Source organism: Flavobacterium sp. IMCC34518, from assembly GCF_027111095.2.
Taxonomy (GTDB): Bacteria; Bacteroidota; Bacteroidia; order Flavobacteriales; family Flavobacteriaceae; genus Flavobacterium; species Flavobacterium praedii.
Genome location: NZ_CP114284.2, coordinates 1,809,045 through 2,270,417, shown reverse-complemented (window position 1 = coordinate 2,270,417; position 461,373 = coordinate 1,809,045). Strand labels below are relative to the sequence as shown.

Sequence of the window (461,373 nt, the reverse complement as noted above, 5' to 3'; positions counted from 1 at the left end):
ATTATTACAACATAATAAAAAGGAAAGAAAATGACGAAAGCAGATATCGTAGCGAAGATTTCGGAAAAATTAGGTCTTGAAAAAGGAGACGTGCAAGCAACTGTAGAGACTTTTATGAACGAAGTAAAAAACTCACTTGAAACTGGTGACAATGTTTACTTAAGAGGTTTCGGAAGTTTTATCGTTAAAACAAGAGCTGAAAAAACTGGAAGAAATATTTCCAAAAATACCACTATCAAAATTCCAGCACACAACATTCCTGCTTTTAAACCTGCGAAAGTTTTTGTTGAAGGAGTTAAAGTAAACAACGAAGCAAAATAACACTATTAATTAATCATAAAATCTATTAGATATGCCAAGTGGTAAAAAAAGAAAGAGACATAAGGTAGCGACGCACAAACGTAAAAAAAGAGCGAGAGCTAACCGTCACAAAAAGAAAAAGTAGTTTTAAACTACTTTTTTCTTTTTTAAGTTCATTGAAATTTGGGAAAACAGTTTGCAGAATCCAGTTTTTAGAAAGCAGTCAAAAATTGCAATCTAAGATCCTGATTCTGCAATCTAAAATCCCTCCCGGGTACAATACCTGTTAAATTATTGTTTAATCCATCTGTAAATAAGATTTCAGATTGCAGATTGTAGGTTGCAGATTTCATAAAATCCAAACTCTATTATTTAAACTCTATTATCTAAAAATACAGATAAAAATTTACAAATGAATAAAGAATTAATCATTCGATCTAGTTCTGATTTCGTAGATTTTGCCTTATTAAAAGATGGAAAACTAATTGAATTACACAAGGAAGAAGAGAAAAGCAATTTTCAAGTAGGCGATATTTTTATTGCCAAAATAAGAAAACCCGTTGCTGGACTTAACGCTGCTTTTGTAAATGTAGGCTTCGAAAAAGATGCTTTTTTACATTATCACGATTTAGGTCCAAACCTAGCTTCCCAACTGAAATTCATAAAACTTGTAAGCGCAGGTAAAATAAAAGATTTCTCCCTAAAAACCTTTCAGTTTGAAAAAGAAATAGACAAAAATGGCACGATTACAGATGTAATTAGTGCTAATCAGTCTGTTTTGGTACAAGTCGTCAAAGAACCAATATCAACCAAAGGACCAAGAATAAGCGCAGAGCTTTCCTTGGCCGGAAGATTTATTGTTTTGGTTCCGTTTTCTGACCGAGTTTCTATTTCACAAAAAATAGAAGACAAAAAAGAAAAGGAACGTTTGAAACGTCTTGTACAATCTGTCAAACCAAAAGGATTTGGTGTTATTGTTCGCACAGTAGCCGAAGGCAAAAGTACAGTAGAATTAGAAAAAGATTTGCAGAACCTGCTTAGCAGATGGAATGCAATGTGTAAAAAATTACCAACTGCTCATCATCCTTCCAAAGTATTAGGAGAGCTCAACAGAGCTTCTTCAATATTAAGAGATGTATTTAATGATACCTTCAGTGGTATTCAGATCGATGATGAAGAGTTGTACAACCAAACAAAGGATTACCTGCAAGAAATTGCACCATCCAAACAATCAATTGTTAAGTTCTATCAGTCCAAAGACACCCCGATTTTTGAGAAATACAATATAGAGAGACAAATCAAAACTTCATTTGGAAAAACCGTTTCCATGAGTAAAGGGGCTTACCTTATCATAGAACACACCGAAGCTCTGCACGTTATAGACGTAAACAGCGGAAACCGTTCTAACAAAGCTACCAACCAAGAGGACACAGCAATGGAAGTAAATATGATTGCAGCCGCCGAAATAGCAAGACAATTACGTCTTCGTGATATGGGCGGAATCATAGTTGTCGATTTTATCGATATGTCTAATCCAGAAAATCGTAAAGTCTTGTTCGACTTCTTGAGAGAAGAAATGAGCGACGATAAAGCAAAACATAAAATCTTACCACCGAGTAAATTTGGGTTGGTCCAAATTACCAGACAACGCGTAAGACCAGAAGTAAACATTAAAACTAGAGAAGAAGATCCAAACAATGAACATGGCGAAATTGAAGCGCCAATTTTAATCATTGACAAAATTGCTTCTGATTTGGAAAGAGTTTTAAAAATCCACAAAAACGTAGTGCTTAATGTACATCCTTTTGTGGCTGCTTACCTCAGCAAAGGTTTTCCATCAATACGTTCAAAATGGTTTTTTGAATATAAAAAATGGGTAAAAATCATACCACGTGACGCTTACACGTATTTAGAATATCATTTCTACGATAAAAAAGGAAATGTTATCAAAGAATAAAATAAAAACCGTCTCATTTTTTTAATGAGACGGTTTTTTTGTGCCTTATTGTGAAGGAAGCAAAGTAACTAGGAATAATTTCATCTGTTCGTTACAATCTCATGTGCCGAACACTGCCACATAAGGATTTTTACTGCCATCTGGGCTAGAAACATTCGCTATCAAAACAGCATGTTTCTTTACACTATATTTACGATTTCATCGAATTTTAATAATCTCATTTTAATCAATTAAAAATAGTAAGAGCTTACTTTTACCGTAATTAATTTCACGGAAAATGAAGACACTTTTAGAAATAATAAACAAAAACAACTTTTTTTATATTGGCAGTTTACTATTAATTTTTGTTTGCTGTTTGTTTTTATCCATTTATTCAAGAGCCGACGGTTTTATGTTTATGAATGGTTTTCATACCACTTTCTTAACAATCTTTTTTCAAAACATTACACTCTGCGGTGATGGTGCATTTAGTTTAATAGTGTTTACTATTATTTTAATTTCGTTTAAAAAGCACCGCAAATTAGCTATACTTTTATTACTTAGTTATGTAAGTTCTGGTATTTTATCTCAAATAATAAAGCTTTTTGTCACTTCGCCAAGACCGAGTGTTTATTTTGAATCCCATCATTATGCCTACTATTTGGATACTTTTTCAAATTGCAGAATCGGATTTCGCAGTTTTCCGTCAGGCCATACTGCTTCTGCATTTGCAATGGTCACCGTTTTTACAAATTATTTAAAAAAAAGACACATTTGGGCTTTTTCATTATTATTTGCAATAGTAGTAGGTTACTCGCGTATTTATTTGGCACATCATTTTTTAATTGATGTTCTGGCCGGAGCAATATTAGGCATTTTATCAGGAACTTTCAGCATTTTATGGTTCAAGAAAAATCAAATAAAAATCAAAAAAAGGACAAGACAATTCACAAGAAAATTTAACTTAGTGATGCAAAATATAAAAACACAACATAAACCAAACATAAATGGATCTTATTAAATTTTTAAAATTTGGGTTGGTTGGCTTTTCTGGTTTAGTCATTGATTTTGCTATTACTTGGATTTGCAAAGAAAAATTATTATTCAACAAATACCTTTCCAACTCATTTGGATTCTTATTTGGCGTTGTAAACAACTATATTTTGAATAAATATTTTACTTTTCACAATAACGATAACCACGTTGCTACACAATTTTTGAGCTTTTTGATTATTTCCATAATTGGTTTTTTATTAAACACTTCTTTCCTTTATTTACTTCAAAAAAATACCAAAATCAATTTTTATGTTTGCAAAGCGATTGTAACTATAATTGTTTTCTTTTGGAATTTTACAGCTAACTCATTGTATACTTTTAAACTATAATGCAAGAAAAACAACAATTAGTTTTAATTATAACTATTGCAACATTTGTTCGATGTATTATTGCATTATCCATTGGTCTAGGCAATGATGAAGTATATTACCTCACATACGCCCAACACCTGCAATGGAACTATTTTGATCATCCGCCAATGGTTGCCTTATTGATCCGTCTAACTACTTTCAATCTCCATTTCACCAATGGGCTATTTGTTCGTTTGGGGGCGATTATTTTCGGAGCTATTAATACTTACCTAATTTATGATATATGCAAAGGAATCAAAAATAAAAAGGCCGGTATAATAGCCTCTCTACTGTATACTGGTTCTTTATATTCTAGTATAATTGCTGGGGTGTTTATTCTTCCAGATTCACCTCAATTGTTTTTTTGGTTGATTAGCGTTTACTTTCTAATTCAAATTGTTTCAGAGCAAGCCAATCAAACAAAAATAAACTACTCTCTTATTTCATTCGGTTTGTTTAGTGGATTATGCATCATGAGTAAAATTCATGGTGTATTTTTATGGGGAGGTTTTGGATTGTATATTTTATGTTACAAAAGAGATTTACTAAAGAATGATTATCTTTATTTAGGACTTGTAATCACTTTGCTCCTTATTTCACCAATCTTAATTTGGAACGTCGAAAATCATTTTATTACGTATACCTATCACAGTCAAAGAGTCACCATTAGTAGAGGAATTAACCCCTCAAGCTTTTTTAGAGAGTTTTTGGGAGGTGTTTTTTACAACAATCCTATCAATTACTTTTTGATAATTATTTCTTTAATTGTCGTTTGGAAAAACAAAATTGATATTGAAAAATCCATAAAGAAACTGCTTCTTTTCTTGAGTTTGCCTTTAATTACAATATTACTTATCCTCTCATTGTTCAGAGACACACTACCGCATTGGTCTGGACCCGCTTTTGTAACGCTGTTGATACTTGCTTCCTGCCACATTTCAGATGAAATAGAAAGAGTGAAGAAAACAAATTCCAGAATGAAAAAACTAGTATATTCCTCTTGTATATTGATTTTAACAATTGCACTTTCCGGAATTCTAATCATCAATTTTTATCCTGGAACCATTGGAAAAAAGGATGAAAAATCTTTAGGCAAAAAAGACTTTACACTTGATATGTACGATTGGAAATTCTTCAAAACTGAATTTAAAAAAATTCGCGATAAAGATCTACAATCAGGTTTAACAAAAACTACTTTCATCCTAAATAACAAATGGTTTCCGGGAGCACACATTGACAATTATATTGCACAACCTTTGGGTTTTGACTTTATTGCTTTAGGAAAACTGGAAGACATTCACACCTATGCTTGGTTGAATACCTATAGAAAACATCTTAAAACTGGAGATGATGCTTATTTCATAACTGTTTCGAATAGTTTTAGCGACCCAAAAGAACTTTATCAAAAGAGTTTCAATAAAATCAATGCTCCTATAGTTATCAAACAATTTAGAAATAAAAAACCAACACGAAATATGCTGGTTTATTTACTTCAGGATTATACCGGAGAATAATTTTTAATTAAAAATTTACTCTTTTACAATTTCTATTTTTCTTCGAATTTCGTTTCCAAATTCATCCACCACAGTGATGTAATGAAACCCTGTTGTAGCCGAAATAGGCATTTCGTGAAAGGTTTTGGTACTACCTTTGAACACATTATCAACATACCAAAACAGCTTACTATCCCTTTGAGAATGGGCTACTTTTAAAATCACGGGCTGAACTTCGCTATTGAAATTCTTCGTAAGATAGATTTTACTGTTTGTTTTCGGATAAATAAAATCCATTGTAGCCGTTTGTGTTCCCATACAATCGTTCCGAAACGGGGGCAAAGGCAAATACTCAATATGCTGACTTTTGTAATACCAAGCCATTACGGGTGGCAAAACGAACCAGTTTTTGGTCACTATATTTTCTATGTTTTCGCAACTGCTGTTCACTTGAAATTGCTGTGATTTATCCAAATGCACGGTTTTGTGATACGGACAAATAGAAGTGTTTTTTCCTTTCTTCGGAACGAGTTGCTTTATTGTTGGGCAACCGTCTTTGGCCAAATGACCACTCAAACTGCAAACTTCAACTTCTTCTAAATCTTTATATGGCGTATCAAACCATCGCTGTCTGGGCAACAAATTAAAAACATCAAATAAAATTGGCGCTGCGCTGGTGACTCCCGTCAATGTGGGTCTGCCCTCGCCTGTCGCGTTACCTACCCACACACCTACCACATATCTCGCATTGGTTCCTATCGCCCACGCATCACGATTCCCGAAACTTGTCCCCGTTTTCCAAGCAATCTTGAGTGAACTGTCATAGAACTTCCAAGCTTCATCGCCTTCGGGACGATTCACTTGTTCCATCGCATTATAAGTAAGCCAAATCGATCCCGCTCCCAAAATGTTCTTTTGTTTGGTTTCGTCTCCAAAATCAACTTGAAAATCATCCTGATAGTTTAATTCAGCAAATTCATTGGTTCTGTAGTTTCCTTGATTTTTATTGAAAAAATTTAAAGTGGAAGACAAACCGGCGTAAGTTCGGCACAAATCCCATAAATTACTTTCGGCTCCACCTAAAATAAGCGACAAGCCATAATGATCGGGCGGTTTTGAAATATCCCGTAATTTGAATCGTTGTAATTCTTCATAAAATTTATTCACCCCAAAATCCTGCAACATCAATACGGCAGGAATATTCAACGAACGCGATAACGCCCGATGTGCCGGAACTGCTCCGTCAAATGTCAAATTGAAATTTTGAGGTGTATAGCCCGAAATTTGTGTCGGAATGTCTGCCACTAGCGTATTGGGTAATAACTCTCCATCGTCGAGCATACCAGCGTATAAAAGCGGTTTTAGAATACTTCCAGTACTTCTTGGTGCATCAATAATATCGACATCTTTTTGATGATTGCTGTCCGTAGGTGAATTTCCAACATAACTCATCACTTTTCTATTGGAAACATCGATAACCAAAATAGCCAAATTATGTACTTCGTTTTGCTTGTACTGGTTATAATAATACTTTGCAATTTGATTGACTCTGTTTTGCAACCCAATTTCTATAGTCGTTTTCACCCGAGTTCCTACTTGATTCTTAGCAACACGTTGCAATAAATGAGGTGCGATTTGAGGCAAATCATAAGGTTTTTGAGGCAAAGGCTCATCTATCGAAAGCTCGTAAGTCTGCTTATCAATTATACCTTCTTGGTTTAATTTTAACAAAAGTCGGTTGCGCTTGCTCAATAATTTGATTTGGTTCTTCCCAGGATAAATCAAACTAGGCGCATTCGGTAAAACGGCCAAAGTAGCACTCTCCGCCCAAGACAATTGATGGGATTGCACGCCAAAATACCGCCAAGAAGCCATTTCGAGACCCACCACATTTCCTCCAAAAGGGGCGTGAGAAGCATATAATTCCAAAATTTCGTTTTTAGAATAGCCCAACTCTAATCGGGTGGCGAGAATGAGTTCGATTATTTTTTCGAAATAGGTTCGGCCTTTGCCATTTCTAGACAAGCGAATGACTTGCTGGGTCAAGGTGCTTCCCCCGCGAACGACTTTACCCGCTTTTCTGTTTTGCTGAAAAGCATTGACCATCGCCATAGGATTGAATCCAGGATGGTTGTAGAAATATTCATCTTCAAAATAGACAATACATTTCTTGAATTTATCGGGAACGCTGTCCTGTGCAGGAAATCGCCATTGTCCATCGAGAGCAATTTTAGCGCCAAGCAATTCTCCTTCTTTGCTTTCAATCACCGTAGAATAAGGCTCTTGAAACAAAGTTCGTGGCAACGAAAAATAATAAACCACCAACAGCAAAAATGCTATTGATGATTTAATTTTATTTGTTTTTATCCAATTAATGATGCGTTGCAGGAACGCTATTAGTTTATTTTTCAAAATGAATTTTGTTTAACCGCAAGGGTCGCAAAGTTATACGCAAAGTTCGCAAAGAATTTTTGATTGTTTCTAAAACTTAAATTTTTGCCACAGATTTTACGGATTGCACTGATTTACACGGATTCTATTCTTTATGATTAGACTATTGTTAAATTCCGTTGCATCCGTGTCATCCGTGGCCATTTTACCATCTTCTATTTCACCACTTGAACCCAAAACCCTTTCGTTCTAGCCAAAAATGTATTGTCATACATTGCTTCACATTGCAGTCCCGGCAGATAATAGGTTCCTAAATAAGAGGCATTCAGTAATATTCTAAAGGTTTTCACTTCTCCCGCTTTCAATCCAAAATAGAAATTGGTCCTATCATCGCGAATATCAATATAATCGGCAACATTATTGGTTGCGTCTCCATAATCTGTGAAACGCGTATTTACAATTTCGAAACCAGAAGGCAAAATTTGTGACAACGCCACATTTTCTACGTGCTCATTTTTCTGGTTTTTAACGGTTACCTCAGCAACAAATTCTGTCCCTTGATTAATTTTAGACACATTGATAACGCCTCCTTTTCTGTTTTTGAAAAAAATCGAAGCCGAAACATTACTCTGAATCGCTTTTTCTTGTCCAATTGGAAGAATTCCTGTATTCAGCACACGAACAAACAATCTATTCTTTCTGTTGTTTTTTAGAGTCACACTATTCGAACCCGTTTTGACCACCAAACTTCGGTCTGCGATGGTTTTCATCGTTTTAATTGATTGTGCTTTTCCGTCTTTACTGAACTGAACATTGATTCCTTTTGGACCATTACTAACAGAAAATTTAGCCATTGCATACAAACAATAAGCCGTAGTTTGCGTACTCATCCATTGGTCACTAGACATATCTTTGGCCAATTTTGTTGCCATTGCAAATGCTTTTTGCTTTTGCCCAAGCAATAACAATGTTTCGAGAGCCATTGCACGATTCCTATCATTAGAACCATAATAGTAATAATTATAATTCGAATTATCATCTATAGAAGTATTTAGCAACAACGTCAAACCTGCTGCTTTTTGTCCTGCCAATACATAAGCCGAAGCCAAACGCAATTTACTTTCATTCGAAATGCCTTTGGTTTCACGCAATCTGTTCATCGAAGATAAATCGGGTGCTCCCGCCAATGCTAATGTGTACAAGCGATACGATTGCGCCAAATCATTTCCATAACTCGGCATAAATCGCCATTGCTTCGCTTCTTTTTGCTGATACGAAATCCATTTTGATTTGAAATTGATTGGCAAGAAATACCCTTTTTTCTCTGCTTCAATCATGAAATGTCCAGCATACGAAGAACCCCAATCATCGGCAACGGTTCCTCCTTGCCAGTATGACATTCCCCCATTCGATAATTGAAAACCTCCTAATCGAGTAATTCCAGCGGTCACATTTTTTTGAATTAATTGCTGACGCGTAGCATCCAAATCGGCAATATCATTTAAGTACAATTGCGGAAAAACAGACGAAGTCGTTTGCTCAACGCAGCCATGAGGATATTGAATCAGATATTGCAATCGTCCATTTAAATTAATAGTTGGCATTGAGGAAACCTCCAATTTTGCCTTATTACTTCCGGAAACACCAAATGTTTTCCACGAAATAGTTTTAGTACTATTTGGTTCCAAAATCACATCAGTGAACGTATTGGTCACTGGATTCGGATTCGTCATATCGATCTCTACATCGTACACTGATTTTTCCTTGCCTGAAGTCGCTACAATCTGCACTTTTCCGATTCCTGTTATAGAACCCACAGCCAAATTAAAATAAGCCATTTTTTCGTCAGGCTGAGCGAATGACAATTTTTGAGTGGCACTGCCAATAACTTTTAATCCATTATTCGTTTTAATCTGAACCGTAACATTTTTTATGTTTTTTTCCATTGCAAAAACAGTAACAGGAATCGTCACTTTCTCAGATGGAGAAATTTTTCTCGGCAACGACGCCAAAACCATTAGCGGACTGCGAACTGGTGTTGCTTTTTCGACACTTCCATACGCACTTGTAGTTGCATCGCCAGCCACAATCATTGTTTTTACAGAACCAATGTATTTCGGTAATTTCACTTGATGGGTTTTGGTTTGTCCTTTTTCTAATTTAAAAGGCCCCATATAAATTACAACCGGTTTGAAACGATTGGCTTTTTTAGCTTTTCCACCACCTAAATCTTGGTCACCACCGATGCTGAAAATCTGATTCACTTTTCCGCCATACGCTCCAATCACATCGTCATAAATATCCCAAGTTTTTACACCCAAAGCTTCCCGAACATAGAAACTATCCCAAGCATTTGGCGCTTTAAAACGGGTTAAATCCAATAATCCTTCATCTACAATGGCAATGGTGTATGTCATTGCTTTTCCGGATTGTTCACTCACTTTTATTGCAAATGACTGTTCAGGACGCAACACATCCGGCATTACCAATTTGGGTGTCAAAATCGTATTCTTGTCAATCACTTCGATTGGTACAATTCCATACATACGGATTGGTAAATCATTCTTGGTTGTAGCATGTGGTTGCAACAACGTAATATTGAAATACACATTCGGCGCCATTGCAGCAGTAATCGGAATAGTCACTTTGGTTTCTCCTTTTTGGGTCTTAGCCCAAAGCGTTTGCAATACTTTCGATCCATTTTCGATTGATATAAAAGCACGCCCCCCTTCACTCGACGGGAACGAAATTTGAGCATTTTCACCGACGGCATAATTTTGTTTATCAGTAGAAAAAACCAACATATTCGCCGTTGAAGCATCGGTATTTCTAGTTTTTCCAGACCACATTGGCCAATCGATATTTACCGTCAATGCCGTTGCGTGTCCACCAACTTCATCTGAAACCCGAATTAAATAACGTCCCCACTCTTCATCGGTTAAGGCAAAACGCACACTTCCTTTTCCGCTAGCATCGGTGTTTATTGTAAAAGTTTTGTACGAAGTCGTAGCATCATCCGAATTATAATTTGATAAATTATCGCTCGATTCATCCCACCACCAGCGCCATTCTACTTTATAAACTTTCACTTCTAAGTTTTTGACTGCTTTGGGCTTTCCATTTTCATCAACCGTAACCACATCAAATTGATTTACTTTTCGGGTTTCCAGCATTCCGTATTTGTTGGGTTCGGGTGACTTTATACCCACATAAGTACTGTACGGAGAATAGGTCGTAGCTATGACATCGGTGCTAAAATCACCGCCTTCTTCATACACTTTGGTAATAAATGACGCTTTCAGCATACCCGGTGCTTCTCCTTGAATTTTTGGATCTATAACAGCATTCGCTTTTCCATTAGCATCCAATTTTCCAGAGAAAACCGTAACTTCTTCGGTGCTAAATTTTCGAACCAAATCATCAAAAACATACTTTTCATAATTCTTGAAAGTCGTTGCTTGTTGTGAAAATTTAGCTTGCATTTCGACATTCAAATTTTTAGCCACGGCCCCATGAAGCCAAGTCACTTCGAGATTGCTGGTATTTGGATACGAAGATGAAAGTACTGCTCGTTTGAAAGTATTTTTTATTTTTAAACGATTCGGTTTGATGGTTTCGATTTTTATACTTTTATAAAACTTCGCACCACCCACGCTAACCATTGCTTCCCAATTTCCGGTAGGTGCATCATTTTCAGTTGGAACAGTAAACGCATAATGATTCAACTCATTCGATTTTTGAACCGTTTGATAGGTTACTTTCCCATTTGGATCGGCTAATCTAAATTTTATAGGATGCCCTAATGGAATTTTATTCGAAGCATCATTCAAAATAAAAGACAAATACAGATTATCCCCAGGACGCCAAACGCCACGTTCCCCATATATAAATCCTTTGAGTCCTTTTTGCAAGGTTTCTCCAGACACATTAAAATTACTTACCGATAAAGAATGACCATCGTCAAGCTTTACATAAGTGGATTGCGTTCCGTAAGTTACAATCGCAAAATAGGCAAAAGTATCCAACTGAAAACTGGCAATACCTTCACTGCTTGTTGCTGCTGTGCCTACTTTTTGCTGTTGAAAACTGTACAAATCTACTCTTGCATTTGCAATGGGTTCGGTTGTAATAATATTGCTTACGGCAAATAAATAGGATTTATTATCTCCTCGTTTGGCTATTACTCCAACATCCGAGGCCAAAATATTCGTTCCTATTTTGGCATTATAATAATAGGAGCTCGTACAAGGATCTTGACTTTCCCTCCATTCATAATCGTCATAATAGTAATCATCATAAGAGTTTTCACTGTAATTTACGTCTTTTTCATCTACTTCTTCTGCCTCCTCAGTATCAGTATTATCCGCTTCTGAGTTTTCGCATTTGTACAAAGAGTACGCTTTTTTATAAGAGAACTCTACTCTGTAAATAGCACCGGGTTCAGGTGTAATAATTTTGGACAAATCCAATGCAAAAGTGTTCCATTTGCTTAAATTAACCAAACTACTTTCCTTTAAATTCAGCGTTGATTTAGCAATAGGTTGCGATACCTTTTTTAGATTTTGAGTACCATTCAACTCATTATCCTGCAAAAATTGAAGAATGTTATTTTTGTAAATTTTATATACTTTGACATCAACCGCACTCAAATTTACAGCTTCAAAATTGAGTTTTAAATTACTGGAACTTGGCAAAATAGTTCCATTTTTGATAAAGCGAACGTTGGGTTTTATTTCATCAAATGAAATTTTTTCAGAATAATTTTCATTCAGCTTTTTACCGTATTCACTTTCTATGCCTTGAAAAACTTCCAACAGCAATTCTCCAGTAAGTTTTTGTGAATCCACAATTGGCTCAGGCTCGACAACGGCAACTTCCTCTGGTTCTTCTGCCACGACAGTATCTGAAACAACAGCAGTAGAATCTGACGAAACATCTTCAGGAACTACTTCAGGAACTACTTCAACCGTTTTTTCAATGGCTCTCTCATTATTGAAATACACTTTTAACAAATTACCTTGAGTAGAAAATTTTAAATTATTAGTGTTCTGAATTGCCACCAAACCTTTAAAATCTTGACCTTTCTCCAATGGTTCCGAAAAATTGATAGTCAAGGATTGATTGTTTCCTTCACTCATCTCCGTTTTTATGACTTTGAACTCATTTAGCGCCGTAATCGGAAAATCAATGGTCCCGTTTTGGTCCATTTCAAAATCGTTTCCGTCGTACTTTATCTCAAGATTACTTTTGGAATCCAATCGCTGAATACTATCAATTCTAAATTTGAATTCTTTCCCAACCGCTGCTGATTTTTCAAAAATAATTTTCAAGTCGTTTCCATTATGCTCAGCTTCCACTAACTTCTTGGCCGACTCAAAATCCATATTGTCTGCGGTTTTCAGTACACAATTCAAATATTGGTAATCTTTACTGTATGATTGCAAATCGAGCGTATTGACAACAAAATCCTGTTTGATGGTCTTCACTGTAAAATTGAAATTGGAAAGTGTTTTATCTTTTTCGACAACCTTTGGATTTAGCTTATCCAAGTGCAAAGTCACCTGATATTCGGTGCCCGATTCTAATTTTTTCTCAGGAATAAAAGCAATGGTATTACTAGAAAGCGCAATCACTTTTCCGTTGACACTCGGAGAAATATCGAATAAATCATCGTCTAAAACCTGATTGACTTTCCAATTATTGGTATCGAAAGCCAAAACCACACGAATGTCCGATTGTGCTGAGACTATCCCCCCCGTAAAACTGACTATATACTCTTTGAATAATGAAAAATCGGAATTAAAATCGGCAGCAGATTTTTTACCGCACGCTTGAAACAAAAAAAACACACAAAACACGTAAATTAATCCTTTTGTTTTCACTTTTATCTAGAGTTAATGGGTTACAAATTAAAATTATAGCAACATTTTACAATTAAAACGATAACTGCAAAAGCACTCATTATATTGTAGTAAAAGTATAGTATTTTAATTAATTTTTTAAGAAGAAAATTCTTTGGAGGTAAATTATTTTTTAAAGGTATTTTTTAGGAGCTTTTTGCTTCGCCAGTTCGTTTCACTCGTGTCCAGCTATTCGTTACAATCTTATATGCCGAACACCGGCACATAAGGATTTTCACTTCAAACGAAGTTCACTGAATTCCTATGAAAAATAAATATTAAATGAAGTAATCTGGGCTAGGGATTTTCAGTTTAACAAGACTATTTCCTTCTCTCAGCAAAAAAATGTTTCATCAATTCCGAAGCTTCATTCGCCATAATCCCTCGAACGACAACTGTTTTGGGATGCAATTGTGTTCCCATTTTTACAAAACCACGGTGGTCGTCGCTGGCGCCATAAACAATTTTGGTAATTTGGCTCCAGTACAAAGCACCCGCACACATCTGACATGGCTCGAGCGTAACATAAAGCGTGCAATCTTTCAAGTATTTTCCGCCAAGGAAATTGGCTGCGGCGGTTATGGCTTGCATTTCGGCGTGGGCGGTCACATCATTCAACAATTCGGTTAAATTATGGCTTCTGGCAATTACTGTGTCATTGACCACAATAACGGCACCCACAGGAATTTCGCCTTTATCAAAAGCCATTTCAGCTTCCTGCAAAGCTTTTTTCATAAAGTACTCGTCCGTAAAAATGTTTTCCATAAGTCCCCAAGTCCCAGAAAGGGAATTATTAAGTTGCCGTACAAAAATAGAAAACAAAACCGTAAATTCGCTTTTTAAACTACAATGAAAAGCAACTTACTCGAACAGATTTATTCCCCGATTGATTTACGCCAGCTTGACGAAGCACAACTTCCACAATTGGCACAAGAATTACGTGATTTCATCATCAATATTGTTGCCACCAAAGAAGGGCATCTTGGCGCTAGTCTTGGTGTAGTCGAACTCACGATCGCTTTGCATTATGTTTTCAATACACCCGAAGATTTATTGGTTTGGGATGTCGGTCATCAAGCCTATGGACATAAAATCCTGACCGAACGAAGAACCATTTTTCATACCAATCGACAATTGGGAGGGATTTCAGGTTTTCCAAAAAGAAGCGAAAGCATTTACGATACTTTTGGCGTAGGCCACTCCTCTACTTCTATTTCAGCTGCCTTAGGAATGGCAATTGCATCCAATTTAAAAGGCGATTTCGAAAAACAGCACATTGCAGTAATAGGTGATGCCTCAATCGCTTCAGGAATGGCCTTTGAAGGTTTGAATCATGCTGGAGTAACTGATGCTAATTTATTGGTTATCCTAAATGACAACGCTATTGGAATTGACCCAAGTGTAGGCGCTCTCAAAAAGTACCTCACATCCGTAAAAGAGGGAAAAAACCCGAGACAGAATAATATGATTCGCTCACTGAATTTTGATTATTCGGGACCAATTGATGGCAATGATATTTTTGCAGTAATCAAAGAATTAAAGCGTTTGCAACAAACAAAAGGGCCAAAATTTTTACATATCATTACAACCAAAGGCAAAGGTCTTCAACAAGCCGAAGAAAATCAGGTGAAATACCATGCTCCTGGTAAATTTGACGCCTCAACTGGAGAAATCATTCCAAAACAAGAAGAAAATTTACCTCCAAAATACCAAGACGTTTTTGGACTGACCATTTTGGATTTGGCCAAAAAGAATGAAAAAATTGTTGGAATTACACCCGCAATGCCATCCGGAAGCTCGTTGAAATTTATGATGGATGCATTTCCAAAACGCGCATTTGATGTGGGCATCGCTGAACAACACGCCGTAACTTTGGCTGCTGGAATGGCTACACAAGGAATGATTGTGTATTGCAATATTTATTCTACTTTTTTACAACGCGCTTATGACCAAGTGATCCACGATGTGGCTTTGCAAAATTTGCCTGTCATTTTTTGTCTAGACAGAGCTGGTCTCGTTGGCGAAGACGGAGCTACACATCACGGTGTTTTTGACTTGGCTTATTTACGCTGTATTCCAAACATGATTATTTACGCTCCTTTAAATGAAATTGACTTACAAAACATTTTATATACTGCCCAATTGGGTTTAAATCATCCTATTGCCATTCGTTATCCTCGAGGTAGAGGTGTTATCAGAGATTGGGAAACATCCTATCTTGGGAAATACGAAAAAATAGAAATTGGAAAAGCAAAATTACTCCAAAGTGGGGCAAAAGTTGCTATTTTATCAACTGGCGCAATTGGAAATAATGTCACTTTGGCCTTGTCTAAAATAGCACATCCAGAAAATTTTGCCCATTATGATTTTCCATTTGTAAAACCTTTGGATGAAAACGAACTACATACTATTTTTAGCCAATTTGAATCCATAATAACTATTGAAGATGGCGTCATAAAAGGAGGTTTCGGAACTGGAATTCTGGAATTTGCAGCGACCTATCATTACAATTCAAAAATGCAACTTTTAGGAATACCTGATGAATTTATTGAGCAGGGTTCGATTGATGAATTACAACAATATTGCGAAATTTCCGTTGATAGTTTGAAAATCATTTTCTCAAGTTACTGAAATTAATTAATTTGCGTCTTTAAAATACCACAGCTCCACGCCATGACCTTTTTAACCAAACCGATTGCAATTCTATTTCTATTCTTTTCAATTAGCAGTATCGCTCAAATAAGAATAATCACAAGTAAAATGGATACCATTTCTATAAAAACTGGTCAACCCATTACTACCATAATAACCTCCAAACCAGATAGTATTTCAAATTGGACAAATAAAAACACTTTAGGAATTGATATTTCTGAGATTGCTTTTGTCAACTGGAGCGCAGGGGGAACAAGTGCTGTTACAGGACTAGTAAAAGGACATCTTAAGCGAGATTATAAGGATGATTATCAAGTTTGGGCAAACGAACTTATTTTTAGATATGGATTAAACAAACAAGAAGGTACTGAACTCCGAAAAACAGATGATGTTTTTAGAATCAACTCTACTTATGGTTTCAGAAAAGATTCTTTATCCAATTGGTATCATTCCGCTAAATTCAACTTCAATACCCAATTCACTAACGGATATAACTATCCCGATACCGACAATCCAATTTCTAAACCTTTTGCTCCTGCCTACACTTTCTTAGGAATTGGTTCTGAGTATATTTATAAACCAGAAAAACTAAATGTCTATTTATCACCTTTAACATTAAAAAACACAGCAGTTCTGGATCAAACTTTAGCCAATGCTGGAGCTTATGGTGTTAGAAAAGCAATTTATGATGCACAAGGAAATTTAATATCAAAGGGTAAAAAATCTAAAACGGAGCTGGGTATTTTAGTAACTAGCTCTTTTGAGAAAGAGATTTTTACGAATATTACAATTAAAAACCGCTTGAGTTTATACACCGATTATCTACATAATTTTGGCAATATTGATGTCGATTGGCAATTTCATGCCGATTTAAAAGTTAACCAGTATGTAAAAGCAAATATTGGATGGAATTTAATTTATGACGAAGACATTGATGTCATCAAAGAAGAAAATGGAATAAAAATAAACGAAGGTCCAAAAGTACAATTAAAACAAGTATTGGGAATTGGACTCGAATATACTTTTTAAACCAAAAAAAAAGAGCCTATTTCTAGACTCTTTTTTTGTATTATAAATTAAAAGTATTAGTTAACAATTACTTTTTCAACATAATTCAAACCATCACCTTTAACGGTAACAACATAAATCCCTTTAGACAAAGCACTTAAATCCAAAGATTTGTTGCCTTCAAAATCGATATCTTTTTGGTCGTAAACAACTCTGCCTGTTAAGTCACAAATTTGTATAGTAACTTTCCCAACAAATTGACTTATTTTGATAGTAATACTTCCAGTAGTAGGATTTGGATACATTTTCATTACTGATTCATTCTCAAAATCTTTTACTGCTAATACACAATTAGGACCTGCAGTTGGCATAGTAAAATCTTCCACCTGGTCATTTCCAATATTCTCGTCTCCAGCAGAAGCATTTTTTCCTAATCCTCTAGCTGCAAAAACTTCCCAAATCATACAATAATCTGCTCCACCAGTCAGAGCTTGATCTGCTGCTAAAATGGCATCTCTACCGCTAACAAAAGTTGGACTACAGGGTTGTAATTTTATACCATCAAGTACCACACGCATCAATTTATTATTCCCTCCGGTTCCAGCATATTTATTATCATCATAACCATATTTATTGATATAAGCCCAAGACAAATCCCATAAAATAGTAGCCCAAACAGCTCCAGTTCCGTGCTCTTCTGTTTGCTCTATTCCATCAGTATCAACATATTGATATTTGTTTGTATTGGCATAAGTTAATGGATTTATTGTTTTATCTGTAGAATATGGATAATCTCTTATACCAAGCCCATCTGTAGATTGACTTGACACATAAGTCCCAATACCTCTTTTAGTAGTACCAACATCCCCTGGTTTTAATTGCATCATTAATGCTATCCAATCAGACCATCCCTCTCCCATTTGATCTGTATTATCCAAACAACTTGAATTATTACGTCCACCTGCCAAACGAGTTGAAATTCCATGTCCATATTCATGTGCGATAATTCCATTATCAAAATCCCCATCCGTATTAACAAATGGACTAGTCTCTAATTGTAGTTTAACATTAACGGCCTGTGTTTGCATTTGAGTAATTAAAGCTTCGCCAACTTCTTGTGTCACGCTAATAGAAGGAATTGTAATGGTTGCTTCAGCACCGGACATGGTTATTTCTCCTGCTTTATTATTCACTACAATTACGGCAATTGCACCAGCATCTTGAGCAAATTTGACTTTTACTGTAAAATTACATCCTCCTCTTCTCAAAATGACAATTTTGCCATTTAGTGCTGCTGCATTCACTGGCGCATAACAACCTTCATCAGCTACATTTGTTGCATTTACATACAAAACTAAGTCAGATTGCAAAAAAGAAGGGGCAATTGGCAAATCAATATGACCGGGGTCAAATCCATTCTGCCTAGCAAAATAGCTACCTGCTATAGAAGAAGGTGCTGTAACAATTAATGGTTTTATTGCTGGTGAATAATTCCACAAAAACATTTGCATTCTTCCATTTTGACCATCTACCCCCGATGAAAAATTTGCATTATTTATACTTTGTGGACTAGCAGATGATCCGTCTTGTGCATCTGCATATACGAAATCATTTCCTGCAGCTCCTTTTCCATAATTATTTTTCTGAAAATTACCATTAGTCTCATCAAATCCATACTGATACCATATATCATGCATCACATTATTCATATAAAACAAATTGGTAGTTGCTGCTTTTAATGAACTAGAAGCTGAAACATTTGTTCCCATATACGGAAAATCAAACAACAATGAAGCTCCTCCATCTGGACTATTCCCAGCAAGATTATCCCCATCCATATCTTCTTTAGCCCAAACATTATTCCCTCTAGTTATGGTGTAATCAGCACCTAAAATACCATTAGTGTCGTGCCAGCCAAAAGGTGATGCTTTAGCATTAGCAGGGTTTGAAATTAATTTTCTGGAAGAGTGATTTGGACTTTCATAATTAAACGGAACTACATTGTAAGTCCCTTCATTGGCCATACTAGTCTTTTTAGTATACAATTGTTTATATGTTAAAGGACTTGCGTTTACAAACACATCTATATTTATTAGAGAATTTTGCTTTTTTATATCAAAATTACAAGAAATAATACGATCCTTTTTTTCTAATATTTTTCCTGTTTGTGCATCAATACGAAGACTCCACTCATGATTTGGAGCAGTTGTACTTATGGTAAAATCCCAAGCCAAAACCAACGATTTATCTTTTGTCAAATAGTAAACTAAATTAGCAGAAACTGGCTCGCCTTTCCCAAAACCATTACTAATTGAATACTTATTTTTACTTATGGTTTCTAAAATAGCAAATGGTTCTGTTGGTATAATTTTCAATTGCTCATAGGCTTTGGATAATGCTTGTAAAACAGAAAGAGAAGGAGTCGATGTATTTGCTTTTTTGGATACATTGGCTACAAATTTCTTCTCAGCTCTCATAACTTGTCCATTCTTTATAGAAAAAGCGGAAACTGATCTAAAAACTTCAATGCCATTATATCTTTGAACTACATAACAATTGGTGATTGTCGAATTTGATGTAGTTCCTTCACTTTCTATAAACCAATCACTAACATCTTTTGCAGATAAACCAGACTTAGCTGAATTAGAATTTAAATATTTTTGAATTATTTCTTTATTGGATTGAGAAAACACAAGAAAAGGAATTAAAGAAAAGAGTAAAAGAGTAATTTTTTTCATAAATTAATTAAGTTTATTCAAATGTTAGTTATTACGTACAAACTTAAACGTTTTTTACAATATTAAAACTTTTACTTCTTTTAAAGTTAATAATTTAACTTTTTCCTGCTGTAATTGTTTTATAAAACAACAAAGCATTCCCATCTGTAAGCATCGATACAAAATGACAGATATGAAGTAATCTTTCATAAAGATTTTCTTTCTCTAAATGATGCTTTTCAGGTAACATTTTCAAGATTAAACCATCATAATTAGACATACTTCCTTCGTATTTATTATTAAAAGCAGTAATGAATTTATCTAATATGGTTTGAATAATTTGATAACCAACAATTTCTTTTTCTACCACTTCACGGCTTTGGTAAACATTCTTGACGCTAATCTTAATAATATCATACATTTGGGCTTTGTATTTGCTTTTATCAGTCAAAGCAAAAGGAAATTTTCCTTGCATAATAGCTTCTTCATTTTCAATAAAAACTTTGACGGCATCATTAATTAAACTCCCAATTGCCAATGCTCTCAAATAACTGATTCTATCTTCTTTGGTTTCTAATATTTTGTATTTTGAAGTATCAATACTATCTTTCACCAATTTGATCAAATATTCAAGAGCAAAATCTTCGGAGACCAATCCTAAATTGATTCCGTCTTCAAAATCAATTATGGTGTAACAAATGTCATCAGCAGCTTCAACCAAATAAGCGAGTGGATGTCTTTCGAAACCAATATCGTTTCCTGTTTTATTGGCAATCATACCCATATCAGTTGCGACTTCCTGAAAGAAAACTTTATCCGTTTGAAAAAAACCATATTTTTTATCTGCGATATTTTGAGTTGGTTTTTTGGGCAAACTTTCTTTTGGGTATTTCATAAAAGCCCCCAGAGTGGCGTAAGAAAGTCTGACTCCCCCTTCCACACCGGGACGTGAACTATTTAAAACCGAAAATCCATTGGCATTACCCTCAAAATCAATCAAATCTTGCCATTCTTTGGCTGATAATTGATCTTTGTATTTTGAACCTTTTCCTATCGAAAAATATTCTCCAATGGCTTTTTCACCCGAATGCCCAAAAGGTGGATTTCCAATATCATGCGCCAAAGAGGCGGCGGCTACGATCGCACCAAAATCATTCATTTGGTATCCATGAACTTCCTGCAAATACGGATATTTCTCCAATATTTTTTTACCAACCAATCGTCCCAAGGAACGCCCAACAACGGAAACTTCCAAACTGTGCGTTAAACGAGTGTGTACAAAATCGGTTTTGGAAAGCGGAATTACTTGTGTTTTGTCCTGCAAACTTCTAAAAGCGGAGGAAAATATGATTCGGTCATAATCGACTTCAAAGCCCAAACGGGTTTCGTCCTGTTCGATTCTTAATCTTTTGCCTGTGTCGCCTTGTCTTTTTAGTGATAATAGTTGTTCCCAGTTCATTCTGATTTTAGATTATAATCTCGAAAATAGTCGAGAATTGATTTTAGAATAGCTCCAAAGATAAAGTAAATATCGAATCTGATTATTCTATTAAAACAAAAAGCCGCCAAAATTGACCGCTTTTTGATTACTATTCTATTTTTTACCTATCAAGGCAAAATAATAATTTTCTTTTGTTTTTCAAATTCCTGTTTTTTTACCACGTAGGTTTCCGACATTGAATCATGCCAGCCTCCTGCCTCACCGCCTAAAAAAGAAAAAATCTCAAACGGAATGTATCTACAAAGGGTTCGTTTCAAAATGCTTTTGTAATTGGGTTTTGAGCCATTTTTCAAAATTACATACGTTTGGGTTAAGAATTTCGCAAGAGAACGAGAGAAATACAGTTCGGTCAAATAATAATAAAACCCAGCAATGATGGCAAAATAAATCCCTTTTTCGAACACGCCCATATTGCTAATCCATGCCTTTAATACACTGCTATTGGCAACATCGGCAAATATAGCTATGGTTGCCCCAACACTAATCCAAATCACATATACGAAGACTAAATCAATTAGTAAATTTAAGAAACGCTGCTGTCTTGAAGCTAATAAATCATCTGTAACTGTAAATTTTTTATTTTCCATGTTTTCCGTTATTTAATACTACAAACAAAACATACTAGAACTATAACTTACTCAAATATAAGGAATTATTTTTACAATTATGAATTAAGAAACCTCCAATTCTCTTGTTATTTATTAATCAAAAAACTATGATTTTTTTAATCTAAAGTCTTTTGTTTTTGAATCTCTGCCGCAATAATATTATTTTTCACTTCTTTGAGTAAAAGATTTTTTGCTTCCGCAAAAGTAATATGATAGATACGAGTGAATTTCTGAAATTCTACAGGATATTTGGTAAGCAACTTTGTATAATAACTATCCAAAACTTCATTGGTAGGAGCTGTAAATTCCAATTGCATTTCAAAACGGCGCACCAAGGCGTCGTCAATCATCTGGATTTGATTGGTTGCTGCGATTAATACCGAACGATTGGGGAAATTATCTATTAGCTGAATAATCGAGTTCACTACCCGTTTCATCTCGGAACTGTCTTTGTTATCATAATCCCGAATTTGACCTAAAGAATCAAATTCATCGAAGAACAAAACCGAGCTTTCGTATTGCACTTCTTTGAACAGTCCTTCGATATTCTTGGAGGTTTCGCCTAATTTGGAAGAAACAATTCGGGAGAGATTGACAATGATTAGTTTTTTGTCCAGTTTTCGGGCAATGGCTTTGGCCGTCATGGTTTTACCACAGCCTGTTTTGCCGTGCAACAATATTTTATTAACAACAGGCAGCTCGTATTGCTCCAAAACGGAACGAAATTGATATTCCTTTAAAAACTGATTGATCTGCGCTGAAACGACTTCATTGAATACGACATCTTCGAGATAAACAATGCTTCGGTCTGTAAAATATAATAAACTCAAGGGGATTGGATTTTAAAAAAATTATTACTCAAAACCCTAGCCTTTTAGACCAGTTTTTAGGAGAGCGGGAGGTATGAAAAACACCAATAACAATAATTTCATTTTTTTCAAACTTATAATGTATTCCATAAGGGAATCTTGTAATAAATCTAACTTTTATATTTTTATACTTTTTTTGAAATGATTCTGGATTTCTTAAAACAGTATCAATTCCAGCTTCCAAGCAAAGTTCAAAATCATAGGAAAGCCCTATTCTCTGCTCTTCATACCAAAGAACAATATCTTCAATATCAAATAACGCTTCTTTTACGAAATGAATTTTATACACTATCGAATAGATTTTAAATGACTTTTAACCTCATCCCATGTATATAATTCGGTTTTCCCTTCTTCTAAATTTTTAATTCTAATATCTAATTCTCTTTTCACATCATCAGAAATTTCTAAATCATTTTTAGAAACACTGTCCCACAATTGCTCAGCTAGAACAATTTTTTCTGCATTGCTGTATTTAGATAAATTTTTAATTTCCATAATCCCTTTTATTAGTATTGAATACTACAAATTTACACAAATTTAATTATGAAAACGAAAGTGTTTTAGCCCCGATTGAAGCGGAAATCCTTTTATCTCGTTTCTTTAACGAGATAAAAGATTGAAACGGAAAGCGGGATTAGCTCCTAAAATAAAAACAGCTACCATTACGATAGCTGTTTCTCTTAATTCTTTATTCTTTAATCTTTAATCTATTTTCTGCTTATGAACCACACATTTCACAATCTTCTGGATCTCCGGATTGAGCTTTGAGCAACATTGCTTTGAAATCCTCAACATCTATTGACTCTGTTATTGGAAGGTCCTCTTGTTTTTTATCATTATTTAAGGTAAACTTGATTGCATCAACTGCTGCTTTGGTTCTCAAGTAATACATTCCTGTTTTCAAACCAGATTGCCAAGCGTAGAAGTGCATTGAAGTCAATTTTGAATAATTGGCATCTTGCATAAACAAGTTCAATGATTGTGATTGATCCACAAAATACCCTCTTTGACGAGACATATCGATGATGTCTTTCATGGACATTTCCCAAACGGTTTTGTACAATTCTTTCAAGTCTTGCGGAATCACATCGATATTTTGAACCGATCCGTTGTGACGCATGATTTCTTGTTTCAAGTTATCATTCCACAACCCTAGTCTTACTAAATCGTGCAATAAATGCTTGTTCACCACGATAAATTCACCAGACAATACACGTCTTGTATAAATATTAGAAGTATATGGTTCAAATGCTTCATTGTTACCTAAAATTTGAGAAGTCGAAGCCGTTGGCATTGGCGCAACTAACAATGAATTACGCACTCCATTTTTCACCACTTCTTTTCTAAGTGAGGCCCAGTCCCATCTTCCTGATAATTCTTCGTCTTTCATTCCCCACAAATTGTGTTGGAATTCTCCGTTTGACATTGGAGAACCTTTGAAAGTAGAATAAGGACCTTCTTCAATTGCCATTTCCATAGAAGCGGTACAAGCTGCAAAGTAAAGCGTTTCGAATATTTCTTGGTTTAATTTTTTGGCTTCATCCGATGTAAAAGGCAAACGCAACATAATGAATGCATCTGCTAGTCCTTGTACTCCAAGACCAATTGGTCTGTGACGCATATTGGAATTTTCGGCTTCTTTTACAGGATAATAATTTCGGTCAATTACTCGGTTTAAGTTACGGGTTACACGTTTGGTAACATCATACAATAATTGATGGTTAAAAGCTCCATTCTCTACAAACATTGGCAAAGAGATAGAAGCCAAATTACAAACAGCCACCTCATCACTTGATGTGAATTCCATAATTTCGGTACACAAATTCGAAGAACGAATCGTACCTAGATTTTTTTGGTTTGATTTTCTATTGGCTGCATCTTTGTACAACATATAAGGAGTACCCGTCTCAATTTGAGATTCCAGGATTTTCTCCCATAACTCACGTGCTTTGATAGTTTTTCTACCTTTTCCTCTAAATTCATAATCCGTGTACATGGCTTCGAATTCTTCACCATATACATCATACAAACCAGGACATTCGTTAGGACACATTAAAGTCCAAGTCGAATCTTCCTGAACGCGTTTCATGAACAAATCGGATGTCCACATGGCGAAGAACAAATCTCTGGCACGCATTTCCTCTTTTCCTGTATTCTTTTTTAGATCTAAAAATTCAAAAATATCGGCATGCCAAGTTTCGATATAAATAGCAAAACTTCCTTTGCGTTTTCCACCGCCTTGATCTACATAACGAGCCGTGTCATTAAATACCCTCAACATTGGAACGATACCATTTGAAGTTCCGTTTGTACCACGAATATATGATCCTGTAGCACGAACATTATGTATTGAAAGCCCTACTCCACCTGCAGATTGCGAAATTTTAGCTGTTTGTTTCAACGTATCATAAATTCCATCAATACTATCATCTTGCATAGCCAAAAGGAAACAAGATGACATTTGAGGTTTAGGCGTACCCGCATTAAACAAAGTCGGTGTTGCATGTGTAAAGAACTTTTTAGACATTAAATCGTATGTTTCCAATACCGATTCTAAATCTCCAAGGTGTATCCCTACTGAAACTCGCATCAACATATGTTGTGGACGCTCTACAATTTTACCGTTTATTTTTAATAAATACGAACGCTCGAGTGTTTTAAAACCAAAATAATCGTAGTTAAAATCTCTATTATAAATAATATGCGAATCCAAAAATTCAGCATTTTCCATAATTACTTTATGCACCTCTTCGGCCAATAAAGGCGATTCTTGGTTGGTTCTTGGATTGATGTAATGAAACATTTCATTCATCGTTTCTGAGAACGATTTTTTAGTATTTGAATGTAAATTTGATATTGCAATACGAGCAGCCAATTGCGCATAATCAGGATGGGCAATGGTCATTGAAGCAGCAGTTTCAGCAGCAAGATTATCAAGTTCGGATGTAGAAACCCCATCATACAAGCCCTCAATAACGCGCATCGCAACTTTTACTGGATCTACCAAATCATTCAAACCATAGCAAAGTTTTTTAATTCTTTCAGTAATTTTATCAAACATTACAGGTTCTTTGTGGCCGTCTCTTTTTACTACATACATACTTTTACTATTTTTTTTGATTAATGAATTGTGATTTACGAACAGTAGGAATTCATAATTCATTTATTTACTCTTAAGTTAATGCAATACAAAACCCGATCCTTTGTTTCATCGCATAAAATGAGATGAAACAAAACTCCGATTTTTGTCCTGAAATGGTTCAGGGCAGAATTAACTTGGTTTTCAGATTTGGGGAATCTTATGAAAACAATTTAATTACAATTACTTTATATTATATTTTTTGGTGTTTTGAAAATGAATTCAAAATAGTTTAACAAGGTATTATATTCTAAAAATCAGCATCGAAACTAATTTTTTGAGAATCACCTTCACTTACTTTAACACCTGCTTTTTGATATTCGGCAACTTTTTTCTCGAAGAAATTAGTTTTACCTTGAAGAGAAATCATATCCATAAAGTCAAATGGATTGGTAACATTATATTCTCTATCACAACCTAGTTCTACCAATAATCTATCGGCAACAAATTCTAAATATTGAGTCATTAATCCTGCATTCATTCCAATTAAACTTACTGGAAGCGATTCAGTAATAAATTCTCTTTCGATATTTAAAGCATCAACAATGATACTTCTTATTCTTTCTTTTGGAACTTTATTAATCAAATGATGGTTGTGTAAATGTACCGCGAAGTCACAATGAACACCTTCATCACGAGAAATCAACTCATTAGAGAAAGTTAATCCAGGCATTAATCCTCTTTTTTTCAACCAATAAATAGAACAAAAAGCGCCTGAAAAGAAAATACCTTCAACAGCTGCAAATGCAATCAGTCTTTCAGCAAATGAATCAGATTCAATCCATTTTAATGCCCAATCAGCTTTTTTTCGTATGGCTGGAAAAACATCCAATGCATTAAACAATTCATCTTTTTCAGCTTCATCTTTTACATAAGTATCAATCAAAAGGGAATATGTTTCGCTATGAATATTTTCCATCATAATTTGAAACCCATAGAAAAATTTTGCTTCGGCATATTGTACCTCATTAACAAAATTCTCTGCTAAATTTTCATTAACAATTCCATCTGAAGCCGCAAAAAAAGCAAGAATGTGTTTTATAAAATAACGCTCATCTTCATTCAATTTATTATTCCAATCATTTAAATCTTGTGATAGATCAATTTCTTCAGCAGTCCAAAAACTAGCTTCCATCATTTTATACCATTCCCAGATATCGTGATGTTTTATAGGAAAAATCACGAAACGATTTTTATTTTCTTGTAGAATTGGTTCTAATTGTGACATTGGATTGTAATTATTTTTTTGATTTTTATACTAAATATAAGTGCGAAAAGCGAGTTACAAAGATTGTGAATTAATGCGGTTATAAAAAGTCAAACTTATTCACAATAGCTTTGAGTTTTTAACAAATAATAAAAATGGGAATATTTTTCATACAAACAACAATGAATTGACTATTAATATGTTATAAGCTTAAAAAAGACCTAAAGTCCCGTAAAATATGAGTTTTTGAAACAAAGAACAGTAAACAGAAGTTTAAAAATTATAAACCATTTTTTAAATCGGTTGCGACTTTTTCGAGTTCCATATACCAGTCTTCACCAAAGCGACGAATGAGCGCTTCTTTGACAAATTTATATACAGGAACCTCCAATTCTTGACCCAAAGAACAAGCAGCATCACAAATATCCCATTTGTCATAATTAACAGCTGCAAATTCGGTAAAATCTTTGACACGAATAGGATATAGATGACAGGAAACTGGTTTTTTCCATTCTATTATACCTTGATTATAGGCTTGTTCAATTCCGCAAAGAGCGGTTTTACCGTCAAATATAACGTAAGCACAATCTTTATTATCTATTAAAGGTGTTTCAAGATCACCATCAGCTCCATTTACCCAAGTCCCTTGAGCTTCTATAGCTTCGATTCCTTGTTTTCTCAAAAATGGTTTTACTTTTGGATATATCTCTTCCATTATTTTTGTTTCAGCCAAACTTAATGGTGCTCCAGCATCGCCATCGACGCAACAAGCCCCTTTGCAAGCTGATAAATTACAAACAAATTCTTTTTCGAGTATATCCTCTGAGACGATGGTTTTTCCTAGTTGAAACATTTTGCAAAGGTAACCAAAGATTCAAGAAATAAAAAACTCTCCTGAACTTAAGTCCACAAAGCAGACAAATTAACACATTGCAACAATTTTACTTACATAAATTTATAGTCACTTTTAAGAAAAGTATAAGCACTTTTTTCTAAACTAACACATTTCATAGTAGTCACTTTCCCTCTATTTTTCAAGTCCGTCATCGTCATATCCATCATCAAGGGTTTATCCTCAGGCTTAAAATACTTGGTAAAGGCATCAGGCATTTTTTGATTTTTTTGGTTTTTAAATAAATCAGCAAAACTTACTTTAGCATCATTTGTAAAATAAAAAACAATATCAAATTCTTCATTTGTAGCCTGAATTCCTTTGCAATTGTATCCAAGAAAAGTTTTATTGGGCAAGTTTTTATATGTAAATTTAGTTTTATCTCCCTCTTTTTGTGCTATTTCAGAATAATCAGGCATTTTTGAAGCTGAAGCCATCTTTTCTTTTCCATTTTCGAAACAGGTTACTATAAGTTTATTTTTGGCATCCATAATCAGGAACATATTTTGTTCTTCTCCCTGTCCCATTTTAAAACCAAAATAAAAAGCATTAGGCTCTAAATAATAATCAACTACCATAGATTTACCTTCATCACTATTAATTTCCATGCTGTACTTCCAATTAAAAACATAGGAAACAGGAACTGCTGAAGCATCAATTTTGTTAGCCCCAAGTCCAAACAATTGCCCTTGATTGACTTGATTGTTCGCAAATGAAGTATCAATTTGTTTTTGCACTTTTTGGTTTACTTTTTTCTGAGCTGCATTTTGAATCTGTTTCCAAATTTGAGCTTGTAAATTACCAAAAGAAAGCAATAGTGCTATAAAAACGAGAATAAAACGTATCTTTTTCATTTTCAAGACATTTAGAATTATATACAAATTTAATATATGATTTTCAAGTAGTTACACTATTTAACTTTTGATTTTATGCAGTACAAAAAAAACTTAAAACTTAAAATCGATAATTTTATTCATTTAATACAATCAAATCCAAAAATGTAAAAAAATAATGTATTTTTGATACTAAAAATATATTTTGACTTATAATAGATAAAAAAAAGACAATGGATTTTGATATAAAAGAGGTAATAACCGTTGGAATGGTACTTTTTGCTGTAATCGATATTGTAGGATCTATTCCTATTATAGTAGGACTCAGAGCCAAACACGGCCATATTGAATCAGAAAAAGCTGCAATAGTAGCAGGACTTATTATGATTCTGTTTTTGTTTGTAGGTGAAGAATTTTTAAATTTAATAGGAATTGATGTTCATTCATTTGCAGTAGCAGGTTCGTTTGTATTGTTCTTTTTGGCCTTAGAAATGATTTTAGGCATTCATCTTTACAGAGACGAAGAAGCAAGTTCAGCATCTATTGTACCACTGGCATTCCCACTAATTGCAGGTGCTGGAACAATGACTACCTTACTTTCTTTACGATCACAATTTCACACCTTAAATATTGTAATTGCTATTGTCCTCAACATTATTTTGGTCTATATCGTTTTAAAATCATCCGGTAAAATTGAACGAATGCTTGGAAAAAATGGACTTGGTGTAATTAGAAAGACTTTTGGAGTAGTACTTTTAGCTATTGCTGTTAAATTATTTGCTGCTAATGTTAAAGGTTTGTTTGTGTAGAAAAAAAAATTATACTTTTATCCCCTAATATTTAATCTGTTTAAGTTTATCTCTTTTTGATTTAAAATCTACAACAAATTATTTTAAAGAAACTTCAAACAGTTAAACAATATAATAAACCTATGAAACTTTTTACTAATGTTTTAGTGCTTATTGCCATCGCACTTCTTATTTTTAATGTTACATTAATTGATTTTAAAAATCCATTTTCAGGAGACAGTGCAATAGCTTTTATTGGTATAGTAGCTTCTTTTTGTGCGGTATTAATTCTATTAATTTTTAGAATATCAAAAAAAATTGTAGAAAAAATGGACGATAATTCGTAGCTATGTTTGACACTTTAATAATTGGTGGTGGCGTATCTGGAATTTCATGTGCCATGGTATTGGCTTCAGCAAAAAACAAAAATTTTGTTTCCAATAAAAAAATTGGGATTCTAACCCATCAAAAGAATTCTGCGTTACAAGAAGCAATATTCAACAATGCATACGGAATTGCTCCAGGCAAACTAGGTTCAGAAATACTTAGTGAAAGTATTGAGCAACTAACCCATACATATCCTCATATTATTCAAATTCCTGAAGAGAAAGTATTAAAAATTACGGGACACTATCCGGAATTTACTGTTACCACTAATAGGAATTCATACAAAGCAAAGACTGTCGTTATTGGCATTGGGTCTGCTAATACATTTGCCATTGAAGGTTTAATGCAGTATGTTGAAGCCCACAAAAAAGCACTTCCCGAAAAACAGAGAATTCAACTTAAAAACATAACCCATAAAGTAACCGAAGGTATTTATGCTATAGGAACACTTGCAGGATGGAGAAGCCAACTGGCAATTGCAGCTGGAAGTGGCGCTGCTGTGGCAACCGATCTACTTACGTTATGGAACGATGGAATCCAAACTCATTCTCACGATAGTATTCGATAGTATACTTAAAAAATAGTCCGTTCTAAATCTTTTACTTTGTCAATTGAGGTCTTGAGCTGCGTTTCAAAACTTCTTTAACCATAGGATCTTCTTTCAACATCAATTCATAAAACTTTTTATCACCATACAATTGGCGAGCAAACTCAGCATTCACATATCGTTTCACTAAAAGTTTATAATTACTTAAATCCACTTCCAACCCGTTTTGAAAAAGATATTTTTGAAAACTAATAAAATAAGCATCCGTAGCATTTACTTTTTCTGAAAATTGTTCGAAAGTCAATTTCGTAAATGCATTTCTATTTGTATCTAATTGTTCAAAAACAAAATGCCCTACTATCCCAGACTGCAACAAATAAGAAACATTTTCTGCTCCATGTTCTGCTTCCAAAGGCACGAATACATCGGGAACAATTCCTCCACCGCCGTAAACAATTTTACCTTTTTTAGTTTTAAATTTCAAAGAATCAACCACTTTGATACTGTCTTTTTTAAACAATTCACCATGCAAAAACCTACTATTCGACTCTTTAAAATATTCGTCATTCCCTTTGGAGTAGGGTTTTTGAATAGATCTTCCGGTTGGTGTGTAATATCGGGCAATGGTTAACCTAACCGCCGAGCCATCATTAAAATCCATTTCACGCTGTACTAATCCTTTTCCGAAAGAACGACGACCTACAATCATTCCCCGATCATTATCCTGAATGGCTCCTGCAAGAATCTCACTTGCTGATGCACTATTTTCATTAATTAATACAAATACTTCACCGGTTTCAAAGCTACCCTTTTCGGTAGCGTATGTCTTTTCAGTTGGTTCTTTTTTGCTTTTGGTAAAAACAATCAAATCCTTGTTTTTTAAGAACTCATCGGCAATCGCAATCGCAATTTCCATATACCCACCTCCATTATCACGAACGTCAACAACAAGCTTTTTAATACCTTGCTGTTTTAAAGATGTCAAGGCTGTTTTAAACTCGTCATAAGTAGTTTCGGCAAAACGATTAATTTTGATATAGCCAGTAGTAGTATTTAAAAGCAGTGCAACATCAACACTTTTTAAAGGAATAACATCACGTTGAATAGAAAACCTAAGTTTCTTTTGTTCTGATTTTCTGTAAACTGTCAATTCAATTTCTGAACCTTTTTCTCCCTTTAAAGTAGCAAACAAACTATCATTGGGTAATTTTCGTCCAAATAATTTTGTTTTATTGGCAAATAAAATCCGATCACCTGCTTTGATTCCCGCTTTTGCAGAAGGGCCATTTTTGACTGGATTAATCACTGCAACCGAATCTTTATACATATAAAAATTGATACCGATCCCAACAAAATCACCCTTCATAGTTTCTGCAATTTCTGCTTGCTCTCTTGCTGGAATGTACACCGAATGTGGATCTAATTTGGCTAAAATATTATCAACTGTTAGACTTACAATGGAATCGGTATTGACATCATCTACATATTCATTGTCGATAAAATCGATTAGTTTATTAAGTTTTTCTTTTGTGTTTTTTTTAGCCAAAAATGTTTTAGAAGAAGGTGAACCTGACAAACTCCCAATAAAAATACCAAGGGCAAAAATGCCCCCAATAAAAATGGGTAAATATTTGTTGTCAAATTTCATAAGTAGATACTATTTGTTTTTTATAGGATTCCGTTAGCAATCGGGAGGTATCGCCAGATCTTCATTGGTGCTTATCTCATCGTTTACTGTTTCGTTTTGGTATTCGATGATTTTCAATTGCGACAGCTTCTGTCATGGCGCTTTCATTTCTATTATTCTTCTAAAACTGGAATATGCTCAACTTCTATTCCAGCTTTTATTAAAAACTGAACACCTGAATCATCACGATATCCATTATGATATACAACTCTTTTTATCCCCGATTGATGAATTAATTTACTGCATTCTTTACAAGGCGAAAGCGTAATATACAGAGTTGCTCCTTCGCAAGACTGAGTTGATCTAGCTACTTTAAGTATAGCATTTGCTTCCGCGTGCAAAACATCCCAACGGGTCAATCCATCTTCATCTTCACAACAGTTTTCGAATCCGGATGGGGTTCCATTATATCCATCCGAAATAATCATTCTATCTCTTACTATAATGGCACCAACTTGTTTTCTCTTACAATAGGACAACATACCCCATTCGGTAGCAATTCTCAAATAGGCTTTATCGTATTTATTTAATTTCTTTTTTTCCATTTTTTATCTTTTCCAGAATTCACTTTCTAAAATCATAGGTAAAACTACACCAATTATAAATGCAGACATCACTAATGTCCAATCTCTTTTTGAAAATCGGAATACTGTTTGTACAATGTACGACAATAATAATACTACGATAACCACAACTATTTGAGCAGCTTCAATCCCCAGAGCAAATTCGGCCATTGGCAATAACTTTGAACTTGAGCTACCTCCCAAAATGGTTTTAAAATAATTAGAAAAACCCAGACCATGGATGATTCCAAAGAAAAGTGTCACTATAAAAATCAAATTGACACTGCCGTTTTTACTGGTCTTTCCTGCTGTAAACAAATTATATAAAGCGGTTATTAAAATAGTAATTGGAATAAGCATCTCAACCACATTTACTTTAATTGCTATGATTTCAAAAACCGAAAGAAACAAAGCTGTTGTATGACCTAAAGTAAACACCGTAACCAAAAGCAAAATTCTTTTCCAATCATTAAAAGTGAAAGGAACAGATAACGCAATTAAAAACAAAACATGATCATAAGAATGTACATCTAATACATGTTTTAACCCTATTTGAAAGTAAATCAAAAAATCTGACATCGACATAAATAAATAAAATTGATATGGGGTTGTAAACTTACGATTAATTTTGAAAACGGAATATTTGATTGAAAAATCATTCTATAAAAAATAAAATACCGTAGTCAATTTATACAAAAAAACACCAAAAATAAAATCTTTAGCAAAAAATTAATTATCTTTATGTCAAACCTAAAACTCAATTATTATGCCAATTTCAGATTTATTTAGCAGCGAATTTAATCAAAGAAATCGTGGACATTTTGCAGCCATCGTTCGAATAGCTTATGCAGATGGACATATAACTGAACCAGAACAAAAATTCTTGGATAAATTAGCCTTGGATCTTGAAATTTCTAACGTAGAATACAAAGAGATTTTAAAAGACCCTAACAAATTCCCAATCAATGCACCTTATTTGTATGTCGAAAGACTTGAAAACCTCTATAATCTAGCTAGAATTGTACACAAAGACCATCAACTAGGCGATTTGCAAGAACATCTAATGGTTAAATTTGCTTTGGCTTTAGGATTTACGCCAGGTAATGCAAATTATATTGTAAACAAAGCTTTAAAATTAGTAGATCTCAATGTAGATTTAGACACTTTTATTTATGAAATGAAGAACATGAACAAATAAAAAACAGCTCCAAATTACGGAGCTGTTTTCGGTTTATTCTTTGGTTTATTCTTTGGTTTATTCTTTGGTTTAATATTTACTCAATTTTGCTTTATACATAAATTCTTCTGCTTTTTCGACCATTTTTAAACTTCCGCAAAAGAAAGGCACTCTTTCATGCAGCTCTGTTGGTTGCAATTCCATTATTCGATCAAAACCATCTGAAGCCTTCCCTCCTGCTTGCTCTACTATAAAAGCCATCGGATTACATTCGTACAATAATCGCAACTTCCCTTTTGGTGCCTTTTTACTAGTTGGATAAATATAAATCCCCCCTTTGATCATATTTCGATGAATATCAGCCACTAAACTCCCAATATATCTTGAAGTATAAGGACGATCTTCCTCTTCCAATTGACAATATTTTATATAATCTTTCACACCTTGAGGAAAATGAACATAATTCCCTTCATTGATAGAATAGATATTTCCATCCTCGGAAAACTTCATATTGGGATGTGAAAGATAGAAAGTACCTATGGCTGGATTCAAAGTAAATCCGTTTACCCCATGGCCTGTGGTATATACCAACATAGTCGATGTGCCATAAATAACGTATCCTGCAGCAACTTGATTAATTCCTGGTTGCAGAAAATCTTCTAAAGTTACAGGGGTACCAATTGGCGTCACCCTTCTATAAACAGAAAATATAGTTCCCACGGTAACATTTACATCTATATTTGAAGATCCATCCAGGGGATCCATCAAAACCACATATTTATTGTTATGACTGCTATCACTTCCTTCAACTGTTATAAAATCATCATTTTCTTCAGATGCAATACCACAGACAATTTCACGATTAATCAATGTTTGAATAAAAATTTCATTGGCATACACATCCAGTTTTTGTTGGTCTTCCCCCTGAATATTTTGTTCACCTGCCGCACCAATAATATCCACTAGCCCAGCTTTATTCACTTTATAATTGACCACTTTGGCTGCCAACCGAATAGAATTGATAATTCTGGATAATTCACCCGAGGAATACTGAAAGGCTTTTTGGTTTTCTATGATAAATTCACCTAGTGTTTTGTTTTGTTCTTCCATTACGAAATCGATGTAGTTAGTTTGAAGTCACAAATATCGTTTTTTTTGTGAAAATGAAAAGAATAATAGTAAGATAGTTTATCAGTATTGTATATTTGCTACATATATCACAAAAACAAGTTCCTAATTAACTGTTTTTTAATAGAATTCAAGAATAATAATACGAAATCATGAAAATACGCAAAGGAAAAAAAGAAGACATGAAAGGCGTTTTGGCTTTAATTCAAGAGTTAGCAGTATTCGAAAAAGAACCTGATGCTGTTTTGATCACTGAAGAAGACCTTATTAATGATGGTTTTGGAAAAAATCCCTTATTCGAAGTATTTGTTGCAGAGGCAGAAATTGACCCTAACGAGAGCAATCATACAAAGGAAATTGTTGGAATAGCATTGTATTATTATCGGTATTCTACGTGGAAAGGCAAAACAATTCACCTAGAAGATTTAGTTGTAAAAGAAAGTATGCGTGGAACTGGTTTGGGGTATGCTTTATATTCTGAAATCATAAAACAAGCAAAAAAAGACAAGGTGCGAAGAATTGATTGGAATGTTTTGGACTGGAATTCTTCGGCAATAGATTTTTATAAAAAATCGGGAGCAAATGTTCTGGATGAATGGCGAGTTGCTCAGATGGATGAAGTAGGAATTAACAATTTTATAGAAAATAAATTAAGAAAATAAAATATGATTTCTTTTTAGAATAAATCTAAAATTTGAAATTTAAAATCAAAATTAAAAATGAGGGTATTTAAATTTGGAGGTGCCTCTGTAAAAGATGCAGCCGGTATCAAAAACGTTTATGACGTTTTACAACAAGTAGGTTATGAAGATGTATTAGTAATTGTTTCCGCAATGGGAAAAACAACTAATGCTCTTGAAGATGTTATTAAAAATTATTTTGACAAATCCCCTGAACTAAGTTCATCGGTACAAGAAGTAAAAAAATACCACAATCAAATTTTATTGGATTTGTTTGAGGATGAAAAAAGTGAAGTTTTTTCGGCAGTAAATGCACTTTTTACTGATTTAGAATATTTCTTGGCCCATAATAAATCCCCTAATTATAATTTTGTTTACGATCAGATTGTAAGTTACGGAGAATTAATATCGACTACTATTTTGAGTCATTTCATGTCTTTCAAAGGAATTCAGACTCAGTGGTTGGATGTACGAAACTTTATAAAAACAGATTCAACATATAGAGATGCAGAAGTTGATTGGGAATTGACACAAAAAAATATTGCCAACAACATAAAACGCAAAATCCTGAATATTACTCAAGGTTTCTTGGGTTCCGACGAAAATAACTTTACGACTACTTTGGGTCGTGAAGGATCGGATTATAGTGCCGCTATTTTTGCTTATTGCTTGAATGCCGAAAGCGTAACGATCTGGAAAGACGTTCCTGGGGTTATGAATGCCGATCCAAGATATTTTGAAAATGCTAGTTTACTAAATCAGATTTCCTATCGTGAAGCCATCGAATTGGCTTTTTATGGAGCATCTGTTATTCACCCAAAAACGTTACAACCATTACAGAAAAAAGAAATTCCTTTATATGTAAAATCATTTATCAATCCTTTGTTGCCGGGAACTCGCGTTTCCAAAGGAGCTGATTTGGAACCTTATTTACCTTGTTTTATCGTAAAGAGAAACCAACTGTTGATTTCATTATCATCGATTGATTTCTCATTTATCATGGAAGAAAACATCAGTGAAATATTTGGTTTGTTTCACCAATTCAAACTTAAAGTAAATTTGATTCAGAATTCAGCAATTAGTTTCTCTGTTTGTGTAGAAGATAAATTTGGTAATTTCAACGAACTGAATGCCATTCTTTCTAAAAAATTCAAAGTAGATTTCACCGAAAATGTGACATTATACACCATCAGACATTTTAATGAAAATGCAGCTCAAACGGTTGAAGAAAACAAAACGGTACTGCTAAAACAAGTGAGTAGAGAAACCATGCAAATTGTAACGAAAGAAAATTAAAGTTTCTCCGTTTAAAACACAAAAAATGGAAGTCAAGTATTTGGCTTCCATTTTTTTTTGTACAAAACTGTTCTTCATTTCATTAAATAAGAAAAAACCATCATAACCAATCAATATTCTGAAGTCTTTAAATTAACAAATCATAAAATAATAAACACTATTTTTGACGCTTTGGAGTTATACTATTTATGTTTAAAAAAGTATTATTTTGGATTGTCCTTTTTTCTATTTCTGAGCTTCAAGCGCAAGAAATAAATTCAGGCTATACCACAAAAAAAATTGCTTTTACAACTGACACGATTTATCTGGAATCGGTAAGTATCAATTCTAAATATTTTAAAATATTGGATAACAAAAACCATGTTATTGATAGTTCTTTATACCAAATAAACTTCCCAAAAAGTTTCCTTTTATTAAATGCTCAGACACAATCTCCTACAGATACAATTACAGTATACTACCATAAATATCCTGAAGAATTAACAAAAGAATACACTATTTACGACACAAGTAAAATAATTGACAACGAGGCCAGTAATCAAAATTTATATAAAATAGAGCGCTTTTCTACTCCAAAAGCCATACCGTTTGATGGTCTTATAGCAACGGGAAGTCTTTCAAGAGGAGTTACAGTTGGAAACAATCAGAATGCTGTGGTCAATTCGAAATTAGACTTCCAAATAACAGGCAAAATATCCGAAAAAGTTACGATTCGTGCATCCATTCAAGATACAAATATTCCCATTCAGGATGGCAGTTATTCGCAGCGTCTGAATCAATATGATAATATTTTCATGGAACTCTTTACAGATCGTTGGAACCTTCGTGCCGGTGATGTCTTCATAGGCAACAAAACCAAGCGATTTCTAGCATTCGACAAAAAAATTCAAGGTTTATCAGCTACAGTTAATTTGGGCAGCGACGACAGCAAAACAAATTTATTTGCTTCTGCCGGACTTGTTACTGGAACTTATGCCAGCAGCAATTTCAACGGACAAGAAGGCAATCAAGGCCCATATAAATTAATTGGAAAAAAAGGCGAATTGTACGTCTTAGTTATCATAGGATCGGAGAGACTTTATGTCAATGGTGTTTTATTAGGCAGAGGTGAAGACAAAGACTACACAATCGATTATAATTCGGGTGAAATACAATTTAACGCTCAATTTCCAATTACATCAGAAATGAGAATCGTAGTAGAATACCAATATTCCGAAAACAACTATACTCGATTTGTCACCTATGATGGAGGCAGTTTTACCGATAAAAAATGGAATTTTGGAGCAGCAATCTATTCAGAAACTGATTTAAAAAACCAACCTATTCAGCAAAACTTAACAACTGAACAAGCACAAATTTTAAAAGATGCCGGGGACAATCCTGATTTAATGATTGCACCTTCCGCTGTACAGGATACCTATGACGAAAAAAAAATACAGTACAAACAAACAACAATTGGCACAGCAATCATTTACGAATATTCTAAAAATTCCACAGATGTACTTTACAATGTGACATTTACATTAATTGGAAAAAACAAAGGGAATTATATTTTGACTAATCCAGCAAGTGTGGATAAAATATTTGAATATGTTGCACCAATAAATGGAATTCTACAGGGAAATTATGAGTCGATTATACAATTAGTAGCGCCTGAAAAAGCACAAGTGGCCACTTTCTTTGGCAAATACAATCCTTCTGAGAAAACCGCTGTTGATTTTGAATTGGCTATTAGCAATAATGACAAAAATTTATTTTCAACCGATGACGATAAAAACAATCAAGGTCTAGCAGGTATAATTAACGCAAAACAGCGACTGTACTCAAAAAAATGGACGGTAGATGCATTTGTTAACTTTCAAGCAATACAAGCCAATTTCAAAACAGTAGAACGCATTAACAGCATCGAGTTTTATCGAGATTGGAATGTCAATACAACAATAATTGGTGATCAAAGTTTGTTGGGAACAGGAGTTCATTTTAATTTAATTCCAAATAAAGAATCAAAAGACTTGGCTACTCTAACATATTCGTTTGAAAAACTAGCCCTTTCCGATTCCTATTGGGGTATAAAGAATACTATAAATGCTGGATTTGAACTTAAAAATTGGACTATTAAAAACGATGGAAGTTATCTAAAAAGTGACGATGCAACCAATGCAACAACGTTCTTGAGAAACTATTCACACATACGTTATAATCATAAAAAAAACTGGATAGGAAACACACTCAAGTTTGAGGACAACCAAGAGAAAAATAAAAAAACCAACCAAATTTCACTACTGAGTCAGCGATTTTCGGAATACGGTCTGTATGCAGGTCATGGTGACAGCACCAAAGTCTATGTACAATTAGGGTACTCAAAAAGAATAAATGACAGTGTTCAAAATGGATTGCTACAAAGAGTAAACACATCAAACAGCTATAATTTGCAATCCAAATTATTCAAGACCGAAAATCGTGATTTGTCTGTCTATATAAATTACAGAACCCTGAATTTTAATGATCCAACCCTAAAAATGACACCTTCACTGAATTCAAAAATAATGTACAGTGATCAATTTTTCAATAAATTAATACAAAGCAACACTCTCTATCAAACTAATTCTGGAACTATGCCATTTCAGGATTATACTTATGTTGAAGTTCCTGCAGGACAAGGAAAATATACTTGGAATGATTACAATGGAGATGGAATAAAAGATTTAGAAGAATTTGAAATAGCCCCTTTTTTAGATTTGGCAAAGTACACTAGAATCTTTTTACCCAATCAAATTTACATAAAAACCAATCAAAACAGATTTTCTCAGTCTATTATAATTAACCCAATTGTTTGGCAAAACAGTAAGACATTCCAGAAAAAAATGTCACATTTTTATATGCAAACCACTTTCACTTTAGATCGAAAGATCAAAAATAATGGAGCTCATTTAGCGATAAATCCATTAGAATCTACAGTTGATACCCCATTAGGATTACTAAAATTTTTCACAAATAGTCTGTCTTTCAATCGTGGAAAAAGAGAACATTCGACAACTTACACGTATACAAAAAATGAATCACAAAATTTATTGTCTATTGGCACCATCAAAAACAGCAATAGTTTTCATCAACTACAATACCAACATTTACTAAATAAGAGTTGGTTAATTGACATTCAAGCCAAAACAATTCAAACTGAAACGGAATCCGAAACATTTACCGAAAAAAATTACACCATTAAAGGCTATTTATGGAATCCAAAAATTAGTTACTTGTATTCTAAAGACATCAGTTTAGACCTTTTTTACGAATATAGCGACAAGAAAAATACGATTGGAAACCTAGACGTATTAACTCAAAATCGATTTGGAACAGCTTTTAGTTTCATTGGCAATTCCAAATTTAATGTAAACGGAGAAATCGCATTGTATAAAAATAAATTTATCGGTAATGAGTTTTCATCCGCAGGTTATCAAATGCTGGAAGGATTACAAAAAGGGCAAAATATAACTTGGAGAACATTATTTCAGATGAATTTGACGAAATTCCTAGATTTAAATTTTGTTTACCAAGGTAGAAAAAGTGAAACTAGTGATGCAATTCACAACGGAAGCGTTGAATTAAGGGCTTATTTTTAGAGAGTTATAAAAATATATACTAACTTTATATTCAATTTTAAAACAATTAGACATGAAAAAACTACTATTATTAAGCCTCTTCTTTATCGTTACAACTTCTTTTTACGGACAAACCACTAAAGCTGTAGCAAAAACCACTAAAGAAAAAGCTGTTAAAGAAACCAAAAAAACTACTGATAAAGTAACCAAGGATTCAAAAGAAACTGTAAGCAAAACTACTAAAGACTCAAAAAAAACTGCTGAGAAAGCAACCAAAGATTCAAAAGAAATTGTAAATAAAACGACAAAAGAAACAAAAAAATCAGCTGACAAAGTAACAAAAGACGCCAAATCAAGTATTGACAAAACTACAAAACCAACAACAAAAGAAGTTAAAAAAGAAACTGCCAAAACCATAGAAAAATCAAAATCTGGTATAAAAACTGCCGATAAAGTAACAGGAGAATACAATGGCAAAAAAGTATATACAGGCCCACAAGGTGGTAAATACTACATCAATTCCAATGGAAATAAAACATATATTAAGCAATAAACATAAAACTTTTAAGCGATCAGAAGGCTACCCAAATTGGTTAGCCTTTTTTTTATAGTAATTAAATAATCTTTTAGTAATATATTGCAAACATAAAACGGTGAAGCAACAAGTATCTTTATACTTACAACTAAACGGTAAGACTCTCAATGAATTTAAACTCCGAAAATAAAACCATTTTAATTGCGCCTTTGAACTGGGGATTGGGTCATGCTACTCGCTGTATCCCGATAATCAAAGCCTTACAAGAAAATAATTTTACTCCAATTATTGCCTCCGATGGAATTGCACTTGAATTACTTCGAAAAGAGTTTCCATATTTAAAAACCTTAGAATTACCATCCTACCAAATTGAATATGCTAAAAATGGTAAAAATTTTAAATGGAAATTGATTAAAAGTTTACCCAAAATGTTAGAAGCCATTCGGGAAGAAAAAAACATTGTTAAAAAATGGATTAAAAAATATGAAATAAACGGAATCATTTCTGACAATCGTTTAGGTGTTTTTAGCAAAAATATTCCATCCGTATTTATAACGCACCAATTGAATGTTATGACTGGCAATACCACTTGGATCACAAGTAAATTACACCAACATATCATAAAAAAATACAAGGCTTGTTGGGTCCCTGACATCAATGCACAATTAAATTTGACAGGGAAATTGGGCCATATAGAAAATAACACTCTAAAAGTTCAATATTTAGGCCCATTGAGTCGTATGCACAAAATGGCACTTCCCATACAATACGATTTGATGGTTATTTTATCAGGTCCCGAGCCGCAAAGAGGCTTATTAGAAACCCACCTCAAAGAAGAAGTTAAACGATTTCAAGGAAAAGTAGTATTCATAAAAGGCATTATCGAATCGAAACAAATAAAGGAACAAATAGAAAATGTAACTTATTATAATTTTATGAAAACCAGACAATTGGAACAAACTTTTAACGAAAGTAAAAAAGTACTTTGTCGATCTGGATACACTACGATTATGGACTTGGTTAAATTAAATAAAAAAGCTTTTTTCATACCTACTCCGGGACAATATGAACAAATTTATTTGGCCGAAAAATTACAAAAAGAGGGTTTAGTACCTTACTCAACCCAAGAAGATTTCAAAATTGAAGATCTTTCCCAAATTGACCAATTTAAAGGATTACCAGAATTGGACACAACAGTAAATTGGGAAGAACTGTTCAAAGTGTTTTAAAAAAAAAAAGTCGAAACAATTAACTGTTTCGACTTTTGTTTTACTGATACAAATTTATATTGCTATTATCCTTCAGACATTAAACCTTCTAGATTTTCATGTTTAATAATTTTAGCATTTATCATAAAATAAACATACTCCGCTATATTCGTACAATGTTCTGAAATGCGTTCCAAATGTTTTAAAACTATAACCAAATTGGTTCCAGAAACAACAGCTTTAGAATTCACTTTCATTTCATTAATAATGTCATGAATAGCATCTTCACAATGGTTTTTAATATCTTTATTCAACACAAATATTTCCCCAATTGTATTTTCATCGCGAGTGATAAAACAATTATTAGTTTTTACGGTTACCAATTCTACTTGTTTTGCAATTTCAGCAATATTGAACTTCACAATTAAATCGTGTTTCTCTTTAATATTTTTTGCTTTTTTTACAATACTAATGGATAAATCCCCAATGCGTTCAATCTCATTACTAATTTGCATTGCTGACATAATAAAACGCAAATCAGAGGCTACAGGCTGTTGTAAAGCAAAAATACTTTGACAAATTTCATCTATTTTGATGTCTAATTTATCGATTTTTGTTTCTGTTTTTTTTATGCTTTTCCCTTCAGCAGCTTCCGGTTCTTGCAAAAGTATTTTCACGGATTCACTTACTTGACTTTCTGCCAACTGACCGATTTTTTCGATAATACTTTTTAATTTATCTAATTCTAATTCTAAATATGATGCCATTTTTTTTAATTTAAAAATTAAAGGACTGTGTGATTACAAATAAATAATTGAAAGTTTCAAAAACTTTGAACAATTTAAATGTTTAATTTATAAAAAAATTAACCAAATCTTCCTGTAATATAATCTTCCGTTTGTTTTTGAGATGGTTTTGTAAATATAGAATTAGTTTTCCCCATTTCTATTAAATTCCCCATATAAAAAAAAGCGGTATAATCACTTGTTCTTGCAGCTTGTTGCATATTGTGTGTTACAATAATGATGGTATACTGCTCTTTTAACTCATGAACCAATTCTTCAATTTTAGAAGTTGAAATAGGATCTAATGCACTTGCCGGCTCATCCATCAATATAATATCTGGGCTAACTGCTAGTGTTCTACCAATACACAAACGTTGTTGTTGACCTCCAGAGAGTCCTAAAGCAGAATCATCCAAACGATCTTTTAATTCATCCCAAATAGCAGCTTTACGCAAAGAAGTTTCAACAATCTCATCCAACTCCGTTTTATCTTTTATTCCATTAATACGGGGACCGTAAGCAATATTTTCATAAATAGATTTCGGAAAAGGATTTGATTTTTGAAAAACCATTCCAATTTTTTTTCGAATATTAACAACATCAACATTTTTATCGTAGATATCAACCCCTTCTACGAGCATCTTTCCAGTAATGGAAACACTCGGAATCAAGTCATTCATTCTATTAATACATCTCAAAAAAGTAGATTTTCCACAACCAGAAGGTCCAATTAGAGCGGTTACCTTATTTGATGGAATATCCATTGTAATGTCATTCAATGCTTGCTTTTCACCGTAGTATAATGATAAATCATTAACTTTTATTTTTATGTCTTTCATTTTTTATTTGTTAAATCTAAAATAATAAATTATTTAGTTAAACTGAATGTTATTTTGCTTTTCTTCTGATTCTTGATCTAATAATTACAGCCACTACATTCAAAGATAAAGTTAAAATTAACAATACCAAAGTGGTAGCAAATTGTATAGGCATTGTTTTCTCTACATCAGAAGATTGAGTTGACATGATGTAAATATGGTATCCTAAGTTCATAAATTGATCACTTAACGAACCTGGCAAAGTTGCTAGATAGTAAGCGGCACCGGTAAATAAAATCGGTGCTACTTCTCCTGCTCCTCTACTTACCGCAAGAATCGTACCTGTCATTATTCCAGAAACAGAACCTGGAAGCACTACTTTTTTAATCGTTTGCCATTTGGTAGCGCCAAGCGCTAAACTTGCTTCTCTTAATTCTCGAGGTATAGTTTTTAATGCTTCTTCAACAGAAACAATAATTACAGGCAAGGTCAACAAAGACATTGTTAAACTAGCCCAAAGGATATTAGGCTGTCCCCAACGCAATTCTCCACCATTAAAAGCAGTATCTGCACCAGCGCCTAAAAATTGAATAAAGAAACCAAGCCCAAAAAGCCCAAATATTATCGAAGGTACAACCGCTAAAGTTCGAACTGAGAATCGTACGGCTGCAGCAAACTTAGAATTTTCACTAGCATATTCTGTTAAGTAAAGAGCGGTAATTGTTCCGAAAGGAACTGCAGCAATTGACATTATAATTACCAAAATAAATGTCCCAATTAATGCTGGAAATATTCCTCCTTCGGTCATACCATTCGTTGGAAAAGAAGAAATAAATTCCCAAGAAAATTTAGTTCTACCTTCATAAACAATGATTCCTAAAATGATAAAAAGAATTGCAATAATAAGTACAACTGCTAATTGAGTTGCACCAACAAAAATCTTCCCTTTAATATCTGAAGCACTTTTTTTACTTGAAAAAAAATGTACGTCTGTATCTTTTAAAACTTTATCCATAATTATTTACCTTGGAATTTTTTCAACAATTTACCTTTTACATAAAACTCTGCAATTGCATTTAAAGCAAATGAGAAAATAAAAAGCAATGAACCTATAAAAAACAACACACTATAATGTGTATCACCAAAAACAGTTTCGGACATTTCTGAACCAATAGTTGCAGCAAAAGTTCGAACACTTTCAAATGGATTTGCCGAAACTAAAGCAGCATTACCTGTGGCCATCAATGCAATCATCGTTTCACCAAAAACTCTACCAACACCTAATAAGAGTGCAGCAAAAATACCTGGGGTTGCAGCAGGTAAAACTACAAAAAAAGCAGTTTGCCATTTACTTGCACCTAATGCTAAACTTGCCTCGGTATACGTTTTTGGAACAGCAGCCAAAGCATCTTCAGAAATAGTATAAATAATAGGAATTGCGGCTAATGCCATCGCAACACCACCGACAAAAGCATTCAATCTAGAATCGTAACCAAATACATTTTGAAAAAAACTTGCCAAAACCATTAAGGCAAAAAAACCAATTACTACCGAAGGAAAAGCAGCAAGCATTTCAATAATAGGTTTGATTATTTCTTTGACTCTTTTGGAAGCAAAACAAGAAGTGAATAATGCCGCAAGAACTGCCAAAGGTCCGGCAATAAGCATTGCGATTATGGTCACCTTTAAAGTCCCTATTAACAATCCTAACAATCCAAATCTAGGATTATCAGAAACAGGAACCCATTCTGTAGTAAAAAAAGTACTCCAAGTTCTATCAGCTCCTTCTTTATTTTCGGAAACAGCATCCATAGTTTCATCAGGAGTAGGCACACTTAAATCTTCTTTTGGAGTATCTCCATACGATTCTGGTTTCAAATCATCTGTTGAAACTGGTTCAGATCCGTATGTTTCTGGTTTTAATTCCTCTGTTGGCTCAGCGCTGTAAGATTCTGGCTTTAATTCCTCTGCAGGTGTACCATACGTTTCTGGTTTATTGGCAGAATTAGATTGAATTTCGGTCTTTGCTTTATCAGAATTACCAAAACTAAATAATGGCAATGATTCTTTGAAAACAAAAATGAAAATCAAAAAAATTATCGCAATTGACAAAAAAGCAATTGTTGAAATAATTTTCTCGGCAAGAAATTCAGAAAGCCGGAATTGTTTCTTTAAACTTTCTTTGGTAAAAGTTTGTTTGATTGGAGATTGGGAATTCATCCTTTTCTATTTAGGAATTGATATTGTTTAAACACAAATATCCCCCACTTAAAAAAATGAGGGATATTTTCTTTATCATTATTATTTTAAAGGAAAATAACCTACCTCTTCAATCATTCCTTGACCTGCAGGGCTCAAAATCCAATCGATAAAAGCTTTAGTTTCACCTGTTGGTTTTGATTTCAAATACATATACAAGTATCTTGAAATTGGGTATGTATGATTTTTAATTGTTGCACCTGTTGGCAAAATTGCTGGGCTTTTATCATCTTTTTTAACCGCACAATCTTTTACCCCTTCTGCATAAGCAGCTCCACCATAACCGATTGAGTTTTTGTCTTTTTTAACTGCATTTACAATAGCTGCTGTTCCTGGTAATGTTTGACAAGCTGGTGAAAAATCAGTTCTAACTACATTGTCTTTAAAGAATGTAAAAGTACCTGAACTACTTTCTCTACCGTATAATTTGATAGGAGCATCTGCACCACCAACTTCTTTCCAGTTTGTAATTTTTCCAGCAAAAATTTGTCCAATTTGTTTTATGGTCAATGTTGATACAGCATTAGATTTATTCAAATAAATAGACAAACCATCTTTTGCACAAGGAATTTCAACTCCCATAGAGTTGTATCTTGCTTTCAATTTTTCTACTTCTGAAGGTTTGATCGGACGACTTGAATTTGCAATGTCTGTTGAACCATTGATTAAGGCAGCTAAGCCAACTCCAGATCCACCACCGGTAACTTGAATCGAAGTTCCAGGATTTTTCTTCATGTAAACTTCAGCCCATTTTTGAGATAAAATAACCATGGTATCTGAACCTTTAACCGTTACTTTATTAATTGTAGTAAAAGAAAAACCAATTCCCATTACAACTAGAACAATTAATGCTACTTTTAATTTTGTTGTTTTCATTTTGATATAAATTATTTTTTTTTTTTTAAAATTTAGAAATTTGCTTGAAATCTTAATGTCGCTGTATTATTTGTAATATCCTTGTTATAAATACCACCAACGGTTGAACTAGTTTCATTTATTGGTAATGTATAACCCAATCCTATTTTAGTATTTGTTGTAAAGAAATAATGCACTGCAAACCCCCATGTATGCACTTTTAAATCCGGAGCAACAGTAACTTCATTTCCTGATAATTTATTATTTGGATCCCATGAATCATATCGAACACCACCTTGGAACTTTGTACCAAAATTTTTCTCTACTGTTACATAATATCCAGTAAAGTCTCTCTCACCACTAAAATTAAAAGAAGGGTTATTGTTTACAATTGCAGCTCCTGCTGTTCCAGAAATCACCCCTTTATTAAATTCAGATTTAAAAGCAATCCCACTTAACAAATCACTAAAAACTTGTATTTCAGCCCCAAACCATTGTTTCTTTAATTTATCTCCAACTGCTGCTGTAAAAGGTTTATTATTTACATCACTATAAGTACCTGCTGCGAAAACAGTATTTTTACCGTAATATCCACTGGCACCAAAATCAATCCCTAGACCTTGATTTGGGAATTGTAAAGAATATGTTGTTCTTAAAACAAAATCTTTTTCACTATCAACATCTGTAACTTGATTAGCAATTGGTCCTTCTCCAAAGTTTCCATTAAATGCAGCTAAATCAATTTTCAAAGGGATCTCATATTGTGTTGCAAGATTCATACTGATTTTTGCTCCTAAATCTCTTTCTTGTGGATATAATATTCCAGACATTCTAGTTCTTTCCATTAATATTCTATCTCTTGATGAAAATTCAACTTCATAATCAGGTCTATTGAACTGACCTATCCATAATTGAAACGAATTAATCCAAGGATCATTTAATTGCACATAAGCATCTTTCAGAGTTACAGCACTAAATGAAAAATTGGGTTGCAAAACGAAAATCACTCCTTCTAAAGGTTGATATGTGAATTTTATTCTTGCTCTTCTAATATTAAAAGAATTGTTAATATCAACAGGATTAGTAGACAAAGGTATATTGGTCTCTGATGAATTTGGCTTAAGTTGGTAATACGTGGTTTTTGCAGGAGTTGTCCCGCTTGCCGGTGTTACCACAGGAACATCTTGATAATTATACATTTCAAATTGAACCTGCATATATCCAGATATTTTTAACTTAGTCATTCTGTCTACTTGCTCTTGCATAGGCGACAATTGTTCATTAAGAGCATCAAATTTCATCTGATGTTCGTTTATCGATTGTTGTAAGGAATCTATACTAATGGAACCCATTGACTTAATAGAATCATTTTCAACCTCTTGAGCATTTGCTATTCCAAACCCAAATGCTAATACTACAACTATAATTTTTTTCATATTCACTTTGAACAAGTATTAATTTTGCGCAAAGGTGATACTGCAATGTTAAGTTAAAGTTAACACAACGTTATTTAGATGATAATTTAATGTTAATAAGTTTTTTCTCAAATATTTTAAATGCTTTTTTTTGTTTTTTATTTTCATAAAAACCTGTTTTTATGTGTGTTAGGTCAAAATTAGAAATATTAACAAATGTTTAATTTAATTTAAATTAATTCCGTTTTGATCAAATTTTAAAGTTTTTTAAAGTGTAAAAGCAAACTTAGCTCCTAATTTAAATTAACATTCTAGTTAATATACTTTTATTAGTTATACAATATCCTCATTATTACCCTTTTAAAAATAACTTTACAAAAATAATCTAAATAAAAAGACACCTTTTTTTTGTAGTGTTAAGTCTTTATGAAAAATATTACTTTCTTATTTTTAGACTATTAATAAGAAATAATGTAAAATTTAAGGCCCTCTTTTTTTGCAATAAAAATGCTAACGATTAGCTATTATTCGCAACTAATATTAATAATTTATCTATACTAAAAATTAAATTGCACCTGTAATCTTAGTAAATTCCCTTGTTGTCTATTATCTTTTTTGGCACTATCTTCAAACGTTCGATCGGCTATGACCCATTCTGCAACAATTTCAAAAGCTTTAAATGGTTGCCATTCTAATCCAAATTCATAATCTCTTACAATATAACTTCTTGCGTCCTTTTCGAATTTCTTCCCACCATCATAATATTGAAATTTAGCAAAAGGATAAAGAAATTGATTTTTAGGCAAATCCCATTTATAATTCAAAGTCACATATCCGCCCTGTAAATCATCAGACTTTACTGAATTCGTGATTTTATCATAACGTGGTCCTTTACCAATATTATATTCCGTTTGAATACCAAAAGGTTTTGGATAAAGAACAAAACTAACTGCAGCACGCTTATCAACAACATAATCTTTGTTTAACAATGTAGTAACGCCAGATGAAATTTCATTTGTAAAAGACCATTTACCAGTATACGCTTGCAGACCTGGCTCGATAATTTGATTACCAACTACAAAGGGATACGTTACCCTAGCTACAACATGTAAATCTCTGTTGGCTTCTGTCTTGTTAAGTGTTTGCCCATTATAAGCTCCAAATGCAAAAACACCATAATCTCCAGAACCTTTGTAACCATCTTTCACTAACATTGCAAAACGTTCTCTAATTTTACTAGGAGCCCAATAAAAGAAAATCCCTAAGTCACGCTCATTAGCTACGGCGCTATTCAAAGCATCATTCCGATCTAAAGTCAATCTATTTTGACTGGATTGTAAATTCTCAAAACCATAAGGAACTTTACTTTGACCAATACGAACTCTATATTCTTTTTTCTTATCAAATGACAAATCAAAATAAGCATCTCTCAGTTGAACAAAATTATTAACACCAGAACCTGGAGAACTGGCAAAATCAGGTTGTATATAAAAAAAAACATTCGGATTTATTTGACCTGAAAAAACCAAACGTGCTCTCCTAATAAAAAAACCATTGTTTGATTTTGCACCTTCCTCTGAAGATGTTGTTCCCCAAGACTTATCACATTGGTCACAAGAAACTTTATCATTAGTAGAGAACAAACCATTATATCTTACTTGTGCATATCCGCGAATCGAGAATTTATCGTACCAATTTTCTTTTTTCTCCTCTGTTTTAGTCTCACTATCGTATAATAACTTATCATTATTGGCTTTCGTTCTGTTTATGGAGTCCATATAGCGGGCAACCGCTTTTGTAATTTGATCATTTGTAACTTCTTGAGCATCAACAAAGCCATAAGTCAATACCATAATTGCAACTATAAATTTTTTCATTTCTATTTGTATGAATATTAATTTAGTGCAAAGTTGATACTCCAATGTTAAGTTAATGTTAACTCAATGTTATGTGGGTGATAATTTAATAGTAACAGATCTTCAGTTTATGCTTTTTTTAAAAAAATATATATTTAACATTCATATTATCAATACCTTATCAAATGACAATAAAAGAAATAATTATTTTACATTACTCTTTAAACCATATTGATCTGTAATAAATGTCTTTTCAAGTGTAAAAGAAAATTCAGAGCCAATTCCAAATTCACTCTCCACATATATTTTTTCTTTATGTGCTTCAATAATATGTTTTACAATCGAAAGTCCTAATCCAGAACCTCCTTCTGATCGAGAACCACTTTTATCCACTCTGTAAAAACGTTCAAAAAGTCTAGGTATATTTTGAGATTCTATACCTTCTCCATTATCCGTAACTCGAATTAATACTTTTTTATTAGTCAAATTCACAATAGAGACTTCCGTTAACCCACCTTCTTTTCCGTATTTTATAGAATTAACAATTAGATTCTCTATAACTTGTTGAATTTTATCTTTGTCACCATTTACCGCAATTGGTCGTATGTTATCATTTTCAAAGGCTAATGTTATTTTCTTCTTATCAGCTTTCATTTCCAACAAATCAAAAACATTTTGAATTAATTTTACAATGTCAAATTGTACGATATCAAGATTCAAATCTCCGGATTCTAATTTGGTGATCATATCCAAATCCTCAACTATATAGATTAATCGTTCAACTCCTTTTTCGGCACGTTTCAAGTATTTTTTTCGAATGGATTTATCGTCCATAGCGCCGTCAATAAGTGTTGATAAATAACCTTGAACAGTAAATAATGGAGTTTTTAGTTCGTGGGAGACATTTCCAAGAAATTCTCTACGGTATTCTTCACGCACTTGGAGCATTTCGATTTCAAGCTTTTTGTCAGTAGCAAACTTTTTAACTTCGCGTGTTAAAGTTTCCATATCTGTAGTGATCGGTTTATTGATAAAAGTACTTGATTCTAACAACGCAACATCATCGTAAATCTTTTTAACCCTTCGATAAATAAATCGTTCTACTCGATATTGCAAAACAAAGAAAGAAAAAACATAAACAAAAAATAAGCAAATAAAACCAAATAAAATAACTCTACTAAAAGACGATTTGAATAGAATCGCTGAAAGTATCATACAAAACCCTGCCACAAATAAACTGATATACAAAGATGATTTTATAGCAAACTTGTAACTTTTTTTAAAATTGACTTTCATTGGTGTTTATTCATGCGAAACTATAAAATTAAAAGAGTTTTAATTTCTTTCAAAATTACTATTTTATTATACTTCAAATTTATAACCTACTCCTTTTATTGTTTTAAAAAAATCATCTCCAATTTTCTCTCTTAATTTCCTAATGTGCACATCAATAGTACGCCCACCTACAACAACATCATTACCCCAAACTTTATCTAAAATCTCTTCCCTTTTGAAAACTTTACCAGGTTTTGAAGCTAATAAGTAAAACAATTCAAACTCTTTTCTTGGCAAAGCAATTTCTAGATTATCTTTTACAATTTTATATTCTTCGCGATTAATTTCTATACCGCCCACATTGATGGTTTCACTATTTTGATCTTGCTCTTTTAATCTTCGCAACAAAGCTTTCACTTTACTGACCAATAATTTAGGCTTAATCGGTTTGGTTATATAGTCATCGGCACCAGCGTCAAATCCTGCAACTTGCGAATAATCTTCGCTTCTTGCGGTCAAAAAAGTAATGATAACATTATTTAGTTCAGGAATTCTCCTTATGTTTTCGCATGCCTCCATTCCGTCCATTTCAGGCATCATGACATCCATTATTATAAGATCGGGCAATTCTTTTTTGGCTTTTTCAATTGCATCTTTACCATTTATAGCAGTAAAAATTTGATATCCTTCTTGTGCTAAATTATAGCCAACAATTTCTAAAATATCTGGTTCATCATCAACCAGAAGAATCTTTGTGTTTCTTTTCTTCATAAAAATAGCAAAAATTAAGTTTTTGTATTGTATCGCATACGCAAAATAGGATACAATGACTTTTATTGCATGGTAAAAGTAATAATAAACTAGTTGCATTAATATAAAAAATTCGGACTTAACTATAATTTAATATGTTAACAATTTCATAATGATTTTGACATGGATTCATAACTAATTGTTAACACTAGGACTAGATTGCTGCCTTTAATTTGCAGAAAATTAAATACTACACAAAATGAAATTAAAATTTCTATTCATTACACTATTTATTTGCGCTCTTGGAATAGCTCAAAACAAAGGCACTATATCGGGAGTTTTATTAGACAAAGATTCTGGAAATCAGTCCTTGCCTTTTGCTAATGTACTTATTAAAGGAACAAAAATTGGCGCTAATACTGATATCGATGGAAAATATACAATTACAATCGCTCCAGGAAATTATACCGTACAATTTAGCTTTCTAGGTTATGAATCAGCAGAAGCTCAAGTAACCGTAGTAGCTAACGAAACAGTAACATTAAACAATTCAATTGGTTCTGGAAGTTACAAACTAAAAGACGTAGTTATTAAATCTAGCGGTGGTCGCGAAAAAGAAACGGCTTTATTATTAGAACAAAAAAACGCAATTGTAATCAAACAAAGTATTGGTGCTCAAGAAATGTCTAGAAAAGGAGTTAGCGATGTTGAGGAAGGACTAACCAAAATAACTGGAATTACAAAAGTAGGCTCAAGAGGATTATTCGTTCGCGGATTGGAAGACCGTTACAATAATTTATTAATCAATGATTTGGCAGCACCTACTAATAATCCTTTTTCAAAAATTGTCCCTTTGGATTTATTTCCGACAAATATTGTCGGGGTAATTGATGTGTACAAAACATTTAATCCAAATATCTATGGAGATTTTGCTGGAGGAACTTTCAACATTCAAACATCAAAAGTAAACAAGAGCGTTACAAAACTGAACCTTGGTTTTGGATACACAACTGGAAACAGCCTTACCGATTTCTTGCTTTCACAAGATGCTGAAACTACAAAAGGATTTATGGGTTTCAATGGAAACGAAAGAGCAATTCCTGGATTTCTTGGAGGAACAGCCACACGAAAAACATTTACAACAGATCAAGCATTAAATTCAGTAAACAATAACAAAGGTTTTAGTGTTAGTGAAGGTAAAAGCCCTCTAAACACGAGTATCAATCTTTTTCATGCTGAGAAATTCAACTTGAATAATAGCAACGTTTTCTCGTATTTACTTTCATTAAATTACGATAATAATTTTTCAATAAGAGAAGGTGTTGATAGAACTATTGATCTAGCGACAACAGGCTCAGAATACATTAATAATTTCATAACTACAGACTATCGTTTCAAAACTACCAATTCAGCATTGATTGGATTGAACTTTAATACAGATAGATTGAAATTATCATTCAACACCATGTATATTAGAACTACTTTAAACTCTATAAAAGATCAATATGGCCAAAACGGTGTTAATACCCCACAAAACACATTTATCCGTACCAATCAATTGGACAAAAGTGATTATCTAAATACACAATTAATAGGTGATTATGCATTAACAAAAGATAAAAATCAAACTATTAAAGCGGGAGTTTCATTCGCTGTTACAAAGTTTGAGCAACCGGATCGTAAATTTTTCTCAGGATATAAAACAGGTAATGATGTGATTAGCACTTCATACGGTGGGAATAATTTCTTACGTCAGTATTTAACCGTTGATGGTAATTCATTTTACTCAACTTTAGTGGAGTATAATTTAAAATTTGGAAACAACGACAAGCAAAATAAATTAACAGTTGGATACAATGGGAATGGGAATACGATGGAATCTTCATACCGATTCGTTGCAAGTGCTGGAAATATTTTTTCTTCAAACATAAATAATGTAGATACTCAAATAACCAGCGACATTTTAGCAAATAATGTGGTTTTTAGCGAAAACTCTAATGCTACTTATAAAGTTAAACTTAACGAAATGGCAAATGCGGGTTATGCAAATGTATTTTTGAAATTTGGAGAAAAATTTGAAGTGAATGGAGGAATCCGATTTGAAAGTGCTATTAAAGAAACACATTACAGAGCATTGGGTTCGTTTGATTCTCCTTTCAAAATATTAAAATATGATAACGCCTATTTTTTACCTTCCTTAAATCTAAAGTATTTACTAACTGAAAGCAGCAACATTCGCTTTGCAGCAAGTAAAACATATACTAAACCAGTTATCATGGAATCCTTTCCAATATCGTTCATCAATGCTGACGGAACTTCAACTCAAGGAAATTCAATTTTAAAAAACAGCGACAATTACAATGCTGACTTAAAATATGAGTTATTCCCAACAGCCAAAGAAATGGTAACTATTGGATTATTTGGAAAACACCTGATCAATCCAATCGAAAAAACGTTCATCTCTAACGCAACAACAGGAACGGTTACTACATTTCTAAATTCTGATAGTGCTAACTTATTTGGAGTAGAAGCTGAATTACTTATTGGATTAAATCGAATTAACGATAACTTAGCGAATTTTTCATGGGGATTAAACGCTACTTTGATGTCGTCAAAAGTTACTGTAAGTCCTATATTTGAATCCATAGATGAAGACGGAAATGTTACTGTAAAACCTTCTATCGAAACACACCAATCAAGATCATTACAGGGAGCATCGGATTGGTTGGTTAATTCGGATTTGAAATACGAATTTAGTTTCAGCAACGACTGGACCAATACTATGTCACTAGTGTATGGTGTTTTTGGAAAAAGAATATATGCAGTAGGTACTAATGGACAAGATAACACTTACGAATTACCTGTTCAACAATTAGATTTTGTTTGGGGAAGTAAAGTATCCGAGCATTTTGATGTGAAATTTACCGCAGATAACTTATTAAATCCATTACGTAAATTAGAATTTGGAAATGATGGCACATTAAAAGTGGCCGAAGCATCATTATTAGCTAATAGTTATAAAAAAGGAATTGGTTTCTCATTAAAACTAGGATACACTTTTTAAATCCAATACCACAATAAATAATCTAAGCTCCGTTTATCGGAGCTTTTTTTATTATATCTATAATCGATTTCTATTAAAAATTAAAATGACTATCCGTTAAACAGACCATGATTGATTTTCTTGATACAGATTATTACAAATTCACATAAATTAATCTGTACCAATTTGTGATTTAAAAATCAGCGAATCCGAAAATAAATAATTAGAATTAAGCTAAATCTGTGTCAAATTAATACATTTAAGCTTTTACCTTTATTTAATGATTCGTGTAAAAACCTTATTGAGATTAGTAGATAACAGTCATAAAAATTAATGACTAAAAAAATGCATTAGTAGATAACATTCTCTTGACATTAACCTCATTTTTTGATAACCGTAAAGTAATATTCACATAACTCCCAACTTGAATTTAGCCTATACATTTGTCAAAAATAAAATCAAATAACAAACTTATGAAAACAAAATTTTTAGCTTTAGCACTTGTAACAGGGTTATTCTTAAATTCATGCTCAAGCAGCGACGATCCAACTCCAGTTACACCTCCTGCTACTGGTGAAATTACTGGTCCAATAACTAAGGACGTTACCTATGCTTATGGAAACTATACTTTGAAAGGAATTGTAAAAATCAACGCTGGTGTTACTGTAACTATTGAAGCAGGATCTACAATCACGATAGACAAAGCAACGGGAGACAATGCTCTAGTTGTTCTAAACGGAGGGAAATTAATCACAAAAGGAACTGCTGATAAACCAGTCGTATTTACAGAAAAATCAAAAATACCAGGATCTTGGGGAGGAATCATTATGTATGGTGATGCTCCTGCAAAAGTAGCTGGTGGTACTACTACATCTACATCAGAAGATGGGAACAACATCTCTTACGGAGGAACAAATGCTACTCACAATGGTGGATCATTAGTCTATACAAGAGTTGAGTATGCTGGTTCAAAATTGGCTGATGGTCAAAAAGAAAACAATGGTTTTACTTTCTATTCAGTAGGTACAGGAACAACTCTGGATCACTTAGTATCATACAAAGGTGCTGATGATGGATACGAATTCTTTGGAGGAACTGTAAGTATGACAAATGCTATTTCTTACGGAAACTACGATGATGCTTTTGACTGGCAAGATGGATGGCAAGGTGCTACCAATACTAACTGGTATGCTTACCAAACTGGTAAAGGTAACTTCGGAATGGAAATCGAAGCTTCTGGAAATGACAACGCATTTGGACCAAAAATCACTAACATTACTCTAAAAAGAGAAGCTACTAATGTGCCTGAAGTTGGAGACAACCAAGTTGATGCTTTCCAATTCAAAAAAGAAGGAAACGGAGAGTACAGCAATATCATCATAGATGGTTATGGTAACTTCACAGATGCAACTAGTAAAATTTTCTATGGAAGTGCAGTAAGAATTCAAGATGATGCTACAAATTTACACCAAGTAAATACATCTAAAATAAAAATTCTAAATGTAAAAATAACAAACACAACAAACTTATTGCCAATCGGAGCAACATCTGCAATAGTTGTAGCATTCCCAGCTGGTACATTTACACAAAGTACTACAGCAACTGGTGCTGCTTTAACAGCTGGTGCTTGGTGTACAGTTGACGGAGTTAATTTGTTGAAATAAAATTAAAACATAGAATTAGTTAAAAATACCTCTCAAAATTGAGAGGTATTTTTTTTTGAATCATTTTTTTTACTACATTTACTGTGAACTTACAAAGCCAATGACAAAAAACTACTTTTATATTACTCTTTTACTGGCCATTTTCTTTATAACTAGTGCAAGTGCACAAGAAAATAAACAACAGCCAAAAACGCAAGAAAACGCTTCAATTGAAGGCTTAAACTTGTACCCTAATCCTGTGACTAATGGCAAAGTATACATTACTTCAAAAAATGATTTAGAAAAAGAAATCATAATTTTTGATGTATTAGGCAAAAAAGTATTACAAACAGTACTAAGCTCAAAAGAATTAAACGTTTCCAATCTTTCCCCTGGAGTTTACATCATAAAGATTATAGAAGAAGGCGCTACAAGCAGTAGAAAACTAATAATAAGGTAATTCATCTAATACAAATCATAAAAGTTTCAATTCCGATTGAAACTTTTTTTTTGTTCTTTGATTTCAAAGCTACAAACATCAAAAAACAAAAAAAGGTTCCAAAATAATAATACCTTTGCATAAAAAAGATCTTGATTACAGTTAGCGACATATTTACGATTTCTAGTCAGAAACAATTTGAAAAAATAGCCTTGAAAGTATTCCGTTTTCAATATGAAAACAATTTGGTATACCAAGAATTTTGTGATTTATTAAAAACGAATCCTCAAAAAGTAAAGTCGTTGCATCAAATTCCTTTTTTACCCATCCAATTTTTCAAAAGCCACAATGTTGTTTCAAACAACAACCCAATAGAAGCCACTTTTACCAGTAGCGGAACTACAAGCCCCCTAACCCCCGAAGGGGGAATACATACAGAAATTGTTAGAAGCAAACATTTAGTAACCGACATTTCCATTTATAAAGAAAGCTATCGCAGAGGATTTTCTCAATTTTATGGCAACATAGAAGATTATGTAGTTTTAGCATTGCTTCCCTCCTATCTAGAAAGAGAAGGCTCTTCCTTGATTTATATGGTGGAAGATTTGATACAACTGACCAACAACACCAATAGTGGCTTCTACCTCAATAATCACGAAGAACTCATTCAAAAACTAATAGAATTAGACCAAGCGGGACAAAATGTAATTCTAATTGGAGTTACTTATGCCTTATTGGATTTAATTGAAAAACAAAATTTTGAACTACAACACACCATTATTATGGAAACGGGTGGTATGAAAGGAAAACGCAAAGAAATGATTCGTGAAGAATTGCACGAGCAACTTTGTAATGGTTTTGGAGTAACAGCAATCCATTCTGAATACGGGATGACAGAATTACTTTCTCAAGCTTATTCGCTAGGAAACGGTGTATTTGAATGCCCTTCTTGGATGCAAATACACATTCGAGACACCGAAGACGCTCTTTCATATTTAAATGACGGCAAAACAGGCGGAATTAACGTCATTGACTTGGCCAACATAAATTCCTGTTCGTTTATTGCCACGCAGGATTTAGGCAAAAAATATCCCAATACCACTTTTGAAGTATTGGGACGTTTTGATAATTCGGATATTCGGGGTTGTAATTTGATGGTGGTTTAATCGTAAATGTCTTTTCTGTGGCCTAAATCAACAACTTCTATTAAAAGAACATCTTCAAATATCTCGTAAATTACTCTATAATCACCCACTCTGATACGTTACCCTTTTCTACCTTTTAGCTTTTTACACCCTTGTGGACGAGGATTTTGGGCTAAATCATAAATTTGCTTTTTAATTAAAGAATAATAAGGCTCGTTAATTTTAATCAAAGCTTTCAAAACTTTGCTTCTAAATTCAATACTATATGCCATTATTTTACTGCTTTCCGCTTTTCTTCAATTATTTTAAAAGCTTCATCAATAGAAATCCTAGCGCCATCATCATCTCTTTTCGCTTCATCATACAATTTTATATCATGCAAATCTTCCAATTGCTCAATCATCTTATTGTATTTCTTTATAGGCAACAAAACTGCGGTCTTGTTCCCTTTTTCGTCTGTCAAAAATTGAGTTCCTATACTATAATTTTTTTAAGTAAAGTTAGAAAACTTTCGAGTTACTAACATACTACCCAATTGAATTTTAGATTTTTTAAAACCATTAAGGCATTAAGGTATGTTAAGTTTTGAGTCTTAATGTACCTTAATGCCTTAATGTTTTTTTTTCGAGCTTAAAATCTGATTAATTTAACACTATAAAATTATTTAACCCTAATCACAAAATAATTTTTCTTACCGCTTTGCAACAATACGAATTGATTGTTAATCAAATCTTTTGTTGTAAACACAAATGTTTCATTTACTTTTTCTCTGTTCACAGAAATAGAATTAGCAGTCAAAGCTCTTCTTGCTTCTCCATTCGATTTAAAAAAACCTGTTTTTTCGTTCAAAACAGTAACAATATCCAGTCCAGCTTCAACTTCAATGCTTGAAATTTCTGCTTGAGGAACTCCATCAAAAACATCTAAAAAAGTAGCTTCATCCAATTGCTTCAGATCATCCGAAGTTGAATTACCAAATAATATATTCGAAGCTTTAATTGCATTTTCTAAATCATCAGTAGAATGTACCATAACCGTAATTTCTTCAGCCAAACGTTTTTGCAACAAACGCAAATGGGGAGCTTCTCTATGTTGATCCGTTAGAACCTCAATTTCCTCTTTTGATAAAAAAGTAAAAATTTTAATGTATTTCTCTGCATCAACATCAGACGTATTTAACCAATATTGGTAAAATTTATACGGTGAGGTTCTGGCTGAATCCAACCATATATTCCCACCTTCTGATTTGCCAAATTTAGTTCCATCTGCTTTAGTAATTAACGGACAAGTCAACGCATACGCTTTTCCACCTGCTATTCTACGTACTAATTCAGTTCCCGTGGTAATGTTCCCCCACTGATCACTTCCACCCATTTGTAGCGTACAATTTTTGTTTTTGTACAAATGCAAAAAGTCGTATCCTTGAACCAATTGATAAGTGAATTCCGTAAATGACATGCCTTCGGCGGACTCAGAAGACAAACGTTTCTTTACTGAATCTTTAGACATCATATAATTTACCGTAATATGCTTTCCAATATCACGAATAAAATCAAGAAAAGAAAAATTCTTCATCCAGTCATAATTATTCACCAATTCGGCAGCATTAGGCGCATTAGACGTAAAATCTAAAAAACGTGCCAATTGTCCTTTTATAGCTTCTTGATTATGGCGTAAGGTCACTTCATCAAGTAAATTTCTTTCGTTCGATTTTCCCGAAGGATCCCCTATCATTCCTGTTGCACCACCCACTAATGCGAATGGTTTGTGTCCTGAAAGTTGAAAATGCTTTAACATCATCACACCTACTAAATGTCCAATATGCAAAGAATCGGCAGTTGGGTCAATCCCCACATACGCCACACGCATTTGTTCCATCAAATGTTCTTCGGTATTAGGCATAACATCATGGAGCATACCTCTCCACGTCACTTCTTCAATAAAATTCTTCATCTTTTTAATCAATTTTCACAAAGATAGCAATTTCAATGGCAATGGCAATTTCAACTACAATTTCAATACTAATTTCAATGGGAATAAATTTTATGGTTTGCACCAAAATGCTATATTTGTAAATATGGTATTAGTAACAGGAGGAACCGGTTTAGTAGGCGCGCATCTTTTAATTCACCTATTAGAAAAGGGAGAAAATGTTCGTGCCATTTATCGAAATTTAGAAAGTATTCAAAAAACAGAAGCATTATTTTCTTTGTATAAAAAGGAAGCACTTTATCAATCCATACAATGGCAACAAGCCGACATATTAGATATCCCCTCCTTAGAAAATGCTTTTGACAATATAGTCCAAGTATATCATTGCGCAGCATTAATTTCTTTTGACCCAAAAGAGGAAGACCTAGTTCGAAAAACCAACATCGAAGGCACAGCCAATATTGTCAATTTTTGCTTGCACAAGAACATAAAAAAACTTTGTCATGTAAGTTCTATTGCTGCTTTAGGAGACTTAGCAGAACACGAGCATATCATTACAGAAGAGACAGAATGGAATCCTGAAAAACCCCATAGCGATTATGCCATTTCGAAATATGGCGCCGAAATGGAAATATGGCGTGGACAACAAGAAGGCCTTGAAGTTGTTATTGTCAATCCTGGAGTTATTATTGGCCCTGGATTTTGGAACCAAGGAAGCGGTGCACTTTTTACGAAAGTAAAAAAAGGATTGCCGTTTTACACAAAAGGATCAACTGGTTTTATTGCTGTTGCCGACGTAGTCTCAATACTATATCAATTGATGGAAAGCCCTATTCACGGAGAACGCTTTACGCTTATTAGTCAGAATATCATTTTTAAAGATTTGCTTTTTTCTATTGCTGATGCCTTAAAAGTCAAAAGACCAAAATACCATGCTACACCATTTATGATAAATACCTTATCAAAATTGGACTGGATTAGCTCAATGCTTTTTGGCCAAAAAAGACAACTTAGCAAAGCTTCGGCCAGATCATCGTATTCAACCGACTTGTATTCTAATGAAAAAATAAAAAACGCCTTGAATATTGAATTCATAGACGTTCCTAATTATATTAAATACATTACAGATTTGTAATTATTTTTCTTTTGCAATCCTTATATTTGCTTTAGCTTTCAATTTGGCAATAGAATCTTTTACTTTTTTCAATTTAAATTCCTTAGCCTTTTTAATAGAATCCTGAGTTTTTTTGAGTTTAGCTTTTTTAATGGCAACCCCATTTTTTAATTCTTTTTTGATTGCCAAATCAAAGACATCTTTTTCTTTTTTCAGACGATCATTCAGTTCATCAAACATTTTTTTGTATTCCCTATAATCCGCAGCATAAAAGGCATTGCTTTTGGCAAACTGCAAACTATCAACCTTGTATTTTTCAAAAATATAGGTTTTAGGATTTATTCCTTTTTGGTATAACACCTCTGAATTTTGATATTTCAAAGCTTCTAAAAGTGCCATATCATAAAGAATATTTCCCATCACTTTTTTGTCAATAAGATTATCCGGTTTTTCGACCAAATCCTTATTACAACTAAAACAGAAGGCAACTAAAGTAAAAAGAAATACTATTTTTTTCATCCAATACAATTATCTATTAAACAACATTCTTTGACCCGCACGAATGTCTTTTACTTTAAAACCAGAATAAACCAGTTTACCATTGACAAATGTATGCGTAATTCTGGACTTAAAGGTAAAACCTTCAAATGGAGACCAACCACATTTTGACAATATATTTTCTTTTTTCACACTCCAAGGCAAACCCGCATTAATTATTACCAAATCGGCATAATATCCTTCTTTGACAAAACCTCTTTTTTCTATTTTGAAAAGTTTAGCTGGATTATGACACATCTTTTCGACAATTTTCTCTACAGAAATCTTTCCTTGATGATGTGCTTCAAACATAGCCACAAGAGCATGTTGCACTAATGGACCACCAGAAGGAGCTTGCAAGTATTTTTGCTTTTTCTCTTCGAGTGTATGAGGCGCATGATCCGTAGCAATTACATCAATACGACCATCGTTGAGCGCTTCCCATAATACTTTTCTGTCATTGGCGGTTTTTACAGCAGGATTCCATTTTATAAAATTACCTTTGGTATCATAATCTTCATTTGTAAACCACAAATGATGAATACAAACTTCGGCAGTAATTTTCTTTTCTTCTAAAGGAATTTTATTGGTAAACAATTCCATTTCTTTGGCGGTAGAAAGATGAAAAACATGCAATCTTGCACCCGTCTTTTTGGCCAAAGCCACAGCTTTCGAAGAAGAAATATAACAAGCCTCTTCGCTTCTAATGAGATGGTGAGCGGTTACAGGAATGTCTTCACCATACTCGTCTTTATATTTTTCTAAATTCTTTTTAATCGTAGTTTCATCTTCACAATGCACTGCAATTAACATGGAAGTACATGAAAATATTTTTTCTAAAACTGCTTCATTGTCCACTAACATATTACCAGTAGAGGAACCCAAAAATATTTTTATTCCAGCGACATTCTTCGGATTTGTTTTCAACACTTCCTCCAGATTGTCATTGGTAGCCCCCATCATAAAAGAATAATTGGCAAAAGACTTTTTCTCAGCTATTTTGTATTTCTCTTCTAAAATTTCTTGGGTAACCGCATTCGGAACCGTATTTGGTTGTTCAATATAAGAAGTAATTCCGCCTGCAACAGCTGCACGAGACTCGGATTCTATATCCCCTTTATGAGTAAGGCCCGGTTCTCTAAAATGCACTTGATCATCAATGACTCCAGGCATTAGATAATTACCTTCGGCATCAATAATCATACAATCAGATGATTTTAAACTAATATTTTCAGAAACCTCAACAATGAGATCATTCTCTATCAGCACGTCCCCTTCAAAAACAACCCCTTCATTTACTATTTTAGCATTCTTAATCAAATATCTATTCATAGCTTTTTCATTTTACAAACTGTTAAATAACTTTTTTAATCGCAATGATATTACTCCAAATACAGCTTCAATTATGATTGAATTACTCATCTTCGATTGTCCTTTTGTTCGATCTGTAAATATAATTGGAACCTCAGAGATGGCAAATTTTTTACAAAATGTTCGGTATTTCATTTCAATCTGAAAGGCATAACCAACAAATTTAATTTTATCCAAATCAATTGCTTCCAGCACTTCCCTCTTGTAACATACAAAACCTGCAGTAGCATCGTGTATCTTCATCCCTGTGATCATACGAACATATACTGATGCAAAATACGACATTAAAACCCTACTCAAAGGCCAATTTACAACATTTACCCCAGTTACATAACGAGACCCTATTGCAAGATCAGCATCTCCAAAATGACAAGCATCATATAATTTTTCTAAATCATTTGGATTATGGGAGAAATCGGCGTCCATTTCAAAAATAAAATCATATTTATTTTTCATTGCCCATTTAAAACCATGAACATAAGCGGTGCCGAGTCCAGATTTTTTTGCTCTTTTCTCCAAAAATAATTTACCCTCAAACTCAGACTGCAACATAACTACTTTATCTGCAGTATGGTCTGGAGAGTTATCATCAATAATCAATACATGGAAAGATTTGTGCTGAGAGAGCACTGCTCTAACAATGCTTTCAATGTTTTCAATTTCGTTATAGGTAGGAATTATAACAATGCAATTGTTCATATTTAGTGTAATTTCGGTGCAAAAGTAACGCTTTTATGCCATTTCATTATTATAAAATTATAATAAATGATGTTATAAAAATTAGTAATTTTGCTGTAATTATGACTGAACATGTACTTCATCCTAGAATAACAGATACAAACGATTGGGTAAACCTCGTTTTTATATTAGCTTTTGGCATTATTGCACTGACTAAATCAGTCAATGAAAATCGATTTGAAGATTTTACAAAATTGATTTTCTCTGACAAGTACGCTCGAATTTACCGTGACAGCAGTCACTTGATGAGTATTTTTACAATCTCCTTATTTTTTGTTCAGATCATTTCATTCTCCTTTTTTATACAAATTTTATTGAGTCGATTTGGATATGGATCAAAAACAGATTGGGTATTATTCATTCAAATATTCACTTTTGTCATTTACTTTATTTTATCCAAATATTTAATCGAAAAAATCATAGCCACATCTTTCAACATAGAAGAACTTGCAGAACAGTTTAATTTACAAAAAGTAACTTATAGAACATATGTAGGCCTATTATTACTACCAATTGACATAATTTTATTCTATTATGATTCAATTTTAAAAAATATACCACTGCTGGTTTTATATACTATATTCATTCTAAACGTTTTACTTTATACATACTCAATAAAAAACTACAGAAAAGAAATTTTCGGTAAGTTGTTTTATTTTATTTTATATCTTTGCACTCTTGAAATAGCACCCTATTATTTTATGTATTATTGGTTTACAAAAGGTAGCGTTTAGAAAATAATTAATATGAAAGTGAAAACAATTTTGGTATCACAACCAGAACCTAAAGTGGAAAATTCTCCATACTTTGAGCTTCAACAAAAGCATAAAGTAAAAATTGATTTCAGACCTTTTATTCACGTAGAAGGAGTAAGCGCAAAAGAAATTAGACTACAAAAAATAGATCTAAATAACTACACAGCTATAATTTTAACAAGTAAGAATGGTGTAGATCACTTTTTCAGAGTAGCTGAAGAAATGCGATACAAAGTTCCTGAAGGACTAAAATATTTCTGTCAATCTGAAGCTATTGCTTTTTACCTTCAAAAATACGTAGTATACAGAAAACGTAAAATTTATGTTGGCCCAAAAGACTTTGCAGATTTATCGCCTTTAATCAAAAAATACAAAGACGAAAAATTCTTGCTTCCAGCATCAGACCAATTAAATGCAGATATCCCTGTAACTTTAAACGCTTTAAAAGTGGATTGGACTCCAGCAACTTTTTATAAAACGGTAATGAGCGACTTATCGGATTTAGCAGATGTTTATTATGATGTTTTGGCTTTCTTTAGTCCTACTGGAATTAAATCTTTATACAAAAACTTCCCAGACTTCGAACAAAACAACACTCGCATTGCCGTTTTTGGAAGTACGACTCAAAAGGAAGCTTTGGATTGTGGATTACGTGTAGACATTATGGCTCCAACACCTGGAACTCCGTCTATGACAATGGCTTTAGAGAAATACATCATCGAAGCCAACAAAGGAAAATAGATTAATTTGAAATAGCAATTGCAATTTCACAACCATAAAAAAAATTCCAAATCCCAATCATAAAATTGGTATTTGGAATTTTTTATTTAATACTGTCTTCATTAGTTTCTTCTGCCTCCCATATAAATAGAAACGTAATACAACAAAGTTGCTATTGACCCCAAAGCGGCCACAACATAAGTTCTAGCAGCCCATTTTAGAGAATCTTTAGCCCCAGCATGTTCTTGTTGTGTCAACATATTTTTGTTCTCCAGCCAGGCCAAAGCACGATTACTTGCATCGTATTCTACCGGCAAAGTTACAATAGAAAACAAAGTCGTTGCAGCAAAAATAATAATCCCGATCAAAAGCAATTGTGGAAAAGTACGCAACATTAAGATTCCTGCCAATAATATCCATTGCATATAGGTCGAAGCCACATTTACAATTGGCACCAATTGAGAACGCATCGACAGCCATTGATACCCCACAGCATGTTGTACTGCATGACCACATTCATGAGCCGCAACAGCTGCTGCTGCTGCATTCCTTTGATTAAAAACCGCTTCACTCAAATTAACCGTTTTATCCACTGGATTATAATGATCCGTTAATTGACCAGGTGTTGAAATTACTCGTACATCACGAATTCCGTTATCTGCGAGCATTTTCTCGGCGATTTCGGCTCCCGACATGCCGTTTTGCAAATGCAATTTCGAATAAAATTCAAATTTATTCTTTAGTGTAGAACTCACTAACCAACTTGCCAGCATGATCGCGCCCGCAAGAATTAAATAACTCATTCCCATATTTTTGTTTTTTATTTAAAGTTTAAAATCTATATATCAAACATCAAATTCTGAACCAAATTTAGAAAATGCCAATTTGACATCCGTTAAAAATTCATTAAAAAAATATTTCAATGACAATGACAATAAAAAATCCAAACTCCAATTAACAGATTGTTATTGGAATTTGGATTTTTAAATATTTAATGGATCAGTTGCATTTACAATTCACAACTAACCATTCACAATTAAGCTTACCCCACCAAATTGATAATTTTCCCCGGAACGATAATTACCTTGTTTGGCGTTTTACCATCTAGTTGTTTGATGGTTCTTTCGTCTTTCATTACGATTTCCTCGATTTGTTCCTTGGTTAAATCCAAAGGCAAAACCATAGTAAAACGCATTTTTCCGTTGAAAGAAACTGGATATTCTTTATCACTTTCTACCAAATGTTTTTCGACCAAAATAGGAAAAGGAACCGTTGCAATAGAACCTATATTCCCTAGCAACGACCATAATTCTTCGGCGATGTGCGGCGCATAAGGTGAAATCACAATCGCCAATGGTTCCAAAATGGCACGAGAATGACAATTTTGCGTAGACAATTCATTCACACAAATCATAAATTGTGAAACCGAAGTATTGAAAGAGAAACTCTCGATATCTTCCGCAACTTTCTTGATGGTTTTGTGCAATGATTTTAGGTTGTCTTTCGTTGGCGCATCATTGGTTACAATCAAACCGTTTTCGTCAAAATACAAACGACACAATTTTTTCAAGAAACCAAAAACTCCAGAAATTCCAGCCGTATTCCAAGGTTTCGCTTGTTCCAATGGTCCTAAAAACATTTCATACAAACGCAACGTATCGGCTCCATATTCGTTACAAATATCATCCGGAGTAACTACATTGTATTTGGATTTCGACATTTTTTCGACTTCGCGACCAACGATGTATTTTCCGTTTTCTTCACAGATGAATTGAGAATTTGCGTAATCTTCTCTCCAAGATTTGAATTTCACTTCATCTAATTCATCAGAAGAATTTACGATTGAAACATCAACATGGATTGGAGTTAATTGCATAGACAGTTGCCCTCCTAAACCTATTCCTCCTGCATCAGGAAAAACACTATTTAAAGTATCTAAATATATTTTTTTAGCTTTCGCTATTTCTTCCTCATCACCTTTAACAATTTTTTCATATTTAGATTTAGTTATGAAAAAACTTGGCATTTTTGGATCTAAAATATCAAATGGCTTATCAGCATCAGGACTGGTTATTTTCATCCAAGAAATTCTATAAACAAACGCACTCATTCCTAAAATCATTCCTTGATTAATCAGTTTCTTGAATGGTTCTTCGGTTGGCGCAAAACCTTTGTCTTTTAAGAATTTGTTCCAAAAACGGGAATACAATAAGTGACCAGTAGCGTGTTCGCTTCCGCCAATGTATAAATCCACACTTTCCCAATATTTCAATGCTTCCTTGCTGGCAAATTCGTTTTCGTTGTGCGCATCCATATAACGCATCCAGTACCAAGAGCTTCCTGCCCAACCCGGCATGGTGTTAAGCTCAAGCCCCCAAACCCCCGAAGGAGGATTAGCCGCGTCTTCAACAGAGACGATTTCGTTTTTATTGGTATCCCAATGCCAAGCTTTTGCATTTCCTAAAGGCGGTTGCCCATCTTCAGTCGGGAGATATTTCTCTACTTCTGGCAAGATGATTGGTAAATGTTGCGCATCGATCATTTGCGGCAAGCCATTCACGTAATACACTGGGAAAGGCTCTCCCCAATAGCGCTGACGAGAGAAAACCGCATCACGCAAACGGTAATTAATTTTCCCTTTTCCTTGATTTATTTTTTCTAATTCCTCAATTATTTTTTTAGTAGCTTCTTTGTAATTCAAACCGTTTAGGAAATCCGAATTAGCAATTTCCACATTGTCTTTTGATCCGAAAGCTGCTGCCGAAATATCTACATTTGCAAAAATGTTTTTGATTTCGGGCATTCCTTTTTGCCCTTTGAAGAAATTTGCAAAAGCGTAATCTCTTTCATCACCACAAGGGACCGCCATTACAGCACCTGTTCCATAACCAGCCAAAACATAATCCCCAATCCAAACTGGAATCGGCTCTTTGGTAAACGGATGCTCAGCATACGCTCCAGTGAAAACTCCCGAAATGGTTTTTACGTCTGCCATACGCTCTCTTTCGGAACGCTTGGCTGTTTTTTCGATATAGGCTTCCACTTCTGCTTTTTGTTCAGCAGTTGTGATTTGAGCCACCAATTCGTGTTCCGGTGCCAAAGTCATAAACGTAACTCCGAAAATCGTATCAGGTCTTGTGGTAAAAACATCTATGTTAGCCTGATGTTCTTTTACATTAAAAGAAACCATCGCCCCTACTGATTTTCCAATCCAGTTTCTTTGGCTTTCTTTGATGCTCTCGCTCCAATCTATATCATTCAAACCTTGCAACAAACGTTCCGCATAGGCCGAAATTCGCATGCTCCATTGTGTCATTTTCTTTCTAATCACAGGATATCCGCCACGTTCCGATACACCGTTCACGATTTCGTCATTTGCCAAAACCGTTCCCAATCCCGGACACCAGTTCACTTCGGTCTCCGCCAAATACGTCAATCGGTATTGCAACAAAATTTTCTCCTGCTGTTCTTTTGCGAAAGCATTCCATTCATTTGCCGAAAACACTTCAATAGCATCGTCACAAACTGCATTTATATTGGCATTCCCTTCAGTAGAAAAAACTGCTGTCAAGGTCGAAATATCTTCGGCTTTATCCGAATTTCTATTGTACCAAGAATTAAACAATTGGATAAAAATCCATTGTGTATGTTTGTAATAATCAGGATTCGAAGTACGCACTTCACGATCCCAATCAAATGAAAACCCTATTTTGTCCAATTGCTTTCGGTACCCAGCAATCTCTTTTCCTTCTTTGTCCAAACCACCGTCAATATTTACCGAAGTTGTATCTTCTGGCCGTTGCCCAGTCTGAATTGCATATTGCTCAGCTGGCAATCCAAAACTATCATACCCCATTGGGTGCAAAACGTTAAAACCTTGGTGTCTTTTGTATCTCGAATACACATCTGATGCGATGTACCCTAGCGGATGTCCCACATGCAATCCCGCTCCAGAAGGATACGGAAACATATCCAACACATAATGTTTTGGTTTGTCTGAGTTATTTTGAGCTGCAAAAGTTTTATGCTCTGCCCAGTATTTTTGCCATTTGGCTTCAATTTCGTTCGGATTGTATTTCATTCCTTTTTTTTATTGTTTTTTAATGGAGTCATGCTGTCGCAAAAGCTCTACTCATTCCTTTTTTTTATTGTTTTTTAATGGAGTCATGCTGTCGCAAAAGCTCTACTCATTCCTTTTTTTTATTGTTTTTTAATGGAGTCATGCTGTCGCAAAAGCTCTACTCATTCCTTTTTTTTATTGTTTTTTAATGGAGTCATGCTGTCGCAAAAGCTCTACTCATTCCTTTTTATTTATTGTTTTTTTAATGGAGTCATGCTATCGCAAACTCAAGTCCTATTATAAGATTCTAAGTAATTGCGTTACTAAGTTGTCAAGTTTTTTGTCGCAAAGACTATTTGAGGTGCCAAATTTACATTTATTGTACGAAAGTTAAAACTTTGGGACTTATTAACTTCAAATTAAAGAATATGTTTATTATTTTTACCCCATAATTTAGATATACTATGAGCTCATCATTTGAAAAGTTTCAAAAACGCAGGTTAATTTCCTCTTATTTTTCAGTAGTACTAAGTGTATTCTTGGTATTGTTCCTATTAGGTATCTTGGGATTTTTTATAATCAATTCCAAAAAACTAGCCGATGACTTCAGAGAAGAAATAGCAATGACTGTTTTTTTCAAAAAAGAAGCCAATGATACCATTTTAAAATCTTTTGGTCAAGAAATGAAAAGAGCCAAATTCGCAAAATCTTTTGTTTATGTTTCCAAAGAACAAGCAGCAAAAGAGCATACCGATATTATTGGTGAAGATTTCGTAACCTTCTTGGGTGAAAACCCTCTACAAAATTCATACGACATTCACTTAAAAGCAGATTACGTAATTAAAGATAGTATTGCCAAAATTGAATCCAATTTACGAAAAAACCCGATGATTTCTGATATTGTTTACGACAAACAATTAGTAAACTTAGTAAACGACAACATCAAGAAAGTCAGTATGTGGATTTTGATCATCAGTGCCTTCTTGACCTTTATAGCGGTACTTTTAATCAATAGTTCGCTACGCCTTTCGATATATTCCAATCGTTTTATTATAAAAACCATGCAAATGGTGGGGGCAACCAAAGCCTTTATCCGAAAACCATTTGTAATGCGTAGCATCAAACTCGGGATGATAGGCGCAGGTCTAGCCATTCTAGCGTTAATTGGCGTGTTAATTTATTTGGAAAACAGTTTTCCAGACCTTGGAATCCTAGATGACAAATTATTGATTGGACTTGTATTAATCGCTGTATTTGGACTTGGCGTTTTAATCACTTGGCTGAGTACTTATTTTGCCACACAACGTTTCTTGAATTTAAGAACAGACGACCTTTATTAATTTTAGATTGCAGATATAAGTCTGTACATTTCAGTTATAAAACATAAACTTAAAACAGCGGATGAGATTATTTCGTCCCTCACAATAACAAAATGAAAAACGAAGAAAACAAACACGAGTTCCTTTTTGAAAAAATAAACTATAAAATTCTATTAATCGGAATTGGTGTAATTGCATTGGGATTTATTCTAATGTCTGGTGGAGGAAGTGATGACCCTAATGTTTTCAATGAATCTGTTTTTGATTTCCGAAGAATACGTTTGGCTCCAACCACCGTTTTAATTGGTTTTGGAATTACCATTTATGCCATTCTTAAAAACCCTAAAAAATAGTAAGCAGTGATCCGTAATAAGTTTGCAGTAAAAGCAAGCAAAAAAACTGAACACTAAAAAACTGAACACTGATCACTACAAAATGAATACACTACAAGCTATTATCCTTGCCATTATTGAAGGAATCACAGAATTTTTACCCGTTTCTTCTACTGGGCATATGATTATCGCATCGTCTTTTTTTGGAATCGCGCACGATGATTTTACAAAACTCTTCACCATTGTCATTCAATTAGGAGCAATCTTATCAGTAGTGGTTTTGTATTTCAAACGCTTTTTTCAAACTTTTGATTTTTATTTCAAATTATTGGTTGCCTTTATACCCGCAGTTGTCTTTGGATTACTTTTTAGCAAAAAAATTGATGCATTACTCGAAAATCCTGTAACTGTAGCCATTTCTTTATTAATAGGCGGAATCATTTTATTGAAAGTTGACCAATGGTTTAACACCCCAGACGTATCTGAAAACACTCAAGAAATCACCTATTTACAAGCATTAAAAATTGGTTTATTTCAATGCATTGCTATGATTCCTGGTGTATCGAGAAGTGGAGCCACAATTGTTGGTGGAATGTCTCAAAAACTATCACGTACCTCTGCTGCTGAGTTTTCTTTTTTTCTTGCAGTTCCAACTATGCTTGGAGCAACAGTAAAAAAATGTTACGATTATTACAAAGACGGTTTTGTATTATCTCACGACCAAATCAATTACTTGGTTATTGGAAATATCGTTGCTTTTATTGTAGCGCTTTTGGCCATTAAAAGTTTTATTGGCTTTTTGACAAAAAATGGATTTAAAGTATTTGGTTACTACCGAATTATCGCTGGAATAATACTACTCGCCATTCACTTTTTCATTCATCCTTTGACCGTACTTTAATGACAACTGAAGATTTTTTAAACGGACAAATTCTCTTAATAGACAAACCTTTGCACTTTACTTCTTTTCAAGCGGTAAATAAGCTCAAGTATGCGCTAATCAATAAAGCAGGATTGCCCAAAAAATTCAAGATTGGTCACGCAGGAACATTAGACCCTCTCGCTTCTGGTTTACTATTGGTTTGTACTGGGAAATTCACCAAAAGAATTACCGAATTACAAGGGCAAGCCAAAGAATATACGGGAACGTTCTATATTGGAGCCACTACTCCATCTTATGATTTAGAAACTGAAATTGATCAAACTTTCCCGACAGAACATATCGATGAATCTTTGATACACGAAACGGTAAAACAATTTTTGGGAGAAATTGATCAAAAACCACCAATTTTTTCAGCTATAAAAAAAGACGGGATTCGTTTGTATGAACATGCACGCGCAGGAGAAATTGTAGAAATTGCTGCTAGAAAAACAACTATTCACGAATTTGAAATTACCAGAATTGCACTTCCCGAAGTCGATTTTAGAGTGGTTTGCAGTAAAGGAACTTACATTCGTTCTCTTGCCTTTGATTTTGGACGCGCCATGAATTCGGGATCACACTTGACTGTTTTACGTCGGACCAAAATTGGCGATTACAATGTGGAGAATGCCATAGATGTCAACTTATTCGAGCAAACTCTTTCTACAGATAAATGATAAAAAAAACACATGACAAATACAGAATTGAATTTGCGATGTGTTTTTAATAAGATCAAAGTAATTTTACTTCATACTTTTTTTCAACTTGTCTAAAATTTGGTTAATAATGGGTGGCACTTTCATTTCCAAATAAGAAATGTGATACATAATCATAAACCTTTTCAAATAGATTTTTCATAATGATGTTTTTTTAATTGTTGAACAATAGTTAAACACACCAATAAAAAAAAGTAAATCAAAACAATAGACCCGGTTGGCAATCACTAAGTTACACTTTTTTTAAATACAAAAAAAAATAAATTAAAAAAAAATAAAACTACAAACAGGCACATTCTTTAATTGAATACATCATCTCTAGAACTTCATTTTGCACTGACAAACCTTTATCATGTAAGTACCATAATTGCAATTGAGTTTTAGCCTCTTCATCTACAATTCCAAATTGTTCTTTATACTCTCTAATTAAATCTGAAGCTCCTTTTGGTCTTGGTCCCCAATGATTGCAAACTTTACCTGTTTTTTTATCAATAATTAGCAGTTTAGGTATAGCTCTAGCCCCATTTGTCAAAAAATGATTCATTAAATCATCATTCGAATCACGGAGAACAATTTTCAAATCAATTTTATTTGTTTCGGCCGCCATTTTATTCAATATAGGCAATATTTGCGCAGCATCTCCGCACCAGCCTTCTGCGATAACCAACCAAATGTATTCCTTTTCAAGACCTTTCAATTTCAAACTAATTTCCTCGGGAACAGTAATGGTTTTGTCTAATCTTTTCAAACGGGATTCATTCAAGGTACTGTAATGTAATAAATCTTCCGATTGTTCCTCACCAGTTGACTTTCCTTCTGCCAACAAATCGGATATAATTTTTCTATATTCTAAATAACTATAACTATTAAACAACGCTTTCGCAACTGAACTTTTCATATGTAGATAATATTTGTTTTTAATGGATTCCCATAGCTATCGGGAGGTATCGCCAGAAATTAATTAGTGTTTGTGACAGCTATTTTCATAGCGATTTCATATTTTGATTTATTTTTTAAGCAAATTTAAATTACCCTAACCATAAAAAGTGTGATAAAAATCACTTAAGACCCAACAAAATGCATAATTTTATATAATGGACAGTAAATTAAAATCAATCGGTTTAATATTATCTGGTGGAGGGTCTAAAGGCATAGCTCATGCTGGGGTTTTGCAGTTTTTGGAAGAAAAAAACATTACTCCAACTCACATTGCTGGCTCAAGTGCAGGATCAATAGTTGCTGCCTTGTATGGAATTGGCAAATCTCCCGAGGCAATCCTGGAATTTTTCAAATCTATTTATTTTTTCCATTGGAAACATTTTACATTTTCTAAAGCAGGTTTAATTGACTCGGAATCCTTCAAAGAATATTTTTATGAAATTTTTAAGGACACAACTTTGGGAGAACTAAAAATACCAATATACATTACCGCCACCGACTTGATCAAAGGCAAATCAAAAGTTTTTAGCCCCGAAACCAAAACAATAGATGCCATCTTGGCGTCATCGTCATTTCCTGGAGTAATGTCTCCGTATGAATTTAATGGAAAGTTATATAGTGACGGTGGCATTCTTAATCATTTTCCAACCAACATTCTAAAAGACAAATGTGATACCTTAATTGGGATATATGTCAGTCCAATACAGCAAATAGAAGCAAAAGATTTAAATTCTATCAAAGCAGTCACAGCTAGAGCATTTGATTTATTCTCCGCCAATTCGAGCATACACAAATTTGATCATTGCGATTGGTTGATAGAACCCGAAGCCTTGTCCTTATATAGCACATTTGAAACCAGTAAAATCAAAATGGAGGCTATTTTTAATATTGGATACGAATCGGCTAAAAAATCATATAAAAAACTAAATTTAAATATTTAGGGAACAGTATTTTCAAAAAAAACAGAATATGTCTATATTTGCACAACTTATGCTGTTTTGACTCGAAAACCAGTGTAATTTACTTTCGAAAATGAAGGGAGACCTTAAAAAAATAAAATCTAAAGATGAAATACAAAAGAATCCTTCTAAAATTAAGTGGCGAAGCTTTAATGGGTGATTTACAATATGGGATTGATCCTAAACGATTAGCCGAATATGCAGATGAAATCAAACAAATTCATGCCAAAGGAGTTGAAATCGCTATAGTTATTGGTGGAGGTAACATTTTTAGAGGTGTTGCTGGAGCCAGTTCAGGAATGGATAGAGTTCAAGGAGATTATATGGGAATGCTAGCCACAGTTATTAACGGAATGGCATTACAAGGCGCTCTTGAAGACAAAGGAATGAAAACCCGTTTGCAAACTGCCTTAAAAATGGAATCTATTGCAGAGCCTTATATCAAAAGAAGAGCGGATCGTCATCTGGAAAAAGGAAGGATCGTAATTTTTGGAGCTGGTACAGGAAACCCTTATTTTACAACAGATACTGCAGCCGTTTTACGAGGAATTGAAATCAATGCTAATGTAATTCTAAAAGGAACACGTGTTGATGGAGTTTATGATTGTGATCCAGAGAAAAACGCATCAGCTGTAAAATTTGAATACATTTCATTTGAAGATGTATTAAAAAAAGGATTAAATGTTATGGATACCACAGCATTTACTTTAAGCCAAGAAAACAAATTACCAATAGTCGTTTTCGACATGAATAAAATAGGGAATCTATTAAAAATTTGTGAAGGAGAAAACATAGGAACCGTAGTTAATATATAGTTAGCAGTATTCAGTGTTCAGTTTGCAGTAAAAACTGATCACTAAAAAACTGATCACTGACCACTAAATAAAAAATTATGACAGAAGAAATTGAATTTATATTAGATAGCACCAAAGAATCAATGGCTGGTTCTATTGAACATTTAGAGAAATCATTTTTAAATATTCGTGCTGGAAAAGCATCTCCAGCTATGTTAGGAAGTGTTTTTGTAGATTATTATGGATCGGCATCTCCACTTTCACAAGTTTCAAAAATTAGTGTTCCAGACGCCAGAACTATAACACTTCAACCCTTTGAAAAAAACATGTTACATCCTATCGAAAAAGCAATTATGATTGCCAATCTTGGATTTAACCCAATGAACAATGGTGACATGATTATCATAAGCGTTCCACCACTTACCGAAGATAGAAGACGTGAACTAGCCAAACAAGCCAAAGTTGAAGCAGAAGATGCCAAAATTGGGGTTAGAAATGCCAGAAAAGAAGCCAATACTGATATTAAAAAACTAGAAAAAGAAGGAACTTCTGAAGATATTTGTAAAAGTGCCGAAGACGAAGTACAAAACTTGACTAATACTTATATCAAAAAAATAGATGAACTTCTAGTTATAAAAGAAGCTGAAATCATGAAGGTATAATCTTTTAAATTAATAAAAACAATAAATCTGTCTTGTCTTTTTGAACGAGACAGATTTTTTTATACTTATTTTTGTGGCAAGGATGCGTAGCCAAATGCCTTTCTAATCAAAACAGTATTATGAAGTACTTTATTGCATTGTTCTTCCTTTTTACACTAACAATTCAGGCACAATTTCAAATTAACGGAATTGTAAAAGACGCTACAACCAAAAAACCACTTCCTTTTGCTTCCATTGTTTCAAATGAAGACACCAATACTATTTCGGATGTTGACGGAAAATTTAGTTTGGTATCCAAAAACAAAATAACATCAATTACCGTTTCCTATATTGGTTATACAAAAAACACCCTTCCTGTAGATAACGCAAAAATATTTTATAAAATTGCTTTAGAACAAAAAACAAACCCTCTACATGAAGTTCTTGTTTCAAATGTCAATCCAGCATTAGCCATAATAAAAAAAACAATTGAAAATAAAACAAAGAACAATCCACAAGAAAAACTAAAAAGTTATGAATTCAAAGCTTACAACAAGCTCATCGTAACGGCTAACCCTGATTCTATTCATGGGGATATTGATTCCGTTTTTGTCAATAATCCCTATGGAAAATACCTAAAAGAAATTGATTCCACTGATTATAAATTCAAGTTATTAATCAAAAAGCAACATTTATTTCAAACTGAAAAAATTTCCCAATATCAATATGATGGCAAACGATTAAAAGAAACCATTTTGGGAACAAAAATGGCAGGCTTTAAACAACCTGTTTATGAAATCCTATCCTTTAATCTACAGTCATTTTCTATTTACGACACTAAATACGAACTTTTTGAAACCAAATACAACAGCCCAATTGCTCGTGACGCGTTAAAAGATTATAACTTTAAACTTTTGGACACGGTAACCATAAATGGACGAAATGCCTATATGGTTTATTTTAAAAACAAAAAAGAAAAAAGAACAGCGGGTCTGGAAGGTATTTTATATATCGATGAAACTAATTATGCTGTTGCAAAAGCAATAATGCGAATTAAGGGCATACTGGATATCAGTGCAATTCACGAATTCAATTACATTCCAGAAGAAGACTTATGGTTTCCTACTCAGAAAAAATTTAAAATTGTGAAAGGAAACAATGATGATGATATAAAAATACTAGGAGGAACCATTCAATTTGACGGGGACATTAAAGAAGATTTAACGCCCAGAAAAAGAGAAGAATCAGACTATGTCTATTTGCTATCCCAAACAAATAATTTTGATATTCAATACAATTCTACAGTTAAAATCAACAAACCAATTGTTGCTGTTGAAATTAAAGATGATGCCATATCAAAACCAGAAAGTTTTTGGAATGAATTTAGAAAAGACAGTTTAGACAGCCGAAGTCAAAAAACTTATTTATCATTAGACAGCATTTCAATAAAAAAAAGAATTGAAAGACGGTTAAATTTAGTTCGAAAAGTACTTACTGGTTATGTTCCATTTAAATCTTGGGATTTTGATTTACGCAAAATTATCAGTTACAATAATTATGAAGGACTTCGATTGGGACTTGGCGGAATAACTAATGATTATTTTTCTAAAAAATACAGAATAGAAGGCTACACCGCTTATGGTTTACGCGATTCTGAATTTAAATACAATATAGGAATTGGAACCAGAGTTAATAAATTCTCAAACACCTGGATTAGTTTAAACTACACCGATGACCTGAGAGAAATTGCGAGTATCGATTATGCTGTTGAAAAAAGAGCTTTCAAAATTTACGACCCTCGCGCTATCAATTTCAGCACACTTTATAGATATGAACAATGGAAAATTGCATTAGAATCTAAAATTATCCCAAAAGTAGAATCGACATTGGCTCTGGCAAGTACATTTGTGACTCCTCAATTCAATTACATATACAGTTTAAATGGCAAATCGTATTCTAATTACAACATGACTACAGCAACATTTTCATTAAAATGGAGCCCTTATAGCGATTATATGCAAACACCAACAGGAAGAATCGAATCTGAAAAAAGGTTTCCAAAATTCACCTTACAGTTGACACAATCACTACCCGATGTTTTAAAAAATGATTTTAGCTATACCAAAGTTGACTTTAAAGCAGATTATCAAATCAAATATCTCAATGGGCAACGTACCTTTTTGTTATTTGAAGCAGGTAAAGCATTTGGTGATTTACCCCTGCCACAACTTTACAACAACGCTCCCAATAATTTAAACAAAGAAACCATTATAAAAAGAATAACATTTGCCGGTAAAAATAGTTTTGAAACCATGTTTTTTAATGAATTTTTTTCGAGCGAATACATGACATTTCAATTTAAACATGGTTTTAATAGGATCTTCATATTAAAAAAATTAAAACCTTCATTGGATTTTGTCACAAGAATGGCGTGGGGAAAAATGGAAAACCCAGAAAATCATATTGGCATTGACTTTAAAACCTTAGAGAAAGGATATATAGAATCTGGAATTGAATTGAATAAAATATTTAATGGTCTGGGTCTAGGAGGCTATTACCGTTATGGTCCGAATCAATTGAGCAAATTTGAAGACAATATAGCCATAAAATTAACTTTCGTCTTAAATTTAGGAATTTAATAAAGTCCTAATGATTGTAACCAAAACGGTAAGAGCCCTGTATTAATTTAATTCAGACAGTTATGATGAACACCATTGTAAAAAATCACGAACTTTAGAACACAATTCTGTTTAAAAAAGCATCCAAGCTTAGAATGATCACATTGCATATGTACTTTCTCTTTACTCATCATATCAAAATTAAAAAAAGAAGGGTACAGATCAATGTGAGGATACGAATTTAAGCCCAACTATTGAGGCTATCAAAGTAAACAAGAAGAAAAGTCTCCAGAAAGTAGCCGGTTCTTTGAATATAAAAATACCAACTAAAACAGTTCCAACAGCTCCGATTCCTGTCCAAACTGCATAAGCGGTTCCAATTGGCAGGGTTTGGGACGCTTTGTATAACAGCGTCATACTGATAGTAAGCGCTACAAAAAAACCAACCATCCACAATGTAGATGCCACTCCGGAAGTTTCTTTGGCTTTGCCCAGACAAGTCGCAAAACCAACTTCAAAAAAACCCGCTATAATTAATAAAATCCAATTCATAATTATGGTTTTATAATCAATACCGAAGGCACCCCACTCAACCATTTACTGCGAGAATCCAATAAATCTTTCCAACTATCCAAACTCACAATCATTAAATCTTGCTGAATCAAGAATTCATTGTTCAATAATGATTCTTTTTCTAAAATTACATTATTGGGATATTTTTGCTTTAGAGATTCTATAGCACTGGCAATTACAAAATTATTCTCTATGTGGCTGTTGAAATCCAAAAAAGCAACTGTAGCATTATTATTGAATATCATTTTTTGAGCATATTCAATCAAGAATGAATCTTCGGAAGTGTAAATAGGAACAAAGACATTATTTACTTCTTTCAAATCTTTGTCAATCAAAACACCTAATGGCATTTTAGTTTTCAAAACAATTTGACGAGTTCGTTCATCAAATGGAGAATTGACAAACAATCCTTCTTTACCGGTAAACTTATCTAATAATCTTTCTGGATTTATGATTCGAGAAGTAAACCCAATTACTTTTCCCAATATTGTTCCTTCAAAAATCGATTTCCCTAATCCAACTAGCAATAAATCATATTCTCCTTGATTAGCAATATCAATAATTTCATTTTCTATATCAATAGTTGCCTTAAAAATAGTAGTAACTTCTTGTTTCAGCACAATTGCCTCTTTCATTATAGGGCTAAAACTACTTTTCTCTTTATCGTCCATATTAAAAGTATGTACTTCATCACTTAACGATAAATGCAAAGCAGTGATACTGGCTTTTTCTTTTTGTTTTTTAACCATACTGTTGGCTAAACGCAATAAAGATTTTCCTTTTTCATTATTTCCGAAAGAGATCAAGATTCTATATTTATTTTGATCAACTTCTTCATCATGATCAATAATATCACTAGTTTTAAAAATATAATTGATTAAATTTAAAGCGGGGCCTGTCATAAAAGTAGTCACCAATGCCATAATAACCATCATTGTAAAGACCTCCGTAGTTAGTACACCAAGGCCCAATCCAATATTCAAAACAATAAGCTCCATTAATCCCCTCGTATTCATTAAGGCTCCAATGATAAGACTGTTTCGCCAACTTTGTCCGACAAATTTTGCTGCCAAAGCACTACCAAAAAATTTCCCTACTACTGCAACTAGAATGATAAACCCTGTCACTTTCCATAAATAAGGTTCATTGATCAAACCAATTTCGGTACGTAAACCTGTGAATACAAAAAACAAAGGAAGCAATAATATAACAGAAACATCTTCTACTTTTGCAATAAAAACGGTTCGAAACTTAGGAATATCAGGCATAATAGCCCCCATCATAAAGGCACCAAATAGGGCATGAATACCAACTAATTCCGTAGCATAGGACGAAATGATTAATATTAAAAAAAAGATTGCCACCACGGGTTTACTCAAACTGTCTTTGGCTCCATATAAATCACCAATTCTTTTCAAAAATGGTTTTACAAGAAAAATCATTATTAGAACATATAAGGCTGCCAGAGAAATTATAAACATGGAACTTTCAAAGGTTCCCGCTTTTACTATAGCAATTACAACTGCCAACAAACACCAAGCGGTAATATCATCTGCGGCTGCACATGTAATTACGATTGCTCCTAACTTAGTTTTATGCATGCCTCTTTCTTGAACAATTCGAGCCAAAACCGGAAAAGCGGTGATACTCATTGCAATTCCCATAAACAAACTAAAAGAAAGAAACTTTACTCCTTCTGGAGCAAAACGATTGTAAACAAAATACGCCAATCCTATACCCAGTGCAAACGGAATTACAATACTTGCATGACTAATAACAATAGCTTCTTTGGCTCTGTTTTTTAGAACTTTTATGTCGAGTTCCATCCCAATAACAAACATAAAAAGAATCAGTCCAATCTGGCTCAAAAATTTTAAATTTTCTAATGAATCAGGGGGAAATAATGCATGAAAGAAATCTGGAAAATATAAACCTAACAAGGATGGCCCTAATGCAATTCCAGCTATAATTTCACCAATAACGGAAGGTTGACCAATTTTTTTGAAAACCCAACCAAAAAGTCGTGCCACAAGGATAATCATTATAATTTGTGCCAATAAAATAGCTAAAGGATCTTGTACATTATGAATCATTGCATTGAGAAAATCCTCCCATGAATTATTACTGGCTATCGGATGAATAATAGTCTCATTATTTTCAAGGTATTTTCCTTCCTTAATTATCCAATACATAAGAGCTGTAAAACCACCTGTTACGCCAAAATAAAACAATGTATTCCTATACTTTTTCATATTTATAGTAACCCCAAAAATTAATTTAATAAAACAAAGTTGCGAAAACAAATCTATTAATTATAAAACAAATAACAATGGTAACTAAAATTTAATTCTACTGTAAAAAATGACCTTGAAAAAAATCAAATCAAATGCATAAAAACAAAAATAACTCTTGGAGTTTATGTATTTTTGGAGCTTTAAAAAATTTATAATGAAAAAATGGTTTAGTCTAGGATTTTGGGAGTTAATTGCCCGAGTTGTTCTTAGAAATAAAATAGTAATGTTATCGATAATTGCACTAATTACGATATTCTTGGCAATGCAATGGAAATACATTCGTTTTACCCATAGCGAAGCCAATTTATTACCCGCAGATAATATTGTAAACATAGAATACAATTCGTTTTTAAATAAATTTGGAGAAGAAGGAAACCTAATTGTTATTGGTATAAAAAACGATGCAATATTTACTCCAAAAGTTTATTCCTCATGGGTAAAACTGATGAATACGATCAAGACAAACAAAGATGTCGATTTGGTCATTTCATTAAATGATATGAAAAAACTACAAAAAAATGAAGCTTTACAAAAATTTGAATTAGTTCCTTTTATTGATCCAAACAAAAAAATTGACAAAGAATATCTTCAAAAAATAAAGCAAGAACTTTTTAACAAACTCCCTTTTTATGAAGGATTAATTTTCAATAAAAGATCTGGAAGTATTCGCTCGGCGGTTTACCTTGACAAGAAAATTGTAAACACTACTGAACGCAAAAATTATGTCCTCAACGAATTAATTCCTGCTATAAAAGTTTTTGAAAAGGAAACCAAAATAAAACTCCGTGTCTCGGGTATGCCTTACATTCGTACCCTGAATGCTCAAACTATTCTTAGCGAAATAAGTCTTTTTATTGGCGCAGCATTATTCCTTACTTCCCTATTGTTCTTTTACTTTTTTAGAAGTTTTAGAGCAACCATGATTTCACTAATTATTGTAATTATAAGTGTAATGTGGTCTTTTGGTGTATTAGGCCTTTTAGATTATGAAATTACGGTTTTAACCGCTATGGTTCCTACTTTGATGATTGTCATTGGAATACCAAACTGTATTTTCTTAACCAACAAATACCATCAGGAATACAAAATTCACGGCAACAAAACCAAAGCTTTACAAAGGGTGACTACAAAAATAGGAATGGCAACCTTTATGACCAACTTAACAACGGCCATTGGTTTTTTTACTTTTATATCATCAAACAATAAATTACTTATAGAATTTGGAAATGTAACATCGATTAACATATTATTGTTATTCATACTTTGCATCATAACTATTCCTATTTTGCATAGTTATGTACCCGCTCCGATAGACCGTCATTTAGAGCATTTAGAGAGAGTTTCGATCAAAAAATTTATGGATTGGATACTAAGAAATGTAAAATACAATCGTTTTTCTATTTATGTGGTTTCTATAAGTCTATTGGTTATAAGCATCATCGGAATTTTTCAAATGCGAATTTCTGGAAGTTTGATTGAAGACATGCCAAAAAAAGAACCTTTCTTCAAAGATATCGTGTTTTTCGAAAAAGAATTCGATGGAGTTATGCCATTAGAAATAATGATAGACACCAAACGCAAAAAAGGTGTCATGAAATTGTCTATGTTAAAAAAAATGGATGAACTTCAAAAAACTATTGAGGAAATTCCAGAACTTTCAAAACCTATTTCTATTGTTAATTTGGTGAAATATTCCAAACAAGCTTATTACAATGGAAACCCAGAATATTACGATTTACCTACATCACAAGAACAGGCTTTTATCTTGTCTTATGCCAAAAATGCAACAAAGGATTCCAAAGAGAATTTAATGAAGAGCTATGTCGATTCCAGTGGACAAGTGGCTAGAATCACTACGTTTATGCGTGATGAAAGCGGAAGCAGAATTCCTATTATTGAAGGAGAAATTCGTAGAAAAGCAGATATACTATTCCCTCCAGATAGATACAATGTAATTATCACGGGAAAAGCCTTAGTTTTTCAAAAAGGAACAGGCTATTTACTTGACAACCTACTTTCATCTTTAGTTTTTGCCTTTTTCCTAACTGCATTATTGATAGCTTTTATGTTTCGTTCTTTCAAAATGGTTTTGGTTTCAATAATCCCAAATCTATTGCCTTTATTATTAACGGCTGGAATCATGGGCTTTTTGGACATTCCATTAAAACCTTCTACTATTTTAGTTTTTGGAATTGCATTCGGACTTTCGGTAGATGACACCGTTCGGTTTTTGTCGCAATATCGAGAAGAGCTAAAGAAGAACAATTGGAAAATCAAAAAATCAGTTTACGCTACTTTTAACGAATCGGGATTGAGTATGTTTTATACTTCAATCGTTTTGTTTTTTGGGTTTTCGGTTTTTATGCTCTCTAGTTTTGGAGGAACTATTGCTCTTGGCGGACTCATATCACTGACCTTATTATTTGGAATGTTATCTAATTTAATGTTACTGCCTGCTTTGGTATTAACATTGAATAAAACTTTGGCAAACGAGCAAGAATTCATTGAACCTAAACTGGAAATGCTTGAATTTAGTGATGAAGAAATTGATAAATTAGAAAAAGAAAAATAGCAGTTTCTCGACGTTTTGGGTAATGATTGAGAATTATATCCTAATGTATCTAAATCCATTTATCGCAAAAGTATAAAAATCCATAAAAGGTTTTGTAGTTTGTCGTTTTGCGATAAATTTGGATCCAAACATACTATCATTGAAATAGTAAGATGTTGCCGTCTTACTATTCGAAGATGGCAATCAACAATGTACCTCCAAATTTCTTAAATTTTGCAAAAGATTGATTATCGAATTGATTTTGCAATTATCTTTTACTTTGTTATCAAAAGTAAAAGATAGAGAAAATAGCAGGAAATAGCTTCTCACTTAGAGAGGGTCTGTGCCAATTTTTCAAACAATTTCTTTTATATTTGCACTTAGATTAAAACACTGATTTTTGTATTAATCGAAAATCTGAACTTTAAAATCAAAAAATTAAAATGAGACACACAAAAGTTAAAGACTTACTAAACAGTACATCTACATTACACGAAATCAATGCAAAAGGTTGGGTTAGAACTTTTAGAAATAATCAGTTTATTGCTTTAAATGATGGTTCAACCATTAATAACATACAATGTGTTGTCGATTTTGAGAATACACCAGACGAAACATTGAAAAGAATTACAACTGGAGCAGCTATTTCGGTAACTGGGAATTTGGTTGAGAGTAAAGGTGCTGGTCAAAAATTTGAAATCCAAGTCAATAAACTGGAAATTCTTGGCGATTCGGATGCAGAGAAATTCCCAATACAACCAAAAAACAAACCAAGCTTAGAATTCTTACGCGAGAATGCTCATTTACGCGTGCGTACGAATGTGTTTGGCGCTATTATGCGTGTGCGTTCAGTTTTGTCGTATGCTGTTCATAGTTATTTTCAACAAAAAGGATTTGTTTATGTGAATACACCAATCATCACAGGATCTGATGCTGAAGGTGCGGGTGAAATGTTTAAAGTAACTGCATTGCCATTTGAAAATACACCAAGAACCGAAGATGGAAAAGTAGATTTCAAAGAAGATTTTTTCGGGAAAGAAACCAATCTAACCGTTTCGGGACAATTGGAAGGGGAAACATTTGCGATGGCTCTGGGTCAGATTTATACTTTTGGGCCTACTTTTAGAGCAGAAAACTCAAACACTTCTCGTCACTTAGCCGAATTTTGGATGATTGAACCCGAAGTAGCTTTCAATGATTTGAATGACAATATGGATCTTGCCGAAGATTTTATTAAATATGTTGTAAAATATGCCGTTGATAAATGTGGAGAAGATTTAAAATTCTTGGAAAGTCGTTTGACTGAAGAAGAAAAATCTAAACCACAGGCAGAAAGAAGTGAAATGCCTTTGTTGGAAAAATTAGGATTTGTAATGGACAACAATTTCAAACGTGTTTCCTACACTGAAGCCATTGACATTTTAAGAGATTGTACACCGAACAAGAAGAAAAAATTCAATTATATCATTAACGAGTGGGGTGCTGATTTACAATCGGAACACGAGCGTTATTTAGTAGAAAAGCATTTTAAATGTCCCGTAATTTTGTTTGATTATCCTGCTAATATCAAAGCATTCTATATGCGATTGAACGAAGATGGCAAAACGGTTCGTGCCATGGACATTCTTTTCCCAGGAATAGGAGAAATAGTAGGAGGTTCACAAAGAGAGGAACGTTTTGATGTTTTGGTCGAAAAAATGAAAGCCTTAGGAATACACGAAGAAGAACTATGGTGGTACTTAGACACCAGACGATTTGGATCTGCAGTTCACTCTGGTTTTGGACTTGGATTTGAAAGATTGGTGTTATTTGTAACTGGAATGACTAACATTCGTGACGTAATTCCTTTCCCAAGAACGCCAATGAACGCAGAATTTTAAAACGTTTAATGTTGTTTTACAATTGTTTAAAGTTGTTTGAACCACAACAACTTTAAACAATTAAACTCTTAAACCTTTAAACAATAAGACAAATGTTAAAGCAATTTTTAAATTTAAAAATATCACAGAAATTATCTCCACAACAAATACAGTTGATGAAGTTAATTCAGTTGCCTACGCAAGCATTTGAACAAAGATTATTAGAAGAAATGAATGAAAATCCTGCTTTGGAATCTGGCAAAGAAGAGGATCTTCACGAAAAAGACGAATTTGACAACGAACAATATGACGACTATGATGATTCTGAAGCAGATAGAATTGAATCTGAAGATATAAACATAGACGAATATTTAAATAATGATGATACCCCAGATTACAAGACACAAATAAGCAACTATAGCGATGACGATGAGGAAAAAGAAACCCCATTTGCAGCCTCAATAAGCTTTCATCAGGATTTAATCAATCAATTAAATACTTTTATTTTAACTGACGAGGAGCGAGATATTGCGGAGTTTTTAGTTGGCAGCATAGATGATTTAGGATATTTAAGACGAAGTATTCCTGATTTAGTGGATGATATGGCTTTTACTCAAGGGCTTTATACCACAGAAAAACAAGTCCAAAACATCTTGCATATTATTCACGAATTAGAACCTACTGGCGTCGGTGCTCGTGATTTACAAGAGTGTCTATTATTGCAACTAAAAAGAAAAACCCCAACAGAATCTGTGGATCTGGCCACTTTAATGATCGAACAACAATTTGATGCTTTTGTAAGAAAGCATTACGACAAATTGATACAAAAATTCAATATTTCTAATGAGCAGCTTAGAAATGCAGTTCATGAAGTAGAAAAATTAAACCCAAAACCCGGAGGTTCTTTTACAGGAAACAATAAAATAACTGAAAATGTAGTCCCTGATTTTGCAATTAGAATTGTAGATGGGGAATTGGAACTTACTTTAAATGGCAGAAATGCCCCCGCTTTGCACGTTTCTAAAGATTATCAAGAAATGATGCAGACGTATAAAGAGTCGAAAGATAAATCCCATTCGCAAAAAGACGCTGTACAGTTTATTAAACAAAAATTAGATTCGGCCAAATGGTTTATCGATGCCATAAAACAACGTCAAGATACTTTGTTTGTGACCATGAATGCCATTATGCATTACCAAAAAGACTATTTACTTGATGGAGATGAAACCCAATTAAAACCGATGATTCTAAAAGATATTGCTGATAGAGTTGGACTTGATATTTCGACCGTTTCTAGAGTTGCCAATAGTAAATATGTCGAAACACCTTATGGAACAAAATTGGTAAAAGAGTTTTTCTCAGAAGCTATGAAAAACGACCAAGGAGAAGAAGTTAGTACCATTGAAATAAAAAGAATTCTTCTCAACACCATTGAAGAAGAAGACAAAAGCAACCCACTACCTGATGATCTGTTGGCAGAAATTCTAAAAAATAAAGGATATCCAATAGCCCGAAGAACCATAGCCAAATATCGTGAACATCTAGAAATACCTGTTGCTCGAATGAGAAGAAAATTATAGATCCTTATTCAAATACTATTTTAAAACCTCTTTTCGAAATTGAAAAAGATACTACCAATATTCTCCTATATTTTTCATCCGATTTTTATTCCGGTGCAAGCTAGTTTTTTCTATTTTTTATTCCATATTACCGAATACAAAATAGAACAAATTGCTACTTTTCTTTTGCAAATAGCAATAGTCACAATCTTGATCCCAATGGCATTGTTTCTTGTATTGCGCTATACCGAAAGAGTAGACTCTATTATGATTGCAAATTTGGATCAACGCAAAATTCCCTTGGTTTTTCAAAGTTTTTTAATCATTCTATTGTTACGAAAAAGCATCACATTAGAACAATTCCCTGAATTACATTTCTTTTTTTTAGGTGCTTTATTTAGTACTTTATTTGCCCTAGGATTATTATTTATAAAAAGCAAAGCCAGTCTCCACATGCTAGGTATTTCTGCATTAACCGTTTTTATTTTTGGTATGAATATACACTTACAATTGGGCAATATTTATTTAGTGCCAATTATGCTTTTAATGAATGGTTTTGTAGCCTCATCGCGTTTGGTTATGCACGCACATACTCCAAATGAATTGATGATTGGTTTATTCGTAGGGAGTATTCCTCAATTAGCCTTTTTATTTCTTTGGTTATAAAATATAGAACACAATCCCAATACTTAGGATATCCATTTTTATAGGGACTGAATCAATTTGCGCTGAAGGTTTAAAAAGGTTGTTCAAACCGTAATATACCTGTAAATTAAAGGAGCTATATCCTATCGAAAGATACACTCCATAAAGGAATTCTTCAAAATCTTTATTATTTTTGATTACTATTTTTTGAATACTATCATCAAATACAGACTTATCAGATAACAAATAACTAAATTTAAAGCCTCCATAAATTCTAAAAAAAGTAAACTCTTCGGGTGTCGAAGTTCGCCATCTAAATTCAATAGGAACTTCAACTCGCCATTTTTCAAACCTATTCTTACTGTAATCCACATTAGACGGAATCACACCATAAATTGGATTTTTTCCACTTCCAACAATAGCCATATTTTGAATATAATTATCAAATGAAAAACCAATTCCAGGAGCAATTGCCAAAGTTCTACTTTTATTTAAAGGCATATCTCTAAGAAATCCAGCAGAAAAACCAAAAGATATTTTATTTTGAGAAACACCAACTGGTTTTGTAATTATTGAATTGTAATTAATCCCAGCATAAAATTGATCTTCCCTGTAAAGACTATCAATTTTAACATGCAGTGTATCTATAGAAAAAGGCACTTCTTGTGACAACCCTTTAAAAACGGATAAAAAAAGAAAACATCCAAGAAATATTCGCATCATTCTTTTGAAAGTTAAATTAAAAACAAACTATTTTACAGCAAACTTAATACTATTACTTAACACCCAGATTTCGCATAGAAATTTACTATATCTGAATTCTAATGCTGAACATGAATTAAAATTACACTTACAAATATACCAATTTGATAGTTTGCTATTACTTTTTAAAAGCAAATTAAAAACCACAAAAAAACCCTTCAATCATAAACATTAAGAAAGAAGGGATTTGGTTTTAAATACGATTACATTTACTGCATCGAAACAATTATAAATTCGCTTCGTCTGTTGGCTTGGTGTTCTTCTTCGGAACATTTTACACCATCGGCACATGGATTGACCAATTGAGATTCTCCATATCCTTTCCCGATTAATCGTGCTGAATTAATGCCGTTTTTAACCAACCAAGCCACTGTAGCTTTGGCTCTTCTATCGGATAATTTCTCGTTGTAAGCAGCGGTTTGGCGGCTATCGGTATGCGAACGCACTTCGATTTTCATCGCTGGGTATTGCTGCATAACGGTCAATACTTTGGCCAACTCGTAACTGGCATCCTTACGAATGTATGACTTGTCCAAATCAAAATAAATCATCGGAATGTCTAAGGTTTTGGCCAAATCTGTTCCTACGGTTATTGGCTTGATTCTTCGCTCCAACTCCATCGAGTAGTCTTTGCTTCCGCTGAAACTTTTTGATCTAACTGATCCTTCTTTGGTTTGATAGTCCTCTTTCTCGGCTCTTACATAATATTTTTTACTGCAATCTACTGCAAAACTATACCTGCCTTGAGCATCGGTTTGGGCAACTTGCAACGGTTTGAAATTGGAATCAAATAAACTCATCTTTGCATTCGACACTATTTCTTTGGTTTCTTGATCTGTTATCAAGCCCGAAAGCATTTGATCACAAATCAATTTTTTGTACTCCACAAATCGGTAAATATCATCGTATCCTTTTCCACCTTCTCTATTGGATGTGAAAAATCCATTGCGCTTTTTATTGATTAAAAACGCAAAATCATCTTGATTACTATTTATCGGTTCCCCAACGTTTTGAATGCCATAAAAACTATCATCTACCTCTTTTCTGGCCACAAAAATATCCAATCCCCCTAAACCTGGGCGGCCATCACTGGCAAAAAACAATTCATTTTCTTCCGATACAAACGGAAAGGTTTCTCGGCCTTCGGTATTGATTTCCGGCCCTAGATTCTCTGGAGTTCCATATGTACCATCTTGGTTGATTTTAACGCTAAACAAATCCGACTGGCCTAATGTCCCAGGCATATCCGAGGCAAAATACAGGGTTTTTTCGTCTTGGCTTAATGCAGGGTGAGCCACACTGTATTCATTGCTGTTAAATGGCAATTCTGTTACATTGCTCCACTCGCCTTCTGTATCCAATGTGGCTTTGTAGAGTTTTAATAAAGTGTTTTTACTCGAATCTCTTCCTCTTTTGCCTTCTAGGTAGTTGTTTCGTGTAAAATACATGGTTTTGCCGTCTTGGGTAAATATCGGAGTTGATTCATTGAACTTCGAATTGATAGTACGTACAAATCGTTCCGGAATTCCCATCTCACCATCGGGTTTCATCTCTGATGCATACAAATTGGTAAAGGATTTGTTGGTCCATTTGAATACTTTCTTGGAAACACCTCCAGTATCTCTTGCGGAAGCAAATACTAATTTATCGCCTAAAAAGGAACTCCCATAATCTGAAAATGCCGAATTAACTCCTGCATCCACTACTTGAAAACGTCCCGAATTGGCCTTGATTTCCTCTAGATAATTTTTATTCTCTTTGAATAATATCCCTCTTTTATCGTTACCACTTTTTAAATTAAACTGTTCCAACATTTGATCCGACTTTTTGTAATCTCCTGTTGATTTTAAGGTCTGTGAGTAGCGGTAATAATATTCGGCCTCTTGATTGGGATACAATGTAAATAGTTGCTCATACCATTTTGATGCTTGTGGCAATTCGGCTTTAAAATAATAGGCGTTCCCTAATTTTTGAAACATCTTTTCGTCTTGGTATCCTTTGGCTGCCACTTTCTCATAATTGACTATGGCATCGACATAAGCATAACGATCGTAATTGACATCCGCTTTGGCAACTGTTTTTTTTTGGGCGTACCCTGAGGTCAACAAAAGCAATATAAAAAGGCTATATAGTGTAGTTTTAATTTTCATAGGTGTGGTTTTAAAAGAATCTTGGGGAGATAATTTTGTCAAACTTGTTAAACAATTCGTATCGCAAAAAGATTTCGTGGGAACCCGAATTGTATTGTGCCAATTCTGTTGTGTCAAAATCATAACTGTATCCTATAAACCATGAATCGCTGGCTTGGAAGCCCACCATGGCGCTCATCGCAGCACTCCATCTGTAGGCTAATCCCGCTACGAATTTTTCGTTCATCATGAAATTGGCGCTCACGTCCACCTGAAGTGGTGCTCCTTGTACGTATTTGCTTTGCAACGAGGGTTTGAATTTTAGACTTGGATTTAAATCAAATACGTATCCTGCTATCAGGTAATAATTGATTTTCTCGGTGGCAATATGGCTGCTTGAACTCGAGGTGGCCGTCCCATCAAAATGTACCGTTTCGATTAAATTGGGCGCTGACAATCCTAAATAACCATTATCCGAATGCAAGTAAAATCCAACTCCAATATTGGGCGAAAATTTATTGTCGATATTCTCTTCAAAAATAGCATCGCCTGGATTTTGTTTCAGTTTTGTAAAATCAACGTTTAATAAATTTGCGCTACCTTTTATTCCAAATGACATTTTATATTTATAATTTACAGGGATAGTGTATGAGAAATCAACGGCTATATTGTTCTCATCCGATGGCCCTATTTGATCGTTTACAAATGACAATCCCAAGCCTACTTTACTATCATTTATTGGTGTATTGATCGAAAAGGTGTTCGTCACCGGTGCGCCATCTATTCCTACCCATTGATTGCGGTGTAATGCAAAAATACTCATGGCTTGTCGAGATCCTGCATAACCTGGATTCACGACTATTGTATTGTACATGTATTGGGTGTATTGTGCATCTTGTTGGGCAAAGCCTACAAAGGATAAAAGCATTAATACCAACCCTATTATTTTCGTTTTCATGTGTGTGTTTTTTTTAAGCTTAGGGACTTATCCAACTATTTTCTGTTCAAATACAAATATCCTGATTTCTCAAATGCATTATTGGCACTGTCTCTGTATTTCAGTATATAAAAATAGGTTCCTACGGGTAATTCTGATGATTTCTCTATGGTTACTCGACCTTCGGAAACTCCTTTAAAAGCCCTATCTTCATTATTGTAATGCTCGCGTTCGAATACTAAAACACCCCAACGGTTGAAGATCTCTATCGAATTCTCCGGATAACATTCTAAGCCTTTTACATAAAACTTGTCATTGATCCCTGCCGAACCATCAGGTGACACTGCATTGAAGACTTCTATTGCACAGCCCGAAACACTCAGTACCGTTGGATTATCATCCACCAAATTCAACTCGTCCGATTTATCTTCTACTACTTTTCCGCTTGGTGCTGTACCATAAACAGTAGCTTGATTTGAAATACTTCCTAAATTAATATCTGATTGCTTAATAAAATACAAGCCCGAGAAATGTGTCGTACTGACTTCTCCTATGGCCAATGTTAATGGAGATCCTGACATGATAACTCCTGGTAATGGATCACTAATAATTACATTACTCAATGGTGTATTACCTGTATTGGTTATTTCAAAACTGTAGGTAATGGTTTCCCCTGGCTGTGCATATCCATCGTTGTTCTCATCCCTGAATTTCGCCGTTTTCACTAAAGCAATACTAGGCCTTTCTACTACAATAGTGATCGTGGCTTGACTGCAATTGCTAGGATTGGCTTTCTCACAAATGCTGTAATTTAAGCTATAGCTACCCCCTGGTGTATTGCCCAACACATTCAACAGCCCATCTGTTCCTATTGTGAAATTTGGACTTGGTGTCAATGTGATACTTACATCTGAAGCCTTAGCCGGCAATCCATTGATTGTGTCATTTGACAATACATTGAGAACTCCTGTTAATGCTTGAGTTCCATCTACTGTTCCTGCATCGTCATTGACCGCTAGAATATCGGCATAGGTTTTACAACTGATTCCAAAATCTAAATTCAAATTAACTTTTACTGATTCTGTAAACTGAGCGTACAAAATAGTATTGGTGGTTAAACCACAGTCAACATAACTTTTTGATTTTTCTGTACGCGCTTGTTTTAGTGTTCCGCTTGGCAATACTTTAACCAATCCAGAAGCTGACATCGCCTCAGAAGCTTGTTCAAAATTAGCTTCTTTTATAAACTCAATTTTATATTCTCCATAAGCTCCTTGTGGCGCTCTTGTTCTCCAATAGCCTTCAACTCCCATCGTTACGCTTCTGGAGAATCCATTAGGACCCGTTACAAATATATTAGGAACATTTGTGGTTCCATTACCAAATCCGGCTGCGTTCAATTCTCCCGCATTTTGGATCCCTTTATAACTTCCATCGCCATTAAAATCAATCCATTCCCATTTACTGAAATCAATTACGCCATTTGCATCTGGTATGTTTTTAGTCACAAGACCATCGTTATTGGCATCGTACCACTCATCTTGCACTCCATTGTTGTTTAAATCGTACCATACAAAATCACCTAAAACTAATAAATCAGTTTTATTATATCCAAAATCAATCTTTTGATATTTACAATCTTCTACTTTTAATATCAAGAAACTTGGTGTTGTATTATACAACTCTTGGGCCGCATTCAAATTCGCGTCTTGAACCTGGATTACATAATCCCCTGGTATCATTCCTGTAAATGAATAGCTGCCATCTGCTTTGGTAATACTCAACAAAATTGGACCGGTAGTTGTATTAATTGGCTTCAAAGTCACCGGAACATTCCCTAAGGGGGTATTAGTAAGCTCATTTTTAATTAAACCCGATATAGCTGTTGATAAACCACAACCAACTGTTACTGTAACTATAGCCGTATCACAATTATTTAGGTTTAATTTATCACAAATGGAATATGTCATTGTATATGTCCCAGACGGTGTAAAGGCTGCCATTTCAACTGTCCCATCTGATTTTAATGTCATAAAGCCCGTTGGATCAGCTGTGACTGTCGATATTAGTACATTGCTCAAAGTAGCTTTGGCCAAATCTACAGCATCATTATCCAATACATTTAATACCTCTTGAACTGAATTGCTGCTCAATAAAGATCCAGATAAATCATCAGCTGCAAATATAACCGGTGGGGCAGGTGAAATAAAGACTACCTCTAATGTAATTGTAGCTGAAGTTGCATCAACAGCGCCATTATTATCTGTTGCAGTAAATTTAAATGTATCATTTCCTGTGAAACTTCCGCTTGGATCGTAGGCCAACAAAGCAACTTCTGCTGATGTCAACACTTGATTTAACGTTACTGCCGTTCCTGATAAAGCTAAAGTTCCGTTTGTTGGTAAGCTTAAAACTGTGTAAGTGGCTATTGTTCCGTCAGCATCTGCAGCTACCAAAATATGGATAGCTGTTGGTCCAGCATTAGCTGATATATTAGTGTTAATATCATCAACCGCAACAGGCGCATCATTGACAGCTGTCACAGTAACAACGACATCGGCTGTATCGGTCAAAACACCATCGGTTAAAGTATACGTAATCGTTGGAACAACTCCATTGTAATTAGCAACGGGTACAAATGTAAGACTTCCATCAGCCAATATCGTAAGGCTTCCAACACTAGGAATCGTTACTGCTGATCCTACGGTTTGTAAGCCTGCAATTCCGGCAATTGTATATTCTTTTACTTCTAAAGTTGCTGAATCGATATCACTATCTAATCCTGCTGTTGCATCAGTGTCCGTGATCACATTGCCTGTAATGGAAACCGCATCTTCTAGCCCACTGTAAGTATTGTTTTGTGCAATTGGCGCATCATTTACTGCTGTTACTGTAATTGTCAAAGTAGCTGTATTGGATACTAATCCTAAATTATCATTTACAGTGTAATTAATTGCAGTGGCTGTTCCGTTAAAGTTTAATACTGGGGTAAAAGTGACTACTCCTGTAGCAGCTACACTGTAGGTTCCTTCCCCTGTTACAGTGAATGTCGGTTGAATTCCTGCTGTAGCTGGGTCTAAATCAACTGTCGCTACATCAATGATTCCGTCAACATCGGTATCTAATCCTGCAGCATTGGTTGCTACATTGATTGTTACTGGAGTATCTTCGGTTGTTGTGGCGGTATCGTTATTGGCTATTGGCGCATCGTTTTCTGCTGTTACTGTAATTGTCAAAGTAGCCGTATTGGATACTAATCCTAAATTATCATTTACAGTGTAATTAATTGCAGTGGCTGTTCCGTTAAAGTTTAATACTGGGGTAAAAGTGACTACTCCTGTAGCAGCTACACTGTAGGTTCCTTCGCCTGTTACCGTGAATGTCGGTTGAATTCCTGCTGTAGCTGGGTCTAAATCAACTGTCGCTACATCAATGGTTCCGTCAACATCGGTATCTAATCCTGCAACATTGGTTGCTACATTGATTGTTACTGGAGTATCTTCGGTTGTTGTGACGGTATCGTTATTGGCTATTGGCGCATCATTTACTGCTGTTACTGTAATCGTCAAAGTAGCTGTATTGGATACTAATCCTAAATTATCATTTACAGTGTAATTAATTGCAGTGGCTGTTCCGTTAAAGTTTAATACTGGGGTAAAAGTGACTACTCCTGTAGCAGCTACACTGTAGGTTCCTTCCCCTGTTACGGTGAATGTCGGTTGAATTCCTGCTGTAGCTGGGTCTAAATCAACTGTCGCTACATCAATGGTTCCGTCAACATCGGTATCTAATCCTGAAACATTGGTTGCTACATTGATTGTTACTGGAGTATCTTCGGTTGTTGTGGCGGTATCGTTATTGGCTATTGGCGCATCGTTTTCTGCTGTTACTGTAATTGTCAAAGTAGCCGTATTGGATACTAATCCTAAATTATCATTTACAGTGTAATTAATTGCAGTGGCTGTTCCGTTAAAGTTTAATACTGGAGTAAAAGTGACTACTCCTGTAGCAGCTACACTGTAGGTTCCTTCCCCTGTTACAGTGAATGTCGGTTGAATTCCTGCTGTAGCTGGGTCTAAATCAACTGTCGCTACATCAATGGTCCCGTCAACATCGGTATCTAATCCTGCAACATTGGTTGCTACATTGATTGTTACTGGAGTATCTTCGGTTGTAGTGGCGGTATCGTTATTGGCTATTGGTGCATCGTTTTCTGCTGTTACTGTAATTGTCAAAGTAGCTGTATTGGATACTAATCCTAAATTATCATTTACAGTGTAATTAATTGCAGTGGCTGTTCCGTTAAAGTTTAATACTGGGGTAAAAGTGACTACTCCTGTAGCAGCTACACTGTAGGTTCCTTCCCCTGTTACGGTGAATGTCGGTTGAATTCCTGCTGTAGCTGGGTCTAAATCAACTGTCGCTACATCAATGGTCCCGTCAACATCGGTATCTAATCCTGCAACATTGGTTGCTACATTGATTGTTACTGGAGTATCTTCGGTTGTAGTGGCGGTATCGTTATTGGCTATTGGTGCATCGTTTTCTGCTGTTACTGTAATTGTCAAAGTAGCTGTATTGGATACTAATCCTAAATTATCATTTACAGTGTAATTAATTGCAGTGGCTGTTCCGTTAAAGTTTAATACTGGGGTAAAAGTGACTACTCCTGTAGCAGCTACACTGTAGGTTCCTTCCCCTGTTACGGTGAATGTCGGTTGAATTCCTGCTGTAGCTGGGTCTAAATCAACTGTCGCTACATCAATGGTTCCGTCAACATCGGTATCTAATCCTGAAACATTGGTTGCTACATTGATTGTTACTGGAGTATCTTCGGTTGTTGTGGCGGTATCGTTATTGGCTATTGGCGCATCGTTTTCTGCTGTTACTGTAATTGTCAAAGTAGCCGTATTGGATACTAATCCTAAATTATCATTTACAGTGTAATTAATTGCAGTGGCTGTTCCGTTAAAGTTTAATACTGGAGTAAAAGTGACTACTCCTGTAGCAGCTACACTGTAGGTTCCTTCCCCTGTTACAGTGAATGTCGGTTGAATTCCTGCTGTAGCTGGGTCTAAATCAACTGTCGCTACATCAATGGTCCCGTCAACATCGGTATCTAATCCTGCAACATTGGTTGCTACATTGATTGTTACTGGAGTATCTTCGGTTGTAGTGGCGGTATCGTTATTGGCTATTGGTGCATCGTTTTCTGCTGTTACTGTAATTGTCAAAGTAGCTGTATTGGATACTAATCCTAAATTATCATTTACAGTGTAATTAATTGCAGTGGCTGTTCCGTTAAAGTTTAATATTGGGGTAAAAGTGATTACTCCTGTAGCAGCTACACTGTAGGTTCCTTCCCCTGTTACCGTGAATGTCGGTTGAATTCCTGCTGTAGCTGGGTCTAAATCAACTGTCGCTACATCAATGGTCCCGTCAACATCGGTATCTAATCCTGCAACATTGGTTGCTACATTGATTGTTACTGGAGTATCTTCGGTTGTTGTGACGGTATCGTTATTGGCTATTGGCGCATCATTTACTGCTGTTACTGTAATAACAACATCGGCAGTATCGGTTAAAACGCCATCGGTTAAAGTATACGTAATCGTTGGAACCGTTCCATTATAATTAGCAACGGGTGCGAACGTTAAACTTCCATCTGTCAATATCGTAAGGCTTCCAACACTTGGAATCGTTACTGCCGATCCTACGGATTGTGTGCCAGTGATTCCAGCGATAGTATATTCTTTTACTTCTAAAATTGTTGAATCGATATCGCCATCCAATCCTGCTACTATATCATTGTCTGTAATGACATTTCCTGTTATAGAAACGGCATCTTCTAGCCCACTGTAAGCATTGTTTTGTGCAATTGGCGCATCGTTCATACCTGTAATCGTAATATCAATAATAGCAACATCTGTAAATGTACCATCAGACATAGTATAATTGAAGTAATCATGTGCGGTTGCTCCTGCTGCTAATGCTTGGGCATTGTTCGCAACATAAGTATAGCTTCCGTTTGTATTTAGAATAAGATCACCATAAGTTCCTGTCAAAGTTGAACCAAGGATTCCTGCTGTACCTGAACCTTCTGTATTTCCTAATCGAACTGCTGTGACTATTTTTGTTGCTCCTGCATCAACATCAGTATCATTACCCAATACGCCACTTGTTGCAACGGTTAATGTTGCATCTTCATTAACACTTGCTGTATCATTTAAGGCTACTGGCGCATCATTAACCGCATTAACAACAAATGTTATTAAAGCAGTATCACATAAAGGTGTTGGAGAGGTTACATCACATAATCGATACGTTAAAGTAGCTGTCCCATTAAAATTAGTAGCAGGATCAAAAGTTACAAAACCTGTTGCATTATCAAATGTCCAATCTCCTTGCGTATTGGTTACTGAAGTTTCAATTCCAGGAGTAGTTGTATCAAAATCAACCGTAAATCTACCTACAGCATTAAAAGGAGCAGTTGGATTACCGTCACCATCAGTATCATTTGCAATAATATTAAATGTTCCATTGGCTCCATCTTCTGTTAAAGGAAAACCGCTTCTATCATCATTAACAGCATCTGGAGTATCATTTACGGAATTCACTACAAATGTAATTATAGCGTCATCACATGCACTTGTTGGATCACATAACCTGTAAGTTAGTGTAGCTGTACCATTATAATTATTGGCTGGGTTAAAAGTTACAAAACCTGTTGCATTATTAAATGTCCATACCCCCTGAGCATTAGGAACTGAAGTATCAATTCCACTTTTAGACGTATCAAAATCAACCGTAAATCTACCTACGGCATTGAAAGGAGAAGTTGGATTACCATCACCATCAATATCATTTGCAATAATATTAAATGTTCCATCCGCTCCATCTTCTGTTAAGGCGAAACCACTTCTATCATCATCAATTGCAATAGGAGGAGAATTTAAGATGGTTAGATTAGCCGAACTACTTATTAAACCACAAACATAATTACTTTGAGTAACCAAAACTCTATAATCATAATCTTTCATTGATAAGGTTATACCAGTCAATTTTAAACTTGCTGTTTGCGAATCAGAATAAATGCCGCCATCTACAATAGTTGACCAAGTCATTCCTCCATCTGTACTTTGCTGCCATTGATAAAGGGTCGTAGCCGAACCTCCTGAGGCAGATGCTGAAAAAGTTACAGTACCTCCAACAACTGAAGATTGATTGGTTGGATTTACAACTGAACTTAAAACCCCAGACGAAATAGCACCAGAATAGGCTCCAGAGTAAGGAGCAGCTACAACAGTTCCATCAATTTTAACAACTGGAATACCTGAACCATATTGACCATTATCTGTTCCTGTTTGATTTCCATCGGCATTGATTAATCCATAATATTCATTAGCATCTGAACAACCGTCATTATCGGAGTCTAGATCAAACTGATTAATAATACCATCTAAATCTAAATCGTACCGATCATCAACACTGTCAGTATTTGTATCTACAAAACCAGATGAATTAGAATCCTTATAATTTGGAATACCATCTGAATTCGAATCTATAAAAGGGTCAATTAAAATACCATATTCAACAGTATCCAAAATCCCATCATTATCATCATCTAAATCAACGGAATCAACAACACGATCGCCATCTTTATCACCAGGAATAATAGGAAAAGGAATTACTGACTTTGTATTATTAGACGTATTAGGATCCCCTAAGTTATTTGCGGTAATAGTTGCTGTGTTGGAATAAAGACCTGTAGCCAAAACAGTAGCTATCATGGTCATACTAACTGTTGCTCCATTGGTTAAAGCTCCAATTGTCCATACACCAGTTCCAGAATCATAAGTCCCAACCGAAGGAGTTGCTGCAACAAAAGTATATCCCGAAGGCAATACATCGGTTACTGCTACACCTGTCGTATCAAAACTACCATTATTTTTAACCGAAATGGTAAAGGTGACATTATCACCAATATTTGGATTTAACGAACTAACCGTTTTGTTTATTTCTAAATCGGTTTGGCAAATGGTAGCATTCAAATTTATTGCAATACCCACAATTGAACCTACATTACCACTAGTCGCTCCATTGGCCAAAAATTCGGTCATAGCAGTAGAACTCGTTCTACCGTTTACACCTCCAAGAATGGTTTTGACTGAAGCATCTTTTATAGCATTAACAGAGATTACTCCACCTCCACCTCCACCACCTGGACCTTCAGACTCGCCATTAGTTATTAATTGATTTCCTCCGTTACCTCCGTTTGCATTTATAGTAAGCGTATTTGCGATAGAATTGGCTTGAACCAAAACAGTACCACCTCCACCTCCACCACCAGGTGCGTCATTATGTCCTGAAACAGTATTAAAACCATTTTGTCCATTAGATTGAATGGTTCCTGTTCCAGAAATGGCATTAGAAACAACCAAGAAAACAACTCCACCTCCATCACCACCATCGGCATTTGCTCCATTATTTCCATCTCCGGCTCCGGCTCCACCACCAAAGAAAATCTGACTTTGCATCCCTGCAGAAACAATAGGTCTACCACCTAATCCTCCTACCGCATCTCTATTATCCCCTCCCCAGCTTGTACCTGAATTTAAAACATTTGCCGCAGGGACACCTGCCGAAATAAAACCAGCGGGATACGATGGTCCAATTAAACAAGCATCTTGACTTGACGAAGCGAAAGAATACCCACCACTACCTCCTCCGGATGAATTGGTTAAAGCATTCCCGTTGGCGATATAATTGGGATCTAATGTCCATGCTCCAGGAGTACCACAAGTCCCTCCAAAATCATTCATAACACCTGCTCCTCTAAACCAATTGGCTAAAACTCCACCATTAGATCCTCCACCACCACCTGCATTGTGTGAATTACCTCCACCACCTCCATTGGCTGCAGATCCTCTACCATATCTTCCGTTTATCAAATCATAATCGGTACGATAACCCGCTATACTTTCTCCTTTTTCGGCAGATAAAGCAGGGTTATTAGTTACAAATTGTGTATTAAAACCAGTACCTTGTCCAGCTGAACTATTCTCAATAGTACCTCCTCTAAATCCTGCATCATTGGCATTAATGGAACCATTATTAACTATAGTATTAGCCAAAACACCTACAAAACCGCCTCTTCTTCGTTCTAAAGAAGAAGGATCTCCTAAAACAACGCCATTCTGTTTACTAAAAGAAGGTTCCCCCCATGGAATAGCGACTACCGATGATACTGTATTAACGGTTAAGGTAGTATATTGTGGAATTCGAATAACTTGTACATAACGAGCCGCAAAATAGGAAAGCTTTACCGCACAATTTAATGTAATAGTATTGCCAGTTACACTTTCTACATAAGCCAATTCATAGCTTCCTGCACCGTTATAATTGGTTACAGAACCATAGTTCATTATATCTGTTTTATCAATAATAGCACCCTGAGCTTGATAAATCATGATCAGATCCCCTTTGGTCAAGGCATTTGAAGCAAATCCAGTAGCACTAGTAGTAAATCCAGATGGCAAATAACTTATTCCATCTCTATTAAGATCATTGATATCTGTAACAGTAATGGTTGTGGCTCCAACAGTAACATCAACTAAAACTCTAGAATATCGATTTAAAACCGTATTTGATGAATTAATGGTTAATGATCCATCTTTACCAGATTGGGAGAAAGAAAAAGAAATAAGAAACAAAAATAAAAGCACAGAAAAAATCGCTTTTTTCTTAAAAAAAGTAGTTTTATGCATAGGTTTGTGGTATTTAACAGGGGTAAAAAAATTTAAAAACTAAAATTTCATCTAATCATTATGAATTCATAAGAAAAGAAATTATAATAATTTTTAAACGCGGACAAAAGTAGCAAACAACTTACTCATTAAGATCTATTTGTCGTTTAAGGGCAATTTTCAACTATAAAAAACAACATTTTCAATTAATAGTAAGAGATATTGTATTTAAATATAGCCTTTTAAGGTGTTTTGAAATGTAAATATGAAGTATAATTTTTACAATAAAATAAATGTTGTGTAAAAAATTGCTGGAGGGTATGAAAAAGTACTTTTTAAAAATGCTTAATTTTTTAAATAAACATTATTTTAACAAGCCACATGAAATACTACTTATGAAATGTTTTTATAAAAAATATAAAATTGTTTGTAATACTGCACGAACAAAATAGTATCGAAATTGTATTTATTTGTTAACTCTTTATTTTCATTAACAATTCCAACAAATTCATTAAAAGAGATATTATCACAATTTTCTTTTACAATTAAACTTGTTTCTTGTCTTGTTGAGAAATCAATATTACTATCCCCTTTTTCACAATACAAACATTTATATTCCTCAGAAAAATCTACACAGTTCGTTGTATTAATTATTGATTGAGCATGTGAAAAATTAACAAATAGAATAAAAAACAGGAGAGCTATAGGATTTGCATAAGCAAACCTTAATAAAGTAGATTTATGCATATTCTTTGGTGGTTAAGTTTATTTGTCTTTGGAGTAACAAACATAACATAAAATTTAAATAAAAGCACAATAAAAATAGACCGAAATACACTTATATCGATGAAATACACATATAGGTACTTTTACTCGCTATTTTTACTACAAAAAAACATAGCAAATGAAAATTTAAATTTAAAAAAAACGTATTCTGCTTTAAGAAGCAAAATACGTTTAAATCTGCAGAGAGGAAGGGATTCGAACCCTCGATACAGTTACCCATATACTAGCTTTCCAGGCTAGCTCCTTCAACCACTCGGACACCTCTCTATTTTATTTTGGTGTGCAAAGAACACTAAAAAAAATGAATTTTGAAAGTAAAAAATCAATATTATTGCATTTCTCCTCTTAATGAAGTTTCGAAAACAGTTTTAAACTCATTCTGAGGTATATTTTGTCCCAATAAATACATTAATTTGGTAATTGCTGCTTCTGTAGTTATGTCTTTTCCGGAAATAATCCCAAGATTTTTCATAGTGGTACTTGTTTCGTATTGCCCCATACTCACACTACCAATAGCACATTGAGTCACATTTATTACATGTAAACCTCTTGCAATTGCTTTTTGCAATAAGAATAAAAACCAATCTTCTGTAGGTGCGTTTCCAGCACCGTAGGTTTCAAGAATGATTCCTTTTAAGCTTTTTATATTCAAAACTGCAGAAAGAACTACTTCACTAATTCCCGGAAACATTTTTATAATAGCAACATTGTTATCCAAATGGGTGTGCACTTTAAAAGCAGCCTCTGGTTTTGTACTTAAAAACAAATCTGAATTAATTTTTAAATGTACTCCAGACTCGACTAAAAAGGGATAATTAGGAGCAATAAAAGCCCTAAAATGTTCTGCATTTATTTTGGTTGTTCTATTACCTCTGTATAATTTATATTCAAAATAAAGACAAACTTCTTGAATTATTGGCTTTCCGTTTTCTTGTAAAGCTGCAATTTGAATGGCTGTAATTAAATTCTCTTTAGCATCTGTCCGCAAATCTCCAATAGGCAATTGAGAGCCTGTAAAAATAACTGGTTTAGAAAGATTTTCGAGCATAAAACTCAATGCAGAAGCGGAATATGACATCGTATCGGAACCGTGCAGTACTACAAAACCATCAAAATTATAATAATTTTTTTCTATAGTACGAGCCATTTCAGCCCAATGCTCAGGATTCATATTTGAGGAATCAATTGGTTGATCAAAAGAAAAAGTTTCGATTTCACAATCCAATAATTTCAACTCGGGAATATTATGAAGGAGTTTACTAAAATTAAAAGCTTTTAAAGCACCCGTTTCAAAATCCTTGCGCATACCAATGGTTCCACCGGTATAAATCAAAAGAATCTTCGATTTAGAAAACATCGGTGTATTTTAACTTATTGACAACAGGATTTGCATACATATCCAAAAAACCTTGTTTTGCAACAGGATGTTCATGATCAATACGCAGCTCTAAACGTCGTTCAAATAACAATTTTTCGTTTTCGGTATACAAATGAGCAAATCGATTCGAATTGTTTAAAATGTCGTAAGCAATAAAATTAGTCGTCCATAATTTGTAATTTGTCAAAATGGAATCGTCAATTACTTGTGCCAATGCTTGTACCTGCTTATTAGTAGTATCTACATTTTTAATAATATCATCAATTTCGGTATCGAGAACGTCCCCAATATGTATATGTATCCTTTTCTTTTGGCCGATAATCCCACTCAATAAAGTTTTAAAATCTTCATTTTTTTCCTTAATATAAACTTCATTGTTTGCTTCGGCTAACAACTGAGGCATTTTCAAAGCATCTGTAGGATCATATTCATATGAAATAGAAACAGGGACAATTTTAATCTTCTTGAAATAGTCCATAATATTAGGCTCGTCAGATCCCATGGCTATCATTTTCAAAACACCTGGATTGGTTGCGTCATTCCCATCTTTAGTTCTTCCTTCCCGTTGCGCGATCCAAACCGAACGGTTTTCATGCAACATTAACTGTGCCATATAATCCGAAAGTAATTTAGAACTCACCAGCAATTCCCTTGGCGTTAAACCTCTTTGAACTAAAAAATTCCTATTTAATTTCGATAAAATTTTTAAAAATGATTTTTTAACCAAATTGTCACCAATGGCCGATGAAGTCATATCCAAACCATGCTCAAACAAACAAGCATTTAATAACGTAGTATCAAGAACAATATCACGATGATTCGAAATATAAAGGTAAGCGGTGTTTTTTTCTAATTTTTCGAAACCTGAGGTAGTTAAACCTTCAGAGCTTTTTTCCAATACTTGTTGAACCCCGTAATAAATAAAATTGCATTGAAAATCACGAATAGAATGTGTTTTACGAAGCTGTTCTTTCCATATTTCATCATCTTGGCCCGGAAAACAAAAGTTCATCAAAGCTTTCATCATCGGATGATCAATAACTTTTATTATCCCATCGTTTATTTCAGAGTCATAAAAAGATCGAATTGCGTCAAATTTATTCATTTTGGATTTCAATTTAGTTGGACAAAAGAACAAAAAAAATATTAAAGTTAAGAAGAATCGAAGTTAAAAACCGAATATTTGAATAGAATTACCCGTTGTTATCCTTGCAATATCGTTTACCGAAAGACCATAAATTTGTGCTAATTTATCGGCAACATTAATTAAGTAACTGCTTTCGTTGCGTTTGCCGCGATACGGAATTGGAGCTAAATAAGGAGAATCTGTTTCAAGAACAATATGCTTCAAATCGATTTGATGCAAAAATTGATCTATTTTTCCATTTTTAAAAGTAACTACTCCTCCTATTCCCAACTTCATATTATAGGATATCGCTTGCAAAGCCTGTGCATACGTACCCGAAAAACAATGGAAGATTCCAAATAATTCAGGAGATTTTTCCTCTTCTAAAATTTCAAAGATTTCATCGAATGCCTCGCGACAATGGATAATAATTGGTAATTTATATTTTTTTGCCAACTGAATTTGCTTTCTAAAAACTATTTGTTGCTCAACCAAATGTGTTTTATCCCAATACAAATCAATTCCTATTTCACCAATAGCGACAAACTTCCTTTTGGCTAATTCAGCTTCAACATGTTGCAATTCCTCCAGATAATTATCTTTTACATAAGTAGGATGCAAACCCATCATTAAGAACACATTGTTAGGATAATCCTGTTCTAAATCATACATGCTTTGGGTACAGGAAGAGTCAATTGCAGGTACAAAAAAACGACTAACTCCATTGTCAATGGCGCGTTGCATCATTTCGCTTCGATCTTGATCAAATTCCTCTGAATATAAATGGGTATGAGTATCGGTAAGTATTGCTTTTGTTTCCAAGTTTAAAATTTAATGCTGCAAAATTACTCGAAAAAACGGGCTTTACCAAAAAAGGAATTCCACAAAGATTATTTCACAAAAATTCACAAAGAAAATAAAAGACACGCAAAGACTTATAAAAAAGCATGCATAAAAAGAAAACACAGATTTACACAAATTAATCTGTGTAAATCTGTGAAATCTGTGTTCAAATTACCTTTGCAAATATTTTAAATTAATCTCTGCGAATCTTCGCGTAATCCTTTGTGCATCTTTGCGAAATAACTACGTAAAAGCTTAATCCAAATCTTCCAACAAAGCATCAACCTCATCATTCCCCTCGAAATCTTCAGGAATAGTCAATAACAATTCCTTACACGCTTTATAGTCTTTTTGTTTTAGCTTACTCAAAGCCAAACTCCAAATCGCCTTGTTTTTATAAATGGAATTACCCGATTTCAATTCATTAAAAACCAATTCTGCTTCTGGCAATCTGTTCTCTTCAAGCAAAGCAACACCATAAAAATACTGAATCTCGGCACTACTATTCGTTTTCAAAATCGTCTCAAAAAGCGGAATTGCTGATTTATATTGCTTGGTATTAAAAGCATCCTGAGCCAATTTCAAATTATCATTTGCTTCTCCCCTCTCTGTAAAAAATGCAGCATCAGGATGGTTATAATCCTCAAAATTTGGATCCGAATTTTGATTCAAAAACAACAACCCAAACAAAACCGCCACCGAAGCCGCCGCAATATAATACCAGGGTTTAAAAGGCACCACTTTTGGCTTATCCTTTTTAAAATGCTCTTTAGAAATTCCTTTTAAATTCTTCTTAAACGCTTTTAATTCATCCGCTTGACCAAATTTATTTTTCAAATGAAGCTGCAACTCTTTGTACGTTTCAAAAGCCATAGCCAAATCTGGATGATCTTTTAATTGTTGCTCAAAAGCCATTTTTTCTTCGATGGTCATTTCGCCTTGAAGATATTCATCAAATTCCAAAAAGTGTTCTTCGTTCATGGCTAGGTATTTTTTATAGATTTAAAGCGATTGGTTTCTTGAATCCATTGTGTCAATTGACCAATGCAAAGCGATTTTTTCTTGCGAACATAACCATACGTTACAGCCAGTTTCTGGGCAACTTCCTCCATCGACGGAAGCGTAAAACTCAGTTTCAGCAATTCTTGGCATTTATCACCCAGTTTCTCAAACATCATATCATACAATTGCTGTTTCTCATCAAAATGTTCCGTTTGCAAAACTAACTCATTAACAGATTCAGAAATAGATACTAAATCATCCTTAATTGTTACCCTTTTATTCGAATGTTTTTTCAACTCATTGAGCCACTTTCGTTTACACAACAAAAAAAAGTACGCATCAAAAGGACAACTCAATTTTAATTGTTGTGCTTTGGCTTGATTAAAAAGCAAAATCATCACTTCTTGAACCACATCCTGCGCCTTATCTTCATCACCCGAATTGTTCTTTATATAATGAACCACCTTTGGCACAAACTTCTTATAAATAGCATGAATAATCACCGAATCATTATTCGCCAATCCTTCAATATACATTTGGTCAAGATGAACAGTCGTTGATGCCATAAAAAACTTTTCCTCGAAAATACTAAAAAAAGAACGAAAACCACCGCATATTTTCGTTTATAAACAAATGCAATCATTTGGGCGTAACCCCATTATGAAAAGAGCCCAACTATGCTTTGCGCTTATTCGGCCTCTTCTCATAATGCGGTCGGGCTATCTGGGCTACTTCGGTAGCTTCCGTCTATCCCTTACGCGCATCACGTAAAGCCACATATTTAGTTCAAAAAATAAAATAAATAAAAACAGGGGTAACAATTATAAGACCAAGTTGATATAACCCTATAAATTAATAATTGGAGTATTTAAAACTTTTAGATTATGGAAAATTTAAAAAAAATAGGAATCACTTTTATCAATAAACTTTGGACATTAATTACCCGATGAAAAAAAAATTAAAACAAGGGTAACAATATCAAACCTTAATTGATATAAGAATGAAATCAGAAATTAAAAAAAGAATTTTCAAAAACAAGGGTAACAATATCAAACCTTAATTGATATAGACAAAAGAACCGTAATTAACAACCCGAGTCTGAAACAACCTCTTGAACATTTTCAAGACAGATTCAAAAAAAATTAGAAATCATGAACAAGAATTTAAAATCAATCGCATTATTATTTTTAGGAGCCATTTCAATGACGAGCTGTACTAATGACGAAACTCCAAACACCGAAATCCCGAATATTCCAGCAACAGCAACGGAATTTGCAACGGTCAGAACAGAAGCTTTAACCAAGCTGAAACAAGAATTCACCATTACTGAAGCTTCAGGCAATGTAACACTAACAAGTGCAAAAGGAGTAAAAATCAACATCAACAGAGATTACCTTCGCAAAAACGGAGTTGCTGTAACTGGCCCTATTAAAATTGAATATGTAGAATTGTTTGACAAAGGACACATGCTAGCGGCCAACAAACCTACAATGGGATTAATGCCAAACGGTGACAAAAATTTACTAATCTCTGGAGGTGAATTCTACATAAAAGCATCTCAAGACGGTATCGCATTAGAATCTATAGCCAATATGACCCTTCTTGTCCCAACATCATTAACCGATGGATTAGACACAGCAATGACTCTTTGGATCGGTAACACCGAAGATGCTGACAACCTCGTTTGGAAAAACGCTATCGATGCCACAGGAACAAACGGCGGAAAAGGAGGAGTACAAGGAGAAGGAAACAATTATTATGTCTCTTTCGGAAACTTTGGATGGACGAACGTGGATCGGTTTTACAGCGACCCAAGACCAAAAACTACAATCCTTGCAGCAGCACCAACAGGATATGACAATACGAATTCAGCAATTTACTTGTCCTATGATGGTGAAGGGCAAAATGCGCTAGCCAAACTAGACACCTATACAGCAGCAGGTTTGTTCAGTGAGCACTACGGCCAAATTCCAATTGGGTTGGCTTGTCACGTAATCTTTGCGACCGAAGACAACGGACAATGGAGATGGGCAATCAAAGGAGTAACAGTTGCAGCAAATGATGTATACACCTTCACTCTAGCGGAAACAACTGTAGGTACAGAAGCCCAGTTAATAGCTGCAATCAATGCTATTCAATAAGTTACAAATTCAAATAAATAAAGAAAGTGGTGATTTGCTCACCGCTTTTTTTTACATTTAAAAATAATTTGAATTTAAAAAAGTTCCAAAACTATAACGACCGACCAAAACAACCCATTATGAACAAATCGCTAATAGTCTTTTTTATTACCATTTCATTCCCATTTTACGCGCAAGTAAAAGTAAAAGATACAATTACCCGAAGAGCCAATATTGGATACGAACAAAAAGCAAATACAGTTACTTACAAAGCCGAAACACCTCCGTTGATTCCAATTGCAGGAGCTCCTAAACCAAGTTATTCTTACTTATGGGAATTAGGTGATGGCCAATATAGCAAAGAAGCTGAACCCAAACATGTCTATAAAAATAAAGGAGCATATACAACCCGTCTAACAGTGACAAATAATTATGACAATGGAAAACCTCCCGCTACGCGTCCCAAAAAAGTAGTAGTTAATGATATTGAAGACCCCAATTACAAAGACATTGCTTCAATTGCTGATCAAAACGGCTTGTCCATTTTTAAAAATTGTGACCCCATTCCAGATCAAGAAATGCAAGTGGTGGTGAGTTATGCTAACCTAGAAAACTATGTTACCAACGGAAAATTGTATCTCTTTTATAATGAAAAACAATTCAAAAATAACAATTTCGATTTACAGGAAGTACGCCCTTATGCGGGAGAAAGAGCTGTAAAAGAAAACAATGTTGTTTCGGCAGATGATATTGATAATTCGAATCGGTATTTGGCTTCAAATGATCCATTAGCATTTCCCAAAAAATATAGAGAAACCATCAACGAAACCGACTTGGATTCTACTTTATTAGCAGCAAAAAACAGTTATGCAGCGGTTTCCATTCTAGAAATAGACGATCACAATCCAGGAGAAACCCGAAATGTATTTTACACTTTCAAAACTACTCCCGAAATGATTAAAGACACCAGCGCCACCATAACCATGCGTTCCATTTATGTCCCCAATCGAAGTTTTAAAAACCATAAAATAAAAAATCTGGAAATGGAAATTGTCACTTCCCACGATCCCAACAAAATGGGCTCTAATGGCAGTTTTATGAATTATAGATTGGTGCGATTCAAAAGAGTCAAATTTAAAACGAGTTTTCAAAACAATGGCGAGGGACCCGCTCGAAAAATTCAACTTGAAACGGACATTCCAGATATGTTTGACAAAACCTCTTTGAAAATTGAAAGCATGTATCCCGAATGCCCAATCTGTCCTAAGGGTGAAGTAGCCACAACCAGCTGTTTGGACGTTATTGAAAGAGAAACACAGATCTTTTTTGTTTTCAGGAATATCTATTTACCCGGAAGCAACCAGAAAAATGTAAAAGAAATCGACAGTACCAAAGGTTTTGTGAAATACTCCATGAAATTTAATGAAGACTTTCACAAAATAAAAACCAAAAGCAGAACAGCCATAATTTTTGATAAAAACGAACCTATTATAACCAATTATGCTACAACTCGATTCACTCCTGGGATATCAATTGGCGCCAAAGCAGGCTATAATTTCTACACCAATTTAGACCAATCCAAAAGTTATTTTATTGGGGCTACAATTTCACCTTTTAAGTCTTACCGTTATTATGGACAAGCCGAGTTTTTAAATAGTTTCACATCTTATAATGGTGCATCAACAGTTGTTGACCAAATTAACCAAAGTACTGGAGTTGTAAATTTAAACCGAATTACAACCACAGTCGAAAATAAAAATATCAATTGGGAAATTCCTATATTGTTTAGATACAACTTATCCACTTATTTTGGAGTTGGAGCTGGATTTCAGGTAAACATGAATATTTCCGAAGAAGAAACCCAAAACATAAAAACGGAAGTGTACGAAGGAACCACCGATAAATTTTTATTACGAACAGAATACTCCTCGATAACAACAAAAAACACGTCCCCCGAATTAAAATCTGGGTTATTACTTGATTTTACAGCTGGATTTGCAAGAATTGGCCCCAGTTTAGGAGCGCGTTATGTATTCAACTTTGACAATGATTTTAATTATATTCAGTTGTATGCTATCTGGAAGTTTTAAAAAACAGGAAAAAAAACTGTAGCTAATAAACAACTGCAATTTCACTGATTATTATGAAGAAGCATTTTATGGCTTTATAGAAAAAATAGATTAAATTCTACCAAAGGTATTTATGGAATAAAATCTGCATTGGCCTAAGAAAAAGCATTAAACTTTAAATTTCTGATTTAAATTCTTTAATTTCGTTTAAAATTGTTACTGTATTTAGTAGTAAAATAAAATATAATGCTGAAAAATATTATTTTCTTTTACCTCTTTACTTCTCTGACGGTATTCGGACAAAAAAGGCAGACTCAAGAAGACATCACCTATGACGCCATTGACTACCTTGTTGCCAATCCGTCTCTAAAAGGCATTCAAAACCTCAACACGATAGAAGCCAATTTTTGGAAAAATCAAAACAAAAAATCAAAAGAAGGATTGTTATCTATAGTAGTTTTAAACTGCAACAAAGCCTATTTCGAAAATAAATTTGGCAAAACTAGCCAAGCCATTTCCAGTTATGAAAAAGCTTGGAAAATATACCAAACCTACCAACTCACCGATTATGATATTGTAGAATATTGCCTAAAACCATTGGGCAATCTCTACACAACCATTGGGGATTATGACAATGCCGAAAACACAATCAAACACTATTATTTTATTGCCAATAGTGAAAAAAACGAAAGCAACAAAATAGCCGCTATTATTAATTTATCGAACGTCTATCAAAGCTCAGGCAAAAACAAACAAGCTATTGAATTATTAGAAAATACCTTGAATACGACCAAACTTAGCTCGATTCAAAAAGGAATGATTTTGAATAATCTAGGCAATAATTATGTTGTAAATGCGAAAGAAACGACTTTCGATTCAAAAAACTATTACAAAGCCGAAGACAGCTATGAAAAAGCCATTCTTCTTTTAAAAAACAACAACAATCAATCCGAAGCTTTATCGAATTGCTATCGCAATTTAGCTTCACTTAATGGCGAAAGAAGTGATTTTAATAAAGCAAACACTTATTTCGAAAAGGCAAAAACACTTTTTTTATCTTCAAAAAATCATGGTGTTCGTGCCATAGCAAAATTACATTATGAAGAAGCATTGTTGCTTTATAAACAAAGAAAATTAGACCAGGCTAATCAATCCATTCAGCTTGTATATCAAACCTTAATTCCTTTATATCACAACCAAAAAAGAATTATTCCGTTACAAAACTCACTGTATGCCGAAACTCTTTTGCTAGATGCACTAGATTTACAAGCCGATATTTACAACCTTCAAAACCAACCTAAAAAAGCCTTACAAGTTTATACATTATGCTTTCCTATCGAAGAATCGATGAGTAATTTATTGCTTTTTGAAAATTCTAAAATCATCAATCAGATCCGAATGAGTAATCGCACCGAAAAATGCATTGCTATTTATGCTAATTTATATAAAAAAGAAAGCAAAATCAGTTATATCGAAAAGGCTTTTCAATTGGCAGAACGCACCAAATCAGGTGTTCTAAAAAGTGAACTATCCAAAAACAAAAACGCTTCAAAAAAAGAAAAACAAAAGATTCAGGAATTGCAATTTTGGAATAATGAAATTCTAAAAGAACAACAAAAAGGCGATTTAGCAAATATTTATAAAATCAACAAAGCGATCAAAAAGCAAAATGAAACCATGCTCTTGCTAAAAGAACTTCAGAAAAAAAATACCCCTTTAAAAGTAGAATCTATTGATTTAAATGCATTGTATTCTAAATTAGAATCAGACGATGCGATGATGATTTACTATTTTTCAGGCTATGAGAATATGTATTATTTTGTTTTGGGTGGTGAACAAAATCAAAAAATAGCATTAAACTCTTTCAGCAATGATGCTCATTATACAGTTCATTTTTGGCAATTTATAAGCTATTTTAATGATGCCAATGCAATAATCAATGATATAAAAGGATACAATCATTTTGGAAAAATAGCCTATGATAAATTGCACTTACCTCATAATACTTTCAATAAAAACCTAGTTATTATTCCAGATGGACTACTTCACTTTCTTCCATTCGAAGCCTTGATCACAAAAGAATCCAACACCACCAATTTTGAAAAAATGCATTATTTATTGCATGATTTCAATATTGGGTATAACAATTCGGCTAGTTTCTATTTGAATGCTAAACCCTTTTGTCCTAAAGAAAAAACAGTTCTTGGTATTTTTCCCGTTTTTGAAAAAACCAATTATGCATTGACCTATTCCAAAACCGAACTGCAATCCATTAGAACCAATTTCAAAGGACACTTTTTTAAAAATGATTCGGCTACTTTTCAAAATTTAAAAAATAACGCATCGGCATATTCCATACTGCATTTGTCAACGCATGCTAGCGCTGGCGATATTGAAACTCCCGCCAGTATAAAATTTTATGACCGAGAAGTATTGTATTCTGAATTATATCATCTTAACATTAATCCGAATTTAGTTGTCCTAAGTGCCTGCGAAACAGGAATTGGCAAACTCTATAAATCCGAAGGAGCCATGAGTGTTGCCAGAGGTTTTCAGTTTGCTGGAGCCCAAAACTTACTATTCTCACTATGGAAAGTAAATGATTACACCACAGCGGTATTCATGGGTGATTTTTATAAATATGTCAAACAAAACGACTCCTATTTTGAAGCCAATACCAAAGCAAAACTGGATTTTTTAAAAAATAAAAACATTTCAAATGCCAAAAAATCGCCTTATTATTGGGCTGCATTTGTATATTATGGAAGCCTTGAAAACAAAGAAAAAAACAACTATGTTTTGTTGGGATTCGTTATTATCGCAATACTCATTGGCGGTTTCCTCTTGTTTAAATTGATTGCTAAGCGAATCAAAAAAGAAAAAATAAAGTCCAAAAAGAAAAAACATCGTTAGTAATATTATTTCTAACTTACAAAACACATATACTGTACATGAAAAATTTACATAAAAAACTAAAGAAGGCCAATTATAAAAAAGTAAAATTTAGAATTACCAAAACACAACATCTTTTAGTCAAGGCAACCATCAATGGCGTGAAAGGGAATTTCATATTGGATACTGGCGCATCCAACAGTTGTGTTGGATTTGAAAGTATCGAACATTTTGTATTGGATGCTAAAAAATCCAAAACCAAAGCTTCAGGAGCAGGGGCAACTGGAATGTTGACACAAACATCCTCAAACAACATATTACAATTGGGCAAATGGAGCAACAAGAAATTAGATCTTATTATTTTTGATTTATCGCACGTCAATGAAGCCTTAAATCATTATAAAGTAAAATCCGTTCACGGCATAATTGGAGCAGATGTTTTAATGAAAGGAAAAGGAATTATTGATTACTTCAACCATTATTTGTATTTGAAGTAGCATACTTTTTCAACGAAGAATAAGAAATAATACCGCTAATAATCATCAAAACACCTCCTAGAATAAATGGCATTCCCGCAAATTCAAACGGGGCACCTTTATGTGTAAAATAATAAAAGAGACCCGACATTACGGGTGGCCCAATAATGGTTGCAGCACTCATCAAACTCGCAATTGTTCCTTGAATTTCACCCTGTTCTGTTGGCAAAACATGATTTGAAACTATAGCTCGTAATGCTGGGCCGGCGATTCCTGCAAGACAATACGGAATCAAAAAGAGAAACATCATCCAGCTTTCAGAAGCAAAAGCAAACAAGAACATTCCAATAGTATATAATATCATTCCGATATAAATACTTTTTTCATTACCTAGTTTTCGACTAGTCCATCGTATCAATCCACCCTGAACGAGACTTACTAAAATCCCAACAACACCCAGTGAAATTCCAACCATTTTTTCGTCCCAACTAAATTTGTACATCGTAAAATAACTCCAGTTGCTTTCTACTGCATGTCCCGCAACATAAATCAAAAACAGAGCGAACAACAATCCATAAAGTGATGGGTATTTTTTTAAATTCAAAAAAGCACCAATCGGATTCGCTCTTTTTAAATTAATGGATCTTCTATTTTCTTTTGATAATGATTCGGGCAAAATAAAATAACCGTACAAGAAATTTAGCAAGCACAAAACGGCCGCCACATAAAACGGAATCCTAGATCCGTAATGTCCCAAAATACCTCCAACAACGGGCCCAATAATAAAACCAAGTCCAAAAGCAACACCAATCATTCCGAAGTTTTTGGCTCTGTTCTCGGGCGTACTCACATCGGCTATATACGCCGAAGCAGTCGAAATACTTGCGCCCGTTAATCCTGCAATTATTCTTCCTATAAACAACCACGTAATAGTTGGTGCAAACGCCAACAATAAATAATCCAATGAAAAGGCAAAAAGTGAAATTAAGATTATGGGTCTTCTCCCAAATTTATCGCTCAAATTACCAATTAAAGGCGCAAACATGAACTGGGTTATCGCATACGCAAAGGTCAACCAACCGCCATATTTTGCTGCTTCGCTAACATCTCCATGAATTAATTCCTTAATCAATTTTGGAATAACTGGAATGATGATTCCCCAACCAGTTATGTCAATTAGCATAGTGATGAAGATAAAACTGATAGCGGCTTGTTTTTTATTTGATGCCATAAATAAATTAGTTAGTTAAGACAAATAAACAAAAAATCTGTTTAGAAAGCGATGCTTGATTTTTTGTTTTTTTATAAACAAAAAACCTGTACTCAATTTTATAGTAAGTATTATTCTAGAAAGGTTCTTTTTTAAGTCCCGAAACACTCATCATCAACAGAATATCCAACTTACAAAAGTAAAGTAGTCCTAATAAAAAAAGTATAGTTTAAAATTACCTAAACTAAGGGTTTTGCCCTCATTATTTTTAATTAATCATATATAAATAAAGCCTTAAACCAGCACAAAGTGAAACCAGTACACAACATAAATACACCGAGATTTTAACAGAAATAAAAAGCTATTGAATTATTTATATTCGAAGTAATTTCTTGTAAAATTTTAATATATTTACTCCTGAATATTATCTTTAACAAATATATCCCTATGAAGAAAATTTTACTTTATTTGTTTCTTTTAACGTCTCTTAGTTTTTATGCTCAAGTTGCTAATGAGGTTCATTGCGCCGGAGGTACAACTTTTAATTTAACTAACCACAACTCTTTATTAATTGGTAATTTAAACCCAGCCGAAACTACAGTAAGTTATCATCTAACTGCTGCGGATGCCTCTAATGGCGTAAATGCTATTTCAAATCCGTCGAATTTTATTGTCCCACAAATTCAAATCAACCTATTAGCTTCGCAAACCATTTATGCAAGAATCAATCATCTGGGAAACATTACTACTAATTATTTTAGTTTGATTGTGAATCCTGTTTTTTTAGTAGCTGCTAGGATAGAACCTATAAATTGCTATAGCAATGGTACCATTACACTTGACATATTTGGCGGGCAGGCTCCTTTTAATTTTTTTTTCAATGGTTCTCTCAGTACTGATAACCTTTTGATTTACGGCCCTGTCAGCACTCTTATCATTCCAAACTTAGTTGCTGGAACATATAATATTGAAATAATAGACGCAATTGGTTGTATTACTCATGGTTCTTGGACTATAGAACCCTCATCGACAATACCTCTAGACACACCCAAAGCAACAGTCATAAACGCAACTTGCAAAGGCAGTAAAAATGGTGCAATAAACATAAACGCTACAGGAGGAAAAGAACCTTTCAACTATTCCATAGACAATGGAGCGAATTATTTCCCTAGTAATACATTTACAAATTTAGCAGCAGGCAACTATACTGTTTATGTTAAAGATGCTAGTGCTTGCATAAACTCAACAAGCGCTTCAGTAACCGAGCCTAATTTGCTACAAATGTCGGCAGCCATAACAAAACCTATAGATTGTATAAGCAATGCTACAATTACAGTTACTGCAACTGGAGGAACTGCTCCATATACCTATTCAAAAGATGGAATCACATTCGTTCAGAGTAACGTATTTGATAATTTAGTTGCGGGAACGTACAGTACTTATGTAAAAGACTATAATGGTTGTATCAATAGCTCAAATTCTATAACTATAAGTCCTCTACCTCCACTAAGCATATCATCTACAGCTCTAAATGTAACTTGTAATGGAAATGGCGATGGTATAATCACCATAAATACTTCGGGAGGGAAAGCACCATTCTACTATTCCATTGACAATGGAGTAACTTTTGTTTCTAGCCATGTGTTTAAAAATTTAGTCCCTGGAACTTACAACATAACTGTAAAAGATGCTAGTAACTGTATATCATCTATGATTGCAACAGTAGTAGAACCTAATCTTTTATCTACGACAGCAGCCTTAACAAAAACCATAGATTGTATTAGCAATGCTACTGTTACTGTTACTGCAACTGGAGGAACTGCTCCATACACCTATTCAAAAGATGGAATCACATTCGTTCAGAATAACGTATTTGACAATTTAGTTGCGGGAACATATAGCACTTATGTAAAAGACTATAATGGTTGTATCAATAGCTCAAATTCTATAACTATAAATCCTACACTACCACTAAGTATATCATCTACAGCTCTAAATGTAACTTGTAATGGAAACAGCGATGGTATAATCACCATAAATACTTCGGGAGGAAAAGCACCATTCTACTATTCCATTGACAATGGAGTAACTTTTGTTTCTAGCAATGTGTTTAAAAATTTAGTCCCAGGAACTTACAACATAACTGTAAAAGATGCTAGTAACTGTATATCATCTATAATTGCAACAGTAGTAGAACCAGTTCCTTTATCTGCTACAACAGCCATAACAAAAACTATAGATTGTCTAAGCAATGCTTCAGTTACAGTTACTGCAACAGGAGGAACTTCTCCATATACCTATTCAAAAGATGGAATCACATTCGCTCAGAGTAATGTTTTCGATAATTTAGTTGCGGGAACGCACACCCTTTATGTAAAAGATGTTAATAGTTGTATCAATCAAAATACCACTGTTATTTCACCTTTAACACCATTAAATGCAACAACTACGAAAAAGGATGTACTTTGCAAAGGCGACAATACAGGTTCAATAACAGCTATAGCAACTGGTGGACAGGCACCCTATATATATTCCTTAGATGGAATTACTTTTAATACCATTTATACCTTTACTAATTTACGTGTTGGCACTTTCAACATTACTGTAAAAGACACTAATGGCTGTACTGCTACAACAACAATTGCTTTAACAGAACCAGCAGAAAATCTATCAGCTACAGCAATATTAATTAATGATCAAGGAATAATTGTGAATGCAAATGGAGGAACTGCACCTTATAACTATTATTTACAAAACAATAACGGAATCGTAGTTGCCGGTCCACAAAAAGATGGAATTTTTACCAGATTACCAATTGGACGTTACTCTGCACAAGTAACGGATGTTAATGGTTGTGGATATATACACTGGAGCGTTGAAGTTGTGCAAGCACCGGCCCTTTCTGCCACTGTACAAGTTGATTCTATAAAATGTAATGTTCCCGGAACCATAACCGTTAATGCTTCGGGAGGCTTTCAACCCTACTACTATTCATATGACAACGGCACAACTTATACGAATTCAAATGTATACTCAAGTTTCAAACCGGGAACTTATACTGTAAAAGTTCGTGATTATCAAAATACAACATTTTCAATTGTTGCAATGATTACACAAGGGAGTGTTCCCGTAATTAATGTAGCAACTACTAATATAAGCTGTAAAGGTGATGCCAGCGGCTCCATAACTGCTAATGTAACTACTGGACTCGCTCCATATACTTATTCTCTAGACAACGGTCCTTTTATAAATGGCAATAGCAATATAACTTTTACTAATTTGTATGCTGGTACACATAATATCACTGTGAAGGACGCCAATGGTTGCCTCGCAACGAATCAAGTTAGTATCTCAGAACCTGTTTCTGCATTAATGACTGTGACGACGGTAATAAATCAAACTATTACGGTCAATGCAACGGGCGGAGCTGGTAATTACAGCTATGCAATATCTCCTAATTTAGATAAATTTTCAACGAACAATATTTTCTCAGGATTAACTCCAGACTCATACGTTGTACTTACTTCAGATGTGAATGGTTGTTATATCACGATGAATGCCGTAGTTGATCCTCCAGCTCCTTTAATAAATGGCCAAATCAAATTTACTTTAGAGTTTAAGCCTGGACAAACTCTGGCAGATCTTATCATTGATGGTCAAAATATTAAATGGTACATCAATCAGAATCCTTTGACTGGAAAAACAAGTAAAACAAGTGAAGTTCCTTTACCATTATCAACTGTGATTGTAGATGGAACTACCTACTATGCTTCTCAAACCATAAACGGTATTGAAAGCACAGAAAGATTGGCGGTAACAGTAAAATCAGCGACTTTAGGAACGAACGATTTTTCGATTAAAGATTTTACATATTATCCAAATCCGATAAAAAATGTTTTAACAGTTTCGAATACTTCTATTATTGATGAAGTTAGTCTAATCTCCATAAAAGGAGAAATCCTTTTGGTTAAAAAAATAAATAATTTACATTCCGAAATTGATTTATCCAATTTATCTAAGGGTATTTATTTTCTAAAAGTAAAAGCAGAAGGAACAGAAAAAATAGTCAAGCTAATAAAAGAATAAACCATTATATTTCAACAAAAAACCCGACTCGTTTTAGACTGCCCCCAAAAAGTTAGACACTATTTGGGGGTATTTTTATGGAAAGAAAAGTCAGATATGATGCTGCATTTAAACTTGAATGCGTAAAATTAGTATTAGAAAAACATTATTCATGCAATTATGTTTCTAATCAAAAAGGTCTAAATGAGTCTAACATTCGTAAATGGGTTCGATTTTATAAGCAATATGGCAGTATTGGTTTGCTGCCAAGAAAAAACCAAAGTTATTCGGTTGCTTTTAAATTGAAAGTATTAAAAGCAATTAATAACAACTCATTGTCTTTGAGAGCCGCCAGTGTTAAGTTTAATATACCTGACACTAGTATTATTGTTAAATGGAAGAAGGATTTCACTACTTTTGGTTTAGTAGGCTTACAACCAAAAACTAGAGGCAGACCAACATTTATGGACACCAATAAAAGAAAAAAGCGAAAAACAGACAAACCCTTAACCAGAGAAGAAGAACTTCTATTAGAGAATGAAGCATTGCGTTGTGAGAACGAATTGCTAAAAAAGTTGCAAGCCTTAATTCAAGCAGAAGAGAAAGCCAGAAAGCGCAAGCCATAATGGAATTAAGGTATAAGTTTGATTTGGATTTACTTTTAAAGCAAACCAATATGGCACGCAGCAATTTTTATTATCATCAAAAAAAGGTTAAATCAGTCGATAAATATCAAGTAATAAAAGAGTTAATAAAGTCCATTTATCACAAACATAAAGGTCGTTATGGATACAGGAGAATTACAGATGAATTAAACAATAAAGGAATGGTTATAAACCATAAAACGGTTTTAAGATTAATGAAACTATTAGGCTTAAAAAGTTTAATTAGAGTCAAAAAATACAAATCATACAAAGGAGAACAGGGTAAAATTGCACCAAATATTCTAGCCAGAAAATTTAAGGCAACCGCACCAAATCAAAAATGGGCAACTGATATAACTGAATTTAATGTCTCTGGTCAAAAATTGTATTTATCGCCGATTATTGATTTATTTAATCAAGAAATAATTAGCTATGAACTCACAGAACGACCAGTATTTAATCAAGTTGTATTGATGCTAAATAAAGCTTTTAAGAAAATACCAAATAATACAAACCTAATTCTGCATTCAGATCAAGGCTGGCAATATCAAATGAAAAAATATCAAAATCAGTTGAAAGAAAAAGGTATAATACAAAGTATGTCTAGAAAAGGAAATTGTTTAGATAATGCCATTATTGAAAACTTCTTCGGAATATTAAAATCAGAATTGTTTTATCTAAAAAAATACACCTCAATAAAGCAATTAAAAATGGAAATCAAAGAATATATAAACTATTACAATAATGACAGAATCAAGTCTAATTTAAACAAAATGAGCCCGATACAATATCGAGCTCATCATTATCAAAATTAATTATAAATTTGTCCAAACTTTTGGGTTCAGTCTATTTAACACAAGTCGGGTTTTTTTATTTTTATCCTGAAAACTTCTTATAAGTATCGGGACTGAAATCTAAATTCTAAATTTTGCCATCTGAGTTCTACAACTCAAATGCTTTTTTAGGATTGTTGTCACAAAGCAATTCTAGTGGGTTTTCTAGAGCTTCTTTAACCGCTACCAAGAAACCAACAGACTCACGACCATCAATAATTCTGTGGTCATAAGAAAGTGCCACATACATCATTGGGTGAATTTCCACTTTACCGTTTACTGCAATAGGGCGCTCGATAATGTTGTGCATTCCAAGGATTCCAGATTGAGGTGGGTTTATAATTGGTGTAGACAACATAGATCCAAAAACACCACCGTTTGTAATGGTGAATGTTCCTCCTGTCATGTCATCAACTGTGATTTGTCCGTCACGTGCTTTGATAGCCAAACGTTTGATATCCGCTTCAATTCCACGGAAAGTCAAGTTTTCAGCATTACGTACTACAGGTACCATTAATCCTTTTGGTCCAGAAACCGCAATGGAAATATCGCAAAAATCGAAAGCAATTTTATAATCACCGTCCATCATAGAGTTTACATCTGGATATAATTGTAATGCTCTTGTAACCGCTTTAGTGAAAAATGACATATAGCCTAAACCAATTCCTCCATGTTTTGCTTTGAATGCATCTTTGTATTCATTACGCAACGTGTTGATTGGCGTCATGTTTACTTCATTGAAAGTAGTCAGCATCGCTGTTTCGTTTTTCGCAGCCACTAATCTTTCGGCAACTTTACGACGCAACATAGACAACTTCGTTCTTTCTGTACCACGAGAACCTCCAGTAGGTGTTCCCATAGATGGCACAGCATTTACAGCATCGTCCTTTGTAATTCTACCAGCTTTTCCAGTCCCAACAATAGTTTCTGGAGCTATGTTTTTTTCGTCTAATATTTTTCTTGCTGCAGGAGAAGGATGTCCTAGCCCCCCAGCCCCCGAATGGGGAGCTTGAGCTACAACTGGTATTGCTTTAATTTCTTCTTTTTTTACTTCAACTACTTTCTCAACAGTTTCTACAGTAGTTCCCCCTTTGGGGGCGGAGGGGGCTCCATCAGTATCGATAAGACAAACTACTGCTCCAACAGCAACCGTATCTCCTTCTTCTGCTTTTAGCGTGATAATACCGCTAACTTCTGCTGGCAATTCAAGAGTTGCTTTATCTGAATCAACCTCTGCAATTGCTTGGTCTTTTTCTACATAATCTCCATCCTTTACTAACCAAGTTGCAATTTCTACTTCTTTGATTGATTCCCCTGGTGATGGGACTTTCATTTCTAAAATCATACAATTTTTGTTTAAAGTTTAAATCGTTTAAAGTTGCAAGTTTTGTTAAACCTGAAACTTTAAACCTGAAACAATTCTTTTTATCTAAATAAATTTTTATCAAATACCATTCTGATTGCATCTGCCTGACGACGTTTTGCTCTGGTATAACTTCCTGCAGCTGGTGCAGCATAAGCTTTTAGCGATGCTAATCTCCATTTTACCAAATCAAAATTCATCAACATATAACTATAAGCCCCCATGTTTTTCGGTTCTTCTTGCGCCCAAACATAATCATCTGCATTTGGATATTGCGCGATAATAGCTTTTAATTGCTCCACTGGTAATGGAAACAACTGTTCGATACGAACAACAGCCACATCAGTACGACCATTTTTCTCGCGTTCAGCGGTAATATCATAATAGAATTTACCCGTACAGAAAACTAGACTTTTCACATCCGCTTTATTTACGGTCACATCATCAAACGTTTCTTGGAAACTTCCGTTGGCAAAATCTTCTACCGGAGAAACTACTCTTGGATCACGCAATAAACTCTTTGGTGTAAATACAATAAGAGGTTTACGGAAATTGGTTTTCATTTGTCTTCTCAACAAATGGTAAAAATTGGCAGGTGTTGTACAATCGGCAACATACATATTTTGTCTGGCACAAAGTTGCAAATAACGTTCCATTCTTGCTGAAGAGTGCTCTGCCCCTTGCCCTTCATAACCGTGTGGCAATAACAATACGATTCCGTTTTGATTGTTCCATTTGTCTTCACCACAAGAAATATATTGATCCAGCATAATCTGTGCTCCATTACTGAAATCCCCAAATTGTGCTTCCCAAATAGTCAACGTTTTTGGGCTTGCCAAAGCATATCCATAATCAAATCCTAAAACACCATATTCTGACAATAGGGAATTGAAGATGTGAAACTTACCTGTTGCCCCTTCTAGATTGCTCAATAAAGTAACTTCTTCTTCAGAATCCTCTACTTTGACAACGGCGTGACGGTGTGAAAAAGTACCACGCTCTACGTCTTGTCCCGAGATACGAACATCGTACCCTTCTTTCAACAAAGATCCATAAGCCAAATGCTCAGCCATAGCCCAATCTAACTTATTGGTTTCGAAAAACATTGTTTTTCTGTCGTTGATTAGTTTTTGGATTTTATTGATAAACTTTTTATCGGTTGGCAAGTTGCAAATTACATCTGCTATTTTAGTCAACTCTTCTTTTGGATAAGAAGTGTCTACTTTTTCAAGCATTTTTTTATCGGTAACTTGTTTAAATCCACTCCATTCATTTTTCATAAATGGAGTTATAATAGTCAAATCTTTTTTACGAGATGCCTCAAGATTTTCTTCCAGATCTGTTTTGTATTCTTTTTCTAATGCATTGACATAAGAAGCATCTATAACACGTTCTGCCAATAATTTTTCGGCATAAATATCACGCGGATTTTGATGTTTTGAAATTATTTTATACAAAACTGGTTGTGTAAAACGAGGTTCATCGCCTTCGTTATGACCGTATTTTCTATATCCTAACAAATCAATAAATACGTCACGACCAAATTCCATTCTAAAATCCAATGCAAATGCCATGGCATGTACAACAGCTTCAGCATTATCTGAATTTACGTGTAATACAGGGGACAAAGTTACTTTGGCCACATCCGTACAATAAGTTGAAGAACGGGCATCCAGATAATTAGTCGTAAAACCAACTTGATTATTAATCACAATATGAATAGTTCCTCCTGTTTTGTACCCATCTAATTGAGCCATTTGAATGATTTCATACAATATACCTTGCCCAGCAATTGCAGCATCTCCGTGAACAGCAATAGGTAATACTTTAGAAAAATCATCTGGATAATAACGGTCTTGTTTGGCTCTGGTAATTCCTTCAATAACGGCACCTACTGTTTCAAGATGAGAAGGATTTGGCGCTAAATTAATATTGATTTTTTTACCCGATCTTGTTACTTTATCTGCAGTAAGACCTAAATGGTATTTTACATCTCCATCAAAATATTCCTGATCGTAATCTTTACCATCAAATTCTCCAAAAATATCTTGGGTTGATTTACCAAAAATATTCGCCAATACATTCAAACGACCACGGTGTGCCATTCCCATTACAAATTGCTCTACTCCTTTATCGGCTGCTTTCTCGATTAAAGCGTCAAGAGCTGGAATTATAGATTCTCCACCTTCTAGTGAAAAACGTTTTTGCCCTACATATTTAGTATGCAAAAAGTTTTCGAAAGAAACAGCTTGATTTAATTTATATAGAATGGCTTTTTTTTCTTCAGATGTAAAGTTAGGCTGATTGTCATTTATTCTTAATTTCTTTTGAATCCATTCTACCATTTCTGGTTTACGAATGTAGATATATTCAATTCCAATATGCTGACAATAGATGGTATCTAAATGCCCTATAATTTCTTTAAGCGTACAAGGTTGCACACCTATTACTTTGGCTGCATCAAAAACGGTATTCAAATCCGAAGCTGAAAGCCCAAAATTTTCTAAGTCAAGTGAAGGCAAATATACCCTTCTATCCCTTACAGGATTGGTCTTTGTAAACAAATGACCACGACTGCGATAGCCTTCGATTAATTTAATAACCTTAAATTCTTTTTGAAGTTTATCTGAAATTGGTGTGCATTCGATTGCACTTGAAACTGTGCTAGTTGGTGCCACAGTTGGTGTATAAGCAACTTGATTTTCCTCATTATAGGTAGTCATACCAAAGTCAAATCCTTGAAAAAAACTTCTCCAACTTGGTTCTACGCTATCTGGATTTTCTAGATATTGATCGTATAATTGAGCAAAAAATTCGGAATGTGCTGCGTTTAAAAATGAAAACCTATCCATAATGTTATTGAATATACTTTTTGTTAAATAGTTTGGCAAAAATACAATAAAGCAATTTATTTAAATCGATTTTTTACGTACTTTTACGTAAAAATATGTTAAATAAAAGCCACTAACATGAAAAAAAACGCCTCTCCTTATTATTTAAAGTCAATTTTTTTATTCATTGTCTTATGCTTTTGCGAAAACGTAATAGCTCAATACCAACAAATACCACAGTCTAGAAGTCCGTTTTGGCAAAATGTTCAATTTGGTGGTGGTTTAGGATTGAGTATTGGAAGCGGTTACACTGAAATTTCGGTTGCTCCGAGTGCTATTTATAATATAAATCCCTATTTGGCTACTGGTTTAGGCCTACAAGCAAGCTATGTATCTTCCAAAAACAATTATAATTCAGGAATATATGGTGCAAGCATACTCACCTTTATAAATCCAATACCCGAAATTCAGTTCTCCATAAATTTAAATGAATCCTATGTTACTAATCATTACGAAGCTTTTTATGGACAAAATGGCTATACAGACCAATTTTGGAATACTGCTTTGTTTCTTGGAGCGGGTTATCGTACAGGAAATGTAACCATTGGACTCGCTTACAATGTATTGTATAAAGAAAATGACAATGTTTATAGTGATCCTTTGATGCCTTTTGTGAGGGCTTATTTTTGATTTAAAAGTTGCTCAATTTTTAAGAATCTAAGATAAAAGTTTTCTCAAAACGCTTAGTATCTCAGATTCTTAAAAACTTAGAAACTTTACTTATATCTATTCCGAAACCACACCTTTTGCCATTCTCTTTTTAAAATTAAAAAAGAAACTTGTTCGGCTAGAATTACTAAATCGGAACCGTCCAGTTTTTTAATTTCCTCTTCGGAAACATCAATTATGTATAACAAATTGAGATATTCGGCAAACTTATACTGAATCAGTCTATATATTTTTTCGTGCAATTGGGATTTCAGCTCATCTGGAGAAAGACTCAATGGAAAATCAACAGCTTCATTAGCCAGATTAAAATCCTTATTCAATTGAACAATCAAATTGATATAAAGTGTTTCACTTTCTGCTTCCTGAAGTAACAAATCGGTATTTAAAGGTGCTATAAACATAATTTTAATTTCAAAATTCAATGGCAATGGCAAAACTCAATTAGTGACAAACAGTAAAATTTCACGAATAAACATTCTAATTACATTGGCAACAAAAAAATTCAATTCAAATTTAAACTTTCAAGATTCATATTGCAATTGAATTTTGTTATTGATATTATCACACCTTCCTTCCCATCAGGTTTTCACCAAAAGCTCTCAGCATTTCTTTTTTAGAAAGTGCAATATCCATTTTATCTAAAGTTTCAAATGCTTGAAAAGTGTACTCTTTAATAGCATCTTGCGTAGCGGCAGATGCACCTGATTGATTAAAAATAGACTTAACCTCCTTTATTTTTGAGTCATTATCTTCAGAATGAGTAGCAAACAAATCATTCAATTGCTGAGCCTGTCTAGCATCCGAAAATTCAATTGCTTTCAAATACAAATAGGTTTTTTTGTTTTCAATAATATCGCCGCCCACTTGTTTTCCAAATGTTTCGGGATCCCCAAAAGCATCTAAATAATCATCTTGCAATTGAAAAGCCAAACCTAAATGCAACCCAAAATTATAAATTAAAGTAGCATTTTCTTCAGAAGCATTCGCTATAATAGCCCCCATTTTCATTGCTGCAGCAACCAATACGGCTGTTTTGTACTCAATCATTTTGAGATATTCTGGAATAGTAACGTCTTTACGAGTTTCAAAATCGACATCCCATTGTTGACCTTCACAAACTTCAAGAGCTGTTTTGCTAAACAATTTAGCCAAATCCCTAAAAACACTTGGCTCGTATTGTTCAAAATATTGGTAAGCCAAAATCAACATGGCATCACCCGAAAGGATTCCCGTGTTGATATCCCATTTTTCATGCACCGTTGATGAACCTCTTCGTAACGGAGCATCATCCATGATATCATCATGCACCAATGAGAAATTATGAAAAACTTCGACCGCCATAGCAGCAGGAAGTGCTTCTTTATAATCTACATTAAAAACCTCAGCGGTCATTAAAGTCAAAACAGGACGCATCCGTTTACCGCCTAATTGCAATATATAATCTATTGGCTCATAAAGATTCTTTGGTTCTTTACTGATTTTCTGATTTTCTAAATAGCTAATGAAAAATTCTTGATACTGATGAATAGCGTGCATAAAATAAGGACTAATTTATTTTTTTGAAGTCTTTTTATTCGAATATAAAGATCCAAAGATACAATTCAAATATGAATTATTGGATTGTAAATTACTGTAAAAAAGCAACTATAGTTTTTCCTTATAATATTCATTGAAAAATACATTGGAAACTTTATTGGTTTTTAAAGTTTCCTTCTTATATTTGCGTCATCAAAAACAAAAGAAACTTTATTAGTGTTTAAAGTTTCCTGATGATTTTTCCTTTAACAAAAATTTCAAAACAAAAGATTAGGCAATAACATTACTAAAAATAACTACCATGGAAAATGAATGGGCCATTGACTCAAACCAATCAGACGTATTAATAAAATCTAGACATTCACTTATAGGTTATATGCCTGGTAACAAAACCAATTTCAAAGGCCACGTAGCCATAGAAAACGATGAAGTAGAAGATGCTTCGATTGAATTTTCATTAAATGTACACGACAAAAAAGTGAATTCGATTCAAAAAAATAAAGAACCAAAATTCATCGATTTGTTTGAAGAAGATGAAACTCCATTGATACAATTCAAATCGACCTCTTTTCAAAAGATAAATAAAAACATCAATTTCTTGAAAGGCTTTTTAACAATCAAGAACATTACCAAAGTTGTCGAATTGGATACCGAATTTATTGGATTCAACAATTACAACGGTGTTCAAAAAGCTTCTTTTGAGGTTACTGGAAACATCAATCGCAAAGATTTTGGACTGAATTACAATATACTTTCCCACAATGGAGGTTACCCAATAGGCAGGGACATTAAACTCATTGCTAACTTAGAATTTACTCATTAATAATTACCAACTCGTATTAAACATTACAAAAATCAAAACCTCATTTACCAACTAACTTTTACTGTATTATTTAATTACAAATAAGTTACCCATAAAATGAAAGAAAAAATTATATCAAAAGCGGCGGAACTCTTCTTAAAACTAGGTTTCAAAAGTGTTACGATGGACGATATTGCAAATGAAATGTGTATTTCTAAAAAAACGATTTACAAATTTTTCTGCAACAAGGAAATCCTAATCGAAGAAAGTACAGAGATGGTTCATCAAACCATTCATGAAAGCATTAATACTATCGCAGCAAAAAATTACAATGCCATCAAAGAAAATTTTGAAATCAAAAAAATGTTCAAAGAGATGTTTAAATCTGGCGAAAACTCCCCAGCATATCAATTGAAAAAACATTATCCAGAGATTTATAACACCGTAATGTCAAGAGAAATAAACGAATGCAACACGGTCTTTAGACAAAATATAGTAAAAGGAATTCAACAGGGTTTGTACCGAGAAAATTTGGATATCGATATCTACGTAGGATTTTATTACAACCTTATATTCAGCATTCACGGAATGGCAAGTACGGAAAAAGAATCACAAAAATTAGAATTAGAAGCATTAGAATACCACACAAGAGCAATGGCAACGCTTAGTGGAATAGCAGAACTAGAAAAACAATTACAAAATCCAACTTTACTATGAAAAGAATACTTTTATTAACATTTTTAACCTTTGCTCTCACTGCACAATCCCAAGAGGTAAGCACTACAGCAACAAAGTCTCTAACTTTAAAAGATGCCCTTACTTATGCTTTGGAAAATAAAGCTGATGCAAAAAAAGCAAAACTAGAAGTTGAAAATAGCGAATATAAAATCCAAGAAGTACGATCAAGAGCTTTGCCACAAATAGCGGTAAATGGAAGTTTAACATACAATCCGGTTCTTCAAACAAATGTACTAGATGGCGCCATGTTTGGCCAACCAGGACAATCAGTTCAAGTTGCTTTTGGACAAAAATGGACTTCAGGAGCTGGAGTTTCCTTGAGTCAAGCAATATTTGACCAATCGGTTTTTACAGGTTTGAGAGCCGCTAATTCCACTCGGGAATTCTATCAAATAAACAATCAATTAACGGAAGAACAAGTTATCGAAAGAGTTGCAAACAGTTACTATTCTGTATATGTACAACGTGAAAAATTGATGTTATTGGATAGCAATTATGTAAACACAACTAAAGTACGTGACATTGTAAAAGGACAATTTGACAATGGATTGGCTAAAAAAATAGATTTAGATCGAATTATCGTAAAAATGTCAAACATTGATACAGAACGTTTACAAATCAAAAATCAAATTGAATTACAAGAAAATGCTTTGAAGTTTTATATGGGAATGCCTATTGAAACCAAAATTGAGATACCAAAAACAGAATTTGAAGTAACGCCACAAGTTATAACAGAAGCCCCAAACACTACAAACAGAACTGAATATTTACTTTTGAAAAAACAAGAAGAATTATTGGAGTTTCAAAAAACAGCCATTAAAGCGGAATATTACCCAACACTTTCATTAGTGGCAGGATATAATTATTTAGGCCAAGGTCCAGAAATGCCGTTTTTTGCAAAACCTGCGGATGGCGTTTATTGGTCGGATTATTCTGCTATCGGATTGAATTTGAGAGTACCTATATTCACTGGTTTTGGAACTCGTGCCAGAGTAAGACAAGCGGATATAAACATTAAATCACTTCAAGAAGGGATAAAAGACACTCAACTTTCACTTGATTTAGAGTACCGAAATGCCAAAGCACAAATTGAAAACAACTTGACAACAATCAAGAATCAAAAAGAAAATATGCGCTTGGCAGGTGATATTCTAAAAAACACCAAAAACAATTACTTGCAAGGTTTAGCTTCATTAACCGATTTATTAGACGCTGAAAATGCATCACTTGAAGCACAAAACAATTATACTAGAGCAGTTTTAGGATATAAAATTGCAGAAATTTCATTAATCAAATCCAAAGGCGAATTAAAAAATTTATTAAACTAAATAACTCAAAATGAAAAAAACAATTTACATTATACTTGCAGCTGTATTGATAGGTGCCACTGCATTCACATTATTCAATAATAAGAAAAAAAATGCTGAAGACACCGCCATTGTTGCCGAAAAAAACAGTTCGGTTGCAGTAAGAGTAGCTACAGTTGTTACTGGAAAATTAGATGATGCTTTCAAAACTAACGGTAATTTTGAACCTATTCAAGAATTGACTTTTTCAGCTGAAAAATCTGGAAAAGTAATCAGTGTTTTAGTTAAAGAAGGGGATTATGTAAATGTTGGACAAACACTACTAATCGTTAGAAGCGATGTTATAAATGTTAATGCTCAAACCGCTAAAGCAGCTTATGACAATTCTAAAGCAGATTATGCAAGATATGAAAATGCATTTAAATCTGGTGGAGTGACCAAACAACAATTGGATCAGTCCAAATTAGCCTTGACCAATGCCGAATCAAACTTGAAACAAGCCAATATAAACGTTGGAGACACAAAAGTAAAAGCTCCAATTAAAGGATATATCAACAAAAAATATGTTGAACCAGGCTCTATTTTGACAGGAATGCCTGCCACTGCATTATTTGACATAGTGAATGTTTCTAAATTAAAATTAAAAGTAACCGTTAACGAAAGCCAAGTAGCCAACTTGAAACTGGGAAACAATGTTGCTATTAATGCAAGTGTGTTTCCAGATAAATCGTTTACAGGAAAAATCACTTTTATAGCTTCAAAAGCCAATGAAACTTTGAATTTCCCTATTGAAATTGAAGTAACAAACAATCCAAATAACGAAATTAAAGCAGGAATGTACGGAACTGCCACTTTTGAAAGTGTTACTTCAAAAAATACCGAAGTTAAAACGATACCAAGAACAGCATTCGTAGGAAGTGTTAGCAGCAACGAAGTATTTGTGGTAAATAACAATATAGCTACTTTGAAAAAAATAGTAGCTGGAAGAATCTTTGGAGACAAAGTTGAAATATTAGATGGACTGAATGATGGCGATGTAGTCGTTACAAGCGGACAAATCAATTTGAGCGACAATACCAAAGTAAGTATCGTTAAATAATTTCCTTAAAGAAAACAAATGAAAATAGTCGATATATCAATAAAACGACCATCAATTATCATAGTATTATTTACCATTTTACTATTGGGTGGTCTGTTCAGTTACAAACAATTAAGCTACGAATTAATTCCAAAATTTGAAGTAAATGTAGTTACAGTTTCTACTGTTTACCCTGGAGCTTCTCCTGGTGAAGTTGAAAACACAGTAACCAAAAAACTGGAAGACGCGATTTCTACGATGGAAAACATCAAGAAAATAGAATCCAAATCGTATGAAAGTCTTTCGGTGGTTATGATTACTCTCACCACCGAAGCCGATGCAGATTATGCATTAAATGATGCACAACGAAAAATCAATGCCGTCCTGAAAGACCTACCAGATGATGTAGATCCACCCTCTTTGAGCAAATTCTCGCTAAGTGATTTGCCTATTATGACAATTGGTGCCACAGGAGAAATGGATGAAATTGCCTTTTATGATTTATTGGACAAAAAAATCCAACCAATAGTATCTCGTGTACCAGGTGTAGCGCAAGTAAACCTTGTGGGTGGACAAGAAAGAGAAATCAAAGTAAGTTTGGATTCTAAAAAAATGCAAGGATACGGACTTTCAATTCCACAAGTGCAACAAGCGGTTCTTGGCTCTAACCTTGATTTTCCAACAGGGAACATTAAAACTAGAGAAAACAAAACACAAATTCGTTTGTCCGGAAAATACAAATCAGTTGAAGAAATGCGTAATCTGGTTATTTCTTCCAACAATGGTATTCAAATTCGATTAGGAGATATAGCGGATGTCCAAGATGCGCAGAAAGATGTAGAGAAAATTTCGAGAGTTAATCAAAAAAGTTCCATCATCCTTCAAGTCATCAAACAATCAGATGCCAATGCTGTTGCGGTAAGTGCAAAAGTAAAAAAAGCCATTGCCCAAATCGAGAAAGATTATGCTAAATCGAATTTAAAATTAGATGTAGCCAATGATAGTAGCGAATTTACTTTAACAGCTGCCGATTCCGTAATGCATGATTTATTTATTGCCATCGTTTTGGTAGCATTTGTAATGTTGTTCTTCTTGCACAGTATCCGTAATGCAATTATTGTAATGGTTTCAATTCCAGCCTCACTGGTAGCCACTTTCATCGGTATTTATTTGATGGGGTACACACTAAACTTGATGAGTTTGTTAGGACTTTCATTAGTGGTCGGTATCCTTGTGGATGATGCGATTGTAGTATTGGAAAACATTCACCGTCACATGGAAATGGGAAAAAACAAAGTACGTGCCGCTTATGATGGAGCCGCCGAGATTGGTTTTACCGTAATGGCAATTACACTGGTAATTATCGTAGTTTTCCTTCCTATTGCGATGAGTACAGGACTTGTTTCTAATATTATTACACAATTCTGCGTAACGGTAATTATAGCAACACTGTTCTCTTTACTGGCTTCATTCACCATTGTGCCTTGGTTATTTTCACGTTATGGAAAATTAGAACACATCACCAAAAAAACTTTTTTTGGTAGAGTAATTTTAGGATTCGAATCCTATTTAGATGTTTTCACTCACAAAGTAACCGACATATTAAAATGGTCACTAGTACATAAAAAAAGTACTTTGGCTATCGTTGTTGCGCTTTTCTTTGCGTCCACTATAGGACTTGTTGGTGGTGGTTTCATTGGAGGAGAGTTTTTTGCAAAAACCGATAAAGGGGAATTCTTAGTACAAATAGAATTACCAAAAGATGCATCGGTAGAGCAAACTAATTTTATGACCCAAAAAGCAGAAGAATTTTTACGAGGCAATAAAAATATTGTGGATCTAATTACCACTGTTGGACTTACCAGCGAAGGTATGGGAGCAACTCAATCTACAGCATACAAATCGGAAATTCTAGTTTCATTGGTAGACAAAACCAAACGTGAGGACAACTCCTTCATTTTTGCGGCAAAAATAAAACGGGAACTGGAAAAAGTATTAGTTGGTGCTAAAGTAAAAACTGTTCCTATGGGACTATTGGGAGCCGATCAAGCCCCTATTAAGTTAACCGTTACGGGACCAAATTTTGAAGACGCTATGTCTTTTGCAAGCAAAGCCGCTACAGAATTGAAAAAAATTCCAGGATCGTCAGAGGTAAAATTAACTTCAGAATCAGGAAATCCAGAGATAAAAGTTGTGGTAAACCGTGATAAAATGGCCGCTTTAGGTTTAACTCTTCAAACAGTAGGGTTGACTATGCAAACTGCTTTTAGCGGAAATACAGATGGTAAATTCCGTGCAGGAGAATATGAGTACGACATTAACATTCGTTTTAATGAATACGACCGTTCGAATGCTAAAGATGTAAACGATTTAATTTTTATAAACAGTGCAGGACAACAAATCAAGTTAACCCAATTTGCCGATGTTATCGAAAGTTCAGGGCCAAGTGTGTTAGAACGAAGAGACAAAAGTACAGCTGTATCTATAGAAGCGCAGACCGTAGGACGCCCATCGGGTACAGTGGCTACCGAATGGGAAACTGTTTTCTCCAAAATGGATAGACCAGCAGGTGTAAATTATGTTTGGGGTGGTGATATGGAAAACCAAACCGAAGGTTTTGGAACTTTAGGAATTGCTTTATTAGCTGCAATTATCTTGGTATATCTTGTAATGGTAGCTTTGTATGATGACTTTGTAACTCCATTTGTAGTTTTATTTTCTATTCCATTATCATTCATCGGAGCTTTATTAGCTTTGGCATTGACCAACAACTCTTTGAATATTTTTACCATATTAGGGATCATTATGCTAATTGGTTTAGTGTGTAAGAATGCCATTTTACTGGTTGACTTTGCCAATCATAGAAAAGAAGCGGGAGAAACTACATTCAATGCACTTGTTCAAGCCAACCATGCCCGTTTACGTCCAATCTTAATGACGACAATTGCGATGGTAATTGGTATGATTCCAATTGCTTTGGCCAAAGGAGCCGCAGCTGAAATGAACAATGGTTTGGCATGGGTTGTTATAGGAGGTTTAATGTCTTCTCTTTTGCTTACTTTGATTGTTGTTCCCGTTGTTTATTCAATATTCGACAGCATTAGAGTGCGCTTAGGAAAAGACAAAAAAGAAAATTATGGCGAATTAATGACCGCCGAATACAAACACCGAAAATTAGTAGACGGTTTTAATCCAAAACATAAGGTTTAAAATAGTTTTTTAGTAATACCAAAAAGGGCTTTCAATATTTTTGAAAGCCCTTTTTTATTGGGTGTTTTTAACTTGGGTTAGATTATTAATTTGGAGCAGAAACATTTGGCTTTTTTGGCAAACATCGTCCCGCTTTCCGTTACAATCTTATAAGCCGAACCCCGGCTCATAAGGATTTTCACTTCAATCGGGGCTAAAAGGCTATATTTTGCTTTTTTGCCAGCATGCTGATAGGCGGATTTGCACACGAACGAAGTGAACTGACGAAGTAAACCCGATAGCGCGGATTTGCACACGAACGAAGTGAACTGACGAAGTAAACCCGATAGCGCGGATTTGCACACGAACGAAGTGAACTGACGAAGTAATCCGTGCCTATCCCAATTATCAAGTTCAACTTGTATTTATCATTGTTATTTTTATAACGCTCACTTTATTGATATACTTTGTGGGCACGGATTGCAAATCCGCGCTATCGTGCGTAGAGACATATCCGCGCCATCGGGGGAGCCTGGTAAAAATTTAATTTTTAAAGAGAAATGTTTACAATTACCTCATAATCTAATTCTAAAAACTCGAAACCTTTAATTTTATTTTTTTCTATCGAATTTTTAAGTCTTTCGGAAACAATATTATCTTTCATAAATGTTTGCATTGAAAAAAAATCAAAAGCTTCTTTTAAAATTAGTTTTTTATTTTGAATACCATTCTCTAGTCCTCCATTCTCCTTATAAATTTCTTTATAGCGTGATAAAAACTCTTTTTCATCATTAACTATTACTTCTAATTTTTTTATAGGATCCCAAAATATGGTATTTGTATAATCAATTTGTAATAGAGTTTCTTCGAAAATTAATTTTCCTGCAAATTGAAAAATATAATAATCTAGTTTCTCTCCCTTATATAATAGTTTACTCAAATAAAAATAATAATGTTTCGGTAGATAAAACGTATCAAATAAATCTTTTAACTTTCGAGATATTAGCCATCCTTTAATTTGACTTCCTTCACCAATAAAATTATGAACATCATTTAATTCATATTCCCAGTATTTCTCTTCATCGAAACTTTTTAAATAAAAGTAGTCAAGAATCGGGATATTTGAAATTACTTCCCCATTACGCAATTTATTAAAGAAATAATTTGAATTAGGTATTTTTTCACCTTCAGCACTACTAACAATTCTGTCATTGTCATTATAAAATTTTTGATTTATCTTAAAATATTTCATAATCTATAAATCTAATATTTGATTAACATCTTTATTTCCTAATAATACATCTTTCTCTAATTTTTGTTTTGTATTATTTATTAATTTCTGTACTTCTTCAAATTTTTCACCTTCATCTAAAATATCATTACTCATAATATCTTTAATTTTATTATCGATAACTTTATCATAGTCTGGGTGATTTGCATGTCCTGTCTTTTCAAACTTGAGACTTTTCTTTTGTAAAGGTATTCCGTTATCAATACTGTTAAAATCAAATACTTTGTCTTCTTTTTGTGCCCATAGTAATAATTCTTGAAATTCTTTATTATTTTCTAAAACATTTACAGGAATTATGTGGTGTACTTCAAAATTAATTGGTTCGTCTAAATCGTATTTTTTATATGTATCCTTATTCCCGATCGCTCGGATATGTAAAAAAGTCTCTTAAGTACGATAGCGCATTCTATGATAAAAAACAAATAATTTTAAAATATTAACAGGCAAATTTATATGTATTTATATATGGTGTTTGTCTGTTAATTACAGAGAAAACACGTCCTATTATTTTGCATTTTACATTGTTTAAGACTAACATAGCATTTTTGCCTTCTCCTTTTTTTCTTTCATAATATTCTTTGAGTTGCGGATCGTGTTTTACCGCTGTTAAAGCACACATTTGTAATATTGATTTCATTTTTTTATCTGCCATATGATTGACTTTGGTTCGTCCTTTTATACTCGAACCCGATGTATGTTCAAAAGGTGCGGTTCCAGCGTAACAAGCCAATTTTCTGGCATTATCAAATGCTGTAAAGCCTCTTGTAACAATTAGCATATAGATAGCCGTTTTATCTCCAATGCCAGGAACACTTTTAATCAACTCAAATTGTTTTTTCAATTCAAAATGATTACATATTATTGCTTTCATTTCCTTCTCAATAGATTTTAATGTTGCTTTTAAAAACTTCACTGTTTTATTATTTATTCCTTTAATTGATTGATAAACTTGTTTTGGTGTAAAATCAGCATTCTCTTTTGTCCCTTCAAAAATTTTAAATGATTTCATTACTTTTTCTCTTTCAGTGAAAAGCAATTTTAATTGTTGAATTACTGTTTCTGGTAAAGTAGACAGTTTTAGTTTGTCAATATTTCGAATACTGTACAAAGCAATGTCTTTGGCATCTGCTTTGTCATTTTTACCTCTCGAGATCCCTTTAGATCGTTTGATTTCAATGGCCGGCACAACCCAGAAATCAAGATTGTTTTCAGATAGACAGCTGCTTAAAGGGAAAGTATAAACCCCAGTGTTTTCACAGCAAAATAAAACAGCACTTAAATCTATCTTCTGTTTTATTAAGTTTTTAAAAATTTCCTTAACGCCTTTTAAATTGTTTTCGACAATGAAATGATTAGTTACATTAGGTTCTTCTTTTTTTAAAAGAACCACATCCAATTTTGATTTTGAAATGTCAACGCCTACATAAAATAAATAGTTTTTCATAACTTTGAATTTAGGATAAACAAAAATGTTGAACTTCTTTAGAGCCTTTATTAGACCTTGATGTCTATCATTCTATTTGAAGCAATTCAACGGGATTCAAGGAGAAGACAGAGGACTAATGCGCTACATAAGTCACAAGCTTGGCGGATAGCATAGTTCACCTCTGTTTTCCTTTGAATAAATTTAGTGTTATATTAAATACAAAGTAAAGGCGGATTTGCACACGAACGAAGTGAACTGACGAAGTAATCCGTGCCCACAAAGCAAATCTACATGAAAAGAAACAAATTAAATCCATAAGATTGTTTTATTTGTAGCTTTTATTGTATTTTTAAATAAAAAAGAATGTCGACAAAATATAAAGCAACAACAACAGATCAGGCATATTTTATCACCATAACAACTGTAGGTTGGGTTGATGTTTTTACCAGACTCAACCAAAAGTACAATATTGTTAATGCTTTGCAATATTGTCAAGAGAAAAAAGGACTTGAGATTTATGCGTATTGCATTATGCACAGTCATATACATTTAATGTGCAAAGCCACAAATGGTTTTATTTTATCGGATGTCATGCGTGATTTTAAAAAATATACCTCTAAGAAAATTATTCAAACTATTATGGAAGAGCCAGAGAGTCGCAGGGAGTGGCTTTTGGCTTATTTTGAAAAAGCGTGTGCGCATCTTAAAAGAGATCAAAGTTATAAAGTATGCTTCGCCAATTCGCACTTTCAGGCTCGGGTGGCAAGACGGATATCACGCTGAAATAATAGAAACCAATTGGTTTATAAAACAAAAGGTTGATTATATCCACAACAATCCTGTAAAAGATAAAGTAGTCACCTTGCCCGAGGATTATTATTTTAGTTCTGCAAGAAATTATGCAGGCTTAGAAAATGATTTGGATGTTGTAATGTTGGATTTGTTTTAGATTGTTGCTTTACTGTGTGGGCACGGATTGCAAATCCGCGCTATCGTACGTAGAGAGATATCCGCGCCATCGGGGGTATATCCGCGCCATCGGGGTACAAATTGCAAATCCGCTCTATCGCGATTAATTTTATTAATAATATGTATGCCAGTCATCTACTAAACTCCCTATTTCTCCAGTTATAGGGTTAAGCTCCCTTCCTTCTCCGAAATCTTGTAGGTACTGGTAAGAAATGTAATTGAATAAATTACCGTTTTTATCTTTATCCCAACCAAAACTTTTAAACATAGGAGTGTGAATATTATTTAACCATTTGATAGGAGGATTGGTGTCTTGTTCTATTTCAACTTGCTTAAGCAACCGTTCAGAAACAAATGGAGGTATCTCTAATATTTTATGTATACTACCATCTAAATTAAATACTACAGCATTACATGGAGGTTTGTATTCACCGTTCAACCCCTGATAAATAGCTATAATATAATTTTGGTCGATGGAAGGGTAAGCAAAAATATCTACATTATCATCTTTAATAATAATTCGATTCCCGTTATAAAGCCAAGAGACACCTTTACTTGATCCGTCAAAAAAAATACTATTTTCAGGATTATTAGTGTTCTTATAGACATCCATTGGATACTCTATATCTACAGGTATGACAATACCACTTCTATTAAATATTTTAAATTCTTGTATCATTATTTTAATTCAGTTCCATTAACACCCGATAGCGGATTTGCAATCCGTGCCTATCCCAATTATCAAGTTCAACTTGTATTTATCATTGTTATTTTTATAACGCTCACTTTATTGATATACTTTGTGGGCACGGATTGCAAATCCGCGCTATCGTACATAAGAGACTTTTTTACATATCCGAGCGATCAGGGCTAAAAGGCTATATTTTGCTTTTTTGCCATTATACAGATAGTGCTGATTTGCACACGAACGAAGTGAACTGACGAAGTAAACCCGATAGCGGATTTACACACGAACGAAGTGAACTGACGAAGTAATCCGTGCCTATCCCAATTATCAAGTTCAACTTGTATTTATCATTGTTATTTTTATAACGCTCACTTTATTGATATACTTTGTGGGCACGGATTGCAAATCCGCGCTATCGTACATAAGAGACTTTTTTACATATCCGAACGATCAGAGTTCGAAAATCAACTCGTTTATGGTAAACCTAAATAACAATTTTTTTATATTTGTTATATTTGTATTATATTAATCTATCTTTTGAAAAAATGAAGAAATTAGCTATTGGAATATTTTTTTTAACTTCAATTTTTGCAATTGGACAAGAAAAACTAACAGTTGGAAATAATACTGAAATTAACGACAGTAATGGAAACCTTTTTAGATACTATGGATACGGAGCTAAATTAGATCTTGTTAAAATGCATGATGATTATGCGGAGGTTGAAATTGACTGTAATGTTTATAAAGTAGAATCAAAATATTATAAAAACCTACCAAAAATAACAATTAGGATAGGGATGAGTATTTCTGATCTTGTTAGTATTTTAGGTAATGCAGACGATACAATATCTTCTGAAACCCAGTATGGAGTTTATTGGACTTATATTTATGGGAACACCTATTACCACTTTGAAAATAGTAAATTAACCGCAATAAATAGATATTAAAAAAATAAAGATGAACCACTTTGTCGCGGATTTGTTATCCGTACCTATCCCAATTATCAAGTTCAACTTGTATTTATCATTGTTATTTTTATAACGCTCACTTTATTGATATACTTTGTGGGCACGGATTGCAAATCCGCGCTATCGTACATAAGAGACTTTTTTACATATCCGAGCGATCAGGGGTCTAAATCCGTAATAGCTGTTATCAGTCGTTTTTTATTTTTCTATCATTACATAAACATTTATTGATGGTTCTCCTCCTGAATATTTTTTCCATTCCCCAAAATAATTTCTGTAATAAGTATCTTTTGAAAATGCAAAAATATTTCCACCAAAAGAAAATTTTCCCCCCGCTCTGCGAAGTCTCCCGACTTCGTACTTTTTTTAAATGTTCTTGTAAAATGTAAATCTAATAAAAGTCTCCCGACTTTTTCCGTGAACATCTTATAAATTCAAAACGTTTTATTATAAATCGAAACGCTCCCACTTTAAATAAAAATAAAAAAACTACAAAATAATAGAACTGTTACTTTGTAGCTTTTTATAACTTTTGAAACGCATATCATTCTAAAGACATTTACGGAAAAAGTCGGGAGACTTTTATTAGATTTACGGTTTTTAAGAACTTTTAAAAAAACGCAAAGTCATGAGACTTCGCGGAGCGGGGCAGTTTTTATTTCGTCCGTTTTGCTTCTATCTTATTTCCATTCTGTAATAAAAACAAATTTGAAATTTCTCCTTTTTCGTTCTTTTCAAACTGAATTTGTGCATCTACTACTTTGTAGAAAAATAACATTTCACTTTCTACAAATATCGGGAACACATTTTGTCCTGTCAATTGTGAAAAAAGTTGGTCTTTATCTAATGAAATTTTGATTTCAAAATCTTTTTCAACTGCATAAGTCCCAACAAACTTTTGAAGTTCTTCAGTAGTAATAATAATTTCTTTTCTGATTTTTTGCACAGGCAATGGTTTATTATATAGAATACTTCTAATTGCTTTAGAAGGAATTGAAACGTTGTTGTGATTTTGAAGTATTATTATTGTTTTATCATTTGTAATATGTCTATCGATAAAAGTTACATAACCTGGCCAACCACCACTATGGTTTGCAATTTTTCCAAAATCAGCATTTTCTTCAATTCCCCCGCTCTGCGAAGTCTCACGACTTCGTACTTTTTTTAAATGTTCTTGTAAAATGTAAATCTAATAAAAGTCTCCCGACTTTTTCCGTGAACATCTTATAAATTCAAAACGTTTTATTATAAATCGAAACGCTCCCACTTTAAATAAAAATAAAAAAACTACAAAATAATAGAACTGTTACTTTGTAGCTTTTTATAAATTTTGAAATGCATATTATTCTAAAGACATTTACGGAAAAAGTCGGGAGACTTTTGACATATTTACGATTTTCAAGAACTTTTAAAAAAACGCAAAGTCATGAGACTTCGCGGAGCGGGACACGGATTGCAAATCCGCGCTATCATACATAAGACACTTTTTTACATATCCTAGCGATCAGGGTTGAGGTGCCAAATTGGCTCCTCAAAATTTCAAATTTCTGTTGACCCGATAGCGCGGATTTGCAATCCGTGCCTATCCCAATTATCAAGTTCAACTTGTATTTATCATTGTTATTTTTATAACGCTCACTTTATTGATATACTTTGTGGGCACGGATTGCAAATCCGCGCTATGGTACATAAGAGACTTTTTTACATATCCGAGCGATCAGGTTAAAAAAGCCCATTATTCGGATTTGCCAAATCATCCGAATACAAAACCAATTTCAAATTAAGCCTAATACCCAAATTGATTGTAGCGTGTGTTAGCAGTAGTTTTTATTTTACTTTCTGTCACAATAATTTTTGTGATTTTATCTCCTAATTTTTGATTTTTGTCTGTTATCGATATCGAGATTAGGTAGATAAATGGGCAGATAATTTCAAATACATCAAAAACTCTTCGGGCGATTATTCTAAAATATTTATTTGATTTAGTTTTATTTTCGTCTTCTAATAATTTAAGCTCAAGTTTAAATATAAATTTACCAAGGGTTTTTTTGAAAAACAGATCTTGTATAAGTAGATAAAGAAAGAATGCAATTATTGTTGGAAATGTATCTGTATAATATTCTCCATCAATTTTATTTCCAATGTAGGGTAATAAAATTTTCAGAATGATTGCGAATAAGATAAAATCAAAAAGGGCTGAAGCAACCCTTCTAACGATATAATTTCCAATATTCTTCTTTTGAATATTATAATTTTCGGTTACGGGAGAATCGTCAAATTTTTTGACAGATTGATTTTGGTCGGTTTCATCAATTACAATAGTTTCTGCCCAAATATCGCCAAGTCTTTGGTTATTTTCGGTGTTCTTTATCAGTAAAACACCTATTCCTATTGGACTTAAATCAATTGAATCTAAAAGATGTCTTTTTATTGATTGTCCAAGTGTTAATTTTGATTGGTTTTTTCTTGTCGAAATTGGTTTTAAGTTAAAAATAGAATTTCCTAAAGTCGCGCCAAAAATTTGTTCTAATCCCACAGTCCAAATACACCAAAACAAAAAAATACAAAATGCGGGAAAGCCAGTTACATGAGTATTGCCTTCGGAATTTGCTACTCCCCAAATATCGAAAATTAAATAAGTGACGATGAAAATTATTGAATAATCAAATAAACCTGCAAAAAAACGCTTTTTTAAATTTGATTTTGTACTGATTATGTTTTTATTCATTGTCATTTTTTAAAATTCTAACTAACGTTTTTTTAATGTTATGAAAATCAACTATTTCTATTTTAATATTTGCCTAAATTTTCACTTTCTTCCGTTAGCTGAAGGAGTCAATTTGGGCGCGAATATGGGGGAATTACTGCTAACTCATTTATATGTCTGACAAAATCACTATAGTCGACCCTAATTCGGGTAGCTTTTTGTGACAAATACCTTTTTATACCTTTTCCCAAATATAGATAATAATAATCACAAACTTACAAAACGTAAATTTTATTAATTTCAATCCTTTTTATGCTCCGCCCAGCAAAATAGGAAATCCGAAGAAAAAAGCATGCCCTGATACGAGCTTCCGTGTCCCTGTTACATGCTTCCGCAGGCCTGATGCGGACTTCCGTAGGCCTGACACAAGCTTCCGTCTCCCTGTTGCAATCTTCCGTAGGTCTGTTGCGAGCTTCCGTGTCATTGATGCGGTTTTCCGTGTTCCGGACACAGACTTCCGTACTCCTATTGCATTCATCTTATATCCAAAAAAGAATTATTCTATTCTTAGCGATTTTTTCTAACACCAAAAAGAGAGTTCAAAACTATTTATTTTCTTTTTCTTGTTAAATTTAATATATGTAGTTGTAATCGTAAAGTAATTATTTATATTCGTAGGTATTAACCTTAAAAAATATTAATTATGAAAAAACCATCAGTAGTTCGATTGTACAAATTTTCAGATGCTACATTAGTAACCAAGGGGAAAGAAAAAATTGCTTTTATGCGTAGAGATGCGGCGGCTTTTACCCCTTTTGGTGTTACAGCTCCTCAGGTAACCACTCTCGAAACGGCAATTACTGCTTTTTCGAATACCATCACCGATGTTGAAGCAATAAGCAATCAGACAGGAGTTACTGCCACCAAAGATGCAAAAGCCGACCAATTGCGTGTGGCGATACGGGCAGTCATGGCGCGCGCCGAGCTTAAATACGGTAACAGCAATGCGAAATACAAAAAGTTTGGAACAGAGGCACTTTCGCAACAATCGGATTCGGATTTGCTTATTACCGGAAAAAGAGTTGTTCGCGTGGGTACCGAATTTTTGACAGACCTTACTCCAAACGGGCTTACCGCTGCGATGCTCACCGCAATCACCACGCTTTGCAATGAGTTTGAAGCACTGATAATTGACCTGAAAATAAAAATTGGGGAGCGTGATATTATACAAGAAGACCGCGTAGAAGCGGGTAATACGATCTACAAAACTTTGATACAGTATACCACAACTGGACTTAGCATTTGGGAAACCACCGATATTGCCAAATACAATGATTATGTGGTTTACAATACAGTAAGTGGCGAAAATCTAGAGGTTGTTACAGAGCCTACCGCCTAAACAACTTTCATTCCTACTAAAAAAAGGGCTTTCAACTATTTTGAAAGTCCTTTTTGTATTTGCGTTTTTTTTTAGGATGAGACAGATATAAATATCCCAAATACAAAACCATTTTTACATTAGGCCTAATGCCCCAATCCGTTGTAGCTGTAAGCGATAGTTTTTTGCTAATAAAAGAAATTCATGTTTGAATCTTTCATTTCTATATACTTTTTGCTAGGAACAAAATCATCCATTTTTAGTATCTCTTTAAATGGATATTTAAAACTGTACTCTTTATTTTTAGGAGGTTCAGGATCTTCATCCATACATTTACTATATTCCTTAATTATATGTACTTTTTTTGTTGAAAAATTAATATCATATTCAAAATCCCATCCGCATGTATCAGAATCATTTGAAGTAGCACCTATTAAATACCAATCGTTATTTTGAAAGCGAAAAATATTTTTATTTGCAAATGAGTGTCTAGAATTTGAATAAAATATTTGTTGTATTATTAAGGTGTTATTATGTATTTCTAATATTGAATTATCACCGTCTGTTGAATTGTTCTCCTCATCATTATAAAAGCCACTATTTTTACTTTCCCAGATTACGGTTGTGTTTTTTTTCCACAGTTTGATTGTCCCATTAATTTTTTTGCAGATATATAATTCTCGTTTTAAACCTAAATCCTTGACATGCTTATTTGTATTATAAACATAAACTATTTCATCAATTCCATCTTTATCTAAATCACCTTTGGTTTCGGCAATTCTTTTATAACTTTTGGGAACTGAAAATTCTTTTAATTCCTGAGAGTGCATTTCGATATAAGTAAATAAAAGAAGGAGTATTATCTTTTTCATTTCAAAGGTTAATTATTTATATGTTTCTCCAAAATTATTGCTAACTAACATATTCACAAAACAAATCTTCTTATGTTTTTGCTAGTTGGGTAGATTCCCGAAGATTTGTTTCTTTTTATGTTTTCTCAAATATAAAAAATAATAGTCACAGGCTTACAAAAAGTAAATATTATTATTTCAGTCATTTTTATGCTACGCTCAGAAAAACAGGAGTTTCGAAGAAAAAAAAAGTCCTGATACGATCATCGGAACGACTGATGCAAGCTTCTGAATGTCATTTGCAATCTGTAAATGCGGGTAATACGATCTACAAAACTTTGATACAGTATACCACAACTGGACTTAGCATTTGGGAAACCACCGATATTGCCAAATACAATGATTATGTGGTTTACAATACAGTAAGTGGCGAAAATCTAGAGGTTGTTACTGAGCCTACCGCCTAAACAACTTTCATTCCTACTAAAAAAAGGGCTTTCAACTATTTTGAAAGTCCTTTTTTTATGGCGTTAAATACCAAAAACTATTCTTAAAAAAGCTAATAACTTAATTATAAACCCAATCTAAAAAATGGGAAAAGGAAACTAATTTTGTTTTTAACGTTTCCTTGTTATATTTGCACTACTAAAATTTTGCCAAATTGTAATTCACACACCGTCGAAACAATTTGAAGAAAAGGTTTAAAATTTGCGCCTTTTCGCTTTATATTTACATCAAATTATTAAATAACAATCAGTTACATTTTCAAATGAAAGAAAAAATTATATCAAAAGCCAGCGACTTGTTTTTAAAACTTGGGTTTAAAAGCGTCACTATGGATGATATTGCTTGCGAAATGTGTATTTCCAAAAAGACCATTTACAAATATTTTTGCAACAAGGAAGTGCTTATCGAAGAAAGTACCGAAATGGTTCACAAGGAAGTACATGGAATTATAGATACAATTGTTGCTAAAAACTATAATGCTATTGAAGAAAATTTTGAGATCAGAAAAATGTTCAAAGAAATGTTTCAGGCGACAGATACTTCTCCTCTTTATCAATTAAAAAAACACTACCCCGATATTTATCAAAAAGTGATGTCGCGTGAAATCGAAGAATGCAATCTGTGTTTTAAACAAAATATTGAAAAAGGAATAGTACAAGAATTATACCGAAAAGATCTGAATACAGATGTCTATGTAAAATTCTATTATTCCTTAATTTTTAGCATTAAAGAGAATACGATTTCCGAAAGAGAATCAACGAAACTTGAATTGGAAGCACTCGAATACCACACTCGAGCAATGGCAACTCCAAAAGGGATAATCGAACTTGAAAACCAACTGCAAAAAACCCCACAATAATGAAGAAAACAATTATACTAATTCTACTAATTTTTGCCTGGAGCGTCAATGCACAAGACACAAATAAGAGCTACTCCTTTACTTTGCAACAGGCGATAGATTATGCATTGGAATACAATTACGCTGTAATTAATTCAGAAAGAGATATCAAAGCTGCCAAACAAAAAAAATGGGAAACAACTGCAATGGGTCTACCACAAATTAATGCAGGACTGGATTATACCAATAATTTTGTTTTACAAAAATCAGTTGTACCGGCAGAATTCTTTGGCGGAACTCCAGGAGAATATGCCGAGGTAGCTTTTGGCACAAAACACAATATGATTGCACGATCTACTCTGAGTCAACTTATTTTTGACGGTTCTTATATCGTTGCACTTCAAGCATCAAAAACATATTTAAAGTATTACGAAAATGCTAAACTAAGAACCGATATTGATATAAAAGAAATGGTTATAAACTCGTATGGAAATGTTTTATTAGCCAAAGAAAATATCGAAATCCTTGAAAGAAACATTACCTCTTTGCAAAAAACTCTAAATGATACTAAAGCCATTTACAACAATGGATTAATTGAAGAAGAAAGTGTCGAGCAATTGCAAATCACTCTGGGTTCGTTAGAAAGCACCTTGAACTACAACAAACGATTATTGGATATTACTTTTCAAATGCTAAAAATAAATTTAGGGATTGAACTTAATCAAACTGTTGTTTTGACAGATCGTCTGGAAGATTTGACCCTTCAAAATATGGATTTAGCTTTTTCGAATACCGAGTTTGATGTCAATAACAACATCAATTTTAGAATTGCTTCCAATTTTGAGGAACAAAGAACATTGGAATACAAACTAGAAAGAAGTAAAGCGTTGCCTTCATTGGCTGCCAATGTCAATTTTGGATATACCGCTTTTAAAGATGAATTTCAGTTTTTTACCCAAAATCAAAAATGGTTTAATTATTCGAATATTGGTGCTAGTTTGAATGTGCCAATTTTTAGTAGTTTGGCCAGAAGTTCCAGAACACAACAAGCCAAAATTGCTGTAGATCAAGCCAAAACCCAATTGACCGAAACGGAACAAAAATTAAAATTACAATACGCTACCGCAAAAAGTGAATACGAATACAGTATCGCAGATTACGAAACCGCAAAAAACAATTTGCGCTTATCCGAAAGAATTGAGAAAAAACAGCAAATCAAATTTACGGAAGGACTTTCGACCAGTTTTGATTTTAATGATGCCCAACGCCAATTGTATACTTCGCAACAAAAGTACTTACAAACAATGGTCACTATTATTAATAAAAAAGCAAGTTTAGAAAAAATAACGACTAAATAATGATACTCATAAAATATAGAACTATGAAAAAAATAATTATTCTAATCACTCTTTCAATTGTATTGTTCGCTTGCAATTCATCCGAAAAGAACCAATCTGTTGAAAAACTAATTGCTTCAAAAGATCTAAAAGCAATAACGGCAAAGAAAAATGAGCTACAATTGCAGATTACCCAACTTGAAGAAGCTATAGCAACATTAGACACCAATAAAGTTACAGAAGCATTAGTTACTGCCCTACAATTAAAAGACACGGTTTTTAACCATTATCTCGAAGTACAAGGAAGCATTAACACCAATGAAAATGTATTAATTCAACCTGAATTTCCAGGAAACTTAGTAGAATTGAATGTGAAAGCTGGACAAAGAGTTTCCAAAGGACAAGTTCTAGCACGTACAGATGATGGAGGAATGAGCCAACAACTGGCTAGTGCCGAAAATCAATATGCTCTTGCCAAAACTACTTTTGAACGCCAAAAAAACCTGTGGAGTCAAAAAATCGGCTCCGAAATTCAATTTCTGCAAGCGCAAACTCAAATGATTTCGGCACAAAAAGGAGTAGCGCAAATAAAAGCACAAATAGCAAAAACCGTAATAAGAGCACCTTTCTCTGGAACAATCGATGAAGTTTTTGTCGAAAAAGGCGAAGTAGTTGCAGCAAGCGCTCAGGGTTTGATGCGTATTGTAAACTTAGGAAATATGTATGTTTCTACTTCTATCCCCGAAACGTACATTGGTAAACTAAAAATTGGTACCGAAGTAGATGTTTTTTTAACTTCTTTGGGCAAAACCTACAAAGGAAAAGTGCGTCAAATAGGGAATTTTATCAATCCAAACAATAGAAGTTTTGGAATAGAAGTTAGCGTTCCCAATCCAGAAAACTTATTGAGACCAAACCAAGTAGCCAAATTAAAAGTGATTGATTATGTAAACAAAAAAGCAGTGGTTGTTCCTACAAATGTTGTACAGCAAGATGGACAAAAAAACACTTTTGTTTATACCGTTATCAACTCGAATGGAAAAACAGGAATTGCAAAAAAAGCAATTGTAAAAACAGGGCAATCATCTGATAATGTTACCGAAATTTTGAGTGGTTTAGATGCTAACGCCATTATTGTTACCGAAGGGATGAACACTATTTCAGACGGGATGAAATTGAACTTTTAGCCCCCTAATCCCCGAAGGGGGAATAAAGCGCTTGAAAAAATAAGTTGTATTGATAAAGCTGATTTAATAACTTAAAATCCTATTGACCCCTAATAGGAGTTCCCCCTTTGGGGGCTAGGGGGCTTATATGTCACACCAAAACAAAGAATTCGGAATATCAAGTTGGGCCATCGAAAATCGAGTTACGGTTTATATCCTAACTTTATTGATTGTTATTACTGGAATCATTGCCTACGTTACGATGCCTCGTGAAGATTTTCCTGAAATTATAGAGAATAAAGTATATATCTCTTCTATATTTCCTGGAAACTCAGCAGAAGATGTCGAAAAATTAATCATAAAACCACTCGAGAAAGAATTTAAAAACATCAGCGGGGTCGAAAAAATAACTTCGAGTTCTTTTCAAGATTACGGAATGATCATTGTCGAATTTGGAGACAAAATCAGTATTTTGGATGCAAAGACAAAGATCAAGGACAAAGTAGATATTGTAAAAGCAGATACCGACTGGCCAAATCTTGACAATGGAAGCAAAGTAGAACCAAGTGTTTTTGAATTGAACATTTCGGAAGAAGTACCCATTCTAAACATCAATTTACAGGGGAATTACACCACTCAACAACTAAAAAAATATGGCGAACTACTTCAAGACGACATCGAAGAAATACCCGAAGTTAAAAAAGTAGACATCCTTGGTGTAGATGACAAAGAAGTTGAAATTGCCGTTGACATTTTTAAAATGACCGCTGCTCAAGTATCCTTTGATGACATCCAGAATGCAGTAAAATATGAGAATATGACACTTTCTGGCGGAAATCTAATCTCTCAAGGTTCTAGAAATAACATCAGAATCGTAGGTGAAATCAAAGACCCGAAAGAACTGGAAAACATTATTGTAAAACACAATGGTGGAACCGTTTACCTAAAAGATATTGCTGTTGTTCGTTTTAAAGAAAAAGAAAAAACAACCTATGCCCGTGAAAAAGGGACCGAAGTAGTCATGTTGAACGTAAAAAAACGTTCCAATCAAAACATGATTTCGGCCATTGAACAAGTGAAAGAAAAAATTGAAGAAGCCAAAACATCTTACCTCCCTTCGAATCTAAAAATTGAGTTGACAAATGATCAATCTTCTCGTGTAGAACACCAAGTAGATGAATTGTCAAACCACATCATTTTCGGAATTGTGTTGGTAATGATCGTATTGATGTTTACCATGGGTTTACGAAACTCTTTGTTTGTTGGAGCCGCTATTCCTTTGTCTATGTTAATGGCATTTAGTATACTTTCGGCATTTGGATTAACCTTAAATACTATGGTTCTGTTCGGATTGGTAATGGGACTGGGAATGCTTGTTGATGACGGAATTGTGGTAGTAGACAACGTTTTTGCCAATATGAAAAAAGGCATGAATCGTATGCAAGCTTCCAAAATAGGTATTGGCGAAATTGCTTGGCCCGTGATTGCTTCAACGGCGACTACCTTAATGGCCTTTTTGCCTTTTGCTTTGTGGCCAGGAACAATGGGGAAATTTATGAAATATTTTCCAATCACATTAACCGTTACTTTATCCGCATCGTTGTTTGTTGCTATGGTAGTTAATGCTGCCATGACCGCAGGTTCTATGGAAATTGAAGATAAAAATGTGACCAAAAAATCGGCAAAAATGTATTCAATCATTTTTACAATAATTGCTGTTATTTTTGTCTTAGTCGGTAATATATACGATTCTAAACTGGCGAAAGCAATTGGTCATCTTGCCATCATTTCGCTTGGGCTAATGTGGTTGTACAAATTAAAATTATACCAATGGACACAAGATTTTCAGCACAGTTTCTTTCCAAGAATGGAAGACCGATACAAAGTGTTTTTGGCTAAAATTTTAACCCAAAAAAATGCTTGGATTTCTTTGGTTGGAATAATTGGATTATTATTTTTCTCTTTCATCTTATTGGGAATCTTCCCTAGAAAAGTATTATTCTTTCCAGATAATATTCCAAATCAAGTGATTACCTACATCGAATACCCTCAAGGAACCGATATTGAAAAAACCAACAAGGCTACCCTATTTGTAGAAAAACAAGTAATAAACATATTAAGTAAATATGTAGATAAGAGCACCAATAAAAATTACTTGGCCGAATCCATCGTCTCCCAAGTTGGTGTTGGAGCCGGAAATCCAAATGTAGATGCTGGATCTGATTCTGAAACCCCTTTCAAAGGAAAAGTAACTGTAAATTTTTCGGAATACAAATTTAGAAAAGGAATCAGTACTGCCGATATTTTAGAAGAAATTAGAGGAAAAGTAAAAGCAATTGCAGGAGCTACAGTTACTGTAGAAAAAGATGCAAACGGTCCACCGGCAGGTTATCCAATCAGCATTCAGTTGACAGGAATTGATTATGATGAAATGCTGAGAGAAGCGGACAAAATGATCACTTTCATCAATTCAAAAAACATTCCTGGAATAGAACGTTTGAGCATTGATGTCAACAAAGAAAGTCCTGAACTTGAGGTAAAAGTAGATCGTGTAAGTGCTGGAAGCTTAGGGGTTTCAACTGGACAATTGGGATTCAACTTACGTCGTTCCGTATATGGTCAGGAAATTTCCACCTACAAAGAGGGTGACGATGATTACAACATCACCATGCGTATGCAAGACGATCAGCGCAAAAACGAAAATGTATTGTTCAATCAATCCTTGACGTTCCGAAATCAAACAAATGGACAAATGATGCAAGTGCCTATTTCGGCAGTTTCTCAAACAGAAAAAACCAACACTTACAATCAGATCAAAAGGAAAAACCAAAAACGTATTATGACGGTGTACTCCAATGTTCTGACGGGTTACAATGGAGATGAGATTACAAAACAAATTGCTGCCGATTTAAAAGGATATGAATTACCAAAATCAGTAAGTTATTCCTTCTCAGGAGTGCAAGAAGAACAAGGAAAAAACCAAAGCTTCCTGATGTATGCTTTATTTTTGGCTTTGGCAGGAATCACTATCATCATCGTATTGCAGTTTAATTCCGTTTCCAAATCGATGGTTATTTTATTTACAGTCTTACTAAGTTTTAGTGGCGTCTTTTATGGTTATGTCATTGCCAACATGGATTTCGTAATCTTGATGACCATGATGGGAATCATATCACTCGCAGGGATTGTAGTGAAAAATGGAATTGTATTAATGGATTTCTTTGTATTATTATTAGACAAAAAAGTAGCTGATAATCATTTAGAAAGTCACGATGATTTAACTTTAGACGAAATCAAAGAAGTAATCATCGAGTCCGGAAAATCCAGACTTCGACCAGTTCTATTAACTGCTTTAACCGCAGTATTGGGATTAATTCCTCTAGCGATTGGTCTAAACTTTGACTTCTTCTCTTTGGTAACCGAACTGAATCCACACATTTTCATGGGAGGAGACAACGTAATATTCTGGGGACCATTGGCCTGGACCATCATTTTCGGATTAACTTACGCTACAGTTTTAACTTTAGTAATGGTTCCCGTAATGTTTTACCTTGTTAAGAGAACCAAATATTGGTTAAGAGATAGAAGAAACAGCAGAATCGCATCAGAAGAATAAACAGAATTCAACTCAAATCACAAAACCACTCCTCTCTAATTTTGAGAATGGAGTGGTTTTTTGGTTTAAAAGAAGTTTTTTTTAAAACATCAGAATTATTAGGGCGTAACCCCATTAAGAAAAGAGTCCTACTCTACTATGCGCTCACACGGCCTCATTCCTTAATGCGGTCTCCAGATAGCTATTGGGAATCCGTTTCTACTTCGGCAGCTTACTCCTATCCCGATGTCATAAAGTTAAGCTTTGTTTTTTCTCGCAAAGACACGAAGACGCAAAGTTTAGTGCCGATTTCTTTGCGTCTTCTCGTCTTTGCGAGAGTTATATTTTGAAAAAGCGTAGTGAGAAATTCTTAACTTAATGACATTGCCTACTATCCTTTACGCTTATACCAGCAAAAAAAATAGTTATTTTGGATTCAAATCCAATAAAAACATAATTATTTTGGATTCAAATCCAAAATAACCATAATAATTTTGGATTTATAACTTAAATAATTACTTTTGTTTCTTCAAAATCAATTCATTATGGTAAGAAGACAACAAACAGACTACGCCAAAGCCCGCTTATTCAAAGGAAAAGCGCTACTGGTTTTTGGACCAAGGCAAGTTGGAAAAACCACTTTTGTTGAAAATCTAATTGCCGATTTAGACAAAAAAACACTTTTTCTGAACGGAGACGAATCGGATGTGCTTGTTTTATTCGAAAACCCAAATGTTACCAAACTAAAAAACATCATTGGCGACAACGAAGTCCTTGTTATTGACGAAGCACAGCGTATCACAAACATTGGCATTGTAATCAAAATTATAGTAGACCAGATCAAATCGGTTCAAGTTATCGCCACAGGTTCGTCCAGCTTTGAATTGGCCAACAAACTCAACGAACCCTTAACTGGAAGAAAATACGAAATGTATTTGTACCCACTCGCATTTTCAGAAATGGTAACTCATAACGGATTATTAGACGAAAAAAGAAACTTGGAACAACGCTTAATTTACGGAAGTTATCCAGAAATAATAACAAACCCAATTGACGCCAAGGAACACATAAAACTGATTGCCAATAGCTATTTGTACAAAGATTTGTTCCTATTAGACCAAATATCAAAACCTGTATTGCTTCAAAAAATAGTCAAAGCATTGGCACTTCAAGTAGGAAGCGAGGTCAATTACAATGAACTCAGCAGACTCCTTCAAATAGACAACAAAACCGTTGAAAAATACATCGACCTGCTCGAGAAAACATTTGTAGTTTTCAAGCTTCCCGCCCTGTCCAATAATATCCGAAATGAAATAAAAAAAGGCAGAAAAATTTATTTTTATGACAATGGCGTAATCAATGCTGTTACTGGAAACTTCAATCCTTTGTCACAAAGAACCGACATTGGCAGTTTATGGGAGAACTACATTATAAGCGAGCGTATAAAACACCTTAACATCCAACAAAATGAAGCTATTCCCTATTTTTGGCGAACCACACAACAACAGGAAATAGATTATATTGAAAAAATAGACAACCAAATTTTAGCTTGCGAAATAAAATGGAATCCTAAAGTGAAATATAAAATTCCCGTTACTTTTTCTACAAATTATGAAAATGTAGCATCAAAAATAGTAACACCAGACAACTACGAAGAGTTTTTATTTTAATAAAATAAAACCGATTTAAATCCACACATCTTTATGGGAGGAGACAACGTGATTTTCTGGGGAACATTGGCCTGGACCATCATTTTTGGTTTGACGTACGCCACGGTATTAACTTTGGTAATGGTACCCGTAATGTTTTATTTAGTCAAAAGAACCAAATATTGGTTAAGAGACCGAAGAAATAAAAGAGTTTCATTAGAAAATTAAATACATAAAAAAGCCACTTGTTAACTAGAAAAACAAGTGGCTTTTTTTAATTTCTGAATTAGACTTCGTTTCGAAACTATATTATTCAAATAATTCAAGTACTGACGAATATACTTAAAAAAGGAGTGCGTACTTGGATATGATGAAATTGAAACTTACCGAGGGGGAAGAAAGATCGTATTCATTATATAATTCTTAATAATTAGTTTTTTACGAATCTCCCGTTGACGATAAAGCACCAAAATCATCAAAACTAATGTCCCACGTTTTAGGGGATTCGTTTCCGCGCCATGTAACTTCAACTCCACCATCAATAATAATGTATTGTCCTATGATAAAACGGGAATCATCTAAAAGTAAAAATTTAACCAAAGGGGCAATGTTTTCTGCTTTTGCAAAATCACCATTCGGTTTAGGTAAACTATTTATCCCTTTTGCTTTTACAGGATCTTTCATATCATGCTCGATTAATGCAGTCAAAACAACACCTGGAGCAATCAAATTCATCGAAATATTACTACCTGCCCAATCGCTTTTGAAGGCATTTTGTCGCACCCATTTTGTTATGGCTGTCTTACTTGCTTGATAGGTCCAAAAAGGATTTTTTTGAATAAGATTCATCGCCTTCTCTTTATCCATTTCTAATAACGCTTCAACAACATCATTTGGAATACCCGGTGTAATAACAACAGAATTGGATGCATTTATGACAACCCTTCCATTATTAGATTTTTTGAGATAAGGTTGTAAAGCAGTAATCAATCTAATTATTCCAAAATAATTTAAACCAAAAACAAGAGCCGCATTTGAGCTATCTACACCTGCATTGGCAAAAACGCCATCAATATTCCCTCCACTCAATTTTATAATTTCCTGAACCGCATAATCTACTCCTTCAGGTGTTGATAAATCTGCTTGAACCTCGGCGTCAGCTGTATTGGTAACTCCAATTACTTTAGCACCATTTTTCTCGAGCAATAATCGTGATGCATATCCCATTCCAGATTGAGAACCTGTAACTACAATTGTTTTTGTTGTTTCCATAAAAAAATAAATTTAAATTCCGTTCTTTTGGCTAATCACACTCATTATTTTTGTTGTATTACAATCACTTTTCCAGTAATGATGTTTTGGTTTCAAAATCCACTAAAACTGTGATCATTCCTGCAACAAGTCCAGTAACAATGGTAGCCGTTGTATGTGAAACTTCAATAGAACCCATATATCTCTGAAAAAGGATTGCAAAAATAGTAACCAGTCCAAAGGCAAAAACACAATGCTTTAATGCTTTTAAAAAATAACCTGGAAAATAGGGTGGCTTATTTGGCATTTTAGTAGTCCAAAATGCTATTGAGGTCACAAAAAAACACAAAGATACCGCAACTGGAACTGCCTTAGAAAAAACCGTTGGTATCTCAGAAGAAATACTATTTTGAGTCAAAAAAATAGTTGGGTAATCTTTAGCCATAGAAAACCAATATTGCAAGGAATTAATAATAGCATTAATAAGTCCGGCTAATAATGATCCTTTTAGTATTGCTGCTTTTGTCATAAAGTCGTTTATAAAAATGAAAACAAATCACTTAACTAATCGTTACAATCTTTTTATTGCAATTCAATGAAGGTTTTTTTTGTACAAATATTTCGATTGTTATATTAAAAGTATAAAATTTTAACAAAAACAACAGCCCCTTTTTTAAATATTTTACAAAAAACACAAATTAAATACCTTAATTTCAAAACACTAACAGCCAAAAACCTGATTTTCATTGCCGAAACAGCCCAAACATTGAAAAAAATTACGATCACAAAAAAATCATCAATTGGAGTTGGCTTATGCAAAAGGACTGCAAAATTTATCCCATGGCCTGAAATCAAAATAGTGTAGAAATCTGATTTTTCGGATTACCCTAAGTTAATTTCAATTTACAGGTTTATTCTAAATGAATACATTTGAAACAACAAACGTCTTGCTGATTATTAGTGATCTTAAAAAGTATTTAGCCTTATGCATACCCGAAAATCGGCAACAATAAGTATTATAAAACAAAAAGGAATACCTAATTATGAATTCACCACTAACAACCAGTTTGTTGCAGACAAACTACAATAAGTAAAAAGGCGGTACCGTATATGACTCCTAAAAATTAAAATTAACCTATATGAAAATAAAACAGTTTAGGAGTAAACCGTCGAAAGTTTTTAAAATCAACTACAAAATTTACTACCGTAATAATCATTATAGGCTTTGAAACCCCTAACCTATTTGGCGCCAATACTCACAACCTGAAACATCTATAAATAAAATTTGGGAAAACTTTCTGGACTTTTATCATATTTATATACCTCAAGGAGATCCAAAAGGATCGTGGCAGGCGATGGGATAACTCGTTAAAGCAGGCAAGATTAGGGTCTTTTGGGTCAGCCATTTTGACGCTGAACAACTTAAGGTGTTATTGCCATATACCAAAATTATACCCGCAATCAATCAAATTGAAACCAATGTTTTCGTTCAGGAAAATATTTTATACCCTTTACTGAAGGGTTCTGCAATTCAAATGGAAACTTGTCCTGCTTTATCAACAGATCGAAGTAGAATTTTTAGTCCCAAACACTGGTTGCAATCGGAAAAAAAACAAATAACATTACCAAGGTATGCCTAAGATCGCATTACCTACGAGGAATTGTCGCTATCCCAAGATCTTCCTAAAAAGCACACATGATTGAAAATCTTAACATTTAAAATTTTCTATCAAACCAAATTACAACAGACATAAGTAGGCCACTTGATTTTAAATTGATTTTAAGCGTAAATAAAAGATTAATAATAAAAACAAGTTTGTGTTAATTTTTAAAATAAACACCCAATACAACCCTATTTTTATTATGTTATCTTTAATTTTTTAACTATTTTTTCATTTGTGAAACTATTTTTTTTTATATTTGTGTATAAAAAATTATAGTACTCTTTTAATTTAGTAATTATGAAAAATGCTAAACTTTTATCCGTAATTTTTATTTTATTTTTAAACTTTTTTTCAAATAATTTGATTGCTCAAAATTGGAATAAAACATATCCAAACAACAAAGCAATAAACAATAGGCATTACCCCGTTGCTGGTATTGGTTCATGGAATGTATTAGGAACGGTTCACGCTAATTATTCTTTGGATCATGATGTTTTAAATGTCCCCGGTCAAAGAGATTATTATAGCAAACTAAAATTTAGAGTTACAGATGCACCCGTAAACATAAGAAAAATGCTTGTACGCTATCATTCTGGCGCTCCACAAATTATTCAAACACGTTATGAAATACCAAGAGGAGGCGAAAGTAGAATAATCGATTTAAGAGGCGGGACACGAAAAATTAAATCTATTGAATTTTGGTATGACACAAAAGGCATATTTCAGGGAACCGCTGATGTAACCGTATATGGTAGAAGATGATTTTTTCGATAAAAGGTACAAAATTTAAGAAAAACTTCTTATTCCTTAAAGAGATAAGTGACCTCCAAATTATTTGGATTTAAATAAATCCAATAACAAATAGACCATACTGATTTACAATATTCCGAACAAATAGCCGCATACAACATTAAAATACTATTTTTTGAATTTGGGAATTTTAGAGATTTATAAAATTTATAAATGCCAATTTATGATGATCCTTTTTATTTTAAAATGGAATAAATCGCAAAAAGGAATAAATTAAAATTCAAGAGAAACGTACCTTACTTTTTATGACTCAAAGTCTATTTATTTACAATAAGGATATTCAAATTATAGAAATATATCAGAATCATAAAATTTAATATATTAAGCATACTATATTTTTTTTGTAATTAATTTTGTAATTATATTTTAATATGTTAAATTTAATGATTCAATTTTAAAATAAAAGGAAATTTTCAATTAATTCTATCCTTTGTAGCATTTAAAATTGCAGCCCCAATACTTTTTAAACCTACTCTTGCATTTTAAAAACATTTCTTTTTGAGGAATTAAATATTATTTATCGCAGACAGTAAGTCTTGTACAACAAAATTCTTCTACGCGGTTTACAATTGCCAAAAGTTTGTTTTTTTAAGACTTTTTTTTTAAAATATACACGTGTCAACTTTGACATTCATACTATATAATAATTAAGGCCGTTCGCATAACTAAATGACAAACAACTTTTAAAAATTTATTTTCTAGAAAAACAGTTTACAGATCGAATAATCTTATAAGCTTTTTTTGAAACAACGATAATTTTGTAAGTCGTTTTAAATAAAGACCCTTTAATATAAACTCTAACTAAAATGCTATTTATATGTTTTACAAGAATCCTTTAGTACCACTTAAATTCTTTTTAGCCTTTCTTTTAATAGTATCTGGCACAAAACTACAGGCGCAAGGGCATTATACTGGAAGTAGTTTCAATCCAAATGATTATTTTATCCCCCCTAGTCCTGGCTGGGTATTTTCTTTATACTATTCTTATTCTAAACAAGATTTCTACAATAATTCAGGTGATAAATCGGATAAATTTGAAATAAGCCAATCTCCCCCGTTATCAATTGAATTAAGCCAAAACGTATCAACCAGTTCAATTATTCCGATGATTCTTTATTTTGGAAAAGGAAAAATATTGAATGCCAGATGGGGCGCTTCACTCCTACCTATTGCAAATAAACCAAATGCAAGTATAGTACTTGATTTTTATTCCGGTCAAAACAATGCTGGCGAACAAGTTATTAACATTAATTCCTTTGGATTAGGTGATTTTTACATACAACCCATTTGGCTAACTTGGGAGAAAGAAAATTTAGCAACTTCCATTTCATATGGTCTTTGGATGCCCACAGGTAAATACAAAACCAATAGTCCTGAAAATGTAGGACTGGGTTACTGGTCACATAATTTTCGAATCGCCAGCCGCATCAAGCCAATTCCAAAAATAAGTTTTACAACTGCATTAACTTATGAATTGAACAGCAAACAAAAAGGGATCGATTATATTGAGGGTAGCCACCTAACCTACGACATTAGCTCCTCTTACAATTTTACAATGGGTCATGAAATAGGACTTTATGGATATAGCACTTGGCAAACAAGTAATGATAAAGGAGAAAAGGGAAGTGAATTAAAAGACAAAATATATGGTATTGGAGCTTATGGATCGTACTGGTTCATTCCAGGCAAAATAGGTGTATTAGCAAGATTTACAGATAATTTTGGAATACGCAACAGATACGCTGGATTATCCGTGCAACTGGGCATAAACTATCTACTACTATAACTTAGTTATTTAATCTTAAAGGTGTAAATATCTGATTCTAAAACAACACAGACAATATTTTTTTTTTTAAAATCGCAATAAATTGATTTACTGTTTGACAAAATAATTTGCGATACGGTTTTCAATTCAAAAACTGTATAAATTTATAAGTTTCCTATTTTATTAAATTCATCCAAAATTAAAACCCTATGAAAAGAGTCAATTTAACAGCTTTCCTTATCTGTATTATGCAGATTTCGTTTGCACAAAACAAAGCTACCTCAAGTAGCGGTAAATCTCAAGAGGGAGATAAGCCAAATATACTAATCATTATGGCTGACGATGTTGGATGGTTTAACGTAGGCGCCTACAACCTTGGGATGATGGTACCAACACCAAATATTGACCGTATATCCAAAGAAGGCATGATATTCACAGATCAATATGCCGCACCCTCCTGTACTGCTGGAAGAGCGATGACCATAACTGGACAACTGCCTATCAGAACAGGATTGACTACAGTAGGAATGGCTGGTTCGCCAATAGGTTTGGATAAACGTGACCCAACTCTTGCAGAGGTTCTTAAACCTCTAGGATATAAGACTGGGCAATTTGGGAAAAATCATTTGGGCGATAGAAATGAACACCTTCCAACGGTACACGGGTTTGATGAATTCTACGGAAATCTTTATCATCTCAACACGGAAGAAGAATCATACTTAGACACATGGCCTAAAGATGCGGGGTTTGACCAAAGATACAAACCACGGGGTGTTTTGGATTGTGTAGCCTCTAATACCGATGACGCCACTGTTGATTCGCGTTTTGGAAAAGTTGGAAAACAAACCATAAAAGACACTGGACCACTTGATCCAAAAAGAATGGAAACTGTGGATGAAGAATTTACTTCACGAACAATCAATTTCATGGAAAAATCAGTTAAAGAAGGCAAACCTTTTTTCGCTTGGTTCAACCCTTCCAGAATGCATATTTACACTCATTTAAGAGAAGAACATAAAAAACTTGCCGCAAAATACTCTTCCGAATTTGATATTTATGGTAGTGGTATGATAGAACTTGATAATTATGTTGGTGAACTACTAAAAAAACTAGAAGAACTTGGAATCGCTAAAAACACTATCGTAATATTCACTTCTGATAATGGGGCTATGGTGGATTGGTATCCTGATGCAGGTACAACTCCATTTAAGGGAGAAAAAGCGACCACTTGGGAAGGAGGAGTTCGTGTACCGATGCTGGTTCGATGGCCAGCTAGAATACCGGCAGGTAAAATCTCAAATGGAATACAAGATCATACAGACATATTCACCACATTAGCGGCAGCTTGTGGCGTGGATAACATAAGGGAGAAATTGGCAAAAGAAAATAAAGTTTATATCGATGGTGTAAACAATCTTGAACACTGGACAGGTAATGCGGAGTCACAAAGAAATTTTGAACTTTATTACAACGAAAAAGATTTAACTGCCATTAGAATTGGCAACTGGAAATCACATATGTCAATACGCGAAGGATTCTTCGATTATAACAAGCCGAGCGCTTTATTAATTAATCTTAGACAAGATCCTTTTGAAAAACATCTCGAATGGAAAAGCAGAGAAATTGCCATGAAACTAGGAATCGCTTGGGGAGGACAAGTTCAGGATTTATTAGCCCAACACTTTGCTACATTTGAAAAATTTCCAGTAAGACAAGAAGGAGGAACTTTGAAACCAGGCAGCAAAAAATAAAACACATATCAAACGATAGAAATAAAAATGTCGTTTAAAATTAACATGAGAGACCGTCTAAATATCTTAGGCGGTCTTTTTATTTAATAAAAATACCAATTTAACATACAATTACTATCTCACCAAACTACCTAACAAAAAGAAATAAGGGTAACAAACAAAATTTCTTAGGCATACGATCGAATTTTATAAAAAAAGACTAAACGTATCCAATTGATATACCAATTTTTAAAATGTATTGAATTAAATCCACATTCGATTCGACAACCAAAACACATAATAAATATTGTATTTGGAAATTAATATAGTGTATAATACATAAAATAATTTGAAAACCGTACTCGCAATTCTAAAGATTAAACCTAACTGTTCTCTTTTTGTAGTTTATCTTTGCCCATTTATAAAAAATATTTCCATTACAGACAAAGTAACGAATGAAACAAGAACACTATATCCCATTTGATAAGGAATTCCTACTCGAACAACAACTTGCAGAATATGGTGAAGATGAAAAAAAGATTGAAAATTTCAGAAAACTATTTGACATCATTGAACATTATTACCACTATGAAGCGTTTAACTTAATTCGGAATTTAAAACAGAACTACGCTTTTTTTGACCCTGACTTACATCCAAAAGAAAGAACCACATTTAGAGACAAAAGCGACTATTCGCTTTTCAAAGAAAGCCTGCTTAAAGTTCTTAATCAAAGTAATTATAGCCTAGTGAGTCCAGAAACATTGGACAAAGCATTCCAAGATTCCGATTTGATTGGCTTAAAACTAGCCATAGACTTAACAGCCTACAAGGATTACGAAATATACGTAAGAGGCCAGCACACCACTATAGAAAAAGTTTCAAAATACATTTTTTGGAAGAAAAAAATGGAGGTCGAATATTATGATCGCGTAATGATTTACCTCAAATATCACGATGCTATACATTACCAAAAAAAGAAGGTTTCCAAAAATAAAACACCAATTGATCCAGGTACTATAGTATTAAAAATCTTCAAACGCGTACCAAAAAATGATCTAGAAACCATTTTCCCTAATGCTATCCCAAAAATGTCGGTAACCGACAAACTATTATTATGGGTTCCAGGACTAGTAGGGGGAATTTCATTATTGAGTGCCAAAGTGATTCCAGCCCTGATTAAAATGCAAGCAGCCTATGAATCTGGCGAAACCATAGATTTGCTAAACAGTAAAACCTCCTTAAATCAAGGTTTAATTGCCCTTGGAATTTTAGGAGCTTATTTGTTTCGTCAATACAATAACTTTGTGAATAAGAAGATAAAATATGCAAAAATGCTTTCGGATAGTCTTTATTTTAAAAATATCGGAAATAACAGTGGTGCCTTTTACTCCTTATTGAACTCCTCAGAAGAAGAAGTACTGAAGGAAACCATCTTGGCCTACTCTTTCTTAAGCCGTAGTGAAAAGCCAATGACAGAAACAGAACTCGATCATCAAATAGAATCTTGGTTCAAAACCAAACACAATACAGACCTTGATTTTGATGTAAAAGCTGCATTGACAAAATTAAAAAATACAGGTCTTGGGTCAGAAACCAATGGCAAATGGCAAGTGATTCCTTTGGAAAAAGCACTCATCCAAATTGACGAAATTTGGGATGGCGTTTTTGAGTACAATCAAGCAATTTAAGACAAACGATATTAAAATTCAATAAAAAAAGGAGAAAATCAAAACTGACTTTCTCCTTTTTTAAATTAACTATTTGATTTCAAACTAATTTGAAGTTGCAAAGGCATCTTGTCTCCAGTTTTTTACTTTCGCAACTTTATTTCCTGAAAAATCAACTTCGCAAAGACTACTTTTTTGACTGTCTTTTGACCAGAAAAACCATTTACCCGTTTTCACTCCATCTACATATTCTCCAGAAGCAATTTTATCTCCATCTTCATTATAGGAAACCCAAATCCCATCTAATTTTCCATCTACAAAATACCCTTCTTGTTGCACCTGTCCATTTTCATAAAAATAGGTAGCTTTTATTTTTTTTCCAAAAGGTTCCAAAACAGGTTTTGAATCTTGTGCATAAATAACCCCTGAAAATAACACCGCTACTAAAATTACTATCTTTTTCATATTGTTAGTTTTTAATTGTTTATATCTTATATGTCAAATTTAGAAACAATATTTACATTAAAAAAACTTTTACTTAACAATTTCGTAACACAGACGAAAGCTTAACATTGGAAATATTAAAAAATGTATTTTCTTACATTAGTAAAGCGATTTCGTCCAATTCTAGTTCGTTTAATCCTTTATATGAAAAATAAAAAAAGCTAAAATGCAAAAAAACAACTTTGATAATCTAAATTTCATAATTAGTCCTAAATTTGCACTTGCATTAAAAAGTGCAAAAACTAAAATTTACACCATGTACAGAAGTCATAATTGTGGCGAATTGAACGCCTCACATATCAATACAGAAGTTACCCTTGCCGGTTGGGTTCAAAAATCAAGAGATAAAGGATTTATGAATTGGGTCGATTTACGCGATCGTTACGGAATTACTCAATTGATTTTTGACGAAAGTCGTTCTATTAAAGAAGTTTTCGAAGCAGCTAAAACCCTAGGTCGCGAATATGTAATCCAAGTAAAAGGAACTGTTATTGAACGTGAAGCCAAAAACAAAAACATTCCAACTGGTGAAATAGAAATATTAGTTACCGAATTAAAGGTACTCAATGCTTCATTAACACCTCCATTTACTATTGAAGACGAAACTGATGGTGGTGAAGACATTCGAATGAAATACCGTTACCTTGACATTCGTAGAAATCCGGTAAAAAACAGCTTGCTTTTCCGTCACAAAGTCGCAATGGAAGTTCGTAAATACCTTTCGGATCTCGATTTTTGTGAAGTTGAAACACCTTACTTAATCAAATCAACTCCTGAAGGAGCAAGAGATTTCGTTGTTCCATCTAGAATGAATGCTGGGCAGTTTTATGCTTTGCCTCAATCACCACAAACCTTCAAACAATTGTTGATGGTTGGTGGAATGGACAAATATTTTCAAATTGTAAAATGTTTCCGTGACGAAGATTTACGAGCAGACAGACAACCCGAGTTTACACAAATCGATTGCGAAATGGCTTTTGTCGAGCAAGAAGATATTCTGAACGTATTTGAAGGCTTGACTAGACATTTATTAAAAGAAATAAAAGGCATTGAAGTAGATAAATTCCCAAGAATCACCTACGACTATGCAATGAAAACATACGGAAATGACAAACCAGATATTCGTTTCGGAATGGAATTTGGCGAATTAAATCAATATGCACAACATAAAGATTTTCCAGTTTTCAATGCCGCAGAATTGGTTGTTGCAATTGCTGTTCCTGGAGCAGGAAATTATACCCGTAAAGAAATCGATGGCTTGATTGACTGGGTAAAACGTCCACAAGTAGGCGCTAGCGGTATGGTTTATGTAAAATGTAATGAAGATGGAACATACAAATCATCTGTAGATAAATTCTACGATCAAGACGATTTAACCAATTGGGCAAAAACTACAGGAGCTAAACCTGGAGACATGATTTTTGTACTTTCTGGACCAGCCGACAAAACTAGAGCACAATTAAGCGCTTTACGTATGGAATTGGCCACTCGTTTGGGATTAAGAAATCCAGCAGAATTTGCACCACTTTGGGTTGTCGATTTCCCATTATTAGAATTTGAAGAAGAAACTGGACGTTATCACGCCATGCACCACCCATTTACCTCTCCAAAACCAGAAGACATGCACTTATTAGAAACCAACCCTGGAAAAGTTCGTGCCAATGCTTATGATATGGTTTTGAATGGTAACGAAATAGGTGGAGGCTCAATTCGTATACATGATAAAACAACACAACAATTAATGTTTAAATATCTTGGTTTTACCGAAGAAGAGGCAAAAGCACAATTTGGATTTTTAATGGATGCCTTCCAATTTGGTGCTCCACCGCACGGAGGATTAGCCTTTGGATTAGACCGTCTTGTAGCAATATTAGGTGGACAAGAAACCATTCGAGATTTTATAGCATTCCCAAAAAACAATTCAGGTAGAGATGTTATGATTGATGCCCCATCAATTATTGACGAATCACAATTAAAGGAATTACATATTAAATTAAATGTAACAAATTAATTGAAAACGTTGAAAATCAATAATTTTAGAAAAAAAATATTATAAGAATGATTTTCGTATTATATTAAAGATTACATTTGCTACATTATAAATTATTATTACTATTACAATGCGTACAGGTACAGTTAAATTTTTCAATGAATCTAAAGGTTACGGATTCATTACAGACGAAGAAACAGGAAAAGACATTTTTGTTCATGCATCAGGAATCAACGCGGAAGAATTACGCGAAGGTGATAGAGTTAGCTATGAAGAAGAAGAAGGAAGAAAAGGTAAAGTTGCTGCAAAAGTAGCAGTACTTTAAGACAATAAATAGGCAACTATTTTTTGGCAAAAAACGTCTTAAAACGTTTCGATTTATTTCGAAACGTTTTTTTTTGTTTAAAACTCTACAAACTCAATACTAAATTCAATATTATTTATAATCATTAAAAATAATAGACGTTTTGGATTTAATAATATACTAATTTTGGATTTGCGCTTGTGATTTACGCACACTAAACCTATCTTTGCACATCATTTTAAAGCAAAACAAGAATAATTATGCAATCAGAACAGTTAAATTACATCCCAGTATTCATGCAGCTTATTTTGGCCGTAGGATTTGTTGTAAGTATGATAATAATCTCTGGCAAACTTGGACCAAAAAGATCATCTAAAAACAAAGATAAAAATTTCGAATGTGGTATTGAATCAGTTGGTAATGCACGAATTCCATTCTCTGTTAAATATTTCTTGGTAGCTATATTATTTGTTCTTTTTGACGTTGAAGTTATATTTCTTTACCCTTGGGCTGTGAATTTCAAAGAGTTAGGTATCGAAGGTATGATAAAAATGATTATTTTTATGGCGTTACTTTTAGTTGGTTTTTTCTATATCATCAAAAAGAAAGCCTTAGAGTGGGAATAAAATATTTTAAATTATAAATGTTGAATTATAAATTAATTAAACCATTTCAAATTCAACATGCAAAATAAAAAAAATAAAATGAGTGATTCAAATATAAATATGGTTGCCCCACCAGAAGGAGTTGTAGGAGAAGGGTTCTTTGCTACAAAACTTAATGACGTAGTTGGATTAGCCCGTGCTAATTCACTTTGGCCTTTACCATTTGCTACATCTTGCTGTGGTATCGAATTTATGGCAACAATGGCTTCTCATTATGATCTAGCCCGTTTTGGGTCAGAAAGAGTGAGCTTTTCACCACGCCAAGCTGATATGCTCATGGTAATGGGAACAATATCAAAAAAAATGGCACCTATTTTACGTCAAGTTTATGAACAAATGGCAGAACCAAGATGGGTTATAGCCGTTGGTGCTTGCGCTTCATCAGGAGGAGTTTTCGACACTTATTCTGTTTTACAAGGAATAGACAAAGTAATCCCAGTAGATGTTTACGTTCCTGGTTGTCCTCCACGTCCTGAACAAATTGTAGATGGTGTTATGAAACTACAAGAATTAGTACGTAGTGAATCTGTAAGAAGAAGAAGTTCACCTGAGTATCAAGAATTATTGGCATCTTATAACATTCAATAAGTAAAATGGCTTTAGAAACAACAGAAATTCAAGATAAATTAATAGAAACATTTGGCTCAAAGGTTTCTGCATTCAATCAAGATAAAGATATTTTTTCTTTTGAAATGGATTCAGATATTAATACAGCAGTCATTCTTTTTTTAAAAAATGATCCTATTTTACGTTTTCACTTTTTAACAGATTTGTGCGGCGTACATTATCCAGATAATGAAGAAAACGAACAATTTGCAGTAGTGTATCATCTACACAATTGGTATGAAAACAAACGAATTCGTATCAAAACATTCTTAAACGGATCGAAACCAGAAATTAAAACTATTTCAAATATATTTTTAAGTTCAAATTGGATGGAAAGAGAATCCTATGATTTCTTCGGAATCAATTTCATAGGACATCCACAGTTAAAACGTATTTTAAATATGGACGAAATGATATCTTTCCCAATGCGAAAAGAATTTCCAATGGAAGACAGTGGAAGGACAGATAAAGATGATCGATATTTTGGAAGAACAACTATCAATCAATAGGCAAAGGCAATTTTTTTTAAAACATAATTTTTCACATTAAATAAATGTCAGAACTATTATTACCACCAGAGCATCGCTATGCTAAAATAATCAAAGAGAGACACAATGAAGACGGAAGCGAGCTTTCCATTCTAAATTTAGGTCCTACACATCCAGCCACGCACGGTATTTTTCAAAATATCTTGTTAATGGATGGTGAAAAAATTCTAGAAGCAGAACCAACCATTGGTTACATTCATAGAGCTTTTGAAAAAATAGCCGAAAATCGTCCTTTTTATCAAATCACACCGCTTACAGATAGGATGAACTATTGTTCTTCTCCCATTAATAATATGGGATGGTGGATGACATTAGAAAAATTATTGAATATTGAAGTTCCAAAAAGAGCCCAATATTTAAGAGTTATAGTTATGGAATTGGCTCGTATTACCGATCACTTGATCTGTAACTCAATTCTAGGAGTAGATACTGGAGCTTATACGGGATTTCTTTATGTTTTTCAATTTAGAGAAAAAGTATATGAAATCTATGAAGAAATTTGTGGAGCTCGCTTGACAACAAATATGGGTAGAATTGGAGGTTTCGAAAGAGACTGGTCACCAAAAGCATTTGAATTATTAGAAGTGTTTTTAAAAGATTTCCCAATTGCTTGGAAAGAATTTGAAAACTTATTCGAAAGAAATAGAATATTTATTGACAGAACTGTAAATGTGGGAGCCATAACTGCAGAGAAAGCGATGGCTTATGGATTTACAGGTCCAAATTTACGTGCAGCAGGTGTTGATTACGATGTACGCGTCGCACACCCATACAGTTCCTATGAAGATTTTGATTTTATAGTTCCTGTTGGTAAATCTGGAGATACTTACGATCGTTTTTGTGTTCGAAATGCAGAAGTTTGGGAAAGTTTAAGTATTATTCGTCAAGCATTAGAAAAAATGCCAAAAGGAAATGAATACCATGCCGAAGTACCAGAATACTACCTTCCTCCAAAAGAAGATGTATATCATAATATGGAATCTTTAATTTACCATTTCAAGATTGTAATGGGTGAAGTTCCAGTTCCAGTAGCCGAAATTTATCATGCCGTAGAAGGTGGTAATGGAGAATTAGGGTTTTATTTACAGACAGATGGAAGTAGAACCCCATATAGATTGCATTTCAGAAGACCTTGCTTTATTTATTATCAAGCCTATCCTGACATGATTAAAGGTTCAATGTTATCTGATGCAATTGTCATTTTATCAAGTTTAAATGTTATTGCTGGAGAATTAGACGCTTAATGAAATTATAAATGATGAATTTTAAATTATAAATTATTCGAAAACATTTAAAATTTGTAATTCAAAATTTAAAATAATTAAAATGGAAAGAACACATTACAAACAAGAAATAAATATGACCAGCGCCTTGATGTCCCGCATCAATGAACTAATCAGTCATTATCCAGAAGATAAAAGAAAATCAGCTTTACTTCCCGTTTTACACGAAGTTCAAGACGCTCATGACAATTGGTTGAGTATTGAATTACAAGACAAAGTTGCCGAAATTTTACATATCAAACCTATAGAAGTATACGAAGTGGTTACTTTTTACACCATGTATAACCAAAAACCTATTGGTAAATACATGTTTGAATTTTGCCAAACTTCACCTTGCTGTCTAAATGGTGTAGAAGATTTAATGGATTATACCTGTGAAAAACTAGGCGTTCCTGTAGGAGAAATTACAGCTGACGGTCTTTTTGAAGTAAGAGGTGTAGAGTGTTTAGGTGCTTGTGGTTATGCACCGATGATGCAGTTGGGAGATTTTTACAAAGAACATTTGAACAAAGAGAAAATCGACCAGTTAATAGCCGATTGCAAAGACGATAAAATAATATTACACGATAAATAATATGTCACAAAAAATATTATTAGACAAAATCAATATTCCTGGGATTAAAACCTATGAAGTATATCGCCAAAACGGAGGTTATGCCTCTGTAGAAAAAGCGTTGAAAACCTTAACTCCAGACGAAGTAGTCGAAGAAGTAAAAACTTCGGGATTACGTGGTCGTGGTGGTGCTGGTTTCCCTGCAGGAATGAAATGGAGTTTTATAGATAAAAAATCAGGAAAACCTAGACATTTGGTTTGCAATGCTGATGAATCTGAACCAGGAACGTTCAAAGACCGTTATTTGATGGAATTTATTCCTCACTTATTGATCGAAGGGATGATCACATCAAGTTACGCCTTGGGCGCTAACCTATCCTATATCTACATTCGTGGAGAATACATGTGGGTTTTCAAGATTTTGGAAAGAGCCATTGCTGAAGCAAAAGCAGCAGGTTTTTTAGGAAAAAATATTTTAGGATCTGGATTTGATTTAGAACTTCATGTACATTGCGGTGCCGGAGCTTACATTTGTGGTGAAGAAACTGCCTTGATCGAATCATTGGAAGGAAAAAGAGGTAATCCTCGTATCAAACCACCATTCCCTGCCGTTTCAGGACTTTGGGCAAATCCAACCGTGGTAAATAATGTGGAAACTATCGCTGCTGTGCCATGGATAGTAAATAATTCAGGTGCTGATTATGCTAAAATTGGTATCGGCAGATCTACAGGAACCAAATTAATCTCAGCTTCAGGTCATATCAAAAATCCAGGAGTTTATGAAATAGAATTGGGATTAAGCGTTTATGAGTTCATGAACTCTGATGAATATCTTGGAGGAATGAGTTCTGATCGCCCACTAAAAGCTTTTGTCCCTGGAGGAAGTTCTGTTCCCGTTTTACCAGCACATTTAATTTATAAAACTGCAGCAGGTGAAGATCGTTTGATGTCTTATGAATCCTTAAGTGACGGGGGGTTTGCTACCGGATCTATGTTGGGTTCTGGAGGATTTATTGTTTATAATGACACTTCTTGTATAGTTCGTAATACTTGGAATTTCTCTCGTTTTTATCACCATGAAAGTTGTGGCCAATGTACGCCATGTAGAGAAGGTACAGGATGGATGGAGAAAGTATTGCATCGTATAGAAAATGGACACGGACGCGAAGAAGATATCGATTTGTTATTGAGCATTCAAAGCAAAATAGAAGGAAACACAATTTGTCCCCTTGGAGATGCAGCAGCTTGGCCAGTAGCCGCAGCGATTCGACACTTTAGAGATGAATTTGAATATCATATCCGTTTTCCGGAAAAGATAAAAAATAGAGACCATTTTGTTGCCGAACCTTTTGAAAAAGTGAAGCATCTAGTTTCTAAAGTAATAGTATAATTTAAAAGTCAGAAGTTGGAAGTTAAAAGTTACTAGTGGCAACACTTAAACTTTTAAACTTATAAACTTTTAAACAAAAATAGAATGAAAGTAACCATAGACGGTCAAGAAATTGAAGTAGAAGCAGGTACAACGATCTTGCAAGCTGCGCGTATGATTGGTGGAGAAGTTGTTCCGCCAGCGATGTGCTATTATTCTAAACTAAAAGGGAGCGGTGGAAAATGCCGTTGTTGTTTAGTGGATGTAACCAAAGGTAGTGATGCTGACCCAAGACCAATGCCAAAATTAATGGCTTCTTGTGTAACAGGTTGTCAAGACGGAATGGAAATCGCCAGCAAGGCATCTCCAAGAGTTCAAGAAGCAAGAAAATCAGTAACTGAATTTTTGTTAATTAATCACCCGCTTGATTGTCCAATTTGTGACCAAGCTGGAGAATGTGATTTGCAAAACTTAAGCTTCGAACACGGAAAATCAGAATCCCGTTTTATTGAGGAAAAAAGAACTTTTGAACCGGAAGATATCGGTCCAAATATTCAATTACACATGAACCGCTGTATTTTATGTCAAAGATGTGTGCAAGTAGCCGATCAATTGACAGACGATCGTGTTCATGGAGTAATGGATCGCGGTGATCATGCGAATATCTCTACTTGTATTTCAAAAGCCATAACGAATGAGTTTTCTGGAAATATGATTGATGTTTGTCCGGTTGGCGCTTTGACTGATAAAACTTTTAGATTCAAATCAAGAGTTTGGTTTAACAAGCCTTATAATGCACACAGAGAATGTACTACTCCAGGTTGTTGCGGAAATACAACGGTTTGGATGTTTGGAAACGAAATTCAACGTGTTACAGGTCGTAAAGATGAGTTTCATGAAGTAGAAGAATTCATTTGCAACACATGTCGTTTTGACAAAAAAGAAGTGACTGACTGGGTAATTGAAGGACCTCGTGAATTTGAAAAAGATTCAGTTATAAATCAAAACAACTATACTCAAAAATTAGAAAAAGTTGAGATTGCTACTGAGAAAAACATTCTTTTGGGTAGAGATCAAGATAGAAAAAAAATAAGTATGGCTGCCAATCCATTGGACACTAACACTAAAAAATCTTAAAAAATGGAAAGTACATTTATTATAGAAAAAAGTGTTGTTATAGTAGTGGTTTTTGCCCTTACTATGTTGATGGCGATGTATTCTACATGGGCAGAACGTAAAGTAGCCGCTTGGTTACAAGACAGAATTGGGCCAAATAGAGCAGGACCACTTGGTTTATTCCAACCGCTTGCTGATGGTTTAAAATTGTTTTCAAAAGAAGAATTTTTCCCAAACACACCGAATAAATTTTTGTTTGTTGTAGGTCCAGCGATTGCTATGAGTACCGCTTTGATGACCAGCGCTGTTATTCCTTGGGGTGATAAACTACATTTATTTGGAAGAGACATTTTATTACAAGCAACTGATATCAACATTGCCATATTGTATGTTTTTGGAGTGGTTTCTCTAGGTGTTTATGGTATTATGATTGGTGGTTGGGCATCCAACAATAAGTTCTCATTAATTAGTTCTATTAGAGCAGCTTCACAAATGGTATCTTATGAAGTAGCAATGGGATTGTCTATAATCGCTTTGATTATGATGACAGGAACATTAAGTTTAAAAGAAATCTCCTTACAACAATCCGAATGGCATTGGAATGTATTCTATCAACCGATAACCTTCTTGATTTTCTTGATTTGTTCTTTTGCTGAGTTAAACAGAACGCCTTTCGATTTAGCAGAATGTGAATCAGAATTAATTGGTGGATATCATACCGAATATTCTTCAATGAAAATGGGATTCTATTTATTTGCTGAATATGCAAATATGTTTATAACCTCCACAATTTTGGCTGTACTATTCTTTGGTGGATACAATTATCCTGGAATGGGTTGGGCAGTAGAGCATTGGGGCGTAAATATTGCCAACGTAATAGGAATGGCTGTATTGTTTATTAAACTATGTGGTTTCATTTTCTTTATCATGTGGGTTCGTTGGACAATACCAAGATTTAGATACGATCAATTGATGCATTTGGGATGGAGAATATTGATTCCGCTTGCTATAATCAATATCATGATTACTGGAGTTGTGCTTTTGAGAAGTGAAATAGCTGTTTATTTCGGATTTTAATAGAACCAAATCACAATGTTAACGGGGACTAGCCCTGATAGAAGTGGAAATCCTTTTATGTTTTTCTTTAAAACATAAAAGATTGCAGCGGATAGCAGGATTAGCTACAAATAAAAAATATAAAATGTCAATAGAAACTATATCCTTATCAGGAAGAAAAAAAATGGTCTCCAACAAAGAGATGACTTTTTTGGAACGCATGTATCTGATTGCGATTGTAAAAGGTTTGATCATTACGCTGAAGCATTTATTCAGAAAAAAAGCAACTATACAATATCCGGAACAGGTTCGTGAGATGAGTCCCGTGTACCGCGGACAACACATGTTGAAACGTGATGAACAAGGTAGAGAAAACTGTACTGCCTGCGGGTTATGTGCATTGTCTTGTCCTGCTGAAGCGATTACTATGAAAGCGGCAGAACGTAAGGCGAATGAAAAGCATTTGTACAGAGAAGAGAAATATGCAGAGATTTATGAGATTAATATGTTGAGATGTATTTTTTGCGGTCTTTGTGAAGAAGCTTGTCCAAAAGATGCCATTTATTTAACAATTTCTAAAGAATTGGTTCCATCCAGTTATGACAGAGAAGATTTCATTTTTGGAAAAGATAAACTAGTTATGCCACTAGAAATGGCTATAAAAAACACTCAACTTAAAAACGCTAACTAATGTCAACAGTACTTATTCTATTTTGCGTATTGTCTGCAATCACTTTGCTAACTGCCTTTTTAACTATTTTTAGCAGAAATCCGATACATAGCGCTATTTACTTGGTGATTTGTTTTTTCTCTATAGCAGGACATTATTTATTATTAAACGCACAGTTTTTGGCCATCGTACATATCATTGTCTATTCTGGAGCGATCATGATTTTATTATTGTTTACCATAATGTTGATGAATCTTAATGAAGCCGACGAAGTGCACAAACCGAGATTTACAAGATTAGGGGCAATTGTATCGTTTTGTTTGGTGTGTTTGGTTTTGATAAAAATCTTTATTGATTCAAAACCAATTGTTGAATATGACTATACGGGAGAAGATTACCAATCGATAAAAGTGCTTGGAAAAGCTTTATTGAATGAATATATGGTACCTTTTGAATTTGCTTCCGTTTTATTATTGGTAGCAATGATTGGAACGGTGTTATTGTCTAAAAAAGAAAAATTAGAAAAATAATGAACAATATTTTAACTCAAATTGGTATAGAAAACTATATCTTCCTGTGTGTAACACTATTCTGTATTGGAATTTTTGGGGTTTTATACAGACGAAATGCAATCATTGTATTTATGTCTATTGAAATCATGTTGAATGCTGTTAACTTATTGTTTGTGGCTTTCTCAACCTATCACCAAGACACACAAGGACAAGTATTCGTATTTTTCTCTATGGCTGTTGCCGCTGCAGAAGTTGCAGTAGGACTGGCCATATTAGTTTCGATATTTAGAAATATTGGATCAATTAGCATCGATAATTTAAAAAACTTAAAAGGATAAATGGCAATGGATACCAATTTAGCTTTAGTCTTACTCTTAACTCCTTTTTTAGGATTTTTAATTAATGTTTTCTTCGGAAAAAGTTTAGGAAAATCTGTTTCAGGAATCATCGGAACACTTTCGGTAGTGATTTCGTTTATTGTTACGGTTTCCTTTTTTCTGCAAATCAATCAAACCAAACAAGCTATCAGCATTCAATTATTTGATTGGATTCAGATTAGCAACTTTCATGTGAGTTTTGGTTTTTTACTGGATCAATTATCTATTTTATGGTTATTGTTTGTAACCGGAATTGGTTCACTAATCCATTTATACTCCATCAGCTATATGCATGATGATGAGAAAATGCATTCATTCTTCGCTTATTTGAATTTGTTTATCTTCTTCATGATTACACTGGTAGTTGGAAGCAACTTATTGGTAATGTTCATTGGCTGGGAAGGTGTTGGACTTTGTTCGTACTTATTAATTGGATTTTGGTATAAAAACCAAGATTTTAATGATGCTGCCAAAAAAGCCTTCATCATGAATAGAATTGGAGATTTAGGATTGTTAATCGGGATTTTCATCCTTAGTAATATGTTCTCCACTTTGGATTTTGCAACCTTAAAAACTGCAATTGCTGGAGCTACAAATCTTGATACGTTTTGGTTGAGCATTGCAGCTTTTGCTTTGTTCATTGGAGCTTGTGGTAAATCGGCACAAATTCCTTTGTATACTTGGTTGCCTGATGCGATGGCTGGACCTACACCAGTTTCAGCATTGATTCACGCTGCTACGATGGTAACTGCAGGTATCTTTATGGTAACTCGATTGAATTTTGTTTTTGATTTAACGCCATACGTTCAGACCATAATTGCTGTAATAGGTGGTGTAACTGCTTTGGTTGCTGCAACGATTGGTTTGGTTCAGAACGATATTAAAAAAGTACTAGCCTACTCTACTGTTTCTCAATTGGGATTAATGTTCTTGGCTTTGGGATTAGGAGCTTATGAAGTAGCTGTATTTCACGTAATCACTCACGCTTTCTTTAAAGCTTGTTTGTTCTTAGGATCAGGTTCTGTGATACACGGTTTGCATGGAGAACAAGATATGCGCAAAATGGGTGGCTTGAAAAAAGCGATGCCTATCACGTTTTGGACGATGCTTATTGCTTCTTTAGCAATTTCAGGAGTACCATTATTCTCTGGGTTTTTCTCAAAAGATGAAATTTTAATGGTGGCTTTCCATCATAACATTCCATTATGGTTTATTGCATCTGTTGCGTCTATCATGACCGCTTTCTATATGTTTAGATTAATGTTCTTGACTTTCTTTAACGATTTTAGAGGAACAGAAGAACAAAAACATCATTTACATGAAAGCCCAGCTTTAATAACTTTCCCACTAATCGTTTTGGCTATTTTGGCAACTGTAGGAGGACTAATTAGTTTGCCTGGTAATAGTTGGTTGAATGTATATTTAGCACCACTTTTTGCAAAAGCAACTTCAGAGGAACATGGATTAGGTTTTACAGAATATTCATTAATGGGAGTAGCAGTAATTGGTGCTTTTATGGGTATTTTAATAGCTTACAGAAAATACATCCAACAAAATACAGTACCAAATGAAGATGCAGAAATAACAGGATTAACGAAAGTTCTTTACAATAAATACTATGTTGATGAAATATATGATGTACTATTTGTAAACACCACAAACAGTTTGTCAAAATTCTTTAGAGACTATGTAGAAACAGGAATTTCTTCTCTAGTTTTCGGATTAGGAAAAATAACCAGTGAACTTAGTTTTCAAGGTAAAAAATTGCAGAATGGAAGTGTTGGACTATACTTATTTGCTTTTGTTTTAGGCATGTGTGCCATTGTTTCATTTTTATTTCTAGCTCAATAATTATATACTATGAACGTATCTCTTATATTAATCATCCTTTTAGTTGGCGCATTTGCAACTTATTTAGCTGGCGATAAACTAGCTTCAAAAGTGGCATTGTTTTTTGGATTAGCGGCAGCAGGTTGCTCTATTGTTTTGTTAAACCATTTTAATTTAGGTGAAAACATTAGCTTTTTCAGCCAATGGATTACACAACCTAAAGTTTCATTTGCACTTCAAGCGGATGGATTGTCATTGGCCATGGTTTTATTGACAACGGTCTTGACTGCCATTATTATATTATCCTCCTTTGGGAATGAATTCAAAAACGCAAAATCGATTTATGCTCTAATATTGTTTATGTCATTTGCTATGACAGGAACATTCTTAGCAAGCGACGGACTTTTATATTACATTTTTTGGGAACTATCATTAATTCCAATTTACTTTATCGCTTTAATTTGGGGTAATGGAGACGCTGAAGAACGCAGAAAAGCAGTCGTTAAATTCTTTATATACACATTGGCAGGTTCATTATTCATGTTGGTTGCCTTTGTTTATATGTACCAAAAAGCAGGCAGCTTCTTAATCGAAGATTTATACAAATTAAATTTAACTATTAACGAGCAAAAATGGATTTTTACCGCTTTCTTCTTGGCATATGCGATTAAGATTCCTTTGATTCCGTTTCACACTTGGCAAGCGAATGTTTACCAAAAATCTCCAACTCTTGGAACTATGCTTTTGTCTGGTATCATGTTAAAAATGGGATTGTACAGTCTTATCCGTTGGCAATTGCCCTTGGCACCATTAGCCGCTAAAGAATACATGTACATCTTTATCGGTGTTGGTATTGTGGGAGTTATTTATGGTTCAATCGTAGCATTGAGACAAAAAGATTTGAAAAAATTATTAGCTTATTCTTCCCTTGCTCACGTTGGATTGATCGCAGCAGGAACTTATACGTTAACTCTTGACGGTTTTAGAGGAGCAGTATTGCAAATGATTGCTCATGGATTTGTGGTAGTTGGTTTGTTTTTTGCAGCCGAAATCATTTATAGAAGATACGAAACCAGGTTAATTTCAGAAATGGGTGGTATACGCTCACAATCTCCAAAATTCACTTCTATGTTTTTAATTTTGGTATTGGCCTCTGTTGCTTTACCAACAACTTTCAATTTCGTAGGTGAATTTACTGTACTGTATAGTCTTTCACAAATTAATATCTGGTTTGCCATTTTGGGAGGAACAACCATCATTTTGGGAGCTTATTATATGTTGAAAATGTTCCAACATGTGATGTTAGGAGAGACAAATACAAAATTATTTACTGATATTACTTTCTCTGAAGGATTGACAATGGTAATTGTTATTGCCGTTTTGTTTTTCTTCGGAATGTATCCAAAACCAATCAACGATTTGATAACACCAAGTCTTGAAACTATTTTAAACACTATTAATAAATACAATTAAGTAAAAAAGCATAATATAAATGACAACATTAATAGCTATAATAGGATTAGGTGTTTTATGCCTTATATTTGAAATCTTCGATTTTAGAAAAGCAATTATCCCAGTAACAATTATTGGATTATTAGCCATTCTAGGACTTACTGTTTCTGAATTTAATTCTCCAGCGAGTTACTACAATAATATGATCGTAGTAAGTAAATTTTCGGTTTCTTTTTCGAGTTTATTTATTGTACTAACCCTCTTTTTAGTGGCTTTGAGTCATAATTTTTATGACAATCACCAAAGCAAACTATCTGATTATATCGCTATAAAAATATTCCTTTTGGCAGGAGCCGTTTCTATGGTTTCGTTTGGAAATTTGGCTATGTTCTTTTTAGGAATTGAAATCTTATCCATTTCTCTTTATATACTAGCTGCGAGTAACCGAATGAATATAAAAAGCAATGAAGCTGGTATGAAGTATTTCTTGATGGGATCTTTTGCTTCAGGGATTATTTTATTTGGAATTTGTATGATTTACGGTGCAATGGGATCTTTTGACATACTTGAAATTAGTGATATGTCACAATCTGCAGAATTACCAATTTGGTTTCCAATTGGAATTGTATTGTTAACCATTGGAATGTTATTTAAAATAGCTGCTGTTCCTTTTCACTTTTGGGCACCAGATGTATACGAAGGTTCACCTGCTTTAACAACTGCTTTAATGAGTACTTTGGCAAAAGTAGTTGCCATGGCCACTTTGTATAAACTATTATCGAGTATGCACGCTGATTTGAATTATGCTTTTCAAATCGTTATTGTTATAATTTCTATCACTTCAATGACGGTTGGTAATATTATGGCTTTAAAACAAGTCAATGTGAAACGTATGCTTGCATTCTCAGGAATTTCGCATGCTGGATTTATGTTGATGACATTATTAAGTTTATCATCTTCAGCAGGAAGTTTATTGTATTATGCTACAGCCTATTCATTGGCCGGTATTGCTGCTTTCAGTGTAATTTTATACGTATGCAAAAATAGAGACAATGAAGACATCGTAAACTTTCACGGTTTAGGAAAAACAAATCCACTATTGGCTGCGATTTTAACGGCGTCATTACTTTCTATGGCAGGTATTCCAATTTTTGCAGGTTTCTTTGCTAAATTGATTTTGTTCAGCCAAACGATTCAAGCGGGTTATTTAGTTGTTGTGATATTTGCGGTTATCAATTCGATTATAAGCGTTGGTTACTACTTTAAATTGATCTTAGCGATGTATACCAAAGAACCGAACGAAGCAAGAACAGGAAAACCATTCTTGATTTATGCTGTTGCAGTTGTTGCAATTCTTTTGAATATTGTTATTGGATTGTTTCCTTCATTAGTATTGGATTTATTAGCTTAAAATCCATTCCATTGGTGTAAAAAATAAATCATATTACCATAATAAAATATTATATCTAAGTCACTAGTTAATTTTAGTGACTTTTTTTTATGATATAAAAAAACCACCAATTACAATAATTGATGGTTTTTCACCCTAATCTAATTCAACTCAAATCTAAACTTAATACTATTGCAATTAACTATTTATCTGCTTTTTCAAATCAAGTAGATACTATGTGTTTTATTTAATTTTACAATTTGATTAATCTTCAGATGCTAAAGCACTTAATGAAACCGTTTTTTTGGTAAAATTAAGACTGTTCATTAATTGTGATACGCTATTATTAAAAGGATCTATACATACAATTTTTTGTAAATAAGGTTTTATAGTTTTTACAATTTGTTCTCTTTCTTTTTTTAACTCTAAATACACCTTCTTGTCAGAAGAAGAAGCCTCCATATCATTAATTTTGTTTGTGATTTTAATACTTTTCTCCGCCAACAAAGCAGAAAGGTTAACATAAGCAGTTATATTTTTCGGATCGGTTTCAATGGCTTTTTTATAATAATACTCAGCTCCTTCATAATACTGTTCATTTTGACAATTTATTCCAAAATTGGCTAATACCTCAGCATTATTAGGATTTGATTCTATTATAATTGATGCTAAGCTATCAAAAAGCTCATAATCTTTGGTTTGTAAGTACAAATTAGCTTCGATAAATGATAACGCCTGATCTTGATTATTGAGCTTTCTGGCTTGGGCAATCATTTTTAAAGCTTTTTCTTTATATCCTTTTTGGATATAAATCATAGCCATACTTTTATAAATTTCCGCTTTTTTAGAAATTAATTCTGTTCTTGGTCTAAGATGAGTTCCGCTTTTTATTTTTTCGTTTCTTTCTTCAATAGTAGTGAAATATTCTTCCTTTAGAAGTTCTTTGCTATAAGCTATATAAACAGGGACATTTCCAGAATAATTCATTCCTTTTAATTCCTCAAAACATTGCAAAGCCAAATTATTTTCACTGCCATTTCGATAACTAATAGCTGCTTGATATAATTGTAATGTATCTTTTTTATCAATTAAATAAGCTTGATAAAATTTATCGGAAGAAGTTGTGTAGTTTTCAAAAGCTACATCTTCATTAGCACTATCGATTAGCTTCCTTTTAATTTCAAACAAAGATTTTGTTGCTTGTGAAATGAATTTATCATCATTCGATTCAATTTCAACTTGAATCAAATCATTAAATGCAAAAATTGCTTCTGTAAGGTTTTTGAAAGTATTTATATTTTTATTCGCTAAATCAACTAAAGCAGTTCCTTTTAAATAATAAAAATGAATTTTATCTTCATTGGAAGCATTACCGATTAAATATGCAATGGGAGACAAAACAACTATAACTTGTTCAGAATCTCCATATTTCATTAATTTAAGAGCTTCTTTAATTTGGCTTTTTTGAGCGGAAATTGAAGGAATAAACAACAAAAAGAAGAAGAGAATTTTTAAAATAATTTTCATGATCATAGGTTTAAATTACTAATAAATTGGGTAAATGTTGGGGACATTTAATGATTGAAAAAGTAACAAAGTCAATAAGACAAATAGCACTTGAAAATCTAAATCAAAGCTATTTCTTTTTAGATACGCATTTACACGCAATAGTACCTGAAATCTAACAAACAAAGTATTCCATAGAAAAATGAATAAACAATATAGTTGTTGATTTTTTATAGAAAAATAAAAAACACCCAACATACCGAATATCGATTATAATCGTTAATTTACGATATTGAAAACAAGCTATTTATGGGAACTACCAAACAATTAAATTTCGATAAAGAAACAAAAGCAATAGCCGAAATATGTAAAGCGCTCGGGCATCCTACACGCATACAAATCATGACCATCTTATTGAAAAAAAACAATAGAACCTGTGGTGAAATTGTCTCATTAATACCATTGGCACAATCAACTATATCAAAACATTTGTTAGAGCTAAAAAAAGCAGATTTATTAAAGGTCAAAAACGTTGGTAAAAAAACTATTTATTCAATAGAAATAGACAAAATGCAACTTTTAAAAAAGTACCTAATCCATTTTATGAATAATAAATCGATTTTGGAAGAGACCAGTCAATTACAAGACACAACTTATACTGCAATTGAAACAAAACAAAACTTAAAACAATACAACTATACGTTTCCAGATAAAAAAAACAAAACTGAATAAACGATCCATAGTTAGTTCCTAATAAAAACTTAAAAATAAACCGATCCAAATTGAATTTCATAATTTTACTTTTTAAATAAAAGGATAGAGACTAAAAAAATATGGAAAATCAATTAAAAATACAAATCTGGTCGGATGTAATGTGTCCGTTTTGTTATATTGGAAAAAGAAGAATAGAAGAAGCACTTTCACTTTTTGATAATAAAGAATCGGTAGCTATTGAATGGAAAAGTTTTCAATTGGATCCGAGTTTTGTGGCAACTCCCAATGAAAGCATCATTGATCATTTGGCAGAAAAATATAGAAAAGATACCAGTTGGGCACAAACAATGGTAGATAATATGACTGAAAACGCGAAAAAATCGGGATTGAATTTTCATTTTGAGAAAGCCATTCTTGCCAATTCATTAAACGCCCATCGCTTATTGCATTTGGCCAAAAAACATAATGTATCGAACGAGTTGGAAGAACTATTATTCAAAGCCTATTTGACTGATGGTAAAGATGTAAACGATTTGAAAACTTTAGAATCGTTGGGTCTCGAAGTAGGATTAGAAAAAGAAGCGATTAAAAACGTATTACATTCAGATGTTTATGCTAATGAGGTGCGACAAGACCAAGAAGAGGCGCAATCGATTGGTGTAACAGGTGTTCCCTTCTTTGTATTTGACAATAAATATGCTGTATCTGGAGCACAAGCCACTGATGTGTTTTTGAAAACACTGGAAAAATCTTGGGAGGAAGGAAATTACAAAACTAAATTACAACTCCAAAACGCCACTGACGAAAACAGTTGTGGTATTGATGGTTGTGAATAATAAAAACATGAGTGAAAATACAAAAATAATCCGCTGGGGAATTATTGGTTGCGGAAATGTGACCGAATTAAAAAGTGGGCCAGCCTATCAAAAAACAAATGGTTTCAGTATTGAAGCTGTGATGCGCAGAGATGCTCAAAAAGCCGCTGATTATGCCAAAAGACATGGAATAAAGAAATATTACACGGATGCCGATGATCTAATAAATGATCCTGAAGTTGATGCTATCTATATTGCCACACCGCCAGATACCCATAAATTTTATGGAGTGAAAGTAGCTGAGGCTGGAAAACCATGCTGTATCGAAAAACCTTTGGCTCCCAATTTCCAAGATTGTTTGAGTATCACCGAAGCTTTTGAAGCCAAAAACATTCCATTATTTATTGCCTATTATAGACGAACGTTACCCCGATTCGAACAAATAAAGAAATGGATCGATACGAAAACCATTGGAGATGTGAGACACATTCGCTGGCATTTGAGCAAACCTACAACCGATCAAGATCGTTCTGGAGAATACAACTGGAGAACCGATAAAACAATTGCAACGGGCGGTTATTTTGACGATTTAGCGAGTCACGGGTTGGATTTGTTCATCCATTATTTTGGAACCATAAAAGAAGTTTCCGGAATTAGTCTCAATCAACAAGGGTTGTACACTTCCAAAGATGTGGCCACTGCCAATTGGCTTCACGAGTCTGGAATTACCGGTAGTGGAAGTTGGAATTTCGGCACTTTTGAAAGGGAAGATATAGTCGAAATTTACGGAAGTAAAGGCAAAATCACCTTTTCGGTTTTTGAAAACACCCCAATAATTCTTAAAACCGAAGAAGGCGAATCAACCCACATCATAGAACATCCTGAAAACATTCAGTTGTATCATGTAGAACAAATGCGGGAACATCTTTTGGGGAATTCTGAACATCCGTCCAGTGGAGCTACAGCAACCCATACCAGTTGGGTTATGGATCAAATTATTGGAAATTGAATTATAAACTTCAATAAGAAAAAGAGGTGCTAATCAAATTAGCACCTCTTTTTATTTACCAAACTATTTCTAATTGCTGTCCTTTTTTTAAAGTTACATCTTGCTTTTTCTCTCCACTAATTAAGGTTGTCTTACCTCCTTTTTTAGAAAATACCGAAACTTTCTTCAGCCTTTTACCATTCCATTCCATCGAAATTTCAAATCCACCTCTGGCACAGATGCCTTTTACGGTTCCGCTTTCCCAAGCATCGGGCAAAGCGGGCAGTAATCTGATTTCATTTTCATCAGACTGAACCAGCATTTCAGCAACAGCGGCAGCTCCACCAAAATTCCCGTCAATTTGAAACGGCGGATGTGCATCGAATAAATTAGGATACGTCCCTCCTCCTCTTCTTGGTGTTTCCGTTTTCTTTCCGTCGGGATCAACATATCGAAGCAGTTCCCGAAACATTTTGTAAGCCCTATTACCGTCCCAAAGTCTGGCCCAAAGATTAATACGCCAGCCTTTTGACCAACCCGTTGTTTCGTCTCCTTTTATTTCTAAAGTTTGTCTCGAAGCTTTGGCTAAATCAGGTGTTTTTTCTGGTGTGATATGATCTCCAGGAAAAAGTCCGAACAACTGCGATTGATGGCGGTGTTTGGGATCTTTATCTTCCCAATCAAAATACCATTCCTGCAAGTTTCCTTTTTTACCAACTTGATACGGATGTAAATTAGCCAAATCTTTTTCAAGTTCCACTCTAAATTCGGCATCAATATTTAAAATTTTAGCGGCTCGAATTGTTTTGTCAAAACATTCCCGAATCATCGCCAAATCGGCCGTACCGCCATACATGGTTGCACCAACAAAACCATCGGGTGTTATATATTGATTTTCGGGTGAAGTTGAAGGACCCGTAATTAAATTTCCATTTTTATCTGTTACTAGCCAACCCTGGCAAAATTCAGCTGCCCCTTTCATCAATGGATATCCTTCTTTTTTTAAGTATTCTTTATCTTGGGTAAAAACATAATGTTCCCAAATGTGTGTACTCAACCAAGCACCGGCCAATGGCCAGCATGCCCACATTGGGTCTTCTTTTCCAAATTGTCCAACAGGATTGGTCATCGCCCAAATATCAGAATTGTGTGCTGCGGCCCAACCTTTATCAATTCCATAAAAAGTCTTCGCGGTTATTTTCCCAGTAACCGATAGGTTTTTTATAAAACTCAAAAGTGGCAAATGCATTTCGGAAAGATTTGTGTTTTCCGTCAGCCAATAATTCTCTTCCAGATTGATGTTCATCGTGTAATTACAACTCCAAGGCGCATTTAAGTAGGGGTTCCAAAGTCCTTGCAAATTGGCTGGAACTCCTAGCGTTCTGGAAGAGCTAATTAATAAATAACGCCCATAATTAAAATATAGAATTTCCAGATTTTTATCTTCTTTTCCTTCAGAATATCTTAGTAAACGTTCGTCTGTTGGTAAATCAGGTGCTGTGGTTTTTCCTAAATTTATAGTTACTCGATTGTAGAATTTTTGATAATCGGCAATGTGAGTTTGCCACAATTTATCGAATGATTTTGCAAATGCCTTGTTTAAATTGGTTGATGCAATGGCTTTATCATTCAAACCTTCAGTAGCAGGATTTTTGTCAAAATCATTAAAACTGGTTGCGATTGCAACGTAAATTATGGCTTCCGTTCCGTTTTTTAATCCTGAATTATTGTTTGAACTTACAATTATACCATCCGTATTTTTGATTTTTATCAAAGTGGTGAACCGAGTTCCTCTGTCTTTTTCCAAAAGAAAAGAAGGTACAACTTGATACCCCGGATTTTCATGAATTGGTGCAACACCGTTCATGGTAAGGACATTGTCTTTTACTTCTGTTTTGAATTGCAACAAACTACTGGAATTGACATCAAAACTCAAAGTTCCTTTTTGGCTACTCGTCAATTTGATGGCCATAATTTGGTCTGGTGCCGAAACAAAATATTCTCGGGTAAATTTCACTCCGTCAACTTCATAACTCACTTTGGAAATTGCCTTCGAAATATCTAATTCTCTGTGGTAATTTTCAACTTTTCCGGAATGATGGTTATTGATTTCCATCGTCCCTAGTGGTGCGTACGATTCGGAATTTTTGCCTTGAATTCTTTTATTCAACTCCTCAGCCAGTTTGTAGTCTTCCTTTTTTAATGCTTCGCGAATGGCGGGTACGTTCTTGTAAGCATCTGGATTCATATTCGCATTAACGGGTTCTCCGGACCAAAGCGTGATATCATTCAGATAAATTTTATCCGAATTGACCCCTCCGAAAACAGTTGCTCCCATTTTTCCGTTTCCTAGAACCAAACTTTCCTCAAAAAACTCAGCTGGTTGGTTGTACGACAGAATATGGCTGGATTGCGCAACCACTTTTCCGTAGAAAGTAGAAAAGAAGAAAACTAGAAACAGTTTTTTTAAAAGATTTGATTTCATGAATTGTTACTTATTTATATGAAAGGTCTTATTTGTACTTCGCTTGCGTGAGGGCAATGTCTATAAGTTAAGCTTTTTCAGGAGAAATTTCAGTACTTCAGAGTTGCTAGTGTTCTAATATTATGTGATTCCTCGTACCTCGGAATGACAAAACGCGATGATTTATATATGCAATATCACGTAAGTTTGTCATCTCGACAAAGGAGAGATCACGCAAGATGCTCAACAATCCCGGTGAAATCAGCCTTTTTTCTTAACTTAATGACATTGCCCTCACCCGCAATGTCATTAAGTTAAACTTTGTTTTTCTCGCCAAGACGCAAAGGCGCAAAGTTTAGAGCCGATTTCTTAACGTCTTCGCGTCTTTGCGAGAGTTATATTTTGAAAAACCGAGCAAAAAATCCTTAACTTGAATGACATTGTGCGTGAGGGATAAAAGCAAACTACCGAAGTAGTGCGGATAGCCCGACCGCATTTACGAAAGGCGCGCATGAGCGGTATGCTAAGTAGCGCCTTTTGCAAATGGGGTCACGCCCTTATAATTACTTACTAATACTATATTTTTCGTTGGCCGTAATCATTTCCCAATCATCAGTTCTAAAAGGAGATGCAGGGAATTTTTCTTTATTGAAAAGATTGATTTCTGTATCGTCATCTGCCCAACCGTAATGAACAGCCACAGGGTTTTTTAAATTTTCACAGGAAACTATTACTGTATTGTTTTTGATAATCGCTTTCGCGGAATAAAAAACTTTATCTGCACCTGCGATTTCAAATCCTTTTACGTTTTCTGAATGATCCGAACTTGATAATCCGCTTCCGATTTTATCAAACGTTAAGATAATTTGATTCCCTTTGATTTCCATTGATTGGTACATTGGTCCACTACAAACTTGTTTTTTTCCATAAACATCATTCAAAGCAATTGATGCTAAACGTTTTCCAACGTCTTGTTTGTTTGTGGGGTGAATGTCTTTTGCATTGCCAATATCAGTCGTTACCACCATTCCGGTGTTTGGTAATTGCAAAGTTTCCGTTTGTGCTTCACGAAGTTCTGCCCAGCGGCTGCCAACTTTGCTATTTCCATTAAACTCATTGAAAGTTGACAATTGTACAAAATAAAAAGGAAAATTACCCTGATTCCATTTGGTTCTCCAATCTGTTATCATCAACGGAAATGCTTTTTTATATTGTTTAGCTCTCCAAACATTGGCTTCACCCTGATACCACAAAACACCTTGAAAAGCGTACGGAATTAATGGATTGACCATTGCATTATACAATAACGAAGGATAACTATTGGGTGAAATGGCAATTTTTACCTGTACTACATTGAACTTCCAAAGACCTTCCAAAGGCATACTAAAATCTTTGAAATCAATTTTTAAATCGGCAGGATCGCCGTAAATTCCGCCACCACCTGAGTAATCTGAAATTCGAATTGCAATTACATTATTACCTTCTTTCAAAACGCCGGCAGGAATTGTATAAACTCTTTGGGCTTCCCAAATATTATTGGTTCCTACCTGAACGCCATTTACATAAGTTATGTCTTCGTCATCTACTTTGGACATATGCAAAACAGCTTCTTTTTTGGCCTGTTCGGCAGATAAAACAACAGTTTTTCGCATCCAAACGATTCCGTCAATATTACCGATTTGTTGGTTTTCCCACAAGGAAGGCACTTTTATTTCAGGCCAATTAGCGTCTTTAAAATTCAAATCTTTAAACTGATTTTCGTTGGCCATCGTCACATCAAAACCTTGAACTTTTTTGATATTATCTAAAACTGATTTTTTGTATGTTTCAAAAACGGCGTCCATATCCACCTGAGGCACATCGGCAATCATGGCTTTAAAGTCATCGCTTTTTTCGAATGCTTCACGGCTGGTCCAAGTTTCGACACAAGTGCCGCCCCAAGAGGTATTGATGATTCCGATGGGGATTTTTAATTCGGCATATAATTTTTTAGCAAAAAAGAAACCAACAGCCGTAAAATCGCTGATGGTTTCTTTGTTGCAAACGACCCATTTTCCAGCTTTTAAATCTTCTTTTGGTGAACCACTCAAATCCTGGGCTACACCAAAATGACGAATCATTGGATAATTGGAGTCTTCGATTTCGGTTTTGAAATTCATCGTTTTATACATCTGGAATTCCATATTCGATTGTCCGCTGCAAATCCAGACTTCACCAACCCAAACATCTTTTATAACAATTTTGTTTTTGCCAGAAATGGTCAATTCAAACGGTCCTCCTGCTTTTTCGGAATCTAATTTCACCATCCATTTTCCGGTTGCGTCGGTTGTGATGGTTTTGGTCTGTTTGTTAAAATGGACTTCGACTTTTTCATTGGCGTCTGCCCAACCCCAAACGGGAATTTGTTTATTGCGTTGCAAAACCATTCCGTCCGAAAATACTAAAGGCATTCGAACATTGGCGTTTACCATTATGAAAGAAATCAGAAAAAGAAATGCGATACTTTTTTTCATTTTATTATGTTTTTTAAAATCAGCGACAAAAAGTAACAGCAAAGTTCGCTAAGCTTTGCGAACTTTGCGCTTCTTTGCTATCCTTGCGGTTACTATATTTTTGTTCAAACTGTTTATCATCTACTTCAATCCATCCTGCAAAGCGGTTAATGCTTGCTGATCATAAACCGTATTATTGGTTCTATTAAATAAAGTCATAGTGTTTACTCCCATGAATCCAGCATCCCAATAAAAAGGGAGCAGGCCATTAGCTTTTGCCTGTTTTACTACATATTTCAGAAAATCGGCTCTTGATTTAAGATGTAAAGTCAATGCATCACCCGTTAAATCACGTCTGATCGCTCCAAATTCTCCAAGTACAACGGGAATTCCTTTATCGACAAATTTCGTTTTCATCGACAAGAAAAATTTATCTATATCCGCTTCTTCGCCCCAAGTTGGATTATGATCTGTGTCTGTGGATGAATGATTTGCTGCCCCCCAATAGTAAAACATTTTACCCCATGTTTCATCCTTGGTCATCAGAGTAAATTGATAAGGATAAAAATGAATTTCGGCCATCATGCGATTGGCCACCTTATCTGTTGGCAAAGTAGTCATCAACTTATTGGTTTTATCAATATCAGTAGCAGGGCCTTGAACAATCAAGGTACGATACGCATTTTTTCCTCCTGTAGAACGTACCGCATCAATAAACGTTTGATGATAGGACATTAAAACTGCCATTTGAGTAGCATCTTCAACTTTGGGTTCGTTTGCACTGGCAAAAAGCAAATGCTCATCAAAACCGCGTAACTGTGTAGCTATTTGTTCCCAAAACGCTTTTTGTTTGGCATTGTTTTCTACTTTTTTGGCTTCGGTACAATTTTCTTCTAGCCATCCACCATCCCAGTGAATATTTACGATGACATACATATCATTATCGACACAGTATTGCACTACTTCTTTTACTCTGGCTAACCATGTTGCATTGATTTGCGCCGTTTTAGCATTCGCATACTGATTCCAGGAACAAGGTATTCTAATAGCATTGAATCCATTTGCCTTAACCAAGTCAATCAATGCTTTGGTAACTTTTGGATTTCCCCAAGCGGTTTCACTTCCAGGAGTAGCTTCCAAAGTGTTTCCTATATTCCATCCCAATTTCATTTTGGCTGCCAGTGCTACAGCTGTGCTTCCCATTCCTGTTGCATCATCCGCAATTGGATTAGTATTGTAGCTAGGATATAAACCCACCACGACACCAGTTCCTGCAACCTGTGAAACTGAAATTTGTACTGATGCCGCTTCGCCAGAACTTATAGTAACTATAGCAGTTCTTGCAACTGTAGTTGTGTTTTCTAAAGCAGTAATTGATACTAAACTAGTCCCTTTTGTTCCTGAAGTTTTACTCAATTGAACCCAATCAGCACTTGAAGCAATATCCCATGTTTTAGCATCCGTTGTAACAATAACACTGGCAACATTTCCTTTAGCTACAAAATCTATCTTAGAAATATCTACTGTAAGTGTTATTGCAGCAGGTTGTACTGGCTCTGCACCCGAATCTGAACTACAAGCACAAAGTCCAAAAAAAGCAACGCATAAAATAGCGCCAATTATAATTTTTCTCATTTTTACTGTTTTAAAATATTATTTAATAATTACTACAACTTCTTTTTTAATATCACGGGATGAACTTCCTAATTTCAAGGTATAACTCCCTGGTTCAACCGTCCATTTTTTGGATTCCACATTATAATAAGCCAACTCTTTTACTGGAACTTGAATTGTTATTGTTGCAGATTTTCCTGCCCCAACCAACACTTTTTGGAAGCCTTTCAGTTCTTGAGATGCACGTTCAATTTTTGAATCTGTTTTAGAGGAATACAATTGCACCACTTCTTTTCCATCTACTTTTCCAGTATTTTTAATGGTTACTGTAACTGTAATTGTTTCATCGGTTGTGTATTCTTTTTTATCCGTTTTGGCAGTATCGAAAGCAAAAGTGGTGTAGGACAATCCATATCCAAAAGGATAAAGAGGTTCAATGTTTTTGGTGTCAAACCAACGGTAGCCTACCAAAATTCCTTCAGCATAGTTTACAGTTTTATCTCCAGGAAAACTGTTTGTAGCGTGTGCAGGTGAATCCATAATATTTTTTGGCATTGTCCAAGGTAATTTTCCCGATGGATTTACTTTTCCTAACAGCACATCTGCCAAGGCATTTCCACCCTCAGAACCGTTGAACCAACTCCAAACCAATGCATTCGTTTTGTTTTTTATTGCTTCAATATCAAAAGGAGCTCCACCAACCATAACCACAATGGTTTTTGGGTTTACTGCCAATACTTTTTGAATCAATTCTTCTTGTCCAAAAGGCAATTTCAAGTTTCTACGATCAGATGCTTCCGTTTCATAATCACGATTGGAACCTGCAAAAACGATAGCAACATCAGAGTTTTTGGCCGCTTCAATCGCTTCTTCTAATTTAGCTGGATCCAATTGATCAATTGTCACAGGACCATTCATCGTAATATCACCTAATTTGCCAATCTTTTTTTCTTCATAACGCTCCAAATACCCTTCGGCATAATTGATTTTGATAGAAGCTGGCAATCTGTTTTTCAACCCTTCCAAAGGTGTAACCTCTCTTTTGGTTTTTACGCCGGCGCCAAATCCGCCCAAAGCATTTTTCTTTGTTGCATTATTCCCAATTACAGCAATAGATTTTACACCATTTAGTTGCAAAGGCAATGCGTTGTTCTCATTTTTCAATAAGACCACTGACTCTGATGCGATTTTATAAGCATCTTGATAATGCACTTCGGTTGCAATACTACCTTTCACACGGTTTTGACCGCCCATTGCTTTTACTTGAAATAAGACATTCAATATTCTTTTAACATGTATATTAATTTCTGCTTCTGAAATTTCTCCAGCTTTGGCAGCTGCAATTAGTCTGTCGGCCAAGAAAAATTCGTTGAACTTTGTGGTAGGTGTTCCCATTTCGATATCCAAACCGCTTTTTAAAGATTTTACTGTGGAATGCACCGCAGCCCAATCTGAAACAACCACTCCTTTGAATCCCCATTCGTCACGCAAAATTTTGTTCAACATATAATCGTTCTCACATAAATATTCGCCTCTAAATTTGTTATACGCTCCCATTATACTATACGATTTTGACTCAGTTACAGCCGCTTTAAATGCTGGCAAATAAATTTCACGCAGGGTACGTTCGTCCATTTGAACATCTACAAAATCACGATTGGTTTCTTGGTTATTGGCGGCAAAATGTTTGACACAAGCCATAACATCTTTGTCTTGTAAACCAACAATTAGTGGCACCGCTATTTTTCTGTTTAAAAAAGGATCTTCAGACATATACTCGTAAGTTCTGCCTCCCAGTGGTGTTCTTACAATATTAATCGCTGGCGAAAGCAGCATATCTTTGTCTCGAGCACGCAATTCTTCTCCAACACTATTTCCAAATAAATGTGCCAAATCGGCGTTCCAAGTAGCCGCCAAAGCTCCAGTAGCTGGATAATACGTCGCAAAATCATTTGTCAATCCTGCGGGTGCCCAACTGTCACGAGATATTTCTTCCCGAACACCAAGAGGACCATCGGCCATTTTTAACTCTGGAATGCCCAAGCGTTTTACACCTCCATTGGCAAACATACTATTACCATGCAGCATGCCTATTTTTTCCTCAAGCGTCATTTGAGCAATTAATTGGTCAATTTTCGCGTCAAATTCAGAACCCAACGATTTTACAGCAGTAGCTTTTTTATTTTTAACCGTTTGGGAATTTGCATTATATCCAGTAAACAATAACATCGAAAAAATGGATAGGGAGATTATTTTCTTTTTCATACTAGTTTTTTTAGGTCTTATTTTTTTATTTATTGCTTTATAAAATTGAGCAACAGCACATCATTTTCATTAATCTTGAAATCCTTGCTATAGATTCCTTTGGAGTCAATAGTTACTTTTTCGGTTGCAATCGGTGTACCGTTGTTTTTTTGTTTAAGGGTATTGACTTGTTGTAGTGTCAACTGCTTTGGTTTGTTCATTCCTAAATAATCGGTGAATACGTCATTGACTTTATACCCTACTTTATATATTTCTAAAGTGTATTTTCCTTTTTGCAAACCTGCCACTTCAATTTTTACAATACCTTTTGATTTGGCGGGTAAATCTTTTATATAATATTGCTGATTGTTTGTGGACTCTGTCAAAGTATAGGTAAAGTCCCAAAACAACAATTGTACATCTCCTTTTTCATTTTTGGTTGCCCAAGAGGAAGTGTCGGTATTTTGAAGTTCTGTCTCTCCCAATTTGTTTAAAAAAGAATACGAAAAATAGGCTGGCTTCTTAATTCCTTGCGTATTCAACAATCCGAAACCTCCGTGAAAAGGGGTGAATCTTGGCCCAGGCTCTTCAAAAATATCCGTGAAAACCCAATACGACATCGAGTTTGCTGCATTCCCAACTTGTTTCAGTTTTTGAAGAATATAGGCTGCTGAATGATAACTATCGTGAATCGGGTCTGCTGGAGTGTAGGATGAACTCCATTCGGTATAATGCAATTCCAATTTTGGCATAGCCGAATTCGAAATTTGCTGACGAGAATTAATTACTTCTCCACTCACACTCGACGCATCTTTACTCAAAACCGTTCCAGAACCTCCAAATTCATCTAAAAAACCTTGACCCACTCCATAAGCGTGTGTAGAGATAAAATCTAAAGGCACATTATTATTGGTACAAAATTCAATAGTTTCTGGAACCCAAGCCGCTCCGGCTGTAGCAGGACCTCCAACTTTATAAGCTGGATTTACGCTTTTGATGGCTCTAGCTGTATAGTCGTATAATTTGAAATATTCCTCTTGAGTACCCGTCCAAAAACCTGGCGATAAGTTGGGTTCATTCCAAACCTCGAAATACCAAGTCTTCACTTCATCCGCACCATAACGTTCGGTAAAATGCTGAGTTAAGTTGCGAATTAAGTCTTCCCATTTTTTATAATCTTTTGGAGGAGTTACGTTTCCTTTCCACCAAAAAATGGTTTGAGTTCCGCTAGCCAAAGCTGATGGCATAAACCCTAATTCTACAAAAGGTTTCATTTTGATGCTCAAAAGAAAATCGTATAAGGCATCAACATATTGGTAATTGTATTCCGGATTTCCTTTATTATCTTCTTTGTAAACAGCCATATCATCAGTCAATAAACCGTGCATCCTGATGTATTTGAAATCGCATTCTTTTTTTGCCAAAGCCAATTGTTGTTGCCAATCAGCACGTAATCCTTCATTGGCTCTGCCTGCTCCAATACATTCCTTGAACATGGTATTCAATTTTCCCGCCGATTTATTATAATCGACTTTTATAATTCGATCTGCAGCAACTGATTTTTTTCTATTCGTATCTTGTCCAAACAATGCTATATTGGTTAGTGATAACAGAATAATTGGTATTAATAAATATTTCTTCATTGTAATTATTTCACCGTTATTTTTTTGGTCAGCAGAATTGCATCCGAAGCGCTTCCAACCTGTATTTCAATTTGTCCTTTTTCGAGTTCAAATTGTTGTTTTGTTGTATTCCAATATTCTAAATTTTTGGCTTTTAAAATCAGAACAACCGTTTTGGTTTCTCCTGCCTTTAAAAATATTCTTTGAAACGATTTTAATGCTTTTATCGGTTGCGGAATCGCCGAGTCGATTGATTTCACATACAATTGAACGACTTCCTCCCCGTCTCGTTTTCCGGTATTGGTAACCGAAACTGAAACTGTTAAGGCTGCGTCTTTTTCTAAAGTTTCCTTGTTTGTGGTTATTGAATTGTACGCAAAACTCGTGTAACTCAACCCGTGACCAAAAGCATACAGCGGTTTACCTTGAAAATACATGTACGTTCTTCCGTTGCGGATGTTGTAATCTAATAAATCAGGTAAATCGGTGATGTCCTTGACCCAAGTTTGCGTCAATCTTCCCGCTGGATTGTAATCTCCGAACAATACATCGGCAAGAGCTGTTCCTAATTCCTGACTATTTTGCGTCATGTGCACAATTGCTGGAATGTGTTCTTGTGTCCAATTAATCGCGTACGGAAAACTGCTTATTAAGGCTACCACCGTATTCGGATTGGCTTGATATGCAATCTTAATTAAATCTTCTTGTTCCAATGTCAAAGACTGACGATCTACGGATTCTTTGCCTTCGCTCGGAATTGGACAATCGTTCCAACCAGCATTGCAAACTGGATGATTCCCGACAATAACAATAACTACATCCGCTTTTTTGGCGATTGTGGCCGCTTTTCCGTCGGCATTGTTTTTGGCGTATAAAATTTCGACGTTTGCGCCCAATTTGTTTTTAATTCCCTGCAAAGGAGTAATCATATAAGAAGGTGTTCCGCTGTACCAATCCAAAAGCACTTCGTCTGCATGCGCTCCGATTACAGCAACAGTTTTTAGTTTTTCTTTTTGCAAAGGCAACAACTGTTTGGCTGGATCATTCTTCAATAAAACAATTGATTTCACGGTTGCTTCCAGTGCTAACTTTTTATGAGCATCAGATTTCCAAGGATCGATTGTGTCTCTTCCTGTTCCAATTTTCGCATACGGATTGGCATCTGTCGAATCCAACATTCCCAGTTTTATCATCACCCGAAAATCACCTCTGATGACTTCGTCTATATCATTCTCTTTGAGATAACCTTTCGCAATGGCACCATCAACACCTTCTTTATAATCATCCAAAAACTGATTGATTCCAGCTTTTACAGCTGCGGCTGCTCCGAGATATGAATCGGCATAATATTTATGATCCGAAAGTAACAACTTGAAACCACCACCGTCGGTGCAGATAATTCCGTTTTGTCCCCATTCTTTTTGAGTGATATCTTTCAGCATCGGGTGCACCATCGCTGGGATTCCGTTTACTTTATTGTAAGATGCCATATAGGCTCTTGAACCACCTTCTACAATTCCCATCCTGAAAGGAACGGAGTAATATTCTCTCCAAAGACGCTCATCAAAATCGGATGACGTATACGTTCTTCCATCTTCATTGCTGTTGGCCAAAAAGTGTTTCATCAACGAAGCCGTTTGCCAGTATTTTGGATTGTTTCCTTGCAATCCTTTTACGAAAGCAACGGTCATCATTCCGTTAAAAAAAGCATCTTCTCCATAACTTTCCTCGGTACGTCCCCAACGTGGGTCTCTGGCGATATCGGCATTTGGTGCCCGAACGACTAATCCTCCTCGATGGTATTTCTGAAAAGCGTAACGTGCTTCATACCCTTCAACATTTGCCACTTTTTGAAGCAAATCGACATCCCAAGTTTCTCCCAAACCATAGGCTTGCGGGAAAGTGGTGGTGGTAACTGAATTTTTGCCTTTTCCTCCCCATTCGCCTGGTCCGCCTAGTGCCAATCCGTGTAATCCTTCGACATGACCTGTACCGACAACTCCTAATCTGGAAACGGAAGGATTGGTGCTTAATACCGCTACTTTTTCTTCCAAAGTCATTAATGACAATAGATTATCAATACGCTTTTCGATTTCCAAATTTGGATTTTGAAAAGGGTATTGCTGTTGTTTTTGTGCCAAAATGGGTACAGTCGACAGTAGAAGAATAAAATATAGGATATACTTTTTCATTTTAATTATTGGTTAAAAACCGTTTCCATAAAATATCTAAGAATACCTAACAGGTTAAAAAAAACCTCTTAGGAAAGTAAATGAAAAACACAAAACTTCTTGATTAATGCTGAATTTGCGTGAGGGATAGCAGTGGAAATCCTTTTTTTATCCCGCCTTTTTGCGGGATAAAAAAAGATTGCAACGGATAGCCCGGTTCGCTTTTTCAGCGAACACGCCCAAAGTATTTTTTATAATTTTTTAAATCGGATTGCTGTTCCTCCAGCTCCTCCCAAATGCAATTTCAATACATCTGAAGCTTTTACTGTTTTTTTGGAAATGGCAACTGCCGACGGATTGTGTGTTTCATCTGTACCTTCGGCATCTGCATAAATCTGTGCTTCGTAAGTCGATTTGGAATCTAAAAATGTCAATGGAATGTCTAAATCTCTAGCTTTTTCATTGGTGATACTTCCCATATACCAATCTTCACTGTTTCTGTCTTTACGAGCTGTAGAAATGTATTGTCCGATTTCTCCATTCAAGACTTTTGTGGTTTCCCAATCTGTTGGAACGTCTTTTAGGAATTGATACCCTGGCACTGCATAATTTTCAGGGAGGTCGGCTAACATTTGAATTGGCGAATAAAACGTTACATACATTGCTAATTGCTGCGCCGTTGTCCCGTGAATTCTTTTTCCAGGATAACCTTGTTTGATTTCAACATCCAAAACACCAGGCGTATATTCCATTGGTCCAGACAGCATTCTTGTAAAAGGCAAAATCACAACATGACTTGGTGGATTTCCTTCGCTCCAAGCGTTGTATTCCTGACCACGTGCCGCTTCTCTTGCTAACATATTTGGGTAAGTTCTGCGTTCTCCAGTGTCTTTGATTGGTTCATGATAGAATACAGCTAAATCATATTCGGCTGCTTTTTGCAAAACGTATCTGAAATAATTTACTCCAAATTGTCCGTGATGCCATTCTTTCATGTTTAATTTGGAACCTACGTGACCAATTTTTACGGTGTGGATTCCTAATTTTTTGTATAAGGCAAAACCAGCATCGATTTGTTTCATATAGTTAATCAAATTCGAACCTGTTTCATGGTATCCGATAAGCTCTACTCCTTTTTCTTTTCCGTATTCTACGACTTTTTCAATGTCGAAATTATCAGCGCATTGTGTGAAGCTGAACATGTGCATGTGGTTTTCATACCATTGTTGCGTCCAACCTTTGTTCCAGCCTTCAATCAATAAGTGATGTAAACCTTCTTTGGCGGTAAAATCAATATATTCTTTTGCATGAGCAGTAGTTGCTCCTTGTTTATCTCCTTCCCAAAAAGTGTATTTTCCAATGTGCATAGCCCACCAAATTCCGAAGTATTTATATGGTTTCACATACGATGGATTACCCATTTTGTTAGGCTCGTTTAGATTTAATATCAAATAAGAGTCGATTAAGTCTCCTGACTTTTCAGCTATTTGAATAGTTCTCCAAGAAGAAGTGAAGGTGTCTTTTACTCTTACTTTCACGCCATCAGCCCAAGGCACTAAGTCGGTTTTTAATTGTGTCCCCGTGGTATTTACTAAAGTTGTACTCGCATAATCAATTAGATTTGCTTCGTGAAAACTTAGTTTCAATCCGTTTTTGCTTTCAATTGTCAATGGTGTATGCACAGTATCGATGGCATTTATACTTGAATTTTGATACAAATACTCATAACGATTTTCTTTGTAAGCAGGAATCCACCATGCTTTACCATCTTCTTTCAGGTTGAAAGTCGTTTTTTCATCCATGATAAAAATACTGTCTTTCGTTTCTTGTTTTGGATACACATATCTAAAAGCAATTCCGTCATCGTAAGCACGGAATTGAATTTCTAGTTTGCGTTTGTTTTTGTCTTTTTGTTGCAATTGAACCACTAACTGATTGTAGTGGTTTCTGATGTTTTTCTTTTCTCCCCAAACCTGTTCCCAAGTTTCGTCGAAAGTGGAATTTTTTACGTTTGTTATTTCGAAATTAGAACTGAAATTTTCATTGTTTTTTAGCAAAAATCCCATATCCGAAGGTGCTATCACTTCGGTTTTCCCGTGTGACACCCCATATTTTGGTGCATTGTTTACTAGTTCGAATTTTATCTTGTTTTGACCTCCTGGAGAAGCCAATTCATAGGATTTCGTTTTTTTGCCTTGAGCATTTCCTATACTGATGGATAGTAATAGAACTGGAAGTATTAATTTCTTTATCATATGTAGATAATATTTGTTTTTTATTGGAATATGGAATCGTCAGACCTTTCATTTGCTTTTACGACAACTTCTGTCATGACGATTTCATAATGTTGGTATTATTGGTAATTTTTTTATAAATCGGGGAATAAAGCAATCCTCCGTTCCCCGATTTAAAACTAACTCAACTCATTTATTTTACCCACTCGGTTTTGAAAGTGGTTTTTCCAGTTAATGGATTTGATGTTGTTTCAAAATTGTTTCCTTTTTTGGAAACGGTTATTGTTTGTACCGCATCTGTCCCTGGCAAGAATACTTTGGCAGATGCTGTAGTCGTAGCGTCTGTTGCATATACTTTTAAGGTTAATTTGCTCCAATCCATATCTTTGGTAGATTGTGCCAACCCAATATGAGGAATCGCAGAACCGTCTCTAACCAAAACTACAATTGGAATAGCACCCGCTTTGATTTTATGCCATCCGCCTTGGTATACTTGTTTGGTTTGGTAATCAATCCAAGTTCCTGCTGGAAGATAGACGTCTCTTTCTGTTACTTCTTCGAATAAAGGAGCCACTAACATACTGGATCCAAACAAGTATTCATTGTCTACCAACCAAGCTCCTGCGTCATTTGGATATTCAAGGAACAAGGCACGCATCATCGGCAATCCTTTTTGAGAACTTTCTTTGGCTTGCGCATAGATGTATGGCATTAATTCGTAACGCATATTATCGGCGTTTCTAAATCCTTCCAAGAAATCTTTGCTGTACAACCAAGGTTCGCGCGGAGGCTCACCATGGCTTCTTACATGAGAGGTTAACATTCCGAATGGCGCCCATCTGCGGTATAAATTTTCAGGTGATTTAGTAGCAAAACCTCCCACATCGTGACTCCAGAAACTGAATCCACAAAGTCCCAATGAAAGTCCGCCTCTCAATTCGGCTGACATGGCGCCATTACTTGTTTCGGCATCACCACCCCAGTGCAATGGGTAACGTTGGCTTCCTGCCCAAGTGCTTCTAGCCCAGATTAAAGTATATCCTTTTTCTTTTTGAGTAATTTCGGCAACGGCTTTGTTGTAACGCAAAGGGTATAAATTGTGCTCGTAGAAACCAGTACGTCCTGAATTATAGATTCCGTCTGGCGGTGCAGCTTCTCCAAAATCCACTTTAAAAACAGAAACCCCTTGGTCAAATAAATGTTTTAATTTGGCTTGGTACCAAGTCACGGTTGCAGGATTAGAAAAGTCCAAAACTGCATCTTCATAAGGCAAGTTTCCTTTGCGATCTCTTACGGCAAGACCTTTATCCATAATTTCATTGAACAAGGTATTTTTTGGAGAGAAATATGGTAATTGCCATAAACATACATGGAAACCGTCATCTTTCATATCCGACATCATTTTTACTGCATCCGGAAAACGGTCTTTTGAAAATTCGTAATTGTTTCTCCAATCAACATCAAACCAACCTGTATCAAAGTGAATTACATCGGTTGGGATTTTATAGGCACGTAAATCTTTGGCAACTTGACGTCCTTCTTTTTCAGAGAAATAAGTGATACGACTCATCCAAAAACCAAATGACCAAAGCGGTGGCATTGCAGCTTTTCCGGTAAGGTTGGTATATTCATCTAATATTTCTTTTGGTTCTCCGATGAAGAAAAACAAATCGGCTTCATCATCACCAATGTACATTTCATTGGCACTATTAAAATATCTTCCGAAGTCAACTGTAATAGGAGTTGAATGGTGCATGAAAACTCCATAACCACGACTGCTCATATAAAACGGAACCGGTTTGTACATGGTTTCGTTTTGAATACCGTTGGCATCATCCGTCCATAAAACTACTTTTTGTCCACGTTTGTTGAATTGTGTGAAAGATTCTCCACAACCAAATATTTTTTCGTCAGGCTCTAAGCTAAAAGCGGCTCCCATACTTCTGGAATAATCACTGTTTCTGCGAACAAACGAGAACGGAAGTGTTGGCGTATACGTGTTTTTAAAATCAGAATCGTGAAGCGTGCTTGTTAGCAGCTTTCCTTTTTCGTCATAAATTTTTACGTGCCAAGGTTTTGACAAAATTTCAATAGAACCATGTTTGCTTGTGTATTTATAACCGCCGTCAATTTTAGAAGATTTCCATAATTCTGGGTGATTTGGAGCGACTCCATCAACCAGCATTAAAGACTCTTTTTCTGGATGAAATTGTGGTCCAGAAGTCGTTTTGATACGAATGGTTCGATCCGACACAAACTGAATTTGGAAAGGCAATTCAGGAGAAACTGCATACTCCGTCGTTGGAAATTCATTAGCAGGAACAACACCCGGCTTCATCATCATATTGTTGAAGGCCTGACGTGTTTGGTAATTGTAACGCAAATATTTTATTGTCCCTTTTCCTGTTGCAGGGTCAAAACTGGTTAACTCATCAGCAAAATAAAACGTGTTTAGATAATTCTGAAAATCTTTGCTGATATCCATTGGTGCGTTAAGCACCTCTGCATTTTGGATTTGTGCTGACGCTTTTGGCGAAACCAGTAAACCAAAACCCATGAATAGAGACAGGGAAGCTATCTTTATTTTTTTCATTGTGTTCTTTTTAATATTATTTATTTGTGTTTTATTCTGCTGAAATTGTAATTGTAGCTGCTTTCAAACCATTGGCGGTAGCCGTTAATTCAAGTTTTTCGGCTTTAGTGCCGGACTGAATTACCACTAAACATTTTCCGTTAAGAGCAGTATGTTTTGTTCCTTTATAGGATTCATGACTAACCGGATCTCCGCTACAAACACCTACAATTTTTCCGTTTCCTTTCAAAGAAAATTCGATTTCGTTATTGGCATTTGGCGAAAGCACACCACTTGCATCGGTAATATCAACCGTTACAAAAGACAAATCGTTTCCGTCTGCTTTGATGGTTGGTCTGTCTGCAGACAATTTTAAATTTGTTGCTGTTCCGGCTGTTTTGATTTCGGTTTCTAAAACTGTTTTACCATTTTTTCGAGAGATCGCTTTTAATGTTCCTGCTTGAAAAGGAATTCTCCACATTACGTGTAAATCGTCTCCTTTTTTGCTGCGAACCCCAACTGATTTTCCGTTAAGAAAAAGCTCAACCTCATCGGCATTGTTATAGTAAGCCCAAACATCAACATCTTTCCCTGCTGTCCAGTTCCAATGCGGGAAAAGATGCAGAACTGTTTTATCTGTCCATTCGCTTTGGTACATATAATAAACGTCTTTTGGGAAACCGGCTAAATCCACAATCCCAAAATACGAACTGATAGACGGCCATTCATAAGGAGTTGGTTCTCCAATATAATCGAAACCGGTCCAGATGTACATTCCTGCAAGGAAATCGTATTTTTTCATCACTTTCCAAGTCGCTTCGTGAGTTGAACCCCAAGGCGCCTGAACTTGATCGTAAGCAGATACTGTATTGCCTGGATTTCCATCGGTAAATTTAAGGTCCCATCTTACTGGCCATTTCTTAACAACATCCGAAACAGCATCATAATAGCCGCGCGTTTCTAGAGCCGAAGTCGTTTCGGTTGCAATAAATGGAGTGTTTGGAAAGTTTTTTTGATGGTGTTCAAAAGTTTGATGGGCATAATTGTAACCAATAATATCCAAAGCTCCAGAAGTGGCTAATTTGTTGAAATAAGTTTTAGACTTTTCAAATTGTAGCGTTACGTCGTCAATATTCATATTAACTGCAGGATTCATTGCAGCAGTAACCAAACGTGTGGTATCTAGTTTTTTTACGATTGCCGATAATTCTTTGGCAATTTCAGGACCTTCATCGCTCCATTGTTCTGGAATTTCGTTTCCGATACTCCACATAAATATGCTTGGATGGTTGCGGTCTCTCAGGATTTGATCCTGCAGATCTTTGGCGTGCCATTGATCCCAGTCGAGACTGTAATCGTATTTGGTTTTGGCTTTTTTCCACATATCAAATGCTTCGTCCATAACAATGAAACCCATTTTATCGCAAAGATCCAAAAGCTCTGGAGCGGGTGGATTATGAGAAGTTCTAATACCATTGACACCCATTCCTTTCAGAATTTCCAATTGGCGCTCAATAGCTCTTGTATTAATGGCTGATCCCAATGGACCTAAATCGTGGTGCATACAAACTCCTTTGATTTTGACTTGTTTTCCGTTTAAAATAAATCCTTTGTTGAGATCAAATTTGAAATCTCTAATTCCGAAAGTAGATTTGTATTCGTCAATAATCTTGTTCGCTACACTAATGGTTGTAACAGCAGTGTACAGTTCCGGTTTTTCATCAGACCATAAAATTGGTTTGTTTACAATGATATCTTGACTTAGATTTTGATTTGCATTTGCAGCAATGCTTATATTTTGGGTAACCGAAGTTACTTTAGTGTCATTTTTAAAAATTGTAGTTAGAATAGTTGCGCTTTTTGAAGCAGCATATTGATTTTTTAAAGTAGTTTCTAAATGTACCGAAGCACTTTCTGAACTTACTTTTGGGGTAGTAATATAAGTTCCCCATTGTTCAATATGTAATTTATCTGTTGTTTGTAACCATACGTTTCTGAATATTCCAGAACCGGAATACCAGCGAGAGTTAGGCTGTTTTGAATTGTCAACTTTGACAATAATTTCATTGTTTTCATCTCCGTAATTCAAATAAGGAGAAAGGTCGTATTGAAAACCAATATAGCCATTTGGGCGTTTGCCAAGATAATGTCCGTTGATCCAGACTTGACTGTTTCTATACACACCATCAAAAACGATTGATGTAATTTTTTCCTTATTATCAAGAGCAATCTTAAATATTTTTTTGTACCATCCCAAGCCTCCGTTAAGAGCACCTCCACCATAACCTGCAGGACTTTTTTCATCAAACTTTCCTTCGATACTCCAATCGTGTGGCAAGTTTAATGTTCTCCAAATTGTAGTGCTGTTAATAGTATCTTTGTCTTTTATACTGTCGTTCAAATGAAAACTCCAACCTGAATTGAATGTCACTTTTCTGGAATTGGAAACCTTATCCTTCTCTTTTCCAGTATACGACATCATCAGAACTGTAATTCCCAAGAATGCGAACGCTTGTATAAAATTGATTATTTTTTTCATTTTTTCTTAAAATTATAATAGTGTTTAAAGTAGTATAAATGTATCGATAAGTGTGCAAATAACACTACTTATCGATACATTATATTATTACTTTTTTAAAGTCTTTTTTTTTCATTTTAAAAACAAGTTCCCTCAATTTTGGGATAGCCATCAAGAGTTGGTGTATGAATCCAAACTCTTGAAAGTGCTTACCCGTTTCAAAACCCAAAAAAAAGTTACTAACCTTTAATTCAACTCTAATTTAAAACAAAATGGAAAACCATATATTCACTCTTGTTTGGATCTCTCTTCCCAAACCAGATATCAGTAACGACATTTCCTGTTTTTGCAGTTTTTACAATTTTCCACTGGTTTTTATCTGTAGTAGAAACTGTTGCCCAAGAACTTCCAATTGGAAATGATGGTGTAATAGCATTAAAACTAATAACATTTGTCCCATCAGTACTTGTAGTATACGTTCCCGAGGCTGTAGCACCATTACTTGTTACTGTTTTAACGGTACCATCATTAGAAAATGAAATTTTATTTTTTACAACAGTAGCCTGATCCGAAGCTACGTATCCTGTCCACCCTGCGGCTTCATAATCGGCAACGGAATTCCAATTATTTAAGAACGTTCCATCTAAACTTGTCCAATTGAAAGGAGTGTCTTTACTCAATGACCATGTTTTAGTTGTTGTAGTTGTAGTCGATAATAAATCATCAACTGTACCTCCATTTAAATCAATACTTGGATTTGGATCTGCCACAGCTGTTGGTACCCAATTGTCACTATATTCTTTTGATATAAAGTTATAAACCAAAGTTGCTGCTCCATCACAACTGCCTTTTCTTAAAACACCAACTTGTAGTGTGTTTGCAGTTATTGACATAATTTTCATTGATTGCCAATTATCTACACAATTTTCATATTCATTGGTATGCAAAATAGTAGCACCAGAAGTAGTTAAGGTTTTTGCATCAGCATCTAAATAGTACGTTCCTGATTCTTGTCCATAGCTTGGTATCATTTTATGATCTGTTGTTAAAAAAGGACCGCCATCTAAACTAAATGTCATAGTTCCGTAATTACCTTTAGCTGCGATCCATTGGTTTCCTTTCCATTCTGGACTCCAATTCCAACAATCAGCACCATAACATCCTTTGTCACCACCTTCTAACCATGCATTATCGGTACCATAAAAGAACATTGGTCCAGCAAAAAATTTCGAAACACCGTTTTCATCTAAATCCAAAACCCAAGTTTTAGACTTTCCAACACCCCCTGAAAGTAAATTCCAAAGAGGATCGTTTACATAGTTTAAATTATCTTTAGAAACAGTTATAGTTACTGGGTCTAATTCAACTAAACCACCACCTGTAACTGCAGTGATTTTTATGGTATAATCACCTTTAAAAGCATACTTTACAATATCTTTAGCTTTATTTGATTTTCCTGTAACATAATCCCAAGTAAGTACAACCCCTGGAGTTTTATTAGTCATTATTACAGTATTCCCTCCTGGATCTGCCACTAGATCCTGAGTAATCTCAAAATCTATAGCTGATTTATCAGTCGTACCATCCAATGAATAGGTTTCCGGCGAACAAGATGGTACTAAAAACAGTACCATTAACATCAAAAATGATGTAATTAATAATTTAGTCTTTTTCATTTTTTTAAATTTTTAGTTAAAATTACCAACCTGCATTTTGTTTCAAAACTCCTCCAGACAATGTGATTTGAGTATTCGGGATTTGTTGTAGCCCTTTTGTCTGTTGTATTTTAGCTGCTGAAATTGTTTTGGCAGTAGCAACTCCACCACTTAGCAAGCTTGTAGTTTCTGCAATAGTTGAAGAAGCTGTTCCGATACCTTGACGCAATAAATCATAATATCTAATTCCTTCAAGTGCAAATTCTAAATGTCTCTCTTTCATTATATTATCTTGACTTACCGCTTGAGATACAAAACTAGCTTTATAGGCTCTTTGTCTCACTTGATCAAAATAGGCCTGAGCATTTCCGCTTCCTAATTCAGCAGCCATTAACAAAACATCAGCAAATCTCATTACAGTATAATCTTGGAATTGACTGATATCCCAAAATGCACTACCCATAGCAATAGGAAGTTCTACTCCAGCTTCATTAATCATTGGAGAATATTTTTTGTTATAATACCCAGTATATTCTCTTTGATTATTAATTTTATCAAAAACAATATTTTCTTCATTCACCCCAATAACTGTTGCACCTCGTCTTGTATCATTGGCATTGTAAGTATTCCATAATTTTGAGTTCACAGTAATTCCCCATCCATGACCATAAGGAAAAGAAGAAAACTCTCTCATTCCAAACATTACCATCCAGGCATTACCATCAGTATTTCCGTTATAATCACTAGTGTATGTATATTTTATAGAAAATACTGTTTCTTTGTTATTTTCTCCTGCATACTTAACACCCGAAGATGCTGGCCATAATGTAGAAAAATCATCAACTAAACCATGACCGCTGGATGTAATAACGTCCTCTAGATGACCTAAAGCTTGTGCTTTGGTTACAACACCTGCTAAGTCAGTTTTTCCATAATATCCTGTATAAAATAAAAATACGCGCCCTAATAAAGATTTTGCAGCCCACTTAGTAGCATGCCCACTAACAGTAGCGCTATACCCTACCGCTGGCAAATTGTTTGAAGCAAATACTAAATCTTCAGCGATAACTTTATAAACCGCCTCTGGATCAGATTGCGGAATATTTTCAGATGAAGGAGTCGTTAATAACGGGATATTACCCCATACACGTACCATTTCAAAATAAAGATAAGCTCTGATAAATTTAGTTTCAGACTCATACGTATTTCTTAAAGCTGTATCGCCTTTCCAATCGATTTGATCCATTTTCGTCAAGAAAACATTACAACGATAAATTGCTTTGTAATATGAAATCCAATTATTATTAAGCAAATCTACATCCGAAGGAGAACGGCTAATGTCAAATTCGTCTATCAGTGCATAATTGTATCCATCCGAAGCACCTGTTCCTCCAAAACAATCATCAGACATCACTTCACTCAAAACTGGAATACCGACACCACCACTAGCTCCTGTTGCAACTTGTAATCCATCATAACAACCTACTAATGCAGAATTAGCATCAGCTGTAGTTTTGTAAAAATTTGTATCTGTTTGTTGCGTTATCGGTTCTGTTTCTAAACTACAAGAGCCCAATGACAATAAACCCAAACAGAAAATATATAAATAGGTATTTTTCATTTTCTTATTTATTAAAGTTTAACATTTAATCCCAACATGAATGTTCTAGGTCTTGGATAATATCCTACATCAACCCCTGATGAAAATTTTTGATCATCATTTGAAGAACCAAATCCAATTTCAGGATCCATACCATTATACTTCGTAAAAGTGTAAAGGTTTAATGCTGAAAAGTAAAGTCTGAATTGGCTAGCAAAAAAGGGTTTGGATTTATACATTTTTGCAAAATCAAAGCCTATTGTAACGGTACTGATTCGTAAAAAATCACCATCATGAACATATAAATCTGTGAAATCTGTAAAATTTCTATTGTCTTCTGTTACTCTTGGCATTGAGTTTGAAGAACCCTCACCATGCCAACGAGTCAATATTTCAGATGTGTAGTTGCCGTAAGCACTTGATTGATTTCTATACGATTGTACGATTTGGTTGCCTGCTACACCATTTGCCATTGCAGTAAAATCAAAAGCTTTATAACTAGCCGATAAAGTGAATCCAAAAGTAAAATCTGGATTTGGTTTTCCTATTTCAGTTTTATCAGAAGCATCGATTTTATCATCTCCGTTACTATTCACCTTAATAAGGTCTCCAGGAGCTGCACTTGGTTGCAAAACTACCCCGTTTGCTGATTTATAGTTATCAATTTGTGCTTGATTTTGAAAAACTCCTCCTGTTTTATATCCCCAAAAATAACCTAATGGCTTTCCATTTTCTGCTCTATAAAACTCACCGGAATTATCATAAAGTTCATTACTTAAACCATGGATAATTCCATCTGAAGTAGGTATTTGCCCCACTTTATTTTCATTATAAGCACCATTTGCACTAACACTATAATTAAATTCTCCAATTTTATTTTGGTATTGTAAAGACAATTCCAAACCTTTATTAACTACATCTCCACCATTAATATAGGGTGCATCTGCACCGGCAGTAGCCAATACTGGTGCTAAAATAATCCAATCTTTATTGGTTTTTTGATAGGCATCAAAAGTAACACTTAAAGCATTGTCTAAAAATTTAGCATCAAAACCTAAATCTATTTGTTCTGAAGTTTCCCATTTCAAGTCAGGATTTGATAATCTATTAGGATAAGCTCCAGGTATAAGAACCCCCTCAGTATCACCAAAATTATAATTGGTAGTATTTGTTTTTATTGGTGATAAATATTGAAAAGCTCGTGCATTTTGATTTCCGACTTGTCCCCAGCTTGCTCTCAATTTAAGAAAGTTTATTGCTTTTGAATCTTTCAGGAATTCTTCATTAGACATAACCCATCCAGCAGATGCTGATGGAAAATAACCCCATGCATTTTCTTTTGAAAAAACAGAAGATCCATCTGCTCTAAAAGTTGCATTGAACAAGTAGGTTTCTTTATAGTCATAATTTAATCTTCCATAATAAGACATTCTTTTCGTTTCCTCTTTTTTACCATTAAATGATATTTTAGCCCCATCTTTATTGGTAGTATTATCTAACCAAGCATGATCTAAATCACTATAAACAGCATCTGCATTGGTCATACTCATAGAGGTTCCATCATAATTAATAGAAGATGTACCTAACATTGTTTCAAAGTGATGTTCATCAGCAACTTTAAATTTATAAGCTGCTAAATTATCCCAAGTAAGCGTTTTACCCTTATTCATGCTTTGGGTAACTTTATCAAATTTACTAAATGCATAAATTGATAATTGATATTCAGGAGAATAAGAATGACCTTCACCTGCATAATAATCAAGACCTAAAGTCGTCTTAAATGTTAAATTTTTTATTGGCTCAATCTGCAAATAAACATTCCCTAATAATTTTTGGTTATTGCTTTCATTTTGATTATTATAAACCATTGTTGCATAAGGATTTGCAACTCCAGTTAGCCAAGGCTCAGTATTATTTGTAGTATCATAATAATTACCGTTTGCATCATACATTGGTAATAATGGAGTAGTTTGAAAAGAACTTCGCAAAGAATTATTATATTGATTACCAACACCAATACCGTTTTTATCAATATAAGCAAAACTTAAATTTTCACCTAAAGTAACAACATCCTTATATAATTTATGTTCAGAATTAAATCTAAAATTATAACGGTTATAGTTTGATAAAGCAGACCCTCCAATTACTCCTTCTTGCCCTAAATAAGACAATGAAGTAGAATAAACGGAATTATCTGAACCACCTGAAGCACCGAATGCGAAATTTTTGGTAGCTGTATTATCAACCAACATTTTATCCATCCAGTTTGTTCCTTTTCCTAATGCGGCAATTTGAGCATTAGTAAAATAAGGGTTCTTACCTGAATTTACCGCAGCTTCGTTTAACATTGTAGCATATTCTGTTGCATCCAATAAATCAACTTTTCTAGCCACAGATTGAATACCGTAATATTGATCAAAAGTGATTTTTGCAGCCGAACCGCGTTTTCCTTTTTTAGTTGTAACCAAAATAACTCCATTTGAAGCTTGAGAACCATAAATAGCCGCAGAAGCAGCATCTTTTAAAACAGAAATAGATTCAATATCTGAATTACTCAAATAGGAGATATCACCTGTAAGTATACCATCTACAACATAAAGGGGAGTACTTCCTCCAGTAGAACCCACTCCTCTAATAACCACATTCAACCCTTCTCCTGGCTGCCCTGAAGTAGAAGTAATTTGAAGTCCCGCAGCTTGACCCTGAAGCCCCTGAAGTGCGCTTGTTGTATTGGTCTTAGCAAGATTATCTCCACTAACCTGAGTAACAGCATTTGTTACCAGTTTTTTCTTCTGCGTTCCATACCCAATAACCACAACCTCTTTAAGGTCTGAAGTCTCGGTTTGCAAAGCAACATTAATAATGGTTTGATTGTTTACCGAAATTTTTTGGGTTCTATACCCTACCACAGTAATTTTCAATACATCATCTGACTTGACATTAATTTTAAAACTTCCATCAAAATCCGTTGATGTACTCGCGCCTCCTCCCTCTATAGTAATGTTTGCGCCTGGAATACTCAAGCCATCACTTTTAGAGGTTACCTTTCCGGTAACAGAAAGCGTTTTCTGTTGTGCAAAACCTGATTGCAGCATAAACACACTGAACAGTAGCGACATACAAAAGGGAAGCATTGTCGATGTACAATATTTTCTTTTCATAATAATTTAAGAATTGGTTAATTTAAGTTAGTAATGATTCTATAGGTTCTAAAAAGCATTGGAAATAATTTGTTCAAATAATTCTTGTTTTCCACTTATTGGTTGAGGTTCTCCCTTTGCACGAGCAATAACACTAAGATCTTCAAGAGATAGTTCTCCTTTTTCATACTTAGCTCCGTTTTCCCCGTCAAATGATCCGTAACGCTTTTGGCGTAATTCTTTATAATTTGATTTTTTTAAAATTTCATCTGCACAGATAAGTCCTCTTGCAAAAACATCCATTCCTGCAATGTGTGCTATGAATTTATCTTCGATATCGATTGAATTTCTTCTCACTTTTGCGTCAAAGTTGATGCCGCCTCCTTTAATTCCTCCACCTTCTAAGATTACCAACATGGATTGGGTAATTTCAAAAACATTAACTGGAAATTGATCGGTATCCCATCCATTTTGGTAGTCACCACGGTTGGCATCAATACTTCCTAACATCCCTGCATCTACAGCTACTTGTAATTCATGTTCAAAAGAATGTCCAGCAAGAGTGGCATGATTCACTTCCAAATTCAATTTAAAATCGTCTTGAAGTCCGTGTTTGTGAAGAAAACCTAAAGTGGTAGCCGCATCAAAATCATATTGATGCTTCATCGGTTCCATTGGTTTTGGCTCAATAAGAAAAGTTCCTTTGAAACCTTGTTTTCGGGCATAGTCTCTGCAAATGGTCAAGAAACGGGCCATGTGTTCCAACTCTCTTTTCATATCGGTGTTCAAAAGGCTCATATATCCTTCTCTTCCACCCCAGAACACATAATTTTCACCTCCCAAAGCAATTGTTGCATCAATAGCAATTTTGGCTTGAGCCGCTGCATACGCCACTACATCAAAATTTGGATTGGTTGAAGCACCATTCATATAGCGCGGATTGCTAAACAAGTTTGAAGTTCCCCACAATAATTTAATTCCTGTTTCTTCTTGTTTGATTTTAGCGTAAGCCACCAAAGCTTTTACACGAGTTTCAAATTCTTCCAAAGTAGGCGCCTCATCTACCATATCAATATCATGAAAGCAGTAATAAGGGATTCCCAATTTGCTCATGAATTCAAAAGCGGCATCCATTTTGTCTTTGGCACGTTGAATAACATTCTCACTTTTATCCCAAGCAAATGTTTCGGTTCCTGCTCCAAAAGGATCTCCTCCCTTGTTACATAAGGTATGCCAGTACGCCATAGAAAAACGCAAATGCTCTTTTAACGTTTTACCAGCTACTATGCGATTCTCATCATACCATTTAAAAGCTAAAGGATTAGTACTTTCTCTACCTTCAAATTTTATGGTATCAATGTTTTTAAAATACGATTGTGTTGTTGTTGTATTCATCATTATGATTCTAGTTTAATATGATTTTTCCATTCTTGGTATATTTCCTGATATTGTGAAGTCAAAACAGGATTTGGTTCTATTCTTTCTATACATTTCAACCCTTCAAATGCCTGATCCAAAGAAGCATAATAGCCAAATCCATAAGCGGCTCCACGTGCAGCCCCTTCAGAACCAGAAGTATTGTATAATTCTAATGTAGTTTGTGTAGTATTGGTAAAGATTTCTCTAAAAACAGGACTCAAAAAAAGATTGGCATTTCCAGCACGAACAATTTCGCCAGATGCTCCTACCGATTTCATAACATCAAAACCATAATTCATCGCAAAAACAATTCCTTCGCAAGCAGAACGAATCAAATGTCCCGATTGATGAATATTAAAGTTTAAATTTTGAATTCCGGCATCAACCTTTTTATTATTAAAAATGCGCTCTACCCCATTTCCAAAAGGATAAAAACGCAAACCATTACTTCCTACCGCTACTTTGGCCGCTTCTGTATTGAGTGCTTCATAGGCGATTAAACCACTTCGGTCAGTCGACATAATTTTACGCAGCCATTGGTACAAAATTCCGGAACCATTGATGCAAAGCATTACGCCATTGTTTTTTTGAGCTTCGGTATTATTAACATGCAAAAAGGTATTGATTCGGTTTTCTTTGTCATAAACATCTTGGTTGCTTACGGCATAAACCACAGCTGATGTTCCTGCTGTTGTTGCAATCTCTCCGGGTTTTAAAACATTCAATGACATGGCATTATTGGGCTGATCACCGCCTCTATAGGTAATTTTAACATCAGAACTTAATCCTAATTCAGCAGCCACATCTGGATGTACCGTTGCTTGATATCCAAAATTGGGAACAACTTCTGGGATTTTATCAACAGGTAACCCCATAGCTTGCAATACTTCGGTTGCCAATTTGCCTTTTGAGAAATTCCATAAAGCGGCTTCCGATAAGCCCGAAGTACTTATTTGTGCTTTCCCGGATAGTCTTGCAGCTATAAAATCGCCTGGAAGCATCATGTAAACCGCTTTTTGAAAAATCTCTGGTTCATTTGCCTGAACCCATTTTAATTTAGAAGCCGTAAAATTTCCAGGGCTTCCCAGTATTTGTTGTTGACAGGATTCGTGTCCCATTCGATCATAAACTTCATTGCCAATACTCGCGGCTCTACTGTCACACCAAATTATTGAGGAACGAACTGGATTTATATTTTCATCGGTCAATACCAAGCCGTGCATTTGGTAAGCAATCCCAATTCCAACAATCTTTTTCAAATCGATATGTTGTTTGGATCCAAGTAATTGAACCCCATTTTTTACATATTCCCACCATTTATTGGGATCTTGTTCTGCCCAGCCAAATTTAGGAGCCACAATATCCATCTCAAACTCAGGAACGGTTACCGAGGCAACTGTAATTCCTTTATCTGCATCAAATACGGATAATTTTATAGATGAACTCCCTAAATCGATTCCTAAAAAATACATGTTCTTATTATTATATGATTGACTTATTATTGTTTTTCGTACTTTTGGTCAAACAAACCATAACGTTATGGTTAATTTGACTACAAGTATAAAACATATTTTTCGTATTAACAAAATATTGAGATTAAATATTTGTTATTACTAAAAAAAGGTTTCTATTTTTATTGATATCGCATCCAAAAAAGAGATTTTTAGATGATTTTGAATCAAAAAACAGTTGTCAACTAACTGTCTTTCTGTACTTTAATTATTTTAAGTTGGGAAAGTAATATTCATTGAAAAATTTAGAGCCAAAAAAAGGTTTAATCACAATTATTTTACAAAAAATATTTTGTGTAGGAGATATAACTCTTTAAAAAAATATTAATTTAGTACTAAATTTTGTAAGGCTATGGGGGAAAAAATTATCGATAGGGATTTAATACAAATTCAGGAGCAATCTGCCATGAATGCCATTACTATTGACTGCGTTATTTTTGGTTTTGACAACGGAATACTCGAAGTACTTTTGGTACAACACGCCGAAGGTATTAGTAAAGGAAAATGGGGATTACCAGGGGGTTGGATTAAAAAGAAAGAGAGTACAGATGATGCAGCACACCGTTTGTTAGCAGAGCTTACCGGAATGGATAATATTTATCTCGAACAACTCAAAGCCTTTGGAGAACCCGATCGTTTCCCGTTGAGAAGGGTCATTACCATTGGCTATTATGCCTTAGTAAAAAGAGAAGACTATAATATTAAAGCAGGTTTTACCGCTTCTGATGCCAAATGGTATAAGATTAATGAAATTCCAAATTTAATCTATGATCATAACGAAATTCTAGCTTATAGCATAAAAAACCTTCGCAATAGGGTACGTCAAGCACCACTCGGTTTTAATTTGTTGCCCGAAAAATTTACTTTATTACAACTCATGCAACTTTACGAGGAAATCTTAGGAATAGAGATGGACAAATCCAATTTCCGTAGAAAGATCCTGCACATGAAACTTTTAGTGCCATTAGATGAAAAGCAACAAGATGTTTCCCATCGTGCAGCGCAGTTGTACAAATTTGATCCAGAAATTTACGAGAAGTTAACACAAAAAGGGTTTAATTTTGAGTTCTAATCCTTTATAAAGTATTTGAAGTCTATACCCATACACTAGTTAGTAGGAGCTAATCCCAAATTACGCATTAGAAATCTGCTGCATCTGAATTCTTCTTCAAAACCAATAGCTTATACCATTACTGTTTCTAAAATAGTACAATTGTCAGTTCGAGCGCAGTCGAGAATCATTACAGCATCTCGAATACGCTCGATATGACAAAATAAGTCTGAACTATTTTATAAAGAGTATTGGTATTACTCCCATTTTTTTAATTCAAAACACAAAAGTATTATTTCATTGTACTCTATTTTTATAGGTATTCGATGAACCTGTTTCCATCTTCAAAAATAGTTCGTAAGCCCTTGTTTTTATTGAATAATTCAGTTTCGAAATGAATTCTAATGCAGAATCTGGTTTAAACAAAATAAACCAACTTTTTTTTACCAGAACTTCACGTACAAAGCACAAATAATCAATAAGGTTATTACAATTAAAACAGTAGTTTGAGGTTTTACTTTAAACATTTCAGTATCCAATTCGAAAGCTTTTGGATTCACTTTTGGTCCAGCAAAACTGATACCGATCATGATAAGCATTGTGAACAAAAATGACAATCCCATACAGATATGAAATGGAATTTCGAATCCACCTTTTCCATTAGGCCAAGCCGTATACAACAACGTTTCGTTTCCTAATAATGCAGGTGCAAATTCATTGAAGAAAACAGACAATAAAAACCCAGAAACTACACCTACAATGGCGGCAGTTCCAGTTGTTCTTTTCCAAAACATACCAAGAAAGAACATCGCAAATACACCAGGGCTAATAAAACCAGTATATTTTTGAATATAAGTAAAACCTCCTACTCCACCAATTCCTAACAAGTCATTCCAAGTAAACATAACAGCAAGAAGCATTGCAGCAAAAACCGCATATCTTCCGATATTTACCTGAGTTTTATCTGAAGCCCCTTTTTGAATGTACTTTTTGTGTACGTCCAGCGTATAAATGGTAGAAATACTATTAACTTTTCCAGCCAATGAAGCAACAATAGCCGCAGTCAAAGCCGCCACTGACAATCCTTTCAAACCTGTTGGCAAGAAAGTAAGCATAGCCGAATAAGCACCGTCTTTTCCTCCAACCAATTGCGGCAAATGACCACTTTCATATAAAACAAAGGCTGCAATACCTGGCAACATCACAATAAGAGGCATCACTAATTTTAACATTCCTGCAAACAAAATACCAGTTCGGGCAGTTTGCAAATCAGCACCCAACGCTCTTTGGGTGATGTATTGGTTACAACCCCAATAGTTCAGGTTAATAATCCAAATACCCGCCAAATAAGACATCATCCCCGGAAAAGTAAGATACTTATTGATTTCCAATTGAGAAGAAGTAGCTGTCGGTCTTGGAATAATCATTTTGAAATGTTCCGGAGCTTTCTCCATCAATACTTTAAAACCTGCAATTGCATCTTGGCCAAAACCAAAATATTGACCCACAGTAGTCAAGGCAATGTAGGAAGTCACCAATCCACCAATGATTAAAACAGCAACTTGAATAACATCGGTATAAGCTACCACTTTCATTCCTCCCAAAGAGATCAGCAAAGCAAAAAGAGCCAAACCAATCATAATAGCATGCAGATATTCACCGCCTGCCAATCCATTGATGGCAACAGCTCCTAGATATAAAATGGAAGTAAGATTTACAAAAACATACAAAAACAACCAAAAAACAGCCATAATCAAAGCCGTTGATTCGTTATATCTTGTTTTTAAAAATTGAGGCATTGTATAAATCTTGTTTTTTAAATAAACAGGAATAAACCAAACGGCAACAATAATCAATGCAATGGCAGCAATCCACTCATAAGAAGCAACTGCGATTCCCAAAAAGAATCCTTCACCACTCATTCCGATAAATTGTTCCGCCGAAATGTTTGAAGCGATTAACGAAGCACCAATTGCCCACCATGTCAATGTTCCCTCGGCAAGAAAATAGGCTTTGGCATCGTGTTCGTTTTTTTCACGCTTTCGATAAATGGTATATCCATAAGCGGATACGGCTATGAAATAAATAATAAATACTGCGTAATCTGCAAAAGCGAGGTTCTGGCTCATGAGTAAATAGTTTTTAAATTAATAGTAATAAAGGAGCATTCGCAAATTATTTCTTTTGTAAAATGAATTGTTACACTACTGTCAAAATGTTTCTGAATTTTGGTAAAACCTAAGAATACATTGTTTTAAGCAGTCTTAATTTGAAAAAAATGCTTTAATTCAATTCTATTTTTGAATTAATGAAGCCAAATGTAAAATAAAATTATTTATTTCTAACAATTACAAATGTATTTTTTACATTTATTTTTTATTTACAAATAAAAGTCAAAAATATGTAAGTATTTACGTTGTTTAAAAACATAGGATTAATTTTATTTTGAAGCAAAAAGAATCCTAATCGTATAAGAATGTAATCTCCCTGCTTCTAAATCATTCGATTTCTAAACTTAAAGAGAAAACTAACGAGTTAAAAAATGAGTAGTATTCGATTAAAAAATAAATTCATAAAATCTAAAAAAAAACAATTTCAAACGGTTTAAAAATCATAAACTATTTTTTTGTTTTTGTAAAACAAATTTAAGTATATTTGCAAATGTATTTTTTACACTTATTATTTTTTTTCTTCTTTATCCTCTCAAAAATAGTCGGTTATTTTAGAGTTCATCAACACTAAAAAAAATAGTAAGTCCTTTTATTTGATTTAAAATTCACAAGTGATAAACATCCACTTGTTTTAAATCTACAAATGTTTCTGTACCCTTAAAAAAAGTAAAATTGGTATATCCAATATTTAAAACAGAAGCAACATACCACTATTACAACCAAATACAATAAATTATGAATCACAAAATGGACCAATTAGCCGCAGACAACATAAGAGCGCTGGCTATTTCTATGGTAGAAAAAGCAAATTCAGGACACCCAGGTGGTGCCATGGGTGGTGCCGATTTTATGCATATTTTATACACGGAATATTTAAATTTTGATCCGACCCAAATGGATTGGCCTTTCAGAGACCGTTTCTTTATGGATGCAGGTCATTTATCGGCCTTGATGTATGCACAATATTATTTGTTGGGAAACTATAAAAAAGAAGATCTGCAACAATTTAGACAATGGGGATCCGTTACACCTGGCCATCCCGAAGTTGATGTGCTTAGAGGAATTGAGAATACATCAGGTCCATTGGGGCAAGGTCATACGATGGGCGTGGGTGCAGCTATAGCGGCAAAATTTCTTGGAGCCAGATTTGAAGGCCTTTTCGACCACAAAATTTATGGTTTTATAACTGATGGAGGTGTACAAGAAGAAATTTCGCAAGGAGCAGGAAGAATTGCGGGACATTTGGGACTAAACAATTTTATAATGTTCTATGATTCGAATGATGTGCAACTTTCGTCTATGACCGATGAAGTGACTTCCGAAGATACCGCTATGAAATACCGAGCTTGGGGCTGGAACGTAATGACAATTGACGCACACAATCATCTGGAAATTAGAAAAGCTTTGGATACTGCACATCAAGAAACCGAAAAACCTACCTTAATTATTGGCAAAACAATAATGGGTAAAGGTTGTGTTACCGCAGAAGGCAACATGTATGAAGGAGAATGTGAATTGCATGGAAAACCCATTGGAGACACCAAAGCCGATTACACAAAAACCCTACTAAACCTCAACGCTAATCCAGCCGATCCTTTTGCGATATATAAAGAAGTAGCCGTACATTACAATCAAGTATTAGCCAAAAAAGTTGAAAAAGCTACTTTGAAAAAACAGCAAATTGCGCAATGGGAGAATGAAAATCCTTTGCTAGCCAATAAAATGCAACAGTTTTTATCTGGTGAATTACCTAAATTGGATTTGAGTAATGTTGTTCAGAAAGCCAATGCTGCAACTAGAGACGCATCATCAGCGGTGCTGGCTTATTTGGCAGAAAATGTAGAAAACATCATCGTTTCATCGGCAGATTTATCGAACAGTGATAAAACGGATGGATTCTTGAAAAAATCATCTGTGTTGCAAAAAAATAATTTCAACGGTGCCTTTTTACAAGCTGGAGTTGCTGAATTGACCATGACTTCCATAGCCAATGGTATTGCGCTGCATGGTGGAGTAATCCCAGTTGTAGCGACCTTTTTTGTGTTCTCGGATTATATGAAACCCGCGATACGTTTGGCCGCAATTCAAGAACTTCCTGTAAAATATGTCCTAACGCACGACTCATTCCGAGTAGGTGAAGACGGGCCCACCCATCAACCTATCGAGCAAGAAGCACAAATGCGTTTGTTAGAAAAAGTCAAAAATCATTCGGGACATCAAAGTTTGGTAGCATTGCGCCCTGCCGATGCCATCGAAACTTCAGTGGCTTGGGATATGGCTTTAAAAAACACCAAAACACCAACGGCTTTAATTCTTTCGAGACAAAACATTAAGGACATTCCGGCTAGTTATACTTCAAGATATGAAGAAGCAACAGAAGCTAAAAAAGGTGGTTATTTGGTCAAAAAAGCACAAAATTCAGACATCACTTTAATCGCAAACGGATCGGAAGTGTCAACACTTATTGATGCCGCTGTGATTTTAGAAAAAGAGCATAATCTAAAAATCAATATCGCCTCCATTATTTCTGAAGGTTTGTTTAAATCACAATCCAAATCCTACCAAGAAAGTATAATTCCAAAAGGAAAACTCGTTTTTGGACTTACCGCTGGACTTCCAGTAAATCTTGAAGGATTAATTGGTGATAGCGGAAAAATAGTTGGCTTAGATCATTTTGGCTATTCGGCGCCAGCGAGTGTTTTGGATGAAAAATTTGGATTTACAAGCCAACACGTTTGTACGGAAATACTACAATATATTGAGGAAAGTAAAAAATAGAGACTAAGATGCTAAGCCCCTAAGTTGCTGAGTCAAAAAAAACACAAAATCAAAATCTCAGAAACTTAGAAACTAAAAAAAATATAAACTCAGAATCTCAGTAACTCAGAAACTTAGATTCTGTAAAAAAATACACATATGAAATTTTTTATCGATACAGCAAATTTAAAAGACATCAAAGAAGCCAATGATCTTGGAATATTAGACGGAGTTACCACAAATCCTTCGCTTATGGCGAAAGAAGGAATCACTGGAGCAGACAATATCATCGCGCATTACGTAAAAATATGTGAATTAGTGGATGGTGATGTTAGTGCCGAAGTTATCTCCACTGATTTTGCAGGAATGATAGCCGAAGGAGAAAAATTGGCAGCACTGCATCCCCAGATTGTGGTTAAAATCCCGATGATCAAAGACGGCATCAAGGCTATTAAATATTTTTCGAATAAAGGAATCAGAACCAACTGTACCTTAGTTTTTTCAGTAGGTCAAGCATTGCTTGCTGCCAAAGCTGGTGCCACTTATGTATCGCCTTTCATAGGAAGACTGGATGATATTTCGACAGATGGACTTTCACTTATTGAGGACATCAAATTGATTTATGACAATTACGGTTATGAAACCCAAATTCTGGCAGCTTCAGTTCGTCACGTCATGCACATTATAAATTGTGCCAAAATTGGTGCCGATGTTATTACGGGACCATTAAGCGCAATCGAAGGTTTGCTGAAACATCCACTTACCGATAGTGGTTTGGCAACATTCCTTGCTGATTACCAAAAAGGGAATAGCTAGAAATAATAGGTCTTAATCCTGCAAGGTTATTTTTAAAACCTTGTAGGTATTTCAATAAATACACATACCTAGAAGGTTTAGGAAACCTTTCAGGAAAAAATTTAACTGCAATTACAAAAAAAAGGAAGCTTCTACAACAGAAGCTTCCTTTTTTCGTATGTTTCGAAACCAAATCTACTTTACTTTTTTTAAAAATTCAAAGCAAAATGATTCAAGAGTTTGGCGTCGTATTTTTCTTTGTCAAAAGTATAGAGATAAGATCCTTTCCTAGAAGAGGTCATGTCTTTCTCGTCTAATTTTATCAAAATATCCAACGAATTTATTTTGCTAATAAAATTTCTTTTATCGATTTCTTTATCCAATATAGATTCGTACAACTTCAGTAGCTGACTCATTTTGAATTTTTCAGGCAAAAGTTCAAATCCAACTGGTCTCATTGAGGTTCTATAACGCAATCTCCTAATGGCATGAGCCAACATATTGTCGTGGTCAAAAATCAGTTTTGGCACTTCCGAAACACTAAACCATTTGGCATGGTAATTCTGAATCAATTCAGCATTGTGATTTTCGATATTAATCAGGGCATAATAGGCTACAGATATCGTACGTTCCACAGGGTCACGATCAATTTCACTATAGGTATAGAGTTGCTCCATATAGATATCCTGTAATCCGGTATACGTATTTAATACTCGTATGGCTGCCGTATCTAGGACCTCCTCTTTTTTGAGAAATCCACCCATTAAAGACCATTTCCCTTTTTCTGGTTCAAAATCCCTTTTAATCAAGAGAATTTTTAATCCTTCTTCATCAAAGCCGAAAATGATACAATCAACTGCTAGAAGAACTTTGTCTGCTGTACTATAACTATTTAGCATTTTCTATTTATATTTTACGGTAAATATAAGAACTTCCTTAAAACTACCAAATTTATTTAATGTGGTTTTTACACTAATAAAAAATATACCCTTATAAAAAGCATTAAGTATCTGATTATCTATTTTATGTATATATTTTTTTATACTTTACAACTATTGCTTATAAAAAATAAGTAACACTAAACGGTAAAAAAAGCTCAAACCTCAACCCATTTTAGAATACAAACAATATAATTAAGTGTTAATTTTACATTTAATAGCGTTTTTTTAAGTATTTGTTAACCAAAAAACGAAAAAACAGCAACTCTTTTTACTGTTTTTTGATACTATATTCTTATATTTTTTATATAAAAATAAATATTTAGAAAATAATTTAATAAAATAAAATAAAATCTATTTTCAATTTAGTATTTAACTATATATCTCATTTTCAAATACTTGATTGTTACGAAAACGTTTTTTAACAATCAATATTACACAAAAACATACGTTTCATACTATATTTTAGCATATCTGTTTTTTTTTCACCTTTTTTTTATCAGATTAATTTGTTTTTGTGCTTTTTTTTTATTTAAATTTACAAATGTAAAATCTACACTTATAATTAACCAAAATGCAATCAATATGACAACAAACCAACGATTATTTTTTTATTGCAATTTTTTATTGCCTAAAAAAGAATGGCTACTAGCATTAGCAGTGATGCTCTTCACTACGTATAATGCATCGGCACAACAAGCCAATGTTATAAAAGGAAAAGTTACCTCCGAAAAAGACGGCATGCCTCTTCCTGGTGTAAATGTATTAGTACAAGGAAGCACAACAGCAACATCTACAGGGTTTGACGGAGAATATTCAATTCAAGCAAAACCAACAGATGTACTTGTATTTTCATACATAGGTTATAAAAATCAAGAAGTAACTATTGCCAACCGCACACAAATTAATTTTGCTTTAAGAGAAGACCTTAACAAACTAAATGAAGTAGTTGTAGTAGGTTACGGGACACAAAAGAAAGCTGATTTAACAGGATCTGTAAGTGTGGTAAACATGAAAGAAGCCAAAACCATTACGACCTATGATCCCGCCAAAATGCTGCAAGGACAAGTGGCGGGAGTAACCGTACAATCGTCAGGAGAGCCAGGAGGTTATGTTAACGTAAAAATTAGAGGGATTTCTTCTTTTACCAACAACAACCCTCTTTTTGTAATTGACGGAATGATTGTTGATAGTCCAAACGATTTTGCCCCGGGTGATATCGAATCGATGCAAGTATTAAAAGACGCCTCTTCGGCTGCAATTTATGGTGTTCGTGGAGCCAATGGAGTAATAATTATCACTACCAAAAAAGGTAAACAAGGAAAATTTGAAGTGAAATACAAATCTTTACTTGGACTTCAGACAGTACCAACTAAATGGGATTTAACAGACAGAGAAGGTTATCAAAACATCACAAATGCTGCAGAAACAAATGCTGGAAAAATTCCAACTGCCCCTGGAAATGACTCAACAAGTCCTTACTTTATTAATAATGTAAATACTGATTGGCAAAAAGAAGCATTCCAGACTGGAGTAATCAACAATCAAGCATTAACTTTTAGCGGTGGCGCCGAAACTATGACATACAACATGAACATAGATTATTTCAAAAATACCAGCTATGTAAATTCTCCTCAAGATTATGAAAGAATTTCAACTAACTTGAATCTGTCAGGTAAAAAAGGAAAATTTAAATACGGATCAAAAATTGGATACACTCAATCAGATAAAGAAAGCTTTAACAGTTATGTAGGCGAATCGGCAATACAAAGTTTATTAACTGCAATTCCAACAATGTCTGTATATGATGAGAACAATTTGGGTGGATATGGTGGAACGGATAGTTTTACACAAAGAGCTATATCTATGAATGTTATAGGATTCAACAACTTAATAGATAACAGTGGAAAGAGAAATCGTTTCATTGGTGATATTTGGGGTGAACTCGAAATTGTAAAAGGCTTAAAGTATAAAATTGATGCCAGTTTTGACAGACTGGATTGGAAAGATAGAAAATTCATTCCACCATTTGAATTAGGATGGTACTACGTTACCGAAAATTCAGAAGCTTCACTTGACATAGCTACAGGCAGTCAATCAAGAACATTCTTAAATAATTTATTAACTTATGAAACAACAATTGGCAAACACAAATTTGATGCATTAGTAGGATGGGTTCAAGAAAGATCTGATAACTACAACCACTATTCAAGAGGAGTAGGTTATATTCCAGGGGAAATAAGCCATCTTGAGTATGCTGATGAAACCACTAGTGGTGAATATGAAAACACAATTACAGGAGTCTCCTACTTGAGTAGAATTAATTATTCGTATGATGACCGCTATTTCGTTCAAGGGAATTTCAGACAAGATAAAACGTCACTTTTCAGCCCAGAAAACAATACAGGAAACTTCTATTCGTTCTCTGGTGCTTGGAAAATTAGCAGTGAGGAATTCTTACACTTACCAGAATGGGTAAGCAATATCAAAGTCAGAGGAGGTTATGGTATTTTAGGAAACAACACTATTGGTGTATACGCTTATGCACCAACTGTAAATCGTTTTGCGGGTTATGATTTTAATAACGAATTTGCTCCTGGTACAACAGTGGTAAGCGCAATTGACCCTGATGTACACTGGGAGGAAACAAAAAGCACGAACGTTGCCTTGGAGTTAGGATTTCTTAATAACAGTGTGCAGTTTTCTGCTGAATATTTCATTAAAGAATCTACAGATTTATTAATTGGCGTACCATTGCCATACTCAGCAGGAGCTTTTCCAGCAAATGTAGTAACAAACGCAGGAGCTGTTAAAAATAGCGGCTTAGAGTTTACAGCTTCTTATGCAAACAATGACCATGAGTTTAAATACAATATTTCAGCCAACTTAGGAACGCTGAAAAATGAGGTGTTACAAATTGGAATTAAAGGAAACCCAATTTATGGAGCGGCTTCAAAAACAGAAGTAGGAAGATCAATCGGTGAAATTTTCGCATATGAAACGGATGGAATTTTCCAAAATGCTAATGAAATAGCTGCAGGCCCTATTCAAACAAATGCTGGTATTGGAGACATTCGTTTCAAAGACCAAAATGGTGACGGACAAATTACTGACGCAGATAGAACCTATCAAGGGACAACAATCCCAAAATACAGTTATGGTATAAACTTGGGCGCATCATATAAAAACTTTGATTTCTCAATGTTCTGGCAAGGAGCTGGTGGAAATATGGTATTCAATGCAATGTATCGCGATTTAATGAGGGGAGACTATGGTAATCACCATACAGATGAACTTAATTATTGGTCAACAACAAATACAAATACTAATGTTCCTCGTCCTATCATTGGAGACCCAAATGCAAATGCTAGAGATTCTAATCGTTTTATTGAAAAAGGAGACTACTTGAAATTACAAACTATGGAGATTGGATATCAAATTCCTGTTCCAACAGACTTTTGTATACAAAAAGCTAAAGTTTATATCAATGGCCAAAACTTATTAACCCTTTCTAAATACAAAGGATACGATCCAGATTTTAACAGTAACGACGGATTATTCTCTAGAGGATATGACGCAGGTTCTTTTCCTAATCCAAGAACTCTTTCTCTAGGACTTGAAGTAACTTTTTAAAATTAGCCAACAATTAAAAACGAATCAAAATGAAATATAAAATATATAAATATCTAGCTGGATTCATTTGCATTGCTGCTGTAACTGCAAGTTGTGTAAACGATGATGATTTACTACAAACTGATCCAAATGTTGATTCCTCAGGATCGTTTTGGAAAACAGAAAAAGATGCTCTTGAAGGTGTTAATGCCGTTTATGGATGTTTAATAGCAGACGGAACTTATATGAGAAGTACTCCTTTAATGTTGGACACAAAAAGTGACGATTCAAGAAGTAACAGTCCTTGGGGTGCAATGTCCAATGTAGGCCGTTTCAACTCAAATGTTTCAGATCCTGCCATCTATGGCTGGGCATATGAAATGTATTATCAAGGTATCTATAGAGCCAACCAAGTATTGACGAATGTTCCAAAAATTGATATGGCGGATGCTGCGCTAAAAAACAGAATTCTTGGTCAAGCCTATTTTTTAAGAGGTCTATATCTTTTTCATGCAGTAAACCTATTTAAAAATGTGCCAATTCCTACAGAAATTGCGCTTTATAATCCTCAAAAATCACACGAAGAAGGTTGGGCTCAAGTAATTGCTGATTTTAAGGCTGCCTCTGATTTATTACCTACAACTTACGCTGGAATATCTGGCATCGATACAAAAGATTCTCAAGGAAATACCATAAAGGGGCGCGCCACCAAAGGAGCTGCTCTAGGATATTTGGCGAAAGCATATTTATTTACCAAGGATTTTGCAAATGCTAAAACAACATTCAAACAAGTAATTGATTTAGGCGTTTACTCATTAACAGCAAACTATCGTGATAACTTTACTGATAGCAACGAGAATAATTCAGAATCTTTATTCGAGGTTCAATTTAGTAGAGATGCTGGTGGAACTACTGAGAGCTGGGGTGGAGTACCAAATGCTAATTGGAGAAAAACTACTGCAAGAGCAATTACCTATGGAGCAAGAGATTTTGGCTTTGTTGACGTGCAGCCTACTTGGGCATTATTCAATGAATTCCATGATGAAAAAACAACTACAGGTGCAATAGATCCTCGTTTGGATGCAACTATGTTCTATAACAAACCTGGAGGAATGCAATTGTATGGTGTAGATTTTGCAACCAAATATGCTAATAGTCCTTTAGATTTGAATGATATATTCTGCGCTAAATACGAAAATTCAGATGGTGCTTATCCTAATGAATATGACTGGCGTTCAGGAATTAACGAGCGCTTATTACGTTATGCTGACATCTTGCTAATGTATGCAGAATGCTTGAATGAAACTGGTGATACTCAGGGAGCATATACATACATCCAAATGGTTAGAGACCGTGTAGGTTTGCCAAACTTAAGCACTGCAAAACCAGGACTTAGCCAAGCAGCCATGAGAGACCAAATAGGACACGAAAGATTCTTGGAATTCGCTCTTGAAGGTCACCGCTTTGATGATATTCGTCGTTGGGGATGGTTGGAAAACCCTACCAAACTAGCATGGTTAAAAGCAAGAGATGCAGAATTTAATTCGTTTTCTCCTGGAAGAGAATATTTCCCAATACCACAATTAGACATGGACAATAACCCTGGTATGACACAAAATCCAAGTTATTAATATTGTTTGAGTTAGTTTAGTTATTAAAATCATGTGGCAACCCTAGAAAAGGATGTCACGTGATTTTATATCTTAAAATAAAATCGTAAAAGCATTGAGTTTTTTTTTAAATACAACACTTAATTTTTAAAATTATGATTAAAAAAGTAACCACTATTGCACTGTTTGGTTTGTGGCTTGTAAGTTGTCAAAAAGAGGATATCGGCAACGAAACGGTTGCTACAACACAAACCGCTCAAACTTTACATTTAACAGCAAAAACAGTTTCGGGTAATGTTCCTTCTCATGACCCAAGCACCATTGTAAAAAGTGGCGTGAATTATTATGTTTTTACAACTGGAGATAATATTCCAATGACTTATTCAACAGATTTAATAAATTGGTTTTGGGGAACATCTGTTTTTAGCTCCACTCCAAGTTGGATAACAGGCTATGTACCTGGATTTACCAAAACCTTTTGGGCACCTGATGTAGCTTGGTTTAACAATCGATGGAATATGTATTATTCCTGTTCTACTTTTGGATCAGCTACCTCAGCAATAGGTCTAGTTACTGCTCCTTCAATTTCGCAAAGTGCAGGAACAAAATGGACCGATAGAGGTGTTGTTATCTCATCCTCTTCATCCTCTGATGTTAATGCTATTGACCCATCCATTTTAGTGGACGGAAGCAAGGTATACATGGCCTACGGTTCTTTTCATGCGGGGATTGGTGTTATAAAAATTGACCCCACAACTGGTAAAACAACTGGGAGCAAAACAATTATTGCCGGTGGCAGTAGTGCTAGTTGGGAAGCACCTTGCTTGATTAAAGAAGGCAGTTATTATTATATGTTTGCCAATCGTGGCGCATGTTGCCAAGGGGTAAACAGCACTTACTATATTGTAGTAGGACGTTCTACAAGTCCTTTTGGTCCCTTTGTGGATAAAAATGGAGTTTCACTAAAAAGTGGTGGAGGCACAACCGTATTAAAAACAACGGGAAATTATATAGGTCCAGGACATATTTCCAGAATTATTGGAACACAAAAAGGATCTGTTCATTATTATGACGGTGCCGATAGCGGAAATCCTAAATTGGAAATCGTTAATTTTACATGGTCAGGAGGCTGGCCAACTATTGCATACTAAAAATAAAATTTAAAGGCCGGTAAAAACCCCTCCCTTTATCAATTAAAACATTATGAAAAAAGTTCTATTATTTTTATTTATTTCCTCTTTTTGCAGCCAAATCAGTTTTGCACAAAAAGAAACCACAGTACTTACCATAAAAAATACTGCAAACGCTCCCACTATCAACAAAAACATTTACGGTCATTTTGCTGAACATCTCGGAAGGTGCATATATGGCGGATTTTTTGTGGGTGATACTTCCAAAATACCTAACACAGCAGGTGTTCGTAACGATATTATTGATGCTCTTAAAAAATTAAAAATTCCAAATTTGCGTTGGCCAGGTGGTTGTTTTGCCGATACGTACCACTGGAAAGACGGTATTGGCCCAAAAGAAAACAGACCAACAATTGTAAACCAATGGTGGGGAGGAACTACCGAAGACAATAGCTTTGGAACACATGATTTCTTGAATTTGTGCGAAACACTTGGCGCTGAACCTTATCTTTCAGGAAACGTAGGTAGCGGAACTGTACAAGAACTGTCAGACTGGGTACAATACACCAACTTTGGTGGCAAAAGCCCAATGAGTGATTTGCGTAAAAAGAATGGAAGAACAGAACCTTGGAAAGTTAAATTCTGGGGAATTGGAAATGAAGCATGGGGTTGTGGAGGAAATATGACCGCCGATTATTATGTTGGAGAATACAGAAAATTTGCCACTTTCATGTCTGATTGGGGAAATACTGGCGGTATAACGCGTATTGCGTCAGGATCCAATAGTTCCGATTACAATTGGACCGAAACTTTAATGAAAGACATTCCACTAAATATGTTAGGGGGAGTTGGAGTACACCACTATGCTGTAATCGATTGGGCAAAAAAAGGAGACGGTGTAGATTACACCGAATTTGAATATTTCCAAACCATGAAATCTGCGCTAAAAATGGAGGAACTCGTTACCAAACACTCTGCCATTATGGATAAATATGATCCAGAGAAAAAAGTGGCAATGATTGTAGACGAATGGGGAGCTTGGTATGAAGTGGAAAAAGGAACCAATCCTGGATTTTTATACCAACAAAACACCATGAGAGATGCAGTTTTGGCAGGATCAACCCTTAATATTTTCAACAATCATGCAGATCGTGTTCGTATGGCCAATTTAGCACAGTGTGTTAATGTTTTACAAGCGGTTATCCTAACCGATAAAGCCAAAATGATTTTGACACCAACTTATTATGTAATGCAATTGTACAGCGTACACCAAGATGCACAACAATTGCCTATTACCATAAAATCACCACTATATACTTTCAATGGCGAAACTCTTCCAGCTTTATCGGCTTCGGCTTCTAAGGACAAAAAAGGCTTGGTTCATATTTCATTGGTAAATATCGATTCCAAAAAAGAAAACACTGTAGAGATTGACCTTACTGAAATTGGAATCAAATCGGTTTCTGGTCTAATTATTGGTTCTTCAAAACTACAAGATTTTAATTCATTTGACAATCCAACAAAAATTCAGCCGGTAGCTTTCAAAGGTTTTGAAATCAAAAAAGGAAAACTAACGGTTAACGTTCCTCCTTTTTCAGTTATAATGTTAGAAGGGAAATAAAAAAATATTCGTTATGCAAAAATCAAATCCCATTATAAGAGTAGCAAGCTGTTTAGTACTTATACTAATTGTGGCTGTATCGTTGGGTAGTTGTTCCAAAGGGGATGATCCTGCACCGGACCCAACCCCTACTCCTACACCAACACCTACGCCAGTTGCTTTTCCTGGACCAACTTACGCTGATAATTACTCCTCGATTTCGTCTTGGGGCAGTAATTCGCAATGGAATTTGGCCAACGTACATGACCCGTCCGTAGCCAAATGTGGAGATTACTATTATATGTATCAAACCGATGCTTCTTATGGAAATGCAACGGATGGACACGGGCATTTTTTCTACAGACGTTCCAAAGACCTTGTAAATTGGGAATTTATGGGCCCAACTATGACTGCAGCACCAACTTGGGTAAAGGATTCCTTGAATAACAAAAGAGCCAGAATGAACCCTGCATTACCTGCTATTACAAATCCTAATTATGGATATTGGGCACCATGTGTTCGAAAAGTGGGCAACAAATACCGTATGTATTACAGCATTGTGGTAGACAACCCTATAATTGGAACTACATTTGATAACTCTTGGTCAGAAAGAGCCTTTATTGGTTTGGCCGAAACCGATGACTTAGCATCCAATGTTTGGACAGACAAAGGAATGGTGGTTTGTTCAGAACCTGATGGTCTAAAGCCGTATTCCTTTACAGGCACCCGAAATTGGGAAGACGCTTATTTCAAATTCAATGCCATTGACCCGAGTTTTATAGAAACCCCTTCTGGAGATCAGTATTTAATCTACGGTTCTTGGCATTCTGGTATTGCCGCTTTAAAACTGAATCCAACTACCGGAAAACCAGATCAATTGAAAACATTAAGCGATTACGGAACCCGCATTGCTACACGTAATGCGACCAGTCGTTGGCAAGCGTCAGAAGGTCCAGAGATTATTTACAACGATGTTACTGGTTATTACTATTTATTTTTAGCCTATGATGGTTTGGATGTTCCCTACAACACTAGAGTTTGTCGCTCCAAAGATATTATGGGACCTTATGTTGGTATCAATGGAGCCAATGTTACCGCTGGAGCCGATTGCTGGCCAATGCTGACACATCCTTACGGTTTCAATAATCATACAGGCTGGGTTGGAATTTCGCATTGCGCCGTTTTCCAAAACCCAGATACAAAACAATGGTATTTTTCTTCACAAGCACGTTTACCCGAAGGTGTTGCAGGAATCAATGTTTCCAATGCTATAATGATGGGACACGTTCGCGAAATCCAATGGACAGAAGATGGTTGGCCAGTAATTGCTCCCGAACGTTATGCTGGAGTTCCAGTTACAACTATTACTGAATCGTCATTTATTGGAACTTGGGAACAAATTACCATGAATTACCAGTACAAAGTCATCCAAAAATCGGCAACTATCTATTTAACCGCCGACAAAAAAGTAAGTGGAGGCGTTACAGGAACTTGGTCGTACGATAGCACCAATAAGACACTAACTGTAAATGGTATAAAATGCAAAGTAAGTGATGCCTGGGATTGGGAAAGTGCCACTCGTAAAGTAACCGTAACCTATTCTGGACTAACAACTGCAGGATTACCAGTTTGGGGTAAAAAAATAAATTAATCTTTTATACAATAAAAACCCTTTTTTAAAATCTAAAAAAGGGTTTTTAATTTTAACACTATTCCATTTCGAAAAAATATAATAAAATGAGAAAAACAGTTGAAATCCTTTTTGTCCTAAGCTTTATTGTTTCTTTCAAAACAATGGCACAGGATAAAAATTCGGCTTCCGCCAATAGAGAAAATAACCCAATCATCAAAGACAAATACACAGGTGATCCCGCGGCTTTGGTTTATAACGATAAAGTATATCTCTATGCTGGACATGATGAAGCGCCCAATGATTTTAATTTTTATAAAATGAACGAATGGCTGGTGTATTCCACCACCGATATGGTGCATTGGCAAGAACATCCAGTTCCGCTGAAAGTAACCGACTTCACTTGGGCAACTTCTGATGCTTGGGCGTCACAAGTAATAGAACGAAACGGAAAATTCTATTGGTACGTTACCGTTTCTCATGGTTCTATAAACGGAAAAGCAATTGGAGTGGGAATTTCAGATAGTCCAACAGGACCGTTCAAGGACGCGCTGGGAAAAGCACTCGTCACCAATGACATGACTACTCAAACCAAAATTGATTGGGATGATATTGACCCAACTGTATTCATTGACAATGACGGTCAAGCTTATCTTTTCTGGGGCAATAGCGTTTGCCATTATGCCAAATTAAAAGCCAACATGACCGAACTTGATGGCCCAATCCAAACCATTTCTTTACCCAATTACACCGAAGCACCTTGGATTCACAAACACAACAATTGGTATTATTTATCGTATGCGTATCAGTTTCCAGAGAAAATTACCTACGCGATGAGTAAATCGATTAATGGACCTTGGAAATACAAAGGCATTCTGAACGAACTCGCAGGAAATTCCAATACCAATCACCAGGCGATTATTGATTTCAAAGGAAAATCGTATTTCATTTACCACAATGGAGCGACTCAACCCAATGGAGGCAGTTTTAGAAGATCGGTTTGTGTGGATCGTTTGTACTACAACAAAGATGGAACAATGAAAAGAGTGATTATGACAACGGAAGGGATAACGGAGTAGATTACAGATTGCAACAATATGAATGCAGAATTTCACACTAAGATTTACTGAATTTTTTTCTCACAAAGGCGCAAAGTTTAGAACTGATTTCTTTGCGCCTCCGCGTCTTTGCGAGAGAAAAGAAAGATTACCTAATGAAATTATATGTTTAAAAAACCATACCATGAAATCATGTAAACACACACCTCTCCTATTCTTCTTAGTTGCTTTAATTGGCACCTCATCATTTGCCCAAGACATTACCGTTCATGATCCTGTAATGATCAAGCAAAAAGATACTTATTATTTGTACTGCACGGGAAAAGGCATCAGTGCATTTAGTTCCAAAGATTTAAAAAACTGGAATCCGGAACCCCAAATATTCAAAGAAAAACCGGTTTGGGTGGATGCAGTTGTTCCTAATTTTGACAATCACATTTGGGCACCGGATATTTCTTTTCACAACAACATCTATTATTTATACTATTCGGTTTCCGCTTTCGCAAAAAATACTTCGGCGATTGGAGTCACTACCAATATTACTTTAGATCCAAAAGACCCTGCTTACAAATGGGTCGATCAGGGAATTGTTATTCAGTCCATTCCCAACCGTGATCTTTGGAATGCCATTGATCCCAATTTGACCTTCGACGAAAACAAGACTCCTTGGCTGGCTTTCGGTTCTTTTTGGGAAGGATTAAAAATGGTGAAACTGAATCCCGATTTAAAAACAATCGCACAACCGCAGGAATGGCAAACCATTGCCAAACGCAAAAGAACATTCGAACTCCCTGATTCCGATCCAGGCGATGGTGCACTCGAAGCTCCTTTTGTATTTAAGAAAAACGATTATTACTACTTATTCCTTTCATGGGATTTATGTTGTCGAGGCGAAAAAAGCACGTATAAAGTAGTCGTTGGAAGATCCAAAACCATCACGGGACCATACGTTGACAAAGACGGAAAACTTTTGACCGAAGGTGGCGGAACTTTGTTAATTCAAGGAGACAAAAACTGGTACGGAGCGGGACACAATAGCACGTATACTTTTGATGGGAAAGATTATATCATCTTTCATGCTTATGACACTAAACAAAATGGAAGGCCACTTCTGCAAATAAAGCAATTGCAATGGGATGCTGATTTATGGCCAATGCTATAAAAAAAATTTAAATTATTTTAAAAATGTAATATATACACTTATTTTATTTATCTTGCACTTAGAAAAAAAATTGGTATAATGAAAATTTATAATTCAACAAAATACTTACTTTCTCTTATTGTTTTATTTTCCTTTTCGTGTAAAACAATTGCCCAAAATAAGGAGACCAAAAACTCTGGATATATCATCACACCTGTTAATATTCAGAATGTAAAACTAACAGACGCTTTTTGGTTGCCCATTATCAAAAGAGTTCAGGAAAAAACCATCGAATATGCCATTCATAAATGTGAGGAAGAAGGTCGTCTCGACAATTTCTTGATTGCAGGTGGCAAGATGAAAGGAGAAGTAAAAGGACAAATGCCGTTTGACGATACCGATGTCTATAAAATAATCGAAGGTGCATCGAATACCTTGATAAGTGAACCCAACCCAAAACTGGAAAAATTATTGGATTCTCTTATCGGTATTATCAAAGTGGGTCAGGAAAAAGACGGTTATTTGACCACTTGGAGAACCATTAATCCTGCCAAACCACCTGCACCTTGGGTTCCCGTTATCGAAGGAAAACGTTGGGAATCCCTACAGATTAGTCATGAATTGTACAACTCAGGCCACATGATAGAAGCGGCTGTGGTTCATTATGAAGCAACTGGAAAAAGAAACTTCTTGGACATCGCCATCAAAAATGCCGATATGTTGGTTCGCACTTTTGGAGATAATCCAAACCAAGTACACGGAGTTCCAGGTCACCAAATTGTAGAAACGGGTTTGGTAAATCTGTATCGAATTACCAATAATAAAGCCTATTTGAATTTGGCCAAATACTATCTGGACAATAGAGGAAATCCAAAAAACCATAAACTAAACGGTGCTTATTCCCAGGATGACATTCCCGTTATTCAACAAAAAGAAGCGGTGGGTCATGCCGTAAGAGCCGTTTATATGTATTCTGGAATGACCGATATTGCAGCAATATACAACGATCAAAACTACCTGAATGCAGTGAATGCTTTATGGACCAATATGGTCAACAAAAAAATGTACATCACTGGTGGCATTGGTGCTGTACATGATGGTGAAGCCTTTGGAGCAAACTATGAATTACCCAACTTAACTGCATACAACGAAACTTGCGCTGCCATTGGTGATGTGTATTGGAACCACAGATTACACAACCTAACTGGAAATTCCGATTATTTTGATGTAATTGAACGCTCTTTATACAACGGCTTAATCTCTGGAATTTCATTAGATGGAAAACAATTTTTTTATCCCAATGCACTCGAATCAGATGGTGTTTACAAAAACAATAGAGGCTCTTGCACCCGCCAATCTTGGTTTGACTGTTCTTGTTGTCCAACCAATTTGATTCGTTTTATTCCTTCAATTCCGGGATTGATTTATTCTAGTAGCAAAAATGTTCTTTATGTGAATTTATACGCTTCGAATACCGCAAAAATTACATTAGACAAAACCGAATTGGGAATCACACAACAAACCAATTATCCTTGGGATGGTAAAGTGACATTAACGGTTTCTCCAAAAAAAGAAAGTGAATTCAGCATCAAATTAAGGATTCCAGGTTGGGCTAGAAACCAAGTTTTACCGGGTGATTTGTACAGTTATGCAACTCCCGCTTCCGCAAAAGTTACGCTCACGATAAACGGAAAACCTTTAGACTATAAAGAAGACAAAGGATATGTTACCATCACCCGAAAATGGAAAAATGGGGATAGTATAAAACTAAATTTCCCAATGGAAGTAAAAGAAGTCGTGACCAATGCCAAAGTTGAAGGCAATATTGGAAAAGTAGCATTAGAATATGGTCCGATTGTATATGCTATCGAAGAAATAGACAATCCAGCCAACTTCGATAAAATCACCATCGATGCCAATGATACTTTCAAAGTTACCAAAGAAAACAAACTTTTGGATGGTGTAAATACAATACAGACCTCGCAGCTAAAAGCTATTCCTTACTATTCCTGGTCCAACAGAGGCGTTGGAAAAATGAAAGTTTGGATTGATTTAAAAAAGTGAAAGAGATAATAAGAATCTAAGAATTATATATTCCTAACAGGTTAAAAGAAACCTGTTAGGAAACGTTATCCTAACAGGTTTCTTTTAACCTGTTAGGTATTCCTTCGCTAGTAACAATATAGAATTAGAAAAAACAATTTAAAAAAATATGAAACCAAATTTAATCACCAAAATAACCCTATGCGGTCTTTTACTAAATGGTATTTATGCTAATGCACAGCAAACGACTCTCGAAGTAAATACCTCTAAAACCATTACCAAAATTCAGCCAACGATGTATGGAATCTTTTTTGAAGACATCAACTTTGCTGCTGATGGCGGTTTGTATGCCGAAATGGTAAAAAACCGTTCCTTTGAATTTGATGATCCTTTATTGGGATGGAATCAGCCAAAAAGTGACAAACATAATTTTAATACCGAATCTGGAATTGCTGTTCCTGTTCAATTTTCAAAAAAAGGGAACAACCATAATTATTGCCGAGTTACGGTAAAAGATGCTAAAGGCTATGAAATCATCAATGAAGGTTTCAGAGGAATGGGAATTAAAAACGGAGCCAAATACAATTTGACTCTAAAAGCATCCAAAGAAGCAGGAAATATTTCGAAGATCATTATTCAATTTATTGGAAAAGACAATAAAGTTTTAGCAGAAACAAGCATTGTCCCTACTACTTCAGATTGGAAAGAATATACCGCTCAGCTTACTCCAACAGCCACAGAAGCAAAAGCAAAATTGCGTTTTACTTTTGAAGGGACAGGAACTATCGATTTGGATATGATTTCATTATTCCCTGAAGACACTTGGAACAATAGAAAAAATGGCCTTCGCAAAGATTTAGTACAATTACTATATGATATGAAACCTGGCTTTTTGCGTTTCCCGGGTGGATGTATTGTTGAGGGAAGAACTCTGGCGCAACGTTACCAATGGAAAAAAACAGTTGGTGAAGTTGATAATAGAGAAAGCTTAGTTAACCGCTGGAATACAGAGTTTGCACACAAACCAACACCTGATTATTTTCAGTCTTTTGGTCTAGGATTTTTTGAATATTTTCAATTATCAGAAGATATTGGAGCTAGTCCATTACCAATTTTAAGTTGTGGAATGGCTTGTCAATTCAATACAGGCGAGATGGTCCCTATGGATCAATTAGATCCTTACGTGCAAGATGCGATTGACTTAATTGAATTTGCCAACGGAAGCGTGAATACTCCATGGGGGAAAGTTCGTTCGGATATGGGACACCCAAAAGCATTTAATTTGAAATTCATTGGAGTTGGGAACGAACAATGGGGAACAGATTATATCGAGCGCTATAAAGTGTTTGAAAAAGCAATCAAAGCAAAACATCCAGAAATTACTATTGTTTCAGGAAGCGGGCCATTTCCGGAAGGAGATTATTTTGAGTATGCACAATCGGAACTTAAAAAATTGAATGCCGAAATCATTGATGAGCATTATTATAAAGAGCCAAAATGGTTTAGAGAAAACGCAACACGTTACGATAATTACGATCGTAAAGGGCCGAAAATTTTCGCAGGAGAATATGCCGCACAAACCGTTGCCATTGCTAGTCCTGACAACAAAAACAGTTGGGAATGTGCTTTCTCTGAAGCCGCCTTTATGACCGGAATGGAACGCAACGCCGAAGTAGTTCATCTTACCTCCTATGCGCCATTATTTGCTCACGAAGAAGGTTGGCAATGGACACCAGATATGATTTGGTTTAATAATTTAGAGTCCTTTGGTACACCAAATTATTATGTGCAAAAATTATTCGCCAACAATAAAGGAACCGATTTACTATCGATAACCAAAGATGGAAAAGCAGTTACTGGTCAAAACGATTTGTTCGCATCGGCGGTGAAAGATGCTACTACTAAAGAAGTTATTGTGAAACTCGTTAACACTTCTGCAAAAGCGCAAGAGATTACAGTTGATTTACAAGGAAGCAAATTCCAATCGAAAGGGACAGTTATTACGCTGAAAAGCCCAAAACTGGAAGATGAAAATTCATTTGCTTCGCCTAAAAAAATAAGTCCGACAGAAAGTGAATATATCTTGAAAAGTCAAAAAGCATCATTGAGCCTTCCAGCCTATTCTGTGACTGTTTTGAAGTTGAAAATGAAATAAAAATATCAAAATAAATGTTATTTAAACATTTATTTTGTTCGTTATCCGACAAACCTCTGTATTACTGAGGTTTGAAGAGCATTACAATGCAAAATATATTAAGTGTTTTTTATACACTTATTAAATAATTATCTATATATTTGTACATATTAAAAAAGATTTGTGATGAAAAATTATGTAATAGGATTAGATTATGGCTCAGATTCTGTTCGTGCAGTATTGATAGACACTGAAAATGGACAGGAATTAGCATCGAGCGTTTGTGACTACAAGCGATGGGCGACTAAAGAATATTGTAATGCCTCAATAAATCAGTTTCGTCAACATCCTTTGGATCATATCGAAGGATTGGAAACGACCATAAAATATGTAGTGGGAAACAGCAAAGTAGATCCTTCCCTTATTCGAAGCATCTGCATTGACACTACAGGATCTTCTCCGGTGCCGGTTGCCGAAGATGGAACTCCATTGGCCTTAACCAAAGGTTTTGAGCATAATCCAAATGCCATGATGGTCTTATGGAAAGATCATACTGCTATAAATGAAGCAAATGAAATCAATGAATTGGCTGCCAACTGGGGAGGAGAAAATTTCACCAAATACGTAGGTGGCATTTATTCATCCGAATGGTTTTGGGCGAAAATATTGCATGTTGCCCGACAAGACGAAGCCGTTAAAAAAGCCGCTCACACTTGGATGGAACACTGCGACTTAATGACCTATTTGCTAATTGATAATAAAGATTTAAAAACATTCAAAAGAAGTCGTTGCGCCGCGGGTCACAAAGCAATGTGGCACGAAGACTGGAACGGCTTACCTCCTACAGCATTTTTAGAAAAATTAGATCCGTATTTGGCATCGCTACGTGGAAGATTATACGACGAAACCTACACTTCAGATTTGGTTGCGGGTCATTTAAACCAAAAATGGGCTGCCAGATTGGGACTTTCAACTGACACAGTAATCGCAGTAGGAACTTTCGATGCACATTCAGGTGCTGTGGGAGCCAAAATAGACGAACACACTTTGGTTCGCGTTATGGGAACCTCAACGTGTGATATTATTGTGGATACTAAAGAATCTATCGGAACAAAAACAGTTCGTGGAATCTGCGGACAAGTAGACGGTTCTGTAATACCAGGTTTTGTTGGTCTGGAAGCGGGACAATCTGCTTTTGGAGACGTATTGGCTTGGTACAAAGAATTATTATTATGGCCAACGGACCATTTACTAGCCACTTCTACCCTTTTGACTGATGAACAAAAAGAACAATTGAAAGCAGAAATCAGCGACAATTTAATCAAACAATTAACCGTCGAAGCTGAAAAAATTCCTTTATCCGAAAGTGTGCCAATCGCATTGGATTGGATCAATGGGCGACGAACTCCAGATGCCAATCAGGAATTAAAAAGCGCTATTTCGAATTTATCATTGGGAACCAAAGCGCCTCATATATTTAAATCTTTGGTAAATGCCATTTGTTTTGGATCTAAAAAAATCGTAGATCGTTTTGAGGAAGAAGGCGTTCGTATTGATACCGTGATTGGTATTGGTGGTGTGGCTCGTAAATCACCTTTTATCATGCAAACTTTGGCCAATGTGTTGAACAAACCCATTAAAGTGGCTGCTTCGGATCAGGCTCCAGCACTTGGAGCAGCGATTTATGCAGCAGTGGCAGCGGGTATTTATCCTACCGTTATTGAAGCAGCTCAAAAAATGGGAAGTGATTTTGAGAGCGAATATTTACCGCAATTGGACAAAGTTGCTGCTTACAACAAATTGCTTTTGGCTTACGATCAATTAAGCGCTTTCGCGGATCCATCCATCAAAAAACAACAACATGAGCTCTATATATAAAGATTTAAAGCAAGAATGCTACGACGCCAATATGCAATTGAATGCATTGAATTTGGTAGTTTACACTTTTGGAAACGTAAGTGCTGTAGATCGCAAAAATGGCGTTTTTGCTATCAAACCAAGTGGTGTTCCTTATGAAGATTTGAAACCGGAAGATATTGTTATTCTGGATTTTGATAACAACATCATTGAAGGAACGATGCGACCGTCTTCGGATACCAAAACACATGCTTATTTATACAAACATTGGCCAAACATTGGCGGTGTAGCACATACTCATGCCACTTATTCGGTGGCTTGGGCACAATCACAAAGAGACATTCCGATTTTTGGAACCACCCATGCCGACCACTTAACCTCAGATATCCCCTGTGCTGCCCCAATGAATGACAGCTTAATCGAAGGAAACTACGAGCATAATACGGGTATCCAAATTTTGGATTGTTTCAAAGAAAAAAACCTTTCGTACGAAGAAGTAGAAATGGTATTGATAGGCAATCACGGACCTTTTACTTGGGGGGCAACAGCTGCCAAAGCCGTTTACAACAGCAAGGTACTCGAAGTTGTAGCCGAAATGGCGTATCTGACTTTGCAAATAAATCCTAATGCTCCGAGATTGAAAGATTCTTTAATCAAAAAGCATTACGAACGCAAACACGGGAAGGATTCGTATTACGGACAATAATAGGGATTGGAAGGTTAATATAAAAAAAACAGATTGCGATATTTAGTAAGAGTTTCAATTTAGCAAATCAAGCAAAATTGATTAATGTTTAAATCCATTCATAATGGAAATAACAAAGACATTTTTCAATCTAATAAAAACAAAATAACTAGAACAATAAAAAAATGAAAAAAAGAATTTTACTCTTTACAGGTCTGTTTTTTATTACTCTGTCTATTTTATCTCAAGTAAAAGAGAACGAGATTACAATTAGGAATTCAAGAGGAAAAGCTGAACTTATTAATTTCAATGAAACCAAAATTAATTCAGACGAAAAGAATGTGAATGTCTTTTTGAAAAAACAATTTAGTTCAGAAACTGATACTAATGTAGAGTTTAAGGTTAATCTTAGTAGTGTTCAAACTGATAAAAAATTTGAAACCAAAAAATTGCAACAATTTTACAAAGGAATTAAAGTTGAATTTGGAATTCAAAACGTAGTTTCTGAAAATGGTGTTTTAAAAACCTCTAATGGGAGATATGTGGACGCACAAAATCTAGAGATAAAAGCTAAATTAACAGAGAAGGAAGCGTTAGCATATGCTATTAAAAATATAGGTGCAAAGGAATACATGTGGGAAAATAAAGAGAATGAAGATTTTTTCAAAAAAGATCAAAAAGACCCAACTGCTACCTATTATCCAAAAGGAGAATTGATAATTATAGAAAAAGATTTATTTGGAGAAAATCCAATACCTACACTTGCTTATAAATTTGACATTTATGCTTCAAGTCCATTAGGAAGAAATTACATATACGTAGATGCCCGTAATGGAGAAATATTACTTAAAGATGCCATAATAAAAGACATTCAAGCCAATGCTGACACTAAATATAGTGGTCAAAAAACTATAGAAACACAATTAGTCGGAAGTCAATATAAATTAAGAGATTATACCCGCGGAAGTGGCATTGAGACTTACAATATGAATAGAACAAAAAATTATGCTAGTGCTACAGATTTTTTGGATACTGACAATAATTGGACAAGTGCTGAATATAACAATTCAAATCAAGATAATGCAGCACTAGATGCGCATTGGGGAGCTGAGAAAACTTATGATTATTTTTTATCTAAACATAATAGGAATAGTTATAATGGAAATGGTGCAGTATTAAAAAATTATGTCCATGCCGATTTAATTGCTATGGGGTATTCAAATAACACCAATGCTTTCTGGAATGGTTCATATATGACTTATGGTGATGGCTCATACCCATATGGCGCTATAACAAGTATTGATGTTGTTGGTCACGAAATTGGTCATGCTGTTTGTTCTAGTTCAGCAAATTTGGTCTACAGTAATGAATCGGGAGCTATTAATGAAGGCTTAAGTGATATTTGGGGAGCAATGATTGAATACTATGCTGATCCAAGCAAGCAAACTTATTTAATTGGAGAAGAACTTGTTTCTGGAACAGCTTTTCGATCTATGTCAAGTCCTAAATCTTATTCCCAACCAGATACGTACAATGGCACAAATTGGTATATTGGCACTGGTGACAATGGAGGTGTTCATTACAATAGTGGTATTTTAAACCATTGGTTTTATATTTTAGCCGAAGGTAAGTCAGGAACTAATGATTTAGGAAATGGCTATAATGTTGCTGGTATTGGCAAAGATAAAGCCGCTAAAATTATATATAGAGCTGAAACCGTATATTTTACTTCTACAACAAATTATACTCAAGCAAGAACATTAACTCTACAAGCGGCAAACGATTTATATGGAGCTAATTCTGTTGAATCTACAACAGTTTGTCAATCATGGTATGCAGTAGGTTTAGGAAATAACAATTGTATTCCTGCTCAAATAATAGGTAGCGATGCCATTTGTGACAATACATTAAATTACACTTACACTATCACAAATCTACTTTCTAGTTCAAACGTAGTTTGGAGTGTATCCAACAATTTAACTATAGTAAGCTCTTCAAATTCAAGCATTGTTGTAAAAGCATTAAACACAAGTAGTGCTGGTCAAGCAACCATTACATCAAATATTTCCGGTCAAATTGTAACCAAAAACATTTGGATAGGACTACCAAGATTCAATGTTCAAAAAACAAGCGAAACTTGTGGTGCTTATCGTTTTATAACCCTTACAATTACTAATACCGATACAGATGCAACTCATTTATACAGTTATTCCTTTGCCAATTTACCCACAGGAGTTACTTATACTAAAACATCTAATAATGTATTTCTTTTCAAAATATCACTAAACACTTATACCCAAAATTATTTTACCTATGCTGCCACAGCAACTTTAGGATGTTCTACTAGCACATATAATAATTATGTAATGTTTAGTGGTTGTCCAACATCTACTACAAGCTCATTAAGTACTACAATAACAGCAGAAACAGCAATTTATAAAATTTATCCAAATCCTTCGGATAACATTATAAACATTTCATTATCTGATGAAAATAACACACCTATAACATCTTCTATAATTACCGCTACTCTTTATGACTTGAACGGGCAAACAAAAGACAGTGTTACTGTTATAAACAATATTGCCTCATTGAATGTTAGTCATTATAAAAAAGGAATATATGTATTGAAAATAAACATTGACGGTCAAACAGAAAGTCATCAAGTAATTGTAGAATAAAAAAGTGTCTAATTATCAACTAAAAATATTTATACCATGAAAAATTCATTATACATACTTCTGTTTTCATTCACACTGCTGGGATGTAGTAAAAATGATACTGAAACAATAAAAAATAATTATCCAGAATGCATAAAAAATCAAATAGAAACATTCTTGAAAAATTATCCAAAGCCTCCTGATACAGGAACAAAAGCTAGTGTAGTAAAATACTCTTATAAAGGAGAAACTGTATATCTAACTAATTTCAATCCAGGTTTCCCTGATGGCGTTTCAGGTGTAACAAATGAAAAATGTGAGGCCCTTTGCCAATTAGGCGGTATCGATGGTGCCCAAAACGACTGCATTGACTGGGACAAAGCAACACTTATAGAAACCGTTTGGACAGATCCAAGATAAAAATTAAACAAATAAACGATTAAACAAAACATAATGATAGATATAACTCAAAAAGAAATTTGGTTTGTAGTAGGAAGCCAAGAATTGTACGGTGAAGAAACACTAAGAAAAGTAGCCGAGCATTCACAAATAATAGCAAAAGGATTGGATGCCTCTTCTAAATTACCAATGAAATTGGTATACAAAGATGTAGTAAAATCTCCAGCGCAAATCATGAATGTATGTTTGGAAGCGAATTCCAACAAAAACTGTATTGGGATCGTGGCTTGGATGCATACTTTCTCGCCAGCGAAAATGTGGATTGGAGGTTTAAGTATTTTGAACAAACCATTGTGCCATTTGCACACACAATTCAATGCCGAAATTCCTTGGTCCTCAATCGACATGGATTTCATGAACTTGAACCAATCGGCTCATGGAGACAGAGAATTTGGCTTCATCATGTCCAGAATGCGTAAAAAACGCAAAGTAATTGTTGGTCACTGGGAAGACGAACGCGTTCAAACCAAAATAGGAAACTGGACAAGAGTAGCGCTAGGTTGGAATGAATTGCAAAATCTAAAAGTAGCCCGTATTGGTGATAATATGCGTGAAGTAGCCGTTACCGAAGGAGATAAAGTAGAAGCTCAAATTCGTTTTGGAGTTGCTGTAAATGGTTTCGATTCCTCGGATGTCACCAAACATATCGAAAAAGTAACTGATAAACAATTAGCTGATTTATTGGCGGTTTACGAATCTTCTTATAATTTGACTCCATCATTGAAAGAAGGCGGAGCACAAAGACAATCATTGGCGGATGCTGCAAAAATAGAATTGGGACTGAGAGCTTTCTTGGAAGAAGGAGGTTTTGGAGCATTTACCGATACTTTTGAAAATTTAGGCGCCTGGAAACAACTACCTGGAATAGCAACCCAACGTTTGATGGCCGATGGTTATGGTTTTGGTGGTGAAGGGGATTGGAAAACCGCAGCAATGGTTAGAGCATTGAAAGTAATGAATGTGGGACTTGAAGGAGGAACATCGTTCATGGAAGATTACACGTATCACTTTACCCCTGAGAAATCGTATGTTTTGGGATCGCACATGCTTGAAATTTGTCCATCTATCGCTGATGGAAAACCAAATTGCGAAGTACATCCATTAGGAATCGGTGGTAAAGAAGATCCTGCTCGTTTGGTATTTAATTCCCCTGCCGGTGATGCGATTAACGTATCTTTGGTAGATATGGGAACCCGTTTTAGATTAATTGTAAACGAAGTAACGGCTGTAAAACCAATGGCTGAATTGCCAAAACTTCCAGTAGCTCGCGTATTGTGGGATTGCAAACCAAACCTTGATATTGCAGCTACGGCATGGATTCTTGCCGGTGGTGCGCATCATACGGTTTACAGCCAAGCGGTAACTACTGAATTTATGGAAGATTTTGCCGATATTGCAGGCATCGAATTATTGGTAATAGATGCCAACACCACTATCCGTAATTTCAAAGATACAATCAATGCGAATGAAGCGTATTTCCATTTGTTTCAGCACGGCTTGTAATAGGTAAAAGCGGGCTTGTTTTGTAAAAGTTCTGATGTAGTTTAGTTAAGGTGTATGTCATTCCGAGGCACGAGGAATCACACTGGTGACTCACGTTATGTGATTCCTCGTGCCTCGGAATGACAAACTGTGAGGATTTATAAGAATCCGATACTCAAAGAGACAACCTTGATATTAGATCTTTTAACTAAAAAGGTTGGTCTACTCCGCGTGAGTGATGGCAGTGGAGCTCTTTTTTTGATCCCGTTTTTTCGGGATCAAAAAAAAGCGGGAACGTACAGCACGACCCGTAGTTTTTACGAAGGGACACGCCCACAATAAGAATATTTTTGTTTATAGAATTAAGTCTTAAAAATTAAAATAATATGAATCTAGTAAAACGTTGTATTTATGGAATTTCCATTTTAAGTTTAGCAAGTATGAATGTGCAGTGCAAAGGAGAAAAAAAAGAAGATGCAGCGGAAACTGCTCTCGAAGCTAAAGCTACTGATTCTGTATCTATAGCGAAAACGGTTTATGGTAAAACAGACAAAGGGGTACAAATAGACCGCTATACGCTGAAAAACCAGAAAGGAATGGAAGTAAACATCATTACTTATGGTGGTATAATTTCTTCGCTAAAAGTACCCAACAAAGCGGGTAAATCCGAAGAAGTGGTGATTGGTTTTAATTCATTGGAACAATACATGAAAGCCAATCCGTATTTTGGGGCTCTTATCGGAAGATATGGAAACCGAATTGCGAAAGGTAAATTTACTTTGGATGGAAAAGAATATTCGTTGGCCATCAACAACGAACCAAATGCTTTGCACGGAGGACCGGAAGGTTTTCACAGAGTGGTTTGGACTGCCGAAGAAGCCAAAGGTGGAGATACTGCTTCTCTAAAATTGAAGTATGTAGCCAAAGATATGGAAGAAGGGTATCCAGGAAACTTGACGGTTTTTGTGACCTACACTTTGAACCAAGACAATGCTTTGGACGTTTTGTATGAAGCAACTACAGATAAGAAAACGGTGGTAAACTTAACGCAGCATTCGTATTTCAACCTGTCGTCTGATTTTTCTAAAACTATTTTGGATCACGAAATCACGATTGATGCAGACAAATTGGTTCCTGTAGATGCAACTCTTATTCCAACAGGTCAATTGACGGATGTAACTAATACGCCTTTCGATTTTAGAAAACCAAAAGCTGTTAGTAAAGAAATTAATACTAATGACGATCAGTTGAAAAAAGGATTGGGTTACGACCACTGCTGGGTTTTGAACAATCAAGGCAAAGGAGATCGTTTTGCTGCCTCAGCATATCACGCAGGAAGCGGAAGATTGTTGGAAGTATATACGGATCAACCTGGAATCCAATTTTATTCTGGTAACTTCCTTGACGGCACTTTACCGATGCGTAACGGTGGAACATACGCGCATAGAACTGGTTTTTGCTTGGAAACACAACATTATCCAGATTCTCCCAATCAAAAAGATTTTCCTACGACTGTGTTAAGTCCAGGAGAAAACTATAAAACAAAAACAACTTTTAAGTTTTCGGTTAAGTAATTTAAAATACTAGATTTTGGCTAATTGATTAGTTATTTATTTAAAGTCAAGTCTAGAAACTAACGTTTGTTGGTTTTAAGTTCCTCGGGAGGTTATGCTTCCGAGGTTTTTTTATGGAGTGAAATTACCTGCAAAGACTTAACGTCTTTTACGTTTTATTTTTGGCTTAATAACTTTGCGCCTTTTCGGATTAATAATTACCTGCATATAAAATCATAACTTCGCGATAGCAAACAAAACCCAAAATGAAACATCTCTTTAAAGCAGTAGCAAAGTGGACTTCAAATCAGGAAGATTCAACAAAGCGATTTTACAGCAAAAGCCACCAGATTATAATTGAAGGAAAACCGGTTTTACATGTTTCGGCTGCGAAAGCTTTCAAAGGGGATCCGGAATTGTACAATCCGGAGGATTTGCTTTTAAGCAGTTTGGTTTCCTGCCACATGATGTCCTATTTGTATGTCTGTTCTCAAAACGAAATAGAAGTTTTGGAGTATTCAGACAATGCTGAAGCAACACTGGAGGTTTCTCCTGACGGAAGCGGGCGTTTTATTGAGGTAAAGTTAAATCCAAAAGTAACAATTGCGAATCCCGATAAAATTCAAATGGCTTTGGATTTACATCAAAAAGCAAATCAATTATGCTTTATAGCCAATTCTTGCAATTTCCCTGTTTTGCATAATGCGAGCTGTGAAGTAAAATAAATAAGCCATATAAGTTTACTAACATGATCTTATATGGCCTATATGGTTATAAAAAAATCTACATCTTCACCACAAAACCACTATTGGGTTTCATTGTTACTTTCAGTTTTGTGTTTTTTGATATTGGAAGTTGTTGAAAACCCTTTTCGTTTTCTAAAATAACATAACCTGATTCGTTAGTCACAAATGACAAATCAAGTTCTATTTCTTTGGGTTTATTTTCTCCATTGATCCCAACGATATGCCAAACGTTGTCTTTTTTTCTGGCTATAACAATATATTTTCCGGGATAACCGTCAATGAATTTGGAGTCATCCCAATTGGTCGGAATGTCTTTTAGATAATCGACCACATATTTTGGCATTTTGGCCATACCCATAGGTGTTTCGGCTATATGCTGAATTCCTGATAAGAACAAAACAGGCAAAGCCAACTCAAAAGCGGGTGTTGTTTTGCGCTTGATATTCGGGATAGAATCCAATACCATGGGCGTGAAATCCATTGGATCAAAAACGTTTCTGGCAAAAGGGAGCATCGTGCAATGGCTTGGCTGCAAATCGGCAGTTTCTTGAGTAAAAGTAATATACTCTTCGCCTTTAATTGCTTCGGTAGTCAGTAAATTGGAATAGGTACGTTGCCAGCCTCTAGGCAAAGTCGCGCCATGAAAATTGATCATCAATTGATGTGCTGCAGCATCTTTGAGCATCGCGTGGTAATACGCAATCATAGATTGTCCGTCTCCACCAAAAAAATCGACTTTGATTCCTGCAATTCCCATTTCCTTTAGTTTTGAAAATGCTGCGTCTCTATCATCGTGGGTTAGTAATTTCCCTTTTGGATGGTATTCTGTGCTATTCCAAGATCCAGACGAATTATACCAAACCAATAATTTTACTTTTTTTGCTGCGGCGTGAGCTACCAATTCCTTCATTTTGGCATCTCCTATTCTGGTGTCCCAATCCGCATCAATCAAGCAATACGGCCAATTCATACTGGAGGCATAATCGATAAACTGCAAGGTAGTTTCAAAATTAACGGATTCATCTTTTAGCAAAACCCAACTCCAAGAAGACAATCCGCTTTTAATAAAAGAAGTATCCATAGGAATCGCAGGATCGGCCAAATCGGTTCCAAGTGTACTTTCGGTTATCGTTTTCAAAGAACCGATCGTTATGATTCGCCAAGGCGTGTACCAAGGCAATTGTGACTCTGGATTAAGAGCACCGTTTGGAAAAATCTCTTCCTTTTGCGGAAACGTAACTTGCAGTGCTTTTGAAGCATCATTATACACTAATCGGCTACCACAATAGTTGTCTTTTAATCCAGTTTCGGTAATCAAAACCCAAGCGTCATTGGCATTGAACAAAGCCGGATACACCCACCCTTCTCCAATCGCTGGCTTGGTATTTACAGGAACGCCCATTGCATAATGCTCTTCGTAGGACGGATTGGTTTCTTTCCAACCTGTTTTGGCTTTGGACATGGGTTGCAGCCAAGCTTTTGTGGCAGCGTCAAAATTATAGGTGGTTTTCTCTTCCGTAATTTTCTTGATATCCATGGAACTTTTAGGAAAATGGTAGCGCAAAGCAATTCCATCATGGGAAAGCTGAAAAATAATTTCCAAGGCTTCTCCAATTTTGTTTTGCAAGCTCACTGTATATTCGTTGGCAGCATAACGGATGTTTTTTCGTTTCCCTTGAAGCATCGAATAATTGGAAGTTACGGCTTTGGCTTCTGATACTTTAATAATCTTCATATCATTATAAAAATTGGCATCCTCCCGAACAATTCCAAGGTCAGAAGTATTGATAACCAATTTATTTTTATAGAAAACTTTATAAGAAGGTGTTTTCTTCGAGCTCAGGTTAAACTCAACTTTTATCGTTTTATCCGAATTAAGAAACGAATAATTGGCAGGGGTTTCAGCAAATGAATTTAGTGAAAAAGCAAATAAAAGGATACTGCATATTTTTTTCATATTAATAAGTGTTTATTTTACACTTACAAGTTTACGACATTTAAATGAAAAAAAAATACGTTGCAATTAAATTATAATTTTAAATCTAAAAAAAATTTAGAATTATTCATATATCACACCTTTTCTTTCAAATTAAAGTAGGTTTTTAAAGTAATAAACAAAAAAACAATAGAAACAGAGTATAAAACAAATTTAAACAACACTTAATGGTAACGAATTAATTACATTTGTAAAGTATAAGCAATAATGAGGACTATATTTAAAACATCGGAGTTTTTAGAGTTTTTAAACCATTCAGAAACCAATGTAAAGGGCAAAATTGAATATCTATTAGAAATAATAATAACACAATCCGTAATAAACAGTAGAATAGCAAAAAAATTAGTCAATACCGACTTTTATGAAGTCAGAATACAGGTTAATAATGAATATCGAATTATTGTTTTTACTATAGACCACGACAATATTTCTCAAAGCAGAAATATTTTGTTTCTAAATGGATTTATGAAGAAATCAACCAAAGATTACGACAAGCAAATTAAATTAGCAATCAAAATTCTAGAAAAATGGCAAGACCAAAACTTGATATAGAAAAAATTAAAAGAGAGTTACCCACCGCTAATGATTATTTGGATGATAAATACGGCAAACAGGGTACAATCGAGAGAGAAGAGTTTTCAAAAAAAGCATTATCTTTTTATTATGGTGAATTGATAAAAGAAAAACGAAAAGAAAAGAATTTAACCCAACAACAATTAGCAGACCAAATAGGCAAAGAACGAGCCTATATTGCCAAAATAGAACAGGGCAAAACCGATTTACAAATTTCTAATTTTGTACAAATAATCAATGCATTAGGATTAACATTACAAATAAAATAAAAAAACTATTTTAACCCGTTGAGTGAAATCATTTTTTACCACATACATAGAATTTATTGTTTTTAAAAGAAAAAAATAGACGTTTTACTATTCACAGAGCTATTCTATGTTTGAAATAGTGCAATTTCTATTTATTCTTTACCTATTTAGCATTAATCTATGATCTATGAGGTTAAATTTTTATTTTAAATTCACCCGATGAGTTATTTTATTATTATAATGCAAAACAAAACTGTTTAAAAGATTTTGATTCTTAAACTTTACAAATAACAATTGAACTCATTTATAATCCATAAAAAAAGGAAAGCAGTTAAAAAACTACTTCCCTTTTACACTTAACCAACTTAAAATCTTACCAGAAAATAGAATATAAAGCAACTAACAATCCAACTATAATCATTGAACCAACAGCAAAACCATTGGAAACCTTGAACATTTTGGTATCAATTTCAAGACCTTTTACTTTGAGTCCACGTTTATGGTCAATCCAACTGATAACCACCATCAACGCCACGCAAATTACAAACACAAAACCCATTCGGTCCAAAAACGGAATTTCATAGGCCATTGTTTTATCTTTTTGTTCCACCAAAGTAGCAAATCCATATCGGCTTAGGAATTCCAAATTCATAAGCTGTGGCAAAAATTTAAAAATTACAGACAATACAAAACCTCCTATCGTGGCAAACAAAGCTGCATTCGAACTCGTTTTTTTCCAGAAAAAGCCAAGAATAAACATTGCAAAAATTCCTGGACTAACAAATCCAGTATATTCTTGAATGAATTCAAACCCACCTTTTTTGTCAATCCCCAAAAATGGTGCAATAATTACTGCCACAAGCATTGCAGCTAGAACCGTTATTTTACCAACTCGAACCAATTGTTTTTCTGTTGCATTGGGTCTAATTTTTTTCTTGAAAATATCCAGTGTAAAAATTGTAGAAATACTATTTACTTTCCCTGCCAAGGAAGCTACAACTGCAGCAGTTAAAGCAGCAAAAGACAATCCTTTTAATCCTACCGGCAATAAATTCAATAACACAGGATACGATTTATCTGGATTTAAAATTCCATCAGTACCCAACATTTCGGTTTGTAATCCACCTTTCATGTGAATAACATAAGCGGCAATACCTGGCAATACCACAATAATTGGCATTAACAGTTTTAAGAAGGCGGCAAACAGAATACCACTTCTTGCTGTTTTTAAATCAGCACCCAAAGCCCTTTGTGTAATGTATTGGTTGCATCCCCAATAATTTAAATTTACAATCCACATCCCACCAAATAATACAGTAAGTCCTGGTAAACTTGGAAAACTAGGATTGTCTCTATTCAAAATCATTTTAAAGTGATCACCCGATTGGTCAAACATATAATTGAAACCTTGTACCATTCCGTGTTGTCCATTCAATTCGGCTACTTTATCCAATGCCAAATAAGTGGTTACCAATCCTCCAAAAATCAAGAAAACTACTTGAATAACATCCGTATATCCGATAACTTTCATTCCGCCAAGTGCAATTACAATGGCAAAAAACGCTAAACCATACATGCACAAATCCAATTGGATTCCCGAAATTCCGTTGATAGCTAAAGCACCTAAATAAAGAATTGAAGTTAAATTAACAATCACATACAACAGCAACCAAAAGACAGCCATAATCATAGCTACATCACCATTATATCGTTCGCTCAAAAATTGAGGCATGGTATAAATTTTGTTTTTTAAGTAAACAGGAATAAAGAAAACGGCAACAATAATAAGGGTTAAAGCAGCCATCCACTCGTAAGTGGCAATTGCCAGACCCATTTTGAATCCATTTCCGGACATCGCGATAAATTGCTCCGAAGAAATATTAGAAGCAATTAAAGATGTTCCGATCGCCCACCAGGTTAGTGAACCTTCGGCCAGAAAATAATCGTGTGAAGCCGAAACGGATTTTGTTTGCTTGCGTTTGTAAACATAATAGCCATATCCTGCTACTATAAAGAAATACACTAGAAAAACTAGGTAATCGTAAACTTGTAATGTGTTCATTGGTTAAAATTTATTAATTAATTGCAATTGTATATTCTAAATAAAAAATCATTTTACAGTGAATCCAACTAACTTCGGATCTTTTGTTCCCATTTCCAGGCACTGTCCATGGCATCTTCTAGGGTCGAAACCGTTTTCCATCCTAAAACTGTATTAGCTTTATCAGTATTGGCATATGCCTCGGTTACATCGCCTTCTCTTCTATCAACAATTTTGTATGCTAATTTTTGACCACTCACTTTTTCAAAAGCGGTAATCACTTCCAATACAGAACTTCCAGTACCTGTTCCTAAGTTGAAAATTTCAAGTGGTTCGGCATTCTTTTTTTCTAATAATCGTTGCAAAGCAATAACGTGGGCTTTCGCCAAATCGACTACGTGAATATAATCGCGAACACAAGTCCCATCAACAGTTGGGTAATCATTTCCATAAACCGATAATTCGGCACGCAAACCCATTCCTGCTTGAGTGATGAATGGAACCAAATTTTGAGGAACTCCAATAGGCAATTCTCCAATTTCACCAGAAGGATGCGCACCGATTGGGTTGAAATAGCGAAGCAAAATAGCGTTGATACCACTTACCTTGACAACATCAGATATGATCTCTTCCCCTATTTGTTTGGTATTCCCATAAGGAGATAAGGCGGGTTGAATAGGAGTTGTTTCGGCAATAGGCATTACTTCGGCTTGACCGTAAACCGTACAAGAAGAACTGAAGATAAAATGTGCTGCTGCCTTTTTTTCTAATTCCTGCAAAATGTAAACCAATACGCCTAAGTTGTTTTCATAATACAATAGAGGATTCTTCACACTTTCTCCAACTGCTTTGGATGCTGCAAAATGGATCACTCCCGCAACATCAATATGTTCCATAAAAAAACTTTCTACAGCTAATTTTTCTCTTAAATCGATTCCTGAAAAAATTGGTCTTTTACCAGTAATTCGTTCAATACCATCCAAAACTTCAATTGAAGAATTGGAAAGATTATCAATCACGACTACTTCGAAACCTTGATTTTGCAATTCGACAACGGTGTGTGACCCAATGAAACCTAAACCGCCTGTTACTACTATCTTACTCATATTATTTGCTTTTATAATGAACTTCAGGTAGTGCTTTCAATACAGCAGCACTTTTCTCTGGAGTTATATCTCTTTGTGCTTCTCCCATCATTTCGTAACCAACCATAAATTTCTTTACCGAAGCCGAACGCAACAACGGTGGATAAAAATGCATGTGAAATTGCCATTCTGGATGATCTTCTCCATCTGTTGGTGCTTGATGAATACCTGAAGAATACGGAAAAGAGGTCTCGAAAAGATTATCGTATTTTATCGTTAATACTTTTAAAATAGATGCATAAGCAGAAACTTCTTCAGAAGTGAACTCGGTGATTTTTGTGATATGGCGTTTGCTGATAATCATCGTTTCAAATGGCCAAATTGCCCAAAAAGGAACCAAAGCCACGAAATGTTCATTCTCAATTACAATACGTTCTTGAAGTGCCAGTTCTTCTTTCAAATAATCCAACAAAAGATTGCTTTGGTTTTTATCGAAATAAGCTTTCAGACTGTTTTGAGTTTTCTCTACTTGGGTTGGTAAAGACGATTGTGCCCATATTTGTCCATGTGGATGTGGATTGCTACATCCCATAACACTTCCTTTGTTTTCGAAAATCTGAACATGATTGATGTAGTCAACATTTCCTAAATCGGTATATTCTTTTTGCCATGTTTTGATGATGCTTACAATTGCATGAACATCCATCTCAGGCAAAGTCAAATCGTGTCTTGGTGAGAAACAAACCACTCTGGCAATACCACGTTCTGGTTTTGCCATGAAGAAAGTTGGTTTAATCTCCTCTTCAAACAATATTGGTTCTTGCTTTACAGCAGCAAAATCGTTCTCAAAAACAAAACTCGATTCATAATTGGGGTTTTTTTCTCCATTGGCACGTTCATTTCCTGGGCATAAGTAACACGTGTGGTCATATTGTGGAAGTGTGTCGGTATGAATTTTTTCATTTTGACCTTGCCAAGGTCTTTTGGCTCTGTGTGGTGACACCAAAACCCATTCATTAATTAATGGATTGAAACGTCTGTGCGGATCTTCGTTTATATCAAAATTTTTCATTTTATTTTTTTTAATTTTTTACCGCAAAGCGATGCGGTACTTTTTTTTGCCACAAATTACACAAATTAGCACAAATTATTTTTTTAGGGCTTTTGAAAAAATTTGTGTAATTTGTGTAATTTGTGGCTTATTTTTTTTATAATTTATAGAGTTCTAAAGTACTGGCTCATATAATGATGTACCGTTCCCGATCTTTACATCATAAATTTTTAAATCAATATCAAAAGCTTCTTTATACAACTTTGTCAGTTTTTCTTTAATAGCTTCTTCTTGTCCTTTTTTGATCAAGTTAATCGTGCAACCACCAAAGCCGCCACCCATCAAACGAGAACCAATTACGGCATCCTCTTGTTTTAAAGTTTCCACAATAAAATCCAGTTCCTCGCAGCTTACCAAATATTCTTTGGATAAACCTTCATGAGTTTCAAAAAGTAGTTTCCCTAATGCTTCAATGTTTCCGTTATCCAAAGCTTCGCAAGCAAGTGCTACCCGATGAATTTCTAAAACAACATAATGACATCGATCAAATACATTTGGTGCCATCTCTTCTTTTAATTGAAGTACATGACTTTCGGTACAATCTCTGAAACTAGTAATCTCAGGAAAATTACTTTTGATAATCGAAAGCCCTTCTTCGCACTCTTCTCTTCTGGTATTGTAAGCGGATGAAAACAAAGAATGTTTCACATTACTGTCAAATAAAATCAGTGAATAGTCATTGAAATCGGCGTTGTGGTATTCGTATTCCAATGTTTTACAATCGATTTTAATCACTTTATTTTCTAAACCCATCACGCTCGAAAACTGATCCATAATCCCACAATTGATACCAACCCAGTGTTCCGCTTTTTGTCCCATTAAAGCGATATCCACTTTAGGAATTGACAGATTGAACAATTCTTTGATTCCGAAAATAGTTCCACATTCTAAAGCTGCCGATGAAGACAATCCTGATCCAACTGGAATATTACTGCTAAAAACACAATCGAAACCTTGAAAAGAAAGACCTTTATCCTGCAACTGTTTGATAACTCCCAAAATATAATTCGTCCAAACTACTTTGCTCAATGAAATGGTTTGAGTCAAATCGACTTCAAATTCTTCATTTAAGTCAATCGCAACAATTTTGGATGTTTTTGAATTGTTTTTTGCAAAAGCGAAACAAATAATTTTGTCAATAGCTGCGGGCAAAACATACCCATCATTATAATCAATATGTTCTCCTATGATGTTAATTCGTCCTGGAGAAAGCACAATTTTTTCGGGAGCTTTACCAAATTTTTCCTGAAAAAATGCCGTCGTTTTTTTTATTAATAAATCGTTCATTATTTTGAAATTGTTAAAAATATTAGATTTCATGAGTGTCCCTAATTCGTACCAAGTCTTTTTTTGCCACAGATTACACAGATTCACACAGATTTTACAAGCTTTATTAAAAGAATCTGTGAAAATTTTTTTAATCTGTGGCAAATTTTTATCGATTTAATATTAGTCACGGACTGTCAATTTTTATTTATTCTCTGATACCAAAGTAAGTTTTCCACTCTTAAGCCCCGCGCCATTTACTTCTAGTTTTACATCGCCAGCAGTTGTTATCGATTTCACCAATACTACCAATTTCCCGCTAAACAATTTCATCATGTCTTTATGGAACATTTCGAGTGAAGTCGCATCTCCATTACAAGCGGCGCGGTACGCACCTGCTCCAGAAACTTTAAATTTCAACTGGTTTGTTGCTGTTGGGCAAGGAATTCCATTTTTATCGACTACAGATACAGTTACGAAAGATATATCTTCACCATTGGCCGTGATTGTTTTTCTGTCTGCATCCAAAACAATTTGGTACGGTTTGCCAGCGGTTCGGATTTCCTTTTCTTCAGCAACTTTGCCATTGTCATCATAAGCAACAACTTTTACCGTTCCTGGTTCATATTTTACATCCATCCACATCAAGCGGTAACGGTTTTGCGGAGTGTTTTTGTTTTTGGTTTGCACGCCCATACTTTTGCCATTAATAAAAAGTTCGGCACTGTTGTAACTGGTGTACACAAAAACAGGAGTTGTTTGTCCCTCGCGACCTTCCCAATTCCAATGAGGTAAGATGTGTAGCGTAGTGGCCTTGGTGTTCCAACGGCTTCGGTACAAATAATAACGGTCTTTCGGCAAGCCTGCTAAATCGTTAATTCCGAAATACGAACTGCGAGACGGCCAGCTTTCGTCATAAGGTGTTGGTTCGCCCAAATAATCAAATCCGGTCCAAACGAATTCACCAATTACCCAAGGTTTATCATCCTGAAGTACGAAATCTTCATCGGGAACATTGGACCAACTACAGGCTTCCAAATCATACGAAGAAGATTGAAAGTCTGGATACTGCTTCATTTTTTCTTGCACCACAGGAAATTTATAAATTCCTCTAGAGCTCACTGTTGAAGCGGTTTCGGAACCTAAAATAAATCCTTGTGGAAATTTTTTGAATGCCTCATCATACAAATGCACGCGATAATTGAGTCCTGGAATATCCAACAAAGCTCCAAAACCAGACTCCATAGTCGCTTTCACTTGATCCATTCCTACGGTTACAGGACGCGTTGGGTCTTCTCTATGAAAAATCTCCTGCAACCATTTGGCACGTTTTACACCCGCTTCTCCCCACTGATCTGGGACTTCATTTCCTGAGCTCCACATCACAATAGAAGGATGATTTCGTGTGGCTTGCACCAAATTCACAATGTCTTTTTCGGCATATTCATCAAAAAAGCGATGGTAGCCGTTTTCTACTTTTGGTAAAACCCATTCGTCGAAACTCTCTGCCAAAAACAAAAAGCCCATTTCGTCTGCCAACTCCAATTGTTCGAAAGAAGGCATATTGTGCGAACTACGAATGGCATTACAGCCCATATCTTTCAAAATGGTCAACTGTCTGCGCAAAGCGGCTTTGTTAACGGCAGCACCTAGAGGTCCCAAATCGTGATGCAAGCAAACCCCTTTGAATTTGGTCACTTTCCCATTAAGACTAAATCCTTTATTGGCTTCATATTTAATCTCTCGGATTCCAAATCGGGTGGCAATCTCATCTTTTAGTGCATTTCCAACATACAATTGAGAAACGGCTTTATACAAATAAGGTGTTTCGGGACTCCACAGTTTTGGATTTTCTACTTTTACATTTTGGTCAAACTCTTGACCGAAGCGCAAAGAAGACTCCTCTACACTTACTTTTTGACCTTCGGCATCAAAAATAGTGGTTACCAAACGTGTATTTTCACCAGAAGCTTTGGTCTTAATATTGACTTTGGCCACGGCATCGCTAATAAAAGGTGTGGTGATAAATTGCCCCCATTGGTCAATGCTTTCATTGTTTTTAATAATAACACTTACTTTTCGGTACAAACCAGCTCCAGGATACCAGCGGGAAGCAAATTCTTTATTGGTTAATTTTACAGCTACAGTATTAGCGCCTTCTTGGATGAATTGAGAAACATCAAAATAAAAATAACTATAACCATACGTCCATTCTCCCACTTTTTTCCCATTCAAATACACTTGAGGTTCGCTCATAGCACCTTCAAAAAGGAGTAGCACTTTTTTCCCTTTGGCATCTTTAGGCAAAGTAAAAGTATTGCGATACCAAGCAGTGCCAATATGTGGTAAAGCTCCGGTTCTTCCCGTTTTTTCGGTCGCTACATTTTCACCATTCTGAACAATGGCAACTTTCTGTATATCTACATTTTTATCAAAAGGGCCATAAATTGCCCAATCGTGTGGAACAGTAACTGATTCCCATTTCGAGTCATTGAAGTTCGTTTTGAAAGCGTCTTCAACATTTCCTTTTTGAAATTTCCAATTGGCATCTAAAACTTTAACCTCACGTGTTTGAGACCATGTCAATTGTGTGAATGTTAAAAATAGAACGAGTAAACATATCAATTTCTTCATTTTTAAACAGGTATAATTATTTAATATCTATACAATTCATTATAAACATATAAGTCATTTAAGTTAAAGTAAATTTGTTTGCCCAAATACTTATTAAAAGAGAATATAAGTTAAAACCTTTCTTTACAAGGCTAATAGCATTTGCTTAAATGAACTATTATTTTCACTTGCTTATAATCAAATTAAGAGCTTATATGACTTATATGTTTCAACATTTTCGAATCAAAACTATTCTTTAAACGCATCCAATGCCATTGAAGGTTTCCCATCAGCTTTCCAGGCACTCAATTGTTGGCATCTAAAACTTTAACCTCACGTGTTTGAGACCATGTCAATTGTGTGAATGTTAAAAATAGAACGAGTAAACATATCAATTTCTTCATTTTTAAACAGGTATAATTATTTAATATCTATACAATTCATTATAAACATATAAGTCATTTAAGTTAAAGTAAATTTGTTTGCCCAAATACTTATTAAAAGAGAATATAAGTTAAAACCTTTCTTTGCAAGGCTAATAGCATTTGCTTAAATGAACTATTATTTTCACTTGCTTATAATCAAATTAAGAGCTTATATGACTTATATGTTTCAACATTTTCGAATCAAAACTATTCTTTAAACGCATCCAATGCCATTGAAGGTTTCCCATCAGCTTTCCAGGCACTCAATTGATATCCGCTCCAGCTTTTTTCGCCTTCTGGTTCCCAATAAATTACGCCTAAACCTTTGTTATTTGGCACTGCCTTTACTGCTTTTATAACGGCAACCAACATATCGTGAGTGTTTTGTTCCAAAGTGTAATCGCCACCAACCTCAACAATCATTACTTCTTTATTGTATCGAGCAGCCATATCGTTTAGATTATTTGCCAAATCTGCAATGGTTACTTTGTAATCACTTTTTATCCAATACGGATAATAAGACATTCCAATAACATCGTATTTTACATTATTGGCTTTTGCTTTATCAAAAAACCATCTGAATTTTATACTGTTGTTACCTTCGTCCAAGTGAACAATTACTTTGATTTTGGAATCTATTTCCTTTGTTGCTTCATATCCTCTATTGAGTAATTGTGCCAATTGACTGAAGTTGTCCGTACTTCCTTCGGGCCATAACATACCACCAGGGATTTCATTTCCGATTTGTACCCATTCTGGTGTGATTCCAACATCTTTAAGTGCTTGTAAAACATCTCTTGTGTGGAAATAAACATCATTTAATAATTCTGAAAAAGTGTGATTCTGCCATTCCAGAGGTTTGTTTTGTTTAGCAGGATCTGCCCAAGAATCGCTATAATGAAAGTCAATCATAATGCGCATTCCCATGTTTTGCGCGCGAATAGCCATGGCTACTGTTTCTGTTGTGCTACAATGACCGCTTGCTTTATCATTTGATGGATTTACCCAAACTCGTAATCTTATGGTATTCATTCCACGATCTTTCAACAATTGCAAGCAATCTTTTTGGGATCCATTCGTATCATAAAATTTGTATCCAGTAGCTTCCATTTGTGGCAACCAACCGACATCTGCACCTTTTGCAAAAATATTTTCTTTAGGTTTTTGCGTTGTTTTATTAGTTGTACAATATGTAAAACCCAAAACTAAAAGGATCCCTATTGAAAATAATATTTTTTTCATTATCGTTTAGTTTAGATTGAAAACTGCTAAAACAGGTAGTGATTTATTCGTAAAATCATAGAAAGCTTGATTTTCAAAAGTAGAACCATCTTTGGCTTGATTTCCTTTGAAAGCGATCCACTCACCTCCCCAATAGGAGAATCCGATACCACATTTAGAACTTTTCAACAAACTTTTGATAGCCAGCATATAACTTTTTTGGCCATCAGTAGTTGCAGGATAACCCGAAACTAATTGATTATCTGATCCAACTATATTATTTGTCCAATCATTATAATCTAATGTAAAAGGATAAGCCGTTTCGGCAATAATCACTTTCTTGCTGAACTTACTTCCTAAAGCATCGATAGTAGTTTTTACAACTGTCAAATCTTTACCGTGCCAAATTGGATAATAGGAAAGACCGATATAATCATAATCTACACTTTTTACTTTGGTAAAAAACCAATCCGTATCTGATGGATTTACACCTGCATAATGAATCATGATTTTTGTATTTGGTGCTTTGCTTCGAATGGTAGCACTTGCGGTAGATAACAAAGCAATACATTGCGCTTCTTGATTGATCAAATTTCCTTGAGGCCACAGTAAACCGCTATTTATTTCGTTTCCGATCTGAATAATGTCAGGATTAATCTCTGTTATAATAGTTGATGTATAAGTAGCAACAGCCGTTTTCAAATCGGTAAAAGATAAATTTTTCCATTCATCTGGAGTCGTTTGAGCCGCTGGATCTGCCCAAGTATCTGAATAATGAACCGTAAGCCATACTTTTAAACCGGCTGCTTTTACTCTTGCTGCAAGCGTTTTCACTTCGGCAAAAGTAGAATGCCCGCTTGTTGGGTTTTTCCATAAACGAATACGAATCGTATTACAGCCTGCATTTTTTAAAGTCGTAAGCATGTCTTCGGCTTTGCCATTATTGTATAGAATTGTTCCCGTACTTTCAATTTCAGGAAGAAAGGAAATATCGGCAGCTCTGATAAAATCATCTACCACAACTGGTGGATCCACAACTACAGGTGCATCGGAAGAATCGCTGTTAGAGCAAGCAAATTGAATTGCAAATACTATAAAAAGTGATAATAGGGTTAGAATTTTTTTCATGATGGATTTTTTAAATGGATTGAAATTTATAAGTGGTATTATGAGCGTAAACTGAATCTTTTTTTAGAATTGCACTGGGAAAATGCCTGTTATTTGGTGCATCTGGATAGTTTTGAGTTTCAAAACAAATACCGCTTAAAGGATGATAATGAGCGTTTTCTTTACCCTTAATTGCATTAAAACAATTTCCACCAACATAAATATGAACTCCAGGTTGATCGGTATAGACGGTCATTTTCAAATTATTTTTTTTATTAAAAAGAGAAGCGGCAAATTCTTCTTTTCGATCCAAAACAAATGTATTATCAATTACTGAAGGACATTTTTTGGCGGTTAAAAAATCAAAAGCAGTATTTTCAATTTGTAAAAACCTACCAGTTGGAATATTTTCAGCAGATGTTTCCAACATTCGATTCGCATTTATAATTAATTCCTGATCTGCCACATTGGATGAATGTCCGTCTAGATTAAAATAACTGTGATGGGTTAAATTCACAACGGTATCCTCTGAAGTCTTGGCACTATATTCAATCTTCAATTCATTTTCTTCGGACAACGTATATTTAAGTTCTACTGCTAATTCTCCTGGGTAATTCTCTTCTCCAGCTGGACTAGTGTAACTCAAAGTTATAGCAGGATTATCACCAGAATGTACATTTTTGACTGTCCAAACTCTTTGGCTAAACCCAATAATACCTCCATGTAATGCGTTTTCGTTATTGTTTTTATTCAAAATAAATTTTTGTCTATTCAGACAAAAAGTACTATTATGAATCCTACCAGCGAATCTTCCAACAGTTGCGCCCATATAGGGCGGACTTACTAGATGAAACGATTGCATGTAAGACTCTAAATTGTCAAACCCTAAAACAACATCAACCAATTCGCCATTTTTCAAAGGCATTTTCAATTCGGTTATCGTAGCTCCAAAGGTGATTACCTTTAAAAACATTCCGTTTTTATTGGATAATTCGTAAGCATAAATGGCTGTCCCATCTGGCATTAAACCAAACAAATTGGCTTCAGAAGGAGTTATAATTTGTGAATTGTGTTTTATTTCCATTGTATTATTATGAAATTTGAAATTCAAATGTAGAACAAAATTTAAATTATACATACCAGTACCTACCAGTTTGTGAAACATTAAAAAAAACCTCGAATGTATAGCATTCGAGGTTTTTTTTTAAGTTACTGAGATGTTAAGCTACTAAGATTAAAAACATAAAGAAACGATTGAGAAGCAACTATGATTCTTATATATTTTTAAAATCTTATCAACCCTGCGACTCTTTATAAAACAGGTACAAACATGTATCTATTATCTATATCATTAAACCAAATGTCGTATTTACCTGCTGTAACATAAATATCGGCTCCAGCACTATCACCAATCCAAGTAGTATCGGCAAGAAATTTAAATTTCCCTGCGGATGTAAAGGTGTAAGTGATTTTCCAGATGTGAGCATCAAAAGTTGACTTAGTCATAGGAACACTAGTCACCCAATTATCCAATGGTGCTGCGTCTCCAATAATACCAACTGAAGCATACGTTTTCATAGATCCTGTATAAGGAACAATAGTATATGTTAATGCTTTTATGTCAATTGCAAAAGTATAATAACCTGCCGCATTAGTTGGAAAAAGTCCTGGATCTGGATCACTTTCAGTTGCTCTGTATTGTACTTTGTCACCATTTGCACCATACATTGGAGCCCAAAAACCAGTTTGCTCAAGCAATTTAAACCCACCAGCTGCAAAGTAACCTGTATAATATTGTTTAGCTGGATCAGCTGGATCTCTAAAAATTGGAGCAACAGCTTTATTTGCATCCCATTCCGCAGAAGTTCCAGGTCCAATCAAAAACAAATCTTTTGAAGGGAAAACACCTTGATATGGTTTTACTACAATCGTAATTGGGTTAGAATATTTGGGTTCAGAACCAGTTGTTCCGACAGTTGACACGATTCGAATGTCAAGATTTCCATCAACATCTGGAAGCAAACCTAAATCTAGAGCTTTTGAATTTAATTCAGAAACGCTTATCGATGCATGTGTTGTTGTAGAAGTAGCTATATTCACAGGAGCCGCAAATTCTGTATTGCTTTTTGCAAACTGAATGGTATAACTCACGATAGTTGGCGTGCCATACGTTACTGCCTCCCAAGTCAATGTCAAAGCAGTATTGTTTGGAGTAGCTTCGTTCATTATAACAGAAGAACCTGCATCTGGAGTAATTATAGAAAAAGCAGCAGCTTGAGGCTCTAAGATCAAGAAATTTTCCTCGTTTTCACATGACCACATACCTAAGATAAGGGCCAATGCTATAAAATGTTTGAATATATTTTTCATAAGTATGTATTTTTTATTTGGTTTTTAATTGTCCTATGTAATTCGCATATCGCAATCGGTATCTGTGACCAATTTACAGTTATGCTCATTTCATGTTTTTATGTTTATTATAATAGTGGATTTTTTAGTAACCTGTATTTTGAGTTAAATTATGATTGGCACCCAATGATCCAACAGGTACTGGGAAAACATTCATGTGTGATGGAATTGAAACTCCAGTAGAAGCATTCCCTTTCCAAGCCCAATTGTATGACCCTCCAGTAAATTTTCCAAAACGGATTAAGTCTTGTCTTCTATGGGCTTCCCAATGCAATTCACGGGCTCTTTCATCAATGATAAAATCAAGAGTCAAATTTGATGCAGTAATATTCCCTACAGTCGAAGTTTTATTGGCTCTTTCTCTCAAATCATTTACATAAGTTAATGCCTGAGCTACATCGCCATTACCTCCTCTTAAAGTTGCTTCAGCATACATCAAATACACATCTGCCAAACGGAATAAAGGAAAATCAGTATCTGCATAAGTAGAGCTACTCCCTTTTACTCCGGTAGCTGTTTTGTTTGAATATTTAGATAAAATATACCCTTGTGTTTTCACACCAATATCAGCAATATCAATTGTTCTTTGTTTAGAAGGATCACCTTGTATACCAGTACCAATAGTTTTGCGGGTATCTTGATTGAATTTACCTCCGTCAAATTTTTGTGCAAATTGTTTTCTGATTCGAAGTGCACCACTCCATCCACCAATTCCAAAATCGGCACCATTATTTTCCCAAGCACCAATTTGACCATTAGTTAATACTGTTGTTGCTCCCCAGTTTTGAGAAACTACACCATCTGATTGGATTCCGAAAATTATCTCTTCAGAAGTATTGTTATCTGCTTTGAAATTATCTAGGTAATTTGGTTTTAAAGAATACCCTCCAGCAATAATTTCATTACACTTGGTCACACAATCATTATAGCGATCCGCTTGAATGTACACTTGTGCATTCAAATAAATTTTAGCCAATATCATATTAGCCATCCCTTGATCTACTCTACCATAAATGTTGGTACGAGCTGCTTTTAAACTAGGAAGTACTGTTACCAATTCAGATTCAACAAAATCAAACAATTGTTTTCTATTGAATTCTGGGCCAGCAAAATTGATTGGATCATTTTCGGTATACATAGGGGCTTTACCAAACAAATCCATCATGTTGTAATACGCATAAGCACGCAATACACGAACTTCATTTCTATAAAGTGCAATATCGGCAAGTTTTGAAGCATCTGTAATTCCTCTTGATTGCAGTTTTTCTGGAGTACTTTGGCGTAAAAACTCGTTGGCATACGCCACAGAAGCCATGGTTCTACTGTACATTCCTAAAATGATAGGATTAGAAGCTGTCCAAATATTTCTTTGCAATTCAGCAGTTCCTTCATCGGCTTCATAACTCCAAACTAGTTCGTCTGTAGTTAAATCTTGCAAATACAATAAACATCTGGTAAATTGACTCGTTCCTGCATCTACACCTTCAAGCGAAGAATTGTTTGGACCAATAACACCCGTCAAAGTAAGATTACCATAAACTCCGGCTAAAGCTTTTTCGTAACCTCCTGGTGAAGTATACAATGCCTCCGAGGATAATACATCATCATCTTTAGAGACAACATTCAAATCATTCGTACAGGAATGAAGTACCGCTGCTAATACTAAAATGGATATAAAAATATATTTTTTCATGATTTTATTTTTAAAATTTGAGGTTAAGACCAAACAATATTGAGCGTTGTCTTGGGTAAATTGTTTTATCCACTCCGTTGTTTGTGATTTCAGGATCCAATCCGCTGTATTTTGTAATTACAAAGACATTTTGAACACCAGTTGACATTCTTAACGTAGCTTTATCATTTAACCACTTGGTAAATGTATAGCCCAAAGTAATATTATCCATTTTTAAGAAAGAAGCATCTTCTACATAAAGGTCAGATAATAAAACATTTGAAGTAGTTTGAAAACCAGTTTCTAGTATAGATGTAGGCACATTACTCAATACTCCTCCGTTTTCTAAGTTATCAAACTGAGCATTACCCGCTGCTTCAGCATTAAAAACTCTATTTCCGACACTAGCTCTTAAATTGAAAGAAAAATCGATATGTTTGAAATTCATTGTAGAAGCAAATCCGAAAGTAGCATCTGGATCTGGATTATGATAAATGTATTTATCCGAATTGTTTTTGATGTTATCTCCATTAATATCAGCAAAAGCACCGTCAATTGGTTTACCCGCTGTATCGTACAATTGTTTGTAAACATAAAAAGAGTAAGGGGTATAGCCTTCGCTAAAGATTTGACCTGGAGTTCCTGTACCAGAAATATTATCTCCTAATAGAATATTCGTATTATTAACCAAATCCTTAATTCGTCTTTCAAACTTTGAAGCTGTAAAATTCACATTCCAATTGAAACTATCCGAATGTAACAAAATGGCATTCAAACTTAACTCGATCCCTTTTGTGGTGAAAGATCCAACATTTTGATACACACGATTTGAAAAGTTACTACCATCAGAAATAGCAGCATTTACTAATAAATCTTTTGATACTTTAGAATAAGCTTCGACAGAACCAGAGATACGATTGTTTAAAATTCCAAAATCAACACCTGCATTTAAAACAGTTGTTTCTTCCCATTTTAAATTTTTTGTTCTTTTGCTAGACAAAGCGATTGGAGTCGCTGTAGTACCAAAATAATATTGGGAATTCCCACCACCAACTTCATATTTTTCTAAATAACCATTCGGATCTGGTATGTCTTGTTGGCCTGTGATACCATAACTCACCCTTAATTTCAAGTCCGATAAAGTCTCGTTATCTTTAAAAAATTCTTCTTTCATTTTCCATGCAAAAGCAGCTGCTGGAAAATTACCCCAACGATTTTCTTCTTCAAATCTAGAAGAACCATCTCGTCTATATGACATTGTCAATAAATATTTGTCTTTAAAATTAATATTGGCTCTACCAAAAAAGCCTATTAAAACAACATCTGTATCAATTGAGGTTTCAGGAAAAGTCGAAGGCAAATCTGGATTTAAGATATTACCCGTTTCGAATTTATTTGTTTGAAATTTTTGATAGGAATATCCTGTAGTAAGATCTAAATTAAAATCTTTAATATTTTTGTTATAGGTCAAATAAGTATCTAATAATTTATTTCTTTTGGTCGCTTTTGTAAATTCATTAGTACCATAAGGAATGTTATTATTTGATGGCGCAGAACCAGCATCTTCTCCTACTAATCGTGTTCGCTCTCCATTGGATTCGTCAAACCCAACATTGACAACAGCTCTTAACTCCGGTAAGAAATGAAACTTATAATCCGCTTCAAAATTACCAAAAACCCGACTATTTGTCCCTCTATCATTGGTCATCAACAATTGAGAAACTGGATTTCTGGCTGCATTGGCATTCAAAGTGTATTTACCAGCAGAATTAATTCCAGTAGTGTATTCAAAGTATCCGCCATAAGGAGCTCCATCTACTGTAACAGGTTGTGTTGGATCAAAACTAATGGCTGTTCCCTCAACTGCATCCGTAAACCTATTTTTTTCGTCAGCATAATTCGCTGCTAGTTTTAATTTTAAATGATTATCAAAAAAAGCAGGATTCATAACCAAACCAATTGTATTTCTTTTGAAAGTATTGGTTAATCTCAATCCTTGTTGGTTTGTATTTCCCAAAGTCAAACTAGTTGGAATAACAGTCAAAAGATTACCTCTTACCGATAAGTTTTGATCTACATAACCAGTACTTCTATAAATTTCTTTTTGCCAATCGGTATTAGCAGTTCCTAATTTACTAGCATAATCCGTTCCATTTTTTTTATCCTCATTTACAATAAGAGCACGATATTCATCAGCACTAAAAACATCAACAGTATTGACTAGTTTACCTGCCCCATAAAGAACATTATAGTCTACCGCCAAAGTTTTACTTCCTTTTTTGGTTGTAATAATAATTACTCCATTAGAAGCACGTGATCCATAAATAGCAGTTGCAGAAGCATCTTTTAAAACAACAATAGATTCTACAGTACTTGGATTTAAAGATGCTAAGAAAGAAGACGATCCTATGTTTGTATTGTTATCCAAGGGCAATCCATCAATAACAACAAGAGGGTCATTACTTGCAAACAAAGAACTTCCTCCTCTAATTCTCATTTCGGATTTAGCCCCAGGAGCTCCTGTAGTATTTACAGCTAAACCCGCTACGCGCCCTTTAAATAAATCTTCGGTTCCAACATTGGCACCTTTATTAAATTCCTTTGCAGTCAGTGCAACAACAGCTCCAGTAGCATCTTTTCTTTTTACTGATCCATATCCAACTTGAATTTTTACTTCAACTAATTGATTTGCTTCTGACTGAAGGCTAACTAACAGTGTTTTTTGATTTGTGAAGGTTACAATTTCTTTTCTGTATCCAATAAATGAAAAAACGATGTTATCGCCTTGTTTCACATTTGGAATTTGAAATTTTCCGTCAAAACCGGTTGAGACCCCATTTGGGACTCCTTGTATATTTATATTTACTCCGGAAATAGGCTGTCCAGAACCGCTGTCCAGAACTGTCCCTTTTACTGCATTCTGCGAAAAAGCGCAAAACGGAAGCAGGAGAAATAAAAATAACAACTTCATGTAAATTGTTTTCATACTTTTTTTTAATTTAAATTGATTTTGGGTTAGGTATTGATTCATGCATTGGGCATTGTAACTATTAATTATGATTGATTTTAATATCTATTTTATTGTATTTAAAAATTCTTATTCCCTAAAAAAAGAAAAAAGAAATCCTATATCATATTGCAGATTTTAATGTAAAATCGACATATAATTTCGTTTTAAATAAGATAAATTGTTTTTTTGAATTGTTTTTTTATGAAATATGAAAATCAAAATTATGTGTTAAATTTACATTTCAATACCAGTGCCTACCAGTTTTTTGTATATTTGCCCAATAACCAACTTTTGACATGAAAATTATTTCGATCCAAAATAACCTTGGAATACCAAAATACAAACAGATAATTCAATCGATTGAAAAGGCAATTGAAGAAGAAAAACTTACAAAAGGCGACCGACTTCCATCCGTAAATAAAGTATGTTTGGCCTTTTCTTTGTCACGAGATACGGTTTTATTAGGGTATGATGAACTCAAAAAAAGAGGTATTATTTATGCCATACCAGGAAAAGGATATTATGTCAAAAGCGTTGAAATCACAATAAAACAAAAGATCTTTTTACTTTTCGATGAACTAAATATTTTTAAGGAAGACATATACAATTCGTTTTTAAAAAATATTGGCAAAAATGTACAGGTTGATATTTTCTTTCACCACTTTAATGTACAAGTCTTTCAAAAATTAATAAATGATAGTAATGGAAATTATACCAAATATATCATCATGCCTACCAACTTAATCGATGTAGCAGCATTTATAAAAACCCTACCAGTAAATGATGTAATTATCCTAGATCAAACCAATGATGATCTAAAATCCTTTCCTGCCATCTACCAAAATCACAGAAAAGACATCTGCGAGGGTTTGTCTAAAGGAAAGTCAAGATTGAACAAATACAACAAACTCATTTTGATTTTTCCGGGTTTTAGAGAACCTATGGGAATGAAAATCGGTTTTGAGGATTTTTGTAAAGAATACTCATTTGATTATGAAGTTATCAATGATTTTACCGATAATGAAATTATAATTGGCGGTGTTTACATTATTCCAAATGACCGAGATTTGGTCCACGTAATTGAAAAAGCAAGGCAACAAAATTTAAAACTAGGAACCGATTTTGGAATCATTTCCTACAATGAAACCCCGCTAAAAAAAGTGGTATCGAATGGGATTACCACTATTTCAACAGATTTTACTACCATGGGAAAACTACTCGCACAAATGGTCCTAAAAGGAAAAAAAGAACAAATCGAAAACAAAAGTGCCTTGATTATTAGAAACTCCTTGTAATTGATTTTTATAAATTTTACCTATTTATAAAAACTATCTTTTTAAAAAAATTTGTAATTAACTGCAGCATTTATCAAATAAATTCGACTTTACAATTTTTTAATATGAAAAAGGTTCCAAACGAAAATTACGTTTAGAACCTTTTTTAACATTTAAAATCTAATTTAACTTTATTATAATTAGTGAACTTTAACCTATTTTTTTATAATCTTTTGAAAATATTGTTTTTCATTTTCAAATTTTATTTTAACAATATAAACACCAGCTTTTAAACTACTAACATCAATAGTGTTGTTTATAGGAGCACCTGCTTGTATCAAATTCCCTTGAATGCCAATTATTTGATAATTCACACTAGGCGAATCAGTCTCTATTTTAAGCAAATCATTTACTGGGTTAGGATAGATTTTCACTAAGCTTTCCTTTGGGATTAAATCAGTAACTCCAAGTGTATCGGCCCATGTGTAAGAGAAACCATCTGTTACATTCAGTAATTCTGCCGTTTGATTAGTAGTTCCAGTCATACCATTGCTAAAAACCACACTAACACTTGTTGGGCCAACAATGGTATATTTATAAAAACCATTTACATGGGTAATCATCGTTGCACCAGGAAAAATAGTACTAGCGATACTTCCAGAAGGAATAGCATTCCAATAATGAATTTTCGGAACTGATGTCCAAGTAGTTGGAGGCTTGAAATAAACAGTAAGAGTATTCGGAGTTACAAAACTATACACTTCTGTTTTTACTGCAGAACTCACGTTGGATGTATTTTTTACAAAAGCTTTCAAAGTCGTATTCGCTGTTATTGCTAATGATTTCGTTCCAACAGCAGAACTCGATGCTGTAGTTGGTTCGGTTCCATCTGTAGTATAATAAATAGTAGAGGAATTGACATTGGCCGTCAAAACTACATTTACTGTATTTCCAGTTGTAAAAGAACCTCCTGCTGGAGCAATTATCAAATCTGGAGCTAGACTAAAGCTATACACTTCTGTTTTTACTGCAGAACTCACATTGGATGTATTTTTTACAAAAGCTTTCAATGTCGTATTCGCTGTTATTGCTAATGATTTCGTTCCAACAGCAGAACTAGATGCTGTAGTTGGCTCTGTTCCATCTGTAGTGTAATAAATCGTAGAGGTATTGACATTGGCCGTCAAAACAACATTTACTGTGTTTCCGGTTGTAAATGAACCTCCTGCTGGAGCAATTGTCAAATCTGGAGCTAGACTGAAACTATAGACTTCTGTTTTTACTGCAGAACTCACATTGGATGTATTTTTTACAAAAGCTTTCAAAGTCGTATTCGCTGTTATTGCTAATGATTTCGTTCCAACAGCAGAACTCGATGCTGTAGTTGGCTCTGTTCCATCTGTAGTGTAATAAATCGTTGAGGTATTGACATTAGCAGTCAAAACAACATTTACTGTGTTTCCGGTTGTAAATGAACCTCCTGCTGGAGCAATTATCAAATCGGGAGCTAGACTGAAGCTATACACTTCTGTTTTTACAGCTGAACTTGCATTGGACGTGTTTTTTACAAAAGCTTTCAAAGTCGTATTCGCTGTTATTGCTAATGATTTCGTACCAACAGCAGAACTCGATGCTATAGTTGGCTCTGTTCCATCTGTAGTGTAATAAATCGTTGAGGTATTGACATTGGCCGTCAAAACAACATTCACTGTATTTCCAGTAGTAAAAGAACCTCCTGCTGGAGCAATTATCAAATCTGGAGCTAGACTGAAATTATACACTTCTGTTTTTACAGCTGAACTTGCATTGGATGTATTTTTTACAAAAGCTTTCAAAGTCGTATTCGCTGTTATTGCTAATGATTTCGTACCAACAGCAGAACTAGATGCTGTAGTTGGTTCAGTCCCATCTGTAGTGTAATAAATAGTAGAAGTATTGACATTGGCCGTCAAAACAACATTCACTGTATTTCCAGTAGTAAAAGAACCTCCTGCTGGTGCAATTGTCAAATCGGGTGCAATTGGACATCTTCCAACTGGTTCTGCAGATAACCAACCTCCATCATAATACTTAATTCCAGCAGTTGCTGTTAGATTGGTCGTTTGTGACGTTCCATCATTAAAAATTACACTGGAAGCACTTACTGTAGATGGAAAAGTAAAAGTATACCAATCGCCGCAATCGGGAGTCATAGCCACTCCAGGCCAAGTTACTGCCGTTGTTGTTCCTGTTGTTGCCCAATAATAAATTTTTACCGAAGAACTCCAAGTCGAAGGTTTTTTGAAATACACAGTAAATGGAGGAGCAGTACTAAAAGTATAAGTTTCTGTTTTTACAGCAGAACTAACATTTAAAGTATTCTTAACAAATGCTTTCACAATTGTATTTGAAGTAATTACCAAACTTTTTGAACCAACAGCCGATGCTGATGCTGTAGTAGGTTCTGTACCATCTGTTGTATAATAAATTGTAGAAGTGTTTAAATTGGCTGTCAAAACAGCATTTACAGTTGTTCCAGTATTGTATGTACCTCCCGCGTCTACAATGGTTAAACTTGGCACATCTACCGCACTCAATTTATCCCAAATTGCAAAACCTGTACCTGATAATTTTAGTATCCATCCCGTACCTGATGGCGACCAATTATCAGAACCTAATTTCATAGCAACTTTATCATCAATAATTGCTGCATACAAATTAGTAGTAGCCGCAACAATATTTAAAGCCGATGTACTACTTAATTGATTGTCTTTTCTTATTTTGATCATCGCATCAATTTCAGTTTTAATACCCCAATTGAAATAATGGGGCCACCAAACCATTGGAGTACCAGGATGAGTTAATAAATAAGCATAGCCTTTTAAAACTTGTCCTCCAGGAAACACCCAAAGATCTTGACCATATGGTGCTGGACCCGTATCATGATTGTCTAACATAGTTACTGCATTAGACGGCCAAACCCCAATTAAACCAGATGCTTTTCCATTACCATCTTTTAAGTAACTCAAATTATTATCATTAAATGCATTTTGTAAAGAGCTTTTAGTAGCAAAATCAAAAGCAGATGATGATGCAGTTGCTGTCCCAGCCTTAGTATAATCAATCCATTTTACAATTCGATCCCTGTTTCCTTCTAATAGTTCACCTACCGAAAAGTATGGGTTCGTAGCATCATTGTATTCTTTGATATATTTACCATCGTAACCATGTACAAAATCATAGCGCCAACCGTCAAAACCAATATCAGTTTTCAACCAATTCATCCAGGTTTTGATACCTTCACGAACTAGAGCATTACTGTGATCTAAATCTCTAGCAGCAGAAAAAGAGCCAGATTCTCCAGGCGATTTTAAACCAGCAGCAACAGGATCATAATCAGGCGCTCCTGTTCCTTTTTGTCCAGTAGCACTAATATTTGAATTGTTACAAATTGACCATGTTTCAGTTGGTGTATTCCAGGAAGGTGTTGAAAAATCATACCAACCAAGGGTACCTCCTCTATGATTGATTACGATATCGGCAATTACTTTAATGTTTTTTGAATGCAGGTCTGTTATCAAAGACACTAATTGTGCTTGTGTTCCTTGAGCATTATTCAAATCATACCATACCGTAGGAATATACCCCATTCCTCCAGTTGATTTACTCGGTGGTGGCAACCATATAGCATCAAATCCAGCGGTTTGCAAAGCTGCAGAGTTACTTTTAATCACTTCATACCACTTAGTAGCAGAAACATCAGTGGTCCAGTGAAATCCTTGAATCATTACTTCTCTTCCTGTCGCTTTGGTTTGCGAAAAAACATAGGAACAAAAACAACCAATTAGTATTATTGTTAATAGAAACTTATTCTTCATTTTGGTTTATATGGGTTATTTTAAATTAATAGTATAATTATTTAAGTAATTCATCAAAAAATTACTAACCTTTATTATCATTGAATAACAACAAATTCATTCGCTGGGAGTGATTATTTTCTAAATCAACGTATCAAAGAGAAATGTGATTTAAATAACTTAATTTGGGATTGTTCGGTATATTCTATGGTGAACCAATAATCTGTTGCTGGCATTTCCGCGCCAATATAAAACCCATCCCAACCATCACTCGTTGGATTAATTTGTTTTAATAATTTACCATAACGATCAAAAATATAAATAACAGATGCAGGTTGTCCATCGAGTCCAACTACATTCCAGAAATCATTATGCCCATCTCCATTTGGAGAGAAAAATTTTGGATATCCAATTACAAAAATGTTCTGAGTTAAATTAGTACACCCATTTTCATCACCAACAGTAATAGTATGTTGGCCAGGTTTCAAATTATCAAAAACATTTGACGATTGAAAAGATCCATTATCCAGCTGGTATTCAAATGCTGCATTACCACCAGTTACGGAAACTGTTACCATTGCATTATCAGAAAAAGCCAAAGTCTGAGTTGTTGTCATAGCTAATCCTGGAAAAGAATCAGTCACTTTAACTGTATCGGATGTAGCATCACAACCCGTTACATTGTTTGTCGCTTGCACTTTGTAGTCCCCAGATTGTATAGCGTCATACGTATTAGAGTTCGCACCAATTATGGGCAAAGTATTTAAATACCATACAAAATTATAGTTGGAAGCACTCAAACCAGAATCTAGTGTATTGGTTCTAAATGCAATACCTGTTGCTTGTTCGACACATATTACACCTCCTACAAGAGAAGGTTTTGGTGAAGGATTTACGTTAACGATAATATCTAATGGTATTCCAATACATCCATTAAGACTTGGAGTAATTGTATAGGTAACATTTCCTTGTGAATTTCCAGTAGCTTCTAATATTTGATTTATAGTATTTCCAGTTCCAGCAATAGCTCCAGTAACACCAACTTGAAGAACTGTCCAATCAAAAGTAGTTCCTGAAATTGTAGGAGATAAAACAACATTAGTATTGTATCCACTACAAATTGTTCCTGGGGGTGTCCCCAAAACTTCTGGTAACGGATTAACAGTAATCGTAACAACAATTGGCGTGCCAATACAACCATTAATTGATGGTGTAATAGTATAATCTACAGTACCTGGTACAAAACCCAAATTTGAAAGTGTTTGTGTAATGGTATTTCCCGAACCTGCAGTAGCACCTGTTACGCCTGATGCATTTACAGTCCATGAAAAAGTAGTTCCAACTATGCCACTAGATAACGCAATATTGGTTGTTTCTCCTGAACACACTATTTTCTTAGCAGTATTATCTACAACATTAGGCACAGGGCTTACATCTATAGTAATCTTTTTTGGTAATCCTAAACAACTTCCAGCAATTGGTGTTACATTATATACCACTTGTCCTACATTGGTCCCCGTAGTAGAAAGTGTTTGTGCAATTGTATTTCCTGTACTAGAAGAAGCACCTGATACATTATTTTGCACTGCATTCCATGAAAAGGTGGATCCTGGAATTGTACTTGATAATACTATCGAAGTTACATTTCCAGAACAAAGGGATGTTATTCCTGTATAACTAGCAATTGGTAATGAATTTACGGTAATCGTACCAAGTATTACAATAGCTGGAGTACAAATTCCTGTTGTGGTTACTCTATAATTAAAATTTCCCTGAAGCGTTGGTGTACCGCTAATTGTAAAAATACCCGTAACAAAAGTACCAGTTACTCCAGCTGGTAATCCAGTTACAGTAGCGCCATTAGCGCTACCCCCAACCGTATATGTTATTGGTATTATCGAATCATTCAAACAAATGGTTTGATTTGTAGTTGTTGGTGCCGATGATAGAATCATCGTTGGTATAGGATTAATTGTAATGGTACCTCTCAAAATTACGGTTGGCGAACAACCACCAGTTGTGGTTACAGTATAATTATACACTCCCGAAATTGTTGGAGTGCCACTAATGGTAACTACTCCTCCAGCAAAATTTCCTGTTACTCCTGCCGGTAAACCATTTACCACAGCTCCCGTTGCACTTCCTCCAACTGCATAGGTAATTGCATTTAATGCCGAATTCAAACAAAAAACTTGATTGGTTGTAGAAGCTACCGACGTCAAAATAAGGGTTGATATGGGACTAACTGTTATCGTGCCATTTAAACTTACTGCTGGTGTACAACCACCAGTAGTAGTCACGATATAATTGAATGTTCCAGCTACAGTTGGACTACCACTAAGAGTAAATATTCCTAATGTAAAAGCACCAGTTACACCTGTTGGCAATCCTGTTACTATTGCTCCTGTAGCACTACCTCCTAAAGAATAGCTAATTTGAGATATGTTTGTGTTAATACAAATTGTTTGAGTAGTTGTTGCTGTCGTAGACACCAAACTAATTGCAGAAATAGGACTTATATTAATAATTCCACTCAAATTAGCTGGAGGAGAACAGCCTCCTGTTGTATTTACTATATAGGGAAACGAACCCGATACCGTTGGCGTACCACTTATCGTAAAAACTCCTGCTGAAAAACTTCCCGAAAGCCCTGCTGGCAATACAGATACAGAAGCCCCAGTACCTGTTCCTCCTACTAAATAAGAAATATTGGTCAAAGCAGTATTAATACATACCGATTGAGTAGTTGATGAAGTTCCAGATGTTAAAGTAATGGTTGGCAATACGCTTACAGTTATGGTCCCTGTCAAAGTCGCTGCAGGAGAACAACCTCCAGAAGTAGATACTGTATAACCAAAAGAACCCGATACTGTAGGTGTACCACTAATAGTTAAAACTCCCGCTGTAAAACTTCCCGTTACACCTACTGGTAACCCAGTTACTGTAGCACTTGTAGCACTACCACTCACTGCATATGCAATATTCGTTAAAGCGGTATTGACACAAAGCGTTTGGGTAGTTGTAGTTACCAAAGATGTCAAAGTAATAGTTGGCAATGGACTTACTGTTATGGTCCCTGCCAAAGTCGCTACCGGAGAACAGCCACCAGATGTAGATATCGTATAGGGAAACGAACCCGATACCGATGGTGTACCACTAATTGTAAAAACCCCTGCTGAAAAACTTCCCGTAACACCCGCTGGCAATGCCGAAACCGTTGCTCCTGTTCCTGTTCCTCCTATTGAATATGTAATAGCAGACAAAGGAGTATTAATACAAACCGTTTGTAAGGAAGAGGATATGCTAGATGTCAAAGCAACTACAGGCAATGGAATTACATTAATTTTAAAAGTCGAAGCTGGACCTGTACATGTAGCATTAGTTGCTGTAACTGTTATTGTTGCCGTCTGTGTAATCGCTGTTGTGTTAAGTCCGGTAAATGATGAAATATCACCAGTTCCATTAGCAACAATTCCAATAGCAGTATTGTTACTGGCCCAATTGAAAGTTGCTCCCGCAGGCGTACTTGCAAAGACCGGAACAGAAACTGTTCCGTTTGCACAAACGGTTATATCACTTAATGGAGTCACTGTTGGAGTAGGACAACTAGATGATACACAATTCCCTATGCCTGTTGCTATACATGTATTCCCAACTGAAGTGACTGAAATGGAAACATTTTGCCCCGGTAACAACCCATTAACTGTAAACGTATTTCCGGCCGTATTTCCGGTAACTGGAACACCAGAAGCAACACTATAACTGTAAGTATAGGATGTTGCACCCGAAATCGCATTCCAATTAAATTGAACACTATTTGCTGTTGGAATACCGCAACCAATGGTTATGGTAGGAATTGGATTGACATTGACTGTCGCAATACTTGTACTGTTAACACAAGGCGCAGTCCCTACTAAATTATAGGTAAACGTGCTGTTTGTTGCGCCTATGGCTGGCGTAAAAGATCCCGTTGCAGAATTAAAAGTACCTCCAGATCCTGTCGTTCTGGACCAGCTTCCACCAGCTTGTTCACCAGTTATTAAACTATATAAATCTATTGATGTGGTATCGCTATCACAAACCGTTGTATTTCCTGATGTTCCTGCAATTGGTTGTGGTATAATAGTTACTGTTGCTACACTGCTACTATTAATGCAAGGCGATGTTCCCGCCAAAGCATAGGTAAAAGTACTCGTGGTTGCTCCAACTGCTGGTGTATATGTGCCCGAAGCAGCAGTAAATATTCCGCCTGTTCCCGTTGTTCTTGTCCAAGTTCCTCCAGATTGCTCACCAGTTATTAAACTCGATAAATTTATTGGAGTACTGCTGCTTTCACAAACTGTTGTATTTCCTGATGTTCCTGCAATGGGTTGTGGATTGATAATAACAGTTGAAACGCTAGTACTATTTACACAAGGTGAAGTCCCTGTCAAAGTATAGGTAAACGTACTTGTAGTAGCTCCAACTGCTGGTGTAAATGTGCCTGAAGCAGCATTAAATACTCCTCCTGCACCTGTTGTTCTTGTCCAAGTTCCTCCAGTTTGTTCGCCAGTAATTAAACTAAATAAATCTATGGGAGTGCTACTGGTTTCACAAATCGTTGTACTTCCAGAGGTTCCAGCAATTGGCTGTGCATTTATGGTAATAGGAACTGGAGTTACAGTTGTTCCCGAATTACAACCTGATGTAACTGCATATGTAACCGTATAAGAACCAGGCAATGATGTTAGTAAATCAATCACACCCGTTGTTGAATTAATTATTAAATTAGTAGAACTTGCGGAATATGTCCCACCAGAAATAAAACCAGTACCTGGTGTTGGTGTTGGATTTGCACCATTTTTACAAACAGGAGTTGCATAAGTAAATGGCTGATCTATATTTCCGCCTACATTTATTGAAATAGTTTTAGATAATGGACAAGATCTTACTGTAGATGTTTGCGGTATGAAGGTTATATTGTCTAACCCAAAATCATTCCCTGATGGATTAGTTTCTGTATCTATAATTATTATTTCGGGATTTGGGGTGACTAACCCTGAAGGCCATGTGCCTTTTATTTGTGTCCATCCACAACCTACTGGAGGAGATGGAGAAATTCCAGTTGGAATATTCGTAGCCGATAGTGCTGAAAGTGAAACTGCAGTACCGCCTATTGTGACTTTAAACTTTGCAGGATTTAGAGCCGTTAGATTTTGCACCCAAAATGAAAAGTCATAATTAGTCGAAGGCTCAACGTGTACCGTTTGCGACCAAACCACACTAGTGCCATCAATTGCTCCATCAACCACCATCATGAGTCCTGTTCCAGTTGTTTTATCTCCGCATGACACAAAATTCATAAATGAATTCTTTGGATCCGATTGTATACCATAAGCTTTATTTGCCCCTGCAGTTGAACCACTATAAAAACCATAGCTAGATTTAAAACCAGTGTTGCCAATTTCAAAATCGCCGTTTGTTATTAAATTTGAAGGAGGTGTTGTAGTACTTATTGTGGATTCAACAGTATAGGTGGTATTTACTATTGGGTTTACAAAATAAGGGTTAGCAGTTCCTAAAACAGTACCTAACGAATTTTTCCAAGTATAAGTCGGCCCGGCATTAGAAGCGGTTAATTTAACCAATGTACCTGGGACTACGCAACCTACAGCATCCGATGTAACGCTAATATCTAATGGAGCAGTCAAAACGATTGGAGATACGGTTTTATTATCGGGTGTTGCTTGTGAATCGTCAACTTTAAGTGAATAGTTCCCAGCAGCTAAACCGGTAAATATTCCTGTTGAATTTGAAGGAACTACAGTTGGCCCCGTTAAGGTAAAAGTATACGGAGGAACGCCCCAACCTGCGTAACCTATGATCGTACCATCATTAGACGTAGGACAAGAAAGATTAGATTGCGTATACGAAAGTGTTATCGGTTTTGGAGGACCATAAAGAGAAATATCATCTATTGCAAAATCATTACCCGCTGCACTTGTATTGTTATTGTACATTTCAATGTTTACACAGGCATTAGATGCGATAAAAGTATAAGTAACCTTCTGCCAATTTGATGCTGGTAGCGCAATTGGTAGTGGAACTAATGTGGTGCCCGCTATGAGTGTGACACTAGTTGCATTATTAAAAGAAACACCTATATCCGCTTGAGTAGCTGCACCAACAACTGTTGAAGAAATAGATCCTACATAATACGTAAATGTGTATAAAGCCCCAACCGTTAACCCACATACGCCTCCACCATTTGTTCCCGCTTTGTAAAATCGCTGTTGTCCACCAGAAGTATTCCCATGAATAGCAAGCATTTTACCCACTCCAGAATGATCTTTTCCATGTATAAAAGTTGCATTGTTCATGCTAAATGGATCTGCAATCAAAGCATAATCTCCAGGATTACTTGATCCTGTAAGACCTGTTACAAAAGTATACCCTAAACCATTAATGTCGTAACCGACTTTGTTTCCAGATTCAAAATCACCATTGGTAATATAATTCTGAGCATTGGAAAAAGTAAATGTTATAAAACATAAAAAAACAAGTAGTAGTAATCTCTTTTTTGGGGCAAAAAGGGATTGCAAAGTAAAATTTTGCATAAGTATAGGTTATAAATAGTTTGGTTTGGCGAATTGAAAATATCAATCCTATTTTGATATGTGTTTTTTTTAAACTATCTTTTTATCAATCATCTAAAAAAATATTTAAAAAATTACACATAAAGCATTTTTTTAAATGTTAAATTTATGTAAATATTAACAGATACAACTGGGTTGAATTTCTATTTTTTTTACGAAAACGTGATAGTGTTGAAAAGTTTAAACAAACTCACTAATTGCGAAAGTTTTGTGATATTTAAAATTTCAAAAATTAGCCGATTTACTTCACCAATAAAAATTCGGATCTTCTATTAATCGCATTTTGTTCTTCTGTGCATTTGTTTTTGCAATCAATTTTAAGTTCCGTTTCTCCAAATCCTTTGCCAGAAATTCGAGCCGCATCAATTCCTTTGGAAATCACATATTGAACTGTAGCTTTTGCTCTTTTATCCGAAAGATTTAAATTGTATTTATCATCTCCTTTGGAATCGGAATGAGATTTTACATATATCTTCAATTTGTCATTTTGTGACATTACATAAACCAATTTATCAAGCTCTTCTGCCCCTTGTTTAGTAATATTACTTTTATTAAAATCAAAGTAAATAGGGTTCAAAATAATTTCAGTTTCAGTAATTACAACATCAATAGGTTTTATGTTAACATCAACCGTAATCACTCCTCCAACAAATTTGGCAAGTGGCATTTTTTCAGTTACGTAACCATCTTTATACACTTCAATTACATAAATTTTTTCGCAATCGACATCATAAATTACTTCCCCTTTTTCATTTGATAATTGGGTGCCAATTACATTGCCTTTTTCATCCAAAATAAGCACTTTTGAATGTATCAAAACAGAATTATCTTTCACGCTTTTAACGACTACTTTTATCTTTCCTTTACAAATTGGAATAGAAGAATAAATATGATCTTCACCAGACCTATTGCTAGACACATAACCCAATTGCTTAATCGTATTATACGTTAATGCAAAATCATCTTTCTCTGAATTTACGGGTTTCCCAGCATTTTTTGGAACATCATTTGATTTCAAATCCACAAAAAACACATCCAATCCTCCAAAACCAGGCAACCCATTGGATGCAAAATACAGTATATTATCATTTGTAACAAAAGGAAAACTTTCATCTCCAGCTGTGTTAATTTTAGCTCCTAAATTTTCTGGTTTTCCGTATGTTCCATCATTATTTACTTGGACTTTCCAAATATCTATTCCACCAATAGAACCGGGCATATTTGACGAAAAATACAAAGTTTTACCCTCTTTATCAATGGATGGATTACTGGTAGAATATTTTTTGCTATTGAAAGTCATTGGGGTTATCGAAGTCCAAATGCCATTCACTTTTTGCGCTTTAAACAAATGAACCTGACCAAATTTTAGACGTTTGGCATTGTCTTTTTCATAAAGATTGGAATTAAAACTTTCGCTAGAAAAATAAATGGTATTCCCGTCTGCAGTTACGCTTACTGGACCTTCATGAAATCTGGAATTCAATTCTGAAACTGCTATTGGTGTAGAATAACTTCCATCAGCCTTTAGATTTGATTGATAAATATCCAAAAACGGCTCATCATTCCATCCGTATTTTTTACCGCCAACATTTCGAGCACTTGAAAAATATAAAACATCACCAAATAGAGCCGCTCCAAAATCAGACTTATCCGAATTAATATCCAATATTTTGACATCAAAAAGCTTTTCTTTATCAATCAGACTGGGTAAATAATTGGGATCTTTATTGAATTCTATCGCTCGTTGATCCATTGGAGCTTTTTCGGCAAAGACTTTCATTTGAATATTCGCTTCTTCATATTTAGTATTTACTTTTAGCATTTGTGCGTAATTAAAATACGTTTCAGCATCTTGATCCGTTTTTACTGCCATTGCATACCACTTAGCCGATTCAACAGTATTGAACATATTATAATAACACTCTCCTAATTGCTTATACACATAAGGATCTGCTTTACCTTTTTCGACCAAAAGAAGATATTCTTGAGTAGCTTTTACATATTCGAATCTTTCAAATAAAGCATCAGCAATTTTAGTGTTTTTATTTTGTGCCAAAAGAGAAAAACTCAATAACACAAAAAAGAAAATCATAATATTTTTTTTCATTTCAAATAACTTATAATATTAGAAGAATCTTGGGGAAAGTGATACTTTTTTGACTGGTAAAAAATCGTACAATAAAATTATCTCATGAGAAGATGAAGTAGCAATATTTAGATTTGAAACAATGTGATCATAAGCATATCCTATTCTTAAATCAGGTGTAACATTAAAATTAACTAACAAACCAAAACTATCTTGCAATCTATAAGTAGCTCCAAATTCTACTTTTTCTTGATATAAAAAGTTAGCAGAAACATCTATAGAAGTTGGGACACTAAATGCGGATTTTAACAAAAATGAGGGCTTAAATTTTAAATTTGGATTAAGATCAAAAACATAGCCCGCAGTTAAAAAATAATGAGAAACATCTGAACCATATTGTTTGCCGTCATAATCTAAATGAGCAGCCTTAATCATATTAGGTATCGAAAATGAAACATAATATTTATCGGTATAATAAAAAACACCCGCTCCCATATTGAAGGTTACATCATTGCTGTTTTTGCCAAAAATGCCTTCCGAGGGATCTGGTAAGGTAGAAATGATTTCAGCAAAATTAACTTTTTGAAAAGTCGCTCCAGCCTTAACTCCAAAAGATAAGTTACTATTTTCTCCTATTTTTAATTTATAAGCAAAATCACCATACACATTTTGTTCCGTTATTGGCCCTATTTTATCGGCAATTAAAGACAACCCAACACCAACGTTTTTTCCTACGGCACCTTCCCCGTAAAAAGTAAAAGAGGTAGGAGCATCTTCAATATCCAACCATTGTTTTCTGTACAACAACCCAAAAGTAATGTGCTCTTTGGTACCAGCATAAGCAGGATTTATAACATTCATATTGTACATGTATTGAGTATATTGAGGATCTTGTTGTGCCTTTACATCCATAACAAGCAACAGAAATAATAAAGTAGTCAGTAAAATTTTATTCATGTGTTATATATTTTTTCTAAAAAAAGTTTCTTTAATTATTTCTATTTTAATTTTCACGAATTAAATAAATCCATCCTGTTTTAGATTCACCATTATTAAACTCTATCACATAATAATAGGTCGCACTAGGAAGTGGTTCACCATTATTGGTTTGTCCAAACCATTGATCTTTGTAATTGGACTGATGATATACTTGAAGGCCATATCGATTAAAAATTTCTAATTTTTTAACATCCATCAATCGTAAATCAAAAAAATCATTTGAACCATTTCCATCTGGAGAAATACCTTTCTGAATATCGCAGTATATCGATTCAATAGTAATGTTTGAAGTTGTTTCGCAACCTGTTGAATTGGATTTCACTGTAAGGTTATAAACCAATGGATAGGTTTCTGTTATAGCAGTAGCTTCTATTATATCGCTTACATTCAAAATATTCGAATTAGTTCCAACTGTAGCTCCACTTTGATCTTTCCATATATATTCAACTGTATTTGAATCATAAGAATTTGACAACGGACTAGCTGTTACTTCATACTTATTAGACACGCAAGTCCAAGAGGATTCAAATTGAATTTCAGGAGGTATTGTACTTATTAATTGTTTGGCTCCTATGGTTTCGCAGGTAATGTTGTTTTTAAATCGAACGCTTACTATATAATTGGCAGGCGCTAAATTCTGAAAGACAGGATTATCTTGATAACCATTACCTACACTATATTCAACTCCAGCTATTCCCGCTATTTCAATTGTTCCAACAGGCACCAAACAGGTAGGTTGAATCACTGACAAAAGAGTTGGTGTAACAGGAACCAAAGGTTTTGGGTCTATAGTTGTTGCGCCCAACGATGATGCGACACAAGTAATATCTCCAACATTTCTAACATTTAAAGTATAATTATTTGGGTTAAGACCGTTGAATACATTTGAATTTTGATAGTTAATTCCATCCAAGCTATATTCTTTCCCAGTTTGAGATGCAATAGTAATGGTTCCAGATGGTATTGCGCAAGTAGGTTGAACAACACTCAAAGCTGTTGGAACTAATGGCACTGTTGGTACTGCATTGATTTTAGCAGCAACTGCAGAATTTGAAGCGCAAGTAACGTCGGCGGTGTTCCGAGCATAAAGTGTATAATCATTCGAAGCAAGGCTGCTAAAAACATTAGGCAATTGATAATTTATTCCGTCTAAACTGTATTCCATTTCTATTTGTGTTGCAATCGAAATTGTTCCTGTTGGAACGGCACAAGATGGTTGTACAAGATTTAAAACCGTTGGAACTATTGGCAAATTTGGAATTGCATCAATTTTAACGGTTGTCCCAGAATTAATAGAGCAAGAAGCATCCGAAATATTTCGAACATTCATCACATAATTTCCTGGAGGTAAAAATTCAAAAATAGTTGAAATTTGATAATTAGTTCCATCCAAACTAAACTCCATTCCTTGTTGTGGTGTAATTACAATAGTTCCCGTTGGAATGGCACAAGTAGGCTGAATACTATTCGAAACTGTTGGCATTAACGGAGGCTTCGGAATTGCATTCATTTTTGCTACTACAGTTGAAGAAACTGAAGTACAACTATTGGAATTAGAAACTTTAAAAGTATAATCGGTATCAGCCGCTAAACCAGTAAACAAATAACTAGTTCCTGAACCAGATTGAATTGTGCCAAAGGATGGAATAATAGTCCAGGTTCCAGTTGTTGGTAATCCGCTAAACATAATACTTCCTGTAGGTATTGCACAAGTTGGCTGAATCATACTATCAATAATTCCAGTTTGTAGTTTATCCAAAACAGGGCTAACCATTAATCTGTTTATGCTTTCACATCCAATTATTGGAGTAGTGGATTGTTGGGAAGCATAATAGCTCGTTCCTGTAGTAATCATTGTATTCGAAGGTAAAATAGTCCCTCCACTTGTAGCATCATACCAAACAACATTTGAATTATTTATAATCCCTTTTAATACAATTGAATTTAGTGTTGCATTTTGAGATTCACAAAAAAGAGGTGTCACAGAGTCAGCTGTTGGAGTCAAAGGATCAACAATTACTGCTGAAATTTCAAGACGATTTACACTTTCACAACCTGAAACATTTTGAGTAGCATAATATTTCATCCCATCTACCAAAGAAGTTGACACAGGCAATGAACTTCCCGAAATTGGAGCGTTATACCAAACAATTGGAGCGCTACCGGTAACTACTAAATTCGATATTTTTGCAGATTGACTGGAACAAAACAACTGTATTCCATCACCAATTGGACTTGATGGAGCATTTATAGTAACATCCACTATGACTCTTGGCGTACTTTCGCAACCAGATACTGTCTGAGAACCATAATATAAACCATTAATCAAAGACGTTGAAGACAATAATGCTGTATTTCCTGTAGCTGACGTATACCATTTTATAGAAGTTCCAGAAGTCGCTTTAGTTGTAAGAGAAGCAACTGTTGCATTTTCGGACTCACAAAAAGTTAAATTTCCATTGATTGTTATCGGTAATGGCTTATTGATAGAAACAGTTACGCTTAATTTAGTAACACTTTCACAACCAGAAATCGTTTGAGTAGCCAAATATAAACCATCAGTCAAAGATGAACTAGCAGTTAATAAAGTACCCAAAGAATCATACCATTTTACATTTGTTCCTGTTCCTGTTAAATCTGCTACAGTTGCGGAATTACAAAAAATGGGATTAGCAACAGTTGTTATGGGAGCAGCAGGTTTATTAATAGTTACAATTACTTTCAACCGCTCGACACTCTCACAAAGCAAACCAGATGTTGCTGTTTGAGAAGCATAATAATCTTCTGAATCAACTAATGCGTCCGAACTAGAAAGAGGGGTGCCACCAATTGCATCAGCATACCATTTAATATTAGTTCCAATGGCCATTAAATTTCCAACAGTAGCATTTTGAGATTCACAAAAGGTTTGGACGTTTGAACCCGTAGGTTTGGATTGCGAATTTATAGTCAGCGATACAGCAGTTCTACTGGAACTTAAACAATTATCAACAGTTTTTCTAGCTTCAGCATAATAAGTGTAAACGCCAGGCAAAGTAACGGTTGGGGTGTAAGTAGTACTGTTTGGCAATATAGAAACACCCCCACTATTTGTTGGATACCAATCTACCGTTTCTCCTGCATTAACTGTAGCTGACAAACTAAGATTAACCTGCCCTTCGCAAATAGAGTTGTTCCCTCCAGTAATTGGATTGCTTATAATGGCACATGCACAATTGGGAGCGGTTACAACAATAGATTCAATACACCCATTTCCTTTATCAGCCGAAATGGTAATATTGGTTCCTGCAGGAATATTAGTTATAGAATTTCCAGCTATCACTCCAACAGCTGGTATTCTTGTAATAGTACTTCCACTGTTAACAGTAAAAGCTACAGTATAGGATAATAAATCAGCCGAACACGTTTTTGTCGTGATATTCAAAAATGGAGAATCCTTTATTTCTAAAACAACAGCTGTTCTTGAAGTGCTTGAACAAGAAGCTATGTTATTCTGCGCATAAAAAGTTATAGTACCAACTGCATTTAAAACTGGACTAGTAACTATAGTTCCGTTTGTCATAGCATTATACCAAACAATTGTTCCGGTTGCAACAGATGCATTTGCTGTTAGAGTTTGTAAAGGACTCGATGCACAAACCGATTGATTTCCTCCACTTACAGCCAGTTGTGGATTATTTATTGTAACTGTAAGCGCATATCTGGCAGCGCTTTCGCAAGTTCCAATTGTTTGAGAAGCATAATATGTAGTACCAGAAACCAAAACTACCGAAGTAGAAAGAGCACTTCCTCCAGTTGAATTGGCGTACCATTTAATAGTTCCTGCCCCTGACGCCAATAGATCGGCTATTGTTCCAGAGTTGCAAACTGTTTGTGTACCAGAACCCGTTGGAACTGGAGTTACATTTATTGTAGCTGTAGTTGTAGATCTTGAAAAACTTTCACAAGATAATGTACCTGTAATTGTTTGTGTGGCATAATAGGTTTCTCCATTTACTAAATCAGTATTGGGATCTAATGGCAAACCTCCTACTGGAGCCGCATACCATTTTACGTCAGTACCGGTTGCAACTAAATCACTAATTTTTGCTGAATTACAAAATGTTTGAGTAGCTGCTATTATAGGGCCTGCCGGATCATCCACAATAACATTTACTTGCAAACGAGCAATACTTTTACAAGAAGTTGTCGCATTGGTTTGTTCTGCATAATAAGAACCCGTCACTACATCTGTATTAGTGGGAATCGCTGTGCCACCAATAGCTGTTGAAAACCATTCTATATTATTTCCTGTAGCAACCAAGTCACTAACTTTTGGGATATTTAATTTACAAAAATTTTGATTGGAAAAACCTGTTGGAGCATCTGTAACATTATAAACAACTGTAATATCAGCAGATGATACACTACATTGACCACTTGAAATAGTCCAAGTAAAAACATAAGTTCCTGTCACACTAACGGTAGCTGTAGTATTCCCAAGAGAATTATCACTAAATGTAACAGTTCCTGGTCCTGATTTTTGAGACCAAACTCCTGTTCCTACTGATGGTGTATTTCCTCCCAGAGGAGCACTCGTCAAAGAACATCTAGATTGATTCGCTCCTACATTAGCAATAGTTGGACTGGATGCAAAATTAATTGGTAAACTTGCGGTAGAATAACAAGGAGTCATTGCTGCACCTGCCACAACAACAGGATTTGGAGCTTCAAGATTATAATCGACTGCTCCACTTCCATAATCCGTAGTTCTAGTTGCGGGGCTTAAAAAAGAGTTTGTGACATTATAATTAGACGAAGAGTTATCTTGCATTGTAAAAGCAAAAAATTTAACGTCTCCACCAGTATAACCAACTAATGCTTTGGATACTTGCACTTCAAATCCTAAATTATTATCTGTGGTTCCTGTATTATTTTTATTAACACCCATTACAGCAGTTGGAGTTCCAGTGGCAGCAGTTCCTAAATAGGTTTTGGTAGAATTTCCAGTTTTCAATTCTATTACGTCAGCATAATAATTCGTTTCACCAGTATCTGTAGCAATTGCAATACAATAATCAGCGGCAAAATAAGAATCAAAAGTACTGGGATTGTTGTTAAAATAATTAAAAGCTCTTACATCTGGTAGCGATCCATTTTCGTCACCATAATTAGAAACATTAAATCCACCTGGCTTGGTATCTAGAAAAACCATTATCCTTCTAAAATTTAAAGCTTTACCAGCAATCCCAAAAACCAATTTATCTTCGGTTGAACTTATTTTTAAGGCATTAATATATCCATTTGCTGCATTTCCAGACAAAGAAGCCCCACCAACATTGTCTTCCAACACTCCTGTCCCCCAAGCACTTTCGGTAAGATTTCCGTCTAATGTTACTGCATATCTGGATCGAACGCTTACTATTTGACCATTAGTCAATGCATTCGTAGTAAATAATTTACTGCTTGACATTGCCTGCTTAACAACACCATCAACTGAAAATTCAAATAAATCAGCTCCTCCTGAAGCTGTAAAAGTAACCGAAGTCCCTAAACACAAAGGATTGGAAGTGTTATTTATTGGATTTGACGACAAAGAAACTGCTGGAGGAATATTATATACCGATGCTACAACTGGAACACGAGTACTAGTACCCAATCCTGATCTAGCAGAAACGTAAAAAGTAGTAGTTGCTGAAACATTTGGACTATAAGTATTTCCAGTTGCCAAAACCGTTGGACTAGTTTGACTAGAAAACCATTCGATGATATCACCAGTAGCTCCAGTAGCCGAAAGAGTCACTATACCTGGCCCACAGGAACTACCCGCTACTGTGTTAGGAGGAGTGATTACTGCTAAAGCTTTTAACGACAAATAAGAAGTGTTATATAAAGAATTTTTAGTACCAATACTTTTTGAAAGAAAAATATTATCTTTATGGGTTGTAAACGTTGCTAAATTCGCAAAATTTACCGCAATTAATTTATTGCTTAATAAAATGATAATAAGAAAAATTAAACGTAATATTATTTTCATCAATCTTGTTTTACTGTTAAAAAAATAACGATTTAGTAACCTTTAAGGTTTTAAAAGTAAATCATTAATTACATTTAAAATAATCTCTTTTTTAACAATAAAAACTACAACGTTGTAGTGTTTACAAATTTTCAAAAAATAGTAAATTAAAGCCACTATTTCTTAATAAATTGATATTTGGTCGACAAACAAACACATTTAATCGATTTTTAATATAACATAATTCATAAAAAATGTAATATTTAATTTAACAAAATTTAATAAATTAACAGTAAAAAATACATAAAATCCAGCTATACGAAATTATTTTTTGATAGTAATATATTACAAGTTTAGAAAGTTAATGCTTAATTAAAAGTTTGCACAAAGAAAGAGTAAGAAAACAAAAAAGTTAAAAAAATTAGTCTAATAAAACATTCAATTGAAAATGTTATACAAAAAAAAGGAATCAAAAAAAAAGAATTGTAGAAGACCCGGAATGAGGAATATAAAAAGTATTCGAATATTTAAAAACCAAAAAAACCGCTTCTTTCGAAGCGGTTTTTGTACCCGGAGCCGGAGTCGAACCGGCACGGTTTCCCACAGGTGTTTGAGACCAGCGCGTCTACCAATTCCGCCATCCGGGCTTAGCTAGACATGAAATAATAAAAGAATTATTTCAACGCAATAAAGAGACAATTAAAATTAACAACTATCTTTTCCTTTAACACGGTGCAAATGTAAAAAATATTTTTAAACATTCTAATAAAAATACTTAATTTTTTCCTTTCAGAGTTGATTTTATTTTCTAAATTTGCACCTCGTTAAAAACGGTACACACAACTAACTACACTCGAGGCATTTATATTCTTCTGACTTTGTACAAATTGATAAAGTCCTATTATATAAAGAGCTTCGAAATTAAAACAACAAATTAAATGTCACACCTAGAACCAGAAGCTAAAATTTTTGCTTGTTCAAAAAGTGAATATCTTGCAGAGAAAATCGCAAAAGAATACGGCATCCCAATGGGAAAAGTTACCATATCTACTTATAGTGATGGTGAATTTCAACCTTCGTATGAAGAATCTATCAGAGGATTGCGTGTATTTATAGTATGCTCAACGTTTCCTACTGCCGATAATTTAATGGAATTATTATTGATGATTGACGCTGCAAAACGTGCATCAGCAAGACACATTACCGCTGTAATACCTTATTTCGGTTGGGCAAGACAAGACAGAAAAGACAAACCAAGAGTTCCGATAGGAGCAAAACTAGTAGCCAATTTACTAGATGCTGCAGGAGCGACCAGAATAATGACCATGGACCTGCATGCTGATCAAATACAAGGTTTCTTTGAGAAACCAGTAGATCATCTTTTTGCATCCACAATCTTTTTGCCGTATGTAGAAAGTTTAGGTCTTGACAATTTAATGATTGCTTCACCAGATATGGGAGGATCGAAAAGAGCTTACGCTTATTCTAAATTCTTAAATTCTGAAGTAGTAATCTGTTACAAACAAAGAAAAGCGGCCAATGTTATTGAAACAATGGAACTTATCGGAGAAGTAAAAGGAAAAAATGTAATCTTAGTAGATGACATGATTGATACTGGAGGAACTTTGGCGAAAGCCGCCGATTTAATGATCGAAAAAGGAGCCTTAAGCGTTAGAGCCATTTGTACACACGCCATATTATCAGGTGCTGCTTACGAGAAAATAGAAAATTCAAAATTATTGGAATTAATTGTAACCGATTCTATTCCGTTAAAGAAACAATCTAACAAAATAAGAGTAGTGAGTTGTGCACCACTTTTTGCTGAAGTAATGCACATGGTACACCACAACAATTCAATTAGCGGGAAGTTTTTAATGTAATGCCCCCTAAACTAGAAAAAGAGTTTAATTAATAACTATATAAATTTTTACAATGAAATCGATTACAATTAAAGGATCAGAAAGAGAAAGCGTAGGTAAAGTAGCAACTAAAGCCTTACGTAATGCTGGATTGGTTCCTTGCGTATTATACGGAGGAAGTCAAGCAGTTCATTTTTCAGCGGAAGTTATAGCTTTCAAGAACTTGGTTTACACTCCAAACGCACACACAGTTGTGATTGAGCTTGGTGAAGGAAAAACGTACAGCGCAATTTTGCAAGACATTCAAGTGCACCCAGTATCAGACAAAATTTTACACATTGACTTCTTTCAAATCCATGAGGATAAAGAAATCACTATGGAAGTTCCAGTAAAAATTGTTGGTAACTCAAAAGGAGTTATGGCAGGTGGAGATTTACGTTTAAACAACCGTAAATTAAAAGTAAGAGCTTTACCAAAAAATCTTCCAGATTTCGTTGAGGCTGACATTACACCTCTTGACATGGGTAACAAATTATACGTTACTAAAGTGCCAACGCCAAACTTCAAAATCATGCACCCAGACAATACAGTAATTTGTCAAGTGAAGATCTCTCGTGCCGCTATGAAAGCAGCGCAAGAAGCAGCAAAAGCAGCAAAAGCTCCTGCAAAAAAGAAAAAATAATACTTTTTCAATCTATATCAAAAGCATCAGTTTCTCAACTGGTGCTTTTTTTTTGAATAGAAGCGAAAGATTAGGCATATCAGGAAACAGGATTCCCGCTGTCCTTCCAAATCTTTTATTTTTCTAAGAAAAAATAAAAGGATTTTCCTTCCCATCGGGGCTAAAGAGAAACATAGTGTCCTTTTGAAAACATTCTTTAAATTAATTCCAAATTTCAAAATTTAGAATTTAAAATAATTTTACCTTTTCTGTATTCTAATCCCTTGGTTCTTTTTACTTGATTCTTTCCTCTTTATACTTTTTACACTATTTTTGCACCATGATAAAATGGATAAAAAACCTGTTTTCATCACCAAAAACAGTAACGAGAATCGATAACATGAAACTAGAGGTTCACGAACCCCAAAAAACAATAAATAACGTGAGTACTAAATTTTTAATCGTAGGCCTTGGCAACATTGGCTCCGAATACGTAAATACCCGACACAACATTGGTTTCAAAGTCGTAGATTTCCTAGCGAAGAAAGAAGGAGTTTCATTCGAAACCGTCAAACTTGGCGCGCTGGCCGAATACAAATTCAAAGGAAGAACTTTTTTGCTTCTTAAACCAAACACTTACATGAATCTAAGTGGAAAAGCGGTAAAATATTGGATGGATAAAGAAAACATTTCTCTAGAAAACATTTTTATCATCACCGATGATTTGAATCTTTCGTTCGGAACCATTCGCATTCGAAAAAAAGGGAGTGATGGCGGACACAACGGACTCAAAAACATTAATCTCGTGCTAAACACACAAGAATACACCCGCTTCCGATTTGGCATAAGCGATGAATTCAAAAAAGGGCAACAAATTGATTACGTTTTGGGCGATTGGGACGATACCGAAAAGGCAAAACTTCCAGAAAGACTAGAACTCGCCTCCGAAATCATAAAATCTTTCGGAACAGCAGGTATAGAAAATACAATGACCACCTATAACGGAAAATAAAAAAAGGAGACAAACTTAATTGTCTCCTTTTTTTATACGTTTAATACTTAATTAATTCACAATAATCTTAGATGATCCTTTTCGATCGCCATCAACAACGGTAACAATATAAGTTCCAGAAGGAACATTTTCTAATTGTACATTTTGAATAAAATCCCCAGTATTTTTAAACTTTTTATTGTAAATTTTTCTACCCAATACATCCGTTACAAAAACTTGAATATCTGATGCATTAGAACTTGTAAAACGAACAGTAAAATTACCAGTATTCGGATTTGGGTACAATACAAAATCATTGATTTCAAAACTAGACGTTGCAAGAGTAGCATAAGAACTCGAACAAATCTTTAATGTAGCTGTATTTATTGTGCCTGTATCACCTACTCCAGTATCCCTAAACCTCAATTTCCAAGTTCCCCCTGGATTCTCTCCATTAAAAGCAGATAATACTCCTGCAGGAACAACTGTTTGATTGGTAGTAGAACCACATTCCAGAGCTCCTCCTAAATCATCATACGTTAAATCTAAAGTAGTACTTGTTGCACCACAAGACTTATCAAATAATTTAACTATAGTTCCTGATGGACTTATTATATCAATTTGAACATCCGAAATGTAGGTATGGGTAAAATTAACGTTGAAATTTACATCAGTAATTTCTGAAGTGGATGCTGGGACTACTATCGTTTTTTCAGAATAAGTTGGCGATTCTAGTATAGCAAAACCACCAGCAAAAACATAAGAATTACATAAAGTCGTGACACTATAACCCAAAGAAAAAGGTTTTCCGTTTACAGCATAATACACATTGGCAGTAGGTTCAATCAGAATTCTACAATTTTTAGCAGCCGTCAAAGGAGCGGTTATTACTTCGGAGCCATCATTTGGTGTATTAGTTGCTAAAAATACTGGAAATGTCAAACCTCCATCAGTAGATAACTTAATATTCACATTGGCAGATCCAGCTAACGAATTTGTTCCATTAACACTCCAATTAATTGTTTGTGAAGAACCCAAAACCCAACTAGAATCGGAGATGTTTTGCGAAGTTATTGCAAAAGGACCTTTGTTGCCATCAACAGTCACAACCATAGCATCTGTGTTCGTTTGTCCTAAACCCAAAATTGCATTATCTCTTCCTGTCAAAACAAAATTTAAACTTCTACCGACATTCGAAACTGATTCCCAAGTTGTAAACAATTGACCAGCCAAAACTTTAGAATAGTCAGGGAAATAACGTTTGGAAACCGTACTCGGCACTAAAGACCTGAAATTTGGTCCGGCAGGTTTTGCACCATAAGCAATACTATTTGCAACACTTTCATTGGTAGTAGCGGAGTCATTCTGTTCCCAACAATACGTCATGGTGTTTCCATTAGGATCGGATCCACTTCCATTCAAAACAAAAGCAGTACTTTTTGGAATTATATAATCCAAACCTGCATTGACAGTTGGAGTTTGATTGACTAAAGTTGTATTTACACCACATTTTGAAGCCAAATTATCCTGTATTTGCAAAATACTAGCATAAGCAAAATAATCATCGGATTGACTTTGAACATCGTAATCAGTTATTCCCGCATACCCCATAATTGTTGAACCACTACCAGGCTCAACACTTACTCCAGTTGGTTCTACAACATTGGAAAAAGTATGATTCGCGCCCAATTGATGACCCATTTCATGTGCTACATAATCAATGTCAAAAGAATCACCTTCAGGTTTACCATTGGATGGAGATGTAAAGCCACTTCCTTTACCTGCGGGAACAGAAGTAGTGGGACCCACACACACACAACCAATACATCCAGCATCGCCGGCACCGCCAGAATCACCAAACAAATGACCAATATCATAATTAGCATTACCAATAGTTGCAGTTAAATTATTTTGTAATTCTAGATTCCATGCACCATTAGCTCCAGCTGTAGGGTCAGAATAAGGGTCTGTAGCGGCATTGGTATATACAATCAAATTATTATTAGCAATAATTTCCAATTTCAGCGCCAAGTCTTTATTAAAAACCCCGTTTACTCTTGTCATTGTTGCATTCATTGCTGCCAAAGCTTTCGCAACTGTTCTCCCAAAATATGTAGTATATTCTCCCGTGCAAGACAAAGCCAGACGCATCGTTTTAAATACACCATTATTAGATTTTAAATTTGTTGCTTTTTTTACTAAACTACTATTCAAAGCAACATCAACAGTTTTACAAGTTAAGGGTAAATCTCCTTTGTTTCTGTATTTAGACGTTTTAACGATATAATACGATTTGTTTTCGGTTGAAGGTTCAATAAATTCGGATCCGCTGTCTCCTCTCAAAACCATTGTTTGAATTCCATTTGGAGAAACGCTAAAGTTAATCGATGCTTTTGGATCAGAAATACCAATACCCGAATAAGCACGAATTTCAGGATACTTTGCTTGAAGTTCAGGTGCAAAATTTGAAGATTCCACCACTGTAAATTGCTCCATTTTTCCATTACTGTTCGGAATTGAAACAACAACACTGTTCCCTGTTGCAGCTCCTGAATGAAGGTTTGCTAAAGATAGCTTGAACTCTGTTTCATTTAATGCATACAATCGTTGCTCTCCAAATCGAGAATTAGTGTCCTCTCTTTGTGAAAGCTCTTTTTGTGAACTATTCACTTCTGTCCATAAAGACTTGACTTGGGAATGGGCCGAACAAAAAATTAAAAAAGCAGTCAAACAACTAAAAATTCTCATCATAATACTAAAATTGATACACAAAATTAATTCATTTGCAATGGAATACACAACGATTTAAAAAATGATTTAACTAATTAAGCAAACAAAAGTTATATGCAATAACTCCAATTATAAAACTCCAACTCCAATTAAAGACCCACAGTGCTTAAAATTGGAACTTCTTATTCTTCTTTTTAAAATAGATAGTATAAATTTGCACAATATTAAAAACAAGTATTTTGAAGATTTTTCATTCTATAAACGATTTCTACATTGGTTCTGGAGAAAACATAAAAAAGACAATCCTTACACTAGGTACCTTTGACGGTGTTCATTTTGGACATAAAAAAATACTGGAAAAACTAACTCAAAGTACAGAAAACGATAAATACGAAAGTTTAGTACTGACTTTTTTTCCGCATCCCAGAATAGTTTTGCAAGAAGAATCAGGCATAAAACTACTCAATACCCTAGAAGAAAAAATCGCCTTATTGGATAAGATAGGAATTCAAAATCTAGTCATTCATCCTTTTGACGAAAGTTTTTCTAGATTGACTGCAGAAGAATTTGTGAAAAATATACTAGTTGATCAATTTCATATTCATAAAATAATAATTGGACACGACCACCGATTTGGTCGCAACAGAACTGCCAATATTAAAGATTTAAAAGAATTTGGCAAACAATATAATTTTGAAGTAGAAGAGATTTCGGCACAAGAAATAAATGAAGTCTCCGTTAGTTCTACAAAAATACGTCAGGCACTTGACGATGGTAATGTAGCTCTGGCCAATAAATATTTAGGCTATGATTATTCACTAACTGGTATTGTAACTAAGGGTAAACAATTGGGGAGAACTATTGGTTTTCCTACTGCGAATTTAAAATTAGAAGAAAATTTTAAGCTCATTCCTAAAAATGGTGTTTATATAGTTAAGAGTACTATCAACTCCAGAATAGTTTTGGGAATGATGAATATTGGATTTAACCCTACAGTTGAAGGAAATAAGCAAACCATCGAAATTAATTTTTTCGATTTTGATGAAAATTTATACGGTCAAAAAATAACCGTTTCCATACTAGAAAGGATACGATCGGAACAAAAATTTGACTCCATAGCGCTTCTTTCAGCGCAATTGCAAAAGGACAAAAAAACGGCTTTGGCCTATTTTGAAATCAATAAAATTGTAATGTAAACTGGATACAATTTTATATCATAAAAACTATATCCTTTAAAATTTATTAGAAATATAAAATAGTTTAACCCGTTGGATAAAATAAAAATTTAACCACATTAAATCATAGATTAATGCTAAATTGACTAAGAATAAATAGAAATAGCATTATTTCACGCGTAGAATTGCTATGTTAATAGTTAAACGTCTATTTCTTTCTTTTAAAAAATATAAATTCTATGTTTCTTCTATGTTTGCGAAGTTATCGATTTTAATTATTAAAGTCAATAAATTTGAGTAATGAAGTGAAAAGGAATGAGAGAACATATGTATTTAAATAGTTCAAAGAAATATATTGACACATAGAAAAATCCTCATTCTTTTTTATCTTTTAGAGTCTGAACAGAATGTAAGAAATTAGACAAGTTTTAATATCCAGAATATCCAATTAGGAGAAAAGACAAAGGAAAATTCATCACTTTATAAATTTAAACTTTAAAGTTATGAAAGAATTAAAACAAGTAGTAGGAATTGATGTAGCTCAAAAAGAATTAGTGGTTACTTTAGGTAGAATGTTTGAAGATTTATCAATTGAATTGTATGCTTACAAGGTTTTTAAAAATACCGAGAAAGGATTTGTTGGACTATCAGATTGGGTAAAAAAAGTATCTAAAGCAGAGTTAAAAGTTGTTTACGTAATGGAAGCTACGGGTGTTTATCATCAAAAATTTGCTTACTATTTAGATAAGAATAGTTATGAGGTTTGTATCGTATTACCGAACAAAATAAGCAATTACATCCGAACTTTAGACATTAAAACCATTACTGATAAAACGAGTTCACAAGCTATTGCTCGATTTGGATTGGAACGGAAATTAGATTTATGGAATCGCCCCAAAAGTGTTTATAAAAACTTACAGCAGCTAACCAGAGAACGCAATCAGATTGTTTCAGAGCGAGTTATTGTAAAAAATCAAATGCACGCAGAAGAATCAGAAGCCGAGCCAAATGAGAATAGTTTAAACCGTATAAAGGCAAGAATCAGATTCTTAAACAGTCAGGAAAAAGAGATTAAAAAAGACATTAGTGTTATAGTAAGAAGTGATGAAAATTTAAAAAAAGAAATAGATATCATTTGCACATTGCCAGGCGTTGGAGAGTTAACAGCTGTAATTGTTTTGGCAGAAACTAATGGTTTTGAACTGATAAGGAATAAAAGACAATTAACAAGTTATGCAGGTTTAGATATAAAAGAAAAGCAATCGGGTACATCAATAAAAGGAAAACCTCGAATTTCAAAAAAAGGAAATAGAAGTTTGAGAAAAGAAATGCACTTTCCAGCATTGGTAGCTGTAAAATGGGATGAAAATTTCAGAGAATTATATGCCAGAATAGTATCAAAACACGGCATAAAAATGAAAGCCTTGGTAGCTGTTCAAAGAAAAATACTAGAAATGATTTTTATTGTATTCAAAAACAAAACCACATACGACAAAGAATATGAAAACAAAAAACAAGCACAAAAAAATAGTGTGCAAACACAAAAGGTTTAAACACGCTATAGAGTCTAGTTCTAGGACTGACTTAAAAACAAAATTATAAAAAAATATAGATTAAATTTTGAAATCAACACAAAATCTATGAGGTAAAAAATAATTTCAACCAAAGTGTTAATAAAACTAAACATAGACCAAAAGTCAATAATTTTAGTTGGCAGACAGAATTAACAAGGTTGTTGTTGCAGTTATAAATATGAAAATTCACAAGACTTAAAACGCAAAATAGCAGTAGAAACAAAATCTATAAAGAATATATTTTAACCATTTTTCAATAAAACTCAAAATATAGAAAATAATACTTTTCTAGAAACGACTTCCTTTTAAGTGAGGGATAGCCGGCAATGTCATTATGTTAAGGGTTTCTCACTACGCTTTTTCAAAATATAACTCTCGCAAAGACGCGAAGACGCAAAGAAATAGCTCTTAACTTGGAATCTTGGCGAGAAAAAACAAAGCTTAACTTAATGACATTGGGATAGTCGGCAATGTCATTATGTTAAGGGTTTCTCACTACGCTTTTTCAAAATATAACTCTCGCAAGGACGCGAAAACGCAAAGAAATAGCTCTTAACATGGCGACTTGGCGAGAAAAAACAAAGCTTAACTTAATGACATTGGGATAGTCGGCAATGTCATTATGTTAAGGGTTTCACACTACGCTTTTTCAAAATATAACTCTTGCAAAGACGTGAAGACGCAAAGAAATAGCTCTTAACTTGGCATCTTGGCGAGAAAAAACAAAGCTTAACTTAATTACATTGAGATAGTCGGCAATGTCATTATGTTAAGGGTTTCTCACTACGCTTTTTCAAAATATAACTCTCGCAAAGACGCGAAGACGCAAAGAAATAGCTCTTAACTTGGCATCTTGGCGAGAAAAAACAAAGCTTAACTTAATGACATTGGGATAGACGGAAGTTACCGAAGTAGCACGGATAGCCCGACCGCATTGTAGAAAGGGGGCGAATAAGCGGTGTCTAATTTAGGTCACTTTATTTTATGGTGGCACTCCCCAAAAAGTTTTTTACAAATAATTTTTTTTTTATCAGAAAAGGATAAAAAACTACGAAATCGTTTTTTATTTATTTTTATTGACAATTTTTTTTTAAATTTATATCAAACTAAATGATTATCAGTGCTATATTACATTTCTCACTTTTAAAAATAAATAATTATGAAAGTAAAAAAAGAAATTAAAAATGGATATTTCATTTTTATATCAGTTGGAATCTTTTTTCTGTTAATGGAGTTTCTTGGTTTATCCAATGTTTTCTATTTGAGATTAATTAATATGTTTTTTATAATTTACGCAGTAAATGACACGCTTCTATTTAGGATTAAACATAGAAAATTCAATTTTGTACGCAATGCTGTGGCTGCAATGACTACATCCATTATTGGAGTAACTTTGAGTATAATTGGACTCTTTATATATAGTTACATAAGAGGTGGAGATAAATATATTCAACAATTATCAGAAACTTTTTTATTTGGCGGACACCCTTCCATAAACATGTATTGTATAACTTTATTTTTTGAGGGAATTGCTTCATCTGTTATTATTACCATGTTATTGATGTTGTATTATAATGACAAATTTATAGCAGATTAAACTGATTTTAAAACTATTCAGAGTAAGTCTTTTTAAGACGACTGCTTTGCATCTTTAGAACAATTTGATTACTTTTGAGCCATCAAAAAAAAGGATCAATGAGCATCACAAAACACAACTGGACAAAAGAAGAAATTATTTCAATATACAATAAACCAATGATGGATTTGCTTTTTGAAGCAGCAACTATTCATCGCGAACACCATGACCCAAATGTAGTACAGGTTTCTACTTTGGTATCTATAAAAACAGGTGGCTGTTCTGAAGATTGCGGGTATTGCCCACAAGCAGCTCGATATGACACAGGAGTTGAAGGTAATAATTTGATGTCTGTAAATCAAGTTAAAGATCAAGCAATCCAAGCAAAATCGGGAGGTTCGTCCCGTGTATGCATGGGAGCAGCGTGGAGAAATGTAAAAGATGGACCAGAATTTGACCAAGTTTTAGAAATGGTTCGTACCATTAACAAAATGGATATGGAGGTTTGTTGTACCTTGGGTATGATTACCGAAAATCAAGCACAACGTTTATCAGAAGCCGGTTTATACGCCTATAATCATAATTTGGATACTTCAGAAGATTACTATAAAGAAGTGATTTCAACACGTGGTTTTGAAGATCGTTTACAAACTATAGAAAATGTACGCAAAACTAATGTTACAGTTTGTAGTGGTGGAATTATAGGAATGGGCGAAAGTATCGAGGATAGAGCAGGAATGCTCGTTGCCCTTTCTACTTTATATCCACAACCGGAATCAACACCGATCAATGCATTGGTTCCTGTAGAAGGAACACCAATGGAGAACGAAAAACCAGTAGATATTTGGGAAATGATCCGAATGGTAGCTACTACCAGAATTGTAATGCCAGAAACACAAGTACGTCTATCAGCAGGGAGAATGAACATGAGTCGTGAAGGTCAAGCAATGTGTTTTTTAGCAGGAGCCAACTCTATTTTTGCTGGAGATAAATTACTGACTACACCAAATCCAGACGTGAATGAAGACATGAAAATGTTTGAACTTTTGGGTTTAAAACCTCAAAAACCATTTACTAAAGTAGCACAGCGTCCGACAATTGAAGCCGTAGATTCGCAATTTGAATCTCTTGGAGAAAAACCAAAATGGACAAGACCAAGTCATACAATTGAAAAAAACATAGAAGCCTCTATAAAAGGAAAATAATTTTTTCTAAACTAAAATGAAGCCCCCTTTTCGATTTGATAATGGGGCTTCTTTGTTTATTACATCAATCAAAATACTACTTTATTTGTGTAAGTCTCCCTATTATCCAAATAAGTCTTTACAATTAGAATTTGATGCTTAAACATCGCATTTGAGACAACTAATTGTGCACTGTTTATTTGCTCCTTTTGAAATAACAAATTACCTTTTAAATCATAAATCAAAACCTTTGAAATATTTCCTTCTAGAGTATTAATTTGCAATTGGCTATCGTGAATACTAATTTTTATATCGTCATTGGAGTGATCAAAAGGATCTGGTTTTGAAATTGATTTTTTAACGGATGAAAACCGCAATACAAAACGATTATCAAATGTTCCTTTTTGGGTCGAAAAAGAATAGGAACTCAACTTTAAATCGTGCAAAATTGAAGTCTCTTTATCTTCTAAATAAATTTTTTGGTTCTCAAACAAACCATCAGTTTGATCTAATTTAATTGTAAAAGCACCTTCATTAGATGATTTATAGCCTAAAGGTACGATATCAGATTTTGCAAATGGCAAAGCTCTTCCTTGTATTACTAAATTTGCCGCACCAATTATACTATAAAAATCAAGATTACTATCATTATTTATACTCAAACCATCAAATGAAATATCAAATTCATTAGTTGCATTTGTTATATATCCTATTAATAATTGTCTAAATGCTCCATCCTCATTTGTTAAATTCAACCAAATTCTATGCTTTTTTAATTTTATTGATTTTACTCCTTTAAAAAATTGCTGATTGCTATTGTCTTTTGATACTCTCATTTTGTTATTAAAAACAACGGGGCCATCTCCAACAGAACTCAAAACAAAAAAAGATTGGCCGGAAGCTATAGTGCCAAACGGTTTTTCACCCCCACTTGAAGCAGCTACGCCACCTAAAATAGAATAAGATGCAAAATCAGATTCGGAATATTTATTATTGGCAATACTCGTATTATGACTCCAAAAACGCAAAGTCCCTTCAAGCCTAGAATGATTAATACTGTTTTCTAACAAAAATTCATCTGCATTTAAACCTGAAGGATATGGGTTACCAATTAAGTTTCCATAACCATTTGGACCCACTGCTAAAGGTGTAATGTTATTATTTGGTGTTCCTATAAATTCTACAGATTGAATATAAGTAGGAGCTGTTGGAATAGGCCAAAAAGGAGGTTTTGGCACACGAATGATATATCCAACTCCAGGTGTCATTATTCCATCATCAAAAGTCCAGTCATCTGCATTACAGTCATACCTATAATATTTATCAGGAAGTGTATTTGGTGACAATAGCTTAGCAGTTTGACCAGATACTGGTGAAGACCAATAGGTATAATCAAAATTCCTCATTGGTTGACTATTGCGTTTATAGACAATAGCACCTGAATTTATTGCTTTATCATTGACTTGAACTAAACTTGCATCATTTTCAAACGTTAAAACACCTTTTACATCCAATCCATTTTCAAGCTTTAATACCACACCAGAATTAACGGTAACCTTACTATTTGAATCAATTGTACAAGAACAAGCCTCAATATTCGAATCAATAATACAATCGGTTAAATAGCGAATATTTTTGTTCGCAGTAGGCAAACCATTTGACCAATTACCATTATAAAGAGTTTCAAGAGGCGAAACTTTAATAATATTGGATGAAACCTTATTTTTACAACTATTAACCGCATTTAATCTAACATAATAAGTTCCCCCTGCAACCATTCCAGAAATAGTGGTAAACAAAACATTACCTAATTCTTTATTCTGATAGCCTACTAGCCTATTTACAAATTCAGAATCAGTTGCTACATCAATAAAATAATTAGTAGTATACAAAGTATTTGACCAATTAACCACAAAAGAAGTAGCAGTACAATTAAGACTAGTTTCCTGCAATAAAGGTATTGGAGGTTCATTACAGGATACTGAACCTTTAAACTCAAAATCATTAACACTAAAAGTACCAGTACCCGCAATAGCAGCCCATGCATACAATCGAAACGTAATCGGTTTTGAAATATTCTGAAAAATAGGATTCAATAAAGAAACAACTGATCCGTTTGAACCAACAAAGCCAATATCCGAAACAAAATCATCAACACTAGATCTAAAAGCAAAAATTGTTGGTCCGTTAACCGAAGTTTGACCAGTATATTGAAAACTAATAAAATCAATCTTTTGATCTGAATTTGGACTTAATATAAATTCAAAATAAGCGTCAGGATCTATTTTTACCGTATTCCAACTTTTAGCATCATATCGATTATTCGCATCTACACCAATAACACCAACACCTCTGCTAATACCTGAGGCATCAATATTAGGATCAGTCTCTTGCCCAAAAGTATAAGGATTTGAATTATTAGAATTAACGCCTGTTATAGAATTTCTAAATATATTTTGTGCAGAAGACAAATTTAAAAAGAACAAAAACAAAGGCAGGTAAGAAAAAGAGAATCTCATATAAAACTGTATTTAAAATAAACAATATATTACTTAATAAAATTATAAAAAATAATTTATATTCTTACAATTCTTAATACTATTTAAATACCGTTAAAAAAAATCCCATTCACTAATGTGAATGGGATCATTATTAATATGTTTTATAATTCCTAATTTTTATAAATAATCTCCTTTGTTACCCATTTTCCTTCGATTAATTGGGTCATAACAATTAAAAACTGATCACTAGCATTTAAGTCTGGCACAATAAACTCATTACTATTCACAGCATTATTTTGATATAATAATCTTCCTCTTAGATCATATACCATAACCTTAGCCATAGTCATTTCAAAAGAATTAATTTTAATTTGATGATCCTTAACAGACACAACTAATGCTTTTTCAACTTTAGTAAACGATGGGTTCTCTAGATTTGGACTTGAAGGATCAACTACAACTGGTGGATCAACCACTACTGGTGGAACTACTACAACTGGAGGATCTATCACTACTGGTGGAACTACTACAATTGGAGGATCTACCACTACTGGTGGTACAACTACAACTGGAGGATCTATCACTACTGGTGGTACAACAACAATCGGTGGGTCTACCACTACTGGTGGAACAACTACAACCGGTGGATCTACCACTACTGGCGGAACAACTACAACTGGTGGATCTACAACTATAGGAGGATCAACTACAACTGGTGGATCTACAACTACAGGTGGATCAACTACAACTGGCGGAACAACTACAACCGGTGGATCTACCACTACTGGTGGAACAACTACAACTGGAGGATCTACCACTACTGGTGGAACAACTACAACCGGTGGGTCTACTACTACTGGTGGAACAACTACAACAATATTATCAGTATATCGCAATATAAATCGATTATTAAAAGTTCCTTTAAGCGTAGTAAATGTATAGGGACCTTGTTTTAAGTTCTGAATTAAATGACTTTCTGTATCTTCAATGTAAACGTCTTGATTCACTAAAACACCGTCTACTTGATCAATACTTATTGTAAAATTACCATCCACGTTTGTTTTATAACCCAAAGGCACTTTATCCGTATTTACGAACGGTACTGGACGCCCTTGAATAACTAAATTCATGTTTTCATTTACACTATAAAAATCAATATAATCATTTCCATCAAAACTCACTCCATCAAACGCTTTATCAAGACCAAGAGTTGCTCCTGATACATATCCCACTAACATTTGTTTGAATGCCCCTTGTTTATTAGTCAAATTCAGCCAAACACGGTTTTTTTCTTTAGAACTACTTTTCGATTTGGTACCTCTATAGAATTGTGCATTTTTACCCGAATCATCAACTCGCATTTTATTATCAAAAGTAACAAATCCATCAGAACCAAGACCTGGTAATGAATTCACAAAAAATGATTGACCCGCAGCAATATTACCATCAGGTTTATTGATATCTTGCCGTACATCGCCAGCATCAAATTTTCCATTATTATTATTATCGATATAATTACCCATCGTATTGGTACCACCAACCCCATTATAAGCAGCAAAATCAGATGACGAATATTGATTGTTCGTAATTACTGTGTTGTGTGTCCAAAGATAAATAGTACCATCAAGTTCATTACTATTAGCAGCCATAAAATCATCTGCACTCATAGCTGAAGGATATGGGTTACCAATTAAATTACCATGACCGATTGGACCAACTGCTAAAGGCAAAATTTTATTATTTGGAGTTCCTTCAAATTGGACAGACTGAATATAAGTAGGAGCAGTAGGTATAGGCCAAAAATTAGGTTTTGGAACACGAATGATATATCCAACTCCAGGTTTCATCATTCCATCATCAAAAGTCCAGTTATCTGCATTACAGTCATACCTATAATATTTATCAGCAAGCGTATTTGGAGACAATAGTTTAGCTGTTTGACCAGTTACTGGTGAAGACCAATAGGTATAATCAAAATTCTTCATTGCTGTCGAATTTCGCCTGTAAATTATCTTTCCATTATTTACGGCATTATCATTCACCTGAATTAAACTTGAATTATTCTCAAAAGTTAAAGTACTAGATGGATCAACTGTTAATCCATTTTCAATATGCAAAATAGCATTTGAATTTTTATCTACTAAATATCCTGCGCTTCCCACTGGAGTTCCCACTACCACATTTACACCTGGATTGATTTGAACAGAACAAGCGTTTATTGGAGTTACCATTGTTACACTGCTTGATGAACCAATTGCAAAGACAGCTTTTTTAGTATTATTCGGAGCCAAATTATCCCAAGTTAAACCACCATCTGTCGTTGTAGTAATCGGCACAGAAATAGTTGCAGTATTAGAATTCAAACTTGGTGTACCGCAACTACTTACTGCTCTAGCTCTAGCATAATAAGTAACTCCCGGTGTCAATCCGTTTACAATTACCGATTCAGTAGGATTTAATGAAGGTGATACCGAAATATTTTGATAACCTGGTATAAAAGTTAAAAATAGTGGATCTGTAGAAACATCAAAACGATAATTGGCAATATTTGGAATAGGTGTCCATGTAGCATTAGCCGAGATATCACCACAATTTAATACAACATTATTTAGAACTGGCGCAACTGGTGTAGAATTAACTTGTACCGCTTGTTGTGCAGATACAGATCCTCCACAACCTCCAGTAATTGTGTAAATAATATTAGTAGTTCCTGCCGAAACTCCTGTTACCAGTCCAATAGTATTCACAGTAGCTACTGCAGTATCACTACTACTCCAAGCTCCTGTACCTCCGCCTAAAACTACTGTATTTATAGCATAAGTTGTAGTTTCAGTAACACATAAATTACTTATACCCGATACTGAAGCAATGCTTGCATTTGGACTAATTGATGTAATATTTATCGGTAAACTATCAGAACATCCTACTGCATCAACACTATTTAATGTATAAGTTCCAGAATCCAAAGCAGTACGACTCAATGTTGTTGCATTATCTGTCCAAGAAACATCCAAAACGTTAACATTTACGGGCACATTTGCACCAGATTGATACAAATCAATTGTCTTTGAATATAGTAGATTATTGGATACGTCGAAAAGTTCTAACAACATGTTTTGCCCTCTCTGTTGGCAACAATCCAAACGATTGTAAATTTTTATAAAATCTATGTTTTTTCCTGATTGAAGGTCTACTTTTATCCATTCATTGATATTTGGAGTTCCACTGTGCCAATAATTACTGATTCCAGAATTATTCCCATCAATTGCTTTTTGTGGCCCAATATTTGGTATATCATTTAAATAATTTGAACTTGAAGTAGCAGAAGCACCATTAGAAGCCAATGCCACGTTGGTTCCAGTAAAAATTTCAAACGCCTCTATCTCTGCTACCTGTTGCCAAGCATCTGCATTGACATATTTTTGAGTTAATTTTAAATAACGAACATTAGTAAGCCCTCCAGAAAGTGTAGGGGTGATGGTTCCATTATTAGATGCCGGACACGTTTCATCAACCTTATTTGGAGTAATAGAAAATGGAGTATTTACAGTTACCGTTGCCAAACCAGACAAAACACTTGAACAAGTAGGAGCTGATTGATATACTGCACTAACCAAATTGTACACAAAAGTACCTGCAGTAGCAGTTAATACTGGAATTGTTGCTGTAGTATTAGCTCCTACATTTATAGTAGTATTTGTGCCTCCATTAAATGTATAAGTAATCGTAATAGGTAAACTTTGTGGATTTGTAAAAGTCACATTTGGGGAAGTTGCATTTAAACAAACCGTTGTAGTACCACCAATAGTAGCAGTAGGAGGTGATAAAATGGCGACTAGCTGATTCGATGAATTTCCACTAGTTATTACAGGACACGAACTATTAGCACGTACTCGATAATAATAAGTACCAACACTTAATCCCGTAACATTATAGGACGTTACAAAACCAACATTTAAACCACTATAGACTCCTACAAAACTCGAAAAAGCTGGACTTGTTGACACATCCAATATATAACTTGTGGCAGAATCAACTGTATTCCAATTTGCCGTAAAACTAGAACAACCAATATTCGTTCCAGCTGTTGATGTTGGAACGGTTAAAGCAACTGTTGAATCTGTTATTATAGCCACAACATTCGAACTATATACACATGCCGCAGAATTTACTGTTGAACCTCTAACGTTTCTTCTATAAAATATTTGAGTAGCTACACTAGGTGAAGTTCCTTGAACCGTATAATCTTTTGCAGTAGCACCAGATATATCCGCCCAAGTATTATTATCCGTTGAAGACTGCCATTGGTATTGAACAGGTGCAATTGTATTATTACCTTGCGTAGCTACTACAGCACCCGTTAAAAGTGTCGATGTAGATGCACATCTTGTAATAGGTCCTGTTGGCGTGACCGTATTTAAACTATTTATGGTAGTAGCCGCCGGGAAAATAGTGAAATTTGAAACGTTAGATCCGTTCTTTTCGTAATAATCAAAAACCAATTGACTGTTGCCATTTAAATAAACCAATACGTTATTATAATCTGTAGAGGATTGCTGCCTCCATGCGTCAAAAACCAATGCGCCATCAATATACAATCGAACCCCATCATCTCCTGTTATGTTTACAAAATAGCAACCCGCAGGATAGGTAGCCGGTGTAGTTTGCATTCGGTAACGAACCGAGAATGTTTCTGTACGAACAGTTTGAGTAGTTCCAGCCGCTGTAACAGGAATGCAAGTATCACCCCCTACATAACTATTATTAAATGAAATGGTAGATCCCGAAACCGTATTGGCTTGGTTAAAATAGCCTATATAAGAAGCAAAAGCATCAGTGTCAATAGGACCAGCTGTAGCAATGGGAACACTGTTTGAAAAATTATACACATGACCTATCCATGAATTGGTACCTGCAGCTGTTTGAGAATCTAGGTTGTTACTGCCTCCTGCATATTGTACTGTTATTGTTCCAGCAGTTCCAGAAGTTGTCGAACAATTATTATCATTAGTGTACCTCACTAATAAATCCCCAGTAAAAGTTGCTGTCCAGGGTGAAACCGTAGCATCATTATTACCGGAGCCAGAGGCTGTCCCAACATTTGTAGCAGTATTACTTGCATTAAAAAGTGTTATCCTTTTTGTAAAACCGGGATTCCCAGATGCAATGATGTTATATTTAAGTCCACTTATCACTTTCACGGCGACGTAGTTTCCTACCCCTACACCCGTAAATTGAACTGATCCAAAAACATTGTTACTAAATTCTGTATTATAACAAATATTACTTGTGCTTCCAGACTGAGAACCGCCAAAAGAACATTGACTATAACCATGCAATTGAACAAAAAATAGTAAAAATAAAATAACTACTAACTTCAATGAAGCAGTATTTTTATTTACTAGATTATCCAATATTTTATAGTGATTTTTAACCTGTAAAAAAAAGAAAACTATTTCTTTAAATTTAGCATACAGAGAAGAAAAAAAAGCAGTAAATAAAAGTAAAAATCTATTCATAATATTTTGGGGTATAGTGTCTAAATCACTAAAAAAAAGGTTTTTCCCAAATTATATAGCAACTATATAGTTTAAAAAAAACTTTTTGTGATCAAATTAGTTTTACAAAGGCAAAACCACGTAAAAATACGTGCCAAAATTAATCATTTAAATTTACCAATAAAATAATACCTTCGATAAAAGCGGTAATATTTAGTTAAATAACTGTTTTGAAAATATTTTGTAGTATTTTTATATTTAAAAATTCAATCCATATACCAATATTAAAAATTGATTAACTGTTTGAAATAAAACTATTTAAAAAACAATCCAAAAATTGAATTGAATAAAAAACCTACTTAAACTATAGAACTCTTTCTATTTACTGTATTAAAACATTGAAATACCATGTTTTGATTTAAAAAAAGGGAATCCTGATTACTTATACTCGATTCATTTCTAATAAAAAATCTCCATTTAAAATAAAGCAACCCAAAAAATTAATTTCTAACTTTTACCACAAAACGTGTTTTATTTTAAAATAAACAACTCCTTTTTAAACTGAAAGAATCTATAACATTTGGCCGCTTGACGATATGGCGGATTAAGGAAGCCTAAACTTTCGGTTAATCCCAAATTCAGCATTAGACATTATTACGCAGAGTCACACGAAGAATTCGCAAAGAATCTCAAAATTTTTTAAGCTCCATTCAAAGAATTCGATTTCACTTTGTGCGTCTTTTCGAATCCTTTGCGACTCTTTTTGAAATTTTTCCTATTGCGGAATCTCGTTTAATGACTAATTTTACAAGTACAAAACTGTCTTTAAATTAAGCCTAAACCCGCTATATTGCCAAACGGAGGTTATGTAAGATTCCTTATAGTCTACTTTTTAAATCCATCATTCCATCAAGAATTCTTGCGATTTCTATTTCGTTCATTGATATAATTGAGTAGAAGATAATATGTTCACCTGATTTAATACCTAAAATTCCTTTCGTAACTATATCATAGTTTCTACCAAGTTCCGGGTTATTTGCTAGATCATCACATGATGCCATAAGTAAATCATAATACTTTTCAGCTTGCATTTCAGACCAAGTTTCGATTGTATAATCCCAAATTTCAGTTAAGTCATCAACAGCTTTATATGTTAAATAATATTTAGCCATTTGATATTTTTCTTGCTTTTAAAACGTTAAGATGTTTTTTAGCATCAAAATCTACTGCCCGACCACTTTCAATTCCATCTTTAATCGCTTTTCTTAAAGCTACAATTTTATTTTCCTCATCTTCTAAAAGACGAAGACCAGCTCTGACAACTTCGCTTGCGTTATTGAATCTCCCATCATTTACACTGTGTTCGATAAAACTTTCGAAATGATTACCGAGCGATATAGAAGTATTTCGTCCCATAATTTTTTTTAGCTAAGTTACCAAAATATGGTAACTTTTCAAATTATTCCGTTTTTTTTTGAAATATTATATAACTTTATGATAAAAAAAAACTCCAAAATTTTCAACAAGTAAGTTCAAGAACCAAACACTTATTATTTTAGAATAATAAAAAAGCAAAATACATTCTTACCAAAATCATACATTTGTCAAAACAATTATACGATAATCCCCCTTTTGATGAAAGAAGTCTATTCCCTCAAAGAAGCAAAATTAAAAATAGAGCATTTTTGTGCTTATCAAGAACGGTGTCACGAAGAAGTGGTTTCGAAATTATGGAGTATGAAATTGGACCAAAATGAAATAGACGAAGTTATTGTACATCTTATTGAACACAATTTTCTGAACGAAGCTCGATTTGCCTGTAGTTTTGCAAGAGGAAAACACCGCATCAAACATTGGGGAAAAATAAGGATTACCAATGAATTGAAGATGCGAAAAATCAATAAAACCCTGATTAACTTGGCATTAAAAGAAATTACACCTGAAGAATATTTGGAAACATTTGAGAACCTAGCCGAAAGAAATTGGAAATCCATTTCAGAAACTAATGCCCTCAAAAAGCGAAAGAAATTTTGCGATTATATGCTACGCCGTGGTTTTGAGAGTAACTTGATTTATGATAAAGTACGGGAGTTGGAGAATGGGAATACCGATTAAAAAGATTCAATTTCGCAAAGATTCACAAAGAAAAAGCGCGAAGAAGCACAAAAAAAAACAGCAACCCTATTTAAACCATTAAGAAATTAAGATTCATTCAGACTCAATGCTTAATAAATCTTAATTTCTTAATGGTTTTTGTGTTTCTCTGCGAAACCTTCGTGAATCTTTGCGCTATAACCCTCTTCTTACAAACTCAAAAGCACACTCACTGCATTTCCTCCAAAACCAACGGCATTGACTAATACCTTTTTGATTACCCTTTTAGAGTTTTGAACTCTGAAAGGATTAGAATCATCAAGAAAAGGCACCCCAATAAACTGATTCTTTTGCATCATCAAAATGGCCATTTCCATACTCAAAATACCCGAAGCTCCAAAAGTATGTCCAATTTTCCATTTATTGGTAGTCAATAATGGCAACCTATCACCGAAGACTTTCTCAATGGCTCTAAACTCGGTTAAATCACCTTTTATAGTTCCAGGAGCATGCATTACGATCGCATCTACTTCTGAAATTGCTGTATTTTCCAAAGCCATTTTCATCGATTTCTGAAAACACGTAGCTTCTGCCGAAATCGAAATATTATGCTCCAAAATTTCTGTTGCATAACCAATACCCTCAATATAAGCCAGTGCATTTTCTTTTTTCCCAATTTCGAGGCAACACACTCCAGCGCCTTCACCCAAAATCATAGTATTTTGTTTTTTATCCAAATCCAAAGCACGATTCGGATATTGTTCTTCACTTTTAGAATAAATTTTCAACGCCCGCATTTGTCCAATTGTAAAATCGGTCAAAGGCGCTTCACTCCCACCTACCAAAAATTTATCAGCCATACCCGCTCTCAACCATGCCACTCCATTAAGTATTGCATGCAAAGCTGTTGAACATGTGATAGAATGTGAAATTTCAGGCCCTGTACTTTGCAAATCATGTGCCACCCAAGAAGAAATATTTCCTAAGGTAGTTGTTGGCGAAGCTAAAGTTTGAGCTTTACCCGTTTCTAAATACTCCTGAAAATGCTTTTCGAATAAATCGGTTGCACCACGAGAAGAACCAATATTAATTCCAAAAACAGCGTCTTTTGACCAACCTGCTTTCTCTATGGCAGAACGCGAAGCAACCATTGCATACAAAACCGATTTGTCCAACGACTTGTATTTTATATCGGATTGCCTTAATAGTTCAACTTCTGCTTCCGAATTACTGTCAAGAGCAGCAACATACGTATTGTTATGATCCAAAAATTGTTTTGAGAAACAAGGATTTTCCGAAAGATAATTTTCCCAAATCGTATCGGACGAATTTCCTAATGATGAAATGGAAGATATGGCTGTTATGGAGATAATTTGCGACAAAATATTCTGTTCTGATTTAGCCGCAAAGGTCGCAAAGTTTTACACAAAGTCCACAATGGATTGCAATTTTATAACAACAGAAAGAAACAAATTGTTACAATTATAAAATTATAATCCATTGTGACTCCCTTGTCGATCTTTGCTAAATGACTTTATACTATTTCCAAAGCGCTTTCGACTACTTCGTACACTTTTTGCAATTGTGCATCGGTAATTACATAAGGAGGCAAAATATAGACAATATTCCCAACAGGACGCAAAATCACACCATTTGCAATAAAAAAATCATAGAGTTTGTTGCGTAAAGTCCCATAATAACTTGCTGAAGATTCTGTTTTTATTTCTAAAGCAAAAATAACTCCTAACACTCGAGTCGCAGTAACCATTGGGTGATTTTCAATTCGCATTTTAAATTCCAAATGCCTTTTATTTATGCGAACTAAATTATTTTGCATAACATCCGTTTCCAACAAAGTCATACTAGCCAAAGCCGCCGCACAACCCGTAGGATTTGCCGTAAAAGTATGGCCATGAAAAAGTGCTTTATTGATATCGTCATCATAAAAAGCGTCAAAAAGAGCTGAAGTAAAAGTCGTTATCGCCATAGGAATGGTTCCTCCAGTCAACGCTTTGGACAAACAAATCATATCTGGTTTTTGTGTCAAATAATCACAGGCAAACATTTTTCCCGTTTTTCCAAATCCCGTCATCACTTCATCTGCAATTGTCAGAATATTATTTTCTAGACAAATTTGAAGCAATTGATCCAAAGCTTCAGGTTCATACATCACCATACCAGCAGCACCTTGCACTAAAGGTTCAAAAATAAAACCAGCACAATTATTGTTTTTAATGACTTCAAGCAACGCATCAAAACTAATTTGTTCCTTTCCTATTACAGGAACCGGAATCCGAACCACATCGATAAACATTCCTTGAAATGCCTGTGTATAAAACGATATTCCACTGGCAGCCATCGCCGCAAAAGTGTCACCGTGAAAAGCATTTTCAAAAGCAATAATCGTCGTTCTCTTTTCGCCTTTATTATAGAAATACTGCAAAGCCACTTTGATGGCAACTTCAACAGATGTCGAGCCATTATCAGAGAAAAAAACTTTCTTTTGATTATCAGGCAAAATAGCCATCAGCCTTTCGGCCAAAACAATGGCAGGTTCATGAGTAAATCCGCCAAACAAAACGTGTTCTAAAGTTGTCAATTGCTTGTAAATCGCATCGGCAATGAATTTATTGGAATGTCCATAAGGATTGACCCACCAAGAAGCGATGGCATCAATATATTCTTTTTGATTTTCATCCCAAAGCAAAGCCCCTTCCCCTTTCGTTATAGCAATAGGAAGTGCTGCCGTTTTGTGCTGTGTATAAGGGTGCCAAAGATATTGGCTGTCTCTTTCGATTAGCCCCCTAGCCCCCAAAGGGAAACTATTTGTAGTACTCATAATTATAAATTCAATAATTTTTCTCGAAACCGATCTGCATATTCTTTGATTACAATTTGGTCAAAGTACGGTTCTTGCTCGATTCTTCCAATACATTTAATCCCGGTTTTATTCAAAATTACAGATTCGGTTGATTTATTTTCATCCCCAGAAAAAATAATTCCAGCAATCGCTATTTTACGATTAAGCAAGGATTCAATAGTAAGCAACGTATGATTAATACTCCCTAAATAATGTCTTGACACCAAAATAACTTTATAATCTGATCGAATCAAATCAATGACACAATCCGCTTCATTCAATGGTACAAAAATACCCCCTGCTCCTTCTATAACAAGATGATTATTCGTATCTGGCTCTATTATATTTTCTAAATCAATAGAAATTCCATCAATTTCAGCAGCAAGATGTGGACTTGCTGGCGTGTTGAGCAAATAGCTATTGGGGTGAATTACCGTTGTAACATTAGAGACAAACGACTTGATCTTATGACTATCAGAATGATCAACATCACCAGCTTGTATAGGTTTCCAGTAATCAGCTTCTAAAGCTTCTACTATAATGGCAGAAGCAATTGTTTTACCTACATCGGTAGAAATTCCTGTAATAAATAGTTTCATATATTTTTATTTCGCAAAGATTCGCAAAGTTAAAAGAAGCAACACCAAGATCTACATTCAAAAATTTCTTTGTACACCTTTGCGTTTTTCACTTTGAGAACCTTAGAGTTATATTTTTAAATTTATTTCTAAAAAACAAAGCTACTCAATAACGTCAAGACTTTGGTAATTTCTTCTTTGCTATTAAAACTGTGCAAGCAAAACCGCAATCGTTCCTGTCCTTCGGGAACAGTTGGCGAAAGTATGGCTTTTACATCAAAACCATTTTGTTGTAGCAAACTCGCAATACTTTTTACCTTTTCATTTCCTGGAATAATCACACTTTGAATAGCCGATTTACTGCGAACAAACAACGGATTCAAATACAACATTATTTTTACCTGATTGAAAAAAACAATATTCTCTCTAAGCGATTCAATTGCATTTTTATCGGTTTCTAAATGATGGTAGCCCATTAAAATAGTTGCAACAGAATGTGGAGAAAGTCCTGTGGTATAAATAAAACTTCGAGCAAAATTCACGAGATAGGACTGTAACTCATTCGAACCCAAAACAACTGCTCCATGACAGCCCAAGCCTTTTCCAAAAGTCATAATTCTAGCAAAAACCTTATCCTGTAATTTCAAACTTTGAATCAATCCTTCTCCTTTTTCTCCAAAAACACCCAAAGCATGAGCTTCGTCCACCACTAGATAACAGTTGTACTTTTCAGAAACAGCAATCAATTCCTCCATGTTGGGACAATCGCCATCCATAGAAAAAACAGATTCAGTCACAATATAGATTAAAGTGTTAGGATTTCGTTGAATTAGCAACTCCAAATCCTCAAAATCATTGTGTTTGAATTTATAGGCTTTGGCAATCGATAATTGTATGCCATCTCGAATCGAAGCGTGACAAAGTTCATCATACAAAATGAGATCCCCTTTTTGAGGAACAGTGCCAAAGAAACCAACATTGGCATCATAACCCGAATTGAACAGTAAAGCAGTTTCTGATTGATGGAATTGGGCAATTTTGTGTTCTGTTTCGGTATATAAAGAGTGGTTTCCGGAGAGCAAACGCGAACCCGTGGCTCCGTTACTTTTTATATTTCGATCCAAAAAAAGTTGATGGGTCTCGTTGAAAATTACCTCAGATTTAGATAAACCAATATAATCATTTGAAGCAAAATCGATTAAATCATTAGGTTGAGGAAGAATCCTTAATGATTTATTTTGTTTGCGGATTTCGAGTTTAACGGCAAGGTTTTTGGGAAAATTCATAAAAGCAAATTTAAGAAAATATTTTTTTTACCTAATGATCTTATATAATCTATTTGCTCAAAATAAAAATGCCTGACAAGAGCCAGGCATTTTTTTTAAAACTAAATTGTCTTAGTCAGCTAAAACAATTACTTTATTATCTTTTAACTCCAGAGTACCTGAGGCAATTTCTAAAGTATAATTTTGATCATTTACTTTGGTAAATAAACTGGCAGTTTCTTCGTTTAAATCAAAGCTAGGAGCAGTGATATTAACGGTTCCTTTTTGCAATAAAGAAACTATTGGCGCGTGGTTATTCAACATTTGAAAACGACCGTCTACTCCTGGAACAGAAATAGAAGTGATTTCTCCTGAAAATAATTTCGCTTCTGGTGATACTATTTCTAATAACATATTTTTTATAGTTAGAAGATGGAAAATGAAAGATGGAAGATGAAGAATTTACTTCTAACTTCTAACTTCTGACTTCCAACTTTATTAAGCTTCTGCCAACATTTTTTCTCCAGCCTCGATAGCTTCTTCAATTGTACCTTTAAGGTTGAAAGCTGATTCTGGCAAGTGATCTAATTCACCGTCAATAATCATATTAAATCCTTTGATAGTATCTTTGATGTCTACTAACACACCTTTCAAACCTGTAAATTGCTCTGCAACGTGGAAAGGTTGAGATAAGAAACGTTGTACACGTCTAGCTCTTGAAACCGCTAACTTATCATCTTCAGATAACTCTTCCATACCTAGAATCGCAATAATATCTTGCAATTGTTTGTATTTTTGAAGAATCTCTTTTACTCTTTGTGCACAATCATAATGCTCATCACCAATAATATGTGGAGCTAAAATTCTTGAAGTAGAATCCAAAGGATCCACCGCAGGATAAATACCTAACTCCGCAATTTTACGAGACAATACAGTAGTAGCATCAAGGTGAGCAAACGTTGTTGCTGGCGCTGGATCTGTTAAATCATCCGCAGGAACGTAAACCGCTTGTACAGATGTAATAGAACCTTTGTTTGTAGAAGTAATACGCTCTTGCATCGCACCCATTTCAGTTGCCAATGTTGGTTGGTAACCTACCGCAGAAGGCATACGACCTAAAAGAGCCGAAACCTCAGAACCTGCTTGTGTAAAACGGAAGATATTATCAACAAAGAACAATACGTCTTTTCCTTGATCAGAACCTGCTCCATCACGGAAATATTCAGCGATAGACAATCCAGAAAGTGCTACACGAGCACGAGCTCCTGGAGGCTCATTCATTTGTCCGAAAACGAAAGTAGCTTTAGACTCTCTCATTCCTGGCATATCTACTTTAGACAAATCCCATCCTCCATTTTCCATAGAGTGCATGAATTCCTCACCGTATTTTATAATTCCTGACTCCAACATCTCACGAAGTAAGTCATTCCCTTCACGTGTTCTTTCCCCTACTCCTGCGAATACAGAAAGTCCACCGTGACCTTTTGCAATATTGTTAATCAACTCCTGAATCAATACTGTTTTACCAACACCAGCACCACCAAACAATCCAATTTTACCCCCTTTTGAGTAAGGCTCAATTAAATCGATTACTTTAATACCTGTAAATAAAACTTCAGAAGAGGTAGATAAATCTTCAAATTTTGGAGCTTGCTTGTGAATTGAAGTTCCGTTTTCACCTGTTTTTGGTAAAGCAGGCAAACCGTCAATAGCATCACCAATTACGTTAAACAAACGACCGTAAACATCGGCACCAATTGGCATTTGGATAGGATTTCCTGTTCCAACCACTTCATAACCTCTACTCAAACCATCTGTTGAGTCCATCGAAATGGTACGCACCGTGTTTTCACCAATGTGAGATTGTACTTCAAGTACTAATAACGTACCATCCTTTCTTGTGATTTCTAATGAATCATAAATTTTCGGAAGTTCAACATCTTTTCCGTTGAAAACTACATCGACTACTGGTCCAATGATTTGGGCAACTTTTCCTATTACTTTTGACATTACTTATGTGTTTATTAAATAGCTATTTAGGTTTATGAAATACAGCCCATCGAAATCGCTCGACTGGATACTTTTTTCAGAGTGCAAAGATAATTTTTTAAAATATAAAATCAATATTTTTTTATGTTTTTTAATATCTTTTTAAAAACTGTTTTTAAAGTGTTTCATTTAAAACAAAAAACCACCAACTTTCGTTGATGGTTTTGATGTCTATTTGCTCTTTATTATAAAGAAGCTGGATATTGAATTTGATAATTTCCTAAATCTACTGGTCTAAGTGTAGAACCGTATTTAGCATTAATCGCTTCTGCAAATTTATTAGCAATAAGCGCATATCCTCTTGCAGATGGATGTACTCCATCTAAAGAGAAAGCACCACCAGTTACATAAGTTGCAGACATGTGATAATTACCAAAACGAATTCCTCCACTTACTAATTGATCCATGATTGCTTTAGCATCAACAAAAGCTAATCCGTTTGCATCAGCTGCAGCTTTAATTGTTACATTGTAAGCATCTGTTGCAACCTTAATTTCTGCAACTTCTGTTGGGAGTAAAACATAGCGATCAGGCAACGGGAACGTAACCCCTAATTGACTTAATAAAGGACTCGGTGAAGTTACGCCATCAAGAATCATAGAAGGCACCTTTCCTATTCTTTGAGAAGCTCCTAAACAAATTAAATCTGTTGGAATTGTCTGTCTTGCTTTTCCAAAAACTTGACCTAAAGCAGTTGCTGTAGGAACATCAAGACCTCCACCTACTAATACAGCTGTTAAAGATGTTGATAAATCTGTTAAGTTTTCATCAATCATTAACATTGGATTATTACCTGTAGTTGATAATAAATTAATTCTACTACCCTGTCCTAAATAAGCAAGTGCATTGTGTAGCGGACCGTATAATTGTGCATTTAAAACACTTACTTGATTAACCCCAGAAACCGTTAAGTCGCTTTGTTTTAATTGGTTATATTTAATAACGTAAAAATATGGTAAAGTTGTTACATAAGGCAAATTAGCAACTACTCCTTTTCTACCTCCAGTAGCAAGTTGACTAGCTAGTGTATTGTAAGTAGCATCAAAAGTTGCCGTAGGCGTTAATGGGTTTACTGTTGGATCACCTCCAGCAGTAGCATAGCCTAATTCATCATTTCCGCCAATCCACAAAGAAAAGAAAGTTGGTGATTGAGCTACTGCATCGTCTATAACTGTTGCCATTGGTGCGCTAGCAAATCTTGCAAAATAAGGGTTTCCAGCTACACTACCATATCCCGCAGCTAGTAAGTGAAAACTTTTTGCCCCTGGAATCCCCATGTTGTTGAAAGATCCCGACAGATGTGCAGATTGACTTGTTGTGGCAACTTGACTATAAGGAGGCATTGCAACCGAAGCTGGTCCTGAACCGTTAAAATACAATCTAGGTGTATATATTGCTGATCCAGCAAAACCACCAACATTATCAGCCATTAATGGCGTAGTAAACACTCCTCCACCTGCTTGAGCAAATTGTCCAGCTAGAATATTAGGATATGAATTTTCTTGTCCTTTTATAAAAAGTGCACCATCACTAAACCCTGCTGCGAAAGAGTCTCCCAAAGCCACATATTTAGAGAAGTCTGCTGAACCCGCAGTTATAGGAACGTCTGTAACTACTTCATCATCATTATTACATGCTACAAAGCTTAAAGAAGCTAATAGTAGCCATTTGAAATTTTTTATCATATTCTATATTTTTAAGTTTTTGTCTTGTCTAATTTAATTATGGATTAATTGTCATTGAAGCAAACCACTGTTGCCCAATTGAACCAGCTCCAATTACTTGAATATAATCTTTACCTCCAATGTTTGTAGCCCCAACTTTGAATAATAATTTACAGGTTGGAACAGCATAATTGATTTGAGCATCAACTACAGTGGCCGAAGGAATCATACCATCAGCAAAAGAGGATTGCCATAAATACTCAGAATTCCATCTTACATTGGTATTGAATCCAAAATTTTTAAATAATCTTGTATTCCCTAAAGAAGCTTTAACCCTGTGTTTCGGAGTATTAAATCCAGTTACAAATCCAGGATCTTGTGATTGATCAAAATCCAATTGAGAATAATTATAATTCACCCCTAACTCAAAGTCTTTATATACCTTTTTAGACAAACCTGCACCAAAACCTAAAGAAGCCACATCTGCAGAAGTATTTGAATATACTTGGTAAATCCTTCTATCTCCTCTAACCAAAGCATAAACTGGACTTATAGGGTCAGTTGCAACAAAAGCAGCATTCACATCACCATAATACACACCAGCCACTCTTGATGTATTCAAGAAATGATTGTATTGATTGTAATACCCATTGATATCCACTGATAAGTCATTATTTAATATTGTTCTATACCCTAATTCATAAGCTTTCACTTCTTCAGGACGAACTAAATTTACGTTTGCCGATTTTAATTTAGCAGCAGCTCCAGCCACATCCGATGGATTCTTAGCCAACTCTTTACCAAATTCTTGTACCGAAGTTAAGGTATAAGATTTATTGTAAGCATTTGTTCCATCCATAATAACAGTTGCAGTAGGTTTTCCTATAGCTGTATAGGCCGCTTGACCTGCCGCACTTATATCTCTAATTTCAGAATAACGAACTAAATTTTCCGGCGCAGAACCAATTAAAGCAAATGGTCCTAAATCAAGTCCAATATATTGATCTTGTGTAGTAGGATTTCTAAAACCTGTTTGGTAAGAAACTCTAAAATTGTGTGTTTTTTTAGCCCCAGCCGAATAAACTGCAGAAATCCTAGGAGAAATATTTCCATCAAAATTTTGACTTTTGTCGTAACGAATAGAAGCAACCAACTTTAAACGATCTTCCAAAAGCAATTTAGACGCTTGAGTATAAATACCATATTCATTATAACGAATTGGACCATCATAATCGGTAAAAATAGAACCACTAGAATTCATTTCGTATTGACGAGCAGAACCACCTACCTGAATTTCAGCAAACTTCATTAAATCTTTAAAATTATAGTTTACATCCGCATGATAAATTTTCGATTGATCTGTAAATTTCGAACCTTTTGTAAAGTCTGGATCACTTTTAACCGCATTTAAAGCAGCATTAAATTCAGAAGAACCTGGCTCAAATCTTGGTTTACCAGTAGGAGTAGGTAAAAAAGTCTCTAATCCTACAGGCTTAATATTATAATCGGCATAGTTTCTAGCATTTAATGCAGATAAAGTTGCATCTGTACCTAATACTGCACCAGAATACTGAAACGCAGTAGCATAATTAGTAAACCATTCCGTATCCGATTTAGCAGCTCTTTGAACATTCCAACCTGCAAAACGCATATCATAAGAATTTCCAGCATCTTCAGCAGAACGATAGGCTCTTGCAAAAAAGTTTTTCCCTTTTACTTCAAATTTAATTTGACTCATAAAGAAATCATTCAAAGCGTATCTATTCGCTCCTTGATAGATCGTATTCCCTAATCCTAATTTGTATTGAAGAATAAATTCAGTGTCATTTTCCCATGGTTTGAAATGCATAGAGAAATCGGCTTTTACACTGTTTACTTTATTATCATTCAAATCTTTTTCACGGTATCCTGTTCTACTTACTTGCCCTACATTAGTAATAAAAGTAGTCACCTCATCGCCATAAATATTTAAACCATCATAATTTTGATTTGTTTCATGGCCTATAGTTCCGCCAGTCATACTTCTTCTATCATCAGCGATCCATTCTGTAGCTTTCATATAGTTAAAATTAGCTTTCACTGCAAAATGTTTACTAAAAGCTGTAGCGGCTCTAAGCCCCATGTCAAAATAATCATTGGTTCCCGCCACATCTTGAGAAGTTTGACCGTATTTTACATAAGTACTAATCCCTTGATTCGTAAAAGGACTTTTACTATTCATGAATAAAATTCCATTGAAAGCATTAGCACCATACAAGGCAGACGATGCTCCAGGCAAAAGTTCTACACTAGCTACATCAATATCAGAAAGCCCAATTAAATTTCCCAAAACAAAGTTCAATGCAGGAGAAGAATTATCCATTCCATCTACCAATTGCATAAAACGAGTATTTCCTACGGCAGCAAAACCTCTGGTATTAACCGTTTTGAACGAAATACTACTCGTATTGAATTGTACTTCTTTTAAATTCTCAAGACCATCATAGAATGTTGGAGCAGTAGTACTTTTTACTTGTGCAATTCCCATTCTCTCAATCGTAACAGGAGATTGAAGCACACGTTCAGGAGCTCTAGAAGCAGAAACAACAATTTCATTTAATTTTGTTTCTTCCGAATTAATTTTAACCCTAACTTTTTGAGATACCGTTTCTATCTTTAACGAAGAAGACAAATACCCTAGGGCGGTAACTTCAATTGAAAATGGAAGCGTTTGATTTGTGACCAAAACAAAAGAACCATCATAATCCGTAATAGTTCCTTCCTTTGATCCAGCAATCGAAACATTTGCTCCTGGGATGGGTTGATTATTCTCATCAGTTACAACACCTTTGATAGAATTTTGCGCAAAAGATATGCTACAAAAGAACAATGTTAAAAAAAGTAAATACAATCTCATTTCTCTAATTTTTGTTGGTTAATGGCGCCAAATTACATATATTTTTTAATTATCAATAGTTTTATTTAAAATATTTGTTATTATTATTAACGTTTACATCAATTAAATAACAATTTCATATTTTTACTTTTTACACTTTTAATAATAATATAATGCGATATACATATTAAATACTATGCATACATAATAATTTAGCAATTCTATTAAATTTATCATAAAATTTACATCGATTTCGTAAAAAGTAAAAAACAAAAAAAGGCGAGAAATAAATCTCGCCTTTTTTAAAATTTTAAATAAATTAACTATTCAACAGTTACCGATTTTGCTAAATTTCGAGGTTGATCAACATTACAACCTCTCATAACAGCTATATGATAAGATAATAATTGCAAAGGAATTGTTGTAATCAATGGAGATAGTGCATCTGATGTTTCGGGAATCTCAATTACATAATCCGCTAATTCACGAACTTGAGTATCTCCTTTGGTAACAACAGCAATAATTTTACCGCTTCTTGATTTAATTTCTTGTATATTACTTACTATTTTGTCATAATGCCCTTGTTTTGGTGCAATTACAATTACTGGCATTAATTCATCAATTAATGCAATTGGACCGTGTTTCATTTCGGCAGCAGGATAACCTTCAGCATGAATATATGAAATCTCTTTAAGTTTTAAAGCTCCTTCTAATGCAACTGGAAAATTATAACCACGCCCTAAATACAAACAATTTGGAGCATCTTTAAATATAGCGGCAATTTCTTTTGCTTTATCATTAGTCTCTAAAGCTTCTTTAACTTTTTCAGGAATTATTTCTAATTCTTGTAAATACATATGGAAATCCGACTTAGATAAAGTTCCTTTGGCTTGAGCCAAACGAAGCGCAATCATTGTTAACACCGTAATTTGAGTAGTAAAAGCTTTTGTAGAAGCCACACCTATCTCTGGTCCAGCATGTGTATAAGCACCCGCATGAGATTCTCTTGAAATAGAAGAACCTACTACGTTACAAACACCAAAAACAAAAGCACCGTGCTCTTTTGCTAATTTAATAGCTGCCATTGTATCAGCTGTTTCACCAGATTGAGAAATAGCAATAACAACATCCTTACTATTAATTATTGGGTTTCTATATCTAAATTCAGAAGCATATTCTACTTCAACAGGGATTCGAGCAAACTCTTCAATAACATATTCGGCAACCAGACCAGCATGCCATGACGTTCCGCAAGCAATAATAATTATACGATCTGCATTCAAAAACTTCTCAAGATTATCTTCAACACCTGCTAATTGAACAATTCCTTCATTGGCATGTAATCTTCCTCTGTAAGTATCTTTTATTACACTTGGTTGCTCGTAGATTTCTTTTAACATAAAGTGATCGTAACCCCCTTTTTCAATTTGTTCCAAATTCATTTGAAGCTCTTGAATATAAGGATCAACAATAGTATCATCTTTAATTTTACGAACCTTCATCGGTCTATGAAGTCTGATATTAGCCATTTCACCATCTTCAAGATAAACCGCATTTGAAGTATATTCAATAAATGGTGAAGCATCAGAGGCTATAAAATACTCTCCTTCACCTATACCAATAGCCAAAGGACTCCCTAAACGTGCAGCAACAATTTCATTTGGGTTTTTTTTATCAAATACGGCAATTGCATACGCACCTACTACTTGATTTAAAGCTACTTGAACTGCTTTACCTAATTTTAATTTTTCCTTTTTTTGAACTTCTTCAATTAGATTGATCAAAACTTCAGAATCAGTATCAGACGTAAAAACATACCCTCTATTTATTAACTCTACTTTTAAAGGAGCATAATTTTCGATGATTCCATTATGAATAATTACTAAGTCACCGGAATTAGAAACATGAGGATGAGAATTGACATCATTCGGCACACCATGAGTCGCCCAACGTGTATGTCCAATTCCAATTGTTCCGTTTGTAGTAATTTCTTTCTCTGCTTTTGCTTCAAGATCCGAAACTTTTCCTTTAGTTTTAGACAACTTTATGTTTTCACCATCATACAACATTACACCCGCACTGTCATATCCGCGATATTCCAACCTTTTTAATCCTTTTATAACAATAGGATAAGCTTCTCTATAACCAATATATCCAACTATTCCGCACATACTATATTTTAATTAGGTTTTGTATAATAAATTTCGAATTTCAATCTTTTTTTATCATCTATTGGCAAATTATTACCATATAGAATAACTCCTAGCGGATTCATCACAGAAGCCATTGGTGCAAATAATGGACTACCATTTTTATCTTTTAATGCATAAAAACTGGATTTATTTATATCCTCTGTAATTACAAGTCCCAACTTTACATTGGTAGAATCTTTATATTTAACAAGATTTCGTATGTGATTTGTAATTCTCAATTTATAATAAGAACCGCCACCATTGGCTGCCGTTTCTTTAGCAAGTATACCTCCAAAAATGTATTTATTATATTTAGTGTTTGAAGAAACCGTGGTACTTTCATAATAATCCGATAACACCTGATTGTTCGTATAATCATATAAATAAATTCTCTGCGGCACAAAACTGGAACCCATTTCGGTTGTATTTAAATGAAAAACTAAATTAGCTTGATTAATAAGATATTTATTGGTACGCATTATATCCAAATTATCAGGCACTCCATTTTTCAGGCCGCTAACGCCATCTTCTCCAAAATTATCTACATCTCCAAACAATTTCACAACAGATAATGAACCTGCCCCTCCTTTTAGATAAAGATTAGGATCTCCATTAACTTCGTCTACATTAGATTTTAGGGTTGCACTGATATACTTTGCATTACTATTACTTTCATCTAGCAAACTAACCGTATTCCCTTTTAATTCCAATATCAAAGTTTTTTCAACAGCTTTTGAATCAATAGTTTCTGAATAGGTTACGGTAATCTTTCCAGCTTTAAAATTCAACATCGCTAAATTTCCATCATTACCATTTACCGCTTCTATATTAAAAAACAATCCTCTAAAATAATTTTTAAAAATTTCATTGGTAGCTAATGAACCCGCTGGCGCACCTAATGCTCCGAATAATTTTTCCTGAAAAAAGGCATTATTCAAATTCAATTGCATACCTGGAGGAGTTCGCGTGACAACATCCTTACCATCAACTTGTGTAGTAACCCTATGTTCTGAAGGATCAAAAAAGAACTCCAAATTTTGTGACAAATCCGTTTTATCATCATTAAGATAGTAAGGTGCATTATTCAATGGAATTATTTGAGAATAAAAATCATCATACTGATCATTATAAAATTTTTGTGGCTTCAAAAACTGCTCGGCAGGATCTAAATCCCTCATAAAATAACCAGATTCATAGATACTGAGTTTCATCTTAGATTTTTCTGGTAGCCCATAAATTGAATCCAAAACATAAGTACTGTTCCCATTTGAATTATCCAGAACCGTTTTAGTTTTATCATAAAAATAAGGTACCGTCAACACAACACTTTTTACAGTTGCAGTTTTATCGATAGTTGGACCTGGCGACGCTAACGCTAATTGAGTTACAAAATTAGCTTTTGTAGTACCAAAAGAAGGATTTACATAAATACCAAAAGCATTTACTTCCAAGTTATTGGTCTGAATTGCATTTAATTTTTGATTATATGCAACAACTGGAAACTCTTCTTTTGTAATACCAAAAGAATCACTATCTATAAGATCTTCACCGATAACACTAAACTCTTTATCACAGGAAACTAAAAGTGCACTAAATAAAAGGAAAGGAATTATTTTAAAAAAGGAATTTTTAAGCATATTTATTCGTAAATGAATTATTTATAACAACATATTTTTATAGAACTCGGTATAAGCTACCGCAAACTCTTCTTTAGATTTCAAAGTTAAAAAAGGTTTGTTTGAAGACTCTATATATTTTGTTAAACTTGAAGACACTCCTCCAGATGCAATTATAACAGCATCAGAATTAAGGATGGTAGTTTTCATGATATTTTCATAATTTGGAATCTCCAAATCGGTAATTGCTTCATCTGGAACACCATCAAATCTAACTTTATTGATCATTTCAACATCCAAAGTCCCATCAAATGATTGACTATAAACAGAAGTTACAATTTTAGTATCTGAAAATAAAGCTTCGTTTTTGTAAAAATGTTTCATATAAACCGGCAACATAGAAGCCATCCAACCGTGTACGTGGATAATATCTGGAACCCAATTTAATTTTTTAACCGTTTCTACAACACCTTTGGCAAAAAAGATAGCGCGTTCATCATTATCAGGATACATAATTCCTTCTTCATCGGCAAAAGTGGCTTTTCGCTTAAAGTATTCGTCATTATCGATAAAATAAACCTGAATTCTTTCCTTTGGAATAGAAGCAACTTTTATAATCAGTGGCATATCCAAATCATTCACCACTAAATTCATTCCAGAAAGTCGAATTACTTCATGTAATTGATGTCTTCTCTCGTTTATATTTCCATACCTTGGCATAAAAATTCTAATTTGCCCGCCTTGATCATTAATCATTTTTGGTACGTCATAAGACATTAATGAAACCTCATTTTCAGCGAGATAAGGCACAACTTCAGATGATACGTATAATATCCTCTTATCTTTCATAGTATAAATTGATTAAGTATTGGCAATAAAAACCACGCAAAATTACAAAATTTTATGCAGTTATGGACTAAAATATTAAGTTTGCACCTAATATAAACAAAACGACTATGCAAATTTTCTATGGAAAAGCAGCTTTAATGGACTATTTAAACTCCATAAAGACTACAAATTCTACAATTGGATTTGTTCCAACTATGGGTGCTTTACATAAAGGTCACCAGTCCCTAATGTTTGAATCTATTAAAGAAAACGACATAACTGTTGTTAGTATTTTTGTAAATCCAACACAATTTAACAATCCTGATGACTTAGAAAAATATCCTCGAACTCTAGAAGAAGATATTATAAAAATCTCCAATATCCATTCAGACATAATCGTCTTTGCTCCTACTGTTGAAGATATGTATGAAGGAAATACCTTATCACAGTCATTTGATTTTGATGGGCTAGAAAATAAAATGGAAGGAAAGTTTAGACCCGGACATTTTGACGGCGTTGGTACCATTGTAAAACGTCTTTTTGAAATAGTTTCTCCTACTAGGGCTTATTTTGGAGAGAAGGATTTTCAGCAAGTACAAATAATAAAAAAATTGGTTGAAAAAAACCAAATTCCGGTGAAAATTATTGAATGCCCTATTTTTCGAGAGACAAACAACTTAGCGATGAGTTCTCGAAATGAACGCTTAACTTTGCAACAAAGAGAAGAAGCTGGTATTATATACAAAATACTTGTCCAAGCAAAATCTATGTTTACAAATAATAGCGCTCAAAAAATCAATTCATGGGTAAAAAAAGAATTGGAAAAGAACAAAACCTTTACTTTAGAATACTTTGAAATTGCAGATGAAGCTACTCTTTCGACTTGCATTAAAAAAAATAAAAACAAAAAATATCGAGCATTCATAGCTGTATTTATCAATAACATTCGATTAATAGATACCATTTCATTAAATTAAACACTATGCACATTCAAGTTGTTAAATCAAAAATACACCGAGTAAAAGTTACAGGAGCCGACTTAAACTATATCGGAAGCATCACTATAGACGAAGCATTACTGGAAGCTTCCAATATAATAGAAGGTGAAAAAGTTTCTATTGTAAATATAAATAATGGAGAACGTTTTGATACCTATGCCATTGTGGGTGAAAAAAATTCAGGAATAATTACACTTAATGGACCTGCTGCGCGTAAAGTACAAAAAGACGATATTATCATCATTATTTCGTACGCAACATTAGAATTTGAAGAAGCAAAAACTTTCAAGCCTTGGATTATTTTTCCTAATGAAAACGACAATAGTTTGACATAATTTAATTTAAAAAATCGAAATCAATTTCCAAAAATTCTGTATACAATTTAAAAGTATATTTACTGCTAAAAAATAACTGACATCAATTCGTATAAAATCGCCATGACAGAAGTTGTCGCAAACACCAATGAAGATCTGGCGATACCCTATTCCTATAAAAAACAAATATTATCTACATATGAAACAACTAGTATCACTTTTAATAGGACTTATCGCAATTACAAGTTATTCGCAGGTAAAAACTATAAGTTATAATTCAGGCAAACTTCAAGAGAAAAGAGAACTATACATTTCCCTTCCTGCTTCTTATGAAAAAAATCCAACGAAAAAATACCCTTTACTTTTCGTTTTAGATGCTGATTATTTACTAAATCCTTTTTTGGGAACTTTAAAATATGGCGCATATTGGGATGATTTACCCGAAGTAATTATAGTAGGTATAGCCCAAAATGAACAAAGATCAATAGATTGTGGTTTAGACGAAGTCACTGGAATGCCTGATGGTAAAAGCGTTGATTTTTTTGATTTTATTTCGCTAGAACTTATTCCATATATACAAAAGGAGTACAGAACAACCAATTTTAAAATCATTGCTGGACATGATATCACAGCGGCTTTCTCTAACTTTTTTCTTTACAAAGACAATTCTTTATTCAATGCATACATAAGTTTAAGTCCAGAATTACCAGTAAATATGGAAAATGAATTGCCTGAATTTTTAGCATCAAGCAAACTTCCTCTTTTTTATTACTTATCAACTGCTGATGGTGACGAAAAAAAAATGCAGGAAAGAATCAAAATCATGGACACCAAAATTAAAGCCATTCAAAATCCTAATTTAAATTACAAATTTGAGGATTTTTCAGAAACATCTCATTTTTCGATAGTATTACATTCGGCTCCTACTGCCTTATATCAAATTTTTGCAGCTGCTCAACCGATTTCCAAAAACGAATACTCCACTAAAATAGCCACATTAAAAGAGGGTTATGTCGATTATTTAAAAAATAAATATGATATTATAGAAAATTCATTTGGAATAAAAAGTACCATTCGGATTAATGATTTTAAAGCAATTGAAGCAGCTATCTTAGAAAACAAAGATTATAATGAGCTAGATGGTTTGGCTATACTTGCTGACAAAAGTTATCCAAAAAGTATGTTAGGCGACTATTTTTTGGCAACTATGTTTGAATACAAAGGCGATAATCCAAGAGCTGTTCGTTATTATATGTCAGGATTTAACAAAGAAGAAATTGCTGATCTGACCAAAGATATGATGTTTGCCAAAGCAGAAGAATTGAAAAAAACCTTTGCAAAAAAACCAAAAATTAAAGGCAAAGTTGGTCAAGTCGAAGAAACCAAAGAAGTTCCTGCAGAAGAGACTCCTGCAACTGAAACTCCTGTTACCGAAGAAAAAAAACAATAAAAATGGCCAAAGTAAAAACAACCTTTTTTTGCCAGAATTGTGGCGCACAATATGCCAAATGGCAAGGACAGTGCAATTCCTGCAAAGAATGGAATACTATTGCTGAGGAAATTATTCAAAAACAAGAAAAAGTAGCTTGGAAATCAGAATCTTCATCTACCAGTAAAGCGCCAAAACCTTTACGAATTAACGAAATTGACAGTGCTGAAGAAATCCGATTGGACACTACCGACAATGAACTAAACAGAGTCTTGGGTGGCGGAATTGTGCCTGGCTCCTTAATTCTTTTGGGTGGTGAACCAGGAATTGGAAAAAGTACGCTTTTGCTGCAAATATCTTTAAAACTACCCTACAAAACTTTATACGTTTCGGGTGAAGAAAGCCAAAAGCAAATCAAGATGCGAGCGGAACGCATCACTCCAAACGGAGACAATTGCTATATTCTTACCGAAACCAAAACACAAAATATCTTCAAACAAATTGAAGCCATTCAGCCCGAAATTGTAATTATTGATTCGATTCAAACCTTACATACCGATTACATTGAATCTACTGCGGGAAGTATTTCTCAAATAAGGGAGACTACGGCTGAATTGATCAAATTTGCAAAAGAAACCAATATTCCCGTAATTTTAATTGGTCACATTACCAAAGACGGAACTATAGCTGGGCCAAAAATTTTGGAACACATGGTCGATACAGTGTTACAATTTGAAGGTGATCGCAACCATGTTTATCGTATTTTGCGCTCGCTAAAAAACCGTTTTGGTTCAACAGCCGAAATCGGAATCTACGAAATGTTGGGTAGCGGTTTACGAGAAGTATCTAATCCTTCCGAAATACTAATTTCACACAAAGACGAAGAACTGTCGGGAACGGCAATTGCCACTACACTCGAAGGCATGCGTCCCTTGATGATCGAAATACAATCACTAGTCAGTACAGCCGTTTACGGAACTCCTCAGAGAAGTACAACAGGTTACAACGCCAAAAGACTGAATATGATTTTGGCCGTATTAGAAAAAAGAGCAGGTTTCCGATTGGGAGCCAAAGACGTTTTTCTGAACGTAACTGGAGGAATATCCGTTGATGATCCTGCCATTGATTTGGCTGTAGTTGCCGCCATTTTATCGTCTAATGAAGATATTCCTGTCAATAAAGACTTTTGTTTTGCAGGTGAAGTGGGACTTTCAGGTGAAATTCGCCCTGTGAACCGAGTAGATCAACGCATTCAAGAAGCAGAAAAATTAGGATTTTCGACTATTTTTGTATCCAAATACAATAAAATTGCCTTAAAAAACACGGGTATAAAAATTCAATTGGTGGCTAAAATCGAAGACGTGGCCAGCCAATTGTTCGGATAAAACACTATTTTAAAAAAAGAATCACTTTTCCATTTCAAACATGAGAACTAACAAACAAAAGTTACTATTGGCTTCCAAAATACTTGGAATCGTTATTGTTGTACTCCTAATTGGTTTTCTAGCATTTAGAAATGAATTGTTAAACCAAGCCATCGATAAAGTTTCAACCACAATGAAACTGGAATACAACAGCGAATTTGCCATAAAAAAAGCTTCTTTTGATGGTGTTTCGGGAATAGAATTGGACGAAATTACTTTGGCTCCGAAAAATCTGGATACCATTTTTAAAATTCAAAAAATAAAAACCAGTGTTAATTTATGGCGATTGCTAATCGGCGATGTGCAACTCGGTACCTTGGAAATAAAAAACGGTTATGTTCAGTTGACCAAAAAAGGCAAAATAAAAAACTTTGGCGCTTTCTTAAAAAAAGACAAAAACGAACCGAGATCTACTAAAAAAAGAGATTATGCCGAATTTGCCTATCGCATTATCTCCAAAGTCCTTAATTTGGTTCCAACAGACATGAATATTGAAAATCTAGTATTCAAACTCGATGATAATGGCAAAAAAGCAACAGTAAACATCAAAAAACTATCCTTATTTGAAACCAAATTGGAATCGGCTATCGACGTTCAAACCAATACTTTTGCACAAAGATGGAAAATCAATGGAATGGCCGATCCTAGAAACAAAAAAGGTGATCTACGTTTTTTTAATATTGACACTGGCGCGATTAAAGTTCCTTATTTTGATGAGCGTTACAACCTAAAAGCAAGTTTTGATTCCATCCGATTCAATGTTCAAAATATTGACATGAGTGGCGGCGAATTGCACTTTGACGGTTATACTTCGATTACAAATTTGAAAATGAATCATAAAAGGATTGCCAACAAAGATGTTGTCATCAAAAATGCGAGATTTGATTATCGTTTCTTATTGGGTTCGGATTTCATCTCTATTGACAGCAGTTCGACCGTTCAATTCAACAAAATTAAACTTCATCCTTACCTTTCCTACAATACCGAAGAAGATACGGTTTATAAACTCAAAGTGGCTATTCCAAAAATGAAAGCGCAAGACTTTATTTCTTCTCTCCCTGATGGTTTATTTACCCATTTCCAAGGTATGGAAGCCACTGGAGATTTTGATTATAAATTGGATTTTATGTTCAACAAAAACAGACCCAATACCATTGTTTTTAAGAGTAACATAACCAAACAAAATTTAAAAATAAACAAATACGGAAATATTGACCTGGGCAAATTAAATGGCGAATTTACATATCGCGCTATTGACAAAGGTGTGCCACAACGCCCTGTTTTTGTAGGTGCCAGCAATCCGTATTACACGACTTTGGACCAAATTTCCCCTTACTTGCAAAAATGCGTTTTAACATCTGAAGATCCTTCTTTTATGTCACACCACGGCTTTATAAACGAAGCCTTCAAACAGTCGATTCTGAAAAACATTCGCACCAAAAAATTCTCTCGTGGGGCGAGTACCATAAGCATGCAATTGGTTAAAAACGTATTTCTTACCCGCGAAAAAACCTTGTCAAGAAAACTGGAAGAAATTCTGTTGGTGTACATCATCGAAAACAATCACATCACGAGCAAGCAACGTATGCTGGAGGTTTATTTTAATATTATCGAATGGGGACCAAACGTATATGGAATTGGTGAAGCTGCCGAATTCTACTTCCAGAAAAAACCAGCCGATTTGAACGTAAACGAATGTTTGTACTTGGCAACAATTATCCCAAAACCAAAAAAATTCATGTGGCAATTTGACCAGGAAGGGTTGCAAAAAGCCTATGCAACCAAACAACAGACTTTCTTGAGAAATTTAATGTTTCGCCGTGGTTTGTTAGTACCTGAAGACACTATTGGTTTGTCTAAATCTATCCTATTAACGGGTCGAGCGCATTCGTTATTGAACATCAAAGTTCAAGATACAACGGTAATTGACTCTATGGCGGTGAAGGAAGAGTTTGATTTTTAAAATTTACAGCTTAATTCTATAAATAACAGCATCTGTTAAAATAAATTTTCAAACCATATAAGTCATGTAAGTTTTTAGGCTGAATAATGCTAAGTAAAAACTAAGTCCATTTAAATAAATACAAAACTTTTTTCACTTATTTTTACTTAAACCACTATTTGAAAAGCTAGTTTTATTTGTCTTATTTGACTTATATGGTTCAAAATAGAATGCTGTTTAAAATAGAATTTAGCGGAATTTACAGATCCTCAAAAAATGTTTTTTTTTTATAAAATAACCCTTTCAAAGTTTTAAACTCTGAAAGGGTTATTCCATTATTAAGGTGCTGGATCTGGAATAACGGCTTGGATAGCATCAATCTCTTTCAGAATATCTTCGGTCAGTGTGACATTAATGGTGTCGATATTTTCTTTGAGCTGTTCCATTGTTGTAGCGCCAATAATCGTACTGGTCAAAAAAGGTTGTTGCTCTACAAATGCTAAAGCCAATTGCGTCAAAGTCAATCCGTGTTTATGAGCTAATTCTTGATATAATTGGGTAGCCTCGGTGCATTTAGCACTACTGTATCTGGAATATTGGGGGAACAAACTCAATCGTGCATTGGGATGACTTTCGCCTGTTAAAAACTTACCTGATAAAACACCAAAAGCCATAGGTGAATACGCCAATAATCCCACATTTTCTCGAAGACAAACTTCGGCGGAAGCATTTTCGAAAAGGCGATTTAGCAAAGAATATGGATTTTGAATCGTTTTAATTCTGGGTAAATTATGGTATTTACTTTCTTCCAGAAAACGCATCATTCCCCAAGGATTTTCATTGGAAACTCCAATATGCTTGATTTTACCTGCTTTTACAAAACCATCCAAGGCTTCCAAAACAGCATGAATATTGTCTTCCCAAGCATCGTCTTGAACTTTGAAACCCCTTTGTCCAAAAAAATTGGTTTTTCGTTCTGGCCAATGCAATTGATAAAGGTCCAAATAATCGGTTTGAAGACGTTGTAAACTATTGTCTAATGCATACTGAATACTAGCTGGTGAAAAATCTAATTTTTCGCGCATATAACCGAAAATTGGACTTGGACCCGCAATCTTTGATGCTAGAACCACTTCGTCTCTTTTTCCGGTTTTCTTGAACCAAGAGCCAATAATTCTTTCGGTGCTTCCGTAGGTTTCCTGCTTTCCTGGAATCGAATACATTTCGGCAGTGTCAAAAAAGTTAACGCCTTTCTCAAGTGCATAATCCATCTGGGCGTGCCCTTCAGATTCTGTGTTTTGTTGACCAAAAGTCATGGTACCAAGACATATTTTGCTAACTTTTATATCGGTATTCGGTAAAGTTGTGTATTTCATTTTTTTTTAGTGCCTAAGATTCGGATAAACTAAATTGCTAAGTTTTTTTGACAGCAAAGATAAAAATTAGTTCTTCTTTTCTGGTTTGACATTTCCTAATATTAACATAAAAGGTTCGACGTTTTCACGCGAACCTTTTGTAAATTTGTAAGTAACTATTTTTTATTTCAAACTCTTAATTGGATCTTGAAGCGTATTGAAAACCCTAACTACAGTAATCACGTTATCGTTTAATTGATACAACAATTTGTAATTCCCAACAATTATTCTTCTGCAATCTATACGATATTCATCAAATTGAAATTGTTCTGAAAACACAATATCTAAAGGAGCTTTTACAATTTCAGTAAATTTAACATAAGAAACAGTCCCAAAAATTGTACGCAAATCACGCTTTGCACTTGCTGTCCAGGTAATCCTAAAGCTCATTTTTCCATACTTCAATCTCTTTCAGTAATTCTTCATGAGGCGTTATTCTACCATATTTCAAATCTGTCAAACCCTCTTCAACTCTGTCATTATATTGCGAAATAGTCAAGGGAAGCCCCAAGGCATCAGATGCTATAATTTCACGATCGTATTTATCTAATAAATCTGAAATTTGCTTCAATATAAAATCATTGGAATGTTCCATTTGCTCAATGATCTTGTTTTTTAATTCTATTGTAGACATAATTCTTAATTTACAATCCCAAAGTTACAAAAAAAGGTTCAACGTTTGCACGTGAACCTTTTTTAAACTTAGAATCTTAGACTCTAAGCAACTTAGACTCTTTCTCCTAAAACTCATTCAACATTTTTGAAATTTCATCTAATCTTGGAGTCAAAATAATTTCGATTCTACGATTTTTGGCTTTCCCATCGGCAGAAGCATTGCTTGCTAAAGGTGAATATTCGCTTCTTCCCGCAGCGGTAAGATTTTGTTTGTTTACTTTTTTGTTTTCTCCCAAAATAGTAACAATCGCCGTAGCTCTTTTGGTTGAAAGATCCCAGTTATCGGCTATTGGTCCAGAACCTTCGTACGGATCATTATCAGTGTGACCTTCTATCAATACAGAGATATCGGGGTTGTCTCCCAATACTTTCCCCACTTCAACAACTGCTTTTTTACCTTCCGAACCTACTGCCCAACTACCGGAGTTGAAAAGTAATTTGTTTTCCATAGAAACATAAACTTTTCCGTTTTTTTGTTCAACAGTTAAACCTTTACCTTCAAAACCGTTTAGCGCTTTAGAAAGTGTTTCTTTTAGTTTTTTCATACTGGCCTCTTTGGCAGCGATAAGATCTTCTAACTCTTTTAAACGTTGGCTGCTGGCATTCAGTTTTTCTTGTTCTAGTGCCAATGCTTTTGCTTTAGCATCCAATTGCGCCAATAATTCACGGTTCTTTTTCATATTGGCTTCCAGTGATTCATTGCTGTTTTTTTCTAAAGCAGCGTAGGAATCTTGCAAAACTTTCATTTTGTCTTTGGCAGCAGCATAATCGGCTTGTACTTTGGCCAGGTTGGCATTGACGTCGTCTAGATTGGTTTGCAAAGCCGCTTTCTCTGTTTCCAATTGTTTTTTGGAAGCCAAAAGTGTTGCATTTTCATCAGAAATGGCTCTGTTTTCTTTCTTTAAATCGGCAAATTTAGTTTCAAGTTCATTGTATATTTTCTTGGAAACACAAGATGTGGACAGTGCGAGAATTAAAAGTCCGATGGAAATTTTTTTAATCATTTGGATTGAATTTAATATTTATATGTAGTATTTGAGGTCAAAAGTTCTTGTAAAATGTAATGCCTTAGCCCCGATAGCAGTGGAAATCCTTTTTATTTTTTTATTTAAAAAATAAAAAGATTGCAACGGATAGCGGGATTAGCTCCTTAAAACTTTCATCATTTCTATTGAAATTGTTCTATTCTATTTCGACCAAAACGGGGCAATGGTCGGAATGCATGGCGTCTGGAAGTATAACGGCTCTTCTGAGTTTATGTTTTAAGGAGTCGCTCACTAAATTGTAATCGATACGCCAACCTTTGTTATTCCCGCGGGCTCCGGCGCGGTAACTCCACCATGAATATTGGTGTGGCTCACTGTTGAAATGGCGAAAACTATCCACAAACCCAGATTTCATAAACTTGTCGAGCCACGCTCTTTCTTCGGGTAAAAAACCGGATGTGTTTTTGTTTCGAATAGGGTCGTGTATGTCGATGGCTTCATGGCAAATGTTGTAATCACCGCAAATGATTAGATTGGGAATGTCTTTTTTGAGCTGATCAATATAGTCTTGAAAGTCGTCCATAAACATAAACTTGTGACTTAAACGATCCATATTAGTTCCCGATGGCAAATACAGACTCATCACAGAGCAGTCGTCAAAATCGGCACGAAGGTTGCGTCCTTCAAAATCCATGTGCTGAATTCCAGTTCCATACACTACGTTATTGGGTTTTGTTTTGGAAAGAATAGCAACGCCACTATATCCTTTTTTGGTAGCGGGATAATAATATTGATACGGATAACCGGCTGCGGTTATATCTGCAACAGGGATTTGTTCTTCGGTGGCTTTGATTTCTTGCAAACAGATTACATCGGGATTGGCTTGTTGCAACCACTCGATAAAACCTTTGTTTATGGCTGCTCGAATTCCGTTTACATTATAGGAGATAATTTTCATTTTTTAGTTATCTATTGTTTTCAAAAAAATATAATTCAGGCTCGTTTGGACGCTCCACTTTTTTTAAAAATATTAAAAATTATTTTTTGTCGAATCCAAAAGTAACAAAAAATAGAAAGATTGATTCAAAATAAAACATAAAAAATGGAGTATTTTGCTATCTTTGTAATTAGCTCAAAAAAGAAAAATATAAATGGGTTTAGTTACCGCAAAAGAAGTTGCAAAGGCAATTAATACGGATAAGTACGGTGTTTTTGGCACTTTCACAGGTTGGTTATTGATGAAAGTATTGAAGATTTCGACATTAAATCAAATATACGACAGGAACAAGCATTTGAAAGAGTTGCCGTTCTTGAATGCCATATTGGATGAATTTCAAATTAAGTTTGAGATTCCTGAAGAAGATTTTAAACGATTACCAAAAGATGGTGCCTACATTACCATTTCAAATCATCCACTTGGAGGAATTGATGGGATTTTGTTATTAAAATTGATGCTCGAAAGAGAACCCAACTTCAAGATTATAGCTAATTTTTTATTGCATCGCATTGATCCGATGAAACCGTATATTATGCCTGTGAATCCTTTTGAAAACCATAAAGACGCCAAGTCTAGTGTGGTAGGAATTAAGGAAACTCTGCGTCATCTTAGAGACGGAAAGCCATTGGGAATGTTCCCTGCAGGAGAGGTTTCTACCTATAAAGATGGTAAACTCGTGGTTGACAAGGCTTGGGAAGAAGGTGCTATTAAAGTGATCCGAAAAGCTCAAGTACCAGTGGTTCCTATTTATTTTCATGCCAAAAACAGTCGTTTGTTTTATTTTTTATCCAAAATAAACGACACACTTAGAACAGCTAAGCTACCTTCGGAATTATTGACTCAGAAAGATCGTATTATTAAGGTACGAGTTGGGAAACCGATTTCGGTCGCCGAACAAAATGAACATGAATCGATTGAAGAATACACGGAATTCTTGAGAAAGAAAACCTATATGTTAGCCAATCCATTCGAAAAAGAAAATAATTTTTTGAATGCTGCGAGTTTAAAACCTACAAAAAGTCCAAAAAAGATTGTTACTCCTGCAAGTACTGAAAAAATGATTGCAGAAGTAGAAACTTTAAGAACAAAGGATTTACGTTTGTTACAAAGTAAAAACTACGAAGTATTTTTTGCAGAGGCCAAGCAAATACCTAATATTTTACATGAAATAGGTCGTTTGCGTGAAATCACTTTTAGAGAAGTAGGAGAAGGAACCAACGAATCCATTGACATAGACAAATACGATCAATATTACCGTCACCTCTTTTTGTGGGATGATGATACCAAACAAATTGCTGGCGCCTACCGCATGGGATTAGGATCGCAAATTTTTCCGAAATATGGAATTGAAGGATTTTACCTGAATGGGCTTTTCCGTTTTGAACCCGAATTACATGACATGATGAGTAAGTCTATTGATATGGGTAGAGCCTTTATCATCAAGGAATATCAGCAAAAACCAATGCCGTTGTTCTTGTTGTGGAGAGGAATTATACACACGACTTTACACTATCCAGAACATAAATATTTATTGGGTGGAGTGAGTATTAGTAATCAATTTTCGGATTTCTCAAAATCATTGATGATTGAATTTATGAAATCACACTATTACGACCCTTATATTGCACAATACATTCACCCTAAAAAAGAGTTTAAAGTCAAATTAAAAGACGCCGATAAAGATTTTATTTTTGATGAAGCAGAGGCTGATTTGAATAAATTCGACAAATTGATTGATGAATTGGAACCTGGTATTTTGAGACTTCCAGTATTGATTAAAAAATACATCAAACAAAACGCTAAACTTGTTGCATTTAACGTAGATCCTTTATTCAACAATGCAATAGACGGACTGATGTACATTCGAATTTCGGACATTCCAGAGAGCACCATGAAACCAGTAATGGAGGAATTTCAAGCAGAATTAGAACGTAAGTTGAATGATAAAGAAGAGTAGTTTAGACTGCAGAAATTAGAACACAGAATTTAGAATTTAGAATTATAAAAAAATCCCTTTGGGGATTTTTTTATTTCCAAATGGATTCTTTTAGAATTGAATCGTAGGTATTGTTTTCTACAAAATAGGTTATTCTAACTATTTGATAAAAAATCAAAAAACAGGCTAGAAAGTAGGCTAGTTTTTTATTGTATAAAATTCCGTTGAAGTATTCTTTTTTAGTTATTAATTCGGCTACTAAAACAACTATGGTCACCAAACTAAAAAGAACCACAAATGGGCCTAATACATGATAATACATGCTTTTGTATAAGTCCCCTTCATAGAAATAAACCAATGATTTGGTTATCCCACAGCCAGGACAAGGAAAACCAGTAAGCATTTTGAAAGGACACAAAGACTGATCGGTTTCAAGATGATTATTCTGATTGTGTAACATTAAAAAAAACGGAATTACAAGGGTTATCACAGCCCCTATAATTCCGAGTATTTTACGGTCTCGTTTCATTGTTATGAATACAATTTATTGATCTCACTTTGCACAATCATTGCAGCGACCATTGGAAATAATAATCCTAATACTAATAAAAGTACAGAATCATCTTTGACAGGCAATCCGAGTCTTTTTTGTGTCGCTGGCAATCCGTCTTTACCCACCAAATAAAAGAAATAGGCATTTATTGGATAGCAGCATCCTGCAAAAATAGCTATGGGGCTCGAAATAATTTCTTTTTCTCCTACTGCATTTAATACTTCGGATGCTTTTAAATTCCAGTAAATTAAATACAAACCACAAGTTAAAAAACTTAAAATTAACACCACCACTGGGTCTACTTTGAATGTTGGGATTGGATTCTTGGGTGTATTCCAAGTTTCTTCAGGTTTATTTTCCATAATTTATTCTTTTAGTTTTTGTTTGTTATCGGACGAATTTATGAAAAATAACACAAAATCCTATTTTTTTAAACATTTAAAAATCTTACAAGCCTAGCTTTTTCCATACAAAGCTTTAATTTTATCTACAATTACTTGCGCCAAGCGTTCATGACTTTCGTAAGTCCAACCCGCAATGTGCGGTGTAAGAATCACTTTTCGACCATCCAATAAATACTGAAAAGCTTCGGGGGTATTTTTGTCTTGAAAGAGTGTTTCAAAAGATAATTTCTCATATTCCAATACATCCAAACCTGCTCCAAGCACTTTTCCGGATTGCATAGCGGTAACCAAATCGGCAGTAATAATATTCTTTCCCCTTGAGGTATTAATTATCCAAATATTTTTTGCGAAAGCATTTATAAAATCCAAATTTACCATTTTATCCGTCTCGGGTGTCCACGGAATATGCAAACTCAAGACATCTGTTTTTTGCTGTAATTCCTGCAATGAAACCTGTTTAGCATTGGCATCACCTACATTTTCTTTGATGTCGTAACACAAAACTTCAACCTCAAAACCACGAAGTTTTTTGGCAAATGCTTTTCCCATGTTACCATAACCGATGATTCCAACAGTTTTTCCATCGAGTTCATATCCACGATTTTTCTCCCGATTCCATTCCCCAGAACGAATTTCGCTATCGGCTATGTTTAATTTGTTGAAGAGTGACAAAATCATTCCCAAAGTATGTTCGGCAACGGCATTACAATTCCCTTCGGGTGCGGCAATGAGTGCAATATTCTTAGAGATTGCATAATCACAATCAATACTTTCAAGCCCCGCGCCCACACGAGCAATGAATTGCAAATTAGTAGCTTTGTCCAGAAACTGTTTGTCTATTTTAAAACGGCTTCGAATAACAATTCCTTGATAATCTTGAATTTTAGCTTCAATTTCTTGTTTTGAAGAAGTAAAATCGGCGTGATTGATAAAACCTGCTTGTTCCAATTGATCCCAAAGTAAAGGGTGATTGCTGTCTATATGAAGGATTTTTATGTCCATAAATTTTGTTTTTTTAGTAATCAAAATAACAAAAAAAATACGGTTTTTAGTAACAAAACTTACTATAATTAATGGAGATTCTTCGCATCACCGACTAAATGAACTATTATAGTTTATAAAATTATGGTATAAAAAATTATAATGCTTTAAAAATTAATCAAAAAAAATTGAACTAATAAATTTATTTCCAATTAGTTACAAAATATATCTTAATATTTTTTAAATTTGAGTAAACTTCTAAATTTTAATCCTATGTCAAAAAAATTTTTATACCTATTGGGTATATTATTGGCAATGCTTCTGGGAACTTGGATGTATCCAGATGAATGTTGTGCCAATGAGGAAAAACAAGGAACAGATGAAAAGATTATGGATGTTACAGCATCTGGTAATTCGTTTCAACTACAGGGAAATGGTTTTGATTATAAAACCAATCAAAATTTAAAATTCTTAAATGATGACAGTAATTTATTGAATCCAATAAGCGATTCGATCAACATTGGAATTGTTAAATTAAAAGAATTTCTGGATCAAAGTCCAAATCAAAAACTACTAATTACGGGTTATGCTACTTCACTCGAAAAAAACACGACTAGTTTTGAAAATTTAGGATTTGCAAGAGCAGAAAATATAAAGAACTATTTTGTCACTATGGGAATACCTAAGGAAAAATTCACTACTGATGGAAAGATAATCGATTCATGGAAAAGGAGCGGCGACACTTTATTAGGCCCAGCCAAATATCAATTCATATCAACAGAAGCTACTTCTAATGACAACAAATGGAATAGCCTTAGAGACTCAATAAATGCTAATCCATTAGTACTTTATTTTAAAACCAATCAAATAAACATCCAATTAAATCAAGAAGAAGCTGCAAAAATCGCAACTATTCAGAGGTATTTAGAAAAAGTTCCAGACAGCAAAATTTCGGCTATAGGGCATACGGATAATGTTGGTTCTCCTGAAAACAATATGATTTTAGGTCAAGAAAGAGCCGATTTTGCCAAACGATATCTAATTAAAAAAGGCATAGACGAAACTAAAATAATCAGCACTTCTAAAGGGCAAACGGAACCAATTGCTGACAATGAATCAGCTGAAGGAAAAGCCAAAAATAGACGTACCGTAATCACAATAAATAAATAGAATTTATAAACTAAAACAATATAATTATGAATATACCATGTTATTTAATTCCCGCACTTGTTGGACTAATAAGTGGAATTTTAGGCTATTTGATAGGAAAAGCATCAGGAAATAATGATGAAGACAAAAACACAACATTACAAGCAGAATTAAACGCTTGCCAGAGTAATACTCAGAAACTTAAAACAAAAATTACCAATCTTGAAGCGGAACTCAACAAGCTACATGCCGATTCCACCGCAAAAATTCAATCTTTCGCCGCTACCACAACTAGTTTACCATTTGACTCCAATTTGGCTTTTACAATTTTTGGCAAAAAAATTATTGAAGATGATTTAAAAATCATTGAAGGAATTGGACCTAAAATTGAGGAATTGTTTCAGCAAAATGGCATCAAAACATGGAAATTACTGTCTGAAACTAGTGTTGATAAATGCCAAAGTATTTTAGATTCTGGTGGTGAACGATTTGTGGTACACTCACCATCTACATGGCCTAAACAAGCCGAAATGGCCTACCTAGGTAAATGGAAAGAGCTAAAAGAGTGGCAAGACAACTTAAAAGGCGGGAAATAATTTATATTAATTATTTCTTATTAATTTATTTCTTTTATCTAAGGCAACGTAAATAAAACGGGCGATAACTTATTGAGAAGTTATCGCTCGTTTTTTGCTGTATTTTATACTAAAAATTAAATAAACCCCGAATCGCATTTAAAATCTACTATATCTGGGTTAAAAAAACATGGTTTCTGGTTATATACTAAAATAATTAACCTACAATGATTAAATTAGCGAATCGTATTAAAACCAATGCAAAAAATGAAATTAAGCAAAACATTTGATGCTTTTTTCCAAAGTGAAAAAGCTGGAGGAATAATCCTTTTATTAGTTACAATACTGTCATTACTTTTGGCGAATTCTTCTATTCAAACCGAATACATCGGCTTTTGGAATACCGAAATTGGACATCATTCTATAACCCATTGTATTAATGATGGATTAATGACAATCTTCTTTTTATTGATTGGACTGGAATTAGAACGAGAAATTTATGATGGTGAATTGTCCAACATCAAAAATGCGATACTTCCAATTTTTGGAGCATTGGGAGGCATGATTGTTCCCGCTGGAATTTTTTTGGCATTCAATTATGGCACTCTTACTCAAAACGGTGCCGGTATTCCTATGGCTACGGATATTGCTTTTGCCATTGGTGTTTTGTCATTATTAGGGAATAGAATTCCTGCCTCATTAAAAATATTCTTAACAGCTCTTGCAGTCATTGATGACTTGGGAGCAATACTTGTGATTGCCATATTTTATACTCAAACCATTGCATTTGATAATTTATTAATTGCATTTGCTATTATGGGGTTCCTCTTTATCTTAAACCGACGAAAAGTACATCACCTGGCACCTTACTTAATAGGAGGTGCATTTATGTGGTATTTTATGTTGAATTCAGGCGTTCACGCCACTATTACTGGTGTCTTATTAGCATTTGTCATTCCATTTGGTGACGGTAGTTCAAAAACAGCTTCTTATCAATTGCAACATTTTCTTCATAAACCGGTTGCCTTTTTTATCCTTCCCCTTTTTGCTATTGCCAATACTTGCATAGCCATAAATTCGAACTGGCATGCGGGATTAAGCCATGAAAATTCAATAGGAATTATATTAGGACTTGTCATAGGAAAGCCTTTGGGCATCTGGTTCTTTTCATTTCTGGCAGTAACCTTAGGCATTTGTACATTGCCTAAAGATTTAAAATGGAAAAACATTTTAGGAGCAGGCATGCTCGGAGGTATTGGATTTACCATGTCTATTTTTATCACTTTATTAGCTTTTAAAAACGATGGTGAAGAAATTATAACCTATTCTAAAATAGCCATTTTGATTGCTTCCTTTCTATCTGGAACTTTTGGTTTTTTATGGTTAAAACTCACTTTTAAAAATCCAATAAAAAAATTAAAATCAAATAAATAGGACTAAAAAACGTCTCAAAATATTTGTAAAATAAATTTTATTCTTTTCTTTGTAGAGAAAATATTTACAAAGATTACGTTTTCCATGTCATAAACTATTAGAATCTTAAATTATTTTGTTCTATAAACCAAGTGATGCATGTAATCATGAAAAAAATATATTTTTTGCCTTTATTGTGTTTCACTATTTTATTTCAAAGTTGCTTTGAAGTGATCGAAGAAGTAAAAATGAAGGATGATGGATCAGGGCATTTTAATTTCGTGATTAATTTTAGTCAAAGCAAAACTAAAATCAATTCGGTTTTAAAAATGCAAAAAATTAATGGCTACACCATTCCTTCCAAAGAAGAAATTAAAAAGGAAGCCAACAAACTAGAAGAACTAGCTCAAAATACCACAGGAATTTCAAATGTAAAAACCAATATTGACTTGACGAATTATATTTTTGTAGTTGATTTGGATTTTCAAAAAATTACTTATTTGAATGCTGTTTTTTTAAAACTTAAAAAAAGTAAAAAAATAGACCCTAGCATTACAACCGACTATTTTTCGTATAACGATAAAAAATTTATTCGCAGTCAAAAAGTACCTATAAAAGCGCTGTATGACAAAATGGAAAAAGCAGATGCAGTAGTTTTTGAAACTGCAAAATATACCTCTGTTTACAAATTTGATTCGACTATAAAATCATTTTCTAACAAAAACGCTACTCCATCCAAAAGCAAAAAAGCTATAAAATTAAATAGCTCTGTAATCAACGTGATTAACGGCAACGAAAAAATTGAAAACACCATTACACTCAATTAAAAACAAATGAAATCGCTATGACAGAAGTCGTCACAATTACCAATAAAGAACTAGCGATACCATATCTCCTAAATTAAAATAGTATTTAAAAATGAAAAATTTTATAATAATCCTTATTATTTGCTTCTCAACTACTTCACAAGCCCAAGATTTAGCAAACAAAGTTCCTGAAAACGCTCCTTTTGCTTTAAGCTTCAACGGTAAAAACATAAACGAAAAAGTAGCCATAAAAACCATACAAGACTACCCGTGGATGCAGTCTTTAATAGAAAAAGAATTGAAATTTTTACCAAAAGATTTAACCCAAACCGGTATAGATTTCAATAACAAGCACTATCAATACTACATTAATAAAGATTCTGTGATGAACTATGTAATTTTGATACCATTAAATAATGCCTCCCTATTTGAAAAGCTAGTTCAAAGTAAATATGGAGATAGTCTTAAGATAAAAAACCAAGGATCATACTCCAGAGTAAGTACCTCAAAAAAACATCATTTGGCTTGGAATGACAAATTTGCTGTATTAATCAATGCCAGTTATACCAAACCATACCAGTATAATGATACCGATCCGTATGCAAACCTAACAAGTATGGACACAACTGGAGTATTAGTTGATACAGCAGCAGTCAATTATGACATGGCAGCACCAGCTTATGATGCTGAAGAAACGGTTAAAACTACTCCAGAGAAAAAAACAAAATCAAAAAAAGGCAAGAAATCAAAAAAAGTAAAAACAGAGCCTGTAATTGTTGATCCAACAGAAGAGGAAATTTATGCTGCACAAGATAAAGCAAATGCAGAATTAGAAGAAACCAATAGAAAACTTTTAGAACTTGAACTTAAGAAAACGGATTCTATTGAGAACTTAAAAATAAATCCGATCGTAGATTTAATTTTTAAAGAGGCATTTGATTCCAAAACAGAGTCGCCAATGGGTAATTCTATACTCTTTAAAAACTACAATCCTAAGTCCGATTTTTATGTTTTTGCAGATTTGGATGCCTTAACTAATCAAGTATATACTTCATTATTAGGAAGTAATTCACATTTGTCAGGGATTTACAAAAATGGATTATTGAATAGTAGTTTCTACACAAATGTATACTTCGAAAAAGACAAAATTCGATTGAGTCAAGTCGTAACTCCTAAAAACGAAGAAACAAAAAAATCATATCAAGGGATGTTTAATTCAAAAATAGACAAAAACCTATTGAACTACGTCGGGAAAAATGTGCTGGGGTATTATTCCATTTCGATGGACACCCAAGCCATTATGAATTATGAATATACCATTTTGAAAAACACATTGAATTCAGCTTACCAAACGTATGCCAAAGACGCCAGTGGTAAAGAAGCCGATGTAATTATTGATGCTATTGCTTTGCTTTTGGATGAAAAAGCCATAGCAGATTTAGTTCCGGGTACTGCCCTTTTTGTGCTTCACGATTTGAAAAAAGTACAAAGAGATTACGTTTCCATTACATACGATGAAAATTATGAACAACTGGAAACAAAAGGCACTAAAGAAGAAATTCAACCTGACTTTACGTTTCTTATGAATACGAGAAACGAATCATTTGTGAACAAATTATTGCAGCTTCCGCTAAACAAAAGCAAATTTACAGCGACCGATTATCAATTGACTAACGGATATTATACGATTCATTTTGAAAAAGACAATATTCTTGAAAACCTTTACATTGGATTGAAAAATGGTGCAGTAATGATAACTACATCCAAAGAAAACATAGAAAACCTCATCAATCAAAAAGTAATGCCAATACAAGAAGCATTCAAGAAATCCATCTCCAAAAACAATTCGGCAGTCTGGATCGATCTTCAAAAAATAATTAAAGCTTCTAAAACTGAATTTGACAAGGAGTCCAAAACCAATTATTTTGATATTGCCCTAAAAAATGCTGGAGAAATTTCGATGGAAACCAAATATAAAAATGGCAACATTGTTTCAGAATCTTTATATACTATTAAAGGGGAGCACTCCAATAGTTTACAATATTTCTTTGATGTTATTAACGAAATGTATACCGAAAGCAAAAAAGAACCAACTGTTACAGAATAATTGATGAAATTTTTTAAAAGTATTTTCTCTAAAATTGTCATACTTCTTATTGTTTTAGGAAGTATGACAATTTTTTATTGGTACGGATACCCTAAAGAATTTGATGCCAAATACATTCCTAAAAATGCGGATGGAATCGTGATGATAGATGTAAAGAATATCAGAAATTGTTTTATGTATTCCTATCTAAAAAATCCTTCTAAATGGTTCCATAATAAGAATGAAAAAGGAATAAATGAAACATTTTCTTTTTCTAATTCTGGTATTAAAACCCCCAATTATCTGGCTTTATTTCACCTCGAAAACCAATCCTTAACGCAATGGTATTCTGTTTTAAAAATTGAAAATGAGACAGCATTTGAAAGTGCAATATTAAAAGGGAAATTCAGCAAACTAAAACTAAAAAACGGTTTGAGTTGCTATCATTCCAGTGCGATGGAGATTCTAATTTTAAAACATTCAAATCAAATTTTAATTTCGAATCTTTCAGAAAAACAAAAAGCAATTGGAATACAAACCGCAGAAGAGTTGTTCTTGAAAAAGCAGTTTTTGAATTCTGAAAAAATAGCGAAAACAATAGACACTCCGAATGCAATAACTATTTGGATCAAAAAAAACAGTTTTCTAGAAGAAGATGGAATTCTAAATATTACTTTGGAAGGACAAAAAATTATAGCAGAAGGACAATTAAAATTAGATTCAAAATATAAAAAACAAACTCGATTTTCTCAAAATCCAGATGCATTGATGTCACTTGGTTTTGATTTTGGAATGATTCAGAATCAAAAAATCATCACTGGGAATTCCGATAAAATCAAAAAAACTATGGGATTCAACTTGGATTCTATTTTGGCTTATAAACCAAGTAAAACGGAACTATTCATCTATCCAATGATGGAAAAGAAAGTTTCTGCAATAAGTTATGATTATGATGACGACTTTAATCTGGTGAAAAAAATAACTGTACATACGAATCGGGAACCTTCTTTTTACTTTTCAATTCAATCAAAGAATTCTCAAAAAGTCTATAATTATCTTAAAACTCAAAAAACGATTGATAACCATAGTGTTTTTTTGAACTTTCCTTTGGCAACGACCAAAGCATATGTTAAAAACAACACTTTAGCATTCGAAGCAAATCCATCAAAACAAAGCATTTTAAAGGCTTCAGAACCTAAAATTGGTTATTTACTATTAAATTTCAAAAAGCTAGAATCGAAAGATTGGAAGTCTATTATTGGCAAAAACAAAAATTTTGAACTTCTAAAATCGTTTGAACACTTTGAAATTAATCTTAAACAAGAAAATAATCTAGGACATTTTCAAGCTGAATTAACAACCAAAAAAGGAAAAGATCTTATTGCTATTTTGAAGTAAAAACACTAAAAAAGAGTCAGTATTATAATGTAGTAAATATTACAGTTTTTATTTACATATTACGTAAAAATACGTGTTCTGTCGTATTTATCATCCCATTTATACCTATTTGAATATATTTGTCGTTTGTAGTTAGTCATTAATCATCACTACAAAATTTGAATAAATATTTATGGGAAACAGTATACTAACAAGGCGCGCTTTATTTACAAAATTACTGAAAAGGTTGTTAGTGAATGCCCAAGAAAAAGATCCACTATTCGAAAAATATTCTCGTAAAATTTACAATGGCCGCCGTTATTCTTATTTAACCAACCCAAAAAAAGACCAAACCAGTAAATCAGGTTCAGAAACCGAACGCGTGACGAATGTTACAAGCGGTCTTGCGCCTTACACAGGTACATGGTCAACATCTGAAGCCTTACATTTATTAAGAAGAACAGGATTTGGTTTCCAAAAAAAGGATGTAGATACTTTATTGGGACTTTCCATGAATCAAGCCGTTAATCTAGTTTTAACGATTGATACTACTCCTCCTGCCCCTCCGGTAAATCATTACAATAACGAAAAACCAGACGAAAATGGTCTTCCTTATGGTGCCGATTGGACAAATGATGCTTTTATTACAAATGATATTGGTGGAAACACAAATGGCAATCGAACTTCAGGACTAAGTTCATGGTGGCTGGGACTTGCTTTCAATCAAGATATTAGCATTCGAGAAAAAATGACACTCTTTTGGTATCACTTTATTCCAGTAGATTTTGAGTTTATAAAGCAATCATCAAATGAATATTGCAATACCAATTCGGCTCGAATTTGTTACAAATACATCAAAATGTTTCGGGATAATGCCACTGGGAATTACAAATCCTTAATTCGCAATATGGCCACACAACCCGCAATGATGTTCTATTTGAACAATCAAGCCAATACCAAATCGGCACCAGATGAGAATTTTGCCCGTGAAGTTATGGAGCTTTTTACACTTGGTAAAGAAGAAGCCAGTCAATACACAGAGGCCGATGTTATTCAAGCCGCCAAAGTACTTACAGGATGGAGAGTTCAAAATCTTAACACTATTAACGAGGCCACTAATTTTGTAGACAAACTGCACGACACAAGTACCAAGAAATTTTCTTCTTTTTTTAACAATAACGCTATTGCAAACACTGGGGCAGGAGAATTGGATTTATTTATAGATATGATTTTCTCCAAATCAAAAGTAGTCTCCGAATACATTTGTCGCCGTTTGTACCGTTTCTTCGTGTATTATGATATTGATGCCAATATAGAAGCCAATGTAATTGTTCCTTTGGCACAGCATTTTGTCGCTAATAATTGGAATATCTTACCCGTTTTGGACAAATTATTTAAAAGCGAACACTTTTTTGACATGGCTAATCGAGGTGTTTTCATCAAATCTCCTCTGGATGTTATTGTCGGAACGATGCGGACGTTTAATCTCAATTACAACGTGGCCGATGCCACCAATTATGAGGCACAATATGATCTTTGGAACACCTTTAATTATGCGATGTACGACATGCAGCAAGCTATGGGATCTATTCCAAATGTAGCAGGTTGGCAAGCTTTTTACCAAAAACCCTCTTTTCATGAATATTGGATTAATTCCAATTCGATTCAAAGACGTTATGGCTTGATTGAATATTTATTTTATGGTTTTGATAAGGAAAAAAATGGTTTAATCACCAGAATGGAAGTCGATGTCATTGCTTTTGTTAAACAATTTCCAAATGCAACTTGTGAAGATCCAAACGCATTGGTTAATGAATGTATCAAATATTTATTACCAATCGATTTTAGTATGGGTGCCAAAGATGCCATTAAAACGCAAACCCTTTTAACAGGGCAGGCTTCCGATTATTATTGGTCTAGTGCTTGGCAAACCTATATCAATAACCCAAACGAAATGAACCTTCAGATAGTCAAAACAAGAATACGAAGTTTATTGCTCACTATTGTTGAATTTGCAGAATATCAGTTAATGTAGCTAAATAGAGGCTAAGATTCTAAGTTGCTATGGCGCTAAGATTCTTAGAAACTCAGAAGGGTAGGAACTTAGAAACTAAATAAAAAAATGGAAAGAAGAAAATTTATAAAGACAACTGCTCTTGCATCAACAATACCTTTGGTTTTTAATCATATTCCCGTAATGGCATCTTCTCAAATTGAGAACAAAAGTTTGCAATTACTAGCTAATGCAGCAGCTGGTTGTGGAAAAATTTTAGTTATTATTCAGATGAATGGTGGAAATGATGGACTAAATATGGTTTTACCCAGAGATAAATGGAGTGAATTGACCAACGCACGATCCAATATATTGATGAAAGAAAGCGATGTTTTGCCTTTGCATTACAACGAAACAACAGGTTTACATCCCGCCATGAAGGAAATGCAACAATTGTACAATAACGGTAAAATGATGATCGTACAAGGAGTTTCTTATCCCAATCCAAGTTACAGTCACTTTAGAGCAACCGATATTTGGTTCACGGCCTCGGATAGTGACGAGTCATTAACATCCGGTTGGTTAGGCAGGGCTTTAGATTCCGTATATCCAAACTTTCCAACGGCATATCCCAATACCGAAATGCCCGATCCTTTGGCAATACAAATTGGATCAACTTTGCCATTTTCATTGCAAGGGCCAAAAATAAACATGGCCTATAGTGTCCCTAAACCTGAAGATTTATTGAATGTAATCAATGCTACTTCGGATCCAGCACCCAACTCTGATTATGGCCATGAATTGACCTTTTTGAGATTGATGAAAGACCAGAGTAATGCCTATAGAGAATCGATACAAAAAGCCTATAATGTACCTAAGCCGCAATCGCCAAACTATCCCAATAAAAATGGATTGGCTGATCAATTAAAAATTGTGGCTAAACTCATTAATGGCGGATTGCAAACTCCTATTTATGTGGTGAACCATCCCAAAGGTTTTGACAGTCATGAAAATCAAGTATTGGATTCGGATAAAAAATTAGGCAAACAAGCCGAAAATTTAAGTATTTTGTCTCAAGCTATCGGTGCATTTCAAGAAGATTTAAAGTTAATGGGTAAAGCCGATATTGTAACTGGAATGACGTTTAGTGAATTTGGACGACGAATTAAGAGCAACGATAGTTCAGGAACCGATCATGGTTCTGGCGCACCTGTGCTCTTTTTTGGCGCGGCATTAAATACAGGTCGAGGAACTGTAGAGGGAACACCTAATCCGGTTTCGGGTATGATTGGGACTTCTCCCAATTTGCCACAAACTGCAACAGTAAATGATCAAATTCCTTTTCAGTATGATTTCAGACAAATTTATGCTACCATAATGCAAGATTGGTTGTGCATGAGTGAAGCGCAATCGGATGCGGTTTTAGGAGGTTCATTTGAAAAATTACCCATTTTTAAAACAGACAAAACGATTTATTATCCAAATACGGATTTCATGAGGATTTTTCCAAATCCAGTAACAACCAACCAAATTAATCTACAGTTTTATAACTTTATAAACAGTACCGTTCAGGTAAATATCTATTCTATGTTGGGTTCTAAAATTTTTGGAAATTCCTATTTGGTAGATGGCGATATTTTGAGTTTTAATACAACCCAAATATTTTCAACAGGCACCTATATCGTTCAAGTAATTTATAATGGAATAAAATATAATGCCAAAATGTTAGTACTGTAATTATTATTTAAAACACGTTTTGTAAAATTATTTTTTGCCATATAGAAACCAATTTCGTTTGCTTAAGGAACTCTCAGACCAAACTCGTTTAATTTGTCATTTCGACCAGCAGGAGAAATCACATTACATGAACACATAATGTGATTCCTCCTTCGTCAGAATGACAAAACCCACTCTTAAGGAAACGAAATTGACATAGAATCATAGAATTTATAGTTTTTAAAAGAAAGAAATAGTGCTATTTCTATTTATTCTTGACCTTTTTTATACTAATCTATGATTCTCCTATGTGGTTAAATTTTTTATTTCATTTAAATTTCACCCAGCGGGTTATTCATAATATTCAAAGGCATCAATAATATCTAAATAAACCCCATCAAAACCTGCATCCATAATTTTTTTCACATAGGAATCATCATTTCCATAAATAATTTTCTGCCATTCAGGATACCAATATTTGACTTTAAAATTCCCTTTCCAATCTGGATTTTCACTATCCATCCATATTGGTTTTGAAGTATTCCAGTTGCTTTGCCAATAATAACGGTAATCTTCAGCCTCACCGATAGACATATATGAAATTACCAATCTCTTTCCTCCATTTGCTTTATTTCGTAAAGTATTGATTTCTGATTTTGTAAAGCTAGTTCCATCATGAAAAAATAAATCCATAATAATTAAATCATAATTAGTAGCAATCACTGCATTAATAAAGGCAGTTTTTGTTGCGAAATTATCAGGATTAATCAGATACAGAAAATTTTTGATTTCAGAAATTTTTGAAATGACTTGATTGTTTTCTTGATAAACTGTAGTTGAAGGAATATTATTTAATTCTCGCTGATTAGCGGCAAATGAAACATATCCTAATTTATTATTCTCAAAATAGGAATCGTTTATTTTTGAAATTGTGCTACAATAATCGGTCACAAGTATTGTTTTTCCAGCTTTTTTGGAAAGATTCAAAAAGTTTTTTAAATATAAAGTTGTTTCAACTGGTGTAGCTTTATCATTAGTATCATATCCATACCACAAATCTTCTTGACCATTGGCATCTATAGCGTTGAGATAATCGGAATTCGATTGTGTACTATTTTCTCCATCACTACTTACAAGTTCAATCCCATTTTGCGGAATGACATTAAAATTAGGATTTATTGCTTTGGCAAATTGACTAATTCCTATTACAAATTCCCTCATTTTTTGTTTGGAATCGGTTATAGATTGAGGATTGCTATTATCCTCTTTACTGCAGGATCCGAAAAAAAGAATAAAAAACAGAAAAAAATAGTGTAGTCGCATATAGGATTCTTTCTTACAAAACGTTGTTTGCCTTTTAAAATTGCTTTACTAGTGCAAAAATCTTTATCTATTATCCAAAACTATAGTATTTCAATTTGCAAAACAGGTATTTACAAAAGTGGATATTTGTAAAATTCACTGAAATCTGACATTTTTACCAAAAATTAAAAATAAAACCATGAAAAAAATATACTTTTACGTTGTATTAAAAAACAAAAATTATGAAAAAATTTATTCTAATAATTGCCTTTGGTTTTATATCAAACGGTGTATTTGCTCAAAGTCCACTTGAAGAAGGTGGAGTACAATTAAACGCAGGTTTAGGTCTTTCTGGTTGGGGTGTTCCTGTTTATTTTGGTTTGGATTACGGAATCGCCAAAGATTTTACACTTGGTGGTCAACTGTCTTTTCAAACAGACAATGACCCATACTATTATGGCGGTAAAGATTATAAATACAACTCAACTGCTATAGGAATTGGAGCAAACGGAAATTATCATTTCAACAGAATATTAGATATCCCAAGCAAATTTGACTTTTACGCGGGTGCCAGTCTTACCTATTACATTTGGAATTATAACGACTACAACAACAACCCTCACCCAGACAATACATCTTTAGGTCTTGGACTTCAAGTAGGTGGTCGCTATTTCTTTACCGATAAATTTGGTATTAATCTAGAATTAGGAGGAAACACAGGTACGAGTGGTGCTAAATTTGGGGTTACTTTCAAAATCTAAAATCACTAAAATAACATATTACGATAAGCCAACTGAGAAATCAGCTGGCTTTTTTTTATGTAAAAAACCGAATTTCAACTTAACTGGGAATTATTTTCATTCGAACTATAAATTGTTTTATTACATATCCTTTGCTAACCCATTTAGAAAAGAGAGAGTAAATTGAATTAGTACGTATTTCGAAATGGTATTACTATATTTGTGTCTAATCTATTCCAAATGAAAGCAACTTTTCTCTATTTTCTACTCTTTACTGTTTTTCTAGTTTCGGCTCAAAAAAACGATCTTCAATTGGATGAAATTGCACATTCTGAAATGAAAATGGCTAGTAAAAAATTGAATTTATTAGTCAATCCCAATACTCAAAATTATGACATTACTTATCATGAACTTCGCTTTAACGTAGATCCATCCAATTATTATATTTCTGGGGTTGTAACTACTACTTTTACAGCATTATCAGATCTTTCAACAGTTACATTTGACTTAACCAATCAATTGACAGTAAATAGTGTTACCCAAAATGGAATCCCGTTGATGTTTGCACAAAACAGCAACAATGAATTGGTTATTACTTTACCAAGTGTACTTACCTCAAATACTCCCGCAACAGTTGTCATATCTTATTCTGGTGCTCCCGCAAATGGAGAACAGGCCTTTACCACATCAATACATAATGGCTCGCCTGTTTTATATACATTATCCGAACCTTATGGCGCCCGTGATTGGTGGCCGTGCAAACAGGATTTGAATGATAAAGTAGACACTATTGATATTTATATAACTGCTCCATCGCAGTATATTAGTGTTGCAAATGGAATAGAACCAGAAGTACCTGTGATTAATGGTAGTAATAAAACAACGCACTTTCACCATAACTACCCAATTCCGGCCTATTTAATTGCCATTGCCGTAACCAATTACAGCGTGTACAATCAAACTGGAGGTAGTGCACCCAACCAATATCCCATTATTAACTACATCTATCCAGAGACTCTAGCATCGGTACAAACACAATTGGATCAAACACCTTTGATACTAAATTTGTATGAAAGCCTTTTTGAAATCTATCCTTTTCACAACGAAAAATACGGTCACGCGCAATTTGGATGGGGCGGCGGAATGGAGCATACCACGGTTTCGTTTATGAATAGTTTTGGGCGGAGTCTCATTGCTCACGAAATGGCACATCAATGGTTTGGTGACAAAATCACTTGTGGCAGCTGGAAAGACATTTGGCTCAACGAAGGTTTTGCTACATATGTTGCGGCACTGGTCATCGAAAACTTTGATGGACAAGCGGCTTTTGTAACCGAAAAATCCAAAATGATTAGTAACATAACTTCCCAAACTAATGGAGCAGTTTATTTGACCGATGCTCAACTGACGGATGTCAATCGGATTTTTAGCTCTAGATTAACGTATAATAAAGGGGCGATGGTACTGAATATGCTCCGTTTCAAAATGGGAGATGCTCCGTTTTTTCAAGGAGTAAAAAATTATTTAAAAGATGTAAATTTAGCCTACAAATATGCCAAAACTCCCGATTTACAATCGCATTTGGAAGTGGTTTATGGCAGTAGTTTGACCGAATTCTTTAATGATTGGATCTACAATCAAGGCTATCCTATATATACAATATCGGGCCAAAATATAGGAGGCGGTCAAGCCAAATTTACTATCAATCAAACGCAATCGGACGCTTCAGTATCGTTTTTTGAAATGCCCGTACCCATTCGTGTTTTTGGATCGGGTGGTCAACAATTGGATTTGGTTTTGAATAACACCGTGAATGGAGAAAATTTTATTGAAAACGTTCCATTTACTATTTCTAGTATCACTTTCGATCCAAATAAAAATATCATTTCAAAAGGAAATACGGTAACCTTAGGAAACGAAAACTTTGAATTGAATGCTTTACAATTGTACACGAACCCATCCAATACAATTTTGAATCTAGCTTTACCAACAGGAATAATCCTAGAGAAAACGGTCTTTTATAATGTAACTGGACAAAAAATAATGACAAGTAATTCGGCAACTTCATGGGATATTAGTTCTTGGTCAACGGGCGTCTATTTTATAAAAATCAACACCGATTCGGGCTCTAAGAAATTGAAGTTTGTAAAGAATTAAGCGTTACAAAAAGACGCGCAAAAGTGACACAACCATTAGCAAAGTTTTTTTTAATTTTCTTTGCGTGTCTTTGTGGTTTCCTTTGCGTGACTTTGCGATACAACTAAACTATTCCCTTTTAATTTCATGACCCACAAATTCTTCCAAAGCAGCAAACATATCATCTACCGAAAGCACTTCGAAATCAGGATGGGATTTTAGAAAATTGGCATTCAAAGTAACTAGGTTTTCTTCGATTTCAAAAAAAGTATCATTAATAAGCAAATCTCTAATAGGGTTTACGCCTTCTAATTTTCCTTTCAGAAATTTATTGAGCTTTACACTGCTCATTAGTTTTACTTTCTTGCTTTGCTGTTTGAATAATTCCAAATGCTTTTCGGCACCAATTAATGCCAAACCTTCTTCCAGCAATTCATTTAATTCATTGTTCCAACCCGAATGGTGTACAAATTGAGCAAAATTTCCGGAGACATATTGTGAGTAATAATAGTCCAAATAATAACTCATCAGCGCATCTTCATGAATTAATTCATCTTTCACCCCTTCCTCACGCATTAGGTTGATCACCGAGATATTAGAGTGAATCACATCTTGAGCATTTTCACTGTTGAAGGCCGTTTCCGAAACTATTATTCTGCCGAATTCCATAGGATTTTGTTTTTTGAATATTTGCTGCAAATTTCCGTTAAATAAAAACAGAAAAGAAATTTTCTTTAGACTTTGTAACCTTTGTCAATCCCGATAATTATCGGGATGAACTTTGACAAAGGTGTTGGTACTATTCTTTTTTTTGATTCATTTTTGTAACCAATGCTTTCAAACGCAATGCTTGGGCTTTTTTCTCTTCTTGCAGTTTAGCCTTTTTTCTATTAAGCAATTTAGTATGTAAAGCCTTGTTCTTGGTATTTTTTTCGGGTCCTTTTGCCATGATTCAGATCTTCTATAATTCAGGTTACAAATATAAACAAATGAATAGATTAGATCATTACGAAACCGTTCTGAAACCCCAAAAGCCTAGCCCCGATAGTAGTGAAAATCCTTTCTATTTTTTCTTTAAAAATAGAAAGATTGCAACGGATAGCGGGAAATAGCTTCTAATAAACACCATTTTCATTCTTAACAATTCAATCCATAAAAAAAACGGAAATGACTTTTAAAATCATTTCCGTTTCTTACTATTTCTCAAAAAAACTTTATCCAACACCTGATAAAGGAATTATCTGATGTAAACTGAGATAGCGTTGCCTTGTCTTAACTTCAAATCGGTAAGTGTAAGATTAACAATATCATAAGTTGTAGTCACTCCATTTATAACCGTTGTTAATTTACTATCTGGTCTAGAATATGTTCCTGACACAGTTGTTAGAGCACATGGGCTAACAGCAGAATCATAATCTCCAGATGTTAATGTATTATCAATCTTTAGATTAAGATAATCATGATCACAACCGCTCGTGTTTTGTGGCGGATCTACCAATGTTTCAATACCATTAACGTTTGTACCCACTTTGACAATACTCCATTTCCCAGTTATTGGTGTTATAGTATCTCCTTTGTTTTCATCATTAGAATTACAAGACGCTGCAAATAATCCGATACTTAATGCTAATGCAAATAATATGCTTCTAGTTTTCATGCTCTATTTATTTATAATTAATAATGGCTAAATTAGTTTTAGAGTGTATGAAAACTGTTATATAATTATTGATATAGTTTGCATTATTATTTCGAGAATTTAGAAATTACCACTCTCTCCAGTGAATAGAAATGACTTTTGTTTTTTCTCTAAAAAGAAAAAGATTACCTCATATAATTTTATAAAACTAAGAGTTCAGTAAATATATTTGCAACGGATAGCAGGATTAGCTCCTAATCCTTCGATTTCGCTCAGTATGACAATAAATAATTGCTTATTTTTGCAACAAATTAAACTGAATTATGTTACAGAATCCAAAAAGATATACGATTACAGCGGCATTGCCTTATACAAACGGACCTATACACATTGGCCATTTGGCGGGGGTTTACGTGCCTTCGGACATTTATTCTCGTTATTTGCGTTTGCAAGGAAGAGACGTTTTGTTTGTTTGCGGAAGCGATGAACACGGTGTTGCGATTTCGATGAAAGCAAAAAAAGAAGGGATTACGCCACAGGAAGTAATTGATAAATACGATGGAATTATTAGAAAATCATTCTCTGATTTCGGAATTTCATTTGACAATTACTCCAGAACTTCGGCAAAAATTCATCACGATACCGCTTCGGAATTTTTTAGAACGCTATATGATAAAGGTGATTTTATTGAAGAAGTAACCGAGCAATTGTATGACGCCAAAGCTGATCAGTTTTTGGCAGACCGTTTTGTGGTGGGAACTTGCCCTAAATGTGGCAACGAAGAAGCCTATGGTGATCAATGCGAAAAATGTGGTTCTACACTAAACGCAACCGACTTGATCAACCCAAAATCGACCATTACGTGGGAAACTCCTATTTTGAAATCTACGAAACACTGGTTTTTACCTTTGGATCGTTACTCGGATTTCTTGAATGAATGGATACTCGTTGGACATAAAAATGACTGGAAACCAAATGTGTATGGTCAAGTAAAATCGTGGATCGATGGAGGTTTAGAACCTCGCGCCGTAACCCGTGATTTGGATTGGGGAATTGATGTTCCGGTTGAAGGCGCTGAAGGAAAAAAATTGTATGTATGGTTTGATGCACCAATTGGGTATATCTCATCGACCAAAGAATGGGCAGAGCGTGAAGGAAAAGAGTGGGAACCGTATTGGAAAGATCAAGATACGAAGCTGGTTCACTTCATTGGGAAAGACAATATTGTTTTTCACTGTGTGATTTTCCCAGCGATGCTAAAAGCCGAAGGAAGCTATATTTTGCCAGACAATGTTCCTGCAAATGAGTTCTTAAACTTGGAAGGAAACAAATTGTCGACTTCTAAAAACTGGGCCGTTTGGTTGCACGAATATTTAGAAGAATTTCCAAACCAACAGGATGTTTTGCGTTATGCATTAACATCAAACGCACCTGAGACTAAAGACAATGATTTTACCTGGAAAGATTTTCAGGCGAGAAATAACAATGAATTAGTAGCGATTTATGGCAATTTCATTAATCGTGTAGTGGTTTTGACCAACAAATATTATGAAGGTATCGTACCTCAACCAAGCCCCCTAACCCCCGAAGGGGGAACTCCTAGCTTCACGGATTATGACAATGAAGTATTAACCGAGTTGAAAGCCTATCCAGCCGTGATTTCGAGTTCATTGGAAAGATACAGATTCCGTGAAGCTTTGGGCGAAATGATGAATGTAGCCCGTCTAGGAAACAAATATTTGGCAGACGAAGAGCCTTGGAAAATGGTCAAAACCGATCCAGCTCGCGTACAAACCCAAATGTATGTAGCCTTGCAAATTGCTGCAGCATTGAGTTCACTTTGTGAGCCTTTCTTGCCATTTACAGCGACAAAATTATCACGAATCTTAAAAATTGAATCACCATTAGACTGGAAAACAATTACAGACAGTTCTGATTTATTGCCTGCGGGTCACCAAATTGGAGAAGCTGAATTATTGTTCTCTAAAATTGAAGATGAGGAAATTCAGAAACAAATAGACAAATTGGAAGCAACAAAAACTGCCAACAAAGCCGAGAATAAAGTAGCCGAACCGCAAAAAGACTTAATTCAATTTGAGGATTTTGCCAAAATGGATATTCGTGTAGGAACCATTCTGGAAGCGGAGAAAATGCCAAAAGCCAACAAACTTTTGATTTTGAAAGTGGACACTGGAATTGATGTTCGTACTATTGTTTCGGGAATCGCAGAGAGTTTTAAACCCGAAGATATCGTTGGAAAACGCGTAACGGTTCTTGTGAATTTAGCCCCAAGAAATCTTCGCGGTGTAGAAAGTCAAGGAATGATTTTGATGACCACCAATGCCGAAGGTAAATTGGTTTTCGTAAATCCTGATGGAGATGGTGTTGGGAATGGGGAAACGATAAATTAAAAAAATACATCACAACCCTTTCAGAGTTAAAAACTCTGAAAGGGTTAAAAACTCTGAAAGGGTTAAATACAACTAAAATGAACCTAAAAGTAATTGCTTTCGACGCCGATGACACCTTGTGGATCAACGAAACGTATTTTGATGAAACCGAGAAAAAATTCTGTGGTTTGATGGAAGATTACTTGTCACATCAGGGAATTTCGAAGGAACTTTTTAAAATTGAAATCGATAATCTCAAATTGTACGGTTACGGAATCAAAGGCTATATTCTTTCGATGATCGAGGCGGCGATGAAAATTTCGAACAATACCATTCCGATTGAAATAATTGAAAAAATTATTCAGTATGGAAAAGAGTTGTTAGAAAAACCGGTGATTTTATTAGACGGTGTTGAGGAAACTCTACAAGCCTTACATGGGAAATACAAATTGGTCGTTGCCACCAAAGGCGATTTGTTGGACCAACGCCGAAAACTGCACAATTCGGGTTTGGGGCATTATTTTCATCATATTGAGGTGATGTCAGACAAGCAAGAAGTAGATTATTCGGATTTGATCAAACGCTTGGAGATTCAATCAAAGGAATTTTTTATGATTGGAAATTCTTTAAAATCAGATGTTTTACCTGTTTTGGCAATTGGCGGATACGCAGTACATATTCCGTTTCACACCACTTGGGCTCATGAAAAAATTGACCATAAAGTAGAACATAAAAACTTTCAGGCCTTCGAAAAAATAACAGAAGTCTTACAATTATTAGACGTTTAAAAATCGTTTTTTTAATCTTTTGAACCTAGTTAAAATGCTTTTTATTTAGTATTTTAGCTAGGTTTTAAATTTAGGCCTATTTCGGTAAAAAAGTTTGCACAACTATCCCATTGAACTCAAATAAACACTAAAAAATGAAAACGATTTTAGACCTAGACAATTGGAATAGAAAAGAACATTTCCTTTTCTTTAAACAAATGCAAGAACCTTTCTTTGGTGTTACAGTTGATATAGATTGTTCGAAAGCATACATAAATTCTAAATTTTTAAACACTTCCTTTTTTATTTATTATTTACACAAAACCCTAACCGCCGTCAATGCTTTTGAGAATTTTAGATACCGAATTTTAAATACCCATGTCTACATTCATGATCGAATTGATGGATCAGCAACCATAAGTAGGGCTGATGGTACTTTTGGATTCTCTTTAATTGAATACCATCCCGATTATCAAATTTTTGAAGAAACCGCATTGGCAGAAATTGAACGCATTCAAAATACAACTGGTTTATTTACCCGTGAATTTAATGGTGAAAACCTGATTCACTTTTCGGCCATACCTTGGTTAAAATTCACATCCCTTTCTCACGCTCGCAGCATGACTTTCCCAGACAGTTGCCCAAAAATATCTTTTGGTAAAATGACAATTGACCAAAATGGCAAAAGAACCATGCCGATGTCTATTCATGTGCATCATGGATTGATGGATGCCATGCATGTAGGGCAAATGGTAGATTATTTCCAAGAAATAATGAATCAATAAATTCTATTGATAGAAATGGAATCCCTATTTTTGGATCTATTTTAAACTAACTTATGAAGAAAATCATTCTTTTTTTGATTCTAAGCCAATGCAACCTGCTATTTAGCCAAACTATATTGGCCACTTATCCATTGGAACTCAAAAAATCCAAAGAATACAAACAAATCGTAAATGCCGAAAATACAAGTACACACGATGTATTTGTGTTTGCTTCCGACAAAGAAACGGTTACGATCCTAAAGTACAATAGCGCTTTGTTTCTTACGCATCAATATTCGCTTCCAAGACCCGATTTAACCTACAAACTAATAACAGGTTATAGTTTTAATGCCGAAGGAAACCCTACTCTATATTGGTCATCTGAAGATTTAAAAAAAGTAATGGCCGTACAATATGATCTCAATTCTAAAACCACTGTGGCAATTTTGAATTATGACCTTCCTTTTCACAAGGAATCGATTGTCTGCCAATTTCAAGAGAACAATACTTTTTATATCCTTTCGGAAAAAGATTCAGAACAAAAAATGGTTCTATATATTTTTAAAGATGGTAAAAAAGAAGAAAAAATACTGGATTTCACTTCTTTTAAATTTCAAAATAAGAATACTGAACTCTTAACAATGAATCAGATACTAGAAGTTTGTCCCATTGAAAAAATGGAAACCAATCAGTTCAATCCATTGTTCAAAGGCACTCAAAAAACAAAACTGTATGTTTTGAAAAACCGATTACTCCTCACTTTTGATCATAATTTTAAGGAAACTCAAACCTTTGATATTGATTTAACTACTTTTTTAATTCAGGAAAAAAGGTTTTTGAAACCAGCCACCAAAAAACAAACAGGAGTGTCTAATTCGTTTTATCACGAAAAAAAAATGTATCAAATTACCGCCAACGAAGATGAATTACTTTTTGAGATAAAGGAATATCAATCTGGCGAAAGTATCAAAAGCTTTACTGTTTCAAAAACAGATACTATTTCCTTTAAAAACTCCCCTTTATGGATTCAAATGAATGGCCAAAAACCAAGAGAACTAAAAAACACAGCTAAGTTCTTGCAACGTTTGTTGTTTTTGAATGTTGGGCTATCGGTTTACAAAACCCCTAAAGCTATTTTAATCACACTAGGAGGGACAAATGACGGCCAAAGCAATTACGATCTCTCTACAGGAATTAACGCCGCTATATCAGGTAATTTTACCGATGTTGCTTATGACTTGCTAAATTATTCTGGCCCCACAACAGTTTATTTTGAAAGTGTATTCGACAAAAAGCTAGAACATAGCACACAAGAACAAGATCCGCTTGCTGTAGATTTTATTTCTCGTTTTGAGAAAGAGCATTCAGAAGTAAGTTTACCAAGTATCATCAGATTCAAAAACTATTACATTTTGGGATATTATGATTCCTACGCCAAACAGTATACTATGCGGAAATTTACAGATGGATTTGAACGTTTGAATACTTTCTAAAAAAAGGCTGTTCGAAAAACACTTTCTATACAGCCTTTTTTTGTATTCTAATCAACAATCTATTTAGTTCTTCGGATTTAACACTATCGGTTTCCCAAAACCTAATTCTTCTAATTTTTGCAATTGCGTTGCTGCATCGCCCACTACCAGATAAATCATTTGATTGGCATCAAGATATTTTTCAGCCAATTTTTTTATATCCAAAACGGTTGTGTTTTTGGTTTCAATTTCTTGCTTTTGAACATAATTGTTGGGATAGTTGTAATTGCATATTTCGTTTAACATACTAAGCTTAGCATCCAAAGTTTCAAAAGCGCGCGCATTACTCTTAATCAAATATCCTTGAGTAATTTCTAAATCATTGGCATTAAAATTTTTGCCATAATTCTCTAAAATTGTTTTTATTAATTGAAGTGCTTCAAAAGTAATATTGGTACGCACATTACTATTTATTGAAAACAGCGCTTTATTAGCAGTACCATCAAAACTGGAACTAATACCATACGTATAACCTTTTTCCTCTCGCAATTGCTGTAACAGTTGTGAGGCAAATCCGCCACCACCTAATCGATAATTCAACACATTGGCTAAATGATATTCGGAATCAGTAGCCTTCAATGCAACAGATCCAATTCGAACTGCTGATTGTTTGGCGCCAGGAACATCATAAAAATACACAACAGATTTCGTTGGTTTGGCTGGTATCACAGGAGAAGGAATTATTACTTTTTTTGTTGCCCAGTTTTTATTCAAATGGTCTAAAGCAGCCAACACATTTTTCATAGGAACAGCACCCACAATTTGAAAATTAGTAACTGAGGGAGAAATATTTTTATTGTAAAAATCCTTTAAATCTTCGATTGTAATGGTCCCAACAGTTTGTTCTGTTCCCATTAGAGCATTCGAAAATGGACTTTCTGAACCAAAAACTAATTTTCGGAATTGGTTTCTGGCAATACTATTCGGATCAGCATTTTGCTCCTTAATTTGACTTAAAGTACTTTGTTTAATCAAATCAAATTCCGTTTGATCCCAACGAGGCTGCGTAATAATCTCATCTACTAATTGTATCGTTTTTTCAAAATTTTTCGCTAATGATGTACCTGAAATTACAATATCTTCGTCGGTAGCATTCACATTAATGGTTGCTCCTAAAATTGCAATAGCATTTTCTAATTCTTGTGCCGTTTTGTTTTGGGTTCCTTTGGTCATCAAATCGGCCAAAAGATTTGAAACACCTATTTTATCTTTATTCTCAAGTAGTAAAGCCCCTTTTAATTGCATCTGAAACTGAACCAAAGGAACTTCGTTATTCTCTATTCCATAAAGTTGAATCCCTGAAGAGAGTTGCTTTTTCCAAACAGCTGGCGCTTTTACAGTGGGATTTTCTCCATAAGGCGGTTCTTGACTGCGATCAAAACTAGAGGGTGTCTTTGGATAGCTTGCTTTTACACTTGCATCAAATGAATCTTCTTTATCGGCTGTAATTTTCTCTTCTACTATGTCAGCCAATATAGCGTTTTGCAATACTAAATGGGTTTGGTTTTTTGGAACAAAACTAGATGCCACAAAATATTTTCCTTTGATGTATTTTTGATACACTCGCATCACATCTTCAATTGTAACTGACTGAATGTTCTTGATATCCTGATTAATAAAACTTGGCGATCCGGTATAAATGGTGTATTGTGCCAGTTGAAATCCTTTACCCAAAACACTGGACAGATTGGTATAAAAATCGGTTTCTTGTTTGGCTTTAATACGATCCAGATCTTGTTGAGAGATGCCTTCCTTTTCGAATCTTGAGAAACCTTCTTCAATACCATTTAAAACTAAATTTAAATCTTTATTTTCGAAAGCACGAACACTAAGCATATATTGCCCCGCTATTTCTGAATTGTACTGGTATAATGATACTTTATCTGTTAGTTTTTTATCTTCTACCAAAACTTGATACAAAGGCGCTTTTTTTCCTTTAGACAAATAAGTTGCCAATACTTCTAAAGCATAACTATCGGGATGAAATTCGTAAACAGTAGGCCAAGCCAATGTTAATTGTGGTAAGCGAGCAAAATTATCTTCATAATAATACTTTTTGGTTGCTGACAAAACAACTTCTTGTTTGGCAACTTTCGGAATTTCGTTTCCACGTTTGATTTCTCCAAAATATTTTTCAATCCAGATTTTGGCTTGTTTCACATCAAAATCACCCGCAATTGTAAGTGTTACATTATTTGGCACATACCATTTATTGTAAAAACTCTTAACGTCTTCTATAGTAGCATTTTGCAAATCTTCCAAAGAACCGATAACTTCCCAATTATAGGGATGAGTTGTAGGGTATAAATTTTTATTGATTACCGCAAAATTGTGTCCATAAGGTCGGTTGTCATAGGATTGTCTTTTTTCGTTTTTTACAACTTGCTTTTCTTTGGATAAAACAGGTTCTGTAACTGTATTGATAAAAAAGCCTAATTTATCGGCTTCGGCCCAAATCATTTTTTCTAAAGCGTCATTTGGAACCGTTTGAAAATAATTGGTTCGATCTCTACTTGTAGAACCATTGGCTCCTTCACCACCGATTTTGGCACTCATTTTATCCAATCCACCTTTACCGAGGTTTTCGGATTCTAAAAAAAGTAAATGTTCAAACAAATGAGCAAAACCAGTTCTTCCCGGAATTTCCCTGGCAGAACCCACATGACTGGTAAGCGCCACAGCGACCACTGGATCTGACTTGTCAATATGTAAAATAACATGCAAACCATTGTTTAATGAATATTCTTCAAAAGGAACTTCAAATTCAGATTTTAAATTCGGTTTGTTTTGGGCTTGAATATTGAAAATACTCAAAAAAAGGATTGGAAATAGAAGGCAGAAGGTTGATTTCATTTAAATTAACACTAATTAGATTGTAGCTTTTTTAGGAATCTAAGATAAGTATTAAACCTAATTTTTGCATAAGAAATCTACTTTATCTGGATTCTAAGGCTAAATCTGGGTTAAAATGAATTTCGATTGTAAAAAAATATGGATTGTAAAAAAGAATTTACAATCCATATTCATCTAATCAACAGTATATTAATTCTCGCTAAATGTTGCTATTTGTTGCAAATGTTGCTCAATTTGGTATTTATTGAAGTTATTCCATTTTGGAGGAAAATTATTTTTTTGCCCACACATCAAATCCAAGCACACATTATTGTCTTTGTATTTATCATGTAAAACTTCTACTATTTTAAAGAAAAATTCATCCAACAATAGGATTGCTTCAAATTCAGCTTTTAGAACCGTATAATTAGTTTGTGATGCATCTAAAAGCTGCAATAAATCAATAACTTCTTTCTTCTCGTCTGCATTAATTTCTGTCAAGTATCCGTATTTTAAGCTTTTGAAAACCAAATTATTCCACACCACACTATCATGACCCCAAGTTACATTGGGTAAATTCAATGCATGCTCACAGATTAAAATAATGGCAAAAAGCACATCGTTTAAATAACTCGCTGGAAATTCATCAAAACTTCTAAACTCAAAACCGCTTTGATACATTTTTTCCTGATTAAAATCAAGTCCCACTTCGGCAAGCAATTCATATTCCATTTCCAATTCAATTTGATCGCGCCACCAAATATTATCTTCTTTTTCAAACTTTAGCAGTTTTCTAAAATCATCCACTTTGTAGGTTAAAATTTTCCCTTTCGGCATGGCTTTGTTATAAGTGCCCACACCAATATAACGCGACATCGCATTGCGCATGGAACCCAAAGTGAATTTTTTGTTCAAATCATACTTCGTACTAATTACACCCATAATGTCAGGACTCCCTAAAGTAGTGATAAAGAAGGGCTCAAACCATTGCAGTAAATAGATAGCATTTGCATGTTTTTCCTCAAAATCTTTATAATCTACAATCCTGCTATGCTCTGTTATCGTTGGTAAAGTAAGGTGAAAATGATAGGTTCCGTTATTGAACAAAACCAGATTTTCTTGATTGGTCATGAACATATTAAGTCCATTGTTATACTCTGGAAAATTCAATTTTTCTTTGATCACAGCCGATTCATTGATAGTGTCTAAGAACAATTTTTTGGTTGCTTTCAATTCATCACAAGACTCGGAAATAGTACGATTTTCAAAATATTTAGTTACAAATTCTATTGAATCACCATCAAAGTGTACCGATCCCATCGTTTTATTTCTTTGGGTAATCATACTTTGAATATTGTACGGTTGGTCCTCAAGGAAAAGTTCCATAATTGATTTTCCTAGATATTCGGGATTTTCAAGAGGTTGTGCGCTCACCTCAGCAGTTTCTGTATCAACAAAAGGTTTTACTGGCGACAACATTTTGTGCTGATAGTTGATATCTAATTTTTCTAGCGAATGACTATTAATCATTCGACTAACTTTGTAATTTTCATTTTTATAAAAAGCAGATTGCAACATTGGAGCTAAACTCTCCGGTTTGTAACATTTTCTATAATCAATACTGTATTTCTCAAAACCGATTTTTTCTTGTATAAACGCACCAGAAACTATAAGAGATTCTTCAAATTGCATGTAGGTTTCGTTTTCCAATCCAATACCCCAATACTTTTTTTGTGTCTGATTGTCTTTCATTTATACTTTTTTCTTTTTTTTAAATGGTTGGTTCAAGATGTTGTTTTTTCAAAAAACAATTGCACTGACTTTAAAGCATACAAAAACAGGATTTTAGTGGATTAAGCACAATATTTGCCTCCATTAAAAAAGTCGTTTTTAACTTTTAAACTATAGGAATTGTATTTCAGTCTCAGAAATTATAACCTTATATCGACTGAATCTTTGGTGAAAATTGAAAATTTTAAAAAGAAGATTTAAAATTACTTTCGGCTTTAAACCCTTTTACACCAATAACTTAAGTAGATGAATAGTCAAAATAGTTTTTGGGCTATTCTTATTTTTTCTAAGTTGCGAAAGTAGTTCTTTATTACATCAATTCCAAGTACTTAATATACTGATAATCAATAAAAATGAAGACTGATAGTATAATCTTATTAATTACTTCGTTTAATCGTGGTAATAAAAAACATAAGAAGAATACAATTCGTCTTCCCACCAAGCTTCTTTTTCCTTCGAGAAGTAATTAAAATTCAGTTTTCCTGCTTGTGACTGCAAAGGATATCGCACAACTCCATTTTCTCGGTAGGCTTGGTGCAAATCCGATTCGGGGACTACAGGAACAATATGGCCAGAGAGGCCTTTTATTTTTCTTTTGGCACAAATAATGCCAACACCTCCATTGCTATTGACTTGTGATTGCATTTCATCTACGCTATACATTCTTTTCCAACCAAAACTAACTCCCCATTGCAAAAACCAATCATGAATGGCACTGGAGTAAATATGGTCTACGGTTTCTTCATAAATTACTGGCACTTCTTCTCCATTCAATATTTTTTGAAGTGCTTCCTCTGTCCACCAAATCGTTGGAACATACACTTTGGAAAAATAACAATAATCGAAAGTATAGACATTGCAATAGGTATCTTCAATCGTTTTTTGATATCGAATACTTTTCTCAACATTTAGTTTTTCTATGAGTTTAAAATAACTTTCCTTTTTGGTTTCAAGATTGGTCAAATCTCTGAATGGAATAGTAGCATCATAAATTGGCTTCCATTTCATTTCCATAGAATCCAAACGTGACTCAGGATCGGGGGCAAAATTTGCTATACGAATTCGGTGATCCACTTTTTTGTTTTCAATAACAGAAACTATTGGTTCAGAAACGGTATCATTATTCATTATGATTGATTTTAATCCATTTTTATGGACTTCTTGGCTTTCGAAAACTACGAAATGACCCTTTAAAACGCCCACATTCAAAAATATTTTTCTAAAAATTTAAATGTAATCAAAAAAACCACAAGAGGAAATATAATTGTACTGTAAATCAATATTTTTTGTTTTATGCCTTTTTGGGAACAAGAAAACTATTGCAAAACACGAAATGACAGCAAATGCATTAGGTAATTATTTATAATTAGATTAAAGGAATATCAAACATTTTCCTTGTTTATCCATTTTCCAACATTTGGCGCAATATAGTTTTCCATTTTATCTAAAAGGTCTTCAATTGAATCGCTTACCAAAAGCATTTTTTGGTTTACTTCTTTCAAAAGCCCTTTGTCTACCATCATTTGTACAAAAGTCAGTAAAGCATCATAATAACCATTAACGTTCAAAATGGCAATTGGTTTTTTATGCAGACCTAATTGTGCCCAAGTCAGCATTTCGAATAGCTCATCCAATGTACCAAAACCACCAGGCAAGGCTATTACACCATCACATAGGTCATTCATTTTGGTTTTTCGTTCATGCATGGTATCGACCAAAATTAATTGGGTGAGATTTGGGTGAGCGATTTCTTTGGAACCTAAAAAATTGGGTAACACTCCGATTGCTTTTCCACCTTTGCTCAAAATACCGTCGGCAACAGCTCCCATAAGTCCAACTTTGGCTCCGCCATATACTAATTCTATGTTTCGTTTGGCTAATGTTTCTCCAAGAAAAGTCGCTTGCAAAGTATAAATTTCTTCGGTTCCGGAACTGGAGCCACAGAATACGGTTATTCGTTTCATTGTTTTGTCTTAATTATTGATTTATTTATTGAATAAACATGCTTCATTTCATTAATAAAAGTAGTTTCGTATTAAATCAAAAGGTATTTCCGGATTTATGAAATTATTCCAAATATAAATCCATTTTCCCAGTAAGCCAATTGCCCAAATCCTATGTAGTCGCTTTTAACAAAGGTTTATTTTAGCCCTAATTTTTATTTCCAAAAATCATTTATTTTGCTAAATTGTTCTTCGTTACTACCTTGATTTTCATATTTATATAAATTATCCCAATATAATTTTCCGCCAATTTTAACGAATACTTTATAATATCCTTTTGCAAGAGTACCTATGTTCATTTTAAAACTGTTTGAAGTTTGTCCGCTAATAGAAAAATTTGAATTTGAGATAATGGATTGTTCATTATACAAATTTGTACTCAAAACATTGTTGAAGTTTATTTCTTGATAAATTTTTTCTGGATTTGCTGATACAAACCAAACATCTGTAACATTTTCTTCTGCTAAAATATAAACGGATTCGTTTGCTGGATTTGGATAAAGTAAAAATTTATTATTCACTAAAACATTTGGGTTTCCAAGTTTTAATACTGTGCCGTCTATGTCTTGTCTAAAATTAATTCCTGTGACTAAATTTATTGAATTCTTATCAGTTTGAACACCTGTTTCATCTTTGTTACAGCTTATTGCCAAGATAGAGATAAGGATAAAAAGTCTTTTCATATTAATTATATTTTTATTTCCCAGTTGCGGCAAAATGTATGCTAACGTTCTGGTTCAAAACTGGGTTTGGGACTAAATTAAACTTTTTTTCGAATTTGCCACCTGAGCGATAGCGAATAGAGGAAGCAAATTATTCCAAATACAAAAACAACTTCCTATTAAAACTATTGCTCAAATCCGATTTAATAATTGTTGGTGGTTGTACTTTATATTATGCTACTTAAATACTCCTCAGCTGTCATAATTGCAATTGTAGACTGCTTAAAGTCTTTTCCGTTTCTAGTTAAAATTATTGAACAGTTAGATTGTAAAGCAGAAAAATATTGAACAGCATCTTCAAAATCTTTAAAACTCGAATTCAGCGCTTTGTCTATTGTTTCTTCGTTAACCTCACAAACCTCACAGATTATTTTAAACTTTCGAAGTTTATTCAAAACAGATTCTGATGTTTCGTATTTATTTAAAACGTAATTTATTGTAGTGAATGAAAGAGGAGAGACAATTAGAGTAAGCTTTTTTTGATCTGCCAAAGTAGCAACCTTAGCAATTGAGTCAAAAAAAGGTACTCTTTCTCCCAACAAATCTAATATTACATTGGTATCTAAAAAAATTCTGCTCATTTGTACTTTTGATCTAAATAATCAGCACGTTCTTTTTTATAATCGTAATCGGCTGGAATTTTAATTCCTGAAGAAAGACTCTTTACAAACGGAGAAATTTGTAAGTCATTATTTGTTTGATCTGAAGTCAATGAATTAAGATAATTTTCTATAAGTCTGGATAAACTTAATTTTTTTTCAGATGCATAATGTTTCGCTTTTTCAATTATCTCTTGGTCTAGCTTTAAAGTGAGTTTAGTATCCATAATATAAAATATTTATACGTACAAATATATAAATTTTGAACGTAATCATTTATAGCGTTTCGATTTATTTTGCACTCTCTTCCAACTATTCTTTAAATACATTAAAAAACTCATACCCATTTTAAAACTTCATGTTCAATTTAGAACCAAAAAAATGATGCTATTTTTATTGAAATGAACGATTACAAAAAGAATTACTATGCATTCCTATGATTATCTTGAGCGCAAAAGCAATTTGTTTGGTTTCAAAAACTTAATTTTGCATTTCGATAATACCTAAAAATAAAATTATGTCGTTTCAACCTGTATTTGCTGAGTTTTGGGGAAAAGTAAAAGAAAGCATTGCTGATAAAACATACGCCAAACTAACGTTGGCCAAAACCATAGGCGATACTGAACTGAAAAATATTTATGTGCGTCCTGTTTTGAATGATGGTGTTTTTAGCCTTTCGGTTACGGCGCGCTACAAAACAGAAGAGATTGAAAGTTTTCATTCGCTTGACGAAGCTTTTATAGTATTGGCTCCTTATATGAACAATCCGTTTCTAACGGCACTTTTGTTCACCACCGAAAATGATATTACCTTCAAATTGAATAAAAAACGTGTGGGAAGTATAATCGAACAAGCGCCTACTTTTAAGAATGCTTCGGATGTGATTCTAGAAATGAAAGAGAAAGGAATTTCGATTTAAGAGCTACAAAATAGGAAAAAAATTCCACAGAGTTTCACAAAGAAAAAAACGCAAAGTCACCCAAAAATAGTAAAACTAAACTCTTAGTGAGTCTCTGTGTTTTCTTTGCGTCTCTTTGCGAAATAACATTTCTGAATTCCGCTATAAAATCTTCTGAGGTTAAAATCTATTGCTCCCCATCCCACTCCGCATAAAACTGTGCCAAGAACCCTTGCATATAGCGATGCCTTTCTTTGGCAATTTGTTGACCGGTTGCAGTATTCATTTTATCTTTTAGCAATAACAATTTTTCATAAAAATGATTGATTGTTGGCGCTTGACTATTTTTGTATTCTTCCTTACTAAGATGCATATTGGGAGCTATTTGAGGATCATACAACAATCTGTTTTTGAATCCTCCATAATTAAAAGCTCTAGCGATGCCAATGGCACCTATTGCGTCCAACCGATCTGCATCCTGCACAATATCCAATTCGATTGACGAGAATGTCTTTGCCGTTTTTCCACCTTTAAAAGAGACATTTTCAATAATTTGAATCACCTGTTCAATAATTGCTTCTGGTACAGCTTCATTTTCCAAAAATTCACGAGCAATTATAGATCCTAATGTTTCGTCACCACCATGAAACTTGCTGTCGGCAATATCATGAAGCAAAGCACCTAATTTTACGATAGTTAGATCACAGGTTTCCCCATTAGCAATCAAAAGTGCATTTTTATAAACCCTTTGAATATGAAACCAATCATGTCCGCCTTCGGCATTCGCTAATTTTTCTTTTACAAAAAGTATCGTTTTATTTATTAAATCTGGATTGCTCATAAATTGGGTATTTTTTATAAAAAAATGCCGATTCTTAAAGCGAAAACTTCAAAAATCAGCATTTCAATTTTTATTCTAAAATCGTTACTCTTCAATCTAAAATTTACAATCTTGCAGGTTCTACCCATTTAAATTGAAAGGATTCTTGAGGTATTACCAATCTTTCAGAAATTTTTGCCATTCTACCTGGTAATTTCATCAAATAATCACGGGCTTTTTCGGCTTCATCCGTTAAATTTCCTATTTTATCAATTTCCCATTTATCAATTAATTTTTGCATGATTTCTACATAATCATTGGCAGTATATACCCCAATTCGCTGTGCTGAATCAGAAAAATGTTCAAATGCAGAACTAATTTTATTACCAGATTCTCTCAAGAAATGAGCTGGCATAACAATTTTAGCTTTCATCATGTATTGAAAAGCAAGCATCATTTCACTTGGATCTATCTTAAAAATTTCCGATACAAAATGACTATAAGCATGGTGATGACGCATTTCGTCTCCAGCAATCATTTTACACATTTTAGACAATTTTTTATCACCATAACTTTTGGCCAATTGCGAAACTCTATTGTGCGAAACATAAGTAGCCAGTTCTTGAAAACTAGTATAGACAAAGTTCTTATACGGATCTCTACCAGTTCCAATATCAAAACCATCGTTAATCAAGTGCTGAGTAGTCATTTCAATTTCTTTCATATTTACACGACCTGATAAGTACAAGTATTTATTCAATAAATCACCATGACGATTTTCTTCACCTGTCCATTGGCGAACCCATTTGGCCCATCCATTTCTTTCCAGGTTATCCACACCTTCTACTTCCATCAACCAATTTTCGTAGGTTGGCAAAGCTTCCTCGGTGATCATATCCCCAACCATAGCAACCCAAAAATCATATGGTAAATCTTTGGATATCTCTCTAAGTTCTTTTACTTCTTCTAGAAAATTATCACTTTCAGAATTGGGTAAAAAGTCCGAAGGTTGCCAAATTTTTTCTACTGGTATTAAGTATTGATCAACAAAACTTTCCACCTTGTTTTCTAGAAACTGCATTACTTCTAGACGAATGTTTTTTATAGACATTATTTATAATTTAATTAAATTTTTATTCCACTAACGACCGCCGATTCGGTTTTTTCCATGATTTCACTAAATTCAAAATCCTTTACCGCAATGGCTTCATGAACCACAAAGGTAATACGATTTCCCAAACCATAAGGAAAAGTTCCATATTTCATTAATTTCCATGAATTATTAATACTTATAGGTACAACATAAGCCGATGGTGCATTTTTGCATAAAATCTTCAAACCCGTTTGTGCAAACTCTTTAGGTTTCCCAGTTCTACTGCGGGTTCCTTCTGGAAAAATCACTGCAGAACGCTTATGCTTTTCAATATAATTTGCCATTTTTTTGATCGATGGAATGGCTTGTTTAGGATCTTTTCGGTCTATCAATACGGAACCTCCATGGCGCAAATTAAACGAAACGCTCGGGACTCCTTTCCCTAATTCTTTTTTGCTGACAAATTTGGGATGAAATTTTCTTAAAAACCAAATCATAGCAATAATATCATACAAACTCTGATGGTTGGCCACAAATATTATCGGCACTCCTTTTGGAATTCGTTCTCTATTCTCAAAACTAAAAGTTACACCCAAAAGCAAAACAATTCTTAGCAATATAAAATTCAGATAATCGACACTTTTTTTATGAGCTTGGTATCCAAAAACGTGCAAACAAATCCATTGAATAGGATGAAACACCACCAAAGCCAACAAAACAAGCACTAAAACAATAAAAGATAAGGGATACGAAATAATTTTTTGCATACTGTTAAATTTGCCACAAAAGTAATAAATATATTTTTAGGACAATTTATAACCACACCAAATTAAAGCCAATTAACCTATTTACTTACCAATCAATACAAAACAAAAACTAGGAGCTCTTTTTCGTTAGTAAAAATTTGGGCGTGACCCCATTGAGCAAAGTGGCTTACTTTTGAAACCGCTTATTTAGTCACTTTACTCAACACGGTCGGGCTATCACGAGCGCATGGCGCCTTGCTCTATCCCTCACGCAAAGGCGCAAAGTTTAGAGACGATTTCTTCGCGTCTTCGCGTCTTTGCGAGAGCACTATTTTGAAAAGCATAGTGAGAAATCCATATTTTAAGGATATTCCCCTCAAGCACAATGTCTTTAAGTTAAGCTTTGTATTTTCTCTCCAAGACGCAAAGGCGCAAAGTTTAGAGACGATGTCTTCGCGTCTTTGCGAAAGCCCTATTTTTAAAAAGCATGGTGAAAAATCCATATTTTAAGGAAATTCCCTCAAGCACAATGTCATTAAGTTAAGCTTTGTATTTTCTCTCCAAGACGCAAAGGCGCAAAGTTTAGAGACGATTTCTTCGCGTCTTCGCGTCTTTGAGAGACCTATTTTTAAAAAGCATGGTGACAAATCCATATTTTAAGGATATTCCCCTCAAGCACAATGTCTTTAAGTTAAGCTTTGTATTTTCTCTCCAAGACGCGAAGGCGCAAAGTTTAGAGACGATGTCTTCGCGTCTTTGCGAAAGCCCTATTTTTAAAAAGCATGGTGAGAAATCCATATTTTAAGGAAATTTCCCTCAAGCACAATGTCTTTAAGTTAAGCTTTGTATTTTCTCTCCAAGACGCAAAGGCGCAAAGTTTAGAGACGATTTCTTCGCGTCTTCGCGTCTTCGCGTCTTTGCGAAAGCCCTATTTTTAAAAAGCATGGTGAGAAATCCATATTTTAAGGAAATTCCTCTCAAGCAGAATGTCTTTAAGTTAAGCTTTGTATTTTCTCGCCAAGACGCAAAGGCACAAAGTTTAGAGACGATTTCTTCGCGTCTTTGCGAGAGCCCTATTTTTAAAAAGCATGGTGAGAAATCCATATTTTAAGGATATTCCCCTCAAGCACAATGTCTTTAAGTTAAGCTTTGCATTTTCTCGCCAAGACGCAAAGGCGCAAAGTTTAGAGACGATTTCTTCGCGTCTTCGCGTCTTCGCGTCTTTGCGAGAGCCCTATTTTTAAAAAGCATGGTGAAAAATCCATATTTTAAGGATATTCCCCTCAAGCACAATGTCTTTAAGTTAAGCTTTGTATTTTCTCTCCAAGACGCGAAGGCGCAAAGTTTAGAGACGATGTCTTCGCGTCTTTGCGAAAGCCCTATTTTTAAAAAGCATGGTGAGAAATCCATATTTTAAGGATATTCCCCTCAAGCACAATGTCTTTAAGTTAAGCTTTGTATTTTCTCGCCAAGACGCAAAGGTGCAAAGTTTAGAGACGATTTCTTCGCGTCTTTGCGTCTTTGCGAGAGCCCTATTTTTAAAAAGCATGGTGAGAAATCCATATTTTAAGGATATTTCCCTCAAGCACAATGTCTTTAAGTTAAGCTTTGTATTTTCTCTCCAAGACGCAAAGGCGCAAAGTTTAGAGACGATTTCTTCGCGTCTTCGCGACTTTGCGAAAGCCCTATTTTTAAAAAGCATGGTGAAAAATCCATATTTTAAGGAAATTCCCCTCAAGCACAATGTCTTTAAGTTAAGCTTTGTATTTTCTCTCCAAGACGCGAAGGCGCAAAGTTTAGAGACGATTTCTTCGCGTCTTCGCGTCTTCGCGTCTTTGCGAGAGCCCTATTTTTAAAAAGCATGGTGAAAAATCCATATTTTAAGGATATTCCCCTCAAGCTGTTCTCTTCTAAAGCTCATTTATTTGAACCAAATCAAAAACAATTGTAATCAAACAGTCTATTGCACGACTGCACTTTAATCGTACCTTTGTTACCAATAACTCTGTCCTTTTATAAAATGAAATTTACTTATCCCAAAAACGAGAAACTCAAAAGCAAAATCACTATTGGATTATTATTTACCGAGGGCAAATCGGTTTCAAAATATCCGTTGCGATTGGTTTACAATGCGGGAACTTTTGATGAAGGCGAAAAAATAAAAATAGGAGTTTCTGTTTCCAAAAAATATTTCAAAAAAGCAGTAGACCGCAATTATTTTAAACGTGTACTTCGAGAAACCTATAGACTCAACAAACATTTACTATTGGATAATCTGGACCAACCGTATTCTTTTATGCTTTTTTACCAAAGCAAAGACCGATTGTCTTATGCAGAAATCAATACCAAAACCATACAATTGTTCGAGAAATTCTTATTGCAAATTAAAAAAGAACAATAACCCTTTTTATAAGAGACAATAAAACAGAAATCGATGGCTTTGTCGTTATCTAAATTAATTTTGTATTTTTAGAACTAAATAAAGCTGTATGAACACAAAAATTTTATTAGTAATTCTGTTTTTTTCTTTTTTTAGTTGCAAAAAATCTGATACTGAAGCATTTTCCTATGACGAAGAATCAATCCAAGCAATTAAATTATCTTCCCCTTCCAAGAAGATAGCTGAAGTTGGCGGTAATTATGGAGCTCCAACTTCAGAAAACAAAAACATAGCTCAAAAAATAATAAAAAATGGCAATATTAAGTTTGAATGCAATGACTTAGAAACTACTTATGAACAAATAAAAACGGCCGTTAAGAAAGGAAAGGCTATTATTCAAAATGATAGTGAAGGAAAAGATTATGGTACCGTTTATAAAAAATTAACTGTTCGTATTCCAAGTGAGAATTTTGATTTGTTTATCAAAGACATTTCAACTGGTGTTGCTTATTTTGACAATAAAGAAATTAGTTCCCAAGACGTAACCGAGGAATACATTGACATTGATGCCCGACTAAAGGCAAAAAAGAAACTAGAAAACAGGTATTTGGAACTTTTATCAAAAGCAACCAAAATGTCTGAAATGCTAGCCATCGAAGCGCAACTTTCGGCTATTCGAGAAGAAGTTGAAGCCAAAGAAGGGCAATTAAGATATTTACAAAGTCAAGTTTCATTGAGTACCATAAACATAGAATTCTACAAAACGGTAGCCGAAGAAGGAGGCATCACCGTTTCCTATGGAGAAAAAATTTGGAATGCCATTAAATCAGGGTTTAACGGTATCTCCAGCTTCTTTTTAGGAATGCTGGAAGTGTGGCCTTTTTTACTTATTGCAACGGCTCTAATTTATTTTATAAGAAAACGATTCAAGAAAAAAAACATATAATCATGCGCACTATTTTCCAAAAAAAAATCATTATTCCAGTTATTGCATCTGCTTTTTTATTTGTGGGGGTAAGCTTCAAAGACGACTATTTTGAGATTGCCAAACAATTGGAAATTTTCACAACTATGTTCAAAGAGCTGAACAAGAATTACGTAGACGAAACTACACCAGCGGAATTGATGAATAATGCCATAAAAGGCATGCTGAGTTCACTGGATCCGTATACTGTTTTTTATAACGAACAAGAAGTACTCAAATTCAAGATCAATAATACGGGTGAATACACTGGAATTGGGGCATTAATAACTCGAAAAGACGACAAGTTAATTATAAAAGAAGCCTACAAAAATTTTCCAGCAGACAAAGCAGGACTCAAAGCAGGAGATGAAATTGTTCAAATTGGTGACACCCCTTTGGCCGACTTTAAGGACGATGCTTCGCAACTATTAAAAGGTTCAAAAAACACCAAAATTGATATAAAATACATTCGCCAAGGCAAACCTTATACTACCATAATAACCTTGGACGAAATCGAAATAAAATCGGTTCCCTATTTTGCTAAGATTGATGACAAAACGGGATATATTGTACTGGCTCATTTCAACAAAAAAGCTTCAAACGAAACCAGAGACGCTTTGGAACAACTAAAAAAACAAGGGGCCGAAAGAATTGTATTGGATCTTAGAGGAAATCCTGGTGGATTATTGAACGAAGCAGTAAATATCTGCAATCTATTTGTACCAAAAAACGAAATTATCGTAACCACTAAGTCCAAAATAGAAAAACACAACAATACCTATAAAACATCCAAAGAACCAGTTGACACTACTATTCCATTAGTGATTCTGGTTAATGGTCATAGCGCTTCCGCCTCGGAAATTGTTTCTGGAGCTTTGCAAGATTTGGATCGGGCTGTGGTTTTGGGAAGTCGAAGTTTCGGAAAAGGATTGGTGCAAAGACCCGTTGAACTAACATACGGAACACAACTCAAAGTAACCATTTCCCGCTATTACACCCCATCAGGAAGATGCATCCAAGCGTTGGATTATGCCCATAAAGACAAAAATGGTCTAGCCACCAGAACCGATGCCAAAAACTACAACACCTTTAAAACCAGAAAAGGACGCACCGTATATGATGGTGGCGGTGTATTGCCAGACATCGAGATGGAAGAAACTAAAACTAGTCCCATTGCTAATGCATTACTAAAAAATGACGGTATTTTTAATTATGCTACGCAATATTACTACAAAAACCCAAATCTAGGCAACAAAATCCCAGTAATAACGGATACCGATTACACGGATTTCAAGTTGTTTTTGAAAACACAAAAATTCTCTTTTGACACTGAGACTGAATTGGCTTTGAAAAATACTTTGGCCACAGCCAAAAAAGAAAAACTAGATGAATCAATTGCTTTAGAATACCAACAATTGTATAATGCTCTCCAAAAATCAGAAAATGCATTACTGGACAAAAATCAAAAGGAAATAAAAGGACTACTACAGGATGAAATCATCAAACGGTACCAATACCAGGAGGGACTTTATGATTATTACATCAAAAGCAACCCTGAAATAAAGAAAGCAGTTAGCATTTTGAATACTCCAACAGAATATAATTCTATTTTGAAAATTTAAAAAAATAGAACTAAACGAATACTAAAAATGGTTTGTATTGGATGAAAATTCCAAAACAAACCATTTTTTTTTTAAATACCACTGCAATTAGCTCTTAATCATTTCAATGTGTGGAATATCATCTTCTAAGTACATTTCGCTCGTTTGAACAAAACCATGACTTTCATAAAATTTCTTAAGATACAATTGAGCGCCAATAGTGATTTGGCTTTCGCCAAAGTGCTTAAAAATTCCAGCAATTGATTCTTTCATCAAATCATGCCCCCATTTTCTATCTCTATAGTCTGGATCTACCGTTACTCGGCCTATGGATGCATTATCAAATGAAATTCCCGATTTAAAAAGCCGAGCGTGGGCCACAATTTTTCCATCAAAAGTACCAAACAAATGCAAAGCCACTTTATCCTTGCCGTCTAAATCAAGATAGACACAGTTTTGCTCCACTACAAAGATCCGACTTCGCAATTGCAGAATATCATATAATTCATTAACAGTTAATGCCTCAAAAGGCTTTATTTTCCATTCTATAGTCATGAGTGCAGGCTTAATTAGTAATTAAATGATTTAATAAAAATAGAATCCAAAAATAACATTCTTTTGATAAATCAAATGCAAAAATTTAATTCCGTTTGAGAAAACAATCACATCAAATAGGACATCGACCGAAACTAAAACCATTTCACAAAATTAATCCTTATCGTCTATCAATTTAAAATATAATACTTCAAAAATCTCATCTTTTAAATCAGATTCTACATTAAAATTTAGATTTATGTTTCCATGTCATTTCCTTAAGGAACTCTCAGACCAAATTCATTTAGTTTGTCATTTCGACCAGAGGGAGAAATCACATTACAGGAACACATAATGTGATTCCTCCTACGTCGGAATGACAAAACCCACTCTTAAAGAAACGACATTGATTTAAGTTTAAAAAATGGCCTCATGTAGTTACATATTGCGGAAACAATATCGAGCTCTATTTGAAACTTACAAAAGTAAAGATTGGACAAAAAGTAGTGCTTATTCAAGTTAGCCCTAACGGCTTGTAAAAACCGATACGTTTTCAGCTAAACTATAAAATCGTTTGACCAAATCATGATTCCCTTTTACATTTGGGAATTTAGATTCGAAAAAGAAATCAACGGATTGTTACTCCTTTCAATATCGTTTCCAATTCTTGCATAAAATCACGTCTGTCTTTTGAAGGCAAGTAACAAAAACCTTCCAAAAAAATAATTCTGTTTTTCTTGTTGTCCCAAATAAGATAATTTACAAAAGGCCCAAACATAAAACTATTTTTCAAACGCCAAGTCCCTTTAATTTCGTAGGTGCTTTTTCCATTCAGAGTCGTTTTGAAAACATAAAGCGGAAACGATTTGTCAATATACATTTTGGATGTAGCATCAGAACTTTTGATATATAGAGCACCAAGAGAATCGTGTATTCGAATAAACTGTTCCAGAATATCAGCATCAGTATTAATATCTTTTATAGGCAATTGAGTCAAAATAATACTCGTACTTCCCGTGCTATACTCTTTTTTTAGCCAAACAAAATCCTCTTGTCTAAATATATAGCTATATGGTTTAGGGATTTGTAAAGTAAGAGCAAATTGTTTTTGAATAAAATCAACATTTTGCAGCGGCACTTTTAATAATCGTTGCTGTTCTTTGAGTTCTGAAGTTTCTAAAATTTTAATTATTTGAGGTGTTCTTTGCTCAATAATCTTCACAAGATCAGTAAGTGACCTTCCAGCTATATGAATTACATTTTGAGGAGTAGCGTATTTATTTTTCTTAATTTCAAAAGAATTCTTAGTGCCTTTTTTGACAACAATAATTATCCTGCTTTTGGTAACAAATCCTTCCATTAAATGAGTTGGAAATTGATTTATATCGAATCGTGGTTCTTCTGTAGGCAACCCTTCTACTGGACTGGCAAATTTGTTTCTAATACTATCACCAACAATCCCGTTCCATAATTGATCATCTATTACAACCGAAATAGCATTTAGTTTTCCTGTTGAAGAGATGTTCCTATCTTTACTTTTATTAGTGCAGGAAAACAAGAAAACGACTAAAAACAATATTAAAATAGAATATTTACTCATAGATAAGAAAGAAAAGAATTCAAATATACAGGAGTTTATTCAAATATTTATAGCTACCCAAAATTAGTTAAAGCTAAAAACAACAAGTAGTAAACCATGAAAAATTCTAATATTATAAAGGATGCAGCAAAAAAAGAAACTTTACGCGAAAAGACTAAAACTAATTAGTTTAAAATATAGTAAATTACCCTTTAATTTTCAATCCCATTCCTGGTTTTAAATCTTCCCCAGTGATATTATTCCATTTTTGTAAATCGGCTACTGTAACACCAGGATATTTTTGAGAAATACTATATAATGAATCTCCTTTTTGAACCAGATAATTAACATCACTGTTTTTAGATACAGCTGTTGAAATTTCTTTTTTCTTAAAAGAAGCGACAGTGGCATTATTGGTAATTATAGCTACTTCATTTTTAGCAACAATTATTTTATTACCAATTGACAAATTGTTAGTATGTAAAGCGTTCCATTGTCTTAAATCAGACAAAGTAGCACCAAATTTTTTAGCTATACTTCCAAGATTGTCCCCTTTTTGAACTTCATATTCAATATCTTTGAGCTCTGGAGTCACCATTGCAACTGATTCTTTAGTCTCAATAACCGCATTAGAAACGAGTAAAGATGAACCTAATTTGATATTTGGAGAAGTCAAATTATTCCATTCTTTAATTTCAGTAACCGTTGTATTAAATTTTTTGGCAATCGTATTTAGATTATCCCCTTTTTGAACGATATATGAATTGGATCCATTTACTAAAAGTGTATCTTTTTTATCCGTAATTGATTTGGTATCTACAGCAGCTACGTTAGTATTTTCTTTGACAATAATAGGTTTGCTTTTTTCAATATTGGAGGCCAATCTTGAGGAAGGATCTTCATTATTGAGACTATAAATCTTTAATGTCTTTCCAGCAGGAACCGTTTTTCCAACAATATTATTCCATTTTTTCAGATCGGATACGGCAATACCATTCTTTTTGGAGATAGCAATTAGATTATCGCCACGCTTTACTTTATAATACTTTACTTTTGAATTAGAAGAAGCTATATATTTCAAAGAATCTTTAACATAATTTGTTTTCCAATTTTGATTTGATTTTTCTCTCTTATCCAATTCATATTGCACATAAGCATAGATTTTATCTTCATTGGAAGTAAAAATTGCAATTTTTGAAGAGGGCAATGTCAAATAATGATATTTACCTTCATAAGTTGGAATAACGTTACGTTTGTAAGATGGATTTAATGCTTGCAATTGCTCAATAGGCAAATCTAATAAATCTGATATTTGTGCAAAACTCATTTCTCTTTTTACCATTACCGTATCGGTTTCAAAATGCTTAACCAAAGCTTTTTTTGGTACAATACCGTGTTCTTTATGGTATTCATAAATATACATCGTGGCCAAAAAAGCAGGTAAATAACCTTGCGTTTCTAAGGGAAGGTATTTTTTTATGTTCCAGAAATTTTGTTGTCCACCCGATCGACGAATGGCTTTTGTAACATTTCCAGGACCCGAATTATAGGAGGCTAAAACGAGATCCCAATCATTAAAAATAGCATACATATTAGTCATATACTGAGCCGCAGCTTCCGAGGATTTTAAAGGATCTGAACGTTCATCAACATAAGAATCTATATTCAATCGGTATTGTTTTCCAGTATTGTACATGAATTGCCACAAACCAGTAGCGCCCATTTTTGAAACAGCTTTTGGGTTTAAAGCAGATTCTACAACCGCTAAATATTTAATCTCTAATGGTACGTTTTGTTTGGCTAATGCTTCTTCAAAGGTTGGAAAATAATATTCTGCAACTGCCATTTGATTGGCAAAAGCTTTTCGCCTGTTTTTAAGAAAGGACTTTATTAAATTCTCTAAACCTTGATTGTATTCAATATTGAAAGGAGACTTAGCATCTAAGGCTGCCAAACGTTGTTTTAATAATTCCGTGGGTAATTCTTTGTCAATATCTTTATCAATATTAACGGTATTGATTTCGGTCTCTAAATTATTATAAATATCTAAAGTATTCCCAATCTGATTCATCCATAAACTGTCAGATTTTACAGTTCGATCATAAGAAACAAAAGATTTTTTGATAGAATCTAAAAAGGATAAAGGCTTCTCTGATGGGATTACTACAGAATTCTCAACACTATTTTGAGAAAAAGCAGTAAAAGAAAGTAAAAATAAAAATGAAAAAGTGGTATTTAATAATTTCATATCCAGATAATATTTTTTATCGATTACATGTAATAACGCTATCCTAATGGCATAACTGACCAAGAAACAAACATTTATTTACAAACTAAGACCGTTTTATAGCTTAATATGGTATCGTCTATACTCAATATTTAAAACGTTTTGAATTGGGACGATATATTAAATGCAATCACAATTTGTTATGATACAACAGATTACAAATTAATTATTGCAAACTTAAAAGGTATTTTCCAATTAAAATCACAAATAATGTTAAAAATACAAAAAAATTCGATATTTAACCTTTTTTTTTGCTTTTTGTGCGTAATATTTTTCAATAATATACTTAAAATGAAATTTTTCAAACCAAAAAAAAAGGAATGGAAAATCCGAAAATTGGTTTCAAAGTTGACAGGCTACTTATTAGAACCCGTTGGGTGAAATTATTTTTTAGCACATAGAAACCAAACGCGCTAGCTTTATTATTTCGAAATTTGGATTAAACTAAACCAGAAACGCTACAAGGAGTAGAAATTATTTAGTTGAACTATATTAAAAAAACAAAAACCTTTAATTGCCAATACAAGCAACTAAAGGTTTTATTGATTTTTAATATAACTAACAAATTAAAAATCTAAGAAATAGGAATTGAAATAAAATACAATTGAAACTAGTCTAGAATTGCAGCAATTCCAGGTAATGTTCTACCTTCTAGCATTTCTAACATAGCCCCACCGCCAGTAGAAACGTAACTCATTTTATCTTCAAATCCGAATTGTTTAACTGCAGCAACAGAATCTCCTCCTCCAACAAGTGAGAAAGCTCCTTTTGCAGTAGCAGCAGCGATATAATTTCCAAGGGCAATAGTTCCTTTAGCAAATGTTTCCATTTCAAAAACACCTAATGGACCATTCCAAAGAATAGTTTTTGATTCCATAATCACCTTCTCAAAATTCGCCAATGATTTAGGCCCAGCATCAAGACCTTGCCATCCGTCAGGAATTTCTCTAACATCTACAATTTGTGTATCGGCAGTATTCGAAAAATCATTTGCAGCCACTACATCAACAGGAATATGAATTTGAACTCCTTTTTCTTTGGCTAGTCTTAAAATCTCCAAAGCTAAATCCAATTTATCATCTTCACAGATTGAATCGCCAATTGTTCCGCCTAAAGCTTTTACAAAAGTAAATGTCATTCCACCACCAATAATCATATGATCTACTTTATCCAAAATATTTTCGATAACCGTAATTTTAGATGAAACTTTTGAACCTCCTAATACCGCGGTAACCGGTTTTTCGCTGTTTTTTAAAACCTTGTTTAAACTATCGATTTCTTTAGCTAATAATAGTCCAAAACATTTGTTTTCAGGAAAAAACTGAGCTATAATAGTTGTAGAAGCATGTGCTCTGTGTGCAGTACCAAAAGCGTCATTTACATAAATATCGCCAAGGGAAGCTAATTCTTTGGCGAAAGCAACATTTCCAGCCTCTTCTTCATCGTGAAAACGTAAATTTTCCAACAATAATACTTGACCGGGTTTTAAATTTTTTGCAGCATCTTGCGCTTCTGAACCAATACAATTTGAAGAAAATTGAACAGGAACTCCCAAAATATCAGCAGTAGCTTTTAAAATATGTTTTAAAGAATATTTGTCTTGAGCTCCTTTTGGTCTTCCTAGGTGAGACATTAAAATTACACTACCTCCTTGCGCCAAAATAGCATCAATAGTAGGTTTTGCTGCTTCAATACGATTGGTATCTGTTACGGTATAATTTTCATCCAAAGGAACATTAAAATCTACTCTTATTATTGCTTTTTTATTTTTAAAATCAAAATTATTCAAAGTCTTCATGGTTCTTTTTTTTAGTTGTTTTTGAAAGAATAACAAAGATATAACATTTAAATAAGTATTAAATTTGAAAAATCTAAAAAAATTATGAATTTACTAACGAAATCGATGTAATTCACAATAGTTTAAGAATTACCCATTTAGGTATAACCCAAAATTCATACAACTCTTTTTACTAAAATTTTGTTATTTCAAATCGATCATTGTGATGAACTATGAAAGCAGAAGTTAGAAGTTAGAGGTTAGAAGTTAGAAGTTAGAAGGTAGAAGTTAGAAGGTAGAAGGCAGAAGCCAGAAGCCAGAAGGTAGAAGTTAGAAGGCAGAAGGCAGAAAAAAGAAAGTAGAAAGCAGAAGGAAGAATGTAAAAAGTAGAAAGCGGAACTCAGAAAGCGGAACATAGAAAGGAGAAAGGAGAACTTAGAAGAATAGTATTGTAATAGAAAAAGGCTCAGATTATAAAATCTAAGCCTTTAATTATGCAAAATCTAAAAACAATAACGCTAGTCTAATCGTGGACAGGACTTTGTGTACAAGGGCAATTACTAACCCCTTGCAAAAATCGAAACCCGATAGTCAAAGAATGGGTACCCGAATTACGAGATACCAAATCGTTGTTTAATGTTACTTGGTACGAATAACCCATTGAGAAATATCCTTTTGTAAATCCAACCATTGGACCTATACCAAGTGGACGACCTATTTGATCATTCAAAAAACGATAGGTAGCTCCTATCCAATAATAATCTTCATACCTATTGAATTTTCGGTATTTTAAATTTAAATCGGTATTGGAACGGCCATCACTTTGAAATAATTGATAAAAAGCAGAAGGTTCTAATTCATCTCTATTCCCTAAATCAAGCACATAACCACCATACAATTGATAATTGGTAAGCAAATTAGGTTCCAGTTTAGTCGTTGTAAAATCGATATTTTTTTGCAAAATATTAGTAGCCGTTGCACTAACATAGAATCCTTTGTTACGATATAAAAACCCAATTTCAAAGTTATTATTCGTAGTAGAACGGTTATCCGTAATTCCTGGATCGTTAGGAACAGTAGCTAAATCAGGGACTTCAATACGAAATGAATTATAAATATACGAAAGTCCAAAGGATAGATATTGCTTGGAATAATAATCCAAAATTATGTGATGCGCAAAAGTTAATTTGCCCCCAGCTTGTTTGGTATTTCCATTGGAATCATTATACAAAGTCAATCCCACTCCCGACTGATCCAACACTCTAAAATCGGCATAAAGTGCTTGACTTCGAGGGGCGTCTTCAACACCAACCCATTGTTGGTAACCATTGAGGTTTATTCTAAAATTATCCCCAATTCCAGCATAAGTAGGCGAAACCACATAAGGATTATCGGCCAAATATTGAGTAGCTACAGGAACATTCAACTCCTGACTGTAACTGGCTGTTACAGTCAAAAGGAAAATACTGATTAAGATTTTTTTCATTTTAATTTTTTTCATTTTAGGATAACTCCTCACACTCCTCTTATCTGTATAGGGTAAAATGGCCCATAAATTCACGATCATCTTGATTGTGTCTTAATTTCAACACATACCAGTAATCACCCATTGGCAATTCGGTACCATTGTATTTACCGTCCCAAGATTGTCCTGCGCCAAATGTACCAACTACACGACCGTAACGGTCATAAACCACGAACTTAATATCTGGATAATTCTCTGTATTAGTTGGTTTCCAGCTATCATTCGTACCATCTCCAGTTGGTGTAAATATTGGTGGTATAATGATATCAATAAATTCAAAATACTTGGTAGCTGATGCAACACAACCATTACTGTCGGTTACCGTTACGGTATAATTACCTGATTTGAAATAAATATATTTATTATTAGACCCAATAGACACCCCATTTACAGTAAATTGATATACTGATGAACCTCCAGTAACAGTCGCAACAATTTCATTAAGTCCACCTAAATCAATTGTAATAGCCAATGGATCAATTTTATCAATTGGAAACACAGGAGTAGCATCGTCACAACCATTTTTATGATGCACCATGATGTAATGATCTCCAGGAGTAAGATTGATGAACACATTGCTATTTTGCTCAACCCCTGCAGCATCCAAACTGTATGTAACATCAGCAGGAATATTACTAGGGTCAATAGTTACAGTAACCTTATTGGCTGGCAAATCATTAACACACTCATTAGAAACAGTAGCTACAGGATTAAGAATAACCGATGGATCTAAAGCTACAGGCAATTCAAATGTACAAGAATTAGCGTCTTTGATATAAACGGTATGATTTCCACCGGAAAGACCAGAAAAAAGAACTTGATTTAGAACATAAATCCCATTCTTATTATCGATACTAGTACTGTATGGTGCTGTTCCTGAGCCAGACGTTATCACAATACCAAACGCTCCTGTTTTCTCCCCAGCACACAACTCTTGCACTATTGGAACCGAAACATCGACTTTGGCATCAATTGCATTTGGCTCCTTAATTTTGAAATCATAAACATAATTACAACCTTTCAAATCCTGAATGATTGCTTTATAATCACCCACCTCTAAATTCTCAAAATTACTAGTGGTCACAAATTTACTTAACTCAGGCGATAAAGCATAAACTATAGCAGGGCTACCACCAGTAGCACTGATTTCTAGTTTACCATTAGCGTAACCATTACAAAGCACATCAGTTACTTTTGGAGTATACCTTAATTTTGAGCTAGGCTCAGTGATCGTAATTGGCTTACGAGCAGATGTACAATCACCACTTTTTACTTCCATTAAATAACTTCCTGCCGCAAGATCTGTAAAGAAACCTGGCGTAGGTTGTGTTGGAGAAGGAACAATAAGGTTACCAGCACTGTTCAATAAGGTATAAATGTAATTTCCAGAACCTCCTTCTGCCATTGCAGTAATTTGTCCATTACGATCTCCTAAACAATTGATGAATGGAGCATCATTTTCAAATTTGAAATCTAAAGGTTCTAATGGAGTTACAGAAACACTATTTGATGCCGTGCTTGAACATCCATTTACATCTCTTACATAAAATAAAGGATTTATACCAACTGCAGTAAACGGAACTGTAATTAACGTTGAACTTGCAAATGAACCCAGTACAGTAGCAAAATTTGGATCTGCACTATACGTATAAGGACCAGTACCTCCAACTGCTGACAATGTAAGCGTAGCAGGGCTTAAACAAGTTTGTACAGAAGACTGAACCAAACTAGCTGTTACAACAGTAGGTTGAGTAATCACTAAAGTATTAGAAACACTAAAACAAGTCCAAGTATCTGTTACAATCACTTTATAACTTGCAGCACCTAAATTGGTGAATACATTAGAAGGTTGTGGACCATCAAGCGTGACTGTTCCATTAGGATAGGTTGCTTCTAGCGCATAATTGTAAACTCCGGATCCTCCTATTGGTAGTGGTATAGTAATTGATGCATTAGTATCACCATAACACAAAAGTGTGGCATTGGTAATAATCGGCGTAAAGGTTATTAGTGCTGGTACTACCAATTGTACAGTTTTGAAATCTTCACATCCTTTTGGATCTCTCACTTTAACTACATAATTTCCAGCCGTCAATCCATTAAAAGAACTAGTTGTACTCCAATCAGAAATTACCGAAGCTGACAACGTTTCTTCCAAACGATATTCATAAATTCCTGACCATCCACCAGTAGCGGTAGCTGAAATGGAACCATCATTGTTACCCGTAACACAAGTAATATCACTATGGAATTCACTAATAACTAATGGTTCACTTGGTCCTGTAATTGTAAAGTTTTTACTTACGGTACAGAAAGGCGTTTTAGTCAAGGTCGCAGTAATTGTATACGTACCTGCAGCTAAATTAGTCAAGGCCACTGTGCCTGCGGCTGTTGAAGTACCATTTGGTAAAGAAATTCCGAAAGCATCTACTAAAGTATATGTAAACGGCCCAGCATCATCCACTGGTGAAGGTACTGTATCAATTAGCCTAATATCCGCACTTCCGTTGGTTCCACCAAAACATTTGATATCTACTATATTATCGATAGTTAAGTCGAAAGTGCTTGGCTCGTTCACATAGTGTACGCCGATGATTTCGCAATTTGTATCTAAGTTTCTCACTGTGATTTCATAATTACCTACTGGTAAATTAGTGAATGTAGCCACACCACCAACTATTGAAACTAGAGTCACATTATATAAAGTTCCTTTTGTTGCAATCGGAGGCACACTATTGTCATAAGTTACATCTTGAACCGTAAACTGCAAATTAGCAGGTGTACCACCAATTGCGCTAACCGAAACAGCAATGTCTTCTGTTACAGGAGCACAAGTGATTGGACGCGTAACATTCACATTTACTTTATCCAATTGGATATAAGGAGCGATGTCAATTGGGGTAGTTGATGTTCCGATACATCCTTTACTGTCATATACATTCACCACATAAGAACCTCCTGAAAGATTCGCTTCGGTATACATATTGCTAGCACCAAATTGAACTACTGTATTTGGTGTTCCAAGCTTAATGAATTCATAATTCAAGAAGTTGTCTGAACCACCTGTAACTCCAGTAACCGTAATGGAAGCTAAGTTCCCCGTATTGTCAGCAGTACAACCGAATGGAACTGGAACTATAGTTGGCACCACAATTGGAGCTGGTTGAGCAACAACAACGGTTTTGGTAGCAGTACACCCTCTTGCCGAAGTCACAACTACGGTATAACCATTCACATCTGAAGCTGGCAATCCAGTAAATATAGGTGAGGTTTGCAGTGGCGCTCCTGTTGCAGGAATAGTCAATGCTAGACCTCCAATAGTAGTTCCTGTTAAAGAATATGTATACACCGGATTATCATTTACTCCCGCTACAGGGGTAGTCATCGTGGCTGTAATCGTACCATCGCTACCACCATTACACGTCACATCTGTTTTAGTTAGTGCAAAACCAGTGATTGGGGTAGCTTGTTGTAAATCAATATCAGCGAAAACCTCGCAACCGGTTGCAATATCTTGAACATATACTCTATGAGTTCCAAATGCCAATCCAGTAAATGGAGTAGTCATAGGATACGAACCACTATCAATTTTATATTGATAATTGGCTAAAATATTGGAACCACCAGTCGTACTTACAGATATTACACCATCACCATTCGCACAAGATACTGGAGTAGTAACCGTTGGTGTTAGAATAAGTGGATCTAAAATCGTTATTGGGAATCCAGCAGAAGGACATCCATTAGCATCTTTTACATAAATAGTATAATTACCTGGAGCATTAACCGTGATGACATTACTTGGTTGATAATTAGTACCATCAGCGCTGTATTGGAAGGTTGGCTGATTGAATCCTGTAGCAATTACAGTAATATCATAAGTACCTGTAGCACTTACACAAGCGGTATGATTGGCGGAAGTAATTAATGGATTAGCATCAGTTAAAATCGTTACAGAATCAGAATCAACACAACCATTCGCATCCATTACATACACATCCCAAACCATATTGGCTCCAGAGTTCGTATCTACAGTAAGTTGGTTGCTTAAGCCATAAGCCGTTGGTACTGGTGCAGCAGCTGTAGTTGGAACCACCGCGTATTTGTAAGCAGTTGTTCCTCCAGTAGCAACAACAGTAATCGTTGCATTATCATTGTTACAATTAATTTTCGTTGCAGTAGCCGTAAAATCTAAAGCTGCAGCCGGTTGGCTAATGGTTACCGTAGCTGTGGCTTGACAACCTGTGATAGCATCAGTAACAATTAATGTATGTAGCACCGGGGTTAAATTAGTAAAGGTTAATTGTGCCGTACTTACATTAGCGAATGGTGCGCCATCAAAAGTATAATTATAGGTGCCTCCAAAATTAGACACATCAAAAGTAGCGGTACCATCACCCGCGTTAAAACAAGTCACATTTGAAGTAGCCGAAGCCGCGACAGTAATGTTAGTCACTGGAGCAACCGTGTATGATTCTTGATAGGTACAACCGTTGTTATCCGTAATTTGGAATACGTAAGTATCAGGCGCTAATCCCGTGAAAACAGCATTAGTACCATTATCAATCATAGCGGCAATAGGCGAAATAATTTGATAGGTAAATGGAGCAATACCATTTTGCGGGTTACTAATTGTTACAGTACTTGTTACATCTCCTAAACCTTGTTGAACACAATAGATTGGAGTGCCTGCAATGTCCATATTTGTTGGTGGATTTAATGGCAATACATTGGCAGTAACCGCAGCTGCAATTGGACATCCATTTGCATCTCTAACCAAAACTGATACAAGACCTGGAATATTGGTGGTATAGGTACTAACTGTAGAATAATTAAAGCCTCCATCAAAACTATATTCTAAAACGCCAGTTCCTCCACTAGCAGTTACAGTAACTGTAGCTTGTTGCGTAACGTTGCCAGTGCCACAAGAAAGTGGGGTAGTAACAGCCGCTGAAGCAGTTATTGCTGACGGAGCAGCAATAGTGATTGGACTTGAAGCCAAAGGACAATTCTTAGCATTAATGACAGTTATCACATAAGTAACTCCAGCTGGTAAGCCCGTATAAATACCATTTGCATCTCCCGTGGTATTCGAACCTGCACCAGAAAGGGTAAAAGTATAAGGCCCTTCACCAGCCGTTACATTCACGGTAATAGTTCCATCAGAACCACCATTACAAGTTACATTAGTCTCAGTTGTGCTAAATACAGTGGTAGGGATTGGATCCAACACTATACTAGTTGTCGTTTGACAAATAGTAGCATTGTTTGCATCGGTGACTCTAAACGTAAAAGTTGTTGAAACAGTTACAGGAGCTACTGAATGAACATTGGTTGGCATTGTTGTCCATGGAGCTCCTCCAGTAGTAGAAACTTCATAGGTGTAATTAGCCGATGGGTTTGTATTTCCACCAGTAACAGTTAATGTTATTTCTGCATTTGGAGTTAAAGTACAATCTGGTACTTTAGTCACCGCAGCAGACAACTCCAATTTAGGATAAACCTCATAAGGTACAGTTGCCGTACAACCATTACCGTCTTTGATTACTAAATTATAAGTACCCGCCGCATTGAAGGTAAAACTTGGTGAACTTTGGAAAGCACTTCCGTTTACGCTGTAAGTAGCTGGTAAAATAGTAGCCGTTGCTGAAGCATCAGTCACTAGATTTATAGTAAAGGCCGTACCATTATAACAGATTGGTGTTGGAACAGAAATTGTTGGAGGCGCATCTTGTAATAAGATTACATCATCCGATTTGATACAACCATAAGCATCTTTGGCATAAACATAATATGTTGTTCCAGCTAAAGAGCCAGCTCTTGTAAAAGTATTTCCTGTAACCCAATTCGCATCTGAAGCCGAAGGAGGAGTTGCAGAAGTAGTAACTTGATAGGTATATGGAGCCGTACCGTCTTTGGCTTGACCAGTAATTATACCTAAATCATTACAATTTGAATTCTTAATTATATTAGCTGTAATAGACAAATCAATTGCAGATTCTGTTATGTCAAATGGCGCAGAACTGATACTACATCCAGCGTGTGTAGCAGTACCTGTTTCAGTAACCAAAACAAAATAATTACCAAATGGTAATGTACCAAAATTTGAAATCACTAAACTACCACCTGCTGGAATAGTTGTTGCAACAACAGAACCTACTGGAGTTACTGATTGTGAATTATAAATTTGATACGTAACTGGAGTAGCTACACCATAAGTATGATTCATAGTAAATGTCACATTACCATCAGCTGCTCCTTTACAAGTAATATTATTTGGTGTTAAAGGACTTACAGTTATAGTAGAATTTGTAGGTATTGCAATACTAGAAGTCTCAAAATAATAACAACCTGTCACGGAATCGTGTACAATAAAAGTGTAAATAACTCCAGGAATTAAATTTGGAATAGTAGTTTTTTTACTTCCTACAGCATCTTCATCATACCAAGGTAAAGTTGTTGGCCCAGTATAGGTTAACCCTGGACTGTATACCGCAAAATGATATGGTCCAGGACCAGTTGGTGCTGTTGGTGAAGCACCAATTGCAATTTCTGCCGATCCTAGTCCAGCACATGTTGGACCAACTGGAGTAACTGAAATATCTAAATCGCTTGGTGGTGAAGCAACTAAAATATTATTTTCAAAAGCAGTACAACCATTATCATCCGTAATGATTATTTGATACAAACCAAAATCAACTACGTCAAAAACAGCGATGCCTCCAGTCTGATTCGTAAATTTTTTGTCATAAAGCCCATTAACACCCGTAACATGATAAATGTAATTTGGAGTTCCACCAGTTACAGAATTAATTGTTATTGAACCTAATGATTGACCCGTTACAGTATTACAAGTAATTGGGGTTACTGTTCTAACAAAAGTAATTGGGGTTGGCTCCGTAATAGTAATCGGTTCTGTATCGGTACACCCTTTGGCATCTCTAATTGTTACCGTGTAATTACCAGCAGAAAGACCTGTAAAAGTATCTGAATTTTGGAAAGTAGTACCATCAATACTGAATTGGAACGGTGCTAAACCAAGTGAGGCGTTATAAATAGCTTTTATAGCTCCTGTATCATCTCCGTTACAATTAATCGTAGCCGTTTGGTTTACTACTGTAATATCTGGATCAACTTTTGCCGTTACAGGAATAGCCGTTGTCGTTGTATAGGTACAACCCGTCGTAGCATCGGTAACTGTAAAAGTATAATTTCCAGGAACACTTGTTGTAAATACACCTGTAGTTACTCCAGTTACATTTGATGCTTCTGATGCAGGTGTTGTAATTGCATAAGTAAATGATCCTGATCCTCCGTTTGGTGTTACAGTAATTTTTGCAGGTTCATCACCTACAACACAAGTAATATCTTTATTTAAAACTGCATTCAAGGTTAATTTTGGAACAACGGTTATTGCAGTTGCGGGTACAATACAACCGTTACCATCTTTGATTCTAACGATGTAATCACCTGATGCTGTAACGGTAAAGGTATTCCCTGATTGAAAAGTACCACCATTTAAACTATAGGTTATTGGTGTTACAATTCCTGCAGCAGGCGTTGTGTTATTCCCTGTAATAGTAAAAGTCCCTACTCCTAAACACTGTCCTGCTGCAGTAGCAGTAACTGTTGGTGTTGGGTCAGTAGCAATGGTAATTGGTAAAATAAAAGTACATCCTTTGGAATCAATAACATGGGCGTACCAAGAAGTATTTGTAGTAGGATTCAAATTTGCAATAGGGCTATTTCCATAAACTCCTGGCGTTGTTGCCGAAGTTACAAAAGAGTATCTATAATTTGGTGTTCCTTCTGCAGCTAGCACTTCTACTCTTGCAGTCGCTACATTACAATTGGCATTTTTATTCGAAACTATAGTTACGTTTAATGCCGCAGTTGGTTGTGAAATTACAGTTGAAGGATTTATTTTACATCCTGTAATTTCATCCGTGAACACAACGCTATAAGTATTCGCTCCTAAATTAGATAAAGTAAAAGGAGTCAATGTTTGTCCTTTTACTGCAGTTGCTCCATTTACAGAATAACTGTATGTTCCAGAGAAACCACTCACATTATAACGAATCGACCCTGTAGTATTTCCAAAACAATCCACATCGGTCAATTTGGTAGCGGTAACGGCAATTGGGGTTAATGCTGGTACGTTATGAGATTTTGTTGCGAAACAACCATTGGCATCCGTTACTTTAAACACATAAGTACCTGCGGTTAATCCTGTAAATATTCCAGTTGCTGCTCCTGTAGTATTAGTAGTAGCAGCCACTGGTGAAGTTATAGTGTAGGTAGGTGTTCCTACACCTGTTCCTGCGGTTACAGGCACAGTTACTGTACTAGTTGTACTTATAGCAGGTGCACAATAAATTGGCGTATTGGTAATGGTAGCAATCGTTGGTGGGTTTAATGGTGCTAAGTCTATTTGTTGCATAGGTGACAAGCAACCATTTGCATCTTTTACTATTATTTTAATGGATTGAATTGTTCCGTTGTCGTTTACTGTTAACGTATTATTGTTTCCAAAAGAAGTTCCATTATTATAACTATAGGTATACCCTCCTATTCCACCAGTTGGTGCAACCGTGATAGTAGCGGCTTGTTTAGTATTGGTAGGACTACAGCTAAAAGTAGTCGTTACTGTTGCGTTGGCAGCTATTGGAGTAGGATTGGCAATCGTAACTTGAACTACTGCCGATTCACAACCTTTACTATCAATTACTTTGACATCATAAGTCCCTGCAGGTAAAGTTGTAAATTTATTCGTGATTTGCGTAGTATACGTTGGCGCTGTACTTAGTTTAATAGCATAAGTATAGGCGCTTGTGAAACCAGCCGAAGCCGTTATAGTAATGGTTCCATCTGTTAAACCGTTACACGTAATATCTGTTTTGCTTGGACTGGCCACTGGAGTGGTTTTAGCCGTTACTGTTATCGTATTACTAGTAGCAGGACAGCCTCTACTATCAGTTACGGTAAACACATACGTACCGTGAGTAGTTGCTTTATAAGGGAATGATGTTACTGCCGTTGCAGCACCACCATTATGAGAAACAGTATAGGTATACGGTCCTCCATTACCATTAGTAACTACTGGAGTATCAATAGTAGCATCTACTAAACAAGTTAAATCATTGATTAAAGAAACGGTTAATCCTATTTGTGGAGCAATAACTATACTCGAAATAGTGTCATCACAATTCTTGCTGTCGGTTACTAGTACAGTGTGAGTTCCTGGCGCTACATTTGTGAATGAATAGGTCGTAGCCGCTGAACTTACCGCAGCATTAGCATCTAATTTATAGGTAAATGGTCCTGTACCACCTGAAACAGTAACATCTAAAGTTGCAGGGTTAGCAGTGGTATAGCAATAATCTGTAGTAGTAGCTAAAGCCGCAGTTAAGGCTGGTGCTGCATCAACAGGTACAGCCTTTCCAACAGGAATTTCACAAGTATTGGCATCTTTTACAAAAACAGTATAATTACCAACTGGAACATTAGTGAATACTCCACCGTTATTGCTGTATCCAAAACCAGGGACAAGAGTAACTCCATCTGCCTTACGCAATTCGTATTGATAGGCAGGAGTTCCTCCACCACCAACAGCCGTAATGGTAGCTCCTGTGGTACATGTTGCTAATTTAGTAACCGAAGTGCTTAGTGTCAAAGCAGCAGGTACACTAATCGCTACATCAAACGGTTTGGCACAGGCAACAATTGAAGAACCTACTGGGCGAACCACAACTTTATACAATGCTCCTGCCAAAGTTTTAATTGTAACAGGTGAACTAGTCATTGCGGCGCTCCATGTCACACCGTTGTCGATAGAATATTCAAAACCTTTGATGGCGTCAAAATTTTGAGCCGCTATGGTAATTTCACCATTGTTTAAACCATTACAGGTTACATTTTGCTTTCCTGAAATTTGTGCGGCAAAGGCCTTTCCAGTTGGTACATTGACATTAAATCCTTGGGTAGACAAACAAGTTTCTGGCAGTTGGTACACTCTAATGTCATCAATAGCCACATCGTTACCATTTGTACCGATTTTATTAGATCGAATAATAAAAGTTAGCGAGGTATTATTTTTTGGATCAAGCGTTATTGGCGTTTTAGGATATTTTTCCCATATTTTAACTATAGGAAGAGTGGCTGTTGTATTTACTTTAGGAATATCGCCTGTTGTAAAAGTAGAAATTTCCTTTCCGGTGGCATCCACTAGCGCTACGGCTAAATTACAATCAATTTGACCATTGCCCTTTTCAAGCAAATTCATGGCATATAACTCAAAATTAATGGGTTGATTGGGTATAATGTCATTAATTACTTTTTTATAAATAACATCTGTAGTAGCAATTTTATCTCCTAAGTTCACCACTAAGCATCTCCCTTTGGGTGTAGCAGGAACCGTTTGAGGCGTATGATCTCCTGGTTGCACCCAAGGACCATAGCGATCTACAATATTGGCTGTTACCGAGTAATCGCCATCATTTATCTTAATACTACTTTTACATTGTGTGGCTACTACTTGTCTTTCCCAACAATAAAAAGTGGTATTGATTCCAGGAGATTCAGCGTCCTCTCCATACCCAAAGTTTTCAAACAATAAATTACTAAAGGTCGGAACCGTATTCAACTTGTACTCTACTTTAACGGGATGTGACCCAGGTAATACATTAGTAAAAACATTATTAGTGATTGGTGTATTCGCTTTCCCATCCAAATAATAGTTATAGGTATAAGTAATTCCTCCTGGATTGGCAATAGTGACAGTACTCGTAGCAGAACCATCACAATTAAAATCTACTGGCGTCTCTACTTTGATTTGTGGTGCTGCAGGTTCAGGATCCAGTGTAACAGGTGCACTAAAAATACATTTTTTATTGAAATCTCTAACATAAAGCGTATATGTTCCTGGGGCTTTGTAGGCATCATTGGTGGTAGTCCAAGTGGATTGATTGTCAAAACTGAATTCATAAGGTGCCACACCCCCTTGTGGATTGGTGATGCGGACTTTTCCATAATTTTTTGGAATTCCTAAAAGCACATCTCCACATCCTGCCAATGCAGAAACACCCGCTGATGCGCTCAAGGCATCTGCAGGTTGGGTAATGGTAATAGCGGGTTTAGTATCTAAGCAGTCTACACCACTTAAAGAGTATTTAAGTACTGGGGTGTACGTGCCCGGAGCCAAACTAGAAAAAAGAGGATCGTTGGAATAAGTTGTACCTCCATCTTTGCTGTAGGCCAAAGTATAACCACTTGTATTAGAAGTCACATTAAAATTAATAGCTCCTGTATTAGAACCATAACACAAAATGTTAGTTGGAACAACAGTGTATATGGGTTTTGGATTTGGATTAACAGTAATTTGAGGTATCGTATATTTACAACCTAGGCCATTAGAGTCAGCTACCACAATATCATATTTTCCACCTGGTGCAACAACTGGAATGAGGTTGCTTGTTAAAAATGGTCCATTATTTACAGAGTAATAATAGGGAGAAACACCTCCTTGTACAGTTACGTTTATCTCTCCATTATTACATGTTAATGGCTTAACTGCTGCAGTTGCTTTTAATCCTATTGGAGCATTTATTGTAACAGTACGAACATCATTACAGCCATCAAGTGTCCAAGTTCTTACAACATAATCTCCAGGAGCTTTACCTGTAAAATCATAATAATTTTGACCGTTTACTGAACCAATTGGACCTACAGATTCAACTAAAGTACCGTTTAGTGTTGCGCTAAAATAATAACCCGGGCGAACATCTTTTGCCTGAATTCTAAAACTTCCTAAATCTCCTGTACACAAAGGATGCTTAACATTCTGTACTTCAACATCCATAGTAAATGGAGATATTGTAATTGGTCCTTTAACTGGAATTTCACAAGAACCTACTCCTGCAGCTTTGAGCCTAACTTTTACATTATGTGTACCCAAAGCTACATTTAAAAAGTCTGGACTGTCCTGATAGGCTGCATTATCTAAACTAAATTCATAGCCTACTAAGGGTGCAGGTTTAACTTTTATAGAACCTGGTGTCGTACAAAATTGATCTGTAGTAACAGCAGTTGGATCCAGATTATTTTTATATACATTAAAATAATAGACAACGGAACAACCACCTGTAAAACTAAAAGTAACTTTATAATAACCTGCATCCTTGGCTAGAAAATCATTGGCAGTGCCAACTACGTTCCACTTACAGGAAGGATTTTTATTGGCACATTCTTTATTAATTGGAAAAACAGGAATTGGACAACTTGTCTCGTCTAGTTTTTCCCATTTCGCAGTAGAATTATAGGAAAGATTTGATTTAATTAATGCAGTATCACTGAGGCCACACAGAAAAATTTTAGGTAATTTTTCACCATTAATATCACACGCATCTATAGTTCCTTTTTTAGTATCTAAAACATAGTCAATTGCTGGATTTACAAAATCTTTGACATCCAATACCGTTATTTGCTCAACAATAGATTTACAAGGAAAAATAGTAGTGTTGTCAAAAACATAATAGGTACCAGACGCACTTGCAGTGTAAAATGCATCAGGCCCAGATTTTAAAACAGGGACTCCTGTTGGACTTGAAGACCAAACATAATTTTCGTACCCTGGACGGGCTACCAAAGTTATATCATTTCCACAATAAATCATTGTCTGACTGAACTTACAGCTGTCAATACCAACCAAAAAATTAGTTGCTTGAGGAACAAAAACACAACCGTAGGAGTTTAAACTTTCATCGGTAAAAACTTTGTCATTGTTGTACACCCCAATATAACTAACATAAGCTCTGTTGTCAATACTATTGATACATGCATTTTTCAATTCATTACAATCGGCAACCACTTGAACTTTAAATCGTATCTGGTATTCTGGACTATTTTGTTTTAATTGCGATATAGGCATTGTAAACAAAATCGTTCTGGTAGCTGGATCGTAACTTAGTAAAGTAGCTCCACCCGCATGCGATAAATCAATAGTAGCGGGATCAAAATTTATGTTTTCCGGAAGAATATCTTTAATGATAAAAGGTACTGGGTTGTTGTGACTGTCCTTATCGCCAACATCATCGCTACCCGAGTTTCTCCAGTTAATTTCATAAAAAAGTACATCTCCAAACTTTACGTTGGTATTACCTATAGGAACATTTTTATCATTCTTTACCTCTTTAATCAGCTTAACAATAGGTTCGATAATATCTACTGCAAAAGTGGTAACGAAAGCTCCATATCCGTCCCCGGTGGTAGTCAATTTTAAATAGGCTCCTTGCTCGTCGTTTTTAAGTGTGGCATTATTGGTATTTGGAATCTTTACATAATCAATATCAAAACCCAAAGTATTGGAACTTTTTGGTTTTCTATTGGTTACCGCAACTCCATCTCTAGTGACAGTGGCATTAAAGAAATTTTTAGATGGATTTAGCACATCTGTTATTTCAGTAAAACCGGTCAATGGATTTGGAGCAGGAAATGGTATATTTAATTTCCCCAAAATTTGAAAAGTATCCCCTCCACCAGCACTTTGATCTCCTTCTAGTGCTCCAACTCCAATATATGCATTAACTGCAAATTTTGGAGGCAAAGTTCGAAATCCATTAACATCAAATATAACTTCAGGCAAATAACCCGGTGTACCTACATCTGGATTTACCCCCTCGTAACCATCAAAAACAGAAACAAATTTACTAGGCAAAGTTGGTGTATCATAAATCACTACCAATGTCCAACCTCCTGCACCACCGCCATCTCTTTGCCCTCTTGAAGCTCTAACATTGGCCACAGTATATTCACCATCTGCATCTGTTAATTTATCTAGAATTGAAGTAACATCCTTAAAACAAACATAAGGGGAGTCTTTGAAAGAATCTGAAACGTTAGGTCCATTGTATTTATACCCATCAAAAATAATTTCATCGGCCACCAAATCCCTATAAGCAGCATCTGTCGGAGTTTTAAATTTAATTTTATTAAAATCAGAATCTCTTAAGGATCCTTCGTACTTTTTGTTATACTTTGTACTTCTATCGTAGGGGTAAATAGCGGACCAATACAAACCCGCAAAAACTATTTTTTTACATTTTTGATTGATAAATAAAGTAGCTGCAGTTGAATTAAAAGTAGAAAGATCGGTATCCAAATCTATATATTCAACAAAAAAATTATTGTTGTTACCTCCAGCAAAATTATCCAAGTTCGCCTCAGCCGTCAGTGCAGCTTGATTGGTTACTGTTCCTAAATATTTAACGCCATCAATAGGTGCTGCAGGGCTATATTGCACAGGATCACCATTATTCGGATTCCCGTTTACTGACGAAACTTTATTTAAAACCGTATTACCAATTAAAATGACATCCCCTTGAACCTTTATATTTCCTCCTGAAAGTCTTGGGAGAAATTTTCTACCTTCCTGTGCAAAAGCACCGTTACTGCTCATCAAAAAGAAAGCAAGTATAAAAACAGTGGCTGTATACTCTATCCTAAAAAAAGATTTTTTTTCAAAAACGGGACTTTTTAAGTTTCTAAAATCTTTACAGAAAGAAGTTTTAATAAAATTCTTTTGAAAGAAATTTTCAAATAGAAAGAAAACAGAAAAAAGTAATTTAGAAAAAGTAGGTTTTTTCATGGTATATGTATTTAAAGGATTTCTTTTAGAGATCTTCCGTGGAGCAAGAAATGATATAAAAGAAAAGCTACTATTTATTTAAACATTAAATTTTAACACAAAACCCACAACATGTCCTTTTTTTTAACATAAGAACACTTTAGATTTTACACTATTATATTTTTTTTAACAAAATTAAACTAACAAACAAGATTGATAAAATCGATGATTTACACAAAAAAGCCGATTAAAGGGTTAAAAATATAAAAATTATAGGAATATCAAATATTTTTATAAAATAATTTCAATAGCCCAAAATATTTAACATAATTATTTTTCAATTTTAACAATTACCATTTTACTATTATACGGTTTACTTCCTCGATCTTCTAATGCCTGTGTTGCTTCTTGTAAATTATCAAACTTAGCTTCATATATAAAATATTTACTAGAGTTGGAATCATAGAAGAAGTTTACATTTTTGTCTCCAGAAGCTACCGTTTTAGTCACAAATGCATCTCTTTTTTGTGAATCACTATGTACTGCTAAAATGACATAATAACCACTTTCTACATTTTTATTATTTTTAATGATCTGCATGTTGGCTTGATTATCTCCAAAATCAAAATCAGAAACCGTAGGAGGAACAGCACTTACTTTGGTTGTTTCCTTAATCCTTTTTAATGTAGCCATATCTTGAACTAAACGATCTTGATCATTCAAAGAAGCCGCACGTTTGATTCTACGTTTTTTCTCAATTTCTGTTTCCACTTTAATTTTCTCCAATGTAGTAATCAATACTGCATTCGATTGTTCCGCTTTTACTTGTTCCGCTTTTAAAGTTTCAATAGTTTTCAAATAATTTTGATTGACCAAATCATTTTTAGGAGTCTTTTTAAGTCTCTCTGCGTAAAGTCGGTTAAACTCTTCTAATGAAGCAGCTTGTTCTTTATTTACCTGAGCAATTTGAGCTTTGATTGATTCTAATTCTGCATTTTCACCGGCAGTACTTTTGAATTCGACAGTAGTTTTCACAATGCCTTTATCACTTAAATCATTTTCATCTTTTAAGTCTTTCAATGCCTTTTCCTTGTTGGCTACAGAAGCATCTAAACGAGTCAATAATTGTTGTTGTTTGCGTTTAGAATCCTCCAGATTTTTGGATAAGTTATCCATTGTTTTACCAATCTCATCTTTTGGCATAGCATCAGCTTTGGCCTTAGCAAGAGCTTCAACAGCCAATTTTGCGGCGGCAGCCGCTTCAATTCGATCTTGTTCAGCCTGAGCAGCAATTGCAGCATCGGCTTTGGCTTTATTTTCGGCAGCTAATTTGGCGGCGGCTATTGCTTCAGCATCTGCTTTAGCTTTATTATCAGCAGCCAATTTAGCAGCAGCAGCATCGGCAGCAGCTTTGGCTTTAGCATCAGCAGCAAGTTTGGCGGCAGCAGCTTCGGCATCCGCTTTGGCTTTGGCATCAGCAGCTAATTTTGCAGCAGCAGCATCGGCTTTGGCTTTGTTTTCGGCAGCCAATTTGGCGGCAGCAGCTTCGGCATCCGCTTTGGCTTTGGCATCAGCAGCTAATTTTGCAGCAGCAGCATCGGCTTTGGCTTTGTTTTCGGTAGCGAGTTTGGCGGCAGCAGCTTCGGCATCCGCTTTGGCTTTGGCATCAGCAACTAATTTTGCGGCAGCAGCGTCTGCTTTGGCTTTGTTTTCGGCAGCAAGTTGGGCGGCAGCAGCTTCGGCATCGGCTTTGGCTTTGGCATCTGCAGCTAATTTTGCAGCGTCTGCTTTAGCTTTATTTTCAGCAGCAAGTTTGGCGGCAGCAGCTTCAGCATCAGCTTTGGCTTTGGTATCAGCTGCTAATTTTGCAGCGTCTGCTTTAGCTTTGTTTTCAGCAGCAAATTTGGCGGCAGCAGCTTCAGCATCAGCCTTGGCTTTGGCATCAGCGGCTAATTTTACGGCAGCATCGGCTTTAGCTTTGTTTTCAGCAGCAAGTTTGGCGGCAGCAGCTTCAGCATCAGCCTTGGCTTTGGCATCAGCGGCTAATTTTGCAGCAGTAGCATCTGCTTTAGCTTTGTTTTCAGCAGCAAGTTGGGCAGCAGTAGTTTCGGCATCCGCTTTGGCTTTAGTATCGGCAACTAATTTTGCGGCAGCGTCTGCTTTGGCTTTATTTTCGGCAGCAACTTTAGCAGCAGTCGCTTCAGCATCTGCTTTGGCTTTGGCCTCAGCAGCTAATTTTGCGGCAGCAGCGTCTGCTTTGGCTTTATTTTCGGCAGCAACTTTAGCAGCAGTCGCTTCAGCATCCGCTTTGGCTTTAGTATCAGCAACTAATTTTGCGGCAGCAGCGTCTGCTTTGGCTTTGTTTTCGGCAGCAACTTTAGCAGCAGTGGCTTCCGCATCCGCTTTAGCTTTAGTATCGGCAGCTAATTTTGCGGCAGCGTCTGATTTGTTTTTAGCATCGGCAATACGTTTTGCAGAAGCATCGGCATCCGCTTTAGCTTTTGCATCTGCGGCTAATTTTGTTTTATTTGCGGGCTCTGGTTTTTTTGCAGCGAGGGCTATAGCAGCAGCATCCTCTTTTGCTTTAGCATCTGCAGCCAGTTTATTTTTTTGTTCAATAGCTACAGCATCTGATTTGGCTTTGGCATCAGCCGCTAATTTGGCTTTGGCAATTGCTGCATCTGCTTTTGCTTTATTAGCAGCTGCTAATCTAGCTTTATTTGCTTCGGAAATTTTTGCTTGATCAGCCACTTTTGCATCAGCCACTGCTTTAGTGTCTGCCTTAGGTTTTGTAGTAGTAGAAGCTTTAGGAAAAGGAGCAGGTTCAATTAAAGCTCCTTCTTCTTCATCATCTCCATAATCAAAATTTTGATTTTTAAATTTATAGGCCAATACAATTATGTGGGATGCACCAAGGTTTGAAATATCACCCAATCCCATACCATAAGAATATTCTAAAGCAATTTTAGGTGTTATATTTAAACCAAATCCAGCAGTCATTCCTAAAACAGAATGGTATCCAGCCTGTACCCAAATCCCTTTAGGAATGGTAAAAACGCCTGAACCAGAATAAGCTGTATTCTCTTTGTAAAACTCGGTTTTAACGATTCCTGAAAATTTACTTTTATCAAAAAAACCATAGGAATCAATAAAACCAGTATACATTACATGGGCTTGAATTCCTTTGTTAGGATCGTCTTTTAGAATACCAGTATTGAAATTATAAGAAACAATATTATTTAGACTTAACCCAAAATCGAAAAATGCTGATCCATAATTAATACCCGGAGATACAGCCATAACCGTATTGGATGGAATATTATTTAAATAAGTTTGATCATCATATGGATAACTAGAACTTACATTATTATATATTACTTTTCCGCTATTCAATCCACTTTTATAGGCACTAAGGTTTATACCAAAAGTAAGATTACTATCCTCTTGCAATAAAATATTATGAGCAAAATTGGCAGATACCCCAAAAGTAGTAAGTAAGCCTTGATTTTGTTGAAAAACACTGATACCTACACCTTCATTCTCCATGAAACGTCCAGAGTAACTTAGCATATAGGTTTTGGGTGCGTTTTCAAAACCTGCCCATTGGGTTTTATTAAACAAAGTAATATAAGCACTTTGCTGTCTTACAAAACTAAACGTAGGATTGATGACAAAAGAATTAAATTTTAGAGAGTTTCCAGGCGGAATAGCAAAAGAAACAACACCATCCTCTTGTTGGGCATAAAAAAATGGGATAGTACAGAAAAAAAAGAAAACGCTTAATAAAAAATTTTTCATATTATTTCACAAGAGTTATCGAACCCTTTTTGGCAGAACCGCCATTTGGAGTAATTATATAATAATAAACTGGATTGAAATTAGTAAATTCAATAGCTGTTTGTGGCCAACCATTATAATTGTCATAATTATAACTTTCAAAAACAATTTTACCCAAAGAGCTCAAAATCATTACTTTCGCTTTACCACCAGTATATTCTTCAGGAATAATCCAAGAATGCGCAGGAGTCAAAATATTTGAAATTTTTACAACATCGTAACTTACTTTATAAGAAATTTCAAAAGGAAATTCAGTTGTAATAGCACAACTGGAATTTTGAGTTACAATAGCCTTATAGCTTCCTTGTGCAGTAATATCCAAGGTGTTTGTGTCAGCACCGGGAATAGCAATACCATTTAATAACCATTGAAACGTAGGTGATACAGCATCTGTAGTTATGGCAACATTTTTTGTTTCCCCTTCTACAATATAATTCACTTCGCCAACTTCAACTCCAGATACAGCACTAGTATTTGTAAGAACTTTTAAATCTATAGAACCCGTTGATTTGCAGCCGCCAAAATCAACATCACAAGTATAAGTACCCGGCAGATTTGTGATGTAATTACTGGAAATAGCACCATCAATTACGGTATTATCCCTTCTCCAAACATAAGAATTACCACTAGAAACGGAAAGTGTCGTGCTACCCAAACTGGAACAAAAAGGATTACCTGAACTTGAAGAAATTACCGCACCAGATCCACTGGCACCAGAAACTTTAACAGATTGTGAACGGGTATTTATATCAGAGCATGGTCCATAATTAACTTCAACATAATATTCTCCAGCTTGTTTAACTGATAATGAACTTTTAGTTTCATTTGGAACTAACACTCCATTTTTATACCAATTATACTTCAATTGAGGATATTGCAAAGGGGAAGAATCAGGAATTGAAGGAGTTGAATTATCAACAGAAAGTGTAACACTACCTCCATTACAAAAACTTAAAGCATCGCTTTTGTTATTAATATAAAAAGTACCTGAATATGATAAAAAATGGATAGGAAACGAAGATTGTAAATCACTTGTTTTAAAAAGCTGACTAACAACTCCTGAAGAACTTTGAATTTTTAGACCATAAATATCCGAACCAACTAAATCAGAGGGTACTTCAAAAGTAAGTGTCTTATCTGTCGGAGTATCTGCGGGAGGATTTGGAGCAGCTCCATTAGGAATTATCTTAGGTTTTATTGGATTCGTAAAATTGCCTTTATCATCTGAAAGTAGGACAAAAAATGTTTCATTAGCTGGAAAGCCACTTATTTTAAAAAAAACTTCATACCTATTATATCCAGAAGGATAATCAATATTAGGTATGTTAGCACAAATTCTTGGATAACCGAGCTTTTGAGGCAAAATAGTCTGAGCTACTGAAGTAAAATTGGATAAAAGAAAAAAAACTATCAATAAAAAACAAAACTTTATTGAATATAAATAGGAGTAAAGCTTACTTTTCATAAGTAATTAATTTAATTTTTTACAAATCTGTTTAACAAGTGGTGTAATTTAAATTTATTAATACCAAATTTAATGCTCCATTATAAACAAACATGAGTCTCTGTACTTCAAAATGAATTATGAAAACTTATTGAAAATTCTTGTTATAAAAAATTAACAAAATAATTTAAGTAATAAAATGAAAGCCAAACCTGTTCGTTTAGGTTCAACTTTCATTTTACATAATTTCTAAAAATTTATTTGTTAGTTATTTGGCTGAGGCTGTAAACTTAGTAAGTGCCAATCTAAAATCTGGTCTTCTTGGATTTGCAAAATCATTAAAAGTCTCAAGATTTGTAGTTTTAGAATATAAATTAAAGAAAACACTGTTTCCATAATAACTTTCTAAATCTTCATTATTTAGATTACCTGCCATAAAGATATTTCCTTGGCAGAAATTGAAATAAATTTCTTCAAGTCGAATTTTCTTTAAATTTTTCTCGGCCAATTCGATATTATTATCCAATATAATAGCGGGATTAAATCCAGATATTACACTTTTTCGTAATACCAAAGAAGTATTCTCAGCTACAAAAACCGCTTCTTTTACTAACCCAGATTTTATATCCGTATCAATATTATCACTATCATTAGCCAATGTCATATTAGTAGCCGTAACAACAGTTTGTTTTTTTGTAAAATCAGCTTCCTCTTTTTTAATATATGAAGAAACGTCAATACATCTTGATCCATTATTATTCGTTAGATAAGAAGTTCGAACAGCTAATGAATTATCAATTTTAGCTTGAGTCCCTAAAGTAAATTTAAAATCAATTCCACTAGAACGATAAGATATAATTTTGTTCAAAACAGGTTCACCTCCAAGTACTTCAAAAGCATCTCCCGCAGCATAACTAATCATTATGTTCTCAAGAATAGTTTTATTCCCGATTCCTCCAAGTAGAAGCGCATTGAAATTTTCAGAACCTTTTATTTTTTTACCGGCATATTCTATTCTTACATATTTTAACACACCAGATGAACTAGCTGGATTCAAACCACCGTAAGTTGTCAAACTAGGATCTAAATCATAATTAATAGAAGAGTAATTCCCAAATTTATTTATGGGAGCATCACCAAGTATAACTATACCACCCCAGTCACCGGCTTTCTTAAGGGATTTATTGGAAGTAAAAACGATAGGATCGGTTTCAGAACCTTCAGCAATCAATTGAGCTCCTTTAGTAATGATTAAGGTTCCTTTAGATTCAGAATCTCCAATGATGATTGTACCAGGATCAATAGTAAGAATTGCATTGTTAGTAACATATACATTACCTTGAATGATGTATACATCTTTTTTGGTTAACCTAGTATTTACAGTAATTGTACCAGCAAGAATCTGAGTAGCTTCACCATAATCGGCTTTACCCGGTTTAAATTCCGTCCAGTTATTTAACCAATTGCTTGATCCAAATATTCCTTTCTCTTGTTGTGCATTTACATCACAAACAACAGTAAGAAAAACCCATATAATTAGTATTATATTTTTCATAGGTTTGGGGGTATTAAATTTAATTATTTTTAAAACCTCTGTAGGATAGAGTTTAAACTCATTTGAGTTATTGGGTCAGTATCAAAAAAGAAAGACTTTTTTGATATATATGGTATGTAAAATTGTTATTCTACTTCGCGTAATCCTTTTATGATTTGCTCATAATACATGATCATAGAAACTAACTGATTTTTATCTGCATAAGGTAGCATTTTTCTTAAAAAATCAACCTGAACTTCAAGAAAAACATTAGTAGCTTCTGCTTGTAAATCTAAAGACTTTTTGTTTTCAGGAGTTTCTTGAATTCCTAAATCAGCCATGGTAACACCTGGTTTTGTTGCAAGACCTATATTAGGAAAAATCTTAACAACGATTTTCATACGTTCAATATACAACTCTACCAATTCTCCTTTGGTTAAAGTTTTAAGCTCTTTATCATCTGCGTGAAAAGTTCTTAATGAAGCCGTAGTACTAATAATACTTTTAGGCATATTAGGTTTAACCTGAGCTACTGCGTTAAAGCTTAATGCTAACATAAAAACACTGAAAAAAATAATTTTCCCTTTCATATCATGGATTTAAATAATTAATAAAACAAAAATATACAATTTAATCGAATTTGCAAGTCGTAATGTTATAATTTAAAATATAATTTAATCGTTTTTCTGTAAAAATTTACCTTATACCGAGTAAATACTACACTTAACCGAGGATAATACATGTTTAAAAAAACAAAAAATAATCTTAAAATTTAACTTCAATATAAGAAATTAGCTAATAATTTTTGGGTAAAAAATACTATTTCAGCTTCGGTTCAAAAAAAATACAAAAGTTATCAACAGCAAAAGTTGAAAACCGCTCAAGTATAAACAAAGGATGAAAAACAATCAAATTCATACCATTAAAATTCATACATGCTTGTGAAAACAACTTTAATAATAGAAAATTTTTGATGCTATCATTTTCTACTATCTTTGTCCAATGGAATTTTCAAAAATTTTAGGACAGGGCTATATAAAAAACCACTTGGTTAAAAGTGCTGATTTAGGCAGGATTCCTCATGCCCAATTATTTGTAGGTCCAGAAGGCTGTGGCACTCTACCAATGGCTATTGCTTACGCACAATATGTTTTATGCAACACTAATGGCGAACAAAATGTATCCTGTAGCATTAAATTTCAAAAATTATCACATCCAGACTTACATTTTATTTATCCAACTGTAACGACAGAGGATGTAAAAGCTAAACCAAAAAGTATCGATTTTATTGCAGATTGGCGACAATTTATCTTAGAAAAACCTTATGGTGGATTATTTGACTGGTATGCTAAATTGGGTGTTCAAAATAAACAAGGAGAAATACGCGTTGATGATGCAGCTGAAATATTAAAATCGCTATCCTTAAAGTCCTATGAAGGAGGATATAAAATTATGATCATTTGGATGGCAGATAAATTGAATATCGCAGCCTCTAACAAACTTCTCAAATTACTGGAAGAACCACCAGAGAAGACCGTTTTTCTGCTTATCTCCGAAAATGAAGAAGACATCATTCAAACCATACGCTCCCGTTGTCAAATTACACATTTTAATGCATTAAGCGAACAAATCATAGCTAATAGTCTAATAGAAAATGAGCAGATTGATGCAAAGCTAGCTTCAAAAATTGCACATCAGGCTCAAGGAAATTACAACAAAGCATTGCATCTATTAAATGACGACGATGAAGCTTCTCCATTTGAACAATGGTTTGTTACTTGGGTTAGAGCTGCTTTTAAAGCAAAAGGAAATGCAGCAGCCATACAAGACTTAATAGAATGGAGTGAACAAATAGCTACATTAGGGAGAGAAACGCAAAAAAAATTTCTTCAGTTTTGTATTGAGATGTTCCGTCAGGCATTATTGTTAAATTATGAGACCAAATCATTAGTTTATATAGAGCCAAAAGTAGAAAAATTCAAACTTGAAAACTTTGCTCCTTTTGTAAATGGAAATAATATTAACGACATTTTCAAAGAATTATCAGATGCGATGTATCATATAGAACGCAATGGTAATGCCAAAATAATATTAACTGATTTATCTATAAAACTAACCCGTTTAATACACAAAAAATAAAACCTATGAACAATATTGCTTCTATTTTAATCTTAGTCTTTTTAGCGATCACATTTTTACAATCATCTCAAGATAAATTATTCCATTGGAAAGACAATGTTAATTGGCTAAAAGAACATTTTGCAAAAACACTTTTACGCAATCAGGTTCCTTTAGCACTAGTAAATGTCTTGATCTTAGAATTAATATCTGGCATTTTATGTGTCGTCGGAGCTATAGAAATAGCACTAAATAGTGGAAGAATTTACGGATTATATGGCGCTATCTTTTCTTGCATTACTCTTATTATGTTACTATTTGGACAACGTTTGGCCAAAGACTATGATGGTGCGAGAACCATCGTATTGTATTTTATTCCCTCTGTAATGGCCGTATATTGGCTTAATTAATCGCTTTAGAAATATAAAATTCTAAAAAAACTTAAAACTTATTATTTAAAAAATGACATCTAAACATCCTTCAGAATCCTTAACTATATTGACCGATTTGGTTTTACCGAGCGAAACCAATCCTTTGAATAACTTATTTGGAGGGGAATTATTGGCCAGAATGGATCGTGCAGCAAGTATTGCTGCCGGAAGACATTCCCGCCGAATAGGTGTAACTGCCTCTGTAAATCATGTAGCATTTAATAAATCAATTCCACTTGGTAGTGTGGTTATTATAGAAGCCAAAGTATCAAGAGCATTTAAAAGCTCAATGGAAATTTATCTGGATGTTTGGGTAGAAGACCGCCAATCTGGAAACAGAACCAAAGCAAACGAAGCGATTTATACCTTTGTGGCGGTAGATGATACTGGTCGACCTGTTGATGTTCCGCAGATTGAACCGGAAACTGAATTAGAAAAACAGCGATTCGATGCCGCTCTGAGAAGAAAACAATTGAGTTTAGTTTTGGCTGGAAAAATGAATCCTCATGACGCGACCGAGTTAAAAGCTTTATTTACTTAAAAGACAAAATTAGCTCATAATCTGTCAATATGTTATTTACCGCGTGAGGGATAGAAGCAAGTTACCGAAGTAACGCGAATAGCCCGACAGCATAAAAAAAAGGAGCCAACTAATCAGTGTGATAAGTTGGCTCCTTTTTTTTATGGTAGCACGCCCAAATTTGTTTTAACCTTTGATTTGTTTTAGGGAAGTTTTGATACCCTTGATTAATGAAGAGCTAAAACCGTGTAATTCCATTTCGTTTAATCCAGCAATCGTACATCCCTGTGGTGTAGTAACACGGTCGATTAATTGTTCTGGGTGTCCTTTTTCTTCAAGCAACATTTCGGCAGCGCCTTTTACCGTTTGTGCAGAAATGGCCAAAGCCGTTTGCCAATCAAATCCAATTTCGATTCCTGCTTGCATGGATGCACGAATGTAACGCAAAGCAAAAGCGGTTCCACTTGCAGCGAGTACGGTTGCAGCATCCATTAATTTCTCATCAATAATGGGCGCAGTTCCTAAAGCTTGAAAAAGAGTTACTGTTTCTTGTGCTTTAGCTTTACTTTTCTCGTTAAAAGCAATACAAGTGGCAGAAGCACCAAACTGTGCCGCAATATTTGGCATAATACGGACTGCATTGTGAGTATCCCCAATTTTGTTTTGTAAATTCTCTATCGAAAGACCACTAACTGCCGATGCGATTACTTTGTTTGAAATGGAAGGCAATATCTCGGCTAAGACAGTATCTACCTGATATGGTTTTATAGTAAGGATGATAACATCTGCCTCTTGAATAGTATGTGTATTGTCTGTGGTAATGGTAATTCCTAAATCTTCTAAATGCGAAATAGGAGCAATATTACGTCTGGTTACCGTTACTTCGTTACCAGTGGTGAATTTTGCAATTCCGATTGCGATGGAAGCCCCAAGGTTTCCTCCACCTATAATGTGTACTTTCATTTGGTATATTTTGGTTGTTTTTTGGTTAACTTTTTTAACAAGTCTTTATAATAATTTACCGCTTAAGAAAAACATAGCTATTGAAAAATAGATGATCAATCCTGTTACATCTACCAAAGTAGCTACAAAAGGTGCGGATGAAGTAGCTGGATCTAATTTGAATTTCTTTAATACAAAAGGAATCATGGATCCAGAAAGGGTACCCCATAAAACGATAAAAACCAAAGAGACAGATACAGTCATAGCTACATAAAACCAATGTACCCCATAATCATGAAAGTCTAACGTTTGCCAAATCAAGATTCGTATAAAACCTACAATTCCCAAAATAGAGCCCAATAAAAATCCAGAAGCTATTTCTTTTTTCATCACATACCACCAGTCTCTCAAGGTTAGCTCTTTCAGAGCCATGGCACGAATAATTAATGTTGCAGCCTGTGAACCTGAATTACCTCCACTAGAAATAATAAGAGGAATAAACAAGGTTAAAACAATAGCTTTATTGATTTCTCCCTCAAAAAAACCCATCGCCGAAGCGGTAAACATTTCTCCCAGAAAAAGTACAACTAACCAAGTGGCTCTTTTTTTGACCATTTCGAAAAGACGCGTTTGAACGTAAGGCAAATCTAATGCCTCTAATCCCCCAAATTTCTGAATGTCTTCTGTATCTCTTTTTTCGATTTCATCCTTAATGACATCAATAACATCATCAATCGTGATACGTCCCACTAATCGTCCCAATTCATCCACAACTGGAATCGCTTCCAAGTCGTATTTTTCCATGATTCTAGCCACATCAACATCGGGAGTTTCAACATCTACAAAGTGCAGTTTTTTGATATAAACATCACTAATGGGAGTTCGTGTAGAAGTACTCAATAAATCCTTAAGGGACAGTCGTCCTTTCAAACGATCTTCATCATCTACTACATAAATAGAATGGACTCTAGAAATATTTTCGGCTTGGATACGCATCTCTTTAACGCAAGTGAGTACATTCCAATTTTCATTGACTTTAACCAACTCTTTGTGCATGATTCCCCCTGCCGTATCCTCATCATAACGAAGCAAATCGACAATTCCTTTGGCATGCTCAACATCCTGCAATTCCGATATTACTTCGGCTTTCTTTTCTTTCGAAAGTTCTCCGATAATATCAGCGGCATCATTGGTCTCTAATTCATCCAGCTCTTCGGCAATCTCTTTTGCCGAAAGGCGTTTTAAAATATTTTCCCTTAAATCATCTTCTAACTCCAGAAGAATTTCAGCTGTTTTTTCGCTATCTAAAACCTTGAAAATATAAGTCGCTTCATCAATGTCAATCTCGTCAAGGATTTCTGCAAAATCAGCGTGATGCATATCATTCAACAAAATTTCCAACTCCTGGTTGTTCTTCGCTTGGATGAGTTCAGCTATTTGTTTAATAAGCTCTTTACTGATTTTAAATTCCATCGGCTTCTATTTTTTGTGTCAGTGCAATAAATTCTTTGTAATCTAATTGTTCTGGACGAAGATTGAAAACTTCATCTTCCCTTAAACTGTCGGACAAATTTAGGGTTTTTAAGCTGTTCCTCAAAGTCTTTCTGCGTTGTTGAAAAGCTGTTTTCACTACCGCAAAAAACAATTTTTCTCCACAAGGCAAAGTAAAGTCTTCTTTCCTACGCAAACGCAGTACACCAGATTTTACTTTTGGAGGCGGATTGAACACATTTTCATCTACAGTAAATAAGTACTCTGCATTGTAAAAAGCTTGTACTAAAACAGAAAGAATCCCATACGCTTTTGTTCCTTTCTTTTCACAAATACGCTCGGCTACTTCTTTTTGAAACATCCCTGCAAATTCAGGAATTTGATTGCGGTATTCTAATGTTTTAAAGACAATTTGAGTTGAAATATTATAGGGAAAATTACCAATTATGGCAAATTGTTTCCCTTCAAAAACTTCGTTAATATCGTATTTCAAGAAATCTTTAGAAATGATTCTGTTCTTAAGTTTTGGATAGTTGGCATCCAAATAAGTCACTGACTCATCATCAATTTCGATCACATAGGTATTGATGGGTTTATCCAACATATATTTAGTCAAAACACCCATTCCAGGGCCTATCTCTAATACATCCTCATACCCTACTAAATTCAATGTGTCTGCAATATCTTTGGCAATACTTTCGTCTTTCAAAAAATGTTGTCCGAGGTGTTTTTTGGCTTTTACTTTTTCCATGATTTTTATTTTGCCACGAAGTCACTAAGGCGCTAAGTGTTATTAGGGTTATTTTCTCGCAAAGACGCTAAGGCGCTAAGCAAACATTACATCATTAATATTCGGAAATCACTTCCAATTCGGTTCTAAAAGCCAGCATTTTATCGCCAAACAGTTTTAAACCTTCTTCTCTTAATCTAGGAGCGTCTTCTTGGTAATATTTTTCTAATGTTTCCTTACTATCTGTAGTATATTGAACCGAATAAGTGACACCGCCCATTTCTTCTTCAATTAAAACACGAACAAAACGAGCCGAAGTAAATTTTCCGGATGCCAACATTTCCGGTATGTGTTTGTGTTGCATCCAAATCATCCATTGGTCGTGTACGCTTTCTTGTATGTTTGTGGTAACGTTGTATATTATCATAATAGCCCCCTAACCCCGAAGGGAGAATCCTACTAGGGGTAAGTAGGGTTAAATGAATAAATTAATTTTTTCTATCAAATAGGTAAACGTTTGCAATAGTACCCACTTGGAGGCTAGGGAGCTTTCACAAATTTGTATCTCCTCTCAATTCCCTGAATTTCCTTCTGGCATCTACAAAATAAATACTATCTTGGTGATTGAAAATAATTTTCTCGAACAAAACCTTGGCTTTATCAGGTTGTTGCAATTGCTTATTGTAAATATCCGCCGAAAAATATAGCGCTTCATCTATATAAATTCCGTCGCTATGGTGGTCAATTATATTTTGATATTGTGCCAAAGCCAAATTAAAATCTCCAAGTTTTTCATACAAACGCCCTAAACGTAATAAAGTCACCGACTCTATTTCTTGACCTTTAAAATTTTTCAGAATCGACTGAAACTGTGCAATCGCTTCCTGATTTCTATTTTGATACAAAAGATAATCTCCTTTGGCAAATTGCTTCAATGCGGTTTGAGTCGAATCGGCCACCGTATTGTCATTAATTAGCAAAAAATATTCTAAAGCATCGTTAGCAATCAACTGTGTACTAGCCGATTTCAATTCTTTAAATTGTTTTAAAGCCCATTCAAAATCGGTTTTAAAATAACTCGTCTTAGCTGATTTCAGACTGGCTTCATGCGATAACACATTGTTTTGCAAATTCTCTTGTATTTGCGAATAATAGAGCAAGGCCTGATTGAATTTTTCTTCGGAAAGTAAAATATCTGCCAACTCCATTTTGCATAGTGCTTGATCGTATGGATTCAGTTGCATATCCATCGCTCGCTTAATAATAGCTTTTCCTTCCGTAGGATTTTTCATTATGAAGCTGACAAAATGTGCTTGCTTTAGTTGCAAAGATAAGGTAACTGGAGTTAAACCATATTGTTTTAGCAAAAGATCAAATTGGGCATTAATCGCCGTAAAATCTTTTTCCTTTGCATTTTCCATTTTTATTTTTAATAAAAAACTATGAGCTTGCACAATCAAATCTACATCGCTCGTGTTTTCTAACACATAATTCATCACATCGGAAGCAACTTCATAATCGCCTTCTTCAATCGCCATTTGTCCCAAACCAATTATGCTTGAAAGTGATTCAGGATTGCGTTTATAAATTGATTTTTCCTGTATAAAAGCTTTTCCAAACTCTTTTTGTTGCATAAAAAACCAACTCAAAAACTGATTCCAGAAAACATCTTGATTTTTTTGAACACGAACAATCAAATTTTTCCGCAAACTTTCATTGAACTTAGAATCTCCTTCATTTGACATGTAACGCGTCAATTGATTTTGAATCATAACTACAGATTGTTGGTTTTCAAAAGCTTCATCAAGAAAATTAGCAATCATCTCATCCGTTCTTCCTAATTGTCCAAATAATAAAGCGGTTTGATATTTAAAATCATACGATGGCACTAATTCACTAGCCACTAAATATGATTGCAAAGCATAGTCCAACAAAACTTTCTTTTCAAAAGTATTGGCAACTCCGTAGACTTCATTCGGGTTGATTCGGATTTTGTCAATTGCATTATCGTAATACTTTTTTGCCTTCGATACATTTTTTTGCAATTGAAAATTATATCCCAATTCAACCAAAAGTGTTGCTTGTTTGTACTTGTTCAATCGTTCTTGAATAGCTTTTTCTGCAGATTCAAATTGAAGCAATTGCTGCATACAGTCAATTTTTCTCTGAAAATAAAAAGGATTTGTTGGTAATCCGTCTGACAATTCCTGATAACTGACCAATGCTTTATCAAAATCCCCTTTGTCATAATAATATTGCGCCAATTGTTCGTTTTGGGAAAAAGCGATCAGAGAGAATAAAAGTGATATATGAAGGAAGATTTTATTCATAATGTAATCATTTGTAAAAGTGATTATATTGAATCGGTCGATAATGAAACATTTGAAATAAAAAATTAAAACCATTAAGAAATTAAGTTTATTAAGCCTAATGCCTCAAAATTTCTTAATGGTTTAAAAATATTTTCTATTTATTAAATTGTACTAGTCAATAATATCAAACCCGCAATACGGTCTCAATACTTCTGGAATCATGATTCCTTCTGGAGTTTGGTAATTTTCTAATATACCCGCTAGAACTCTTGGCAAAGCCAATGAACTTCCGTTGAGGGTATGTGCCAATTGATTTTTTCCGTCTTTGTCTTTGAAACGCAATTTCAAACGATTGGCTTGAAAAGTTTCAAAATTAGACACAGATGAAATTTCCAACCAACGTTCTTGAGCTGTAGAATACACTTCAAAATCATACGTCAAAGCCGATGTGAAACCCATATCACCACCACAAAGGCGTAAAATACGGTAAGGTAATTTTAATTCCTGCAAAATGCTTTTTACATGTTCCACCATTTCGTCCAATGCAGCATATGAATTATCAGGATGCTCCACACGCACAATTTCGACTTTATCAAACTGATGCAAACGATTCAATCCTCGTACATGCGCTCCATAAGAACCAGCTTCACGACGGAAACAAGGGGTGTAACCCGTATATTTTACCGGTAATTCATTTTCAGATAAAATGACATCTCTAAAAATATTAGTTACCGGAACCTCAGCTGTTGGTATCAAATACAAATCGTCTGTAGCATCGTGATACATTTGCCCTTCTTTGTCTGGCAATTGTCCCGTTCCATAAGCCGATGCTTCGTTTACCAAATGTGGCACTTGCATCTCTTTATAACCCGCTTCGGTATTTTTATCCAAGAAATAATTGATCAAAGCACGTTGCAAACGAGCTCCTTTCCCTTTATAAACTGGAAATCCTGCACCAGTAATTTTTACCCCTAATTCAAAATCAATGATGTCGTATTTCTTAACCAATTCCCAATGAGGCTGTGCCCCTTCATGCAAAACTGGAATTTCTCCTTCTTCGAAAACATTCAAATTATCTTCAGGTGTTTTTCCAACGGGAACAATATCAGCAGGAAGATTGGGTAATGTATATAATTTCTCTGTTAATTCATTGGCTAAAACCAAAGCACTTTCTGCCAATACTTTGCTTTTTTCTTTAAGCAAAACTGTTTTTTCTTTCAGAATTGCTGCTTTTGATTTCTCTCCAGCTTTCATCAAATCACCAATATCTTTGGATAATTTATTAGATTCGGATAATACGTTATCCAGCTCAACTTGAGTCGCGCGACGTTTTTCATCCAATTGTACCACTTCGTCAACCACTTGTTTGGCATCCATATTTCTTTTGGCCAAAGCGTTGATTACTTTCTCTTGATTTTCTCTAATAAATGTAATTTGTAACATAGTTTGTTTTTTATAACTAAATAATGGTAGCAAATTTAAGGAAATGTTTGATAACAACGAGACAAAGTTTTTTATGTGGTTGCATTTTAGTTTCTATCTCACAATATTGTCAAAAACAGTACTCCCAATTTCATTACCTTAAGCTTTATTTTTTGCCCGCGAAGGCGCAAAGACGCAAAGTTTTGAACCTACATCTTTAAGTCTTCACGTCTTTGCGAGAGTTTAATTTAGAAACAGCCTAGAAAAAAATCATTAACTCAATGACATTGTTTTCACGCACATACAATGTCATTAAATTTAGCTTTATTTTTTTCTCGCGAAGGCACAAAGGCGCAAAGTTTTGAACCTATATCTTTGCGTCTTCATGTCTTTGCGAGAGTTAAATTTAGAAACAACGTAGTAAAAAATCATTAACTCAATGACATTGTTTTCACGCACATACAATGTCATTAAATTTAGCTTTATTTTTTTCTCGCGAAGGCGCAAAGGCGCAAAGTTTTGAACCTATATCTTTGCGTCTTCACGTCTTTGCGAGAGTTAAATTTAGAAACAACGTAGTAAAAAATCATTAACTCAATGACATTGTTTTCACGCACATACAATGTCATTAAATTTAGCTTTATTTTTTTCTTGCGAAGGCACAAAGGCGCAAAGTTTTGAACCTATATCTTTGCGTCTTCATGTCTTTGCGAGATTTAAATTTAGAAACAACGTAGTAAAAAATCATTAACTCAATGACATTGTTTTCACGCACATACAATGTCATTAAATTTAGCTTTATTTTTTTCTCGCAAAGGCGCAAAGGCGCAAAGTTTTGAACCTATATCTTTGCGTCTTCACGTCTTTGCGAGAGTTTAATTTAGAAACAGCCTAGAAAAAAATCATTTACTCAATGACATTGTTTTCACGCACATACAATGTCATTAAATTTAGCTTTATTTTTTTCTCGCGAAGGCGCAAAGACGCAAAGTTTTGAACCTACATCTTTACGTCTTCACGCCTTTGCGAGAGTTAAATTTAGAAACAACGTAGTAAAAAATCATTAACTCAATGACATTGGCATTACTCCTTTTGCCCATTTTAGTGTCGTATTAAAGATTCTAAATTGAAACGAATTGTTTCATTTTTGGCTTAAAAAGAGTAGCAGTAAACTATTTTTTTTTAATTTTACTAAAAACTAAAAAATATGTTATCAAAAAATATTGAATCCGCACTGAACAAACAAATCCGAATAGAAGCTGAATCATCTCAAACCTATTTATCAATGGCTTGCTGGGCTGAAGTAAATGGACTGGAAGGAATTTCTCAGTTTATGTATGCACAATCTGATGAAGAACGCATGCACATGCTAAAACTAATCAAGTATGTAAATGAACGAGGAGGTCATGCTCAAGTTACCGACTTAAAAGCACCAAAAACAACATATGAAACCTTCAAAGGAATGTTTGAAGAATTATATAAGCATGAAATCTTTGTTTCCGAATCGATTAATGAATTGGTTCACATAACCTTTCAGGAAAAAGATTATGCCACTCATAATTTCTTGCAATGGTATGTTGCCGAACAAATTGAAGAAGAAGCAACAGCAAAATCAATTTTGGACAAAATCAACCTGATTGGAGACGACAAAGGTGGATTGTATCTTTTTGATCGAGACATATTACAGGTAGCCATAACTAATGCTGCTGCTCCTGCAAAATAATTAAGAGAAATCGCCATAAACATAGTCCTCAAATCATTGCAATAAAGATTTGAGGATTTTTTTTGTTTAAAAAAGTTAAATTTTATTTAGAACAGATAAAAATAACTTATATTTGTCAAAGTTTTTAATTCTTTACACATTGAGCAAGAAAGAAAAAGAGAAGAGCAAAAAAAAGGATAAAAAGGAAATCCTTAAAAAAATAAAAGTGGCTGAAAACTGCAAGTCAAAATGTTGCGATAAATATAAAAAAGGCGAAAAGAAAAGATGTGATCGTTGCCCAATGTTTGATTTAATAAAAAAAACAGCTTAATTTATTGTTTGCAATTATTGCGGATTGCAACTAAATTATTTCAAAATCTAAAAATAACAACATTTATAAAATTTTATTTTCATACTAATTTTAATTCATAAAAAAACCATTTGTTCAAATTCAACAAATGGTTTTTTTATGAATCAAAAGAAAAATATTACCAGATTTTGACTCTTTTCTCTGGAGCAATATACATACCGTCGCCTGGTTTTATATCAAATGCTTTATAAAAAGCATCAATGTTTTGCATGGGTACATAGCCACGATACATTCCAGGTGTGTGTGGATCCGTTTTTACTTGACTTTTTATAGCTTCATCACGTGATTTAGTTCTCCAAACAGTTGCCCATGAAATAAAGAAACGCTGTTCAGGGGTATAACCATCAATCAATCCAGGATTAGGGTTTGATTTTAAAAATAATTGCAAACCATCATAAGCAGCATTTATACCTCCTAAATCCCCAATATTTTCACCAAGCGTAAATTTGCCATCAACATGAATTCCAGGTAAAGGTTCCAATGCGCTATATTGATCTGCTAGAGCCGTTCCTAAAGCTGTGAATTGCTTTAAATCTTCATCAGTCCACCAGTTAATTAAATTACCATCGGCATTATAACGTGCCCCGGCATCATCAAAACCATGGGAGATTTCATGACCAATAACAGCTCCAATACCACCATAATTAACAGCTTCATCAGCTTGATAATTATAAAAAGGTGGTTGTAAAATAGCAGCCGGAAAAACAATCTCGTTATACGACGGATTGTAATAGGCATTTACAGTTTGAGGAGACATTCCCCACTCCGTTTTATCCACTGGTTTAGATAGTTTATCTAAATCCTCTTGAAAAGTCCAACGACTTAAATTTCTCATGTTTTCAAAATAACTACCCCCTTCGTCTGGACTTTTAATGACTAGTGCCGAATAATCTTTCCATTTATTAGGATACCCGATTTTAGGATTTATTTTATTTAGCTTTTCAATAGCTTTAATTTTAGTTTCAGGAGACATCCATGTTAAGTTTTCGATACGCCCCTGATAAGCCAAAATCACATTGTGAATCATCTTTTCGGCTTTAATTTTAGCTTCAGCAGGAAACATTTTTTCAACATATAATTTACCCAATGCTTCACCAATAGATCGGTTAACATTTTGCAAAGCTCTATCTTCTCTAGGTCTTTGTTTTAAAGCGCCTGTTAATGTTTTACCATAAAAATCAAAATTTGCTTGTTCAATCGCGGTGGTTAATTCACTTGCAGCAGCATTAAGTAGTGTCCATTTCATATACTCTTTCCAATCTTCCACTTTATTTTCAGTGAAAACAGTTTGCAAAGCTTTCATGTAACGTGGTTGTAATACGATGATGGTATCCAATTTCTTGAATCCCAATTCTGAGAAATACGAATTCCATTGAATAGCGGGAGTCATTTTTTGCAAATCGGCAATCGTCATTGGATTGTATTGTAAACGACTGTCTCTGCGTTCTACTCTATCCAATCTTGGATTTGACAATGCAATTTCCAGTGCTACAATTTTAGAAGCACTTGTTTTGGCTTGATCTGCATTCTCACCAATAAATTGCAACATTCTTGCTACATGAAGTTCATACTTCTCTCTTTTTTCCTTAGAATCTTTTTCTTGTGATGAATAATAATCTTTATCAGACAATCCAAGTCTTGCAACCCCTAAGTTAACGGAATTTTTAGTACTGTTTTTTTCATCGGCTCCAATTTGCAAACCAAAAAATCCAACAGAAATAAACGGTTCCATTTCAACTAAAAGCTTTTGTACATCTTGAATGTTTTTTACTTTGTCAATTTTAGCTAAATACGGTTTCAAAGGAGAAATTCCTTGTTTGTCTCTAGATATGGTATCGATAATGGATTTGAAAAAATTAACGGCTTTTCCTTGATCGGTATTCGATTTATATATTGGATTATTAGCTGCATCTTTCAAAATAGTCAGTGCAACTTTATCCGTTTTTTTTATTAATTCATTAAAACTTCCCCACGAAGTTCGATCAGCAGGAATCTCGGTTTTGTCAAGCCAAGTTCCATTTACAAAATGAAAAAAATTATCACTTGGTTTTGTGTTTTTATCCATATAGGATACGTTTATACCTGGTTCTGGAGTTTTAACAGTAGTTTGGGCCTTACTTTCGGAAATCCAAATCAATGCAGGAATGACAAAAAGCAGCCTTTTAGTTAATACATTTTTCATTATAAATATTAGTTTAGAAGTTATTACAAACATATCAATAATTTCACAATAATGTTATAGTATTAAATATTTCATATGTAGATAATTTTTGTTTTTAATTGAATATGGTATCTCTAGATCTTCATTGGTGTTTGCTATAACTTATATTTTGGCGATTTCATATTGTTAAATAATCTAAAAACGAAAGTCCTTTTCGTATTTTTGCTGCAAATTATATTTATGCGTACTATTTTTAAAAAATACAGACTCTATATTGGCATTGTTACTATTTTTTCAATTATCACACTTTACTTGTTTTATTCGGCTTTAAAACCAAGTAAAACATTACCAATTTTCAACCCTTCAGATGTGAATCCAGAATTGGTTGACAGTACAGTACAATACGTAAGCAAATACCATACGATTGCCGATTTCTCTTTTGTGAATCAAAACGGAAAAATAATTACTCAAAAAGAGTATGAAGGAAAAGTGTATGTAGCTGATTTTTTCTTCACTACATGTGGATCAATTTGTCCAAAGATGACAACAAATTTAATCGACGTACAAAAAGCAATAATAAACAATCCAAAAGTAATGTTGCTTTCCCATACTGTATTCCCAGAAAATGATAGTGTACCTGCCTTAAAGGCTTATGCCAAAAAATACGGTGTCATTGATGAAAAGTGGAATCTGGTAACTGGCGATAAAAAGAAAATTTACACTATGGCCAGAAAATCTTATTTGGCAGTAAAATTAGGAAAACCATCTGAATTGTACGACATGGTACATACCGAAAATTTTGTACTGGTAGACCAAAAGAGACGCGTTCGAGGTTTTTATGATGGCACCAAGAAAGAAGACATACAACGTTTAATTGAAGATATTAATTGGCTTTGCACCAATGAAAAAAAAGACTAAAACTGATAATTATCAGCTATAATTATAATAAAAAATGTATTTTTGCAATCTTAATTCAATCTAAATAAGCTTTGCGAACAACGATACATTCTCTCAAAAAAGGCCAAAAAGCCATTATACTGGATTTTGATATTGATGTTATTCCATTGAAATTACTCGAAATGGGTTGTTTGCCTGGCAATGAAGTCGAATTACTACAAATTGCTCCTTTTGGAGATCCATTGTATTTGGATATTAATGGTTCCCATCTAGCCATCCGTATTGAAACAGCCAAACTTATTAATGTGGAACTCATTAATAACAAAAAAATATGAGTTTAAAGAACATTAACGTTGCTTTAATTGGAAATCCAAACGTAGGTAAAACTTCGGTTTTTAATCAACTTACGGGATTAAATCAACAAGTGGGTAATTATCCTGGAATTACAGTAGAAAAAAAAATAGGTTTTTGCAAACTACCCAATAATATCAAAGCCAATATTCTTGATTTACCGGGAACATACAGTTTAAACGCCAGTTCTATTGATGAAAGTGTCGTAATCGAATTACTACTCAACAAAAATGACCGCCTCTATCCAGATGTAGCTTTAGTAGTCACAGATGTCGAAAATCTAAAACGAAATCTACTCCTATATACACAAATAAAAGACCTTGAAATTCCTACCATTCTAGTCATCAATATGGCAGATCGAATGAAATCCAAAGGAATTACACTTGATATACCGTATCTTGAAGAACGCTTAAAAACAAAAATTGCGCTGATCAGTTCCAGAAAAGGATATGGAATAGAAGAATTAAAAAATTTAATAGTAACCTACAAAACCATATCGAGCGAACCTTGTTTGAATGCATCAGTAATTGACGCTCCTTATTTTGAAAGCTTACGACAAGCATTTCCCAATCAATTGTTGTACAAATTGTGGTTAGTCATCACTCAAGATGTAAACTTTTTGAATTTAGAACGAAATGAAATCCGCAGTTCTTTTACAAAAACACATTCTGATTTGAAGCGATTGCAACAAAAAGAAACCATTAAACGGTATCAATTTATTAATGATGTTTTAAAAGTTGGTTTAAAAATTGATTCCAGTTTGGCCAAAGATTTCCGATCCAAAATAGACCGAATACTCACTCACAAAGTTTGGGGTTATGTTATATTCTTCCTGATTTTATTTGTAATATTTCAATCCATATTCGAATGGTCAAAAATACCAATGGATTTTATTGATACCACATTTGCAAATTTAAGCACCTTAGCGAGTGAACATTTACCGGCCGGCATGCTAACCAATTTAATCTCACAGGGAATTATTCCAGGAGTTGGAGGGATATTAATTTTCATCCCACAAATTGCTTTTTTATTTTTATTTATTTCCATTCTAGAAGAAAGTGGCTATATGAGTCGTGTTGTTTTCTTGATGGACAAAATTATGCGTCGTTTTGGACTTTCGGGCAAAAGTGTTGTTCCTTTAATATCTGGAACAGCATGTGCAATTCCAGCAATTATGGCTACTCGAAATATAGAAAACTGGAAAGAACGTTTAATCACCATATTAGTAACACCATTTACTACCTGTTCGGCACGATTACCCGTATATGCCATTATTATAGGTTTAGTTATTCCTGATACTTATGTTTTAGGAATATTGAATGTACAAGGTTTAACATTGATGCTTTTGTATGTTATAGGTTTTGGAACCGCAATTTTGGCGGCTTATATTTTGAATAGTATTTTAAAAGTAAAAGGCAAAACTTTTTTTGTGGTCGAAATGCCCAATTATAAATTACCCTTATTTAAAAATGTGGCAATCAATGTAATCGAAAAAACGAAAGCCTTTGTTTTTGGCGCAGGAAAAATCATTTTGGCAATATCCGTAGTTTTATGGTTTTTGGCTTCTTACGGGCCAGGAAAACAGTTTAAAAACGCAGAAAAAATAATAATGGAAAGCCACAAAGAAAACCCATTAACACTATCCGAGTTTAACAATGCTGTTGCTTCACAAAAACTAGAAAACTCCTATATTGGTTTAATGGGAAGAGGTATAGAACCAATAATTTCTCCATTGGGCTACGATTGGAAAATTGGGATTGCCATCATCAGTTCTTTTACAGCTCGAGAAGTTTTTGTAGGGACTTTGGCAACAATATATAGCGTGGGTGGATCTGATAATGAAGACACTATTAAAAACAAAATGGCGGCTGAAGTAAATACAGTGACTGGAAAGAAAATATTTAATTTTGCTTCAGGTATATCATTACTGTTATTCTATGCTTTTGCCATGCAATGTGCCAGTACACTAGCCATTACCAAAAAAGAAACTAACTCTTGGAAATGGCCCGCTGGACAACTAATAATTATGAGTGGTTTAGCCTATTTCATAGCACTGATTGCTTTTCAAATATTAAAATAAAAGATTATGTTTCAGGAAATAATAGCTTTTTTAGTACTCAGCATTGCAATAGCTTTTTTAATTCGAAAATTCTTCTTCAAAAAAAAATCGAAAAAAAATTGCGGCGGAAATGATTGTGGCTGTTAATTTATTATAAAACCAAAAGTCTTAAAAATTTTCTTTTTGTTAAATAAAAAATCATAGTTTTCAAAAAAAGAAAAGTAGTAATATCAAATAAATAAAACGAATAAAAATTTATTACCTCAAAGATTTAATATTAGAAAAAGGCTATCCAAAATTAATTTGAATAGCCTTTTTACTTAATATTTTTTTGAATTAAAACCTATTTCCCGGTAAAAACTGCTTTTCTTTTCTCTAAAAAAGCTTTGGTACCTTCATTAAAATCTTCGGTTCCAAAACATTTTCCAAAATTTTTAATTTCAATTTCATAGCCATTTTTACCATCTATAAAATTAGCATTAATCGCTTTAATGGCTCTTCCAATGGCATAAGGAGAGTTTTTCATGATTTTTTGGGCAATTCCAGCACAAAATTCTAATAATTCGGATTGTGGAACGACGTGATTAACTAAGCCGTATTGTTTAGCTTCGTCAGCAGAAATCATTCCAGCAGTCATAATCATTTCCATAGCACGCCCTTTACCAATTAATTGTGGCAAACGTTGTGTTCCTCCATAACCCGGAATCACACCCAAAGAAACTTCGGGCAATCCCATTTTTGCGTTATGAGAAGCTACTCTAAAATGACAAGCCATGGCTAACTCTAATCCGCCCCCCAGTGCAAAACCATTTATAGCAGCAATGACAGGAGTTTTTAGATTTTCAATAAAATTAAATAGCATATCCTGCCCTTGAAAAGCCAGTTGAGTTCCTTCCTCAATTGTAAAATGGGCAAACTCAGAAATATCGGCACCGGCAACAAAAGCTTTTTCTCCACTTCCAGTAAGAATAATCACTTGGACTTCTTTATTTTTACCCAATACTTTAATAGCTTTATTCAAGTCTTTGATTGTAGCAATATTCAAGGCATTTAGTTTCGTTGGTCTATTGATTACCACCGTAGCAATATTATTTTCTATTGAAATTAAAAGGTTCTCGTAATTCATTATATTTTTAGTTATGAGTTAATTATTGGTAACGTTACAGTAAAAATAGTTCCTTTTCCAAATTTGGTTTCAAAGGTAATTGTTCCGTTGTAGTTTTCTATTATGTTTTTGATGATTCCAAGTCCTAAACCCATGCCACTGTTTTTTGTGGTAAATTTTGGTTCAAATATATTGTCAGTATGTTCAGGATTTATTCCTGTTCCATTATCTTTTATCGAAATTATGACTTGATCAAATGAACGTTTTATAGAAACGAGTATCATTTTTGTTTCTTGATTTTCAGGAATAGCCTGTGTGGCATTTTTGACTAAATTTGTGATAATCCGTATGAGTTGAGTACGATCTATTTTACAGATAATTTCTTTGTCATCACATTCAAAAACAATGTAATCTTCATGAAAAATATCCAATGTGAGTTCAACTATTTCAACTACATTCAATACCTCATTTTTTTGCAAAGGCATAGAAGCAAAATCAGAAAATGCAGAAGCAACGGCACTCATGGTGTCAATTTGTTGAATTAAAGATTCCGAAAAATCATTTAGTTTTTGTTTAATATTTGGATCTTCAGGATTGAATTTGCGCTGGAAACTTTGAATTGTAAGACGCATAGGCGTCAATGGGTTTTTAATTTCGTGAGCCACTTGTTTAGCCATTTCCCGCCAAGCTAAATCTCTTTCGTTTTGAGCCAGTACAATTGCGTTTCTTTCGAGTTCCTCAATCATTCTGTTGTATGCCAGCAATAGCATATTTATTTCTTTTATTTTTCCAGAAAAAGGAATTGTTTCGTTTTTTTGATTTAAACTGGTTTCTTTTAGTTTTTCAGCAAAAGCATAAATAGGTTTAGTAATAAAGGAAGAAAGAATATAAGCTAAACCAAAAGCAATTACGATCATAAAAAAATATACTTGAGCTAAATGAATTAAAAAATTATTTAACTCTCTTTCGTAATACCCATTATCTGGAATATCAGGTAATTTTAGAATACCAATGGGTTTAAACTTTTTGTTTTTTATTAAACTATATGCTGATCGGTATTTGATACCATTGATTGTTTTGATTTCAACAAATCTTTTGTCAATTGAAGCATTTACCAATCGAATTATGAATTTTGAAATTACGGGAGTTTGCTTTTGAACAGAAAAGGATTCCTTAGATGATTTTAACAGATTACCATCCAAAGAATAAATTTGAATTTCAACGTTTTGAATGTCTGATATTTCATAAATTTTATCTTTGAAAATAATTTTTATATTCTCATTCGTCAAAGGAAAAGTAGTATTTGAAAGCATATAATTGATATGCTTTTTTACATAATTTTCTTTGTTTTCTATGAGTCCTAAATTGTATTTTTTGGTAGTATTTTTGTGTTGTACAATCGAAATGGTAATTAATATTATAGAAGTAGTTATGATTAAAAAAATCATTGACAGAAAGATTCTGACCCGTAATGATATTAAAGGAATCTTGAAATTTTCAAACATAATTACGATTTATTTCGCTCTCTTATATTTTTATAAAATTTAAAACCTAACATTATAGAAATCGAAAACACAAAGATTCCTATTACTCCGTAAATCCAGTTTACAGCATTTTTTAAAATCACTAAAAAAACTACTGTAAATAAAATTATAGTAGCTACTTCGTTCCACAATCTCATAAAATTGGTGCTATATTTCACTACATCGTCCTGCAACTGTCTAAAAATTTGTTGGCATTTTAAATGATACAAATATAATATAAAGACAAAAAGAAGTTTAACATGCATCCAAGGCATTTGCAACCAAGCAGCTCCGATATCGGTAAAAAATAGCATCCAAAAAGCAAAAATACTCGCCAAAATTGCTGAGGGCCATGTAATAATGTACCACAAACGATAAGACATTATTTTGTATTGTTTTTGCAAAATTTCTTTTTCTGGTGAAGGTTTATCAGCAGCTTCTATTTGATAAACAAATAGTCGAACAATATAAAATAAACCAGCAAACCAAGTAATAACAAAGATAAGGTGTAACGATTTTAGATAATTATAATACTCCATTAGTTGCAAATTTGGGTTTAATATTCATTTCTTTTTTTAGGTAATAAGCGGTTATAATAGTAGACAATACATCCGAAATAGGAAAAGCAATCCACACTCCAAAAATACCTAAAAAATGTGGTAAAATAAGCACTAAAGGTATTAAGAAAAAGCCTTGTTTGGTCAGTGTCAATAGCAATGCTTTCTTCGCTTTTCCCGCGGCTTGAAAATAAGCGGCTCCAATAAGTTGTATGGCAATAATGGGCGATGCCGCAAAAACCCATCGCAAAGCATTTGGTGTTTCTCTAATCACTCGGAGATCGGTTGTAAAAATACTAACTATTGGTTCGGCAAAAAATAAAATCAAAACAAAAATAATAGTAGCTAAAATAGCAGCATATTGAATGGAAATAATCACACTTTCTCGAACTCTTTCCACGTTATTGGCACCATAATTATAACCTGCTATAGGTAAAAACCCTTGTGTTATACCCAAAATTGGAAACAAAGCAAACATCAACATTCGACTTATAATACCATAGACAACTATAGAATGTTCTCCTCCATAACTGTACAAAGTGTGATTTAATATAATAGCCAATATACTAACTACTCCCTGCCTAGAGAAGGTTACAAAACTCAATTCGGTGATTTCTTTTAAAATTGGATTCTGAAATTTAAAATGTCTTGCCTTTAACTGTAATTCGCTTTTGGATATAAAAAACCAAAGCACGAATAGAAAACACATAAAATAAGATATAGAAGTAGCCATCGCCGCACCAAATACGCCCAGATTCATCCATTTAATAAAAACAATATCAAGTGCTATATTGGCAAAAGCAGGAACAATCATGGCAACCATAGCAAATTTGGCTTTACCTTCGGCTCTTATAATATTGTTTCCCATCATACAAAGTGCCAAAAATGGAACACAAATGATGATTGGGATAAAGAATTCTCTGGCGGGTTTCATAATTGCCCCTTTCGCTCCAAAAAGCAACAGCATTTGATCACTAAAAAAAAGACCAATTAGTGCAAAAACAGTCGACAATAAAAATGTCAACACAATCTGATTTCCAAAAACGTGTTTGGATTTCTCTCGATTATTAGAGCCCAAAGCTCGAGAAAGCACCGAACCTCCCCCTACTCCAATTGCCATTCCCAAAGATGAAATCAAAAATGTTATTGGCAAAACAACCGTTAGTGCTGCAATAGCAAGAGATCCAATCCATTGTCCGACAAAAATCGTGTCAATAAGAATATTAACAGACATAAAAAGGATACCGATAGAAGAAGGAACCGCTTGTTTAATCAAGAGTTTTTTTATGTCTTGCGTACCTAATTCTTCGGAGGTTATGGCCATTTGAATTTGTGATTACGATTTTATTATTTTGAACTGAAAGCGAATAGTATTGATCCAACAAAATAATTTTTCATTCCTTTTTTCAGAAAACTATAGAAATCTGTTATCAAAAATCAACTAGTTTTTCGCCCATTCATTAATCCAATTGCTTACTGTTGCACACCATTCGTCGCTATCATTCAAACAAGGAATAGCCAAGAAATTTTCACCACCGTTTTCCTTGAATTGATGATTGGCTTCCATGGCAATTTCTTCAAGAGTTTCCAAACAATCCGAAACAAATGCTGGCGTAACAACTGCTAGATTCTTAATTCCTTTCTCAGGCATTTTATTGACTTCAACATCAGTGTAAGGCGTTAACCACTTATCTCCAGCCAATCGAGATTGAAAAGTTTGACTGTATTTATCTTCCGAAATGCCTAAAAGCTTAACCACCTGTTTTGTGGTTTCATAACATTGATGGCGGTAACAAAATTCATGAGCAGGCGAAGGTGTATTACAACAAGAGCCGTCAATTTTACAATGTGATTTGGTTACATCCGTTTTACGAACATGACGCTCCGGTATGCCATGATATGAAAACAACAAGTGATCGTATTCAAAAGTTTCTAAGCTCTTTTGGATAGAATCAGCAAGGTTTTTAATATAATCAGGTTTGTTGTAAAAAGCAGGAACAATAGTAAATTTCATTTCCGGAAAATGTTTTTTACGTAATTCCTCTGCCAAAACCAATATAGTAGTAGTAGACGCCATGGCGTGTTGCGGGTATAAAGGAAAAAGCAAAACTTCGGTTACTCCCTTATCGTGTAATTCCTGAAGACCGGACAATATCGAAGGTTTTCCGTAACGCATTGCCAAACTTACTGGTACATCAACTTGAGGTTTTACTTTTTCATGCATTCTTTTGGAAATTACTACTAAAGGCGAGCCTTCATCTGTCCAAACTTTTGCATAAGCTGCCGCTGATTTTTTTGGTCTTGTTTGTAAAATAATTCCTCGAACTAATAAAGCTCTTAACAAATATGGAACATCTATCACATATTTGTCCATTAAAAACTCATCTAAATAAGGTTTTACATCTTTTGGAGTTGGACTTTCTGGTGAACCTAAGTTGACTAATAATACGCCTTTCATATTTCGATTTTATTTTTTGATATTTCAAAAGTAACTAAACTTACTATTGAATAAATTGAAGTTAACTATTATTTAATTATTGTTTGATATAGAAAGCTGATGCTTTTGGCTGTTTACCAAAACAGTTAAAGTTTTGAATTAATAGACATCAAATATTTTTTGGGTGTTGTTGCAAATTTCTTTTTGAATGCTGCAATAAAATGACTCCCCGTACTATATCCAATTTTCAATCCTACTTCATTGACATTATAGGAGCCGCTATCCAATAATTTACGAGCATAATCCATTTTATAATCAAACAGAAAACCATAAACGGTATCACCATAAATTTGTTTGAAACCCAATTTAAGCTTTTTCAAAGTCAAGCCAATTTCATCTGCTAATTCTTGTAAACCCGGAGGTTCGACCATATTAGTAATAATAATTTCCTTGGCTTTTTTAATTTTAAAAACATTATCTTCATCTATTAAAAAAGGGCATTGTTCTGCATTTGGATCTTCGGAACGGTTAAAATACAAACTCAATAATTCATATCCTTTCCCTTTATAATACAAGTTTTTAATAGAAGGATGCAAACTATAATGAAACAATTGACTCAATACAATTGCCATAGAAGGGCTAATATCATCTTCTTTATAATATTTTTTATCCTTATTGTCATCACTCAAAAAAGTGATGTAATTGGCTTCTGAAGAAAATAAAGTGTGGAATTTTTTGATTGAGATAATCACAGAAATCACCCAAGAATTTGGAGCCAATTCTAAATTAAGCGGTAATTCTGTTTGAGGATTATACAAAAGCAAAGACTTTTCTTCTTTCAATTCTAATGCATAATTACCTTGATTGAATAAAAATTTTGCACTGCCTTTTAATCCAAAATGAAACTGTATCAAACCGCTACTAAGTTCCCGTTGTGCAAAAAAAGCAGTCTCGCTGTCATTTTGAAAACGGATTAGGGTAAAATCATCTTCAATTGTTATAGTATCTACTGAACCCATAGCGATGTTTTTTTAAATTAAATATGATAAATATCAGTTGCTTTTATTTGGAATCATTCTAATTAACACGGATTTAAACCCTCAAAAACAGTGCAAAAGTAATAGTTTTTATTAAAAAATAACGAATTAAATCTAAAAAAACATTCAGCGACACAAAAAGAACTTTTAGCGTTACTTTTATAAAAAGGATAGTTATAGTTTTGTTAAACTTAAGTTATAGTGTATATATGAAAAATTCCAACGTACTTAAAAACGTATATTTTTATTCCATTGGGCTTAGCTACAAAAAAGCCGATGCCGAAATAAGGGGTAAATTTAGTTTAGACACTGTAGCTAAAACACGTTTGCTCGAACAAGCCAAAAATGAAGGAATACAAAGTCTATTTGTTACTTCAACCTGCAATAGAACAGAGATTTATGGTTATGCCGAACACCCTTTTCAATTGATAAAACTGCTTTGCGAGAACAGTAATGGTACCGTAGAAGATTTTCAAAAAGTAGCCTATGTTTTCAAAAATCAAGAGGCGATATCACATTTATTTCGCGTAGGAACTGGTCTAGATAGTCAAATCTTAGGCGATTTCGAGATCATTAGTCAAATACGAAATGGGTTTGCCGAAGCAAAAGCTATGGGATTGGCTAATGCTTTTATGGAACGATTGGTGAATGCAGTAATACAATCCAGCAAGAAAATCAAAAACGAAACCGAAATCAGTTCCGGTGCTACTTCTGTATCTTTTGCATCGGTTCAATACATAATGAAAAACGTTCCTGACATTGGAAACAAAAATATATTGCTTTTTGGAACAGGAAAAATAGGACGAAATACCTGTGAAAATTTAGTAAAGCATACCAAAAATGAGCATATCACTTTAATCAATAGAACCAAAGACAAAGCAGAGAAATTAGCTGGAAAATTGAATCTAATTGTTAAAGATTACTCCAAATTGCATCTAGAATTACAAAAAGCAGATGTAGTAGTGGTGGCTACAGGCGCACAAAATCCGACAATTGACAAAGCCATTTTGAATTTGAAAAAACCGTTGTTAATTTTGGATTTGTCGATTCCAAAAAATGTAAATGAAAATGTAAAAGACCTAGAAGGCGTTACTTTAATACATATGGATCATCTATCGCAAATGACAGATGAAACTTTGGAAAACAGAAAAACACATATTCCTGCTGCTGAAGCCATTATAGAAGAAATTAAAGAAGAATTTATAGCTTGGACTAAATTAAGAAAATTTGCTCCAACCATAAATGCCTTAAAAGAAAAATTAAACGATATTAAAAAATCAGAATTGGTTTTTCAAAGTAAAAAGTTATCCAACTTCAACGAAGAACAAGCTGAAATAATCAGTTCTAGAATAATCCAAAAAATCACCACCCATTTTGCCAACCATCTCAAGAATGAAGATACTCTGGTAGATGAAAGCATTGATTGGATCGAAAAAGTATTTCAAATTAGCCCCCTAACTCCCGAAGGGGGAACTACTATTAAAGTAGTATAACAGTTTAATTTAATGAATAAGAAATCAAATTCCACTTCAACAGCTTCCCCTTCGGAAACCAGGGGCGCTATACGCATAGGAACCCGCGATAGCGAACTCGCTTTATGGCAAGCCCACACAGTCGAAAAAAAACTAAACGATTTAGGCTATAAAACCGAAATTATTGCCGTTAAATCTCAGGGTGACATTATTCTGGATAAACCCTTGTATGAATTGGGAATTACAGGGATTTTTACCAAAACCCTTGACATTGCCATGATTAATGGTCAAGTAGATATTGCGGTGCATTCTATGAAAGATGTTCCAACAGCATTGCCTATTGGTATTGTTCAGGCAGCGGTTCTGGAAAGAGCCAATACTTTGGATATTTTGGTACATAAAGGAAATCTTGATTTTCTCAACAATTCAGCAACTATCGCTACTGGAAGTTTGCGTCGTCAAGCCCAATGGTGGAATAAATATCCCAATCACACCGTAGTTGATTTGCGTGGAAACGTAAATACCCGCATGCAAAAACTACAAGAAAACGATTGGAACGGAGCTGTATTTGCTGCTGCAGGCCTAGAACGCATCAATTTAAAACCAGAAAATTACATCAACCTTGATTGGATGATTCCTGCACCTGCACAAGGAGCGATGGTAATTGTAGCTATGGCAAACGACGAATTCTGCCGAGATGCTGTTGCACAATTAAATGATATAGAAACCGAAGTGTGTACGCACATCGAAAGGCAATTTTTAAAAACACTCGAAGGCGGTTGTACAGCACCAATTGGAGCTCTAGCAAAATACGATGAAGACCAAGATACAATCCATTTTGAAGGCGTTTTATTTTCACTCGACGGAAAACAAAGAATCGAAGTGAACAAGATTGTGCCTATCGAAGAATGGAAAAAACTAGGATATAACTCTGCTAAAGAAATCCTCGAAAAAGGAGGAGACCAACTGATGGCAAGCATAAAAGAGAGTTTGAAAAAATAAGGAGCGAAAGATGGTGCCTTTTTGGAAAGTTGGGTTCCCGCTCTCATTCCAAACGAAGTTCACTGAACTCCTATGAAAATAAAAGTATAGTGAAGTAAATCCTCGCAAAAAAAGCTCGGGATTTTCCCTTCTATCGGGGCTAAAAGAGAAACAATTAGCTTTTTTCAGAATGAATCAATAAATAAAAAATGAATAAAACAGTTTTATTATCCACTAAAACCCTGACGGATATTCAGCGACTGCAACTTTTAAGTGCTGATTTTGAAGTATTCGAGGAGGATTTCATTTCGACTAAAAAGCAAAAATTCGAACTCAATGCCATCAACGACAATTTGATTTTTACCAGTCAAAATGCAGCACAAAGTGTTTTGGAAAACGCAAATGTTGACGATTTGAAAACCAAGAACGTTTTTTGCGTTGGACTAAAAACAAAAATTCTATTATCTGAAGCTGGTTTTAACGTAGTGGCCTACACGGGTTATGCTGCTGACTTAGCCGAAATTATTGCTTTGATTTATAGCCAAGAAAGCTACACATTTTTTAGTGGAAATCTGCGTAAAGAAACACTTCCAAAAGCACTAAATGAAGCAGGAATAAAATTCAATGAGATTCAGGTTTACGAAACGCTATTGACTCCAATAAAAATTAAGGAGAAAATCGATGCCATATTGTTTTACAGTCCTTCAGGCGTAGAAAGTTACTTGAAAGACAATAGTATAAAGAAAGAAATCTGCTTTTGCATAGGCGAAACTACCGCAGAAGCATTAGATAAAATAACAAAAAACATCATCGTCGCAGATCAACCTAGTATTGAAGACGTGATTGAAGACGTGATTGAAGAATATAAGTAATCCCTCTAACCCCCGAAGGGGGAATTAAAAAAACGAATAAAAAATGATAAAGAACGATTTATTTTTAAAAGCTTTAAAAGGAGAAACAGTACAACGTCCACCTGTTTGGATGATGCGTCAAGCTGGAAGATATTTACCAGAATTCATCGCGTTGCGTGACAAATATGATTTCTTCACCCGTTGTCAAACCCCAGAATTGGCTGCCGAAATTACGGTGCAACCTATACGTAGAATTGCTCCCGATGCTGCTATTTTATTCTCGGATATATTGGTAGTGCCACAAGCCATGGGAATTGAGGTTTTGATGAAAGAAAGTTTTGGACCGTTTTTGCCAAATCCGATTCGTACTATTCAAGATGTAGAAAAAGTGATTGTTCCTAATATTCAGGAAACTTTGGGCTATGTGATGGACGCCATCAAATTAACCAAAGAAATGTTGAATGACGAAGTACCGTTAATTGGTTTTGCTGGTTCACCTTGGACAATCTTTTGTTATGCAGTTGAAGGAAAAGGTTCTAAAAGTTTTGATACCGCCAAAGGATTTTGTTTTACACATCCAGAAGCGGCTCATGTTTTATTGCAAAAAATCACGGATACCACCATTTTATACCTAAAAGAAAAAGTAAAAGCGGGAGTAGATGCCGTTCAGATTTTTGATTCTTGGGGAGGAATGCTTTCTCCTGTTGATTATCAGGAGTTCTCCTGGAAATACATTAATCAAATCGTTGAAGCCTTGGCCGATGATGCACCAGTAATTGTTTTCGGAAAAGGATGTTGGTTTGCCCTTGGTGAAATGGGTAAAAGTAGAGCTTCGGCATTAGGAGTAGATTGGACGTGTTCCCCACGAAATGCCAGATACCTTTCTGGAGGAGACATCACTTTACAAGGAAATTTTGACCCAAGTCGTTTGCTTTCTCCAATTCCAGTTATCAAGAAAATGGTCCATGAAATGATTGACGAGTTCGGAAAAGACAAATACATCGTTAATTTAGGGCACGGAATTTTACCAAATATTCCAGTAGATCACGCCAAAGCATTTATTGATGCGGTGAAGGAATACGGAAATTAGTAGGCAGTTTTTAGTAAATCTCCTACAAGGTTTTTTCCAAACCTTGTAGGTATGTTTGAGTGCGACTATCAGAAAGTAATACCTACAAGGTTTGAAAAAACCTTGCAGGATAACAAAATAGAATAATAAATGCTCAACAAAGGCCTAAGAGACCAAGAAAGTATTCGAATTGATAATCTACTCAAAAAGTTGATGTCGTTGGTTTGTGTGCCTAAGTTTTGGAATTTAGAAGACCTTCTGTTATTAGAAAATGACTTAAAAGACTTAGGAATAAATATCGAAAGTCTTACTGAATTTAGCAAAGAAGAATTAATCGTTCATTTACAACGCCTTAATTTTGACTGGAATCAGTTGGAGTTATTTGCTGATTTTTTAGTCGCTTTTTCTAATGAAAGTCAGTTTGATTTTTCACCAAAAGCAATTGCCATTTACAATTATGTCCAAGCAGAAAGCAAGACCTTTTCGTTTGGGATTTTTAACAAAATAGCTGTCGCTAGAGCTACTAATGAATAAACAAGAAGCTTTCCATATTGCACCATTAGAGACAGGAGACACTAAAAGTCTTAGTAGATTAATGATCACTAATGCCGAAAGATTCAAAAGGTATTTTCCTAAAACGCTTTCAAGTAATTTGACATTGGAAGCAACCGAAAATTATATTGAAAGTAAAATAATCGAATTTGAAATCAAATCTGGTTTTACATTTGCGATAAAAGAGCAGGAAACCCAAACTATAATGGGACTTGTTATTCTCAAAAAAGTAGATTGGCAAACCAAACAAGCAGAAATAGCTTATTGTATAGGCAAAGAATATGAACGTAAAGGTTGGGTGACGAAAGCCGTGAAAGCCATTTCGAATTATGCTTTCAACGAATTAAATTTGGAAATCCTTCAAATCATAGCGCACAAAACCAATTTGGCAAGTATTAAAGTAGCTGAAAATAATGGTTTTGTTTGGCAAAGAACACTTGTTGATGAATTTACCCCAACCTATGAACTTTCCTTAGATATGGAATTATATGAATATACGAATGAAAAATAAATTTTACGCATACATACAAAATCTTCAAGACCAAATCTGCACAGGATTGGAAACCGTTGATGGCCAAGCCAAATTCCGTGAAGACCTTTGGGATCGTCCAGAAGGCGGTGGTGGTCGTACCCGTGTAATCGAAAACGGAGCAGTTTTTGAAAAAGGTGGCGTCAACATTTCGGCAGTACACGGAAAATTACCCGATGCCATGCAAAAAATGTTCAATGTAGGCGAAGCCGATTTTTTTGCCTGCGGTTTGAGTTTGGTTTTGCATCCAAAAAACCCAATGGTACCAACGGTTCATGCCAATTGGCGCTATTTCGAAATGTACGATGATAATGGAAATGTGATTCAGCAATGGTTTGGTGGTGGACAGGATTTAACCCCTTATTATTTGTTTGAAGAAGATGCGATTCATTTTCACCAAACTTGCAAAACCGCTTGCGACAAACACAATCCCGAATTTTACCCAAAATACAAAAAACAATGTGACGCTTATTTTTGGAATGCGCACAGAAACGAAGCCAGGGGAATTGGCGGTTTATTCTTTGATTATTGCAAAGCAACGGACGACATGTCTATGGAAAATTGGTTTGCCTTTGTTAGCGAAGTTGGAAATAGTTTCCTAGAAGCCTACGTTCCGATAGTTGAAAAAAGAAAAAATTTACCCTTTACTCCAGAACAAAGAACGTGGCAAGAAATTCGTCGTGGCCGTTATGTCGAATTCAATTTGGTACACGACAAGGGCACTTTGTTTGGCTTAAAAACCAACGGTCGAATAGAAAGTATCTTGATGAGTTTACCTCCGCACGTGCAATGGGTATATGACCATCATCCCAAAGCGGGAAGTGAAGAAGAGAAATTAATTAGAACACTAGAAAATCCAAAGGAATGGTTATAAAAACGTTTTGGTTGATTCTGATTGGTGGTATTCTTGACTGTTATGCTCAAGAAAGTACTGCTCCCAATCCGTATTTCAAAACGTATGATGACAAAGTCATTGCCAGTTTGTATTATTTGGATGTTTCTAATAATTTTCAATTCGTGAACATCAATACTGACGGAACCAAAACGACTTTGAACTTAATTCCAAATCGGAGAGAACAAATAGGAATGAGTGTTTCCTATAAATTTGCCGATATCTCTTATGGATTTTCACCACAGTTTTTTGATGTAAACAAAGACAACGGCAGTTCAAAACTGTTTAATATCAGTACACGATTCATCGTAAACCAATGGATGCAGACGCTGAGTTTTATCAATCAAAAAGGGTTTTATGTGAAGGAAGATAACTTAACAATTCCTTTTCAGAGGTTAAGATCAACAAAAGTTGGTGGAGTAACCTCATATATTTTTAATCCTAATTTTTCATTTAAAACAATAGCGAATCAAAAAGAATGGCAAACCAAAAGTTCCGGAAGTTTTATCCCGAATTTTTCATTCTTTTATACCAATCTAGATTTGAATGATGGAAATCCAAATTCACAAAGTGACATTTTCGAAATGACACTGTCGCCATCCTATTATTATAATTTTGTAATTAATAACAGGGTTTTACTATCGGCAGGTTTGTCTATCGGAGGCGGAATTAGTAATATTGACAGTGATATTTCGGGTATTTTGGAGTCAAGTACTAGTTTTAAAGCAGGATACAATACCGATTCGTTTTTTACATTTTTAAATATAAATTACTTTGCTTTTATACAAAATAGTGACGCCAAAATACAATTGAATGATACTGTTTCGACTTTAAATGTTACGGTAGGATATCGTTTTGATCCTCCAAAGAAAGTAAAAGAAGTGTTCGAAACCATTCATCAAAAAACAGGACTTTAATATTATAAATCATATAATCTGCTCCCGCTAGCTTTCGGGACTAAAACCTAAAATTATTATGTTCCCATTACACAGAAACCGCCGTTTAAGAGTCAACGAATCCATCAGAAGTTTGGTTCGTGAAACTACATTAAGTCCAACCGATTTTATGTTCCCGATGTTCATTGCAGAAGGAGAAAATGTAAATGTTGCTATTCCTTCTATGCCAGGAATCTTCCGTCGTTCTATTGATTTGACAGTAAAAGAAGTCAAAGAAATTTACGATTTAGGAATTCGTGCAGTCAATATTTATGTAAAAGTGAGCGAAGATTTAAAAGACAATGAAGGTGTTGAAGCATGGAATCCAAACGGTTTGATGCAACAAGCTATTCGCGCTATCAAATCGGCTTGTCCGGAGATGATTGTAATGCCGGATGTGGCTTTGGATCCCTATTCTATTTACGGTCACGACGGAATTATTGCCAATGGCGATGTCGAAAACGATTCTACTGTTGCAGCTTTGGTAAAAATGGCGGTCTCACACGCACAAGCGGGAGCCGATTTTGTAGCGCCATCAGACATGATGGACGGACGGGTCTTGCGTTTGCGTGAAGGATTGGACGCAGCAGGATTTCATCATGTTGGGATTATGAGTTATTCGGCCAAATATGCTTCGGCTTTTTACGGGCCTTTCCGCGATGCTTTGGACAGTGCACCAAGAGAATCCAAAGTAGCCGTTCCAAAAGACAAGAAAACCTATCAAATGGATTATGCCAACCGCATCGAAGCCATCAAAGAAGCGTTATCTGATGTCGAAGAAGGAGCCGATATGGTGATGGTAAAACCAGGTATCGCCTATTTGGATATCGTTCGCGAAGTAAAAAACGCGGTAAATGTCCCAGTAACTGTTTTCCACGTATCGGGTGAATACGCCATGATCAAAGCCGCTGCCGAAAGAGGTTGGTTGGATCACGACAAAATTATGATGGAGCAATTGATGTGTATCAAACGTGCAGGAGCCAGTCTAATTTCGACTTATTTTGCAAAAGAAGCTGCCATACTTTTAAAAAAATAAAAACCATTTAAGCCAAAAGACGATACCCTATTTGACCAATTAAAATAAATTTCACATACTATGAAAAAAGTACTTTTATTATTCGCTATTCTAACATTTTTCTCCTGTAAAAAAGAAAGTCAGGAGTCATTCGGTAAGCCTGAAACTACTGCAGAAAACCTTAAAACACCCGAAGATTTGGGAAAAGAAATTTTTATAACCAAAGGAAATTGCGTTGCCTGCCATTTACCTGATAAAAAACTTGTAGGACCTAGTTTACACGACATTGCCAAAATATACAAAGATAAAAAAGGCAATATCGTTACGTTTTTAAAAGGTGACAGTGAACCAATTGTTGATCCTAGCCAATTTGCAGTTATGAAAACCAATTTTGCTATCACCGAAGAAATGTCAGACGAAGAATTACAAGCATTAGAAGCCTATATTAATTCTTATTTGAAATAGAACTTTAACCTGAACTTTGTCGTCGAAGGAGGAGCTCTTTCCTGCTGTTCATTACAAGCTCTCTGTCATAAACCTTTTTTTCTATTGTGCCGCAAGGAGCTTCCGTTGGTCGCTCTTGCAGCACAAGAAAAAATTGGTTTATTCCATCGAGGCTTTCCATTTTCATCAGGGCTAAAAAACAAGAACCATTTGTGTAAACGAGTGGTTTTTTTTTATTTTTCATCCTTTTAAAATCCTTTGCGAACTTTGCTCTAACTTTACTTCGTTAGTTCGCCTTCGCTCGGGTGTGTGCTTTGCAGTTCAATTTATTTAAAATCATGGAGACAGTTTATATCAAAACCCCTTTGGGAATTGCCACAATTACAGGTGATGAAAACGGAATATCAGTAATTTCTGTTTCCGATGGAGGAATTGTTTCGGCAGATATTCCGACTATTTTACAAGAAGCCGTTACACAACTTAACGATTATTTCGAAGGAAAACGAACCGATTTTGATTTTAAACTCAATCCAAAAGGAACCGAATTCCAACAAAAAGTATGGAAGGCATTAGTAGAGATTCCATACGGAAAAACCAGAACCTATCTCGAACAATCCAAAATTTTGGGAGATGTAAAGGCAATCCGAGCTGTAGCTTCCGCCAACGGAAAAAACCCACTCTGGATTATTGTTCCTTGCCACAGGGTCATTGGCACAGACGGTTCCCTCACGGGTTACGCAGGAGGTTTATGGCGCAAAAAATGGTTGTTGGAGCACGAGAATCCTAGTACACAGCAAAGTTTGTTTTAAACGACACAACACAGATTTTCACAAATTGTTTTTTGTAATAAATTTTAATTATTTTTAAATTCCTATCTGCATTTTTGTATATTTAAAATCTGTGAAAATTTGTGAATTGAAAATCAGTGATTCAACTGAAAATAATATTCTGAACTAAATCTGTGTTTTATATGATTGAAAAAATAAACCTCAACAACATACTCTTCCTCGATATAGAAACCGTTCCGGAAGAAGAAAACTTCAATTCACTAGATTCCGAAATGCAATTGCTTTGGGAACACAAAACGCAATACCAACGAAAAGACGAGTTTTCTGGAGAAGAATTCTATGACCGCGCTGGAATTTGGGCAGAATTTGGAAAAATAGTATGCATTTCAGTGGGTTTTTTTGCCAATAAAGGTGATATTCGAAATTTTAGGGTGACTTCCTTTTTTGGAGACGAAAAGAAAATCCTAAACGACTTTAATAATTTAGTGAACAATCACTTCAACCAACCGCAACACGTTTTGTGCGGACACAATGCCAAAGAATTTGATATTCCGTTCCTCGCCCGCCGCATGATTATCAACCAGATTGCCATTCCAAACAAACTGAATCTATTCGGCAAGAAACCTTGGGAGATTCCACATTTAGATACTTTAGAACTATGGAAATTTGGCGATTACAAACATTTCACTTCTTTAAAATTAATGTGCAAAGTTTTGGGAATCCCATCCCCAAAAGGCGATATCGACGGCAGTCAGGTGGGGCACGTTTTTTATGTGGACAAAGACATTGACCGCATTGTAACCTATTGCGAAAAAGACACTATTGCCGTAGCCCAGATTTTCCTTCGATTGCGACGAGAAGATTTATTGATTGAGGAAGAGATTATTCATGTATAATCATCTGAGTTTAGTAAAATATATCATTTGTTCTTCAACCACAAATTTCTAAATTCCATTGTTTTGTCGTAATCAGCTGCTTGTTTTTCGATATTAAAATACCTATGTCCTCTTGGGTCATTGCCAACGCCTGCAAGATAAGCCCAATTCCCCCAATTGCTGCAAACATCATAATCTATGAGCTCTTGTTCAAAATAGGCAGCTCCGATTCTCCAATCCATGTTGAGTTCGTTGCAAAAATAACTGGCTACATTTTGTCTTCCGCGATTGCTCATAAAACCAGTCTGCTTTAATTCTAACATATTAGCATTGATAAAATCAGATTTTGTTGTTCCATTTACCCAGCTCAATAGCAAGCTTTCATTTAGTGATTTTGAGTTTTCCTTCTTGGTTTGAATTCCGGAATATAAGAAAAACTTGGTTTGGTGTTTTTTGAACATAATTCTAAAAAAGTCGCGCCAAAGTAATTCAAAAACCAGCCAATACGTGGATTCATTTGCGCCATATTCTTTTTCGTAGTTCTTGATTTGATGATAAATAGTTCTTGGAGAAATACATCCCAGAGCCAACCAAGGAGAAAATTTTGATGAATAATCAGCACCTACCATTCCATTTCTAGTTTCTTTATAGGTAGACAATAATTTTGTTTCAAAAAAATAATGTTTCAATCTTTTATTAGCTTCAATCTCGCCTCCTTTAAATTGAATTGCTGCCCTAGAATCAATTGATATAGGTTCTAGTCCCAATTCTTCCAAACTAGTTAATTTTAATGCAGGTATCGCTGGGGATTTAATCACTTCAGGTCGTTTAAATACCGTTCTTATGTTGGTCTCTTTTTCTATTTTTTTTCTAAAGTTGGTAAAAACATTTGGAATGGTTTCTATGGTAAAAGGCAAGTCTTCAGTATGATATAAAGTACTGGTACAAAAAGTATCTAATTCACAATTAACTTTAAGCAACTCATTTTGGACCAGTTTTTCTGTTTGTAGTTCCTCAAAGGCAACTTCTCGTTTTGAAAAGACTTTTTGAGCACTAAATTCCTTTGCTATTTTAGGAATTTCAATCTCTGGTTTTCCTTTTACAATTAATAAACCAGAACCTATATTCCGTAAATTTTCATCCAAATCTCTCAAAGATTCTAATAAAAATTGTGCTCTAAAACTCCCAGTTTTTTTAAATCCATATTTAGTACATTCAAAATGAGCATCATCAAAGCAATAAACCGGAATAATCTGATTACTTTGTTCAATTGCTTTTAAAAGAGTCTCATTATCGGATATTCTCAGGTCGGTTTTGAACCATATTACAACTGTTTCCATCATAACTCATTTATATTTTTCAAATAGTAATCGGCTTGTTCAAGTATTTCAGTTTTTGTTTCGACTTTCATTTTTCTCCAAACATTATACATCATGCCAATTCGTGGGTTTTTGCCCAATTTACTTTCGTTTTTATCATAAAAATTCCAATATAAGCTATTAAACGGACAGGCTTTGTCTCCTGTTTTTAGTGCTTTTTTATAAAAACAAGACCCACAATAATGACTCATTTTATCAATATAATTAGCAGAACTCACATAGGGCTTTGTACCTACTATTCCTCCATCTGCAAACTGGCTCATGCCTCGGGTATTGGTAATTTCAACCCATTGAATTGCATCAATATAAATACCCAAATACCAACGATCTACCTCATCTGGATGTATGCCTGCTAAAAGGGCAAAATTGCCAGTAATCATCAATCGTTGAATGTGGTGTGCATAACTGTAATCTAAAGATTGTTGAATAGCGTCTCTGAGACAATTCATTTTGGTTTTCCCTGTCCAATACCAATCTGGTAGTTTGGCTTCATGGTCAAAATAATTCATTGAAGCGTATTTGGGCATTTTATTCCAATAGATACCTCGCATGTATTCTCTCCAACCAATAATTTGCCTAACAAATCCTTCCAATTGATGGTATTCTATTTCGGTTGGTCGTTTATGCCATTCCTCAATGCATCTTTCAATAACTTCTTGAGGTGAAATCATTTTTATATTCATCGAAAAGGATAGTCTGGCATGGTACAAGGACCATTCATTGGGCGACATCGCATCTTGATAGCTCCCAAAAAAAGGCAAACATTCGATGGCGAAAAAATCTAATAATTGCAACGATTGTTCTCTTTTAATGGGCCAAACAAAGTTTTTGGCGTCAATATTTCCTATAGTTTTAATATTGGTTTGGTTGATTTCGTCAACAATTTCTACCACATTATTATTGAACACCAATGGAGTCGTTGGTTTATGGTTTTTGGGTAGTTTTTTTCGATTATCACCATCAAAGTTCCATTTACCGCTAATTGGCTTGTCGCCTTCCATCAAAACATGGTGTTTTTTTCGCATGTAATGATAGAAACTTTCCATCAAAAACGTTTTTTTGCCTTCAAAAAAAATGCTCAATTCTGCTCTTGTAGTAAAAAAATGTTCCGTATCCACGGTAGTACTTGGTATAGTTATTTTTTTGCTGAAATTTTTTAGCAGTTCGTCCAATCGGTATTCATCTGGTTGTTGAAATTCAAAATTGTTAAAGTGATGTTTTTCAATTAGAGCCAAAATATTTTTATCGAATGACTGTAAGTTGGTCGGATCATTCAAATAAATATAGATAACGTTGTGATTGTTAGATTTTAATTCTGATGCAAAGTTTTGCATGGAAGCAAAGAAACCCACAATTTTCTGAATATGATGTTGGGCATAATCTGTTTCGGAGCGGATTTCCATCAAGACATAAGTTATAGCATCATCAGTGGTTTTGAACCAAGAATGATTGCTGTTGAGTTGATCGCCAAGAATTAATCGTAGAGTCTTTTTCATTTGTTTTCTGCAGATTATTTTATTTATTCATTCTGCATTTGTGACTGCAGAATTAAACTTCATCCCAAGCATTTTCTCATTTTTTGCAACATGCAAAAAGGTTTTTTGTAAACTTAACATACTTTAATGGGTACGTTTTGGTTTTTTACCTTTCACATATAAATACTATTTAAATTTCTAAAATAGGGTATAGCCTGATCTTCATTGGTGTTTGTGGCATATTGATCATGGGATTTTATATTCAGTCTTTTAATTCTGTTCGTTCCCACTCAATTTTAACTAACGAACCTTCTGCCATAAAAACAGCTTCTGGTTGTGAATTTTTCAAAACAGAAAAGGAATTGCCATACATACCTTCAAAATCACAATCAATTGAGTAATCCAAAACTGCGTATGTTTTCCAGCTAGGATGCTGTAGTTTATATTCTAATGTTTTAGTCGCATTTACTTTGGTATATCCATAGTAATGTTCGTAAATAAACTGTTCCAAACTTCCCGCTTTCATTGGATTTGCTTCATTTTTGGTTTCCACATAAATGCTATTACACTTAGTATTCAAGAACCATTCAAAATTTACTTTGTTTGTATGTAGTCTTTTTTGAATTTGATGTTTGGTAGGAACTACTGTATAATGTTCTTTGTACAATTTATTGGCCATCCAAGCAACAATAGGATAAGGAATCGTTTCGTTTATAAAAACTACTCCTCTTTTGATTTGATTGTTTTCTTTGCGAACAACATAGAACCTTAAATTAATTTCCTCAAAAGTTCCTAAGCGCGGTATTGGAACACTGAAAATCTTAGTGTTTTTGAACATAAATCCAACAAGACTTACATAGGCATTCCCTTCAAATAAATCCAATTCTACTCCCTTTGGCAAAAAGGGTTTAAGCAAATTTGGATCAATTATATAATTGGCCATAATGATGTGTTCCCAGTTTGCTTTCAAAAATATACTCATTTTGTCTTTTTGTTTTTGGTTTTTAATGCGGTTCTCTTGGAGTTTGGATTCGAAACATGTTTTTTCAAAATTCGTTTTCCTTCTTCTTTAACTTCTTCTTTTTTTCTAAAACTCCATACAATATCATTGGCATATTTTCTGGTTTCATCTATATTTACGATAGGATTTGGGTAATCCTTCCCTATTTCACAATTATAAAATTGTTGTTCTATAGCGTTCATTTTCCAAGGTTCGTGTAGTAATGAAACTGGAATTTCTGCTAGTTCTGGCAACCATTGTTTAATGAATATTCCTTCGGAATCGTGCTCTTCCGAATTTTTAATAGGACTGTAAATGCGAATGGTATTGATTCCTGTAGTGCCCGACTGCATTTGTATTTGCGGATAATGAATGCCCGGTTCATAATCCAGAAATTGCCTGGCTAGAAAATGAAGTTCACGCCAGTCTTGCCATAAGTTAAAAGTAAAAAATGATACCACCATAGCTCGCATTCTGAAATTGATATATCCTGTAGCTACCAAACACCGCATACAAGCATCAACAATTGGAACGCCAGTTTTGCCTTCTTGCCAAGCTTTAATGTACGTTTCGTTTTTTGGTTTGACCAAAAGATTGTAGGCTTTATTAATATTCTCAAACTCCATAGTGCATTCATCTTCAAACTTTTGTATAAAATGACAATGCCAATGCAATCTCGAGACAAAGTTGAGCATTGCTCTTTTGTTAGGTGAATTCTGATAATGCTGATTGGTATATTGATAAATCATTCGCATACTGATGTTCCCATACGTTAGATAGGGAGACATTCGGCTACACCCTTTGCGACTCAATGCTGGTTTTGATATGTGTTTGCTATAATTTACATGGCGCACTTTGACAAAACTATCCAGATACCTCCAGGCTAAATTTTCGCCACCTTGCTGAAAATTTTTATTTGGAGTAGTAATTTCAGTGTCTAGGGGATTTCCCTTTATGGCATCGTATTCATTTGGTTCTAAAAGAATACAATTTAGATGATCAATAGTGATCATTTTGGGTTCAGACCTCATTACTGTTTCCCATCGTTTGTCCCAATCTATTCTCGATTTTAATTTACGTATAACACCGTGCATTTGAGATTCTTCCCAGCTAATGTTGTTTTCTTGAAAATAGCTTTGCAAAAACAGATCTCTATCAAAAGTAATTTTATTCCCAATTTCTTGATGAGAGAAAACAATTTTTATATCGTAAATGGCTTGTATTGCTTTAAAAACAACCGCAGCTTCTTCGTGAAAAATATATATTTTTGAAGTTGAACTTTTTAAACTGTGTTGTAAATCTTGTATGGATTCATATACAAATCTCCAGTGCCGAATGTCTGAATCATCATAATTCATTGCCGAAGGTTCAAAACAATACAGCAATAACAAAGGCAATCCCGACTGATGCGCATTAAAAAGCGCTACGTTGTCTATTAAACGCAAGTCTCGTTTGAACCAAACAATATTTATGGCTCTTTTGTTCAAATTGATGCAATTGATGTTATGGCTAAATTTGGTTTGGCATAGTTCAGTCTATCCAGTTTAATCGTCTTATGATAACTATCCAATCCAGAACAAGTAATTGTGTTTGCTTTTTCAATATCAATAAAACCATCAGTAGATTGACACCCTTGGGGAAAATATATTTGTACAATCTCACCGATTACCATTTGAGTACTGTTGATTGTAATGTCAATTTTTTCTTTGAATTGTATGCCCAGTTGTATGTTGCTTTCTTGTACAAAAGGGGCTTCAAAATTGTTTTTGTATTCTGGTGTTAAACCGGTTACTTCAAATTCTGAAACCGATGGATCATATCTAGCCGAAGTTTGATGGGCTTGTTTGAAAATAGTTTCATTGACATGGTTTATAGTATAAAATCCAGTTTCAATGATGTTAATTAGAGTATCTCTATCGGGGGGCGAAGGGCGAAAGATCAAAGCTATCAAAGGGGGATGTGCTCCAATGTGAAAAATGGAACTAAAAACAGCCAAATTGGTATTCCCTTGTAATGATTTTGTTCCAATCAAACCAACGCTTTTAAATCCTCCGAGACTGTTAATAAGATGGGTTTTTTCTTGTTTCGATAAGGTTTTTATTTCTTGAGAATTTATAAATGTCTTTGTCATTATCTTTTTGATATTATATTATTGGTGTTGGCTCTTTGTAGCTCGCATTTAAATCGATCTATTCCTTCGGTCCGCATGGCTATGTGCCAGTTTTTTATATTTTAACCAGTTGCGCCATGATTTATAACTCGAAAAGCTAAGTTCTTTTTCATTTATCTTCATACTTCGGACTTTTTTAATCCAAATTCATATTTCATGGCATCAAATTGGGCACGATTTTCCTAATGTCATTACAATTATTCAATCCACTACTCTACTCTATCGTCGAGTTCATTTTTTGGAGTTGTTGTTGGTTTAGAGATTTTAGCATTCGTAAATTTATTTTGAGCAAACTATAATGGAATATAAAATCGTTAGATATTTGGGAAAATAGCATTAGATAGCTCAAGTTTAATCCATTTTTTGTCGCTATTCAGTTTGAAAGAGGCAATATGCTCTTTGTTCCATTCATGGGGTCCAATTAAGGATAAGAAATTAGTGCCATCATTGGAGGCGTACATATGATAGATTTCGCCAATAACGGGTTCAAATGAAAATTTACTATTATATACTAAATCGTTCCATTCATACTCTTCCATTAATTTTTGGTAATCCTCTTTGAGCTGACTGAATTTATATTTAAATTCTTTGTTTACTTGATGAATTCCTCTTGTTTTCCAAGCCACTATATTATCTGTTTTTATTACTGGCGCACCAACAGTTGTGGCGTAGGGTAATAAATAAGCGTTATATCCTTCCCTATCTGAGTATACTATGTTGTCTGGTTTTTGTTTTTCCATTTTGCTAAAAAAATATTTGATTCATACATTGTAGTAAATTTTTAATTAAAGGTTAATCAAACATAAATATTTGTTTAACTTTTAATTAAAAACATTAAACAAAGATATAGTATATTTAGCATGAATGAAATTTTTATCTAGAATTTAATATTTAATTATTTTTATCGACTGCTATTCTTATTAAATAGAAAGATTTAAAAAAAGTTGAAGTCTTTTTTAATCAGACAAAAGATACTTTTTACTGATATTAATTGAAACTGTTTGTTTTACTCCTTTAACTCAATACTCGAATATGATTTATGAATTAATTATTACATTTACAAAAATTATATATTATGGTATTAAGTAGATTTTGGCTCACTATTTTCATTTCTTCGATTGTATTTGTTGTAATTAGTTTGTTTACGGGTAATAGTTACACGATAGATTTTATTTTGAATGGAAAAAAAGACGACCCCATTTTACTTTCCGAAAAATACATCAATCAAGTTCCGGTTTTCATCAAAGACAGCATCAAAAATGCGCCAGATCAAACAATGATAATCAACAGAGATACCATTAATGCGGATACCACTTATGTTTATAAAAACAAAACCGTAAAGATTTACAGTGGTGTTCAAAAATCAGATGGGCTTTTGCCAACTTGTAAAAGTACGTTGCTCGACTTAATCATACCACTTATTGCTTATTTGGCATTCTTCTGTGGATTGATGGAACTTTTAATCATTTCTGGAGCAACAGAAAAACTGGCTAGAGTTTTGAGTCCAGTATTTGTGAAAGTGTTTCCAAGTATTCCCAAAAATCATCCTTCGATTTCCTATATGACTTTAAACTTTGCTGCTAATTTCTTGGGATTGGATTCTGCCGCAACACCTTTTGGATTAAAAGCCATGGAAAGTTTGCAGGAAATAAACCCCGAAAAAGACAAAGCCAGTGATGCTCAAATTATGTTTATGTGTCTTCATGCCTCGGGACTTACCTTAATTGCAACGTCTATAATCGGCTATCGTGCTGCTGCAAATGCCACCAACCCTGCCGATGTTATGTTGCCGTGTATTATCACCTCTTTTATTGGTACCATTGCTGCTTTTTTGATTGTTGGAATCAAGCAAAAAATTAATTTTAAAAGCGCTTCTTTGGTGATTGGTTTAATGACTTTGATAGCTGCAATTGTGGGTTTGTTAATGTATGTAAACCATTTGAATCTAATTGGTAAAAATTATTTCACATCCAATCTTTCTGCATTGATATTGGTTGGTATTATTGCTTTTACATTGATCTTATCCTTTATTAAAGAAAAGAAATTTACGGAAGCCAATACAACGGTTTATGAAACCTTTGTGTCCGGAGCCAATAATGGCGTAAAAACGGGTGTTACCATTTTTCCATATGTTTTAGGAATGTTAGTGGCTATTTCTTTGTTCAGGAACAGCGGTTTGTTTGAAATTATTAGTGAATGGATTGCTTATGGATTTTCAAATTTGGGCGTAAGTAAAGAAATCACCGATGCTTTACCGGTAGCATTGCTTAGACCTTTTAGTTCTGCGGGTTCACGAGGATTTTTAATTGATTCTATGAATACTTTTGGTGCCGATTCCTTAACGGGAAGATTAAGCAGTATTTTTCAATGCAGTGCCGAGAGTACTTTTTATGTGATTGCGGTTTACTTTGGTTCGGTTAACATAAAAAATACCCGATACGCTTTAAGTACTATGCTTTTGGTTGATTTAATTTGTGTAATAACCGCTATTTTGGTGGCGAGTTGGTTTTTTTAAAAAATACAGTGTTATTGCAAATTCAATAAAATAGGAGTTTTTACTTTGTTTTTAATAAAGTATCAAACATAAAAAAGCCTCACAAATTTGTGAGGCTTTTGATTTGTATAAAAAAGAAAAATTATTTCTTAATCAACTTTTTAGTCATTGTTTTTTGACCATCATTTATTTCAACAAAATAAGTACCGGCACTTAATTTGCCAATATTAATAGCATTTTCAGATAATTTTCCTGCATCAACTTGTTGTCCCAAGAAATTCATAATCCTATAAGAAGAGGCTCTATTGTCTGCTAATTTAACATTTACAAAATTAGAAGAAGGGTTTGGATATAGAGAGAAATCAAAAAGATTGTCTTCATTGCCCAACTCACTTGCAAAAGTACTAGCCGTAATTCCAGCGATAGCCGCACCTCCTATATTTACAGTATAATCTTCTACTTCTCCATAAGAGAACGTTTCACAAGCAGTTTGAGCAGCATTGTATTTCATAGACACTCTCATTCTTGTAGTTCCAGCCAAAGCAGTTGTAGGAACTGTAAAAGTATAGGTAAGATTAGTACTTAGAGAAGAGGAACCTGCTACCATTTGCTCAGAAGTTTCGAAAGTTCCATTTTTATTAAAATCGATCCAAATTCTCCAATATTCAGTGTAAGCTGTACTCGCAAAAGCAGCACTCAAAATTATTGTATTTGAACCGTAAGGCAAGTTTCCAGTTAGGTTGGTGAAGTTTCCATAACCTGCATTTGCACCAGTAGCATTTGCAATACCTCCAATTGCTACATTATCAATATATTCATAAGCAACACTGCTTCCTTTAGAAGTACAATAGGTAATTGTTGATGCCGTTGTAGTTACATTAACTGCAGTACTTGCAGCAGAAAGATTACCTGCAGCATCTTTGGCTTTTACAGTGAAAGTATAGGCAGTACTTGCTGTTAAACCAGTTACAGTGTAAGCCAATCCTGTAACAGTTGTTACTAAAGTAGTTCCGTTGTAAACATTATATCCAGTTACTGCTACATTGTCTGTTGAAGCTGCCCAAGTCAAATTTGTAGTCGTTGATGTTGTTCCGGCAGCGGCTAAACTTGTTGGTGCTGTTGGTGCAGTAGTATCTGTTGAAGCAGAATAGGCTGCTCCAACACCTACTGCATAAAAAGCATTTGTGGTTGCTATTACTTCTGCAGAACCTGCTCCATAAAGATCTGTAGCTGCTTGGATTCCGTAGGTTCTTGCGTTGGCGTATGTAGAGTTTGCCGACAAGTACACACTTTCTAAACGATAGGCTATTTTGGCAGCTTTGTCAATTGTAATTCCTGTAACATTATAGGCGCTTCCAATATCATTTGTACCTGATTTACCAACTGATAAAATGTAAAACCAATGGTTTAAAACTCCTGAATTTCTATGTACACCACATTGATCGTTTGCACTTGATGGGGTACAACTTACATTATACCAATTGGTTCCACCATAAGTATCCGGCTGTCCTTCTGTTTTTGGATTGCTCATGGATCGCAAAGACAAATGTCCTGTTCTTCTTTCGATGTCTTCACCAATCAGCCATGTTGATTTTGTTGGTGCTGCTCTATATTCAATACAGGCTCCCCAAATATCAGAGAAAGCTTCATTCATAGCCCCAGATTCTTTTTGATAGGCAAGATTTGCCGTATAAGTACAAACTGCATGTCCTATTTCGTGTCCAGCAACATCCATTGCGGTAAGAATATCAAATCCACCAGTTCCACTTCCATCTCCGTAAGTCATAACACTACCATTCCAAAAAGCATTATTATTGTCTGGGTAACCAGCCGCAATTAAATTATAATGGACATAGCTTTTTATTTTTGCACCAGCATTGTCATAACTATTTCTACCATGCACTGCAGACCAATAATCATAAGTCATTTCAGCTCCCCAATGAGCATCCAGCGCGCCATTGTCTTTATTGGTATTATTATATTCAGCGGCTGTCCAGTTATTATCAGCATCCGTGAAATTTGTTGTTGGATAAGTTGCAGTTCTTGCAGAATTATAGGTTTGAATCCCATTTCCTCTAGTTGCATCCGATAAAATATAAGATGAACCACTTAAAGTTGTTTGTATTGTTTGCGTACCGCTATATCGAGTTGCAGCATTTGCAGCAACAATGGCTAAATTTACATTGTTCGAATTAGTTCCTTTTTTTTCTGAAGACATTGCTTTTCCTGAATGACTAAATTCTCCTAGATGTTTAATGGTAGCATTATAAAATAACGTTTGTCCCGTTTCGGCATCAATATAAATATCTCCACGACTTATCGGATTAGTGGCATAGATATCAAATTTGTAAGCCAAACGAACATTGTCTTTTTTTCGTTTAAGACCTTGCTCTTCCATTGACGGCAACAAAACCAGTTCCCCTTTTGGTTTGGCATAATTCATTACTGCTGCATCTGCTTGATTTTCCCACAAGTAATTTTTTGCCCCAATTTGATTCAAAGCTTTTTCTAATGCAGCTTCAGCTGAAAGAGTTGGTTTGGTATTTACTTTGTTGATCGCATAATATTCACCACTCATTGATGCTATTTTATCATTTTTAGAATGAATACTGTAAGTTGCAAATTCTACTTTAATTCCCTCATGATACAATTGGAATTTTTCATGCGTAAATCCATCTTTATCCGATTCCGCTTTTATTTTAGCATAGGTTTGTTTATCAGCTAATTTTAATTGATCCTTTAATGCTTTTTGAAAGTCCGATCTTTTATACTCTGATTTTTCATTAAAAGCTATTAAACTTGGTGAGCCATTTTCGGATAGGCTTTTTTGACTAATTCCTTTTTCCGTTTTTTGTCCAAATGACGACAAACTAAACATTGCTGTAACTATTGTTAAAGCAATGATTTTGGGTAATTTTTTTTCCATTTTGGTTTTGTTTGGTTAATTAGTGAATAATTATTTTTTTAACAAAAGCAAATGTATTTGTTATGATATAATTACAAAAGCGTATAAATACCTGATTAATAAATAATTAAATTTCGGTTAAATTTAAAATTTAGCTCACAAATTGACCTAGCGTTTTCTATATAATACCTTTTGAAATCAAGGTTTAAAATGATTGGTGGGAAAAATATTTTTCAAATATGAACGTTTTTTTCAGTTATTTCAAATTTTCGAATTATTTAATTAGGAAGCTGATATAAATCAGTTATGATTCTTTGAACAATTCTTATATTTGGCTTTCTTTAAAAAAAAAATCATATTATGGACTTTATATACCAGGATCCTTATCCTATTTTAAAAGACGATACACAATACCGTAAAATTACTTCCGACTTTGTAAAAGTTGAAAAACTCGGAGATAGAGAAATCTTGACCGTTGACCCAAAAGGGTTGGAATTGTTGGCTCAAGAAGCCTTAAAAGATGTTTCATTTATGTTGCGTACAGCACATTTAGAAAAACTTAGATCAATTCTTGACGATCCCGAAGCAACCGATAACGACCGTTTTGTAGCTTATAATTTATTACAGAATGCCGTTGTGGCTATCGAAGGAGAGTTACCTTCTTGTCAGGATACAGGAACAGCGATTGTAATGGCCAAAAAAGGCGAAAACGTATATACAGGTGTTGATGATGCCGAATGGCTTTCAAAAGGGATTTTTAATACCTATCAGGAAAGAAACCTTCGTTACTCCCAAATTGTCCCGATTAGTATGTTTGAGGAAAAAAATTCAGGTTCAAATCTACCTGCTCAAATAGATATTTATGCCAAAAAGGGAGCTTCTTATGAGTTTTTGTTTTTAGCAAAAGGTGGAGGTTCTGCCAACAAAACCTATTTGTACCAACAAACAAAATCGTTGCTGAATGAAAAATCAATGGATGAATTCATTCGTGCCAAAATTAGAGACTTAGGAACATCAGCCTGTCCACCTTATCACCTGGCTTTAGTAATCGGAGGAACTTCTGCGGAAGCGAATTTGGCAACTGTTAAAAAAGCATCTGCTGGATATTTTGATCATTTACCTACTTCTGGAAACATGGCTGGTCAAGCTTTCCGTGATTTGGAATGGGAAAAAAGAGTACAATTAATTTGTCAAGAAAGTCAGATTGGAGCACAATTTGGCGGTAAATATTTCACACATGATGTTCGAGTAATTCGTTTGCCACGTCACGCCGCTTCTTGTCCAGTAGGATTAGGTGTTTCCTGCTCAGCAGATAGAAATATCAAAGGAAAAATCACCAAAGACGGTATTTTTGTAGAACAATTGGAAGTAAATCCAAAACGTTTGTTGCCAGAAACAGCACCACATTTGGAACCCGCTGTTGAAATTGATTTGAATCAGCCAATGGCCGATATTCTTAAAAAATTATCACAATACCCTATCAAGACCCGTTTGAAATTAAACGGAACATTGATCGTAGCCCGTGATATTGCACACGCTAAAATCAAAGAATTATTGGATGCGGGTAAACCAATGCCAGAATATTTTAAAAACCACCCAATCTATTATGCTGGCCCAGCCAAAACACCAGAAGGAATGGCTTCGGGAAGTTTTGGACCAACAACAGCTGGTAGAATGGATGTATATGTAGAAGAGTTCCAAAAAAATGGCGGTAGTATGGTAATGCTGGCCAAAGGAAACAGAACCAAAGCTGTGATGAACGCTTGTAAAACCTACGGTGGATTCTATTTAGGGTCAATTGGAGGTCCTGCAGCTATTTTGGCCAAAGAAAACATACTTTCTGTTGAGGTTGTTGATTTTGAAGAGCTAGGAATGGAAGCAGTACGTAAAATCACAATTAAAGATTTCCCTGCTTTTATTATCACTGATGATAAAGGGAATGATTTCTTTGAAAATCTTTAGAAAAACTAAATTATAAAACTAAAAACCACAATTTCAAAAAAGCTGAAATTGTGGTTTTTGATTTTAAAACGGTTTCTTATTATTTTTTCATAAAAGTTTTGGTAAAAGTTTTAATACCGTCATTGAGTTCCAGTATATAAATTCCTGTTCCTAAATTACTCGTATTAATATTGTTTTCATTAATTTTTCCTGAAGCTATTTGCATTCCAGAACTTGTGATAATGCGATAGGAGAATCTTTTGTTTTCTGGATTTGTAATATTCAAAATGGAACTCGTTGGATTTGGAAAGATTGCTATAGAATTTACTATTTCACTGTTCTCAGGCGAACCTGACAAAGCAAATGTTGTTATAGAACTTGCACCTATATTTACGGTATAATCTTCTACTTCTCCAAAATATAAAGCTTCGCAAGCTGTTGAAGCAGAAGATCTCTTCATTGAAACCCTCATTCTTGTAGGTCCTGCCAAAGCAGTATTTGGCACCGTAAATGTAAACGAATTATTAGCTCCTGTAGTTGTAGATGCATTCACCATTTTTTCGGAATTCTCGAATGTTCCATTTTGATTAAAGTCAATCCAAACGCCCCAAAATTCTTTAAATGCGGTTGATTTATATCCTGCACTTAAAACAATTGTATTTGATCCATAAGGTACATTCCCCGTTTGATTCGTGAAATCGCCATAACCGCCATTGCCTACAGTTGCATTGGCAATTCCACCAATACCCACATAATCGATAAATTCATAAACAACGCTTTTTCCTTTGGAAGCACAGTAGGTAAGGCTATTAGTTAGAGTTGTTATAGAAACGGCATTACTTGCATCAGATAAATTGTCTTTTGCATCTTTTGCCTTAACCGTAAAAGTATAAGCAGTATTTGGACTCAATCCCGTTACGGAATAAGTTGTAGCGCTTACTGTTGTTACTAATGTAGCTCCATTATAGACATTATAACCTGTAACCGCTACATTATCAGTTGAAGATGACCAAGATAAATTGGTTGAAGATGCTGTAGTTCCGCTTGCAGCCAATGCTGATGGAGCAGTTGGCGGAGTCGCGTCTGTTGCTAGCGTGGTAATTGTTGCATCATTGCTTGCATCTGAAAGGTTACCCGCCGCGTCTTTAGCTTTTACTGTAAATGTATATGCGGTGCTTGCACTTAAACCTGTTACTGTAAAAGTGCTACCAGTCACAGTAGTTATTAAAGTGGCACCATTGTATACGTTGTATCCTGTTACAGCAATATTGTCTGTTGCTGCTGTCCAAGATAATACGGTTGAAACATCTGTTACTGCAGTAGCAGTAAGAGCTGTTGGAGCTGTAGGTGGCGTATTGTCTATTGGCGTTGGTAAAGTAGTTATGCTTGCATTATTACTTACTGCTGCCAAATTACCAGCGGCATCTTTTGCTTTTACCGTAAAAGTATAAGCTGTTGAAGCTGTTAAACCAGTAACATTATAAGTAGTTCCAACCACTGTTGTTACCAAAGTTGCGCCATTGTATACATTGTAGCCTGTTACTGCCACATTATCTGTCGCTGCAGTCCAAGACAAATTTGTTGTTGTATCTGTGGTACCTGAAGCCGCCAAATCTGTGATAGCTGATGGCGGAGTGGTATCGGATGGGCCGACATAAGCAGCTCCAACACCTACTGCATAAAAAGCATTCGTTGTAGCAATAACCTCAGCGGATCCTGCGCCATAAAGATCTGTAGCCGATTGTATTCCATAAGTTCTTGCATCTGCATACGTGGAATTGGCTGTAAGATAAATGCTTTCCAGTCTATAGGTAATTTTGGCCGCTTTTTCTATTGTAATTCCTGTTACAGAATAGCTGTTTCCTTTGTCGTTTGTTCCCGATTTACCTACGGATAGGATATAAAACCAATGATTTAAAACGCCACTGTTTGTGTGCACGCCACAATAGTCATTGAAACTAAAAGGAAATCCACAGTTTGGGTTTTTCCAGTTGGTTCCCCCATACGTATCAGGTTGTCCTTCTGCTTTTGGGTTGCTCATCGAACGCAATGATAAATGACCAGCTCTTCTTTCTATATCCTCCCCTATTAACCACGTCGATTTGGTTGGTGCTGCAAAATATTCTATACAAGCTCCCCAAATATCCGACAACCCTTCATTCATAGCACCAGATTCTTTTTGATAGGCTAAGTTGGCTGTTTTTTCGCAGACAGCATGTCCAATTTCGTGCCCAGCAACATCAAGAGAAGTTAAAATATCAAAGTTGGTTCCGCTACCATCTCCGTAGGTCATTACAGATCCGTTCCAATACGCATTGTCATAGGCCACATCATAATGAACATAACTTTTTATGATAGCACCTGCGTTATCAAAACTATTACGACCGTGCACCGTAGACCAATAATCGTATGTTTTTTCGGCTCCCCAATGGGCATCAAAAGCGCCATTATCTTTGTTGGCATTATTATATTCGGCCGTTGTCCAGTTATTATCAGCATCATTAAAATTGACGGCATTATTGTAATTGGTGCCTTTCAGCATATTATAAGTATTGATTCCATTTCCTCTTGTGGCATCGGCTAGGATATAATTTGCTCCACTTAAAGTAGTTTGAATGGTTTGTGAGCCCGAATACCGAGTATCGGCATTGGCAGCGACAATCATTTTCTTTTGATTTTGAGCTCCTTTTTCTTTTTTACCATGGCTGAATTCCCCAAGATGTTTAATGATCGCATTATAAAACAAGCTTTCTCCTGTTATTGCATCAATATAAATATCTCCTCTACTTACGGGTTGTGTTGCATAAATATCAAATTTATAAGCTAATCTCAAAGGAGTGTCTTTTGTGTTCGAAGTATCGCTATTTAAGATTGGCAGCCACACCAATTCACCAACTGGTTTTTTATAATTAAACATTTTGGCGTCATCGGGAGTTTCCCAAAGGTATTTTTGGGCGCCTATTTGTTGCATTGCTTTATTAAAAGCTTGGTCTGCAGATAAAGTCGGAATGGCATTCAACAAATCAGTTTTATAAAATTCCCCATTCATAGAATTTAGTTTCCCGGCGGAAGAATGCAAGGTGTAAGTAGCAAATTCTACTTTTATACTATTATGGAACAATTGGAATTTTTCGTGGGAAACTCCTAATTTGTCAGTTTCCGATTTGATTTTTGTAAAATTGGAATTGTCTTTTACTCCCAATTGATCTTTGAAAAGTTGTTGGTAGTCACTTGTTTTATAAGTTGATTTACTATTGAATGTTATCAAGGTGGGAATCCCTTTTTCGTTAGTAATTTTTTTCAACACATTTTTATCACCTTCTTGTGCAATTAATGTTAATGTAGAAAAGAATAAAATGATGGAAATGAAACCCTTTTGAAGTATTGTATTTTTCATGGAGATATTATTTAAGAAATGAATAATCCTTGTTGAAAAATGGGGTGACCAAAATTAAGAATATTTTTTGAATATAAAATATATTTAAATTATTATTTTGCTGTATATTAGCAACATACATGTTTTTTCAACAATCTATACCGTCAATATAATTATCTTTTTGACAAAAAAAGCAACCCATATGAGAGTTGCTTTTGAGTGATTTTTTTATTTTCTTAGGACTGTCTGCAAAGTGCACCAGAAGTATTTTTTCGCCACTGAGTACACTAATTTTCACAGATTTTATAAGCATTATTAAAGAAATACGTCTAAATCTTTTTTTAATCTGTGGTTAACTTTTTCGTTTTGGTATTAGTCACGAATACGCATAATTTTTTAATATTATTTAAAGTTAAACCCAAGCACGGCTCCCAATCCAAATTGAAAAGAATTAACATAAGTAGCCACTTGAACAGGACCATACCAACCGTTCCAATACGTATCATATCCAGTATGTATAACCATAGATTGCAATGTAGCTTGGAGACTTAAAGAAACTACGGAAGCCGTTTTGAATTTGACTCCACCTTTAATTTCCCAAGCAAAATTGTTGTCACTTCCTTGATTTGGTGTTTCTAAAATTCCAATTCCAATTCCACCACCTAGATATGGCACTGCATTTCCTCCGTTTTCAAAATAATGGTTTCCACTTAGTAAAATATAATTAATAGCTCCATTGTCATTACCGCTGCTTCTATTGGAACCCAAATAATAGAGTGGCATTGAAGTATCAATTCTTAAGTATTTTATCTCTACAGAATTTGATCTATGAGTAAAAAATTCCAATCCTGCACCATATTGCAAACCATCTCCAATTGTTGTGTATCCTCCATCAAAATCAACACGATCAGAAAAAACGTAACTACCATAAATATCTAGTGCAACGGAGCCTCTCTTTTGAGCCATCATACTTACCGAAACTAAAAACACGATTACTAATAAATTGAAATTTTTCATATTTAATTGTTTTGTTGGTTTCTAACAAAATTAGTTGAAAATCATAACATTACAAAAAATATGTTAAAATTAGTAAATCATCATTTCTGGAATATCTCCTTCTACAATTAAATCAGCTTCGGTAGCTGCGATAATATGTTCTACACTTACGCCCGGTGCTCGTTCTAATAATTTGAAACCTTTGGGAGTGATTTCTAAGACGGCCAATTCAGTCACTATTTTTTTTACGCAGCCCACGCCCGTTAAAGGTAAAGTGCATTTTTTTAAAATTTTGGATTCTCCTGCTTTGTTAACATGCATCATAGCCACGATAATATTTTCGGCAGAAGCCACAAGATCCATAGCCCCACCCATTCCTTTCACCATTTTTCCAGGGATTTTCCAGTTGGCAATATCGCCATTCTCAGAAACTTCCATGGCGCCGAGTATGGTCAAATCGACGTGTTGCCCGCGAATCATTCCGAAACTGGTAGCGGAGTCAAAAAAAGAAGCTCCTGGCAGAGTCGTAATGGTTTGTTTTCCGGCATTGATAATATCGGCATCTTCGTCTCCTTCAAAAGGAAAAGGCCCCATGCCTAGAACACCATTTTCGCTTTGAAATTCGACATCAATTCCTTTCGGAATATAATTAGCTACCAAAGTTGGTATTCCGATGCCTAGATTCACGAAATAACGGTCTTTTAATTCTTGTGCAATACGTTTTGCAATTCCTATTTTATCTAATGCCATTTTTTATTATTTAAGAAGTAAAAAAATCTAAAATTATAGCGCTGTGAAGACACTATTTTCTAATTTCAAAATCTGAAAAACTATTCTCTTTTCCGAGTCGTTCTTTGTTCAATACGCTTTTCATACTTTTCACCTTTAAAAATACGTTGCACAAAAATTCCAGGAATGTGAATTTGATTGGGATCCAAAGTTCCTGCTTCGACCAATTCTTCTACTTCAGCCACCGTGATTTTGGCAGCGCCACACATGCAAGGATTAAAATTTCTGGCCGTTCCTTTGAAAATAAGATTTCCCGCAGTATCCCCTTTCCAAGCTTTCACAATTGCAAAATCAGCTTTGAAAGCGTGTTCCATAATATGCATTTTACCATTAAATTCACGAACTTCCTTGCCTTCGGACACTTCGGTTCCGTAACCTGCGGGAGTGAAAAAAGCTGGAATACCCGCTTGAGCCGCACGACATCTTTCGGCCAAAGTTCCTTGAGGAATTAAGTCAACTTCGAGTTCACCAGAAAGCATTTGACGTTCGAATTCGGCATTTTCTCCAACATAGGAAGAAATCATTTTTTTGATTTGTTTTTTTTGCAAAAGCAAACCAAGCCCAAAATCATCTACACCTGCATTGTTGGAGATACAAGTAAGGTTTGTCGTTTCTTTTTGAACCAATTCGGCTATTGAATTTTCGGGAATGCCACACAATCCAAAACCACCAAGCATAAGGGTCATTCCATTTTCTATTCCTTGAAGGGCTTCTTGAACGGTATTTACTTTTTTGTTAATCATA

The 461,373-nt window shown here is 34.5% G+C and carries 328 protein-coding genes, 2 tRNA genes and 1 pseudogene; 160 read left to right on the top strand and 171 right to left on the bottom strand.

Going from position 1 to position 461,373, the window contains the following annotated elements; translation table 11 throughout:
- The first annotated feature begins 30 nt into the window (after positions 1 to 30).
- The 5 genes from OZP06_RS09580 to OZP06_RS09560 all read left to right on the top strand — a co-directional run bounded on the left by OZP06_RS09580 (position 31) and on the right by OZP06_RS09560 (position 5,156).
- Positions 31 to 321: an HU family DNA-binding protein gene (locus tag OZP06_RS09580; protein ID WP_035634379.1), complete on the top strand. Its 291-nt coding sequence runs from the start codon at positions 31 to 33 to the stop codon at positions 319 to 321.
- Between the two features lie 391 nt (positions 322 to 712).
- Positions 713 to 2,257, top strand: coding sequence for a ribonuclease E/G (locus OZP06_RS09575; protein ID WP_269221670.1), 1,545 nt, complete (start codon positions 713 to 715; stop codon positions 2,255 to 2,257).
- A gap of 277 nt (positions 2,258 to 2,534) precedes the next feature.
- Positions 2,535 to 3,257 carry a phosphatase PAP2 family protein gene (locus OZP06_RS09570; RefSeq protein ID WP_281323650.1) on the top strand — a complete coding sequence of 241 codons (723 nt, stop codon included), beginning with the start codon at positions 2,535 to 2,537 and terminating at the stop codon, positions 3,255 to 3,257.
- Entirely contained in the window at positions 3,244 to 3,621 is a 378-nt protein-coding gene (locus OZP06_RS09565) for a GtrA family protein (RefSeq protein ID WP_269221669.1), read from the top strand. The genes OZP06_RS09570 and OZP06_RS09565 overlap by 14 nt, the downstream gene beginning before the upstream one ends.
- Positions 3,621 to 5,156 carry a glycosyltransferase family 39 protein gene (locus OZP06_RS09560; RefSeq protein ID WP_281323649.1) on the top strand — a complete coding sequence of 512 codons (1,536 nt, stop codon included), beginning with the start codon at positions 3,621 to 3,623 and terminating at the stop codon, positions 5,154 to 5,156. Before OZP06_RS09565 ends, OZP06_RS09560 begins: the two co-directional genes overlap by 1 nt.
- Positions 5,157 to 5,171: 15 nt before the next feature.
- Here the strand turns inward: OZP06_RS09560 and pbpC are convergent, their stop codons facing one another.
- The 3 genes from pbpC to OZP06_RS09545 form a co-directional block, all read right to left on the bottom strand.
- Complete coding sequence (gene pbpC, locus OZP06_RS09555; RefSeq protein WP_281323648.1) at positions 5,172 to 7,547, bottom strand: penicillin-binding protein 1C; 2,376 nt, start codon at positions 7,545 to 7,547, stop codon at positions 5,172 to 5,174.
- 194 nt (positions 7,548 to 7,741) lie between these two features.
- Positions 7,742 to 13,408 carry an MG2 domain-containing protein gene (locus OZP06_RS09550; protein ID WP_281323647.1) on the bottom strand — a complete coding sequence of 1,889 codons (5,667 nt, stop codon included), beginning with the start codon at positions 13,406 to 13,408 and terminating at the stop codon, positions 7,742 to 7,744.
- A gap of 339 nt (positions 13,409 to 13,747) precedes the next feature.
- Positions 13,748 to 14,191: a nucleoside deaminase gene (locus tag OZP06_RS09545; protein ID WP_269224588.1), complete on the bottom strand. Its 444-nt coding sequence runs from the start codon at positions 14,189 to 14,191 to the stop codon at positions 13,748 to 13,750.
- Between the two features lie 84 nt (positions 14,192 to 14,275).
- Between OZP06_RS09545 and OZP06_RS09540 the strand changes: the two genes are divergently transcribed.
- On the top strand, positions 14,276 to 16,057 hold the full coding sequence (locus OZP06_RS09540; RefSeq protein ID WP_269221663.1) for a 1-deoxy-D-xylulose-5-phosphate synthase: 1,782 nt from the start codon (positions 14,276 to 14,278) through the stop codon (positions 16,055 to 16,057).
- A 42-nt stretch (positions 16,058 to 16,099) separates the two neighbouring features.
- Positions 16,100 to 17,107, top strand: coding sequence for a DUF3078 domain-containing protein (locus OZP06_RS09535; protein WP_269221662.1), 1,008 nt, complete (start codon positions 16,100 to 16,102; stop codon positions 17,105 to 17,107).
- A 56-nt stretch (positions 17,108 to 17,163) separates the two neighbouring features.
- Here OZP06_RS09535 and OZP06_RS09530 read toward each other — a convergent pair whose 3' ends face one another.
- From OZP06_RS09530 to OZP06_RS09485, 10 genes are all read right to left on the bottom strand, one after another.
- The gene (locus OZP06_RS09530; RefSeq protein ID WP_281323646.1) at positions 17,164 to 19,824 is read right to left on the bottom strand and encodes a T9SS-dependent M36 family metallopeptidase; all 2,661 of its coding nucleotides are present in this window, start codon (positions 19,822 to 19,824) and stop codon (positions 17,164 to 17,166) included.
- Between the two features lie 94 nt (positions 19,825 to 19,918).
- A complete protein-coding gene (gene dgt / locus OZP06_RS09525; protein WP_281323645.1) occupies positions 19,919 to 21,262 on the bottom strand; it encodes a dGTP triphosphohydrolase in 1,344 nt (447 codons plus the stop codon).
- A 149-nt stretch (positions 21,263 to 21,411) separates the two neighbouring features.
- Positions 21,412 to 21,891, bottom strand: coding sequence for an RDD family protein (locus OZP06_RS09520; protein ID WP_269221659.1), 480 nt, complete (start codon positions 21,889 to 21,891; stop codon positions 21,412 to 21,414).
- Between the two features lie 137 nt (positions 21,892 to 22,028).
- The gene (locus OZP06_RS09515) at positions 22,029 to 22,742 is read right to left on the bottom strand and encodes an ATP-binding protein (protein WP_269221658.1); all 714 of its coding nucleotides are present in this window, start codon (positions 22,740 to 22,742) and stop codon (positions 22,029 to 22,031) included.
- Between the two features lie 28 nt (positions 22,743 to 22,770).
- Positions 22,771 to 23,070 (bottom strand): type II toxin-antitoxin system RelE/ParE family toxin, encoded by a 300-nt coding sequence (locus OZP06_RS09510; RefSeq protein WP_165688824.1) that lies wholly within the window; start codon positions 23,068 to 23,070, stop codon positions 22,771 to 22,773.
- Positions 23,070 to 23,276 (bottom strand): addiction module protein, encoded by a 207-nt coding sequence (locus OZP06_RS09505; protein ID WP_269221657.1) that lies wholly within the window; start codon positions 23,274 to 23,276, stop codon positions 23,070 to 23,072. The genes OZP06_RS09510 and OZP06_RS09505 overlap by 1 nt, the downstream gene beginning before the upstream one ends.
- Positions 23,277 to 23,499: 223 nt before the next feature.
- Positions 23,500 to 25,881, bottom strand: a complete 2,382-nt coding sequence (locus OZP06_RS09500; RefSeq protein ID WP_269221656.1) for a ribonucleoside-diphosphate reductase subunit alpha — start codon at positions 25,879 to 25,881, stop codon at positions 23,500 to 23,502.
- Positions 25,882 to 26,170: 289 nt separating this feature from the next.
- Complete coding sequence (locus tag OZP06_RS09495; RefSeq protein ID WP_281238090.1) at positions 26,171 to 27,148, bottom strand: ribonucleotide-diphosphate reductase subunit beta; 978 nt, start codon at positions 27,146 to 27,148, stop codon at positions 26,171 to 26,173.
- A 259-nt stretch (positions 27,149 to 27,407) separates the two neighbouring features.
- Positions 27,408 to 27,980: a DUF3109 family protein gene (locus OZP06_RS09490; RefSeq protein ID WP_269221655.1), complete on the bottom strand. Its 573-nt coding sequence runs from the start codon at positions 27,978 to 27,980 to the stop codon at positions 27,408 to 27,410.
- Between the two features lie 92 nt (positions 27,981 to 28,072).
- Positions 28,073 to 28,873, bottom strand: coding sequence for a DUF4412 domain-containing protein (locus OZP06_RS09485; protein ID WP_269221654.1), 801 nt, complete (start codon positions 28,871 to 28,873; stop codon positions 28,073 to 28,075).
- A gap of 212 nt (positions 28,874 to 29,085) precedes the next feature.
- On the opposite strand from OZP06_RS09485, the gene OZP06_RS09480 reads away from it, so the two are divergent.
- From OZP06_RS09480 to OZP06_RS09470, 3 genes are all read left to right on the top strand, one after another.
- On the top strand, positions 29,086 to 29,661 hold the full coding sequence (locus OZP06_RS09480) for a MarC family protein (RefSeq protein WP_269221653.1): 576 nt from the start codon (positions 29,086 to 29,088) through the stop codon (positions 29,659 to 29,661).
- A 122-nt stretch (positions 29,662 to 29,783) separates the two neighbouring features.
- Positions 29,784 to 29,987 (top strand): hypothetical protein, encoded by a 204-nt coding sequence (locus OZP06_RS09475; protein WP_269221652.1) that lies wholly within the window; start codon positions 29,784 to 29,786, stop codon positions 29,985 to 29,987.
- A gap of 2 nt (positions 29,988 to 29,989) precedes the next feature.
- Positions 29,990 to 30,595: an FAD-dependent oxidoreductase gene (locus OZP06_RS09470; RefSeq protein WP_269221651.1), complete on the top strand. Its 606-nt coding sequence runs from the start codon at positions 29,990 to 29,992 to the stop codon at positions 30,593 to 30,595.
- Positions 30,596 to 30,626: 31 nt separating this feature from the next.
- On the opposite strand, the gene OZP06_RS09465 is transcribed toward OZP06_RS09470, so the two are convergent.
- The 3 genes from OZP06_RS09465 to OZP06_RS09455 all read right to left on the bottom strand — a co-directional run bounded on the left by OZP06_RS09465 (position 30,627) and on the right by OZP06_RS09455 (position 33,403).
- Positions 30,627 to 32,222: a S41 family peptidase gene (locus OZP06_RS09465; RefSeq protein ID WP_281323644.1), complete on the bottom strand. Its 1,596-nt coding sequence runs from the start codon at positions 32,220 to 32,222 to the stop codon at positions 30,627 to 30,629.
- Positions 32,223 to 32,374: 152 nt separating this feature from the next.
- Complete coding sequence (locus OZP06_RS09460) at positions 32,375 to 32,806, bottom strand: dCMP deaminase family protein (RefSeq protein ID WP_281323643.1); 432 nt, start codon at positions 32,804 to 32,806, stop codon at positions 32,375 to 32,377.
- A 3-nt stretch (positions 32,807 to 32,809) separates the two neighbouring features.
- Positions 32,810 to 33,403: a HupE/UreJ family protein gene (locus tag OZP06_RS09455; protein ID WP_269221650.1), complete on the bottom strand. Its 594-nt coding sequence runs from the start codon at positions 33,401 to 33,403 to the stop codon at positions 32,810 to 32,812.
- Between the two features lie 187 nt (positions 33,404 to 33,590).
- On the opposite strand from OZP06_RS09455, the gene OZP06_RS09450 reads away from it, so the two are divergent.
- Positions 33,591 to 34,022 (top strand): TerB family tellurite resistance protein, encoded by a 432-nt coding sequence (locus OZP06_RS09450; RefSeq protein ID WP_269221649.1) that lies wholly within the window; start codon positions 33,591 to 33,593, stop codon positions 34,020 to 34,022.
- Positions 34,023 to 34,091: 69 nt separating this feature from the next.
- Here OZP06_RS09450 and fbp read toward each other — a convergent pair whose 3' ends face one another.
- Positions 34,092 to 35,111, bottom strand: a complete 1,020-nt coding sequence (gene fbp / locus OZP06_RS09445) for a class 1 fructose-bisphosphatase (protein WP_281323642.1) — start codon at positions 35,109 to 35,111, stop codon at positions 34,092 to 34,094.
- 170 nt (positions 35,112 to 35,281) lie between these two features.
- Here fbp and OZP06_RS09440 point away from each other — a divergent pair, with 170 nt between their 5' ends.
- The 5 genes from OZP06_RS09440 to OZP06_RS09420 all read left to right on the top strand — a co-directional run bounded on the left by OZP06_RS09440 (position 35,282) and on the right by OZP06_RS09420 (position 42,468).
- A complete protein-coding gene (locus OZP06_RS09440) occupies positions 35,282 to 35,791 on the top strand; it encodes a GNAT family N-acetyltransferase (protein WP_281238098.1) in 510 nt (169 codons plus the stop codon).
- A gap of 57 nt (positions 35,792 to 35,848) precedes the next feature.
- Positions 35,849 to 37,105, top strand: coding sequence for an aspartate kinase (locus OZP06_RS09435; protein WP_281323641.1), 1,257 nt, complete (start codon positions 35,849 to 35,851; stop codon positions 37,103 to 37,105).
- 188 nt (positions 37,106 to 37,293) lie between these two features.
- On the top strand, positions 37,294 to 40,725 hold the full coding sequence (locus OZP06_RS09430; RefSeq protein WP_281323640.1) for a hypothetical protein: 3,432 nt from the start codon (positions 37,294 to 37,296) through the stop codon (positions 40,723 to 40,725).
- 52 nt (positions 40,726 to 40,777) lie between these two features.
- Positions 40,778 to 41,257: a hypothetical protein gene (locus tag OZP06_RS09425; protein WP_281323639.1), complete on the top strand. Its 480-nt coding sequence runs from the start codon at positions 40,778 to 40,780 to the stop codon at positions 41,255 to 41,257.
- A 149-nt stretch (positions 41,258 to 41,406) separates the two neighbouring features.
- Complete coding sequence (locus tag OZP06_RS09420; protein WP_269221644.1) at positions 41,407 to 42,468, top strand: glycosyltransferase family protein; 1,062 nt, start codon at positions 41,407 to 41,409, stop codon at positions 42,466 to 42,468.
- 65 nt (positions 42,469 to 42,533) lie between these two features.
- Here the strand turns inward: OZP06_RS09420 and phoU are convergent, their stop codons facing one another.
- The 4 genes from phoU to pstC all read right to left on the bottom strand — a co-directional run bounded on the left by phoU (position 42,534) and on the right by pstC (position 46,141).
- On the bottom strand, positions 42,534 to 43,214 hold the full coding sequence (gene phoU, locus OZP06_RS09415; RefSeq protein ID WP_281238103.1) for a phosphate signaling complex protein PhoU: 681 nt from the start codon (positions 43,212 to 43,214) through the stop codon (positions 42,534 to 42,536).
- Positions 43,215 to 43,312: 98 nt separating this feature from the next.
- A complete protein-coding gene (pstB, locus tag OZP06_RS09410) occupies positions 43,313 to 44,071 on the bottom strand; it encodes a phosphate ABC transporter ATP-binding protein PstB (RefSeq protein ID WP_281323638.1) in 759 nt (252 codons plus the stop codon).
- Positions 44,072 to 44,120: 49 nt separating this feature from the next.
- Positions 44,121 to 45,065 carry a phosphate ABC transporter permease PstA gene (gene pstA, locus OZP06_RS09405; protein WP_281238105.1) on the bottom strand — a complete coding sequence of 315 codons (945 nt, stop codon included), beginning with the start codon at positions 45,063 to 45,065 and terminating at the stop codon, positions 44,121 to 44,123.
- A 2-nt stretch (positions 45,066 to 45,067) separates the two neighbouring features.
- On the bottom strand, positions 45,068 to 46,141 hold the full coding sequence (pstC, locus tag OZP06_RS09400; protein ID WP_269221642.1) for a phosphate ABC transporter permease subunit PstC: 1,074 nt from the start codon (positions 46,139 to 46,141) through the stop codon (positions 45,068 to 45,070).
- Here pstC and OZP06_RS09395 point away from each other — a divergent pair.
- A complete protein-coding gene (locus OZP06_RS09395) occupies positions 46,131 to 46,301 on the top strand; it encodes a hypothetical protein (RefSeq protein ID WP_269221641.1) in 171 nt (56 codons plus the stop codon). The two genes, pstC and OZP06_RS09395, sit on opposite strands and share 11 nt — an antisense overlap.
- A gap of 50 nt (positions 46,302 to 46,351) precedes the next feature.
- Here the strand turns inward: OZP06_RS09395 and OZP06_RS09390 are convergent, their stop codons facing one another.
- The 5 genes from OZP06_RS09390 to OZP06_RS09370 all read right to left on the bottom strand — a co-directional run bounded on the left by OZP06_RS09390 (position 46,352) and on the right by OZP06_RS09370 (position 52,481).
- Positions 46,352 to 47,185 carry a phosphate ABC transporter substrate-binding protein gene (locus tag OZP06_RS09390; protein ID WP_269221640.1) on the bottom strand — a complete coding sequence of 278 codons (834 nt, stop codon included), beginning with the start codon at positions 47,183 to 47,185 and terminating at the stop codon, positions 46,352 to 46,354.
- Between the two features lie 32 nt (positions 47,186 to 47,217).
- On the bottom strand, positions 47,218 to 48,600 hold the full coding sequence (locus OZP06_RS09385) for a porin (protein ID WP_281323637.1): 1,383 nt from the start codon (positions 48,598 to 48,600) through the stop codon (positions 47,218 to 47,220).
- A 536-nt stretch (positions 48,601 to 49,136) separates the two neighbouring features.
- A complete protein-coding gene (locus OZP06_RS09380; protein ID WP_281323636.1) occupies positions 49,137 to 50,456 on the bottom strand; it encodes a porin in 1,320 nt (439 codons plus the stop codon).
- Positions 50,457 to 50,639: 183 nt separating this feature from the next.
- On the bottom strand, positions 50,640 to 51,731 hold the full coding sequence (locus OZP06_RS09375; RefSeq protein ID WP_269221635.1) for an ATP-binding protein: 1,092 nt from the start codon (positions 51,729 to 51,731) through the stop codon (positions 50,640 to 50,642).
- A gap of 66 nt (positions 51,732 to 51,797) precedes the next feature.
- On the bottom strand, positions 51,798 to 52,481 hold the full coding sequence (locus OZP06_RS09370; RefSeq protein ID WP_269221634.1) for a response regulator transcription factor: 684 nt from the start codon (positions 52,479 to 52,481) through the stop codon (positions 51,798 to 51,800).
- Positions 52,482 to 52,719: 238 nt separating this feature from the next.
- Between OZP06_RS09370 and OZP06_RS09365 the strand changes: the two genes are divergently transcribed.
- From OZP06_RS09365 to OZP06_RS09350, 4 genes are all read left to right on the top strand, one after another.
- The gene (locus OZP06_RS09365) at positions 52,720 to 55,524 is read left to right on the top strand and encodes a TonB-dependent receptor (protein WP_269221633.1); all 2,805 of its coding nucleotides are present in this window, start codon (positions 52,720 to 52,722) and stop codon (positions 55,522 to 55,524) included.
- Between the two features lie 452 nt (positions 55,525 to 55,976).
- Positions 55,977 to 57,167: a hypothetical protein gene (locus OZP06_RS09360; protein ID WP_269221632.1), complete on the top strand. Its 1,191-nt coding sequence runs from the start codon at positions 55,977 to 55,979 to the stop codon at positions 57,165 to 57,167.
- Positions 57,168 to 57,267: 100 nt separating this feature from the next.
- Positions 57,268 to 57,606, top strand: coding sequence for a T9SS type A sorting domain-containing protein (locus tag OZP06_RS09355; protein WP_269221631.1), 339 nt, complete (start codon positions 57,268 to 57,270; stop codon positions 57,604 to 57,606).
- Between the two features lie 131 nt (positions 57,607 to 57,737).
- The gene (locus OZP06_RS09350) at positions 57,738 to 58,751 is read left to right on the top strand and encodes an acyl transferase (protein ID WP_269221630.1); all 1,014 of its coding nucleotides are present in this window, start codon (positions 57,738 to 57,740) and stop codon (positions 58,749 to 58,751) included.
- Here OZP06_RS09350 and OZP06_RS09345 read toward each other — a convergent pair.
- The 4 genes from OZP06_RS09345 to tyrS all read right to left on the bottom strand — a co-directional run bounded on the left by OZP06_RS09345 (position 58,748) and on the right by tyrS (position 60,683).
- Complete coding sequence (locus OZP06_RS09345; protein WP_269221629.1) at positions 58,748 to 58,840, bottom strand: hypothetical protein; 93 nt, start codon at positions 58,838 to 58,840, stop codon at positions 58,748 to 58,750. The two genes, OZP06_RS09350 and OZP06_RS09345, sit on opposite strands and share 4 nt — an antisense overlap.
- 9 nt (positions 58,841 to 58,849) lie before the next feature.
- The gene (locus OZP06_RS09340) at positions 58,850 to 59,002 is read right to left on the bottom strand and encodes a hypothetical protein (protein WP_269221628.1); all 153 of its coding nucleotides are present in this window, start codon (positions 59,000 to 59,002) and stop codon (positions 58,850 to 58,852) included.
- The gene (locus OZP06_RS09335) at positions 59,002 to 59,193 is read right to left on the bottom strand and encodes a hypothetical protein (protein ID WP_269221627.1); all 192 of its coding nucleotides are present in this window, start codon (positions 59,191 to 59,193) and stop codon (positions 59,002 to 59,004) included. Before OZP06_RS09335 ends, OZP06_RS09340 begins: the two co-directional genes overlap by 1 nt.
- A 197-nt stretch (positions 59,194 to 59,390) precedes the next feature.
- Entirely contained in the window at positions 59,391 to 60,683 is a 1,293-nt protein-coding gene (gene tyrS, locus OZP06_RS09330; protein ID WP_281323635.1) for a tyrosine--tRNA ligase, read from the bottom strand.
- 124 nt (positions 60,684 to 60,807) lie between these two features.
- On the opposite strand from tyrS, the gene OZP06_RS09325 reads away from it, so the two are divergent.
- Positions 60,808 to 61,797, top strand: a complete 990-nt coding sequence (locus OZP06_RS09325) for an NAD-dependent epimerase/dehydratase family protein (RefSeq protein WP_269221626.1) — start codon at positions 60,808 to 60,810, stop codon at positions 61,795 to 61,797.
- On the opposite strand, the gene OZP06_RS09320 is transcribed toward OZP06_RS09325, so the two are convergent.
- The 3 genes from OZP06_RS09320 to OZP06_RS09310 are packed head-to-tail and all read right to left on the bottom strand — an operon-like array spanning position 61,798 to position 64,383.
- Entirely contained in the window at positions 61,798 to 62,295 is a 498-nt protein-coding gene (locus OZP06_RS09320; protein WP_269221625.1) for a DUF4296 domain-containing protein, read from the bottom strand.
- A 9-nt stretch (positions 62,296 to 62,304) separates the two neighbouring features.
- On the bottom strand, positions 62,305 to 63,645 hold the full coding sequence (locus OZP06_RS09315) for a dihydroorotase (RefSeq protein ID WP_269221624.1): 1,341 nt from the start codon (positions 63,643 to 63,645) through the stop codon (positions 62,305 to 62,307).
- A gap of 12 nt (positions 63,646 to 63,657) precedes the next feature.
- A complete protein-coding gene (locus tag OZP06_RS09310; protein ID WP_269221623.1) occupies positions 63,658 to 64,383 on the bottom strand; it encodes a polyprenol monophosphomannose synthase in 726 nt (241 codons plus the stop codon).
- Between the two features lie 35 nt (positions 64,384 to 64,418).
- Between OZP06_RS09310 and OZP06_RS09305 the strand changes: the two genes are divergently transcribed.
- Both OZP06_RS09305 and OZP06_RS09300 read left to right on the top strand, forming a co-directional pair.
- A complete protein-coding gene (locus OZP06_RS09305) occupies positions 64,419 to 65,156 on the top strand; it encodes a DUF4271 domain-containing protein (RefSeq protein WP_348651429.1) in 738 nt (245 codons plus the stop codon).
- 12 nt (positions 65,157 to 65,168) lie between these two features.
- Positions 65,169 to 65,918: a uroporphyrinogen-III synthase gene (locus OZP06_RS09300; RefSeq protein WP_269221622.1), complete on the top strand. Its 750-nt coding sequence runs from the start codon at positions 65,169 to 65,171 to the stop codon at positions 65,916 to 65,918.
- Positions 65,919 to 66,019: 101 nt separating this feature from the next.
- On the opposite strand, the gene OZP06_RS09295 is transcribed toward OZP06_RS09300, so the two are convergent.
- Positions 66,020 to 66,706 (bottom strand): zinc metallopeptidase, encoded by a 687-nt coding sequence (locus tag OZP06_RS09295; RefSeq protein ID WP_269221621.1) that lies wholly within the window; start codon positions 66,704 to 66,706, stop codon positions 66,020 to 66,022.
- 233 nt (positions 66,707 to 66,939) lie between these two features.
- The gene (locus OZP06_RS09290; RefSeq protein WP_281323634.1) at positions 66,940 to 69,978 is read right to left on the bottom strand and encodes a class I tRNA ligase family protein; all 3,039 of its coding nucleotides are present in this window, start codon (positions 69,976 to 69,978) and stop codon (positions 66,940 to 66,942) included.
- A 443-nt stretch (positions 69,979 to 70,421) separates the two neighbouring features.
- On the opposite strand from OZP06_RS09290, the gene OZP06_RS09285 reads away from it, so the two are divergent.
- The 4 genes from OZP06_RS09285 (at position 70,422) to truB (ending at position 73,207) form a co-directional block, all read left to right on the top strand.
- Complete coding sequence (locus OZP06_RS09285) at positions 70,422 to 71,297, top strand: permease-like cell division protein FtsX (protein WP_269221619.1); 876 nt, start codon at positions 70,422 to 70,424, stop codon at positions 71,295 to 71,297.
- Between the two features lie 92 nt (positions 71,298 to 71,389).
- Entirely contained in the window at positions 71,390 to 71,629 is a 240-nt protein-coding gene (locus tag OZP06_RS09280) for a DUF3098 domain-containing protein (RefSeq protein ID WP_269221618.1), read from the top strand.
- An 82-nt stretch (positions 71,630 to 71,711) separates the two neighbouring features.
- Positions 71,712 to 72,509 (top strand): undecaprenyl-diphosphate phosphatase, encoded by a 798-nt coding sequence (locus OZP06_RS09275; protein WP_281323633.1) that lies wholly within the window; start codon positions 71,712 to 71,714, stop codon positions 72,507 to 72,509.
- Positions 72,509 to 73,207 (top strand): tRNA pseudouridine(55) synthase TruB, encoded by a 699-nt coding sequence (gene truB, locus OZP06_RS09270; RefSeq protein ID WP_269221617.1) that lies wholly within the window; start codon positions 72,509 to 72,511, stop codon positions 73,205 to 73,207. The genes OZP06_RS09275 and truB overlap by 1 nt, the downstream gene beginning before the upstream one ends.
- 319 nt (positions 73,208 to 73,526) lie before the next feature.
- Here truB and OZP06_RS09265 read toward each other — a convergent pair whose 3' ends face one another.
- A complete protein-coding gene (locus OZP06_RS09265) occupies positions 73,527 to 74,144 on the bottom strand; it encodes a thioredoxin family protein (protein ID WP_269221616.1) in 618 nt (205 codons plus the stop codon).
- Between the two features lie 196 nt (positions 74,145 to 74,340).
- Here OZP06_RS09265 and OZP06_RS09260 point away from each other — a divergent pair, with 196 nt between their 5' ends.
- The 4 genes from OZP06_RS09260 (at position 74,341) to OZP06_RS09245 (ending at position 79,218) form a co-directional block, all read left to right on the top strand.
- Positions 74,341 to 75,126: a patatin-like phospholipase family protein gene (locus OZP06_RS09260; protein WP_269221615.1), complete on the top strand. Its 786-nt coding sequence runs from the start codon at positions 74,341 to 74,343 to the stop codon at positions 75,124 to 75,126.
- A 125-nt stretch (positions 75,127 to 75,251) separates the two neighbouring features.
- On the top strand, positions 75,252 to 75,959 hold the full coding sequence (gene pyrH, locus OZP06_RS09255; RefSeq protein ID WP_269221614.1) for a UMP kinase: 708 nt from the start codon (positions 75,252 to 75,254) through the stop codon (positions 75,957 to 75,959).
- A 77-nt stretch (positions 75,960 to 76,036) separates the two neighbouring features.
- Positions 76,037 to 76,600 carry a ribosome recycling factor gene (gene frr, locus OZP06_RS09250; RefSeq protein ID WP_269221613.1) on the top strand — a complete coding sequence of 188 codons (564 nt, stop codon included), beginning with the start codon at positions 76,037 to 76,039 and terminating at the stop codon, positions 76,598 to 76,600.
- A gap of 119 nt (positions 76,601 to 76,719) precedes the next feature.
- Complete coding sequence (locus OZP06_RS09245) at positions 76,720 to 79,218, top strand: DUF5686 family protein (protein ID WP_281323632.1); 2,499 nt, start codon at positions 76,720 to 76,722, stop codon at positions 79,216 to 79,218.
- A 201-nt stretch (positions 79,219 to 79,419) separates the two neighbouring features.
- Here the strand turns inward: OZP06_RS09245 and OZP06_RS09240 are convergent, their stop codons facing one another.
- Complete coding sequence (locus OZP06_RS09240; RefSeq protein ID WP_269221609.1) at positions 79,420 to 79,749, bottom strand: multidrug efflux SMR transporter; 330 nt, start codon at positions 79,747 to 79,749, stop codon at positions 79,420 to 79,422.
- A gap of 2 nt (positions 79,750 to 79,751) precedes the next feature.
- A complete protein-coding gene (locus tag OZP06_RS09235) occupies positions 79,752 to 82,022 on the bottom strand; it encodes a cation:proton antiporter (RefSeq protein ID WP_281323631.1) in 2,271 nt (756 codons plus the stop codon).
- Between the two features lie 196 nt (positions 82,023 to 82,218).
- Between OZP06_RS09235 and OZP06_RS09230 the strand changes: the two genes are divergently transcribed.
- From OZP06_RS09230 to OZP06_RS09215, 4 genes are all read left to right on the top strand, one after another.
- Positions 82,219 to 84,636: an MMPL family transporter gene (locus OZP06_RS09230; protein ID WP_269221608.1), complete on the top strand. Its 2,418-nt coding sequence runs from the start codon at positions 82,219 to 82,221 to the stop codon at positions 84,634 to 84,636.
- Positions 84,637 to 85,058: 422 nt separating this feature from the next.
- Entirely contained in the window at positions 85,059 to 86,495 is a 1,437-nt protein-coding gene (asnS, locus tag OZP06_RS09225; protein ID WP_281238126.1) for an asparagine--tRNA ligase, read from the top strand.
- Between the two features lie 92 nt (positions 86,496 to 86,587).
- Positions 86,588 to 88,054, top strand: a complete 1,467-nt coding sequence (rpoN, locus tag OZP06_RS09220) for an RNA polymerase factor sigma-54 (protein WP_269221607.1) — start codon at positions 86,588 to 86,590, stop codon at positions 88,052 to 88,054.
- Between the two features lie 39 nt (positions 88,055 to 88,093).
- Complete coding sequence (locus OZP06_RS09215) at positions 88,094 to 88,699, top strand: hypothetical protein (protein WP_281323630.1); 606 nt, start codon at positions 88,094 to 88,096, stop codon at positions 88,697 to 88,699.
- Here the strand turns inward: OZP06_RS09215 and OZP06_RS09210 are convergent.
- The 10 genes from OZP06_RS09210 to OZP06_RS09165 all read right to left on the bottom strand — a co-directional run bounded on the left by OZP06_RS09210 (position 88,694) and on the right by OZP06_RS09165 (position 107,953).
- The gene (locus OZP06_RS09210; protein ID WP_281238128.1) at positions 88,694 to 89,401 is read right to left on the bottom strand and encodes a porin family protein; all 708 of its coding nucleotides are present in this window, start codon (positions 89,399 to 89,401) and stop codon (positions 88,694 to 88,696) included. The genes OZP06_RS09215 and OZP06_RS09210 overlap by 6 nt on opposite strands.
- Before the next feature lie 248 nt (positions 89,402 to 89,649).
- Positions 89,650 to 91,590 (bottom strand): OmpA family protein, encoded by a 1,941-nt coding sequence (locus OZP06_RS09205; protein WP_281323629.1) that lies wholly within the window; start codon positions 91,588 to 91,590, stop codon positions 89,650 to 89,652.
- 10 nt (positions 91,591 to 91,600) lie between these two features.
- Complete coding sequence (locus OZP06_RS09200) at positions 91,601 to 92,527, bottom strand: type IX secretion system membrane protein PorP/SprF (RefSeq protein ID WP_269221603.1); 927 nt, start codon at positions 92,525 to 92,527, stop codon at positions 91,601 to 91,603.
- A gap of 35 nt (positions 92,528 to 92,562) precedes the next feature.
- Positions 92,563 to 102,273 (bottom strand): Ig-like domain-containing protein, encoded by a 9,711-nt coding sequence (locus OZP06_RS09195; RefSeq protein WP_269221602.1) that lies wholly within the window; start codon positions 102,271 to 102,273, stop codon positions 92,563 to 92,565.
- Between the two features lie 945 nt (positions 102,274 to 103,218).
- Positions 103,219 to 103,305: transfer RNA gene (locus tag OZP06_RS09190), tRNA-Ser, on the bottom strand.
- Between the two features lie 61 nt (positions 103,306 to 103,366).
- Positions 103,367 to 104,395, bottom strand: coding sequence for an asparaginase (locus tag OZP06_RS09185; RefSeq protein WP_281323628.1), 1,029 nt, complete (start codon positions 104,393 to 104,395; stop codon positions 103,367 to 103,369).
- Positions 104,385 to 105,521, bottom strand: a complete 1,137-nt coding sequence (locus OZP06_RS09180) for a 1-acyl-sn-glycerol-3-phosphate acyltransferase (protein ID WP_281323627.1) — start codon at positions 105,519 to 105,521, stop codon at positions 104,385 to 104,387. The genes OZP06_RS09185 and OZP06_RS09180 overlap by 11 nt, the downstream gene beginning before the upstream one ends.
- A 63-nt stretch (positions 105,522 to 105,584) precedes the next feature.
- Entirely contained in the window at positions 105,585 to 106,364 is a 780-nt protein-coding gene (locus tag OZP06_RS09175) for a TatD family hydrolase (protein WP_269221601.1), read from the bottom strand.
- A gap of 276 nt (positions 106,365 to 106,640) precedes the next feature.
- Positions 106,641 to 107,366, bottom strand: a complete 726-nt coding sequence (locus OZP06_RS09170; protein WP_281323626.1) for a tetratricopeptide repeat protein — start codon at positions 107,364 to 107,366, stop codon at positions 106,641 to 106,643.
- A gap of 2 nt (positions 107,367 to 107,368) precedes the next feature.
- Complete coding sequence (locus OZP06_RS09165; RefSeq protein ID WP_281323625.1) at positions 107,369 to 107,953, bottom strand: sigma-70 family RNA polymerase sigma factor; 585 nt, start codon at positions 107,951 to 107,953, stop codon at positions 107,369 to 107,371.
- A 585-nt stretch (positions 107,954 to 108,538) separates the two neighbouring features.
- On the opposite strand from OZP06_RS09165, the gene OZP06_RS09160 reads away from it, so the two are divergent.
- The 4 genes from OZP06_RS09160 (at position 108,539) to OZP06_RS09145 (ending at position 114,965) form a co-directional block, all read left to right on the top strand.
- Positions 108,539 to 109,528 (top strand): hypothetical protein, encoded by a 990-nt coding sequence (locus OZP06_RS09160; protein WP_269221598.1) that lies wholly within the window; start codon positions 108,539 to 108,541, stop codon positions 109,526 to 109,528.
- Positions 109,529 to 109,647: 119 nt separating this feature from the next.
- Positions 109,648 to 111,597, top strand: a complete 1,950-nt coding sequence (locus OZP06_RS09155) for a PKD domain-containing protein (protein WP_269221597.1) — start codon at positions 109,648 to 109,650, stop codon at positions 111,595 to 111,597.
- A gap of 225 nt (positions 111,598 to 111,822) precedes the next feature.
- A complete protein-coding gene (locus OZP06_RS09150) occupies positions 111,823 to 114,489 on the top strand; it encodes a CHAT domain-containing tetratricopeptide repeat protein (protein WP_281323624.1) in 2,667 nt (888 codons plus the stop codon).
- Positions 114,490 to 114,527: 38 nt separating this feature from the next.
- On the top strand, positions 114,528 to 114,965 hold the full coding sequence (locus OZP06_RS09145) for a retropepsin-like aspartic protease (RefSeq protein WP_269221594.1): 438 nt from the start codon (positions 114,528 to 114,530) through the stop codon (positions 114,963 to 114,965).
- Here the strand turns inward: OZP06_RS09145 and OZP06_RS09140 are convergent.
- Positions 114,940 to 116,175 carry a TCR/Tet family MFS transporter gene (locus OZP06_RS09140; protein ID WP_269221593.1) on the bottom strand — a complete coding sequence of 412 codons (1,236 nt, stop codon included), beginning with the start codon at positions 116,173 to 116,175 and terminating at the stop codon, positions 114,940 to 114,942. The genes OZP06_RS09145 and OZP06_RS09140 overlap by 26 nt on opposite strands.
- 426 nt (positions 116,176 to 116,601) lie before the next feature.
- On the opposite strand from OZP06_RS09140, the gene OZP06_RS09135 reads away from it, so the two are divergent.
- From OZP06_RS09135 to OZP06_RS09125, 3 genes are all read left to right on the top strand, one after another.
- A complete protein-coding gene (locus OZP06_RS09135; protein ID WP_281323623.1) occupies positions 116,602 to 120,240 on the top strand; it encodes a T9SS type A sorting domain-containing protein in 3,639 nt (1,212 codons plus the stop codon).
- Positions 120,241 to 120,317: 77 nt separating this feature from the next.
- On the top strand, positions 120,318 to 120,845 hold the full coding sequence (locus tag OZP06_RS09130) for a helix-turn-helix domain-containing protein (RefSeq protein WP_269221590.1): 528 nt from the start codon (positions 120,318 to 120,320) through the stop codon (positions 120,843 to 120,845).
- Entirely contained in the window at positions 120,782 to 121,678 is an 897-nt protein-coding gene (locus tag OZP06_RS09125) for an IS3 family transposase (protein ID WP_348651445.1), read from the top strand. Before OZP06_RS09130 ends, OZP06_RS09125 begins: the two co-directional genes overlap by 64 nt.
- A 127-nt stretch (positions 121,679 to 121,805) precedes the next feature.
- On the opposite strand, the gene odhB is transcribed toward OZP06_RS09125, so the two are convergent.
- Positions 121,806 to 123,041, bottom strand: coding sequence for a 2-oxoglutarate dehydrogenase complex dihydrolipoyllysine-residue succinyltransferase (gene odhB / locus OZP06_RS09120; protein WP_281323622.1), 1,236 nt, complete (start codon positions 123,039 to 123,041; stop codon positions 121,806 to 121,808).
- Positions 123,042 to 123,121: 80 nt separating this feature from the next.
- Positions 123,122 to 125,911 (bottom strand): 2-oxoglutarate dehydrogenase E1 component, encoded by a 2,790-nt coding sequence (locus tag OZP06_RS09115; protein ID WP_281238187.1) that lies wholly within the window; start codon positions 125,909 to 125,911, stop codon positions 123,122 to 123,124.
- Between the two features lie 117 nt (positions 125,912 to 126,028).
- On the opposite strand from OZP06_RS09115, the gene OZP06_RS09110 reads away from it, so the two are divergent.
- Positions 126,029 to 126,580 (top strand): hypothetical protein, encoded by a 552-nt coding sequence (locus OZP06_RS09110; RefSeq protein ID WP_269221589.1) that lies wholly within the window; start codon positions 126,029 to 126,031, stop codon positions 126,578 to 126,580.
- Positions 126,581 to 126,666: 86 nt separating this feature from the next.
- On the opposite strand, the gene OZP06_RS09105 is transcribed toward OZP06_RS09110, so the two are convergent.
- Together OZP06_RS09105 and OZP06_RS09100 are read right to left on the bottom strand one after the other, a co-directional pair.
- A complete protein-coding gene (locus OZP06_RS09105) occupies positions 126,667 to 127,020 on the bottom strand; it encodes a hypothetical protein (RefSeq protein WP_269221588.1) in 354 nt (117 codons plus the stop codon).
- Between the two features lie 160 nt (positions 127,021 to 127,180).
- On the bottom strand, positions 127,181 to 128,155 hold the full coding sequence (locus OZP06_RS09100) for a polyprenyl synthetase family protein (RefSeq protein ID WP_269221587.1): 975 nt from the start codon (positions 128,153 to 128,155) through the stop codon (positions 127,181 to 127,183).
- Positions 128,156 to 128,456: 301 nt separating this feature from the next.
- On the opposite strand from OZP06_RS09100, the gene OZP06_RS09095 reads away from it, so the two are divergent.
- The 5 genes from OZP06_RS09095 (at position 128,457) to OZP06_RS09075 (ending at position 135,290) form a co-directional block, all read left to right on the top strand.
- Positions 128,457 to 128,978, top strand: a complete 522-nt coding sequence (locus tag OZP06_RS09095; protein ID WP_269221586.1) for a YceI family protein — start codon at positions 128,457 to 128,459, stop codon at positions 128,976 to 128,978.
- Positions 128,979 to 129,074: 96 nt separating this feature from the next.
- On the top strand, positions 129,075 to 129,674 hold the full coding sequence (locus OZP06_RS09090) for a TetR/AcrR family transcriptional regulator (RefSeq protein WP_269221585.1): 600 nt from the start codon (positions 129,075 to 129,077) through the stop codon (positions 129,672 to 129,674).
- Positions 129,671 to 131,023, top strand: a complete 1,353-nt coding sequence (locus OZP06_RS09085; protein ID WP_269221584.1) for a TolC family protein — start codon at positions 129,671 to 129,673, stop codon at positions 131,021 to 131,023. Before OZP06_RS09090 ends, OZP06_RS09085 begins: the two co-directional genes overlap by 4 nt.
- 10 nt (positions 131,024 to 131,033) lie before the next feature.
- Complete coding sequence (locus OZP06_RS09080; protein WP_281323621.1) at positions 131,034 to 132,101, top strand: efflux RND transporter periplasmic adaptor subunit; 1,068 nt, start codon at positions 131,034 to 131,036, stop codon at positions 132,099 to 132,101.
- Positions 132,102 to 132,119: 18 nt separating this feature from the next.
- Positions 132,120 to 135,290 carry an efflux RND transporter permease subunit gene (locus OZP06_RS09075; RefSeq protein WP_281323620.1) on the top strand — a complete coding sequence of 1,057 codons (3,171 nt, stop codon included), beginning with the start codon at positions 132,120 to 132,122 and terminating at the stop codon, positions 135,288 to 135,290.
- Between the two features lie 529 nt (positions 135,291 to 135,819).
- Here the strand turns inward: OZP06_RS09075 and OZP06_RS09070 are convergent.
- The 3 genes from OZP06_RS09070 to OZP06_RS09060 form a co-directional block, all read right to left on the bottom strand.
- The gene (locus tag OZP06_RS09070; RefSeq protein WP_269221583.1) at positions 135,820 to 136,521 is read right to left on the bottom strand and encodes a hypothetical protein; all 702 of its coding nucleotides are present in this window, start codon (positions 136,519 to 136,521) and stop codon (positions 135,820 to 135,822) included.
- 3 nt (positions 136,522 to 136,524) lie between these two features.
- Positions 136,525 to 136,854, bottom strand: a complete 330-nt coding sequence (locus tag OZP06_RS09065) for an AHH domain-containing protein (RefSeq protein ID WP_281324514.1) — start codon at positions 136,852 to 136,854, stop codon at positions 136,525 to 136,527.
- Positions 136,855 to 136,996: 142 nt separating this feature from the next.
- Positions 136,997 to 138,004: an IS110 family transposase gene (locus OZP06_RS09060; protein ID WP_269221582.1), complete on the bottom strand. Its 1,008-nt coding sequence runs from the start codon at positions 138,002 to 138,004 to the stop codon at positions 136,997 to 136,999.
- A gap of 345 nt (positions 138,005 to 138,349) precedes the next feature.
- Here OZP06_RS09060 and OZP06_RS09055 point away from each other — a divergent pair.
- Positions 138,350 to 138,935 (top strand): annotated as a pseudogene (locus OZP06_RS09055) (transposase).
- Positions 138,936 to 139,067: 132 nt separating this feature from the next.
- Here OZP06_RS09055 and OZP06_RS09050 read toward each other — a convergent pair.
- Positions 139,068 to 139,634 carry a hypothetical protein gene (locus tag OZP06_RS09050; RefSeq protein ID WP_269221581.1) on the bottom strand — a complete coding sequence of 189 codons (567 nt, stop codon included), beginning with the start codon at positions 139,632 to 139,634 and terminating at the stop codon, positions 139,068 to 139,070.
- A gap of 554 nt (positions 139,635 to 140,188) precedes the next feature.
- Here OZP06_RS09050 and OZP06_RS09045 point away from each other — a divergent pair.
- A complete protein-coding gene (locus tag OZP06_RS09045) occupies positions 140,189 to 140,590 on the top strand; it encodes a hypothetical protein (RefSeq protein ID WP_281323619.1) in 402 nt (133 codons plus the stop codon).
- 676 nt (positions 140,591 to 141,266) lie between these two features.
- Here the strand turns inward: OZP06_RS09045 and OZP06_RS09040 are convergent.
- Together OZP06_RS09040 and OZP06_RS09035 are read right to left on the bottom strand one after the other, a co-directional pair.
- Complete coding sequence (locus OZP06_RS09040; RefSeq protein WP_269221579.1) at positions 141,267 to 141,557, bottom strand: DUF3471 domain-containing protein; 291 nt, start codon at positions 141,555 to 141,557, stop codon at positions 141,267 to 141,269.
- An 840-nt stretch (positions 141,558 to 142,397) separates the two neighbouring features.
- Entirely contained in the window at positions 142,398 to 143,339 is a 942-nt protein-coding gene (locus OZP06_RS09035) for an RDD family protein (RefSeq protein WP_269221578.1), read from the bottom strand.
- 682 nt (positions 143,340 to 144,021) lie between these two features.
- Here OZP06_RS09035 and OZP06_RS09030 point away from each other — a divergent pair.
- On the top strand, positions 144,022 to 144,717 hold the full coding sequence (locus OZP06_RS09030) for a hypothetical protein (RefSeq protein ID WP_281323618.1): 696 nt from the start codon (positions 144,022 to 144,024) through the stop codon (positions 144,715 to 144,717).
- A 167-nt stretch (positions 144,718 to 144,884) separates the two neighbouring features.
- Here the strand turns inward: OZP06_RS09030 and OZP06_RS09025 are convergent, their stop codons facing one another.
- Complete coding sequence (locus tag OZP06_RS09025; RefSeq protein WP_281323617.1) at positions 144,885 to 145,568, bottom strand: hypothetical protein; 684 nt, start codon at positions 145,566 to 145,568, stop codon at positions 144,885 to 144,887.
- A 257-nt stretch (positions 145,569 to 145,825) separates the two neighbouring features.
- On the opposite strand from OZP06_RS09025, the gene OZP06_RS09020 reads away from it, so the two are divergent.
- The 7 genes from OZP06_RS09020 (at position 145,826) to OZP06_RS08990 (ending at position 154,867) form a co-directional block, all read left to right on the top strand.
- On the top strand, positions 145,826 to 146,014 hold the full coding sequence (locus OZP06_RS09020; RefSeq protein WP_281323616.1) for a hypothetical protein: 189 nt from the start codon (positions 145,826 to 145,828) through the stop codon (positions 146,012 to 146,014).
- Between the two features lie 302 nt (positions 146,015 to 146,316).
- The gene (locus OZP06_RS09015) at positions 146,317 to 146,913 is read left to right on the top strand and encodes a TetR/AcrR family transcriptional regulator (RefSeq protein WP_269221572.1); all 597 of its coding nucleotides are present in this window, start codon (positions 146,317 to 146,319) and stop codon (positions 146,911 to 146,913) included.
- Positions 146,913 to 148,250, top strand: a complete 1,338-nt coding sequence (locus OZP06_RS09010) for a TolC family protein (RefSeq protein ID WP_269221571.1) — start codon at positions 146,913 to 146,915, stop codon at positions 148,248 to 148,250. The genes OZP06_RS09015 and OZP06_RS09010 overlap by 1 nt, the downstream gene beginning before the upstream one ends.
- A 23-nt stretch (positions 148,251 to 148,273) precedes the next feature.
- Positions 148,274 to 149,416: an efflux RND transporter periplasmic adaptor subunit gene (locus OZP06_RS09005; RefSeq protein ID WP_269221570.1), complete on the top strand. Its 1,143-nt coding sequence runs from the start codon at positions 148,274 to 148,276 to the stop codon at positions 149,414 to 149,416.
- Positions 149,417 to 149,543: 127 nt separating this feature from the next.
- Positions 149,544 to 153,011, top strand: coding sequence for an efflux RND transporter permease subunit (locus OZP06_RS09000; RefSeq protein ID WP_269221569.1), 3,468 nt, complete (start codon positions 149,544 to 149,546; stop codon positions 153,009 to 153,011).
- 524 nt (positions 153,012 to 153,535) lie between these two features.
- A complete protein-coding gene (locus OZP06_RS08995; RefSeq protein WP_269221568.1) occupies positions 153,536 to 154,660 on the top strand; it encodes an ATP-binding protein in 1,125 nt (374 codons plus the stop codon).
- 33 nt (positions 154,661 to 154,693) lie between these two features.
- Positions 154,694 to 154,867 carry a hypothetical protein gene (locus OZP06_RS08990; RefSeq protein WP_269221567.1) on the top strand — a complete coding sequence of 58 codons (174 nt, stop codon included), beginning with the start codon at positions 154,694 to 154,696 and terminating at the stop codon, positions 154,865 to 154,867.
- A 210-nt stretch (positions 154,868 to 155,077) separates the two neighbouring features.
- Here OZP06_RS08990 and OZP06_RS08985 read toward each other — a convergent pair whose 3' ends face one another.
- Together OZP06_RS08985 and OZP06_RS08980 are read right to left on the bottom strand one after the other, a co-directional pair.
- Positions 155,078 to 155,911: an SDR family oxidoreductase gene (locus OZP06_RS08985; protein WP_269221566.1), complete on the bottom strand. Its 834-nt coding sequence runs from the start codon at positions 155,909 to 155,911 to the stop codon at positions 155,078 to 155,080.
- Positions 155,912 to 155,975: 64 nt separating this feature from the next.
- A complete protein-coding gene (locus OZP06_RS08980; protein WP_269221565.1) occupies positions 155,976 to 156,419 on the bottom strand; it encodes a hypothetical protein in 444 nt (147 codons plus the stop codon).
- Positions 156,420 to 157,323: 904 nt separating this feature from the next.
- Between OZP06_RS08980 and OZP06_RS08975 the strand changes: the two genes are divergently transcribed.
- The 5 genes from OZP06_RS08975 to OZP06_RS08955 all read left to right on the top strand — a co-directional run bounded on the left by OZP06_RS08975 (position 157,324) and on the right by OZP06_RS08955 (position 163,547).
- Entirely contained in the window at positions 157,324 to 157,530 is a 207-nt protein-coding gene (locus OZP06_RS08975) for a hypothetical protein (RefSeq protein ID WP_269221564.1), read from the top strand.
- A 321-nt stretch (positions 157,531 to 157,851) separates the two neighbouring features.
- Positions 157,852 to 158,316: a hypothetical protein gene (locus OZP06_RS08970; protein ID WP_281238203.1), complete on the top strand. Its 465-nt coding sequence runs from the start codon at positions 157,852 to 157,854 to the stop codon at positions 158,314 to 158,316.
- Between the two features lie 865 nt (positions 158,317 to 159,181).
- Positions 159,182 to 160,150, top strand: a complete 969-nt coding sequence (locus tag OZP06_RS08965) for a transporter (RefSeq protein ID WP_281238204.1) — start codon at positions 159,182 to 159,184, stop codon at positions 160,148 to 160,150.
- Positions 160,151 to 160,338: 188 nt separating this feature from the next.
- A complete protein-coding gene (locus OZP06_RS08960) occupies positions 160,339 to 161,880 on the top strand; it encodes an arylsulfatase (RefSeq protein ID WP_269221560.1) in 1,542 nt (513 codons plus the stop codon).
- Positions 161,881 to 162,314: 434 nt separating this feature from the next.
- A complete protein-coding gene (locus OZP06_RS08955; RefSeq protein ID WP_281238205.1) occupies positions 162,315 to 163,547 on the top strand; it encodes a TMEM143 family protein in 1,233 nt (410 codons plus the stop codon).
- 84 nt (positions 163,548 to 163,631) lie between these two features.
- Here OZP06_RS08955 and OZP06_RS08950 read toward each other — a convergent pair whose 3' ends face one another.
- Positions 163,632 to 163,991, bottom strand: a complete 360-nt coding sequence (locus tag OZP06_RS08950) for a membrane-binding protein (RefSeq protein ID WP_281238206.1) — start codon at positions 163,989 to 163,991, stop codon at positions 163,632 to 163,634.
- A gap of 295 nt (positions 163,992 to 164,286) precedes the next feature.
- On the opposite strand from OZP06_RS08950, the gene aspS reads away from it, so the two are divergent.
- From aspS to OZP06_RS08870, 16 genes are all read left to right on the top strand, one after another.
- Positions 164,287 to 166,041 carry an aspartate--tRNA ligase gene (gene aspS / locus OZP06_RS08945; protein WP_281240380.1) on the top strand — a complete coding sequence of 585 codons (1,755 nt, stop codon included), beginning with the start codon at positions 164,287 to 164,289 and terminating at the stop codon, positions 166,039 to 166,041.
- 109 nt (positions 166,042 to 166,150) lie between these two features.
- Positions 166,151 to 166,345 carry a cold shock domain-containing protein gene (locus tag OZP06_RS08940; protein ID WP_077378011.1) on the top strand — a complete coding sequence of 65 codons (195 nt, stop codon included), beginning with the start codon at positions 166,151 to 166,153 and terminating at the stop codon, positions 166,343 to 166,345.
- A 239-nt stretch (positions 166,346 to 166,584) separates the two neighbouring features.
- Positions 166,585 to 166,950: an NADH-quinone oxidoreductase subunit A gene (locus tag OZP06_RS08935; protein ID WP_269221557.1), complete on the top strand. Its 366-nt coding sequence runs from the start codon at positions 166,585 to 166,587 to the stop codon at positions 166,948 to 166,950.
- Positions 166,951 to 167,028: 78 nt separating this feature from the next.
- Positions 167,029 to 167,577: an NADH-quinone oxidoreductase subunit B gene (locus OZP06_RS08930; protein WP_269221556.1), complete on the top strand. Its 549-nt coding sequence runs from the start codon at positions 167,029 to 167,031 to the stop codon at positions 167,575 to 167,577.
- Positions 167,578 to 167,582: 5 nt separating this feature from the next.
- Entirely contained in the window at positions 167,583 to 168,104 is a 522-nt protein-coding gene (locus OZP06_RS08925; RefSeq protein ID WP_269221555.1) for an NADH-quinone oxidoreductase subunit C, read from the top strand.
- A 44-nt stretch (positions 168,105 to 168,148) separates the two neighbouring features.
- On the top strand, positions 168,149 to 169,387 hold the full coding sequence (locus OZP06_RS08920; RefSeq protein WP_269221554.1) for an NADH-quinone oxidoreductase subunit D: 1,239 nt from the start codon (positions 168,149 to 168,151) through the stop codon (positions 169,385 to 169,387).
- An 82-nt stretch (positions 169,388 to 169,469) separates the two neighbouring features.
- Positions 169,470 to 170,000, top strand: a complete 531-nt coding sequence (locus OZP06_RS08915) for an NAD(P)H-dependent oxidoreductase subunit E (RefSeq protein WP_269221553.1) — start codon at positions 169,470 to 169,472, stop codon at positions 169,998 to 170,000.
- Position 170,001: 1 nt separating this feature from the next.
- Positions 170,002 to 171,369, top strand: a complete 1,368-nt coding sequence (gene nuoF, locus OZP06_RS08910; protein ID WP_281238207.1) for an NADH-quinone oxidoreductase subunit NuoF — start codon at positions 170,002 to 170,004, stop codon at positions 171,367 to 171,369.
- An 84-nt stretch (positions 171,370 to 171,453) separates the two neighbouring features.
- Positions 171,454 to 172,485: a 2Fe-2S iron-sulfur cluster-binding protein gene (locus tag OZP06_RS08905; protein ID WP_281238208.1), complete on the top strand. Its 1,032-nt coding sequence runs from the start codon at positions 171,454 to 171,456 to the stop codon at positions 172,483 to 172,485.
- Between the two features lie 3 nt (positions 172,486 to 172,488).
- A complete protein-coding gene (gene nuoH, locus OZP06_RS08900) occupies positions 172,489 to 173,541 on the top strand; it encodes an NADH-quinone oxidoreductase subunit NuoH (protein ID WP_269221552.1) in 1,053 nt (350 codons plus the stop codon).
- Between the two features lie 124 nt (positions 173,542 to 173,665).
- On the top strand, positions 173,666 to 174,211 hold the full coding sequence (locus OZP06_RS08895; protein ID WP_281238209.1) for an NADH-quinone oxidoreductase subunit I: 546 nt from the start codon (positions 173,666 to 173,668) through the stop codon (positions 174,209 to 174,211).
- A complete protein-coding gene (locus OZP06_RS08890; protein ID WP_269221551.1) occupies positions 174,211 to 174,720 on the top strand; it encodes an NADH-quinone oxidoreductase subunit J in 510 nt (169 codons plus the stop codon). The genes OZP06_RS08895 and OZP06_RS08890 overlap by 1 nt, the downstream gene beginning before the upstream one ends.
- Positions 174,720 to 175,040: an NADH-quinone oxidoreductase subunit NuoK gene (gene nuoK, locus OZP06_RS08885; RefSeq protein ID WP_100432422.1), complete on the top strand. Its 321-nt coding sequence runs from the start codon at positions 174,720 to 174,722 to the stop codon at positions 175,038 to 175,040. The genes OZP06_RS08890 and nuoK overlap by 1 nt, the downstream gene beginning before the upstream one ends.
- Positions 175,041 to 175,046: 6 nt before the next feature.
- The gene (gene nuoL, locus OZP06_RS08880; RefSeq protein ID WP_269221550.1) at positions 175,047 to 176,930 is read left to right on the top strand and encodes an NADH-quinone oxidoreductase subunit L; all 1,884 of its coding nucleotides are present in this window, start codon (positions 175,047 to 175,049) and stop codon (positions 176,928 to 176,930) included.
- A gap of 9 nt (positions 176,931 to 176,939) precedes the next feature.
- Positions 176,940 to 178,382: an NADH-quinone oxidoreductase subunit M gene (locus tag OZP06_RS08875; protein WP_269221549.1), complete on the top strand. Its 1,443-nt coding sequence runs from the start codon at positions 176,940 to 176,942 to the stop codon at positions 178,380 to 178,382.
- Between the two features lie 19 nt (positions 178,383 to 178,401).
- Positions 178,402 to 179,772: an NADH-quinone oxidoreductase subunit N gene (locus OZP06_RS08870; RefSeq protein ID WP_269221548.1), complete on the top strand. Its 1,371-nt coding sequence runs from the start codon at positions 178,402 to 178,404 to the stop codon at positions 179,770 to 179,772.
- Positions 179,773 to 180,015: 243 nt separating this feature from the next.
- Here OZP06_RS08870 and OZP06_RS08865 read toward each other — a convergent pair whose 3' ends face one another.
- On the bottom strand, positions 180,016 to 181,278 hold the full coding sequence (locus tag OZP06_RS08865; protein WP_269221547.1) for a hypothetical protein: 1,263 nt from the start codon (positions 181,276 to 181,278) through the stop codon (positions 180,016 to 180,018).
- A 288-nt stretch (positions 181,279 to 181,566) separates the two neighbouring features.
- Between OZP06_RS08865 and OZP06_RS08860 the strand changes: the two genes are divergently transcribed.
- From OZP06_RS08860 to OZP06_RS08850, 3 genes are all read left to right on the top strand, one after another.
- A complete protein-coding gene (locus OZP06_RS08860) occupies positions 181,567 to 181,989 on the top strand; it encodes a metalloregulator ArsR/SmtB family transcription factor (protein ID WP_281238211.1) in 423 nt (140 codons plus the stop codon).
- A gap of 101 nt (positions 181,990 to 182,090) precedes the next feature.
- The gene (locus OZP06_RS08855; RefSeq protein ID WP_269221544.1) at positions 182,091 to 182,807 is read left to right on the top strand and encodes a DsbA family oxidoreductase; all 717 of its coding nucleotides are present in this window, start codon (positions 182,091 to 182,093) and stop codon (positions 182,805 to 182,807) included.
- A 7-nt stretch (positions 182,808 to 182,814) separates the two neighbouring features.
- Positions 182,815 to 183,795 carry a Gfo/Idh/MocA family oxidoreductase gene (locus OZP06_RS08850; RefSeq protein ID WP_281238212.1) on the top strand — a complete coding sequence of 327 codons (981 nt, stop codon included), beginning with the start codon at positions 182,815 to 182,817 and terminating at the stop codon, positions 183,793 to 183,795.
- A gap of 55 nt (positions 183,796 to 183,850) precedes the next feature.
- Here the strand turns inward: OZP06_RS08850 and OZP06_RS08845 are convergent, their stop codons facing one another.
- The 14 genes from OZP06_RS08845 to OZP06_RS08780 all read right to left on the bottom strand — a co-directional run bounded on the left by OZP06_RS08845 (position 183,851) and on the right by OZP06_RS08780 (position 212,991).
- Complete coding sequence (locus OZP06_RS08845) at positions 183,851 to 186,259, bottom strand: glycoside hydrolase family 95 protein (protein WP_281238213.1); 2,409 nt, start codon at positions 186,257 to 186,259, stop codon at positions 183,851 to 183,853.
- A 542-nt stretch (positions 186,260 to 186,801) separates the two neighbouring features.
- Positions 186,802 to 188,751, bottom strand: a complete 1,950-nt coding sequence (locus OZP06_RS08840; protein ID WP_269221541.1) for a sialate O-acetylesterase — start codon at positions 188,749 to 188,751, stop codon at positions 186,802 to 186,804.
- A 120-nt stretch (positions 188,752 to 188,871) separates the two neighbouring features.
- Positions 188,872 to 190,365: a cellulase family glycosylhydrolase gene (locus tag OZP06_RS08835; protein WP_281324502.1), complete on the bottom strand. Its 1,494-nt coding sequence runs from the start codon at positions 190,363 to 190,365 to the stop codon at positions 188,872 to 188,874.
- An 18-nt stretch (positions 190,366 to 190,383) separates the two neighbouring features.
- The gene (locus tag OZP06_RS08830) at positions 190,384 to 192,609 is read right to left on the bottom strand and encodes a glycoside hydrolase family 3 C-terminal domain-containing protein (protein WP_281324501.1); all 2,226 of its coding nucleotides are present in this window, start codon (positions 192,607 to 192,609) and stop codon (positions 190,384 to 190,386) included.
- Positions 192,610 to 192,638: 29 nt separating this feature from the next.
- Positions 192,639 to 194,231 (bottom strand): glycoside hydrolase, encoded by a 1,593-nt coding sequence (locus tag OZP06_RS08825; protein ID WP_281324500.1) that lies wholly within the window; start codon positions 194,229 to 194,231, stop codon positions 192,639 to 192,641.
- Between the two features lie 5 nt (positions 194,232 to 194,236).
- Positions 194,237 to 196,402, bottom strand: a complete 2,166-nt coding sequence (locus OZP06_RS08820; protein ID WP_269221535.1) for a glycoside hydrolase family 3 C-terminal domain-containing protein — start codon at positions 196,400 to 196,402, stop codon at positions 194,237 to 194,239.
- Positions 196,403 to 196,632: 230 nt separating this feature from the next.
- Complete coding sequence (locus tag OZP06_RS08815) at positions 196,633 to 198,636, bottom strand: glycoside hydrolase family 97 protein (protein ID WP_269221534.1); 2,004 nt, start codon at positions 198,634 to 198,636, stop codon at positions 196,633 to 196,635.
- Between the two features lie 172 nt (positions 198,637 to 198,808).
- Complete coding sequence (locus OZP06_RS08810; RefSeq protein WP_281324499.1) at positions 198,809 to 201,208, bottom strand: alpha-xylosidase; 2,400 nt, start codon at positions 201,206 to 201,208, stop codon at positions 198,809 to 198,811.
- A gap of 31 nt (positions 201,209 to 201,239) precedes the next feature.
- The gene (locus OZP06_RS08805; RefSeq protein ID WP_269221533.1) at positions 201,240 to 203,726 is read right to left on the bottom strand and encodes a glycoside hydrolase family 2 TIM barrel-domain containing protein; all 2,487 of its coding nucleotides are present in this window, start codon (positions 203,724 to 203,726) and stop codon (positions 201,240 to 201,242) included.
- 236 nt (positions 203,727 to 203,962) lie between these two features.
- Positions 203,963 to 205,381: a hypothetical protein gene (locus OZP06_RS08800; protein ID WP_281324498.1), complete on the bottom strand. Its 1,419-nt coding sequence runs from the start codon at positions 205,379 to 205,381 to the stop codon at positions 203,963 to 203,965.
- 22 nt (positions 205,382 to 205,403) lie between these two features.
- Entirely contained in the window at positions 205,404 to 206,981 is a 1,578-nt protein-coding gene (locus OZP06_RS08795; protein WP_269221530.1) for a RagB/SusD family nutrient uptake outer membrane protein, read from the bottom strand.
- An 11-nt stretch (positions 206,982 to 206,992) separates the two neighbouring features.
- Positions 206,993 to 210,121 (bottom strand): TonB-dependent receptor, encoded by a 3,129-nt coding sequence (locus tag OZP06_RS08790; protein WP_269221529.1) that lies wholly within the window; start codon positions 210,119 to 210,121, stop codon positions 206,993 to 206,995.
- A 48-nt stretch (positions 210,122 to 210,169) separates the two neighbouring features.
- On the bottom strand, positions 210,170 to 211,495 hold the full coding sequence (xylA, locus tag OZP06_RS08785; RefSeq protein WP_269224581.1) for a xylose isomerase: 1,326 nt from the start codon (positions 211,493 to 211,495) through the stop codon (positions 210,170 to 210,172).
- Between the two features lie 2 nt (positions 211,496 to 211,497).
- Entirely contained in the window at positions 211,498 to 212,991 is a 1,494-nt protein-coding gene (locus tag OZP06_RS08780; protein ID WP_281324497.1) for an FGGY family carbohydrate kinase, read from the bottom strand.
- A 391-nt stretch (positions 212,992 to 213,382) separates the two neighbouring features.
- On the opposite strand from OZP06_RS08780, the gene OZP06_RS08775 reads away from it, so the two are divergent.
- On the top strand, positions 213,383 to 214,102 hold the full coding sequence (locus OZP06_RS08775; protein ID WP_281238224.1) for an NUDIX domain-containing protein: 720 nt from the start codon (positions 213,383 to 213,385) through the stop codon (positions 214,100 to 214,102).
- Positions 214,103 to 214,524: 422 nt separating this feature from the next.
- Here the strand turns inward: OZP06_RS08775 and OZP06_RS08770 are convergent, their stop codons facing one another.
- The gene (locus OZP06_RS08770; RefSeq protein ID WP_269221526.1) at positions 214,525 to 216,210 is read right to left on the bottom strand and encodes a sodium/sugar symporter; all 1,686 of its coding nucleotides are present in this window, start codon (positions 216,208 to 216,210) and stop codon (positions 214,525 to 214,527) included.
- Positions 216,211 to 216,987: 777 nt separating this feature from the next.
- Here OZP06_RS08770 and OZP06_RS08765 point away from each other — a divergent pair.
- Together OZP06_RS08765 and fsa are read left to right on the top strand one after the other, a co-directional pair.
- Positions 216,988 to 219,030 carry a transketolase gene (locus tag OZP06_RS08765; RefSeq protein WP_269221525.1) on the top strand — a complete coding sequence of 681 codons (2,043 nt, stop codon included), beginning with the start codon at positions 216,988 to 216,990 and terminating at the stop codon, positions 219,028 to 219,030.
- 138 nt (positions 219,031 to 219,168) lie between these two features.
- On the top strand, positions 219,169 to 219,825 hold the full coding sequence (fsa, locus tag OZP06_RS08760; RefSeq protein WP_269221524.1) for a fructose-6-phosphate aldolase: 657 nt from the start codon (positions 219,169 to 219,171) through the stop codon (positions 219,823 to 219,825).
- A 188-nt stretch (positions 219,826 to 220,013) separates the two neighbouring features.
- On the opposite strand, the gene OZP06_RS08755 is transcribed toward fsa, so the two are convergent.
- Positions 220,014 to 220,703, bottom strand: coding sequence for an NUDIX domain-containing protein (locus OZP06_RS08755; RefSeq protein ID WP_281324496.1), 690 nt, complete (start codon positions 220,701 to 220,703; stop codon positions 220,014 to 220,016).
- Between the two features lie 624 nt (positions 220,704 to 221,327).
- Here OZP06_RS08755 and OZP06_RS08750 point away from each other — a divergent pair.
- From OZP06_RS08750 to OZP06_RS08675, 16 genes are all read left to right on the top strand, one after another.
- Positions 221,328 to 224,375, top strand: a complete 3,048-nt coding sequence (locus OZP06_RS08750) for a TonB-dependent receptor (RefSeq protein WP_269221523.1) — start codon at positions 221,328 to 221,330, stop codon at positions 224,373 to 224,375.
- Between the two features lie 29 nt (positions 224,376 to 224,404).
- Positions 224,405 to 225,985: a RagB/SusD family nutrient uptake outer membrane protein gene (locus OZP06_RS08745; protein WP_281238229.1), complete on the top strand. Its 1,581-nt coding sequence runs from the start codon at positions 224,405 to 224,407 to the stop codon at positions 225,983 to 225,985.
- A gap of 134 nt (positions 225,986 to 226,119) precedes the next feature.
- Entirely contained in the window at positions 226,120 to 227,115 is a 996-nt protein-coding gene (locus tag OZP06_RS08740) for an arabinan endo-1,5-alpha-L-arabinosidase (RefSeq protein ID WP_269221520.1), read from the top strand.
- 52 nt (positions 227,116 to 227,167) lie between these two features.
- Positions 227,168 to 228,715 carry an alpha-L-arabinofuranosidase C-terminal domain-containing protein gene (locus OZP06_RS08735; protein WP_281324495.1) on the top strand — a complete coding sequence of 516 codons (1,548 nt, stop codon included), beginning with the start codon at positions 227,168 to 227,170 and terminating at the stop codon, positions 228,713 to 228,715.
- Positions 228,716 to 228,728: 13 nt separating this feature from the next.
- The gene (locus OZP06_RS08730; RefSeq protein WP_269221519.1) at positions 228,729 to 230,345 is read left to right on the top strand and encodes an arabinan endo-1,5-alpha-L-arabinosidase; all 1,617 of its coding nucleotides are present in this window, start codon (positions 228,729 to 228,731) and stop codon (positions 230,343 to 230,345) included.
- 86 nt (positions 230,346 to 230,431) lie between these two features.
- A complete protein-coding gene (locus OZP06_RS08725) occupies positions 230,432 to 231,403 on the top strand; it encodes a glycoside hydrolase family 43 protein (protein WP_269221518.1) in 972 nt (323 codons plus the stop codon).
- A gap of 163 nt (positions 231,404 to 231,566) precedes the next feature.
- Positions 231,567 to 232,544 carry an arabinan endo-1,5-alpha-L-arabinosidase gene (locus OZP06_RS08720; RefSeq protein WP_269221517.1) on the top strand — a complete coding sequence of 326 codons (978 nt, stop codon included), beginning with the start codon at positions 231,567 to 231,569 and terminating at the stop codon, positions 232,542 to 232,544.
- Between the two features lie 78 nt (positions 232,545 to 232,622).
- Positions 232,623 to 234,587, top strand: a complete 1,965-nt coding sequence (locus tag OZP06_RS08715) for a glycoside hydrolase family 127 protein (RefSeq protein ID WP_269221516.1) — start codon at positions 232,623 to 232,625, stop codon at positions 234,585 to 234,587.
- A gap of 148 nt (positions 234,588 to 234,735) precedes the next feature.
- Positions 234,736 to 236,721 (top strand): alpha-L-arabinofuranosidase C-terminal domain-containing protein, encoded by a 1,986-nt coding sequence (locus tag OZP06_RS08710; RefSeq protein ID WP_281324494.1) that lies wholly within the window; start codon positions 234,736 to 234,738, stop codon positions 236,719 to 236,721.
- A gap of 165 nt (positions 236,722 to 236,886) precedes the next feature.
- Positions 236,887 to 238,578, top strand: a complete 1,692-nt coding sequence (locus OZP06_RS08705; protein ID WP_269221515.1) for a ribulokinase — start codon at positions 236,887 to 236,889, stop codon at positions 238,576 to 238,578.
- Positions 238,562 to 239,263, top strand: a complete 702-nt coding sequence (locus OZP06_RS08700; protein ID WP_269221514.1) for an L-ribulose-5-phosphate 4-epimerase — start codon at positions 238,562 to 238,564, stop codon at positions 239,261 to 239,263. Before OZP06_RS08705 ends, OZP06_RS08700 begins: the two co-directional genes overlap by 17 nt.
- Before the next feature lie 164 nt (positions 239,264 to 239,427).
- On the top strand, positions 239,428 to 241,923 hold the full coding sequence (locus OZP06_RS08695) for a M4 family metallopeptidase (protein ID WP_269221513.1): 2,496 nt from the start codon (positions 239,428 to 239,430) through the stop codon (positions 241,921 to 241,923).
- 36 nt (positions 241,924 to 241,959) lie between these two features.
- The gene (locus OZP06_RS08690) at positions 241,960 to 242,322 is read left to right on the top strand and encodes a hypothetical protein (RefSeq protein ID WP_269221512.1); all 363 of its coding nucleotides are present in this window, start codon (positions 241,960 to 241,962) and stop codon (positions 242,320 to 242,322) included.
- Positions 242,323 to 242,355: 33 nt separating this feature from the next.
- Positions 242,356 to 243,864 carry an L-arabinose isomerase gene (gene araA / locus OZP06_RS08685; protein WP_269221511.1) on the top strand — a complete coding sequence of 503 codons (1,509 nt, stop codon included), beginning with the start codon at positions 242,356 to 242,358 and terminating at the stop codon, positions 243,862 to 243,864.
- 365 nt (positions 243,865 to 244,229) lie between these two features.
- Positions 244,230 to 245,417: an aldose epimerase family protein gene (locus OZP06_RS08680; protein ID WP_281324493.1), complete on the top strand. Its 1,188-nt coding sequence runs from the start codon at positions 244,230 to 244,232 to the stop codon at positions 245,415 to 245,417.
- A gap of 245 nt (positions 245,418 to 245,662) precedes the next feature.
- On the top strand, positions 245,663 to 246,121 hold the full coding sequence (locus OZP06_RS08675) for an OsmC family protein (RefSeq protein WP_269221509.1): 459 nt from the start codon (positions 245,663 to 245,665) through the stop codon (positions 246,119 to 246,121).
- Between the two features lie 58 nt (positions 246,122 to 246,179).
- Here OZP06_RS08675 and OZP06_RS08670 read toward each other — a convergent pair whose 3' ends face one another.
- Positions 246,180 to 248,099, bottom strand: coding sequence for a glycoside hydrolase family 97 protein (locus OZP06_RS08670; RefSeq protein WP_269221508.1), 1,920 nt, complete (start codon positions 248,097 to 248,099; stop codon positions 246,180 to 246,182).
- A 246-nt stretch (positions 248,100 to 248,345) separates the two neighbouring features.
- Between OZP06_RS08670 and OZP06_RS08665 the strand changes: the two genes are divergently transcribed.
- Complete coding sequence (locus tag OZP06_RS08665; RefSeq protein WP_269221507.1) at positions 248,346 to 248,690, top strand: type II toxin-antitoxin system RelE/ParE family toxin; 345 nt, start codon at positions 248,346 to 248,348, stop codon at positions 248,688 to 248,690.
- Positions 248,666 to 248,980: a helix-turn-helix transcriptional regulator gene (locus OZP06_RS08660; RefSeq protein ID WP_269221506.1), complete on the top strand. Its 315-nt coding sequence runs from the start codon at positions 248,666 to 248,668 to the stop codon at positions 248,978 to 248,980. The genes OZP06_RS08665 and OZP06_RS08660 overlap by 25 nt, the downstream gene beginning before the upstream one ends.
- A 352-nt stretch (positions 248,981 to 249,332) precedes the next feature.
- Here OZP06_RS08660 and OZP06_RS08655 read toward each other — a convergent pair whose 3' ends face one another.
- The 11 genes from OZP06_RS08655 to OZP06_RS08605 all read right to left on the bottom strand — a co-directional run bounded on the left by OZP06_RS08655 (position 249,333) and on the right by OZP06_RS08605 (position 266,895).
- Entirely contained in the window at positions 249,333 to 251,021 is a 1,689-nt protein-coding gene (locus tag OZP06_RS08655) for a sodium/sugar symporter (protein ID WP_281324492.1), read from the bottom strand.
- 68 nt (positions 251,022 to 251,089) lie between these two features.
- Positions 251,090 to 252,106, bottom strand: coding sequence for a UDP-glucose 4-epimerase GalE (gene galE, locus OZP06_RS08650; protein WP_281324491.1), 1,017 nt, complete (start codon positions 252,104 to 252,106; stop codon positions 251,090 to 251,092).
- Between the two features lies 1 nt (position 252,107).
- The gene (locus tag OZP06_RS08645; protein ID WP_269221505.1) at positions 252,108 to 253,157 is read right to left on the bottom strand and encodes a UDP-glucose--hexose-1-phosphate uridylyltransferase; all 1,050 of its coding nucleotides are present in this window, start codon (positions 253,155 to 253,157) and stop codon (positions 252,108 to 252,110) included.
- A gap of 153 nt (positions 253,158 to 253,310) precedes the next feature.
- On the bottom strand, positions 253,311 to 254,483 hold the full coding sequence (galK, locus tag OZP06_RS08640; protein ID WP_269221504.1) for a galactokinase: 1,173 nt from the start codon (positions 254,481 to 254,483) through the stop codon (positions 253,311 to 253,313).
- A 183-nt stretch (positions 254,484 to 254,666) separates the two neighbouring features.
- The gene (locus tag OZP06_RS08635) at positions 254,667 to 257,096 is read right to left on the bottom strand and encodes a DUF4982 domain-containing protein (protein ID WP_281324490.1); all 2,430 of its coding nucleotides are present in this window, start codon (positions 257,094 to 257,096) and stop codon (positions 254,667 to 254,669) included.
- Positions 257,097 to 257,707: 611 nt separating this feature from the next.
- Entirely contained in the window at positions 257,708 to 258,742 is a 1,035-nt protein-coding gene (locus OZP06_RS08630) for a glycosyl hydrolase 53 family protein (RefSeq protein ID WP_281324489.1), read from the bottom strand.
- Positions 258,743 to 258,748: 6 nt separating this feature from the next.
- Entirely contained in the window at positions 258,749 to 259,849 is a 1,101-nt protein-coding gene (locus OZP06_RS08625; protein ID WP_269221502.1) for a glycosyl hydrolase 53 family protein, read from the bottom strand.
- 10 nt (positions 259,850 to 259,859) lie between these two features.
- Positions 259,860 to 260,912: an aldose epimerase family protein gene (locus OZP06_RS08620; RefSeq protein ID WP_281324488.1), complete on the bottom strand. Its 1,053-nt coding sequence runs from the start codon at positions 260,910 to 260,912 to the stop codon at positions 259,860 to 259,862.
- 227 nt (positions 260,913 to 261,139) lie between these two features.
- Entirely contained in the window at positions 261,140 to 262,198 is a 1,059-nt protein-coding gene (locus OZP06_RS08615) for a SusE domain-containing protein (RefSeq protein WP_269221501.1), read from the bottom strand.
- Between the two features lie 124 nt (positions 262,199 to 262,322).
- Entirely contained in the window at positions 262,323 to 263,930 is a 1,608-nt protein-coding gene (locus tag OZP06_RS08610) for a RagB/SusD family nutrient uptake outer membrane protein (RefSeq protein WP_269221500.1), read from the bottom strand.
- A gap of 10 nt (positions 263,931 to 263,940) precedes the next feature.
- Complete coding sequence (locus OZP06_RS08605) at positions 263,941 to 266,895, bottom strand: SusC/RagA family TonB-linked outer membrane protein (protein WP_269221499.1); 2,955 nt, start codon at positions 266,893 to 266,895, stop codon at positions 263,941 to 263,943.
- A 320-nt stretch (positions 266,896 to 267,215) separates the two neighbouring features.
- Here OZP06_RS08605 and OZP06_RS08600 point away from each other — a divergent pair, with 320 nt between their 5' ends.
- A complete protein-coding gene (locus tag OZP06_RS08600; RefSeq protein WP_281324487.1) occupies positions 267,216 to 268,214 on the top strand; it encodes a GntR family transcriptional regulator in 999 nt (332 codons plus the stop codon).
- A 194-nt stretch (positions 268,215 to 268,408) separates the two neighbouring features.
- Here the strand turns inward: OZP06_RS08600 and OZP06_RS08595 are convergent, their stop codons facing one another.
- The 6 genes from OZP06_RS08595 to OZP06_RS08570 form a co-directional block, all read right to left on the bottom strand.
- The gene (locus tag OZP06_RS08595; RefSeq protein WP_269224521.1) at positions 268,409 to 272,050 is read right to left on the bottom strand and encodes a chitobiase/beta-hexosaminidase C-terminal domain-containing protein; all 3,642 of its coding nucleotides are present in this window, start codon (positions 272,048 to 272,050) and stop codon (positions 268,409 to 268,411) included.
- Positions 272,051 to 272,175: 125 nt separating this feature from the next.
- On the bottom strand, positions 272,176 to 278,625 hold the full coding sequence (locus OZP06_RS08590) for a T9SS type B sorting domain-containing protein (protein ID WP_269224520.1): 6,450 nt from the start codon (positions 278,623 to 278,625) through the stop codon (positions 272,176 to 272,178).
- A 280-nt stretch (positions 278,626 to 278,905) separates the two neighbouring features.
- Positions 278,906 to 280,771 carry an OmpA family protein gene (locus tag OZP06_RS08585; RefSeq protein ID WP_281324486.1) on the bottom strand — a complete coding sequence of 622 codons (1,866 nt, stop codon included), beginning with the start codon at positions 280,769 to 280,771 and terminating at the stop codon, positions 278,906 to 278,908.
- Between the two features lie 18 nt (positions 280,772 to 280,789).
- Entirely contained in the window at positions 280,790 to 281,707 is a 918-nt protein-coding gene (locus OZP06_RS08580; RefSeq protein ID WP_269224518.1) for a type IX secretion system membrane protein PorP/SprF, read from the bottom strand.
- A gap of 46 nt (positions 281,708 to 281,753) precedes the next feature.
- Complete coding sequence (locus OZP06_RS08575; RefSeq protein WP_269224517.1) at positions 281,754 to 287,765, bottom strand: gliding motility-associated C-terminal domain-containing protein; 6,012 nt, start codon at positions 287,763 to 287,765, stop codon at positions 281,754 to 281,756.
- A 546-nt stretch (positions 287,766 to 288,311) separates the two neighbouring features.
- Positions 288,312 to 288,391 (bottom strand) — tRNA-Leu (locus OZP06_RS08570).
- Positions 288,392 to 288,682: 291 nt separating this feature from the next.
- Between OZP06_RS08570 and OZP06_RS08565 the strand changes: the two genes are divergently transcribed.
- From OZP06_RS08565 to pth, 3 genes are all read left to right on the top strand, one after another.
- Complete coding sequence (locus tag OZP06_RS08565; RefSeq protein WP_269224516.1) at positions 288,683 to 289,624, top strand: ribose-phosphate pyrophosphokinase; 942 nt, start codon at positions 288,683 to 288,685, stop codon at positions 289,622 to 289,624.
- A 52-nt stretch (positions 289,625 to 289,676) separates the two neighbouring features.
- On the top strand, positions 289,677 to 290,285 hold the full coding sequence (locus OZP06_RS08560) for a 50S ribosomal protein L25/general stress protein Ctc (protein WP_269224515.1): 609 nt from the start codon (positions 289,677 to 289,679) through the stop codon (positions 290,283 to 290,285).
- Between the two features lie 319 nt (positions 290,286 to 290,604).
- The gene (gene pth / locus OZP06_RS08555; protein WP_269224514.1) at positions 290,605 to 291,276 is read left to right on the top strand and encodes an aminoacyl-tRNA hydrolase; all 672 of its coding nucleotides are present in this window, start codon (positions 290,605 to 290,607) and stop codon (positions 291,274 to 291,276) included.
- 51 nt (positions 291,277 to 291,327) lie between these two features.
- On the opposite strand, the gene OZP06_RS08550 is transcribed toward pth, so the two are convergent.
- Positions 291,328 to 294,006 (bottom strand): reprolysin-like metallopeptidase, encoded by a 2,679-nt coding sequence (locus tag OZP06_RS08550; RefSeq protein ID WP_281324485.1) that lies wholly within the window; start codon positions 294,004 to 294,006, stop codon positions 291,328 to 291,330.
- Positions 294,007 to 294,224: 218 nt separating this feature from the next.
- On the opposite strand from OZP06_RS08550, the gene OZP06_RS08545 reads away from it, so the two are divergent.
- The 4 genes from OZP06_RS08545 (at position 294,225) to bioB (ending at position 299,515) form a co-directional block, all read left to right on the top strand.
- Positions 294,225 to 295,181 carry a bifunctional riboflavin kinase/FAD synthetase gene (locus OZP06_RS08545; protein ID WP_281324484.1) on the top strand — a complete coding sequence of 319 codons (957 nt, stop codon included), beginning with the start codon at positions 294,225 to 294,227 and terminating at the stop codon, positions 295,179 to 295,181.
- 482 nt (positions 295,182 to 295,663) lie between these two features.
- Positions 295,664 to 296,713: an IS110 family transposase gene (locus OZP06_RS08540; RefSeq protein WP_269224512.1), complete on the top strand. Its 1,050-nt coding sequence runs from the start codon at positions 295,664 to 295,666 to the stop codon at positions 296,711 to 296,713.
- 1,180 nt (positions 296,714 to 297,893) lie between these two features.
- Positions 297,894 to 298,331, top strand: a complete 438-nt coding sequence (locus OZP06_RS08535) for a hypothetical protein (protein ID WP_269224511.1) — start codon at positions 297,894 to 297,896, stop codon at positions 298,329 to 298,331.
- Positions 298,332 to 298,429: 98 nt separating this feature from the next.
- The gene (bioB, locus tag OZP06_RS08530; RefSeq protein WP_269224510.1) at positions 298,430 to 299,515 is read left to right on the top strand and encodes a biotin synthase BioB; all 1,086 of its coding nucleotides are present in this window, start codon (positions 298,430 to 298,432) and stop codon (positions 299,513 to 299,515) included.
- Between the two features lie 68 nt (positions 299,516 to 299,583).
- On the opposite strand, the gene OZP06_RS08525 is transcribed toward bioB, so the two are convergent.
- The 4 genes from OZP06_RS08525 to OZP06_RS08510 form a co-directional block, all read right to left on the bottom strand.
- Positions 299,584 to 302,013 (bottom strand): hypothetical protein, encoded by a 2,430-nt coding sequence (locus OZP06_RS08525; RefSeq protein WP_269224509.1) that lies wholly within the window; start codon positions 302,011 to 302,013, stop codon positions 299,584 to 299,586.
- 152 nt (positions 302,014 to 302,165) lie between these two features.
- Positions 302,166 to 307,514, bottom strand: coding sequence for a T9SS sorting signal type C domain-containing protein (locus tag OZP06_RS08520; protein ID WP_281324483.1), 5,349 nt, complete (start codon positions 307,512 to 307,514; stop codon positions 302,166 to 302,168).
- An 857-nt stretch (positions 307,515 to 308,371) separates the two neighbouring features.
- Positions 308,372 to 308,665 carry a type II toxin-antitoxin system RelE/ParE family toxin gene (locus OZP06_RS08515; RefSeq protein ID WP_269224504.1) on the bottom strand — a complete coding sequence of 98 codons (294 nt, stop codon included), beginning with the start codon at positions 308,663 to 308,665 and terminating at the stop codon, positions 308,372 to 308,374.
- Positions 308,658 to 308,909, bottom strand: a complete 252-nt coding sequence (locus OZP06_RS08510; RefSeq protein WP_269224503.1) for a type II toxin-antitoxin system ParD family antitoxin — start codon at positions 308,907 to 308,909, stop codon at positions 308,658 to 308,660. Before OZP06_RS08510 ends, OZP06_RS08515 begins: the two co-directional genes overlap by 8 nt.
- Positions 308,910 to 309,128: 219 nt before the next feature.
- Between OZP06_RS08510 and OZP06_RS08505 the strand changes: the two genes are divergently transcribed.
- On the top strand, positions 309,129 to 309,608 hold the full coding sequence (locus OZP06_RS08505; protein ID WP_269224502.1) for a regulatory protein RecX: 480 nt from the start codon (positions 309,129 to 309,131) through the stop codon (positions 309,606 to 309,608).
- A gap of 188 nt (positions 309,609 to 309,796) precedes the next feature.
- Here the strand turns inward: OZP06_RS08505 and OZP06_RS08500 are convergent, their stop codons facing one another.
- The 11 genes from OZP06_RS08500 to OZP06_RS08450 form a co-directional block, all read right to left on the bottom strand.
- Entirely contained in the window at positions 309,797 to 310,969 is a 1,173-nt protein-coding gene (locus OZP06_RS08500) for a beta-ketoacyl synthase N-terminal-like domain-containing protein (protein ID WP_269224501.1), read from the bottom strand.
- Between the two features lie 152 nt (positions 310,970 to 311,121).
- Positions 311,122 to 312,426, bottom strand: a complete 1,305-nt coding sequence (bioA, locus tag OZP06_RS08495; protein ID WP_269224500.1) for an adenosylmethionine--8-amino-7-oxononanoate transaminase — start codon at positions 312,424 to 312,426, stop codon at positions 311,122 to 311,124.
- 2 nt (positions 312,427 to 312,428) lie between these two features.
- Positions 312,429 to 313,046 (bottom strand): dethiobiotin synthase, encoded by a 618-nt coding sequence (gene bioD, locus OZP06_RS08490; RefSeq protein ID WP_269224499.1) that lies wholly within the window; start codon positions 313,044 to 313,046, stop codon positions 312,429 to 312,431.
- A gap of 128 nt (positions 313,047 to 313,174) precedes the next feature.
- A complete protein-coding gene (locus OZP06_RS08485; protein WP_281324482.1) occupies positions 313,175 to 314,311 on the bottom strand; it encodes a pyridoxal phosphate-dependent aminotransferase family protein in 1,137 nt (378 codons plus the stop codon).
- 111 nt (positions 314,312 to 314,422) lie between these two features.
- Positions 314,423 to 314,704, bottom strand: a complete 282-nt coding sequence (locus OZP06_RS08480) for a F0F1 ATP synthase subunit epsilon (RefSeq protein ID WP_264565893.1) — start codon at positions 314,702 to 314,704, stop codon at positions 314,423 to 314,425.
- A gap of 84 nt (positions 314,705 to 314,788) precedes the next feature.
- Complete coding sequence (gene atpD / locus OZP06_RS08475) at positions 314,789 to 316,300, bottom strand: F0F1 ATP synthase subunit beta (protein WP_269224497.1); 1,512 nt, start codon at positions 316,298 to 316,300, stop codon at positions 314,789 to 314,791.
- A gap of 224 nt (positions 316,301 to 316,524) precedes the next feature.
- Positions 316,525 to 318,024 (bottom strand): SGNH/GDSL hydrolase family protein, encoded by a 1,500-nt coding sequence (locus OZP06_RS08470; protein WP_269224496.1) that lies wholly within the window; start codon positions 318,022 to 318,024, stop codon positions 316,525 to 316,527.
- A 37-nt stretch (positions 318,025 to 318,061) separates the two neighbouring features.
- Positions 318,062 to 320,899 (bottom strand): TonB-dependent receptor, encoded by a 2,838-nt coding sequence (locus OZP06_RS08465; protein ID WP_269224495.1) that lies wholly within the window; start codon positions 320,897 to 320,899, stop codon positions 318,062 to 318,064.
- A gap of 302 nt (positions 320,900 to 321,201) precedes the next feature.
- Entirely contained in the window at positions 321,202 to 323,049 is a 1,848-nt protein-coding gene (glmS, locus tag OZP06_RS08460; protein WP_281238275.1) for a glutamine--fructose-6-phosphate transaminase (isomerizing), read from the bottom strand.
- Positions 323,050 to 323,057: 8 nt separating this feature from the next.
- Entirely contained in the window at positions 323,058 to 324,707 is a 1,650-nt protein-coding gene (locus OZP06_RS08455) for a DUF4270 domain-containing protein (RefSeq protein ID WP_269224494.1), read from the bottom strand.
- 21 nt (positions 324,708 to 324,728) lie between these two features.
- Complete coding sequence (locus OZP06_RS08450) at positions 324,729 to 325,535, bottom strand: glycogen/starch synthase (protein ID WP_269224493.1); 807 nt, start codon at positions 325,533 to 325,535, stop codon at positions 324,729 to 324,731.
- A gap of 107 nt (positions 325,536 to 325,642) precedes the next feature.
- Here OZP06_RS08450 and panC point away from each other — a divergent pair, with 107 nt between their 5' ends.
- The 5 genes from panC to OZP06_RS08425 all read left to right on the top strand — a co-directional run bounded on the left by panC (position 325,643) and on the right by OZP06_RS08425 (position 331,642).
- Positions 325,643 to 326,491 carry a pantoate--beta-alanine ligase gene (gene panC / locus OZP06_RS08445; protein ID WP_269224492.1) on the top strand — a complete coding sequence of 283 codons (849 nt, stop codon included), beginning with the start codon at positions 325,643 to 325,645 and terminating at the stop codon, positions 326,489 to 326,491.
- A 5-nt stretch (positions 326,492 to 326,496) separates the two neighbouring features.
- A complete protein-coding gene (gene panD, locus OZP06_RS08440) occupies positions 326,497 to 326,847 on the top strand; it encodes an aspartate 1-decarboxylase (protein WP_269224491.1) in 351 nt (116 codons plus the stop codon).
- A 178-nt stretch (positions 326,848 to 327,025) separates the two neighbouring features.
- Positions 327,026 to 328,276 (top strand): alpha/beta hydrolase-fold protein, encoded by a 1,251-nt coding sequence (locus OZP06_RS08435; RefSeq protein WP_281324481.1) that lies wholly within the window; start codon positions 327,026 to 327,028, stop codon positions 328,274 to 328,276.
- Positions 328,277 to 328,278: 2 nt separating this feature from the next.
- Positions 328,279 to 329,640: a DNA repair protein RadA gene (gene radA / locus OZP06_RS08430; RefSeq protein ID WP_281324480.1), complete on the top strand. Its 1,362-nt coding sequence runs from the start codon at positions 328,279 to 328,281 to the stop codon at positions 329,638 to 329,640.
- A 40-nt stretch (positions 329,641 to 329,680) separates the two neighbouring features.
- Entirely contained in the window at positions 329,681 to 331,642 is a 1,962-nt protein-coding gene (locus OZP06_RS08425; RefSeq protein WP_269224489.1) for a biosynthetic peptidoglycan transglycosylase, read from the top strand.
- A gap of 317 nt (positions 331,643 to 331,959) precedes the next feature.
- Here the strand turns inward: OZP06_RS08425 and OZP06_RS08420 are convergent, their stop codons facing one another.
- From OZP06_RS08420 to OZP06_RS08400, 5 genes are all read right to left on the bottom strand, one after another.
- Positions 331,960 to 332,997, bottom strand: a complete 1,038-nt coding sequence (locus OZP06_RS08420; protein ID WP_281238281.1) for an NADP(H)-dependent aldo-keto reductase — start codon at positions 332,995 to 332,997, stop codon at positions 331,960 to 331,962.
- A gap of 162 nt (positions 332,998 to 333,159) precedes the next feature.
- On the bottom strand, positions 333,160 to 333,426 hold the full coding sequence (locus OZP06_RS08415; RefSeq protein WP_269224488.1) for a type II toxin-antitoxin system RelE/ParE family toxin: 267 nt from the start codon (positions 333,424 to 333,426) through the stop codon (positions 333,160 to 333,162).
- On the bottom strand, positions 333,416 to 333,670 hold the full coding sequence (locus OZP06_RS08410; RefSeq protein WP_269224487.1) for a hypothetical protein: 255 nt from the start codon (positions 333,668 to 333,670) through the stop codon (positions 333,416 to 333,418). Before OZP06_RS08410 ends, OZP06_RS08415 begins: the two co-directional genes overlap by 11 nt.
- A gap of 106 nt (positions 333,671 to 333,776) precedes the next feature.
- The gene (locus OZP06_RS08405; protein WP_269224486.1) at positions 333,777 to 334,715 is read right to left on the bottom strand and encodes an OmpA family protein; all 939 of its coding nucleotides are present in this window, start codon (positions 334,713 to 334,715) and stop codon (positions 333,777 to 333,779) included.
- A gap of 178 nt (positions 334,716 to 334,893) precedes the next feature.
- A complete protein-coding gene (locus OZP06_RS08400; RefSeq protein ID WP_269224485.1) occupies positions 334,894 to 335,655 on the bottom strand; it encodes an exodeoxyribonuclease III in 762 nt (253 codons plus the stop codon).
- Between the two features lie 193 nt (positions 335,656 to 335,848).
- Here OZP06_RS08400 and OZP06_RS08395 point away from each other — a divergent pair, with 193 nt between their 5' ends.
- Positions 335,849 to 337,651: a GNAT family N-acyltransferase gene (locus OZP06_RS08395; RefSeq protein ID WP_269224484.1), complete on the top strand. Its 1,803-nt coding sequence runs from the start codon at positions 335,849 to 335,851 to the stop codon at positions 337,649 to 337,651.
- A gap of 70 nt (positions 337,652 to 337,721) precedes the next feature.
- Here OZP06_RS08395 and OZP06_RS08390 read toward each other — a convergent pair whose 3' ends face one another.
- From OZP06_RS08390 to OZP06_RS08380, 3 genes are all read right to left on the bottom strand, one after another.
- Positions 337,722 to 338,159 carry a DUF2752 domain-containing protein gene (locus tag OZP06_RS08390; protein WP_269224483.1) on the bottom strand — a complete coding sequence of 146 codons (438 nt, stop codon included), beginning with the start codon at positions 338,157 to 338,159 and terminating at the stop codon, positions 337,722 to 337,724.
- A gap of 2 nt (positions 338,160 to 338,161) precedes the next feature.
- Positions 338,162 to 338,545, bottom strand: coding sequence for a DUF4234 domain-containing protein (locus tag OZP06_RS08385; protein WP_269224482.1), 384 nt, complete (start codon positions 338,543 to 338,545; stop codon positions 338,162 to 338,164).
- 93 nt (positions 338,546 to 338,638) lie between these two features.
- Complete coding sequence (locus OZP06_RS08380; protein WP_269224481.1) at positions 338,639 to 339,589, bottom strand: 2-hydroxyacid dehydrogenase; 951 nt, start codon at positions 339,587 to 339,589, stop codon at positions 338,639 to 338,641.
- 252 nt (positions 339,590 to 339,841) lie between these two features.
- Here OZP06_RS08380 and OZP06_RS08375 point away from each other — a divergent pair, with 252 nt between their 5' ends.
- The 8 genes from OZP06_RS08375 to OZP06_RS08340 all read left to right on the top strand — a co-directional run bounded on the left by OZP06_RS08375 (position 339,842) and on the right by OZP06_RS08340 (position 350,704).
- Positions 339,842 to 340,738 carry an OmpA family protein gene (locus OZP06_RS08375; RefSeq protein ID WP_269224480.1) on the top strand — a complete coding sequence of 299 codons (897 nt, stop codon included), beginning with the start codon at positions 339,842 to 339,844 and terminating at the stop codon, positions 340,736 to 340,738.
- 26 nt (positions 340,739 to 340,764) lie between these two features.
- The gene (locus OZP06_RS08370; protein WP_269224479.1) at positions 340,765 to 341,313 is read left to right on the top strand and encodes a hypothetical protein; all 549 of its coding nucleotides are present in this window, start codon (positions 340,765 to 340,767) and stop codon (positions 341,311 to 341,313) included.
- A 246-nt stretch (positions 341,314 to 341,559) separates the two neighbouring features.
- Entirely contained in the window at positions 341,560 to 342,726 is a 1,167-nt protein-coding gene (gene nhaA, locus OZP06_RS08365) for a Na+/H+ antiporter NhaA (RefSeq protein ID WP_281324479.1), read from the top strand.
- Between the two features lie 146 nt (positions 342,727 to 342,872).
- Positions 342,873 to 343,532 carry a hypothetical protein gene (locus OZP06_RS08360; protein ID WP_269224478.1) on the top strand — a complete coding sequence of 220 codons (660 nt, stop codon included), beginning with the start codon at positions 342,873 to 342,875 and terminating at the stop codon, positions 343,530 to 343,532.
- A 91-nt stretch (positions 343,533 to 343,623) separates the two neighbouring features.
- Entirely contained in the window at positions 343,624 to 345,618 is a 1,995-nt protein-coding gene (locus OZP06_RS08355) for a hypothetical protein (RefSeq protein ID WP_281324478.1), read from the top strand.
- Positions 345,619 to 345,621: 3 nt separating this feature from the next.
- Positions 345,622 to 346,995, top strand: coding sequence for a hypothetical protein (locus tag OZP06_RS08350; RefSeq protein ID WP_269224475.1), 1,374 nt, complete (start codon positions 345,622 to 345,624; stop codon positions 346,993 to 346,995).
- 172 nt (positions 346,996 to 347,167) lie between these two features.
- On the top strand, positions 347,168 to 349,009 hold the full coding sequence (locus tag OZP06_RS08345) for a DUF1800 family protein (protein WP_281324477.1): 1,842 nt from the start codon (positions 347,168 to 347,170) through the stop codon (positions 349,007 to 349,009).
- Between the two features lie 87 nt (positions 349,010 to 349,096).
- Entirely contained in the window at positions 349,097 to 350,704 is a 1,608-nt protein-coding gene (locus OZP06_RS08340; protein WP_269224473.1) for a DUF1501 domain-containing protein, read from the top strand.
- 330 nt (positions 350,705 to 351,034) lie between these two features.
- On the opposite strand, the gene OZP06_RS08335 is transcribed toward OZP06_RS08340, so the two are convergent.
- The gene (locus OZP06_RS08335) at positions 351,035 to 351,904 is read right to left on the bottom strand and encodes an endo alpha-1,4 polygalactosaminidase (RefSeq protein ID WP_269224472.1); all 870 of its coding nucleotides are present in this window, start codon (positions 351,902 to 351,904) and stop codon (positions 351,035 to 351,037) included.
- A gap of 323 nt (positions 351,905 to 352,227) precedes the next feature.
- Here OZP06_RS08335 and OZP06_RS08330 point away from each other — a divergent pair, with 323 nt between their 5' ends.
- Entirely contained in the window at positions 352,228 to 352,746 is a 519-nt protein-coding gene (locus tag OZP06_RS08330) for an outer membrane beta-barrel protein (protein ID WP_269224471.1), read from the top strand.
- A gap of 219 nt (positions 352,747 to 352,965) precedes the next feature.
- Positions 352,966 to 354,882: a M1 family aminopeptidase gene (locus OZP06_RS08325; protein WP_269224470.1), complete on the top strand. Its 1,917-nt coding sequence runs from the start codon at positions 352,966 to 352,968 to the stop codon at positions 354,880 to 354,882.
- A gap of 108 nt (positions 354,883 to 354,990) precedes the next feature.
- Here OZP06_RS08325 and OZP06_RS08320 read toward each other — a convergent pair whose 3' ends face one another.
- From OZP06_RS08320 to OZP06_RS08310, 3 genes are all read right to left on the bottom strand, one after another.
- Positions 354,991 to 355,530 (bottom strand): hypothetical protein, encoded by a 540-nt coding sequence (locus OZP06_RS08320; protein WP_269224469.1) that lies wholly within the window; start codon positions 355,528 to 355,530, stop codon positions 354,991 to 354,993.
- 130 nt (positions 355,531 to 355,660) lie between these two features.
- Positions 355,661 to 355,810, bottom strand: coding sequence for a hypothetical protein (locus OZP06_RS08315; RefSeq protein ID WP_281324476.1), 150 nt, complete (start codon positions 355,808 to 355,810; stop codon positions 355,661 to 355,663).
- Between the two features lie 288 nt (positions 355,811 to 356,098).
- Positions 356,099 to 356,518 (bottom strand): lipocalin family protein, encoded by a 420-nt coding sequence (locus OZP06_RS08310; RefSeq protein WP_269224467.1) that lies wholly within the window; start codon positions 356,516 to 356,518, stop codon positions 356,099 to 356,101.
- 302 nt (positions 356,519 to 356,820) lie between these two features.
- On the opposite strand from OZP06_RS08310, the gene metG reads away from it, so the two are divergent.
- From metG to OZP06_RS08290, 4 genes are all read left to right on the top strand, one after another.
- Positions 356,821 to 358,908, top strand: a complete 2,088-nt coding sequence (gene metG / locus OZP06_RS08305) for a methionine--tRNA ligase (protein ID WP_281324475.1) — start codon at positions 356,821 to 356,823, stop codon at positions 358,906 to 358,908.
- Positions 358,909 to 358,985: 77 nt separating this feature from the next.
- Entirely contained in the window at positions 358,986 to 359,675 is a 690-nt protein-coding gene (locus tag OZP06_RS08300) for an HAD family hydrolase (protein ID WP_269224466.1), read from the top strand.
- A 134-nt stretch (positions 359,676 to 359,809) separates the two neighbouring features.
- Positions 359,810 to 360,439 carry a chloramphenicol acetyltransferase gene (locus OZP06_RS08295; protein ID WP_269224465.1) on the top strand — a complete coding sequence of 210 codons (630 nt, stop codon included), beginning with the start codon at positions 359,810 to 359,812 and terminating at the stop codon, positions 360,437 to 360,439.
- A gap of 53 nt (positions 360,440 to 360,492) precedes the next feature.
- The gene (locus OZP06_RS08290; RefSeq protein WP_281324474.1) at positions 360,493 to 361,911 is read left to right on the top strand and encodes a hypothetical protein; all 1,419 of its coding nucleotides are present in this window, start codon (positions 360,493 to 360,495) and stop codon (positions 361,909 to 361,911) included.
- Between the two features lie 63 nt (positions 361,912 to 361,974).
- Here the strand turns inward: OZP06_RS08290 and OZP06_RS08285 are convergent, their stop codons facing one another.
- The 7 genes from OZP06_RS08285 to OZP06_RS08255 form a co-directional block, all read right to left on the bottom strand.
- The gene (locus OZP06_RS08285; RefSeq protein WP_281324473.1) at positions 361,975 to 364,803 is read right to left on the bottom strand and encodes a pitrilysin family protein; all 2,829 of its coding nucleotides are present in this window, start codon (positions 364,801 to 364,803) and stop codon (positions 361,975 to 361,977) included.
- 189 nt (positions 364,804 to 364,992) lie between these two features.
- On the bottom strand, positions 364,993 to 366,534 hold the full coding sequence (locus tag OZP06_RS08280; RefSeq protein WP_269224462.1) for a hypothetical protein: 1,542 nt from the start codon (positions 366,532 to 366,534) through the stop codon (positions 364,993 to 364,995).
- Positions 366,535 to 366,963: 429 nt separating this feature from the next.
- Positions 366,964 to 367,701: a hypothetical protein gene (locus OZP06_RS08275; protein ID WP_269224461.1), complete on the bottom strand. Its 738-nt coding sequence runs from the start codon at positions 367,699 to 367,701 to the stop codon at positions 366,964 to 366,966.
- A gap of 254 nt (positions 367,702 to 367,955) precedes the next feature.
- Positions 367,956 to 368,537 carry a TIGR00730 family Rossman fold protein gene (locus OZP06_RS08270; protein WP_269224460.1) on the bottom strand — a complete coding sequence of 194 codons (582 nt, stop codon included), beginning with the start codon at positions 368,535 to 368,537 and terminating at the stop codon, positions 367,956 to 367,958.
- 194 nt (positions 368,538 to 368,731) lie between these two features.
- Entirely contained in the window at positions 368,732 to 369,259 is a 528-nt protein-coding gene (locus OZP06_RS08265) for a hypothetical protein (protein WP_269224459.1), read from the bottom strand.
- Positions 369,260 to 369,465: 206 nt separating this feature from the next.
- The gene (locus OZP06_RS08260; RefSeq protein ID WP_281324472.1) at positions 369,466 to 369,879 is read right to left on the bottom strand and encodes a PIN domain-containing protein; all 414 of its coding nucleotides are present in this window, start codon (positions 369,877 to 369,879) and stop codon (positions 369,466 to 369,468) included.
- Positions 369,876 to 370,124 (bottom strand): DUF6364 family protein, encoded by a 249-nt coding sequence (locus OZP06_RS08255; RefSeq protein WP_269224458.1) that lies wholly within the window; start codon positions 370,122 to 370,124, stop codon positions 369,876 to 369,878. Before OZP06_RS08255 ends, OZP06_RS08260 begins: the two co-directional genes overlap by 4 nt.
- 290 nt (positions 370,125 to 370,414) lie before the next feature.
- On the opposite strand from OZP06_RS08255, the gene OZP06_RS08250 reads away from it, so the two are divergent.
- Positions 370,415 to 370,816: a hypothetical protein gene (locus OZP06_RS08250; RefSeq protein WP_269224457.1), complete on the top strand. Its 402-nt coding sequence runs from the start codon at positions 370,415 to 370,417 to the stop codon at positions 370,814 to 370,816.
- Positions 370,817 to 370,982: 166 nt separating this feature from the next.
- Here OZP06_RS08250 and OZP06_RS08245 read toward each other — a convergent pair whose 3' ends face one another.
- The 3 genes from OZP06_RS08245 to OZP06_RS08235 all read right to left on the bottom strand — a co-directional run bounded on the left by OZP06_RS08245 (position 370,983) and on the right by OZP06_RS08235 (position 373,475).
- Positions 370,983 to 371,636 (bottom strand): HD domain-containing protein, encoded by a 654-nt coding sequence (locus OZP06_RS08245; RefSeq protein WP_269224456.1) that lies wholly within the window; start codon positions 371,634 to 371,636, stop codon positions 370,983 to 370,985.
- A gap of 103 nt (positions 371,637 to 371,739) precedes the next feature.
- The gene (locus tag OZP06_RS08240; protein ID WP_269224455.1) at positions 371,740 to 372,726 is read right to left on the bottom strand and encodes an acyl-ACP desaturase; all 987 of its coding nucleotides are present in this window, start codon (positions 372,724 to 372,726) and stop codon (positions 371,740 to 371,742) included.
- 14 nt (positions 372,727 to 372,740) lie between these two features.
- Complete coding sequence (locus tag OZP06_RS08235) at positions 372,741 to 373,475, bottom strand: lysophospholipid acyltransferase family protein (RefSeq protein ID WP_269224454.1); 735 nt, start codon at positions 373,473 to 373,475, stop codon at positions 372,741 to 372,743.
- Between the two features lie 1,373 nt (positions 373,476 to 374,848).
- Between OZP06_RS08235 and OZP06_RS08230 the strand changes: the two genes are divergently transcribed.
- The 4 genes from OZP06_RS08230 (at position 374,849) to OZP06_RS08215 (ending at position 378,420) form a co-directional block, all read left to right on the top strand.
- Positions 374,849 to 375,310 (top strand): hypothetical protein, encoded by a 462-nt coding sequence (locus OZP06_RS08230; protein ID WP_269224453.1) that lies wholly within the window; start codon positions 374,849 to 374,851, stop codon positions 375,308 to 375,310.
- A 164-nt stretch (positions 375,311 to 375,474) separates the two neighbouring features.
- Entirely contained in the window at positions 375,475 to 375,855 is a 381-nt protein-coding gene (rnpA, locus tag OZP06_RS08225; protein WP_269224452.1) for a ribonuclease P protein component, read from the top strand.
- 88 nt (positions 375,856 to 375,943) lie between these two features.
- Complete coding sequence (locus OZP06_RS08220; RefSeq protein ID WP_281324471.1) at positions 375,944 to 376,780, top strand: DUF4349 domain-containing protein; 837 nt, start codon at positions 375,944 to 375,946, stop codon at positions 376,778 to 376,780.
- A 2-nt stretch (positions 376,781 to 376,782) separates the two neighbouring features.
- Positions 376,783 to 378,420 carry a S41 family peptidase gene (locus OZP06_RS08215; RefSeq protein ID WP_281324470.1) on the top strand — a complete coding sequence of 546 codons (1,638 nt, stop codon included), beginning with the start codon at positions 376,783 to 376,785 and terminating at the stop codon, positions 378,418 to 378,420.
- A gap of 87 nt (positions 378,421 to 378,507) precedes the next feature.
- On the opposite strand, the gene OZP06_RS08210 is transcribed toward OZP06_RS08215, so the two are convergent.
- From OZP06_RS08210 to OZP06_RS08165, 10 genes are all read right to left on the bottom strand, one after another.
- Positions 378,508 to 378,954 carry a GNAT family N-acetyltransferase gene (locus OZP06_RS08210; RefSeq protein ID WP_269224449.1) on the bottom strand — a complete coding sequence of 149 codons (447 nt, stop codon included), beginning with the start codon at positions 378,952 to 378,954 and terminating at the stop codon, positions 378,508 to 378,510.
- Positions 378,955 to 379,561: 607 nt separating this feature from the next.
- Positions 379,562 to 380,533, bottom strand: coding sequence for a DUF4837 family protein (locus OZP06_RS08205; protein ID WP_269224448.1), 972 nt, complete (start codon positions 380,531 to 380,533; stop codon positions 379,562 to 379,564).
- 184 nt (positions 380,534 to 380,717) lie between these two features.
- Positions 380,718 to 382,760 (bottom strand): LysM peptidoglycan-binding domain-containing protein, encoded by a 2,043-nt coding sequence (locus tag OZP06_RS08200; RefSeq protein ID WP_281324469.1) that lies wholly within the window; start codon positions 382,758 to 382,760, stop codon positions 380,718 to 380,720.
- A gap of 649 nt (positions 382,761 to 383,409) precedes the next feature.
- Complete coding sequence (locus OZP06_RS08195) at positions 383,410 to 384,597, bottom strand: phosphoglycerate kinase (RefSeq protein WP_269224445.1); 1,188 nt, start codon at positions 384,595 to 384,597, stop codon at positions 383,410 to 383,412.
- A gap of 502 nt (positions 384,598 to 385,099) precedes the next feature.
- Entirely contained in the window at positions 385,100 to 386,062 is a 963-nt protein-coding gene (locus tag OZP06_RS08190) for a type IX secretion system membrane protein PorP/SprF (RefSeq protein WP_269224444.1), read from the bottom strand.
- A 40-nt stretch (positions 386,063 to 386,102) separates the two neighbouring features.
- On the bottom strand, positions 386,103 to 400,742 hold the full coding sequence (locus tag OZP06_RS08185; protein ID WP_281324468.1) for a T9SS type B sorting domain-containing protein: 14,640 nt from the start codon (positions 400,740 to 400,742) through the stop codon (positions 386,103 to 386,105).
- A gap of 309 nt (positions 400,743 to 401,051) precedes the next feature.
- Positions 401,052 to 404,519 carry a PorP/SprF family type IX secretion system membrane protein gene (locus OZP06_RS08180; protein ID WP_281324467.1) on the bottom strand — a complete coding sequence of 1,156 codons (3,468 nt, stop codon included), beginning with the start codon at positions 404,517 to 404,519 and terminating at the stop codon, positions 401,052 to 401,054.
- 1 nt (position 404,520) lies between these two features.
- The gene (locus tag OZP06_RS08175) at positions 404,521 to 406,023 is read right to left on the bottom strand and encodes a hypothetical protein (RefSeq protein WP_281324466.1); all 1,503 of its coding nucleotides are present in this window, start codon (positions 406,021 to 406,023) and stop codon (positions 404,521 to 404,523) included.
- A 247-nt stretch (positions 406,024 to 406,270) separates the two neighbouring features.
- Complete coding sequence (locus OZP06_RS08170) at positions 406,271 to 407,557, bottom strand: hypothetical protein (protein WP_269224440.1); 1,287 nt, start codon at positions 407,555 to 407,557, stop codon at positions 406,271 to 406,273.
- 125 nt (positions 407,558 to 407,682) lie between these two features.
- Positions 407,683 to 408,126: a hypothetical protein gene (locus OZP06_RS08165; protein WP_269224439.1), complete on the bottom strand. Its 444-nt coding sequence runs from the start codon at positions 408,124 to 408,126 to the stop codon at positions 407,683 to 407,685.
- A 412-nt stretch (positions 408,127 to 408,538) separates the two neighbouring features.
- On the opposite strand from OZP06_RS08165, the gene OZP06_RS08160 reads away from it, so the two are divergent.
- The 3 genes from OZP06_RS08160 to OZP06_RS08150 are packed head-to-tail and all read left to right on the top strand — an operon-like array spanning position 408,539 to position 410,626.
- Entirely contained in the window at positions 408,539 to 409,675 is a 1,137-nt protein-coding gene (locus OZP06_RS08160; RefSeq protein WP_269224438.1) for a DNA polymerase III subunit delta', read from the top strand.
- Between the two features lie 5 nt (positions 409,676 to 409,680).
- The gene (locus OZP06_RS08155; RefSeq protein WP_269224437.1) at positions 409,681 to 410,064 is read left to right on the top strand and encodes a DoxX family protein; all 384 of its coding nucleotides are present in this window, start codon (positions 409,681 to 409,683) and stop codon (positions 410,062 to 410,064) included.
- Positions 410,065 to 410,116: 52 nt separating this feature from the next.
- Positions 410,117 to 410,626: an acyl-CoA thioesterase gene (locus OZP06_RS08150; protein WP_269224436.1), complete on the top strand. Its 510-nt coding sequence runs from the start codon at positions 410,117 to 410,119 to the stop codon at positions 410,624 to 410,626.
- A gap of 165 nt (positions 410,627 to 410,791) precedes the next feature.
- On the opposite strand, the gene proC is transcribed toward OZP06_RS08150, so the two are convergent.
- From proC to serS, 6 genes are all read right to left on the bottom strand, one after another.
- Positions 410,792 to 411,568 (bottom strand): pyrroline-5-carboxylate reductase, encoded by a 777-nt coding sequence (proC, locus tag OZP06_RS08145; RefSeq protein WP_269224435.1) that lies wholly within the window; start codon positions 411,566 to 411,568, stop codon positions 410,792 to 410,794.
- Between the two features lie 45 nt (positions 411,569 to 411,613).
- Positions 411,614 to 413,020, bottom strand: a complete 1,407-nt coding sequence (gene mgtE, locus OZP06_RS08140; RefSeq protein ID WP_269224434.1) for a magnesium transporter — start codon at positions 413,018 to 413,020, stop codon at positions 411,614 to 411,616.
- Positions 413,010 to 413,789: a 16S rRNA (adenine(1518)-N(6)/adenine(1519)-N(6))-dimethyltransferase RsmA gene (gene rsmA / locus OZP06_RS08135; protein ID WP_269224433.1), complete on the bottom strand. Its 780-nt coding sequence runs from the start codon at positions 413,787 to 413,789 to the stop codon at positions 413,010 to 413,012. Before rsmA ends, mgtE begins: the two co-directional genes overlap by 11 nt.
- Positions 413,790 to 413,883: 94 nt before the next feature.
- Complete coding sequence (locus tag OZP06_RS08130; protein WP_269224432.1) at positions 413,884 to 414,195, bottom strand: DUF4286 family protein; 312 nt, start codon at positions 414,193 to 414,195, stop codon at positions 413,884 to 413,886.
- 124 nt (positions 414,196 to 414,319) lie between these two features.
- A complete protein-coding gene (locus tag OZP06_RS08125) occupies positions 414,320 to 416,098 on the bottom strand; it encodes a tetratricopeptide repeat protein (RefSeq protein WP_269224431.1) in 1,779 nt (592 codons plus the stop codon).
- 153 nt (positions 416,099 to 416,251) lie between these two features.
- Positions 416,252 to 417,523, bottom strand: a complete 1,272-nt coding sequence (gene serS / locus OZP06_RS08120; protein ID WP_269224430.1) for a serine--tRNA ligase — start codon at positions 417,521 to 417,523, stop codon at positions 416,252 to 416,254.
- A gap of 1,186 nt (positions 417,524 to 418,709) precedes the next feature.
- Between serS and OZP06_RS08115 the strand changes: the two genes are divergently transcribed.
- Together OZP06_RS08115 and OZP06_RS08110 are read left to right on the top strand one after the other, a co-directional pair.
- Positions 418,710 to 419,225 carry a ferritin gene (locus OZP06_RS08115; protein ID WP_269224429.1) on the top strand — a complete coding sequence of 172 codons (516 nt, stop codon included), beginning with the start codon at positions 418,710 to 418,712 and terminating at the stop codon, positions 419,223 to 419,225.
- A 139-nt stretch (positions 419,226 to 419,364) separates the two neighbouring features.
- Complete coding sequence (locus OZP06_RS08110) at positions 419,365 to 419,535, top strand: hypothetical protein (protein ID WP_281238328.1); 171 nt, start codon at positions 419,365 to 419,367, stop codon at positions 419,533 to 419,535.
- A gap of 157 nt (positions 419,536 to 419,692) precedes the next feature.
- On the opposite strand, the gene OZP06_RS08105 is transcribed toward OZP06_RS08110, so the two are convergent.
- Positions 419,693 to 421,756, bottom strand: coding sequence for a M13 family metallopeptidase (locus OZP06_RS08105; protein ID WP_281324465.1), 2,064 nt, complete (start codon positions 421,754 to 421,756; stop codon positions 419,693 to 419,695).
- A gap of 219 nt (positions 421,757 to 421,975) precedes the next feature.
- Here OZP06_RS08105 and OZP06_RS08100 point away from each other — a divergent pair, with 219 nt between their 5' ends.
- From OZP06_RS08100 to feoB, 3 genes are all read left to right on the top strand, one after another.
- Positions 421,976 to 422,653 carry an SCO family protein gene (locus OZP06_RS08100; protein WP_281324464.1) on the top strand — a complete coding sequence of 226 codons (678 nt, stop codon included), beginning with the start codon at positions 421,976 to 421,978 and terminating at the stop codon, positions 422,651 to 422,653.
- Between the two features lie 71 nt (positions 422,654 to 422,724).
- Positions 422,725 to 422,967 (top strand): FeoA family protein, encoded by a 243-nt coding sequence (locus OZP06_RS08095; protein WP_269224428.1) that lies wholly within the window; start codon positions 422,725 to 422,727, stop codon positions 422,965 to 422,967.
- Positions 422,964 to 425,063: a ferrous iron transport protein B gene (feoB, locus tag OZP06_RS08090; protein WP_281324463.1), complete on the top strand. Its 2,100-nt coding sequence runs from the start codon at positions 422,964 to 422,966 to the stop codon at positions 425,061 to 425,063. Before OZP06_RS08095 ends, feoB begins: the two co-directional genes overlap by 4 nt.
- Before the next feature lie 322 nt (positions 425,064 to 425,385).
- On the opposite strand, the gene OZP06_RS08080 is transcribed toward feoB, so the two are convergent.
- The 6 genes from OZP06_RS08080 to OZP06_RS08055 all read right to left on the bottom strand — a co-directional run bounded on the left by OZP06_RS08080 (position 425,386) and on the right by OZP06_RS08055 (position 431,683).
- Complete coding sequence (locus OZP06_RS08080; RefSeq protein WP_281324461.1) at positions 425,386 to 426,168, bottom strand: enoyl-CoA hydratase-related protein; 783 nt, start codon at positions 426,166 to 426,168, stop codon at positions 425,386 to 425,388.
- Positions 426,169 to 426,179: 11 nt separating this feature from the next.
- Positions 426,180 to 427,595 (bottom strand): ATP-binding protein, encoded by a 1,416-nt coding sequence (locus tag OZP06_RS08075; protein WP_269224426.1) that lies wholly within the window; start codon positions 427,593 to 427,595, stop codon positions 426,180 to 426,182.
- A 59-nt stretch (positions 427,596 to 427,654) separates the two neighbouring features.
- Positions 427,655 to 428,209 carry a CopD family protein gene (locus tag OZP06_RS08070; RefSeq protein ID WP_269224425.1) on the bottom strand — a complete coding sequence of 185 codons (555 nt, stop codon included), beginning with the start codon at positions 428,207 to 428,209 and terminating at the stop codon, positions 427,655 to 427,657.
- On the bottom strand, positions 428,196 to 429,551 hold the full coding sequence (locus tag OZP06_RS08065) for an MATE family efflux transporter (protein ID WP_281324460.1): 1,356 nt from the start codon (positions 429,549 to 429,551) through the stop codon (positions 428,196 to 428,198). Before OZP06_RS08065 ends, OZP06_RS08070 begins: the two co-directional genes overlap by 14 nt.
- 117 nt (positions 429,552 to 429,668) lie before the next feature.
- Entirely contained in the window at positions 429,669 to 430,685 is a 1,017-nt protein-coding gene (gene hemH, locus OZP06_RS08060) for a ferrochelatase (protein ID WP_269224424.1), read from the bottom strand.
- 125 nt (positions 430,686 to 430,810) lie between these two features.
- The gene (locus OZP06_RS08055; protein ID WP_269224423.1) at positions 430,811 to 431,683 is read right to left on the bottom strand and encodes an AraC family transcriptional regulator; all 873 of its coding nucleotides are present in this window, start codon (positions 431,681 to 431,683) and stop codon (positions 430,811 to 430,813) included.
- 227 nt (positions 431,684 to 431,910) lie between these two features.
- On the opposite strand from OZP06_RS08055, the gene hemA reads away from it, so the two are divergent.
- From hemA to OZP06_RS08005, 10 genes are all read left to right on the top strand, one after another.
- On the top strand, positions 431,911 to 433,194 hold the full coding sequence (gene hemA, locus OZP06_RS08050; protein ID WP_281324459.1) for a glutamyl-tRNA reductase: 1,284 nt from the start codon (positions 431,911 to 431,913) through the stop codon (positions 433,192 to 433,194).
- Positions 433,195 to 433,206: 12 nt separating this feature from the next.
- Positions 433,207 to 434,175 carry a hydroxymethylbilane synthase gene (gene hemC, locus OZP06_RS08045; protein WP_281324458.1) on the top strand — a complete coding sequence of 323 codons (969 nt, stop codon included), beginning with the start codon at positions 433,207 to 433,209 and terminating at the stop codon, positions 434,173 to 434,175.
- 188 nt (positions 434,176 to 434,363) lie between these two features.
- Complete coding sequence (locus OZP06_RS08040; protein ID WP_269224422.1) at positions 434,364 to 435,026, top strand: uroporphyrinogen-III synthase; 663 nt, start codon at positions 434,364 to 434,366, stop codon at positions 435,024 to 435,026.
- A gap of 43 nt (positions 435,027 to 435,069) precedes the next feature.
- Complete coding sequence (gene hemE, locus OZP06_RS08035) at positions 435,070 to 436,095, top strand: uroporphyrinogen decarboxylase (protein ID WP_269224421.1); 1,026 nt, start codon at positions 435,070 to 435,072, stop codon at positions 436,093 to 436,095.
- 129 nt (positions 436,096 to 436,224) lie between these two features.
- On the top strand, positions 436,225 to 436,608 hold the full coding sequence (locus OZP06_RS08030) for a hypothetical protein (RefSeq protein WP_269224420.1): 384 nt from the start codon (positions 436,225 to 436,227) through the stop codon (positions 436,606 to 436,608).
- Positions 436,601 to 437,137, top strand: coding sequence for a GNAT family N-acetyltransferase (locus tag OZP06_RS08025; protein WP_269224419.1), 537 nt, complete (start codon positions 436,601 to 436,603; stop codon positions 437,135 to 437,137). Before OZP06_RS08030 ends, OZP06_RS08025 begins: the two co-directional genes overlap by 8 nt.
- Positions 437,127 to 438,029 (top strand): oxygen-dependent coproporphyrinogen oxidase, encoded by a 903-nt coding sequence (gene hemF, locus OZP06_RS08020; protein WP_281324457.1) that lies wholly within the window; start codon positions 437,127 to 437,129, stop codon positions 438,027 to 438,029. The genes OZP06_RS08025 and hemF overlap by 11 nt, the downstream gene beginning before the upstream one ends.
- Complete coding sequence (locus OZP06_RS08015; RefSeq protein WP_269224418.1) at positions 438,020 to 438,964, top strand: DUF4421 family protein; 945 nt, start codon at positions 438,020 to 438,022, stop codon at positions 438,962 to 438,964. Before hemF ends, OZP06_RS08015 begins: the two co-directional genes overlap by 10 nt.
- A 58-nt stretch (positions 438,965 to 439,022) precedes the next feature.
- Complete coding sequence (hemB, locus tag OZP06_RS08010) at positions 439,023 to 440,018, top strand: porphobilinogen synthase (protein WP_269224417.1); 996 nt, start codon at positions 439,023 to 439,025, stop codon at positions 440,016 to 440,018.
- 60 nt (positions 440,019 to 440,078) lie between these two features.
- Positions 440,079 to 440,462, top strand: a complete 384-nt coding sequence (locus tag OZP06_RS08005; protein ID WP_269224416.1) for a c-type cytochrome — start codon at positions 440,079 to 440,081, stop codon at positions 440,460 to 440,462.
- A gap of 4 nt (positions 440,463 to 440,466) precedes the next feature.
- Here the strand turns inward: OZP06_RS08005 and OZP06_RS08000 are convergent, their stop codons facing one another.
- On the bottom strand, positions 440,467 to 440,685 hold the full coding sequence (locus OZP06_RS08000) for a hypothetical protein (RefSeq protein ID WP_281238347.1): 219 nt from the start codon (positions 440,683 to 440,685) through the stop codon (positions 440,467 to 440,469).
- A gap of 94 nt (positions 440,686 to 440,779) precedes the next feature.
- Here OZP06_RS08000 and OZP06_RS07995 point away from each other — a divergent pair, with 94 nt between their 5' ends.
- Positions 440,780 to 441,250, top strand: a complete 471-nt coding sequence (locus OZP06_RS07995) for a methylated-DNA--[protein]-cysteine S-methyltransferase (protein ID WP_269224415.1) — start codon at positions 440,780 to 440,782, stop codon at positions 441,248 to 441,250.
- A 161-nt stretch (positions 441,251 to 441,411) separates the two neighbouring features.
- Positions 441,412 to 442,125, top strand: a complete 714-nt coding sequence (locus OZP06_RS07990) for a 3'-5' exonuclease (RefSeq protein ID WP_269224414.1) — start codon at positions 441,412 to 441,414, stop codon at positions 442,123 to 442,125.
- Positions 442,126 to 442,148: 23 nt separating this feature from the next.
- Here the strand turns inward: OZP06_RS07990 and OZP06_RS07985 are convergent, their stop codons facing one another.
- The 6 genes from OZP06_RS07985 to OZP06_RS07960 form a co-directional block, all read right to left on the bottom strand.
- Positions 442,149 to 443,447, bottom strand: a complete 1,299-nt coding sequence (locus tag OZP06_RS07985; RefSeq protein WP_281324456.1) for a DASH family cryptochrome — start codon at positions 443,445 to 443,447, stop codon at positions 442,149 to 442,151.
- Positions 443,444 to 444,979: a cryptochrome/photolyase family protein gene (locus OZP06_RS07980; protein ID WP_269224411.1), complete on the bottom strand. Its 1,536-nt coding sequence runs from the start codon at positions 444,977 to 444,979 to the stop codon at positions 443,444 to 443,446. The genes OZP06_RS07985 and OZP06_RS07980 overlap by 4 nt, the downstream gene beginning before the upstream one ends.
- Before the next feature lie 241 nt (positions 444,980 to 445,220).
- The gene (locus tag OZP06_RS07975; RefSeq protein WP_269224410.1) at positions 445,221 to 445,940 is read right to left on the bottom strand and encodes a DUF2071 domain-containing protein; all 720 of its coding nucleotides are present in this window, start codon (positions 445,938 to 445,940) and stop codon (positions 445,221 to 445,223) included.
- Positions 445,937 to 447,445 (bottom strand): deoxyribodipyrimidine photo-lyase, encoded by a 1,509-nt coding sequence (locus tag OZP06_RS07970; protein ID WP_281324455.1) that lies wholly within the window; start codon positions 447,443 to 447,445, stop codon positions 445,937 to 445,939. The genes OZP06_RS07975 and OZP06_RS07970 overlap by 4 nt, the downstream gene beginning before the upstream one ends.
- Entirely contained in the window at positions 447,442 to 448,089 is a 648-nt protein-coding gene (locus OZP06_RS07965; protein WP_281324454.1) for a flavin reductase, read from the bottom strand. Before OZP06_RS07965 ends, OZP06_RS07970 begins: the two co-directional genes overlap by 4 nt.
- A 353-nt stretch (positions 448,090 to 448,442) precedes the next feature.
- Entirely contained in the window at positions 448,443 to 448,868 is a 426-nt protein-coding gene (locus tag OZP06_RS07960) for a DUF2452 domain-containing protein (protein ID WP_269224576.1), read from the bottom strand.
- 335 nt (positions 448,869 to 449,203) lie between these two features.
- Between OZP06_RS07960 and OZP06_RS07955 the strand changes: the two genes are divergently transcribed.
- Complete coding sequence (locus tag OZP06_RS07955; RefSeq protein ID WP_281324453.1) at positions 449,204 to 450,643, top strand: nucleoside recognition domain-containing protein; 1,440 nt, start codon at positions 449,204 to 449,206, stop codon at positions 450,641 to 450,643.
- A 121-nt stretch (positions 450,644 to 450,764) separates the two neighbouring features.
- Here the strand turns inward: OZP06_RS07955 and OZP06_RS07950 are convergent, their stop codons facing one another.
- Positions 450,765 to 453,548, bottom strand: a complete 2,784-nt coding sequence (locus OZP06_RS07950; protein ID WP_281324452.1) for a M4 family metallopeptidase — start codon at positions 453,546 to 453,548, stop codon at positions 450,765 to 450,767.
- Positions 453,549 to 453,887: 339 nt separating this feature from the next.
- On the opposite strand from OZP06_RS07950, the gene OZP06_RS07945 reads away from it, so the two are divergent.
- The gene (locus OZP06_RS07945) at positions 453,888 to 455,489 is read left to right on the top strand and encodes a fumarate hydratase (protein ID WP_269224403.1); all 1,602 of its coding nucleotides are present in this window, start codon (positions 453,888 to 453,890) and stop codon (positions 455,487 to 455,489) included.
- Positions 455,490 to 455,568: 79 nt separating this feature from the next.
- Here OZP06_RS07945 and OZP06_RS07940 read toward each other — a convergent pair whose 3' ends face one another.
- The 4 genes from OZP06_RS07940 to OZP06_RS07925 form a co-directional block, all read right to left on the bottom strand.
- On the bottom strand, positions 455,569 to 458,865 hold the full coding sequence (locus OZP06_RS07940; protein WP_281324451.1) for a M4 family metallopeptidase: 3,297 nt from the start codon (positions 458,863 to 458,865) through the stop codon (positions 455,569 to 455,571).
- 381 nt (positions 458,866 to 459,246) lie between these two features.
- Positions 459,247 to 459,861, bottom strand: a complete 615-nt coding sequence (locus OZP06_RS07935) for an outer membrane beta-barrel protein (protein ID WP_269224401.1) — start codon at positions 459,859 to 459,861, stop codon at positions 459,247 to 459,249.
- A 69-nt stretch (positions 459,862 to 459,930) separates the two neighbouring features.
- A complete protein-coding gene (locus OZP06_RS07930; RefSeq protein ID WP_281238353.1) occupies positions 459,931 to 460,590 on the bottom strand; it encodes a CoA transferase subunit B in 660 nt (219 codons plus the stop codon).
- 80 nt (positions 460,591 to 460,670) lie between these two features.
- Positions 460,671 to 461,372 (bottom strand): CoA transferase subunit A, encoded by a 702-nt coding sequence (locus OZP06_RS07925; RefSeq protein ID WP_281324450.1) that lies wholly within the window; start codon positions 461,370 to 461,372, stop codon positions 460,671 to 460,673.
- Between the last annotated feature and the right edge of the window lies 1 nt (position 461,373).

Excerpts from the sequence above, each read along its gene's own strand:
- OZP06_RS08375 (WP_269224480.1), top strand. The coding sequence starts at position 339,842 with ATGTCAAAAAAATTTTTATACCTATTGGGTATATTATTGGCAATGCTT.
- feoB (WP_281324463.1), top strand. The coding sequence starts at position 422,964 with ATGAGTTTAAAGAACATTAACGTTGCTTTAATTGGAAATCCAAACGTA.
- OZP06_RS08355 (WP_281324478.1), top strand. The coding sequence starts at position 343,624 with ATGAAAAATTTTATAATAATCCTTATTATTTGCTTCTCAACTACTTCA.
- OZP06_RS09275 (WP_281323633.1), top strand. The coding sequence starts at position 71,712 with ATGAATACACTACAAGCTATTATCCTTGCCATTATTGAAGGAATCACA.
- bioA (WP_269224500.1), bottom strand. The coding sequence starts at position 312,426 with ATGAGTACTACAAATAGTTTCCCTTTGGGGGCTAGGGGGCTAATCGAA.
- OZP06_RS08755 (WP_281324496.1), bottom strand. The coding sequence starts at position 220,703 with ATGCTAAATAGTTATAGTACAGCAGACAAAGTTCTTCTAGCAGTTGAT.
- OZP06_RS08160 (WP_269224438.1), top strand. The coding sequence starts at position 408,539 with ATGGAATTTTCAAAAATTTTAGGACAGGGCTATATAAAAAACCACTTG.
- OZP06_RS08155 (WP_269224437.1), top strand. The coding sequence starts at position 409,681 with ATGAACAATATTGCTTCTATTTTAATCTTAGTCTTTTTAGCGATCACA.
- OZP06_RS09260 (WP_269221615.1), top strand. The coding sequence starts at position 74,341 with ATGGACAGTAAATTAAAATCAATCGGTTTAATATTATCTGGTGGAGGG.
- OZP06_RS08170 (WP_269224440.1), bottom strand. The coding sequence starts at position 407,557 with ATGAAAAATATAATACTAATTATATGGGTTTTTCTTACTGTTGTTTGT.
- aspS (WP_281240380.1), top strand. The coding sequence starts at position 164,287 with ATGTACAGAAGTCATAATTGTGGCGAATTGAACGCCTCACATATCAAT.
- OZP06_RS08590 (WP_269224520.1), bottom strand. The coding sequence starts at position 278,625 with ATGCAAAATTTTACTTTGCAATCCCTTTTTGCCCCAAAAAAGAGATTA.
- OZP06_RS08735 (WP_281324495.1), top strand. The coding sequence starts at position 227,168 with ATGAAAAAAGTTCTATTATTTTTATTTATTTCCTCTTTTTGCAGCCAA.
- OZP06_RS09140 (WP_269221593.1), bottom strand. The coding sequence starts at position 116,175 with ATGGCATCAAATAAAAAACAAGCCGCTATCAGTTTTATCTTCATCACT.
- OZP06_RS08485 (WP_281324482.1), bottom strand. The coding sequence starts at position 314,311 with ATGAATTTTCCCAAAAACCTTGCCGTTAAACTCGAAATCCGCAAACAA.
- OZP06_RS07935 (WP_269224401.1), bottom strand. The coding sequence starts at position 459,861 with ATGAAAAATTTCAATTTATTAGTAATCGTGTTTTTAGTTTCGGTAAGT.
- OZP06_RS08245 (WP_269224456.1), bottom strand. The coding sequence starts at position 371,636 with ATGAGCAATCCAGATTTAATAAATAAAACGATACTTTTTGTAAAAGAA.
- OZP06_RS09085 (WP_269221584.1), top strand. The coding sequence starts at position 129,671 with ATGAAAAGAATACTTTTATTAACATTTTTAACCTTTGCTCTCACTGCA.
- OZP06_RS09365 (WP_269221633.1), top strand. The coding sequence starts at position 52,720 with ATGAAATTAAAATTTCTATTCATTACACTATTTATTTGCGCTCTTGGA.
- OZP06_RS09015 (WP_269221572.1), top strand. The coding sequence starts at position 146,317 with ATGAAAGAAAAAATTATATCAAAAGCCAGCGACTTGTTTTTAAAACTT.
- OZP06_RS08665 (WP_269221507.1), top strand. The coding sequence starts at position 248,346 with ATGAGGACTATATTTAAAACATCGGAGTTTTTAGAGTTTTTAAACCAT.
- OZP06_RS08700 (WP_269221514.1), top strand. The coding sequence starts at position 238,562 with ATGAGCTCTATATATAAAGATTTAAAGCAAGAATGCTACGACGCCAAT.
- OZP06_RS08125 (WP_269224431.1), bottom strand. The coding sequence starts at position 416,098 with ATGAATAAAATCTTCCTTCATATATCACTTTTATTCTCTCTGATCGCT.
- OZP06_RS08660 (WP_269221506.1), top strand. The coding sequence starts at position 248,666 with ATGGCAAGACCAAAACTTGATATAGAAAAAATTAAAAGAGAGTTACCC.
- nuoF (WP_281238207.1), top strand. The coding sequence starts at position 170,002 with ATGTCACAAAAAATATTATTAGACAAAATCAATATTCCTGGGATTAAA.
- serS (WP_269224430.1), bottom strand. The coding sequence starts at position 417,523 with ATGTTACAAATTACATTTATTAGAGAAAATCAAGAGAAAGTAATCAAC.
- OZP06_RS09245 (WP_281323632.1), top strand. The coding sequence starts at position 76,720 with ATGAAGTACTTTATTGCATTGTTCTTCCTTTTTACACTAACAATTCAG.
- xylA (WP_269224581.1), bottom strand. The coding sequence starts at position 211,495 with ATGAATACAACAACAACACAATCGTATTTTAAAAACATTGATACCATA.
- OZP06_RS09000 (WP_269221569.1), top strand. The coding sequence starts at position 149,544 with ATGTCACACCAAAACAAAGAATTCGGAATATCAAGTTGGGCCATCGAA.
- OZP06_RS08115 (WP_269224429.1), top strand. The coding sequence starts at position 418,710 with ATGTTATCAAAAAATATTGAATCCGCACTGAACAAACAAATCCGAATA.
- OZP06_RS09150 (WP_281323624.1), top strand. The coding sequence starts at position 111,823 with ATGCTGAAAAATATTATTTTCTTTTACCTCTTTACTTCTCTGACGGTA.
- OZP06_RS08895 (WP_281238209.1), top strand. The coding sequence starts at position 173,666 with ATGTCAATAGAAACTATATCCTTATCAGGAAGAAAAAAAATGGTCTCC.
- OZP06_RS08405 (WP_269224486.1), bottom strand. The coding sequence starts at position 334,715 with ATGATTAAAAAAATTTCCATCGGACTTTTAATTCTCGCACTGTCCACA.
- OZP06_RS09285 (WP_269221619.1), top strand. The coding sequence starts at position 70,422 with ATGAGCTCATCATTTGAAAAGTTTCAAAAACGCAGGTTAATTTCCTCT.
- OZP06_RS09295 (WP_269221621.1), bottom strand. The coding sequence starts at position 66,706 with ATGGGAATGAGTTATTTAATTCTTGCGGGCGCGATCATGCTGGCAAGT.
- OZP06_RS08185 (WP_281324468.1), bottom strand. The coding sequence starts at position 400,742 with ATGAAAAAACCTACTTTTTCTAAATTACTTTTTTCTGTTTTCTTTCTA.
- OZP06_RS09230 (WP_269221608.1), top strand. The coding sequence starts at position 82,219 with ATGAAAAAATGGTTTAGTCTAGGATTTTGGGAGTTAATTGCCCGAGTT.
- OZP06_RS08370 (WP_269224479.1), top strand. The coding sequence starts at position 340,765 with ATGAATATACCATGTTATTTAATTCCCGCACTTGTTGGACTAATAAGT.
- OZP06_RS08985 (WP_269221566.1), bottom strand. The coding sequence starts at position 155,911 with ATGGAAACAACAAAAACAATTGTAGTTACAGGTTCTCAATCTGGAATG.
- OZP06_RS08075 (WP_269224426.1), bottom strand. The coding sequence starts at position 427,595 with ATGATTTTTTTAATCATAACTACTTCTATAATATTAATTACCATTTCG.
- OZP06_RS09185 (WP_281323628.1), bottom strand. The coding sequence starts at position 104,395 with ATGTTTTCTAAATCGAAGATTCTTTTGATTTATACCGGTGGAACCATT.
- OZP06_RS09580 (WP_035634379.1), top strand. The coding sequence starts at position 31 with ATGACGAAAGCAGATATCGTAGCGAAGATTTCGGAAAAATTAGGTCTT.
- OZP06_RS08950 (WP_281238206.1), bottom strand. The coding sequence starts at position 163,991 with ATGAAAAAGATAGTAATTTTAGTAGCGGTGTTATTTTCAGGGGTTATT.
- OZP06_RS09210 (WP_281238128.1), bottom strand. The coding sequence starts at position 89,401 with ATGATGCGAATATTTCTTGGATGTTTTCTTTTTTTATCCGTTTTTAAA.
- OZP06_RS08175 (WP_281324466.1), bottom strand. The coding sequence starts at position 406,023 with ATGAAAAGTAAGCTTTACTCCTATTTATATTCAATAAAGTTTTGTTTT.
- OZP06_RS09455 (WP_269221650.1), bottom strand. The coding sequence starts at position 33,403 with ATGTCAGATTTTTTGATTTACTTTCAAATAGGGTTAAAACATGTATTA.
- OZP06_RS09020 (WP_281323616.1), top strand. The coding sequence starts at position 145,826 with ATGCAAGCTTCTGAATGTCATTTGCAATCTGTAAATGCGGGTAATACG.
- OZP06_RS09280 (WP_269221618.1), top strand. The coding sequence starts at position 71,390 with ATGAAAAACGAAGAAAACAAACACGAGTTCCTTTTTGAAAAAATAAAC.
- OZP06_RS08070 (WP_269224425.1), bottom strand. The coding sequence starts at position 428,209 with ATGGAGTATTATAATTATCTAAAATCGTTACACCTTATCTTTGTTATT.
- nuoH (WP_269221552.1), top strand. The coding sequence starts at position 172,489 with ATGGAAAGTACATTTATTATAGAAAAAAGTGTTGTTATAGTAGTGGTT.
- OZP06_RS08740 (WP_269221520.1), top strand. The coding sequence starts at position 226,120 with ATGATTAAAAAAGTAACCACTATTGCACTGTTTGGTTTGTGGCTTGTA.
- OZP06_RS08450 (WP_269224493.1), bottom strand. The coding sequence starts at position 325,535 with ATGAAAGATAAGAGGATATTATACGTATCATCTGAAGTTGTGCCTTAT.
- OZP06_RS08325 (WP_269224470.1), top strand. The coding sequence starts at position 352,966 with ATGAAAGCAACTTTTCTCTATTTTCTACTCTTTACTGTTTTTCTAGTT.
- OZP06_RS08540 (WP_269224512.1), top strand. The coding sequence starts at position 295,664 with ATGAAAGAATTAAAACAAGTAGTAGGAATTGATGTAGCTCAAAAAGAA.
- OZP06_RS09305 (WP_348651429.1), top strand. The coding sequence starts at position 64,419 with ATGCCATTTCATTATTATAAAATTATAATAAATGATGTTATAAAAATT.
- OZP06_RS08815 (WP_269221534.1), bottom strand. The coding sequence starts at position 198,636 with ATGATAAAGAAATTAATACTTCCAGTTCTATTACTATCCATCAGTATA.
- OZP06_RS08770 (WP_269221526.1), bottom strand. The coding sequence starts at position 216,210 with ATGAGCCAGAACCTCGCTTTTGCAGATTACGCAGTATTTATTATTTAT.
- OZP06_RS08690 (WP_269221512.1), top strand. The coding sequence starts at position 241,960 with ATGAAAAATTCATTATACATACTTCTGTTTTCATTCACACTGCTGGGA.
- OZP06_RS09495 (WP_281238090.1), bottom strand. The coding sequence starts at position 27,148 with ATGTCACAATTAGAACCAATTCTACAAGAAAATAAAAATCGTTTCGTG.
- OZP06_RS08040 (WP_269224422.1), top strand. The coding sequence starts at position 434,364 with ATGAATAAAACAGTTTTATTATCCACTAAAACCCTGACGGATATTCAG.
- metG (WP_281324475.1), top strand. The coding sequence starts at position 356,821 with ATGTTACAGAATCCAAAAAGATATACGATTACAGCGGCATTGCCTTAT.
- OZP06_RS09180 (WP_281323627.1), bottom strand. The coding sequence starts at position 105,521 with ATGAATAAATTTGACGCAATTCGATCTTTTTATGACTCTGAAATAAAC.
- OZP06_RS07950 (WP_281324452.1), bottom strand. The coding sequence starts at position 453,548 with ATGGAAAAAAAATTACCCAAAATCATTGCTTTAACAATAGTTACAGCA.
- OZP06_RS08565 (WP_269224516.1), top strand. The coding sequence starts at position 288,683 with ATGTCACACCTAGAACCAGAAGCTAAAATTTTTGCTTGTTCAAAAAGT.
- OZP06_RS08520 (WP_281324483.1), bottom strand. The coding sequence starts at position 307,514 with ATGAATAGATTTTTACTTTTATTTACTGCTTTTTTTTCTTCTCTGTAT.
- OZP06_RS09570 (WP_281323650.1), top strand. The coding sequence starts at position 2,535 with ATGAAGACACTTTTAGAAATAATAAACAAAAACAACTTTTTTTATATT.
- OZP06_RS08915 (WP_269221553.1), top strand. The coding sequence starts at position 169,470 with ATGGAAAGAACACATTACAAACAAGAAATAAATATGACCAGCGCCTTG.
- OZP06_RS08840 (WP_269221541.1), bottom strand. The coding sequence starts at position 188,751 with ATGAAAAAAAGTATCGCATTTCTTTTTCTGATTTCTTTCATAATGGTA.
- OZP06_RS09115 (WP_281238187.1), bottom strand. The coding sequence starts at position 125,911 with ATGGATAGGTTTTCATTTTTAAACGCAGCACATTCCGAATTTTTTGCT.
- OZP06_RS08550 (WP_281324485.1), bottom strand. The coding sequence starts at position 294,006 with ATGATGAGAATTTTTAGTTGTTTGACTGCTTTTTTAATTTTTTGTTCG.
- OZP06_RS09380 (WP_281323636.1), bottom strand. The coding sequence starts at position 50,456 with ATGAAAAAATTTATAGTTGCAATTATGGTATTGACTTATGGCTTTGTT.
- proC (WP_269224435.1), bottom strand. The coding sequence starts at position 411,568 with ATGAAAGTACACATTATAGGTGGAGGAAACCTTGGGGCTTCCATCGCA.
- nuoK (WP_100432422.1), top strand. The coding sequence starts at position 174,720 with ATGAACAATATTTTAACTCAAATTGGTATAGAAAACTATATCTTCCTG.
- hemF (WP_281324457.1), top strand. The coding sequence starts at position 437,127 with ATGAAAAATAAATTTTACGCATACATACAAAATCTTCAAGACCAAATC.
- bioB (WP_269224510.1), top strand. The coding sequence starts at position 298,430 with ATGAGCATCACAAAACACAACTGGACAAAAGAAGAAATTATTTCAATA.
- OZP06_RS09545 (WP_269224588.1), bottom strand. The coding sequence starts at position 14,191 with ATGGAAAACATTTTTACGGACGAGTACTTTATGAAAAAAGCTTTGCAG.
- OZP06_RS08055 (WP_269224423.1), bottom strand. The coding sequence starts at position 431,683 with ATGGGTTCAGTAGATACTATAACAATTGAAGATGATTTTACCCTAATC.
- OZP06_RS07945 (WP_269224403.1), top strand. The coding sequence starts at position 453,888 with ATGGACTTTATATACCAGGATCCTTATCCTATTTTAAAAGACGATACA.
- OZP06_RS08745 (WP_281238229.1), top strand. The coding sequence starts at position 224,405 with ATGAAATATAAAATATATAAATATCTAGCTGGATTCATTTGCATTGCT.
- OZP06_RS09575 (WP_269221670.1), top strand. The coding sequence starts at position 713 with ATGAATAAAGAATTAATCATTCGATCTAGTTCTGATTTCGTAGATTTT.
- OZP06_RS09485 (WP_269221654.1), bottom strand. The coding sequence starts at position 28,873 with ATGAAAAAGATACGTTTTATTCTCGTTTTTATAGCACTATTGCTTTCT.
- OZP06_RS07975 (WP_269224410.1), bottom strand. The coding sequence starts at position 445,940 with ATGAGTATATTTTTGAAAGCAAACTGGGAACACATCATTATGGCCAAT.
- OZP06_RS08480 (WP_264565893.1), bottom strand. The coding sequence starts at position 314,704 with ATGTTATTAGAAATAGTATCACCAGAAGCGAAATTATTTTCAGGAGAA.
- OZP06_RS08645 (WP_269221505.1), bottom strand. The coding sequence starts at position 253,157 with ATGAAAAATTTTGATATAAACGAAGATCCGCACAGACGTTTCAATCCA.
- OZP06_RS08750 (WP_269221523.1), top strand. The coding sequence starts at position 221,328 with ATGACAACAAACCAACGATTATTTTTTTATTGCAATTTTTTATTGCCT.
- OZP06_RS08065 (WP_281324460.1), bottom strand. The coding sequence starts at position 429,551 with ATGGCCATAACCTCCGAAGAATTAGGTACGCAAGACATAAAAAAACTC.
- OZP06_RS08515 (WP_269224504.1), bottom strand. The coding sequence starts at position 308,665 with ATGGCTAAATATTATTTAACATATAAAGCTGTTGATGACTTAACTGAA.
- fsa (WP_269221524.1), top strand. The coding sequence starts at position 219,169 with ATGAAATTTTTTATCGATACAGCAAATTTAAAAGACATCAAAGAAGCC.
- OZP06_RS08105 (WP_281324465.1), bottom strand. The coding sequence starts at position 421,756 with ATGAAAAATGTATTAACTAAAAGGCTGCTTTTTGTCATTCCTGCATTG.
- OZP06_RS08780 (WP_281324497.1), bottom strand. The coding sequence starts at position 212,991 with ATGTATTTTTTAGGAATCGATTTAGGGAGTTCATCTATAAAATTATCC.
- OZP06_RS08100 (WP_281324464.1), top strand. The coding sequence starts at position 421,976 with ATGCGTACTATTTTTAAAAAATACAGACTCTATATTGGCATTGTTACT.
- OZP06_RS08725 (WP_269221518.1), top strand. The coding sequence starts at position 230,432 with ATGAGAAAAACAGTTGAAATCCTTTTTGTCCTAAGCTTTATTGTTTCT.
- pyrH (WP_269221614.1), top strand. The coding sequence starts at position 75,252 with ATGAAATACAAAAGAATCCTTCTAAAATTAAGTGGCGAAGCTTTAATG.
- hemB (WP_269224417.1), top strand. The coding sequence starts at position 439,023 with ATGTTCCCATTACACAGAAACCGCCGTTTAAGAGTCAACGAATCCATC.
- OZP06_RS08620 (WP_281324488.1), bottom strand. The coding sequence starts at position 260,912 with ATGGAAATAAAACACAATTCACAAATTATAACTCCTTCTGAAGCCAAT.
- rnpA (WP_269224452.1), top strand. The coding sequence starts at position 375,475 with ATGAAATTTACTTATCCCAAAAACGAGAAACTCAAAAGCAAAATCACT.
- OZP06_RS08345 (WP_281324477.1), top strand. The coding sequence starts at position 347,168 with ATGGGAAACAGTATACTAACAAGGCGCGCTTTATTTACAAAATTACTG.
- OZP06_RS08805 (WP_269221533.1), bottom strand. The coding sequence starts at position 203,726 with ATGAAAAAAATAATCAATTTTATACAAGCGTTCGCATTCTTGGGAATT.
- OZP06_RS08790 (WP_269221529.1), bottom strand. The coding sequence starts at position 210,121 with ATGAAAAGAAAATATTGTACATCGACAATGCTTCCCTTTTGTATGTCG.
- OZP06_RS09460 (WP_281323643.1), bottom strand. The coding sequence starts at position 32,806 with ATGGAAAAAAAGAAATTAAATAAATACGATAAAGCCTATTTGAGAATT.
- atpD (WP_269224497.1), bottom strand. The coding sequence starts at position 316,300 with ATGTCAAAAGTAATAGGAAAAGTTGCCCAAATCATTGGACCAGTAGTC.
- OZP06_RS08625 (WP_269221502.1), bottom strand. The coding sequence starts at position 259,849 with ATGAAAAAAATTCTAACCCTATTATCACTTTTTATAGTATTTGCAATT.
- OZP06_RS08260 (WP_281324472.1), bottom strand. The coding sequence starts at position 369,879 with ATGAGCAGAATTTTTTTAGATACCAATGTAATATTAGATTTGTTGGGA.
- OZP06_RS08030 (WP_269224420.1), top strand. The coding sequence starts at position 436,225 with ATGCTCAACAAAGGCCTAAGAGACCAAGAAAGTATTCGAATTGATAAT.
- OZP06_RS08710 (WP_281324494.1), top strand. The coding sequence starts at position 234,736 with ATGAAACCAAATTTAATCACCAAAATAACCCTATGCGGTCTTTTACTA.
- OZP06_RS08795 (WP_269221530.1), bottom strand. The coding sequence starts at position 206,981 with ATGAAAAATACCTATTTATATATTTTCTGTTTGGGTTTATTGTCATTG.
- araA (WP_269221511.1), top strand. The coding sequence starts at position 242,356 with ATGATAGATATAACTCAAAAAGAAATTTGGTTTGTAGTAGGAAGCCAA.
- glmS (WP_281238275.1), bottom strand. The coding sequence starts at position 323,049 with ATGTGCGGAATAGTTGGATATATTGGTTATAGAGAAGCTTATCCTATT.
- OZP06_RS09530 (WP_281323646.1), bottom strand. The coding sequence starts at position 19,824 with ATGAAAAAAATTACTCTTTTACTCTTTTCTTTAATTCCTTTTCTTGTG.
- OZP06_RS08800 (WP_281324498.1), bottom strand. The coding sequence starts at position 205,381 with ATGAAAAAGACTAAATTATTAATTACATCATTTTTGATGTTAATGGTA.
- OZP06_RS08615 (WP_269221501.1), bottom strand. The coding sequence starts at position 262,198 with ATGAAAAATATATTCAAACATTTTATAGCATTGGCCCTTATCTTAGGT.
- OZP06_RS08925 (WP_269221555.1), top strand. The coding sequence starts at position 167,583 with ATGGCTTTAGAAACAACAGAAATTCAAGATAAATTAATAGAAACATTT.
- OZP06_RS08765 (WP_269221525.1), top strand. The coding sequence starts at position 216,988 with ATGAATCACAAAATGGACCAATTAGCCGCAGACAACATAAGAGCGCTG.
- OZP06_RS07955 (WP_281324453.1), top strand. The coding sequence starts at position 449,204 with ATGGTATTAAGTAGATTTTGGCTCACTATTTTCATTTCTTCGATTGTA.
- hemE (WP_269224421.1), top strand. The coding sequence starts at position 435,070 with ATGATAAAGAACGATTTATTTTTAAAAGCTTTAAAAGGAGAAACAGTA.
- OZP06_RS08390 (WP_269224483.1), bottom strand. The coding sequence starts at position 338,159 with ATGAAACGAGACCGTAAAATACTCGGAATTATAGGGGCTGTGATAACC.
- OZP06_RS08435 (WP_281324481.1), top strand. The coding sequence starts at position 327,026 with ATGAAACAACTAGTATCACTTTTAATAGGACTTATCGCAATTACAAGT.
- OZP06_RS08340 (WP_269224473.1), top strand. The coding sequence starts at position 349,097 with ATGGAAAGAAGAAAATTTATAAAGACAACTGCTCTTGCATCAACAATA.
- OZP06_RS08465 (WP_269224495.1), bottom strand. The coding sequence starts at position 320,899 with ATGAGATTGTATTTACTTTTTTTAACATTGTTCTTTTGTAGCATATCT.
- OZP06_RS08980 (WP_269221565.1), bottom strand. The coding sequence starts at position 156,419 with ATGACAAAAGCAGCAATACTAAAAGGATCATTATTAGCCGGACTTATT.
- OZP06_RS08560 (WP_269224515.1), top strand. The coding sequence starts at position 289,677 with ATGAAATCGATTACAATTAAAGGATCAGAAAGAGAAAGCGTAGGTAAA.
- OZP06_RS09470 (WP_269221651.1), top strand. The coding sequence starts at position 29,990 with ATGTTTGACACTTTAATAATTGGTGGTGGCGTATCTGGAATTTCATGT.
- asnS (WP_281238126.1), top strand. The coding sequence starts at position 85,059 with ATGAGACACACAAAAGTTAAAGACTTACTAAACAGTACATCTACATTA.
- OZP06_RS08870 (WP_269221548.1), top strand. The coding sequence starts at position 178,402 with ATGACAACATTAATAGCTATAATAGGATTAGGTGTTTTATGCCTTATA.
- OZP06_RS08250 (WP_269224457.1), top strand. The coding sequence starts at position 370,415 with ATGTCGTTTCAACCTGTATTTGCTGAGTTTTGGGGAAAAGTAAAAGAA.
- OZP06_RS08505 (WP_269224502.1), top strand. The coding sequence starts at position 309,129 with ATGAAAGAAGTCTATTCCCTCAAAGAAGCAAAATTAAAAATAGAGCAT.
- odhB (WP_281323622.1), bottom strand. The coding sequence starts at position 123,041 with ATGATTTTAGAAATGAAAGTCCCATCACCAGGGGAATCAATCAAAGAA.
- OZP06_RS09170 (WP_281323626.1), bottom strand. The coding sequence starts at position 107,366 with ATGAACGAAGAACACTTTTTGGAATTTGATGAATATCTTCAAGGCGAA.
- OZP06_RS09010 (WP_269221571.1), top strand. The coding sequence starts at position 146,913 with ATGAAGAAAACAATTATACTAATTCTACTAATTTTTGCCTGGAGCGTC.
- OZP06_RS09310 (WP_269221623.1), bottom strand. The coding sequence starts at position 64,383 with ATGAACAATTGCATTGTTATAATTCCTACCTATAACGAAATTGAAAAC.
- OZP06_RS08400 (WP_269224485.1), bottom strand. The coding sequence starts at position 335,655 with ATGAAAATTATCTCCTATAATGTAAACGGAATTCGAGCAGCCATAAAC.
- nhaA (WP_281324479.1), top strand. The coding sequence starts at position 341,560 with ATGAAATTAAGCAAAACATTTGATGCTTTTTTCCAAAGTGAAAAAGCT.
- OZP06_RS08205 (WP_269224448.1), bottom strand. The coding sequence starts at position 380,533 with ATGAGTAAATATTCTATTTTAATATTGTTTTTAGTCGTTTTCTTGTTT.
- OZP06_RS08835 (WP_281324502.1), bottom strand. The coding sequence starts at position 190,365 with ATGAGAAAAATTATAATTGGCGCTATTTTATGCGTTGCTTTTTTTGGA.
- bioD (WP_269224499.1), bottom strand. The coding sequence starts at position 313,046 with ATGAAACTATTTATTACAGGAATTTCTACCGATGTAGGTAAAACAATT.
- galK (WP_269221504.1), bottom strand. The coding sequence starts at position 254,483 with ATGAACGATTTATTAATAAAAAAAACGACGGCATTTTTTCAGGAAAAA.
- OZP06_RS08315 (WP_281324476.1), bottom strand. The coding sequence starts at position 355,810 with ATGGCAAAAGGACCCGAAAAAAATACCAAGAACAAGGCTTTACATACT.
- OZP06_RS08935 (WP_269221557.1), top strand. The coding sequence starts at position 166,585 with ATGCAATCAGAACAGTTAAATTACATCCCAGTATTCATGCAGCTTATT.
- OZP06_RS08210 (WP_269224449.1), bottom strand. The coding sequence starts at position 378,954 with ATGACTATAGAATGGAAAATAAAGCCTTTTGAGGCATTAACTGTTAAT.
- OZP06_RS08215 (WP_281324470.1), top strand. The coding sequence starts at position 376,783 with ATGCGCACTATTTTCCAAAAAAAAATCATTATTCCAGTTATTGCATCT.
- OZP06_RS08165 (WP_269224439.1), bottom strand. The coding sequence starts at position 408,126 with ATGAAAGGGAAAATTATTTTTTTCAGTGTTTTTATGTTAGCATTAAGC.
- OZP06_RS08605 (WP_269221499.1), bottom strand. The coding sequence starts at position 266,895 with ATGAAAACAATTTACATGAAGTTGTTATTTTTATTTCTCCTGCTTCCG.
- OZP06_RS08695 (WP_269221513.1), top strand. The coding sequence starts at position 239,428 with ATGAAAAAAAGAATTTTACTCTTTACAGGTCTGTTTTTTATTACTCTG.
- OZP06_RS09390 (WP_269221640.1), bottom strand. The coding sequence starts at position 47,185 with ATGAAAACAACAAAATTAAAAGTAGCATTAATTGTTCTAGTTGTAATG.
- OZP06_RS08295 (WP_269224465.1), top strand. The coding sequence starts at position 359,810 with ATGAAAACGATTTTAGACCTAGACAATTGGAATAGAAAAGAACATTTC.
- OZP06_RS09095 (WP_269221586.1), top strand. The coding sequence starts at position 128,457 with ATGGAAAATGAATGGGCCATTGACTCAAACCAATCAGACGTATTAATA.
- OZP06_RS09005 (WP_269221570.1), top strand. The coding sequence starts at position 148,274 with ATGAAAAAAATAATTATTCTAATCACTCTTTCAATTGTATTGTTCGCT.
- OZP06_RS08830 (WP_281324501.1), bottom strand. The coding sequence starts at position 192,609 with ATGAAAAAGAAAATAATCTCCCTATCCATTTTTTCGATGTTATTGTTT.
- OZP06_RS09420 (WP_269221644.1), top strand. The coding sequence starts at position 41,407 with ATGAATTTAAACTCCGAAAATAAAACCATTTTAATTGCGCCTTTGAAC.
- OZP06_RS09395 (WP_269221641.1), top strand. The coding sequence starts at position 46,131 with ATGAAAATCAAAAAAATTATCGCAATTGACAAAAAAGCAATTGTTGAA.
- OZP06_RS08220 (WP_281324471.1), top strand. The coding sequence starts at position 375,944 with ATGAACACAAAAATTTTATTAGTAATTCTGTTTTTTTCTTTTTTTAGT.
- OZP06_RS09235 (WP_281323631.1), bottom strand. The coding sequence starts at position 82,022 with ATGAAAAAGTATAGGAATACATTGTTTTATTTTGGCGTAACAGGTGGT.
- OZP06_RS09450 (WP_269221649.1), top strand. The coding sequence starts at position 33,591 with ATGCCAATTTCAGATTTATTTAGCAGCGAATTTAATCAAAGAAATCGT.
- OZP06_RS08385 (WP_269224482.1), bottom strand. The coding sequence starts at position 338,545 with ATGGAAAATAAACCTGAAGAAACTTGGAATACACCCAAGAATCCAATC.
- OZP06_RS08670 (WP_269221508.1), bottom strand. The coding sequence starts at position 248,099 with ATGAAAAAAATATGCAGTATCCTTTTATTTGCTTTTTCACTAAATTCA.
- OZP06_RS09385 (WP_281323637.1), bottom strand. The coding sequence starts at position 48,600 with ATGAAAAAAATTATAGTTGTAGTATTAGCATTTGGGTTTGGAATAGCA.
- OZP06_RS08195 (WP_269224445.1), bottom strand. The coding sequence starts at position 384,597 with ATGAAGACTTTGAATAATTTTGATTTTAAAAATAAAAAAGCAATAATA.
- OZP06_RS08300 (WP_269224466.1), top strand. The coding sequence starts at position 358,986 with ATGAACCTAAAAGTAATTGCTTTCGACGCCGATGACACCTTGTGGATC.
- OZP06_RS09090 (WP_269221585.1), top strand. The coding sequence starts at position 129,075 with ATGAAAGAAAAAATTATATCAAAAGCGGCGGAACTCTTCTTAAAACTA.
- OZP06_RS08920 (WP_269221554.1), top strand. The coding sequence starts at position 168,149 with ATGTCAGAACTATTATTACCACCAGAGCATCGCTATGCTAAAATAATC.
- OZP06_RS09565 (WP_269221669.1), top strand. The coding sequence starts at position 3,244 with ATGGATCTTATTAAATTTTTAAAATTTGGGTTGGTTGGCTTTTCTGGT.
- OZP06_RS08930 (WP_269221556.1), top strand. The coding sequence starts at position 167,029 with ATGAGTGATTCAAATATAAATATGGTTGCCCCACCAGAAGGAGTTGTA.
- OZP06_RS09240 (WP_269221609.1), bottom strand. The coding sequence starts at position 79,749 with ATGAATTGGATTTTATTAATTATAGCGGGTTTTTTTGAAGTTGGTTTT.
- OZP06_RS08595 (WP_269224521.1), bottom strand. The coding sequence starts at position 272,050 with ATGAAGAATAAGTTTCTATTAACAATAATACTAATTGGTTGTTTTTGT.
- hemC (WP_281324458.1), top strand. The coding sequence starts at position 433,207 with ATGAATAAGAAATCAAATTCCACTTCAACAGCTTCCCCTTCGGAAACC.
- OZP06_RS08255 (WP_269224458.1), bottom strand. The coding sequence starts at position 370,124 with ATGGATACTAAACTCACTTTAAAGCTAGACCAAGAGATAATTGAAAAA.
- OZP06_RS08955 (WP_281238205.1), top strand. The coding sequence starts at position 162,315 with ATGAAACAAGAACACTATATCCCATTTGATAAGGAATTCCTACTCGAA.
- OZP06_RS07995 (WP_269224415.1), top strand. The coding sequence starts at position 440,780 with ATGGAGACAGTTTATATCAAAACCCCTTTGGGAATTGCCACAATTACA.
- nuoL (WP_269221550.1), top strand. The coding sequence starts at position 175,047 with ATGGATACCAATTTAGCTTTAGTCTTACTCTTAACTCCTTTTTTAGGA.
- OZP06_RS09200 (WP_269221603.1), bottom strand. The coding sequence starts at position 92,527 with ATGAAAACGAAAATAATAGGGTTGGTATTAATGCTTTTATCCTTTGTA.
- OZP06_RS09465 (WP_281323644.1), bottom strand. The coding sequence starts at position 32,222 with ATGAAATTTGACAACAAATATTTACCCATTTTTATTGGGGGCATTTTT.
- OZP06_RS08180 (WP_281324467.1), bottom strand. The coding sequence starts at position 404,519 with ATGAAAAATTTTTTATTAAGCGTTTTCTTTTTTTTCTGTACTATCCCA.
- OZP06_RS08360 (WP_269224478.1), top strand. The coding sequence starts at position 342,873 with ATGAAAAAAATATATTTTTTGCCTTTATTGTGTTTCACTATTTTATTT.
- OZP06_RS09360 (WP_269221632.1), top strand. The coding sequence starts at position 55,977 with ATGAAAACAAAATTTTTAGCTTTAGCACTTGTAACAGGGTTATTCTTA.
- OZP06_RS09370 (WP_269221634.1), bottom strand. The coding sequence starts at position 52,481 with ATGAAGAAAAGAAACACAAAGATTCTTCTGGTTGATGATGAACCAGAT.
- OZP06_RS08470 (WP_269224496.1), bottom strand. The coding sequence starts at position 318,024 with ATGATAAAAAATTTCAAATGGCTACTATTAGCTTCTTTAAGCTTTGTA.
- OZP06_RS08775 (WP_281238224.1), top strand. The coding sequence starts at position 213,383 with ATGGGGGAAAAAATTATCGATAGGGATTTAATACAAATTCAGGAGCAA.
- pstA (WP_281238105.1), bottom strand. The coding sequence starts at position 45,065 with ATGGATAAAGTTTTAAAAGATACAGACGTACATTTTTTTTCAAGTAAA.
- OZP06_RS09535 (WP_269221662.1), top strand. The coding sequence starts at position 16,100 with ATGACCTTTTTAACCAAACCGATTGCAATTCTATTTCTATTCTTTTCA.
- OZP06_RS08015 (WP_269224418.1), top strand. The coding sequence starts at position 438,020 with ATGGTTATAAAAACGTTTTGGTTGATTCTGATTGGTGGTATTCTTGAC.
- OZP06_RS08240 (WP_269224455.1), bottom strand. The coding sequence starts at position 372,726 with ATGTCTATAAAAAACATTCGTCTAGAAGTAATGCAGTTTCTAGAAAAC.
- OZP06_RS08455 (WP_269224494.1), bottom strand. The coding sequence starts at position 324,707 with ATGCTTAAAAATTCCTTTTTTAAAATAATTCCTTTCCTTTTATTTAGT.
- pth (WP_269224514.1), top strand. The coding sequence starts at position 290,605 with ATGATAAAATGGATAAAAAACCTGTTTTCATCACCAAAAACAGTAACG.
- OZP06_RS08025 (WP_269224419.1), top strand. The coding sequence starts at position 436,601 with ATGAATAAACAAGAAGCTTTCCATATTGCACCATTAGAGACAGGAGAC.
- radA (WP_281324480.1), top strand. The coding sequence starts at position 328,279 with ATGGCCAAAGTAAAAACAACCTTTTTTTGCCAGAATTGTGGCGCACAA.
- OZP06_RS09110 (WP_269221589.1), top strand. The coding sequence starts at position 126,029 with ATGAAAAAAAACGCCTCTCCTTATTATTTAAAGTCAATTTTTTTATTC.
- OZP06_RS09430 (WP_281323640.1), top strand. The coding sequence starts at position 37,294 with ATGTTTAAAAAAGTATTATTTTGGATTGTCCTTTTTTCTATTTCTGAG.
- OZP06_RS08730 (WP_269221519.1), top strand. The coding sequence starts at position 228,729 with ATGCAAAAATCAAATCCCATTATAAGAGTAGCAAGCTGTTTAGTACTT.
- OZP06_RS09130 (WP_269221590.1), top strand. The coding sequence starts at position 120,318 with ATGGAAAGAAAAGTCAGATATGATGCTGCATTTAAACTTGAATGCGTA.
- OZP06_RS09505 (WP_269221657.1), bottom strand. The coding sequence starts at position 23,276 with ATGGAAATTAAAAATTTATCTAAATACAGCAATGCAGAAAAAATTGTT.
- OZP06_RS08410 (WP_269224487.1), bottom strand. The coding sequence starts at position 333,670 with ATGTCTACAATAGAATTAAAAAACAAGATCATTGAGCAAATGGAACAT.
- OZP06_RS09030 (WP_281323618.1), top strand. The coding sequence starts at position 144,022 with ATGAAAAAACCATCAGTAGTTCGATTGTACAAATTTTCAGATGCTACA.
- OZP06_RS08865 (WP_269221547.1), bottom strand. The coding sequence starts at position 181,278 with ATGAAAATTATTTTAAAAATTCTCTTCTTCTTTTTGTTGTTTATTCCT.
- hemA (WP_281324459.1), top strand. The coding sequence starts at position 431,911 with ATGAAAAATTCCAACGTACTTAAAAACGTATATTTTTATTCCATTGGG.
- OZP06_RS09560 (WP_281323649.1), top strand. The coding sequence starts at position 3,621 with ATGCAAGAAAAACAACAATTAGTTTTAATTATAACTATTGCAACATTT.
- galE (WP_281324491.1), bottom strand. The coding sequence starts at position 252,106 with ATGAGTAAGATAGTAGTAACAGGCGGTTTAGGTTTCATTGGGTCACAC.
- OZP06_RS08960 (WP_269221560.1), top strand. The coding sequence starts at position 160,339 with ATGAAAAGAGTCAATTTAACAGCTTTCCTTATCTGTATTATGCAGATT.
- OZP06_RS08845 (WP_281238213.1), bottom strand. The coding sequence starts at position 186,259 with ATGAAATCAAATCTTTTAAAAAAACTGTTTCTAGTTTTCTTCTTTTCT.
- OZP06_RS09160 (WP_269221598.1), top strand. The coding sequence starts at position 108,539 with ATGAACAAGAATTTAAAATCAATCGCATTATTATTTTTAGGAGCCATT.
- OZP06_RS08970 (WP_281238203.1), top strand. The coding sequence starts at position 157,852 with ATGAAAAATGCTAAACTTTTATCCGTAATTTTTATTTTATTTTTAAAC.
- panC (WP_269224492.1), top strand. The coding sequence starts at position 325,643 with ATGCAAATTTTCTATGGAAAAGCAGCTTTAATGGACTATTTAAACTCC.
- OZP06_RS08890 (WP_269221551.1), top strand. The coding sequence starts at position 174,211 with ATGTCAACAGTACTTATTCTATTTTGCGTATTGTCTGCAATCACTTTG.
- OZP06_RS08335 (WP_269224472.1), bottom strand. The coding sequence starts at position 351,904 with ATGAGGGAATTTGTAATAGGAATTAGTCAATTTGCCAAAGCAATAAAT.
- OZP06_RS08990 (WP_269221567.1), top strand. The coding sequence starts at position 154,694 with ATGGGAGGAGACAACGTGATTTTCTGGGGAACATTGGCCTGGACCATC.
- OZP06_RS08630 (WP_281324489.1), bottom strand. The coding sequence starts at position 258,742 with ATGAAAAAAATATTATTTTCAATAGGGATCCTTTTAGTTTTGGGTTTT.
- OZP06_RS08425 (WP_269224489.1), top strand. The coding sequence starts at position 329,681 with ATGAGAACTAACAAACAAAAGTTACTATTGGCTTCCAAAATACTTGGA.
- OZP06_RS08000 (WP_281238347.1), bottom strand. The coding sequence starts at position 440,685 with ATGAAAAATAAAAAAAAACCACTCGTTTACACAAATGGTTCTTGTTTT.
- OZP06_RS08705 (WP_269221515.1), top strand. The coding sequence starts at position 236,887 with ATGAAAAATTATGTAATAGGATTAGATTATGGCTCAGATTCTGTTCGT.
- OZP06_RS09440 (WP_281238098.1), top strand. The coding sequence starts at position 35,282 with ATGAAAATACGCAAAGGAAAAAAAGAAGACATGAAAGGCGTTTTGGCT.
- OZP06_RS09045 (WP_281323619.1), top strand. The coding sequence starts at position 140,189 with ATGAAGAAATTAGCTATTGGAATATTTTTTTTAACTTCAATTTTTGCA.
- OZP06_RS09425 (WP_281323639.1), top strand. The coding sequence starts at position 40,778 with ATGAAAAAACTACTATTATTAAGCCTCTTCTTTATCGTTACAACTTCT.
- OZP06_RS08715 (WP_269221516.1), top strand. The coding sequence starts at position 232,623 with ATGAAAATTTATAATTCAACAAAATACTTACTTTCTCTTATTGTTTTA.
- OZP06_RS09315 (WP_269221624.1), bottom strand. The coding sequence starts at position 63,645 with ATGAATAGATATTTGATTAAGAATGCTAAAATAGTAAATGAAGGGGTT.
- OZP06_RS08655 (WP_281324492.1), bottom strand. The coding sequence starts at position 251,021 with ATGAACACATTACAAGTTTACGATTACCTAGTTTTTCTAGTGTATTTC.
- OZP06_RS09290 (WP_281323634.1), bottom strand. The coding sequence starts at position 69,978 with ATGAAATACAATCCGAACGAAATTGAAGCCAAATGGCAAAAATACTGG.
- OZP06_RS09165 (WP_281323625.1), bottom strand. The coding sequence starts at position 107,953 with ATGGCATCAACGACTGTTCATCTTGACCAAATGTATATTGAAGGATTG.
- OZP06_RS08720 (WP_269221517.1), top strand. The coding sequence starts at position 231,567 with ATGAAATCATGTAAACACACACCTCTCCTATTCTTCTTAGTTGCTTTA.
- OZP06_RS08150 (WP_269224436.1), top strand. The coding sequence starts at position 410,117 with ATGACATCTAAACATCCTTCAGAATCCTTAACTATATTGACCGATTTG.
- OZP06_RS08130 (WP_269224432.1), bottom strand. The coding sequence starts at position 414,195 with ATGATAATATACAACGTTACCACAAACATACAAGAAAGCGTACACGAC.
- OZP06_RS08395 (WP_269224484.1), top strand. The coding sequence starts at position 335,849 with ATGGGTTTAGTTACCGCAAAAGAAGTTGCAAAGGCAATTAATACGGAT.
- mgtE (WP_269224434.1), bottom strand. The coding sequence starts at position 413,020 with ATGGAATTTAAAATCAGTAAAGAGCTTATTAAACAAATAGCTGAACTC.
- OZP06_RS08635 (WP_281324490.1), bottom strand. The coding sequence starts at position 257,096 with ATGAAGAAATTGATATGTTTACTCGTTCTATTTTTAACATTCACACAA.
- OZP06_RS09070 (WP_269221583.1), bottom strand. The coding sequence starts at position 136,521 with ATGAAATATTTTAAGATAAATCAAAAATTTTATAATGACAATGACAGA.
- fbp (WP_281323642.1), bottom strand. The coding sequence starts at position 35,111 with ATGGAAGAACAAAACAAAACACTAGGTGAATTTATCATAGAAAACCAA.
- frr (WP_269221613.1), top strand. The coding sequence starts at position 76,037 with ATGACAGAAGAAATTGAATTTATATTAGATAGCACCAAAGAATCAATG.
- OZP06_RS09135 (WP_281323623.1), top strand. The coding sequence starts at position 116,602 with ATGAAGAAAATTTTACTTTATTTGTTTCTTTTAACGTCTCTTAGTTTT.
- OZP06_RS09025 (WP_281323617.1), bottom strand. The coding sequence starts at position 145,568 with ATGAAAAAGATAATACTCCTTCTTTTATTTACTTATATCGAAATGCAC.
- OZP06_RS08350 (WP_269224475.1), top strand. The coding sequence starts at position 345,622 with ATGAAATTTTTTAAAAGTATTTTCTCTAAAATTGTCATACTTCTTATT.
- OZP06_RS09355 (WP_269221631.1), top strand. The coding sequence starts at position 57,268 with ATGACAAAAAACTACTTTTATATTACTCTTTTACTGGCCATTTTCTTT.
- dgt (WP_281323645.1), bottom strand. The coding sequence starts at position 21,262 with ATGAACTGGGAACAACTATTATCACTAAAAAGACAAGGCGACACAGGC.
- OZP06_RS08680 (WP_281324493.1), top strand. The coding sequence starts at position 244,230 with ATGAATCTAGTAAAACGTTGTATTTATGGAATTTCCATTTTAAGTTTA.
- OZP06_RS08875 (WP_269221549.1), top strand. The coding sequence starts at position 176,940 with ATGAACGTATCTCTTATATTAATCATCCTTTTAGTTGGCGCATTTGCA.
- OZP06_RS09490 (WP_269221655.1), bottom strand. The coding sequence starts at position 27,980 with ATGTTTCAACTAGGAAAAACCATCGTCTCAGAGGATATACTCGAAAAA.
- OZP06_RS09340 (WP_269221628.1), bottom strand. The coding sequence starts at position 59,002 with ATGGCATATAGTATTGAATTTAGAAGCAAAGTTTTGAAAGCTTTGATT.
- OZP06_RS08380 (WP_269224481.1), bottom strand. The coding sequence starts at position 339,589 with ATGGACATAAAAATCCTTCATATAGACAGCAATCACCCTTTACTTTGG.
- OZP06_RS08200 (WP_281324469.1), bottom strand. The coding sequence starts at position 382,760 with ATGAAATTATTAAATACCACTTTTTCATTTTTATTTTTACTTTCTTTT.
- OZP06_RS09300 (WP_269221622.1), top strand. The coding sequence starts at position 65,169 with ATGAAAGTGAAAACAATTTTGGTATCACAACCAGAACCTAAAGTGGAA.
- OZP06_RS08525 (WP_269224509.1), bottom strand. The coding sequence starts at position 302,013 with ATGAGATTCTCTTTTTCTTACCTGCCTTTGTTTTTGTTCTTTTTAAAT.
- OZP06_RS09500 (WP_269221656.1), bottom strand. The coding sequence starts at position 25,881 with ATGTATGTAGTAAAAAGAGACGGCCACAAAGAACCTGTAATGTTTGAT.
- OZP06_RS08415 (WP_269224488.1), bottom strand. The coding sequence starts at position 333,426 with ATGAGCTTTAGGATTACCTGGACAGCAAGTGCAAAGCGTGATTTGCGT.
- OZP06_RS08575 (WP_269224517.1), bottom strand. The coding sequence starts at position 287,765 with ATGAAAATAATATTACGTTTAATTTTTCTTATTATCATTTTATTAAGC.
- OZP06_RS08235 (WP_269224454.1), bottom strand. The coding sequence starts at position 373,475 with ATGCAAAAAATTATTTCGTATCCCTTATCTTTTATTGTTTTAGTGCTT.
- truB (WP_269221617.1), top strand. The coding sequence starts at position 72,509 with ATGACAACTGAAGATTTTTTAAACGGACAAATTCTCTTAATAGACAAA.
- OZP06_RS08310 (WP_269224467.1), bottom strand. The coding sequence starts at position 356,518 with ATGAAAACTAGAAGCATATTATTTGCATTAGCATTAAGTATCGGATTA.
- pstB (WP_281323638.1), bottom strand. The coding sequence starts at position 44,071 with ATGAAAGACATAAAAATAAAAGTTAATGATTTATCATTATACTACGGT.
- OZP06_RS07960 (WP_269224576.1), bottom strand. The coding sequence starts at position 448,868 with ATGGAAAAACAAAAACCAGACAACATAGTATACTCAGATAGGGAAGGA.
- panD (WP_269224491.1), top strand. The coding sequence starts at position 326,497 with ATGCACATTCAAGTTGTTAAATCAAAAATACACCGAGTAAAAGTTACA.
- OZP06_RS08995 (WP_269221568.1), top strand. The coding sequence starts at position 153,536 with ATGGTAAGAAGACAACAAACAGACTACGCCAAAGCCCGCTTATTCAAA.
- OZP06_RS09520 (WP_269221659.1), bottom strand. The coding sequence starts at position 21,891 with ATGGAAAATAAAAAATTTACAGTTACAGATGATTTATTAGCTTCAAGA.
- OZP06_RS09205 (WP_281323629.1), bottom strand. The coding sequence starts at position 91,590 with ATGAAAATTAAAACTACACTATATAGCCTTTTTATATTGCTTTTGTTG.
- OZP06_RS08265 (WP_269224459.1), bottom strand. The coding sequence starts at position 369,259 with ATGAAAAGACTTTTTATCCTTATCTCTATCTTGGCAATAAGCTGTAAC.
- rsmA (WP_269224433.1), bottom strand. The coding sequence starts at position 413,789 with ATGGAAAAAGTAAAAGCCAAAAAACACCTCGGACAACATTTTTTGAAA.
- OZP06_RS07990 (WP_269224414.1), top strand. The coding sequence starts at position 441,412 with ATGATTGAAAAAATAAACCTCAACAACATACTCTTCCTCGATATAGAA.
- OZP06_RS08940 (WP_077378011.1), top strand. The coding sequence starts at position 166,151 with ATGCGTACAGGTACAGTTAAATTTTTCAATGAATCTAAAGGTTACGGA.
- OZP06_RS07925 (WP_281324450.1), bottom strand. The coding sequence starts at position 461,372 with ATGATTAACAAAAAAGTAAATACCGTTCAAGAAGCCCTTCAAGGAATA.
- OZP06_RS09265 (WP_269221616.1), bottom strand. The coding sequence starts at position 74,144 with ATGAAAAGTTCAGTTGCGAAAGCGTTGTTTAATAGTTATAGTTATTTA.
- OZP06_RS08280 (WP_269224462.1), bottom strand. The coding sequence starts at position 366,534 with ATGAAAGACAATCAGACACAAAAAAAGTATTGGGGTATTGGATTGGAA.
- OZP06_RS09375 (WP_269221635.1), bottom strand. The coding sequence starts at position 51,731 with ATGAAAGTCAATTTTAAAAAAAGTTACAAGTTTGCTATAAAATCATCT.
- hemH (WP_269224424.1), bottom strand. The coding sequence starts at position 430,685 with ATGAAAGGCGTATTATTAGTCAACTTAGGTTCACCAGAAAGTCCAACT.
- OZP06_RS07985 (WP_281324456.1), bottom strand. The coding sequence starts at position 443,447 with ATGATGGAAACAGTTGTAATATGGTTCAAAACCGACCTGAGAATATCC.
- OZP06_RS08905 (WP_281238208.1), top strand. The coding sequence starts at position 171,454 with ATGAAAGTAACCATAGACGGTCAAGAAATTGAAGTAGAAGCAGGTACA.
- OZP06_RS08850 (WP_281238212.1), top strand. The coding sequence starts at position 182,815 with ATGAGTGAAAATACAAAAATAATCCGCTGGGGAATTATTGGTTGCGGA.
- OZP06_RS09050 (WP_269221581.1), bottom strand. The coding sequence starts at position 139,634 with ATGATACAAGAATTTAAAATATTTAATAGAAGTGGTATTGTCATACCT.
- tyrS (WP_281323635.1), bottom strand. The coding sequence starts at position 60,683 with ATGAAGAATTTTATTGAAGAAGTGACGTGGAGAGGTATGCTCCATGAT.
- OZP06_RS09435 (WP_281323641.1), top strand. The coding sequence starts at position 35,849 with ATGAGGGTATTTAAATTTGGAGGTGCCTCTGTAAAAGATGCAGCCGGT.
- OZP06_RS08290 (WP_281324474.1), top strand. The coding sequence starts at position 360,493 with ATGAAGAAAATCATTCTTTTTTTGATTCTAAGCCAATGCAACCTGCTA.
- OZP06_RS08270 (WP_269224460.1), bottom strand. The coding sequence starts at position 368,537 with ATGAAACGAATAACCGTATTCTGTGGCTCCAGTTCCGGAACCGAAGAA.
- OZP06_RS08510 (WP_269224503.1), bottom strand. The coding sequence starts at position 308,909 with ATGGGACGAAATACTTCTATATCGCTCGGTAATCATTTCGAAAGTTTT.
- OZP06_RS09195 (WP_269221602.1), bottom strand. The coding sequence starts at position 102,273 with ATGCATAAAACTACTTTTTTTAAGAAAAAAGCGATTTTTTCTGTGCTT.
- OZP06_RS09075 (WP_281323620.1), top strand. The coding sequence starts at position 132,120 with ATGAAAATAGTCGATATATCAATAAAACGACCATCAATTATCATAGTA.
- OZP06_RS08535 (WP_269224511.1), top strand. The coding sequence starts at position 297,894 with ATGAAAGTAAAAAAAGAAATTAAAAATGGATATTTCATTTTTATATCA.
- OZP06_RS08190 (WP_269224444.1), bottom strand. The coding sequence starts at position 386,062 with ATGAAAAAAATCTTAATCAGTATTTTCCTTTTGACTGTAACAGCCAGT.
- OZP06_RS08230 (WP_269224453.1), top strand. The coding sequence starts at position 374,849 with ATGGTGAGAAATCCATATTTTAAGGATATTCCCCTCAAGCACAATGTC.
- phoU (WP_281238103.1), bottom strand. The coding sequence starts at position 43,214 with ATGGCATCATATTTAGAATTAGAATTAGATAAATTAAAAAGTATTATC.
- OZP06_RS08420 (WP_281238281.1), bottom strand. The coding sequence starts at position 332,997 with ATGAAATACACAACTTTACCGAATACCGATATAAAAGTTAGCAAAATA.
- OZP06_RS08285 (WP_281324473.1), bottom strand. The coding sequence starts at position 364,803 with ATGAAATCAACCTTCTGCCTTCTATTTCCAATCCTTTTTTTGAGTATT.
- OZP06_RS08080 (WP_281324461.1), bottom strand. The coding sequence starts at position 426,168 with ATGAATTACGAGAACCTTTTAATTTCAATAGAAAATAATATTGCTACG.
- OZP06_RS07940 (WP_281324451.1), bottom strand. The coding sequence starts at position 458,865 with ATGAAAAATACAATACTTCAAAAGGGTTTCATTTCCATCATTTTATTC.
- OZP06_RS07930 (WP_281238353.1), bottom strand. The coding sequence starts at position 460,590 with ATGGCATTAGATAAAATAGGAATTGCAAAACGTATTGCACAAGAATTA.
- OZP06_RS08825 (WP_281324500.1), bottom strand. The coding sequence starts at position 194,231 with ATGAAGAAATATTTATTAATACCAATTATTCTGTTATCACTAACCAAT.
- OZP06_RS07965 (WP_281324454.1), bottom strand. The coding sequence starts at position 448,089 with ATGACAAAGACATTTATAAATTCTCAAGAAATAAAAACCTTATCGAAA.
- OZP06_RS08585 (WP_281324486.1), bottom strand. The coding sequence starts at position 280,771 with ATGAAAAAAAATATTATGATTTTCTTTTTTGTGTTATTGAGTTTTTCT.
- OZP06_RS09035 (WP_269221578.1), bottom strand. The coding sequence starts at position 143,339 with ATGAATAAAAACATAATCAGTACAAAATCAAATTTAAAAAAGCGTTTT.
- OZP06_RS08855 (WP_269221544.1), top strand. The coding sequence starts at position 182,091 with ATGGAAAATCAATTAAAAATACAAATCTGGTCGGATGTAATGTGTCCG.
- OZP06_RS09080 (WP_281323621.1), top strand. The coding sequence starts at position 131,034 with ATGAAAAAAACAATTTACATTATACTTGCAGCTGTATTGATAGGTGCC.
- OZP06_RS08675 (WP_269221509.1), top strand. The coding sequence starts at position 245,663 with ATGAAACATCTCTTTAAAGCAGTAGCAAAGTGGACTTCAAATCAGGAA.
- OZP06_RS08330 (WP_269224471.1), top strand. The coding sequence starts at position 352,228 with ATGAAAAAATTTATTCTAATAATTGCCTTTGGTTTTATATCAAACGGT.
- OZP06_RS09060 (WP_269221582.1), bottom strand. The coding sequence starts at position 138,004 with ATGAAAAACTATTTATTTTATGTAGGCGTTGACATTTCAAAATCAAAA.
- OZP06_RS09475 (WP_269221652.1), top strand. The coding sequence starts at position 29,784 with ATGAAACTTTTTACTAATGTTTTAGTGCTTATTGCCATCGCACTTCTT.
- OZP06_RS08275 (WP_269224461.1), bottom strand. The coding sequence starts at position 367,701 with ATGAATAATGATACCGTTTCTGAACCAATAGTTTCTGTTATTGAAAAC.
- OZP06_RS08600 (WP_281324487.1), top strand. The coding sequence starts at position 267,216 with ATGAAAATTATTTCGATCCAAAATAACCTTGGAATACCAAAATACAAA.
- OZP06_RS08580 (WP_269224518.1), bottom strand. The coding sequence starts at position 281,707 with ATGAATAAAATTTTACTGACTACTTTATTATTTCTGTTGCTTGTTATG.
- rpoN (WP_269221607.1), top strand. The coding sequence starts at position 86,588 with ATGTTAAAGCAATTTTTAAATTTAAAAATATCACAGAAATTATCTCCA.
- OZP06_RS08810 (WP_281324499.1), bottom strand. The coding sequence starts at position 201,208 with ATGAAAAAAATAAAGATAGCTTCCCTGTCTCTATTCATGGGTTTTGGT.
- OZP06_RS09320 (WP_269221625.1), bottom strand. The coding sequence starts at position 62,295 with ATGAAAAAAATAGTATTTCTTTTTACTTTAGTTGCCTTCTGTTTTAGT.
- OZP06_RS09105 (WP_269221588.1), bottom strand. The coding sequence starts at position 127,020 with ATGTTTATAGCACCTTTAAATACCGATTTGTTACTTCAGGAAGCAGAA.
- OZP06_RS08820 (WP_269221535.1), bottom strand. The coding sequence starts at position 196,402 with ATGAAAAAGTATATCCTATATTTTATTCTTCTACTGTCGACTGTACCC.
- OZP06_RS07980 (WP_269224411.1), bottom strand. The coding sequence starts at position 444,979 with ATGAAAAAGACTCTACGATTAATTCTTGGCGATCAACTCAACAGCAAT.
- OZP06_RS08005 (WP_269224416.1), top strand. The coding sequence starts at position 440,079 with ATGAAAAAAGTACTTTTATTATTCGCTATTCTAACATTTTTCTCCTGT.
- OZP06_RS09145 (WP_269221594.1), top strand. The coding sequence starts at position 114,528 with ATGAAAAATTTACATAAAAAACTAAAGAAGGCCAATTATAAAAAAGTA.
- OZP06_RS09480 (WP_269221653.1), top strand. The coding sequence starts at position 29,086 with ATGGATTTTGATATAAAAGAGGTAATAACCGTTGGAATGGTACTTTTT.
- OZP06_RS08610 (WP_269221500.1), bottom strand. The coding sequence starts at position 263,930 with ATGAAAAAATATATTTTTATATCCATTTTAGTATTAGCAGCGGTACTT.
- OZP06_RS08965 (WP_281238204.1), top strand. The coding sequence starts at position 159,182 with ATGTTTTACAAGAATCCTTTAGTACCACTTAAATTCTTTTTAGCCTTT.
- OZP06_RS09325 (WP_269221626.1), top strand. The coding sequence starts at position 60,808 with ATGGTATTAGTAACAGGAGGAACCGGTTTAGTAGGCGCGCATCTTTTA.
- OZP06_RS09100 (WP_269221587.1), bottom strand. The coding sequence starts at position 128,155 with ATGCACGCTATTCATCAGTATCAAGAATTTTTCATTAGCTATTTAGAA.
- OZP06_RS09540 (WP_269221663.1), top strand. The coding sequence starts at position 14,276 with ATGAAAAGCAACTTACTCGAACAGATTTATTCCCCGATTGATTTACGC.
- OZP06_RS08320 (WP_269224469.1), bottom strand. The coding sequence starts at position 355,530 with ATGGAATTCGGCAGAATAATAGTTTCGGAAACGGCCTTCAACAGTGAA.
- OZP06_RS09155 (WP_269221597.1), top strand. The coding sequence starts at position 109,648 with ATGAACAAATCGCTAATAGTCTTTTTTATTACCATTTCATTCCCATTT.
- OZP06_RS08860 (WP_281238211.1), top strand. The coding sequence starts at position 181,567 with ATGGGAACTACCAAACAATTAAATTTCGATAAAGAAACAAAAGCAATA.